General features: G+C 44.0%; 359 protein-coding genes, 7 tRNA genes, 3 rRNA genes, 6 pseudogenes and 2 riboswitches (1 of these 377 cut by a window edge). Of the genes and pseudogenes, 203 read left to right on the top strand and 172 right to left on the bottom strand.

What is annotated here, in order from left to right; translation table 11 throughout:
* Window positions 1-348: 348 nt before the first annotated feature.
* Both R3O62_RS22215 and R3O62_RS22210 read right to left on the bottom strand, forming a co-directional pair.
* Complete coding sequence (locus tag R3O62_RS22215; protein WP_005781423.1) at window positions 349-1,242, bottom strand: MlaD family protein; 894 nt, start codon at window positions 1,240-1,242, stop codon at window positions 349-351.
* A gap of 19 nt (window positions 1,243-1,261) precedes the next feature.
* On the bottom strand, window positions 1,262-2,515 hold the full coding sequence (locus R3O62_RS22210; RefSeq protein WP_165016209.1) for an N-acetylmuramoyl-L-alanine amidase family protein: 1,254 nt from the start codon (window positions 2,513-2,515) through the stop codon (window positions 1,262-1,264).
* 108 nt (window positions 2,516-2,623) lie between these two features.
* Between R3O62_RS22210 and R3O62_RS22205 the strand changes: the two genes are divergently transcribed.
* The 3 genes from R3O62_RS22205 to R3O62_RS22195 all read left to right on the top strand — a co-directional run bounded on the left by R3O62_RS22205 (window position 2,624) and on the right by R3O62_RS22195 (window position 5,199).
* Window positions 2,624-3,517, top strand: a complete 894-nt coding sequence (locus R3O62_RS22205) for a hypothetical protein (protein WP_005808451.1) — start codon at window positions 2,624-2,626, stop codon at window positions 3,515-3,517.
* A gap of 122 nt (window positions 3,518-3,639) precedes the next feature.
* The gene (locus tag R3O62_RS22200; RefSeq protein ID WP_234163989.1) at window positions 3,640-4,110 is read left to right on the top strand and encodes a GNAT family N-acetyltransferase; all 471 of its coding nucleotides are present in this window, start codon (window positions 3,640-3,642) and stop codon (window positions 4,108-4,110) included.
* A gap of 348 nt (window positions 4,111-4,458) precedes the next feature.
* Window positions 4,459-5,199, top strand: a complete 741-nt coding sequence (locus R3O62_RS22195) for a CPBP family intramembrane glutamic endopeptidase (protein ID WP_022012171.1) — start codon at window positions 4,459-4,461, stop codon at window positions 5,197-5,199.
* A 22-nt stretch (window positions 5,200-5,221) separates the two neighbouring features.
* Here the strand turns inward: R3O62_RS22195 and R3O62_RS22190 are convergent, their stop codons facing one another.
* Together R3O62_RS22190 and R3O62_RS22185 are read right to left on the bottom strand one after the other, a co-directional pair.
* Window positions 5,222-7,315 (bottom strand): retroviral-like aspartic protease family protein, encoded by a 2,094-nt coding sequence (locus tag R3O62_RS22190; protein ID WP_317472519.1) that lies wholly within the window; start codon window positions 7,313-7,315, stop codon window positions 5,222-5,224.
* Window positions 7,316-7,509: 194 nt separating this feature from the next.
* On the bottom strand, window positions 7,510-9,816 hold the full coding sequence (locus R3O62_RS22185) for a family 20 glycosylhydrolase (protein ID WP_186992874.1): 2,307 nt from the start codon (window positions 9,814-9,816) through the stop codon (window positions 7,510-7,512).
* A gap of 461 nt (window positions 9,817-10,277) precedes the next feature.
* Between R3O62_RS22185 and R3O62_RS22180 the strand changes: the two genes are divergently transcribed.
* Both R3O62_RS22180 and R3O62_RS22175 read left to right on the top strand, forming a co-directional pair.
* Complete coding sequence (locus R3O62_RS22180) at window positions 10,278-10,814, top strand: HD domain-containing protein (protein WP_005808444.1); 537 nt, start codon at window positions 10,278-10,280, stop codon at window positions 10,812-10,814.
* Window positions 10,815-10,903: 89 nt separating this feature from the next.
* The gene (locus tag R3O62_RS22175) at window positions 10,904-13,612 is read left to right on the top strand and encodes a putative LPS assembly protein LptD (protein WP_005781407.1); all 2,709 of its coding nucleotides are present in this window, start codon (window positions 10,904-10,906) and stop codon (window positions 13,610-13,612) included.
* Window positions 13,613-13,701: 89 nt separating this feature from the next.
* Here the strand turns inward: R3O62_RS22175 and ung are convergent, their stop codons facing one another.
* On the bottom strand, window positions 13,702-14,364 hold the full coding sequence (gene ung / locus R3O62_RS22170; RefSeq protein WP_234163962.1) for a uracil-DNA glycosylase: 663 nt from the start codon (window positions 14,362-14,364) through the stop codon (window positions 13,702-13,704).
* 6 nt (window positions 14,365-14,370) lie between these two features.
* On the bottom strand, window positions 14,371-15,408 hold the full coding sequence (gene asnA, locus R3O62_RS22165; RefSeq protein WP_005781403.1) for an aspartate--ammonia ligase: 1,038 nt from the start codon (window positions 15,406-15,408) through the stop codon (window positions 14,371-14,373).
* Window positions 15,409-15,626: 218 nt separating this feature from the next.
* Here asnA and R3O62_RS22160 point away from each other — a divergent pair.
* Window positions 15,627-15,698: transfer RNA gene (locus R3O62_RS22160), tRNA-Arg, on the top strand.
* A 55-nt stretch (window positions 15,699-15,753) separates the two neighbouring features.
* Here the strand turns inward: R3O62_RS22160 and R3O62_RS22155 are convergent.
* Window positions 15,754-16,482 (bottom strand): HAD family hydrolase, encoded by a 729-nt coding sequence (locus tag R3O62_RS22155; protein WP_269109916.1) that lies wholly within the window; start codon window positions 16,480-16,482, stop codon window positions 15,754-15,756.
* Window positions 16,483-16,579: 97 nt separating this feature from the next.
* Between R3O62_RS22155 and R3O62_RS22150 the strand changes: the two genes are divergently transcribed.
* Window positions 16,580-17,086: a DUF5035 family protein gene (locus R3O62_RS22150; RefSeq protein ID WP_165016195.1), complete on the top strand. Its 507-nt coding sequence runs from the start codon at window positions 16,580-16,582 to the stop codon at window positions 17,084-17,086.
* 78 nt (window positions 17,087-17,164) lie between these two features.
* Here R3O62_RS22150 and R3O62_RS22145 read toward each other — a convergent pair whose 3' ends face one another.
* From R3O62_RS22145 to lysS, 3 genes are all read right to left on the bottom strand, one after another.
* A complete protein-coding gene (locus tag R3O62_RS22145) occupies window positions 17,165-18,502 on the bottom strand; it encodes a glucose-6-phosphate isomerase (protein WP_005781398.1) in 1,338 nt (445 codons plus the stop codon).
* Window positions 18,503-18,527: 25 nt separating this feature from the next.
* The gene (locus tag R3O62_RS22140; RefSeq protein ID WP_005781396.1) at window positions 18,528-19,523 is read right to left on the bottom strand and encodes an NAD(P)H-dependent glycerol-3-phosphate dehydrogenase; all 996 of its coding nucleotides are present in this window, start codon (window positions 19,521-19,523) and stop codon (window positions 18,528-18,530) included.
* A 99-nt stretch (window positions 19,524-19,622) separates the two neighbouring features.
* Window positions 19,623-21,350 (bottom strand): lysine--tRNA ligase, encoded by a 1,728-nt coding sequence (gene lysS, locus R3O62_RS22135; protein WP_005781393.1) that lies wholly within the window; start codon window positions 21,348-21,350, stop codon window positions 19,623-19,625.
* Between the two features lie 107 nt (window positions 21,351-21,457).
* On the opposite strand from lysS, the gene R3O62_RS22130 reads away from it, so the two are divergent.
* Both R3O62_RS22130 and R3O62_RS22125 read left to right on the top strand, forming a co-directional pair.
* Complete coding sequence (locus R3O62_RS22130; protein WP_175413957.1) at window positions 21,458-22,846, top strand: MATE family efflux transporter; 1,389 nt, start codon at window positions 21,458-21,460, stop codon at window positions 22,844-22,846.
* Between the two features lie 79 nt (window positions 22,847-22,925).
* A complete protein-coding gene (locus tag R3O62_RS22125; protein ID WP_223126894.1) occupies window positions 22,926-25,136 on the top strand; it encodes a patatin-like phospholipase family protein in 2,211 nt (736 codons plus the stop codon).
* Window positions 25,137-25,141: 5 nt separating this feature from the next.
* Here the strand turns inward: R3O62_RS22125 and R3O62_RS22120 are convergent, their stop codons facing one another.
* The 4 genes from R3O62_RS22120 to R3O62_RS22105 all read right to left on the bottom strand — a co-directional run bounded on the left by R3O62_RS22120 (window position 25,142) and on the right by R3O62_RS22105 (window position 30,608).
* Window positions 25,142-25,537 (bottom strand): hypothetical protein, encoded by a 396-nt coding sequence (locus R3O62_RS22120; protein ID WP_269109915.1) that lies wholly within the window; start codon window positions 25,535-25,537, stop codon window positions 25,142-25,144.
* 159 nt (window positions 25,538-25,696) lie between these two features.
* Window positions 25,697-28,429, bottom strand: coding sequence for a response regulator (locus R3O62_RS22115; RefSeq protein ID WP_269109914.1), 2,733 nt, complete (start codon window positions 28,427-28,429; stop codon window positions 25,697-25,699).
* Between the two features lie 215 nt (window positions 28,430-28,644).
* Window positions 28,645-29,214 (bottom strand): Crp/Fnr family transcriptional regulator, encoded by a 570-nt coding sequence (locus tag R3O62_RS22110; RefSeq protein ID WP_317472518.1) that lies wholly within the window; start codon window positions 29,212-29,214, stop codon window positions 28,645-28,647.
* A 41-nt stretch (window positions 29,215-29,255) separates the two neighbouring features.
* Window positions 29,256-30,608 carry an MATE family efflux transporter gene (locus tag R3O62_RS22105; RefSeq protein WP_317472517.1) on the bottom strand — a complete coding sequence of 451 codons (1,353 nt, stop codon included), beginning with the start codon at window positions 30,606-30,608 and terminating at the stop codon, window positions 29,256-29,258.
* A gap of 163 nt (window positions 30,609-30,771) precedes the next feature.
* Here R3O62_RS22105 and R3O62_RS22100 point away from each other — a divergent pair, with 163 nt between their 5' ends.
* Entirely contained in the window at window positions 30,772-31,401 is a 630-nt protein-coding gene (locus R3O62_RS22100; protein ID WP_005781380.1) for an AAA family ATPase, read from the top strand.
* 87 nt (window positions 31,402-31,488) lie between these two features.
* Here the strand turns inward: R3O62_RS22100 and R3O62_RS22095 are convergent, their stop codons facing one another.
* Window positions 31,489-33,153 (bottom strand): putative transporter, encoded by a 1,665-nt coding sequence (locus R3O62_RS22095; RefSeq protein ID WP_005821705.1) that lies wholly within the window; start codon window positions 33,151-33,153, stop codon window positions 31,489-31,491.
* Window positions 33,154-34,077: 924 nt separating this feature from the next.
* On the opposite strand from R3O62_RS22095, the gene mutA reads away from it, so the two are divergent.
* The gene (mutA, locus tag R3O62_RS22090) at window positions 34,078-35,976 is read left to right on the top strand and encodes a methylmalonyl-CoA mutase small subunit (protein ID WP_005808421.1); all 1,899 of its coding nucleotides are present in this window, start codon (window positions 34,078-34,080) and stop codon (window positions 35,974-35,976) included.
* 1 nt (window position 35,977) lies between these two features.
* Window positions 35,978-38,125, top strand: coding sequence for a methylmalonyl-CoA mutase (gene scpA / locus R3O62_RS22085; protein WP_005781369.1), 2,148 nt, complete (start codon window positions 35,978-35,980; stop codon window positions 38,123-38,125).
* 130 nt (window positions 38,126-38,255) lie between these two features.
* Here scpA and R3O62_RS22080 read toward each other — a convergent pair whose 3' ends face one another.
* Window positions 38,256-39,647 carry an alpha-L-fucosidase gene (locus R3O62_RS22080; RefSeq protein WP_269109912.1) on the bottom strand — a complete coding sequence of 464 codons (1,392 nt, stop codon included), beginning with the start codon at window positions 39,645-39,647 and terminating at the stop codon, window positions 38,256-38,258.
* A gap of 124 nt (window positions 39,648-39,771) precedes the next feature.
* Here R3O62_RS22080 and R3O62_RS22075 point away from each other — a divergent pair, with 124 nt between their 5' ends.
* The 4 genes from R3O62_RS22075 (at window position 39,772) to R3O62_RS22060 (ending at window position 47,531) form a co-directional block, all read left to right on the top strand.
* Window positions 39,772-41,922 carry a DNA topoisomerase 3 gene (locus R3O62_RS22075; RefSeq protein ID WP_317472516.1) on the top strand — a complete coding sequence of 717 codons (2,151 nt, stop codon included), beginning with the start codon at window positions 39,772-39,774 and terminating at the stop codon, window positions 41,920-41,922.
* Between the two features lie 89 nt (window positions 41,923-42,011).
* Entirely contained in the window at window positions 42,012-42,734 is a 723-nt protein-coding gene (locus tag R3O62_RS22070) for a DUF4396 domain-containing protein (protein ID WP_005808413.1), read from the top strand.
* A gap of 245 nt (window positions 42,735-42,979) precedes the next feature.
* Window positions 42,980-46,411, top strand: coding sequence for a bifunctional proline dehydrogenase/L-glutamate gamma-semialdehyde dehydrogenase (locus R3O62_RS22065; RefSeq protein WP_317472515.1), 3,432 nt, complete (start codon window positions 42,980-42,982; stop codon window positions 46,409-46,411).
* Window positions 46,412-46,478: 67 nt separating this feature from the next.
* Window positions 46,479-47,531 carry a linear amide C-N hydrolase gene (locus R3O62_RS22060; protein WP_005781360.1) on the top strand — a complete coding sequence of 351 codons (1,053 nt, stop codon included), beginning with the start codon at window positions 46,479-46,481 and terminating at the stop codon, window positions 47,529-47,531.
* A gap of 107 nt (window positions 47,532-47,638) precedes the next feature.
* Here R3O62_RS22060 and R3O62_RS22055 read toward each other — a convergent pair whose 3' ends face one another.
* Both R3O62_RS22055 and aroC read right to left on the bottom strand, forming a co-directional pair.
* The gene (locus R3O62_RS22055) at window positions 47,639-49,003 is read right to left on the bottom strand and encodes a dipeptidase (RefSeq protein ID WP_032531999.1); all 1,365 of its coding nucleotides are present in this window, start codon (window positions 49,001-49,003) and stop codon (window positions 47,639-47,641) included.
* 12 nt (window positions 49,004-49,015) lie between these two features.
* Complete coding sequence (aroC, locus tag R3O62_RS22050) at window positions 49,016-50,092, bottom strand: chorismate synthase (protein ID WP_005808404.1); 1,077 nt, start codon at window positions 50,090-50,092, stop codon at window positions 49,016-49,018.
* 260 nt (window positions 50,093-50,352) lie between these two features.
* Here aroC and R3O62_RS22045 point away from each other — a divergent pair, with 260 nt between their 5' ends.
* The 17 genes from R3O62_RS22045 (at window position 50,353) to R3O62_RS21965 (ending at window position 81,101) form a co-directional block, all read left to right on the top strand.
* Window positions 50,353-50,931, top strand: coding sequence for an RNA polymerase sigma factor (locus tag R3O62_RS22045; protein ID WP_005781354.1), 579 nt, complete (start codon window positions 50,353-50,355; stop codon window positions 50,929-50,931).
* A 99-nt stretch (window positions 50,932-51,030) separates the two neighbouring features.
* The gene (locus R3O62_RS22040; RefSeq protein ID WP_005808401.1) at window positions 51,031-52,230 is read left to right on the top strand and encodes a FecR family protein; all 1,200 of its coding nucleotides are present in this window, start codon (window positions 51,031-51,033) and stop codon (window positions 52,228-52,230) included.
* 128 nt (window positions 52,231-52,358) lie between these two features.
* Window positions 52,359-55,811, top strand: coding sequence for a SusC/RagA family TonB-linked outer membrane protein (locus tag R3O62_RS22035; protein WP_032539732.1), 3,453 nt, complete (start codon window positions 52,359-52,361; stop codon window positions 55,809-55,811).
* Window positions 55,812-55,840: 29 nt separating this feature from the next.
* The gene (locus R3O62_RS22030) at window positions 55,841-57,727 is read left to right on the top strand and encodes a RagB/SusD family nutrient uptake outer membrane protein (protein WP_005821692.1); all 1,887 of its coding nucleotides are present in this window, start codon (window positions 55,841-55,843) and stop codon (window positions 57,725-57,727) included.
* Window positions 57,728-57,753: 26 nt separating this feature from the next.
* Window positions 57,754-59,076: a BT_3987 domain-containing protein gene (locus tag R3O62_RS22025; protein WP_044302074.1), complete on the top strand. Its 1,323-nt coding sequence runs from the start codon at window positions 57,754-57,756 to the stop codon at window positions 59,074-59,076.
* Between the two features lie 878 nt (window positions 59,077-59,954).
* Complete coding sequence (locus tag R3O62_RS22020; protein ID WP_022011712.1) at window positions 59,955-63,170, top strand: SusC/RagA family TonB-linked outer membrane protein; 3,216 nt, start codon at window positions 59,955-59,957, stop codon at window positions 63,168-63,170.
* A 22-nt stretch (window positions 63,171-63,192) separates the two neighbouring features.
* Window positions 63,193-65,034 (top strand): RagB/SusD family nutrient uptake outer membrane protein, encoded by a 1,842-nt coding sequence (locus tag R3O62_RS22015; protein ID WP_269109911.1) that lies wholly within the window; start codon window positions 63,193-63,195, stop codon window positions 65,032-65,034.
* A gap of 525 nt (window positions 65,035-65,559) precedes the next feature.
* The gene (locus R3O62_RS22010) at window positions 65,560-66,132 is read left to right on the top strand and encodes an RNA polymerase sigma-70 factor (protein ID WP_022011710.1); all 573 of its coding nucleotides are present in this window, start codon (window positions 65,560-65,562) and stop codon (window positions 66,130-66,132) included.
* 73 nt (window positions 66,133-66,205) lie between these two features.
* On the top strand, window positions 66,206-67,231 hold the full coding sequence (locus R3O62_RS22005; RefSeq protein WP_005821685.1) for a FecR family protein: 1,026 nt from the start codon (window positions 66,206-66,208) through the stop codon (window positions 67,229-67,231).
* A gap of 161 nt (window positions 67,232-67,392) precedes the next feature.
* Entirely contained in the window at window positions 67,393-70,839 is a 3,447-nt protein-coding gene (locus R3O62_RS22000; protein ID WP_317472513.1) for a TonB-dependent receptor, read from the top strand.
* A gap of 12 nt (window positions 70,840-70,851) precedes the next feature.
* Window positions 70,852-72,645 (top strand): RagB/SusD family nutrient uptake outer membrane protein, encoded by a 1,794-nt coding sequence (locus R3O62_RS21995; RefSeq protein WP_032531990.1) that lies wholly within the window; start codon window positions 70,852-70,854, stop codon window positions 72,643-72,645.
* A gap of 101 nt (window positions 72,646-72,746) precedes the next feature.
* Window positions 72,747-75,203: a PQQ-binding-like beta-propeller repeat protein gene (locus R3O62_RS21990; protein WP_032539737.1), complete on the top strand. Its 2,457-nt coding sequence runs from the start codon at window positions 72,747-72,749 to the stop codon at window positions 75,201-75,203.
* 13 nt (window positions 75,204-75,216) lie between these two features.
* On the top strand, window positions 75,217-76,140 hold the full coding sequence (locus R3O62_RS21985) for an alkaline phosphatase (RefSeq protein WP_032539738.1): 924 nt from the start codon (window positions 75,217-75,219) through the stop codon (window positions 76,138-76,140).
* A gap of 66 nt (window positions 76,141-76,206) precedes the next feature.
* Window positions 76,207-77,148, top strand: coding sequence for an endonuclease/exonuclease/phosphatase family protein (locus tag R3O62_RS21980; protein WP_005781322.1), 942 nt, complete (start codon window positions 76,207-76,209; stop codon window positions 77,146-77,148).
* An 81-nt stretch (window positions 77,149-77,229) separates the two neighbouring features.
* On the top strand, window positions 77,230-78,723 hold the full coding sequence (locus R3O62_RS21975; protein ID WP_032539771.1) for an arylsulfatase: 1,494 nt from the start codon (window positions 77,230-77,232) through the stop codon (window positions 78,721-78,723).
* Window positions 78,724-79,117: 394 nt separating this feature from the next.
* Window positions 79,118-80,683 carry a DUF4925 domain-containing protein gene (locus R3O62_RS21970; protein WP_032531983.1) on the top strand — a complete coding sequence of 522 codons (1,566 nt, stop codon included), beginning with the start codon at window positions 79,118-79,120 and terminating at the stop codon, window positions 80,681-80,683.
* 19 nt (window positions 80,684-80,702) lie between these two features.
* Window positions 80,703-81,101, top strand: a complete 399-nt coding sequence (locus R3O62_RS21965; protein ID WP_005808340.1) for a hypothetical protein — start codon at window positions 80,703-80,705, stop codon at window positions 81,099-81,101.
* Between the two features lie 79 nt (window positions 81,102-81,180).
* Here the strand turns inward: R3O62_RS21965 and R3O62_RS21960 are convergent.
* The 4 genes and pseudogenes from R3O62_RS21960 to R3O62_RS21945 all read right to left on the bottom strand — a co-directional run bounded on the left by R3O62_RS21960 (window position 81,181) and on the right by R3O62_RS21945 (window position 86,277).
* Window positions 81,181-82,854 (bottom strand): annotated as a pseudogene (locus tag R3O62_RS21960) (IS1182 family transposase).
* Between the two features lie 258 nt (window positions 82,855-83,112).
* A complete protein-coding gene (locus R3O62_RS21955; protein WP_032539739.1) occupies window positions 83,113-83,895 on the bottom strand; it encodes a porin family protein in 783 nt (260 codons plus the stop codon).
* Between the two features lie 10 nt (window positions 83,896-83,905).
* Entirely contained in the window at window positions 83,906-85,000 is a 1,095-nt protein-coding gene (locus R3O62_RS21950; protein ID WP_005808332.1) for a PCMD domain-containing protein, read from the bottom strand.
* Between the two features lie 149 nt (window positions 85,001-85,149).
* Window positions 85,150-86,277 (bottom strand): glycoside hydrolase family 43 protein, encoded by a 1,128-nt coding sequence (locus R3O62_RS21945; RefSeq protein WP_032531982.1) that lies wholly within the window; start codon window positions 86,275-86,277, stop codon window positions 85,150-85,152.
* A 175-nt stretch (window positions 86,278-86,452) separates the two neighbouring features.
* Between R3O62_RS21945 and R3O62_RS21940 the strand changes: the two genes are divergently transcribed.
* The gene (locus R3O62_RS21940) at window positions 86,453-87,739 is read left to right on the top strand and encodes a serine dehydratase subunit alpha family protein (protein WP_005808324.1); all 1,287 of its coding nucleotides are present in this window, start codon (window positions 86,453-86,455) and stop codon (window positions 87,737-87,739) included.
* Between the two features lie 108 nt (window positions 87,740-87,847).
* Window positions 87,848-88,366, top strand: coding sequence for a hypothetical protein (locus R3O62_RS21935; protein ID WP_005781307.1), 519 nt, complete (start codon window positions 87,848-87,850; stop codon window positions 88,364-88,366).
* Between the two features lie 93 nt (window positions 88,367-88,459).
* On the opposite strand, the gene R3O62_RS21930 is transcribed toward R3O62_RS21935, so the two are convergent.
* Window positions 88,460-89,062: an FKBP-type peptidyl-prolyl cis-trans isomerase gene (locus R3O62_RS21930; RefSeq protein WP_317472512.1), complete on the bottom strand. Its 603-nt coding sequence runs from the start codon at window positions 89,060-89,062 to the stop codon at window positions 88,460-88,462.
* Between the two features lie 327 nt (window positions 89,063-89,389).
* On the opposite strand from R3O62_RS21930, the gene R3O62_RS21925 reads away from it, so the two are divergent.
* From R3O62_RS21925 to R3O62_RS21870, 12 genes are all read left to right on the top strand, one after another.
* Entirely contained in the window at window positions 89,390-90,238 is an 849-nt protein-coding gene (locus R3O62_RS21925; RefSeq protein ID WP_005781301.1) for a helix-turn-helix domain-containing protein, read from the top strand.
* 31 nt (window positions 90,239-90,269) lie between these two features.
* On the top strand, window positions 90,270-91,577 hold the full coding sequence (locus R3O62_RS21920) for an OmpA family protein (RefSeq protein ID WP_269109908.1): 1,308 nt from the start codon (window positions 90,270-90,272) through the stop codon (window positions 91,575-91,577).
* 5 nt (window positions 91,578-91,582) lie between these two features.
* A complete protein-coding gene (locus tag R3O62_RS21915) occupies window positions 91,583-93,739 on the top strand; it encodes an FISUMP domain-containing protein (protein WP_269109907.1) in 2,157 nt (718 codons plus the stop codon).
* Between the two features lie 18 nt (window positions 93,740-93,757).
* On the top strand, window positions 93,758-95,908 hold the full coding sequence (locus tag R3O62_RS21910) for an FISUMP domain-containing protein (RefSeq protein WP_227560257.1): 2,151 nt from the start codon (window positions 93,758-93,760) through the stop codon (window positions 95,906-95,908).
* Window positions 95,909-95,924: 16 nt separating this feature from the next.
* Window positions 95,925-98,000: a PL29 family lyase N-terminal domain-containing protein gene (locus R3O62_RS21905; RefSeq protein WP_165016173.1), complete on the top strand. Its 2,076-nt coding sequence runs from the start codon at window positions 95,925-95,927 to the stop codon at window positions 97,998-98,000.
* 613 nt (window positions 98,001-98,613) lie between these two features.
* Window positions 98,614-100,416 carry a dihydroxy-acid dehydratase gene (gene ilvD / locus R3O62_RS21900; protein ID WP_227560258.1) on the top strand — a complete coding sequence of 601 codons (1,803 nt, stop codon included), beginning with the start codon at window positions 98,614-98,616 and terminating at the stop codon, window positions 100,414-100,416.
* Window positions 100,417-100,470: 54 nt separating this feature from the next.
* A complete protein-coding gene (gene ilvB / locus R3O62_RS21895) occupies window positions 100,471-102,168 on the top strand; it encodes a biosynthetic-type acetolactate synthase large subunit (RefSeq protein ID WP_227560259.1) in 1,698 nt (565 codons plus the stop codon).
* A gap of 13 nt (window positions 102,169-102,181) precedes the next feature.
* The gene (gene ilvN, locus R3O62_RS21890; protein WP_005781288.1) at window positions 102,182-102,742 is read left to right on the top strand and encodes an acetolactate synthase small subunit; all 561 of its coding nucleotides are present in this window, start codon (window positions 102,182-102,184) and stop codon (window positions 102,740-102,742) included.
* Window positions 102,743-103,486, top strand: coding sequence for an acyl-[acyl-carrier-protein] thioesterase (locus tag R3O62_RS21885; RefSeq protein ID WP_005781287.1), 744 nt, complete (start codon window positions 102,743-102,745; stop codon window positions 103,484-103,486).
* 16 nt (window positions 103,487-103,502) lie between these two features.
* Complete coding sequence (locus R3O62_RS21880; RefSeq protein ID WP_005808313.1) at window positions 103,503-104,087, top strand: porin family protein; 585 nt, start codon at window positions 103,503-103,505, stop codon at window positions 104,085-104,087.
* A gap of 86 nt (window positions 104,088-104,173) precedes the next feature.
* A complete protein-coding gene (gene ilvC, locus R3O62_RS21875; RefSeq protein ID WP_005808312.1) occupies window positions 104,174-105,217 on the top strand; it encodes a ketol-acid reductoisomerase in 1,044 nt (347 codons plus the stop codon).
* A 196-nt stretch (window positions 105,218-105,413) separates the two neighbouring features.
* Window positions 105,414-107,342, top strand: a complete 1,929-nt coding sequence (locus R3O62_RS21870; protein ID WP_317472511.1) for an LruC domain-containing protein — start codon at window positions 105,414-105,416, stop codon at window positions 107,340-107,342.
* 168 nt (window positions 107,343-107,510) lie between these two features.
* On the opposite strand, the gene R3O62_RS21865 is transcribed toward R3O62_RS21870, so the two are convergent.
* Window positions 107,511-109,415, bottom strand: a complete 1,905-nt coding sequence (locus R3O62_RS21865; RefSeq protein ID WP_223127671.1) for an AAA domain-containing protein — start codon at window positions 109,413-109,415, stop codon at window positions 107,511-107,513.
* 138 nt (window positions 109,416-109,553) lie between these two features.
* Here R3O62_RS21865 and R3O62_RS21860 point away from each other — a divergent pair, with 138 nt between their 5' ends.
* The 6 genes from R3O62_RS21860 to R3O62_RS21835 all read left to right on the top strand — a co-directional run bounded on the left by R3O62_RS21860 (window position 109,554) and on the right by R3O62_RS21835 (window position 117,451).
* Window positions 109,554-111,797, top strand: coding sequence for an aconitate hydratase (locus R3O62_RS21860; protein WP_234163915.1), 2,244 nt, complete (start codon window positions 109,554-109,556; stop codon window positions 111,795-111,797).
* A gap of 116 nt (window positions 111,798-111,913) precedes the next feature.
* The gene (gene icd, locus R3O62_RS21855; RefSeq protein WP_032542742.1) at window positions 111,914-113,104 is read left to right on the top strand and encodes an NADP-dependent isocitrate dehydrogenase; all 1,191 of its coding nucleotides are present in this window, start codon (window positions 111,914-111,916) and stop codon (window positions 113,102-113,104) included.
* A gap of 12 nt (window positions 113,105-113,116) precedes the next feature.
* Window positions 113,117-114,460, top strand: a complete 1,344-nt coding sequence (locus R3O62_RS21850) for a citrate/2-methylcitrate synthase (protein ID WP_005781276.1) — start codon at window positions 113,117-113,119, stop codon at window positions 114,458-114,460.
* Between the two features lie 116 nt (window positions 114,461-114,576).
* Window positions 114,577-115,338: a DUF1295 domain-containing protein gene (locus tag R3O62_RS21845; RefSeq protein WP_317472510.1), complete on the top strand. Its 762-nt coding sequence runs from the start codon at window positions 114,577-114,579 to the stop codon at window positions 115,336-115,338.
* Between the two features lie 14 nt (window positions 115,339-115,352).
* The gene (locus R3O62_RS21840) at window positions 115,353-116,585 is read left to right on the top strand and encodes an NADH:flavin oxidoreductase (protein ID WP_317472509.1); all 1,233 of its coding nucleotides are present in this window, start codon (window positions 115,353-115,355) and stop codon (window positions 116,583-116,585) included.
* Window positions 116,585-117,451, top strand: a complete 867-nt coding sequence (locus tag R3O62_RS21835; RefSeq protein WP_005821646.1) for an SDR family NAD(P)-dependent oxidoreductase — start codon at window positions 116,585-116,587, stop codon at window positions 117,449-117,451. Before R3O62_RS21840 ends, R3O62_RS21835 begins: the two co-directional genes overlap by 1 nt.
* Window positions 117,452-117,511: 60 nt before the next feature.
* Here R3O62_RS21835 and pfkA read toward each other — a convergent pair whose 3' ends face one another.
* The 3 genes from pfkA to cmk form a co-directional block, all read right to left on the bottom strand.
* Window positions 117,512-118,492 (bottom strand): 6-phosphofructokinase, encoded by a 981-nt coding sequence (pfkA, locus tag R3O62_RS21830; protein ID WP_005781272.1) that lies wholly within the window; start codon window positions 118,490-118,492, stop codon window positions 117,512-117,514.
* 73 nt (window positions 118,493-118,565) lie between these two features.
* Window positions 118,566-119,438, bottom strand: coding sequence for a 4-hydroxy-3-methylbut-2-enyl diphosphate reductase (locus R3O62_RS21825; protein WP_005808303.1), 873 nt, complete (start codon window positions 119,436-119,438; stop codon window positions 118,566-118,568).
* Window positions 119,439-119,550: 112 nt separating this feature from the next.
* Complete coding sequence (cmk, locus tag R3O62_RS21820; RefSeq protein ID WP_032536839.1) at window positions 119,551-120,240, bottom strand: (d)CMP kinase; 690 nt, start codon at window positions 120,238-120,240, stop codon at window positions 119,551-119,553.
* Between the two features lie 155 nt (window positions 120,241-120,395).
* Here cmk and R3O62_RS21815 point away from each other — a divergent pair, with 155 nt between their 5' ends.
* The 9 genes from R3O62_RS21815 to R3O62_RS21775 all read left to right on the top strand — a co-directional run bounded on the left by R3O62_RS21815 (window position 120,396) and on the right by R3O62_RS21775 (window position 126,351).
* Window positions 120,396-121,079, top strand: coding sequence for an energy transducer TonB (locus R3O62_RS21815; RefSeq protein WP_005781269.1), 684 nt, complete (start codon window positions 120,396-120,398; stop codon window positions 121,077-121,079).
* A gap of 78 nt (window positions 121,080-121,157) precedes the next feature.
* A complete protein-coding gene (locus R3O62_RS21810; RefSeq protein ID WP_005808299.1) occupies window positions 121,158-122,132 on the top strand; it encodes a polyprenyl synthetase family protein in 975 nt (324 codons plus the stop codon).
* A gap of 7 nt (window positions 122,133-122,139) precedes the next feature.
* Window positions 122,140-122,850, top strand: coding sequence for a hypothetical protein (locus tag R3O62_RS21805; RefSeq protein ID WP_005808297.1), 711 nt, complete (start codon window positions 122,140-122,142; stop codon window positions 122,848-122,850).
* Window positions 122,851-122,853: 3 nt separating this feature from the next.
* Window positions 122,854-123,630, top strand: coding sequence for a TatD family hydrolase (locus R3O62_RS21800; protein WP_317472508.1), 777 nt, complete (start codon window positions 122,854-122,856; stop codon window positions 123,628-123,630).
* A gap of 161 nt (window positions 123,631-123,791) precedes the next feature.
* Window positions 123,792-123,879, top strand: a tRNA-Ser gene (locus R3O62_RS21795).
* Window positions 123,880-123,958: 79 nt separating this feature from the next.
* Window positions 123,959-124,783 carry a MotA/TolQ/ExbB proton channel family protein gene (locus R3O62_RS21790; protein ID WP_005808294.1) on the top strand — a complete coding sequence of 275 codons (825 nt, stop codon included), beginning with the start codon at window positions 123,959-123,961 and terminating at the stop codon, window positions 124,781-124,783.
* 6 nt (window positions 124,784-124,789) lie between these two features.
* A complete protein-coding gene (locus tag R3O62_RS21785; protein WP_005781263.1) occupies window positions 124,790-125,260 on the top strand; it encodes a hypothetical protein in 471 nt (156 codons plus the stop codon).
* Window positions 125,261-125,296: 36 nt separating this feature from the next.
* Complete coding sequence (locus R3O62_RS21780; RefSeq protein ID WP_005781261.1) at window positions 125,297-125,887, top strand: ExbD/TolR family protein; 591 nt, start codon at window positions 125,297-125,299, stop codon at window positions 125,885-125,887.
* On the top strand, window positions 125,887-126,351 hold the full coding sequence (locus R3O62_RS21775; RefSeq protein WP_005781259.1) for an ExbD/TolR family protein: 465 nt from the start codon (window positions 125,887-125,889) through the stop codon (window positions 126,349-126,351). The genes R3O62_RS21780 and R3O62_RS21775 overlap by 1 nt, the downstream gene beginning before the upstream one ends.
* Window positions 126,352-126,637: 286 nt before the next feature.
* Here R3O62_RS21775 and R3O62_RS21770 read toward each other — a convergent pair whose 3' ends face one another.
* The gene (locus tag R3O62_RS21770; protein WP_005808289.1) at window positions 126,638-127,918 is read right to left on the bottom strand and encodes an IgA Peptidase M64; all 1,281 of its coding nucleotides are present in this window, start codon (window positions 127,916-127,918) and stop codon (window positions 126,638-126,640) included.
* A 150-nt stretch (window positions 127,919-128,068) separates the two neighbouring features.
* Here R3O62_RS21770 and R3O62_RS21765 point away from each other — a divergent pair, with 150 nt between their 5' ends.
* Complete coding sequence (locus R3O62_RS21765) at window positions 128,069-128,545, top strand: Lrp/AsnC family transcriptional regulator (protein ID WP_005781250.1); 477 nt, start codon at window positions 128,069-128,071, stop codon at window positions 128,543-128,545.
* Window positions 128,546-128,547: 2 nt separating this feature from the next.
* Here R3O62_RS21765 and R3O62_RS21760 read toward each other — a convergent pair whose 3' ends face one another.
* The 6 genes from R3O62_RS21760 to R3O62_RS21735 all read right to left on the bottom strand — a co-directional run bounded on the left by R3O62_RS21760 (window position 128,548) and on the right by R3O62_RS21735 (window position 133,154).
* Window positions 128,548-129,042, bottom strand: a complete 495-nt coding sequence (locus R3O62_RS21760; RefSeq protein WP_032531964.1) for a dihydrofolate reductase — start codon at window positions 129,040-129,042, stop codon at window positions 128,548-128,550.
* A 17-nt stretch (window positions 129,043-129,059) separates the two neighbouring features.
* On the bottom strand, window positions 129,060-129,854 hold the full coding sequence (locus R3O62_RS21755; RefSeq protein WP_005781248.1) for a thymidylate synthase: 795 nt from the start codon (window positions 129,852-129,854) through the stop codon (window positions 129,060-129,062).
* A gap of 66 nt (window positions 129,855-129,920) precedes the next feature.
* Window positions 129,921-131,195 (bottom strand): cardiolipin synthase, encoded by a 1,275-nt coding sequence (gene cls / locus R3O62_RS21750; RefSeq protein WP_032531962.1) that lies wholly within the window; start codon window positions 131,193-131,195, stop codon window positions 129,921-129,923.
* Between the two features lie 474 nt (window positions 131,196-131,669).
* Window positions 131,670-131,999 (bottom strand): DUF5056 domain-containing protein, encoded by a 330-nt coding sequence (locus tag R3O62_RS21745; RefSeq protein ID WP_032531961.1) that lies wholly within the window; start codon window positions 131,997-131,999, stop codon window positions 131,670-131,672.
* Window positions 131,983-132,531, bottom strand: coding sequence for an RNA polymerase sigma factor (locus R3O62_RS21740; RefSeq protein WP_005808274.1), 549 nt, complete (start codon window positions 132,529-132,531; stop codon window positions 131,983-131,985). The genes R3O62_RS21745 and R3O62_RS21740 overlap by 17 nt, the downstream gene beginning before the upstream one ends.
* On the bottom strand, window positions 132,528-133,154 hold the full coding sequence (locus R3O62_RS21735) for a DUF6249 domain-containing protein (protein ID WP_005808272.1): 627 nt from the start codon (window positions 133,152-133,154) through the stop codon (window positions 132,528-132,530). The genes R3O62_RS21740 and R3O62_RS21735 overlap by 4 nt, the downstream gene beginning before the upstream one ends.
* 119 nt (window positions 133,155-133,273) lie before the next feature.
* On the opposite strand from R3O62_RS21735, the gene R3O62_RS21730 reads away from it, so the two are divergent.
* Genes R3O62_RS21730 through R3O62_RS21720 form a run of 3 tightly spaced genes read left to right on the top strand, consistent with a single transcriptional unit; the run spans window position 133,274 to window position 136,043 of the window.
* Window positions 133,274-133,846 (top strand): ORF6N domain-containing protein, encoded by a 573-nt coding sequence (locus tag R3O62_RS21730; protein WP_022011680.1) that lies wholly within the window; start codon window positions 133,274-133,276, stop codon window positions 133,844-133,846.
* On the top strand, window positions 133,843-135,261 hold the full coding sequence (locus R3O62_RS21725) for a methyltransferase RsmF C-terminal domain-like protein (RefSeq protein WP_032531959.1): 1,419 nt from the start codon (window positions 133,843-133,845) through the stop codon (window positions 135,259-135,261). The genes R3O62_RS21730 and R3O62_RS21725 overlap by 4 nt, the downstream gene beginning before the upstream one ends.
* A 35-nt stretch (window positions 135,262-135,296) precedes the next feature.
* A complete protein-coding gene (locus tag R3O62_RS21720) occupies window positions 135,297-136,043 on the top strand; it encodes a hypothetical protein (protein WP_317472507.1) in 747 nt (248 codons plus the stop codon).
* A 145-nt stretch (window positions 136,044-136,188) separates the two neighbouring features.
* Here R3O62_RS21720 and R3O62_RS21715 read toward each other — a convergent pair whose 3' ends face one another.
* The 6 genes from R3O62_RS21715 to R3O62_RS21690 all read right to left on the bottom strand — a co-directional run bounded on the left by R3O62_RS21715 (window position 136,189) and on the right by R3O62_RS21690 (window position 144,620).
* Window positions 136,189-137,367, bottom strand: coding sequence for a TolC family protein (locus R3O62_RS21715; protein ID WP_005781236.1), 1,179 nt, complete (start codon window positions 137,365-137,367; stop codon window positions 136,189-136,191).
* 125 nt (window positions 137,368-137,492) lie between these two features.
* A complete protein-coding gene (locus R3O62_RS21710; RefSeq protein ID WP_227560286.1) occupies window positions 137,493-140,579 on the bottom strand; it encodes an efflux RND transporter permease subunit in 3,087 nt (1,028 codons plus the stop codon).
* A 76-nt stretch (window positions 140,580-140,655) separates the two neighbouring features.
* The gene (locus R3O62_RS21705) at window positions 140,656-141,894 is read right to left on the bottom strand and encodes an efflux RND transporter periplasmic adaptor subunit (protein ID WP_122330232.1); all 1,239 of its coding nucleotides are present in this window, start codon (window positions 141,892-141,894) and stop codon (window positions 140,656-140,658) included.
* Window positions 141,895-142,065: 171 nt separating this feature from the next.
* Window positions 142,066-142,470, bottom strand: a complete 405-nt coding sequence (locus R3O62_RS21700) for a DUF6769 family protein (protein WP_186992895.1) — start codon at window positions 142,468-142,470, stop codon at window positions 142,066-142,068.
* A gap of 124 nt (window positions 142,471-142,594) precedes the next feature.
* Entirely contained in the window at window positions 142,595-142,870 is a 276-nt protein-coding gene (locus R3O62_RS21695; protein ID WP_005781230.1) for a hypothetical protein, read from the bottom strand.
* 115 nt (window positions 142,871-142,985) lie between these two features.
* Window positions 142,986-144,620: an ABC-F family ATP-binding cassette domain-containing protein gene (locus tag R3O62_RS21690; RefSeq protein ID WP_005821617.1), complete on the bottom strand. Its 1,635-nt coding sequence runs from the start codon at window positions 144,618-144,620 to the stop codon at window positions 142,986-142,988.
* A 116-nt stretch (window positions 144,621-144,736) separates the two neighbouring features.
* Here R3O62_RS21690 and R3O62_RS21685 point away from each other — a divergent pair, with 116 nt between their 5' ends.
* Window positions 144,737-145,135 (top strand): response regulator, encoded by a 399-nt coding sequence (locus R3O62_RS21685; RefSeq protein ID WP_005781227.1) that lies wholly within the window; start codon window positions 144,737-144,739, stop codon window positions 145,133-145,135.
* A gap of 78 nt (window positions 145,136-145,213) precedes the next feature.
* Here R3O62_RS21685 and R3O62_RS21680 read toward each other — a convergent pair whose 3' ends face one another.
* Both R3O62_RS21680 and R3O62_RS21675 read right to left on the bottom strand, forming a co-directional pair.
* Window positions 145,214-147,463 (bottom strand): inorganic phosphate transporter, encoded by a 2,250-nt coding sequence (locus tag R3O62_RS21680; RefSeq protein ID WP_032532029.1) that lies wholly within the window; start codon window positions 147,461-147,463, stop codon window positions 145,214-145,216.
* 65 nt (window positions 147,464-147,528) lie between these two features.
* Window positions 147,529-149,604 carry an RNA degradosome polyphosphate kinase gene (locus R3O62_RS21675; RefSeq protein WP_122296282.1) on the bottom strand — a complete coding sequence of 692 codons (2,076 nt, stop codon included), beginning with the start codon at window positions 149,602-149,604 and terminating at the stop codon, window positions 147,529-147,531.
* Window positions 149,605-149,660: 56 nt separating this feature from the next.
* Between R3O62_RS21675 and R3O62_RS21670 the strand changes: the two genes are divergently transcribed.
* From R3O62_RS21670 to rfbB, 3 genes are all read left to right on the top strand, one after another.
* Window positions 149,661-150,152 (top strand): metallophosphoesterase family protein, encoded by a 492-nt coding sequence (locus R3O62_RS21670; RefSeq protein WP_005808255.1) that lies wholly within the window; start codon window positions 149,661-149,663, stop codon window positions 150,150-150,152.
* Between the two features lie 172 nt (window positions 150,153-150,324).
* Window positions 150,325-151,188, top strand: coding sequence for a glucose-1-phosphate thymidylyltransferase RfbA (rfbA, locus tag R3O62_RS21665; RefSeq protein WP_005781220.1), 864 nt, complete (start codon window positions 150,325-150,327; stop codon window positions 151,186-151,188).
* Window positions 151,189-151,207: 19 nt separating this feature from the next.
* Entirely contained in the window at window positions 151,208-152,347 is a 1,140-nt protein-coding gene (gene rfbB / locus R3O62_RS21660) for a dTDP-glucose 4,6-dehydratase (RefSeq protein WP_005821615.1), read from the top strand.
* On the opposite strand, the gene R3O62_RS21655 is transcribed toward rfbB, so the two are convergent.
* The gene (locus tag R3O62_RS21655; protein ID WP_005808253.1) at window positions 152,344-153,240 is read right to left on the bottom strand and encodes a 1,4-dihydroxy-2-naphthoate polyprenyltransferase; all 897 of its coding nucleotides are present in this window, start codon (window positions 153,238-153,240) and stop codon (window positions 152,344-152,346) included. The genes rfbB and R3O62_RS21655 overlap by 4 nt on opposite strands.
* 101 nt (window positions 153,241-153,341) lie before the next feature.
* On the opposite strand from R3O62_RS21655, the gene R3O62_RS21650 reads away from it, so the two are divergent.
* Window positions 153,342-154,397, top strand: coding sequence for a metallophosphoesterase (locus tag R3O62_RS21650; RefSeq protein ID WP_317472506.1), 1,056 nt, complete (start codon window positions 153,342-153,344; stop codon window positions 154,395-154,397).
* Here R3O62_RS21650 and nadD read toward each other — a convergent pair.
* The 5 genes from nadD to R3O62_RS21625 form a co-directional block, all read right to left on the bottom strand.
* On the bottom strand, window positions 154,369-154,959 hold the full coding sequence (nadD, locus tag R3O62_RS21645; protein ID WP_005808251.1) for a nicotinate (nicotinamide) nucleotide adenylyltransferase: 591 nt from the start codon (window positions 154,957-154,959) through the stop codon (window positions 154,369-154,371). The two genes, R3O62_RS21650 and nadD, sit on opposite strands and share 29 nt — an antisense overlap.
* Window positions 154,960-154,991: 32 nt before the next feature.
* The gene (gene gmk / locus R3O62_RS21640; protein ID WP_005781211.1) at window positions 154,992-155,606 is read right to left on the bottom strand and encodes a guanylate kinase; all 615 of its coding nucleotides are present in this window, start codon (window positions 155,604-155,606) and stop codon (window positions 154,992-154,994) included.
* A 12-nt stretch (window positions 155,607-155,618) separates the two neighbouring features.
* The gene (locus R3O62_RS21635; RefSeq protein WP_032539757.1) at window positions 155,619-156,497 is read right to left on the bottom strand and encodes a YicC/YloC family endoribonuclease; all 879 of its coding nucleotides are present in this window, start codon (window positions 156,495-156,497) and stop codon (window positions 155,619-155,621) included.
* Window positions 156,498-157,122: 625 nt separating this feature from the next.
* On the bottom strand, window positions 157,123-158,751 hold the full coding sequence (locus R3O62_RS21630; protein WP_317472505.1) for a histidine kinase: 1,629 nt from the start codon (window positions 158,749-158,751) through the stop codon (window positions 157,123-157,125).
* Window positions 158,748-160,055: a sensor histidine kinase gene (locus tag R3O62_RS21625; RefSeq protein ID WP_032539759.1), complete on the bottom strand. Its 1,308-nt coding sequence runs from the start codon at window positions 160,053-160,055 to the stop codon at window positions 158,748-158,750. The genes R3O62_RS21630 and R3O62_RS21625 overlap by 4 nt, the downstream gene beginning before the upstream one ends.
* A gap of 176 nt (window positions 160,056-160,231) precedes the next feature.
* Between R3O62_RS21625 and tsaB the strand changes: the two genes are divergently transcribed.
* The 7 genes from tsaB (at window position 160,232) to rseP (ending at window position 166,950) form a co-directional block, all read left to right on the top strand.
* Window positions 160,232-160,921, top strand: coding sequence for a tRNA (adenosine(37)-N6)-threonylcarbamoyltransferase complex dimerization subunit type 1 TsaB (gene tsaB / locus R3O62_RS21620; RefSeq protein WP_005808245.1), 690 nt, complete (start codon window positions 160,232-160,234; stop codon window positions 160,919-160,921).
* 49 nt (window positions 160,922-160,970) lie between these two features.
* Window positions 160,971-161,588 (top strand): DUF4290 domain-containing protein, encoded by a 618-nt coding sequence (locus R3O62_RS21615; protein WP_005781202.1) that lies wholly within the window; start codon window positions 160,971-160,973, stop codon window positions 161,586-161,588.
* 47 nt (window positions 161,589-161,635) lie between these two features.
* Window positions 161,636-162,940, top strand: a complete 1,305-nt coding sequence (gene murA, locus R3O62_RS21610; protein ID WP_005808243.1) for a UDP-N-acetylglucosamine 1-carboxyvinyltransferase — start codon at window positions 161,636-161,638, stop codon at window positions 162,938-162,940.
* Window positions 162,937-163,479: a ribosome maturation factor RimM gene (rimM, locus tag R3O62_RS21605; protein WP_005808241.1), complete on the top strand. Its 543-nt coding sequence runs from the start codon at window positions 162,937-162,939 to the stop codon at window positions 163,477-163,479. The genes murA and rimM overlap by 4 nt, the downstream gene beginning before the upstream one ends.
* A 66-nt stretch (window positions 163,480-163,545) precedes the next feature.
* Window positions 163,546-164,406: a M23 family metallopeptidase gene (locus R3O62_RS21600; protein WP_005821606.1), complete on the top strand. Its 861-nt coding sequence runs from the start codon at window positions 163,546-163,548 to the stop codon at window positions 164,404-164,406.
* Window positions 164,407-164,408: 2 nt separating this feature from the next.
* The gene (locus R3O62_RS21595) at window positions 164,409-165,575 is read left to right on the top strand and encodes a 1-deoxy-D-xylulose-5-phosphate reductoisomerase (protein WP_032535443.1); all 1,167 of its coding nucleotides are present in this window, start codon (window positions 164,409-164,411) and stop codon (window positions 165,573-165,575) included.
* Window positions 165,576-165,594: 19 nt separating this feature from the next.
* The gene (gene rseP, locus R3O62_RS21590; RefSeq protein WP_005808236.1) at window positions 165,595-166,950 is read left to right on the top strand and encodes an RIP metalloprotease RseP; all 1,356 of its coding nucleotides are present in this window, start codon (window positions 165,595-165,597) and stop codon (window positions 166,948-166,950) included.
* 102 nt (window positions 166,951-167,052) lie between these two features.
* Here the strand turns inward: rseP and R3O62_RS21585 are convergent, their stop codons facing one another.
* Window positions 167,053-167,931 carry a hypothetical protein gene (locus R3O62_RS21585; RefSeq protein ID WP_005808233.1) on the bottom strand — a complete coding sequence of 293 codons (879 nt, stop codon included), beginning with the start codon at window positions 167,929-167,931 and terminating at the stop codon, window positions 167,053-167,055.
* A 193-nt stretch (window positions 167,932-168,124) separates the two neighbouring features.
* On the opposite strand from R3O62_RS21585, the gene phnX reads away from it, so the two are divergent.
* Complete coding sequence (gene phnX / locus R3O62_RS21580; RefSeq protein ID WP_005808231.1) at window positions 168,125-168,916, top strand: phosphonoacetaldehyde hydrolase; 792 nt, start codon at window positions 168,125-168,127, stop codon at window positions 168,914-168,916.
* A gap of 6 nt (window positions 168,917-168,922) precedes the next feature.
* Window positions 168,923-170,011, top strand: coding sequence for a 2-aminoethylphosphonate--pyruvate transaminase (phnW, locus tag R3O62_RS21575; RefSeq protein ID WP_005808229.1), 1,089 nt, complete (start codon window positions 168,923-168,925; stop codon window positions 170,009-170,011).
* A 7-nt stretch (window positions 170,012-170,018) separates the two neighbouring features.
* Here the strand turns inward: phnW and R3O62_RS21570 are convergent, their stop codons facing one another.
* The 5 genes from R3O62_RS21570 to R3O62_RS21550 form a co-directional block, all read right to left on the bottom strand.
* Window positions 170,019-171,425, bottom strand: a complete 1,407-nt coding sequence (locus tag R3O62_RS21570; RefSeq protein ID WP_317472504.1) for an MFS transporter — start codon at window positions 171,423-171,425, stop codon at window positions 170,019-170,021.
* A gap of 235 nt (window positions 171,426-171,660) precedes the next feature.
* Entirely contained in the window at window positions 171,661-172,125 is a 465-nt protein-coding gene (gene nrdG, locus R3O62_RS21565) for an anaerobic ribonucleoside-triphosphate reductase activating protein (protein WP_005781186.1), read from the bottom strand.
* A gap of 7 nt (window positions 172,126-172,132) precedes the next feature.
* Entirely contained in the window at window positions 172,133-174,526 is a 2,394-nt protein-coding gene (locus R3O62_RS21560; protein ID WP_317472503.1) for an anaerobic ribonucleoside triphosphate reductase, read from the bottom strand.
* 32 nt (window positions 174,527-174,558) lie between these two features.
* A riboswitch (cobalamin riboswitch) is annotated at window positions 174,559-174,742 on the bottom strand.
* A gap of 123 nt (window positions 174,743-174,865) precedes the next feature.
* Complete coding sequence (gene trhA / locus R3O62_RS21555; RefSeq protein WP_032531947.1) at window positions 174,866-175,516, bottom strand: PAQR family membrane homeostasis protein TrhA; 651 nt, start codon at window positions 175,514-175,516, stop codon at window positions 174,866-174,868.
* 128 nt (window positions 175,517-175,644) lie between these two features.
* A complete protein-coding gene (locus tag R3O62_RS21550; RefSeq protein WP_005821599.1) occupies window positions 175,645-176,544 on the bottom strand; it encodes a diaminopimelate dehydrogenase in 900 nt (299 codons plus the stop codon).
* A gap of 158 nt (window positions 176,545-176,702) precedes the next feature.
* On the opposite strand from R3O62_RS21550, the gene ruvA reads away from it, so the two are divergent.
* Window positions 176,703-177,308, top strand: a complete 606-nt coding sequence (ruvA, locus tag R3O62_RS21545; protein WP_005781178.1) for a Holliday junction branch migration protein RuvA — start codon at window positions 176,703-176,705, stop codon at window positions 177,306-177,308.
* Between the two features lie 25 nt (window positions 177,309-177,333).
* Here ruvA and R3O62_RS21540 read toward each other — a convergent pair whose 3' ends face one another.
* Window positions 177,334-177,843 carry a GNAT family N-acetyltransferase gene (locus R3O62_RS21540; RefSeq protein ID WP_032542745.1) on the bottom strand — a complete coding sequence of 170 codons (510 nt, stop codon included), beginning with the start codon at window positions 177,841-177,843 and terminating at the stop codon, window positions 177,334-177,336.
* 72 nt (window positions 177,844-177,915) lie between these two features.
* Between R3O62_RS21540 and R3O62_RS21535 the strand changes: the two genes are divergently transcribed.
* The 3 genes from R3O62_RS21535 to rpiA are packed head-to-tail and all read left to right on the top strand — an operon-like array spanning window position 177,916 to window position 179,772.
* Entirely contained in the window at window positions 177,916-178,920 is a 1,005-nt protein-coding gene (locus R3O62_RS21535) for a DUF3843 family protein (RefSeq protein ID WP_122330775.1), read from the top strand.
* On the top strand, window positions 178,901-179,041 hold the full coding sequence (locus tag R3O62_RS21530; protein ID WP_317472502.1) for a hypothetical protein: 141 nt from the start codon (window positions 178,901-178,903) through the stop codon (window positions 179,039-179,041). Before R3O62_RS21535 ends, R3O62_RS21530 begins: the two co-directional genes overlap by 20 nt.
* A gap of 29 nt (window positions 179,042-179,070) precedes the next feature.
* Window positions 179,071-179,772: a ribose 5-phosphate isomerase A gene (gene rpiA / locus R3O62_RS21525; protein ID WP_250710072.1), complete on the top strand. Its 702-nt coding sequence runs from the start codon at window positions 179,071-179,073 to the stop codon at window positions 179,770-179,772.
* A gap of 169 nt (window positions 179,773-179,941) precedes the next feature.
* On the opposite strand, the gene R3O62_RS21520 is transcribed toward rpiA, so the two are convergent.
* On the bottom strand, window positions 179,942-180,037 hold the full coding sequence (locus tag R3O62_RS21520; protein ID WP_156127618.1) for a smalltalk protein: 96 nt from the start codon (window positions 180,035-180,037) through the stop codon (window positions 179,942-179,944).
* Window positions 180,038-180,068: 31 nt separating this feature from the next.
* Window positions 180,069-180,539 (bottom strand): HU family DNA-binding protein, encoded by a 471-nt coding sequence (locus tag R3O62_RS21515; RefSeq protein ID WP_005808205.1) that lies wholly within the window; start codon window positions 180,537-180,539, stop codon window positions 180,069-180,071.
* Between the two features lie 267 nt (window positions 180,540-180,806).
* Between R3O62_RS21515 and R3O62_RS21510 the strand changes: the two genes are divergently transcribed.
* Together R3O62_RS21510 and R3O62_RS21505 are read left to right on the top strand one after the other, a co-directional pair.
* Window positions 180,807-181,052, top strand: coding sequence for a DUF4248 domain-containing protein (locus tag R3O62_RS21510; protein WP_005790540.1), 246 nt, complete (start codon window positions 180,807-180,809; stop codon window positions 181,050-181,052).
* A 212-nt stretch (window positions 181,053-181,264) separates the two neighbouring features.
* Window positions 181,265-181,450, top strand: coding sequence for a hypothetical protein (locus tag R3O62_RS21505; RefSeq protein WP_234058332.1), 186 nt, complete (start codon window positions 181,265-181,267; stop codon window positions 181,448-181,450).
* Window positions 181,451-181,623: 173 nt separating this feature from the next.
* On the opposite strand, the gene R3O62_RS21500 is transcribed toward R3O62_RS21505, so the two are convergent.
* From R3O62_RS21500 to R3O62_RS21485, 4 genes are all read right to left on the bottom strand, one after another.
* Window positions 181,624-181,929: a helix-turn-helix domain-containing protein gene (locus tag R3O62_RS21500; RefSeq protein ID WP_005797912.1), complete on the bottom strand. Its 306-nt coding sequence runs from the start codon at window positions 181,927-181,929 to the stop codon at window positions 181,624-181,626.
* Complete coding sequence (locus R3O62_RS21495; protein WP_373177804.1) at window positions 181,907-182,197, bottom strand: type II toxin-antitoxin system RelE/ParE family toxin; 291 nt, start codon at window positions 182,195-182,197, stop codon at window positions 181,907-181,909. Before R3O62_RS21495 ends, R3O62_RS21500 begins: the two co-directional genes overlap by 23 nt.
* A 265-nt stretch (window positions 182,198-182,462) precedes the next feature.
* On the bottom strand, window positions 182,463-184,622 hold the full coding sequence (locus R3O62_RS21490; protein ID WP_317472501.1) for a VapE domain-containing protein: 2,160 nt from the start codon (window positions 184,620-184,622) through the stop codon (window positions 182,463-182,465).
* Between the two features lie 70 nt (window positions 184,623-184,692).
* The gene (locus R3O62_RS21485) at window positions 184,693-185,085 is read right to left on the bottom strand and encodes a hypothetical protein (RefSeq protein WP_234069204.1); all 393 of its coding nucleotides are present in this window, start codon (window positions 185,083-185,085) and stop codon (window positions 184,693-184,695) included.
* A 731-nt stretch (window positions 185,086-185,816) separates the two neighbouring features.
* On the opposite strand from R3O62_RS21485, the gene R3O62_RS21480 reads away from it, so the two are divergent.
* The 19 genes from R3O62_RS21480 (at window position 185,817) to R3O62_RS21390 (ending at window position 203,534) form a co-directional block, all read left to right on the top strand.
* Window positions 185,817-186,356, top strand: a complete 540-nt coding sequence (locus R3O62_RS21480; protein WP_005781154.1) for a UpxY family transcription antiterminator — start codon at window positions 185,817-185,819, stop codon at window positions 186,354-186,356.
* Between the two features lie 51 nt (window positions 186,357-186,407).
* On the top strand, window positions 186,408-186,893 hold the full coding sequence (locus tag R3O62_RS21475) for a UpxZ family transcription anti-terminator antagonist (RefSeq protein ID WP_032535434.1): 486 nt from the start codon (window positions 186,408-186,410) through the stop codon (window positions 186,891-186,893).
* Window positions 186,894-186,944: 51 nt separating this feature from the next.
* Window positions 186,945-188,042 carry an MraY family glycosyltransferase gene (locus R3O62_RS21470; protein WP_005808196.1) on the top strand — a complete coding sequence of 366 codons (1,098 nt, stop codon included), beginning with the start codon at window positions 186,945-186,947 and terminating at the stop codon, window positions 188,040-188,042.
* Between the two features lie 18 nt (window positions 188,043-188,060).
* On the top strand, window positions 188,061-189,404 hold the full coding sequence (gene rfbH, locus R3O62_RS21465; RefSeq protein WP_317472500.1) for a lipopolysaccharide biosynthesis protein RfbH: 1,344 nt from the start codon (window positions 188,061-188,063) through the stop codon (window positions 189,402-189,404).
* Between the two features lie 37 nt (window positions 189,405-189,441).
* Entirely contained in the window at window positions 189,442-190,218 is a 777-nt protein-coding gene (gene rfbF, locus R3O62_RS21460) for a glucose-1-phosphate cytidylyltransferase (protein ID WP_005781149.1), read from the top strand.
* A 5-nt stretch (window positions 190,219-190,223) separates the two neighbouring features.
* Window positions 190,224-191,303 (top strand): CDP-glucose 4,6-dehydratase, encoded by a 1,080-nt coding sequence (gene rfbG / locus R3O62_RS21455; RefSeq protein WP_317472498.1) that lies wholly within the window; start codon window positions 190,224-190,226, stop codon window positions 191,301-191,303.
* Between the two features lies 1 nt (window position 191,304).
* Complete coding sequence (locus tag R3O62_RS21450; protein WP_032535894.1) at window positions 191,305-192,204, top strand: NAD-dependent epimerase/dehydratase family protein; 900 nt, start codon at window positions 191,305-191,307, stop codon at window positions 192,202-192,204.
* A 2-nt stretch (window positions 192,205-192,206) separates the two neighbouring features.
* Window positions 192,207-193,235, top strand: coding sequence for a GDP-mannose 4,6-dehydratase (locus R3O62_RS21445; RefSeq protein WP_032535893.1), 1,029 nt, complete (start codon window positions 192,207-192,209; stop codon window positions 193,233-193,235).
* On the top strand, window positions 193,222-194,586 hold the full coding sequence (locus tag R3O62_RS21440; RefSeq protein WP_033572585.1) for an oligosaccharide flippase family protein: 1,365 nt from the start codon (window positions 193,222-193,224) through the stop codon (window positions 194,584-194,586). The genes R3O62_RS21445 and R3O62_RS21440 overlap by 14 nt, the downstream gene beginning before the upstream one ends.
* Window positions 194,573-195,508, top strand: coding sequence for a glycosyltransferase family 2 protein (locus R3O62_RS21435; RefSeq protein ID WP_005781142.1), 936 nt, complete (start codon window positions 194,573-194,575; stop codon window positions 195,506-195,508). The genes R3O62_RS21440 and R3O62_RS21435 overlap by 14 nt, the downstream gene beginning before the upstream one ends.
* Window positions 195,509-195,515: 7 nt before the next feature.
* Window positions 195,516-196,712 (top strand): glycosyltransferase, encoded by a 1,197-nt coding sequence (locus R3O62_RS21430; protein WP_032541816.1) that lies wholly within the window; start codon window positions 195,516-195,518, stop codon window positions 196,710-196,712.
* Window positions 196,713-196,716: 4 nt separating this feature from the next.
* Window positions 196,717-197,652 (top strand): glycosyltransferase, encoded by a 936-nt coding sequence (locus tag R3O62_RS21425; protein WP_033572586.1) that lies wholly within the window; start codon window positions 196,717-196,719, stop codon window positions 197,650-197,652.
* Window positions 197,653-197,658: 6 nt separating this feature from the next.
* Window positions 197,659-198,768 carry a hypothetical protein gene (locus R3O62_RS21420; RefSeq protein WP_217737576.1) on the top strand — a complete coding sequence of 370 codons (1,110 nt, stop codon included), beginning with the start codon at window positions 197,659-197,661 and terminating at the stop codon, window positions 198,766-198,768.
* Complete coding sequence (locus R3O62_RS21415) at window positions 198,765-199,460, top strand: glycosyltransferase family 32 protein (protein ID WP_032535451.1); 696 nt, start codon at window positions 198,765-198,767, stop codon at window positions 199,458-199,460. Before R3O62_RS21420 ends, R3O62_RS21415 begins: the two co-directional genes overlap by 4 nt.
* A complete protein-coding gene (locus R3O62_RS21410; RefSeq protein WP_032535470.1) occupies window positions 199,460-200,272 on the top strand; it encodes a glycosyltransferase in 813 nt (270 codons plus the stop codon). The genes R3O62_RS21415 and R3O62_RS21410 overlap by 1 nt, the downstream gene beginning before the upstream one ends.
* Window positions 200,273-200,296: 24 nt before the next feature.
* Window positions 200,297-201,184 carry a glucose-1-phosphate thymidylyltransferase RfbA gene (rfbA, locus tag R3O62_RS21405; protein WP_005808173.1) on the top strand — a complete coding sequence of 296 codons (888 nt, stop codon included), beginning with the start codon at window positions 200,297-200,299 and terminating at the stop codon, window positions 201,182-201,184.
* Window positions 201,181-201,723: a dTDP-4-dehydrorhamnose 3,5-epimerase gene (gene rfbC, locus R3O62_RS21400; protein WP_032535452.1), complete on the top strand. Its 543-nt coding sequence runs from the start codon at window positions 201,181-201,183 to the stop codon at window positions 201,721-201,723. The genes rfbA (R3O62_RS21405) and rfbC overlap by 4 nt, the downstream gene beginning before the upstream one ends.
* Entirely contained in the window at window positions 201,720-202,436 is a 717-nt protein-coding gene (locus tag R3O62_RS21395; protein ID WP_032535453.1) for a CpsB/CapC family capsule biosynthesis tyrosine phosphatase, read from the top strand. Before rfbC ends, R3O62_RS21395 begins: the two co-directional genes overlap by 4 nt.
* A gap of 657 nt (window positions 202,437-203,093) precedes the next feature.
* Window positions 203,094-203,534, top strand: a complete 441-nt coding sequence (locus R3O62_RS21390; protein ID WP_032535454.1) for a cold-shock protein — start codon at window positions 203,094-203,096, stop codon at window positions 203,532-203,534.
* Window positions 203,535-203,668: 134 nt separating this feature from the next.
* Here R3O62_RS21390 and R3O62_RS21385 read toward each other — a convergent pair whose 3' ends face one another.
* From R3O62_RS21385 to R3O62_RS21375, 3 genes are all read right to left on the bottom strand, one after another.
* The gene (locus R3O62_RS21385) at window positions 203,669-204,619 is read right to left on the bottom strand and encodes a DUF4435 domain-containing protein (protein WP_317472496.1); all 951 of its coding nucleotides are present in this window, start codon (window positions 204,617-204,619) and stop codon (window positions 203,669-203,671) included.
* Window positions 204,620-204,627: 8 nt separating this feature from the next.
* Window positions 204,628-205,455, bottom strand: coding sequence for an AAA family ATPase (locus R3O62_RS21380; RefSeq protein ID WP_022010979.1), 828 nt, complete (start codon window positions 205,453-205,455; stop codon window positions 204,628-204,630).
* 149 nt (window positions 205,456-205,604) lie between these two features.
* Window positions 205,605-206,447, bottom strand: coding sequence for a hypothetical protein (locus R3O62_RS21375; protein ID WP_005808162.1), 843 nt, complete (start codon window positions 206,445-206,447; stop codon window positions 205,605-205,607).
* Window positions 206,448-206,600: 153 nt separating this feature from the next.
* Here R3O62_RS21375 and R3O62_RS21370 point away from each other — a divergent pair, with 153 nt between their 5' ends.
* The 3 genes from R3O62_RS21370 to R3O62_RS21360 all read left to right on the top strand — a co-directional run bounded on the left by R3O62_RS21370 (window position 206,601) and on the right by R3O62_RS21360 (window position 213,182).
* Window positions 206,601-208,046, top strand: coding sequence for a CCA tRNA nucleotidyltransferase (locus R3O62_RS21370; protein WP_317472495.1), 1,446 nt, complete (start codon window positions 206,601-206,603; stop codon window positions 208,044-208,046).
* 264 nt (window positions 208,047-208,310) lie between these two features.
* Entirely contained in the window at window positions 208,311-210,413 is a 2,103-nt protein-coding gene (locus R3O62_RS21365) for a WD40 repeat domain-containing protein (protein WP_022010977.1), read from the top strand.
* A gap of 3 nt (window positions 210,414-210,416) precedes the next feature.
* Window positions 210,417-213,182 (top strand): caspase family protein, encoded by a 2,766-nt coding sequence (locus R3O62_RS21360; RefSeq protein WP_269096282.1) that lies wholly within the window; start codon window positions 210,417-210,419, stop codon window positions 213,180-213,182.
* Between the two features lie 83 nt (window positions 213,183-213,265).
* On the opposite strand, the gene R3O62_RS21355 is transcribed toward R3O62_RS21360, so the two are convergent.
* The 3 genes from R3O62_RS21355 to R3O62_RS21345 form a co-directional block, all read right to left on the bottom strand.
* A complete protein-coding gene (locus tag R3O62_RS21355) occupies window positions 213,266-214,429 on the bottom strand; it encodes a M24 family metallopeptidase (RefSeq protein WP_195341286.1) in 1,164 nt (387 codons plus the stop codon).
* Between the two features lie 143 nt (window positions 214,430-214,572).
* Window positions 214,573-215,910: an NADP-specific glutamate dehydrogenase gene (gene gdhA / locus R3O62_RS21350; RefSeq protein ID WP_005781098.1), complete on the bottom strand. Its 1,338-nt coding sequence runs from the start codon at window positions 215,908-215,910 to the stop codon at window positions 214,573-214,575.
* Between the two features lie 147 nt (window positions 215,911-216,057).
* Window positions 216,058-218,145, bottom strand: a complete 2,088-nt coding sequence (locus R3O62_RS21345) for a prolyl oligopeptidase family serine peptidase (protein ID WP_317472494.1) — start codon at window positions 218,143-218,145, stop codon at window positions 216,058-216,060.
* 246 nt (window positions 218,146-218,391) lie between these two features.
* Here R3O62_RS21345 and R3O62_RS21340 point away from each other — a divergent pair, with 246 nt between their 5' ends.
* From R3O62_RS21340 to R3O62_RS21300, 9 genes are all read left to right on the top strand, one after another.
* A complete protein-coding gene (locus R3O62_RS21340) occupies window positions 218,392-221,361 on the top strand; it encodes a PEP/pyruvate-binding domain-containing protein (protein ID WP_317472493.1) in 2,970 nt (989 codons plus the stop codon).
* A 223-nt stretch (window positions 221,362-221,584) separates the two neighbouring features.
* Window positions 221,585-222,394: a DUF4493 domain-containing protein gene (locus R3O62_RS21335; RefSeq protein ID WP_317472492.1), complete on the top strand. Its 810-nt coding sequence runs from the start codon at window positions 221,585-221,587 to the stop codon at window positions 222,392-222,394.
* A 19-nt stretch (window positions 222,395-222,413) separates the two neighbouring features.
* Window positions 222,414-223,742: a DUF4493 domain-containing protein gene (locus tag R3O62_RS21330; protein WP_005781090.1), complete on the top strand. Its 1,329-nt coding sequence runs from the start codon at window positions 222,414-222,416 to the stop codon at window positions 223,740-223,742.
* A 12-nt stretch (window positions 223,743-223,754) separates the two neighbouring features.
* Window positions 223,755-225,545: a DUF4493 domain-containing protein gene (locus R3O62_RS21325; protein WP_234164753.1), complete on the top strand. Its 1,791-nt coding sequence runs from the start codon at window positions 223,755-223,757 to the stop codon at window positions 225,543-225,545.
* 10 nt (window positions 225,546-225,555) lie between these two features.
* Entirely contained in the window at window positions 225,556-226,281 is a 726-nt protein-coding gene (locus tag R3O62_RS21320; RefSeq protein WP_005781085.1) for a hypothetical protein, read from the top strand.
* A gap of 20 nt (window positions 226,282-226,301) precedes the next feature.
* On the top strand, window positions 226,302-227,912 hold the full coding sequence (locus R3O62_RS21315) for a PCMD domain-containing protein (RefSeq protein WP_317472491.1): 1,611 nt from the start codon (window positions 226,302-226,304) through the stop codon (window positions 227,910-227,912).
* 11 nt (window positions 227,913-227,923) lie between these two features.
* Complete coding sequence (locus tag R3O62_RS21310) at window positions 227,924-230,098, top strand: DUF4493 domain-containing protein (RefSeq protein ID WP_317472490.1); 2,175 nt, start codon at window positions 227,924-227,926, stop codon at window positions 230,096-230,098.
* A gap of 2 nt (window positions 230,099-230,100) precedes the next feature.
* Window positions 230,101-230,778, top strand: a complete 678-nt coding sequence (locus R3O62_RS21305; RefSeq protein ID WP_217737579.1) for a DUF4493 domain-containing protein — start codon at window positions 230,101-230,103, stop codon at window positions 230,776-230,778.
* A 104-nt stretch (window positions 230,779-230,882) separates the two neighbouring features.
* The gene (locus tag R3O62_RS21300; RefSeq protein WP_165016622.1) at window positions 230,883-231,056 is read left to right on the top strand and encodes a hypothetical protein; all 174 of its coding nucleotides are present in this window, start codon (window positions 230,883-230,885) and stop codon (window positions 231,054-231,056) included.
* A 985-nt stretch (window positions 231,057-232,041) separates the two neighbouring features.
* On the opposite strand, the gene R3O62_RS21295 is transcribed toward R3O62_RS21300, so the two are convergent.
* Complete coding sequence (locus R3O62_RS21295) at window positions 232,042-232,497, bottom strand: helix-turn-helix domain-containing protein (protein ID WP_005781059.1); 456 nt, start codon at window positions 232,495-232,497, stop codon at window positions 232,042-232,044.
* Window positions 232,498-232,697: 200 nt separating this feature from the next.
* Here R3O62_RS21295 and R3O62_RS21290 point away from each other — a divergent pair, with 200 nt between their 5' ends.
* The gene (locus R3O62_RS21290) at window positions 232,698-233,018 is read left to right on the top strand and encodes a hypothetical protein (protein ID WP_165016624.1); all 321 of its coding nucleotides are present in this window, start codon (window positions 232,698-232,700) and stop codon (window positions 233,016-233,018) included.
* Window positions 233,019-233,186: 168 nt separating this feature from the next.
* Here R3O62_RS21290 and R3O62_RS21285 read toward each other — a convergent pair whose 3' ends face one another.
* The 10 genes from R3O62_RS21285 to R3O62_RS21240 form a co-directional block, all read right to left on the bottom strand.
* Window positions 233,187-234,218, bottom strand: a complete 1,032-nt coding sequence (locus R3O62_RS21285; protein WP_165016626.1) for a BT_3987 domain-containing protein — start codon at window positions 234,216-234,218, stop codon at window positions 233,187-233,189.
* A gap of 13 nt (window positions 234,219-234,231) precedes the next feature.
* A complete protein-coding gene (locus tag R3O62_RS21280; RefSeq protein ID WP_227560022.1) occupies window positions 234,232-235,413 on the bottom strand; it encodes a DUF1735 and LamG domain-containing protein in 1,182 nt (393 codons plus the stop codon).
* A 23-nt stretch (window positions 235,414-235,436) separates the two neighbouring features.
* Complete coding sequence (locus tag R3O62_RS21275) at window positions 235,437-236,477, bottom strand: endo-beta-N-acetylglucosaminidase family protein (protein ID WP_181996377.1); 1,041 nt, start codon at window positions 236,475-236,477, stop codon at window positions 235,437-235,439.
* Window positions 236,478-236,508: 31 nt separating this feature from the next.
* On the bottom strand, window positions 236,509-238,137 hold the full coding sequence (locus tag R3O62_RS21270) for a RagB/SusD family nutrient uptake outer membrane protein (RefSeq protein ID WP_032531648.1): 1,629 nt from the start codon (window positions 238,135-238,137) through the stop codon (window positions 236,509-236,511).
* A gap of 20 nt (window positions 238,138-238,157) precedes the next feature.
* Window positions 238,158-241,427, bottom strand: a complete 3,270-nt coding sequence (locus R3O62_RS21265; RefSeq protein WP_317472489.1) for a SusC/RagA family TonB-linked outer membrane protein — start codon at window positions 241,425-241,427, stop codon at window positions 238,158-238,160.
* 180 nt (window positions 241,428-241,607) lie between these two features.
* Window positions 241,608-242,597 (bottom strand): FecR family protein, encoded by a 990-nt coding sequence (locus R3O62_RS21260; RefSeq protein WP_032531646.1) that lies wholly within the window; start codon window positions 242,595-242,597, stop codon window positions 241,608-241,610.
* Window positions 242,598-242,643: 46 nt separating this feature from the next.
* Complete coding sequence (locus R3O62_RS21255) at window positions 242,644-243,180, bottom strand: RNA polymerase sigma-70 factor (protein WP_005781047.1); 537 nt, start codon at window positions 243,178-243,180, stop codon at window positions 242,644-242,646.
* 451 nt (window positions 243,181-243,631) lie between these two features.
* On the bottom strand, window positions 243,632-244,966 hold the full coding sequence (locus R3O62_RS21250) for an NADP-specific glutamate dehydrogenase (RefSeq protein WP_005781046.1): 1,335 nt from the start codon (window positions 244,964-244,966) through the stop codon (window positions 243,632-243,634).
* A gap of 165 nt (window positions 244,967-245,131) precedes the next feature.
* A complete protein-coding gene (locus R3O62_RS21245) occupies window positions 245,132-245,308 on the bottom strand; it encodes a hypothetical protein (protein ID WP_002562412.1) in 177 nt (58 codons plus the stop codon).
* Window positions 245,305-247,593 carry an NADP-dependent malic enzyme gene (locus tag R3O62_RS21240; RefSeq protein ID WP_032531644.1) on the bottom strand — a complete coding sequence of 763 codons (2,289 nt, stop codon included), beginning with the start codon at window positions 247,591-247,593 and terminating at the stop codon, window positions 245,305-245,307. The genes R3O62_RS21245 and R3O62_RS21240 overlap by 4 nt, the downstream gene beginning before the upstream one ends.
* Window positions 247,594-247,980: 387 nt before the next feature.
* On the opposite strand from R3O62_RS21240, the gene R3O62_RS21235 reads away from it, so the two are divergent.
* The 5 genes from R3O62_RS21235 to R3O62_RS21215 all read left to right on the top strand — a co-directional run bounded on the left by R3O62_RS21235 (window position 247,981) and on the right by R3O62_RS21215 (window position 251,643).
* Window positions 247,981-248,274 (top strand): hypothetical protein, encoded by a 294-nt coding sequence (locus tag R3O62_RS21235; protein ID WP_005781040.1) that lies wholly within the window; start codon window positions 247,981-247,983, stop codon window positions 248,272-248,274.
* Between the two features lie 15 nt (window positions 248,275-248,289).
* A complete protein-coding gene (locus R3O62_RS21230; RefSeq protein ID WP_005781039.1) occupies window positions 248,290-248,583 on the top strand; it encodes a cell division protein ZapA in 294 nt (97 codons plus the stop codon).
* A gap of 109 nt (window positions 248,584-248,692) precedes the next feature.
* A complete protein-coding gene (gene rny, locus R3O62_RS21225; protein WP_005808123.1) occupies window positions 248,693-250,228 on the top strand; it encodes a ribonuclease Y in 1,536 nt (511 codons plus the stop codon).
* A gap of 90 nt (window positions 250,229-250,318) precedes the next feature.
* Window positions 250,319-251,074, top strand: a complete 756-nt coding sequence (locus R3O62_RS21220; RefSeq protein WP_032531643.1) for a copper homeostasis protein CutC — start codon at window positions 250,319-250,321, stop codon at window positions 251,072-251,074.
* A gap of 86 nt (window positions 251,075-251,160) precedes the next feature.
* Window positions 251,161-251,643, top strand: coding sequence for a PepSY-like domain-containing protein (locus tag R3O62_RS21215; protein WP_005808119.1), 483 nt, complete (start codon window positions 251,161-251,163; stop codon window positions 251,641-251,643).
* 81 nt (window positions 251,644-251,724) lie between these two features.
* Here the strand turns inward: R3O62_RS21215 and R3O62_RS21210 are convergent, their stop codons facing one another.
* Window positions 251,725-252,894: an acyltransferase gene (locus R3O62_RS21210; RefSeq protein WP_032531641.1), complete on the bottom strand. Its 1,170-nt coding sequence runs from the start codon at window positions 252,892-252,894 to the stop codon at window positions 251,725-251,727.
* Between the two features lie 154 nt (window positions 252,895-253,048).
* Here R3O62_RS21210 and R3O62_RS21205 point away from each other — a divergent pair, with 154 nt between their 5' ends.
* The gene (locus R3O62_RS21205; RefSeq protein WP_317472488.1) at window positions 253,049-253,615 is read left to right on the top strand and encodes a nucleosidase; all 567 of its coding nucleotides are present in this window, start codon (window positions 253,049-253,051) and stop codon (window positions 253,613-253,615) included.
* Here R3O62_RS21205 and R3O62_RS21200 read toward each other — a convergent pair.
* Complete coding sequence (locus R3O62_RS21200; RefSeq protein ID WP_005781029.1) at window positions 253,582-253,944, bottom strand: YbaN family protein; 363 nt, start codon at window positions 253,942-253,944, stop codon at window positions 253,582-253,584. The two genes, R3O62_RS21205 and R3O62_RS21200, sit on opposite strands and share 34 nt — an antisense overlap.
* 116 nt (window positions 253,945-254,060) lie before the next feature.
* Here R3O62_RS21200 and R3O62_RS21195 point away from each other — a divergent pair, with 116 nt between their 5' ends.
* The 6 genes from R3O62_RS21195 to R3O62_RS21170 all read left to right on the top strand — a co-directional run bounded on the left by R3O62_RS21195 (window position 254,061) and on the right by R3O62_RS21170 (window position 258,687).
* Window positions 254,061-254,393: a 6-pyruvoyl trahydropterin synthase family protein gene (locus tag R3O62_RS21195; RefSeq protein ID WP_005781027.1), complete on the top strand. Its 333-nt coding sequence runs from the start codon at window positions 254,061-254,063 to the stop codon at window positions 254,391-254,393.
* Window positions 254,380-254,925 carry a 7-carboxy-7-deazaguanine synthase QueE gene (locus R3O62_RS21190; protein ID WP_005781025.1) on the top strand — a complete coding sequence of 182 codons (546 nt, stop codon included), beginning with the start codon at window positions 254,380-254,382 and terminating at the stop codon, window positions 254,923-254,925. Before R3O62_RS21195 ends, R3O62_RS21190 begins: the two co-directional genes overlap by 14 nt.
* Before the next feature lie 133 nt (window positions 254,926-255,058).
* On the top strand, window positions 255,059-255,799 hold the full coding sequence (locus tag R3O62_RS21185; RefSeq protein ID WP_005781023.1) for a (Fe-S)-binding protein: 741 nt from the start codon (window positions 255,059-255,061) through the stop codon (window positions 255,797-255,799).
* Window positions 255,796-257,181: a lactate utilization protein B gene (locus tag R3O62_RS21180; RefSeq protein WP_317472487.1), complete on the top strand. Its 1,386-nt coding sequence runs from the start codon at window positions 255,796-255,798 to the stop codon at window positions 257,179-257,181. Before R3O62_RS21185 ends, R3O62_RS21180 begins: the two co-directional genes overlap by 4 nt.
* Window positions 257,178-257,756: a LutC/YkgG family protein gene (locus R3O62_RS21175; RefSeq protein ID WP_005808111.1), complete on the top strand. Its 579-nt coding sequence runs from the start codon at window positions 257,178-257,180 to the stop codon at window positions 257,754-257,756. The genes R3O62_RS21180 and R3O62_RS21175 overlap by 4 nt, the downstream gene beginning before the upstream one ends.
* A 58-nt stretch (window positions 257,757-257,814) precedes the next feature.
* Entirely contained in the window at window positions 257,815-258,687 is an 873-nt protein-coding gene (locus R3O62_RS21170) for a pyridoxamine kinase (RefSeq protein WP_032535465.1), read from the top strand.
* An 81-nt stretch (window positions 258,688-258,768) separates the two neighbouring features.
* Here the strand turns inward: R3O62_RS21170 and R3O62_RS21165 are convergent, their stop codons facing one another.
* A complete protein-coding gene (locus R3O62_RS21165) occupies window positions 258,769-259,083 on the bottom strand; it encodes a hypothetical protein (RefSeq protein WP_032531638.1) in 315 nt (104 codons plus the stop codon).
* A 202-nt stretch (window positions 259,084-259,285) separates the two neighbouring features.
* Window positions 259,286-261,112: a vWA domain-containing protein gene (locus tag R3O62_RS21160; protein WP_317472486.1), complete on the bottom strand. Its 1,827-nt coding sequence runs from the start codon at window positions 261,110-261,112 to the stop codon at window positions 259,286-259,288.
* A gap of 110 nt (window positions 261,113-261,222) precedes the next feature.
* On the opposite strand from R3O62_RS21160, the gene R3O62_RS21155 reads away from it, so the two are divergent.
* Together R3O62_RS21155 and R3O62_RS21150 are read left to right on the top strand one after the other, a co-directional pair.
* Window positions 261,223-261,798 (top strand): sigma-70 family RNA polymerase sigma factor, encoded by a 576-nt coding sequence (locus R3O62_RS21155; RefSeq protein ID WP_317472544.1) that lies wholly within the window; start codon window positions 261,223-261,225, stop codon window positions 261,796-261,798.
* Window positions 261,795-262,961, top strand: a complete 1,167-nt coding sequence (locus R3O62_RS21150; protein ID WP_308919289.1) for an energy transducer TonB — start codon at window positions 261,795-261,797, stop codon at window positions 262,959-262,961. The genes R3O62_RS21155 and R3O62_RS21150 overlap by 4 nt, the downstream gene beginning before the upstream one ends.
* A gap of 49 nt (window positions 262,962-263,010) precedes the next feature.
* Here R3O62_RS21150 and R3O62_RS21145 read toward each other — a convergent pair.
* The 3 genes from R3O62_RS21145 to R3O62_RS21135 all read right to left on the bottom strand — a co-directional run bounded on the left by R3O62_RS21145 (window position 263,011) and on the right by R3O62_RS21135 (window position 264,095).
* Window positions 263,011-263,083, bottom strand: a tRNA-Trp gene (locus R3O62_RS21145).
* A 65-nt stretch (window positions 263,084-263,148) separates the two neighbouring features.
* Window positions 263,149-263,502 (bottom strand): arsenate reductase family protein, encoded by a 354-nt coding sequence (locus R3O62_RS21140; RefSeq protein WP_005781008.1) that lies wholly within the window; start codon window positions 263,500-263,502, stop codon window positions 263,149-263,151.
* 2 nt (window positions 263,503-263,504) lie between these two features.
* Window positions 263,505-264,095, bottom strand: coding sequence for a uracil-DNA glycosylase family protein (locus R3O62_RS21135; protein ID WP_005781007.1), 591 nt, complete (start codon window positions 264,093-264,095; stop codon window positions 263,505-263,507).
* 107 nt (window positions 264,096-264,202) lie between these two features.
* On the opposite strand from R3O62_RS21135, the gene R3O62_RS21130 reads away from it, so the two are divergent.
* Both R3O62_RS21130 and R3O62_RS21125 read left to right on the top strand, forming a co-directional pair.
* A complete protein-coding gene (locus R3O62_RS21130) occupies window positions 264,203-264,910 on the top strand; it encodes a DUF5020 family protein (protein WP_005781006.1) in 708 nt (235 codons plus the stop codon).
* Between the two features lie 7 nt (window positions 264,911-264,917).
* Window positions 264,918-266,243: a nucleobase:cation symporter-2 family protein gene (locus R3O62_RS21125; protein ID WP_005781005.1), complete on the top strand. Its 1,326-nt coding sequence runs from the start codon at window positions 264,918-264,920 to the stop codon at window positions 266,241-266,243.
* Between the two features lie 54 nt (window positions 266,244-266,297).
* Here R3O62_RS21125 and R3O62_RS21120 read toward each other — a convergent pair whose 3' ends face one another.
* The 4 genes from R3O62_RS21120 to R3O62_RS21105 form a co-directional block, all read right to left on the bottom strand.
* Entirely contained in the window at window positions 266,298-268,397 is a 2,100-nt protein-coding gene (locus R3O62_RS21120) for a KamA family radical SAM protein (protein WP_122330214.1), read from the bottom strand.
* 133 nt (window positions 268,398-268,530) lie between these two features.
* The gene (locus R3O62_RS21115) at window positions 268,531-269,169 is read right to left on the bottom strand and encodes a hypothetical protein (RefSeq protein ID WP_005781003.1); all 639 of its coding nucleotides are present in this window, start codon (window positions 269,167-269,169) and stop codon (window positions 268,531-268,533) included.
* 101 nt (window positions 269,170-269,270) lie between these two features.
* On the bottom strand, window positions 269,271-270,650 hold the full coding sequence (locus tag R3O62_RS21110; protein WP_032531633.1) for an alanine/glycine:cation symporter family protein: 1,380 nt from the start codon (window positions 270,648-270,650) through the stop codon (window positions 269,271-269,273).
* 292 nt (window positions 270,651-270,942) lie between these two features.
* A complete protein-coding gene (locus tag R3O62_RS21105; RefSeq protein WP_005781000.1) occupies window positions 270,943-271,584 on the bottom strand; it encodes a helix-turn-helix domain-containing protein in 642 nt (213 codons plus the stop codon).
* A 148-nt stretch (window positions 271,585-271,732) separates the two neighbouring features.
* Here R3O62_RS21105 and R3O62_RS21100 point away from each other — a divergent pair, with 148 nt between their 5' ends.
* Window positions 271,733-271,909 carry a histone H1 gene (locus tag R3O62_RS21100; protein WP_005780999.1) on the top strand — a complete coding sequence of 59 codons (177 nt, stop codon included), beginning with the start codon at window positions 271,733-271,735 and terminating at the stop codon, window positions 271,907-271,909.
* Window positions 271,910-272,048: 139 nt separating this feature from the next.
* Here R3O62_RS21100 and msrB read toward each other — a convergent pair whose 3' ends face one another.
* Window positions 272,049-273,137: a peptide-methionine (R)-S-oxide reductase MsrB gene (msrB, locus tag R3O62_RS21095; protein WP_005808092.1), complete on the bottom strand. Its 1,089-nt coding sequence runs from the start codon at window positions 273,135-273,137 to the stop codon at window positions 272,049-272,051.
* A 171-nt stretch (window positions 273,138-273,308) separates the two neighbouring features.
* On the opposite strand from msrB, the gene R3O62_RS21090 reads away from it, so the two are divergent.
* The 3 genes from R3O62_RS21090 to R3O62_RS21080 are packed head-to-tail and all read left to right on the top strand — an operon-like array spanning window position 273,309 to window position 276,251.
* The gene (locus R3O62_RS21090) at window positions 273,309-274,208 is read left to right on the top strand and encodes a WYL domain-containing protein (protein ID WP_317472485.1); all 900 of its coding nucleotides are present in this window, start codon (window positions 273,309-273,311) and stop codon (window positions 274,206-274,208) included.
* Window positions 274,205-275,470, top strand: coding sequence for a putative DNA modification/repair radical SAM protein (locus tag R3O62_RS21085; RefSeq protein WP_005780995.1), 1,266 nt, complete (start codon window positions 274,205-274,207; stop codon window positions 275,468-275,470). The genes R3O62_RS21090 and R3O62_RS21085 overlap by 4 nt, the downstream gene beginning before the upstream one ends.
* Before the next feature lie 7 nt (window positions 275,471-275,477).
* Window positions 275,478-276,251, top strand: a complete 774-nt coding sequence (locus R3O62_RS21080) for a TIGR03915 family putative DNA repair protein (protein WP_032531658.1) — start codon at window positions 275,478-275,480, stop codon at window positions 276,249-276,251.
* A gap of 2 nt (window positions 276,252-276,253) precedes the next feature.
* Here R3O62_RS21080 and R3O62_RS21075 read toward each other — a convergent pair whose 3' ends face one another.
* The gene (locus tag R3O62_RS21075) at window positions 276,254-276,922 is read right to left on the bottom strand and encodes an MgtC/SapB family protein (RefSeq protein WP_032531631.1); all 669 of its coding nucleotides are present in this window, start codon (window positions 276,920-276,922) and stop codon (window positions 276,254-276,256) included.
* Between the two features lie 149 nt (window positions 276,923-277,071).
* Between R3O62_RS21075 and R3O62_RS21070 the strand changes: the two genes are divergently transcribed.
* On the top strand, window positions 277,072-277,443 hold the full coding sequence (locus R3O62_RS21070) for a DUF2809 domain-containing protein (protein WP_005808086.1): 372 nt from the start codon (window positions 277,072-277,074) through the stop codon (window positions 277,441-277,443).
* A gap of 118 nt (window positions 277,444-277,561) precedes the next feature.
* Window positions 277,562-283,435, top strand: coding sequence for a DUF3320 domain-containing protein (locus R3O62_RS21065; protein WP_317472484.1), 5,874 nt, complete (start codon window positions 277,562-277,564; stop codon window positions 283,433-283,435).
* On the opposite strand, the gene R3O62_RS21060 is transcribed toward R3O62_RS21065, so the two are convergent.
* Window positions 283,425-284,324, bottom strand: coding sequence for an ion transporter (locus R3O62_RS21060; RefSeq protein ID WP_317472483.1), 900 nt, complete (start codon window positions 284,322-284,324; stop codon window positions 283,425-283,427). The two genes, R3O62_RS21065 and R3O62_RS21060, sit on opposite strands and share 11 nt — an antisense overlap.
* A gap of 37 nt (window positions 284,325-284,361) precedes the next feature.
* Window positions 284,362-285,339, bottom strand: coding sequence for a lytic transglycosylase domain-containing protein (locus tag R3O62_RS21055; RefSeq protein WP_005780989.1), 978 nt, complete (start codon window positions 285,337-285,339; stop codon window positions 284,362-284,364).
* Between the two features lie 137 nt (window positions 285,340-285,476).
* On the opposite strand from R3O62_RS21055, the gene R3O62_RS21050 reads away from it, so the two are divergent.
* The 5 genes from R3O62_RS21050 to R3O62_RS21030 all read left to right on the top strand — a co-directional run bounded on the left by R3O62_RS21050 (window position 285,477) and on the right by R3O62_RS21030 (window position 294,232).
* Window positions 285,477-285,860, top strand: a complete 384-nt coding sequence (locus R3O62_RS21050) for an HYC_CC_PP family protein (RefSeq protein WP_032531627.1) — start codon at window positions 285,477-285,479, stop codon at window positions 285,858-285,860.
* A 196-nt stretch (window positions 285,861-286,056) separates the two neighbouring features.
* Entirely contained in the window at window positions 286,057-289,791 is a 3,735-nt protein-coding gene (locus R3O62_RS21045) for an efflux RND transporter permease subunit (RefSeq protein ID WP_317472481.1), read from the top strand.
* A gap of 140 nt (window positions 289,792-289,931) precedes the next feature.
* Entirely contained in the window at window positions 289,932-291,443 is a 1,512-nt protein-coding gene (locus tag R3O62_RS21040; protein ID WP_394854544.1) for a TolC family protein, read from the top strand.
* A gap of 36 nt (window positions 291,444-291,479) precedes the next feature.
* Window positions 291,480-293,126 (top strand): efflux RND transporter periplasmic adaptor subunit, encoded by a 1,647-nt coding sequence (locus R3O62_RS21035; RefSeq protein WP_188520802.1) that lies wholly within the window; start codon window positions 291,480-291,482, stop codon window positions 293,124-293,126.
* Window positions 293,127-293,449: 323 nt separating this feature from the next.
* Window positions 293,450-294,232: a sensor histidine kinase gene (locus R3O62_RS21030; protein ID WP_186992998.1), complete on the top strand. Its 783-nt coding sequence runs from the start codon at window positions 293,450-293,452 to the stop codon at window positions 294,230-294,232.
* 340 nt (window positions 294,233-294,572) lie between these two features.
* Here the strand turns inward: R3O62_RS21030 and R3O62_RS21025 are convergent, their stop codons facing one another.
* The 3 genes from R3O62_RS21025 to R3O62_RS21015 all read right to left on the bottom strand — a co-directional run bounded on the left by R3O62_RS21025 (window position 294,573) and on the right by R3O62_RS21015 (window position 297,588).
* Window positions 294,573-295,403, bottom strand: a complete 831-nt coding sequence (locus tag R3O62_RS21025) for a fimbrillin family protein (protein ID WP_269109865.1) — start codon at window positions 295,401-295,403, stop codon at window positions 294,573-294,575.
* Window positions 295,404-295,631: 228 nt separating this feature from the next.
* Window positions 295,632-296,507 carry a fimbrillin family protein gene (locus R3O62_RS21020; RefSeq protein ID WP_269109864.1) on the bottom strand — a complete coding sequence of 292 codons (876 nt, stop codon included), beginning with the start codon at window positions 296,505-296,507 and terminating at the stop codon, window positions 295,632-295,634.
* Between the two features lie 196 nt (window positions 296,508-296,703).
* A complete protein-coding gene (locus R3O62_RS21015; protein WP_269109863.1) occupies window positions 296,704-297,588 on the bottom strand; it encodes a hypothetical protein in 885 nt (294 codons plus the stop codon).
* 128 nt (window positions 297,589-297,716) lie between these two features.
* Here R3O62_RS21015 and R3O62_RS21010 point away from each other — a divergent pair, with 128 nt between their 5' ends.
* Complete coding sequence (locus R3O62_RS21010; RefSeq protein ID WP_015083751.1) at window positions 297,717-298,403, top strand: HAD family hydrolase; 687 nt, start codon at window positions 297,717-297,719, stop codon at window positions 298,401-298,403.
* Window positions 298,404-298,412: 9 nt separating this feature from the next.
* On the opposite strand, the gene R3O62_RS21005 is transcribed toward R3O62_RS21010, so the two are convergent.
* From R3O62_RS21005 to R3O62_RS20980, 6 genes are all read right to left on the bottom strand, one after another.
* Window positions 298,413-298,739 carry a DMT family transporter gene (locus R3O62_RS21005; RefSeq protein ID WP_005780971.1) on the bottom strand — a complete coding sequence of 109 codons (327 nt, stop codon included), beginning with the start codon at window positions 298,737-298,739 and terminating at the stop codon, window positions 298,413-298,415.
* A gap of 226 nt (window positions 298,740-298,965) precedes the next feature.
* Window positions 298,966-299,715 (bottom strand): subclass B1 metallo-beta-lactamase CfiA/CcrA, encoded by a 750-nt coding sequence (locus R3O62_RS21000; protein WP_005808062.1) that lies wholly within the window; start codon window positions 299,713-299,715, stop codon window positions 298,966-298,968.
* Window positions 299,716-299,866: 151 nt separating this feature from the next.
* Entirely contained in the window at window positions 299,867-300,499 is a 633-nt protein-coding gene (locus tag R3O62_RS20995) for a CatB-related O-acetyltransferase (RefSeq protein ID WP_005808058.1), read from the bottom strand.
* The gene (locus R3O62_RS20990) at window positions 300,496-300,942 is read right to left on the bottom strand and encodes a GNAT family N-acetyltransferase (RefSeq protein ID WP_269109862.1); all 447 of its coding nucleotides are present in this window, start codon (window positions 300,940-300,942) and stop codon (window positions 300,496-300,498) included. Before R3O62_RS20990 ends, R3O62_RS20995 begins: the two co-directional genes overlap by 4 nt.
* A 246-nt stretch (window positions 300,943-301,188) precedes the next feature.
* Window positions 301,189-301,464 carry a hypothetical protein gene (locus tag R3O62_RS20985; protein WP_005780965.1) on the bottom strand — a complete coding sequence of 92 codons (276 nt, stop codon included), beginning with the start codon at window positions 301,462-301,464 and terminating at the stop codon, window positions 301,189-301,191.
* Window positions 301,465-301,719: 255 nt separating this feature from the next.
* On the bottom strand, window positions 301,720-301,977 hold the full coding sequence (locus R3O62_RS20980) for a hypothetical protein (RefSeq protein WP_022011586.1): 258 nt from the start codon (window positions 301,975-301,977) through the stop codon (window positions 301,720-301,722).
* Window positions 301,978-302,128: 151 nt separating this feature from the next.
* Between R3O62_RS20980 and R3O62_RS20975 the strand changes: the two genes are divergently transcribed.
* Window positions 302,129-303,124: a hypothetical protein gene (locus R3O62_RS20975; RefSeq protein WP_032539508.1), complete on the top strand. Its 996-nt coding sequence runs from the start codon at window positions 302,129-302,131 to the stop codon at window positions 303,122-303,124.
* Between the two features lie 29 nt (window positions 303,125-303,153).
* On the opposite strand, the gene R3O62_RS20970 is transcribed toward R3O62_RS20975, so the two are convergent.
* Complete coding sequence (locus R3O62_RS20970) at window positions 303,154-304,110, bottom strand: homocysteine S-methyltransferase family protein (protein ID WP_317472478.1); 957 nt, start codon at window positions 304,108-304,110, stop codon at window positions 303,154-303,156.
* Window positions 304,111-304,238: 128 nt separating this feature from the next.
* The gene (locus R3O62_RS20965) at window positions 304,239-305,267 is read right to left on the bottom strand and encodes an N-acetylmuramoyl-L-alanine amidase (RefSeq protein ID WP_317472477.1); all 1,029 of its coding nucleotides are present in this window, start codon (window positions 305,265-305,267) and stop codon (window positions 304,239-304,241) included.
* 170 nt (window positions 305,268-305,437) lie between these two features.
* On the opposite strand from R3O62_RS20965, the gene R3O62_RS20960 reads away from it, so the two are divergent.
* Window positions 305,438-306,718: an O-acetylhomoserine aminocarboxypropyltransferase/cysteine synthase family protein gene (locus R3O62_RS20960; RefSeq protein WP_005782776.1), complete on the top strand. Its 1,281-nt coding sequence runs from the start codon at window positions 305,438-305,440 to the stop codon at window positions 306,716-306,718.
* Between the two features lie 284 nt (window positions 306,719-307,002).
* Here R3O62_RS20960 and R3O62_RS20955 read toward each other — a convergent pair whose 3' ends face one another.
* From R3O62_RS20955 to R3O62_RS20945, 3 genes are all read right to left on the bottom strand, one after another.
* The gene (locus R3O62_RS20955; RefSeq protein WP_188520962.1) at window positions 307,003-308,376 is read right to left on the bottom strand and encodes a TolC family protein; all 1,374 of its coding nucleotides are present in this window, start codon (window positions 308,374-308,376) and stop codon (window positions 307,003-307,005) included.
* A gap of 310 nt (window positions 308,377-308,686) precedes the next feature.
* Entirely contained in the window at window positions 308,687-311,896 is a 3,210-nt protein-coding gene (locus tag R3O62_RS20950) for an efflux RND transporter permease subunit (RefSeq protein WP_188520963.1), read from the bottom strand.
* Between the two features lie 77 nt (window positions 311,897-311,973).
* Complete coding sequence (locus tag R3O62_RS20945) at window positions 311,974-313,071, bottom strand: efflux RND transporter periplasmic adaptor subunit (protein ID WP_317472543.1); 1,098 nt, start codon at window positions 313,069-313,071, stop codon at window positions 311,974-311,976.
* A gap of 160 nt (window positions 313,072-313,231) precedes the next feature.
* On the opposite strand from R3O62_RS20945, the gene R3O62_RS20940 reads away from it, so the two are divergent.
* The gene (locus R3O62_RS20940; protein WP_005782765.1) at window positions 313,232-314,083 is read left to right on the top strand and encodes a helix-turn-helix domain-containing protein; all 852 of its coding nucleotides are present in this window, start codon (window positions 313,232-313,234) and stop codon (window positions 314,081-314,083) included.
* 329 nt (window positions 314,084-314,412) lie between these two features.
* Here the strand turns inward: R3O62_RS20940 and R3O62_RS20935 are convergent, their stop codons facing one another.
* Entirely contained in the window at window positions 314,413-314,646 is a 234-nt protein-coding gene (locus tag R3O62_RS20935) for a hypothetical protein (protein ID WP_005808025.1), read from the bottom strand.
* A gap of 415 nt (window positions 314,647-315,061) precedes the next feature.
* On the opposite strand from R3O62_RS20935, the gene R3O62_RS20930 reads away from it, so the two are divergent.
* Window positions 315,062-316,555: an IMP dehydrogenase gene (locus tag R3O62_RS20930; protein WP_005782761.1), complete on the top strand. Its 1,494-nt coding sequence runs from the start codon at window positions 315,062-315,064 to the stop codon at window positions 316,553-316,555.
* 134 nt (window positions 316,556-316,689) lie between these two features.
* Here the strand turns inward: R3O62_RS20930 and R3O62_RS20925 are convergent, their stop codons facing one another.
* Complete coding sequence (locus R3O62_RS20925) at window positions 316,690-317,538, bottom strand: helix-turn-helix domain-containing protein (RefSeq protein ID WP_032531656.1); 849 nt, start codon at window positions 317,536-317,538, stop codon at window positions 316,690-316,692.
* A 239-nt stretch (window positions 317,539-317,777) separates the two neighbouring features.
* Between R3O62_RS20925 and R3O62_RS20920 the strand changes: the two genes are divergently transcribed.
* The gene (locus R3O62_RS20920; protein WP_005808018.1) at window positions 317,778-319,409 is read left to right on the top strand and encodes a sensor histidine kinase; all 1,632 of its coding nucleotides are present in this window, start codon (window positions 317,778-317,780) and stop codon (window positions 319,407-319,409) included.
* Between the two features lie 111 nt (window positions 319,410-319,520).
* On the opposite strand, the gene R3O62_RS20915 is transcribed toward R3O62_RS20920, so the two are convergent.
* The gene (locus R3O62_RS20915; protein WP_317472476.1) at window positions 319,521-321,134 is read right to left on the bottom strand and encodes a serine hydrolase; all 1,614 of its coding nucleotides are present in this window, start codon (window positions 321,132-321,134) and stop codon (window positions 319,521-319,523) included.
* 393 nt (window positions 321,135-321,527) lie between these two features.
* On the opposite strand from R3O62_RS20915, the gene R3O62_RS20910 reads away from it, so the two are divergent.
* Window positions 321,528-322,199, top strand: a complete 672-nt coding sequence (locus R3O62_RS20910) for an isochorismatase family protein (protein WP_188520966.1) — start codon at window positions 321,528-321,530, stop codon at window positions 322,197-322,199.
* 182 nt (window positions 322,200-322,381) lie between these two features.
* On the opposite strand, the gene R3O62_RS20905 is transcribed toward R3O62_RS20910, so the two are convergent.
* From R3O62_RS20905 to accC, 5 genes are all read right to left on the bottom strand, one after another.
* A complete protein-coding gene (locus R3O62_RS20905; RefSeq protein ID WP_005782752.1) occupies window positions 322,382-323,296 on the bottom strand; it encodes a YncE family protein in 915 nt (304 codons plus the stop codon).
* A 213-nt stretch (window positions 323,297-323,509) separates the two neighbouring features.
* Window positions 323,510-324,394, bottom strand: a complete 885-nt coding sequence (locus R3O62_RS20900) for an AraC family transcriptional regulator (RefSeq protein ID WP_005821482.1) — start codon at window positions 324,392-324,394, stop codon at window positions 323,510-323,512.
* A gap of 139 nt (window positions 324,395-324,533) precedes the next feature.
* The gene (locus tag R3O62_RS20895) at window positions 324,534-326,069 is read right to left on the bottom strand and encodes an acyl-CoA carboxylase subunit beta (protein ID WP_005782746.1); all 1,536 of its coding nucleotides are present in this window, start codon (window positions 326,067-326,069) and stop codon (window positions 324,534-324,536) included.
* Window positions 326,070-326,086: 17 nt separating this feature from the next.
* A complete protein-coding gene (locus tag R3O62_RS20890; RefSeq protein ID WP_005782744.1) occupies window positions 326,087-326,587 on the bottom strand; it encodes an acetyl-CoA carboxylase biotin carboxyl carrier protein subunit in 501 nt (166 codons plus the stop codon).
* A 6-nt stretch (window positions 326,588-326,593) separates the two neighbouring features.
* Complete coding sequence (gene accC, locus R3O62_RS20885) at window positions 326,594-328,108, bottom strand: acetyl-CoA carboxylase biotin carboxylase subunit (protein WP_005808006.1); 1,515 nt, start codon at window positions 328,106-328,108, stop codon at window positions 326,594-326,596.
* 138 nt (window positions 328,109-328,246) lie between these two features.
* Window positions 328,247-328,461: riboswitch (cobalamin riboswitch) on the bottom strand.
* A gap of 179 nt (window positions 328,462-328,640) precedes the next feature.
* Between accC and R3O62_RS20880 the strand changes: the two genes are divergently transcribed.
* Both R3O62_RS20880 and R3O62_RS20875 read left to right on the top strand, forming a co-directional pair.
* Window positions 328,641-330,899 (top strand): cation:proton antiporter, encoded by a 2,259-nt coding sequence (locus R3O62_RS20880; RefSeq protein ID WP_165016675.1) that lies wholly within the window; start codon window positions 328,641-328,643, stop codon window positions 330,897-330,899.
* Between the two features lie 751 nt (window positions 330,900-331,650).
* Complete coding sequence (locus tag R3O62_RS20875; RefSeq protein ID WP_005782739.1) at window positions 331,651-332,862, top strand: peroxiredoxin family protein; 1,212 nt, start codon at window positions 331,651-331,653, stop codon at window positions 332,860-332,862.
* Window positions 332,863-332,885: 23 nt separating this feature from the next.
* Here the strand turns inward: R3O62_RS20875 and pncB are convergent, their stop codons facing one another.
* From pncB to R3O62_RS20855, 4 genes are all read right to left on the bottom strand, one after another.
* On the bottom strand, window positions 332,886-334,052 hold the full coding sequence (pncB, locus tag R3O62_RS20870; protein WP_005821475.1) for a nicotinate phosphoribosyltransferase: 1,167 nt from the start codon (window positions 334,050-334,052) through the stop codon (window positions 332,886-332,888).
* 98 nt (window positions 334,053-334,150) lie between these two features.
* Window positions 334,151-335,128: an Acg family FMN-binding oxidoreductase gene (locus tag R3O62_RS20865; RefSeq protein WP_195341258.1), complete on the bottom strand. Its 978-nt coding sequence runs from the start codon at window positions 335,126-335,128 to the stop codon at window positions 334,151-334,153.
* 116 nt (window positions 335,129-335,244) lie between these two features.
* A complete protein-coding gene (locus tag R3O62_RS20860) occupies window positions 335,245-335,847 on the bottom strand; it encodes a TetR/AcrR family transcriptional regulator (RefSeq protein WP_005807998.1) in 603 nt (200 codons plus the stop codon).
* A 140-nt stretch (window positions 335,848-335,987) separates the two neighbouring features.
* On the bottom strand, window positions 335,988-336,767 hold the full coding sequence (locus R3O62_RS20855) for an SDR family NAD(P)-dependent oxidoreductase (RefSeq protein WP_005821471.1): 780 nt from the start codon (window positions 336,765-336,767) through the stop codon (window positions 335,988-335,990).
* A 1,218-nt stretch (window positions 336,768-337,985) separates the two neighbouring features.
* Between R3O62_RS20855 and R3O62_RS20850 the strand changes: the two genes are divergently transcribed.
* Entirely contained in the window at window positions 337,986-339,392 is a 1,407-nt protein-coding gene (locus tag R3O62_RS20850) for a restriction endonuclease (protein WP_250713833.1), read from the top strand.
* Window positions 339,393-339,404: 12 nt separating this feature from the next.
* Entirely contained in the window at window positions 339,405-340,874 is a 1,470-nt protein-coding gene (locus tag R3O62_RS20845; RefSeq protein WP_250713832.1) for a restriction endonuclease, read from the top strand.
* A gap of 93 nt (window positions 340,875-340,967) precedes the next feature.
* Here R3O62_RS20845 and ltrA read toward each other — a convergent pair.
* The 12 genes and pseudogenes from ltrA to R3O62_RS20785 all read right to left on the bottom strand — a co-directional run bounded on the left by ltrA (window position 340,968) and on the right by R3O62_RS20785 (window position 353,241).
* A pseudogene (ltrA, locus tag R3O62_RS20840) lies at window positions 340,968-342,370 on the bottom strand (group II intron reverse transcriptase/maturase).
* A gap of 605 nt (window positions 342,371-342,975) precedes the next feature.
* Window positions 342,976-344,136 (bottom strand): DNA (cytosine-5-)-methyltransferase, encoded by a 1,161-nt coding sequence (gene dcm / locus R3O62_RS20835; RefSeq protein ID WP_269109857.1) that lies wholly within the window; start codon window positions 344,134-344,136, stop codon window positions 342,976-342,978.
* A gap of 36 nt (window positions 344,137-344,172) precedes the next feature.
* Window positions 344,173-345,342 carry a DNA (cytosine-5-)-methyltransferase gene (gene dcm / locus R3O62_RS20830; RefSeq protein ID WP_250713830.1) on the bottom strand — a complete coding sequence of 390 codons (1,170 nt, stop codon included), beginning with the start codon at window positions 345,340-345,342 and terminating at the stop codon, window positions 344,173-344,175.
* Complete coding sequence (locus R3O62_RS20825) at window positions 345,329-347,173, bottom strand: Eco57I restriction-modification methylase domain-containing protein (RefSeq protein ID WP_250713829.1); 1,845 nt, start codon at window positions 347,171-347,173, stop codon at window positions 345,329-345,331. The genes dcm (R3O62_RS20830) and R3O62_RS20825 overlap by 14 nt, the downstream gene beginning before the upstream one ends.
* A gap of 15 nt (window positions 347,174-347,188) precedes the next feature.
* Entirely contained in the window at window positions 347,189-347,398 is a 210-nt protein-coding gene (locus tag R3O62_RS20820) for a helix-turn-helix domain-containing protein (protein WP_250713828.1), read from the bottom strand.
* A gap of 600 nt (window positions 347,399-347,998) precedes the next feature.
* A complete protein-coding gene (locus tag R3O62_RS20815) occupies window positions 347,999-348,328 on the bottom strand; it encodes a hypothetical protein (protein ID WP_250713827.1) in 330 nt (109 codons plus the stop codon).
* Between the two features lie 185 nt (window positions 348,329-348,513).
* Entirely contained in the window at window positions 348,514-348,918 is a 405-nt protein-coding gene (locus tag R3O62_RS20810; RefSeq protein WP_269109856.1) for a hypothetical protein, read from the bottom strand.
* 35 nt (window positions 348,919-348,953) lie between these two features.
* Window positions 348,954-349,895 carry a relaxase/mobilization nuclease domain-containing protein gene (locus R3O62_RS20805; RefSeq protein WP_269109855.1) on the bottom strand — a complete coding sequence of 314 codons (942 nt, stop codon included), beginning with the start codon at window positions 349,893-349,895 and terminating at the stop codon, window positions 348,954-348,956.
* The gene (locus R3O62_RS20800; protein WP_250713824.1) at window positions 349,885-350,193 is read right to left on the bottom strand and encodes a MobC family plasmid mobilization relaxosome protein; all 309 of its coding nucleotides are present in this window, start codon (window positions 350,191-350,193) and stop codon (window positions 349,885-349,887) included. The genes R3O62_RS20805 and R3O62_RS20800 overlap by 11 nt, the downstream gene beginning before the upstream one ends.
* Before the next feature lie 138 nt (window positions 350,194-350,331).
* A pseudogene (locus R3O62_RS20795) lies at window positions 350,332-351,412 on the bottom strand (DUF6371 domain-containing protein).
* Window positions 351,413-351,487: 75 nt separating this feature from the next.
* Window positions 351,488-352,864, bottom strand: a complete 1,377-nt coding sequence (locus R3O62_RS20790; RefSeq protein WP_250713822.1) for a DUF3987 domain-containing protein — start codon at window positions 352,862-352,864, stop codon at window positions 351,488-351,490.
* Window positions 352,865-352,875: 11 nt separating this feature from the next.
* The gene (locus R3O62_RS20785; RefSeq protein ID WP_250713821.1) at window positions 352,876-353,241 is read right to left on the bottom strand and encodes a helix-turn-helix domain-containing protein; all 366 of its coding nucleotides are present in this window, start codon (window positions 353,239-353,241) and stop codon (window positions 352,876-352,878) included.
* 172 nt (window positions 353,242-353,413) lie between these two features.
* Here R3O62_RS20785 and R3O62_RS20780 point away from each other — a divergent pair, with 172 nt between their 5' ends.
* Both R3O62_RS20780 and R3O62_RS20775 read left to right on the top strand, forming a co-directional pair.
* Complete coding sequence (locus tag R3O62_RS20780) at window positions 353,414-353,992, top strand: hypothetical protein (protein ID WP_269109854.1); 579 nt, start codon at window positions 353,414-353,416, stop codon at window positions 353,990-353,992.
* Window positions 353,982-354,788, top strand: a complete 807-nt coding sequence (locus tag R3O62_RS20775) for an SEC-C metal-binding domain-containing protein (protein WP_250713819.1) — start codon at window positions 353,982-353,984, stop codon at window positions 354,786-354,788. Before R3O62_RS20780 ends, R3O62_RS20775 begins: the two co-directional genes overlap by 11 nt.
* 283 nt (window positions 354,789-355,071) lie before the next feature.
* On the opposite strand, the gene R3O62_RS20770 is transcribed toward R3O62_RS20775, so the two are convergent.
* The 5 genes and pseudogenes from R3O62_RS20770 to mnmE form a co-directional block, all read right to left on the bottom strand.
* Window positions 355,072-355,962 (bottom strand): mobilization protein, encoded by an 891-nt coding sequence (locus R3O62_RS20770; protein ID WP_250713818.1) that lies wholly within the window; start codon window positions 355,960-355,962, stop codon window positions 355,072-355,074.
* A gap of 179 nt (window positions 355,963-356,141) precedes the next feature.
* Window positions 356,142-356,501 (bottom strand): lipofamily protein, encoded by a 360-nt coding sequence (locus R3O62_RS20765; protein WP_250713817.1) that lies wholly within the window; start codon window positions 356,499-356,501, stop codon window positions 356,142-356,144.
* A 9-nt stretch (window positions 356,502-356,510) separates the two neighbouring features.
* A pseudogene (locus tag R3O62_RS20760) lies at window positions 356,511-357,617 on the bottom strand (site-specific integrase).
* 84 nt (window positions 357,618-357,701) lie between these two features.
* The gene (locus tag R3O62_RS20755; protein WP_250713816.1) at window positions 357,702-358,607 is read right to left on the bottom strand and encodes a helix-turn-helix domain-containing protein; all 906 of its coding nucleotides are present in this window, start codon (window positions 358,605-358,607) and stop codon (window positions 357,702-357,704) included.
* Window positions 358,608-358,857: 250 nt separating this feature from the next.
* Complete coding sequence (gene mnmE / locus R3O62_RS20750) at window positions 358,858-360,255, bottom strand: tRNA uridine-5-carboxymethylaminomethyl(34) synthesis GTPase MnmE (RefSeq protein ID WP_044300725.1); 1,398 nt, start codon at window positions 360,253-360,255, stop codon at window positions 358,858-358,860.
* 121 nt (window positions 360,256-360,376) lie between these two features.
* Between mnmE and R3O62_RS20745 the strand changes: the two genes are divergently transcribed.
* Together R3O62_RS20745 and R3O62_RS20740 are read left to right on the top strand one after the other, a co-directional pair.
* Complete coding sequence (locus tag R3O62_RS20745) at window positions 360,377-362,296, top strand: ATP-binding protein (protein ID WP_269109849.1); 1,920 nt, start codon at window positions 360,377-360,379, stop codon at window positions 362,294-362,296.
* A gap of 78 nt (window positions 362,297-362,374) precedes the next feature.
* Window positions 362,375-363,025, top strand: coding sequence for an NAD(P)-dependent oxidoreductase (locus tag R3O62_RS20740; RefSeq protein ID WP_317472473.1), 651 nt, complete (start codon window positions 362,375-362,377; stop codon window positions 363,023-363,025).
* On the opposite strand, the gene R3O62_RS20735 is transcribed toward R3O62_RS20740, so the two are convergent.
* From R3O62_RS20735 to R3O62_RS20715, 5 genes are all read right to left on the bottom strand, one after another.
* Window positions 363,009-363,536, bottom strand: coding sequence for a 3'-5' exonuclease (locus R3O62_RS20735; RefSeq protein WP_165016681.1), 528 nt, complete (start codon window positions 363,534-363,536; stop codon window positions 363,009-363,011). The two genes, R3O62_RS20740 and R3O62_RS20735, sit on opposite strands and share 17 nt — an antisense overlap.
* On the bottom strand, window positions 363,536-364,414 hold the full coding sequence (locus R3O62_RS20730) for a nucleoside phosphorylase (RefSeq protein WP_005807914.1): 879 nt from the start codon (window positions 364,412-364,414) through the stop codon (window positions 363,536-363,538). Before R3O62_RS20730 ends, R3O62_RS20735 begins: the two co-directional genes overlap by 1 nt.
* Window positions 364,415-364,543: 129 nt before the next feature.
* Window positions 364,544-365,545: a flotillin-like protein FloA gene (gene floA / locus R3O62_RS20725; protein WP_005807912.1), complete on the bottom strand. Its 1,002-nt coding sequence runs from the start codon at window positions 365,543-365,545 to the stop codon at window positions 364,544-364,546.
* Between the two features lie 25 nt (window positions 365,546-365,570).
* Complete coding sequence (locus R3O62_RS20720; protein WP_005782627.1) at window positions 365,571-366,041, bottom strand: NfeD family protein; 471 nt, start codon at window positions 366,039-366,041, stop codon at window positions 365,571-365,573.
* 7 nt (window positions 366,042-366,048) lie between these two features.
* Window positions 366,049-367,476 carry a tetratricopeptide repeat protein gene (locus tag R3O62_RS20715; protein ID WP_005807908.1) on the bottom strand — a complete coding sequence of 476 codons (1,428 nt, stop codon included), beginning with the start codon at window positions 367,474-367,476 and terminating at the stop codon, window positions 366,049-366,051.
* Between the two features lie 139 nt (window positions 367,477-367,615).
* Between R3O62_RS20715 and R3O62_RS20710 the strand changes: the two genes are divergently transcribed.
* Complete coding sequence (locus tag R3O62_RS20710) at window positions 367,616-368,365, top strand: ATP-binding protein (protein ID WP_005782625.1); 750 nt, start codon at window positions 367,616-367,618, stop codon at window positions 368,363-368,365.
* A gap of 14 nt (window positions 368,366-368,379) precedes the next feature.
* Window positions 368,380-368,747, top strand: a pseudogene (locus tag R3O62_RS20705) (DMT family protein).
* Window positions 368,748-368,821: 74 nt separating this feature from the next.
* On the opposite strand, the gene R3O62_RS20700 reads toward R3O62_RS20705, so the two are convergent.
* From R3O62_RS20700 to R3O62_RS20675, 6 genes are all read right to left on the bottom strand, one after another.
* The gene (locus R3O62_RS20700; RefSeq protein WP_005807904.1) at window positions 368,822-369,838 is read right to left on the bottom strand and encodes an FAD:protein FMN transferase; all 1,017 of its coding nucleotides are present in this window, start codon (window positions 369,836-369,838) and stop codon (window positions 368,822-368,824) included.
* A 70-nt stretch (window positions 369,839-369,908) separates the two neighbouring features.
* Window positions 369,909-370,493 carry a manganese efflux pump MntP family protein gene (locus R3O62_RS20695; RefSeq protein ID WP_005782622.1) on the bottom strand — a complete coding sequence of 195 codons (585 nt, stop codon included), beginning with the start codon at window positions 370,491-370,493 and terminating at the stop codon, window positions 369,909-369,911.
* Window positions 370,494-370,497: 4 nt separating this feature from the next.
* Window positions 370,498-371,250 (bottom strand): DUF6048 family protein, encoded by a 753-nt coding sequence (locus R3O62_RS20690; RefSeq protein WP_005782620.1) that lies wholly within the window; start codon window positions 371,248-371,250, stop codon window positions 370,498-370,500.
* Window positions 371,207-371,734, bottom strand: a complete 528-nt coding sequence (locus tag R3O62_RS20685) for a DUF6452 family protein (protein WP_005807901.1) — start codon at window positions 371,732-371,734, stop codon at window positions 371,207-371,209. Before R3O62_RS20685 ends, R3O62_RS20690 begins: the two co-directional genes overlap by 44 nt.
* A 24-nt stretch (window positions 371,735-371,758) precedes the next feature.
* Window positions 371,759-372,712, bottom strand: a complete 954-nt coding sequence (locus R3O62_RS20680; protein ID WP_005782616.1) for a glycosyltransferase family 2 protein — start codon at window positions 372,710-372,712, stop codon at window positions 371,759-371,761.
* Between the two features lie 26 nt (window positions 372,713-372,738).
* Window positions 372,739-373,287, bottom strand: coding sequence for a DUF4199 domain-containing protein (locus R3O62_RS20675; RefSeq protein WP_032530334.1), 549 nt, complete (start codon window positions 373,285-373,287; stop codon window positions 372,739-372,741).
* A gap of 306 nt (window positions 373,288-373,593) precedes the next feature.
* Between R3O62_RS20675 and R3O62_RS20670 the strand changes: the two genes are divergently transcribed.
* Window positions 373,594-373,667: transfer RNA gene (locus R3O62_RS20670), tRNA-Thr, on the top strand.
* Between the two features lie 211 nt (window positions 373,668-373,878).
* Here R3O62_RS20670 and R3O62_RS20665 read toward each other — a convergent pair.
* The 4 genes and pseudogenes from R3O62_RS20665 to R3O62_RS20650 all read right to left on the bottom strand — a co-directional run.
* A pseudogene (locus tag R3O62_RS20665) lies at window positions 373,879-374,031 on the bottom strand (IS5/IS1182 family transposase); the annotation flags it as partial.
* 366 nt (window positions 374,032-374,397) lie between these two features.
* Window positions 374,398-375,282: an SDR family NAD(P)-dependent oxidoreductase gene (locus tag R3O62_RS20660; RefSeq protein WP_269109848.1), complete on the bottom strand. Its 885-nt coding sequence runs from the start codon at window positions 375,280-375,282 to the stop codon at window positions 374,398-374,400.
* 699 nt (window positions 375,283-375,981) lie between these two features.
* Window positions 375,982-376,839, bottom strand: coding sequence for an AraC family transcriptional regulator (locus R3O62_RS20655; RefSeq protein ID WP_269109847.1), 858 nt, complete (start codon window positions 376,837-376,839; stop codon window positions 375,982-375,984).
* 733 nt (window positions 376,840-377,572) lie between these two features.
* Window positions 377,573-377,899, bottom strand: coding sequence for a cupin domain-containing protein (locus R3O62_RS20650; protein ID WP_005807889.1), 327 nt, complete (start codon window positions 377,897-377,899; stop codon window positions 377,573-377,575).
* A 310-nt stretch (window positions 377,900-378,209) separates the two neighbouring features.
* Here R3O62_RS20650 and R3O62_RS20645 point away from each other — a divergent pair, with 310 nt between their 5' ends.
* Window positions 378,210-379,499: an MATE family efflux transporter gene (locus R3O62_RS20645; RefSeq protein ID WP_032530328.1), complete on the top strand. Its 1,290-nt coding sequence runs from the start codon at window positions 378,210-378,212 to the stop codon at window positions 379,497-379,499.
* Here the strand turns inward: R3O62_RS20645 and R3O62_RS20640 are convergent.
* Window positions 379,491-380,027 carry a GNAT family N-acetyltransferase gene (locus tag R3O62_RS20640; protein WP_122143135.1) on the bottom strand — a complete coding sequence of 179 codons (537 nt, stop codon included), beginning with the start codon at window positions 380,025-380,027 and terminating at the stop codon, window positions 379,491-379,493. The two genes, R3O62_RS20645 and R3O62_RS20640, sit on opposite strands and share 9 nt — an antisense overlap.
* 1,287 nt (window positions 380,028-381,314) lie before the next feature.
* Between R3O62_RS20640 and R3O62_RS20635 the strand changes: the two genes are divergently transcribed.
* Window positions 381,315-381,809: a helix-turn-helix domain-containing protein gene (locus R3O62_RS20635; protein WP_227559961.1), complete on the top strand. Its 495-nt coding sequence runs from the start codon at window positions 381,315-381,317 to the stop codon at window positions 381,807-381,809.
* 379 nt (window positions 381,810-382,188) lie between these two features.
* Window positions 382,189-383,409 carry a tyrosine-type recombinase/integrase gene (locus R3O62_RS20630; RefSeq protein WP_032539924.1) on the top strand — a complete coding sequence of 407 codons (1,221 nt, stop codon included), beginning with the start codon at window positions 382,189-382,191 and terminating at the stop codon, window positions 383,407-383,409.
* 189 nt (window positions 383,410-383,598) lie between these two features.
* Here R3O62_RS20630 and R3O62_RS20625 read toward each other — a convergent pair whose 3' ends face one another.
* Window positions 383,599-384,477 carry a helix-turn-helix domain-containing protein gene (locus tag R3O62_RS20625; RefSeq protein ID WP_005782589.1) on the bottom strand — a complete coding sequence of 293 codons (879 nt, stop codon included), beginning with the start codon at window positions 384,475-384,477 and terminating at the stop codon, window positions 383,599-383,601.
* Between the two features lie 271 nt (window positions 384,478-384,748).
* Between R3O62_RS20625 and R3O62_RS20620 the strand changes: the two genes are divergently transcribed.
* The 10 genes from R3O62_RS20620 to R3O62_RS20575 all read left to right on the top strand — a co-directional run bounded on the left by R3O62_RS20620 (window position 384,749) and on the right by R3O62_RS20575 (window position 397,208).
* Window positions 384,749-385,984, top strand: a complete 1,236-nt coding sequence (locus R3O62_RS20620) for a fimbrial protein (protein ID WP_250746835.1) — start codon at window positions 384,749-384,751, stop codon at window positions 385,982-385,984.
* 195 nt (window positions 385,985-386,179) lie between these two features.
* On the top strand, window positions 386,180-387,079 hold the full coding sequence (locus R3O62_RS20615) for a FimB/Mfa2 family fimbrial subunit (RefSeq protein ID WP_250746832.1): 900 nt from the start codon (window positions 386,180-386,182) through the stop codon (window positions 387,077-387,079).
* A 48-nt stretch (window positions 387,080-387,127) separates the two neighbouring features.
* The gene (locus R3O62_RS20610; protein ID WP_250746830.1) at window positions 387,128-388,939 is read left to right on the top strand and encodes a DUF1566 domain-containing protein; all 1,812 of its coding nucleotides are present in this window, start codon (window positions 387,128-387,130) and stop codon (window positions 388,937-388,939) included.
* Window positions 388,940-388,961: 22 nt separating this feature from the next.
* Window positions 388,962-390,689: a fimbrillin family protein gene (locus R3O62_RS20605; RefSeq protein ID WP_269109845.1), complete on the top strand. Its 1,728-nt coding sequence runs from the start codon at window positions 388,962-388,964 to the stop codon at window positions 390,687-390,689.
* Between the two features lie 22 nt (window positions 390,690-390,711).
* The gene (locus R3O62_RS20600; RefSeq protein WP_317472472.1) at window positions 390,712-392,517 is read left to right on the top strand and encodes a fimbrial protein; all 1,806 of its coding nucleotides are present in this window, start codon (window positions 390,712-390,714) and stop codon (window positions 392,515-392,517) included.
* A gap of 28 nt (window positions 392,518-392,545) precedes the next feature.
* The gene (locus R3O62_RS20595; protein WP_234212128.1) at window positions 392,546-393,199 is read left to right on the top strand and encodes a DUF1566 domain-containing protein; all 654 of its coding nucleotides are present in this window, start codon (window positions 392,546-392,548) and stop codon (window positions 393,197-393,199) included.
* Window positions 393,200-393,217: 18 nt separating this feature from the next.
* A complete protein-coding gene (locus R3O62_RS20590; RefSeq protein WP_234212130.1) occupies window positions 393,218-393,547 on the top strand; it encodes a hypothetical protein in 330 nt (109 codons plus the stop codon).
* A gap of 26 nt (window positions 393,548-393,573) precedes the next feature.
* Window positions 393,574-394,131 carry a DUF3575 domain-containing protein gene (locus tag R3O62_RS20585; protein ID WP_269109843.1) on the top strand — a complete coding sequence of 186 codons (558 nt, stop codon included), beginning with the start codon at window positions 393,574-393,576 and terminating at the stop codon, window positions 394,129-394,131.
* A 29-nt stretch (window positions 394,132-394,160) separates the two neighbouring features.
* Window positions 394,161-396,887, top strand: coding sequence for a tetratricopeptide repeat protein (locus R3O62_RS20580; protein WP_269109842.1), 2,727 nt, complete (start codon window positions 394,161-394,163; stop codon window positions 396,885-396,887).
* Between the two features lie 54 nt (window positions 396,888-396,941).
* Complete coding sequence (locus R3O62_RS20575; RefSeq protein WP_032539919.1) at window positions 396,942-397,208, top strand: HU family DNA-binding protein; 267 nt, start codon at window positions 396,942-396,944, stop codon at window positions 397,206-397,208.
* A gap of 695 nt (window positions 397,209-397,903) precedes the next feature.
* Here R3O62_RS20575 and R3O62_RS20570 read toward each other — a convergent pair.
* The 15 genes from R3O62_RS20570 to R3O62_RS20500 form a co-directional block, all read right to left on the bottom strand.
* Complete coding sequence (locus R3O62_RS20570; RefSeq protein WP_032541221.1) at window positions 397,904-398,491, bottom strand: hypothetical protein; 588 nt, start codon at window positions 398,489-398,491, stop codon at window positions 397,904-397,906.
* 52 nt (window positions 398,492-398,543) lie between these two features.
* The gene (locus R3O62_RS20565; RefSeq protein WP_175415592.1) at window positions 398,544-399,113 is read right to left on the bottom strand and encodes a tetratricopeptide repeat protein; all 570 of its coding nucleotides are present in this window, start codon (window positions 399,111-399,113) and stop codon (window positions 398,544-398,546) included.
* A 14-nt stretch (window positions 399,114-399,127) separates the two neighbouring features.
* Entirely contained in the window at window positions 399,128-400,126 is a 999-nt protein-coding gene (locus tag R3O62_RS20560; protein ID WP_032541220.1) for a toxin-antitoxin system YwqK family antitoxin, read from the bottom strand.
* A 277-nt stretch (window positions 400,127-400,403) separates the two neighbouring features.
* A complete protein-coding gene (locus R3O62_RS20555) occupies window positions 400,404-400,910 on the bottom strand; it encodes a hypothetical protein (RefSeq protein ID WP_032530317.1) in 507 nt (168 codons plus the stop codon).
* A gap of 11 nt (window positions 400,911-400,921) precedes the next feature.
* The gene (locus R3O62_RS20550; protein WP_032530316.1) at window positions 400,922-401,134 is read right to left on the bottom strand and encodes a hypothetical protein; all 213 of its coding nucleotides are present in this window, start codon (window positions 401,132-401,134) and stop codon (window positions 400,922-400,924) included.
* Window positions 401,135-401,181: 47 nt separating this feature from the next.
* Entirely contained in the window at window positions 401,182-401,697 is a 516-nt protein-coding gene (locus R3O62_RS20545) for a hypothetical protein (RefSeq protein WP_137569171.1), read from the bottom strand.
* A gap of 192 nt (window positions 401,698-401,889) precedes the next feature.
* Window positions 401,890-402,921, bottom strand: coding sequence for a hypothetical protein (locus R3O62_RS20540; RefSeq protein ID WP_032530314.1), 1,032 nt, complete (start codon window positions 402,919-402,921; stop codon window positions 401,890-401,892).
* A 282-nt stretch (window positions 402,922-403,203) separates the two neighbouring features.
* Window positions 403,204-404,724 carry a ClC family H(+)/Cl(-) exchange transporter gene (locus tag R3O62_RS20535; protein ID WP_032541219.1) on the bottom strand — a complete coding sequence of 507 codons (1,521 nt, stop codon included), beginning with the start codon at window positions 404,722-404,724 and terminating at the stop codon, window positions 403,204-403,206.
* A 609-nt stretch (window positions 404,725-405,333) separates the two neighbouring features.
* On the bottom strand, window positions 405,334-406,551 hold the full coding sequence (locus R3O62_RS20530; RefSeq protein WP_032530312.1) for a site-specific integrase: 1,218 nt from the start codon (window positions 406,549-406,551) through the stop codon (window positions 405,334-405,336).
* A 251-nt stretch (window positions 406,552-406,802) separates the two neighbouring features.
* A tRNA-Phe gene (locus tag R3O62_RS20525) sits at window positions 406,803-406,875 on the bottom strand.
* 118 nt (window positions 406,876-406,993) lie between these two features.
* A complete protein-coding gene (gene thiL, locus R3O62_RS20520) occupies window positions 406,994-408,028 on the bottom strand; it encodes a thiamine-phosphate kinase (protein WP_005789917.1) in 1,035 nt (344 codons plus the stop codon).
* A gap of 27 nt (window positions 408,029-408,055) precedes the next feature.
* The gene (locus R3O62_RS20515; protein ID WP_005789915.1) at window positions 408,056-408,865 is read right to left on the bottom strand and encodes a purine-nucleoside phosphorylase; all 810 of its coding nucleotides are present in this window, start codon (window positions 408,863-408,865) and stop codon (window positions 408,056-408,058) included.
* Window positions 408,804-409,934: a tetraacyldisaccharide 4'-kinase gene (lpxK, locus tag R3O62_RS20510; protein WP_032530607.1), complete on the bottom strand. Its 1,131-nt coding sequence runs from the start codon at window positions 409,932-409,934 to the stop codon at window positions 408,804-408,806. The genes R3O62_RS20515 and lpxK overlap by 62 nt, the downstream gene beginning before the upstream one ends.
* 8 nt (window positions 409,935-409,942) lie before the next feature.
* Window positions 409,943-411,721 (bottom strand): signal peptide peptidase SppA, encoded by a 1,779-nt coding sequence (gene sppA / locus R3O62_RS20505; protein WP_032530609.1) that lies wholly within the window; start codon window positions 411,719-411,721, stop codon window positions 409,943-409,945.
* Between the two features lie 241 nt (window positions 411,722-411,962).
* Window positions 411,963-412,475, bottom strand: a complete 513-nt coding sequence (locus R3O62_RS20500; protein ID WP_005782541.1) for a ferritin-like domain-containing protein — start codon at window positions 412,473-412,475, stop codon at window positions 411,963-411,965.
* 1,337 nt (window positions 412,476-413,812) lie between these two features.
* On the opposite strand from R3O62_RS20500, the gene R3O62_RS20495 reads away from it, so the two are divergent.
* The 18 genes from R3O62_RS20495 (at window position 413,813) to R3O62_RS20410 (ending at window position 436,363) form a co-directional block, all read left to right on the top strand.
* Window positions 413,813-415,341 (top strand): 16S ribosomal RNA (locus tag R3O62_RS20495).
* Window positions 415,342-415,497: 156 nt separating this feature from the next.
* Window positions 415,498-415,574, top strand: a tRNA-Ile gene (locus tag R3O62_RS20490).
* 26 nt (window positions 415,575-415,600) lie between these two features.
* Window positions 415,601-415,677 (top strand) — tRNA-Ala (locus R3O62_RS20485).
* A gap of 149 nt (window positions 415,678-415,826) precedes the next feature.
* Window positions 415,827-418,714: ribosomal RNA gene (locus R3O62_RS20480) — 23S ribosomal RNA — on the top strand.
* A gap of 89 nt (window positions 418,715-418,803) precedes the next feature.
* Window positions 418,804-418,914 (top strand): 5S ribosomal RNA (rrf, locus tag R3O62_RS20475).
* Together the 16S, 23S and 5S rRNA genes with 2 tRNA genes alongside form the textbook arrangement of a ribosomal RNA operon.
* Window positions 418,915-419,041: 127 nt before the next feature.
* Window positions 419,042-419,314 carry a hypothetical protein gene (locus R3O62_RS20470; protein WP_005780897.1) on the top strand — a complete coding sequence of 91 codons (273 nt, stop codon included), beginning with the start codon at window positions 419,042-419,044 and terminating at the stop codon, window positions 419,312-419,314.
* Window positions 419,315-419,715: 401 nt separating this feature from the next.
* On the top strand, window positions 419,716-421,212 hold the full coding sequence (locus R3O62_RS20465; protein WP_005780895.1) for a 2-isopropylmalate synthase: 1,497 nt from the start codon (window positions 419,716-419,718) through the stop codon (window positions 421,210-421,212).
* Window positions 421,213-421,259: 47 nt separating this feature from the next.
* Window positions 421,260-422,654 carry a 3-isopropylmalate dehydratase large subunit gene (gene leuC / locus R3O62_RS20460; protein ID WP_032540237.1) on the top strand — a complete coding sequence of 465 codons (1,395 nt, stop codon included), beginning with the start codon at window positions 421,260-421,262 and terminating at the stop codon, window positions 422,652-422,654.
* A gap of 102 nt (window positions 422,655-422,756) precedes the next feature.
* On the top strand, window positions 422,757-423,347 hold the full coding sequence (leuD, locus tag R3O62_RS20455) for a 3-isopropylmalate dehydratase small subunit (RefSeq protein WP_005780891.1): 591 nt from the start codon (window positions 422,757-422,759) through the stop codon (window positions 423,345-423,347).
* Window positions 423,326-424,855, top strand: coding sequence for an alpha-isopropylmalate synthase regulatory domain-containing protein (locus R3O62_RS20450; RefSeq protein ID WP_032530698.1), 1,530 nt, complete (start codon window positions 423,326-423,328; stop codon window positions 424,853-424,855). Before leuD ends, R3O62_RS20450 begins: the two co-directional genes overlap by 22 nt.
* A gap of 12 nt (window positions 424,856-424,867) precedes the next feature.
* A complete protein-coding gene (gene leuB / locus R3O62_RS20445; protein WP_005807868.1) occupies window positions 424,868-425,929 on the top strand; it encodes a 3-isopropylmalate dehydrogenase in 1,062 nt (353 codons plus the stop codon).
* A gap of 217 nt (window positions 425,930-426,146) precedes the next feature.
* Window positions 426,147-426,881 carry a glycosyltransferase gene (locus tag R3O62_RS20440; RefSeq protein ID WP_005807866.1) on the top strand — a complete coding sequence of 245 codons (735 nt, stop codon included), beginning with the start codon at window positions 426,147-426,149 and terminating at the stop codon, window positions 426,879-426,881.
* A 4-nt stretch (window positions 426,882-426,885) separates the two neighbouring features.
* Window positions 426,886-427,533: a lipid-A-disaccharide synthase N-terminal domain-containing protein gene (locus R3O62_RS20435; RefSeq protein WP_005807865.1), complete on the top strand. Its 648-nt coding sequence runs from the start codon at window positions 426,886-426,888 to the stop codon at window positions 427,531-427,533.
* A complete protein-coding gene (locus R3O62_RS20430; protein WP_032535605.1) occupies window positions 427,523-429,076 on the top strand; it encodes an ArnT family glycosyltransferase in 1,554 nt (517 codons plus the stop codon). Before R3O62_RS20435 ends, R3O62_RS20430 begins: the two co-directional genes overlap by 11 nt.
* A 13-nt stretch (window positions 429,077-429,089) precedes the next feature.
* Window positions 429,090-430,100 (top strand): NAD-dependent epimerase/dehydratase family protein, encoded by a 1,011-nt coding sequence (locus R3O62_RS20425; RefSeq protein WP_032540236.1) that lies wholly within the window; start codon window positions 429,090-429,092, stop codon window positions 430,098-430,100.
* 150 nt (window positions 430,101-430,250) lie between these two features.
* Window positions 430,251-430,535, top strand: a complete 285-nt coding sequence (locus R3O62_RS20420) for a hypothetical protein (RefSeq protein WP_032535606.1) — start codon at window positions 430,251-430,253, stop codon at window positions 430,533-430,535.
* Between the two features lie 1,016 nt (window positions 430,536-431,551).
* Window positions 431,552-434,731, top strand: a complete 3,180-nt coding sequence (locus R3O62_RS20415; protein ID WP_269110477.1) for a SusC/RagA family TonB-linked outer membrane protein — start codon at window positions 431,552-431,554, stop codon at window positions 434,729-434,731.
* A gap of 12 nt (window positions 434,732-434,743) precedes the next feature.
* A complete protein-coding gene (locus R3O62_RS20410; protein ID WP_022012046.1) occupies window positions 434,744-436,363 on the top strand; it encodes a RagB/SusD family nutrient uptake outer membrane protein in 1,620 nt (539 codons plus the stop codon).
* 157 nt (window positions 436,364-436,520) lie between these two features.
* Here R3O62_RS20410 and R3O62_RS20405 read toward each other — a convergent pair whose 3' ends face one another.
* Entirely contained in the window at window positions 436,521-437,186 is a 666-nt protein-coding gene (locus R3O62_RS20405; RefSeq protein ID WP_005821366.1) for a phosphatase PAP2 family protein, read from the bottom strand.
* Between the two features lie 23 nt (window positions 437,187-437,209).
* Window positions 437,210-439,048 (bottom strand): LTA synthase family protein, encoded by a 1,839-nt coding sequence (locus R3O62_RS20400; RefSeq protein ID WP_005780866.1) that lies wholly within the window; start codon window positions 439,046-439,048, stop codon window positions 437,210-437,212.
* 90 nt (window positions 439,049-439,138) lie between these two features.
* On the opposite strand from R3O62_RS20400, the gene cysK reads away from it, so the two are divergent.
* Window positions 439,139-440,089, top strand: coding sequence for a cysteine synthase A (cysK, locus tag R3O62_RS20395; protein WP_005807854.1), 951 nt, complete (start codon window positions 439,139-439,141; stop codon window positions 440,087-440,089).
* A gap of 132 nt (window positions 440,090-440,221) precedes the next feature.
* Entirely contained in the window at window positions 440,222-441,091 is an 870-nt protein-coding gene (locus R3O62_RS20390) for a tetratricopeptide repeat protein (RefSeq protein WP_050550260.1), read from the top strand.
* Between the two features lie 394 nt (window positions 441,092-441,485).
* Here R3O62_RS20390 and recQ read toward each other — a convergent pair whose 3' ends face one another.
* Window positions 441,486-443,291 carry a DNA helicase RecQ gene (gene recQ, locus R3O62_RS20385; RefSeq protein WP_234165065.1) on the bottom strand — a complete coding sequence of 602 codons (1,806 nt, stop codon included), beginning with the start codon at window positions 443,289-443,291 and terminating at the stop codon, window positions 441,486-441,488.
* Between the two features lie 233 nt (window positions 443,292-443,524).
* Between recQ and R3O62_RS20380 the strand changes: the two genes are divergently transcribed.
* The 3 genes from R3O62_RS20380 (at window position 443,525) to R3O62_RS20370 (ending at window position 446,801) form a co-directional block, all read left to right on the top strand.
* The gene (locus tag R3O62_RS20380) at window positions 443,525-443,989 is read left to right on the top strand and encodes a helix-turn-helix domain-containing protein (RefSeq protein WP_005780854.1); all 465 of its coding nucleotides are present in this window, start codon (window positions 443,525-443,527) and stop codon (window positions 443,987-443,989) included.
* Between the two features lie 94 nt (window positions 443,990-444,083).
* Entirely contained in the window at window positions 444,084-446,135 is a 2,052-nt protein-coding gene (locus R3O62_RS20375; protein WP_005780852.1) for a dipeptidyl-peptidase 3 family protein, read from the top strand.
* A gap of 3 nt (window positions 446,136-446,138) precedes the next feature.
* Window positions 446,139-446,801 carry a DNA alkylation repair protein gene (locus R3O62_RS20370; protein WP_005780849.1) on the top strand — a complete coding sequence of 221 codons (663 nt, stop codon included), beginning with the start codon at window positions 446,139-446,141 and terminating at the stop codon, window positions 446,799-446,801.
* Window positions 446,802-446,943: 142 nt separating this feature from the next.
* Here R3O62_RS20370 and R3O62_RS20365 read toward each other — a convergent pair whose 3' ends face one another.
* Complete coding sequence (locus tag R3O62_RS20365) at window positions 446,944-448,602, bottom strand: ArnT family glycosyltransferase (protein WP_005780847.1); 1,659 nt, start codon at window positions 448,600-448,602, stop codon at window positions 446,944-446,946.
* Between the two features lie 95 nt (window positions 448,603-448,697).
* On the opposite strand from R3O62_RS20365, the gene R3O62_RS20360 reads away from it, so the two are divergent.
* From R3O62_RS20360 to R3O62_RS20345, 4 genes are all read left to right on the top strand, one after another.
* Complete coding sequence (locus R3O62_RS20360; RefSeq protein ID WP_005780845.1) at window positions 448,698-449,186, top strand: Fur family transcriptional regulator; 489 nt, start codon at window positions 448,698-448,700, stop codon at window positions 449,184-449,186.
* On the top strand, window positions 449,183-450,454 hold the full coding sequence (locus R3O62_RS20355) for an adenylosuccinate synthase (RefSeq protein ID WP_032530707.1): 1,272 nt from the start codon (window positions 449,183-449,185) through the stop codon (window positions 450,452-450,454). Before R3O62_RS20360 ends, R3O62_RS20355 begins: the two co-directional genes overlap by 4 nt.
* Before the next feature lie 136 nt (window positions 450,455-450,590).
* The gene (locus R3O62_RS20350) at window positions 450,591-451,895 is read left to right on the top strand and encodes an alpha-L-fucosidase (protein WP_269110476.1); all 1,305 of its coding nucleotides are present in this window, start codon (window positions 450,591-450,593) and stop codon (window positions 451,893-451,895) included.
* A 117-nt stretch (window positions 451,896-452,012) separates the two neighbouring features.
* On the top strand, window positions 452,013-452,106 hold the 5' portion of the coding sequence (locus tag R3O62_RS20345; RefSeq protein WP_005780840.1) for a zinc metallopeptidase. 593 nt of this gene lie beyond the right edge of the window; only the first 94 of its 687 coding nucleotides appear in the window; its start codon is at window positions 452,013-452,015; its stop codon lies beyond the right edge, outside the window.

Below are 452,106 nucleotides of genomic sequence, written 5' to 3'. Positions count from 1 at the left end.
AGCGGCTGTAATACATTTATTAATTAAGCAAAACTTCTACGATTGCAAAATTGGGAATCTTATTTGAGAAAAACAAATCTCTTTTTTCTTGTATTTCTCACTGAAAGAATAATGTGTTTACTTTCAATGACTTATCATTTTCCTGTAAAATACCCCTTGCCGGAAGCTATTGCTTTTTTGTAACTACTTATTAATTAATTGTTTATCAGATAAATTTCCACATACTATTCTTGAACCTGATAGCCGGTACAGATATCCTTTCTGTCTATGGATAGACTTTTAAAGGATTTCATCCTGTCCTTGTTTTGTAGGCGCTTATTTAGATAAATTCTATTTAAGAGGTTTCACCTACTTATCTTTTTTGCCAAACAGGGAGAAGTGGACATATCGTTTGGGATGTTCCTTCAGGTCTTCAAGCAAACTTGCTGCATTGATGGTAGTTTGGTTCAGGTTATTGTATAATTGTGGATCGTTTAGCAGCAAACCAACGGTGTTGTCTTTGCTGTTAAGCTTTTCTGTAAGCATTTTTACGTTACTGAGGGTTGCGTCTATTTTTTTGAACGTAGTGGCATAATCAATTTCTTTCAGATTGCCACTGATTACGATAAAGTTGTCTCCGATGGTATTCAGCTTCCCTGTTAATTGTGGAATATCATTATTCATTAATACTTTCAGCTGGCGGCTGGTAACTTCCAGATTGGCCGTCGTCTTTTCAATAGAATGCAGAGTTGCCGGGATACTTTGATCCGCCATAATCGTGTTCAGTGAAGTGAGGATAGAATCTAATTTAGGCAGCATCTTTTCTACGGCGGGCATCATAGCTGCTACCTTTTCCATCATTCCGTTGTTCAGAGTTCCGGGAATTGTATCACCTACCATATAACGTTCGCGCGGATTATTAGCCAATAAGATATTCATTCTTACTCCTCCCATCAGTTCGGGCACCAATTCGGCAGAGCTTCCTTTCGGTATGCGAAGATCAGTGTCTACTTCTACTTCCACGATGACATTTTCCGGTTGGTTGTAATCATAGGCAATATCACGGACAATACCTACACGGACACCGTCGGCAAATACCGGGCTGGACTGTGCCAGACCGTTTACATTATGGAATTTTACATAAAAATAGCTGGCAGGCTTAAACATATTAATGCCCTTCAGATAGTTAATTCCGAAAACGAGTAAGCACAAGGCTGCAATACCTGCTATTCCTATTCTGACTTCTTTCGTAATGAGTTTCATGTTTTGTTATTTAGTCTTTTTATTTATTTCTTCTTTTCTTAAATTCGGCTATAGCCTCATTGATATTCATTTTCTCTCCGTTGCGGAATGCAATGATGAAAGCATCCTTAAATAATGGAGTCACCGTATTACGGCGCGTCCGCAGCACCTTGTTATAATCAGGAGATGCCCCGTAAGTGTATTTGTATATTCCGCCTTCTTTATAGTAATCTACGTCTTTCAATCCCTTCAGTCGTTTGTCATTTTTGGCCAATGGACGTGAGGAAGTAAGTATTTGTATCTTAAACGTAATTTCGGAGTCGTTTGTTGTGCTTTCTGCAACAATTGGACGTTGAGTTTTCGCTTCTGCCATTAACTCTTTGGGGCGTGAAGAGTTTTTAGGTCTTTCTGCTGCTTTTTCTTGTGCACTATCTGTCTGTGCAATCACAGGTGCTTCTGTAGCTTCTTCGTCATCATTTGGCAAAATGGTACGACTGGCACCGGTCAAACGGATTTCGTGTTCTCTTTTATAAGCCAGAAATGCCCGATAGATTCCTCTTGCCAAAGTAGTAGTTCCTTCATCCGTATTCAGATAGCGTTCCTCTTCAGGAGTGGAAATGAAACCAAGCTCAACGAGAATACTTGGCATGGCACTGGCCTTTAATACCAGAAACCCGGCTTGGTGTACACCACGGTCTATCCGTTTGCAATGATGGCGAAACTGTTTTTGAACCAGAGATGCCAGATGCACACTCTGCTCCATATATTTATCTTGCATGAATTCGAAGATGATATATGATTCTGCAGAATTAGGGTTGAAACCTGCGTAACGGGTTTTATAATCATCTTCATATAGGATTACAGAGTTCTCCCGTTTGGCGACTTCCAGGTTGGCATCCGATTTGGCCAGACCTAATGTCCAGGTAGAAGCACCTTTGGCTGTCCGGTTATTGGCTAAAGCATTGGTGTGGATTGAAATAAATAGATCGGCTTTGGCATTATTGGCAATTTCGGCACGGCGATCCAGTGGTATAAAAACATCTTTGCTGCGGGTATATACTACTTTTACGTCGTTGCAGTTTTGCTTAATCTGATTTCCCAATTTCAATGCTACCTTCAGATTGATGTTTTTTTCTTTAGATATCTTTCCGATGGCTCCGGGATCATGACCGCCGTGTCCGGCGTCAATAACGACAACAAAATCTTTTGCCCAGGTACTACCGACGTTTAGTGGAGAAACGAGTAGCCAAAGGCAAATCAGTATATATAATATGTGTGGTCTACGTAGTTCCATATAAAAATAATGTGCAAATGTAGCAGAATTTTGTTGAAAACTCACTATTTAGTGTTAAGTTTTGAGTTTTTTACCTTACTTTGCACTCGAAATTTAAATGATATAACGATGCTGAAGTTCTTGAAAAATTGGACGCTTCCGGTAGCGATGTTGTTAGGCGCCATTGGTTATCCTGTATTTATCAGCCTTTCTTTTTTGACTCCGATACTGATTTTCACTATGTTACTGCTTACTTTTTGTAAAGTATCTCCTTGTGATCTAAAGCCTAAACCCTTACATTTGTGGCTTTTGTTGATCCAGATATTCGGTTCATTGGCGGTTTATCTTCTTCTTTATCGTTTTAATAAAATTGTAGCGGAGGGAGCAATGGTTTGTGTCATTTGTCCTACAGCTACGGCAGCGGCGGTCATTACTTCTAAATTGGGTGGAAGTGCTGCCAGTCTGACTACTTATACGTTGATTGCAAATATTGGGGCAGCTGTTGCAGTTCCTATTTTCTTTCCGTTAATAGAGGCAAATCCGGATATTAGTTTTATAGATGCATTTCTGGTTATTTTGAGTAAAGTCTTTCCATTGTTGATTTGTCCTTTTCTGGTGGCCTGGTTTCTGCAGAAGTTCATTCCCAAAGTTCATCAGGTATTGTTAAGCTATCACGAATTAGCATTTTATTTGTGGGGTATTTCTCTTGCCATCGTAACGGCACAAACTATTTATTCGCTGATTAACGATCCGGCGGACGGACTGACGGAAATCATGATTGCAGTAGTTGCTTTGATAACTTGTTGCTTGCAATTCTTTTTAGGGAAAACCTTGGGTAGTGTCTATAATGACCGAATCAGTGGAGGACAAGCTTTGGGGCAGAAGAATACGATTCTTGCCATTTGGATGGCTCATACTTATCTGAATCCACTTTCGGCTGTGGGACCGGGGAGTTATGTTTTATGGCAAAACATTATTAATAGCTGGCAATTGTGGAAAAAGAGAAAGAATGATATGAAATAGAGAATGTAAGATACCGATTTGAAGCTGTTGGACTTTGTTTGTCCCTTTGTTTTTCCTTTTTCCTACTTATTACTGGATTACTATACTGGCGATGTTGTCAGAAAATAAATAAGGATGTAATTATGGATATTGTTTCATTGCGAAAGAATCCTCAATATTTAGAGGAAGCGATTGCTTATTTCCAAAGTAAATGGGCTGACGAAAACAGTAAAATGGTCTATGACAACTGTTTTAGAACCTGTGTGGTGTCAGAATCTCCCTTACCACAGTTCTATCTTCTGATGGATAACGAAGAAATAATAGGTTGTGCCGGACTTGCAACAAATGATTTTAATTCACGAATGGATTTGTATCCGTGGCTGGTTGCCTTATTCATAGAGGAACGATATAGAGGACATAATTATGGAAGATTATTAATCGAAACCGTAGAAAAAGATACCCGACAATTGGGATTTGGGGATTTATATTTGTGTACGAAACATATAGGCTATTACGAACATTTCTGTTTTGAATATATAGGAGATTGCTATCATCCGTGGGGGGAGCATGCACGAGTTTACCAAAAACATATCACTTTCTCAGCTGATCTTTAGAGATACTTCTGGCATTTACAGGTTTGCCACAAGTTTAGTATATTCCTTTGTCTATATAGCAAACTAAACCTTACTTCTATTGGAGCCAAAATATCTGTGGTAGTAAAAAGAAAAACAATCTTTTTCTTTTTACCAGCTTTGTTTTTATGATTGGCTACCTTTTGTTACCTTTGTGTATCAGGCTCATTATTCGGTGAATATTTTTGTTTTCTTACTATCTTATTACCCCGTTATTAATTATAAGAGTATATTTAGTTTGGTATATCTATAGCCGGTATAATGTACAGTGGAGATAAAGAATTTAAAGTGCCCTCTATCCGGTGGGACCGAACTATAAAATATTGGATTATGGATAAAATATTGCGAGCTTTCTGGAATCGTTATTTTCATTATGATTGGGCTTTTGGTCTGTTCCTGATTTTATTATTCGGTGTTCCCCGGTTTGTTATTGTCCTGCAATCTTACGTGACAAGAAGTTATGGTATAGTGATGTTTGTTTTTTTAGCCATGTGGTTTGTACCCTTTATTTTCCTTACCGGATACGGACGAAAATGTATTGGCATAAGGAAGCCTGATCACTGTGGACGTTTGTTTTTGTCTTTTATTGCGGGAGGGATGTCTTGTGCTGTTATATTTGCCCTTTTCTTTTTATTATATGATAAAACAATAGATAACGCGTTTGTATATATAGGAGGGAATAATCCCGGGGCATTCATTTCAGGACCTGATAAGCAGCTTTATTTTTGGATAGCTGTTATTCCAAGTATGATATTTAGCCCGATAGGGGAAGAGTTTCTATACCGTGGGGTGATACATGGCAGTTTTGTTCAAAGGTTTGGTGAGTCGAAGGCCTCTGTTTTAGATTCATTGGCCTTCGCTGTTACCCATGTTGCCCATTTTGGTATTGTTTATGTTTCTGGTATTTGGCAATTTCTTCCTTTCCCGGCTATTCTTTGGGTTTTATCCATGTTCGTAGTCAGCCAAATTTTTTTCAGATGTAAGCAGTTTTGTAATTCCATTTGGGGAGCCGTGTTTGCACATGCGGGTTTCAATTGCTTTATGATGTATTTTATTTTTTATCAGTTATAGAACACACTCTCACTTTCTGAATTTAGTTAAGTTCTGATAGTTTCATGTGCTCTACATCGAATACTACTTTTTTGTTTGCTCTGCTTAATTCCTGCAAAGAAATCTGTTGGGCATTGGGAGTGGGATTACCTATCGAATACCGTTTTGTATTGTCGTCCGGATCACGGAAACAGAATGTATAGTTTATCAACAGTAGCGGGTATTGTTTGGCATTGGGATAGGTCTGAGGGTGTTGTACCAATACGATCCTTTGATTTTCAATAGAAAACTGAGGAAGCAGGCGTATGAAAGTGTTCCCTAATACAATTTCTGTTTCCTCTGCGATGTCGAACTGTACATTGTTTATCAATAGGTCACCTAACCTCAATTCATCGGCTATTGCCATGCGCTTCTTGCCACCTTTACCAGTACTGTCTTCAAATTCAATGATTTTCATTTTAAGTTTCTGGGCATCGGCTTCCGATATGCTTGAAAAACTGTGGTCTGGAGCAAAGTAGAGTTTACTTTTTATTTCATTTATCTTTCCCCTTACTAAAAGTCCTTTTTCGTCAAGAGTAGTACTGATAGATACTTCCGGTTTTGTCCAAATGAGCCGCTGTGCCCCGAAAGGCTCTAAAGCTACGCATTTATTGTATCCGTTTATTATGTCAGGGACAGCTTGTGCACAGATTTTCATTAATTCGCCTGCCTCTTTATACATTCCCAGATAGGCTAATGAAGCGGCACGCAGGTTGAGTACAGAAAGTATACTTCCCCCAAGCTCCTGTTGGTATTTGCCTAACAAACTGTCTGTGTAGTGGATACAGCTTTCCGGATTATTTTTCATAAACCCGATAAATGCATTGGTAAGCCATCTGCCTATTTCGTCGGTAGTTTTCTCTATCCGTTCATATTGAGCATCCAAGCCCATAATGTCTCCGCTATTGATATATTCCGAATAATTTTTACGTAACTGATAATCTTTGCCGGAGAAGTTCATACGGTCGAAGTTGAGTGTACAGGTTTCGAATCCGTAGAAGAATGGGAACCCTAATAATCCGGATTGTCTGGTTATGGAATCCGCTGTATATGTATTGAAGAATTGTACCGGACAATCATTCACGTCCATCACTTTGACGGAAGCCGTGTCCGGTGTGTGTATGAAACTTCCTTCTCCGCCTGTGTCTAATAGATAACTCCGGTTGTTCGCGAATAGAAAAATACAACCGGTTTCTGCGAAACATATATTAGGATCGATGGGCTGCCTTTGCTCCTCTTTTCTGAAAGTTAATTTGCCAAATTCGAATTCTATTTTAGAGATTCTCCGGAGTTCTTTTATTCCTAAGATGGCGTCGTGACCGGAAAAGATAGGATCCTTTTCAACAAGAGAAACATGGACTACCGTGTTGTGGAAAGTGATATTACCCAATTGTAAAGTCTCTACGAAACCGGTGGTGGCTTGTGAAGTACCGAACATGCTGTTTACGGATATGGTATCTCCTATACATGTCACGTTACATTTGCGTGCCATCTCCTGAGTGAGAAAAGTATAGGGTGCTCCTGTATCGAAGATGGTGTTAGGCAATTCGGTTTCATTTATTGTCATTGAGAGTATTAACGGATATGTATAACTTGTAGGAAGTGTACAGGATGTTCCTGGAAAATCTATCCGGAAATTATTTTTTTCCAATAAACCTTGGATTATTTTTTCTGAACAAAGGAAGTTTCCTTTTCTTTCTATCGCTTGGTAGAGCTTTTTATCTTTGCGCAAGGTCTGCCACCAGGAATTGAGTTGTCTGTAGTTCCCTTTTTCCAGAAGTTTCTCTGTTTTGGCATAACAATAGGCCAACTTTTGTTCCGGAGTACACTCTTCCGGATATAGAGTGAGGAGAGAGTCTACGCATTGAAGCATTTCGTCGGGGCGATTAAAATAATAATTCAATGATACTTTTGCATGTAACCGGGTTGCTTCATCCATCACAGAAGAAGAATCGTTATACAGTTTCCACAGTTGTGGAGCGTCCTGATAATCGTCTAATGCTAATATTTTCGACCTTAAAGAAGTGGTTGTTTGTGAAAAGGCAGTCATTGAAAAATAAATTGTACAAGTAAGAATGTCGAGCTTTAGTCTTGCCATAGTAGTATATGTTATAATTCAATTAGTTCTTGTGAATTTATGTGTTTTTTATGCGGAGTCATCAGTGTCGGCATCAGAATCCGGCATCCTTTTTATATAAGCCATAGATTACACTAAATGTAGATAATCTGTCAGTTCTACCTTCAATGTAATCTATGGCATATTAATGAAGTTTTGTTCGTTGACCCGAATCTTTAGTGTGCGAACAAGTCGTTTGTCGGAATTTCATTTCCTTCGCTACCTGTTACAGTCATTTTCAGTTGTCCACCGTTTTGGTCAAAGTATCGTACTTCTATTGGGTGGTATCCTTTGGCCAATGCTTTCTGTCCAATCACTTCGCGCGGTCCGTGCGGTCCGTCGTTGTTGATGACTTCTTCACCGTCTATCAGTAAGGTACTGCCGTCATCAGACAGCAGGGCAAAAGTGTAAATGTCATCTTTCGGAGCATTGATAAATCCCTTGATTACCAAACCGATGTTTCCCTTTGCTTTTTCTGGGATCATTATTTTCTCAATGACATAAGTTCCGTTCAGTGGAGCTTTGGGGATGTCATCGCATTTGCTGCCTTTAAATTCATACCATTCAGCTTCCAGACCTTTGTTGGAAGGAGTGGTAGTTGTGGCTGGAGCATATTCGCTCTTAATGAAACGCGTACGTGCGATATCACCGGCTTTCCCGTTAGGACGGAACGTACGGAAGGTAAAATCGGTTGTTTCTTTCACTGGGATAGGACCTTCGTATCTGGATGATTGCAGCGTCGGAATGCTTCCGTCGGTAGTATAACGAATATCTGCACTCGGATCCAGGCAAGTCACACTAACACTTCCCTCACCAATGAAAGCGTTGTTGCGGTGGAAACCTTCCAGATCGGGGATACGATAATTGATACCCATGATGTTGAGGCGTTCGAACTGATTGGCCAACCGTTGTGCAAAGGTATTCCAGTCTTTCTGCGAAGCCTGGCTCCATCCCAATTCGGCAATGGCCAACAGACGTGGAATAGCCATGTATTGCATCCGTTCGCGTGAGGGAATCCATTCGCACCAAATGTTTCCCTGTACGCCTTTGATCAGTCCTTGTTGTTCAGGAGTCGCTCCCTCGATCGTCAGGTCGAGATCGTAAATGTTGCGTACAGAATTCTTATCTTGCTGATAATCCAGGTAGAACTGGCTGTTGGGGGAGAAGATGATTGGGTTGCCCTGTTGGGTAGTCTTTTGCGGAGCATCCTTGACCCAGCTTCTCCACCACATGACGGTAGCAGTCGGGCTTAATCCACCTTCGATGATTTCGTCCCAACCGATCATCTCTTTGCCTTTTGAGTTGAAAAACTTTTCCATGTTATGGATAAACCAGGCTTGCAGTTCTTCTTCTGTCTTCAATTGGTTGTCTCGCATACGTTTCTGGCAGTCGGGACATTTTTTCCAGTTTGTCTTTTCCACTTCATCGCCGCCGATGTGCACGTATTTATAAGGGAACAGGTCTATCAGTTCGCTATATATGTTTTTACAAAACTCTATTGCCGATTCTTTTCCGGGGCAAACAGGAGAGGAGAAAGTGCTTCCCCAACCTACTTTGTCTGTACAGGCTACTCCGGAATAATTGCTGACGGCTGCCAGCATGTGACCCGGCATATCGATTTCGGGAACAATATCGATGCCGCGTACTTTGGCATATTCTATTACTTCTTTTATATCCTCTTGTGTATAATATCCGCCATACAGCGTGTCACCTTCCACAATGCGAAGCTTGTTTACCGGAATCCGGTAATCGGGGTTATCTTCCGATTTAGCCAGTTCCATGCATGACCGGTCGTGTGAATTGAACGTACGCCAAGCTCCTTTTTCGGTGAGTAACGGATATTTTTTGATTTCAATGCGCCATCCCTGGTCATCTGTCAGGTGCCAGTGGAACTTATTCATTTTATAAAGTGCCATTACGTCAAGCAGTTCTTTTACTTCTTCTTTGGTATAGAAGTGGCGGGATACGTCGAGCATAATACCACGCCATTCGAAGCGCGGGGCATCTTCAATCTGTACGGCGGGTATGGCCCATGTCACGCTGTCCACCATCTGCTTCGATTCAATCTGAGGTGGAAATAACTGGCGGAGTGATTCGATACCGGCTATCACACCGTTATAAGAATTTCCCGTAATCTCTATTTGATCGGGTTTTGCGGTGAGCGTATATGCCCCCTCCTTGCCTTCTATGGCAGCGGTAGAAAGAGTGATGTTTCCTTTGCCTTCTTTCACCTGGATGTTATATCCGGTGGCTACTGACAGAATACCTTTCAGGTACTCTGCTGCTGGAAGCAGTTCTGGATTGGTGGTACCGATGATGGTGTTTGGGGTTAATACAAACGCACCATGGTTCTGTTGCACTTTGTTTGGCAACGGTACAATAGAAACATCTCTGGTAGCGGGAGTGGGGCTACAGCCCGTCAGCAGTAATGCGCCGGTGAAAGCACAGGTTGCTAACCATTGTTTGTAAGATGGTTTTGTCATAAGGATAATTATTGGATTGTTTTTCAAATTAGTTTTAGTTTGCTTACTTTTACTGTATGAAAAGCACAAATATACAATCAATTCTTTTGATAATCTTCATTCCTGATTGAAAAACTGTTGCTATCTTTGCTCTTACGTAAACTTTCGCAGTCGGCTGTATGTTTCTTCTTCAGAAGAAATCGGTTTATTAAGTTGCTTTTTGCCTGTTTGTCAGTGTTTGTCATGGGATGGCTAATGTTTTGACGTATTGCTTCTTTCGATTTATGTACGTGCCTTCTTGAGACCACGGCTGTGATTCAAAGAGATCGCAATTGTGAACTGATGGAACCACAGTTGCAGATTGAACTGAATAACAAACTAAAAACTGTTGATAAATGCGTGAAATTGATAAGATAAACAGTGTGAATTTGCTTACTGAATAAGGAATGAGCAAGCCGGAAATTATAAAAAGTGAATAGAATATGGGAGCGCTTGATTTAATTGATAAATATTATCCTCAGGATAATGAGTTAAGAAATATATTGTTGGTTCACAGTCGTTCGGTTGCCGATAAGGCATTATGGATAGCCGATAAGCACCCGGAGTTGAACCTTGATACTACTTTTCTGAACGAAGCTGCCATGTTGCATGATCTCGGAATTTTTCTGACACATGCTCCGGGCATTAAGTGTTTGGGTAAGGAGCCATATATTTGTCATGGATATCTGGGAGCCGAGCTGGTGCGCAAAGAAGGTTTTCCGCGACATGCTTTGGTTTGTGAGCGTCATACCGGTGCGGGACTTTCACTGGAAGAGATTATTAAACAGCAGCTTCCTATTCCGCATCGTGAAATGTTGCCGGTCAGTATAGAAGAACAAGTGATTTGCTTTGCTGATAAATTCTTTTCGAAAACACATCTTGATCGTGAAAAATCGGTGCAAGATGCCCGTAAAAGTATTGCCCGGTACGGTGACGAAGGACTTCGACGCTTTAACAATTGGTGTGAGCTGTTTCTTTAGTGCCTAAAAAAGAATTAAAAATCAAGATTCTCAAGTATATTTGGTGAAGATTGTGTACTTTTGCCCCTTCAAGCGTAAACTATTAGTTAATGACGCCATTGAAAGCAAATACAATACTATCATTTATACTATTATTGATCCTCTTGATGCTTCCGGATGAAGCGATGGCTCAACGTCGCCGTGTCAGAGAGGTGAAGGGGCCTATCACTTATTCGCCCCAGCAAACTGATTCATTAAAAGCAGACACGTTGAAGGCTGATACCTTGTCGTTGCAATCTGCCAGGAAGAAGAAACAACCTCTGGATGCCCCTGTGGTCTATTCGGCTAACGATTCCATTGTTTTTACCGAAGGTGGCTTTGCACATCTGTATGGCGATGGTAAAGTGAATTATGAAAAAATAGAATTGGGAGCACAGATCATCACCATGAATATGGATAGCAGTACGGTGTATGCTCGTGGTGTGACTGATTCGTTAGGGGTTGAACAAGGCAAACCTGTGTTTAAGGATGGCGATACGCCTTATGAAACCAAAGCAATCCGGTATAATTTCAAAAGTAAAAAAGGATTTATCAATAACGTTGTAACTCAGCAGGGTGAAGGATATGTTGTGGGTAATAATGCCAAGAAAGGAGCTAATGATGAACTGTTTATGGAAAACGGACGTTATACGACCTGTGATCATCACGATCATCCACACTTCTACATGCAGTTGACCAAGGCCAAAGTTCGTCCCAAGAAGAATGTGGTGACTGGGCCTGCCTATTTGGTGGTAGAAGATGTACCGTTGCCATTGGCTGTACCTTTCTTTTTCTTTCCTTTCTCCAGCAGTTACTCTTCAGGTTTTGTGATGCCAAGCTACATGGACGATTCCAGTCGTGGTTTCGGATTGACGGGAGGTGGTTATTATTTTGCCATCAGCGATATAATGGATCTTAAGTTGACCGGAGATATATTTACGAAGGGGTCATGGGCCGGTAATCTGGAGACTAATTACAATAAACGTTATAAATATTCCGGTTCGTTACAGGCTGGCTATCAGGTTACTAAATTGGGAGATAAGGGATTGGCTGACTATTCGGTTGCCAAAGACTTTAAGATTGTATGGAATCATCGGCAAGACCAGAAGGCCAGTCCGAACAGTACTTTCTCGGCAAGTGTGAATTTCGCGACCAGTAGTTATGAGCGTACCAATATCAATAACCTTTATAATTCTCAGCTGATGACTCAGAATACGAAAACTTCGAGTGTCAGTTACTCTCGCAGTTTTCCGGATCAGAAACTGACGCTTGCAGGTACTTTCAACATAGCCCAGACCATGCGTGATTCTTCAATAGCTGTCACTTTGCCTGACTTGAATATCACTCTTAGTACTATTTTCCCTTTTAAACGCAAACGTGCGGTAGGTGAAGAGCGTTGGTACGAAAAGATTTCCTTGCGTTACTCGGGGCGTCTGACCAACAGCTTGAAAACTAAAGATGACCGCTTGTTTAAAGCAGGTTTTAGAGAGTGGGAGAATGCGATGCAGCATAACATTCCAGTGCAGGCCACCTTTACTCTTTTCAAGTATTTGCAGGTAGTGCCTTCATTCAATTATACAGAGCGTTGGTATACCCGTAAGGTGATGAAGAGCTATGATGAAACTACTCAGAAATGGGATACACACCCCGGCGATACGATTCATGGGTTCTACCGGGTATTTAATTATTCGGCCAGTTTGTCGTTGAGCACAAAGATGTATGGTATGTATCAACCTCTGTTTATGAAGAAAAAGGAAATACAGATTCGTCACGTCTTTACACCGCAGATTTCGTTGAATGGTTCTCCAAGCTTCGGACAGTTTTGGGAATACTACCGTGATGCAGACGGTAATGACCAATATTACTCTCCTTATTCCAGCCAGCAGTTTGGTACGGCTCCGCGTGAAAAGTCTGGAACGGTTAGTTTCGATGTATCGAACAACCTGGAAATGAAATACCGTAACAAGAAGGATTCTCTTATGAAAATAAGTCTGATCGATGAGATAGGCTTTAATCTTTCTTATAATATGGCGGCAAAGAAACAGCCGTGGAGTAACCTGAATATGCGTTTGCGTATGAAGTTTAAAAAGTTTAATAACTATACGCTGAACATGAATGCGGTGTTTGCCACTTATGCTTATACATTCGATAAGTCGGGTAATGTAATAGTCGGTGATCGTACAGAATGGTCTTACGGACGTTTCGGACGATTCCAGGGATGGGGATCTTCTATCAACTATACTTTTAACAATGATACTTGGAAGAAGTTGTTCGGAAAAGATAAAGATAGCGATCAAAAAAAGAAAAAGGATAGTGCTGACGACGAGGGAGGAGATTCAACCGGTGACGAAGTGGTTACTGAAAAGAAAGTTGAGAAAGCACAGGCAGACAGTGACGGATATCAGGTTTTCAAGATGCCATGGTCACTGAATGTTAACTATTCGTTCCGTATTAGTGAGGACCGTAGTAAGCCGATCAACCGTAATACCATGCGTTATCCGTTTAAGTATACGCAAAATATCAATATGTCGGGTAATCTGAAGATTTCCAATAACTGGTCGTTTACATTCAATTCCGGATATGATTTCGAAGCGAAGGAGATCACTCAGACCTCTTGTACGATTACTCGTGATTTGCACTGTTTTAATATGTCCGCCAGTATTTCTCCTTTCGGACGTTATCGCTATTATAACTTTACGATCCGTGCAACGGCCAGTATCCTGCGTGATTTGAAGTGGGATAAGAGAAGCCAGACTCAAAGCAACATCCAGTGGTATTAATAAATATCTATGAACGATAAACGGTGAACAATTTGTAGCACGAAAGCGTAAATTGTTCACCGTTTATCGTTCATAGATGGCTGTCTTCACTACCAGTTTATCTCTGTTTTTCCGTGGATTTTCAAGTATTCATTCGTTTTGCTGAAATGCTTATTCCCAAAGAAGCCGTTGTAGGCAGAGAGGGGAGAAGGGTGTGCCGAACTAAGTACCAAATGCTTGTTACGATCAATAAAGGCACCTTTCTTCTGTGCATAACTTCCCCATAGGATGAATACCAGATTTTCTCTTTCTTCCGCCAGAACACGGATAGCAGCATCTGTAAATTCTTCCCATCCGTGGCGTTGGTGCGAACCGGCCTGATGGGCACGTACTGTCAAAGTAGCGTTGAGCAACAGGACACCTTGTTCAGCCCACCGTGTCAGATTACCAGTGGGAGGAGTTGCCGTACCAATATCTTCTTTTATTTCTTTGAATATATTCACCAAAGAAGGTGGAAAGGCTACTCCATCATTTACCGAGAAACAAAGACCATGTGCCTGTCCGGGACCGTGGTAAGGGTCTTGTCCGATAATGACTACTTTTACTTTGTCAAAGGGACATAAATTGAATGCGTTGAATATCAACTTTCCAGGAGGAAAGATCTGGTACTGGCTATATTCGCTTCTGACAAATTCGGTCAGTGTGCGGAAGTAGTCTTTCTCAAATTCTGGTTGTAAATGAGCTTTCCAGCTCTCTTCTATTTGTACGTTCATAGGCTATTAAATAAGGTGTATATTAAGGGCTGTACATTCACGACGCATTTCTTCAGGCCAGATACTTGCTTGAATCTCACCGATATGCGCTTTGCGCAAATAGAACATGCATAAGCGTGACTGACCGATACCTCCACCGATAGAGAGTGGAAGGGTATCATCCAATAATCTCTTATGGAAATAGAGTTCCAGTCTTTGTTCTTGATTTTCTTGTTTTACTTGGCGCAAAAGAGCTTCTTTATCCACACGGATACCCATGGAAGACAATTCAATGGAACGTTGTAGTACATCGTCCCATAATAACAGGTCACCGTTCAGGCCAGGTAAGTCGTTCAGCCCTTTGCTGGTATAGTCGTCATAGTCCGGAGCACGTCCGTCATGTTTTTTACCATCACTCAGTTTGCAACCGATACCAATGATAAATACGGCTCCATACTTTTTACAGATGGCATGTTCACGGCATTTAGGTTCCATATCCGGATATAACTGGCGTAATTCTTCAGAGTGGATGAAGTGTAACTTTTGTGGCAGGCAAGGTTTGATCTGCGGATACATTTCGTATACCATATATTCCGTACGGATCATGGCGGCATAGATACGGTTGACAATCTCCTTAAGGAAGTCTGCATTGCGGTCCTCGGCAGTAATTACCCGTTCCCAGTCCCACTGGTCTACATAAAGTGAATGCAGGTTACCCAGTTCTTCGTCCGAACGAATTGCGTTCATATCCGTATAGATACCATAACCCGGTTCAATGTGATAATCTGCCAAAGTAAGTCGTTTCCATTTAGCAAGTGAGTGGACTACTTCAGCTTGTGCATCACCCAAGTCTTTAATAGGAAATGAGACAGGACGTTCTATGCCATTCAAATCATCATTGATACCCATTCCTTTGAGCACAAAGAGTGGAGCTGTCACACGTCGCAGACGTAATTCCGATGAAAGATTCAACTGGAAGAACTCTTTAATTTGTTTGATGCCCAATTCTGTCTGTTTCAGGTCAAGCAAAGGTTTATAATTCTGAGGTTTTATTAGGTAACTCATAGGTTTATTGATTGTTATTTGTCGGCAAAGATATGAATAATATCTATATCTGTACGAATAATTGGCTAAAATGTTATCAAATTGATCGTTTTATGTAGCATAAGAGTTGCAAAATAATATTTGAGGATATGGCGTTCGGTAGATAGATACTACAAAAAATGGTGAATCATTAGGAAAATGCGAAGTTTTTTTATACTTTTGTCGTCGCATAAAACAATGCTCCTGTAGTTCAACGAATAGAATGTAGGTTTCCGGTACCTAAGATAAGGGTTTGATTCCCTTCGGGAGTACAAAGATATAGCTGATAATTATTTAATTATCAGCTATTGTTGTTTTAAGGGGCGGTTAATGTAAGAACCGGGCTAACGCTTCCCATGACTCACATAGAGCTTGCATGGAAGGAAAGAGTAAATCGGCTCCGGAGTTTAACAGTACCTGCCCATCCAATGGACCGGTATTAACAGCAATGGTGAATATTCCGGCTTTGTGTCCGGCCTCTACTCCCAAAGGGGCATTTTCAATAACAATGGCTTCATAAGGCTTTAATCCTCCCTTTTCCAGTGCCATCAGATAGGGTTCCGGATTCGGTTTTCCGTATTTGACGTCGAAAGCAGTTACCATCAGTTCTTGTCGGAACATTCCCGGAAAATTGTGTTCAAGTCTGTCTAATAATGAAGCTTGTCCGGATCCGGTGACTACAGTCGGAATGATACCTTCAGATTTAATTTTTTGTAGTAATTCCCAGGCACCCGGCATACGTTCGGCTTGGGGATGCTTGTTGAACTCAATGCTCTTTTCATGATAAATACTCTCTATCTCTTCCGGCGTGGCGTCGCGTCCCAGTTGACGCTGATATACGATGTTGATGGTTCCCGCTCCGGTGCGGCCTTCGTGCAAATAAGCTTCTTCTTTGCTCAAATGAAGTCCGTGAGCTTCCATCGTTTTGTGCCATGCTTCGGCGTGATAAGGCATGGAGTTGAAAAGTACGCCGTCCATATCGAAAAGTGCGGATTTCAACTGAATGGATTGATAATGATTTTGTTTGAGATATTGCGTAATTGCTTCCTGAAACATGATATATACCTATTGATTTGGAGTGCAAAGATACGATTATTTTGGTGAATCGAACAGAATATGTATTTTTGCAAAATCTATAAAGTGATATGATTGCATGAGAAAACTATTTTTTCCTTTACTGTCGTTATGCTTGCTGACTACTGCTTGCAAAGATTCTGTCCCCAGTCCTACAATCGAAATGGAAGGGCTTTATATCAATGACGGAGAGATGGATTATGCCCGGCAAATGGAGGCATTACCCCCTCTAAAAGTAGATGATGAACTTGAAATTTCGCTGAAACTGGATGGAAACGGAGAAGAACTAAATACGTTTCTGGTGAAGGAAGAGACTTTGGGCAGTGAGGTAAACGCTGTGGCGATTGATTTTAATGAATTGCCGGAAGAAGCTCTCAGTAATGATAAGGAGTTCACGGATAAGGATAATGGTAAATTAGGTTTTAAAGATGGAGTCTCTCAGACTAAAGTGGGGCTGCGGGCAAAGGTGCAGCAAGTCACCGAGGACGGAGTGAAACTTAAGTTTTACCTTTTTTCCAAGCCCGTCAATTGCGAGGGAGCTAAGTATGAACTGGAAATTAAAACTTCCGAGAATCAAACAGATTAATTGGATGGCCCGATATATAAAAAGAGCGATGCTGTTGGAAGCATCGCTCTTTTTATATATCGGTAATTTTATAGCTTTTTACAGTTTCGCCCGGATTGCTTTTGATTCTTCTTCATATCCCGGCTTGTTTAGCAAAGCAAACATATTCTTTTTGTATGCTTCCACACCCGGCTGATTGAATGGGTTTACGCCCAGCAGATAACCACTGATACCACATGCTTTTTCGAAGAAATAGAGTAGCTGTCCGATGCTGTATTCACTCAGTTCAGGAATGACAATACGCATGTTAGGAACACCACCGTCTACATGAGCCAATTGAGTTCCCAGTTCGGCCATCTTGTTCACTTCGTCTACACGTTTGCCTGCCAGGAAGTTTAAACCGTCCAGGTTAGCTTCGTCCGAAGGAACTTCCAGCTTATGATTCACTTTGTCTACAGAGATCACTGTTTCGAAGATTGTGCGTTCGCCTTCCTGAATCCACTGACCCATCGAGTGCAGGTCTGTAGAGAAGTCTACTGCTGCCGGGAAGATACCTTTGTTGTCTTTTCCTTCAGATTCTCCGTAAAGCTGCTTCCACCATTCACTCACGTAGTGTAGTTTCGGACAGAAGTTTACAAGAATTTCTATCTTCTTTCCACTTTTATACAGTTCATTGCGGGTAGCGGCATAGATTGCTGCGGGATTTTCCGCAAAAGGAACCTCGGCTCCACAAGTCTTTTCCATATCGGCGGCACCTGCTACCAGTTTTTCAATGTCGAATCCGGCTACTGCAATAGGCAGCAAACCTACCGGAGTCAGTACAGAAAAACGTCCTCCGACGTTGTCAGGGATAATGAATGATTTGTATCCTTCTTTATCTGCGGTGACGCGGGCTGCGCCTTTCTTTGCATCTGTAACGGCAACGATTACTTTTTTGGCCATCTCTTTGCCGCGTTGGTCTTCGCATTGCTTCTTCAGCAAGCGGAACGCCAAAGCTGTCTCTGTAGTCGTACCGGATTTGGAGATATTGATCACACCGAATTTCTTGTCTTTCAGGAATTCTGTCAGTTCATACAGATAATCTTCACCGATATTATGGCCGGCATAGATGATGACCGGAGCTGTTTTCTTTTCCTGCAACCAGGTGAAGCTGTTTGACAATGCCTCGATCACCGCACGGGCGCCCAGGTAACTTCCGCCGATACCGGCTACGATCACCACTTCACAGTTGTCTCTCAATACTTGTGCAGTAGCCTTCAGGTCAGCCAGATGCTCTTTGCTGATAGAAGAGGGCAAATGCAACCACCCCAGAAAGTCATTACCTTTACCTGTGCCGTTTTCCAGCGCTTCCTGTGCGGCTTTAACCTGAGCTTCATAGGCAGAAACCGATTCTTTGGAGATGAATCCAAAAGTCTTTTCAATGTTCAAACTAATCATATCTTTTTTATTTTTACGTTATTAACTATCTAAACGAGTCAGTCAACAGTTTAATTTCAATCATCGGAGATATGCGTTCGTATAAGATGTTGTATACAGCATCGAGTATCGGCATATTTACATGATGATGTTTATTGATTTCCTTAATACATTTTGTTCCGTAATATCCTTCCGCTATCATTTCCATTTCTATCTGGGCACTCTTTACGGAGTATCCTTTCCCGATCATGGTACCGAACGTGCGGTTACGGCTGAAGTTAGAATAGCCTGTTACCAATAAATCACCCAAATAAACAGATTCGTCCACGTTTCTGTTTATGGGATGCACCGTATTTAAGAAACGGTTCATCTCTTGAATGGCATTTGATATCAATACAGCCTGGAAATTATCTCCGTATTTCAGACCGCTGCAAATACCTGCTGCGATGGCATATACGTTTTTCAGTACGGAACTGTATTCAATCCCTATCACATCGTCGCTGACAGACGTTTTGATGAAGCTGCTGCCCAGTCTACGGGCAAAAACACGTGCCTTATCCTTGTCCGGGCAAGCGATGGTGAGATAGGAGAGACGTTCCAGTGCCACTTCCTCGGCATGACAGGGACCAGCCAATACAGCGATGTTTTCGGGAGGAACACCATATTCTTTATTAAAGTATTCCGAAACAATCAGATTGTCATCGGGAACAATACCTTTGATAGCGGTAATAATGAACTTGTCTCTGATCCGTGTTTTCAGCTTTTTCAGGTGAGCTTTCAGATATGGAGAAGGAGTGACGAAAATAAGCGTATCAGATTCTTTCACTACATCGTTGATGTTAGAGCTGAAATTGATGCGCTTCATGTCGAACTTTACGCCTGTCAGATAGGCTGGATTATGTCCGAGTCGTTTAAAATCGGCAATGCGGTCGTCGCGCCTCATGTACCAATTGATAGACTCTTCTTGAGCCAGACACATCTTTGCGATGGCTGTAGCCCAGCTTCCTCCGCCCATTATCGCTATCTTACCGGGTAATTTCATTTCTATAAATTAAGAATTAAAAATGAAGAATGAAGAATGGTGCATGAAAGATAGGGAGACAAATGTTCCGGTTCTTCATCACCATTCTTCATTCTTGATTTATTTAATTTTCTGTATCCACTCGGCTACATCGTTTACTGACGGATTAGTCAGTTCCAATTTGTATTTCTTATTGATGCCACAAATATCCTGATGTAATTTCTGTGGATTTACATCTTTCATATCGGCTACCAGGTTGTATCCGGCTTTTTGAATTGCAGGCACCCAGTCTTCGGCAATGCCTAACTCCATGAATTTGGCGGCACTATCTTTCGGTACGACTTTTTCCGGACGCATCTGCGGGAAGAACAATACTTCCTGGATAGTTGATTGTCCGGTCATCAACATAGTAAGGCGGTCCATGCCGATACCCATACCCGAAGTAGGAGGCATGCCGTATTCCAATGCACGGACAAAGTCTTTGTCGATAATCATTGCTTCGTCATCTCCTTTTTCACTTAGCTTCATCTGATCTTCAAAGCGTTCCAACTGGTCGATCGGATCGTTTAACTCAGAATATGCATTACACAATTCTTTACCGTTTACCATTAATTCGAAACGTTCTGTCAGTTCAGGGTTGGTACGGTGCTTTTTGGTCAGCGGAGACATTTCGATCGGATAGTCAGTGATGAAAGTCGGCTGGATATAAGTTCCTTCACAGAACTCACCGAATATTTCATCGATCAGTTTACCTTTACCCATCGTTTCGTCGATTTCCATATTCAGTTTCTGGCATACTTCGCGGATTTGTGCTTCGTTCATACCTGTCAAGTCGTAACCGGTATGTTCCTTAATGGCATCCAGCATGGTGACGCGTCTGTACGGAGCCTTGAAGTTGATGATATTGTCACCTACTTTTACTTCAGTAGTACCATTTACGTCCAGACAGATCTTTTCAATCATCTTTTCGGTAAATTCCATCATCCAGTTATAGTCTTTGTAGGCTACATATATCTCCATGCAAGTAAATTCTGGATTGTGCGTACGGTCCATACCCTCGTTACGGAAGTTTTTACCGATTTCATATACTCCCTCAAAGCCACCGACAATCAGACGTTTCAGATACAACTCGCTGGCAATACGCATATAGAGTGGGATGTCCAAAGCATTGTGATGGGTCATGAACGGGCGTGCGGCAGCTCCTCCGGCGATGGCCTGGAGAATAGGAGTTTCTACTTCCATGTAGCCTTTCGAATTGAAATATTCGCGCATAGAACTGTACACCTTGCTGCGTTTCATGAATATATCTTTGATACCTTCGTTTACGGCCAGGTCGACATAACGCTGACGGTAACGGAGTTCAGGATCTTCGAAAGAGTCGTAAGCCACGCCGTCTTTGTATTTTACGATAGGCAGTGGTTTGATCGATTTGGCAAGTACAGTCAGTTTCTGTGCATGAATACTGATTTCGCCCATCTGAGTGCGGAACACGAAACCTTCAATTCCGATAAAGTCGCCTAAGTCGAGCAGGCGTTTGAACACAGTATTGTACATCTCTTTGTCCTCTCCCGGACAGATGTCATCGCGAGTGATATACACCTGAATACGGCCTTTAGAATCCTGTAGTTCGATAAAAGAGGCTTTGCCCATCACGCGGCGGCTCATCATGCGGCCAGCTACAGATACCTGGCGAGGTGCTTCGTCGTCTTTGAATTCGGCTTTAATATCGGTTGAGAAAGCGTTGGTTACATACTCTGCTGCGGGATAGGGTTCGATGCCCATCGCGCGAAGTTCATTCAGACTGTTACGTCGGATGATTTCCTGTTCACTTAGTTCTAATATGTTCATTTCGTTAGATATTAACTCAATTTTGGAGGCAAAAATACGAAACTTTTCTTAGAAATACGGCATTGTAACTCTTATTCTTTATTCTTCACCTTTAATTCTAAATAGATTTGTATCTTTGCACCCTCAAAACAATAGGTATGACAGGACAAAAAACACCCACTGCGCTGGGTACTGAAAAGATTGGAAAACTTCTGATGCAGTATGCCATTCCGGCTATTATCGCCATGACTGCATCTTCTCTTTACAACATGGTGGACAGCATTTTTATAGGTCACGGAGTGGGTCCGATGGCTATTTCCGGACTTGCTCTGACTTTTCCCCTTATGAATCTTGCCGCTGCTTTCGGCTCCTTGGTTGGAGTGGGAGCCGCTACGCTGATTTCGGTTAAACTGGGGCAGAAAGATTATGATACGGCACAACGGGTATTGGGCAATGTGCTGGTACTGAATATCATCATCGGGCTTGCTTTCACCATATTAACCCTTATTTTTCTTGATCCTATTCTTTACTTCTTTGGAGGCAGTGACGAAACGGTGGGCTATGCCCGTGACTATATGAAAGTGATTCTTTATGGGAATGTCATCACCCATATTTATCTGGGGCTGAATGCGGTACTTCGTTCAGCCGGGCATCCGCAGAAGGCGATGGTTGCCACCATTGCTACAGTGGTTATCAATACCATTCTCGATCCTTTGTTTATTTATGGTTTTGGTTGGGGCATCCAGGGAGCGGCCATTGCTACGATTACGGCACAAGTGATTGCCCTTGCCTGGCAGTTCAGGCTCTTTAGCAATAAGGAGGAATTACTCCATTTCCATCGAGGAATTTTCCGGTTGAAGCGAAAAATAGTTTTCGATTCGCTGGCTATAGGTATGTCTCCTTTCCTGATGAACCTTGCATCGTGTTTCATTGTGATTCTGATAAATCAGGGTTTGAAACGGTATGGGGGTGATCTTGCCATCGGGGCATTTGGCATTGTCAACCGTCTGGTATTTCTATTCCTTATGATTGTGATGGGACTGAACCAGGGTATGCAGCCGATTGCCGGATACAATTATGGGGCAAAACTATATCCCCGTGTCACCCGTGTGTTGAAACTGACTATCTATGGTGCGACCATTGTCACCACTACCGGTTTTCTGATGGGGATGTTTATTCCCGACCTGGCTGTGTCCGTCTTCACATCGCACGAAGAGCTGATTCGCCAATCTGCCGAAGGTCTCCGCATTGTGGTACTCTTTTTCCCGATTGTCGGCTTTCAGATGGTCACTTCCAATTTCTTCCAGAGTATCGGGATGGCAAGTAAAGCTATTTTCCTTTCCATTACCCGTCAGGTACTCATCCTGATTCCTTGTCTGTTGATTCTACCGCGTTTTTGGGGGCAGACAGGTGTCTGGATCAGTATGCCGACTTCTGACCTGATAGCCAGCCTGATATCGGCTGCCATGTTGTGGTGGCAGTTCCGTCAGTTCCGTAAAGCGGCTGCCCGGACATAGGATTCTTCAGCTTGTGCTAAACAAATCATTGCCTGCATTTGTCTTTTATCTGTAACGATCTGAAAGCAATGTAGCAGCCATGAAAAAGTATGTAAGTTTCTTGTTGGTTTTATTTGTCAGTCTGTTTCTTTTTCTGCCCGCGCATGCGCAGCAGCGCAAATCAGTAGCTGTGGTGCTAAGTGGGGGAGGAGCGAAGGGGGTAGCCCATATCGGTGCCCTCAAAGTGATTGAGGAAGCAGGTATTCCTATCGACTATATCGTAGGTACCAGTATGGGGTCTATCATCGGCGGACTTTATTCCATCGGATATACCCCCTGTCAGCTTGATAGTATGGTCAATCACCAGAATTGGTCTTTTCTGTTGAGTGACCGTATCAGTTGGGAAGATCAAACGATGACTGAACGGAAGAATTCTGAAACTTATATTCTTTCTGTTCCTTTGAAAAAGGATTTGAAGGCGAATGTGTTCGGAGGGGTCATTAAAGGGCAGAACCTGGGTAATCTTTTCTCCGAACTGACTGTAGGCTATCACGATTCCATTAACTTCAATAAGCTGCCTATTCCGTTTGCTTGTGTCTCCGAGAACATTGTGAACGGTGAAGAAGTCGTGTTTCACAATGGTGTATTGGCTACCGCTATGCGTGCCAGTATGGCTATTCCCGGCGTATTCACGCCCGTCCGTATGGGCGACGAGATACTGGTTGACGGAGGAATGAAAAACAACTTCCCCACGAACATAGCCCGGGCTATGGGAGCCGATGTGATTATTGGTGTCGATGTACAGAATGATCTCCGGACTGCGGATGAACTGAATAATCTTGGTGAGATATTCAACCAGATCATCAATCTGACCGGCCAAACCCGATATGAAGAGAATATTAAATTGGCAACGGTATATATTAAAGTGGACGTAAAAGGCTATTCTGCCGCAAGTTTCAACATTCCCGCACTCGACACATTGATGCACCGTGGCGAAGAGGCAGCCCGCGCGCAGTGGACTGCTTTGCGCAGACTGAAGAAAGAGATCGGTCTTCCCGAAGATTACGTTGCTCCCCGACACGGTCCGTTTACTTCTTTATGGTCCGAGAAAGATATATTTGTGAAAGAGATCACCTTTGACGGTATCGAAGACAGTGACAAGAAATGGATTATGCACCGTTGTCACCTGAAGGAGAACAGCCGGATGCGTATGGAGCAACTTTATGAAGCACTTGCTACGTTGCGCGGAAGCCAGGCTTATTCCAATGTCAGTTACAAACTGACCGATACCGACCAGGGATATTTGCTACACTTTATTTTGGAAGAGAAGTACGAGCGTAATCTCAATCTGGGGATCCGTTTCGACTCGGAAGAGATCGCTTCATTGCTGTTGAATGTGAGCACCCGCCTCAATACACGTATTCCATCGTGGCTTTCACTGACCGGACGTCTTGGAAAACGCTACCTGGCCCGGGTGGACTATACATTGGCTCCGATGCAGATGCGAAATTTCAATCTCGCTTATCAGTTTGAGTATAACGATATTAATATTTACGATCACGGGAAACGTGCTTATAACACTACTTATAAATATCATTCCGGTGAGTTGGGGTTTTCGGATGTGTGGTATCGTAACCTTCGTTTTGGAGCCGGACTGCGTTTTGAGTTCTTCAAGTATAAGGACTTTCTATATAATGCGGGCGGGCAACAGTTGAAGGTGAAACCCCAACACTTCTTCAGCTATTATGCCCAACTGCATTATAATACATACAATAAGGGATATTTTCCCTCGAAAGGGATCGATCTCCAGGGGAATTATTCACTTTATACCGATAACCTGACACAGTATAAAGGTCATGCTCCCTTTTCTGCTTTGACCGCCTCGTGGGCCAGTGTCTTTTCGGTTACCGACCGTTTTGCTTTGATTCCTTCTTTGTATGGACGTATTCTTATAGGCAAAGATATCCCTTATCCCTATCTGAATGCCATCGGTGGAGATAATTTCGGTCATTACTTGCCTCAGCAACTTCCTTTTGCCGGGATCACCAATCTGGAGATAGTCGATAATTCTGTTATCATAGCCGGTTTGAAGGTACGTCAGCGTATCGGGGGTAAGAATTATGTCACTCTCACCGGGAATGTGGCGTTGCGGGAAGATAACTTTTTTGATATCCTAAGTGGTAAGCCGGTTTGGGGAGGCAGCCTGGGATATGGTTACGATAGCTTGTTCGGTCCGTTAGAGGCCTCTTTCGGCTATTCAAGCAGGGCACACGATGTAGGATTCTATGTGAATCTGGGATATGTCTTTTAGAGTTTTCATCCTTTGCCGCTGATACCGGAGTTATCTTCCTGTTCTTGATATTCTTCCTCCTCGGCCGTTCCTGCCCGCAGTAAATGCTTGGGGAAGTATTTGGATAGTGGGTAACGGTAAAACGTCATTTGGCTGACGCGGTGTGTAAACTTACGGTCGGCGATGAAATATACTTTCGACACCCGTACTTCGTGAGGCAGTACATCCTCCGGGTGTTCAAAGCCATTGCTTGTGATGGAAGCATGGAACGGCTCCAGTCCCCGGATGGATACCGACTCCCCGTTTTTTAGTATCTTTTCTATCACGTCCGGCAGGTCAGTAAGGATGCTTGGCACTTCTTCTTTGGACAGATCTAAAAAGAGGGTGTGTCGAAACTCCCCACAGAGGACACAGAGTAACATAGAGTGACTTTTAAGTTATTGATTATTAATATTCTTATTCTGTGATAATCTGTGTAATCTGTGGTAAAAAGAGTTTTGACACAGCCCCACCTGAAAACTCTTTCCAATGACACAAAGTTACTGAATTGAAAGCGAATCACAATTGTTGTGATCTTGTGCCTATTTCCACTCCTTTGATAATATTTCAATCAATTGGCTTTTCTTCAAGGGTTTTGTTAGAAACGCATTACATCCTGCATTGATGGCATCAACCTTATCTGCATCGAAAGCATTGGCAGTTAGTGCTACAATGGGGGTATCGACATTAAACTCCCTGATTCTCCGGGTTGCCTCTAATCCACCCATAATCGGCATTTTCATATCCATAAGAATTAGATCGAAGTGTTCATTGCGTACTTTTTCTACTGCATCTACACCACTTTTGACTCGGGTGAGCATATGGTCTTTGATAATATGTTGTACCAGTAGATAGTTACTGTCATTGTCTTCGGCTACTAAAATATTCAACTCTTTTTTGTTGATTTTATTGGGCGTTGACTGCTGCTCTGGTGTTTCTGGACTGACTGAGATTATGTCTTCTTCTTGTATTTCTACTTCGCAGGGAATCCATGCCCAGAAGGTGGATCCAACGCCGGGAGCAGAACTAAAACCGACTTTGCCGTCGGCTCCCTCTACAATGGCTCTGGAGATGGCTAATCCCAGTCCGGTGCCTTGCGCAAATTCATTGAGTTTCTGGAACCGTCCAAATACTCTGTCTTGTACTTCCAGTGGGATACCTACTCCGGAGTCTTCAACATAGAATCGGATTCCTCCCTTTTCGATGGAATATCCCATTTTTATATATCCGGAATGGGTGCATTTTACGGCATTGGTGAGATAATTCATCCACACCTGCTTGAGGCGGTTTCTGTCCAGAAATATCCAACAATCCGGTCCGGAATTGCCCAATCGAAGTTCAACCTCGGGATTGGTAATCTTCGGCTGCATCATAGTGTATAGCTCATTGCATACTTTGGACAGGTTGAATCTCTCCCTTTTGCGTTCAAGAATACCCGATTCTATTTTAGAGAGATCGAGAATATCATTGATCAGTCGCAATAATAACTCATTGTTCGATTGGATGATACCCATATACTCTTCTTTTTCTTCCGGGTCATCGCAACTTACCATTAGCTCGGAAAAACCGACAATGGCATTCAAAGGAGTACGTATTTCGTGGCTCATATTGGCAAGGAAGGCCGACTTGAGGCGATCGGAAAGTTCGGCTTTTTCTTTGAGCTCTTTTAGCTCCTGAGCCATCTTTTCCCATTTTGTATTATTAAATTCAATTCCGGTATAACGGACGACGCGCCCTTTCTTATCCCTCTCTACCTGAATGCCCGTTACTACTAAGATTTGCCATTCTTTGTCCCATTTGGTTTTGGAACGATATTTAAAGCTGAGATCTTTGTCGGTTCCCTGGATCATATGGTTAAGGTTCTCCCGGACACAATCAACATCATCCGGATGCGCAGCCTTTAAATAATCTTCAGGACTGATTGTCTTTTCCGGATTGTAATCATTGACCGGATCATTGAAAGCCTTAAACTGTTTGCTGCGCACATCAAAGTCCCAGTAGGACATTCCGACAGTTTTGAAAGTAAGCTCCATCTTGTAATTTCTCTCCTTCAGTTCTTCATTCAATTGATGGAGTTTGGAGATATTTTGTCTGAATCCGGTAAAACGTATGATATTGTCATTTTCATCGCGTTCGAAAGGAACACCCATGACATTGCAATATTGCCATGAATCGTCGTATTTGGTTTGCACGCGGCAAGTGAAGTTGATTGTAAAATCTTTGCCCGACAGCATGGATTGTATGGCGTCGTAAGCAGAAGAAAGATCTTCGGGATGTATTACATCCATGAATTCAGTAACGGACAACAGTCTGTCGCTTGCATAATCGTTCACCGGATCATTATAAGATTCAAACTTCTGGGTCTGTACATCAAAGTCCCAATGGACGATATTACTGACTTGCATGGCCAGTTCACGTTTTGTGATCAGGTCCTGCGTCTTTTTCACCATCTGTATTCTTTCCGTTACTTCTATCTGTGTGCCGATAATCAACAGTTTCCCTAAATGTTCGGATGATAATCGCATTCTGCTTTCGTAGTGGCGATAGCGTTTTTCTTGTTCGTTATAGAAACGTACTGTTATGTGTCCTTGTTGTACCTCTTTGTTTATCAGTTGTGAGAAGAGTTTGGTTAGTGAAGCATGATCCTGCGGATGAAGTTTGTTCAGTAACTCATCCATCGTTAAAGAGTTTTCTACGATAGGATCTCCGTAAAGAGAGCTGAATACCTGTTTGTTTACATCGTATACCCAGGAAGACATATTGGCGGCTTCCATGGCCATTTCCAGGTTCTTTTTACTTTCTTCTGTGCGAAAATCCGCTTCTTTTACGGCAGTTACATCGTTGGCAAGTAGTATATGTCCTATAATTGGTCCGGTTTTACTCCGTATAGGAACTACTTTTACTTCGTAGATCATACTTTTTTGGTTGTGGGATGAAAAGTATGCATCTTTATTTATGCGGTCAAAATCGTATTCAAACTCCAGGACAATATCTTCGCCGGCCTGTATTTTAGTTCTAAGCTTCTCGTCACAGTAAGGACTATTGAACAGGTTGACAACACCAATAACGGTTGTGCGGTCTTCAACACCGTACATGTGCAATGCATGATCGTTTATACTGCGTAAAATACCATTGGCGTCATATATTTCAATTCCGACAGGCAGGTTTGCATATATACTTTCTGTAAACAGGAGTTGATCTTGTATCAGGTCTGACATTTCTTTCTCGAAAGACGGATTGCCATCTTCGGCAGAAGTAACTGCATTTTGTTTCATTGGTCCCATATTTTGCCTGTGTTTGATGCGTTGGCAGATTAATCGTCTGAGGTTTTTATACTACGTACTTACAAAAATATAATAAAAAAGTCAATTGGAGAAATTTAGTGCAATAAAATAGTATGAAAGTATATCTGTCTTTCTGGTTGAAAAAGGAAAAGTTAGCGAGAAAAGTAAAAAAATAACTAATTACATTTTTTGGGGGGAGAGGCTGATCACATCTTTATTTCTCCCCGGATTCTGCTCAGTGACTGTGGCGTTATCCACAGATAGGAAGCTATGTGTTTCAAAGGTACGTTTTGTAGCAGTTCGGGATGTTCTTTGATAAGTGTCAGGTAACGCTCTTTGGCTTTTGGACTTCCGGCACTGATCAACCAATTTTCAGTGCTGAGTAATTGTTGCTCCATTAGGCGGCGTCCCAGATTGGCAAGACCGAGTGATGAGGCATAAAGACCGTTCAATGTTTGTCCGGATATACAATAGGCTATGCTGTCGCACATCACCTCGATTGTGATGTGCGATGCTGTATTTTCCACGTATCCCCATACCGAAAAAGCGGCTTCGCCTTCCCCGGCAAACCAGATGGTGATATCAACCCCGTCTTTCAGATAATGAGCGCGCCAGATGCCTTGCTTTATCAGATATAAATTTCCGTTTCTGGAACCTTCATGAACAATGACTTCTTTCTTTTTGAAACGCACCTCCTCCATATAATTGAGAAGAGTCTGCGTATCGGTTTCCGAAAGACGATAGCTATTCCTGAATTTTTCAATAAATGTTTCCATAAGGCTCTTTTACATCTGTTTGAACGATGCAAAGATACGCATCATCGGCGAGTGGCGAAAGAGTCTTTCAGGTAAATTCCAATAATCAGCAGCAAAGTCAGCAGTTCGGCAAGAGGGACGGCAAGCCAAATACCTTTTATTCCCAGTATCGGAGGCAGGAGCAGGAAGCCTGTCAACATAAACAATGTTCCCCGGAAAAGGGTGATGACAGTGGCTCGCCGGGCACGTTCGATACTTTGATAATAACCGATACCAACTATGTTGAGTGCAAAGAACAGATAACCGACTGCAAAATACGGAATTCCATCTACTGCAATGTCATACGCTTTGTAACTTTTGTCGATGAATAGTCCTACTATTTCGTGATTGAATACAAGAGTTGCGGTAAAGAATAAAATACCACATCCCAAAGCTGTTTTCAATGCCAGTCGGATGGTACGTGCCACTCTGCCCGGATTCTGTTGCCCGAAATTGTAACTGATGATGGGTTGTGCCGATTGGGCGATGGCGTTGTATACCATAAAGATAATAGGAAAGAAGTAACACACGATGCTGAATGCTGCTACACCACTTTCTCCCAAATGGCTGATAAATACGTAATTCCCCAAAAACATCATACTGGCTATAGATGCTTCGCTGATGAATGCCGAAGAGCCGAGCCTCACCATATAGCCGATATTGCGGAAGGTAAGCTGCATACTTTTCCGGCTGAGTTTGATACGATAAATGCCCACGTTGCGAGAAAAACGGAGTAGATAAATAAGAGTCATCAATCCGCCGACCATAGTTCCCAAACTGGTGGCAAAGGCAGCTCCCATCATCCCCCAACCTAATTGGAAGATGAAAATATAATCGAGTACGATATTGATAATGGCTGACACGGCATTGCACATCATAGCATAGTTGGGCGATCCGTCCAGACGGATATAAAACATGCCGGCACTCAAAAGCAGATAGAAAACGAGAAAAGGAACATACCAGTTCATGTATTCCACTACCAACGGCAGCAATCGTTCCGAACTGCCGAGTAATCGTCCTATCGGTTCTGCAAAGTAGCAGCAAAGTGCTGATAATATCAGGATCAGGAGGGATGAAAAGGCAAGTGCCTGTGTGATATTGATACTTGCCACTTTTCGTTTGCCTTGTGATAAATGGATGGACGCCACGACAGATGCACCCACTCCGAACATCAATCCGATGCCGGTGGTGATCATAAATAGCGGGGCCGTGATATTGACTGCCGCCAAAGCGTCGCTACCAATTCCTTTACCGACAAAGATACCGTCGGTAATTACAAAAATGGCGGAAAAAACCATTCCGAGTACTGTTGGAATCAACAACTTCCTGAACAGTCTCGGGATTTCCATGTTTCCGAAATCAATACTGTCTTTCATAAAATCTATGTTTTTTTTAGCGGATGCAAAGATACGTCTATGGAAAAGAAGAAAAGTTACCAATTGATAAGAAATGCGATGTGCCGGATATTGGTACATTATTTATTTCCTTCTTTCGGAAATAATGTGTATGTTTGCTATTGAACCAATATACAAATGTACTATGAACGGTAATTATGTCATCAATATCGGCCGTCAATTGGGCAGTGGCGGAAAAGAGATCGGGGAAAAACTGGCAGCCAGGTTAGGCATTGATTTTTATGATAAAGAGCTGATTAATCTGGCTTCAGAGGAGAGTGGACTTTGTCGGGAATTTTTTGAGAAAGCGGATGAAAAAGCTTCCCAAGGTATTATAGGTGGATTGTTTGGGATGCGTTTTCCTTTTATCAGTGATGGTGCTATGCCCTGTACCAATTGTCTGAGTAATGATGCTCTCTTTAAAATTCAGAGTGATGTCATCCGGCATCTTGCAGCAGAGAAATCTTGTGTATTCGTGGGGCGTTGTGCCGATTACATTTTGCGCGAACATCCCCGTTGCGCCAATATTTTCATTTCTGCTTCGCACGAAGACCGCGTGGCGCGTTTGTGCCGTATTCATGGCATTTCCGAAGAAGCTGCTGAGGAAAAAATGAATAAGGCAGATAAGAAACGCTCCGAATATTATAATTATTACAGTTATAAAACTTGGGGAGCGGCTGCAACCTATCATCTTTGCATTGACTCTTCGGTATTGGGAATCGATGAAACGGTAAGGTTTATAGAAGAGTTTATAGTTAAAAAACTAAATTTATAAATCAGAATCGGGCATGCTATAATATGTTAATGGCCAACTACGGTGTAAATGAAAACACAGTAATTGGCCATTGCTATTTTTGATTTGTTACATCATTAACAACAAAATCATTTGTCCCGCAAGGATACGGAGGAACATAGACAGCGGATATACTGTAGAATAGCCTACTGCCGGAGCATCGCTACCGGTTGCCTGGTTGGAATATGCCAATGCGGGAGGGTCTGTATTACTACCCGCAATCAATCCCATCAGCATGAAATAATTAATTTTATAGTATGATCGTGCTATAATTCCGATAATCAGCAAAGGGATAATCGTAATCAGGAAACCACAACCTACATAAAGCAGACCGTCTCCATGGATCACAGTATCCACAAAATTAGCTCCGGCTTCGATGCCCACACTGGCAAGGAAAAGAACAATGCCGATTTCACGTATCATCAGGTTGGCACTTTGAGTTGTGTAGGTCACCAGATGTAATTTGTGTCCGAAACGTCCTATCAGGATAGCCACCACCAATGGTCCGCCGGCAAGACCGAGTTTTACCGGAGTCGGCATGCCCGGGAATGCAATGGGAAGGCTGCCGCAAAGGATACCCAGGAAAATACCTACGAACAATGTGACAATGTTCGGTTCGTTAAGGCGCTTCAGTGAATTACCCAGTACACTCGCTACTCGCTCTACAGCATCTTCGGAGCCTACCACCATAACACGGTCACCTACCTGAAGTACCAGATTCGGGTTGGCAAAAAGATCGACACCCGAACGGTTCACACGCGTGATGTTGACATTGTACATGCTGCGGAAGTTCAACATACCAAGTTTCTTTCCATTAATTTCCGGTTTGGTTACCAGAATACGACGGGATACCATCGGCATATCTTGCTTTTCCCAGTCTACTTGCACTTCACGTCCGATAAAGGCTACAATAGCATCTGAGTCTTCTTCTGAACAGACCACAAATAATTGGTCGTTCTGTTCCAGAATAGTACTGTGATTCGGAATGCTGACGTGTCCGTCTTTACGGATGCGCGAGCAAACAAACGGACGTCCGAGGAAGCTGCTGATTGTGCCCAGAGTTTTTCCGTAGATGGCTTCATTATGCACTTCCAGGCTCATCAGGTGTGGTTTGTGGTGTGTACCGTCAGTTTCTTGATTCCAGTTTTCTTCTTCTTTGGCGAAATTGATACGGAAGATGTAGCGGACAGCAATGATGGAGCCTATAATACCCACTACTCCTAACGGATAAGCACAGGCATAGCCTAATGCGATCTGTGGCCCGGAGTAGCTCAATTGATTCAGTGCTTCTTGTGCGGCACCGAGCCCCGGGGTGTTTGTGACTGCGCCGTATAGGATACCCACCATCATAGGGAGCTCGATTCTGCCTCCCAGAATGAAATAAAGTGTCATTGCTACGGCGATGTTTAATACCACAATTCCTACGGCCAGCATGTTCAGGGTCATTCCGCCTTTCTTGAATGAAGAAAAGAAAGAAGGCCCCACTTGGAGACCGATACAGAATACGAACAATATCAATCCGAATTCACGGATGAAATGTAGGATATGGGTATCGCCTGTGAAGCCAAAATGTCCCATCAGGATGCCGGCAAACAAAACAAAAGTAACCCCTAACGAAACTCCGAAGATTTTGATTTTTCCCAAATAGACACCTGCTGCCACTACGAAGGCGTAGAGGAAAACAATGTGGGCTACGGAGTTGGGGTTCCATAATAAATCTTGTAACCAATCCATAATATAGTAGTTTATAATTTTTTGTAAACGGGTGCAAAATTAGCTATAACCTCGGAGGTAATCAAATATTTGCTTGCCTTTTATTTTAGGGAAGCACGGGGGCACGGTTCTTTCATTTTACAACCGTCTTCCTCCCTTGTCTTTCCTCCCCCCTCAAAAAAAGTCTTTCATTCGCACACGAGGCTGTGTCGAAACTTTTTTCACCACGGAGTAGCACAGAGCCTTTTTGCTAATAATCAACAACTTAAAATCGCCTCTGTGTCACTCTGTGTCCTCTGTGGTGAGTTTTGGCAGCCTCTCGTTATTTCTTTTTTAAGAAAGAATTCGGGCGGCTATTACCGGAGAAGTGTAGTAGATTAACCATTGTCATAAAACTCTTTAGTCCATCCTGCATACCCGGGCCGGTGAGCCCGCATACCCGGGCCGATGGGCCCGCACACCCGGGCTGATGAGCCCGCATGTCCGGGCTGAGATAAAGATCCGACCATTTGTACTAAAGATAGTAAGGAAAATGAAATGCTTTTAGAGAGATAAACGGATAAGGAATTGGATATATCCATTTGCTTTACAGTCAGTTATCGCTGAAATATCTCCTAAAACAATGGGTGGAAGATGGAAGATAGGGATGGAAGATAAATGGCATAAAAATCGCATCTTCCACCAAGTTATACATCTCACAATCAATAACATGTGTTCTGAAAGATGGAAGATGGAAGATCGAAATGCGTTTTTTGTATGAGAGCAAGGCAGGTTAAATGAAAGAGCCGTGGTACGGAGGCGGTGGGTAGTGCGAATTTTCCCTAAAAAAAGCGTAGGGTTTAGACTATTTCAGTATATTTGCAAGTCGCAATCTTACATTTTGATAAAGGATTCAGAGAAATAAATTGAGATAACAATCTTATTTTAATTTTAAATAAATAAACTATGGCAGACAGTAAAGAAAAACTCTTCTCAGATTTTTCTCCTGTTTCCACCGAGAAGTGGATGGAGAAGGTCACAGCCGACCTGAAAGGAGCTGATTTTGAGAAGAAACTCGTTTGGAAGACAAACGAAGGATTCAAGGTAAAACCTTTCTACCGGATGGAAGACCTGGAAGGACTGAAAACAACCGATGCGCTTCCCGGAGAATTTCCTTATTTAAGAGGTACAAAGAAGAACAGTAATGAGTGGTTGGTTCGCCAGGAGATTAAGGTGGAATGTCCGAAGGAAGCCAACGCCAAGGCTCTGGATATTCTGAATAAAGGTATCGATTCTCTTTCTTTCCATGTGAAGGCTAAAGAACTCAATGCGGAATACATTGAGACTTTGTTGAACGATATTTGTGCAGAATGTGTTGAGTTGAATTTTTCTACTTGTCAGGGGCACGTGGTAGAACTGGCTGATTTGCTGGTAGCTTATTTTCAAAAGAAAGACTATGATTTGACAAAGCTGCAAGGCTCTATCAATTACGATTTCTTCAATAAAATGCTGACAAAAGGCAAAGAGAAAGGGGATATGGTACAAACAGCCAAAGCGCTGATCGAAGCTACTGCCCAATTGCCTAAATACCGTGTACTGAATGTGAATGCCCTGACACTGAACAATGCAGGTGCTTATATTTCTCAGGAATTGGGATATGCATTGGCATGGGGTAATGAATATATGAGTCAGTTGACCGAAGCTGAACTTCCTGCTGCCATCGTAGCCAAAAAGATTAAGTTTAATTTCGGTATCAGTTCTAATTACTTCCTTGAAATTGCAAAGTTCCGTGCTGCCCGTATGTTATGGGCTAACATAGTGGCTTCTTACAACCCGGAATGTCTGCGTGATTGCGAAAATAAAGGACCTAACGGAGAATGCCGTTGCGCTGCTAAAATGAAGGTACATGCTGAAACATCTACTTTTAATCTGACTCTGTTTGATGCTCATGTAAACTTGCTTCGTACACAAACTGAGGCAATGTCGGCTGCTCTGGGTGGTGTAGATTCAATGACGGTGGTTCCTTTTGACAAGACCTATGAAACTCCGGATGAGTTTTCCGAACGTCTGGCCCGTAACCAGCAACTGCTGTTGAAAGAAGAATCACATTTTGATAAAGTGATTGACCCGGCTGCCGGTTCTTACTACATTGAAAATCTGACAGTCTCTATTGCTAAGCAGGCATGGGAAATCTTCCTTGCCATTGAAGAAGAAGGAGGCTTCTATGCAGCATTGAAAGCCGGTACTGTTCAGGCTGCTGTGAATGAAAGCAATAAAGCACGCCATAAAGCTGTGGCTCAGCGTCGCGAGATTCTGCTGGGTACTAACCAGTTCCCAAATTTCAATGAAAAAGCGGGTGATAAGAAGCCGGTAGAAGCCACATGCTGTTGTGGTGGACACGATACTTGTGAAAAAGATGTTACTACATTGAACTTCGATCGTGCGGCAAGTCAATTTGAGGCGTTGCGTCTTGAAACCGAAGCCAGTGGGAAACGTCCGAAAGCATTTATGCTGACGATCGGTAATCTGGCTATGCGGCAGGCACGCGCACAATACTCTTGTAATTTCCTGGCTTGTGCCGGATATGAGGTGGTTGATAATCTTGGTTTTGAAACGGTTGAAGCAGGCGTAGAAGCTGCGATGGCTGCAAAAGCCGATATTGTGGTGCTCTGTTCAAGCGATGAAGAGTATGCCCAATATGCTGTTCCGGCTTTCCAGGCTTTGAATGGCCGCGCCATGTTCATCGTTGCCGGAAATCCGGAATGCGCCGAAGAACTGAAAGCAGCCGGTATTGAGAACTTCATCCATGTACGTGTAAATGTACTGGAGACACTTAAAGAGTTCAACGCTAAATTATTGAAGTAAGATGAGAAAAGATTTTAAAAACTTAGATATCTACGCAGCATTCCAGCCCGCTAATGGTGCAGAATGGCAAAAGGCTAACGGAATCGAGGCCAACTGGAAGACTCCGGAACACATCTGCGTAAAGCCTGTTTACACAAAAGAAGACCTTGAAGGAATGGAACATCTGGACTATGCTGCCGGTCTTCCTCCTTATTTGCGTGGTCCGTATTCGGTGATGTATACCCTTCGTCCATGGACTATCCGCCAGTATGCAGGGTTCTCTACAGCTGAAGAGTCGAATGCTTTCTATCGTCGTAACTTAGCTTCCGGACAGAAAGGCCTGTCGGTTGCTTTTGACTTGGCTACACACCGCGGTTATGACCCTGACCATGAACGTGTGGTAGGTGACGTTGGTAAGGCCGGCGTGTCTATCTGTTCGCTTGAAAATATGAAAGTCTTGTTTGATGGCATTCCTTTGAACAAGATGTCTGTATCTATGACAATGAATGGTGCCGTACTTCCGATTATGGCATTTTATATCAATGCCGGATTAGAACAGGGAGCCAAACTTGAAGAGATGGCCGGAACGATCCAGAATGATATTCTGAAAGAATTTATGGTGCGTAATACCTATATTTATCCGCCTGCATTCTCTATGAAGATCATCTCTGATATTTTTGAATATACTTCACAGAAGATGCCGAAGTTCAACTCTATCTCCATTTCTGGTTATCACATGCAGGAAGCAGGTGCCACAGCTGATATTGAGTTGGCTTATACGTTGGCTGATGGTCTGGAGTATCTTCGTGCCGGTGTTGCTGCAGGTATCGATATCGATGCTTTTGCTCCGCGCCTCTCTTTCTTCTGGGCTATCGGAACAAACCATTTTATGGAAATTGCCAAAATGCGTGCTGCACGTATGTTATGGGCAAAGATCGTGAAACAGTTTAATCCGAAGAATCCGAAGTCGCTTGCATTGCGTACTCACTCGCAGACTTCCGGTTGGTCATTGACTGAGCAAGATCCGTTTAACAATGTAGGACGTACTTGTATCGAGGCTATGGCTGCTGCGCTGGGACATACTCAGTCGTTGCACACCAATGCGCTTGATGAAGCTATTGCTTTGCCGACAGACTTTTCTGCCCGTATTGCCCGTAATACTCAGATTTATATTCAGGAAGAAACTTATATTTGCAAGAACGTAGATCCGTGGGGTGGTTCTTACTATGTAGAGTCATTAACTAATGAACTGGCTCACAGTGCTTGGGAACATATTCAGGAAATTGAGAAGTTGGGCGGTATGGCGAAAGCTATCGAAACCGGTATTCCGAAGATGCGTATTGAAGAGGCTGCTGCCCGGGCACAAGCTCGTATCGACAGTGGTTCACAGACTATCGTCGGTGTAAATAAGTATCGTCTTGAGAAAGAAGACCCGATTGATATTCTTGAAGTTGACAATACCGCTGTTCGTAAAGAGCAGATCGAGAACCTGAAGCGTTTGAAAGAAGGCCGTAACCAAGCTGAGGTGGACAAAGCATTGGCTGCCATTACCGAATGTGTCAAAACCGGTAAGGGCAATTTACTTGAGTTAGCTGTAGAAGCTGCTCATGTTCGTGCAACATTGGGTGAAATCTCGTATGCTTGCGAACAAGTAGTAGGACGTTATAAAGCAATAATTAGAACTATATCAGGCGTGTATTCATCAGAAAGCAAAGGCGACGCTGACTTTAAGCGTGCTTGCGAACTCACTGAGAAGTTTGCAAAGAAAGAGGGACGTCAACCTCGTATTATGGTTGCAAAGATGGGCCAGGACGGTCACGATCGTGGTGCCAAGGTAGTAGCTACCGGTTATGCCGACTGTGGTTTCGATGTGGATATGGGACCGTTGTTCCAGACTCCTGCGGAAGCAGCTCGTGAAGCGGTAGAGAATGATGTTCACGTAGTCGGAGTTTCTTCGTTGGCTGCAGGGCACAAGACATTGGTTCCGCAGATTATTGAAGAATTGAAGAAGTTGGGACGTGAAGATATCGTAGTAATAGCCGGTGGTGTAATTCCTGCCCAGGATTATGACTTCTTGTATAAGGCCGGTGTAGCTGCGATCTTTGGTCCGGGTACTCCGGTGGCTAAGGCTGCTTGTCAGATTCTGGAAATACTGATGGATGAAGAATAAAAAAAACAGTCTTTGAGAAATGATAAACGAAGAGGCGGAGTATTGCAATACTCCGCCTCTTTATGATTTTAGTTCTATCCCGGTCAATATCATCTACGTATTATTTATGGAATAAATGGTTGCATGACTATTATTGGGGGGTGAAGGAGAATGCAAGCGCGTTCACCTCTGTTTTCAGATTCTGAGGTAAATAGACACGTACCCGATTGTTCTTTATTTCCCATCTTACTTTTTTACCGTTTTGAAGGCAGTAAACAGCACTTCCTTTAGCAGGAATATTATTTTCCCATTCTATGTAGTTAGGAAGAGTCCGGGCTTTCGGATCACTGTATAATGCATACATTGTTTTTTTGTTTTTGTTCATGGTAAACCAGATGCCTTCACTATGATAGTCAGGAGTCGTAACGGTATTGTAGATAGCCGGGCCGTTTTTCGTCATCCATTCTCCTATAGTGTCCAACCGGCTGACAATTTCTTCTTGTAATATTCCTTCAGGGGTAGGGCCGACACCGAGTAGCAAACTTCCGCCTTTAGCTACGATTTCCATTAACTTTGCTATCACTGTAGTGGGTGATTTGAATACCGCATGTGGAGTGTATCCCCAGTCTACTCCCAGTGTCATGCAAGTCTCCCATGGGTAGGGAAGTTGTTTGTCCGGGATTTGTTGTTCCGGGGTCTGATAATTTTCGTATTTACCATGGATGGTGCGGTCTACGAATAAAATACCCGGTTGTGCTTTTCGTGCCATTTGCGATATACGGTCCATGTCCAATACCGATTGGGTTCCGGGGTTATTTACCCATCCTCCGTCTAACCATAAAATGTCGATAGAACCGTAGTTGTGCATCAACTCGGTGATTTGGTTGTAAGTGAACTCTTTGAATTGATTCCAGCGCCAGGGGTTCTTTTCTATATTGTAATTTTGTGTACGGCGGGGAGTAGCGTAGCGGGGCCACCAATAATATTCCGAGTGCCAGTCCGGTTTAGAAAAATAGGCTCCTACCATTAAGTCGTTGTTGCGAAAAGCTTCAAACACATATTTGGCTACATCTGCCCGGGGATTTGTTTTGAAAGGACCCTTTGAAATTGAAAAATCGGAGTAAGCCGTGTTGAACATATTGAATCCATCGTGATGTTTGGTGGTGAAGATGGCATAACGCATACCTGCCGCTTTGGCAGCCTGTGCCCACTGTTCCGGGTTGAAACGGGTAGGATTGAATGAATCTTTCAATCCCCAGTACCATTTTTTATAATCTTCATAGGCAATGGTACTATCACGCGGTATCCAATCCGCTTCTTCCGAACAGATGGACCATGATTCTACAATTCCGGCAACGGAATATAATCCCCAGTGAATCAGCATTCCGAACTTCTGGTCCTGCCAGTGATGGAGTTTCCTGACCACCAGAGAATCTTCGGGAGGTGTATATTGGTCAGAGCGTTCATGGACATATTGTGCTTTCGCATTGAAAGCAAATACAAAGAGTAAGGTAAGTGCAAATAATAATTTGTAGCTTTTCATGTCTTTTTAAATTTTAAAGATTGTACAGAGCAAAGCTACAAAATAAATGGCGATGGATTACTACTTCCCCCTTTCTATTTTTTTGTATCTTTGTCTGCTCAATTCTCATTATAATAAAAAACAAATGATAGTTTGCATTGCCGAAAAGCCCTCTGTGGCACGTGATATTGCTGATATATTAGGAGCCCGCGAACGGAAAGAGGGGTATATTGAGGGGAACGGATACCAGGTAACCTGGACGTTTGGCCATCTTTGTACCCTGAAAGAACCCCATGAATATACTCCCGGATGGAAATCATGGAGTTTGGGCAGTCTGCCTATGATTCCTCCTCGTTTTGGCATCAAACTGATAGAGAACCCTACTTACGAAAAGCAATTCCGTATTATTGAAAGGTTGATGCAACAGGCCGATGAGATTATCAATTGTGGTGATGCCGGCCAAGAAGGAGAGCTGATTCAGCGGTGGGTGATGCAGAAAGCCGGAGCGCGGTGTCCGGTAAAACGTTTGTGGATTTCTTCGCTGACCGAAGAGGCTATTAAAGAGGGTTTTGCAAAGTTAAAAGATCAGGATGATTTTCAACCGCTTTACGAGGCAGGTATGTCCAGAGCCATTGGCGACTGGCTGCTTGGGATGAATGCTACGCGGCTTTATACCGTAAAATATGGACAGAACCGACAAGTGCTTTCTATCGGACGTGTTCAGACACCTACTCTTGCCCTTATTGTCAATCGGCAGCTTGATATTGAAAATTTTCAGCCAAAACAATATTGGGAACTGAAAACAATGTACCGTGATACGACTTTTTCTGCCCTTATTCGTAAGAGTGATGAAGAGTTGGCTGCTGAAGAAGAAAAAGCCGGTGGCAAGACTAAGAGAACAGAGAACCGGGGCATTGACCCGATAGCTAACCGTGACGAGGGGATGGCATTGGTGGAACGTATTAAAAACCTGCCTTTCGTGGTAACTTCTGTGGTTAAGAAAGATGGGAAAGAGTATGCTCCCCGTCTGTTCGACTTGACCTCTCTTCAGGTGGAGTGCAATAAGAAATTTGCCTATTCTGCTGACGAGACCCTGAAACTGATTCAGTCGCTTTATGAAAAGAAAGTGACTACTTATCCGCGTGTAGATACTACTTTCCTCAGTGATGATATTTATCCCAAATGTCCGAATATCTTAAAAGGGCTGAAAGATTACGAAGTATTGACTGCACCGTTGTCCGGAACTTCATTGCCTAAGTCAAAAAAAGTTTTTGATAGTTCGAAAGTAACCGATCACCATGCTATTATTCCCACAGGGGTTCATCCGCAAAATCTGACGGATATGGAATGTAAGGTTTTCGATCTGATAGCCCGTCGGTTTATAGCCGTTTTTTATCCTGATTGTAAAGTCTCTACCACGACTGTAATGGGGGAGGTAGATGGCATTGAATTCAAGGTGACTGGAAAGCAGATTCTGGAACCGGGATGGCGTGTGGTCTTTTCCAAAGATGTGAAAGATCCGAATGAAGAAAAAGAAGGTGAAGAGGAGAATGTACTTCCTGTTTTCGTGAAAGGAGAAAGTGGCCCGCATCTACCCGACTTGAATGAGAAATGGACTCAGCCACCTAAACCTTATACCGAAGCCACTCTGCTTCGTGCGATGGAAACTGCCGGTAAATTGGTTGACAACGATGAACTTCGAGATGCGTTAAAAGAAAATGGTATTGGTCGGCCGTCTACCCGTGCAGCTATTATCGAGACCCTTTTTAAGCGTAATTATATCCGTAAGGAGAAAAAGAACCTGATAGCTACCCCTACAGGAGTGGAATTGATCCAGTTGATTCATGAAGAGTTGTTGAAATCAGCTGAGTTGACGGGTATTTGGGAGAAAAAGTTACGTGAGATAGAGAAGAAGACTTATGATGCACGGCAGTTTCTTGAAGAGTTAAAGTTGATGGTAGCCGAAATAGTCAACAGTGTTCTGTCTGATAATACGAACCGCCGTATCACTATTCAGGAAGCGGCAACGGCGGAAGAAGAAAAGAAGAAGAAAGAACCGAAGAAACGAGAACGTAAACCCACTACTCCGAAAGAGAAAAAGATGAAAGTCATTTCTGCAACTGAGAATGCGTCTCCTGCCACCGGATCGGCTCAACCGGATGTGCTGACAGGGGCAGACTCTTTGGTGGGACAACTTTGTCCGCTTTGCGGAAAAGGAACGATTATTAAAGGTAAAACCGCTTATGGTTGTTCCGAATGGAGAAATGGATGCACTTATCGGAAAGCCTTCGAGTAGTCTTGTTGTTTTGTTAATACATAATTTTAACTGAACTATTTTGCAAAAGGCTCGTTATTAATACCACTTATCAATTAATAATGAGCCTTATGAATACAATGTTCTTCAATGCAGTATCTTGCTTTTTCGTATGTGCCGGTCTTATCATAGCCCTTATTCTGGCAATTAATGTAATATTTCACAAACAATCCATGAAGATAATGAATATAGTCTGGGTGCTTACCGGGCTGTGGGGACATTATTTTGCGTTGTTTGCCTATTATACTTTTGGTATCCGGAAAGATAGCATGGTAGAAGTGGCTCCCGTAGAAAGTATGAAGATGGATATGAAAATGCCGATGGAGATGGACATGCCTGATATGCGTCCCAAATGGCAGTCCATCACTTTGTCTGCTTTTCATTGCGGGGCGGGTTGCACGCTGGCAGATCTTATTGGAGAATGGTTTACTTACTGGGTACCTCTACGGATAGGGGGGAGCTTGATAGCAGGCAGCTGGGTACTTGATTTTGTTTTAGCATTGGTTATAGGCGTTTTCTTTCAATTTGCCGCAATCCGTGAAATGGAGAAAATCTCTTTTAGTAAAGCTGTTTCGCGTGCCTTTAAGGCCGATTTCTTTTCATTGTTAGCCTGGCAGGTGGGTATGTATGGTTGGATGGCTGTTGTTACTTTTGTACTTTTTACAGATGCACCTCTTGAGAAAACATCCTGGACATTTTGGTTTATGATGCAGATTGCCATGCTTTTTGGTTTTATCTTATCCTATCCGGTGAACGCATTGTTAATCAAAGCGGGTATCAAAAAAGGAATGTAATTTTCTGATTCAGGAAAAATAGCCCAAAGAGCATTGATTCTTAGAAAATATCTATATATTTGCAGATACACACCTCCTTAAATTATACTATTATGGACCGATATCTGCTTTTTGACCGGTTTTCACAGCAAGCGTTGCAGACTTTGCATCGCTATCGTGCCGTTATGTTCAGCCCTACCATGTTTCTGTAATTGTAAGTTGAGATTATTTTCTGATTCAATACATTACTTTAACATTGATTTCTTATGGACAGACCAACTATTGCTGAAGTAAACGAATGGGTACTGAAACTCTACAATACCTGTGAAGCAACCATTACAAGTGAAGAGCGTCGTGAGCAACATAAATATGCCGTAATGGTGCAGCGTCCTCAAGATAAAAAATTCCTGGTGAAAATGCTGGACGAATCTTCCCAGATACGTGACCGGAAGAAACTTGCCAAACGAATCAAAACACTGATAGATGAATATGGAGTTCCTGAATTTCTAAATAAAAGGGATACTTTTCTTTTTAAAATGTATCAGGCTTTCGGACATCATTTTGATTTTATCGCTATCCCTATTATCAAGAAGCGATTGCGTACGGATACCTCTAAAGTGATTATTGACGAATCGCGTCCGAACCTGACAGAACATTTAGCGACCCGTTTTAAAGAGAAGATCGGACAAAACGTCAATTTGTTGGGGGAAGTGGTTTTGGGTAATGGAGAGGCTGATCATCGGTATCATCATTATCTGGAAGCTTTGGAATCTCCGGATATAAATTATATATCGGTTAAAATCTCCGGCATCTATGCTCAGACACATGCATTGAATTATCGGGAGAGTTTTCCTGAATTGGTCAGACGCATGTCTGCTCTTTATCAAAAGGCGATCGATAATCCATATGTAGACGAAGACGTGCTGAAACGTGCTAAGTTTATCAACCTTGATATGGAGGAGTATAAAGATGCACATTTCACTATGCGCCTGTTTAAAGAGGTGCTGAGCAAACCCGAGTTTAAAAATTATTCGGCAGGTATTGTCGTTCAGGCATACTTGCCCGACGCTTATGATTTGCAGACTGAGTTGCTTGAGTTTGCCAAAGCACGGGTAGAATCCGGGGGGGCACCTATCAAAATGCGTCTGGTGAAAGGCTGTAATCTGGAAATGGAAACCGTTATTTCTTCACTTCGTGGATGGCCTAATCCGGTACGCCCGTCAAAGACGGAAGTAGATGCCAATTATTTGCATTTGTTGGAGCGTGGCTTACAACCCGAAAATGCTGAAGTGCTTCATTTGGGAGTTGCTTCGCATAATCTGTTCTCTATAGCATATGCCTATTTGTTGAGCCGGAAATTGGGTACATCAGACTATATGACGTTTGAGATGCTTGAAGGAATGGCCAATCATTTGTGGCGTGCACAGTCTATGTTAGGTAACCGGGTGATTCTCTATACTCCGGTTGTGAAAGACGAACATTTCCTCAATGCAGTGTCTTATCTGGTGCGGCGTATGGATGAAAATACGGCTCCTGATAATTTTCTGACCCATTCGTTCAATTTGAAGCCGAATACCGATACCTGGAACTTTCTGGCTCAACAGTTTGAAGATGCTTATGCGATGAAAGATCATCTGACTCATACTTCGCCACGAGTACAGGATCGGAATAAACCTTATACGCCGGCTATGCCTTCAGACCGAATGGAAAATGAGCCGGATACAGATTTCGACCTGAAGCAAAACCAGGAGTGGGTGGAGAAGATATTTGCCAAATGGAAAAAGTCGAAAGAGGATGTGCCCGAAATTATTCCATTGCAAATTGGAACTGAAAATATAATTACGGAGAAACGTTATAAATATCTGGATCGTTGCCAGGAAGAGGATGTTTGTATATGTGAGATGTCACAGGCCAATGCGGAGCAGGTGGAACGGATACTTTCTATAGCCGAAGCCGATCCTGCCGGATGGAGAAAAACCAAATTGGAAGACCGGCATAAGATGATGTATGCTGCTGCCAATAATCTGGCGGAGATGAGGGGAGATTTGATAGGCTGTATGTGTGCAGTAACCGGAAAAACAGTTGTTGAAGGGGATGTAGAAGTATCTGAAGGAATCGACTATGCACGTTTTTATACTACAACGATGAGAACTTTTTCGGAATTGGGTGATGTTAGTTTAACAGCAAAGGGGACTGTACTGGTTATTTCTCCATGGAATTTTCCTTGTGCCATTCCCATAGGTGGCATTGTTGCCGGCCTGGCCGGGGGAAATACTGTTATACTGAAACCTGCTACGGTGGCAGCTCCGGTGGCTTGGTTGTTTGCCAAAGCTTTTTGGGATGCGGGAGTACCCAAAGAAGCATTGCAAGTGATCATAACTGATCGGGAGGCTTTGAAGCTGCTTACCACTTCTCCGATAGTGAAACATATTATTTTGACCGGTGGTACAGATACAGCCCGTAGTATAGCAAAATCAGCTCCGGTTACTCCACTTTCGGCAGAGACCGGAGGAAAGAATGCCATTATACTTACCGCTTCCGGTGATCGTGACCATGCTATTATGAATATTGTTTCTTCTGCTTTTGGCAATGCAGGACAGAAATGTTCTGCCTGTTCGTTGCTGTTAGTGGAACGTTCGGTCTATGAAGATAAGAGTTTCCGTGAGAAACTGATTGATGCGGCTACCAGTCTGAAAGTAGGGAGTGTCTGGGATCCGGGCAATGTAGTGGGGCCTATGATAACAAATAAAAATGAAAAATTACTGCAAGCATTAGTGCTGGAACCTGGGGAGACTTGGTTAGTGCCGCCAAGATTCATTGATAAGAAGCAATATATACTGGCTCCTACTGTAAAGTGGGGAGTGAAGCCGGGTAGTTACTCTTTTCGCACCGAGTTGTTCGGTCCGTTGTTGAGTGTGGCTTGTATTGAAGATTTACAGGAAGGAATTGATTTGGTGAATGGATTGGATTATGGCTTGACATCCGGCCTCCAGAGTCTGGATGAAACCGAACAAAAGATCTGGAAAAATTCGTTAATGGCCGGAAATCTGTATATCAATCGGGGTATAACAGGGGCTATTGTCAACCGGCAGCCATTTGGCGGGATGAAACTTTCGGCTTTCGGTGGAGGAGTGAAAGCAGGTGGCCCGAACTATTGCAGTTGCTTTGTGAAAATAGCCGATAAACCTGATAGTAAAACCGACTATCGTCAAAGCTATACTAAAGCCTTTCAGGAGGAATTTTCAAAGCCGAGGGATATAAATAATCTTTATGGTGAACAGAATTTGTTCCGTTATTTGCCACTGAAGAGTATGGTATTGAGGCTTTTCCCGGATGACAGGAATGAAACAGCAGAGATGATAGTATATGCTGCCCGGTTGTGTGGAACTCCACTTACCATTAGTTATGACCCATCGGACGATCGTACCGAAGCTTTGGCAGACACAGGTTGTCGGTTGAGGAAGGAGACAATGGATTCATTTATCAGTAGTATCTCCGAATACGAACGTATCCGTACCTGCTCACCGGAAATACCCGTGAAAATATACGAAGCAGCTGTACAGACTGACAAGTATATTGCTACAGCACCTCCGGTGAAAGACGGAAGGGTAGAGTTGATACATTATATTAAAGAGCAAAGCATTGCTTTTGAATACCATAGGTACGGAAGTATTTCGGAAGTACCTGCCTGTGAATAAAACTAATACTCCATGGTTTTGTTATCTAAATGCAGATAACAAAACCATTTTAATTAATAAAAAGAGTATGAGAAAGAAAATTATGATGGCAGCTTTGGTTACTATAGCTGTCAATTTGATCTGGGGTGGACAGCCTGCGAAAGCATGTACACGTGCAGTTTACATTGGACCGGATAATATGGTGATTACCGGACGTACGATGGATTGGAAAGAGGATATTCAGTCTAATTTATATCTTTTTCCCCGTGGTATCAAACGTGCAGGGTACGATAAAGGAAATACGGTAGAATGGACTTCGAAGTATGGTAGCATTGTGGCTACCGGGTATGATATCGGTACTTGCGACGGCATGAATGAAAAAGGATTGGTTGCCAGTCTCCTGTTTCTGCCGGAGTCTGTCTATACCCGTCCCAATGACACCCGCCCTGTAATGGGGATTAGTATTTGGACACAGTATGTGCTTGATAACTTTGCAACAGTACGTGAAGCTGTTGAAGAGCTAAGTAAACAAACCTTCCGCATTGATGCTCCGAACATGCCTAATGGCTCTGCATCTACATTGCATATGGCTATCACTGATGAAACGGGTAATTCCGCTATTCTGGAGTATATCAATGGAGACCTGATCATCCATGAAGGTAAAGAATATCAAGTAATGACAAACTCTCCCCGTTACGATCTTCAATTGGCTGTGAATGATTATTGGAAAGAGGTAGGCGGTTTGAATATGTTGCCAGGAACCAACCGTTCAAGTGACCGTTTTGTGCGTGCTTCTTTCTATATTCATGCTATTCCGCAGACATCGGATGCGAATATTGCTGTACCGAGTGTATTGAGCGTGATGCGGAATGTATCTGTTCCTTTCGGAATCACAACTCCGGACAAGCCGTATATTTCTTCCACACGTTGGCGTTCGGTTTCTGATCAGAAAAATCGGGTATACTACTTTGAGTCGACTTTGACTCCCAATCTGTTCTGGGTAGATTTGAATAAGGTTGATTTTAGTCCGAGTGCAAATATCAGGAAATTATCTTTGACACACGGGGAAATTTATACAGGAGACGCAGTGAAAGATTTCAAAGACAGTAAATCGTTCACATTTATGTTTGAGTTGCCATGATAAGTCTTACCACAAATAACACGGATTAAAACAGCATTCAATTTTAGGTCGCAACGGAACCTGATTGATATCTGTTTTAATCCGTGTTATTATTTGTGATAAGAAGCTTACTTTTTACTGTATGTCAGATGAAATTCTACAACTGCCTCGATCCCTTTTCTGAATATATCCAGAGAGAAGTTTTCATTAGGCGAATGGATAGCATCCGATTCCAGTCCGAATCCCATAAGTACGGTTTTTATTCCTAACACCTGTTCGAAGGTTGATATAATAGGGATACTCCCTCCGCGACGTACGGCCAATGGTTTTTTACCGAAGGCTATTTCAAATCCTTTTTCTGCTGCCTGATAGGCCGGTAGTGATATAGGGCATACATATCCTTGTCCTCCATGCATCGGTGTCACTTTTACATCCACTGTAGCCGGAGCGATTCGGCGGAAGTAGTCTGCAAAAAGCTCTGAGATTACATGATGGTCTTGGTGCGGAACCAGCCGACACGATACCTTGGCATAGGCTTTTGACGGGAGTACGGTTTTAGAGCCTTCACCGGTATAGCCACCCCAAATGCCACAAATATCGAATGAGGGGCGGCAACTGTTTCTTTCCAGGGTACTGTATCCCTTTTCACCAAAAAGCTCTTTTACACCGATGGCTGCCTTGTATTTTTCCTCATTAAAAGGAATATGGGCGATCATTTCCCGTTCTGCTTGTGGAACTTCTTCCACGGCATCATAAAATCCTGGGATCGTGATGCGTCCGTCAGCGTCAATTACTTTACTCAACATGCCGCAAAGCACATTAATCGGATTAGCTACAGCCCCACCGAAGTGCCCTGAATGCAAGTCGCGATTTGGACCTGTTATTTCGATTTCCCAATAGGCCAAACCACGCAGCCCGGTAGTTAATGAAGGAAGATCGGCACCCAACATACTGGTATCTGATACCAGTATGATATCGGCCTTTAGTAGTTCCTTATGCTCTTCACAGAAGGCTTCCAAGCTTGGTGAACCGATTTCTTCTTCTCCTTCGAAAATAAATTTCACATTGTTTTTCAGCAGATTGTATTTTACGAGATACTCAAAAGCTTTTACTTGAATAAATGCTTGTCCTTTGTCGTCATCGGCACCTCGCGCCCAAATATGTCCGTCACGTATTTCCGGTTCAAAAGGTTGGCTTTTCCACAAATCGAGAGGTTCGGCAGGCATCACGTCATAATGCGCATATATCAATACCGTTTTAGCGTTAGGGTCTACTATCTTTTGTCCGAATACGATAGGATTTCCTTTTGAAGGCATAACGATGGCTTCATCTGCTCCGGCTTCGAGTAATAATTGTGTCCAGCGTTGTGCACATGCCAGCATATCGTCATGATGTTCCGGTAATGCGCTGATACTGGGAATACGGATGAGGCTGAATAAATCCTCCATCATCATCGGTTCGTTCTCTGCAATATATTTCTGAATTTCGTTCACGTTGAATAATTATTAAAGTTGTGTCATTCTATCCAATAAATAATAGTCGAGTATGGTCATTGCTGCCATGGCTTCTACAATAGGTACTGCACGTGGCAATACACATGGGTCGTGGCGTCCCCTGGCTTTCAATGTGGTATCGATGCCGTCGATATTAACAGTTTCCTGTTCCATCAGTACCGTGGCTACCGGTTTGAATGCTACCCGGAAGAAGATATCTTGCCCGTTACTGATCCCCCCTTGGATTCCTCCGGAGTGGTTGGTTCGTGTTTCTATCCGCCCATTATTGTTGTAGAACACATCGTTTTGCTCTGATCCTTTTTGTTTGAGTCCTTTGAAACCGTCTCCATACTCAAAAGCCTTTGCAGCATTGATACTCAGCATGGCATTTCCCAATGCGGCATGTAGCTTACCGTATACAGGCTGTCCAAGTCCGATAGGACATCCTTTGATGACACAAGTCAATACGCCTCCAATGGTATCTCCTTCACCCTTGATTTTATAAATCAAATCCTGCATTTCTTTTGCTTTTTCGGGGTCCGGACAACGCACCGGATTGCTTTCAATCAAGTCAAGGTCGTAATCCGTATAATTACCCTCCAATTTAATTGGACCTACCTGTGAAGTATAAGCTGTGATGTGAATTCCCAATTGACGCAATGCGAGTTTTGCCAAAGCACCACCCACTACCCTTGAAATGGTTTCACGTGCAGAAGAACGTCCTCCACCACGGTGATCACGGATTCCATACTTTACAGTGTATGTATAATCGGCATGTGACGGACGATATACTTTTTCCAGGTTATTATAGTCGTTTGAATGTTGGTTCTCGTTCCATACGATAAACCCGATGGGGCATCCTGTAGATTTTCCTTCGAAAATGCCCGAAAGAAATTCTACCTTATCAGCTTCTTTGCGTGCAGTGGTAATGACCGACTGCCCCGGGCGACGGCGGTTCAGTTCTTGCTGAACGAACTCCTCGTCGATAGTGATACCTGCTGGAAATCCATCAATCACTCCTCCGATTCCTTTACCATGAGATTCGCCAAAGCTGGTTAGTCTGAAAATATTGCCAAATGAATTGAACATATTGAATAAGGCTTTAAAGTTTAGTATATGCAAATATAACAATAAATTTCAGGAAAGAGTTGTTCTCTTCGGTTTTCCTTCATAAGGGGAGATTGAATTTCGCTGTAATAGATGCCGGCTTTTGTTTGTCCTCTAATTAGTACAAGAAAGAAGATTAGCAATTATAAAGGAATTTTATAGTTAAAAAGAGAGGTCTCTTGACTACCTTTAATGAATTTTTGCTTATTTTGCGCAACTGATATTGTCAGAAGTCATGCGATATGTATAATAATGATCCCGTTGAGAGTAGTAATGCGAAGTGGCAGTCATTTCTGGAAGGAGATGACAATGCTTATGCATGGCTGTATTCTCAATATGTTCAGCAACTCTATCAATATGGGTGTCGCTTTACTACAGATACAGAGATGGTGAAAGACTGTGTCCAGGATGTTTTTGTGAATATCTACAGACAGAAAGGTAAATACTCTTCTCCTCCTGCCAATATTAAAATCTACTTAATGTCTTCGTTAAGGAATTCTATCTTTAATGTCTTTAATAAAGGGAGTTTACATGACACTTATATCTCTAATATAAATTATGAGTTCGATTTGTCGGTAGAAGAAAAAATTATTGAGACCGAAGATGAAACATCTCAGAAACATACTGTTGCCCATTTGTTGAATACGCTTTCTCCCCGACAGCGTGAAATCATCTATTATCGTTTTTTTGAAGGGCTGGATTACAGTTCTATTTGTGAGCTGATGGGGCTTAATTATCAGTCAGCCTATAATTTACTTCAGCGATCTCTCACCCGATTGCGTGAAATGTATGGTATATTGCCATTTTTCTTTCTATTCTAATTCCTTGTTTTTCAGCTGGTAATAGAAATTCAATAAAAAAATCCGCTTTTCACTGAGTAGATTTCAGAGTTCTGTCTGTCTTTTTATAAAAAGAAGAAAATGGAGCGAAATCACTATATACACTATACCGCAGCTGATTTGTTGGACGACGGACCTTTTCTGGACTCAATGCAGCATCCTACGGAACAAAGTGAAGATTTTTGGGCAAGATTGGAGAAAGAAGACAGCGATTTTGCCAAAGAGTTACATATGGCTCGAAGTTTTTTAAAGATTGTAGCCGTAAGTCCTCAAAAGCAGATGACAGACGATGAAGTGGGAATACTTTGGGAACGAATCAGCTATCAGGTAGCGGTTGAGAAAAAAGCGAGAAGAGGAAAAAAACGATTAATTTTCCTGCGTGTAGCGAGTATTGCTGCCTGTATATCAATGTTGGTCTTGAGCAGTTATTTTGTTTTTTCCCTTATTGCTTTTTATGAAGAAAGTTCATTTTACAGTTTGGCCAGTATCTCCCAACCGGATCATAGCGATGACATACAGTTAGTCTTGTCGAAAGGGCAGAAGGTGGTTATGGATGGGAAAGAAAGTAAATTACACTATAAGAAGGGTGGTAAAATAGCCATCAATTCCGGAACGGCTCAGGCAGATGAAGAAGGGGGCGCAGGTTATAATCAGTTAATAGTTCCTTCCGGAAAACGTTCTTTTATAACATTTTCCGACGGGACACGAATAGCCGTGAATGCTAATACCCGTGTGGTATATCCGACAGAGTTTGCGGCACATAGGCGGGAGATTTATGTGAATGGAGAAGTCTACCTTCAGGTATCTCCTGATAAAACCCGGCCTTTCATCGTAAAGACCAATCGGATGGAAGTAGAGGTGCTGGGCACGAAATTTAATGTGAGTGCTTATGATTCTGCAGAGGAACAATCGGTGGTTTTGGTATCCGGTAAAGTGAAAGTGGATACACATAAGCATCCCGAGAAAGTTCTTAACCCCAATGATATGTTAACTTATGATGACCAAGGGAACGAGTTGCGGATAAATACAGTGGATGTGTCTGAATATATCAGTTGGGTAGAAGGCTATTATTGCTTTGAACGTGAAAAGATTGAAGTAATCATCGAAAAGTTATCTCAATATTATGGAAAACACATCACAGCTGATTCGGGGCTGATCGGGTTAACCTGTAGTGGTAAGCTTGATTTACGGGAAGATTTATGGGATGTTTTGGAAATGTTAAGTAAAACCATACCTGCGAAAGTAGAGATCAGAGAGAATCATTTTTTATTAACCAAGTAATTTCTAATAGTATGAAACAAGGACCTTAAATTTTTTAAGAAAGGGTTGGATAATACCCTCATATCATCCAACCCCTGATTAGATTAAACTACGTAAAAACAAATTTGTTAATCAAATCGTACAAATGTATGAATAATCATGGAATATTTAGTCCCAATAGGACTAAAGTAGGAACTTTATTATCAATAAAAAGTATTTTTTTATTTTTGTTATTCACTTTTGCATTCGAAATAGCTTATGCTTCAAGTGTTTACTCGCAAACCAAAGTCTTTACTATGCAATCTGCCGGAAAAACCGTACTACAGGTTTTTAAGGAGATAGAGAAGAATAGTGAGTTTATCATCTTTTACAGGGATGGTGTTATTGACTTGAACCGGAAAGTCAGTGTAAATGTGGTTAATCAGTCGGTTGAAAAAATATTAGAGCAATTATTGGCACATACCGATAATGGATTTACCATTAAAGACCGTCAGATCATTATTTATAAAAAAGAAACTTCCGAATCCGCCTCTGCCCCTCAGCAGAAGGCTAAAATCAAAGTTACCGGAGTCGTTACCGACGCAAAAGGAGAGTCAGTCATCGGTGCAAACGTAGTGGTAAAAGGAAATCCTGCTATCGGTGCCATAACCAATATGGAAGGACGTTATGAAGTCATGCTTCCGTCGGATGATGTGATTTTGCTGGTCTCATACCTGGGATATAATACCGAAGAAATCAAGGTGAAAGGACGTCATAACATCAATGTCGTATTGCACGAAGACTCAAAAGCGCTTGATGAGGTAGTGATAGTCGGTTACGGTAAACAGAAAAAAGAGAGTGTGGTGGTATCCATGAGTTCGATAAAACCCAAAGACATTGTCGTTCCTTCCCGAAGCCTGAATAACAGCCTTGCCGGTCAGGTGGCAGGTCTGATTGCGGTCCAGCGTTCCGGAGAGCCCGGTTATGATAATGCCGAATTCTGGATTCGCGGAGTCAGTACTTTTGCCGGAGGAACTTCTCCGCTTGTACTTGTCGACGGAGTTCCCAGAAATATGAGTGATATTGAACCGGATGAAATAGAAACATTTTCTGTACTGAAAGATGCGGCCGCTACTGCCATTTATGGTGCGGAAGGAGCTAACGGTGTAGTACTGGTGACTACTAAGCGCGGACGGGTTGAGAAGGCTAAAATATCTTTTAAGACAGAACATACGATTTCGTCACCTACTCGTCTTCCGGAATTTGTTGGTTCTGCCGATTATCTGAGCCTGTATAACGAAGCATTGCGCAATGATGGAGAGGGACCTCAATTTTCTGATGAACTGATAGCTCATTACCGTAACAACGATGATCCGGATCTGTACCCTAATACCAATTGGATTGACGAACTTCTTCGTAAGAATACCTTCAGCCACCGTTATACACTCAATGTACGCGGTGGTACGGAAAAGGCCAAGTATTTCGTATCAGGTGCCTATTTTAATGAAAGCGGATTGTTCAAGAACAGACCGAATGGGATTTATGATACCAATATCGGTATTGACCGGTTTAATCTGCGTTCTAATATTGATATGGCTGTATCTTCTACTACTACAGTAGGAGTAGATCTTGCCATGCAATATCTCATTAATAATTATCCGGGAACAGGTACTTCCACCATTTTCCGTTCCATGTTGATCACTCCTCCCTATGCTTTCCCGGCTGTGTACAGTGACGGAACAGTAGCTACTTATGCTCAGGAAAGAGATGCCAATATGCGTAACCCTTATAACTTATTGATGAACTCCGGTTATGCAAAAGAATACAGAACCGGTATCCAGTCAAAAGTAAATGTCAATCAAAAACTCGATTTCATTACCAAAGGTTTGTCTGCCAACCTGAATATAAGTTATGACTATGACAGCGAGATGATTATCCGTCGTGAATATAATCCGACACGATATCATGCTACTGGTCGTGATGAATTGGGACAACTGATTTTCTCTACGGTTGTATCGGGTAACCCGGATATTCAGGATCCCAAAAACAGTGCGACATCTGCCACCAAGAAAATTTATATCGATGCGTCTGTCAACTACAAACGTACGTTTGGAAAACATGACGTGGGGGCCATGTTGCTGTATATGCAGAAAGAGACACAACAGCACAATGTTCCTCTTCCTTTCCGTAAGCAGGGGTTTGTGGGCCGTGCCACTTATGGCTATGACGGACGCTATTTTGTCGAAGGCAACTTTGGTTATACCGGTTCCGAAGCATTTGCCGAAGGTAATCGTTTCGGCTTTTTCCCGGCAGTCGGTGCCGCTTACTATCTTTCTAACGAATCATTCTATCCGGAAGCGGTAAAAAAGATAGTTAATAAACTAAAGCTGAGAGCATCTGTCGGACGTACGGGTAATGATAAAACGGGACAGGAACGCTTTTTGTATCGTCCTACTTTCACGACCAATGCCGGTGGATTTACACAGGGTATCGGAGATACTGGCGGAACCAACGGAATAGGTAACGGTATTGTTGAAGGACGTTTTGCAGCCCCCTATCTGGCTTGGGAAATTGAAGATAAGCAGAATTATGGTTTTGATCTTGGATTGTTCGATAACCGTATTGATATTATTTTCGATTATTTCCGTTCCGAACGTAGAGATATCTTGCTACAACGCCGTACTGTTCCCCAGTTGGGCGGACTTCGTCAAGACCCATGGCAGAACTTTGGTAAGGTACGTAATCAGGGTGTGGATATGTCAATGAACCTCAATCAGCAGATAGGTAAACTGAAACTCAGCGCCCGCGGGACATTTACCTTTACGCGCAACAAAATTCTTGAATACGATGAACTACCGCAGAAGTACGATTATCAAGCAGTTACCGGTACCCGGGTTAGCGAAAATACTCTTTATATTGCCGACCGGCTTTATACCGAGGACGATTTTATAGTCAGTACCAATGCCAACGGATTGAAAACCTATAAACTTCGTTCGGAACTTCCGCGTCCTACTTTGGGAGGATTGGTTGGTCCGGGTGATATCAAATACGTCGATGTAAATGGTGATGGTGTGATTGACTCTTACGACCAGGTAAGAGGAGTAGGGAACCCGAGTACCCCTGAAATTATTTATGGATTTGGCCTTAATGCCGAGTACAAGGGTTTCTATGCAAGTATCTTTTTTCAAGGGGCAGGCAATACATCTGTTCTTCTGGGAGGGGCTACTTCAGAAGGATGGTACCCGTTCTCCTGGGGTGTCGACCAGTCCAATTACCGTACGTTTGCTTTAGACCGTTGGACCGAGAGCAATCCCAGCCAGGATGTCATTATTCCGCGTTTGCATAAAAACAATGCCAATAATGCCAACAACCGGGTGGCAAGCACCTGGTGGCTGCGTGATGGTTCATTCTTACGACTGAAAAACATAGAGTTCGGTTATCAGCTTCCTAAGAAATTTATGGATAAGATTGGTTTTGAGGCTGCCCGTATTTATATTATGGGATATAATCTTGCTGTGTGGGACAAGATTAAGTATTTCGATCCGGAAGCCGGTAATGCCAACGCAGGTTTGAATTATCCTCTGCCACGTACTTTCACACTCGGTTTAGACTTTACATTCTAAAAAGAAAAAACAGATTAATAAATAGAAAGATGAAAAAGCAAAATTCTATATATACTTTGCTGATAGCGCTATTGTGCTTTGTTAGTTCTTGCGACTATCTGGGAGTTTCCGAACAACTTGCGGGAGGTTTGCAGAATACCGAACAGGTATTTGATAACGTATCGTATACAAAAAGATGGTATGCCAATGTTTTTGCCGGTATCCCCGACTATTCGGGAATAAACAGCGTGAATGTGGGAGCTTTCAAGAATCCTTGGACGGGTATGTGTGATGAACTGGTCGTAGGATATGGAAACTCTTCCAAATACAATAATTCGGATAGAAATGCTTCCAACATGGGATTTCATCGTTATGGCGACTGCTACAAATACATCCGTCAGGCCAATATCTTTTTGCAGAAGGCCCATCCGATCGTGACTACAGGTACTCAGGGTGACCAGTTGCTGGAAGACGAGCTGACGCAGATGAAAGCCAACGTACGTTTTATGCGGGCATTTTATCATTATTTGTTGTTTGAACAGTACGGTCCGATCATTTTGGTGAAGGACAAGATATACGATGCAACTGAAGATCAGGACGTACCCCGGAACACGGTGGACGAAGTGGTAGCGTACATTGATTCCGAACTGACAGCAGTTGCTTCAGAATTGACTCAGGAGCCCATTTTTGAAGATAAGGATTATCGTGCCTGGCCGACCAAAGGAGTTGCTCTGGCCGTTCGTGCCAAGTTGTGGCTGTATGCTGCAAGTCCTCTTTTAAACGGAGGATACAGAGAAGCTTTGGCGGTGACGAATCCGGATGGTACCCGCCTGTTTCCCGATTATGATGCCGGTAAGTGGGAGAAAGCTCTTGCTGCTTGCAAAGACTTTATCGATTATGCCGAGGCCGGAAGATATGAATTGTATAAAGAATATAAAGACGACAACGGTGCTGTCATTGATCCGGACAAGTCTGTATATAATCTGTTTCAGAAATATACACACGAAATTATCTGGGCCACGGCAAATAATGATTGGGGAGGAATGAATGGCGATGCTTTTGATCGTCGTATCGCTCCGCGCTGTGAAAAAAATGGTTTGGGTTCCACCGGAGTTACGCAGGAATTGGTAGATGCTTTTTATATGAAAGACGGGCTTCCCATTTCGGCTACGGCTTATTTGCCGCAATCCACACTTTATCAGGAAGAGGGATACGGGACTTACAAAGATCAGAATGATAACTTCTCCAAGAAGTATACCAACGTGTCTGTCAGCAACCGTTACCTCAATCGTGAACCTCGTTTTTATAACACCGTTTTCTTCAATGGACGTCAATGGCCTGTGAGCTGTAATCAAGTGTTGTTTTACAATGGTGGAAACTCCGGTGTGCAAGAAGGACAGGCCACGCTGACCGGTTATATGCTTTTCAAACGTTTCAACCGTTCAGTCAGTTTGACCAATCCGGGGGTAGCCTCTCAGTTCCGTCCTTCTATTATATTCCGTTTGGCAGATTTTTATTTGATGTATGCCGAGGCAGCCAATGAAGTCAATCCTAACGATGTGAGAGTTTTGAAATACCTCAATCTCGTGCGTGAGCGTGCAGGATTGCCCGGTGTAGAGACCTTGAATCCTGCTATTCGTGGTAATCAGGAGTTGCAGCGGGCTGCTATTCAGCGCGAACGTCAGGTGGAACTGGCTACAGAAGGGCAACGTTATTTTGATGTAAGAAGATGGATGATTGCCGATAAAAACGGAGAAGGTCGTCAGAACGGTTATGTACATGGAATGAATGTGCGTGGCGAACCGAATGATATTGACGATTTCAATCGTGTAGTGGAAGCAAGTCAGATTGTATTTAACCGGAAAATGTATTTATATCCGATGCCTGACTCAGAAATGCGGAAGACTAAGAATCTGGTACAGAATCCGGGATGGTGATTTTGAACGAATAAAAAGACTAACTTATGAATAGATTTAATTATATAGCACTGTCAGCTTGCGTTGCACTGTCGGTAAGCAGTTGCGATGACAGTTTTGATGTAAGTTCCAAAGCCGATGGAGTTTTGGCTGTATCTCAGGAAGGATTCAACACATTGCAATCCTATAATGTAGGTGAAAAGTATACGGCAGATTTATGGATACAACAGGGAGGATTGAAATCAACCGCCAGTGTGGTGAGTTTCTCGGTGGACAAAGCTCTGCTCGATTCGATGAATGCTGCTGATGGAACTTCGTACGAACTTCTGCCCGCCGATTGTTATCAACTGACAAAAGGGACAGTCGATATTCCGGCAGACGAAAGACTGCTGAAAGGTGAACTTACTTACGATCCGGCTAAGATACAACAGCTTTCCGGATACGATCACTTGAAATATGTGTTGCCTTTGCGTGCCACATCCAACGGGATGCCTTTGGTTCCGGGACGTTCTGCTTTGTTGTTGGGATTTAAGGTCTCAGAACCGATTGTAACCATTATGAATGCCGGAGTCGAAGAAATCAATCTGGCAGACGTAAAAGAGTTGCCTGTACAGATCGGCGTTCCGTTTACCAATAAATGGGAAATAACCTGCCGTCTGGAAAACCGCCAGTCGGTGATAGATGCCTATAACACAGCCAACGGCACTTATTTCAGTATGCTTCCGTCCGATGCTTATGTAGCACCCGAGACCCCGGTTCTTCAGAACGGAGTAAATCAGGTAACAGCAACTTATAAACTGAAGGATGACATTTTGCCGGGAAATTATATGTTGCCCGTACAGATAGCAGAGGTAACTTCTGACGCCACTATACGGGCAGATAAGGATACTTATGCTGCTTATAGCATCATAAAAGAAGGAGATAAACTTTCTAAAACGGACTGGAAAATCGTGTCGTTCACTACCGAGGAACCTTCGGGTGAAGGTAGCAATAACGGACATGCCAAACACCTGATCGACGGAAACGCCGAGACCTTCTGGCATTCTCGCTGGCAAGGAGGTTCCGATCCTCTCCCCTACGAGATAATCATTGATATGAATCACCGCGTTAAGATAGCTCAAGTGGAACTCTTGCCACGTGGGCGGGGAAGTAATAATCCGATTAAAGTAGTACGTTTTGAAGCCAGTGAGGATGGAAACAACTGGGAGTCGATTGGTCAGTTTGGCTTCACCAATCAGGATGCCGCATTGAAATATTATGTAAAATCATCAACGGCACGCTATATCAAACTTGTCATTCCTGATGGGGTAGGCAACGGTACGGTGGCTGCTATCCGTGAGTTGGACGTAAGAGGTACGGTAATCAACTGATATAAATAAGTAATCATGCGAATCAATAGTTGGGAGAATTCATCCAATTATTGATTCGCATTCAAGAGAATAATAGCCTGATAAAGATAAAAAGAATGGGTAAAGATCTTGATGTGATGATATTAATATGCTGTCGGGTTGTTTTTATGCTACCAAAGATGTACCGTTGACGTTCTTTGATTAAGTAATTATTTTACAATACTTTTCTATAAAAATGTTATTGATATGCGGTTCTGTTTGGAAATAAATAAATTCAAAAGTACTTGAGAAAAGTTCCTGTAGAACTTGGAAAGTTTTATGCGCAATACATACAGATGCTACCTTTTAGATTATCAAGTTAACAGTTTTAAAAATACGTAATAAATGGTCCATTTTCGTGGCAAATATAGCAATAACTTTAATAAAACGCTTATTTAAGCATGTCTTTTTTTAAAATATCGTAATTGCAACTCTGAAAATTCTTCTTTATAAGATGGTTTTCTATACTATTTAATATCAATGATTTGATCTTTTCTCTCTCCATTATGTGTTTTTTCTTGTGATATATATCGAAGTATACAGAGGTGGAAAATAGGTATATCTCTTTCTCGTTTTAGACTACATTTTACAAATACTCCTTTTCGTTTACATCATTTACCTTTAAGTTCAGTTGTCTTTCTTCTTTCTTAAGTTCTACAGGAACTCTGATAAAATCAGGCGTTTTGCGTAAATCAATATCAGCATGGTTCAGTATAGATGACGTGTTAACCATATTTATTACGCCTATGAAAACATAAGAAAGACCGGATTTCAAACAGAACTATGCATCGATAGATGGATAGTATCACTTTTTCCTGAAAATTAATTTAAAACCTACACAACAAAAAAGATTTAAGCTTATGAAAAAACCTTTTATGCTAATATCAGTTTTGCCGATGACTGCTCATATTAGTAATGATGCTGATACTGCCGGTGATCGTACCGGGAGGATGCCAGAAGAATATGCGTTTAAGAATAAAGTATTGAGATTGATCTGCTTTATCCTGTTTTTATTGTCTTTCGGGCTGAATTCAGTCTTCGCCCAGGTTCATAATGCCACCGGACTTGTGGTGGATGAGAACGGTCAGCCTTTGATCGGAGTACAGATTAAACTGGAAGGGACTACTACAGGAGTTATTACTGACGTAAATGGTAACTTCTCGATAAGTGCCAAGAAAGGAGATATACTTCTTTTCTCGTATGTGGGCTACGAATCACAACGGATCACCTACAAAGGTGAAAAGATTCTGGCCATAAAGATGCTTCCCAATACCGAATTGCTGGATGAAGTAGTGGTTATTGGTTACGGTAAACAGAAAAAAAACAGTGTCGTAAGTTCTATTAATGCTATCGGACCTAAGGAACTGGCTGTATCGTCCAATAGAAATCTGACTAATACCCTGGCCGGACAAGTGCCGGGTTTGATTGCCGTTCAGCGTTCGGGTGAACCGGGATATGATAATTCCGAGTTCTGGATCAGAGGTGTAAGTTCCTTCAAAGGAGGTACAAATCCGTTAGTTTTGGTCGACGGTGTGCCCCGTAATATGCAGGATATAGAACCTGATGAAATCGAATCGTTTACTCTGCTGAAAGATGCCGCGGCAACTGCTGTGTATGGTGCCGAGGGTGCTAACGGAGTGATCTTGATCACATCTAAACGTGGTAATTCGCAGAAGCCCAAAATATCCCTTCGTGCCGAATCTACCTTGCTCACTCCGACTCGCCTGCCTGAATTTATGAATTCGGTAGAGACGCTGGAACTGTATAATGAAGCTTTGAACAATGAAGGAACAGCCAGTATACGTACAGCGGAAGAAATTGCCAAATACGGTCCGGGAGCCGATCGCGACCTTTATCCCGACACCGACTGGTTGAAGGAGATGCTGAGAGAGCATACCTATAATATGCGCTATACCCTCAATGTAAGAGGCGGATCCGAGCGTGCACGTTACTTTGTTTCCGGAGCCTTTTATCAGGAGAACGGTATTTTTAAAGAGGGCAAGAAAAACGAGTATGACAATAACATCGGGCTGAAACGTTATAATTTGCGTAGTAATATCGATTTCGACGCGACGAAAACAACATTGGTGAAAGTAGATATTAGCGGACAATACCTGCAAACGAATTATCCGGGTACAGGCACAAATACAATTTTCAATTCGATGTGTCGCACTCCCTCTTACCTGATGCCTGCTGAATACTCGGACGGAACGATTGCCGGACATCCGCGTCCTTCGGGTAACCGCGTGAATCCATATAACTTATTAGTAAATTCCGGATATGCCAAAGAGTGGAGAACGTCTATCCAGTCGAAACTGGAAGTAAACCAGAAGTTGGACTTTATCACCAAGGGGCTGAATTGGAAAGGTCTGATCAGTTTTGATGCTGATATGAAATATACGGCAAAACGAACCAAGACACCTACTCAGTATCTGGCAACCGGACGTGATGAAAACGGGGCACTGCAATTTAAGAAAGTTGTGGAGGGCAGCGACGTATTGACCGAGAAACTGGAAAACTCTTCGAATAAAAAAATCTATTTCGAAACTTCGTTTAACTACAATCGGACTTTTGCGCAGAAGCATGATGTGACCGCTATGGTTCTTTATATGCAAAAAGAGACCCAATATCACGACAATGCTTTGCCTTACAGAAAGCAGGGTCTTGTGGGACGTGCCACTTACGGTTATGACGGACGTTATTTCGTAGAGGGCAACTTCGGTTATACAGGTTCCGAGACCTTTGCAAAAGGATTTCGTTTCGGCTTTTTTCCGGCAATGGGATTGGCATGGTATGTCAGCAACGAACCTTATTATCCGGAGGCGTTGAAGAAGGTAGTCAACAAGTTGAAATTCAGGTTTTCTATCGGACGTACGGGAAATGATGACACCGGTGGTGACCGTTTCTTGTACCGTGGTACGATGAAACAGGATAATGGAGGGTATAATCTCGGCTTCAGTGATACGGGAGGCATGGGCGGTATCGGTAATGGAATTACCGAGGCCCGGTTTGAGGCTCCCTATCTTTCATGGGAAATTGAGGAAAAGACGAATTACGGTATTGATCTCGGCTTATTCGACAACCGCATCGATTTGCAGGTAGACTATTTCAACAATAAGCGTAAGAGCATTTTATTGCAACGCAACACGGTGTCCAACGTAACCGGTTTCCAACAGATGCCTTGGCAGAACTTTGGTATTGTGAAGAATCATGGAGTAGATGCCAGCCTCACCCTTAACCAAAAAATAGGGCAAGTCAACCTGAGTGCACGCGGAAACTTCACGTTTGCCCGTAATGAAATTATCGAATACGATCAGGTGCCGCAGGTGTATCCCTGGCTGGAAAAGAAAGGTACCCGTCTCAACTCGAACAAGCTCTATATCGCCGACGGTTTGTATACCTATGATGACTTTATCATCAACGGTGAAGGGCTCAACCGCACTTATGAATTAAAACCCGGAGTTGTTTCCGGTCTTTCGAGCGGCGTTCGTCCGGGTGATATCAAATACAAAGACCTGAACGGTGACGGCAAAATTGACAGCAATGACCAAATGGAAGATGTAGGAAATCCCACTGTTCCCGAAATTGTCTATGGTTTCGGATTTAATGCCGAATGGAAAGGTTTTTATGCCGGTATCTTTTTTCAGGGAGCCGGTAATACGTCAACTGTATTGGGAACCGGAGCTGATGCGACCTTCTTTCCTTTCCAGTGGGGAATCGAAGAATCTGCGGTGCGTTCGGTGGTAGCCGATCGTTGGACAGAACAGAATCCAAGTCAGAATGTGATGTTTCCCCGTATGCATAGTAATAACTTCCAGAACAATACGGCAGCCAGTACGTGGTGGCTGCGTGACGCCGGTTTCCTGAGGCTGAAAAATATCGAATTAGGTTATAATTTCGATAAGAAGTTATTGAAGAAGTTGAATATAGAAGCATTGCGCTTTTATATACAGGGAAACAATCTGTATGTATGGGATCGTATCAAGATGTGGGATCCCGAGCAGGGAAACAACAATGGAGGTTTCCCTTATCCGCTGAACCGTACGTTTACTTTTGGTCTTGACTTTACATTCTAACTAAATTAATAATAGTATATATATGAAAGTATTTAAAAAATTACCGACCTTTATACTGGCACTTGGATTGAGTGCGGCTCTCCTTTCCGGCTGTAAAGATTATCTAAATGTATCAGATGATCTGGCTGCCGAAATGACTATGGAAGAAGTATTTAATAACACAAGTTACGCACGCAGGTTTCATCGCTACATCTATACCGGTATCCCCGATATGTCGAACATCATCATAACGGATGCCTATGCCAGCCTGACCGGTTTGGATAATCCCTGGCCGGCTGTTTCAGACGAATTGAAGTCAGCACAGAACAATGTGAAAACGATTCCAACGATAGGCTATCATGCCGGATCGGCCGATTTGTCACGTTGGAGCCTTTACAAGCAAATCCGGCAGGCAAACGAATTCATCGTATACGCCCATGTCATTCCGCAGAACGGAGATGTAGCCGACTTCATTGATGAAAAAGAACTGGCTCTTCTGAAGAACGAAGCACGTTTTTTACGTGCTTATTATCATTATCTGTTGTTCGAGTTATATGGTCCTATTCCTATTATGACCGAAATAGCCGATCCTTCGGCCGCTGACTTGGATTATTACAGAAATTCGGTAGATGAAGTAGTTGCCTTTATTGATAAAGAACTTAATGAATGCTACGACTTGCTACCGGAGAAAGAACTGAATCCGGACGGTACTATTAACAATGAACGTGCGGCGGCACCGACCAAAGGGGCAGCGTTGGCCATTTTGGCCAAATTGCATGTGTATGCGGCAAGTCCGTTGTTCAATGGTGGTTATCCCGAAGCTGTTGCTTTGAAGGATAGTCAGGACAAACAACTCTTTCTGGCAAAGGATGACACGAAATGGAAAACTGCTCTGGACGCTCTGCAACGCTTTATTGATTATTCAAAAGGGCGCTACTCTTTATACCAGGTGATGAAGGACGGTGAGATTGATCCGGCAGAATCGCTTTATCAGTTGTTTCAGGTAAGCGTTAACAATTCGGAGGCGGTTTGGCAAAGCAGTAAGAACTCCTGGGGCGGAGTAAACGGTGAAGGCCGTGAACGCAGATGTACTCCGCGTGCTATTTTCAGTGGATTCGGTTGTGTCGGAGTTCTTCAGGAAGCTATTGATGACTTCTTGATGAGTGATGGTAAAAGCATTGAAGAATCGGGTTTGTATAAAGAAGAGGGCATCGGTGAAGACGGTATACCCAATATGTATAAGAACCGTGAACCGCGTTTTTACCAAGATATTACCTATTCTGGCAAAGTATGGCAAAAGACTGATAAGAAAATTTATTTTTATAAAGGAACGCCGGATGACAATTCGAAGGGAGATATGAGTTATTCGGGATATTTACTTTATAAAGGTATGAACCGTGATTTGCTGAATCAGGGCAACAATCCGAAATCCAAATATCGTGCAAGTATGTTGTTCCGTCTGGCCGATTTTTATTTGTTGTATGCAGAGGCCCTGAATCATGTGAATCCGGGTGATGCGCGTATCATCCAGTATGTGGACAGCATTCGTTATAGAGCCGGTATTCCCTTACTGAAAGACATTAAACCGGAAATTATCGGCAACCGGGAGTTGCAGGAGAAAGCCATACGTCACGAGCGCCGCATTGAATTGTTTGCCGAAGGACAGCGTTATTTTGATGTACGTCGTTGGATGTGTGCCGAAGAAGAAGGGTATAAACAAGGCGGCCCTGTTCATGGTATGGATATGAATGCCACCGATCTTGAGGGATTTATGAAACGCACTGCTTTTGAGACCCGTATTTTTGAGAAGCGTATGTATTTGTACCCCATTCCGTTGGCAGAGATACAAAAGTCGAAGAAATTGGTACAAAACCCCGGCTGGTAAGGAAACACACGTACAATAGGTATCCGATATAAATAGAACCGGGTTGTAGACAGATAGACTTCACATCTGTTTACAGCCCGGTTTCTCGTAATGCGTAATCCCGGTATATCAATTATTAGGTAATTGCATCGTTGCCTGACGAACTTAAGAAGAGAACTTCCATAAGTACCCGTATAAAGTGGTTCCGGTGCCCGAAAGAAATGTTTTTATTCATATCATTTACTTCATCTTGCGCCGAAAGATGTGCATCTTGGCCGTCAAGATATAGATCTTAGCGCCCAAGATGTACATCTTAGCTGCTAAGATGAAGAAGATTTGCTGTTAAGGATAAGTTTATTCCCGTTACTTTACTATTTTATATAGAAGTAAATCACATGAAGTAATTTGTTTTGGGCATTAAAGGAATTATCGGCTTGCAGGTTCATTCGCGGGTTAAAATTGGTACTGAAACGGATTCTTAAAATTTTGAGATTATTATTATTATTTGTTACTTTGCCAGTGTCTTTTTATTAACTAATACTTTAAATGAAGAAAAACGCAATGTATTCGAACCTTGAGTCGGTAGAGCAACTGTTTCGGCAATATTATAAAGTGTTGCGGGTGTATGCGTTTCGCTTTGTGAATGATTGGGATGTTGCAGAAGACATCGTTCAGGATGTTTTTGTTGCTTTATGGAATAAGCGTACAGATATTGAATTCGATGGAGCAGTAAAGGCCTATCTTTTTAAGGCCGTCTATAATAAATCTCTCAACTTTCTCACCAGCAAGAAATATACTGAAGAAGAGTCCATGGAATGTTTTTCAGATCAGATCGATGCGTTGCAGATTCAGGAAGATAATCAGGAGAACTCATTATTCATGAAGGAACTTCGGGGTGAAATCGAAGCTTTTGTCGAAACACTGCCTGTACAGGTAAAGAAGGTATTTATACTAAGCAGAAGCTACGGCCTGAAGGTAAAGGAGATTGCCGTTCAGCTCGATCTGTCACCCAAGACTGTAGAAAAGTATTTGACCCGTGCTCTGTTGGAGTTGCGTACTCATCTTAAAAATAAAGGTTTAATGAGCCTTTTATTCCTACTCTGTCTCTGCTCAAAATAATATTTTAAAAAAAAGTATGTTTTGGAGGAGGGGTTTTTAAATTTCACTTGTATTACTTATAGAGGAGCTAAAAATGAAGAATGAAATAGGAGACATAAACGAAGTGATTATACGTTTTCTGGATGGTACAGCTACCTGTGAAGAGAAAGTTTTTCTTTTGAACTGGCTGAAACAATCGGAAAAGAACCGGAACGAGTTTTCCGAAGTTCGTGATTTATGGCTTTTAGGCAATACGCTGGCTACTGATGATGTTGAAACGGAAGTGGCGCTCGACCGGTTTAGGTCACGGATACAAATACCGGAATCCGGTTCCCGTAAAAGCAGATTTGTTTTTCCGGAACATTTCAGTCTGTTCCTGCGGGTGGCAGCCGTCTTTCTGATACTGTTTGCTGTCGGTTCTGCTTCTTATTATTGGGGTAGCAGTTCGGTTCCGGGGCAGAAGGAAGTCATGAACCGTTTGCTGACTGCCAATGGAAGTAAAGGCCGTTTTGTATTACCGGATAGTACGGTTGTATGGCTCAATTCAAATAGTTTGTTGGAGTATCCGGAAACGTTCAGTGCATCAGCCCGTGAAGTCAGTTTGTCCGGTGAAGCTTATTTTGAAGTGCGGAGAAATGAGAAACTTCCATTCCGGGTGCAAGCCGGAGAAATGAAAGTGGAAGTGTTGGGCACCCGCTTTATTGTCGACAATTATCAGCGGAAATCCGGAGTCGAGGCAGTATTGGTAGAAGGTAGTGTGAAGATTGCCGGTTGCAAGATGAACCATTCGGTGGTACTGACTCCGGGGCAGTTGATAAATTATGATAAGAAGAGTGAGCGGACCAAGGTACAGATGGTCAATACGGATGATTATATCAGTTGGATTCAAAATGAACTGACTTTTGATAATGATAAGTTGGCTGATATTATTATTAATTTAAATAAGTGGTATGGGGTGGATATTGAATGTCCGTCAGAGTTTGCTGAAAAAGTATTTATGTCGTTCTCTGTCAGGAATGGAGAGAATCTGGATGAAATTCTGAAAGCGATGACTTTGGTTGCTCCAATAAGATATTACTGGGAGAATGGTATCTTACATATTCTTCCCAGAAAGCGATAGGCAACACAAGTATTAACCTTAAAAATTGAATGAAAATATGTAGAGACACACAACCAGACAAAAAAATAGGTAAATGTTGCAGCACTTACCTATCTCAGATTTCTTTTAATCACGTCTCTTGCAGGAGACGCAATTATTTACTTTAAATCTTTTACAAAGATATGAATAAATTTAAATGGAGGAGCTTTTTGAGCTTTTTCTTAACAGAAAGAAACATTCGTTTAGCAAGACTTATGTCTTTTATTATGTTCCTGTTTGTTTTTCAGGGAGTTTATGCTCAGCAGACACGTATTAATCTCCATGTGAAACAAGTTCCCCTGAAGCAGGTTCTTAAATCGATTGAATCGAAGAGTGAGTACACTTTCTTCTACAATGATGCGGAAATTGACATGAACCGTAAAGTAACGGTTCAGGCCGATAATGAACGTATTGATGTAATTTTATCCCAAATTCTGCCGGACTGCAAATGCGTAGTGGAGAATAGAAAGATTATTCTGATTCCCGGTGCGGAGAAACAAAATGTCCGGAATGACCACGTTGCAAAAATGAAAGAGATAACCGGTACCGTTACAGACGCAAGAGGCGAAACCTTGATCGGGGTAAATGTAACGATATTGGGAACAACTACCGGTGTCATAACCAATATCGACGGCAAATACTCATTGAAAGTTCCGGTAGGCAAGTCGCTTCAGTATTCGTATGTCGGCTATATCACCCAGACGGTGAAGGTAGGCGATAAAACAGTGATGGACATTGTAATGCAGGAAAACAGTAAAGCATTGGACGAAGTTGTGGTAGTGGGATATGCTGTCCAGAAGAAAGTCAACCTTTCGGGTTCGGTAGCGACCGTATCTACTAAAACAATCGAAGACCGTCCGGTACTGAACATGGGGCAGGCTTTGCAAGGTGCCGTTGCCAACCTTAATGTATCTGTCGGTGATGGTGAGGCAGATGACTCCCCTTCCTATAATATTCGTGGTACTACTTCTCTGAATGGAGGTTCTCCGTTGGTAGTCATTGACGGGGTTGTTTCCACCAGTGATCAGTTGAATCGCATGAATCCTGTTGATATAGCCAATATTTCTGTACTGAAAGATGCCGCATCCTCTGCTATATATGGGTCGCGTGCTGCGTTCGGTGTTATTTTGGTTACAACTAAAAATGGCAGCAATGAAAAACTTACTGTTAACTATAACAACAATTTTGTATTGCGTACCAACACTCGTATGCCGGAAATTATAACAGACCCTTATCTGGTGGCAACTACGAGAAATACAATGGCATATCCGTGGTATAACCTTTATAACGAGGAACAACTGGCCTATGCGAAAAAATGTTCCGAAGATCCTTCCACTTCTCCCTACTTCCTGAATCCGGATGGTTCTTATACTTATTTTGGACGTACAAACTGGGTGGACGAGGCTTACAATGATGTAGGTTTCTCTACGATCCATAATATTGATATTTCCGGTAAAACAGACCGTATCTCTTATTACTTTTCGGGAGGATACAATTGTCAGAACGGTATGTTAAGATATGGAAACGACATTTATAACCGGTATAACCTGCGTACCAAGTTACAGTTTAAACTGACGGATTGGTGGAGTCTGAGCAGTAATGTGAGCCTGACCACTTCCGATTATGACTATGCGAATGCCATGACCAACACCTATAAACAGATGTACCGTAAAAATCCGATGGATATGGTTAAGAATCCTGATGGAACCTGGACAGATGCCAGTGTAGGTACATTGGGGGCATTGGCCGAAGGCGGACGTGCTACAGACTGGAAAACAAATACAAATATCAATCTGTCTACTAAGATGGATATAGTCAAAGATGTCTTTTGGGTACAAGGAACTTTTGCTTTTGCAAATACCAAGACCAGAAGTAACTGGTATAACCTGCCTGTCACTTATCGCAATGGACCCGAATTGCCTGTCCTGACGTTTAATCCTATTTCTACCGTATCGGATGCTTCGAGCAGTAATTCCGATACAAAGCACATCTTGTTTGATGTTTATGGTACTTTCCAGAAAACATTTGCGAAGAAACACGCCATTACTGCAGTTGCAGGTTTCAATCAGGAAGAGTATAAATATGATTATGTGAAAGCGAATCGTAAAGAGCTGATTTCAAGTTCACTTCCCACCATTAACCTGGCCACGGGAGATATGAATATGTCTCAAAGCATAACGACTTGGGCTTTAAGAGGTGCATTCGCGCGTTTGGGCTATATCTACGACGATAAATATATCTTCGAATTTAACGGACGTTATGACGGTACTTCGCGTTTCCCGAAGAATGACCGTTTTGTATTTAATCCTTCCGTATCATTGGGCTGGGTCATCTCGCGTGAAAAGTTCTTTGAGCCTTTGAGTGATGTGGTTAGTTTCTTGAAGTTGAGAGGTTCTTATGGTAGTCTGGGAAATCAGGATGTGGATGCGTATGCATATCTTGCCACGATGGGATCGGGAAAAATCAGTCAGATCCTGGAGAAACAACAGCCGGTATATGTGGGAGCTCCCGGATTGGTAGCCGGTAACCTGACCTGGGAAAAGGTAACTACCACCAATATTGCTTTAGACGCTAATTTTTTCAATAACCGTTTAAGCATAACGGGTGAAGTATATGTGCGCCGAACAAAAGATATGTTGACGGCAGGAGTGACACTGCCAAGTGTTCTGGGAACGGATGTCCCCAAGCAAAATGCAGCCGACTTGAAGACGGAGGGCTGGGAATTGACCGTAGGTTGGAAAGATCAGTTCAAATTGGCCGGAAAACCATTTTATTATGATGTGAACTTTAATCTGGCAGATAGCCGTGCCTATATTACGAAGTACGAAAATCCGAAAGGATTGTTGGGTGATTACTATGTAGGAAAAGAGATTGGTGAGATATGGGGTGTAGAGACTTTAGGCTTTTTCACTTCCGAGGAAGATATAAAGAATCATGCAGACCAGTCATGGTGTACTTCCTATCCGGGTACCCGTCCGCTGGCTCCCGGTGATCTGAAATTTAAAGATGAAAATAAAGACGGTAAAATAACCGATGGAGCATGGACACTGGAAGACCATGGTGATTATAAAGTCATTGGTAACAGCCGTGCACGCTATACATTTGGTCTATCGGCCAATGCACAGTGGAATGGATTCGATCTTAGCCTGTTTGCCCAGGGGGTAGGTAAGAAAGATTATTATCCGGGCACAGGCGACCTTTATTTCTGGGGTATTTATGCACAGCCCTGGACTAATATTACCGTGGGTAATATGTACGACCATTGGACAGAGGAAAATCCGGACGCGTATTTCCCGCGTATGAAAGCTTATGTGGCGGAAAATACAGACAGGGAGTGTGGAGTTGTTCAGACCAGATACCTGCAAAATGCAGCTTATGTCCGTTTGAAAAACCTCACCGTAGGTTATACTCTTCCTAAAGTACTGTTGAATAAGATAGGAATTGAACGTTTGCGTATTTTCTTTTCCGGTGATAATCTGTGTGAGTTTTCAGGCTTATACAAACATTATAAGGTAGATCCGGAAAGTTTAGGTAATATTGTTTATCCTCTTCAGCGTTCTTATTCATTTGGTTTAAATCTCACATTCTAATTAAGATAAGTTATGTGTTCAAAAATAAAACATATATTACTGACTGCGTGCTGTCTGACAGGCGCAGCTCTGATGACAAGTTGTAATGACGGATTCATGGATCGTTTTCCTGAGACCAGTATCACGGAGAAGGTCTTTTTCTCTTCTCCCGCCGATTTGGAGACCTATACCAATGGCATGTACGGCTATATTGGTGCAAGTTACTCGGATACGCCTTCTGACAATATGCTGTATCCGGAAGATACTGATATTTATAAGATGATGCGTGGTGAATATAGACCCGATAACATAGGTAAATGGAGTTGGAAGAACATTCGTACGGTCAATTTTATGTTGGCAAGGACAGACCGTGTGGAGGGCGACCGTGGTGAGATTAATCACTACATCGGGCTGGCGCGCATGTTTCGTGCATTAATCTATTATTCAAAGGTGAAAGACTATTCGGATGTGCCATGGTATAGCCATGACCTGCAAACGACGGACACCGAGTTACTATATAAGTCACAGGATCCTCGTTCCCTGGTCGTAGATTCCATAATGGCCGATCTTGATTTTGCCGTGACCCACATGAAAACAAACAATAGTACGACCCGTATTTACCGGAATGCTGCTTTGGCTATACAGGCGCGGATTGCTTTGCATGAAGGGACATTCCGTAAATATCATCCCGAGTTGAAACTGAATGATGGCGATCGGTTCCTGAAAATAGCGGTAGAGGCCTGCCGGAAGATTATGGACACAAAACATTACAGCCTGTCGACTTCCAAAGAGAGTGGACTGCCTGCCTATCAGTCACTTTTCTGTAGTGCGGATCTTACGCAAAACCCGGAAATGATTCTGGTGGCTGATTACGATAAGGCATTAGGACGCCTGCACAATGCTCAGGCTCAGTTTGACTATAATACGGGACTTTCCCGTAGTCTGATGGAAGATTATTTAGTCGTTGAGGACGGACAAACCAAATATTTTCATGAAGTGGAAGGTTACCGGACCAAGACGGTACTGGAGATCTTTGAGAATCGGGACCCTCGTCTGGAGCAGACTTTTATGAAACCGGGTGTCCTGAACGTGGGTACTACCGAGCCTCACCGGGCTAAACTGAATCTGGGTGGATATCCACAGATCAAATTCCGTCCGTTGACATTCGATCAGATGGATTGGGGAAAATCTTATACTGATTTACCTATTATCCGTTACGCTGAAATTTTGCTGATATATGCTGAGGCAAAGGCCGAATTGGGTACGCTTACACAAGATGACATCAATAATACAATCAATCTGATCAGGCAGCGTGCCGGTATGCCGGATGCTTCGTTGGACGACTGGCTGGCTAATATTGATCCGGTACAGGAAGAACGTTATTCCAATGTACAGTCTTCACAAAAAGGTGCTGTGCTGGAAGTACGCCGTGAACGCAGAATCGAATTGGCATGCGAAGGGTTCAGATATGGTGATTTAATGCGTTGGGGATGTGGAAAGTTGTTTGAGGCTGCTCCGGAAGGGGCGTATATTCCGGGAATGGGCTATTATGATGTAACAGGTGATGGTACACCGGACATTGCAGTAGTGGAAAAGAAAGCGGATGTAGATAAGATACCTGAGGAGGACAAGCAAAAGTATAAATTGACGGTTTATGCTTTGGAAGGTAATACGATTGGGCTCACCGAAGGGACAAAAGGCTATATCTACCTGATAGCGCAACATGGTAAGTATACTTTTGTATCTCCGAAATATTATTATTATCCGGTTGCTACCAAAGATATTACTGTTAACGAAAACCTCTATCAGAATCCATTCTGGGAATAGGTTTATCATATCGAAAACAGAAAGGCTGCTCCGGCAGTAGCGGGAGAAGCCTGCTGTTTTCGTTAAGAGATAAAACTGATTAATATAGTAAAACAATAAATATGTTGAAGTTATTTGCAGGTATAGCGGCTTTATTCCTGGGAGTTGGCAGTTCTGCTTTCGCACAGATAGAAGGCGGGGTTTATATCGACACAAACAGAAACGGCATTCGTGATGCCGGAGAGAAAGGGATAAAGGGGGTCTGTGTGCAAGATGGGCTCCATGTGGTGCAAACGGCGGAAGATGGTAGCTTTATACTTCCGGGACATAAAGACACCCGGTTTATCACTTTGACCGTGCCCGATGGATTTCAGGCATCTGCTTCCCATTATTTACCTTTCGACGGGACCGGGAAAAAGTATGAACTGGGAATTTGCAAGAGTCCGGTAAGGACAGGAAATGGATATTCGTTTGTACAAATCACAGATACAGAGACATCTCTGTATGGTGACTGGATAGACAATCTGAAAGAGTATGTGAAAACAAATCCGACTGCTTTTATCATCCATACAGGTGATATTTGTTATGAAGCCCATCAGGATTTTCACGGACGTTATCTTCGTTCTGAGGATTTGGGGGTTCCGACTTATTATTGTGTGGGTAATCATGATTTGCGTGCCGGAAGGTATGGTGAAGAGTTATGGCAGAGTCATTTCGGTCCTTCATGGTATTCGTTCGACGTTGGTAATGTGCATTATGTGGTTACTCCGATGCTGGGTGGTGATCATGCACCCTCGTACAGGCGTGCTGATATCATCCGTTGGCTGAAGAATGACCTTGCACAAATAAATAGAGATAAAAGGGTAGTTTTATTTAATCACGACTTATGGTTTTGGGGAGACGATTTGCTCTTCAAGGATAAAAACGGCGAACAGATAGACTTTGCAGATTATAATCTGGACGCCATGATTTACGGACACTGGCACAATCATTATTATAAGCAGTTGAAGTCGGGACTTCAGACCTACTGCTCATCTACTCCGGATAAAGGAGGAATCGATCACGGAACGTCCTGTTTCAGGATTTATCATGCTGATACCAAAGGTAAACTCAGTTCGGAAACCCGTTATACTTATATCGATGGAATCTTGACTTCTGCTTATCCGGCAGAAGGTGAAATTGTTTCTGTCTCTGATGGTAAAATGACAGTTCGGATTAATGCTTATCGTACGGTGTCGTACGCAAAAAAAGTAACGGCTTCTGTTGAACGGAACGGGAAAATCATGTCGTCTGTCACATTGTTACCCGAAACAGACTGGGAATGGAGCGGAACAGTCCGTGTGTCCGATGGCAAGCAGCGCTTGTTGGTGACTGCCGAGTTTGAGGATGGAACCCGTTTGACGAAAAGGGTGGATTACACCGTAACCGGGCAGCCGGCAGCTTCGGCTGTGGCATCCGCCATTTGGGCGGGACTTCGTGGAAATGCCGCCCACAATCAACTGGTGAATGACACAGTGTCTTTGCCTCTGCAAACCAACTGGGTCCGAAATGCAGGCAGCAATATTTATATGTGTTCGCCCATAGTGGCACAGAATAAAGTGTTTATAGGAACCATTGACGATGATAGGGCAGAGAAATGCTTTATAAAAGCCTATGATGCTGCAACAGGAGGTCTTTGCTGGACTTTCAGTGCTTCTAATTCGATAAAGAATACCATTGCTTATGAAGACGGGCGCGTGTTTGCTTCGGATGCTTCGGGGATGCTTTACGCCATAGATGCAGAAAAAGGAACGGTTTGTTGGCAAACACAGTTGCCGGTTTCTCTATTGCCACTTCTTGATGAAGGCTTGGCGGTTGTCGATGGTGTGGTGTATGCCGGACATGCGAAAGGAACTTGTGCCGTACGGACTGCCGATGGAAGGATCCTGTGGCAGAACAAAGCCTGGGATGGAGGTGAGGGAACCACTTCTACTTTGACTGTAGGTGCAGGAGTATTAGTGGCGTCTGCACATTGGAACGGACTCTTCGGACATGACATCAATGACGGTACTTTATTGTGGAAGAAGCGTGACAGTAAAATTCGTTTCCGTGACGGATCGGCAACTTTTTACGATGGTAATTTCTATCTGGCCTCATGTGAGAATTTATATGTGATCAACCCACGTTCCGGAGATATTCTGAAAATGGCGGAAACTTCTTATGAGTTTAATTCGGCCTGCGCTCCGCTTGTGACGGATAAATATCTGGTTGTTTCCACTTCCAATAAGGGAGTGGTTGCATTTGACCGTCTTACTTTTAAAGAGGTCTGGAACTATCGTACCGGAACAAGCCTTTTCTATACTGTCCCTTATTCTCATAGCCATGAATGCACAGTCGAAGTTTCGCCTGTACTTGTGGGAGCAACCGTTTTCTTTGGGGCCAGTGACGGGTATTTGCATGCCGTTGACTTGGACACAGGCGCCTATCGTGGGAAACGTGCTTTGGGAGCTCCGGTATTCTCGAGTGTGGCAGTAAGCGGTAACTGTCTGTTCGTTACCGATTTTGGAGGTAATATTTATAATTTTAGGTTACATGATTAATTGTATATACAAAATGAAAAAGATTTCGATATTATTCATATTTTCTGTGATTCTTAGTTTATTTGCCGGTGAAGTAAATGCAGCCGGTCCCCGTTTGAAGAAACATCCGAAGCATGTAGTATTAATTGCTTTTGACGGTTTAAGTGCCGTTGCTATCCGCAATCATCCCATGCCCAATTTCAACCGGTTGATGGAAGAAGGGGCTTATACACTGAACAACCGTTCGATTCTGCCATCATCGAGTGCTCCAAACTGGGCCTCTATGTTTTCCGGAGCCGGACCGGAACTTCATGGATATACGACCTGGGGAAGCAAGACACCCGAGATTCCTCCTTTTATAACCAATCAATACGGTCGTTTTCCGGGACTTTACGGATTGATACGCGATACATATCCTAAAGCAGAAGTAGGCTATATTTATGAATGGGATGGAATGAGATATCTGGTTGATTCGCTCGCTATCAACTACTTCGTACATGCTCCGCAAACAAAGGAACATCCTAAGGGAGCGACACAATTCGCCGTGAATTATCTGAAAGAGAAAAAGCCTATGTATTGTGCCGTTATATTTGAATATCCTGATCACACCGGACACAGCTACAAGTGGGAATCCAAAGAGTATTATGAAAAGCTCGATGAATTGGACGGTTATTTAGGTGAAATAGTAGCAGCCATTGAAGAAGCCGGTATGATGGATGATACTGTAATTATACTGACTGCGGATCATGGCGGAATCGGTACTAATCATGGCGGAAAAACTCTCAATGAAATGGAGACCCCGCTTGTATTTTATGGAAAGGGTGTGAAAAAGAACTATAAGATAACTGAGAGTACAATGGTGATTGATGTGGCTGCAACGGAAGCTTGGCTGCTGGGGGTTGAGCCTCACGAAGCCTGGTTGGGCAATCCGGTAACGACAGCATTCTTTACTAAATAATTAAAATGTACTTATCCAATGGGGGAAATAGCCCCCCATTGGATGATACCTGTATAAAAGATTGATATGAAAAGATTTATATATATGCTAATTGCGTCTTTGGCAATTAGCTTTGTCTCTTGCACACCTGTGGAACGTGCTAAGGAGAAGGAATTAAAAGTTTTGTCATGGAATGTATGGCATGCAGGGCATGCTAAAAACTATCCCGAAAAGGGCTGTGAAGGAACTATAGGGATTCTGAAAAAAAGTCAGGCGGATGTTATTTTGATGATTGAGACTTATGGTGCGGCTCCAATGGTGGCAGACTCTTTGGGATATGATTACGTATTGTTATCAGACAATCTGTGTATTTATAGTCGCTATCCGATAAAGAAAACGTATCTTTTTCCTGATTCCATTTCTACATTCAATTTCGGAGGAGTCGAAATAGATATGGATGGTACGCCGGTCCGTTTATTCGATACCTGGCTGCATTATTTACCCGATATGCGATTAGTGCCTACAGAGCAATCAGAAGCCGATATTTTGGCTTGGGACGATGCCGGAACACGAGATGATGAAATACGCCGCATACTTTCTGTTTTGCAACCGATGATTCGTCAGACTGACAGTATTCCCATGATTATGGGGGGAGATTTCAATGTACATTCCCATCTTGACTGGACAGATACCACGAAAGATATGTATAGCCATGGTGGTGCCGTTGTGGAATGGACTGTTTCTAAAGAGATGCAAAACGCAGGTTTCAAGGATAGCTTTCGTGAAATTCATCCCCAACCCGAAAAGAATATAGGAGCTACCTGGATCTACGATAATGAAGATAAGCCTGTCCGGTCCGACCGTATTGATTTTATCTATTATCAAGGTAAGACTATTCGTGCGGTAACGTCTGAATCTTATAACCAGGAGCTGACTAAACCTCTGGAGTTTATGGGAGAAAAATTCTTTTATCCTTCCGATCACGGTTTTGTATTGACTACTTTTAAAGTGTCATCGTTGGAAAAGTAGTGCCGGATTATCATATATTGAATTTTTATGAATATTAGATTTGTATGTTCTGCATTGTTGGTACAAACAGCAGGACTCCAGATGGTGTATGCGGGGGATAAGGTTACCGATTCTGTCCGTCCCAATATTATTTTTGTGCTTGCGGATGATTTGGGTTATGGAGATCTGGGATGTTTCGGACAGAAGCGGATCGAAACTCCCCATATAGACCGTTTGGCTGCCGAAGGAATGGTATTCAGTAATTATTATACCGGATCTCCGGTTTCGGCTGCTGCCCGTTGTGTTCTTTTGACAGGAAAACACAGTGGTCATTGTGGCATCAGGGGGAATGATGAAGCTCCGGAACGTGGTAGAGTATGGGATTTTCTTGCGGCTGAGCGCGATTCAACCTTAGAAGGTCAACGCGGATTGCCATCCGGTACGAAAACATTTGTGTCAATTTTGAAGGAAGGAGGATATCGTACAGGGATAGTAGGAAAGTGGGGATTGGGTGCTCCGGGTACTGAAAGCCTGCCTTTGAATCATGGTTTTGACTTCTTCTATGGTTATAATTGTCAGCGTCAGGCACACACTTACTTTCCATTGCATTTGTATCGGAATGAACAGAGGGAGTATCTGGCAAATGATACGGTGATACCGCATACCAAACTTGACCCCGGAGCCGATCCTTTGAGCCTGAGCAGCTATGATAAGTTAATCTCACATGTTTATTCGCCCGATAAAATTCAGGAAGAAGCATTGCGTTTTATGGAGGAGAACAAAAAACAACCCTTTTTTCTTTACTACGCTACTCCTTTGCCACATGTTCCAATTCAGGCTCCTCAACGTTTGATTGATCATTATGTCAGAAAATTTGGTGACGAGTCCCCTTATTTAGGACAGGCCGATTACTTTCCGGCACGTTATCCACATGCCGGATATGCGGCAATGGTGACTTACATCGATGAGAAGGTAGGTGAGATTATAGATTTTTTAAAGAAGAAGGGATTGTATGAAAATACGGTCATTATCATTTCAAGTGATAATGGCCCGACCTTTAATGGTGGAGTCGATTCGCCTTGGTTCCGGAGTGGAGGTCCTTTCCGTTCGGAATATGGATGGGGAAAGTGCTTTTTGCGTGAAGGAGGAATCCGTGTACCGTTGATTGTAGCATGGAAAGGACATATCCGGGCAGGAGCACACACTACATTACCATGTACATCTTATGATTTTTACTCAACGATATGTGAACTGGCAGGTGTGAATCCGGCCACAGAGACCGATGGAATCAGTTTTTATCCGACTTTAATGGAGAGTGGAGATCAAATGAAGCATTCTTATCTCTATTGGGAGTTTATGGACATAGAAGGACAGCAGGCTGTACGTATGGGCAAATGGAAAGGATTGCGTAATGGACTGAAAAGAGGAAATATGAAGATCGAGCTATACGATCTGGAAACAGATTCTTGTGAACAGAGGGATGTTGCTCTTAAGCATCCTGAAATCGTCAAAAAGATTGGTGAGATTATGAAAAAAGAGCATACTGTTCCCGTATATCCTGCATTTCGGGTGAAAGTATTGGACGAATTATATTGATTCTTAAAAAATAGGATAGTCGGTAGTGGCAACTTAGAATGTATATATACGATTATATTATTATGTATAAAGACTGAAAGGGAGTAAGAGATCTTTTTTGATAGAAAGGGACTCTTACCCCTGTCTTTTTATAACCAGTGTAATATAAGTAATTAGCATAAGAAAACTATTCTGCCATTATATTATTAAAGATGATGATTGAGAGATGTTATATCTGATGGATTAGAATCATAGATTGAATTTTTTATGATACGATTTCGGCCAATAAGCAACTTAATCTTAAATTTAGAACATAAAATACGTAAGATAGACCTTGTTTGGATGGAAATAAAGCAGTTACTTTGCTCCGTTTTAGAATAAAGATTAAAAATTACTAACTAAACGTGATTAATTTATGAAGAAAAATTTATTGTATCTCTTCGCACTGATTTGTTCAGTGAGCTTGTTCACTGCTTGTAGTGACGATGATGATAACAGTTGGCAAGAACTTCCTAAAGGTGAAATTAAGGCAGAAAATGTAGATTTCCAGTTGAATGGAGCAAGTACCACGGGAACTGTAAACTTTGAAGCTACAAGTCTTCAGTCTGCAACAGTAGGTTTTAAAAATGTGATTGATGGTTATAGTGATGTAACTGTTGATGTTGCAATGGAAAAACAAGCTGACGGCTCTTTCAAATTCAATGGGACGAAAGATATTATGACTAAACCTGTAACAAGAGAAACGGCTAAACCGACTCCATTGTTAAAGGTTACAGTTGATGGTACAATTACACCTGAAGGTAAGGTTACCTTGAATGTTAGTGCAACAGGTGCCGGTCTTTATATCGGAACATATAAGGATGAAACTTTAGTGCTTTCTTATGGAGAAACTTTATTAACAGGTAAAGAGGTTGTGTTTGATGCGACTGATGGTGATAATGTTACCATTCTTTTGAAGAGTGTAATTCCTGGAGAGGAAGAAACTAATTTGACTGGTGTGAAAGTAAATGGTGATGGCTTTAGTGGAACTGCTAAAACAAGTAATGCTTCAGTTGAATATACAGGCTCTCGCAAAGATAAGGTGCTGACTTTAGCTTTGAAGGTTACGATGAATGATCCAAAAGGTTGGGCTAAAACTTATGGATTAGCTGAGTATACAACAGGAGAGTTGACTTATAATGATTATACTAATCCGAATGCTGTAATAGCAGGTGCTGGTTATGTAAATTATGTATGTGTAACTGAAAGTTCTGATTATGGAACTTCTTATGGTGCGATGTTTAGAGGAATTTTCGGTGTATTATTGCCTCAGGTGTTACAATCAGTAACTCTTGGTGCTGACGGAAATGTAACAGCTTCTTATAATTCGGGAGCTATTCAATTCCAGCCAATGTGGGCTTTAATGCCTCCAACTGCTGATGTTGCAAAAAAACTGATTCCAACAGAGGGATGGTTGCAATCTCCTAAAAACTTGGCATACTGGTTTGAAAAAGATGGTAAGTTATATGTAAAACTTAATATTCCTGTAATTGTGGCTCAGGCTATGGGAAGTGGAGCTGCTGGACTTGATGGAATTATTGATCAAATATTGAAAGGTGACCCCGCTACAATTAAAACATTGTTAGCAAAACTTTTAAAAGTTGAATCTATTGCTATTAGTGATGAATCAATTGCGATGTTATTGGACTGGGTTAACAATGGATTCCCTTTAAATGTGAAAGTAGCTAATGGGCATAGCTATATCTATTTAGATAAGGCTTCTTTTGACCCATTAATGGCTGTACATGAAACTGGGGAAGTTGATAGTTGGGGAGATCCTGTGAAAACATCTGATATTTTAATTTTATGGGAATTGTTGAGTAATAGTGGTATTCTTCCTCCGGAAGCAGGAATGGCGTCTATGTTAATTGGAGCTATAAGTGGTAATTGGGCATCAACAGATGCCTTTGAATTGGGACTGGATTTGCAGGAAACTAAATAAATATAAATAATAGAAAAAAATGAGACGAATATTCACAATATTAATGTTGCTATGTACAATTAGTGTTTTTGCGGCGAGTGTGACGAATACATATAGCGGAAAATTAACTGTATCGGTTGATGGAGCTACTCCTACAATTGTAGATCCTCAAAGTGTGAAGGTTATAGAAAATGGAACGGTTGTTAAAATGACTATTGCTAATTTTAGTTATGCAGGTTTGACAGCTGATGTTAATATAACGGCATCTAAAGACTTGAATACAGGTGAACTAACTTTAAATACAATTTCTTATGCGGGATTACCACTTAGTGGTAAGTTTAATTCGGGTTCGAAACTTATAAATAATGATTGTAAGATTGTATTGTCTATTTCAGCGGTATTTCAGAAGATAGAGGTTACTTTTGTTGGAACTAAATAAAAGAATCTAATTTTCCTCTTATAATAAATGAGGTTGTGTCAAAACGTTGGCACAACCTTTTTTATAGTTTACAGTTCTGCTATATTTTCTTTTGCCTATACTGCTTTTTCTCATCCATTTGGCCACAAGTTTGTATATTCCAATTATACCGGGTTATAAATAGTCCCATAAACATATATTTGACAACTGTAATGAGCCCTTTCCCTGCTTTTAGCAGTTTAGCACACATTTGTTTGATATTAAAGGCTATAGCAAAGAAAGCAAAGTCCATTGTAACCTTGTCTTCTCCAACATGCCGGAAGCGTCGGTATGCCATGTTGGATTTCATTTGTCCAAATACAGCCTCCGGTTCTATACACCTCCTGCCTCTATGCTTGATACCTTCTTCTGAGAGCAACCTTTCCCGTGCCTGCCGTTTGTATTGATTTAACCGGTGGTTGACTTCTATAATACGGTTCCCCCGGGCTTTAAAACAACTGCCACGCAAAGGGCAACCTTGGCATCTTTTGGCTTTATACCGGGCACTTTCGGTGATGTATCCGCCCGCTGTTTTATCACATTTGGTTCCTATACGGTTCATGTGCTGTCCCATAGGGCAAACGTAATAATCCTCTTCCGCATTGTAATGGAGACTTTCCGCCTGGAATGGATTGGGAGTATAATGGGGACGCTGTTCTTTATGAAAGTAGTTGTACTTGAGAAAGGCTTCTATCCCATTCTCCTGCATGAACCGGTAATTTTCTTCCGAGCCCGTAACCGGAGTCTGCCACATCGATACTGGGTAAGCGGTTATAGCGGTGCCGGAAGGAGTGGAAAAAAGGTATGAGGGTCAGTGTATCGGTAGGGTTGGGAAACAGCCGGAAGTCTATGATGAATTGGTTCTGGGTACCTGTTTGCAGATTATATCCGGGCTTGGTCTGCCCGTTCCTCATGGCGTCTTCTTTCATGCGCATGAATGTGGCATCAGGATCGGTTTTAGAATAGGAATTACGTTCCCCGAGGGTATCAAGGTGATTATCGTATTCTATCAGCTTATCACGGTACCCCTCGAGTTCCCTGATCTGTTTCTTCTTTTCGCGCAGGGCTTTCTTTTGTTCCTTATCCTTTGTTATCGGGTGGTGTTCCAGGGCTTCTTTAAGTTCATCCACTATGTCTGAGAGCATGGAGGGAGTGAATTGAACGGGCGTGTCTTTTACGGAGTTCTCCTATGCAATGGCCTCATCCACCTGCTCCAGAAGGATGCGAATCTTATCCATCAGCTTTGAACGGTTCCTTTTGACAGTCTTGTGTCAGACAAAAGTATATTTGTTGGCTTTGGACTCAATCTTGGTGCCATCAATATACTCCACGTCAAGACTGATGAAACCTTTATCGGCAAGGACAAGAACCAACTGAGTGAATACGGTATTTATCTCCTCTTTTACACGATTACGGAAACGGTTGATGGTAATAAAATCCGGATGCTCGTTGCCGGAAAGCCAGATATAATGAATGTCACGCAAAAGAAGATTCTCTATTTTATGGCACGAATAGATATTGTTCATATAGGCGTAGATAATCACTTTAAGCATCATTTTAGGATGATAAGGACAACGACCGCCTTATAAAGCTTCTTGAAATTATCAAGATTGAGATTATCTACAACAGCATTGACAATGCGCACCGGGGCGTTCGCAGCTATGTTTTCATCGATTCTTTGTGGAGAAAGAACGGTTTGGTTGGGAATGTAAGGACGAAAATGTAACTTTGCCATAACGAAAACTTTATGCCTAAAGTTACAAAAACTTTTTATTATGTAGTATTAATGCTTAGGATTTTTTTGTTAATTGTTTGGGTTGTTGGAATTCAGTGGAATCTATTGTTATGCTTCTTTTTTAAAGTGATATTATCTGTATGTTGTTAGTTTGTCTTCAAAGAAGTGTATTAGAATATTATTGTATAAAAAACTCGTATAAAGTCCAAGGTATTAGGATTTATACGAGCTTACTAAAATGAAATATGTCTTTTTTAATTAAAATGCATATCCAAATCCTATATTTAGATATATGGGATACATATTGAATGTAATTGTTTTGAAGTCTTTTTTAAAGATATCATTTAATCCCCAGACTAAATCTGCGTATACATTTAGATGTTTGAATGCTTTCCATTCGGCACCAGCTTGAAATCCCCATTGAAAATTGCTTAGGTCCTTAGAGAAGTCATAAGGAGCTATTTTATCTCCTTCGAATTCTGCTTTTTCTCCAGTGGGGGTGTCTTTGCGTAGATATCCATCATGCACATGTCCATTGAAGTCACCACTGGTCATAAATGAAACATAAGGACCGGCATTAATTCTAACACGTTGGCTAAGTTTATAAGCGGCTGTTACTGGAATTGAGAAATAAGAACCTCTATATTTAGTTTTTACTTTTCCTGTCCAGTAGCCTGCTAAAAGTTCGCCGCCATCCCCTATAATTTCCATACTGTAATTCTTTACACGTGCTTTGGCTTCCATACCTTTAGTTTCAAGACGTAATCCTAAAGTCATTCCCCATTTAGAGTCTTTACCAAACCATTTGGTTGTATTGCCTTCTATAGCTAAGCATATAGTAGGGCTATACCCTGTGAGTGCACGTATTTCTGCAGGTAATGGGAGTGGTGAAGCACCTCCAACGTTGAAACCTGCTTTTATTTCATATTCAAGCCCATGTAGTGCAGACCAAATAATACCATGATTCCGTTCTTCTTGGGCTTTTAAAGTGTTGATTGTGCCGATAAAAGCGAGCAGGCCTATAAGTATATACTTTTTCATTTTTTCATTTTTACTTGTTAGTGAAATTTAATAGAACCTCATCAATGTAAAGTGTACTTCCTGGAGCACCTTCGAAATGATCTCCGCGTATACTTGAAGAAAATACAATAGCTAAATTATATTTTCCAGCTTTGAGTTTCTCCATATCTACTGATTTACCAGTACGATATTCAAATGGTAAGTCAAACTTAATCCATTCATCAGTTTCTTTTGCATCTTTAATCCGAGCTACTGATACGATATAAGTATTATCTTCTGCCAATACGTTAGTTCCGTCAAGTGTAGACAATTTTTCATCTGTTTCATAAAATACGGCATAAATATCACAGATATCTTTTTTGTTATCTACAGGTTTACCATCTATTTGGAATGACTTTCCTGCCTTATATTTATAATATCCGGTAATTGAAGTTGGAATATTTGAAAAAGGGGTTCCGAATTTGGTTGAACGGAGAATATCGGTAGGCTTTACTTCAAAACTACCTAAGAATAGATTACCCGCTGCAATTGGCATTCCAAGCAACGAGCCCCAATAACCTGTTTCGCAAGTTGTTAGTTTTAAGCATTTCCCTTCGACGCCATTGTTTGCTTGACTTGTTGGATATTCTTCTGCTTTTGCTTTTACACCGGTAAAAGCAAAGCCGGCATTGCCACTTGCCCAAGTCATGGTTTCTTTCCCTTGTGCATCTGTTTCGTAGAAAATATGGTATTTTCCCTCTGAGTCGAACTTAATATTCTCAAAGTGATACATTGTGTTAGTAATACCTGAGAAAGTTACTCCTACTTCATATTTTTTCTTCCATTTTCCATCTTCAGAAGTTACTTCATAATATTGAGGTGTGGTAAAATCAAGTATAGTTCCACTATTAGGGACAATAGAAGCTCCCGGAGTCAAAGTAAACTTAGGTGCTAATGCGGTTATATCTGTTCCTGTTTTTACAATTAATGTAACTTTCTTGTTTTCGATGATGGGATCACGATTGAGAACATCACCCGGTACAGTGCATGCAATGATGTCTGCTTCTGCATTAGGTGCTTCGTCTTGTATGCAAGAAACCATTATAAAGCCCAGAAAGAAACAGGCTATCAGATTCTTTAATTTCATTCGATTCTGTTTTTGATTAATAATCCTTTTAGTTTAGTTGATTTTTTGTAAACTTGGCTGCAAAGTTAAGTTTCTTTTTTGAAAAGATACATTTGAACCCCTACAATACAACATTTTATAACGGTCATAATGTTCAGAATGGTGCGTTTTTAGTCTAAAGTCCATGAATCTTTCCATTTGATAACAGGTTTTTCGCCTTCAAAATAAATTGGAAGCCAAATATAACGTCCGTCTATTGCATTTTGGGGTGTCCAACGGTCGCCCATGTATATAAATTGGTCTTTCTTACCCCGCACCGGAAGAATATAAGTACTTTGCGAATGGAAAGTCAGGTCCGCATCCTGACCTACGCAGGGATTCCCTAATTCTTTCCATTCTCCCCAAATGGAGGAAGCTATTGCAGACCGTGCTGCATTAGGACTCCACCCGGTGCATCCGGACATGATAAGGTAATAGTTACCATCCTTCTTAAACATGGCGGGAGCCTCCATAAATCGGTTGATAAAAATTCGGGTGTACTTTCCTGTATAGCCGGTATAAGATGAATCAAGTTCGGCAATATGTAAGGTGCTGTTTTCTTCGGAAGAATAGATGTGATAGGCTTTGCCGTCATCATCGACAAACAGATTCATATCACGTGCCATCTGTCCCCGTTCCATATCGCGTCCCAATATATTGAGGCTGTCGGGATGTGCAGGAAGACTACCACCTGTGCATTGACGTTCTTCTTCGATAGAAGGTCTGCGGGCGGTTTTATGGACCGGCAGTACGTTGACAGGCCATGAACCTGCATTGGGGCGGACGGCTTTTAAGAAGGTGTAAGGACCTGTCACCCGGTCACTTACGGCGATTCCGCTTAAAGCTCCCGAATATCCGGCTCCTTTGGGCTCGAGATGGAACCACATGACATATTTTTTAGTGTGAGGATTGTATATGACTTTGGGACGCTCAAGGATACATCCTTTAGAAATGATATGTTCGGAGTCATTTTCGATCACTGACAGTGCTATTCCACAATCATTCCAATGATATAGGTTATCGGAAGAGTAGCAATGCACTCCTACATTGGCAACGTTGCCGGTTTCACCTTCTGTTTTGTGTTCGCCAAACCAATAGTAGGTTCCGTTATCGTACAAAATACCTCCACCATGTGCGTTGATATGGACCTGATGATTGTCCGGCCATATTTTTCCGGGAGTGAAGGATTGCCCTTTGGCTGTTTGCGAGAAAAGAAAACATAACAGAAAGAGGGCTTTTAGTGTAAATCCTTTATTCATTGCTCTTTTTTATTAAGTATTTGTAATTGAGAGACAAAGATACATGATAATTCTTAAATAACCAGTAAACCGATTGTAAAACTCTTAACTTGTCCGGGTGGGATATTCTTTAGTTAAATGAATGGTTTATAAGAGGATATTTCCTACTTTTGTGCAAAATATAAACCTTGAATAGATGACTGAGTCAGAAAGAAAACAGATAATTGCTTTAGTGCAGCGGGAAGTGATTCCGGCTATCGGATGTACAGAGCCGATTGCAGTTGCGCTGTGTGTAGCAAAGGCTACAGAAACCTTAGGAGCTAAACCGGAAAAAATAAAAGTATTATTGAGTGCTAACATCCTGAAGAATGCGATGGGAGTGGGAATTCCCGGTACGGGGATGATTGGGTTGCCTATTGCAGTGGCTCTGGGGGCGTTGATCGGAAAGTCGGATTATCAACTTGAAGTGTTGAAAGACAGCTCTCCGGAAGCTGTGGAAGAAGGGAAGAAGTTGATTGATGAAAAGCGTATCTGTATTTCGCTGAAGGAAAACATTACGGAGAAACTTTACATAGAGGTGATGTGTGAAGCCGGTGGAGAGCAGGCAACAGCTATTATTTCCGGGGGACATACTACATTTGTTTATGTAGCCAAAGGAGATGAAATACTATTAAATAAACAGCAAGTTTCCGGTGAGGAAGAGGAAGAAGAGGAACTGGAACTCACTCTGCGGAAAGTGTATGACTTTGCACTGACTGCTCCGTTGGATGAAATCCGTTTTATTCTTGAAACGGCAAGGCTTAACAAGAAAGCTGCCGAACAGTCTTTTCAGGGAGATTATGGTCACGCATTGGGCAAGATGCTTCGCGGAACCTATGAACATAAGATTATGGGCGACAGTGTGTTTTCACATATTCTTTCGTATACATCGGCTGCTTGTGATGCACGCATGGCAGGAGCGATGATTCCTGTTATGAGTAACTCGGGTAGTGGTAATCAAGGTATTTCCGCTACATTGCCTGTAGTGGTTTATGCCGAAGAAAACGGAAAACCGGAAGAGGAACTGATCCGTGCTTTGATGATGAGTCATTTGACTGTGATATATATTAAGCAAAGTCTGGGACGTCTTTCTGCACTTTGCGGTTGTGTGGTAGCTGCTACCGGTTCCAGTTGTGGAATCACTTGGTTGATGGGAGGCAGTTATGAGCAAGTGGCTTTTGCTGTTCAAAACATGATAGCCAACCTGACCGGAATGATATGTGACGGTGCGAAACCGAGCTGTGCCTTGAAGGTGACGACAGGAGTGTCAACAGCTGTGTTGTCCGCTGTAATGGCTATGGAGAATCGCTGCGTAACTTCGGTAGAAGGAATTATTGATGAAGATGTTGATCAAAGTATCCGCAATTTGACGCGGATTGGATCTCAGGGGATGAATGAAACAGATAAGGTGGTGCTTGATATTATGACCCATAAAGGGTGCTAATGTTAAACAATGTGTTAAAAATCAGAAGATAAGCAGTAAAAGGCTAATTCTTTCATTTTCTTGATATAAAGAACTTTGACGGAATGACGAACTATTAATGCTGAATATATGAAAAATTACTTTGTATGGTTGCTTCTGTTGCTTCCGCTTCTGGCAACCGGTTGTTATGGAGAAGAAGAGAAAGAGGACGGCCCGGGGGATTATATCTGGGATTTCATAAACTATAATATTTATTTTTCGGTGAAGGATGCTGCCGGGGCTAACCTGTTGGACCCGCAGGTTTCATCAAATTTATTGGCTAATGAAATTACGGTGGAATACGAAGGTAAGACCTTTCCGCTGGAAAACTCTGTGGATACGCGGTTTAATATGCCCCGGTCTTTAGGATTAAGAAAAGAGCTACTGGGTAAAGAGAAAAAGCGTGTTCTTTCTTTTGGTGAGTTTTCTCCGGAACATCAATATAAGGGAGAGACTTTTACGATCCATTGGGGAGACGGGACAAAAGACGTGGTGAAATTTGACTTATACATCACCTGGAAGAAACAGGATCCTACGATACACAAGAAACTTTATTTGAATGGTAAGGAGTACAGTGAGGACTCTTTTTTGATAGAGATCGTGAAATAGGTGTGCTATACACATTTTGATATAATAAAACGGTGAACATACCATGCATGTGCAGTATGTTCACCGTTTTTTATTTTATAGATAATCGCTCAATTAATGGCAATGCCCGCAACCGCAGCTGTCTCCACAGCTATCTCCGCAGTCGTCACCGCAACCGTCACCACAACCGTCACCACAACTTCCGCAGCTGCAACCACCTTCACCGGTCATCATTTTAACCATTTCCTGGATTTCTTCGTTTGTAGCCGGACGGCTTTCAACAACTTCACCCGCGAAAGTCAAATCTTCACCTGCCAACGGATGGTTCATATCCATTACCACAGTGTCGGCTTTTACCTCAACTACGCTACCGTTCAGGCGCTGGCCTTCTGAATTCATCAGAGGGATGATATTTCCCGGATAGATATGTTCGTTATCGAATTTTCCGTCAATCTCAAAGATGTTTTTCGGAAGATCAATCACATGTTCTTCATCATATTCACCGTAAGCTTCGGCAAAAGGAATGGTAAATTCAAACTTATCTCCTTTATTGAGGTTTGCTATCTGTGATTCAAAAGCTTCAAGCGTAGTACCCAAACCGGAAATGAACTGAAAGGGATGTTCGGCTGTTGCTTCTTCTACTAAATCTTTTTTGCCATCTTCTGTTGTATACAGTTTGTAAGCTACAGTGATGTACTTGTTTTCTGCTGTTTCCATCTGTTCTTTATAATGTTATTAATAAAATTCGGATTTTCCGTGGGGACAAAGATACGAATTAATCATCAGAGATTTGTGGACTGGTATGGAGTTTATTCTTTCGTAGTAGAAATTAATACCTGTTGGCTGATAGGCGGTGATTTTATGAAAATAAGGAATGCCATGTCTCAATTTTACTTAAATGAAAAAAAGTATTTTATTTCGTTATTATATATAACAAAATAAATAAAATGTATAAACGGATTGAGTTGTCAAAGGGTTTTCTTTGTATTATTTATTAATAAGATGTTAGTGTGTCTTTTGTTTTTTTACAACATACATAAACCTATGAAAACCTTACTGGACAATTTATCTTCTGATTTACTGCAAAATCAGGTCTTTCAAACAGGATTTAGATTTTTAACCATTGTGAAAGGAAGCCATTTGCCGAAAATGGATAGCAATGTTTTAATTTTTATCATGAGTGGCACTATGAAAGTTTTTTCTGGTGAGAAAGAATTAGCTATTATTGACGAGCGGCATATCTTCTTTTGGGATAAAGAAAATGATCATGTTTGTGAGATGCTTTCAGATACACAAGTCATTCTGTTTGCATTCGGCGATTTAATTGTACATGATTTGCTGACATTTAGGCCTTATGCTTCCTTTCAGGACAAGTCTGCTCTGAAAGGTACAGGACTCAGATTCGCGGAGCCATTGAACTCTTTTCTACAGCTTCTGGTGCTGTATCTGGAGATGAAATTAGATGATGTCTCCTTGTATATAACGAAACGGCAGGAACTGTTTTATATTCTGAATTCTGTTTATAATGAGCAGGAACTTGCAATTTTATTCAGCTCTTTGACGGAACAGTCATCCAAATTCAAAGAACAGATACTGGAAAACTATCTCAGTGCAAAAAATGTAGGCGAGTTGGCCAGTCTGTTAGGATACGGGGTCACCAATTTCCGGGTTAAATTTAAAGAGCAATTCGGAGTATCGGTTTATCGTTGGCTCCTCAATCGGAAATCACAACGGATTATTTATCGCATTACCGTATATGGTGATGAGTTTAGCCAGATTATCGATGACTTCGGGTTTTCGTCTCCTTCACACTTTAATAAATTTTGTAGGTCACAATATGGACTTACACCTTGCGAACTTCGCAAGAAACTGAAAACAAACAATAATTCTTAAATTGGAGCTTATGTTAAAAATTCGTTGTTGTATGGAAACAGAATGTAAAAGAGTCATTCTTTTCCTTTTCTTATCTCTGCTGTTTTGTAACGGCTTTGCCCAGACAAAAACATCGGTTGGGGCCGATGAACCTCTCAAATCGTATTCTCATTGGTACTTCGGAGCAGAGTATGCTACTCCCTTTTTATTTGGTGATTTTACTTCATTTTCGGCAGATAAAACTTATATCGGGTCTCAGCTTGGGGGATTTGCAGGCTATCAGATCAATTCGTGGATAGGTATAGAGGCATCCGCACGGACCGGATATACCAGAATGGGCGCAAAATCTTATGCGTCCGATTACCTCCTGAGTGCTGACGGAATGACTTATTATACCAAGCAGGACTTTACTACCTGGAAGTATAAGGATGTGTTTTCGAAAGTACACTTCACCAATCTTGGCTTACAGATGAATCTGAATGTAAATAACTTCTTTGGGCTCAACCGGGGCAACCGGCGTTGGACGGTATTGCTGAGTCCTGCTGTCTATGCACAACGTTTCTCTACGGAGTTAGTAAATAAGGCGGATAAGAGCTCGTTGTCAGGCAAAAAGACTGATGACTGGAACTTTGGGGTAGGGGGAGATCTCTCTTTGCGTTACAAGATTTCACGCGCTTTTGACGTACAGTTGCGTACGGGAATTATATGGGTCAATAATAATAAGATGGATGGTGTGTCGACCCTTATCAAGTCAAAAGACCATTTTATGACGAGTGCCGGGCTTTCCTTGATATGGAAAGTGGGTAAGAAGAAACAAGATAATGTCCTTTATGCCTCAAAGCATGTGACAGATATTGCGGTAAGATATATAGAGGAGCGCGCGGTGGACTTACCCACACCTGTTTGCTGTACGGAGGATTCGATAGAGAAGAACCGGATGAAACAGGAAATAGCTTCCTTAAATATGCAGTTGCAGCAAGCGCAAACGGATGCGAAAGAGAGAGTGGAATCCAATCCGGTGCTGGGATTCAATGAGTTGCCTCCTGTCTACTTTAAGAGGGGATCGGCTTATCTGAATGTAGCTTTATACAAAAATGAATTATCCCGCATTGTGGAAACCCTAAAAAAGTATCCTGATCTGAAAGTCATTCTTTTGGGTTATGCCGATCATACGGGTAATCCGGATATTAATCAAAAAATCTCTTTACAGCGTGCGGAGGTGTTGGCAGCTTACCTTGAAAAGAAGGGAATTGACAGCAAACGTATCAACGTGAAAGGAGAGTGTATAGATACGCTTACTTCCGATCCTAACAGCTACAGTGTACTTGCCAGGCGAGTTATTGTTGAAATTCAAAAATGAAAACTATGATTAGAAAGAGAATATATCTGTTGTTGTTATTGATTCCGTTGCTGTATGGCTGTAAGGAATCCGATTTCAACGATTTACTTGACAGACAAGGTGATCAGAAGAAAGAACTGCAGGAGCTGACAGAGTTATGCAGAAAATTGAATGAAGATATTTATAATCTTCAGGTGATTGTCAATATTGACAAGATAGGAGACAACATCACTCACATTGAGGAGTTGGCGGATGGTACGGGATATACCATCTCCTTTTCCAGAAGTGCCCCGATCACTATTCGTAACGGAAAGAAGGGAAATACGGGTCCCGATGGAGATGCCGGCAAAGACGGTATTGACGGTACGGACGGCAAGGATGGTGTAGATGGTGCGGACGGCAAAGATGGCGTAGATGGTGCCGATGGTACGGATGGTAAAGATGGAGAGAACGGCACCGATGGTAAAGATGGTGTGGATGGAACGAATGGCTCCGATGGCAAGGATGGCGTGGATGGAACAGACGGTAAAGATGGAGCTAATGGTACGGACGGAAGCAAAGGAGAACAAGGTGATCCCGGACAGAATCCGGTGGTCGGCATTATGCAGGACCCCACTGACTCGGAATATTACTGGACTGTAAAAGTCGGTTCCGGTGAACCATATTATCTGGCGGACAATGACGGAAACCGGATAAAGGCAGTCTCTGCGGTCCATGATGGACGGACTCCTCAGTTAGGAGTGAAACAGTGGACGGTGGCTGATGGCGGTGACGATAACTATTACTGGACACAGAAGATAGGGTCTGATCCTGAAACATGGATTGAGGCGGGTGGAAAGAAAATAATTGCCAACGCAAAAGATGCCGTGTCTGTGTTTGAGAAGGTGGAATATAATGATCCGGATTATATAGAGTTTACTTTAAGTGGGGGAGCAACCCAATTTAAAATACCGGTGGGAAAACCTTCTATTGAGGTGCCGGAGGGACGCAAACTGCTCTTCTTCAGTCGTGGCGAGTCCCGGGTGATTGCTTTCAGTTGTAAGGGTATCTCTAAGGAACGGCTATCGGTAGATGTTCCGGAGGGATGGAAGGCAACGGTTGATTTTGATGCAGGTACACTGGCCCTTGAAGCTCCTTTGGCAGGAGCAGCGGGCGTAGCATTATCCGGAGATGTAGTACTGAGGAGTACGAATACCACAGAAGAAGCAGCACGGAGCTCTTTCGCCGTGAGTATGCTTTATAGGATAATGCTTCCGGATTTCAAAGGCTCTTATGTCTACAACATCCGTCTTTGGGGTAAAAAGGTGGGAGAGCTTTGCCGGGAATATCAGCGGGAGTTAAAGCAGTCTGCAACGATTGTCTATCCTTATCTGACAGGAGGAATTTATGGGGCGGGGCTTATCACGAATACAGGAGGCACGGTGCAGCACGACGGTACGGGCTATCATGCTCCTGCTGCCGACCGGCCGGCAGTCATGTATATCTATACTGAAGACGGGGCGGAATTCTATACCGACAGTTCGTTGAAAGGACGGGAACCGGATTTCGGAGATGGCCTGCAAGCGGAAAAACTGACTGATGTGGATGGTAACACCTATCGCATCGTGAAAATAGGTAAACAGTATTGGACCATGGAAAATTTACGGACGCTTAGTTATCCTGATGGAAGTCCTGTCGAAACTAACTTATCGGGGCATGCTTGGAAAGAAAGTGGATTTGAAGATACAGGTTCAGGTGCTTGTGCCGTGTATGATTATCAGGACGCCTCCGCTACAGGAGCTTTTGCCAATAAAATATCTTATGGCGTTTTGTACAATTGGGTGGCAGCAAAGAAAGTAGTACCCGATGGATGGAAACTTCCTACGGAATCTGATATCGTATCTATATTGCGGGCTTTTCTGGGCACCAATGCCGGTACGTTATTGAAGGAAGCCGGGACAGAACATTGGAATGTTGCCGGCGGAACTGATCTCACTGGTTTTGGCGGTTTCGGAGGGGGATATAGGGCTGCTGACGGTCTTTCGTTTAACGATCTTCAGCAAGCCGGTATCTGGTGGAGTAGCGCCAGCCTGGAGAGTGTCGGTGCTGTATTCAGGTTATCTGCAACTTCTTCCGAGTTTGGGTTTAATAGTGGAGATAATAATTCGGTGGGTTATAGCGTACGGATTTTGAGAGAAGACTAATCTTTAAAACAGGAAATCATGAAGAGATATAAAAAATATATATTTATCATTTTGTCGGTTTTGTTGGCAGGAGGATGTGTTCAGGAGGACATTAACGAAGCCTTGCGCCGGGAAGCCGAATTGAATGTCCGGATGGGAAAGCTCCGGGAATGGATATCCGATACCAATAATGAAGTACGGCTGCTTGCCACGATAGTGAATACGATACCGACTCATGATTACATTGAAAGTGTGACAGAGTTGCCCGATGGAAACGGTACACTGATCGTTTTTCATAAAGGGGGAGACATGCTTGTAAAGAATGGCCTGGTAGGGAATAAAGGAGAAAACGGTAATGACGGAACCGATGGCAGTAATGGCAATGATGGTCAGAACGGCGCAGATGGTACGGATGGCAAGGATGGTGTTGACGGTGAAGATGGGGCAGATGGTCAGAATGGCTCGAACGGAACTGACGGAACCGACGGCAGTAATGGCAATGATGGTCAGGACGGCGCAGATGGTACGGATGGCAAAGACGGAGTTGACGGTACTGACGGTAAAGATGGTGTGAAAGGTCCGGCCGGAGATACTCCGTTGATGGGTGCTAAACAGGATACGGATGGTAATTATTACTGGACTGTACAGATAGGTGCCGGAGTGGTAGAGTGGCTGACGGACGGAGAGGGTAATAAAGTGATTATGACTCCGGTAAATGGTATTACTCCATCTGTCGGTATAGCTAAAGATACGGACGGAGAATATTACTGGCAGGTTACTGTCGGAACTGTTACGAAGTGGATGACAGGAGCAAGCGGAGAGAAAATTGTAGCCACCGTGACAGATGGCAGCCAGTCCATCTTTACGTCTGTGAATCCGGGAGATCCGGAGTATGTCATTTTTACAATGACTGACGGAAGTGTCTATAAGGTGGCTAAATCCGCAGATAATAAACTGATATTCAATGAAACGGGACCTCTTTTCTTCCGTCGTGGAGTAGCACTGGACATTCCGTTTGATTGTAGTGGTTTCCGGCAGATAGTAAAGGTGGCAGGAACATGGGATGCTACGATTAATTATCAGCCGAAAGCTTTGCAAGGGGTGCTGACTGTGAAAGCGCCTGCTGCCGGTTCGGCTCTGCCGGCTTCGGAAAGAATAACGATAGAAGGCACAGATGCCTTGGGAAATACTGTCCGGGCAGACATCTTGGTAACGTTGTATTATCGTATTGAGCTTCCGAAGTTCAATAGTTCCCTGGTTTATGATATTTTGATGGAGGGGTTTAAAGTAGGAGAAATATGCCGGGAGTATGTGCCGGCTTATTCCACGACGGACCGGGCTACTGTAGTCTATTCTTATAATGCTGCTTCGCGTGTTTTTGGTTCGGGGATTATTCTGGAGAACGGAGCGTCGATACAGCATGACGGAACAGGGTATACTCCCGTTACGGGCAATCCGTCGTCTACTGCCATACTGACGGAAGACGGCAGTCAGTATGTAATGCCGGCAGATGGAACAGATGGGCTGGTGAACGGGACTGTTTGCGGGCTGAAAGCTTCCTTGGCTGTCGATGTGCAGGGATATGCTTACCGGGTTGTGAAAATAGGCAGTCTCTACTGGATGGGAGAAAATCTGAAGACAACCCAATTTAATGATGGTACTCCTATTCCTACCGGTTTTGCCACTTCAGAAGCTTGGATGATTCAGTGCGGGTCAGACCTTCCTGCATGTCAGGTTGACCGGGCGGCTAATGCCGATGCTCCGGGTGCTATGCAATATCGCAACCAGTACGGTGTGCTTTACAATCTGTTTGCGATGAAAGGGAATATAGCTCCTCAAGGATGGCATGTTCCTTCTAAAGCAGAACTGCAAGCATTGGTAGACTTTGTGGGGGCAGATGCACGTAAACTGAAATCGACAGCTATTGGGAAAGGGATCGGAAGTTGGATGGAGAGTGCCGGAATAGAGGGAGACAATCTGACCGGTTTTACTGCTTTACCTGCTAATACGGTCGAGGGTAGTAATGGCAGTACCGGAGCTTCGGAAACAACAGGGCAATGGTGGTCGACGGAAGCGGATTACCGCATCCGGATGAGTTTTAGGTCCAATTCTGTAGAGCAACTGACTCCCGGTGTTGCCGGGTTGGGCGAAGGTAACAGTATCCGTTGTGTCCGGGATGCAAATTATTAATTTAACTCTAATAAATATGAATCATATAATCAAACTATTGTTTCTCTGTTTGTTCCTCGTTGCTTCCTGTAGTCAGGAAGAGATAAACGAAGTGCTGAAGAATCACGCGGAAATGGAGGAACAGGCAAACTCTATCGAAGAGTTATGTAAAAATATGAATAGGGATATTGTTGCCTTAAAGCTGATCATAGACTCGTCTGAATCCGGTGATTACATTACCGGATTCAACGAACTTGCCGATGGAAGCGGCTATACGATCAGTTTCTTTAAGAGTGGCACCATTGTCATCAAGAATGGTGAGAAAGGAGATGACGGTAAGAAAGGGGAAGACGGTAAAGATGGTCAGAATGGTCAGGACGGCACCGATGGCAAAGATGGTCAGGATGGTACCGATGGCAAAGACGGAGTTGATGGTACCGACGGCAAGGATGGTCAGGATGGTACCGATGGTAAAGACGGAGTTGACGGTACCGACGGCAAAGACGGTCAGGATGGTACCGATGGTAAAGACGGAGTTGACGGTACGGATGGTAAAGACGGTGCGGAAGGAGATAAGGGAAAAAATGGTATAGCTCCCGTCATCACCATGAAAATGGATACGGACGGGCATCTGTATTGGGCTAACAAGGCTCCGGATGGAACTTCTTCTTTTCTTTTGGATAACAACGGGCAAAAGGTCAGAGCTTCGGGAACCGATGGCATTGTTCCGGTCATTGGGGTCAATGCGGCAGGATACTGGACGCTTGACTACGGGAGTGGTCCTGTTGAATTGGAAGATGCTGCGGGTAATCCGATGAAGGCGAAAGGTGCATCCGGCGATCCTATGTTCCGGAAGGTGGTCAGTGAAGACGGTTATATTGTATTTTATCTGAGTGATGGAAAAACTCTTAAAGTGCCGGAATGGCAAGGATCACAGGTCGGACTGGAGACTTCGGAAGTGGCGTATTTCCATCGGAGCGAATCCCGGACCTTTGCATTTACTTGCAGTGGCGTGAATAAAGATATTGCTCCGGTATGTACGGCTCCGCGCGGTTGGACAGTTACGGCAAGGTATACATCGGCCACCGATGGCGAAATAACAGTGATTGCCCCTGGTAAAGGTTCGGCTGATGGAGCATTGTCCGGTACTGCTGTCCTCGAACTGACTGCTAAGGATGGTAAGAAATTGCCGGCAACGCTTGAAACTACCTTATTACTTGAATTTAAAGTGCCCGATTCTTCCCGTTCGTTTGTTTATGAACTTTATGTTGAGGGAGTGAAAGTAGGAGAACTATGTCATGAGTTTATTCCCGATTATTCATTTGGATCGGGTAAAAGTGCCTCGGTCTTTTATCCTTATAATGTTTATAACAAGGCGTTTGGTGAAGGAGTGGTTCTGGACAACGGAGGAAAGGTGGATTATCTGACTACCGTTTATACGCCGGGTACTAATACGGAGCCATTCACCTCTTTGTTTACCGAAGACGGAGTGAATTTTATTACCGGTGATTATATCGGTTACTCGGGCAATCAGGCAAGCGGACTCCGTCCTTATCAGGCTACCGACAATGAAGGTAACTCGTATCGGGTGATGAAAATCGGTACACAGTATTGGATGGCGGATAATTTGCGGACGATAACAAACAGTGCAGGAGTCATTTCCTCAGAATGGAGAAAGGATGGTATCCCGCGATATGCTGTATATGGTTTCCCCGCTGGCATTACGGAAGATAGCCGGACCATTCGCAATCAATATGGACTGTTGTATAATGCAGGTGTGTTTTCCAGTGGCACGTCCTTGGTCCCTAAAGGCTGGAAAATACCGAATCATTTGAGAGACTGGGATACATTGCGGGATTTCTTAGGTGGGGATCCTAAAGTAGCCGAGGCATTGAAGATTGCCGGATTTGTCGGGAAACCCGGTGGACGGCGCAATGCTGATGAGCCTTTTGCTTTTCAGGAAAAAGATGAAGTTGGGTATTGGTGGTTTGACAGTGTTGATGGGAATGATTGCTGGGCACTCTCCGTCAATCCTTCGAATGTAGCCGTACCACAATGTACGAATACATATAGTCGTGGCTTCGGATTTAGTATACGTTTTATTCGTCAGTAATATGCCATTGTTTACTTTGAAACTTTAAACTCTTGTTGCGAAAACATCCGGGTGTTGTTGTGTGAAACATCCGGATGTTTTGTATTATAACATGGGGATGTTTTACGATACAACATCCCCATGTTTTATTGGTTTGACTTTAATCTAATCTTTCCGCTCTTTTCTTTTTCCTTGATTTCTATTGATGTTTCTTTGTTTTCTTCCTTGAAGAGTTGTCGCATAATTGGTATGTTTGTGCTGTTTATATTCAATTTGTATATATTCTGAAAGCGGATTTTTATAAGGAATAGTTCGGAATATAGTATTCTGAATGATAAATGCGTATTTAATGATGGGCTTTGCTTACAATTATTTTGTTTTGAGTGATTTTTTTCTTCAATTTGTTTGGAGTTTATAAAAAAGCACTTACCTTTGCAGCACATAAAGAAAGAAAAACAGAAGTTATGAATAATCATACATCAATTAACCTGGCAGTCCTGCATATTATTCGCGTCGTGGTGATTCCATCAAGAGCGTGAGAAAGGTTATGTATGTATTCGTACAGATAGAAGATATGATTTAGAGCCTTTCTCACTACGGTGGGAAAGGCTCTTTACTTAAAAGGAATATTGAAATGAAAAAGCAGTTACGCAGTTCGTTCAGCACACAAGGCCGTCGCATGGCGGGTGCCCGGGCACTTTGGGCAGCCAACGGTATGAAAAAAGAGCAATTAGGCAAACCTATCATTGCCATCGTCAATTCGTTCACTCAGTTTGTTCCGGGACATGTACATCTACATGAAATAGGCCAGTTGGTGAAAAAAGAAATTGAGAAGCTGGGATGCTTTGCTGCAGAGTTCAATACGATTGCCATTGATGATGGCATTGCTATGGGGCACGACGGAATGCTCTATTCCCTTCCCTCCCGGGATATCATTGCCGATAGCGTAGAATATATGGTGAATGCCCATAAAGCGGATGCCATGGTGTGTATCAGCAATTGTGACAAAATCACTCCGGGAATGTTGATGGCGGCTATGAGGCTGAATATTCCTACTGTATTTGTATCCGGAGGCCCGATGGAAGCCGGTGAATTGGACGGGCAGCATTTGGACCTGATTGACGCGATGATTAAGTCGGCCGACGAAAGTGTGAGCGATGAAGAAGTTTCCAAAATTGAGAATCGGGCCTGTCCCACTTGCGGGTGCTGTTCGGGGATGTTTACTGCCAACTCGATGAACTGCCTCAACGAAGCGATCGGTCTGGCACTCCCCGGAAACGGAACGATTGTGGCGACTCATGCCAACCGTACCCAATTGTTCAAAGATGCTGCGAAACTGATTGTAGAAAATACCTATAAATATTATCGGGACGGTGATGAGAGTGTGCTTCCCCGGAGCATTGCCACCCGTGAGGCATTCCTGAATGCCATGACACTGGATATTGCGATGGGGGGATCTACCAATACGGTACTCCACCTGCTGGCGATAGCTCATGAAGCAGGAGCGGACTTTAAAATGGATGATATCGATATGTTGTCGCGCAAAAGCCCGTGCCTGTGCAAGGTAGCGCCGAACACTCAGAAGTATCACATTCAGGATGTGAATCGTGCCGGAGGTATCATGGGGATTATGGGACAACTTGCCAAAGCCGGATTGATAGATACATCCGTGGTCCGTATCGATGGGATGACATTGGGTGAAGCAATTGATAAATATGATATAACAAGCCCGAACGTATGTGAAGAGGCTATTAAGAAGTATAAGAGTGCGGCTGCCGGGAAGTTCAATCTGGTGCTCGGCTCTCAGGACGTCTATTACAAAGAACTGGATACGGATCGTGCCGAAGGGTGCATTCGCGATATGGAACATGCATATAGCAAAGACGGAGGACTGGCCGTACTGAAAGGAAATATAGCTCAGGATGGTTGTGTGGTGAAAACAGCCGGTGTGGACGAAAGTATCTGGAAGTTTACCGGTCCGGCAAAGGTATTCGATTCACAGGAAGCCGCCTGCAATGGGATACTTGGAGGAAAAGTTGTCAGCGGAGATGTAGTCGTCATCACGCACGAGGGTCCGAAAGGAGGTCCCGGTATGCAGGAGATGCTTTATCCCACCTCTTATATTAAATCGCGCCATTTGGGCAAGGAGTGTGCGCTGATTACCGACGGCCGTTTCAGTGGCGGTACATCGGGACTCAGCATTGGTCATATCTCTCCCGAAGCGGCCGCCGGAGGTAATATCGGGAAGATCAAGGATGGTGATATCATCGAAATCAATATCCCCGAACGGACTATCAACGTGCGACTGACCGATGAAGAACTGGCTGCACGTCCGATGACTCCGGTCACTCGTGAACGCTATGTGCCTAAGAGCCTTAAAGCGTATGCCAGCATGGTAAGCTCTGCCGATAAAGGGGCGGTGAGACTGATTGATTAACTATGGGGTTGTTTCAATCGAAATCATAAATCGTTAAATTGTAAATTTTAGTACATGAGTAAAGATATAATTTCAGGCGGTGAAGCATTAATGCGTTCTTTGGAATATCATGGTGTAAAGACGATCTTTGGTTATCCCGGAGGTTCCATCATGCCGGTATTCGATGCCTTATATGACCATAGGGAGACTTTGAATCACATTTTGGTTCGCCATGAACAGGGAGCGGCACATGCTGCTCAGGGGTTTGCCCGTGCTTCGGGTGAAGTAGGGGTTTGTCTGGTGACAAGTGGCCCCGGAGCTACTAATACCATTACCGGTATTGCGGATGCGATGATTGACAGTACACCGATTGTGGTGATTGCCGGACAGGTGGGAACGGCTTTTCTCGGTACGGATGCTTTTCAGGAAGTCGACCTGGTAGGTATTACACAACCGATCACGAAGTGGAGTTATCAGATTCGCCGTGCCGAAGATGTTCCGTGGGCAGTGGCCCGTGCTTTTTATATTGCCAAAAGCGGACGCCCGGGACCGGTAGTGCTTGACTTCGCGAAAAATGCTCAGGTGGAGAAGGCGGAATATTTTCCTACAAAGCTTGATTTTATACGCAGCTATGTGCCTGTACCCGAGACTGATCCGGAGGCTGTGAAAGTAGCTGCCGAATTAATTAACGGTGCGGAACGGCCGTTGGTATTGGTAGGTCAGGGTGTAGAGTTGGGCAATGCTCAGCAGGAACTGCGTGCTTTTATCGAAAAAGCAGGCATGCCCGCCGGATGTACGCTGCTGGGACTGTCGGCCTTACCGACTGAACACCCTCTGAATAAAGGTATGTTGGGAATGCATGGTAATCTCGGACCGAACATGAACACCAATAAATGTGATGTCTTGATCGCTGTCGGTATGCGTTTTGACGACCGTGTGACCGGCAATTTAGCCACCTATGCTAAACAGGCTAAAGTGATTCATTTTGATATTGATCCGGCTGAGGTGAATAAGAATGTACATGCGGATGTAGCAGTATTGGGTGACTGTAAAGAAACACTTGCCGCGGTAACGGCATTGCTTCAACCCAATGAGCATAAAGAGTGGCTGGATAGTTTCCTGCCTTATGAACAGGTGGAAGAAGAAAAGGTGATCCGTCCGGAATTGCACCCGATGGGCGATACGCTTTCAATGGGAGAAGTGGTGCGTGCAGTAAGCGATGCAACGAATCATGAAGCAGTATTGGTAACTGATGTAGGGCAGAACCAGATGATGTCTGCCCGATACTTTAAATACTCAAAGGATCGTAGCATTATTACCTCCGGAGGGCTCGGCACTATGGGATTCGGACTTCCTGCCGCTATCGGTGCTACTTTTGGCCGACCGGACCGTACGGTTTGTGTATTTATGGGTGACGGTGGTTTGCAAATGAACATTCAGGAGCTGGGAACCATTATGGAACAGAAGGCACCGGTTAAAATCATCGTATTGAATAATAATTTTCTGGGAAATGTACGCCAATGGCAGGCAATGTTTTTTAACCGTAAATATTCGTTTACACCCATGTTGAATCCTGATTATATCAAGATTGCTTCTGCTTACGATATACCGGCCAAAAGGGTTTTCACCCGTGAAGAACTGGCTGATGCGATAGAGGAAATGATTGCGACAGAGGGTCCGTTCCTGTTGGAAGCCTGTGTGATTGAAGAGGGGAATGTATTGCCGATGACTCCTCCGGGAGGTTCGGTTAATCAGATGTTGTTGGAATGCTAATAATTTAGAGGTTATGGATAAAACATTATATACGTTAATTGTTCATTCAGAGAACTTTGCCGGATTGTTGAATCAGGTTACGGCGGTATTTACCCGTAGGCAGATTAATATAGAAAGTCTGAATGTTTCGGCTTCTTCCATCAAGGGGGTACATAAGTACACCATTACAGCCTGGACTGACAAGGATACGATTGAGAAGGTTGTCAAGCAGATTGAGAAGAAAATAGACGTGCTTCAGGCGCATTATTTCACTGAAGATGAAATTTATTTCCATGAAATAGCACTTTACAAAGTGTCTATGCCGGAATTTCAGTCACAACCGGAGGCGTCGAAAGTGATCCGTCGTTATAACGCACGGATTGTAGAAGTTAATCCGGTATTTGCCATTGTCGAGAAAAATGGAATCAGTGAGGAAATTACTTCCCTCTACGAAGAATTGAGCGCATTGAACTGTGTGTTGCAGTTTGTACGTTCGGGGCGGGTGGCCATCACTACCAGTTGTTTTGAACGCGTGAACGAATTTCTGGCAGATCGTGAAACCAAATATAACTTAAGCAAAGGAGAGGAAAAATAGATGAGTGATGCGAATAAGATAGGAAGTTATAAGTTTATTGCGGAACCTTTTCATGTCGACTTCAAGGGGCGTTTGACAATGGGGGTGCTCGGTAATCATCTGTTAAATTGTGCCGGTTTTCATGCCAGTGAACGTGGGTTCGGGATTGCTACATTGAATGAAGACAATTATACCTGGGTACTGTCCCGTCTGGCCATCGATCTGGAAGAGATGCCTTATCAATATGAAGAGTTTACCGTACAGACGTGGGTGGAGAATGTATACCGTCTTTTTACAGACCGTAATTTTGCTATTCTGAACAAAGATGGCAAGAAGATCGGGTATGCCCGTTCGGTATGGGCGATGATTAATCTGAATACCCGTAAACCTGCCGATTTGCTGACATTGCATGGCGGCAGTATCGTGGATTATGTATGTGACGAACCTTGCCCCATTGAGAAACCTTCGCGCATCAAAGTGACAACAGACAAGCCTTCTGCTAAGTTGACCGCTAAGTATAGTGATATTGATATCAATGGCCATGTGAACAGTATTCGTTATATAGAGCATATCTTGGATTTATTCCCCATTCAATTATATATGAGGAAACAAATTCAGAGGTTTGAAATGGCCTATGTGGCAGAGAGTTATTACGGTGACGAACTTTCTTTCTTTGAAGAAGAGGTGAACGAAGATGAGTATCACGTAGAGATAAAGAAAAACGATTGTGAAGTGGTTTGCCGCGCAAAAGTGAAGTTTGTATAGTTTAAAATATAATAGGATGAAAAAAATAGTTTTTCTTTTACTGCTTTTTGTTTCTTGCCGGGTGGGTGCCCAGCAGTTTCATTTGATTCCTAAAGTTGGTTTGAACTTGGCCAACACTACCGGAGAAGTGGATTCTAAAGTACGTCCCGGACTTAATGTGGGATTGGGTGGCGATGTGATGCTGACTGAACGGTTCGGAATAGAAGCAGGAGTGTACTACTCAATGCAGGGAAGTAAATATAACGGTAATGGGGTTTCTTATACAGACAAGTTGGATTATATAAACATCCCGGTATATGCGAAAGAATTCATATATAAAGGATTGTATCTATTCGGAGGTCCGCAGTTTAGTTTTAATGTGAACTCAGAGAATAAAGCATCTTCGGATCATGCGACCACAGTTATAGGTATGAACGTGATTCGTACGTTTGATTGTGGTGTGGGACTTGGTGCCGGATATCAGTTTGAGCGTGGCTTGCTGGTTTCTCTTAACTATAATATCGGATTGATTAATGTAAACAAAGCGTGGGCAAGTAATTCTAATCCGAAAGCAAACAATAGTGTGGTGCAGCTTAATGTAGGCTGGCGGTTTGCACTATAATAAATAAAGAATATAAGTTTAATTATTAATAATCGGTTTTGCTTCCTAAATAAGATGAAGCAGGACTTTTAAAACAAAAAAGAAAAATGGCACAATTGAATTTTGGCGGTGTTACGGAGAATGTAGTAACCCGTGAAGAATTTCCTTTGGAAAAAGCTCGTGAAGTATTGAAAAATGAAACAATCGCTGTTATCGGTTACGGTGTGCAGGGACCGGGTCAGTCACTGAATTTGCGTGATAACGGTTTCAATGTGATCGTTGGTCAGCGTCCGGGAAAAACATATGAAAAAGCAGTGGCAGACGGCTGGGTTCCGGGTGAAACACTGTTCGGCATCGAAGAGGCTTGCGAGAAAGGTACTATTGTGATGTGTCTGTTGTCAGATGCTGCCGTAATGTCTGTATGGCCTACTATCAAACCTTACCTGACTGCCGGAAAAGCGCTCTACTTCTCTCATGGTTTTGCAATCACCTGGAGTGACCGTACCGGTGTCGTTCCACCGAAAGATATCGATGTGATCATGGTTGCTCCCAAGGGATCGGGCACTTCACTTCGTACGATGTTCCTTGAGGGCCGTGGACTGAACTCTTCATACGCTATCTATCAGGATGCTACCGGAAGAGCTATGGAGAGAACCATTGCATTAGGTATTGGAGTTGGTTCAGGATATTTGTTTGAGACTACTTTCGTTCGTGAAGCTACTTCTGACCTTACAGGCGAACGCGGTTCACTGATGGGAGCTATACAAGGACTGCTGCTGGCTCAGTATGAGGTTTTGCGTGAAAACGGTCATACTCCATCTGAAGCATTTAATGAAACAGTAGAAGAGCTGACTCAGTCATTGATGCCTTTGTTTGCTAAGAATGGTATGGATTGGATGTATGCCAACTGTTCTACGACAGCTCAGCGTGGTGCTCTTGATTGGATGGGCCCGTTCCACGACGCAATCAAGCCCGTTGTTCAGAAATTATATAATAGTGTCAAGACAGGTAATGAAGCACAAATTTCTATTGATTCCAATTCAAAACCGGATTATCGCGAGAAACTGGAAGCAGAACTGAAGGCATTGCGTGAAAGCGAAATGTGGCAGACAGCCGTAACAGTTCGTAAACTTCGTCCGGAAAATAATTAATCAGAATATACAAGTTTTGATAAGAGGGAGAATGATTGTTCTTCCTCTTTTTATTTTATTGGTATTTAGTGTTTTATTGGTTTTGTGTGAAGTGTGTATGTTGTATAATATAAAAAATAAGTCTGTTTATTGGATAAATGTATCAAGTTTTATATATATCTTTGTAGTCTAATTCACAAACAAACTATTTGTCAATATGAAAAATCGTGTTTATGCAACGAAAAAGATGCTGAGAGTATTATTAAGTACTCTTTTATTGGGATGCGTGGTTGTAGGATGTATTGATGAGAAAGATCATTATAAACCAGATGAAAAACCGTCCGGGGTAGCTAATTCCTTTGATTTTGCAACTACACAAGATGTTCAATTGGATCTGAAGTATGATATTCCTGCAGAGAATTATCAGGTATTATTTGAACTGTATTTTGAGAATCCGTTGACAACTGATGCTGACGGACAGATTGTGAAACGCACTGATATCGACCCCAAGGTTGTGAGAATGACTGATGGAACCGGAGTATATCGTGCCAAAGAAACAATCCCGGCTTATGGCGAGGAAGTATATATTTATACCTCTTATATCGGAGTACCTATGTTGTATAAAACTAAAATAGAAGGGAATACAATAACGGCTGATATAAACTGGGATACGGCTGCCGAAGCATCTGTGCAGACGCGTGTAGGTGGTGAGTATCAAACGGTGCCTGAAGGATTTTATACTTTGGGCAGTTGGGATATAAAAGGACGGCCTAACTATTTGGATAATGAAGGTGTTATTGAATTGACGCCCGCATTTTACAGAACAATTAATAAAACTATACCGGAGGATGGAAACTGCCCTCAGAAATATCGCCAGTCGGTTGATTTTATGATTAATGACGAACATGGTGCCGAAGTGAAGGTGCGTTTTATCGGAGGGACAAGTGCGGCATATAGTGCGTTTGGCTATTATTGCTATTCGGAAGGGGCAAATGTCGCTCAGATTCGGAAAGCTAAAAAGTACGTTGTATTCCCCAATACTAAAACGGGAGTCGGTATTAAAGGCGGGGAGTGTGTAAAACTACATTATATTGATGCTGACGGAGAAGATAAGGGAACTGTATTCCCAAAAGGGACTAAAATAGGCTGGTTTATTAGTAATGATGCTTTTACGAGAAAAGGGACGACTACTAATGGTAATGTAGGTAAAGGACGGGGAATGTTCTATTCAACTACTGCATTAAATAACGATCAACGTAAGCATACAGCTGCATTTAAAATAAATGAATTTATTGTATTATCGTTTGAAGATTGGACAAGTCAAGATTATAATGATGTTATGTTTAATGTCTGGTCAAATCCGATAGAGGCTATTATCCCTCCCGATATGCCCTCGGTTGATCCGGAAGATCCGGACGATCAGTCAATAGCCTATAAAATGACGTATAAAGGAATTTTGGCTTTTGAAGATAATTGGCCTTCTAAAGGTGATTATGACCTGAATGATGTGATTGTGAAATATAATTCGGTTTTGAGTTTTAACACCAAAAATCAGGTACTTTCTACTGAAGATACTTTTACTGCTATGTGGTCGGGAGCGTTATTTAAGAATGGCTTTGCTTACCAAATGAATACAGAAAGGGCAAATGTAGAAGAGTGTGACTTCATCGAGGGGAAATCGGCTTGGGGAAGTCAGGGGTTGGATAATGAATTAAGCCAGGCTACTGTTGCTGTATTTGCCAATGCTATTGAAGAGACCGGTAGCAATACAAAGACCTCTGCATTCAAGATACGGAATAAATTTAAGCAACCTGTAGATCATGAAACTTTTGGAGTGGCTCCCTACAATTCATTCATCTTCTTGCACCAGAATACAGGAAAGGATCGTACGGAAGTACATTTGGTAAACCATAAACCAACTGATAAGGTAAATACAGCTCTCTTTGGAAGCCAGCAGGATTTATCGGATACAGACAAAGGGATCTATTACGTGTCAGACCAGAATTATCCGTTTGCTATTCATTTGGCAGATGTTGAAACATTCAATACGGAAGAGAAGAAATCTATTGATCAATCATATCCGCGTTTTGCTTCATGGGCAAAATCAGGTGGAAAGACAGATAAGGATTGGTATTTGAAGAAATAAGCAGACTGCTGCTTTATTGTAAACGAGGTTGTCAAAACTCATCACAGAGGACACAGAGTAGCATAGGGGTGGTTTAAGTTGCTGATTATTAGTAAAAAGACTCTGAGGTACTCTGTGTTATTCCGTGGTGAGTTTTGACATAACTTCGTTTTTTTGTTATCGGTATTTTTATGAATTTTGCCTGAGCCCATTGATATACTCAATAAACTTTCTGTAGAAAGAGTGTTTGCTCATGGTTGTGGCATCACCCAATATTACCAGTTTCATTCTGGCACGGGTGATGGCTACGTTCATTCGCCTTAAGTCATTGAGAAATCCGATCTGTCCGTTTTCATTGGCTCGCACCAAACTGATAAAGATTACATCACGTTCTTGTCCCTGAAAACCATCTACTGTATTGACAGTGATTCGGTTACGGTAGGGGCGAAAGAATGGATTTCCTTTTATTTTATTCCGTAAATATTGTACCTGGGCTTTATAAGGTGAAATAAGTCCAAAGTCTATACACTCTTCTGCCACTCGGTTTTCTCCGATTTTGCGGATATAATTTTCCAGTTCTTGCAACAGCAGATTGGCTTCCGGTTTATTGATACGTCCGAAGCTTTCTCCAACGAACTCTTCATGAAAGTCCATTTCCGAAGTATCGATCCAATTTATGGGAGTGTCCAGCTCGAGTATTCCCCGGTGAGAAATTTCCGGTGCGGCTTCCAGCTCACCTTGATAGAACCAGGCGGAAGGAAACTGCATGATGGAGCGATGCATGCGATATTGTATTTTCAGCAGAGAAACGGCTTCTTGCTTGTTCATTACGACTTTTTCCATTAATGTGCGGTCTAAACCGCTTCGCGCAGCCTCCATACATTTAATGGTCGGAGGGAGTTGGCAATGATCTCCTGCGAGGATTACACGGTCTGCTTTTCGGATAGCTATCCAGCAGGCAGCTTCCAGGGCCTGTGCGGCTTCATCGATAAAGAGGGTGCTGAAATGCCGTCCGGTGAGAATCCGGTGATTACTGCTGACCAGTGTAGATGCAATGACACGGGCACTGGAAAAGAGGTCTTCGTTGATTAGTATTTCAAGTTCAGTGGCACGCTCTTTCAGGCGGAGTATTCGGTTACGTGTGGATTCGCGTTCAGAATATCCTCCTTTACGCAGATGATTCCCCATGTCACGAATGGATTTACGGATACCCCATAACTCGGTATATGCCGGATGACTTTCGAAACGGCGTTCGTAGGTAAACGAAAGCATTTTGTCGTTTACCCGGCTGGGATTGCCGATGCGTAGTACAGGCACTCCGCGGTCTACCAACTTTTCTGCAATCCAGTCGACGGCTGTATTACTTTGCGCACATACCAGCACTTGGTTTTCACGATGCAGTGTTTCGTAGACAGCTTCTACGAGGGTAGTGGTTTTACCTGTTCCCGGAGGTCCGTGTACGATAGCCACGTCTTTGGCACGTAGCACTTTGTTAACGGCTTCCTCTTGTGTGATGTTCAGCCAGGGGAAGCGTACCGGATATATCTCTCTCCATTGCGAAGGTTGTTTACTAAGTAAGATATCACGTAGTTGGGCGAGGCGATTACCTTTCGCACGAATCACGTCTTCCAAGGCTTCGAACATACTGCGGTAGGAAGTCTCATCGAAATACAACTGTACCCCCAGTCTGTCTGCTCCTTGTATTTCAAGAAGTGCACCTGCTCCGGGTACCACGACTACCATACGCTCTTCATCTGCATAGCTTACGGTGTAGATGGAATTGAAATAATGTATGCTGCCATCATAGCCCTGTTCGAAAAAGCAGACAGGACGTCCGAATTCAAATGCATGTTCTATCTCTTTATCTTCTTGACGTTCTATTTCTATCACAAGTTGGTTCAGCGAATTATAAAAACTTCTGCCTGTACTGACGGGATACCAGCAAAGCCCTCGCTTCACTTTCCTCGCAATGCCCATCGTTTCTGTCTGCTTGCGAAATTCTTCTTTTTCATATTCATATTCCATACGTAGCAAAAGCTGTTGGCGTTGAAGATCGCTAAGCGGGGAAGAAGAGTTTGTATTATAATCGTTCATGTTAATGGGGTGCGGGTTAAATTTCCGGCAAAGATAACAAATCTGTTTCCGGATTGGAATAAACATTTCAATTTGTTAAACCTTTCTTTCGTATAATTGGTTATAATAAATAGAAGAACAGATAAAACCAGAATTGTTATGGTATATGATTTGAATATGTTAAAGAGCTTCTATACATCCTATAAAGGGAAAATGGAGCATGTTCGTGCAGCACTGAAGCGTCCTTTGACGTTGGCTGAAAAGATTTTGTATGCACATTTGTATAATGTGGCGGATTTAAAGAATTATGAACGGGGAGAGGACTATGTCAATTTTCGTCCGGACCGTGTTGCAATGCAGGATGCAACGGCTCAAATGGCCTTGTTGCAATTTATGAATGCTGGGAAAGATACAGTGGCAGTACCTTCCACGGTACACTGCGATCATTTGATACAAGCTTACCGGGGTGCTGAACGTGACATTGAAACAGCTACACAAACCAACCGGGAGGTGTATGATTTCTTGCGTGATGTTTCCTCTCGTTATGGCATTGGTTTCTGGAAGCCGGGAGCGGGCATCATTCATCAGGTGGTACTTGAGAATTATGCTTTTCCGGGTGGGATGATGGTCGGTACCGACTCGCATACCCCGAATGCCGGAGGGCTCGGAATGGTGGCGATCGGTGTAGGTGGTGCCGATGCTGTGGATGTGATGACAGGTATGGAGTGGGAACTTAAGATGCCGAAATTGATCGGGGTACGTCTGACAGGAGAGTTGAATGGATGGACAGCTCCCAAAGATGTCATACTGAAATTGGCCGGTATCCTGACCGTGAAAGGAGGGACAAACGCTATTATCGAATATTTTGGATCGGGTACGGCTTCGTTATCGGCCACGGGAAAGGCTACAATCTGTAATATGGGTGCTGAAGTAGGAGCTACTACCTCTCTTTTCCCTTATGATGAACGTATGGCTGTTTATCTGAAAGCAACCGGACGCGAGGAAGTGGCTGTGATGGCCGACAGTGTAGCTGCCGATTTGCGTGCAGACGACGAAGTAATGGCACGTCCGGAAGATTTTTATGACCGGGTTATCGAAATAAATCTTTCAGAGTTGGAACCTTATATTAATGGTCCGTTTACTCCGGACGCCGCCACTCCTATTTCAGAATTTGCTGAAAAGGTAGTAATGAATGGTTATCCCCGGAAAATGGAAGTAGGTTTGATAGGTTCCTGTACCAACTCTTCTTATCAGGACATCAGCCGTGCGGCTTCCGTAGCCCGGCAGGTGAATGAGAAGAACCTGGGAGTGGCATCACCACTGATTGTAAATCCGGGTTCCGAACAGATCCGTGCGACAGCCGAGCGTGACGGTATGATGGATGTATTTGAAAAGATGGGTGCTACTATCATGGCTAATGCCTGCGGTCCTTGTATCGGCCAGTGGAAACGCCATACAGACGATCCGACCCGTAAAAACTCTATTGTGACTTCATTTAACCGCAATTTTGCCAAACGTGCTGACGGTAACCCGAATACTTTTGCTTTTGTGGCTTCACCCGAGATTGTTCTGGCACTGACTATTGCCGGCGATCTTTGTTTCAACCCGTTGAAAGACCGTTTGGTTAACCATGACGGTGAAAAGGTGAAACTTAGTGAACCTACGGGGGATGAACTGCCATCTGCCGGATTTGTTGCCGGCAATCAGGGATATCAGGCTCCTACGGGTGAGAAAGCTGAGATTAAGGTTGCTCCGGATTCTCAGCGTTTACAGTTACTGACTCCTTTCCCTGCATGGGACGGCAATGATTTTCTCAATATGCCGCTGCTTATCAAAGCACAGGGAAAATGCACCACAGATCATATCTCGATGGCAGGTCCCTGGCTTCGGTTTCGTGGCCATTTGGAAAACATTTCCGATAATATGTTGATGGGAGCGGTGAATGCATTCAATGGCGAAACGAATAAGGTCTGGAACCGTTTGACCAATACATATGAAACAGTTTCGAGTACCGCAAAACAGTATAAAGCGGATGATATCTCTTCCATTGTAGTAGCCGAAGAAAATTATGGAGAGGGGTCAAGTCGTGAGCATGCTGCCATGGAACCGCGTTTTCTGAATGTGAAGGTGATTCTGGCCAAAAGCTTTGCCCGCATTCATGAAACCAATCTGAAAAAACAGGGTATGTTGGCTGTTACCTTTGTAGATAAAGCCGATTATGACCGGATTCGTGAGCACGATTTAATCTCGGTAGTTGGATTAAAAGAGTTTTCGCCCGGACATAACCTGGAGGTGATTTTGCATCACGAAGATGGCACTGAAGAACGGTTTGCGGTACAGCATACTTACAATGAACAGCAGATTGGCTGGTTCCGAGCTGGATCGGCTTTGAACGCCAAATAGCTTGTAGATAGCTTTCCGGGACTTGTTTTAGGTTTTAAATCAATAAATCTTTGGTTTTAAACCAATTGAACCTGACTTTGGAACACGATTGGAGGAGTATATAAAAAAATAAATCAATGAGTAAAATTACCAAACAGAAAGATGGGGGATTGTTGGTGCCGGATGTACCGACAATACCTTTTATAACAGGTGATGGAGTAGGGACGGAAATCACTCCTGCCATGCAGGCAATAGTAAATGCGGCGGTAGACGTATCGTATGGTGGCAGCCGTCATATCGAATGGAAAGAAGTATTGGCCGGTGAACGTGCTTTTCGGGCAACGGGTTCATGGTTACCTGATGAAACGATGGAGGCTTTTAAGGAATATCTGATCGGCATCAAAGGACCGTTGACAACTCCGGTCGGTGGGGGAATCCGTTCGTTGAATGTGGCTCTCCGCCAGACGCTCGACTTATACGTTTGCTTGCGTCCGGTGCGCTGGTTTCGTGGAGTGGTGTCTCCCGTCAAAGAGCCTGAGAAGGTGAATATGCACATCTTTCGTGAAAACACGGAAGATATCTATGCCGGGATCGAGTGGGAAGCAGGTACTCCGGAGGCAAGAAAATTCTATAAGTTTTTGCACGATGAGATGGGAGTCAGTAAAGTACGTTTTCCCGAAACCTCTTCTTTCGGGGTGAAGCCGGTTTCGCGTGAAGGTACAGAGCGTCTGGTACGTGCCGCGTGCCGCTATGCATTGCAGCATGAACTGCCTTCGGTCACTTTGGTGCACAAAGGCAATATCATGAAATTCACCGAAGGAGGTTTTAAAAAATGGGGATACGAGTTGGCTGAACGTGAGTTTTCCGATGCGATTGCTTCAGGCAAGCTGGTGATTAAAGATTGTATCGCTGATGCCTTTTTGCAGAACACTCTCTTGATTCCTGAAGACTATTCGGTTATCGCCACTTTGAATCTGAACGGAGATTATATTTCCGATCAGTTGGCAGCCATGGTAGGAGGTATCGGTATCGCGCCGGGAGCCAATATCAACTATGACTCCGGACATGCCATTTTTGAGGCTACCCATGGGACGGCTCCCAACATTGCCGGAAAGGGAGTAGTCAATCCTTGTTCATTGATACTTTCAGCCGTCATGATGCTTGAATATCTGGGCTGGCAGGAGCCTGCCGACCTGATTGTAGAGGCGCTTGAAGCCAGTTTTGCCGAAGGGAAAGCCACCAATGACCTGGCGCGCTTCATGCACAAAGGGCAGCCACTTTCTACCTCCGAATTTACAGAAGAAATCATTAACCGAATTAAAAATTAATACCTTCAGGACATGAAAAAAGAATATTTGATTTATAAACTTTCCGAGGCAATGAAAGATTGTACCCGGATTGACACCGATTTATTTCCGAAGTTTGACGTAAAACGGGGGCTTCGTAACGAAGACGGTACAGGTGTGTTAGTCGGATTGACTAAGATTGGTAATGTCGTAGGTTATGAGCGAATTCCCGGAGGGGGATTGAAGCCTATTCCCGGAAAGCTGTTCTATCGGGGATATGATCTGGAAGACTTGGCACATGCCATTCTGAAAGAAAAACGTTTTGGATTTGAAGAAGTTGCTTATTTATTGTTATCCGGCAGTTTGCCCGATAAAGAAGAACTGGCTTCGTTTAGGGAACTAATCAATGATAATATGCCTTTGGAACAAAAAACCAAGATGAATATCATTGAACTTGAGGGGAACAATATTATGAACATTTTGGCTCGCAGTGTACTTGAAATGTATCGTTTTGATTCCAATCCGGATGACACTTCACGTGATAACCTGATGCGTCAGAGCATTGATCTGATCTCAAAGTTCCCCACAATCATCGCTTATGCCTTCAATATGTTGCGTCATGCCACTTTCGGCCGTTCGTTACACATCCGTCATCCGCAGGAGAATTTGTCGATTGCCGAGAATTTCCTTTATATGCTGAAACGGGATTATACCGAACTGGACGCGCGTACGCTCGACCTTTTGCTGGTGCTCCAGGCGGAACACGGAGGAGGTAACAACTCTACTTTTACGGTTCGTGTAACTTCATCTACCGGTACAGATACATATTCGGCTATTGCCGCAGGTATCGGTTCGTTGAAAGGTCCGCTCCATGGAGGTGCCAATATTCAGGTGGCCGACATGTTCCATCATTTGCAGGAAAATATTCAGGACTGGACCAATGTGGATGAGATTGACACTTACTTTACCCGTATGCTGAACAAAGAGGTTTATAATAAGACCGGATTGATCTATGGTATCGGGCATGCCGTGTATACCATTTCCGATCCTCGTGCCGTATTGCTGAAGGAACTTGCACGTGACCTGGCACATGAGAAAGGGCGTGAACGCGAATTTGCTTTCCTTGAACTTCTGGAAGAGCGTGCCATTGCCACATTCGGTAAGATTAAGAATAATGGAAAAACGGTGTCCAGCAACGTTGATTTTTATTCCGGTTTTGTATATGAAATGATTGGCTTGCCACAAGAAATCTACACTCCTTTGTTCGCTATGGCACGTATTGTCGGTTGGTGTGCCCATCGTAATGAAGAATTGAATTTTGAAGGCAAACGTATCATTCGTCCGGCTTACAAGAATGTGTTGGAAGAAGAAAAATATGTGCCGTTGAAAAAAAGATAAAAGAAAAGTCTGAGGGTGTGGCAGATCACTTTGCAGCACCCTTACTTTATTTCCGTAAACTATTTGTCTCTTTAAAGTTTTTCTTTTAACTTTGTCCATTGTATAAAATCTTGGATATGAGTATAGAAGGCTTTAATCTGCTTCTTTTGATAATGAGTCTGGTGGCTCTGGTCGTTTTCATAGCCCTTTATTTTATCAGGGCGGGATACGGTATGTTCCGCAGCCGTTCCTGGGGTATCTTGGTAAACAATAAGTTGGCCTGGATACTTATGGAGGCCCCTGTCTTTTTGGTCATGAGTTGGTTGTGGTGGCATTCCGACCGTCGTTTCTTTCCTGTAGAACTTACTTTCTTTCTCTTCTTTCAGTTGCATTACTTCCAGCGGGCCTTTGTTTTTCCCTTCTTGATGAAAGGAAAAAGTAAGATGCCGATACTCATTCTTTTGATGGGAGTCCTCTTTAATATCCTCAACGGACTGATGCAGGGTGAATGGATATTTTATCTTGCGCCTTCAGGATACTACACAGCCGACTGGTTGCTGTCACCTTGTTTTTGGATAGGAACACTTTTATTCTTCAGCGGGATGCTAATCAACTGGCATTCCGACTCAGTCATCCGGAATCTGCGTACTTCCGGAGATACCCGCCATTATCTTCCTCAAAGGGGAATGTATCGTTACGTGACTTCTGCCAACTATTTGGGTGAGATTGTTGAATGGATTGGTTGGGCTGTCTTGACCTGGTCTTTGCCGGGATGTGTCTTTGCTTGGTGGACTATTGCCAACCTTGTTCCACGGGCAGATGCTATTTGGCATCGTTATAAGGAAGAGTTCGGGTCACAGGTCGAGTATAAGAAACGAATTTTTCCCTTCTTATATTAAAAAATAAAATACTTATGAATACACACCTTGCTTCTAAGCTTTTCACACCGATTACCATCGGACCGCTTACATTGCGCAACCGTACTATTCGTTCGGCAGCTTTTGAAGGTATGTGTCCGGGAAACGCCCCTTCTCCGATGTTGCTTGATTATCATCGTTCCGTTGCTGCCGGAGGTGTAGGGATGACTACGGTTGCCTATGCTTCGGTGACCCGTAGCGGATTATCATTTCCAAGGCAATTGTGGCTTCGTCCCGAGATCATTCCCGGCTTACGTGAGCTAACCGATGCCATTCATGCGGAGGGTGCCGCTGCCAGTATACAGATAGGGCATTGTGGCAACATGTCTCATAAAAGTATTTGTGGAGTTACGCCTATTTCTGCTTCATCAGGCTTCAATATTTATTCGCCTACATGGGTACGGGGGATGGGGCGGGAGGAATTGCCGGAAATGGCAAAAGCCTACGGACGTGCAGTCTGTCTTGCTCGTGAAGCCGGCTTTGATGCTGTTGAAGTTCACGCAGGACATGGGTATCTGATCAGCCAGTTTCTTTCACCTTACACCAACCGCCGGAAAGATGAATATGGAGGATCATTGGAGAACCGGATGCGGTTTATGATGATGGTAATGGAAGAGGTGATGAAGGCGGCCGGCAGTGATATAGCCGTGTTCGTGAAGATGAATATGCGTGACGGCTTTCGTGGTGGTATGGAAATAGAGGAGACCCTTGAAGTGGCCAGACGGCTTGAGTCATTGGGGGTGCATGCATTGGTTTTGAGTGGAGGTTTTGTCAGTAAAGCTCCTATGTATGTTATGCGTGGGGCGATGCCTATCAGGACGTTGACGCACTATATGGATTGCTGGTGGTTGAAGTATGGTGTTAAGTTGGCGGGACGGGTGATGATACCGACTGTTCCTTTTAAAGAAGCCTATTTCTTGGAAGATGCTTTAAAGTTCCGCTCTGAGATTAAAATTCCTTTAATTTATGTTGGCGGGCTGGTGTCCCGTGAGAAAATAGATGAAGTGCTGAATGAAGGGTTCGAGGCTGTACAGATGGCACGTGCTTTGCTTAATGAACCCGGGTTTGTCAACCGGATGCGGCGTGAAGAAAAGGCCCGCTGTAATTGTGGGCACAGTAATTATTGCATAGGAAGGATGTATACCATTGAGATGGCTTGTCATCAGCATTTGGCAGAAGAACTTCCTCTTTGTTTGCAAAAAGAGATCGAACACTTGGAAAATAAATGATGGAACGTAAGCTTGCTATTATTACCGGCGCCGATGGTGGGATGGGGATGGAGATCACCCGTGCCGTGGCTCGTGAAGGTTATGCAGTAATCATGGCCTGTTGTTCGCTGTCGAAGGCGGAGCCCAAATGCAGGGAGTTGGCGAAGGAAACAGGAAATAAGAATATGGAAGTATGGGAGATAGATCTTGCATCACTGGCTTCAGTGAAAACTTTTGCAAACCGGGTATTACAGCGGAACACTTCCATAGCTTTGCTGATGAATAATGCCGGGACGATGGAAACCGGATTGCATATTACAGAAGATGGGCTGGAGCGTACGGTCAGTGTAAACTATGTAGGTCCCTGTCTGTTGACGCGGCTTTTGCTTCCGTTGATGGGACAGGGAACACGTATTGTCAATATGGTGTCTTGTACCTATGCAATTGGTAAGCTGGATTTTCCCGATTTTTTTCTTCGTGGTAAAAGGGGAAATTTCTGGCGAATCCCTGTTTATAGTAATACAAAACTCGCTTTGTTGCTTTTTACTTTTGAACTGGCAGAGCGTCTTCGGGTACGTGGAATAACGGTCAATGCTGCTGATCCAGGAATTGTGTCTACCGATATCATCAGGATGCATCAATGGTTCGATCCATTGACCGACATTTTCTTCCGTCCTTTTATACGGACACCTCTTCAGGGGGCCTCTACTGCAATCGGACTATTACTTGATGTGGAAGCAGGGAAACAGACTGCGACATTTAATTTGAATAATCATTTGCATCCTCTTTCCGAAAAATATACTCACCATGTTCAAAGGGTGCAATTATGGGAGGAAACAGAAAGAATCTTGTCAGAGAAGGGGTTTACCGTAAATGATAAACGGTGAACCATAAACATTTTGTATGTTTACCGTCCACCGTTTGTCTTTTTCTGTTGTATACTGTTATCAAATAGACAGTTCTCTCAACACATTGACGAGATCTCTTTTGACAGGTTTATCGTTTTTAATGGCTTTGCTGAACGGAACATAAACAATTTCGTCGTGCTCTATGCCGATCATGACATTACGTTGGTCTTCCATGATAGCATCGATAGCTGCCGCACCCAGACGACTGGCCAAAATACGGTCATGTGCCGTCGGGCTGCCACCACGTTGCAAGTGCCCCAGAATGGTGACGCGAACATCATATTGAGGATATTCGTTTTTCACACGTTCGGCATAATGCATGGCACCTCCGGTAAGTTCACTTTCGGCTACCAGTACGATACTGCTGTTTTTTGATTTGCGGAAACCGCTCTTTATAAATTCCTCCAGTTGGTCGACTTCCGTACTGAATTCCGGAATGATGGCGGCTTCTGCTCCCGAGGCAATCGCACCGTTCAATGCCAGAAAACCGGCGTCGCGTCCCATTACTTCTACAAAGAACAAACGCTCGTGCGAAGTAGCTGTGTCACGGATCTTGTCGACTGCATCCAGAATGGTATTCAGCGCCGTGTCATATCCGATAGTGGTATCTGTGCCAAAAAGGTCATTGTCAATAGTACCCGGAAGTCCGATACAGGGAACGTCATATTCTTGTGCAAAGATGCGTGCTCCGGTCAGCGAACCGTCACCACCAATTACAACAAGGGCATCAATCCCTTCTTTTACCATGTTATCGTATGCCATTTTGCGTCCTTCGGGAGTTGTAAACTCTTTGCAACGTGCTGTTTTCAGGATCGTTCCCCCCAGTTGAATGATGTTACTTACATTCTGGCTTTTAAATTCTTTGATCTCTCCTGTTACCAAGCCTCTGTATCCTCTATATATACCTTTTACTTGCAGTCCGTTGTAGATTGCTGCACGTGTCACTGCACGAATAGCAGCGTTCATTCCCGGTGCATCACCACCGGAAGTTAAAATACCAACACACTTAACTGTTCCCATAACAATCTTGTTTTTTAATTGACGTTGCAAAGATAACAAAAAGGAGTGCCCTGTATGATTAAATAACGTTAATTCATTGTCTTTTAATCTGTGCCTTTATGGCTTCGGAGATTTCTTCCATTAGCCATTTGGGAGTGGATGTAGCCCCGCACACGCCGATAGAATTGACTCCGGGGAGCAAAGAATCATCGATTTCCTCAGCACTGTCTATCAAATGTGAGTTTGGGTTGACTTTTTTGCACTCTTCGAATAACATTTTGCCATTTGAACTTTTTTTACCACTGACAAAAAAGATCAGATCGTGTGAAGCAGCAAATTTTCGCAGGTTGGGCATGCGGTTGGCTACCTGGCGGCAAATGGTATCATAATATTCAAAAGTCGCGTCAGGCGAAATGTGTTCTTTGATGTATTCCACAATTTCCCAAAACTCATCGAGTGATTTGGTAGTCTGTGAGTATAAGCGTATGCTTTTGCTGAAGTCTAGCTGACGGGCTTCATCGAGTTTTTCTATCACAATCGCTTTGCCGGTTGTTTGTCCGACCAATCCCAGGACCTCTGCGTGTCCGTTCTTACCGTAGATCACGATTTGTTTCTCATCAGAGTCCTCCTGCATGTATTCTTGTTTGATCCGTTTTTGCAAACGGAGCACTACCGGACAAGTGGCATCAATGATCTCGATGTTATTCTCTTTGGCGATGATATAGGTCTCAGGCGGTTCGCCATGGGCGCGTAAAAGTACTTTGGCGTTATGAAGTTGCTTGAATTCCTCATGGTTGATGGTAATCAGTCCCATTTCCTTCAGACGCTCCACTTCGCGGCTGTTGTGTACAATATCTCCCAGGCAATAGAGCGTCACCCCTTTTGTGAGTTCCTCCTCGGCTTTGTGGATGGCTGTGACCACTCCGAAACAAAAACCGGAACCTTCATCTATTTCTACTTTTACCATATAATTACAAAATCTGTGATTAAAAAAGGGTGTAGCCATACTGACCGGATGGCTACACCCTTTCCTCAGGATGGCTACACCCTATGGGGCGTATGGCTACACCCTTCCGTTTTTACTTTTTTATTGCTTTTTGATATTCGGCTGTCAACCACTCCCTCTGCTCGGCAATGGTGAGATGACTGTTGTCTAATAGTAAAGCATCGTCGGCTTTCTTTAGCGGGCTCACTTCACGCGTCTGGTCTATATGGTCACGTTGTTTCACGTTCTCCAATATTTCTTCGAAACTGGCCTCCTGTCCTTTGGCTTTCAGTTCGTCATAACGGCGCTGGGCACGAATCTCCGGTGAGGCGGTTACGAATATCTTTAATTCTGCATCCGGAAATACAGTTGTACCGATATCACGGCCATCCATAACAATGCCCTTGGCTTTGCCCATTTCTTGTTGCTGGGCCACCATGGCTTCGCGGACAAAACCGAGCGCACTGATCGGACTTACTTTAGAAGAAACTTCCATGGTGCGGATTTTGTTCTCTACGTTCACTCCATTTAAGTAAGTATTCGGGCGACCGGTTTCCGGATCAATCCGGAAAGAGATGTGGATATCGTCGATACGCTGTTTCAGTTTTTCAGTATCAATCGTATCTCCGTTGAAGATGCCGTTCTCTATACTGTATAGTGTAACGGCACGATACATAGCTCCACTGTCGATATAAATGTATCCGATTTCTTTAGCCAAATCTTTAGCCATGGTACTTTTCCCGCAAGAAGAAAAGCCATCAATTGCAATTGTTATCTTTTTCATGATGTTATGCAGCAGGTTTATTCCCTTTTTTAACGTCTTATCTAAATTTTTTCGCCAAATATACTGCATTTTTAAAATATCTGCGTTATATTTGTGGCACAAAAGCAATAACAGCTTAAAAACCAGAAGAACACCAATTTTTATATAATAATTTTATGGAAGTAAAAAAATCGCCCAAAGCAGACCTCGAAGGTAAGAAGACCCAGTGGCTGCTGATCGGTTACGTTGTGGTGCTCGCCTTTATATTCGTTGCGTTCGAATGGACGGAACGTGATATAAAGATCGATACAAGCCAGGCGGTAGCCCAAATTGAGTTTGAAGAGGAAATGATTCCTATTACACAACAGGAAGAAAAACCGGCCCCACCTCCCGTTGAGGTTCCGAAACAGGCTGAAATCCTGAAGATTGTTGATGACCAGGCTGATGTGGAAGAAACAGCTATTGCTTCAACAGAGGATACCGGACAGAAAGTGGAAGTAAAATACGTGCCGGTTGAGGTGAAAGAGGAAGAACCGTCGGAACAGGAAATTTTTGAGGTAGTAGAAGAAGCTGCTGAGTTTCCGGGTGGTATGCCTGCTTGTTTGCAGTTCCTGTATAAGAATATCAAATATCCGACCATTGCTCAGGAAAACGGAACCCAGGGACAGGTTGTTCTTCAGTTCGTTGTTGAACGTGATGGTAGTATTACTGACATTAGGGTTGTAAAGAGCGTTGACCCATATCTTGATAAAGAAGCTCTTCGTGTGGTTAAAACCATGCCTAAATGGAAGCCGGGTAAGCAGAGAGGTAAACCAGTTCGTTGTAGATTTACATTACCTGTACGATTCAGACTGCAATAATCATTGTATAGTATAAGAAGAGAGGCTGCCGTCCAAGCAGCCTCTTTTCATTCAATCCTCTTTTTATAACTTATTACTATGTATACAGCATTTCAGCTTCTTGATAAAATAAATTCTCACATTTCAGATATCCGGTTTACACGCACACCGGTTGGTTTGTATGACCCTGTTAAATACGTACTTTCCATGGGGGGAAAACGCATTCGCCCTGTTCTGATGTTAATGGCATACAATCTCTATAAGGAGGATGTTACTTCTGTTTATGATCCTGCTACGGCAATTGAAGTTTATCATAATTATACTCTTTTGCATGACGACTTGATGGATCGGGCCGATATGCGCCGTGGAAAAACAACGGTTCATAAAGTCTGGAATGACAATACTGCAATTTTGTCGGGAGATGCCATGATGGTGCTGGCTTATCAGTATATGGCAAGCTGTTCTTCAGAGTATCTGAAAGAGGTTATGGACTTGTTTAGCCTGACAGCACTTGAGATTTGCGAAGGTCAGCAGATGGATATGGGGTTTGAGTCCCGCGATGATGTGAAAGAAGAGGAATATCTGGAAATGATCCGTTTGAAAACTGCCGTTCTATTGGCGGCCAGTTTGAAAATCGGAGCTATTTTGGGAGGAGCTTCCCGTGAAGATGCTGAAAATCTATATGATTTCGGCATGCAGATTGGGGTTGCTTTCCAATTGCAGGATGATTTGCTGGATGTATATGGCGATTCAGCCGTGTTTGGTAAAAATATCGGTGGTGATATTTTATGCAATAAGAAAACATATATGTTGATTAAAGCATTGGAACGGGCCGATCGGAATCAGTTGGATGAACTGAACCGTTGGTTGAATGCGACTTCATTCTGTGCCGAAGAAAAAATCGGTGCTGTAACCGAGTTGTACAATCAGATAGGTATCAAAGCTGTCTGTGAAAACAAGATGCGTGAGTACTATACTCGTGCGATGACCAGTCTGGGGGCCGTATCTGTCATAGAAGATAGGAAAAGTGAGCTGAAAAAGCTGATGAAGCATTTAATGTACCGCGAGATGTAATATAACGATGCCTTATAGACGTTTGCCAAATACTGATCAAGCCAGGATACGGGCGCTGAAAGCAGCGGTCGTAAAGGGGGACGTATGTAATGTCTATGATTTGGCCGTTTCGTTAAAGACATTGGGGGAAGCACGTATGTTTCTGGCTAAATTTGAGGCTGCGCATTCTTATTATGTACACTGTTATGGCGAACAGAGCAGAAACAGTAAGAAGCATCAGGCCAATGTAAAAGCGGCCCGTCTTTATATTTCTCACTTTATACAAGTTTTGAACCTGGCAGTGATTCGAGCCGAAATTAAAGAATCCCATAAAGATATGTACAGCTTGCCTATGGATAATTTCGGCGTGCCCGACTTGAACAGTGAGGCTTCTATAGCCGAGTGGGGACAGAAAATCATAGAAGGAGAGCGGCAACGTACTTCCCGGGGAGGCATACCTATCTATAACCCGACGATTGCCAAAGTGAAAGTACATTATGATATATTCATGGAAGGTTATGAGAAGCAGAAAAACCTTCAACTCCTCACAAATCGTAGCTTAGAACAACTTTCGTCTATGCGTGCGCAGGCTGACCGGTTGATTCTCGATATCTGGAATCAGGTGGAGGCCAAATACCAGGAGGTACTGCCTAATGAAAAGCGGTTGGAGAAATGTCGTGATTACGGTCTGATTTATTATTACCGGACCGGTGAAAAACAAACTAAAGAGATTCTTTAAAATATGCTTGTCGATTCACATTCCCATCTTTTTCTGGAAGAATTTGCCGAAGATTTGCCTTTGGTAATGGAGCGTGCCCGTGCTGCCGGTGTTACGCATATTTTTATGCCCAATATAGACAGTACGACAATCGAACCTATGTTGTCGGTTTGTGATACCTATCGTGACTTTTGTTTCCCGATGATCGGGTTGCATCCTACTTCCGTGAACGATTCGTATGAAAAAGAACTTGAAATAGTGGCTAATTACCTGGCAACTTCGGAACGATTTGTGGCCGTAGGAGAGATCGGGATCGATCTTTACTGGGACAAAACCTGGTTGAAAGAACAGTTGATTGTTTTTGAGAAACAGGTTCAGTGGGCCCTTCAGTACCAGTTGCCGATTGTCATTCATTGCCGTGAAGCTTTTGATTATATATATAAGGTATTGCAGCCTTATAAAAGCAGTGGCTTGACCGGCATTTTTCATAGTTTCACCGGGACGTCCGAAGAAGCTGCCCGGATGATGGAGTTCTCCGGGTTTAAGATTGGCATAAATGGTGTGGTCACTTTCAAAAAGTCAACTCTGCCGGAAGCGTTTAAACATATTCCGTTGGAACGCATTGTGCTGGAAACGGATTCTCCTTACCTCACACCGGTCCCTAACCGTGGGAAGAGGAATGAGAGTGCGAATGTGAAAGATACATTAATAAAAGTTGCCGAAATATACAAGGAAGATCCCGAAAAAGTTGCGGAATTGACTGCTATCAGCGCATTGAAAGTGTTTGGAATACTCAAATAAGCTCTGTTAGATTTTAAATTTTATTAATTTAGTGGATTTATTAAAGATAAAAGAAGGATAATGCTGCAGAAGAAGAAAAAAAAGAATACATTTGTAGCTGAAAACGCTTGTGGTTCGCATTTTTTTTGTAATTTGCACCCGATTTGAGGAAAGCACCAATTGGAGAGATGCTCGAGTGGTTGAAGAGGCACGCCTGGAAAGCGTGTATACGCCAAAAGTGTATCGCGGGTTCGAATCCCGCTCTCTCCGCAGGAAATATTAAACAAAAGACGATAAGTAAATACAATAATAATAATTTAATTAATTAATCTTAAAAATTAGACACACAATGAAAAAGTTATTTGCAATTGTTGCTGTGATGGGAGTCTTAACATTTGGCTCAACTCAACTCGTTCAGGCTCAGGATGCTGCTGCTACCGAACAAGCTGCTCCTGCAGCAGACAAACCGGTTGCTGACGCTGTAGCTGAGGCTGCTGAAGCTTCTGCTCCTCTTGCTGGTGCTGAAGAAGAAGGTGGTATCCACAAAGAAATTAAAGTAAAATTCATCGAAGGTACTGCATCTTTCATGAGTTTGGTTGCTATCGCATTGGTTATTGGTTTGGCTTTCTGTATTGAACGTATCATTTACTTGAGCTTGGCTGAAATCAACACAAAGAAATTTATGTCTTCTATCGAAGCTGCTTTGGAAAAAGGTGATGTTGAAGCTGCTAAAGATATCGCTCGTAACACGAGAGGTCCTGTTGCTTCTATCTATTATCAAGGTTTGATGAGAATCGACCAAGGCATCGACGTGGTTGAGAAATCTGTAGTATCTTATGGTGGCGTTCAGGCTGGTTACCTTGAAAAAGGATGCTCTTGGATCACACTGTTCATCGCGATGGCTCCGTCATTGGGATTCTTGGGTACTGTAGTAGGTATGGTTATGGCATTCGATAAAATCCAACAGCAGGGTGATATCTCTCCGACAGTTGTTGCTGGTGGTATGAAGGTTGCCTTGATTACTACTATCTTCGGTTTGGTTGTAGCTTTGATCCTTCAGGTATTCTATAACTACATCCTTGCTAAAATTGAAGCTCTTACAAGCGAAATGGAAGACTCTTCTATCTCTTTGCTTGACATGGTAATCAAATATAACTTGAAATACAAAAAATAATCTGAGATGAGTAAGTTAACATATAAAGTATCGTATTACGTACTATACGCGATGTTTGCTCTTATCGTGATCGTATTGGGTCTTTTCTATTTTGGTGGACAAATGGAAACTCCGCTTGTATACGACATGGATAATCCTGCAAACACAGATGCCTTGCTGTACCTGATGTACGGTCTGTTTGGCATTGCTGTAGTTGCAACTGTTGTTGCTGCTATCTTCCAGTTCGGTTCTGCTTTGAAAGACAATCCTAAGGGTGCTATCAGATCATTGCTCGGACTTATTCTTCTTGTTCTTGTATTGGTTGTAGCATGGTCTATGGGTAGTGGTGAAACACTGACAATTCAGGGATATGAAGGAACTGACAATGTTCCTTTCTGGTTGAAACTGACTGATATGTTCCTTTACAGTATTTATTTCTTGTTGTTGGTAACAGTTGTTGCTATCATCGGAAGTAGTATTAAAAAGAAATTATCATAACTAATTGGGGAAACTCAATAAAATACAGTAACTACAATGGCAAAAGGAAATAGAAAAGTTCCTGAAATTAATTCAAGTTCAACAGCGGATATTGCATTCTTATTGCTTATCTTCTTCTTGATTACGACATCTATGGATACTGACCGTGGTTTGGCAAGACAATTGCCTCCACCTCCCGATAAGGATCAGGTTGACAATGACATCGTTGTTAAGGATCGTAACGTTCTGCAGATTTTTCTGAACTTTCAGAATCAGTTGATGTGCGGTGGCGAAGTTGTTGATGTGAAGCAATTGAGGGAAAAAGCCAAAGAATTCATTGCCAATCCATATAACGATGAAAAATTACCGGAAAAACATGCGAAAGATGTGCCTTTCTTTGGTAATACCATGGTTACGGAGAATCATGTAATTTCTTTGCAGAGTGACCGCGGATCTTCTTATCAGGCTTATTTTGATGTTCAAAATGAGCTGGTTGCTGCTTACAACGAGTTAAGAGATGAATTGGCTCAGGAAAAGTGGCAGAAGAATTATGCTGAGTTGAATGAAGACCAGCAGAAAGCTATTCGTGAAATTTTTCCTCAGAAGATCTCTGAGGCTGAACCTAAAGGAGTTAAAAAGAATAATTAATGGGAAAATTTAATAAAACAGGTAAGCGCGGGATGCCTACGCTGAATACTTCTTCTCTACCTGACTTGATCTTTACATTGTTGTTCTTCTTTATGATTGTAACAACAATGCGTGAAGTTTCTTTGAAGGTTGAGTTTAAGATTCCGCAAGGTACTGAGTTGGAAAAGCTTGAAAAGAAATCTTTGGTTACGTTTATCTATGTAGGTAAACCGACAGCAGAGTTTCGTAAAAAACTGGGGTCTGAAAGCCGTATCCAGTTGAATGACGCATATGCTGAAGTTGACGAAATTCAGGCTTACGTAACTAACGAGCGCTCAAGTATGAAAGAGGAAGACCAACCCTTTATGACTGTGTCTTTGAAAATTGACCAGGATACAAAAATGGGTATCGTTACCGATATTAAACAGGCTCTTCGTCAAGCTTATGCACTGAAAATTAACTATTCTGCGAGAGCTCGCGAATAAGTTATTCTATACATAGAAAAGGCCGTCTGATTTGTTTCAGACGGCCTTTTTTTATGAGATACCCGGACTTTATCGCTTTCAGCTCTTATAGGACTAATATCCCTCGGGAATTATATGGGTTGCCTGTATGTATTTAGTGGCGATATCGTAACTCCTGTATGGGCGATTACACAGACTCACATGCAGATATAAAGATTGAAATAGTCGATAATCTTGATAAGACCTGTGAAGTCTGTGTAATTCGTACAGTGGTTAATGTATTCCTTTTCGTTGGTTTGAGATGATCTTATTTACCTGTATAGAATTCTATGATTCGTTTGATGGATCTCTGGCAAACCGGACAGAATGTGGGATATTCATTTGTGCGCATGCGGCAATCGAATGCCGGACGATAGATACCTTTAGCTGAGTAACCTCCTCCTTCGTATACACCTGTGGGGTATTTGGCTTTATCTGCTACCGGAGTCGGAACCGGGGTGTCTTTAGTGAGCATATCTTCCCATTTGGAAGCGAAGTTGACACGTGTGGTTATGTTTTGTTCCCATGGTTCGATACTGAGTGGATAGAGGCCGTTCATCACATCTTCGTCATAGAAGTATTCATCGGCCAGACCACCGAAACTATGTCCGAACTCGTGTACCACTACCGGGCGGAAATTGGGGTGATGTGCGGTGGTTAATGTGAAAGCATTGTAGATGCCGCCTCCGCCATATTGCTCTGTATTGGCGAGGATTATGATATGTTCATAGGGAATGCCTGCCAATGCGTCGTTAATTGCTTTTACACGACTGGTAGTCAGATAGCGGTCAGAGTAGAAAGTATCGAAGTGCGAACCGAAGGCAGTATGTTTCCATGCTCCCTGTTTCGGAGCACTGACTCCGCTGTCTGCGGAAGGACTGGCTACGGCTATGATATTGAAACGGTTCTTCATAGACTGGAACGGTTCGTGCGAAAATAGTGCTTCGCATGCCACGGCTGCATCTTTATAGAAAGTTTCCATTTCGGCTGTGGTATATCCTTCGGCCAGGATTGCCACATCGATACATTGTTCTTCGTTTCCGCTTTTCAGCAAATATTTGTGTGGGGTGATGTGTGTGAGTCCTTTTTTATGTATCAGGATATCATCGGGCTTAACGATATGTTTCAGGCTTGCGCTTACTTCGTGTTTGTTGTTGCGCAGCGTGATTTCTACTTCCGCCGGTTTTACAGGGTAGGGCAGGAGATAAGTATTCTCAAATCCTTTGGTTACTTCTTTAGCTTCGTCTGTCTCCAGCCATTCCTGGAATAGTGAGGAAAACGAAGTGGTATAGATAACTTTTCCACTTTCCACATCACGCATGACAATTTGCCCGTTTCCTTCCAGTGGTAATTCTGCAAGATGATGCCGTCTGCCTGCCCATGTGGGCAGTTCCGAAAGTTCGTCGAGACAAATTGATTGCTTTTCCGCATTTCCGGTGAAAAGATAATCGACGCGCAGTGTTTTGTTCGTAAAGTAGTCCGAAAAGTTTTGTGCGTATGCACATCCTGTCACGAAAAGACAGGTGAATAAGGTCAATATTAGCTTCATATCGTGTGAATTTATTGTTTTTACAAAGGTACGAACTATTGCCGATTTATTCTATTTTTACAAATAAAAGTAATAAACTATAGTATTTATTGCCGGGGAAATAACTAACTTTGCATTAGAGATTGATATATTAAAACAAATTGATTTAAAATGGGACATCATCAATTAGATACTTTAGACGAGCAGATTCTGAAGTTGATTGCCGACAATGCCCGCATTCCGTTTCTGGAAGTGGCAAGAGCGTGCAACGTTTCGGGTGCGGCTATTCATCAACGCATACAGAAGTTGACTAATCTGGGTATATTGAAAGGTTCGGAGTATGTTATCGACCCGGAGAAGATTGGGTATGAGACATGTGCTTATATTGGAATTTATCTGAAAGATCCTGAGTCGTTCGATTCCGTGACCAAAGCTTTGGAAGCGATTCCGGAAGTAGTGGAATGTCATTTCACCACCGGGAAATACGATATGTTTATCAAGATATACGCAAGGAACAACCATCACCTTCTGAGTGTGATTCATGATAAACTTCAACCGTTGGGATTGGCTCGTACGGAGACGCTTATTTCATTCCATGAAGCTATCAAGCGGCAAATGCCGATCATGGTAGAAACGGACGAGGATTAAGTTTATCCCCGAACGTAATCTACGAAAGCATATGAGCAGAGATGTTTCTCATCCGCAGGATGGACTTCTCTGCTTTTTTCGTGCCATATAGTCGTATCCACAGCCGGGAAAAAGGCATCTGCTTCCGGGGCTGTGTCATCAACTTCGGTCAGGCATAGTTCGTCGGCCAAAGGCATGGCTTGGCGGTAGACACTTGCTCCTCCGATGATGTATACTTTCTCTTCTTCCTGACAACTCTTCAAAGCGGCCTCCAGCGAAGTGAACACCTCTGCTCCGGGACATTCGGTTGCCGGATTGGAAGAGAGTACCACATTCCGTCGATTGGGTAACGCTCCTTTAGGAAGCGATTCGAAAGTTTTTCGTCCCATTATGATTGTGTTTCCTGTGGTCAGTGCCTTGAAACGTTTCAGGTCGTTGGGCAGCCAGAATAAAAGCTTGTTTTGAAATCCTATGGCCATTCGATGGTCTACAGCGGCAATAATGCTAATTCTACTCATAGTCCGGTGGAGTTATGTTATACCGCAACTTTCCCTGCAATGTGCGGGTGCGGATCGTAGTTTACTAATTCAAAATCCTCAAACCGGAAGTCGAAGATACTTTTCACATCCGGATTTATTTTCATCTGCGGCAGTGTACGGGGCTCCCGGCTAAGTTGCAGTTTCACCTGTTCCAAATGATTCAGGTAGATATGTGCATCACCCAGCGTGTGGATGAACTCTCCCGCTTTCAAACCGGTGACTTGCGCCATCATCTGTAGCAGCAGTGCATAGGAGGCTATGTTGAACGGTACACCCAGGAAGATATCGGCGCTGCGCTGGTAGAGTTGCAGGCTCAATCGTCCGTTCGCTACGTAAAACTGAAAGAACGCGTGGCAGGGAGGGAGGTTCATGTGATCCAGATCACCGACGTTCCAGGCACTGACGATGATGCGGCGTGAATCCGGATTGTGCTTGATGGCATCCACCGCTTCACTGATCTGGTCGATGAATCCGCCGTCATAGTTGGGCCACGAACGCCACTGATAACCATAAATATGTCCCAGGTCGCCCTTCTCGTCCGCCCATTCGTTCCAGATGCGTACACCGTGGTCCTGCAGATATTTCACATTTGTGTCTCCTTTCAGGAACCACAACAGTTCGTAAATGATCGATTTCAGATGAAGTTTCTTGGTAGTGAGGCAAGGGAAGCCTTCGTCCAGGTCGAAACGCATCTGGTGTCCGAAGACACTGATGGTTCCCGTTCCGGTGCGGTCACCTTTTTCTGTTCCTTCTGCCAACACCCGGTTGAGCAGATCTAAATATTGTTTCATATGGATGGTTATACTTTTTGAGTTACTAAAAATTCCTGCCAAAGTTACAAAAACAGCCCGAATAACTTACAGGAACGGTGTGAATAAGTTCGCAAACCAACATTTAAACTTTTTCCAGGCCGATTTTTGTCTCCACATTTCTGGAGTCAGGCGGGTGCAATGCAGGGTGTCGGCTTCAAAAACGTCATTCAACTGCTGAGTGATGTTCTTGTCGAAAATGAAGGCATTCGTTTCATAATCGTATCGCAGGCTCCGGCTGTTCAGGTTAGCTGTACCTACGGTGCAGAACAGATCGTCCACCATCATGATCTTTGAGTGGTGGAATCCACCGTTGTACAGATAGATATTTGCCCCCTTTTTCATCAGTTTCTGCACGGCATAGAGCGAGGCATCCGGTGTGAAAGGGATATCCGATTTGGAAGAAATCATGATCTCTACTTTCGTTCCCCGGTTCAGTGCCCTTTTGAGGGCCTTGCGGATGGATGAAGTCGGAACGAAGTATGGATTCACGATGCGTACATCGTGTTGCGCGGCATAGATAGACATGGCATACGTGTGGCTCAGCATTCGGGAGTTCCGTTTGGGAGTACGGTCTACGATTGCGATGATTGTGTTGCAACTGTCTGCACGTTCCGGATGATTCGGGAAATATTCTTCGCCCACGATGTTTTGTTTGGTAGTCTTGTTCCAGATGTCGAGGAAGATTTCTTGCAGAATATTCACCGCGTCACCTTCGATCCGGATGTGCATATCGCGCCAGGTACCTATCTTGGGTAGCCCGTTGATGTAGTAATCCGCAATATTCATTCCGCCCGTATATCCTATTTTTCCGTCGATGACCGCAATCTTCCGATGGTCACGATGGGCTGCATGATTGATATACGGGAACTTGAACGGATCGAATTTTACGATTTCGATTCCTTTCTCCCGGATTGCTTTCAGATGCTTCTTTTTGAGCGGCTTGTTGTTCGACCAGTTACCGAATGCATCGAACAATGCCCGTACCTTGACACCCTCTTTTACTTTTTCGCCGAGCAGGTCGAACAGTGCATTGGCTATGGAGTCGTTACGGAAATTGAAATATTCCAGATGAATGTGATGCTTCGCTCCGCGGATGGCTTCGAACAAGTCTTCAAATTTCTCCCGCCCGCTTTTGATAAGTTTCACCTTATTATTGTCAGTGATAGGGATGTTAGAGTACTCGAGGAACTGCATGACAAGGGAGTCGCTTCGAATAAATTGTGTAGTGTCCTCCCGCTGCATCAGCAGGCTGTCAATATTCTGTGTTCGGGCAGTGCCTATAGAGAGAATGGTCGCTATTATTAAAACGTATAATTTCAAAACCTCAGTCTTTATTTAGTTTACAAGGAAACAAAGATACAACATCTCTGTTCTTGGCTTCTTTTTGTCAAGAGCAGATTTAGTATATATTAACAGTGGGTCGCTTTTTCGGGGAAGAATAGGAGTAATGCTTGATAACATCAGGAGATAATTGATTTACTCCTGATGTTATCGGGTGGAAGAGCCGGGCTTCGGGGGCGAAAGCTTACTGCTTTTGGCAGGAATACACCGTCTTCCGGACCGAAAGACACCGTCTGTTTCCTCCGGACGCACCGTCTTCCGGAAGATCTGCCGGTGATACCACAAAAAAAGGGAAGAGTTGCAACTCTTCCCTTTTACCTCATATTAAATTGAATATATTGTATGTATCTTGTTTACAAAGATAACGCATCCTGATCCTGAAAGCAAGTTTTTTACCTGTTTTTTAGGGCTGTTGCGCACAAATCCCTGTACGGCTTCCGGATTATCTCCGCATCAAGCCATAGACCATGCCTTGCGTGCTCCGAAGAAAGCGAGTACCAGAATGGCGATATAGAGAGATTTCGGATCGAATCCCGCCGTAAGCCCGTGTTGTACCATGGATACAAAAACTTCGCGCAGCGTACTGATAGTGGCTTGCAGACCTCCGAAGGCGAAGAACAGGATGACGCACAATACTGTGCAGACCGTTCCCCATACCTGGATCAACCGGTGGTTTCGTCCCGGTAGATTACGCATGACGCGGCGGCTGAACCCATTATCTTTTACTTCTTGTTTTTGCTCGCTGAAGAATTGCTTCAGGAGTTTATCATCTGTTTCCGTCATAACCGTTTTGTTTTAAGTAAATTGCCAATTTGTCTTTAGCCCTCGACAGGTGCGATTTGACCGTTCCTACCGGGCATCCCGTTATTCCCGCAATCTTTTCTATACTGACATCTTCCATATAGAACAAAGTGATACAGGTGCGTTCTATTTCTTTCAGCGTTCTGAGTGATTGGTAAACATCCATCTGTTCGCCCACGTTCACTTGTTCGGTGCTGTTGACAGCATCCACTTCACGGGCATCCAGATCCGTTGTTTCCTTTCGGCTGCGAATATAATCATAAAATACGTTATAAGCAATTCTGTAAAGCCATGTTGAGAAACTTGAAAGGTTTTTAAAGTTTGCAATGTTTGTGTAGGCTTTTATAAACGTATCTTGTGCCAGATCGTCGCTCAGTTCGCTGTCGCCGCAGGTCAGGTTCAGGAAGAAGCGCCGGACGGGCGACTGATACTTCTGTACCAATTGGTCGAAGGCCCTGGTGTTTCTGAACACCACGACCTGTGCGACTAACGATATATCATTGAGCTGGCTCATTTCTGTTCATTCTGGGTTTCGTCTCTGTGTGTAGGAGTTGTGAAAGGGTCTTCCGGGCGTCCGTGCTGCTGGTTGCGTGAGATGATCCACTGCCCGATTCCGGTGAACAACACCAGCAATCCGATACATCCTATGCTGAATTCGTCTGTGATGGTCCAAAGGAAGATGAACAGTCCGATTCCGGTACAGATGTTCTTGATGCCTTTCGTCCGGTAGTCCTGTGGCAGGCTATCTTTGAAGATTCCTTCCGGCAGGGGTTGTCCGGTTGCCAGTGCCTGTTCCATCAGTTTGTACTTTGCTTTCCGGTTTTTGTATCGGAAGTAGAAAGCAACGAATACGATAAAGAAAGGGAATCCGAATATCAGTATGACGACTATTAAACCTGTCAGTATACCTCCGTTAATAGCTCCTTTGCCCATATTGAACGGAAATTCGTTTCCGAAATCGAAGCTGCTGCTCTGGTAGTCGGTGTCTACGGTACTGCTGTCCACAATGTCCGTGTATTCAGCAACGAAGGTAGAGTCTGAAGAGTCATTGTTGTTTTGGGTGATGGTTTGGTTCTGTGCCATTGCCAGCGAACAGAAGGTCATAGCTACCATCAAAGCGATAAAGATACGTTTCATATTACTGTTGTTTTTTTAATTGTTTTTGTTTATTTGTCTGTTAGACGTAGTTCATAGTGCAGAAAGTTGCAAAGAGACGAAATATTTTTGATATTTGCAGCTATTAATACACAAAAGTGATGGAGCTACAAATCATACAGAGCAAGATTTACGAGATACGGGGGCAGAAAGTGATGCTGGATTTTGATCTGGCAGGGTTGTATCAGGTAGAAACCCGTGTTCTGAATCAGGCAGTAAAGAGGAATAGTAAAAGGTTTCCTGTCGATTTTATGTTCCAATTGAATGCGGAAGAATGGGAAATCTTGAAGTCACAAATTGTGATATCAAGTTGGGGAGGTACCCGCAAGCTTCCTTTTGCTTTTACCGAACAGGGGCTGGCCATGCTTTCCGGGGTGTTGAACAGTGATATTGCCATCGAAGTGAATATCTCCATTATGCGCGCTTTTGTGGCTGTCCGCCAATTGGTTTCGGCTCTTCCGGTGAATGATATCACCAGGTTGCAAAATGAAATCAAAGAATTAAAAGAATATGTAGAAGGGGCATTTGCCGATTACAATGACATCAATGAAGATACGAGGATGCAATTAGAATTGATTAATCAGGCAATTGCCGAGTTGCAGGTCAATGACAAACGACCGGACGGGAAATCCCGTAATCCGATCGGTTTTATATCTTATAATAAAGGAGAATGAAATTACCTATATCATTTATCGAATCGACCCGTGCGCTGATGGGGGATGAAGAGTATCAGAAATTATCCGTTGCATTGGAGCAAGAGCCGCCTGTTAGTGTCCGGCTGAACAGCAAGTTTACTGATTCGCTGTCCTGTTCTTCCATTTCAGGGCGCATTCCCTGGGCGGCAGGAGGATATTATCTCAATCAGCGGCTGACGTTCACCTTCGATCCCCTTTTTCATGCCGGATGCTATTACGTGCAGGAGGCCTCGTCGATGTTTGTGGAACAGGTGTTGCGCCGGTATGTCACGGCTCCGGTGAAAATGCTCGATCTCTGCGCCGCTCCCGGGGGGAAGTCTACTCATGCCCGCAGCCTGTTGCCGGACGGGAGCCTGTTAGTGGCCAACGAGGTCATCCGTAACCGCTCGCAGATATTAGCAGAGAATCTGACGAAATGGGGACATCCCGATGTTGTGGTTACCAATAATGACCCTTCTGATTTTTCGCGGATCGGTTCCTTCTTCGATGTCATATTGGCTGATGTGCCCTGTTCGGGTGAAGGGATGTTTCGTAAAGATCCCGGTGCCATAGAAGAGTGGAGCCCTGAAAACGTGGAAATCTGCTGGCAACGCCAACGCAGGATTATCACCGACATCTGGCCTTGTCTGAAACCGGGAGGAATCCTGATTTACAGTACCTGTACCTATAATACTCGGGAAGACGAAGAGAACATTGCCTGGATCAGGCAGGAATTCGGAGCAGAACCGCTGCCACTTACCGTTCCCGAAGAGTGGAACATTACCGGTGGTTTGCTCGTCGGGGCCGATGCGCCTGTCTACCGCTTCCTGCCTCATAAAACACAGGGAGAAGGTTTTTTCCTCGCCGTGCTTCGCAAGCCGGAAGAAGCAGAAGAAACGGATGGAGGCTTCCATTTTCCGAAGAAAAAGAAGCCGAAAGGTGAAACGGCTGCTTCATCGGTATCCAAAGAGAATCTGGCCGTTGCCAGAGGCTGGTTGCCAACTTCCGACAAGTATGATTTGTTGGTGAACGGTGCTGTGATTACTGCTTTTCCTGCACTTTTTCTGGATGATTTAGCTATGCTTCGTTCGTCTCTCCGCATTGTCCAGGCAGGCACGGAAGTAGCCGAAGTCAAAGGGAAAGATCTGATTCCGGCACATGGGCTTGCCATGAGCCGTCTGCTGGAAACATCGCTTTTCCCGACCGAAGAGCTGACTTACGAACAAGCCATTGCCTATCTGCGGAAAGAAGCCATCACCCTCTCCCCTTCTGTTCCCAGAGGATACGTGCTGGTCACTTATAAAAAGACACCTTTAGGATTTGTGAAGAACATCGGCAATCGCGCCAATAATCTTTATCCGCAAGAGTGGCGTATCCGAAGCGGATATTTGCCCGAGGACATACGGACATTATGATAGTTCACTCAATATTCACACAAACAAGCTTATTAATGAAAACAAACTTTTATCATCTTTTGGTCTGGCTGGTTGCTTTTAGTATAGGTGTTCCGGCTATGGCTCAGACTGGTACGGAAAGGGTAAAACCTTTCAGTCATTTATCTGTTTCGCTGAATGCGGGAACACTGGGAGGAGGATTGCAGGTGGCTGCTCCGTTGAACGATTATCTGGGACTTCGTGCCGGATTCTCTTTGTTGAAGTTCAATTATAATTATGATTATGACGGAACCTATGAAGGTCCGTTGCCGGCAAATGCCCGTGTCGGTAATGTGGATACGGATAGATATTATACGGTTCCTTTGAAGGCCAAAGCAAATATGGCAAACGGAATGGTGTTGCTTGATTATTTCCCGTTCAGAAGATCAGTCTTCCATGTGACTGCCGGACTGCTTTTCGGAACATCGTCCATCCTGAAAGTGTCGGGTGAGACAGACGAACGGATTGAGGTGGGAGATATTATCATCGAGCCGGGAGCGGACGGACGTGTGGAAGCTGCTCTGAAAACCAATGCCGTGAAGCCTTACGTCGGACTCGGATTCGGGCGTTCGGTGGCTCACTCACGCGTAGGTTTCAAGTTCGAATTGGGAGCTATGTTCCATGGCAATCCGAAGATTGAAGCAACTACCGGAAAAATCGTGGAAGATGCGGTTGACCAGGAACTGAGCCGTTTCAATAAATTCCTGAAAAACTTTAAGGCTTATCCCGTACTGAACTTCCAGTTATCTTATCGGATATTCTGACGGACTTTCAGTTGGGGTGTCAAAAGTCTTTTTTACCACGGACTACACAGATTCTCATAGATAATTCATTTTGATAATCAACAGCTTGCAATTCAATCTATGTTAATCTGCGTAATCTGTGGTGAAAAGGGGGGCAACCCAACTCTTATAGTTTATTCTTATATATCTTTGCCATGGCCTTCTGATACTGGTTCTCCAGTTGCAGATAGTTCTGTTTGCTCTGATATACTACCGATACTTCTACAAAATATTCTATCATACTGATTTGTCCGCCTGTCAGTGCTTGTTTCAGCAAAGATAAATCCTGTTGCGCCTGAAAGGTTTTCTCGTATTCTTCCATTGAAGTACGTAGTGTGTGGGCTTCGCGGTAAAGTTGTGTCAGTTCCGATTCCACCTGTACCGAAGTATTGGCCCGTTGCAAGTCGATGTTCAGTGACTGTGCTTTGGCTATCTTCACTTTGTTGCGGTTCTCAAACAGGGGGAATGAGAAACCTACGACAACTCCGTTGAAAGGCTCGCCCGATTCGGTATTCCGACGGTATCCCAGTTCCAGCTTCGGAAGCCATTGCGATTTGTTGACTGTGATTTGTTTGCGGGCGGCGGCACTTTCACTGTTGAGAGCCTGCAGTGTGTAGTCCGATGCCAGAACTTCCGTTTTCAGTTCTTCGTAATTGGTAGGAAAGATAACAGCCGGATAGTCGGAGTCTTCAAACACGACTGGTATGTTTCCGTTCAGTGCCGTCAGCTCCTGTATTTTATTTCGAAGGGCCGTTTCGTTTAACGATGCTTCTGTTTTCACGTTCAGCAGTTCCAGATTGATCTTATTGGTTTCGATCACGTTGGCATCTCCTGTTTGCAAACGTTTGGCATACATGGCAGATAGCTCCTCGGCGTTTCGCAAACGTTCTGCCAGTATCTGTTGTTGCTTGCGCAACATGATGATATCCAGACAAACATCTTTAGCCTGTAACAGGATACTTTGGCGGAATACATTTTTTTGCCCGTCAAAAGCACCGGACTTCAGTCGGTTCAGTTGATTGCGGGTGGCATACAGGCTCGGAAAGTCGAAACTTTGGGAGACTACAAGCTCACCGATCGTATTATTCTTATCTTTGTTGTTCCACAAATGGGCATACGAAAGGGTAGGGTCAGGCAGATTATTGTCCGTCCGGGCTTCCAGCTTTTGTGAGGCAATCAATTGTGCGTTGGCTTGCAACTCTTTATTATTGGTTTCGATGTTGCGCAGTACCCCGTCTATACCGGTTTGTGCCTGCAATCCGGATAGCGCAAAGAGGGTGGCGGCAAGTATGGTTATTCGTTTCATATGATTATTGGGGTTTATGGCTTCACATCTCTGAGGGTATATCGAAATTCGTATTCACCACAGAGTATCACAGAGTTCCACATCTGTGGTGCATGATGACACACTCTCAGGAGTGAGGCCTTTTATTATTTTCTTTTTCCGTTCATCATCAGATAAACAATCGGGATAATAAATCCGTTCAGGAAAGTCGACGTCAACAGACCGCCCAGGATTACCTTTGCCATCGGACTTTGAATTTCGTTACCGGGCAGACTTCCGCTTAATGCCAGCGGTATCAGTGCCAGAGCGGACGAGAGGGCTGTCATTACAATCGGGTTCAGACGGTCGAGTGATCCACGGATAACGCTGTCGTATACTCCCAATCCTTCTACCTGTTGCAGGTGGTTGTAATGGCTGATAAGCAACATACCGTTACGTGTGGCGATACCAAACAGCGAAATGAAACCGATGATGGCCGGGATGCTGATTTCTCCCGTTGTGATCAGCAAGGCAAACACACCTCCGATCAGTGCCAGAGGCAGGTTTATCAGGATGACCGCCGACTCCTTCACGCTGCGGAACTCATGATACAGCAGCAAGAAGATCACTACAATGGACATGAATGAGGTCAGTGCCAGAGTGCGGCTGGCTGCCTGCTCGCTTTCAAATTGTCCGCCGTATTCGATGTGATAACCTTCGGGGAGCTTGATTTGTTCGTCCACCTGCTTTTGAATATCATTTACCACACTTCGCAAGTCACGATCGGCTACGTTGGCAGAGATGACGATTTTGCGTTTTACGTTTTCGCGGTTGATGGTATTCGGCCCCATAGCCGAAACTACGTCGGCAATGTAACTCAACGGCACTTTCTTTCCGTCCTGTGTGTCTACCATCAGGTTGCGTATCTTTTCGGCTTCGTCACGGAAATTGTTTTCCACTTTCACAATCAGGTCGAAGCTCTTACCCTGTTCGTATACTTGCGAAATCACTTCACCGGCCAATGCCACATTAATATATTCAGAGAATTCCGGCAGAGTAATGCCATATTTAGCCAGCATTTCCCGTTTGGGGGTGATCTTCAATTGCGGACGTTCGATCTGCTGTTCTACGTTCAGGTCGGCGATGCCCGGAATGTTGCCGATAGCCCCTTTTATCTGGTTGCCCAGAGAGAACATCTTGTTCAGGTCGTCACCGAACAGTTTGATGGCGATATTGGCTTTGGTACCACTGAGCATAGCGTCGATACGATGGCTGATGGGCTGTCCTATTTCGATATTTGCTCCGGTGATGGTACCTAATTTCTCTCGTACATCCGCCATCAGTTCGGTACGCGAGCGGTCTTTCAGTTCGAATGGCGCTTCTATTTCCGATACGTTCACACCTAAGGCATGTTCGTCCAGTTCGGCACGTCCGGTCTTGCGGGCCACTGTCTGTATCTCGGGGATGGATAGCAGAAGTTCCTCGGCACGGTGTCCCATCTTATCGCTCTCTTCGAGTGAGATACCCGGCAACGAACTGATGTTGATAGTGAACGACCCCTCGTTGAACGGCGGAAGGAACGAGCGTCCCAAAGTGAAGAAGAATCCCAGAGCGATGATGAATAGCCCGATGGTGCTTCCTAAAGTTACGCGTTTGTGGGATAATACCCAAGTCAGTGCTTTTTCATACCCTCCTTTCATCCAGCGCGCTACGAGGGCCTCTTTCGGGAGTTTGTCCCCTTTGTCTTTACCCAGCAGATAAGAGCAAAGTACCGGGGTCAGTGTCAATGCCACTATCGTCGAGGCAAATAATGCTACGATGAAGGCAATGCCCAGCGGAACCAGCATGCGTCCTTCCATACCGGAAAGGAAGAAGAGAGGCACAAAGCTGACGACAATAATCAGCGTAGAGTTCAGGATAGGCATACGAACCTCTTTGGAAGCGTTGAATACCACCTGGATAACCGAAAGGCGTTCACTCTCGGGCAGGAGGCGGTTCTCACGCAACCGTTTGTATACGTTTTCTACATCGACAATGGCGTCGTCCACCAGCGAACCGATGGCGATGGCCATACCTCCCAGACTCATGGTATTGATGGTCAGTCCCATGAAGTGTAAGGTAAGGATGGAGACAAGCAGTGAGAGAGGCAGTGTCACCAGTGAAATGACCGTAGTCCGAACATTGGCAAGGAACAGGAACAAGACGATGACTACAAAGATGCCGCCCTCAAAGAGTGACTTCTTTACATTGCTGATGGAGCTCTCGATGAAACGGCTCTGGCGGAAAATGTCGGTAGATACTTTTACATCCGGTGGCAGATTCTTTTGCAGGTCTTTCAATGAAGCTTCCAGTTTATCGGTCAGTTCCAACGTACTGGTGGAAGGTTGTTTGGTGACGGTCATCAGTACTGCGGGTTTTCCTCTTTCCGAGGCGGTACCCAGTTTGGGAGCTTTCGGCCCAATCCGGACATCGGCTATGTCTTCCAGCAGTACGGGTACGCTATTGATGCTTTTTACCACTGCTTTGCCCAACTGATCTACTTTAGCGGTAGAAAGTACGCCGCGTACAATGTACTCGTTGCCATACTCGTAAAGTACTCCTCCGTTTGCATTCAGGTTCATTCCCCGGGTGACGGTCATCACCTCGTTCATCGATACACCGTAATGACGCATACGTTCCGGATCGAGTTGAATCTGATATTCTTTCAATTCACCTCCCAATACGGCTACCTGTGCTACACCTCCGGTAGAGAGCAGGCGCGGACGGATGGTCCAGTCGGCAATGGTGCGCAGGTCGAGCATGGAAGTCGAGTCGGCTGTTAATCCGATAATCAGGACTTCACCCAGAATGGACGACTGTGGTCCCAGTGTCGGTTTACCTACATTCGAAGGAAGTTCTTCGCCTACGATGGCCAGCTTTTCGCTTACAATCTGGCGGGCGAGGTATATGTCGGTTCCCCAGTCGAATTCTACCCATACGACAGAGAATCCGTTGGTCGAAGACGAACGTACACGGCGCACACCGGTGGCACCGTTTACGGCTGTTTCTACGGGAAAAGTCACGAGTTGTTCCACCTCTTCGGCTGCCATACCGTTGGCTTCGGTCATAATGACCACCGTCGGGGCATTGAGATCGGGGAACACGTCTACTTCGGTATGCATGGCGGTATAAGTTCCGCCAATCAGCAACAGTACCGAGGCTACAAGCACCAGGATACGGTTCTGAAGTGAGAAATGTATGATTTTATTTAACACAATATTCTTTGTTTATAGTTTGTAACCTATGATTGCCGGACTTACTTCGATTATAAATCTTCCAATCGTAAATCTTTTAATGTTCGTGACTGTGTGCAGGTATTGCGTTGCTTGCTGAAGCCAGTTTTACCTGATAAGCACCTTGGGTCACTACCCGGTCACCGGCTTTAACACCCGAAAGTATCTGTACGCTCTTGCCGTTATCGGCTCCGAGGGTGACTTCCTGTTTCTTATATCCTTCTTCATCCAGTTGCAGATAGACGAAGAATAGGCCCTGTTCTTCGGTTAGTGCGGTGCGTGGAAGCGATATCACGTTTTCCATGGGTGACGACAGCAGGTATACTTCAACGAACGAACCCGGAATGATGTCACCCTTATTGTCGAATTCGAAAGTGACCGGCACGTAAAATGAATTGTCGCCGGCCGATTTGCCGAATGACAAAAGGCGGCCGTTCAATCCTTTCAGTTCGTATACTTTATCATCATACGGTGTCTTGAAATTGGCCGAACCGATGGTGCGCAGAGACGGATAGTATTTCTCCGAAACTTCGGCTCGCAGGAAGAGACGGCGGTTCTGTGTAACGCTGACCAATGGCTGGCCGATGGTCACGTAATCTCCTTCTTTCACCAGGATATTCTTTACGAATCCGGCAATAGGGGAAACCACAGCTTGTCCGCCTGCCGAATGATTCTTGGCAAGTGCTTCATAACTGATACGGGCATTTTCATAATTTTGTTCTGCTTGTGCAAACTCTTTGTCGGATACGATTTTGTTTTTTACAAGTGCTTGCATACGCTCGTACTCCTTCTTGGATATTTCGTAGGCGATGCGGGCACGTTGTACCGGGTCGCCATCGGCAATGTTGCTGGATGAAATGGTCACCAATGCAGTGCCTTTGCCTACACTCATGCCCTCGGTCACTTTACCGCGAAAACTAACGACACCGGCCACAGTAGCTACCGCTACGGATTCGTCTCCCTGTGCAGCCAGCACTTGCCCGCTCGTTTTTATCACTTGTTCAAAAGCTTCCGGTGCGATGACGCTTGTTTTCACTCCGGCTGCTTCAGCTTTTACTTTCGGCAGGATGATCTCGTCACTGTGTCCGGCTGCCGGTTCGGTACCTTGGCTGTGTTCTTCACCCTCGTGATCATGCCCTTCATGATCTTCGCCTTCGTGATTGTGGTTTTCACCTTCATGGTCGTGGTCATGTGCTTCTGTTCCATGGTCGTGGCCTTCGTGATTGCCACCCGGTTTACTGTTGCAGGAACCCAGGATAAACAATCCGAGGATTCCCATAAAGATAAGTTTCTTCATGATGATATAAATTCTTTACTTTTGATGATTCTGGGAAGTAGATCTGTGTAGTTTTTAAACCAAAGGGCATTTGGTTTAAAAACAAGGCATCGTTGGTTTTAAAGGAATATCCCATTGATTTTAAACCAACGGTCAGTAGATTCCTAACCTTACGAAATAGGGCTTATAAGCCTATACAACAGGGTATGGAGGGGCACGAAGGCCGAAGGCACAGTTGATAACCGTGCTGTGAAGAGATTCCCGGTAGGCGTAATAATTCTTAATACGCCGCTCTTGGGGCTTGAATAAATTCTCTATGATAAGGTCCGTAAATAAGATGGCAGTAAACAGATAGTGAGGGCTGTTGTCTGCCTGTACGGATGGGGTTGGCGAATTGAGACGTGTCATACATCCGTCATTGCAGCACGAATCGTTGTCCGGATGATGATGGTGTCTGGGACACTGGGGTTCCGGTGTCACGTCGTTTTTCATGCAAATCACGCCGTTGGCATGGTGGTGATGGGGAATGACAGGTACCACCAGCATAATAATGCTGATGAAGAGCAGAAAAGAGAGTATGTACCGTTTATTCCTCATTCTTATTTTTATATTGAGCCACAAAGATAGTCTATCATCGGGTAAAAAACAAACAGTGTTACTTAAAAAACAAAAAGACAAGCAGATAACTACTTGTCTTTTCAGAAGAGAACGTCAGAAACGTTTATTTTTTCTTTCCTCCTTTGTCTTTGGTGCATTGGGCGTCTTTACATCCGGTTTTAGTTTTGCAATTGGCTTTTTCTTTGCATCCGTCAGATGTTTTCTTATCAGCTTCTTTTTTGCAACATGCTTTTTCTTCCTTTTTACAGCATGCTTTACCGTCTTTCTTGTCACATTGCTCTTTTTTGACTTCTTTCTTTTTCACGTCCTGAGCTTGGGCAGTAGTACCGGCCATACACATTGCTGCAACAAAAGCAGCACAGAAAACTAATTTCTTCATACAGTTTCTTTTTTAGTTGATTAAAATGGGGGTTGTACCTCTCTGTTTTAATTAAACGGGTAAAAGTTACCATATGTTAGTTATCAAATATTAAATAAGATAAGGTGCGGCAATTTTATTTCTCCAGCTCCCGCAGCGAATCCATTTTTTTCTTTTCAAGGAATTCATAAATGCCACACAGGTGTTCTGTTACTTTTTTGTTGCCAAATTCATATACCTTGGTCACCAGCCCGTCCAGGAAGTCGCGGTCGTGTGATACTACAATCAGTGTACCATCGAAATCTTTCAGCGCCTGTTTCAGGATGTCTTTGGTTTTCAGGTCGAGGTGGTTGGTCGGCTCGTCAAGAATCAGCAGGTTTACAGGCTCGAGCAACAGCTTGATCATGGCCAGGCGTGTACGCTCACCTCCCGATAGCACCTTTACTTTTTTCATCGACTCTTCCGGTCCGCCAAACATGAATGCTCCCAGCAGGTCACGTATTTTATTACGTATCTCTCCTTTGGCCACGTCATCGATAGTCTGGAATACAGTCAGGTTCTCGTCCAGTAACGATGCCTGATTCTGCGCAAAGTATCCTATCTGCACATTGTGCCCCAACGTCAGGGTACCGTCATGTTCTATTTCGTTCATGATACATTTTACCAACGTTGATTTACCTTCGCCGTTTTTGCCGACAAATGCTACCTTATCTCCGCGTTCGACTGTAAGTGTGGCATTTCGGAAAACAACATGGTCACCATAGGTTTTACCTACTCCCTCCATAATGACAGGATAGTTTCCCGAACGTGGGGAAGGTGGAAACTTCAGGCGCAATGCTGATGTGTCTTCTTCGTCCACTTCCAGTATTTCCAGTTTCTCAAGCATTTTTACACGGCTTTGTACCTGAAGTGTTTTTGAGTAGGTACCTTTGAAGCGTTCGATGAAGTCTTTTGTCTCAGCGATAAACTTCTGTTGTTCTTCATAGGCTTTCTGTTGCTGTTCGCGGCGTTCTTTACGCAATTCCAGGTACTTGGAATAGTTTACTTTGTAGTCGTAAATACGTCCCATGGTCACCTCGATGGTGCGGGTAGTAATGTTATCGACGAATTTTCGGTCGTGACTGATGACAATTACCGCCTTTCCGTTATTGATCAGGAAATCCTCCAGCCATTGGATGGATTCGATATCCAAATGGTTGGTAGGCTCGTCCAGTAAAAGTACATCCGGCTTTTGCAATAAAAGTTTTGCCAGTTCGATGCGCATCCGCCATCCGCCACTGAAGTCACTTGTTTGCCGGTGGAAGTCTTCACGCATGAATCCTAAACCGAGCAGTGCTTTCTCTACATCCTCTTCGTAGTTGGTGGCATCGATGGCGTAGAACTTTTCGCTGAGGGCCGACACATTTTCTATTAGCTCCATATAGCTGTCGCTTTCATAATCTGTGCGTGTTTCCAACTCTTTGTTCATACGTTCTATTTCGGCTTCCATCTCGTGAAGGTGGGCAAAAGCTTGCGCTGTCTCTTCGAAAACCGTCCGTCCGTCTTCTGTCATCAGGTGCTGGGGCAGATAAGCAATGACGCACTCTTTAGGGGCAGATATTCTGCCACGGGTAGGCTGGCGTACTCCTGCCAGAATTTTGAGCAAGGTACTTTTGCCGGCACCGTTTTTTCCCATGAGCGCGATGCGGTCTTTTTCGTTAATGACAAATGAAATATCGCTAAATAAAGTGGTTCCGCCGAATTCCACGGCCAATCCGTCTACTGAAATCATATCGCTTCTTTAAATTTTAGCCGCAAAGATAATCAAAACTATGATTTTTTTTTATACCTTGCGGGCTGAATCGAATAAGATTGAATGTAGAATTAAAAGTAAACCTATTATATAAAATGGAAAATGAAGAAATAAAAAGTCTTCGTCCTCTTATTCTTGTGGCCGAAGATGATGATAGTAACTTCAAATTGATTAAAGCTATTATCGGTAAAAAATGCGACATTCTATGGGCAAAGAACGGTGAAGAAATGCTGAATTTATACCGTGATCACGGAAAAGAAGCGTGGGCTATTTTAATGGATATTAAGATGCCGATTATGAATGGACTGGAAGCAACCCGGATCATTCGTCAACAAGGAGCTACCCTGCCTATCATCATGCAGACTGCTTATGCCTTCAGTTCGGACCGGGATAATGCCATCGAGGCCGGTGCAACCGAGGTGCTGGTAAAGCCCATTACGGTAAGTGCTCTCCGGAATTGCCTGAATAGTTATTTCCCCGAGATTAAATGGTAAGATTATATCCTCTTAAAATAAATAGGGCTGACTTCAATAATGAAATCAGCCCTATTTATTTTAAGAGGATATTTGTTTTCAGATTTCTGTTTCCATTTGGAATTTACGGCTTACCTTCATTAGATTGATCGTGTAAGTCACTACGTTTTGTGCTTCTTGAATCATGGTCAGATAAACCATGCTCACTTTAATACTGCCTGTTTGGCTCTGGATACGCTGTAACTCCTGGCGCTTCAGATGTGAGAGTTGTGAGTTCAGTTCGTTTGCACGGCGCAAATCTTCCTCAAAGTTATTGTAATTGTTGGTTTCTAACTTCTGGCGGCATTGCTGGATCAGATAGGTGATGTCCTCGGCTACATCTCCGAATTCACCTTTCTGGATGGCATCCAGCGGATTGAAGTTATTGTCGATATGTTCAAGGCAGGGCTCGCACAGACGGCTGATACTGTATACCAATTCACTGGCAAAGTCATTTCCCTGATAGTAATAAAGTCCTTTTTCAAGTACGGTGTTATTATCCAGTTTGCACATTGCTACAGTCCCGGTGCGTTTCATCTGTTTGATCAGTTGTTTTTCGAATTTGGTAGATCCCATTGCTCTGCGTAGTCCGCGGAGGTTTTCGTGTAAGAACGATGTGACGGTCAGTTCGAAGTTTTGTTCTGCATATTCCAATACTTTGCCCAGTTCTTCACGTGTATGTTTGCGCATCAACGACAAGGCTTCGTGGCTACTTGTAGCTTGCATCAGTTGTTTCAGGGTTTCATTGCCTTTTTCCTTTTCTTTTTTCTTCTTGTATATCAACTGGCTGCGGATCAATGTGAATGCTGCCAGTCCGATCAGTGCGATGATGGCAATGCTGCCTCCGAAATGGATGATCATAGCAACGAAGAAACAGATGGTGAAAGCGGCTCCGGCTGTGATGAACCATCCGCCAATGACACTTAGTACACCTGTGATGCGGTAAACGGCTGAATCACGTCCCCAGGCACGGTCGGCAAGTGAAGTACCCATGGCCACCATGAAAGTAACATAAGTGGTAGAGAGGGGGAGTTTCAGTGAAGTACCCACGGCGATCAGAAGGCCGGCAAGTACCAGATTGACAGAGGCACGAACCAGGTCGAATGCCGCTCCGTCGGCTATGATGGCTTCGTCTTTGCGGAAGCGGGTATCCATCCAGCGTTTGGCGCTTTCGGGAGTAATACGTGAAATGCCATTGGCAAGCGTGAGGCTGAAGCGTACCAAGGTACGTGCTATCGGTGTGCTTCCGAAGTTCTCTTCTCCTTCATCCTGGCGGGAGAGGTCTACTGAAGTCTTGATTACTGCATGTGCTTTTTTGGAGGTGCACAAGGCATATACCATGATGGCTCCGGCACCTATCAGGAAGTACCACGGTGTTTTGGCTGAACCCATCAGTGAGGTCATCAGGAAACCATCAGGACCTACAGCGGTTCCGTTAGCTGTGTAATCCATAAAAGAAGAGTAACCCGCCAAAGGTATACCGATGAAGTTGACAAGGTCGTTACCCGCAAATGCCAATGCCAATGCAAAAGTTCCCAGCAGGACAACTACTTTGAATACATTTACTTTCAACCAGTGTAATATCTGCATCAGGATGGTAGAGATGACGAAAAAACAGCTTACCAGCATCATTGTATTTTCTTGTACCCACTGCTTGTTTTCAGAAGTCATGAACGAGCTGTCCTTCAATCCTTTTATTACCATGAAATAGATGATGGCAGTGGAAGCGATGCCACCGAACAGGGCAATGCTGTATTTCATCTTGTTTTTATAATTGAATGTAAACACCATACGTGCCAACCACTGTACAAGCATACCGAAGAAGAAGGCAATGGCAACTGAGACAAAGATTGCCATGATGACGGACAGGGCTTTGTCGGTGTTGATAAGATCTCCCAGTCCCAGCGTGTCGCTGTTGTGCACTTTAATCAGTGCCAGGGCAAAAGTACCTCCGAGAAGTTCGAATACCATCGAAACGGTGGTGGAGGTAGGCATTCCCATTGAGTTGAAAACGTCGAGCAGGACGACGTCCGTCAGCATTACGGCAAGCAGGATGCACATGATTTCGGCAAAGTAGAAATGCTCCGGTTGGTAGATGCCGTGTCTTGCAATGTCCATCATGCCGTTTGATAAGGAGGCCCCGATGAAGATGCCGGCACCGGCTATAAACAATATTGTTTTGAAAGATGCCGCCTTCGCTCCGACAGCCGAATTCAGGAAATTTACCGCATCGTTACTTACGCCGACCATCAAATCGAATACGGCAAGCACGAATAGGAAGATAATGATACATAGATAAATTGTCTCCATAAATGTGTATGTTATTTCTGGCTGCAAAGGACGGATTTTCGTATTGCAGAGAAATGTCATACATGTTACAGAAATGTTTCATTCTTCTCTTTAAGGTAATTATAAAAGGTATACTGTGCCCTGACCGGTGCAGCACTTGCTTTGAATTTGAATATGTTATTCAGCTTTTCGTCAACGAAGCAGGCCTTTTGATTGTCTGATAGCTGGATATGCAGCATGTCGACGATTTCTTCCCGTAATTCACTGTCGAGGACAGGCACCACGGCTTCTATTCGCCGGTACAAGTTTCGGCGCATCCAGTCGGGTGAACCCAGATATACTTTGGGATGTCCGGCGTTACCGAAATACCAGATGCGGGCATGCTCCAGGAAACTGTCTACAATACGGGTGACACGTATGTTACGGCTGTATTCCTGTCCGGGGATCAGGCAACAAATGCCCCGCACAATTAGGTCTATTTTTACACCCCTTTGTGACGCTTCATAGAGTCGGTCAATCATGATAGGGTCCTGCAAGGCATTCATCTTCAGAATAATCCTGCCGCCTCTTCCTTTCTCGGCCAGTTCGATCTCCTTATCGATCAATCGGTTTAGTTCGGGAATCAGATTGAAACGGGCCACGAGCAGCCGGGTGAACTTGGGATTTTCTTTACCGCGCAAGGTACGGAAGAGGTTGGTAAGGTCATGTACGATGACCGGATTGCTGGTGAATAATCCGCAGTCCGCATATAGCGTTGCTGTCTTTTCGTTGAAATTGCCGGTACTGATGTAAGCATAGCTGTGAATCTTTTCTCCGTTGAAACTACGGCGACGTATAAGGGCCACTTTGGCGTGAACTTTCAGTCCCGGTATACTATATATGATATTGATGCCGGCGGCTTTCATCATTTCGGCAGTGGCAAGATTATTTTCTTCATCAAAGCGGGCTTTGAGTTCTACAAATACCGTTACTTTCTTGCCATTCTGTGCCGCGGCAATCAAGGTATTGATGACAGCCGAATTTTCCGCTACCCGATATTGCGTCACCATGATCTCCCGGGTCTCGGGATCGTGCACGGCTTCGTAAAGGAAATGAATGAAATGGTCGAAAGAGTGGTAAGGGTAGTATAATAACAGATCTTTCTTTTCTACGTAACTGAAAATAGACTCCTTATCATTCAGCCGGTTCAGTTTCATCGGTACAGGTTTCTCCATCCGGGGAATAGAATGGCTGGGATTGGGCAGATGGCGCAGGTCTTCCAGATTCAGATGTTTGTCTCCCGGTACCAACTCTTCACGTTGGATTCGGAAGGCATCTACCAGAAAGTCCAGAAAATCGTCAGGCATGGCACGGTCATATACAAAACGGCATACGGCACCTATCTTGCGTTTTTTAATCTTTTTCTTTACTTGCTCCACCAAATCGACGCTGCTGATGGTATCGTCTATCATGATGTCGGCATCTCTCGATATCTTGATGCAATAACTACAGTCCACTTCGTAGCCCGGGAAGATGACACCAATATTGGCTTTGATAATATCTTCGATAAACATCAGGTAATAATATTTCCCATGTTTGGGCAGTTCGATGAAACGGGGCACTTTACTATATGGCAGTTTCATTACAAAGTATTGCAAATGGTTGGCATCTTCTTTCTTTGTGTCTTTCAGAAACAGGCGGACAGCCAGGTAGAGCCGGTTGTCGCGTAGAAAAGAGATCACTTTGTCTTTGGATACCGGTACCGGTTGCAAGTAGGGAAATATCTCTTCGCGGAAAAAGTCTTTTACGAACTGCTGGTGAAAAGGCTCAACGTTACGGCTTTGGTAAAAGATGACATGGTTTTTGCGTAATGCAGGTATAATCTTCTTTTCATAAATGTGGATACGGTCTTCCAGTTGCCGGTTCACTTCCCTGTTGATTTCTTCCAGCAAAACCTTGGCTGATTGCTGAGATTCTTCTGATCCTTCTGTTACGCCGGAGGCAACAGCTTTGTGGTCGGCTACTCTGATTTTATAAAATTCTTCCAGGTTGGAAGAATAAATAGAGATAAAATTGATACGTTCGTAGAGTGGCAATCGATCGTTATCAGCTTCCAGAAGTACCCGGTAGTTGAATGACAGCCAACTGATATCTCTCTTAAAGTATTGGTATTTGTTTCCCATTTGCATATAAGGTTTGCCCAAATATAGTTACCTTTGCAGAGATAAACAAAGAAAGTATGACAAAAGTTGGCTTATTGTCCGACACACACGGCTGGTGGGACGAAAAATACTTGCAATATTTTGAAACTTGCGATGAAATCTGGCATGCCGGAGATATTGGTTCAGTGGAGGTAGCGCAGAAATTGGCGGCTTTCCGCCCTTTCCGTGCTGTGTATGGTAATATTGACGGGCAGGAAATTCGCCGGATGTTTCCTCAGGTGAATCGTTTTACGGTGGACGGTGCCGAAGTGCTGATGAAGCACATCGGGGGATATCCTGGAAATTATGACCCGTCTGTCAAGGGAAGTTTATTGGTGCATCCACCTAAGTTGTTTATCAGCGGACACTCGCATATATTAAAGGTAAAATATGATAAGACACTGGACATGCTTCATATCAATCCCGGTGCTGCGGGAATGTCCGGATTTCATAAAGTACGTACAATGGTCCGTTTTGCCATAGATAATGGTGTGTTCAAGGATTTGGAAGTGATTGAACTGGCCGGTTAATAAATTTGTATTTTTATTTTGTCACGTCAGATTTCTTTCCGTTCTTTGTCACAGGTTTGAGAGATGTAAGCCATAAGCAATGTGCTACAAATTACAAGTAACTGTGCGAGATACTTATGTATTGTTTATTACAGTATGTAATCTGTAGCCCGTAACTCATAATGTTCAAAATATGAAAGGAATTATTCTTGCCGGTGGCAGTGCCACCCGACTCTATCCGCTGTCAAAAGCCATATCGAAGCAAATGATGCCGGTGTATGACAAGCCGATGATATACTATCCGCTTTCTACATTGATGTTGGCCGGAATACGGGAAGTGCTGGTTATCTCTACTCCCCGTGACCTGCCGTTGTTCCGTGAACTTCTGGGTACCGGTGAGGAGTTTGGAATGTCCTTTTCATATCGGGTGCAAGAACAGCCGAATGGACTTGCTCAGGCTTTTGTGTTGGGAGCTGACTTTCTGGATGGCGAACCGGGTTGCCTGATATTGGGAGATAATTTGTTTTATGGGCAGGGTTTCTCAGCCATGCTTCGCCGGGCGGCTACTCTTGAGAAGGGAGCTTGTATCTTTGGATATTATGTGAAAGATCCTCGTGCTTACGGAGTAGTGGAGTTCGATGAAAGTGGAAAGGTGATTTCGTTAGAGGAAAAGCCGGCTGTACCTAAAAGTAACTATGCGGTACCCGGACTTTATTTTTATGATGCCACGGTGACGGAAAAGGCACTTGCTCTGGAACCTTCTGTTCGGGGGGAATATGAAATAACTGATTTGAATAAATTATATCTCGGTGAGGGAACGCTGAAAGTGGAACTTTTCGGGCGCGGTTTTGCCTGGTTGGATACGGGAAACTGCAACAGCCTGCTTGAGGCATCCAACTTTGTAGCCACTATTCAGAACCGCCAGGGGTTTTATGTGAGCTGTATTGAAGAAATAGCTTGGCGTAACGGATGGATTTCTTCATCCCAACTGAAAGCTCTGGGCGAGAAGTTGGGAAAAACCGAATACGGTAAATATCTGATAGACTTAGCAAATTAATAAATCAATCATAAAGAATATGAAAACTTATCTTGTAACCGGTGCTGCCGGATTTATCGGTGCCAATTATCTGAAGTATATTCTGGCTAAACACAGCGATATCAAAGTGGTAGTGCTCGATGCACTGACTTATGCCGGAAATCTCGGAACAATTGCAAACGACATTGATAACGAACGTTGCTTTTTTGTAAAAGGTGATATTTGTGATCGTGAACTGGCTGACCGTCTTTTTGGTGAGTATAAATTTGACTATGTAGTTAACTTTGCTGCCGAAAGTCATGTAGACCGTAGCATTGAGAATCCTCAACTGTTCCTGATGACCAATATTTTGGGAACACAAAACCTGTTGGATGCGGCACGTCGTGCATGGGTGACCGGTAAGGATGAATACGGGTATCCTACCTGGCGTAAAGGAGTACGCTATCATCAGGTATCTACCGACGAAGTTTACGGTTCGCTGGGGGCTGAGGGGTATTTCCATGAAACAACTCCACTCTGTCCGCATAGCCCTTACAGTGCATCGAAGACCAGTGCCGATATGGTGGTTATGGCTTATCATGATACGTATAAGATGCCGGTGACCATCACCCGCTGTTCAAATAATTACGGTCCTTATCATTTCCCGGAGAAATTGATTCCGCTTATTATCAAGAATATTCTTGAGGGCAAGAAACTTCCGGTGTACGGTGATGGCAGCAATGTGCGCGACTGGCTGTACGTAGAAGATCATTGCAAGGCTATCGATTTGGTAGTTCGTGAAGGACTGGAAGGTGAAGTGTACAATGTGGGTGGACATAACGAAAAAACAAATCTTGAGATAGTGAAGTTGACCATTGCGACGATTCACCGCCTGATGTCGGAACATCCCGAATATCGTGAAGTATTGAAGAAGAAAGAAAAGAATGCCGATGGTGAAATCTCGGTTGACTGGATCAATGAAGACTTGATTACGTTTGTAAAGGACCGTCTGGGTCATGACCAGCGCTATGCTATCGATCCGACGAAAATCACCAATGCCTTGGGATGGTATCCCGAAACGAAATTCGAGGTGGGCATTGTGAAAACAATTGAATGGTATCTGAATAATCAGGAATGGGTAGAAGAAGTTACCAGCGGTGATTATCAGAAATATTACGAACGGATGTATAGCAAACGTTAACCGTTTATAATCAGTCCTATTGATAATAGGATCCCCATAAACAGCATATTTCGCGAAGTTTCGCCCAATATGCTGTTTAGCTTTTTACCGCTGTGTATCTGTACCATCTTTCTCCAGGTCCGGATATGAAAAAACAGGTAAAACTGAGGCAGGAGAGTCGCATATAAATGTCCGCTGAATAAAAACCAGAAACAGAGCCAGGCGGCTATGATGCCGAGCAACAGATAGAAATATCTTCCGAAAGGTTCACCGAAACGAACTACAACCGTCTTTTTCCCGCTTTTCCGGTCGGCATCCCGGTCCCGGTAATTATTAACTACCAGTAATGTATCTACAATCAGTCCGCACACCAATGAAGCAACCGTAACGTCCGGTGTCCAGTTGAGGGCCTGTACATAATAAGTACCTCCTACCGGGACAAAACCAAAAAACACGATGACTAATACGTCTCCCCATCCTTTGTAGGATAACGGGTAAGGACCTGTGGTATACAGGAAAGCAAATAATACACATAGCGCACCTACAAGGATCAATTCCCAGCCGCCATATAATAGGAGGCTACAACCAATCAGGCAGGCGAGGGCTACTGTTATGAATATGCCCTTCTTCATGGCGTTCGCCGAAATCCAGCCTTGTGCACAAGCACGTTCCGGACCGAGGCGGTCTTCCCGGTCGGTACCTTTCAGAAAGTCAAATAAGTCGTTGATAAAATTGGCGGCAATCTGCATTAAGCCGGCAAACAAACAACAGATTAATGCCGGTATCCAACTGAATTTTCCGTCGGCATAAGCCAATGCACAACCAATCATTACCGGGGTAATGGCACCTGCCAATGTTTTGGGACGGGCAGCAAGTATCCATGCCTGTAACGAGTTCCGTCTTACTTCTTCCATTCTCTTTTTCTATATAATTCGTTTCAAGAGAACAAAGATAGGGCAAAAAAATGTATATTTTTGCTTTTTTGCCTATCTTTGCGCTCCTGATATTAGAGAATATGAAGAAAACAATATACTTATTGGCGGCACTTTTATTGCTGCTTTCGTCCTGTAAATCAAAGAAAAACCTGGTTTCTCCGATTGCCCGTCCGGTATTGAATACCGATTCCATTCGTCCGGACAGCTCCGATGTAGTGGCCCGGTTGTTCGCTCCTGATACTTCCGGACTCAAAAAACTTTCTGCCAGACGGAAAGCAGCGGAAAAGGGGCAGGTTGCCTCTTCCGGGATAACGCGTTCGATTCCGCCTGTTGTAGCCCGGGGAACAAATATCACCAGTTCTGCTGTCAGTGTATCTTCTGTTTATCCGGGGATCGACCGGGTGAAAAGATACGAGTTCACCCATCGTGATGTTCCCGAAGCCTTTGATGGTTTCCGTATCGCCTTTATTTCGGACTTGCATTATAAAAGCCTTTTCAAGGAGAAAGGGCTGGAGAGTCTGGTACGTTTGCTTAACGCACAGCATGCCGATGTATTGTTGATGGGAGGTGATTATCAGGAAGGGTGTCAGTTTGTACCCGAACTTTTTGCGGCATTGGCTAAAGTGAAAACACCGTTGGGTACTTATGGTGTGATGGGAAATAACGACTATGAACGTTGTCATGATGAGATTATCCGTGAAATGAAGCGTTATGGCATGCGCCCTCTTGAACATCAGCTTGACACGTTGAGGCGCAATGGTGAGCAGATTATTCTGGCCGGTGTACGTAACCCGTTTGATCTTGCCAATAACGGTGTTTCTCCTACTCTGTCCCTCTCTCCGGCCGATTTTGTGATTCTGTTGGTACACACTCCTGATTATGCCGAAGATGTGTCTGTCGCTAATTCTGATCTGGTGCTGGCCGGACACACGCATGGAGGGCAGGTACGTATTTTGGGCTATGCTCCCATCATTCCTTCGCATTATGGCAGTCGGTTCCTGACAGGATTGAAATATAATTCAGCTAAAATTCCGATGATTGTAACCAATGGGATCGGTACTTCAAACAAGAATATCCGTATTGGAGCACCGGCCGAAATTGTGATGATTACATTACATCGTTTGCGGAATGAATAGCTTTGATTTTCGTGTACACAGCCGGGTGAAGGAAATAGCGCACATCTTTTCCGGCAGCCAGAGCTTGACGGATAAAGGTGGAACTGATTTCGAATATCGGAGAATGCGCTAAGTGTACGTTCGGGGGTAGTTGTGAGGCATCTACCGGAAAACCGGGACGAGGATAAACGAGTATTTTATTTTCTGAGACAATACGTTCCGATTCGAACCATTGGTCAAATACTTTCCAGTTGTCAGAGCCTATAATCAGTTGGAATTCCCTTTCGGGATATACTTCTTTCAGACGGTTGAGTGTGTGGACAGTATAGGAGGGACGAGGTAAATGAAATTCAAAATCGGATGCACGGAATCGTGGATATCCTTCAATAGCGAGCTGTACCAGTTGCAGGCGCAGCTCGTCAGACCATAAATCTGCTTGCTTTTTGAAGGGGTTGTGCGGAGTGACCATAAACCAAACTTCATCCAGCCCTTCAAACTCGCACAGATAGTTGGCAAGTGCCAAGTGTCCGATGTGTATCGGGTTGAAAGAGCCGCTGAAGATTCCGGTTTTAGTTTTTTCCATATGCTATAATCACAAATAAGAGAACACAGATCTTATTCCGCATCGATACCCAGAAACTCTTTAATCACTTTTAATGCCTGTGCCTTGGCTGTTGCCAGGTCATCATTGATGATTACTTTGTCAAATTTCGGAGCGAAACTTAGTTCATATTCGGCTTTGGCTATTCTACTCTCAATGACCTCGGGAGCATCTGTGCCACGCCCGATCAGGCGGCGACGTAACTCCTCGATACAAGGGGGCTGGATAAAAAGTGAAAGTGCACGGTCACCATAGAATTTTTTTATGTTACAACCGCCCACCACATCTACATCGAACACTACGTTCTGGCCGGCAGCAAGCTGTTTCTCTACCTGTTCTTTTAAAGTTCCGTAAAATCGATCGGTATAAACTTCCTCGTATTCCAGAAATTCATTGTTTGCAATGCGCTGGCGGAATTCGTCGGGAGTGAGGAAAAAATATTCTACTCCATGCTTTTCATTTCCTCGTGGCGGACGGCTGGTAGCTGAAATGGAGAATGCAAGATTCAGCTGCTGGCCCAACAAATAATTTATAATTGTCGACTTGCCCGATCCGGAAGGAGCAGAAAAGATGATGATTTTGGCTTCACCCTTTTGAGGTGGGGTAGTTATTCTTTCTGTTAAATTCATAATCTGTCGTTGTTACATCACATTCAGCACTTGTTCTTTGATCTGTTCCAGCTCATCTTTCATCTGTACCACAATCTTTTGCATTTCAGCATGATTCGATTTGCTGCCGAGCGTATTGATTTCACGTCCCATTTCCTGAGCGATGAATCCCAGCTTTTTACCTTGTCCGTTACCGTTTTCAAGGGTACTGATGAAATATTTCAGGTGGTTGCTCAAGCGTTGTTTCTCTTCATTGATGTCGAGTTTCTCGATGTAGTAAATCAGTTCCTGTTCAAGACGGTTTTTATCATAATCTACGCTCAGTGTTTTTTCCAGCGCATCTGTGATTCGTTCTTTAACTTTATCCACCCGTTCTTTTTCATAAGGTGTTACCGATTCAAGTAAACGATGAATGTTTTCAATCTTTTCACGGAACTTCTTTTCAAGGGCGGCACCCTCCTGCTTACGGAAATCTACTAAATGTGAAACAGCTTCTTTGACGGTTGCATATACTATTCCCCATTCTTCCTCGCTTAACTCCTGTGTTTCGGTACGTGTCATCACGTCCGGCATGCGGAGCAGAGTCTGAAACCAGTCAGTGGGTACTGCAATGTGGAGGTTTTCGGAGATAGCTTTGATTTGGTTATAATATCCTTCTACCAATACCTGGTTGATGGGAGTGGCGGCTTCTGCGCACTCTTTCTTTTCCACCCAGAGGCTGAAGTCAACTTTTCCACGTTCCAGCACACGTGCAATTTCATTGCGGAGTTCCATCTCTTTTTCACGGTATGCCGGTGCGATTCGTGCCGACAAATCCATCGCTTTACTATTGAGCGATTTTATCTCTACATTAATCTTCTTATCGGGAAGTTCGGCAGTTGCTTTGCCATATCCCGTCATGGATTGTATCATATTACCAAAAGTTTTGTGCAAAAATACGGGATAATTTTAAGATAACCGCTGTAAATGGATAAAAAAGACATTTTGTTTAATCGGGCGGCACGGCTCTTTCATTTAACAACCGTCTTCCTCCCATACAAAAAACGCGTTTCGATCTTCCATCTTCCACCTTTTAGAGTGCATATCGTTGATTGTGAGATGTGTATATTGGTGAAAGATGCGGTTTTTATGCCATTTATCTTCCACCCCCATCTTCCATCTTCCACCCGCTGTTTTAGGGGATATTTCAGCAGTAACGGTTTGGAAAACAAATGGATATGTCCAATTTCTTATCCGTTAATCTCTCTAAAAGCATTTCATTTCCCTTACTCTCTTTAGTGCAAATGGTCGGATCTTTATCTCAGCCCGGGCATGTGGGCTCATCGGCCCGGGTATGCGGGCTCATCAGCCCGGGTATGTGGGCTTATCAGCCCAGGTATGGGGGCTGGGATAAAGAGTTGTATGACAATGGTTAATCTACTACACTTCTCCGGTAATAGCCGGCCGGATTCTTTCTTAAAAAAGAAACAACGAAGCACTGCTTCCGCATCGTTGTGTGCGAATGGAGGGTTTTGTGGGGGGGCAAGGAAGGCGGTTGTTAAATGAAAGAGTCGTGGTCCGGCGGAGCATCTTTTGCTTCTGCCGAACTTTCGTGGTAAGCCTTTTCGAGTATTTCATCCAATAGCGAAGTCAATTGCTGGCAGCTCTCTTTTATCTGTTCCGAACATTCTGCCTTTTGGGTGGGCGAAAGTGAAGTGCCTACTATCAGTTGAGTCTGTTTGTTGATGTGATTGAGAGGAATGTGCACATCGTTATACATCGACCGGATGAAGTTCGATTGCATTCGTTCGCTTTCCTGAGCCTTTTGGGTCTGGCGCAGCAACTCTTTTTGTAGTTTGCGGGTACGTTTCAGGTTGATTGAAAGATAAACAGTAAAGCCGATGACAACGAAAGTCAGTAGGATGGTACTGTAAAAAGCAATGTTCCTGATTCGGGTAATAATGTCCGCTTTTTCCAGTTCCAGTTGTGCGACTTCATTTTTTACCTGTATTTCTCCAAGTTCGCCGAGTTGTTCTTTACGGGTCAGTGAATCGGCCAGAAACATAGCCCGGTCGTAAACCTGACAGGATTCTTCGGCACGTCCCATTTCCCGGAGTAATTTGGCTTTGGTCTTATAGTGCGTCACCGAGGCCGTATTGATAGCCTTACCGGTTTCTACCATCTGGATCAGTGAATCACAAAAGGCGAGTGCTTGTGGATATTCGCCCAGACTACTGAAATAACTTTGACTTAAATCGTAGAAAAAAAGTTTATTGCGTAACAGGGCATCTCCTTTTCCGTGACGGACATAGTTACAATAACGCAGATAATATTCATGTGCTTTCTGTCGCCCTATCAATTGATGGTTTAGCATCAGTTGCTGGTAGCACAGCACATATAAACTGTTTTTGTAGAAGTAAGGGCGGCGGCGGATTACATCTTCCCGACTGAAATATTCATCCAGTCTTTGCAAGTACTGGTTAGATACTTCCATCAGGCGTTTGCTGTCTTTCAGACTGCGGTAACTCACGCTTAGCATGATATATAGATTGCCTGTAAAGTTTTTGCGGGCAGTAGGTGGAAAACCCTCTGCCAAATTCCATCCTTCTTCCCAATAGGGGAGGGCATTTTTATAATCTATATTTTCGGTCATAGCCATTAACAGATAATGGATCACTCCGGTGAGGAATAGACGTTCGGCCTTTTCATAAGGCGTTTCCGACTCTTTCCGGTCGTTCAGTTCCTGCTGTATCCGGTTGCAGACTTTTATCCTTTCTTCCCGGGGAGCAAGTTGCAGGAGCCGGGCTTTATAAGTCATTTTGTAATAGGTGGCAAGTCCCTCTTCATCTGAGTTTTCCAGCAGCTTTTCTGCTTCGTTCAGCAGAAGGGTTAGTGAATCTTTCTTTTCCGGATCCTGCATATAGTGAATGGTGAGTGTGCTGAGAGATGCGCCGATGGCCATTTTATCGTCCGCTTTCTTCCCTTCGGAATAAAGTTTCCGGGCGATTTCCAATTCATCGGGTGAGGAATCGGACAGGTCTAATATATTGATTAGTAATTCGGCACGTTGAGTAGGCTCTTTCGTTTTTTGCAGTATGTTTTGTAAACTGTCCTTGATCGAAGGGGCGGCTTGGGATATTGTTACAATGAATAGCAATATAGTCCAGATGTAGTATTTCTTTTTCATTTCTTAGCGTTCTCCATCGGTAGGGTAAATATAAAGCGGGATCCTTTCGTATACGTCTTGTCAATGTAGATATCTCCTTGCATGTGCCTGATGATCAGTTTACAAAGGTAAAGTCCCAATCCGCTTCCTTGCCTGAAAGTATCCAGTTTGGTGAAGCGCCGGAAAACATATTCGTGCTTGCCCGTCGGTACTCCACATCCCGTATCTGTAACACTGACCATCAGCATCTTCCGTCTGCTGTCTTTCCGGCAACTGAGATTGATGAACCCCTGAGTCGTAAACTTATTGGCGTTGTTCAGCAAAGCCCGGAGCAATAAGCTGAGATATTGCGGGTGGGCATAGACTTTATAATCGTTCTCCGGTAAATTGAGTTGATAATCTATTTCCGGTTTTCCTTCCGTTTCTTCCAGATATTGCATTTCGAGACGGCAATAGTGGTTTATTTCTATAGGTTTCAGTGTGAGACTTGCTGTCAGGCTATCCAGATTGGCCACTTCTACCAGGCTATGGAGCAGTGAGGTGAGCAGACGGGTGTTTTCCTGAATAATAAGCTGGTAATCCTTTTGTTCTTCGGGAGTAGAGAAATCATCGCTTAATATTTCGGAGAAGCCGTTGATAGAATTGAGTGGTGTACGTATTTCGTGACAGATGGATTTGATAAAAGATGCTTTCACCTCTTCGCTCTCCTGTGCTTTGATGCTCTGTTGCAATACCTCTTTTTGAAGTCTTTGAGTCTTGGCCAGTGTCTGGTAGTAATATAAGCTGATGCAGATAGCTATGAACAAGATGCATAGAGCAAAGATGAAAGCTACCTGACGCTTTTCTGACTGCAAATTTATTTTTTCAAGTAATAATGTATTTACATCATGTTTCTGGCGGAGGGAGTCGACCTGTGCACCATACTCTTTCTTAATTAGTGAGTCGGAAACGATCATTGATCGGTCGTAGGCTGCGCAAGCCTCTTTATATCGGTGAAGACAACGCAACAGATGCCCTCTGTTCTGGTAAATTTCGACGATGTTGATGTTTTCCGGAGCTTTTCCTGCTTCTATGCTGCGGATTAGTGAGTCATGCCGTGCGAGTGCTTTTTCTTTTTGTGCTTGAGTGAGTGACAGGTAACAACTGTCGGGAAGGAACTTCCCCTTTGCAGATGTACCGTAGTCACTGTACTTTTCTGCCGGGCTGTCATTTGACAAAACGGCAAAATGCTTCGTTTCGCTTGATTCTGTAGCTTGTACGGTCGTCGGGATACCTGCCAACTCTACAAATAATAACAGCATTATATAGTAGCATGCCTGTTTCATCTCTAATTTTAAAACTTGTTATATTTATCTTTTGCTTGTATAAAATAGTCTGCTAAAGTACGCAAAAACTTAATTTAATGCAATGATTTTGAATGGAAATGCGCTTTATTTATATCTCGGTGCGGTAATCTGAAAATAATCATGTAAATTTGCGTCAATTTAATAATCTGATTATTATGTCGTGTATCCTACATATTGAAACCTCTACCGCTGTTTGTTCGGTAGCTGTGAGTGAAGATGGGCAGAATATTTTTGTGAAAGAGGACCTTAAGGGGCCTTCACATGCCGTTTCGTTGGGAGTATTTGTAGATGAAGCATTGTCTTTCATCGATAGTCATGCTATTCCGTTGGATGCGGTTGCTGTCAGTTGCGGTCCCGGATCGTATACCGGATTACGTATCGGTGTTTCAATGGCAAAGGGCATTTGTTACGGGCGCAATGTCCCGTTAATCGGTATTCCTACACTGGAGGTACTGAGTGTACCGGTATTGCTTTATCACGAATTGCCCGAAGACGCACTGATTTGTCCGATGATCGATGCCCGGAGAATGGAGGTATATGCGGCTATATACGACCGTGCGCTGAATGTGAGGCGTGAGATTTCAGCCGACATTGTAGACGAAAATTCTTATCTTGAGTTTTTAGAGAAGCACCCGGTTTATTTCTTTGGGAACGGAGCAGCAAAGTGCCGTGAAAAGATTACGCATCCCAACGCGCATTTTATTGACGACATCCATCCATTGGCAAAGATGATGTTTCCACTTGCCGAAAAAGCGATTGCTATTAATGATTATAAAGATGTGGCTTATTTTGAGCCCTTCTATCTGAAAGAGTTTGTGGCTTCCCAACCCAAGAAGTTACTTTGATACTTTTCAACCCTTTGGATTTTCTATTTTCAAATTAAAATTTAACTACATGCAGTATAATACTCAACAGAAAAGAATGCCGCTGCCCGAATATGGGCGCAGTATCCAGAATATGGTCGATTTTGCATTGACTATACAAGACCGTTCCGAACGCCAGCGTTGTGCCAATACCGTTATCAATATCATGGGTAACATGTTTCCTCATTTGAGAGATGTACCCGATTTCAAACATAAGCTGTGGGATCATCTGGCCATTATGTCAGACTTTAAGCTGGATATAGACTATCCTTACGAGATTATCCGCAAGGACAATCTGGTGACGAAACCCGATTCGATTCCTTATCCGAGCACTAAGATCCGTTATCGCCACTATGGCCGTACACTGGAAGTGTTGATTAAAAAGGCATGTGAGTTTCCGGAAGGGGACGAAAAGAAGAATCTGGTAGCCCTTATCTGCAATCACATGAAGAAAGATTATATGGCTTGGAACAAAGATACGGTGGACGACCGGAAGATCGCTGAAGATCTGGCTGAATTCTCAGGAGGTAAATTGCAGATGGATGACGAGATTTTGCGTTTGATGTCTGAACGTATTGCCCAGAATTATCGTCCGCGTACGAATAACAACAATAACCAGAGAAATAATAATCAGAGAAGAAAATTCTAAGCAAGGAGATTATTATCATTAATCATTAACCACTAATCACCTAAAACATGGCTTCATTTGTAATCGAAGGAGGACACAGGCTCAGTGGGGACATTCATCCGCAAGGTGCCAAAAACGAAGTGTTGCAGATTATCTGCGCTACGTTGCTTACCGCCGAAGAAGTGACAGTAAATAACATCCCGGATATTCTGGACGTCAATAACCTGATTCAATTGATGCGGGATATGGGAGTAACGGTGGCGAAGACAGGTGTCGATTCATATAGCTTTAAAGCTGAAAATGTAGATCTCGCTTATCTGGAGAGCGATGAATTCCTGAAGAAATGTTCCAGCCTGCGGGGATCGGTGATGTTGATCGGACCGATGGTTGCCCGTTTTGGCAAAGCAATGATATCCAAACCGGGCGGAGATAAAATCGGTCGTCGGCGATTGGATACGCACTTTGTGGGGATCCAGAACCTGGGAGCTGACTTTGCTTATAATGAAGAACGTGGTGTATACGAGATTTCGGCACAAGAGCTGAAAGGCACTTATATGCTGCTCGATGAAGCCTCTGTTACCGGAACAGCCAATATAGTGATGGCTGCCGTGCTTGCCAAAGGGATGACTACGATTTATAATGCCGCTTGTGAACCTTATTTGCAGCAGCTTTGTAAAATGTTGAACCGGATGGGAGCAAAAATCAGCGGCATAGCTTCGAACCTGCTGACGATTGAAGGGGTGGACGAACTCCATGGAACGGATCATACCGTATTGCCGGATATGATTGAAGTAGGCAGTTTCATCGGTATGGCTGCAATGACCCGTAGCGAAATAACCATTAAGAATGTCTCTTACGAGAATTTAGGCATTATTCCTGAAAGTTTCCGTCGGTTGGGCATTAAGCTCGAACAGAGAGGAGATGATATTTATGTACCGGCTCAGGACTGTTATCAAATCGAATCTTTTATCGACGGATCTATTATGACCATTGCCGATGCTCCCTGGCCGGGGCTGACTCCGGACTTGTTGAGTGTCATGCTGGTAGTGGCTACCCAGGCGAAAGGGAGTGTGCTGATTCATCAGAAGATGTTCGAAAGCCGCCTCTTCTTTGTGGATAAGTTAATTGACATGGGGGCCCAGATCATTCTTTGCGATCCGCACCGTGCAGTCGTTATCGGTCATAATCATGGATTTACTTTGCGGGGTGGCAATATGACATCTCCCGATATACGTGCCGGTATCGCCTTGCTTATCGCTGCGATGAGTGCCGAAGGCATTAGCCGGATCCATAATATTGAGCAGATCGACCGGGGATATCAAAACATTGAAGGGCGTCTGAATGCCATCGGAGCCAGAATCACACGCATATGATAAGAAGAGAAGACGTATATAAGATCGGATTATTCAATAAACCGCATGGTATCCACGGAGAATTGTCGTTTACCTTTACGGATGATATTTTTGACCGGGTGGACTGCGATTACCTGATTTGCCGGCTGGATGATATCTTTGTTCCCTTTTTTATAGAAGAGTACCGCTTTCGGTCCGACTCTACCGCTTTGGTAAAACTTGAAGGGGTGGATACGGCCGAACGTGCCCGGATGTTTACCAATGTGGAAGTCTATTTCCCGGTGGAGCATGTAGAAGAGGCCGAACCGGGAGAGCTGTCATGGAGCTTTTTTGTGGGTTTTCGGGTGGAAGATGTTCACCACGGTGCTTTAGGTGAGGTGACAGACGTAGATACATCTACCGTTAACACTTTGTTTGTGGTGGACCGGGATGGAGATGAACTGCTGATTCCAGCACAGGAAGAATTTATAGCCGGTATTGACCAGAAACACAAAATCATTACAGTCGATTTGCCCGAGGGCCTGCTGTCTTTGGACGAGTGCGATGATGAAGAAAGTTAAATAGCATAAAGAAACAGGCGGCAAGTAAAGCGAAATGCTTACATTTGTACGCTATATCCTATAATAATGCCGAAAAAGAAACGCAGTAAAGCTTTTTGGAACAATATTAAGTTCAAGTACAAACTCACTATCATCAACGAGAATACGCTCGAAGAGGTGGTGGGACTTCATGTATCCAAGTTGAACGGGCTTTCCGTGTTACTTTCGGTTCTGACCCTGCTTTTCCTGTTTGCTGCTGCCATTATCACTTTCACCCCTTTACGCAACTATTTGCCGGGATATATGAACAGTGATATTCGTGCGCAGGTTGTAGAGAATGCCTTGCGGGTGGATTCTTTGCAACAGCTGGTGGACCGTCAGAATATGTATATCATGAATATACAAGATATTTTCAGCGGAACAGTGCGGGTGGATACCGTACAGTCAATGGATTCACTGACCACTATGCGTGAAGATTCGTTGATAGCCCGTTCCGAACGCGAAGAAGCTTTCCGTCGCCAATATGAAGAGACCGAAAAATATAATCTGACCTCTATTACTTCTCAGCCCGATGTGAACGGATTGATATTCTATCGTCCGACCCGTGGTATGATATCCGATCATTTTAATGCTGAGAAGAAACATTTTGGAACCGATATTGCCGCTAATCCCAATGAAAGTGTTCTGGCTACCCTTGACGGTACAGTCATATTGAGTACTTATACGGCCGAAACCGGTTATCTGATCGAGGTACAGCATAACCAGGATTTTGTATCAGTCTATAAACATTGCGGTTCGTTGCTGAAGCGTGAGGGAGATACTGTGAAAGGCGGTGAAGCAATTGCTCTGGTCGGGAATAGCGGAACGCTCACTACCGGTCCGCATCTCCATTTTGAACTTTGGCACAGAGGACGGCCGGTTAATCCTGAAAAATACATTGTATTCTAATAATGAACGAGATAAAGAAAAAACAAATAGCTATCTTAGGTTCTACGGGCTCTATCGGTACACAGGCCTTACAGGTTATCGAGGAGCATCCCGAACTGTATGAAGTTTATGCACTGACTGCCTATAATAAGGTAGATCTCCTGATAGCTCAGGCACGTAAGTTCCTGCCTGAGGCTGTGGTTATAGCTAACGAAGAGAAATATGTACAACTGAAAGAGGCCCTCAGCGATCTGCCTGTTAAAGTTTACGCCGGTACTGCCGCTTTATGCCAGATTGTAGAGTCCGGTCCTATTGACGTCGTACTGACAGCTATGGTAGGCTATGCAGGGCTGAAGCCGACCATGAATGCCATTCGTGCCGGAAAAGCGATTGCGCTTGCCAACAAGGAGACGCTGGTTGTTGCCGGAGAGCTGATTAATCAGTTGGCACAGCAATACCGTACACCGATTCTTCCTGTCGATTCTGAACATTCAGCCGTGTTTCAGTGTTTGGCCGGAGAGGTGGGCAATCCGATCGAGAAAGTAATTCTGACTGCTTCCGGTGGTCCTTTCCGTACATGTACCATGGATCAGCTGAAAACCGTGACGAAGGTGCAGGCATTGAAGCATCCGAATTGGGAAATGGGAGCCAAGATCACCATTGATTCTGCTTCGATGATGAACAAAGGCTTTGAAGTGATTGAAGCTAAATGGCTGTTTGGAGTACATCCCAGTCAGATAGAGGTGGTAGTACATCCGCAGTCTGTTATCCATTCGATGGTACAATTCGAGGATGGAGCCGTAAAGGCCCAGTTGGGTATGCCGGATATGCGTCTGCCTATCCAGTACGCTTTCTCTTATCCGGATCGTGTCAACTCGTCTTTTGACCGGCTTGACTTTTCGAAATGTACGAACCTTACTTTTGAGCAACCCGATACCAAGCGGTTCCGTAATCTGGCCTTGGCTTACGAATCGATGTATAGGGGAGGGAATATGCCCTGCATTGTCAATGCGGCTAATGAAGTGGTAGTGGCTGCTTTCCTTCGTGATGAAATCAGCTTTCTCGGCATGAGTGATGTGATAGAACAGACCATGGGGCAGGTATCTTTCGTACAGACTCCTACCTATGATGACTATGTGGCAACTGATGCGGAAGCACGCCGGATTGCCCGTGAATTAATTTGTAAATAAATAAATTGTAAATAATCTGATGGAAACATTTTTAATCCGTGCCCTGCAATTGATTATGAGCTTATCTTTGCTCGTCATCATTCATGAAGGGGGGCACTTTCTCTTTGCCCGCCTGTTTAAAGTACGGGTAGAAAAATTTTGCTTATTCTTTGACCCTTGGTTCACACTATTCAAATTTAAACCTAAAAAAAGTGAGACAGAATATGCTGTCGGTTGGCTGCCTTTGGGAGGTTATGTCAAGATTGCCGGTATGATTGACGAGTCAATGGATACGGAGCAGATGAAACAACCCGAACAACCATGGGAGTTCCGCTCCAAACCTGCATGGCAGCGCCTGTTGATTATGGTAGGCGGCGTGTTGTTCAACTTCCTCCTGGCCTTGTTCATTTATTCCATGATCTTGTTTAAATGGGGTGATCAATACATTCCCGTACAGGAAGCTCCGTTGGGTATGGATTTTAATGAAACGGCCAAAGCGGTGGGATTCCAGGACGGAGACATTTTGTTGTCTGCCGATGGAGTGGACTTTGTACGTTATGATCCCGACATGCTCAGTCAGATAGCCGATGCTCGTGAGGTGACCGTGTTGCGTGAGGGTAAAAAGGCCTCTGTATACATCCCGGAAGATATGATGCAGCGTTTGTTGGCAGACAGTGTTCGTTTTGCCGAATTCCGCTATCCTTATGTAGTAGACAGTGTGATGGTCAATTCACCTGCGGCAATGGCCGGTATCCAACAGGGAGACAGTATCATTGCCCTCGATGGAAAGTCGATTTCTTATTCGGACTTCCTGATGGCTATGGCTGACCGAAGAAAGAATGCAGCAGCATTACAGAAAGATAGCATCGATCCGCACCAGATCACGTTGACTTATGTACGCGACGGAAAGACGGATATGTTGACTGTGGTCACTGACTCTGCTTTCAAGATGGGAGTAGTGATCAATAAGTATACAGATCAGCTTCTTCCTGTTATAAAGAAGGAGTATGGCTTTTTCGAATCATTCCCTGCCGGTGCGGCGTTGGGGGTGAAGACGTTGAAAGGTTATGTGGGTAATATGAAATATCTCTTCTCCAAGGAGGGTGCCAAACAGTTGGGTGGTTTCGGAACCATCGGCAGTATTTTCCCTGCAACCTGGAACTGGCACCAGTTCTGGTACATGACCGCTTTCCTGTCTATCATCCTTGCGTTTATGAACATCTTGCCTATCCCTGCACTGGATGGTGGACACGTACTGTTCTTGTTCTATGAAATCATTGCCCGCCGCAAGCCGAGTGATAAATTTATGGAATATGCACAGATGACGGGTATGATCCTGTTGTTCGGTCTCTTGATTTGGGCAAATTTCAATGATATACTGAGGTTCTTCTTTTAGACAGAAGTAACATCTTATAAATAAACTACGAGCTGCAAGTGATTGCGTGATTATTCCGCGGATACTTGCAGCTCGTGGTTTATTATCGTTAATGGTAGTTTTTTATATTTTCAGCATCTTCTTTTCTCTCTCCAGATCCGATTCATCCAACTTGGGTGACGGTACTGTACAGGTTTTTATGTAGTCGCCTTCCTGGCATGTATAGTTATAATAGATCTCTTCTTCCGGTGTCAGTTCCGCTTTGGGAATCAGTCTGCCTTCCATTTTCAGAAATGCGTCTATATCCGTGCTGTCCGATTGCTTCACCAGGACGATTCTCCGCGCTATCGGGTTGTGGTTGTAGTCCAGGCATAGATACAATCCCTTTAGCATGTTGGGATATTCATAATGTGGCAGTTGCAGATAAATGGTGACCATGGCAAACTGTGGCAGTTCCCGTTCGTTGAACATCAGATAGGAGTTTTGATGATTGCTGATGATGCCGCTTCCCCAATGTACCGATTTATAAGCATTGATCATGCCTACCTTGACGTAATCATTATTCTCTGATGCGCAGATCAGATAGGGTTCTGCCTTGAGACTGTCAGTCGATGAAGAGAGACTGTAACTCAGATATGTACCGCTATAATTATACACTTCTTCTACAGACCCCTGCATTTCTTTTTCCAGGAGTTTCAGGAACGTATTTCCCATGTTGTTTGTTTCCTGATCGGGTTCCAGGTCGAACAAGCGCTCCTTCATTCCGCTCAGATTGCCAAGCAGGCGTTTTTTCGACACATTGTTCACCAAAGCCAGTGCTTCGTCCAGTGCCTCTTCCTGTGTTTTGGTTTTTTGCAGATTCAGGTAAGCAGGAAGTACACTCGAATAGAGTGCGGACAACACACTGGGGGCCATATTGATCCAGTCGGCTATTTCCTTCATTTTCACTCCGTTGTTACGGAGGTATTCTATTCTTTTGTATATCTCTTCAAGTTCGTTCATGGTATATCGACACGTTGTTTGCATTGCAAATATATGACTTTTGGATTATATAATCATGATATGAATGTTACATTAATATTTCAGCAGAACCCTGCAGAATATAAATGAAATGAATCCTGCAAATTCATTTTTGCTCTGTCCGCTATGCCCTACATTTGCACCGGATTCAAAAACAAGGAAAAATAGATATAAAATGAAAAAGATTGAATGTATCATTATGGACTGGGCCGGAACTGCGGTCGACTACGGATGTTTCGCTCCGGTGGCCGCCTTCATCAAGGCCTTTGCCGAAAAAGGGCTGACGATTGACGTCGTGCAAACCCGCAAACCGATGGGGTTGCCCAAGATTCAGCACATTCGTGAACTGCTGACTATGCCCGAAGTGAACGAGCAATTCACTGCCCGCTATCAGCGTGACTGGACGGAGGAAGACGTGGTGGAACTGAATCGGCTGTTTGAGAAATATCTTTTTGCTTCTCTGAAAGAGTACACAGATCCTATTCCGGGTGTAATCCCTACCTTGGAAAAACTCCGTGCCGAAGGACTGAAGATAGGCTCTACTACCGGCTATACGCGTGAAATGATGGACGTGGTGCAACCTGCGGCTGAGGCTAAAGGTTATCGTGTAGACTATTGTGCTACTCCGAATCTGCTGCCTGCCGGACGTCCGGCTCCGTATATGGTTTTCGAGAATCTCACAAAACTGGGCGTGCCGTGTCTCGATACCGTGGTTAAAGTAGGTGATACCATTGCTGACATCAAAGAAGGTGTCAACGCTAAAGTATGGAGTGTGGGAATCGTGTTGGGCAGTAATGAAATGGCACTTACTGAGAAGGAGGCCGGCAGTCTGTCCGAAACTGAACTCGAGGCCCGCGTCTCCGAAGTCAAAGAACGTATGCTGGCTGCGGGAGCCTCTTACGTCATTCGTAGCATCGAAGAACTTCCCGCACTGATTCAAACTATTAATTCAAAACTCAATTCTTAAAACGATATGAAACCTTATTTGTTATTAACTCCCGGACCTCTTACCACATCAGAAACCGTAAAAGAAACCATGATGACCGACTGGTGTACATGGGACGAGGATTATAACCTGCACATTGTGGAGGAAATGCGTAAACAACTGGTAGGTATTGCCACTCGCAATACGGAGGAGTACACTTCCGTACTTTTGCAAGGTAGCGGCACTTATTGTGTGGAAGCAGTTATCGGTGCTGCCATCGGAAAGAACGATAAACTTCTGATTTGCAGTAATGGTGCTTATGGTGACCGTATGGGAAATATTGCCGAATATTATCATATCGACTATGATCTCCTTGCTTTTGAAGAAACGGAACAGGTATCGGTAGACTATGTGGACGATTACCTGAGCAATAACTCAGACATTACTCACGTGGCTTTCGTTCACTGCGAAACGACTACCGGTATCCTGAATCCGTTGAAAGAGTTGGCGCATGTCGTGAAAATGCATGGTAAGAAGCTTATTGTGGATGCTATGAGCAGCTTCGGAGGTATCCCGATGGATGTCAGTGAACTGGGAATCGATTTCCTGATCAGCAGTGCCAATAAGTGCATCCAGGGTGTGCCGGGTTTTGGATTCATCATTGCCCGTCGTTCCGAGTTGATGCGTTGCAAAGGAGTTGCCCGCTCACTTTCACTCGATATTTATGACCAGTGGGAGACAATGGAGAAAGGACATGGCAAATGGCGCTTCACTTCGCCCACCCACGTGGTGCGTGCATTCAAGCAAGCTCTTACCGAACTGATTGAAGAGGGAGGAGTAGAGGCGCGCTACCGGCGTTATTGCGAGAATCACCGGGTATTGGTGGAGGGTATGCGTTCGCTGGGATTCAAGACTTTGCTCGATGATGCCATCCAGTCGCCTATCATCACTTCCTTCCTTTACCCGAAAGCAGGATTCGATTTTAAAGATTTCTATACTGCTCTGAAAGCTAAGGGATTTGTTATCTATCCCGGAAAAATCTCAAAAGCGGATACTTTCCGTATCGGTAACATCGGAGATGTACATCCGGAGGACTTTGCCCGCTTGGTAGAAGTTGTGAGAGAGACTGAATACTAATGAATGATTATTGAGTTTTTGTCTTTAACGTAGAAGGTTGTGAAAGCCGCATACTACTCACTACTGCTGCGACAAAAGCAAATCCGCTGCCTGCTATCAGACAGACCGCTGTACTTTTTTCGTGTACTACGAAACTGAAGAGTAAAGCAACCAGCGTTGTACCGAATGTCTGTCCTAAAAGCCGTGCCATACCCAACATTCCGCTGGCTCCCCCCGAACGTTGTGTAGGGGCGGAAGAGATGATTGTACTGTTGTTGGGCGTCTGGAAAATACCGAAACCTGCACCGCAAAGCATCAATCGCAGAATGATACTGATGACCGATGAATCTGCTGTTAATGTAGATAAAGAATAGAGCCCGATGCAGAATAATGCCATACCGATACTGCCCAGTATACCGGGGTGGATGCGCTCCACAAGGTATCCGGCTGCCGGTGCTGTCACCAATGTGGCGATGGGCCACGGAGTCAGCAGCAATCCCGTCATTACTTCGTTGTATCCCAGTGAGTTTTGCAGGAAAAAAGGAAGAGAAACCATAGCCAGCATCTGTGCTGTGAACGAACAGATGGAAGTCAGGATCGATAACCTGAAGATAGGTATTCCCAGCAGGTCGAGCGGTAAAAGAGGGGATGGCTGGTTCAGTTGCCTGTGGACATAATACGTGCCGACAATGGCCAATACAGCCAGTTGGATGGCTATATAATCGTTTTTCTCGTGATGGGCAAATCCGTCCAGTGTATAGATAAGCAGTCCGAAGGTGATAGCGTTGGCTATGGCACTGAGCTTATCGAATTTCCGGTTGGAACGTTCTTCTTTTCTCGGCAGGTACTTGCATCCCAATATCAGGGCTGCAAGTCCCAGAGGGACATTGATGGCAAACAACCAATGCCACGAGGCGATGGAAAGAATGCCGCTTGCCACCGAAGGTCCGGCTGCAGCCGATATGGCCACTACCATGGCATTGATCCCCATCCCTCTTCCTATCTGATTTCGGGGATAGATGGTACGTAACTGGGCAGTGTTGACACTCGTGATGGCTGAGGCGCTGAAGCCCTGGAAAATGCGGGCAAGGGTCAGAGTCCAGAACGAATGGGAGAGGGCGCATATCAGGGAAGTGACTATGAACATGGCAATGCCTGAAAGAAAGATCTTCCGGTATCCGTATATTTCGCCTAACGACGAAAACGAAAGCAGCGATATCACAATGGCGAGCTGATACCCGTTGATGATCCAGGTTGTGACCGCAGGTGAAGTTCCGAAGTCGTGCGAGAGGGTCGGGAGTACTACATTGATGATATTGATGTCGAGCACCGACATACATAAGGCGAAAGAGATGCCGACAACTGCCCAGATGCGGCGATGGAGGGGGAGACCGTCAGTTTCGTCAATTTCCGAAGTTTGTGTAAGCTGAGCCATAAAGAACCTTTTAAAAGAACTGCCACAAAGGTAAACAAAGTCAAGCTTCTTCGGTTTGAGAGGACAATGATATATAAGTTTTTTTAATTCATGAATTTCAGCGAGGCATGTAGCGGAAGTCTTTTTCGATACGGATGACACAGATTTACACTGGATCTTATTGTTGATAATCAGCAAAATGAATCAGCAATCCATGTAAATCTGTGTCATCTGTAGTTCTGCTTCCGATACGCCTTCATGTGTATGTCAGCCTGATAATCCTCTGATTGCTGCTACCTCTGAATTCCAGATGTGGAGAGTAAAGTTCTTGTCTGAAGCGTCCGTCCACCAATACATCTATATAAGGTAGTACGGCAGCCAGTGCCGGATCTGCCTGAATCTCTTCGTACGTATATCCTGTATAGCACCAGATATTCTGTCCTGTCTCTTCTTTTATCCTCCGGATAAGCGGAAGAAACGCTTCCGGGTTGTAAAGGGGATCTCCACCGGAGAAAGTCACGCCATCCAGTAACGGATTCGAATTGATTTCACGGATGATGCAGTCCAGACGCTTTTCTGTCAATTCATCTCCGGCCTGCGGATTCCAACTTTCCGGATTATGACAACCCGGACAGCCGTGCCGGCAACCTGCCAGATAGATGGAATACCGGATACCTTCTCCGTCGACAATCGTTTCCGGATATGTATAAAGTATATTCATGACTTTATTACAGATGCTTCACGCGATCTCTCTCTTCTGCCCGTTTGGCAGAGTTCCACGAACTCAGGTCGCCCGTCAGATAACCTGTGATGCGGCGCATGCGCAGGATATTCTCACTTTGGCATACGGGACATTTATCGTAAATCACTCCCTTGTATCCGCAGTTGTGGCAGGTGTCTACCGGGTGGTTGATAGAACCGTAGCCGATACCTTCGTCAAACATTACTTTTACGATCTTGGCAATGGCGCGTACGTTTTTCTGGGCTTCTCCGTCCAGTTCCACATATGTGATGTGCCCTCCGCGGGTGATGGCATGGAATGGAGCTTCCCGTTTGATCTTTTCTACAATGCTGATCGGTTCTTTTACATCCACATGGAAAGAATTGACATAATAATCGTTGTCTGTCACTCCTTTGATTTTTCCGTATTTACGGCGGTCCATACGGGTGAAACGTCCTGAAAGTCCTTCGGCGGGTGTAGCCAGCACCGAATAGTTCAGATTGTATTTGGCTTTGTATTCATCAGCCACCTTGTTGATTTCCAGCACGGCTTCATAAAGGGTGTCCCATGCCTTCTGGCTGTGTCCGTGTCCCTCTCCATAGAGAGCCACCATGGCATTGTGTCCACCCAGGAAGCCGATACCCAGCGTACCACTGCGCAGCACGTCGCCTACTTGTTCGTTCGGGTTCAGGGCAGCTCCTCCTTTCCATACATCATTTCCCATCATGAAGGGGAATTGGCGTGCCAGGGCTGTACGCTGATATTGATAGCGCTCGTAGAGTTGTTCGGCTATCAAGGTAGCCGTTTCATGTATCGATTCGATGAAAATTTCTTTAGCCTTTTTCTCGACGGCATCTTTATTGTGTCCGTCCTCCGTCATATTTTCTGCTTTGATACGGGCTTCGATGGCAAGGCGCGGCATATTGAGTGTAGTGAACGAAAGGTTTCCGCGTCCCAAAGACGATTTCTCGCCGGCTACGTTCTCAAACACACGTGTGCGGCATCCCATGGTGGCCAGTTCGTAACGGTAACGTTGCGGGTCGTTGGCGTCCCATTTTTCGTTTTGGTTGAACGGGGCATCCAGGAACATGAAGTTAGGGAAGAGTGCTTTTGCCGTAGTGTGGCAAGCTTTCAGGAACAGGTCGAAGTTGGGTGCTTCAAATTTTAATTTACCTTCCATGGCAGCATCGAAATTAGCCATAGCCTTTTCATAATCGGCTTCTGTGTACGATACTCCGTTTTTTATCTTGAATATCTGGATTGGGAATACCGGCACTTCTCCCCTTGTGCCCAGTCCCTCTACGGTTGCTTTCAGTAATTCTTCAATCACCATGCGTCCTTCGGCCGAAGTGTCTGTTCCATAATTGATCGAACTGAACACTACCTGGTTTCCACCGCGTGAGTGCATTGTGTTCAGGTTATGGATAAAGCCTTCCATGGCCTGGTGCGTATCTTTCTGAGTCTGCACAAATGCTTTCTCTATAATTTGGTTCAGATGTTCTTTGTCGATATTGATCTGTAGGGCAGTCAGGGCCATGCGCAATGTTTCGCGTTCCAGTTCCGCTGCTTTGATGGACGACAGATGTTCGGCAATCACTGTACGGATAGCCTTTTCTTCTATTTCTTCACCCTTGTTCATCTGTACATAGAAGCTGATGAATGATGCCAGGTGTTTACGGAATGATTTGCTTACCCCTTTTGCCATAAAGAAGTCGAATGCCGGTATGGCCTGACCTCCGTGCTGTTCGTTCTGGTTAGTCTGGAAAATAATGGTAGCCAGGGTAGCATAACTTTGAATGCTTTGCGGGGTACGTATACTGCCGTTCTTGGTGCGGAATCCACGTTCGAAGAGGTCATCCATGTCATACTGGATACAAGTCGTGGTTTTGGTCGGGTAGTAATCCAGGTCATGGATGTGGATGTCTCCCAATTGGTGCGCCTCGGCAAAACGTTTCGGCAACAGATATTTATATGTATAGTCTTTGGTTACTTCCGAGGCAAATGTCATCATCTGTCCGGCGGGGGTATGACTGCTCATATTGGCATTGCTCAGGTTGACATCGTTTTTATCGATAGCTACGATACCGTCCATCACATGCTTCATCTGAGTCTTTTTGTCTCGTTCGGTGTTTCGCCATTCCCGATAGATGATGTACTTTTTGGCTACTTCCGGACGAACCTTCATCAGCTCTTTTTCTACCAGGTCCTGAATTTCTTCTACCGTAATGGTAGGAGATGCAAATTGTCCGATTACGTTCATCGTGATGTCAGCAATCAATTGCTGTTCATCATTGATTCCTGTGGCACTAAACGCTTTTGATACAGCGTTCTTGATTTTACTGATGGAGAAGTCCTCCCTTTTACCATCTCGTTTGATGATACAAATTTCCGCGTAGTTCATAACTTTAACTCCCGAAAGCTTTAGATTTTTTTTAATATGTTTACTTTTTCAGCAGGTCTTCTGACTTATCTCTCCCTCGCAACGCCTTCCCACGCTGGGCGCAGTGGCATAGTGTGCGGATTCTCAGAGAATTACAGCAGCGGGTACTGTCGCCGATTTGCACAGCGTTCCCTCGTGACTAAACCTCTTTTTAGTGCTGAAATCTGCTACAAAGGTAACAGTTAAAGCAATAAGTTGTTCTTGTTTTAAGAAGAATTTTTGGAGAACTTTTCTTTCTTCCTGATACAGAAAGTTTTCCAAAACGGGAAACTTTCGGGCATGAAATTTAAATGAAGTTTGCTAAAGAATCAGCCAGATAGCTATGATATGCCCTATGCTTCCGCCCAGACAAAACAGGTGGAAAACAGCATGTGTGTAAGGTTTTCGCAACGAATAAAATACGGCTCCCATGATGTAGGAAGCCCCTCCTCCGATAAGCCACCAAAAGGCGGGAGAAGCTCCGATGGCGGAGAGGCAGTCCATCAAAGGTTTCAGGGCTACCAGGATGGCAGAACCCATTCCGACGAAGCAGACTGTTTCAAGATTACTGTGTTCTTTCAGCTTTTTAAAAGCCAGTATGAAGCCTACGATGGCCGACAGCCATACGAAAGCGAATATTCCCCAGCCCCAGCCACCGGCATGGCGCAATACCAATAAGGTAAACGGGGTATAAGTGCCTGCTATGTGCAGGTAGATGGCGCCGTGGTCGAATTTGCGGAGAAGTTCTTTACGGCTGCCGGGTCTTGAACCGTGATACCAGGTAGAACTGATATAGGATGCCAGCATTCCCGCCAGGTAGACCAGCACACAACCTGCCGCCCAATGGGGATGTGGGTTGGTAAGTGCTTTTTCCAACAGAAAATATCCTGCGGTGATACCTAACAGAATACCTGCACCATGACTCAGGGTGTTGGATAATTCTTCGCCGTGTGAATATCGCTTGTTCTCCATTCGTGTGTATATAGGTGATGTGGTAGCAATTTAATAAGATGACCGCAGATTTGAGAGTTTCGACACACCCTCTTAAAATCTGCGGTCATCCTTTCCTTTTTAGAAGTATCTTGTATCAGGCAGCAGATTTATACCAGATGTCCGATCCATTCTTCGCGGTCGCCCGGCAACAGGTCGATTACCGGTACTTCCACCATGGTGTAGCATCCCGGTTGCTGCTTCATCGAAGCGCGTGCCACGCATACCAGTACCTGTGCGGTCAGTGCGGGATTGTTGATGCGCATGTTGAATTCGAACAACTGATTCTGGGTTTTTCCCGATACACCTTTGCGGGTCAGGTTTACACCGTGTCCCATGTCCAAGAGTGCATCCACGCTCGGCACTTGCTTTACGTGGGTTTCGTCGTTCACGAAATAAGCGTCCGATTTGATTGCGGCTGCCACGTCTTCAAATTTATATCCGTCTTTCAGTTCGATGTATACCATGCGGCGGTGGATTCCCGTTCCTGTGGGGATGGTCATTGACAAAGCCGCTTTCACTCCGTCGATTGCTTTCACGGCTACCGTGTGGCCCATGCTCATACCCGGACCGAAGTTGGTGTAAGTGATGCCTTTCGGAGCAATAGCCTCGAGCATGGTGCGTACGATGGAGTCGCTTCCCGGATCCCATCCGGCCGAGATGATCGATACCGCCCCGTGTTCTTTGGCACAAGCACCCAGTTCACGGCGGAGATCTACGATTCCGGTGTGGATATCGAAACTGTCCACTGTATTGATTCCCATTGCGAGGATTTCTTTTGCGTATTTCTCAACGCTGCGGGTCGGAGTACAAAGAATAGCCACGTCTACTCCCTGAAGTTCCTTTATATCTTTAACTACTGCGTAATCATTCAGTTCAGCCGGTTTGTTCTCGGCACCTGCACGACGAACCACACCTGCTATCTCAAAATCGGGAGCCGCTTGGAGGGCTTCCAGCACATAACGACCAATATTGCCATAACCTACGATGGCTGCTCTTACTTTTTTCATCTTTTTATTGGTTTTGTTTAACACATTTCTTTATTTCGGTTGCAAAATTAGTCATTTTCTTTGTTTTTGAGTCTCTTAGGGGTGTTAAAGTTAGTTTTTGTTATTCAAGGTTCGTGAAGCACAATATTTATTATCTTTGCGTTCTGATTATAACCATTATGATAGAATACATCAAAGGCGAGATTGCCGAACTGAGTCCGGCAACCGCAGTTATCGATTGTAACGGATTAGGATATGCCGTTAATATATCACTCAACACTTATTCTGCCATTCAGGGTAAGAGCAGTTGTAAACTCTATATCTACGAAGCCATCCGCGAAGATGCTTACGTTTTATATGGCTTTGTCGACAAGCAGGAACGGGAACTTTTCCTGCTGCTGATTTCCGTTTCGGGCATTGGAGGAAACACGGCCCGCATGATTCTTTCCGCTCTTTCACCGGCCGAACTGGTGAATGTGATCAGTACCGAAAATGCCAATATGCTGAAGACGGTGAAGGGTATCGGACTGAAAACAGCGCAAAGGGTCATTGTCGATTTGAAAGATAAAATTAAAACCGGTGCCATGGCTGCAACTGCCGTGGGAGGTGCTGCCGGTGCTTTGTTGCCGGCAATGAATGCTGAAGTGCAGGAAGAAGCCGTTGCCGCCTTGACGATGCTGGGCTTTGCCGCAGCGCCTTCTCAGAAAGTGGTGCTTGCCATTCTGAAGGAAGAGCCCGATGCTCCGGTGGAGAAAGTCATTAAGCTGGCTTTAAAGAGACTCTGAGAACAGTTCGGCAGTATAAGGAGGCTTATAAGATTTTCTGATACATCCTCAAATCCAGTTTTTTGCCGAACTTTTCCGCTACCTGCCGGATGTTTGCGCAACACTCGAAGCCACATCTCTCAAACAGGCGTATGCTGGCTTCGTTTTCTCCCGAAACCAGTGCCATTATATTGCTGAAGCCTTCTTGCCGGATGATATCTTCCAGTCGGAGTATGGTTTGTTTTCCATACCCCTGACCTGTGAACTCCGGCTTCAGGTAGAGGGTCAGTTCTACCGAAATGCGGAAGGCTTCTCGGGGCTTGAAACGTGCGAAGTAGCAGAATCCGCAGGGAGTTCCTTCGGGAGTTTCAATGATGAACGACCGGTAGACGGGATCGCCTACGGGGATGTAGTTTTTCAGTTCGTCGATGGAGGCGCAGTGTACAAAGTACACCACTGTCGTGTGGAGGGTGTAATAATCGTAGATGTCTTTTACAAAAGGCAAGTCGTTTTCCGTGAGCGTTCTGAGCGTAATATCCATTGCCGTAAAGTTCATTAATTGCCGCAAATGTAGCTAATCTTATCAGAAAAGAAGTACATTTGTTTCCGTAAATCAACACTCCAATTCATGAAATTGCAAAAAATATATCGTCAACAGTGGATGGAAGCCCATCCACGCATGCAATCGGCAGATACCGATCAGTGGTACGTGGATTTTGCCAACAGGCTGTTGCCCGTATTTGAGAAGTCGGAGCTTACCGGACAGATGATTCATAAGAACCGGGCTGTTCTCTATTTCACTTGGTATCTGGAAGATTGTGTGAATAATTCCGGTAGTTGGAATACATTCATCCGGTTGCATAAACAGTTGTATGGACGTTTCCTGCCTTTTTATACACTGACAGAGTCGTATGCCGATGATGAAATAAATCCCGAGGATGTATCTTTTCTGCTGTGGACGCTTCTTTCTCCTGTCACGGATAGTTCTCCGTCTCCTTGGAATCCGTTTGACAGTTCTCTGCTTCAGCTCGCATCCGATGTATATGCGGTGCTCGATGCCCATTTTGAACAGGCTCCCCTTACCGGTGATGAATCCACGGAGTGGTTTCCGGATGTCCGTGCCTTGTTACCCCCTCCGGGTCCTGTTTTGGATGTCTTGCCGGAAATGAATCTCCCCCGTGATGTAGCGAACTTCCTGAGTGCTTCCGGAGGAAAACAGATTGTGTATTTAAAAGACTATGCCGATTTGCGTCGCTTCTGTGTCGATGCCTTGAAGTGGGCCGATGAAGACGATTCGTTAATGCCCGAGTTGGCCGATGAAGAAGATTTTGTGTTTTTTGCCAATCCGAAAGGTGTCTTGCTGGCTCCCAATATCGGTGCTTGTTTCCGCGACGAACGAAATTCGGAATATAATCCGGAGGTTGCCGAACAAGAAGGGGCCGAATTGTTTTATATTCCGGGGCTTTGTCCCATCGACTTGTTGCACTATGCCATGCAGCACGGCTTATTGCCGGAGGTCGCTTTTCCTTTCGGGGATGGCAGGAGGCTGTTGCACGAGAACTGGGATTTCATAGCCCGCAGGTATTTAGGTAAATATTATAATGAAGATTTTTATGAAGAAGAGCGGAAATAGCAGTGACCGTCCGGGTAGCGGACGTCCCAAAGCTTCGGGAGGCAAGAAACCTACCGGTAAGCGGATCGGAAAGTCGAAAACCTCAAAAGCCAATAACCAGCTGAACCGTAGGGTGAAATAAGTTGTTATCTGTTATAAACAGGTTTTATTATGAAATGGGAAAGTAGTTTGATGGAACATCTCCAATGGTCGGACACGATAACCAACCGGGAGAGTAAAGAGAGGTTGGCCCGTATGATTGCCATGCGCGTACAAGAAGGCGAGGTCATTGGGGCTGGCTCCGGATCGACCGTATATCTGGCATTGCTCGCTATTGCCGAAAGGATACGTACGGAGAATCTGCACGTCACCGTAATCCCTGCTTCGATGGAGATATCGATGGAATGTGTCCGCTTGGGCATTCCGCAGACTACTTTATGGATGTGCCGTCCCGACTGGACCTTCGATGGAGCAGATGAAGTAGATCCCGATCATAACCTGATCAAAGGTAGAGGCGGAGCACTGTTCAAGGAGAAGCTGCTGATAAGTAGCAGCAACCGTACTTTCATATTGGTAGACGAAAGCAAACAGGTTTCTTTTCTGGGAAGCCGTTTTCCTGTCCCCGTCGAAGTCTTTCCGATGGCTTTGCCCTACGTAGAGAGGGAAATCCGGGCAATGGGTGCTTCACGTACCCAACTGAGGCCGGCTAAAGGTAAAGATGGCCCTGTGATCACCGAAAGTGGAAACTTGATTCTCGATGCCTGGTTCAGCAATATTCATTCGTCTCTTGAAAAAGAAATCAAGTCGGTGACGGGTGTTATAGAAAACGGACTGTTTATGGGATATGATGTCGAGGTGATGGTAGCAAAATAAGATCGGAAACGGTTGATAGTACGAAAACTGAAGAGGATGTATCAAAACCCACCACAGAGTGACACAGAGGTGATTTTAAGTTGTTGATTATTAATGAAAAGACTCTGTGATGCTCTGTGCTACTCCGTGGTGAAAAGAGTTATGACACATCCCTTTTAGCTTTCGTTGCCTACAAGTTCATCGCATTTCCTCCAAGGACTCCCAGTATGGCAGATGCCACTGCGATCATTACTTTTAAAATTGTGTTCCAGTTTGATTTCTTCATTTTTCTACACCTCCTTTCATGTGATTCTGATTTATGCCGTTGGGTCATCCACAATGTCTCCGTCACCGTCTTTTCCCGTTTCCTTTCCTTCCAGTGCCGCTTTGATGTCGATAAACTCGATTCTGTCACCGGCCCGGGTCGATGTCAGGTTCGGACGTACGCTCGACGACGGACGAAAGTTTATTTTCACCGCCATTATGTTTTTGGCCGTACAGTCTTTTTCCGTATCCACCCCTTTGGTGCGTGCCGAAAGGCTGAATACTCCGAAATCCCGGATATTGACCGACTGCCCGTTGTAGAGTGAGGTACGCATCGCCTCTACAAAATTGGTGAGTACACTTTTGATATCTCCTAATGATAACGAACTTTTCTCCTTCATTTCGTACGCAATGCTTTCCAGGCTTGCGCTTTGACCTAAAGTGACCAGTTGCGGATAAAATTTCTCTATAGCATCCGCTTTTCGCGGATCCTTTCTCGCGATTTTTTTGTATGGAACTGCCATTGTCCGATAATTTTTTATGGTTAATAATTAAGAATGCATCCGGAAGGTCGGACGAGCTCTTTTCCTTTTTTCCGGTATGTCAAAGATACCGCTTTGTAACCCCTGTTTTGTGCTTGTTGACGTGGGTTGAGGCGGTATGGATAAAAGATGGAAAATCAATGAATGTTTTGTGAAAAAGTATGACTTCTGCTATGATATGTCGTTTGTTTTTGTTATCTTTATGCTATTGTAAAGTTCCGATTATTTATTAATTTAAAATTGAAAAACATGAAAGATTTAGAAGATGACGAGAGAGAGTTTCCTATCCGTGTATATACAAAAGTCGAGCTGGCTCTGCTTTATGCACCCCATTTGTCTGAAAATGCCGCCCTCAATAATCTTAGCCGTTGGATGCGGCACAACAAACTCCTGATGGCTGCGCTCGAGGAGGTGGGATACTATAAATACCGCCATTCATTTACACCCAAGGAAGTTCGTCTGATCTTTCGATATATGGGAGAACCGGGAGCATAAAATTAGAGAGAAGAGGCTGTGTCAAAACTCACCACAGAGGACACAGAGTAACACAGAGGCGATTTTAAGTTATTGATTATTAATAAAAGACTCTGTGATACTTCGTGTTACTCCGTGGTGAAAAGAGTTATGACACATCTCCTTTACTTCTTGTACCGCACAGAAAAAAGATTGTCACCCTGAAAGAAGATACTTTCAGGGCTCTTTCGGTTATGGCAGCAAAGCAGGGTACGAACCTGAAACGGTTGATAGAGTCCATGCTCGACAAGGCAGCGGATGAATACGATGGGAACGAATCCTACCGCTACCTGTCTGAAAATTACCCTGATGGAAAGGTAATGCTGGGAAAGGAAGAACATAAAGAGTTTATAGACTGGTTGGGAGTGGTTGAGAAATGAGAGTTGAATTTTCAAAGGAGTTTGAAAAGGCAGCCCGTAAACTATCCGGCAAAATGCTTGAATCTGTACGTATAGCAGTACAGGTGCTGATTTCGAATAGGATAAACTACCGGCCATAATTGATAGTTTAAATGAAGAGAGGCGCGACTCGTGAAGAACCGTGCCCCTCGTGGTTAAAGTGGGCGCAACTCTACCGACAAACCCATAGCGGCCGCAATGCGGTAAAGCGTAGAAACGGTAGGAGTAATCAATCCCCTTTCTATTTTTGAGATGTAAGATTTGTCCGCACCAATTCTGTTGGCAAGCTCTTCCTGTGTCAAACGTGCATTTTTGCGGGCATCCAGCAATATCTGCCCGTTATATTCTTCCCATGCCTTTTCAATAGACGCTTCGCGTTCAGGAGTTCCCTCCTTGCCAAGTTCTTCGTCCAGCCACGCATCTACATCGTAGATGTCTTTACTTATTTCCTTTAGCTTCATAATATTCTTTTTTTAAGTTTATAGCTTTCTTTATTTCGTTATCAGGGGTTTTCTGCGTCTTCTTCCTAAAACAATTGAACAATACCACTACGTTCTCACCGTCGTAGATAAAAAAGATGCGTAATTCATTGTTCCCACAGGCCACACGAAATTCATATACTCCATCACGAATGAATTTAATGTAATGGCTCGGTATCTTGTCTTCTGCCTTAAAAAGAGATAGAGCGCGTTGTATCTTCTTCCGTTCAAGCTCAGAGAGTTTATCCATAAACTCTGCAAAGTAATTCTTGTACGTTATTATTTTCTTTATGACGCAAAGATAATAAAGGTTGTATTAAGATGCAACTTTATTAGGACTTTTTTGGTAAGTTACAATACTCTTCACCATACGCATTTAAATAACATAAGGAAGTATCCCATTCCGCTTGTCAATAAAACGCCAATATATGTCCTGCCCCGTAACAATATATGTAATCGAAATAACATATATTGTTACGGGGCATTTCTCTTCTATCTCCTTCTTTCCGATACTTTTAAAACGGTAACTCTTCCATCTCCTTTCCCTTCTCCCTTTTCCTGAAGTTTTCGCTCACCTCCTGCTGGCTGAGTTCCACTACGGCATACTCCGTAATGCCATGGACGTTTACACGCTTGCCGAAGGCATCCCTTTCCAGAATCTGTACCAACACCTGTTGCGTTTGCGCGTTGGCTTGTGTCCGTCCGTATACAGATAGAGTAGCCAGTATTGCGGCGGCGGGTTTCCATTTCACCTCAAAGTCCTTTTCTCCTGCCGGACGGAAGTAAACATACAGGTTCTCTTCCAGTGGGTCTTTCATGCGGTGGCGTTCGTTTCGGGTGTTGATGTCGTCTATCTCGTTTCCTTCAAACCAATAGCGGAAACCGTCTTCTATCAGTTGCACCGCCTGTGCGTATACTCCTTTGTGGTCTACCGGAGTGCGGTAGTCGATGGTTTTTACGGGAATGACCAGGAAGCGCCGGTTTCCTCCGTAATCTCTGAGGAACTGCATGTTGTTGGTGCTGCCGATGAACGATGCCCTCCGGGGATAAAGCTGCGCCTGAGTGTCGTATACCTTCCGGATGGTGATGTTCTCCTGTCCGATGATCCGTTTGAGTTCGGCGATGTCTCCTGTCTTCACACCCTCAAACTCCTCCATGTTGATCAGCAGCCGGGTGGATAGCAGCAAGAGGTCGTCCTTGTTTGCCGGGTCTATCATTCCGTTGCGGTAATATTCTCCGAGTTCCGGGGGCAGCAGGTGCCGTATCCAGGTACTTTTTCCTTTTCCCTGCGCCCCGTGCAGCACCAGGGCTTGCTGGTTGGCTTTACCCGGTTGGAGCGCCGAGGCCACCATGGCTACGATCCAGCGCCGGAATCCTTCCCTCCAGAATTCCTGATCCTCCGCCTGTATGGTGTCCGCCAGTTTCCCGATGTGGTCGGTTGTCCTGTCCCACCGCACGTTTCCTCCGAAGTAGTCGGTAAAGGGATTGAACTCCGGTGTATAGTCCGAGTCGATGACCGACTTCAGGCTGTTGAGCGGATAGACGATGCCCTGTCTGCTGATGTTCAGGAAGATGGAGTTGAGATCCTTGTTCCGCATGGCGTAGAATGATTTTCCCTCCTTCGTTTTGGACAAGTCGCACATCTCCAGTCGGTCGAGTACCGTATTTCTCCTGAAAGCATAATTCTTGTTCAGATAGTCTATCACCTGTTCCACGGGCGGTATCTTTTTTTTCTCCTCTGCCCGTTCCGTTCTGTCCGTATATGTGTAGGCGTTCGCGATGGGGGTGTCTGTATCCATCTGTCCGTCCTCCCCTAATTTCACTGCTGCCAGACGCTTGACTTCCGCCTCTTCAAGTCCCTTTCGGAAACATTTGTTTCCCAGGGTGAAGAGGAACGAATTGCGGTTTCCCTCTGTGTATTTCATCAGCCTGCGGGTAGAGCTGAGGCATTTGTTGAATTCCATGCACGTGTAGGCGCTGACTTCCCCTGTTGGGTCCGTTGCGGGCTCTTCCTTCTGCCTTCCCTTCCGTGCAGGTTCGGGGGCTTCGATGGTGAATGTCCGTTGCGGGATGTGTGCCACCCGCCGGGGAGAGTAAAACGCCCTCGGGTCATACGAAGCGAAGACACCTCTCGACAAGTCCTTTCCGCTGGTGTCCACTTCCGTCTCCAGAAGTTTCTCGTAGTGTTTACGGGCCAGTTCGTACATTCCCGCGTGATACTGCTCCAACCGGCTGTAAGTGATTGCCGGTGTCCGGAAGAACGCGTTTCGCCACCCTTCCGCTTCGAGGCTTACCGGATAGGCGAGCACCTTGAATCCGTGTTGCTTGGCGGTGAGGAAACAGGCGAGTGTCGCTTCGTCTGTTTCTATCAGGGCCCGTATCCGGTCCAGCTCCTTTTCGGGCAGATGGTCCAGGTCGATGGTGATGATGTCATTGTATGCGGCGATACTATGCGCCAGCCTGCATTCGTGGTAGTTTGCCGTGACGGTGAAGTAGTCCAGCTGTCGTTTTACGTTCTCCGCTTCCTTGGTTTTCCCTTCACTAATAAGCCTTCCTATTTTCTCAATCAGGGCGGCATAGCGACTGCTGCGTACCTTTTCGATTAATTCATTCAGGGAGCATCTCCCTTTTACTTTGCTGAAGCCCCTGTAAGTAGTAATACTAATGTTTTCCATTTTTCTGTTTTCTTTAAGCTCGACGTAAGTGTCTGCGGCTGTAAAATTAGGGATGATTTTATAAACCTTGTTAGACGTTTTCTTTGAAGAATGTCTTTATTTCGTCTAAGATGTTTGTTCCCAGATCTTTATCCGTTCCCTTTTTCTCCTCTTTCAGAAATTTTAGTGTGTTAAATATTTCTGTTTCAATGGATTGTACTGACATCTCCTTTGTGGGGTTTTGTTTCTGTCCGAAGTATAGCATACGGTACATGATATGTGCCAATTCACGGATTCCTTTGCGCTTTTTCGTTCCTTTTTGCAGGTAATTCAACCATAAGAAAAAGAGGATAACCAGCTCTCTGTGAGTAGTTATGTCGAGTTTTTCCGGTTTCTTTTCCAGTGTTTCTAAAATTCTCTTACTCTCGTCAGTTTTTCCGTTTGTAATTACTACATAAGGAATGTCTTCTATGTTGAGAATCATTCCTTCATTCGGTTTTTTTTGCTCATTTTGTCTAATGTGATTTATTGTTACGAAGGCAAAATTAACTGTTCTTAGTATATAATCCGTTATATACGCGTATATTGTTTACTTTTAATTGATGTTTCACCCTGTCATGAAAACAGGTTAAGTATACCTGACCTGTTTCCATGACAGGGTAAAATCAGTTTAAAAAGAGAGTATTATGCGTGTACGCGTGTGCGCGATTATATAAAGGGCGTCGGTGAATAGGGGGATTTTAGTGTAAATAGAAAAGAGTATGTTTCAAAAAACGTTCGTTCAATGGAACAAAGGTAAACAGCATTTTTATTATAGCAAAATATTTTTATAAATAAATTTATTTGTTCCTTTTTGAATGCTCTTATTTATTTGTAAATCAATTAATTATTAGAATTTTTAAATTAGCTTTTCTCTTTTTGAATTTTTCTTTTTGGAGATTTTAAAATTCTGTCAAAAATGGTGTTTAAACAAACGAACGTTTTTTGAAACATCAATGACTTCTAATTCATTCGTTCATAGAGCTTTATCTCTGAAATCCTTCCGTTTCCTGGAAATGGTCAATTTCAGGGTACTTACATAACATTTCATCGTTCTCCTGCTGTGATAGGGGAGAGTCTTGAGATCACATGAATGCAAGTAATACTGATATTCGCATTACATCATCTGACCGGGAGGTACTTTCGTACTCCGGTGTCCCCAAAGAATACCCTTTAGTGAAGGAATCCGACAACATCCATTGGTATGCTGTGCGAGTCACCTACAGCCGCGAACTTTCTTTGAAAACGTACCTTGACAGCGAATCCATCGAGAATTTCATCCCGATGCGCTACGAGTATATCGTGAAGAACGAACGCCGAGTACGTAAACTGGTTCCCGCTGTTCATAATCTGGTATTCGTCCGTTCGTGCCGTGAACGTATCGACCGTATCAAAGAAGAGATGGGTGTATCCCTTCCGATCCGTTATATCATGGATCGGGAAAGTCGCCAGCCGATTGTTGTTCCGGACTCCCAGATGCGCAGCTTCATGGCGGTTGCCGGCAGTTACGAGCAGCAACTGGTTTACCTGGAGCCTTCCGCTGTAGCCTTCCGTAAAGGACAGCGTGTGCGTGTGACGGGTGGGCTTTTTGCCGGTGTCGAAGGTGAGTTCATCCGTGTGAAAAACGACCGTCGCGTGATGGTTTCCATTCAGGGAGTGATGGCCGTTGCCACCACCTACATCCATCCTTCTCTAATCGAGCCGCTCGATCTTTAAACAGTAAAATAGCAGACAGTAAATCGTAAATAGTAAATAGTAAATATTCCCATGAACTCTTTAGATTCTCAAATTACCGCTTTGTACACCTTGGCGCACGAACTTCTGTATCTGGGTTCCGATGGCAGCCCCATCTACAGCGACCACTTCAGCCGGTTGAACGGTGATGTACTCAGCCGTGCCAACACTTTATATCCCCATCATGGCTCCACCGACGAGGAAGAAGCCCGTTTGTGCCTTTCGCTTCTGATGGGTTATAACGCGACGATCTACAATAACGGTGACAAGGAAGTCCGCATCCAGCAGATCCTGAACCGTTGTTGGGAAGTGCTCGACCGCCTGCCCGCTTCTTTGCTGAAGGTGCAGCTTCTGACTTATTGCTATGGCGAAGTATTTGACGACGACCTCTCCCGTGAGGCACACAGCATCATCGACAGTTGGGGAGGACGTGCCCTTTCCGGCGATGAATGTGAGATTGCCGAACAACTCCGCAGCCTTGAAGAGAATCCTTATCCCAACTGGGAAGTAGAGGAGTAAACTCTTTTCTTTTTCTACACAACACTGTATATAACCTAAATCCCCTTTGTCTTGAATATCCTTTTCATCATATTGGCTTTTGTCATCTCTGCTTCGATTGCCCGGCTTATCATTCCCCGCATCCTGCTTATCTCTTTGCGGAAGAAGCTTTTCGATATGCCGAGTGAGCGCAAGGTTCATAAACGTGCCATTCCCCGTTTGGGCGGTGTCTCTTTCTTTCCCACCATCCTGTTATCCTCTTGCGGTGTGTTCGCACTTCGCATCCTGATGGGTTATGATGTTCCTGCCCTCCGTGCGGTGTACTTGCTGCCCGAGTGCATGTTTCTGGTCTGTGGGATGACTTTGCTTTATCTGACGGGTATCGCCGATGACCTTGTCGGAGTGCGCTATCGTCAGAAATTTGTGATCCAGATCATCTGTGCCTCGTTTTTTCCCCTGGCCGGCCTTTGGATCAATAACTTCTACGGGCTTTTCGGTCTGTATGCCCTTCCTGCCTGGATAGGTATGCCTTTTACGGTTCTTCTGGTTGTCTTTGTCACCAATGCCATCAATCTGATTGATGGTATCGACGGTCTTGCTTCCGGTCTGAGCAGCGTTGCCCTGCTTGTCTTCGGCTTCCTGTTCATGCAGAAAGAACTTTGGACGTACAGCATGCTCGCCTTTGCCACGTTCGGTGTGCTGGTCCCTTTCTTTTACTATAACGTGTTCGGCAGTGCGGAACGTGCCCGTAAGATTTTTATGGGTGATACGGGCAGCCTGACTTTGGGCTATGTGCTCTCTTTCCTTGCCATCAAATACAGCCAGTACAATCCGGATGTCACCCCGTATACCGAAGGTGCTTTCGTGATTGCTTTCAGTACGCTGATTGTCCCGGCATTCGACGTGATCCGTGTGGTGATGGTTCGTGTTCGCAGTGGCAAGAGCCCTTTCGAACCGGACAAGAACCATATTCATCATAAGTTCCTGGCAATGGGTTTCACACCAAGAAAGGCGATGATAACGATCTTGCTGATTTCTTGTGCATTTAGTGCGGTGAATATTCTGTTGGTTCCGGTGGTTGACAACACGGTGATGCTTTTGGCGGATATTGCTGTGTGGGTGGGACTGAATTTATGGTTTGACAGGGTAAGAGATAAAAAACAGAAATAAGAAAAATAATTATACGATATGTCTCAAAAAGATCTATTGAAGCAACAAATTCTGGATTTAACCCGGGAATACTACAAAGAGGTTCACGGACAATCCCAATTCTTTGAACCCGGTAAGAGTTTTGTCAACTACGGTGGCCGTTATTTTGATGACCGCGAACTGGTGAACCTGGTTGACTCGTCCCTTGACTTCTGGCTGACCGCCGGTCCGTGGGCCCGGAAGTTTGAAATCCGTTTTGCCACATGGCTGGGTGTGAAGTATTGCTCCCTGACCAATTCGGGCTCTTCGGCCAACCTTCTCGCCTTTATGGCCCTGACCTCGCCGCAGTTGGGTGAGCGCAGGATCAGGCGGGGCGATGAAGTGATCACGGTAGCCTGCGGCTTTCCCACAACCGTGACCCCCTGCATCCAGTATGGTGCGGTCCCTGTTTTTGTGGATGTCACCATCCCCGAGTACAATATCGACGTGACTCAACTGGAAGCCGCATTATCTCCCAAAACTAAAGCGGTAATGATTGCTCACTCTTTGGGTAACCCGTTTGATTTGCAGGCTGTCAAAGATTTCTGTGATAAACATAACCTCTGGTTGGTAGAGGATAATTGCGATGCCCTTGGCTCTACTTATACAATCGGTGGTGTGGAAAAGAAAACAGGTACGATCGGCCATATCGGTACGAGCAGTTTCTATCCTCCGCACCACATGACGATGGGTGAGGGCGGTGCTGTCTATACCGATGATCCTCTGCTGCACAAACTGGTGAACTCTTTCCGTGACTGGGGCCGTGACTGCTGGTGTATCGGGGGCGTTGACAACACGTGCAAATATCGTTTCAGCAAACAGTTCGGCGACCTTCCGGTAGGTTACGACCATAAATATGTCTATTCCCATTTCGGGTATAACCTGAAAGTGACCGATATGCAGGCCGCCATCGGCTGTGCCCAGCTTGAGAAGCTGGACTCCATTGTCGAAGCCCGGCGGTCGAATTTCGCCTACCTGAAAGAAGGCCTTGCGGGTACATCTGGCCTTATCCTTCCCGAAGCGCAGAAGAACTCCGACCCGAGCTGGTTCGGTTTCCTCATCTCGGTGAAGGAAGATGCTGGCTTCACCCGTAACGACCTTTCCCAACACCTGGAGAGCAGGAAGATCCAGACACGCAACCTGTTTGCGGGCAATCTTCTGAAGCATCCCGCCTTTGATGAAATGCGCTCCACGGGTGAGGGCTACCGCGTAATCGGCAATCTGGAAGGTACTGATTACGTTATGAATCATACCCTCTGGATCGGTGTCTATCCGGGCATGACCCGTGTCATGCTCGACCACATGATCGGTACGATCCGTGACTTTGTCTCTTCCCGCAAGTAATTTCCGGTTATTAACCTTCAGTAATCTGTCAAGCATAATGAAAGCCGTCATTTTAGCCGGTGGCTTCGGCACCCGCCTGAGCGAAGCCACTAACCTGATCCCCAAACCTATGGTGGAGATCGGTGGTAAACCCATCCTCTGGCATATCATGAAAACCTACAGCCATTACGGCATCAATGATTTCGTGATCTGCTGCGGTTATAAACAATATATCATCAAGGAGTATTTCGCCAACTATTTCCGCCATAACAGTGATATGACCGTGGACCTTTCCAACAATACGACCACCATTCTGGATAACCATTCCGAGAACTGGAAAGTCACGATGGTCGATACCGGGCTGAACACCCAAACGGGCGGGCGTATCCGGCGTGTACAGAAATATCTCGGGAACGAACGTTTCCTGCTGACCTATGGTGACGGTGTCACCGACCTGAACATCGGTGATACCCTGAAGGCTCACGAGTCTTCGGGCTGCCTCCTTTCCCTTACGGCCTACAAACCCGGTGGTAAGTTCGGCGCCCTGCAGCTCGATCTCGATACGGACAAGGTCCTCTCTTTCCAGGAGAAGCCCGACGGTGACCGTAATTGGATCAATGCGGGCTATTTTGTGTGTGAACCCGAAGTGTTTGATTATATCCCTGAGGGTGACTCCACCATCTTTGAGCGTCAGCCCCTCGAGTCTATAGCCAAGGCGGGCCGGATGCACGCTTTCCGCCATACGGGTTTCTGGAAACCGATGGATACTCTGAGAGACAATACAGAATTGAATGAAATGTGGGATCAGGGAGTTGCTCCCTGGAAAGTGTGGTAAGCCGTATGGGAATTGATATATTTGATAATTTTTATCGGGGCAAACGTGTCCTTGTCACCGGTCATACCGGTTTTAAAGGTAGCTGGTTCTCCATCTGGTTGCATGAATTGGGGGCCGAGGTGATTGGTGTGGCCCAAGACCCTTTTACGGCTCGAGACAATTTCGTACTTTCCGGTATCGGCGAGAAAATTAAGGCCGACCTTCGTGCCGATATCCGCGATGGTGAGCGTATAAAGGCTATCTTTCAGGAATATCAACCTGAGATTGTTTTTCATCTTGCTGCCCAACCTCTGGTTCGCTTGAGTTATGACATCCCTGTTGAAACCTACGAAACCAATGTAATGGGAACAATCCATGTTCTTGAGGCAGTCCGTTCTACGGATAGCGTGAAGGTAGGTGTGATGATTACCACAGATAAATGTTACGAGAATAAGGAGCAAATCTGGGGTTACCGTGAAAACGAGGCTATGGGCGGTTACGATCCTTATTCCAGCAGTAAGGGGGCGGCTGAGATCGCGATTGCTTCGTGGCGTCGCTCTTTCTTTCACCCCGAGCAATACGATAAACACGGAAAATCCATCGCCAGTGTAAGAGCTGGTAACGTTATCGGTGGTGGAGACTGGGCTTTAGACCGTATCATTCCGGACTGCATCAAGGCTTTGGAATCTGGAGCGGCTATCGATATCCGAAGTCCGAAAGCTATCCGTCCCTGGCAGCATGTACTTGAACCGCTGAGTGGCTATATGCTGCTTGCGCAGAAGATGTGGAGTGATCCTACGAGATATTGTGAGGGCTGGAACTTCGGTCCGAGAGCCGAGTCAATCTCTACTGTATGGGATGTGGCTACGAAAGTAGTGAATAATTACGGTTCCGGTGAACTTCGTGACCTTTCTGATCCGCATGCGTTGCATGAAGCGAAGTTGTTAATGCTGGATATTTCGAAGGCAAAATTCCGTTTAGGTTGGGAACCGAAGATGAATATTGAGCAGACGGTTGAGTTGACGGTGGACTGGTATAAAAGATACCGGGAAGAAGAGGTATATGATGTTTGTGTTGACCAGATAGTTAATTTTATACAGAAATAAGATGGAAACAGTATTCCTGATTGGAGGGAGCGGCTTTATCGGCAAGAACCTGGCACAATACCTGTCTCAAAAATATCATGTGCATGTATTTGATAAGTATATTGATCAGCCCTTCTTTACATCTTGTCCCTCCATTGAAACAACGGAACTGGATTTGGTAAGTCAACGTATCCCACAGGATGTACCATCACCTGATTATATCATAAATCTTGCTTCGATAGTGACGGCGGAGCGGAATATGTCCTTGTTTGATGAACTAATTTCGTCCAACTTAAAGATCCTTCTCAATCTGTATGAACGTTTCAAAGAAGAATCCTTGTTGAAACTTTTTGTTCAGTTCGGCAGTTCTGAAGAGTATGGTTCTGAACAATCTCCCTTTCGGGAGGAAGACCGTGAGTGTCCTAACTCTCCGTATGCCTTGGTCAAGCAATTGACAACCAATACATCCATGATGTTGTATCGGAATTATGGCTTTCCGATAATGGTTGTCCGACCCGGTAATTTGTTTGGTCCGCTTCAGAATAAGGATAAATTCATCCCCTATGTTGTCGGGCAACTGAGATCCGGGCTTCCTTTGAATGTTTCCCCCTGTGAACAGAAAAGAGATTTTATTTATGTGGATGACTTCTCTTGTGCAATAGAATCCCTTTTACAGAACCATTTCAAATGTCTTGGGGAGATTGTGAATGTGAGTAGCGGAGAAAGTATTTCTTTGAAACAGATTATCGAGCATTGTAAAGCATATCTTCACTCGTCATCGGATGTGAATTACGGTGCTTTACCCTATCGGGAGAATGAAGCTATGGATCTTAAATGCTCCATAGCTAAACTATCATCAATAACGGGATGCAATATCCATTTTGATAACGAAAAAAGACTAACTGATTATTTAAAACAATAACTATGAAGTATTTGATAACCGGCGGATGCGGTTTTATAGGGAGCAATCTTGCAGCGGAGGTGCTAAAGAGAGGTGAAAAACTCTTTGTCTTGGACAATTTATTTCGTTATGGCAGCAGCTCAAATCTTGAGTGGTTACGTACGAAAGGTGACTTTACATATTATCCTTATGATACCCGTAATACCAACGATGTCGAAACGGTAATAAAGGAGGTGCAGCCGGATTATATTTTTCATTTGGCGGGCCAGGTTGCGATGACCACCTCCATCTCCAATCCTCGGTTGGACTACGAAACAAATGCTTTGGGAACATTCAATTTACTGGATGCTGTCCGTAAGTATTCTCCGGATTCTGTAATCCTGTATTCTTCGACGAATAAGGTTTACGGTGATTTTGAGTATTTGCATTTCAGGGAAGAGTCTACCCGTTATGTTTGCGAAGAATACCCTAATGGCTTTCCTGAATCGATTTCTTTGGATTTTCACTCTCCTTACGGTTGTTCGAAGGGTTGTGCCGATCAATACCTGCTGGACTTCCATCGTATCTATGGTTTAAAGACGATTGTTTTCCGTCATTCTTCCATGTACGGCAGTAATCAGCACGCTACCTACGATCAGGGGTGGATTGGCTGGTTCTGTCAGAAAGCTCTGGAGATCAAGAACCATACTTTGCAAGAACCTTTTACAATCTCGGGTACCGGTAAACAGGTCCGTGATGTTCTTCATGGTGAGGATGTTGTGAATTTGTATTTTACAGCAAAGGACATTGACAAAGCTTATGGCGAGGTGTTTAATATTGGAGGTGGTATAGAAAATAGTCTTTCTTTGTTGGAACTGTTTGATTTGCTTGAGAATAAACTTGATATTGAGATGATCTATACTCAATTACCTTGGCGAGAGAGTGATCAGAAGGTTTTCGTGGCGGATATTGAAAAAGCTACAAGGATTTTGGGATGGCTGCCGAAGGTATCGAAAGAAGCAGGGATAGAGTTGATGATTAATTGGTTAAGAAGTTCATATGGACTTGGTTAATAGATTGTTGTTTAGGAAAATAGGGGTTGATCAAGCTATTCTATTTACTGGATTAGCTCGCATTGTACAGGCAATAGGGGGACTAGTGGTCGTTGTTTTAGTTACAAAAAAATTAACCAATATAGAACAAGGATATTATTTTACATTTGCTAGTATTTTGGCTATTCAAATTTTCTTTGAGTTAGGTTTTAATAATATTTTGAGCCAATATGTGGCTCATGAGGCTATTAATATACGATTAGAGGAGAATGAATTTGTTGGATGTAGCACATCAAAGTCTAGGATTTCGTCTTTATTGCATTTTTCTGTTAAGGTATATTCTACTTTATCTATTTGTTTGTTTTTTGTGTTATCTTTAGTTGGATATATATTTTTTATATTCTGTTCGAAAGATAATATTGTAGAATGGAGAATGCCTTGGCTGATGCTATGTTTGATGACTGCTATATATTTTTTTATATCTCCTTTTATAGCTTTTCTTCAAGGATTAGGAAAAGTTAAAGAGATTGCATTAATGCAGTTTATACAGCAATGTGTATCTGTTATCGGCTTGATTGGTACCCTTCTTTTGGGTGGAAAATTGTATGCAGGAGGAATTGCCTTATTTTTAGGAGTTTTGGTCTGTACTTGCTTTGTTTATAAGAGGTTTAGTAAAATATTATATGCTATTTATCGTAATTCGGTTACTTGTGTTATATCTTATAAGAAAGAAATTTTTCCTTTTCAGTGGAAGATTGCTTTAAGTTGGATTAGTAGTTATTTTATTTTTCAATTATTTAATCCAGTCTTATTTGCTACTGAGGGTGCTGTAGTTGCAGGGCAAATGGGAATGACTTTAAGTGTACTTAATGCAATTATGTCTCTTTCTGATAGTTGGATAACTACAAAAATTCCTTTATTTTCAGGCTTGATAGCTGCCAAAGAATATCTAAAATTAGATCGTATTTTTAAACTGACTATGTTTCAATCATTTTTTATAAATATATTTGTGTTATTTCTTTTCATATTTGGTTTATATATAATTGACATATATAAAATTTCTATATCAGGTCATTTGTTAATTGATCGTTTTTTGCCGTACGGATTAACTGTGATGTTGATGTTTACAATTGTGTTGAGACAATTATATGGAGGATGGGCTATTTATCTTAGATGCCATAAAAGGGAACCTCTATTAATACAATCAGTAATAATTGCAATCATGTGTTCTGTATCAACATTATTTCTTGGAGCCATTAGTGGAATTAATGGAATTGTAATAGGATATACATTCTTAACATTATGTTCCGCAGTATGGATATATATAATATTTTTACAAAAAAGAAAAAAGTGGCATTATGCAAGTATTTGAAGATAAACTTTTAACCATTGCTATTCCTACTTATAATAGACCTGAAAAATTGAAGGATCAAGTATCGTTACTTCTAAAGCAAGTAACTGATCAGGTTGAAATTCTTATTTTAGATAATTGTAGTTCATATAATATTTATCAGCTATTTTCGAAAGAAGAAAGACAGAGGATTCATATCGTGACTCATAAAGTAAATGTTGGGATGCCTACTAATTACATTCGTTGTTTAGAGTATGCAACTACTGATTGGGTATGGACTCTGTCTGATGATGATCCTGTACTGCCAGATGCGATTAATAGTGTTTTATCGGTTATAAAGAATAACTCAGATGCGATTTCTATTTGTATGAATTCCACCTTTGATGTTAGTTCTTATAGTTTTATTGAATTTGTTACTTTATTGAAATCTCATAAAATTTTCTCTTTACATTTTTGGATGTCTATTTGTATTTATAATTTGTCTAAATTGAGGCCTTATATATCATCAGGATGTAATGATTCTACGACAATGATTGGTCCACTCCTCGTCGTTCTTGAGTATTTGAGAATCAATGGTAAGGGACGTTGCGTGTTAACTTCACAGGAAATTATATTATCATCTAATTCTATAACATCATGGAAGAAAGCAGACTTTTTAATTCGTTTAAGTTTGGTATATGATATATTTAGAAATGATCGTAAAGTACTTCAAAAAACATTGTTTTATGGTATGACAAATTTAAGTTTATATGTCCTTATCCAGGGGATTAGGGAGAAAACAGTAAGTAATAAGGATGGAAAATATATATTGAAGGAGTTGTTATTCAAAAGTGGATATATGTATTTTATTAATAATTTCTTTATTCTTTATTTAAAGGCTGTATGCTATTTGTATTTACCTATTTCTATTATGGATAGAATTATTACTTTAAAAAAGAAATAACTATCTAATGAGAAAACTTAATATTTTATTTGTTTTTCACGTACCTTTTATTGCACAAAATGGCGGTGTTGAGAGAGTAACAGATATATTGTCACGCCATTTGATTAATCGTGGATATTCTGTTTTTTATTTAAGTAGTGAACAAAGATGTAGTAACTTTGATTTTCCTGTAAAGCAGTTTTATTTTCCAACATCTAGCTATTATTCTCAAAAGAATATAGACTATTATAATTCTTTTTTACTGGAAAATAAAATTGATATTGTGATTAATCAAAATGGTTCAGAGAAAGCGGCTTTTTTATATTTAAATATAAAAAATAGAAGTAATGTGAAAATTATATCAGTAATTCATACTAATCCTCTTGTGGGATTTCGACATCATCAATATGCATTGATACCTTTATGGGTGAGTTTTTCTTTACGAGATGTCTGTGAATATTTGATGAAATTATTATTATTCCCTCTCAGATATATATATAGAACGCTAGTTCAATTACATAAATTGAAATCTCAATATTCATATGTAACACAAAATAGTGATGTAGTTCTTTTGTTATCAAATAATTATATTAAGGATATGTCATATATATGTCCTAGTTCTGTTTTTAAACTGAGAAGTATACCCAATCCATTACCATATTCAGGAAATACATTATATTGTAAAAAGAAACAAATACTATATGTTGGGAGATTTGGAGTTACAGAAAAGCGTCCAGACAGATTATTGAAAATCTGGAAGAGAATATATAAACAATATTTGGATTGGGAATTGATATTTGTAGGATATGGTGGTCTTGAACGTTATATGCGTAATTATGTTAAGCGTCATAAATTAGAACGAGTCCTTTTTGCTGGTCAATGTGATCCTAGGATCTATTATGAGTCTTCTGCTATATTATGTTTAACATCTTCATATGAGGGATTTCCAATGGTTTTATTAGAGGCTATGCAGCATAAAGTTATTCCAATGGCATTTGATAGCTTTGCTTCAGTCCGAGATATAATAATTCCTAGAGAGACTGGTTTGTTAGTAACTCCATTCAATTTGAATGAATATGCAAATCAATTGGCTGAATTAATGTCTAATCCTTCCCAAAGATTAAAGTTAGCTGAGCAAGCATATTCTTTTGTACAGAAATTTTCGGCTTCCAATGTTGTTTCTAAATGGGAGGATTTATTTGTTGAGATTATGGATAAAGGTTAAGAAAATGATGGAAACTATTGATATATTATTGGCTAGTTATAATGGTTCAAGATTTATAGAAAATCAAATATTGTCAATTATTGGTCAAACATATAAAAATTGGATTTTATATATTCATGATGATGGTTCCAGTGATAATACATTAGATATCATTAAGAAATACGAAAAATTGGATTCTCGTATTAAATTAATTGATGATGGAGTCTCTTTGAAAAGTCCAGGGGCTAATTTTATGCATATGCTTGGAGTGTCACAAGCTAAATTTATCTGTTTTTGTGATCAAGACGATTTATGGCTTGAATATAAGCTTGAAGTGTTACTATCTGAAATTATTTCTAAAGACAATTCTATTCCGCAAGTTGTCTATGGCAATGGTTACACATGGTTTCCGGAAAGTTATTATATGGGGTGTAATTCTGCATCTGTTTATCCTCATTCTTTACAAGATTTGTTTTTCTTTAATGGTGGGTATCAGGGTGCATCTGCCATTTTTAATATAAAAATGAAAGAATGCATCGATAAGAAATATACTTATATAGCAATGCATGATCAAATTTTAAATTTGGCAGGGGTCCTTTTCGGTAATATACATTACATTAATAAATCTTTATTTTTATATCGCCAACATAGTTCTAATTTTACTCCCCATATTGTCCAAAATGGAATAGAAAGATTTGATAGAATTATTCATAATTTGAAAGTGCCAGTACTAGAGGAAACTTATTACCTTGGAATTAAATCTTTTTATGATATTCATAAGTCCAAGATGAAGAGCCGTGATATAGAACTATTTGATTGCTTTCTTGAATATCCTAATAAAAGAGCGTTTTGGAGATTTATTTCAATATTAAAGTATGGATATAAGGTTAATAATTCTAGGATATATTTATTGATTAAACTTTTGATAAGGCCTTTTCTTATTAAGTCTGGAAAATATTGATATAAGATGCTATATCTAACTTTGATAATTACACTGTTACTTATTAGATCTTCTATAAAAAAGTATGATAGAGTATTTAATCCCTTTACTCTTTCTTTACAAATACCCTTGCTGTTTTTATTGATTCCACAAATAATAGCTATTAATATAGGGCTTGGTGAAGATTATTTATTATCAGATATTGTTATATTACTCAACATTCTTTTTATATATATAGGTTCAAGGATAAATTGCCGTTTTTGGGCTGTGAAAGAGATTGAAAACGTTAATCTAATTTCTATAATTTCTATATGTATTGTTTGTGTGTTATTTTTTATAATGTTTCCTTTGCTAATATCTTATGGATTATCTTTAAAGGGGGTTAGAGATTTCTATGAAGCTGTTGTTTTTTCTCCTTATGCATCTCTATATGAAATATCAAAAACATTACTGATTATTATTGTTATACTTCAGTTTTTAAAAACACAAAAACTTACTGTTGGTATATTTATAGTGGTCTTCTTTTTGATTTTTTCAGGTAGTAAAATGGCTATACTTTCTACATTAATTGTTTTTGTAACGATGTATGAAGAATATAAAAAAGTTAATTATACTTATATGTCATTCTTTTTATTATTTTCTTTTATTTTAATGCTACTGTATCATTATTCTCAAAGCTCTCAAACAGAAATAGGAATGGCTGCTTTATCTTATTTTGATCTATATAAACAACAGTCTATTGTTATTGATATGTTACAGAGAAATCAAATGGATTATTATAATGGGCAAATATATATAAGTTCTTGGTATAAATTAATTCCTCGATTGTTTTGGCCAGATAAGCCTGTTGACTATGGGTTTGCGTTGTTGAATTATAAAATATATCCAGAATATTCTGCAGAAGGATATATGCCTTCTTTTGGATTAGGTTATGCTTATGCAGATTTAGGCTTTTGTGCAGTTGCATTAGACGGATTTCTTACTGGATTTTCCCGGAATTTTTTTTATAGTATATTTAAGAGATCCAATAAAAATAATACAAGCTTTATATTGTATATCTTGACGTTAAATATTGTGACCTTTATTTTGTTGATAGCATATTCTTTTTGTGATAAAATAAAATTAAAAATAAAGTGATTCCTAAAATTATTCATTATTGTTGGTTGAGTGGTGATCCATTTCCTGATTTAATAAATAAGTGTATTAATTCTTGGCATAACATTTTGTCCGATTATGAATTTATGTTATGGGATACAAGGCAGATTGATGTTAATTCTAATTTGTGGTTAAAGCAAGCTTATGAAAATAAGAAGTATGCTTTTGCCGCAGATTATATCCGCTTTTTTGCTTTGTATCATTATGGAGGAATATATTTAGATGCTGATGTTGAGGTGCTTAAAGATTTTAAATCGCTTTTGATTGAAAAGCAATTTTTGGGAGAAGAAGCTAGTGGAGACATTGAAGCTGCTGTTATTGGAGCTGAAAAAGGTGCAGATTGGGTGAAATCTTGTTTAGATTACTATGCAAATCGTCCTTTTGTGAAAGAAGATGGTTCGTTTGATACTAAGCCTGTGCCTTTATTACTAAATAGAATTATTCAAGAAAAGGCATTTGATATTAAACCATATTATTATTTTTCACCTAAAGATTATAATATTGGCAAGATAGATATAAGTGATAGTACCTTTTGTATTCATCATTTTGATGGAAAGTGGATAAAACGGGGGCTGAAGTATTCTCTTAAAAGAAATATGCACAAAATTTTATACTATGCTTTTGGGCGAAAGGGACATAACTGTTTGGTACGTGCTATAAGAAAATTGAAATGATGAAGTTCTCTGTATTACTTTCTGTATATTATAAAGAAAATCCTGATTTTTTGAAGCAGAGTTTGGATAGTATTTTGAACCAAAGTAGATTACCTGATGAGTTAGTTTTAGTAAAGGACGGTCAATTATCTATTGATTTAGATAGAATGATTGATTCTTATGTGAGAAAATATACTGGTTTGTTTAAAATTTTAGCTTTGTCTGAGAATCAGGGTTTAGGTAAGGCTTTAGATGTCGGATTGAAGTATTGTACTTTTGATGTTGTTGCTCGCATGGATACTGATGACATTGCAACTCCAAACAGATTTGAAAGCCAAATTACTGTATTTGAAAAGTATCCGGAATTGGATGTAGTTGGTGCTTGGATTAGCGAATTTGAAAATGTTTCTTCAAATGTTGTTTCTATAAGAAAACTTCCGGAATATCATAATGAAATATATCTTTATGCAAAGAAACGATGTCCTATTAATCATCCAGTTGTGATGTTTAAAAAGGATGCAGTATTTGCTGCGGGCGGATATAGGCATTTTCCATTATTTGAAGATTATTATCTTTGGGTTAGGATGTTGATGAATGGCGCGAAGTTTTATAATATTCAAGAGAGTCTTCTAGCATTTAGGTTTTCAAGTGAGATGTTTAAGCGACGTGGAGGTTTAAAATATGCAATTAGCGAATTGAATTTACAAAGAGAGTTTGCAAGAATGGGGTTTATTAATTGTTACGAATTATTTCGAAATGTAACAATAAGGTTTGTATCTCGTTTGATTCCAAATAAGGTTCGGGAATTTGTCTATTTGAAATTACTTAGATAATATTGTGGAAATGATAGTAACTTTATGAAAGGCATTGTTTTAGCCGGTGGTTCCGGTACTCGTCTGTACCCCATCACCAAAGGAGTTAGTAAACAGCTTCTTCCTATTTTTGATAAACCGATGATTTATTATCCGGTTTCGGTGTTGATGCTTGCCGGTATCCGTGAAATCTTGATTATATCTACTCCGGATGATCTTCCTGCTTTCCGACGTTTACTGGGAGATGGTTCTGATTACGGAATACGTTTAGAGTATGCGGAACAACCTTCTCCGGATGGTTTGGCTCAAGCATTCATTATCGGTGAGGAATTCATTGGGAGTGATTCGGTTTGTTTGGTGCTTGGAGATAATATCTTCTATGGGCAGAGTTTTACCCGTATGCTGAATGAAGCTGTACGCATGGCAGAAGTGGAACAGAAGGCAACGGTGTTCGGTTATTGGGTAAGTGATCCGGAACGTTATGGAGTGGCTGAATTTGACAAAGAAGGAAATGTCTTGAGTCTGGAAGAGAAGCCTGAAGAACCGAAGTCTAATTATGCAGTGGTAGGGCTTTATTTCTATCCGAATAAGGTGGTGGAAGTAGCAAAAAAAATAGAGCCCTCTGCACGCGGAGAATTGGAGATAACGACAGTGAATCAGGAATTTCTCAAAGATCAGGAACTGAAAGTTCAGTTGTTAGGTCGTGGTTTTGCCTGGTTGGATACCGGTACGCATGATTCTTTAAGTGAAGCATCTACTTTTATTGAAGTGATAGAAAAGCGTCAGGGATTGAAAGTAGCTTGTTTGGAAGGAATTGCTTTGAGACAAGGTTGGATCAGTGCCGATAAGATGCGTGAATTGGCAAAGCCCATGCTGAAGAACCAGTACGGACAGTATTTGTTGAAAGTGATACAGGAACTTGGTTTGAAATGAATGTAATAAAGACTGCTATCGATGGGGTTGTTATCCTTGAGCCCCGTATTTTTAAAGATGACCGGGGATATTTCTTTGAATCTTTTAATCAGAGGGAGTTTGAGGAAAAAGTATGCAAGACTACGTTTGTCCAGGATAATGAAAGTAAATCGAGTTATGGTGTACTTCGTGGTTTACATTTTCAACAGGCCCCTTTTGCTCAGAGTAAATTGGTGCGTGTAGTGAAAGGAGCGGTATTGGATGTAGCTGTTGATATCCGTAAAGGATCTCCTACATTTGGACAACATGTGGCAGTAGAGTTGACGGAGGATAATCATCGTCAATTTTTCATTCCCCGTGGGTTGGCACATGGATTCAGTGTATTGAGTGAGGCAGTTGTTTTTCAGTATAAGTGTGATAATTTTTATGCTCCGCATAGTGAGGGTGCCATTGCCTGGGATGATCCGGATTTGGGTATTGACTGGTGTATTCCGGCAGATCGTGTGATTCTCTCGGAGAAGGACAGCAGACATCCTCGGTTGAAAGATTTAAATTTATGATTCTCTCTTCTTTGGTACATACCGATTTTCAGCCTTATTTACTACTTAATACGGATGTATGGGCTTTGCCTGAGGATAAGGCGTTGGAATTGTTGGTTTATCTTGAACAGCAAGGTGTCAGGCAGATCTACTGTGTACCTCCGGTAAAGGTGGAAAATGAAGGTAATGCTTCTTCTTTTCTGAAAGATGCCTTTCAATATTTACAGCAGCAATACTCCGGTAATATCTCTCTGCGTTTGTCGGCAAGATATCGTTTGGATGAAGGATTTCCGGTTTTGTTGGAGAAGGGAGATTTGTTGACGATAGGAGGGGGGAAGGAGTTACTGGTAGATGTGTCTCCTTTAAAGCAGCCGGAAGGACTCAGTGAGATGATTCATGCCATCTGCCGGTCGGGTTATATCCCTGTTCTGATGCAACCGGAACGTTCACTTTATTGGGGAACGGAAGACTATCTGCACTTGCGGGAATCGGGATGCAGGCTGATGCTGAATCTATATTCCTTGTTCGGTTACAATGGTGACGGAGCGTTGAATTACAGCCGTATGTTGTTGAAAAAGGGTTGGTATACATATCTCTGTTCGGGCAGGGAGGATACAAAGGTGATGCGATATAGTGAATCGTTTTCGATGGAGGATGATGACGATTTGGCGATGAAATTGCAGGAGATAGAAAGAAACAGCAGGCTGTTGTGGTCTGTTACGGAAAACGGGTAACGGCGGTTATTCGTGTTTTAGGCGGCAGCCGGGATTACCGTAACAGGTGATTCCGGCTGTTTTTATATAATATCTTTGAGCCTCTTGAGGAATCAATATCTACTGATATGCTCAGTATAAATTAAAGGAATTGAAATTGTGCAAATAAGTAATTATCACGGGAAATATCCGTTACTTTGCTGAGAAGTTCTGTACTCACCCTGCCATAATAGTAGGAAGGTTGTAACATCTAAAGGTGATACCTTATTGGCAGGATCAGGAACTGATAGAGAAGGTCGATCTGGATAGTGCCGTTAAGTGATTGCGCTATCTGGCAATTCCGGTTCCATCACGATTGGGACCGGAGAATTAGGAATAACCGAATAATATGTGTATATTTGCCGTTACTAACATTGGGTTTATACTGAAATCTTCTTTGTGCGTGATTGTTTTCCGCTTCATTCTGCGGCTTATGGCATTCCCCAATCGACATCATTATTTGCTGCTTTGTTCAGGATAAAAGCCGCGCCTATGTGCTGCTGGCATTCGGCGTAGCGTATGATCTGGATATAATGATGAAATCGTTTGTTTATTGGTATGTGTGTGACATAAAACTGCCTATCCGGCAATCAACATGTAAAAGAACAGGCAGTATTGATTCAGACATAAAATTATTGAATGGTAAAAAAAATAACAACAAGTAAACGTGACCGGGAGAAGCTAAAGGAGCAGAAACGTAAGGAGAAGCAACAACGTAAAGAGGAACGCCAAAGCAGCGGTCCAAGTTCTTTTGAGGATATGATTGCTTATGTAGACCAGTTCGGTGTTTTGCATTCAGTGCCGCAGGAACGGATTGAGGAAGAAGTAGATGCATCTCATATCGAGGTTTCTGTACCCAAACAAGAGGATGTGGAAGTGACTCCTCACATGGGGCGTATCGAGTATTTTAATGCTGCGAAAGGCTATGGTTTTGTGAAAGATACGGATAATGGCGAAAAGTATTTCTTCCATATCTCTTCTGCCCCAGCAACAATTGCTGAAGGTGATAGAGTGACATTTGAAATAGAGCGCGGTATGCGTGGAATGAACGCTGTACGAATATCAATAGTGACTGAATAGCAAAGTGGCTTCCGAAATAAGTAATTATCACGGATAATAATAATGGATATGGCCCCAATAATTGATAACTCAATTATTGGGGCCATATTGGTAAGTGATTGTTACTTTTCGTTTTTATTTCAGCTTCTGTATATTTAAGGCCATATTGATCGAATATCTTGAACACATCTTTTTATCTCAGGATAGGTGAAATAAAGATCGGCATTTAGGAGCTTCTTTTTAAATGTATCTTTTCTTTGATAAATAGTTGCTATTTTGTCATATTCGCCCGCTTCTGACAGACGTTTTTTTTCGTTTCTTTTCAATATATTGCATATTTCTTCTCCTAATTTTGTAATCAAATCGTATAGATTATGTCCACGAATATATAAGTAGGTATTTTCTTCTGTAAGTCCCAGGCGTTTGTATTTGGCTTTCTCTACTGCTTCATCATAATTGGGATAAATACTTTTTAAATAGGATATTTGGGGAGTAACTCTTTTATGAAGAGTGGTAATAATATAGTCTCCATTGTCATCTATTCTATTGTTGCTGTAGGGGAATGATAGTAATTTGAAAAAGTCAGTATTGGGTAATTTCCTTTCCTTTTGTCTGTGATCATATAAGAAAAGAAGAAATAACGGATAAATCTCTTTTGAGTATGCCAACAAAAACTTATTAAAGTCAAAAATGCTATTTGTAAATCCGCAGGTCAATATAGGTAACGCAGCTAAACGATCTGTGAAACAAAGATGATTTTCGAAAGAATAAGTATAAGTCTGTAGTATGTAATGCTTGGCGTCTATATTGGGTTCTTGCATTAAATAGTGTAAATCACTGTCTATGGCAATCGCCATCTTACTGTCGAGGAAATCTTTGAAAATAAGACAAGTGGAACTTCCCGTAGCTTTATTTCCAGATTGGGAGCGGCTGTAGGGAATAAAATAAAAATTGTATTGAGGACATGCCTCTTTAAATATTTTATTCCAAAATATAATATCGTTTTTATCTTCCAGATGGATGACAGCTTTACATCCATTCAACAACAGTGAGGCTTTGTAGTTTTGTGCTACAGTTGCATAATAAGCTTTTTTGCTTGGTGTCATTTCTCTTTTTATATCGGTTTGACGATATCCTCCATAAATACTAATTTATCTCCCCATCCATCGGCAAAGATACTCGGTGAATGAGTTGAAAGAATGATCTGGCAATTTTTATTTAGAATTTGTATAGCTTCAATTAATTGTCTTTGCCATTCGATGTGAAGGGATAGTTCCGGTTCGTCCATTAACAGAATGAACGGTTTGTCTTCCTTTAAAAATACCTTGAGCAATATGAGTAACAATTGTTTTTCTCCTGAGGATAGCTGTTCCGGTTCTATCTCCTCTTCTTGGTTTAAAAACGTGAAAACCATTTTGTTTTTTGAATTGATACTGATCTGTTTTTGGGTACTTGCAAAAAAACTATTGATTATTTTAAATAACATCGAGATTCGTTCTTGTATCTCTTCTGACTGTTCAGGGTAGTTAAGGATTTTTGAACGATAGTCGATGAAATTGAAAACGTTTTTATTTAGCGGATAAATAGTCATATCCAATTCTTGCATAAGAGAAGATTGAGTACTTTTCTTAGCTGTCGGTATGTCGAATGTATTGATGTATTCGATGTCTAAAAGCCAGTCTTTTTGAAATTCTATGCTAAAATCTTTTTTGTCTGCATGATATAATATGCTACCTCCTGCATCAAACCGAATAAAGATATCTGTTTTAAGCTTATTGAGCTCTTTGATATCACTTGTAAGTAGCAAGTAGATAAATCGGAGAAAGGTAGATTTGCCACTTCCATTGGGACCGACGAGGATATTGACTTTGGGATCTACGTGATTCCATTCGATGTCCTGTTTTCCCCACATCTTTTTAATTTGTATCTGCGAAATCTTCATTGCTTCTGTTTTATAATTACTTACTGTTTATCAGCTTGATTTTAATAAAGGCTGTCATTGCAAAGATAACCAATCTCTTTTAATATTTGTTCAGTAGAAACTTTTTTTCATAAGTCGCCCCACTGAGCGACTTATGAAAAAAGGAAAATTTATTTTTCCGCAGCCTCTTCTTGGGCTTTCTGTTCCATTTTTCTTTTCACAAATTCGATTTTCAGGTTGGCTTCTTCTTTCTCTTGCTGAATCTGACGTATGGATGAAAGTAATTTGGCCAACTCGTAAGTACCGACGAGTGCTTCACGGTCGGAAGGAGTCATGGTAATGGAGAATTTCCGTTCGCCGAGATACTCGACACGGATATTTTTCTTATCGCGGTTCATGTAGAGGAAACTGAGGACGTTGCCGTCTTCTCCCATTTTGTAGTCGGCTTTTTCGATTTTTTCTCCCAGATCGGTAGTCTCGTAGCTGTCGTTGGAGGCTGGGGTTTCGGCAAAACTTCCGTCTGGTGCTATCACTTTGACTGCTACGTGGTGGATATTGCTTGGGCCGCAATAGATGGATGTCAGTGTCATTACTCCCTGTTCGTTCACCTGGAAGCGGAGGAAAGAACGATGCAGGTTTTTCTCTACGGTTTGGGTAGGCCAAAAGTAGTTACCGATTTTTTGATATTCTTCGTTTTTCTCAAAAGTATATTTATTCTTGATAGCTTCGAACTCTTGCTGTTTGACTTGTAGCATGCTATCCAGATATATAAGGCTTTCTTGCTGTTCTTTCAGTTCTACCTGTTGCATCAGTTTGATACCTTCTTTACGGGTATCGAATGCCTTTGGATACAGAATTTTAATACTGTCGATCTGCAACTTGGCTTCGTTGTAGTCGTTGCGTTCAAAAGCTGCGCGGGCAGCTGCAAGCTTTTCACCCGCTTTCTTCTCGATGTTGTCACCACAAGCAGTCAGCAGTGACAATGTACATGCCAGGACAATCAGTTTTTTCATTTTGTTGTTCTTTACTTAGAAAGGGCAAAAATACAAATTTAGACTGAAGAGTGGAAAGTGAAGAGCGAAAAGTTGTACCTTTGCGGCCTAATTAACTGTAAGGTGTTAGTAACAGACTACCACCTTCAATCACTGTAAAAAAGAAAAATGAAGATGATAGAGTTGACTCAGGAGGAATTGAAGCAGCATTTCAGTGAACCCATTTTCGGACAGATCTCGGAGACGGCCGATATGTTGGGATTGGAATGTTATGTGGTGGGCGGATATGTCCGCGACATTTTTCTGCAGCGTCCCTCTAAAGATATAGATGTTGTTGTGGTGGGGAGTGGCATTGCTATGGCCGAGGCGTTGGGTAAACGTCTGGGACGGGGTGCGCATGTTTCTGTTTTTAAGAATTTCGGCACGGCACAAGTGAAATATCACGGAACGGAGGTGGAATTCGTAGGAGCACGGAAGGAATCGTATCAGCGGGATTCACGCAAGCCGATTGTGGAGGATGGAACGTTGGAAGACGATCAGAACCGCCGGGATTTTACGATCAATGCTCTGGCTGTCTGCTTGAATAAGGAGCGGTTTGGGGAACTGGTCGATCCGTTTGGAGGCATGAATGATTTGAAGGAAAAGGTCATTCGTACTCCTCTCGATCCAGACATAACGTTCAGTGACGACCCCTTGCGCATGATGCGCTGTATCCGTTTTGCTACCCAACTGAATTTTTACATCGATGATGATACATTTGAGTCTCTTTGCCGTAACCGGGAACGGATTGAGATTATTTCACGTGAGCGCATTGCGGACGAGCTGAATAAAATAATGCTTTCACCTATCCCTTCCAAAGGTTTTATCGATTTGGACAGAAGTGGGTTGTTGGCGTTGATTTTTCCGGAATTAGTGGCTTTACAAGGGGTGGAGACCCGGAACGGGCGTGCCCATAAGGATAATTTTTATCATACGCTGGAAGTGCTCGACAATATCAGCAAGGTGACAGATAATCTTTGGTTACGTTGGGCTGCCTTGTTGCATGATATCGCCAAACCGGTGACTAAACGCTGGGAACCGAAGGCGGGATGGACTTTTCATAATCATAATTTCATAGGCGAAAAGATGATTCCGAATATCTTCAGGAGGATGAAGTTGCCGATGAACGAGAAAATGAAGTATGTGCAAAAGATGGTGAGCCTGCATATGCGCCCCATCGTGATAGCGGATGATGTGGTGACGGATTCGGCCGTGCGTCGTCTGCTTTTTGAAGCCGGAGATGACATAGACGACCTGATGACACTTTGTGAGGCGGATATTACTTCAAAGAATACGGAACGTAAACAGCGCTTTCTAAATAATTTCCAGCTGGTTCGCCGGAAGTTGAAAGATTTGGAAGAGAAAGACCGTGTCCGTAACTTTCAGCCGCCTGTGAGTGGGGAAGAGATTATGGAGGTGTTTAATCTGGGACCCTGCAAGGAAGTGGGGGCGTTAAAAAGTGCTATAAAAGATGCTATTTTGGACGGAGTGATTCCCAATGAATACGAGGCTGCTTATTTATTAATGCTTCAAAAAGCTAAGAAAATGGGATTGAATCCCGTACGAAACGTGGATGAATAAATGCAATAAGTTTTTGTCTTTTTCGATTTCCGACTAATCACGTAAGGAAAGGGAATGTATGCTATAGAGCAGGTTTGTAACGGAAAACCGTTACAAACCTGCTCTTTTTCTACAGTCTTTCTGTCTATTCTTTTTTCATTTCTATGTATTAACAACTAAACTTTACGGGAAATGAAAAAAAAGGAGTTTCTGTTTGTGATAGATTGCAGAATTAATGCTTATTTTGCAAAACACTATTAAACATAAACTAAATCATTTTAAGGTATGAATAGGATGAAATGTGGATTTTACACTTACAGAGGGATTGCTTTTTGTTTTGTCACCGCGATGTTCTGCGGACAAGCAATGGCACAAGTTGTAGAAAAAAGGGGGTTTGATTCTCAGAAAAAGATTAATGCGTTTGATAACACGACTTTTTGTACTGCTTATTTGTCTGACGGATCGTTGTATACCATGCGCGATATCGCGATTAATGATTTACGCAAAATTGAGCGTATCGTATTTAATCCGACGGGAAGTTCTATCGCCGTGTTGAGAGCGAAGAATCCGGTAAGCATTTACTCTTTTCGTGACAGGAATAAGAAGCTTTTCGAATTGAAAGAGAAACGTAAAAAATTGAAAGCCAAACCGCTGCCGGTATCCATGTGTTATGCTACCGATGCCCGTAGTTTCGTTGTAGGTAACTCGTTAGGGGAAATCGTTATTTATGATACGAAAGAATATATGCCATTGGCTTATATCCAGGGAGATGCTCCGGCTACTGCACTGGCTATGAGTTCGAACAATTATTTTATTGCAGCAGGGACAGGACAGACGATTAATATTTGGAACTTCCAGACAAAGGAGTTGAGAAAAGCGATTCCTATGTCGGCAGTTGTCAAAGAACTGACTTTCTCTCCGGATGCTTCGTTGCTGGCAGTAACCACGGAGGATAATCACCTGACCATTATCGATACGAAAAACTGGGATAAGGTGGACATCTTCGATAAGTTGGGGGGAACGCTTAGTTCTCCGTCATTCCATCCCGAAGGAAAATACATCAGTGTGGTAAAAGATGGGAAGAATATCGAGATCATCAACTTGAAGAATGGTGTCATAGAGCAGGAGATTGTAGATCCTATAGGCGGTGTTACCGGTGGACGCTTCTTTAAGAACAATCAGAATAGCGAGGTATTCATGCTAACCAATCGTACGAAGCAAATGGTCTTCTGGGATGCGAACGGGCTGAACCCATTCTATGGAAAGATTATGGGTAAGGAAGTAGACGCCAAGATGAATGAATGGGTGAAGATGATGCAGGGAGAATCGATGGAGGATTATGCTATCCGTGTGAACGATGAAACCCGTGTTAAACAGCAGCAGTTGTTTGCTCAGGAAGTTGCTACGGCATTGGCGGGTGACCGTATCTCAATGGATAATCCTTTTGTGGATGGATATGATGCTGCTAATAATATGTTGAATATCGGTTTTAAGGGGTTGCCGTCTATCGGATTGGAAGTTCCGGCTAACGAGGCAGGGGACTTTGAGGAAGGTAAAATGAAATTCTCGAATGCCGTATATGTGCTGAATGATAAAGATGAATTTGAGCTGGCCTATGTGGAGGTTACCAACGAAACGACCAACAAGGTTTATATCTATGACAATATCGGACGGACAAAGTTGACTGCTTTGGAAGCGGATGAAAACTTTGTCCCTCTGGAAATCATGCAGCAGGCTACCCGTGAGGAAGCACAATTGGCCGAAATAAAGGAACAGGTGATCGAAGAGAAAAAGCAGGATAAACTGATTACCGATAACACACAGATCAATGTGAAGACAGAGGTTATTCCGGGTGTGGATGCTAACGGCAAAAAAATTCTCAATTATAAAGTGGGTTATCAGTATGAGGTGATCAATAAAGAGTTTTCTGCTAAGGAAGACTTCCCGTCCGGTGGTTATAACATTGAACGCTCAAATGCCGCCATGTCTTTGATGAAGATTATCAAGAATGCTTTTGAAGGCGATTTCTCCAAATATTTATCAGAGGGTAAGCAGGTGAAAGTGATTATTACCGGTTCGGCCGATGCGGCTCCGATTCGTGGACGCCTGGCTTATGACGGACGGTACGGAGAGTTCGTGGACGAGCCATATTACAAAGATGGCAATCTCGACAATATCACGGTGACCAAGGCTGCCGGAATCACACAGAACGAACAGTTGGCACTGATGCGTGCTGCCGGTGTGAAGAGTTATATCGAAAAGAATGTGACAACATTAGGTAATACGAAGAACGACTACGAATATCATGTGGAAGTAGCTAAAGAACGTGGTGGAGAATTCCGCAAGATCAATGTAGAGTTTGTAATTATGGATGCATTTCAACAATAAACGATGAAAAGATTTTTTTTACTGACAATCATTCTCACTGTTGTTATGGCCGGTAAAGTGGGGGCGCAGGATGCGTCCTCCGCTTCTAAGCGTGCCAACCAACAGTATGTGCTTTTTGAAAGCGAGCGCGATAAAGGAACGAATGTAACGGCTATGTATGACTATCTGCTGGACAGTTACGCGAATTTCATGAAGGTTGTGGAGGCACCGAATAACGGTCAGTATATAGGGGGAGCAAAGAATAGGCTAAAGGCATTGTATCCTTATCTGCTGAACGGGGCGGTATATTATTCGGAACAGAAACAGCCGGCTAAAGCATTGGATTTTGCCGCTGCATATATCGATATGCCGCAGATGCAGTTGTTCCGCAGTGAATTGTTGCCGAAAGATAACCGTTATGCTTCGGTGGTTTACTATGCAGCGGTATCGGCCTTTAATCTGGAGAAGAACGAACAGGCGCTGAGGTATTTTCAGGAGTATCTTAATACCGGTACGGAAGCTCAGCAGAAGGACTGTTATGTTTATATGAACATGATTTATCAGAAGCAGAAGAAATATGCGGATCAGGAACGCGTGTTGGAACAGGCTATTGCCAAATATCCGGTGTCACTCGATTTCTTGTATAATCTGGTGAATGTACATATCGCCACCAATAATATGGAAAAGTTGATTGGTGCGATTGACCGCATTCTGGCTGTGGATCCGAATAATGATAAGGTATTGCCTATCAAGGCGCGCATTCTGGAACGGCAGGGAAAGAATGTGGAGGCACTGGATATCTACAAACGCTTGTATGCACTTCATCCCGAGAGTTTTGAATTGATGACCGGTGTGGCACGTGCCAACTTCAATTGTGCTACGGAGATCGTAAACAATGGGGCTACCATTGCCAATGATACTGAATATGCATTGGTACGTCAGCGCGCATCGGGCTATCTGATGGACGCTAAAGATCTTTTCCTGAAGATATTGCAGAAAGATCCTTCTTCCAAATTGTATATGCAGGGACTGGCAGGCGTATATCAGTATATGGATATGAAACCGGAATATGAAGTGCTTTCTAAGATAGTTCAGGACGGAGCTTCTTATACCGCTTTTCCGTCCCGGCTGGCTGCTTACAAAGAGACGTTGAAGAAGACTGAAAATATAGCCCAGGAGCAGGAGTCTGTTCCGGTACCTGTGGAACCGGCCATGTTGGTAATCAAGATGGATCAGTTTACGGATGCCAATAATAATAAGGTAATTGATGCCGGAGAGAGTTTCGCTTTGCAGTTTACCATTGAGAACCAAGGTAAAGGAGATGCGTATAATATACGTATCCGTTTGGCTGAGCAGCAGGGATATGATCAGTATTTCGACGGTCCGCGTGAGTTGGACGGAGGCAATATTCCGGCCGGGAAGTCCAAACAGTATACATTCCGTTATCTTGCAAAGAAAGAGTTGCCCACGAGCCTGGCTAAGATCAACATTTATGCATTCGAAGCGAATGGATTTGATGCCGATCCTTCGGAGCTGATTGTGAATACTCAGGAATATGCAATGCCTCGTTTGCGCATTGCCGACCATCAGTTCTTTGCGTCTGAGGGTACATCTATTACTTTGGGTAAAAACGGAAAGCTGACGGTTGCCTTGCAAAACTTTGGAACACAGACTGCGCGTAAGGTGAAGGTGAATTTCACATTGCCGAAGAACATATTTACTACCGATTCTCCGGAAATGACAATTGATAGTATTGCTCCGGGGGATGTGGCTGTGCTCGATTATGGCTTCCTGGTGAACAAGCGTTTTGATGAAGATTCCGTGGCCGTAATGTTGGCGGTAACGGAGTCTACCCGTTCAACTTTCCTGAACGAGGCTTATAAAGTGAAAGTGGGAGATTACCTGTCTTCTGCCGCTTCTATCAATCTGAGTGGAAATGTGGCTGCACGGAAGGTGAATGTGAAAGACTTTTCGCTGAGTTTCAAGAGTGAGTTGATGGAGGATGTCCCTGTGGGAGCTGTGAACCGCCACCGTTATGCTTTGATTATCGGTAATGAGGATTATAGTATGACCGGTGCCAATGCTGAAATTAATGTGCCTTATGCCGTAAACGATGCTGTGCTGTTCCGTGAATATTGCGTACGTACCTTTGGGGTACCCGACGGGCAGATCAAGGTGGTGCCGAATGCTACTGCCGGTATGATGCACGAACAACTTGACTGGTTGGTGAACATGGCAAGCACCGATCCGCAAGCCGAACTGATATTCTATTATTCCGGTCATGGAAATAATGACGAGGCTACTAAGGAGCCTTATTTACTTCCGGTGGATATTACAGGTAAGAATATCCGTCTGGGTATTTCATTGTCCGGACTGTATAAAAAATTGGCTACTTATCCGGTGAAGGGGGCTTATGTATTCCTCGATGCTTGCTTTAGCGGTGGTTATAAGAGTGCTGCTCCGCTATTGGCACAGAAGGGCGTGCGTGTTGTTCCGAAAGTGGGATTGCCGCAAGGAAACACATTGAGTTTTTCGTCCAGCAGTGGCGATCAGACTTCAAGTGTTTACCATGAAAAGAAGCAGGGATATTATACGTATTTCCTGATAAAGACGATCCGTGACGCTAAAGGTAACCTTTCCATGAAAGAGCTGTTCGAAAGAACCAGTATTGCAGTGAAACGTGCTACTGCCTTGATCGATAAAATTCAGGAGCCGCAATGTATGGTTTCTCCTACATGGGTGGGATGGGAAAACATTAAGTTGGAGACTCCGGTAACAGAAATTCCTTAGTAAAGTTAATAGTGATATGAAAAAGACGGCTGTGGTGTGGAAAGCACAACAGTCGTCTTTTGGGTATCTATTGGGATTTGTTTTTATTGCAACTCAATAATCTCTTCGTTACAGATAGTAAGTTTCTCTACACCCTCTTGTGTTACTGTCCACGAGTTTTCGATACCTACGGGACCTACACCCGGAATTACAATCTTAGGTTCGAGAGCGAAGACCATTCCCGGTTCCAGTTCTTGTTTTATACGGGGGGCAAGCACCGGAGCTTCATTAATTTCCAGACCGATACCATGACCTATGAATTTTGCTTGCTGGCCGATACCCATGAACTTGTCGGCAAAACCGGCTTTGGTCACTATATCGATGGCTGTATTATATAAATCCTCGCATACAACTCCGGGCTGGGCCATAGATGATACGGCGTCCTGTATGTCGAGACAGACCTGATGGGCTGTATACGCTTCATCACTCAACTTACCAATGGAGAATACACGGCTCATATCGCCCATATATCCGTTAAAGTTTCCTCCGAGGTCTACCATGACACTTTGACCTTCTTTTAGCAGGCTTCTGTTGAGTCCTCCCGGGAGAGCCGGATCCAGTCCTTCACCTCCTAAGGCGAAATCGTATGGAGAAGGGAAAGCGGCGTTGTCTCCGGTCAGTACACTGCCCATAAAGATTTCCATGCTCTGACCGAACACACGAAAGATTCCCAGGTTACCTTGCAGACGCATCAACCTTTCTATTTCGATTGAAAATTCCAGATCGGTCATTCCCGGACGGTAAACAGAAGGAATCTGTTCGTAAGCTTTGGCGTGAGCTACACCCGAACGGCGGAATAATTCCACTTCTACAGGAGTCTTGATGCTACGCGCTTCGCGGATTAACGGAGTTCCGTTTACAATTTCCGACTCTGGGAAAACAGCGGCAAGGCGATTGTACTCTGTATATGACAGTTCGTCGCCTTCCAGCATCAGTTTCTGAGGGGCAGGCAATCCGCTTTCTTTAATCAGATCAAGAATCTGTTCCGGTTTTCGGATAGGGAAGACGTGTTCGCCGGTAATATTGTTGGGGCGTTTGATGAATAACAAGGCCGGTGAGTGGAGAGGTAAGTAGAGGTATCCGCTGACAACACGGCCATACGTATAGAGCAAGTTTACATTACAAGTGATGAGAGCGGCATCAATGTTTTGTTGAGCCATCAGCACGCGAATCTTATCGCGGCGCATTTTTAATTCGGGTTGTAACATTTCGTAACAATTATTTGGTTTCGAAATGCAAAGTTAGGCTATTTTAGTTGAAAATGAAACCTTTTCAGAAAAAAGTAGCGTTACCCACATCCTGTCTCAGGAAATGAGTAACGCAGTTCACAAATACAACTAAACAAAGCTTTTTAGATGATTCCTTGTCCCATCATGGCATGAGCCACTTTCATGAAGCCTGCAATGTTGGCACCTTTCACATAATTGATATATCCGTCAGGTTCTGTACCATACTTCACACACTGTGCATGGATACCATGCATGATGGTATGGAGTTTCTCGTCTACTTCTGCTGCACTCCAGCTCAAGTGCATGGCATTTTGTGACATCTCCAGCCCGGACGTTGCTACACCACCTGCATTGACTGCTTTACCCGGTGCATACATCGTTTTGTGTTCGATGAAAAGATCGATGGCTTCGGGTGTACAACCCATGTTGGAGATCTCTCCGACACAAAGAACATTGTTATTAATAAGATTTTTGGCATCTTCGCCGTTTAATTCGTTTTGAGTGGCACAAGGAAGGGCTATATCGGCTTTCACTTCCCAAGGACGTTTACCGGCTACGAAAGTAGATCCCGGGAATTCGTCAGCATACGGAGCTACGATATCGTTGCCCGAAGCACGGAGTTCAAGCATATAATCGATCTTTTCCCCACTGATGCCGTTCGGATCATAGATGTAACCATCCGGGCCGGAGATTGTAACAACCTTTGCTCCCAACTCGGTAGCTTTGGTAGCAGCTCCCCAAGCAACATTTCCGAATCCGGAGATAGCTACAGTCTTGCCTTTTATATCGATACCTTTAGTCTGCAACATTTGGTTGACGAAGTACAAACCTCCGAATCCGGTAGCTTCCGGACGGATCAGTGAACCGCCAAACTCAAGTCCTTTTCCGGTGAAGGTTCCTGTAAATTCACGGGTTAGTTTCTTATACATACCGAACATGTAGCCTACTTCACGTCCTCCTACACCGATGTCACCGGCCGGTACATCCATATCCGGGCCCAGATGGCGCCACAACTCAAGCATAAATGCCTGGCAGAAACGCATGATTTCAGCATCACTCTTGCCACGTGGAGAGAAGTCGGAGCCGCCCTTACCACCACCCATCGGCAGAGTAGTCAAGGCATTCTTAAAGGTCTGTTCAAATCCGAGGAATTTCAGGATAGACAGGTTGACAGAAGCGTGGAAACGGATACCGCCTTTATACGGGCCGATAGCGTTGTTGAACTGAACACGATATCCCAGGTTGGTTTGTACTTCACCTTTATCATCTACCCATGTCACGCGGAACGTAAAGATACGGTCCGGCTCTACCAGTCTTTCGATGATTTTGGCTTTTTCAAACTCAGGGTGCTGATTGTATATATCTTCGATAGAGAGAAGCACTTCTTTTACAGCTTGAAGATATTCTGATTCGCCGGGATGTTTAGCCTCTAAAGAGGACATGATTTTTTCGATGTTCATAATAGTATGTTTTAATAGGTTGATTCTGATAAAATGTCACTTTATCGTATCGCAAATATAGGAAAACTTTTCTAATGTTATTTGATTGTATGGAATATTTTGATTAAATAATGATAAAATGATAGAAAGAGCATTGGGGAATAGATGTCAGTTTTTCATTTTCATTCCCAGATTATACATGATAAATGCATAAACGTCTGCTTGCTCTTTTAATAACTTTGTTGTGGCTTTGTTGAAGCCGTGTCTGGCCTTGTGATCGATACGTATGAGAGTAGGATTGGTCCCATCATTTTCTGCTTGTAAAGTTGCGGCAAACTTGAACGAGTGTGCAGGGACAACACGATCGTCGTGATCGGCTGTGGTGATTAATGTTGCAGGATATCTTGTGCCCGACTTCAGATTGTGCAGCGGAGAATAGCTCAATAAGTAATCAAACATTTCTTTACTGTCGCTACTTGTGCCATAGTCTGTGCTCCATGATGCGCCTATGGTGAATTTATGATAACGGAGCATATCCATCACACCCACCTGAGATACGGCTACGCGGAATAGCTCAGGCCGTTGTGTCATGCAGGCACCCACGAGTAATCCTCCGTTCGATGCACCGGTAATGGCTATTTTGTTCGGATTAGTGTATTTTTCTTTAATGAGATATTCGGCGGCACTGATAAAGTCGTCGAAAACATTCTGTTTTTGCATTTTGACTCCCGCCTTGTGCCATGAATCACCATATTCGTTACCGCCTCGTAAATTGACCTGTATATAGATACCTCCGTTCTCGAGGAACGGGATACGTTCGATGGCGAAGGAAGGAGTGAGGGTGAGGCCAAAGCCACCATAACCATAAAGAAGTACAGGATTGTTTCCATCTTTCTTTAATCCTTTCTTATAAGTCAGAAACATTGGGATTTGCACACTGTCTTTACTGGTGAAGAATATTTGTTCCGTCACAAAGTCATTTGCATTAAACTTTATTTTCGGAGCATAATATAGTGTATACTCATTTTTATCAATGTCATATTGGTAAATTGTGTTCGGGGTGGTGAAAGAAGTGAAGAGGAAAAAACATTTTTTATCCTCTTTTTCTCCGCAAAAGAAGACGGTACCCAGTGAAGGAAGCTTGATCTCTTGTAGTTGTTTCCCATTTAAATTGTAGACATAGGCCCGGTCTGAAGCATCTTTATTATAGGTGAGAAACAATTTTCCACCAATTATTTCTGCTTTGGATAATACGGCATCGGATTCTGGAATCAGTTCTTTCCAGTTTTTCAACGTGGGACTGTTGATATCAGCCACCATGATACGTCTTTTCGGAGCTTTGTAGTTGGTAAAAATATAAATTTTATTATCAATGATGCCTATTGGGCTATATCGATAGCCCGTATTGGCCAGTTGTACCAGAGGTGCGTCTGTTTGGGTGAGATCTTTCATTAAAAGGCCGTTGTTTATGAAAAGAAAACGTCCGTCATCACTTGTGTGTCCGGAATGATTGCACTCCGGATAATATGGGTTTTGATAGATCGGTTTGTCTTTTGCTTGTGGTGTCTTTAGTTTATGATAATAAATCATGGAGTTTCCGTTTACGCTTGACAACTCTTTATCTTTTGGTGGAGCGTCATAAGCGCTATAATAAAAGCCTTTTTCATCCCAAGCCACTTCCTGAAACTTTACCCATTGAATGTGATCGTCCAGAAATTTCCCGGTTGTGGTGTCCATGATATATAGATCTTGCCAATCGGAACCGTTGCGTGAGATGCCACAGGCGGCATATTTACCGTTCTTGGAGAATGATATTCTACTGAGTGATACAGTACCGTCGTCAGACCATCGGTTAGGGTTTAAAAAAATGCGTGGATTATTGCTCAAAGAGTCTTGTATATACATCACGTTTTGATTTTGTAACCCATTGTTTTTAGTGAAATAGTACTTATTTCCTTTCTTGACCGGTAATCCAATTCTTTCATAGTCAGACAGGGTGGTTATTCGTTTTAATAATTTCCTATGGAAAGGGATGGCTTCCAGGTACTTGGCAGTGACTTTGTTTTGTGCTTCTATCCATGCGGCGGTTGCGTCCGAAGTGTCATTCTCTAACCAACGATATGGATCGGGAATTTTTGTGTCGAAATATATGTCTATGCTGTCTACCTTTTTTGTTGCAGGGTAAACCGGTTTTCGGGGGCGTATGCATGAGGTGGCTGCTATACCTATTATAATTAATAAGGATATTGCTTTCATGTTTTTCAATTGGTTACGGTTAGTAAATTCACAAATATACAGAGTGTTTATTACAAAACAAATAGTTCGGTCATTTTCTGTTTTCGGATTTCTCGACTTTGATGTTTCGGTTTGTTTTCAAATCGGAAATGGGAAGATAATCTGTGCCTATATTGGAAGTTGGCAATAAAGTGAATTGCTTTTTCTTGCTTTTCCCAATAAAAACAGCGACTTTTGTCTGTTGAATTTTAAAACTACGGGAAACCCATGCTCAGCAAATTTAAATTAAACCAGCTCTATTTTAAAGATACTCAGTTTGCCAATCTGATGACAAGGCGAATCTTTAATGTTTTATTGATAGCCAATCCTTACGATGCTTTTATGCTGGAGGATGACGGACGTATCGATGAAAAGATTTTCAATGAATACACCTCGCTTTCGCTCCGTTATCCCCCTCGTTTTTCGCAAGTTTCTACCGAGGAAGAGGCGTTGAGACAGCTTGGGAGTGTATCGTTTGATTTGGTGATTTGCATGCCGGGTACGGGAGACAACGATAGTTTTGATATCGGACGTCATATCAAGGAGAAGTACGAACAGATACCGATCGTTATCCTGACACCGTTCAGTCACGGCATTACCAAACGGATAGCGAACGAGGACCTGGGTGCATTCGACTACGTGTTTTGTTGGTTGGGAAATACTGATTTGCTGGTGTCCATCATCAAGCTGATCGAAGACAAGATGAACCTGGAGCATGACGTGAAAGAGGTGGGCGTGCAGTTGATTCTGCTGGTAGAAGACAGTATCCGTTTCTATTCATCCGTGCTTCCCAATCTTTATAAATTTGTGTTGAAGCAGAGTCAGGAGTTCTCTACCGAGGCTTTGAATGCCCATCAACGTACACTCCGTATGCGCGGGCGTCCCAAAATAGTATTGGCCCGTACTTATGAGGAGGCAATGGATATATACGATAAGTATACCAATAATATACTGGGAGTCATCACCGATGTCCGCTTTCCCCGTGTGGAGAAAGGAGAGAAGGACGGCATGGCAGGAATCAAGCTTTGTGCGGAAGTCAGGAAGAAAGATCCGTTCGTACCCTTGATCATCCAGTCGTCCGAGACAGAGAACGCTGCCTATGCGGCTAAGTATGGAGCTACGTTCATTGATAAGAATTCCAAGAAAATGGATGTCGATCTTCGCCGGATTGTTTCCGATAATTTTGGTTTTGGCGACTTCGTGTTCCGTAATCCTGAGACGGGTGTCGAGATAGCCCGGGTTCGGAACCTGAAAGAGTTGCAGAATATTCTTTTTGCCGTTCCTGCCGAATCGTTCCTTTATCACATCAGTCGCAATCATGTTTCACGTTGGCTGTATTCACGTGCTATGTTTCCGGTTGCGGAATTCCTTCGTCCCATCACCTGGCATAGTCTGCAAGATGTGGATGCGCATCGTAAAATCATCTTTGAGGCTATTGTTAAATACCGAAAAATGAAAAATCAGGGAGTGGTAGCTGTATTCAAACGCGACCGCTTCGACCGTTATTCAAACTTTGCCCGTATCGGAGACGGTTCGTTGGGAGGAAAGGGGCGTGGACTGGCGTTTATTGACAATATGGTGAAGCGTCATCCGGAATTTGAAGAATTTGAGAATGCCCGTGTGGCTATCCCGAAAACAGTGGTGCTTTGTACCGATGTATTCGACGAGTTTATGGATAGCAATAATCTGTATCAGATTGCCCTTTCCGATGCTGATGACGATACGATTCTGAAATACTTCCTGAAAGCGAAGTTGCCCGACCGTCTGGTTGAAGACTTCTTTACTTTCTTCGATGTGGTGAAGTCTCCTATCGCCATTCGTTCTTCTTCCTTGCTTGAGGACTCCCACTATCAGCCTTTTGCAGGAATCTATAATACCTATATGATTCCTTATCTGGATGATAAATATGAGATGCTCCGTATGCTGTCCGATGCCATTAAAGGCGTATATGCGTCTGTTTATTTCCGCGACAGTAAGGCATATATGCAGGCCACTTCGAATGTGATCGATCAGGAAAAGATGGCTGTTATTCTGCAACAAGTGGTCGGCAATCAGTACGGAGACCGTTATTATCCTTCGATGTCCGGTGTAGCCCGATCTCTCAATTACTATCCCATTGGCGACGAGAAAGCTGAAGAAGGTACGGTAAACCTGGCTCTCGGTTTGGGCAAGTATATCGTGGACGGAGGTATGACTTTACGTTTCTCGCCTGCCCATCCTTCAAAGGTGTTGCAAACCAGTGAACTGGATATTGCCTTGAAAGAGACGCAGACCCGTTTTTACGCTCTCGATCTGAAAAATGCCGGTGATAACTTTTCGATTGATGATGGATTCAATCTTCTGAAGTTGCATGTGAAAGAAGCCGAAAAAGACGGTTCGTTACGGTATATAGCTTCTACCTATGATCCGTATGACCAGGTGATTCGTGACGGTTTATATCCCGGTGGGCGTAAAGTGATTACGTTTGCCAACATCTTGCAGCACGATGTATTTCCGTTGGCACGCATCCTGCGCTGGGTACTTCGTTATGGGCAGCAGGAGATGCGCCGTCCGGTAGAGATCGAATTTGCAGTGACACTCAATCATGACCGTGATAAGACCGGTACGTTCTATCTGCTTCAGGTACGTCCCATTGTAGACAGTAAAGATATGCTGGATGAAGATCTTACTACTATTCCGGACGAAGATGTGCTGCTCCGTTCCAATAACTCCTTGGGGCATGGCATTATGAACGAAATACATGATATCGTATATGTCAAGACTGATCATTACAGTGCATCGAACAATCAGAATATAGCTTGGGAAATAGAGAAACTTAACCAGCAGTTCCTGAATGAAGGCAAGAACTATGTACTTGTCGGACCCGGACGATGGGGAAGCAGTGACACTTGGTTAGGTATCCCGGTGAAGTGGCCGCATATTTCTGCCGCGCGTGTCATTGTGGAGGCCGGACTTACTAACTATCGGGTAGATCCCAGCCAGGGAACACATTTCTTCCAGAACCTGACTTCTTTTGGTGTGGGATATTTCACGATTAACGCGTTTATGAATGATGGAGTATACAATCAAGAATTCCTGAATGCGCAACCCGCCGTATTTGAGACTGAATATCTTCGTCACATACACTTTGAGAGGCCGATTGTTGTGAAAATGGATGGTAAAAAGAAACTTGGAGTGGTTCTTATGCCGGAGAAATAATAAAATAATATTGTATAAAAAAAGTCCTGTTTTTCATAAGAAAGGCGGGACTTTCTTGTTTTAGCCCATTTCTGTGGTCTGTTTTTATGATTAAACAACTATTTGTGGTCCTTTTTTCAGATTTTGTAAGGAATCGAAGGTTGTGTATTTATTATAATAAAAGAAAACTATAATTTTGCCTGCGGTTTTTACAACTTATGAATAATATTTAGTAGTTATCATTATGAAAAGACTCTCTTTTATGGTTAGTATGGCGATGCTAATTTCATGTATTGCCTCGTGTGATTCCGGCAGTGATGCTGTTTCATACGGTGTTGGTTCTTTAAGTCTTGGGCTTTCAGCCAATCCTTCTTTTGCAGAGAAAACCCGTTCCGTCAGCGAAGCGGAATACAAAAAAGTCGATAACTATCAAGTTACGGTCAACGAGGGCGACGGTACCTCTTTATACGATGGCCTGTACAAGGATATGCCTTTGTCTATCGATCTGACTGCCGGCAAAAAATATATGGTGAAAGCCTTCTACGGTGATAATGTAGATGCAGGTTTCGATAAACTGTATGTGGAAGGCAGCCAGGAGTTCACTGTCAGTGAAGGCGAACAAAAGAATGTTATTTTGTACTGTAAGCCGGCTAATGTTAAAGTATCAGTCGTTTATACGGAAGATTTTCTGAAATATTATTCGGATTGTACTGTCTCCCTTTCTACTTCACACCTGACTGCTCCTTTTGAAGTAAATATGAAAAAAGACTCCGGTAAGGATGCTTATCTGAAAGCAAATGCCGATGGTGAGAATGTATCTATCACTGTAGGAGGTTTCAAAGATAAAGAAGGCAATGCGGTGGTGATGGAAGCTTTGGTTGCCGAGAAAAAAGTAGCTCCCAAAACGCATCTTACTATTACAGTAGATCCGGAGGTGATTACTATTTCTACGGGTACTGCATCGTTGGACGTAACCGTGGATACCGGTACGGAAGATAAGGATGTGAATATTGAGATTCCGGAAGAGTATTGGCCGGGTAATGCAAGTAAGTAAATATAAAAGATTGGTATATATGAATGCGATAAGAAACATATATGCAGTGCTGGCATTGATAGCACTTTGTTTGAGTTCCTGCGAGATGAAAAATGAGCTGGAAGGCAAATATAATTTGAAGAATGACGAAGGACTTCTGACATTGGATCTGGTGAACAAGACGCAGGCTACGCCTTCTACAAAAGCTGAAAGTACGTCACTTACTGATGAACTGGATGTGAATACCTATAAAGTAGAGATTGTTGATAATGCCACTGAGGCTGTGGTTCGTTCGTTTGCCAGCTATGCGAAGCTGAAAGAGGCCTTGCCGTTGGTCGTTCCGGTAGGGAACTATAAGATTGTGGCTAAAAGCGGTGTTTTGCAAGATGCTTCGCGTACTCCTTATTTTGAAGGAAGTTCTTCTATTGAAGTGAAGCAGGGAATGGAATCTAAGGCGGAAGTTCTCTGTAAATCGGCAACGGTAAAGGTCAGTTTGAATGTATCGGACGAGTTTCTCAGTATGTTTGCCGACGATTATGTGTTCACCGTTTCAAATGGGATTGGCGGAGTTATTTATGTGAAGAAGGAAGATTTAGGTTCAATTTATCTCAGCATTCCCAATGGAGCCACTTCGATTAAAATTGTGGCAAAAGTAACTGAGAAGGAAACAGGTAGAGACATTGAAACTATTTATACTGTGACCAAACCCGATGAAGAAGGCTTGGAGGGAGGTGATTCTTTTAATGTTACAGTGAAACCTGTAGAAGAGGGTGAGGACCCGGAAGATCCGGATGTGACCCCTTCTGATCCGAAATTGGGGATACAGTTGGATATTGACTTGACAATGGACGAGACCGGCATAACAGTGAAAGTACCAACTGAACTGATTGAAGAATCGAAACCGGAGGAGCCGGATCAGCCGACAGAACCGGATCAGCCGGCAGAAGACGGACCGGAGATTATCGGAGCAGATGAAGTGGTGGAAGTGGATACGAACAATCCGCCGACAGTTCAGGTAACGATGAAAGCTCCGGCCGGAATCCGGAACTTGCTTGTGACTATCACTTCAGACTCTAATGAGTTTATAGGTTTGATTTCTCAAATGGGGTTGGGAGAAACATTCGATTTGGCTAATCCCGGTGATTTGGAAGATAAACTTGGAGGTAGTTTGGAAGACGGATCCGGTATCGGTTTGATTGATCCGAATGATCCGATTAAAGATAAAAAAGAGTTCATCTTTGATGTATCCGGCTTTATGCCTATGTTGTCACCGTTTGGCCTTCAGCAACATTATTTTACTATTAAACTGATTGATAATAATGGTAAGGAGTTAGCCAAGAAATTGACAGTAAAAGTGGTGAAAAACTAATTTGAATTTCCAATGAAAAGATATATATATTTGTTCGTCTCTGTCTTTACTCTTGTGATGGCATCATGCCAACAAGAGGAGACTTCTAACGGCAAGACTGGCTATCTCCAGTTTTCCGTGGAGAAGAATACAAGTACGATTTTAGTTCCGGCAACAAGAGCAGAAGAGTTGCCGATTGCCTTGCAGGTAGTTGACAGAGCAGGGACTGTTGTGAAAGAGACTGATGACTGGCATAACTGGACATCTACTCCTCTTGAATTGCCATTAGGCTCCTATACCATTAATGCTTTCTCAAAAGGGGTTGATGTGGCGACGGCCGGATTTGACGAACCTTATTATTGGGGACAGACCGAAGTAACGGTTGTTCCGAAAGTAAATCAGAATGTGAATATAGAGTGTCGTTTGGCTAATGTGAAAGTGACAGTCAATTACAGTGCTGATGTGAAGAAGTATTTTTCGAAACTGAGCTGTTCTGTGGGTAATTCTTCCGGTAAACTGGTTTTTGGTAAGGATGAAACACGTTCCGGATATTTTGCGGTGGATAATCTGAATATTTCGTTGGCATTGACAAATACGGATGGGCGTTCTTTTGTTTTTGAATCCGAACCGATTACAGATGTAAAAGAACGTCAGCACTACCGTATTAACTATACTATGAAGGCCAATGGTGCTATTGGTGGTGTATCTGTTACTTTAGATCCTTCTACCAAAGAGTATAATGTGAATATTTCCATTCCTAAAGAAAGTAATCCGAGTGTAAATGTCTGGTCTGATTTTGCAGACGTAACTCTTCCTCTTCCTGACGGTGTTGTTACCAAAGAGTGTAAATATCGCATTTCCGGAACGGAAGATTGGAATACGGTGTCCAATGTTGAACAGGCCGATGGAAAGCTTATTGCAACCATAACCGGTCTGATTCCCGGTACGGAGTATGATTTCTGTTTTGCAATAAATGGAGTAAACGGAAAAATAACGACTGCGACCACCGAACTCCAGAAACAACTGGAAAATGGAAGTTTTGATGAATGGAATCAGAATGGAAAAACTTGGTTCCCGGGAACTGCGGCTGAGGCTTCTGCAAAGAATTCGTATTGGGATACCGGTAATGTGGGAGCAGCTACCATGAGTAAAAATCCAAGTATCGGAGAAAGCAACGATGTACATACCGTAGGTGGTAAATCGGCCAAATTGTCTTCGCAATTTGTGGGAATGTTTGGTATCGGAAAATTTGCTGCCGGTAACATCTATATCGGGCGTTATATGGAAACGTATACAAGCCCGATGGGAGCACGTATACGTTTCGGCCGTGAGTTTACGTCACGTCCTACGCAGCTGAAGGGATGGTACAAATACACTCGTGGAACCAGTATAGATCGTGGAGATCATAATGTGGAGGAATTGAAAAACTCGGGTGGTGATAAATGTGCCATCTATATTGCTTTGACTGACAATGAAGGTTTGGTTGATGATAATGGAGTGAAGACAGCTTATGAAGTCAACAATAACAAAGAAGGCAGTCCCACGCGTTATACGGTCGATCTTTCCGAAGCCAATAAAGATGTCATAGCCTACGGTTCCATTACCGATGAAGAGTCCAAAGGTTCTTTCGATGAAAGCGGAAATGTAGTATGGAAGCAGTTTACGATTGATTTGCAATATCGTGATTTGACCCGTAAACCCAAATATATTATCGTTGTTGCTTCTGCAAGTAAATATGGAGACTTCTTTACCGGCAGCGAAAGCAGTGTCATGTTGATTGATGATTTTGAATTGGTGTACGGTACACCTGTTACCGCCAACTAATCCATAGCGAATGAAAAAAATAATTATATTTCTACTTCTTCTTTGTCCGGTACTGGTCCAGGCAAAGAAGAAGTTTGACCGTGGAATCGTGAAGAGTGTGTTTGTCCCGAAAGGGCAATGGTTTATGGGTTCTACAGTTTCGTATTCGGAGCAGAGTGCTGATCAATACCAGTTTTTGGTATTGGCAAATATCGATGCCAAAGGTTATACATTCCGTTTGAGTCCCTTCGGAGGATACTTTTTTGCTGATAATATGGCAGCGGGAGGCAGGTTCACTTACTCCCGTACCTACTTCAATATAGGAAACGTAGACATTAATCTGGGCGATGATCTTTCGTTCCACATCAAAGACGATATGTATCTGGAGCATAACTATTCCGCATCCGGATTTCTGCGTACCTATATGGGTCTGGGCAGCAGCAAAGTGTTCGGCTTCTTCAATGAAGTGCGTCTGACTTATGCTTACGGGCAAGGGAAACATTCCAATGGTACGGGTAACGACTTGACGGGATACTATCAGCGTTCTCACACGTTTGAGATCGGTGCGGCTCCCGGATTGGCGGCATTCGTATCCGATTTTGCTTCGGTAGAAGTTTCGGTAGGAGTGATGGGATTCAGTTATAAATGGGTCGATCAGATACACAATCAGGTAAACAAGGCGTCCCGTCATAGTGCAAGTGGTAATTTCAAGATAGACTTATTCTCGATTAATCTCGGAATGACGATGTATTTCTAATTTAAGCAGTGTTTTGAGAAATGAAGAGTTTACAAATTTATCTATTCCTGTTTCTGTCGGTCTTTGCTCTGGGTGCTTGCATACAGAATGACATTCCTTACCCTTACATCAAAGGCGAAATTACAGCTTTCGAAGTAGAAGGGCAGACCGGTGATGCCGAGATAAACAAGAACAGCCGCACCATCGCAGTCGAAGTCGGTGATGAAGTCGATATAGAAGAATTGCGTATTACCAGGTTCGTTGTGAACGAAGAAGCCACTTACAGCGTAGACGAACAATACTGCGTCAGCCCCAATAAATTTCCTTCGGCCGGCTTTTCTGCTTTAGCCGACTTGCCGGTAGGAGCAGATACACGGGTCGATTTCAGTAAGACCGTTCCTGTTCTGCTGCGTACCTATCAGGATTATCAGTGGATGATAACCGTCCGTCAGACCATCGAGCGGGTAGTCGAAGTCGAGAACCAGGCCTTGCCTGCCATCATCGATGATAAGAATCACACGGTATTGGTGTATGTTTCGCAGAAGCAGGATTTGTCTGCTGTCAAGATAACAAAGATGATTCTGGGAGGCAGTAAGGCTACCATCACCCCCGATCCGTCCACCGTAACCAATTTCCGCAGGCCGCAAGAGTTTGTTGTCAGCCGTTTCGATAAAGAAGAGCTATGGACGGTCGATGTGGTGCGTACCACATCGACAGGTACTACGGGCAGTGCCGATGTATGGGCCACACGTGCCACTCTGAATGGGGGCATGAAGCAGGGAACCACTCCCCGTGTGGAATACAGGAAGAAGTCGGAAGATACCTGGAGCGTTGTACCCGAGGCAGATGTGAAACTGGAAAGTGGTACAACTTTCAGTACGACACTGACCGGGTTGCAAGATGGCACCGACTACGTTTGGCGGGTAGTAGTCGAAGAAATTCCCAGTACGGAAGCCGCGTTCACAACCGAAAAGATACAAGAAATACCTAACTTAAACTTCGATACCTGGTCGCAGAATCCCACAGGAACCTTTAAGAAGAGTTGGTATCCGAACTCTGACGGAGCAAATTCCTATTGGGCGACCGGAAACGACGGAGTGACCTCTTCGTTGGCAGGCAGCCGTGATTCGAGCACCCGCCCTGAAGAGAAAGAGGCGGTAAGCGGGAAAGCCGCTTATATGGTTACTTTGGGCAGTGTGCCATTGGTAGGGGTTGCTGCCGGCAACTTGTTCATCGGTGATTATAAAACCAATGCTCAAAGCCCCAAAGACAGTCCCAAGTTTGGACGTTCGTTTACGGGAGCCCGTCCCACCGGATTGAAAGGATGGTATAAATATACTTCTAAGCCGGTTGATTATGTAGGCAATCCGGATAACTTGAAAAACGATGAATGCCATATCTATCTCCGTTTGTGGGACGATAAAGATAACGAGATCGGTTACGGAGAGTTTGTCGGAAAGGAGACAGTGACCAAGTACACTCAGTTCCGGTTCGATGTGACTTACTCCAATAAAACGGCGAAGCCCGCCAAGATAACGATTGTTGCCACTTCGAGCCATTACGGAGGCGACTTTACCGGAATGAAAGTGACCGGTTCGGTAGGTGTAGGTAGTGAACTGTGGGTAGATGAATTTGAATTATTGTATGAATAAGAAAGAGAGCTATGCATAAATCTGTTTTATCTTTAGTGTGTTGTTTGTTCTTTTTCCTGTCGTGTCAGGAAGAAATAGAAACGATGCCTAACGGCAGCCTGAATATAGTATTGACGGACGGAGCAGCGGTTACCCGGACTTTGCCGGATGCACTGTCGGATGAATTGCGGCAGCAGTTTACGATTGAGTTGCTGCGTGACAGAGATGGGACAATCGTGCCCGAATACAAAGGTGCATTGAAAGATTTCGGAGATCAAAGGGTATTCAAGGTAGGCAGTTATCAACTAAAGGCTTATCTTGGAGAGAATCCGGCATTAGAGTTGGATGCACCCTATTATTATGGAGAAGTTCAAGACATCACTATCGAGAAAGGTAAGGCAACAACGGTAAGCGTTGGCTGTAAGGTAGCCAATGCGCTGGCTACTTTTGAGATTGTGAATCAAGAGGTCTTTGATAAACGCCTGAAAGATTATTATGTAGAAGTTACCGTAGGCAGTGAGTCGGTTACTTGGAAACCGGGAGATGTCACACATCCCTACTTCAAAGCCGGAGGCCGGGTGACGATGGCGTTGATCGGCACTTCCGTAGAAACAGGGCAGGAGGGAAGTTATGCTTTGAATCCGATCGAGACAGTGAAAGCGGGTGTTAAGTATAATTATAAGCTCTCCATGAAAGCTTCCAATGTTGGTTTTGAGGTCACCACGGAAGCCCGGCAGGAACCTGTCACTATCAATGAAACCGTACCCGACAGCTGGTTGCCGAAAGCTAAGGTCTTCAGTGAGGATTTCGATGAAAATCATGTGCTGACTTATACGGAAACAGCGGACGCTTTGTCGAGAGCCGGCGTTTCGTATACTGCTTTGCGTCCGGTTCAGGATGTGGAGTTTGCCCTCAACTTTGCGGATAAGCATTTGGAACATCTGAATAAGACATATCTGCTGTCGGAGCTTTCCGAAGAAGATCGGCGGGCTTTGGCTGCTGTGAATATTGTGTTGCCCGACCTGGCAGCAGGAAGTACTGAGGGAGTTATCGACTTTGCGGGAGTGACTCCCGGCATGTTGACTCACGATGGAGGACAGGATACGGATAATATAATAGCCGTTCGCGTAAAAGCAAATGACCGTTGGAGTGATGCCGGGATGTATACCATCCGGACTGTGAAACCCGTCTTTAAGGTGGATGTTCGTAAAGGAAACATTTGGTCGAAAGAGTTTACCATTGATGAGTGTGAAGTGATAGCGGGAAACGAGTCGAAAATTAAAAGTGATTTAAAATATCAGTATAGTGTGGATGGCATTAACTGGATTGATTGTGAGTTAACGACTAAGTTTGATAATTATCAAAAAGATAAAGAATTTCAAGTAAGAGCGCTTTATCGTGGAGATATTTCTACGGATATAGTTTATTTTTCATTGGAAAATTCTATGCAATTGCCTAATTCAGGTTTGGAAGAGTGGAATCATACCTCATTGATTAAGGATAAAAGTATAATTTATTATCCTTATGGTGCAGGAGAAACAGCTTTTTGGAATACAAATAATGAATTTACAACTCGATATAGAAATAATACAATGGGTAAGCCATATAATTGTTTCCCTGCTGTATCTTATACAAAAGATGCCCATGGAGGAGTATATGCGGCTGAATTGAGGAATTCGGCTGCAGGTAGAGGGAATACTTGGTTTATAGGACATACAGAACTTGACATGAATAAAGTACCTGGGGAGTTGTTCATAGGAGATGTAACGATAGAAACAGGAGGAACTGATGCGTCACCTAAAGGAGATCATTATACTATAATTAAAGGAAAAGAATTTTCTTCTCGTCCTACAGCATTTAGTTTTTGGTATAAATATGCTCCGCTTAATTCAGATACGTGGAAAGTATATGTTGCACTATACGATGAAAATAGAGATCTGATAATAGAAAATACTTGTACTTCTTCCATAGAGCAAAATGACTTTGTACAGTATACTGTACCTTTGAATTATGATGAAAAGACTTATTATAATCCCTGTAAGTATATATGTGTCATTTTTAGTTCCACGGTTTCTTTAGGCTCAAATCTGCCCTATCAAACTAAAACTGTGAGTTTATGGGTGGGTGATACTCAAAAGGGTTTTAAAGACACTTTTGCTGGGAGTACACTGATTATTGATGACATTTCTTTACATTACGACAAATAAATATGAAAACCTATATATACCTCTTTCTCCTTTTGCTTGCTACAGCCTCCTGTAGCGAGCAAACTGCTCCCGATAACTCTGTCGGTTATCTCCGCGTAGAAAACATCACCCTCACTTGTGATACCGAAACGCTTCCCATCACTCGTGCCGTCGATGCCGGACTTAAACTTGAAATCTGGCAAGGTTCTGAGTGTGTCCGTAGTTACGATCCGGGAGCTGCGGAACTTTCCAAAAGGATCGTTCTTCCGGTTGGTGAATATACCCTGAAGGCCTTTACTCCCGATCAGACCGAGGCGCCGGACAATGAATCGGGCACACCCACTTACAGCGTCGACTACCCTTTCGCCATTGTATCAGAGGATGTAACTCTGATTTCGGTGAAAGCGCCCCAAATTAATATCGGGATTGGCGTTGAGTATTCGGATGAATTTATGGCAAACTTTACAGACTTCTCCATTACCGTAAGTAGTCCTACAGGACGTCAGGCAAGCCTGACAGGTAATGTGACAGACCTTTTATATTTTAATGTCCCGACCGGTGGAACCCATTTAAGTTATACACTTACCGCCACCAATGCCGATGGAGAAACAATGACTTCCGAAGCGCGTTCCATCCTTCAGGAATCGGGAGCGGAACTTACTTCCGGAAATTATAAAGTCCGGATCGGCCTGGTTCAGTAAGGAAGGTCGATGAAAAGCAGTCCGGCTACTCCTAAACTTCCTTAAACCTCCAAACTTTCTTCTTCCGGATTTGTCATATTGCCAATCTTTAAAACGTAGAAAGTATGAATAGAGACAGGCAATTGAAGAAGGACATGGAGAACCGGGAAGTTCAGATCCATGAAGAATATGAGAAGAACAGGCATCTGATGTCTGAGGACAAAGTAAAGGAAAAAGCTGCTGCATCCGGCAGTGCTGGCGATATCCATTCCGGCAAAGGAACGGGAAAGAAAAAATAGTGTAAAACAGGAATCGTTGCGAGATCCCTTTTTCACTACAGAGTACACAGAGGGCATGGAGGTTTTATTTATAAATAAGCCTTTGTGCCCTTTGTATGCTTTGTGGCAGGTAAAACGTTTTGTTCTCTATTATCCTATTCAACTATCAAAAAGGTGTGAAATACCTCTTTCCTCTGACTCTCCCAATTTTTTTCCCGGATGAACCGGAGGGAAAAGAAGCATATCAAGGAACTTCCGGAGGCGAAGAACCGGTCTTTTGAGTCGGTAGAGCCTTGCTTTTCTGGAAAACAAGTAAGCATTTACCCCAAAACAAGTAAGCATTTGCTTCGAAAGACGGTTACATTTTCCCAATTTGCTTACTTCTTTTTTAAATATCTCCTAATGTTTTGGCAGATTACATATATTGTTATGCAAATCGGGCGATAAGAGGATGTATTTTCTTCCCGTTGCTTGCCGGGAAGTATCCTGTACGAAGTGTGTAAAGGAATGGTATTTTACTCTAATAAGGAGATTCCGGCGGATAATTCTCCTTTATTGTTTCTATTTGATAAGGAAGTAGTTGAACGACCTGTTAAAACGATAATCGGGGAATCGTCTGTGAGCCGTTTTTCCGAACTTCATCAGAGACGTGTCCGAAAGAACGGGATATAGAGCCATTGGATTATCATTTTGACATTTTGCTTTCCCCCTTCGGATACTTCTTTGTCAATATACTCAACGTATCATATAATATGCAAATATGATGTTTTTTTATTTAATGATAGATTAGCGGAAACAGATATATGTATGCAATGTCATGTGGAATGCATCCGGATCGAAGAATTGTCCGGAGAAACGGGTGAGGGATGCCCGCCCCGATGGAACTTGCACATAATAATTAGGGTGTAGCCATCCGGGACGGATAGCTACACCCTAACCCCGGTATGGCTACACCCTAAGCGTCGGATGGCTACACCCATTTATATGGAGAGATATGTTTGCGGAATTACTTTCCGCTGTTATTTTGCTGTTCCAGACTTTGAATCCGTTTTTCAAGCGCGGCATATTTTTCATCTTTCTCTTTGAGAAGACGCTCGTAGAGTTCGGTAATTTTATCAATCGGATTAAAAGTGTTAGTTATACTATCGTTGTTATATCCTGTAGATCCCATTGAGCTGTCTTTATTGTCATGCACATTATTTGTGATATTCTCAAATACCACAGAAGGTGCATCCTCTTCCAGCGTTTTCAGATATTCCACCGGCACATTCAGCGCCCTTGCGAATCTATTTAGCATTTCATCCTCAATCACCCGCATCTTCTCGTATTTGGATACATTCGGTTGTGTCATGTTTACGAGTGCTGCCAATGCGTCCTGCTTGATGTTTTTCTCGATCCGGGTGCGCCTTATGTTATGTCCGTGATGGACATTTACATTCTGTATTTCTTCTTCTGTTTCCATGTTCTTTTTGCTTTTTGAACAATGATTTCCGTTAAAATGTTCCGTTCGAAGCAAATATACGAAAAAATGGAATAAGATGAATAAAATGAATATTACTTTGCTCAAAAATAGAATATAAGGAATGTGTATATGCTTGCAGAATCAACTGTTTTGCGCTTATTTTACGGCTATTGAAATAACAACAATCCTATTTACACACTATGATCGGACTACTGACAACTAAAGAAATTGATTTCCTCACCAAACTGGCTGAACTTTTGAAAGAATACTGCGCCGTAATTTCCCACGGTCATTGTGGTGAAGTGCATATTCTTGCTTATCACGGTGACAACGAAGATGCGGAAAAATATCCCATTATATTTGAGGATAGCTTTGATGAAAATGAGATTTATGATCTGTTGCGCAAAAACAGAAAACGGATCGGGGAGATTATCGAACGTGAAGTAGCTGAGGCTGTTCCCGAAGGAGAACTATCTCAGCCGGACGATCAGGCCGGATCAATGGCAGACCATTTTCACTAAAGATAGTAAGGGATATGAAATGCATTTAGAGGCATAATATGGAGAAGGGTACAGCTTCACCTGTTTGTATATTAATGTGCTGTCACATGGTTTTAAGGAAGGGGCGGGACTTATGAATTAACAGTCCCGCCCCTTCACGGTGTGAATAAAAAGTAATGAAATCTTGCTTTACCGGAAAGCTGTGACTTCATTTACATCAACGGAAAATCTGCCATTGAAGGCCATCATATTCTCGAAACGTACTTTAGTACATTCCACCGGTTTTTTAAAGCTTATATAAGCAGTTCCATCCATGACCTTACGGTCGAATACTCCATGGTTCACCCAATTTCCGTCCGGTGTTTCAACCATCACTCTACAGGACTTAAGCATATACGAGCCACTTGTCGATTTGTTGGTGTCCAGCCTGAACCCTTTGAGTAACTGTTTTTCCGGCAGAATAATCGTCAGATAATTGTGGGCGTTGGAAGTATACCAGTTGTTGGCTGTAAAGTTACCATCGTTTAGCGAACCTAATTTCTCCGGTCGTATATCCGATTTAAACCCGATTTCTTTGTTGAAGCCTTTTCCTTCGATCTTTTTATTGCTTGAATCGATATTGTCCAGGCGTATAGAAAGATTTAGTTTCACAAAGTATGCCGAGCGGGTCCGGGCGATTGCCAAATGTTCATGCGATCCTTCCATCGTCAGCTTTATTGCCATCACATAACCCGATAGGTTGTTTAACTTCTCAACATCCTTGAGGGTCAGTTTGACTGTCGTTTCCAGTTCACCCGCTTTCAGCACACTACCCTCAAAGGTGCAGCTTTCGTTCGGAAAGAGGGGGATACCTTCCACCATTTCAGGAAAATCGGCCATCAATTTGTCTTCTTTGATAAGATTGACCTGGATGTCTTCTTTGTAGGGCTTTGTCACTTTTACTTTGAACGAAAGTTCGTTCTTTCCTACCAGGGTGGTACTTACCAGGTCGTTGGTTGCTTCCAGCTGTATATAAGGCTTGCCATAGTATCCCAGGTACACCAGATCAGTGAACGGGTCGATGCCGAGTTGCTCACGGATATCTTCTTCGATATACTTATTGTCCATTTGCCAACTTGTATCCTGATCTACTATCTGTATTTCATCTTTACTGCACGATGCCGACAAGACGAGCAATAGAACCCATAAAATGCTTGGGGTGGATTTTATTCTTCTTTTCATTCTGAACTCTTTTTTATTCTTGATTTACAATTACTAATTCATCTGCCGGAAATTTAACGTTTTCCACATATTCAATACGGGCTTTCGTGGTCACATTCTCCATATCGGCGGGAGCTTTCAGGTCTTTGATCCCCGCCTCTTTGCTTAGTGGCAGATACGAAATGAGATGTGGTGTTTCCGGATCCATCGGGAGGTATAAGTAATCGTTGATTTCCGATTCTGTTAACGCTTTATCCCATAAGCGTATTTCGCGCAGATAGTCGTTCCGGTAACCGGAGTTTCCGACTATGATCATGCTGTTTTCACCAAAGGTGATGGCACTGTTCTCGAAAACCTTCTGGACTTTTCCGTTGACATAGACTGTCGTTTTCTTATCCTTGTGCACATAGGTGATATGCAACCATTTACCCGCTTGCAGGGGTATTTGAGTCCATGTGTCGTCCCCGTCGCGTCCGTTTTTCACTTGTATACCGGCGGTAGATGAAATACGGGTATAGAATTCTCCTCCTGTTCCGTTGCTTAGATAGGCTGTGGTCAGGTTGCTGCGGGTCAGGCTTGAATAGATGGCACTCATTTGAATGGTCCATTCAGCCTTTGTGTGCATTCCGGCAGGTTTTATCCGGATACCTTCTCCACCGCTGACTTTGGCTACTGACGAAAGGATGGAGCGATTCAGGAGCAAGACCGCACTGCGTTGTGAGGGAATCAGCGAATATTTGGAAGCCCCCGTGATACTAAGAGGAATTGCATATTTCTTATTGGCGGGGAAATCCTTGGAATCCAGTTGTCCCACTTTCACCATTATTTTTGCTGAAAAGTCACCGGCAGGTACCCGTATGCCTTCGGAGCCGGATAGGTCGTTTCCCTCTGCATCTGCCAGTTTAAAAGCGGAGGGAGGCAGGGGCTCATACGAGGCTCCGTTGGCTTTGTTGTATTTGTCCAAAGCCTCTTTATCATAACTCACTTGTATGGTCACCGGACTTTGGCTGATATTGGCCAGCCGGGGAGTCAGATAAGTTGTTCCGCCATCGGGCTCTAAAGTAAAGTTGGCGATGCCTTTATTGTCCGGTGTTTCCATATATACTGCGTTTTCCGAGCCTGAACCTTCGCCATCGGCATAGTTACAGGCAGAAAAGAACGGGCAAAGTATGCCGATCGCAATAAACATATATTTGTAAGATACGTTACATTTCATGTTTCAAACTGTTTTTAGGTTAATTATTTTACGGGAGGATTCATGATCGATATTGCTTTTCTGATATTAACATAAGCTTCGTCTTCAAATGCGTCTTCGTTAATATGAAAAACTCCGATTCCTCCCACATTGCCTTGTTTGGAAGCCACATAACCGGCGTATGTGCCCGGAAATCTGCTTCGTGCACCGGGCTTGTTCTGAAAGCTTTCCGTAAATACGAGCTGTTCGGGTTTGATATTCAACCGGTTTTGGATGTCGTTGGTCCATCTCTCGAAACTGGAAGCCGATCCGCTGTAAGATTGAACGACAAAACGGTCGAAATACTGTGCCGCACGCGGGTCCAGCCAATGGATAGAGCCGTTCAGGTGAAACAGTTTGTCCGGTCCCAGCAGCTCGCGCATGGTCTTCATAAACAAGATTTCTTTCTCTTTATTATAATCGCGTGAGCAAGAAGTCAAATTACCGCAATGGTTGCCCGGCTTGAACGGCGATGCGTACGAGGGTTCATAGTCATAGTCGAATCCGTCGTAACCATATTTATTGATTGTATCTACGATGGCTTGCGCATACTCTTTGATGGCTTGTGTGTCGTCGGCGGGCCATTGGTCGCGCCCCCATTTTATCTGGTCACCTATGTCTTCTATAATCCAGCCGATAATGACTTTGGTTCCTTTGGCCTGCACACTCCGCAGCTCTTTGATTTTTTCTTCGCTCAAAGAGTGCCAGTTTCCCCATATCGAAACAACATCCATACTGTCCGGTAAAAGAGATAGCCGGGGATATTTTCCCGCTCCGTCCGGTTGCCAGGCATTGAACCACCCGAACATAATGGGGTGTTTGGTGCTTTTGTAAGCTCTCAGGTTTTCCAGATATTTTTCGTAGGCAACTTCATTCTCTTTATGTCTTTTATCTTCTTCAGCCCATTTTACGGAGTCCCGTTTGGAATAAAGATCGCCCACGGCTTCGTTTTCCACATCAAGTTTCTCCGGTGAGGTCCAGTCATCGCATGCGGCAAAGCTTACTAAGAGTGCCGTTCCGATAAATGCAAAAATGGTATTTCTCATATTCATGTTTCTTTAATTTTCAGGTTCATTACTATTTGCTTTTTTTGTCCCACCACACTTTAGCGGCGGCATTGTCTGCTCCTCCTAAATGCTGGTTGATGGCATTGTGCAGGTTTTCGCTGTTTTGTTCATACTCGGTGCGGGGATAGGGCATTCTTCTTACACCTCCCACATCGTATCCGTTTCCGATCAATACCGCGGAGTTCGTTTTGTTTTCGGCAACGACTATTTGGCGGGGATATCCGGTACGTCTCCACTCTGTCCATGCTTCCTGTCCGTTGGGGAAGATGGCGAGATATTTTTGAGTGATGATACGTTCCAGCTTCTCTTCTTCCGTAGCTCCGTTTTCCCAGCGGATAGTGATGCTGCTTGGAGCGTTTGCACTTAACTCACCATTGGCGGTGTCGGTATAATTGGCCGGTTTACGGGTGTGATCCTTCAGATAGTTCTCGGCCGATGAACTGCTCAGTCCATTTTCGCTGAACGACATACGGATGCCTGCGTTGTAGAAGTCACCGGCACTGCCGCCCATGTCGAATCCAGCCAATGCTCCTTCGGCTTTCAGAAAGCATACCTCAGACGCTTTCATCCAATAGAGGGGATCGTCTTCATGCACGTTGGGGCGTGTGAACCCGTTGTAAGCGTCTCCGGACTTGGCGATTCCGCACCGTACGGCCTTGAAGCCATTGTTGTTGACAAAGTATACGGAAGCACGGGCGTCATTATATCCTGCCAGATAAGAATAGATGGTGGCTCCCATGCGGGTGTCATTGTATTCTTCATTAATCACTTTCAGCGGATTTTTCATTTGCAGGCCGGCGCCTTTACCCATCTGGGCTGCCAGTTCTTTGCTGTCGATCATGCCTGCGGGATGTTTCACGGCTTTCTCCGCATATTCTTTGGCAAGTCCTGCATCGGCAAAGCGGACACGGATGGCCAGGCGAAGCATAAGCGAATTGGCAAAGCGCATCCATTTATTGACATCGCCGTTATAAACAATGTCGAAGGCAGGCAATACTTCTTTGCTCTTATTCGAGTAATCGTCCAAGGTTTGGACAGCCTCTTCCAGCTCTTTCAGAAAAGAGCGGTATACGCTTTCCTGGGAGTCGTATGCCACTTTAAAAGAACCTTTGCCCACTTGTGAGTAGGGAATCGGGCCAAACATATCCGTAGTGCGGTGCAGAGCCGCGATCTTAATGATCTGGGCTAAGGCATAAATCTCGTCATTTCTTGTTCCTTCATCCTGCGAGATGCGTTTTATCTGCATCCATGGCGAATAAACATCCGTCACCATAAAAGAATACACATAGTTCACCCAGTTTTCGTACATGAAGTAGTTGGTGAAGTTCTTGCTGCCGTTAAATTTGTTGTCGCGGGGAGACATGTATCCCGCCCAGGCATCACCGGCCAGATTTACTCCGATCTGATAGCGGTTTACCGGTTCTGTGCTTTCTGAAGCGGTGCCGACGGGGATTACACTTTTCTCAAGATTAGGCAGGTAGGCCCCGTAAATAACTCCGTCCATCTTTTCGTCTTCTTTCGTCGGGAGCAACGGGTTCCGGTTGATATCTTCGGATATACACGAGGTGCATAGTGTTGAACCTAAAAGGGCTATGGCCGATAGCGTTCTACACATATTCTTTATTTTATTTAATTTCATAGTGTTGCATTTTTTAAAGGTTATAATTCAATCTTTACGCTAAATCCCACACTACGCAAACTGGGTGGCATAAAGACATCTCCCCGGTTATAGGTACCTGTCGAAGAGGTCATTTCCGGATCGAATGGAGCTTTATTATAGATCATCCACAAATTGCGTCCGATGGCGGAAACCGTCAGCCGGTTGATCACATTACCGAACCATTTGCCCGGCAGTGTATAGCTCAGGCTGGCTTCTTGAAGGCGGATGTTGGTCGCTTTATACGCGTAATATGCCATCAGTTGTTCGCCACCGATAGTTGTATAATATTTTTCCGCATCATATTGTGTTCCGTTCACCCATACACCACCGTTCTGACGCGCTTTATAAGTGTCTTTCGATACACCGTAGTCGTCGAGGAATGCTTGGGTGGAAGAGGTGACAATACCTCCGAAGCGTCCGTTGAACAACAGGTCCAGAGTAAGGTTGTTCCAGGTTACATTATGTCTCCAGCCTATTGAAAAATCGGGGTTGACCGATCCTATCTTGATACGTTGTGAGCGGTCTACTTTATACCCTCCTTCTTCTTCGATCAGTTTACCGTCTTTGCCTCTGGCAAGGATACCTTTTACGTATACATCCCCGATTGCGTCCTTCTCCCGCAGGTAAACTCCTCCTTTATCCTGCAGGGTCAGTTCGGTGATGCTGAACAGCGAGCCGTCCGCCGGGTTCCTGTAGTCATGCACCATCTTCATGATTTTATTTCGGTTGGCTGTGTAAGTCAGATTGGTGGCATATCCCACTTTTCCGAACCGGTCGTTATACCCCAATGACAGTTCGATACCTTTGTTGCGCACTTTACCCGCCTGTACATAGAAGCCCGAGTATCCCGAAGCAGGAGACATGCTGGAAAGGAAGGTCTGGTTGTAGGTATCTGTCAGGTACACCGTGGCATCGATATTGATTTTGTTGTTGAAAAGTCTCAGGTTAGTTCCCAACTCATACGATTTGGTTTGTTCTGCTTTGAAATTCGGGAAAGGATAGACAGATATCGGATTGATGACTCCGCCTTTCATGGGATCGGTGACAGTTCCGGGAGTCAATCCGGTATAATTGATCGGTCCTCCTACTTCAGCGAATGAAGCTCTCATCTTCCAGAATGAAATAAATTTAGGCAGACTTACCATCTCAGAGATTACGCCCGACACTCCGACAGAAGGATAGAAATAGGTGGGCTGGTCAGAGTTGACTAACTGGGAAGCCCATTCCTGTCGTCCGGTAAGTGTGAGGTAGAGCATGCTCTTATATCCCAGCTCGGTGCTTACAAAAACCGAATTGTTACGTGTATGGGTGTGCGATTGCGAACCGGGTCCGGAAGCCGGATCGAAGTTATAGGCAGAGAACAGGTTGGGGACGGTAAACAGTTTTCCTCCGATGCCCATGCCGGTGGTCAGGTGATCTTCATAACTGAATCCGGCATTTGCCGTCAGGTTGAAGTTACCGAAATTCTTGTTCACATTCAGCATAATATCTGCATAGGTCTGCTGATATTCTTCCATGCTCCGGTTGTAGGCTCCTTTGTCCGATTGGGCATGCAGCTTGATTGTCGAAGCGTGTAATTTGCGCTCGGAAGTAGTGTTGGTGTTATCCACACGTATACGTCCTGCTATGTTCAGCCAACTGAGAATATCGTATTTTACGTTGGCATAAAACATGTAACGTTTCTTTTTGGAAACAAACATTTCGCGGTTCACAATCCAGTACGGGTTTTCCAGATTCAGGCCCTGATCGCCATAAGACCATTCCTGTATGGGGAATTTTCGGTTGGTGTCATAGCGCTCGTACACCTTGACTGCTTCGAAATCTTCACCCCGCGGAAAGAGATACAGAGGTACCAGCGGATTAAAGTAACGTCCTGCCGACAGCATGTTCTGGTCACCTTGCAGAACATAACTGGCTCCCAGGTCAAGATGGAGTTTGTCATTCAGCATACTCGCGGTGTTGCGTAATGTGAAGTTGTAACGATAGTATTCGTTGTTGGGGATGATGCCGGTGGAATTCGTGGTTGCCACCGATACGAACGTTTGATTATTTTTGTTTCCTACTGAAAAATTGGCAGCATTCATGATATTGGCGCCTGTCTTAAAGAAGTCTTTCGGGCGGAACGTTGAGGGCTGTTGCAGCATCTCACCCCAACTCTTGTAGGATCCTTTTGCATTACCGTATTGATTCTGAAATTCCGGCATTACGTAAGGAGTCATAAACTCCGTATTGTTGGAGATTGAGATTTTCAGTTTGCCTTCCTGACCTTTTTTAGTGTTGATCAGGATAACACCGTTGGCTGCCGATGAACCATATAAGGCCGCAGCGGCGGGACCTGTCAGTATCGATAAACTCTCGATGTCTTCCGGGTTGAAATCGGAAATGCCTTCACCTCCTCCCGGAGTACTGTAATCATTATTGATTTCACCTTTTGAGGGGTTGCCGATGGGCATACCGTCCACTACATAGAGCACATTATTGTTTCCTACAATGGACTTGGCCCCGCGCATGACTACGCGGGTTGCTCCGCCGATGCCCGAGGAGCTCCGGTTGATGGACACACCCGCTACTTTTCCGGTTAATCCGTTTACGAAGTTGGCATCTTTCACACTGTTGATAGCATCCGACTTTACCTGCTGAACACTGTAACTCAGCGCTTTTTCTGCACGTTTAATACCCAGTGCGGTGACGACAACCTCGTCCAGCGCTTTGGCGTCTTCGTCCAATACGACAGTCAGTGAAGAAGCATCACCCACTGTAATATATTTGGTGGTATAGCCCACATAGGAGAATTCAATTACATTTCCTTTGGCAGCCAGGATGGAAAACCGACCGTCAAGACCGGTGACGGTTCCGGTAGGGCTGTCTTTGAAAGAGACATTGACCCCGATCAAAGGATCTCCTTTGTCATCTTTCACTATACCCGACAGCTTTTTGTGTTCAACTTCCACTTTTGATTGCGGAATAATCATGATATATTTGTCTTTGATTTTGTAGGAAAGACCTGTTCCGGACAGGATAGAAGTCAGCGTCTTATCCAGAGATTCAGCATTAATATTCAGGTTAACGCGTTTGGTTTTCTCAAGTTTGGATTCGTTGAAAGCAATCAGATAATCAGATTGTTTCTCAACTTCCCGCAATGCTTCCTGCAACGTGATATTCTTTTTTTTGATCGTTATTTTTACGTTGTTTTGAGCAAAGGCAGCTGTTTGTAGAATAAAACAGCTAAAAATTATAAAAAAAATAGACTTTAATCGATAAAAATTCATAGATTTGAACGAATTTTAGTGTTAAATCATAATATTTATTTCCCAAAAAGTAAAGCATAAGCTTTAACGCTAAGAATTCAGATTTCATATCCGGAATTAGGTGGCCGCCTCTTTCCGGATACTTTTTTACATGCTAAATAGTTGTTTTTAAGGTTAAACAAATAAATATACTAAATCATTTTATTTTTTTGCATCCCGTTTAATGTAACATATATTCCCCTTCAGTTCATGGTTGAATCCTCCCACGACTTCCTGCATGATATTCAGGATATCTTCTAAAGTGGATTTCTCACGGAAACGGAAGTTGAATTTATCATCATTAAATAAATTGGCGTTATACTGGAAGGTGACCGCGTAGCGTCTTTCCAGTTCGTTCAGAATTGCCGGTATAGTAACTCCTCTGAATACGTACATCCCTTTTTGCCAGGCTGTAACGTCTTCAATATTTGCTTCGGCGAGCTTGCTTTTTCCCGTGCTCTTATGGTAAGTGACCTGTTGTCCGGGAGTGACAATATAACTCTCTTTTCCATTGTCGCATTCCACTTTTATTTTTCCATGAATCAGGGTTGCAATCATTTCGTTCTCTTCCGGATAAGCGGTGACATTGAACTCGGTTCCCAAGGCTGTCACTGCCATGGTGCCCGATCTGACTATAAAAGGCTGGCCGGTGTTTTTCTTTACTTTGAAGTTGGCCTCACCGATTAAGTAAACCGTGCGGGTTTCACCTTTGAACTTTTCAGGATAAAGGAGGATGCTGCCTGAGTTAGTTTCCACTATACTGCCGTCCGGAAGCCGGAGGGTGCTCAGGCGCCCGTCCGGTGTTATGTTCTCAATTAGGGGAGTCTCGGTGAAGTGCTGTTTGGTCATTTGAAAAGTAACCGAAACAGACACGATCAACAACGCTATGGCAGCCGCGTAATATGCAAAACGGATGCGTGGCTGATGTCTGCCTCCGGAGTTGGCTCCGACTTTGGCATATACTGATGCGAGAGAGTCCCAGGTGGTCTGGTCGGCCTTTCCTTCCGTTTCGTTCCATAAGTCGTGCAGGGCAGTTTCCTTTTCCTCGGTATGTTCCTGGTCGAGCAACCATTGATGGATCTCTCCGGTGACTTTTTTGTCGGGATCGGAAGCTGCAAACAAACGGATGATTCTCTGAATATAATTCTTCATTTTTATAGCCTTTATATAGATAAGACAATTAGTTGTGGCTGATTACTCAACCGATGTAGAAAAAAAATAGGGTGAGGAGCACTTTTTTTAAGTCGATTAATGCCAAATAGATGTGACGCTCTACCGTACGAACTGAAATATTCAGTTCATCGGCAATTTCCTGATTGCTTTTTTCTTGTGTGCGGCTCATCCGGAAGATCTTTCTTCTCTGTTCGGGCATATTGGCAATCGTGAGTTTCATCAGAAGTTCGCTTTCCCTGGCATAAAGTTGATCGTGAATGTCGGCTTCGGATATAGACAGATCCTCTTTTGTATATTGCTCCTGATAGGTCTGTTCGATTGATTTATGTTTTAGAAAGTTATAAATATGATTGCGGACCATAGTGTAAATGTAGCTGTTCCAAGTTTCCTGGTTTTCCCAAATCTCAGGATGGGTCCATAATTTTGCGAATATATCTTGGGCAATATCTTCTGCATCTTCTTCTGATTTCAACAATTTCCATGCAAACGCTTTGACTTTTGGGTAAGTCATAATGAAAAACTGCTCAAATTTCTTCTTCTTAGGCTCGTTATTTAAAATCATTTAGTAGAATATAAGGCTGATTGTGATTTTTTCAAAAATAAGGCTTTGGTTTTTAAAATTCCAAAAGTAAATGGTTTAAAACAAACAAGCAAATTTTTAATGAACTAAAAAAAGAGATTACTTTTTCGTTTTATGAAAGATTGGGACGATTGTTTTTATTTTTTTGATGTCAATAAGTTCTTTTATAGCAAACTGTCCGGACTGTCTGTTTAAATAGTCTGTTAATATTATTTTTTTTGTTGCTGAACGATTAATGGAATGCGGAGGTGATGTTGAATAAGGAGATATTTTATTTTGCTGTTCCGGAGCTTGAGTACATTTTTTAGTATCCCATCTTTGTGCTCTTTCTCTTCAAGCACTTGCATTGACAGTTTGAAATGAAAATCCCCGTACTCCTGTTACAGAGATACGGGGACTTCTACTATGACATTATGATTGAATTCTTTGCTGATTATAAGATTCCCTGTGCCATCATTGCTTTGGCAACCTTCATAAATCCGGCCACGTTAGCACCTTTCACATAGTTTACGTATCCGTCCGGTTCTGTACCGTATTGTACGCAAGCTTCATGGATATTCTTCATGATGCTCTTCAGCTTTTCGTCTACCTCTTCAGAGCTCCAGCTCAGTTTGATAGAGTTCTGGGTCATTTCCAATCCTGAAACGGATACACCACCCGCATTGGCTGCTTTACCCGGGGCATACAGGATCTTGGCATCCTGGAACACTTTGATAGCTTCCGGAGTAGAAGGCATGTTGGCACCTTCGGATACTGCCATGACACCGTTGGCAACCAGTTTGCGTGCGTCGTCACCGTTAAGTTCGTTCTGAGTGGCCGAAGGCAATGCGATATCGCCTTTCTCACCCCAAGGACGGGCTCCTTCAACGTATTTACATCCGTAAGTTTCGGCATATTCGCGGATGCGTCCGCGGTAGAGGTTCTTCAGCTCCATGATGTAGTCCAGTTTAGCGCGGTCGATACCGTCCGGATCGTAGATGTAACCATCGGAATCGGACATGGTAACCACTTTACCGCCCAGTTCCAACACTTTTTCGGCGGTATACTGAGCCACGTTACCCGAACCAGAGATCAGACAGACTTTACCTTTCAGGTCAGTTCCTTTTGTCTTCAGCATTTCCATCAGGAAGTAGATGTTACCATAACCTGTAGCTTCCGGACGGATCAGTGAACCGCCGAACTCGCGACCTTTACCGGTGAATGTTCCGGTGAACTCGTGAGAGAGCTTTTTGTACATACCGAACATGAAACCTACTTCGCGGCCACCCACACCGATGTCACCGGCAGGTACGTCGGTTTCAGGACCGATATGGCGCCACAGTTCAAGCATGAAGGCCTGAGTGAAACGCATTACTTCGGCATTTGACTTTCCGCGCGGAGAGAAGTCCGAGCCACCTTTACCGCCACCCATCGGCAGGGTAGTCAGTGAGTTTTTAAAGGTTTGTTCGAAAGCAAGGAATTTAAGAATACCAAGGTTTACAGAAGCATGGAAGCGGATACCTCCTTTGTACGGGCCGATGGCGTTGTTGTGCTGAACACGGTACCCCATGTTGGTCTGCACGTTGCCTTTATCGTCTACCCAAGTCACACGGAACTGGTATACTCTGTCTGGAATGCAAAGACGTTCAATCAGATTGGCTTTGTCGAATTCAGGATGTTGGTTGTATTCTTCTTCAATCGTAGAAAGAACTTCTTCTACTGCCTGATGATACTCCGGTTCGTTGGGGAACCTTCTCTTCAAATCTTCTAATACCTTAGCTGCATTCATAATTCTTTTTTCTTTTAATATGATTGTTTTTAAATTCTATCGTCTCTCTGTTGATGACGTTGCAAAAGTAAACATAAAAATCGAACTAACAAGCATTTTATAAAGAAAAACGGCATAAAACATCAAAATTGATATTTTATGCCGCAAAAAAGGAATAAAAAGATATTATTTATTCTTTTTAAGTGATTTGTAGACGGGAATAAAGACTAATGCTGCCGAAATGATAAGCATAAGTATGGTAGGGCCGTCAATACGTTCGGCGTATACCAATACTATGTAACAAAGCGCCACCCAAAGCAGAATGATACAAACTATTTGTGATTTGGATAAAGGACGTTTCATTTATTAGCTTTTTTCTTTTCTACAATAGCGTCGATAACAGCCACGGCGGTGATGTTCACGATGTCGCGTACCGAGCTTTCGATATCTGTAAAATGGATCGGTTTGTTCAGCCCCATTTGGATCGGGCCGATAAATTCGGTATCCGGGTCCATGGCTTGCAACAACTGATATCCTGCATTGGCAGAGCTGAGATTGGGGAATACCAATGTATTCACATCCTTTCCGTTGAGGCGGGTGAAGGGGTACTTGGAGTCACGGAGTTCGCGGTTCATGGCAAAATTCACCTGCATTTCACCGTCAATAGCCAGTTCGGGATATTCTTTCTGCATATAAGCTACTGCTTCGTGTACCTTCAGCGGGCTTCCTGCCTGGTCAGAACCGAAGTTAGAATAGCTCAGCATGGAGATCACCGGGGTATGATTGAAGAATCTGACAGTTTGGTCGGCCAGCTTGGCTATATCTATCAGAGTGGAAGTATCCGGATGGCGGTTGATCAAAGTGTCAGCCAGGAAGTAAGTTCCCTTTTTGGAATTCAGGATGTGCATGGTTCCGAAATGCTTGTATTCCGGACGGATGCCGATAACTTCTTTCGCTACTTTGATGGTATTGCTGTATTTGGTGTATAATCCGGTGATGAAAGCATCCGCGTCTCCGGTTTCAACCATCATCATACCGAAGTAGTTGCGCTCGAACATCTTGTCGTTGGCTTCTTCGTATGTAGCGCCTTCGCGGGCACGTTTCTGAGAGAGGATGTGGGCATAACGTTCGCGTCGTTCTGCCTCACGGTCGTGGCGAAGGTTGATGATTTCGATTCCGTCCAGGCTCAGGTCGAGTTCCTTGGCCAGTTTCTCGATGCGTTCTTCGTTACCTAATATAATAGGGTGGCAGATTCCTTCCGATTTAGCTTCGACAGCGGCTTTCAGCATGTTGGGGTGTCCGCCTTCGGCAAATACCACACGTTGCGGGTTGCGGCGGGCGGTATCGTAGAGTTGGCGGGTCAACTGGGATTCCTGTCCCATCAATTCGCGGAGATGCGTTTTATATTCATCCCAGTTCTCGATATTCTTGCGGGCCACACCACTCTCCATAGCGGCACGGGCCACGGCGATAGATACTTCCGTAATCAGACGCGGATCTACCGGTTTCGGGATAAAGTATTCCGGACCGAAAGTGAAGTTGTTCACATGGTAAGCTTCGTTCACCACATCGGGCACGGGTTGTTTGGCCAGATTGGCAATGGCGTGTACGGCGGCAATCTTCATCTCTTCGTTGATTGCTTTTGCCTGAGTGTCGAGCGCTCCGCGGAAGATATACGGGAAACCGATTACATTATTAATCTGGTTCGGATAGTCCGAACGTCCGGTTGCCATCAACACGTCGGGGCGGGCAGCCATGGCGTCTTCGTAAGAGATTTCCGGGGTCGGGTTTGCCAAGGCAAAGACGATAGGCATCGGAGCCATGCTGCGCACCATATCCTGAGATAATACATTCCCTTTTGACAGGCCGAGGAATACGTCTGCTCCCTTGATTGCTTCGGCCAGTGTATGAATGTCGGTACGGTCGGTTGCGAAATAACGTTTCTGTTCGTTCAAGTCCGTGCGTGCCTTGCTGATAACGCCTTTGCTGTCGAGCATGACGATATTTTCGAGGCGGGCGCCCAATGATACGTAGAGCTTCGTGCACGATACGGCGGAAGCACCTGCACCATTGACAACGATTTTCACATCTTCTATCTTCTTACCGGCCACTTGCAAGGCGTTTACCAGTCCGGCACTCGAGATGATGGCCGTTCCGTGTTGGTCGTCATGCATCACAGGGATGTCAAGCTCTTCTTTCAGGCGGCGTTCTATCTCAAAACATTCGGGTGCTTTGATATCTTCCAGGTTGATACCTCCGAAAGTAGGAGCGATGGCTTTTACGGCTTCGATAAATTTATCAGGATCTTTTTCGTTGACTTCGATGTCGAACACATCGATACCTGCATAGATTTTGAAAAGTAAACCTTTACCTTCCATTACCGGTTTACCGCTTAAGGCGCCGATGTCGCCCAATCCCAAAACTGCTGTACCGTTTGAGATTACGGCTACCAGATTACCTTTGGCTGTATATTTATAAGCATCCTGTGGGTTCTTTTCTATTTCGAGGCATGGTTCTGCCACACCGGGAGAGTAAGCGAGAGATAAGTCGGTTTGTGTACTGTAGGGTTTGGTAGGTACTACCTCAATTTTACCGGGTTTGCCCTGTGAGTGATAGAGCAAAGCGGCTTCTTTGGTTATTTTAGCCATGATTATGCGTTTTTATAAAGGTTATCATTTGCCCGCAAATGTAGGAATAAAACTTCGGAATCGTAGTCTATTTGATATAATTTCTATTAAATTAATAACAAAAAGGCACAAAAAGATGAAAATGTATCCAGCTTTTTCTCTTCTTTCTGCATATTTATTACAAACGAGATGATAATTCTGAATAATTGTACTTATACCCATATTCTTTTCTATAATGAACGTTTGTGTGTAGAAAATAAATATCCTTATAATAGAAGACATATAGCTAAAAAAAATAAATAAAAGTTGCCCCGGACAACTATTTTCACTATAAATGACTATTTTCCGCCGAAAAGTTTTTGTAATATCAGAGTTAATCGTATTTTTGTGTACAATTTTGGTGTAGTGATGACAGAAGAAGAAAAGAAGCTATTAAGTACCTTTGAAGCAAGGCTGCGGCATTTAATCTATCTGCATGATGAATTAAAGCGCGAAAATGCTGAGTTAAAGCAACTTCTCGAAGATGAGAAGGCCGAACTCGAAAAGGTGAAAGCTGAATACAAAGCGTTAGAATCAAACTACACAGACCTAAAAACAGCTACGGCAATCAGCCTTAACGGCAGCGACGTAAAAGAGACGAAGCTGCGATTGTCTAAATTAGTGCGTGAAGTCGATAAATGCATCGCTTTGTTGAATGAATAACATAAAAAAGGATGTATGAACGATAAAATAAAAATAAACCTGCAAATAGCAGATTCTTATTATCCCCTCACCATCAATCGTGACGAGGAAGAGACCGTAAGAGAAGCGGCAAAGCAGGTAAATATCAGGCTCAATGCGTATCGGGAGCACTACAGGAACATAGCTCCGGAAAAGATTATAGCTATGGTGGCATATCAGTTTTCACTGGAAAAGCTGCATCTGCTGCAACGTAATGATACCCAACCGTATACGGCCAAGATAGAAGAACTTACAGAAATGCTGGAAGAGTATTTCAGGAACGAGGAATAACTGTTTCCATTTTTATAAAAGAAAATCCACGCACTGCTAAAGATGCCCGGAAGAAGAAGCTTTCGAGTATTTGGCAGTGCGTTTTTATTTATATTTAAATTAAATTACAATGTTAGTAACAATAGTAGCATCCATTGCATGCTTCATCGTAGGAGGAATCTTATCGTACGTATTGTTTAAATACGGACTGAAGGCCAAATATGATAATGTCCTGAAAGAAGCAGAGACAGAAGCAGAAGTGATTAAGAAGAACAAACTGCTGGAAGTAAAAGAGAAGTTTCTCAATAAGAAAGCAGATTTGGAGAAGGAGGTAGCCCTGCGTAACCAAAAGATCCAACAGGCCGAAAATAAGCTGAAACAACGTGAAATGGTGCTGAGCCAGCGTCAGGAAGAGATTCAGCGTAAAAGAGCCGAAGCCGATGCTGTCAGAGAGAATCTGGAAGCACAGTTGGGAATCGTGGATAAAAAGAAAGAGGAACTGGACAAACTCCAGCATCAGGAAATTGAAAAACTGGAAGCACTTTCCGGTTTGTCGGCCGAAGAGGCAAAAGAACGCTTGGTAGAGTCGTTGAAAGAAGAGGCAAAGACTCAGGCGCAGTCTTATATCAATGATATCATGGACGATGCCAAACTGACTGCAAGTAAAGAGGCTAAACGCATCGTGATACAGTCGATACAACGTGTGGCTACGGAAACTGCCATCGAGAATTCTGTAACTGTATTCCATATTGAGTCGGATGAAATCAAGGGACGTATCATCGGACGTGAAGGCCGTAATATCCGTGCTCTTGAAGCTGCTACCGGAGTTGAAATCGTAGTAGACGATACTCCTGAAGCAATTGTTCTTTCCGCATTCGACCCCGTTCGTCGTGAAATAGCCCGTCTGGCATTGCACCAGTTGGTTACTGACGGACGTATTCACCCGGCACGCATCGAAGAGGTGGTTGCCAAAGTGCGTAAACAAGTGGAAGAAGAAATTATTGAAACAGGTAAACGTACTACTATCGACTTAGGTATCCACGGATTGCATCCGGAACTGATTCGAATCATCGGTAAGATGAAATATCGTTCATCTTATGGACAGAACCTGTTGCAGCATGCACGTGAGACTGCCAACCTTTGTGCTGTGATGGCCTCTGAACTGGGCTTGAATCCGAAGAAAGCAAAACGTGCCGGATTGTTGCATGATATTGGTAAGGTGCCCGATGAAGAACCGGAATTGCCACACGCTTTGCTGGGTATGAAACTTGCTGAGAAATTCAAGGAAAAACCGGATATTTGTAACGCTATCGGTGCCCACCACGATGAAGTAGAGATGACCAGCCTGCTTGCGCCTATCGTACAGGTGTGTGATGCCATCTCCGGAGCACGTCCGGGTGCACGCCGCGAAATTGTTGAGGCTTACATCAAGCGTCTGAACGATCTGGAACAGTTGGCTATGTCTTATCCGGGTGTAACCAAGACTTATGCTATCCAGGCAGGACGTGAGCTTCGTGTTATTGTCGGGGCAGACAAAATAGACGACAAGCAGACGGAAAATCTGTCGGGTGAAATTGCGAAGAAGATTCAGGACGAGATGACTTACCCGGGACAGGTGAAGATAACCGTTATCCGCGAAACACGTGCGGTGAGCTTTGCAAAATAAAGACTGAAAAAGAAAATGTTTATGATAAGGGCGAAGCAATTCGCCCTTTTTTAATTCCTCGTTAAACAGTTATTTTAATATTCATGAAATATGAAGAACTACCTATTTGAAGTTTGTACCAACTCCGTAGAGAGTTGCATTGCTGCACAGGAAGGTGGAGCAAACCGCGTGGAACTTTGTGCAGGCATCCCGGAGGGTGGAACGACTCCCTCGTATGGCGAAATCGCGATGGCACGTGAGGTGCTGACAACTACACGGTTGCATGTCATTATCCGTCCGCGTGGAGGAGATTTTCTTTATTCTCCCATCGAAATAAAGACTATGTTGAAGGATATTGAAATGGCTCGTCGACTTGGAGCTGATGGGGTGGTGTTTGGATGCCTGACAGCAAACGGAGAGATAGATGTGCCGGTGATGGAACAGTTGATGGAAGCTTCTGAAGGTTTGTCCGTCACTTTCCACCGGGCATTCGATGTGTGCCGTGATGCATCTAAGGCTTTGGAGCAGATAATTAACCTGGGATGTGACCGTATTCTGACTTCGGGGCAACAGGCAACGGCTGAACTTGGCATACCTTTGTTGAAGGAACTCCGTGAAAGGGCGAAGGGCAGAATCACTCTCCTTGCAGGTTGTGGGGTGAACGAAAAGAATATCTGCCGGATTGCAAAAGAGACCGGTATTCAGGAATTCCATTTCTCCGCACGGGAGAGTATCAAAAGCGGAATGGCATACAAGAACGAGGCTGTATCTATGGGAGGAACTGTTCATATCAGCGAGTATGAGCGGAATGTGACAACTGTGAAGCGTGTGAAGGATACGATTGGAAACCTCACTTCTGTCCTCTGACAGTGTAGTGGTGGCAGCCTGAAACAAAGCAACCTTGTAAGTTGTTAGTTAGCGAAAAGTATTCATCCGATTAAAATGCTTTAGCTATGATAAAATTGAGATTCAGCTTGTTAATGACTCTGTTGATGGTTGTCATGTCTGTTTGGGCAGATAATGCTCCTGCCAAGGCGCAGGCGGCTTTGAAAAAAATGTATCCCAAAGCTGATGGTATCGCCTGGTCACAGGACAGCGGTTACTATTGTGCCGATTTCATGATGAATGGTTATGAAAAGAATGTCTGGTTCAATGCGCAGGGACAATGGCAGATGACCCAGACGGAGTGGGGAGATACCGATGAACTTTCTGCTACGGTATATAATGCGTTTGCTTCCGGTCCTTATTCCGGCTGGCAGGTGGAAGATGTTACTTATGTCGAGTTTCCCAAATGGCAACCGATTATTGTCATCAAGGTAGGGCAACAAAATGTAGACATTCAATATCAGCTGTTTTATAGTCCGAACGGGGCATTGCTGCGTACCCGTAATGTGAGTTATATGGATGATATATTGGGACCGGGTACATTCTTGTAACTGTAGTCTCCTATCAATGACTTACGTGTAAGGTGGGAAGAGTTCTTAAGCTCTTTCCACCTTACACGTCAATTGTTGGTCTTATCCCATAAGCCAGACAGCTTTTTGGGGCATAAGCTTATAAATGAACGCAGTGAATGCCCAGCTGCAGAGGAATATACAGATAGCCATCAGTGGAACCTGTAGAGGGATAGGTAACGACGAGGGTCCTATTAGAAGGAAAAAAGGACCTACGACGAAGTAGTGAACCATATAGATGCCGAAACCGCATTTGGTCATGTTGGCCAGTGCTTTTATGACAGTCTGGTTGGTGATGACTACTTTTTGTAGCAGTAAGAAGGTGGCTAAGGTCATTAATAATACGTTGGGGCTACAGAAGGTAAAGAAGAGTTCCATTTCCGTTTCTGTTGCGTCAGGATTGGCTGCTGTGGTGCTGAAACCTGTATAAGTGACATAATATCCGACGGCAAACATGAGTATGCAAAGAGTGAATGTTTTCATCAGACTCCAGTTGTTACCCTTCTTGACGTAATGTCCCAGTAATAAATATCCATTGAATCCGGCAAAATAGTAGAAGAGTCCGAATTCATTCCATGTATCAGTACCGAATACATAACCGCTTCTGTCGAACAAACAATTGGCAACATACTCCTTTAGATAAGGAATGAAGAGTGAAATAATCCATATCAGGAGAAATGTTCGTTTGGTCTTTTGATCAGCGTTGTCTATCCATGCCGAGAAGAATGGCATATAGAGATACAGGCCGATGAGCAGGTAGATGTACCACATGTGGTTCTCTTTATGGCTGAAATTGAACGGAATCATGGCTACATCCTTCAGAGAATCTATCAGGCTTTGTGATTCTTGTCCTTGCGTATAACAGAAGAAGTCCCCGATAATTTCTTTCGGCAACCCGAGTACTCCCGTAAACCAGGGAAACAGACTATATAACACTGACCAGATGAGGAAGGGAAACAAAACACGATATATGCGTTTTTTGTAGAACTGACCTAATGGCTGTTTTTTCACAGGGAGCAGAAGTAGCCCGGTCATCATAACAAACAAGGGAACCGACGGGCGGAGGAGTGAACCGTAAATTGCTGCCCAGTGCGTGTATTCGGGGATTGCCCGCATCGTGGGTGAAATGTAAAAAGGATCGATGCAATGAACGCCTATGACCATTATCATTGCAACGCAACGGATGACGTCGAGCCAGACAATACGATTGTCGGAGATAGAGTTTTGAATCATGATATTTTGTGTTTTAAGTTTCAGGCAAAGATAGGAAGAAAACAGGGCGGATATGTGCAGAATCTGACCATTTAAAGATAATATCTGGTCAAATTGTCTTTAATTGACTACTTTTGCATTCGATATAGAATGTATAAAATTAAAGATAGTATTTATGTTGAAGATATTAGTGACTTATGCCGTACAAGGCGAATTTACAGAAATCAAGTGGCCCGATGTGGAGGTATATTATGTACGGACAGGCATTGGAAAAGTGAAAGCGGCTTTTCATTTGGCGGAAGCCATTCAGCAGGTGAAGCCGGATATTGTGATCAATCAGGGAACAGCCGGAACGATTAACCATCAGGTTGGGGATGTCTTTGTCTGTCGTCATTTTGTCGACCGGGATATGCATAAAATGTCCGGATTAGGAATGGAGTGCCACATTGATTCGTCAGAGTTGCTTGCTGCCAGAGGCTTTTGCCGGCACTGGACCGAATCGGCAACTTGCAATACCGGTGATAGCTTCCTGACCGAACTGACGGATATTGAAGGGGATGTGGTAGATATGGAAGCCTATGCACAGGCCTTTGTGTGCAGGGCTAAGGAGATTCCTTTTATTTCGGTGAAATATGTTTCGGATGTGATCGGGCAGAATTCTGTGAAGCATTGGCAAGACCGGCTGGAAGATGCTTGTGCGGGATTGTCTCACTTCTTCAATGTTTTGAAAGAAAGTATATGATAAGTCACTCCTACGGCTATCAGGAAGAGGAGTACTTTGACCCAAACCAACGGAATCAGGAAAAAAATGCAATAGAGCATCGTGCCCCACATTAGCAGGAGTGAGATGATTTTAGCGCGTAAGGGGATTGCCTTATTTTCACGGAAGTTACGTATATAGGTACCGAAATATTTGTGATTCAGCAGCCATTGGTATAGGCGCGGAGATCCTTTGAAGTAGAGGGCGGCAGTGAGCAGCAAGAAAGGAGTAGTGGGTAACAATGGCAGGAAAATACCGAGAATGCCAAGTCCCAGCGAAAGAGTACCTAATATAATACAGATCGTTTTCATTCCGCAAAAATAGGAAAAATAACTTTTCTCGCTGAATGAAAACTATCTTTTGTATTATCTTTGTAGCCGCACCGAGGTGACATTAGGTGTAGTAACCATTAATAATACATATAACGATGTTTACAGTAATTAAACGAATGGAAATATCGGCTGCACATAAGCTGATTCTTCCGTACCGGAGTAAATGCGCCACTCTTCACGGTCACAACTGGATTATCACTGTCTATTGCCGTTCAGAACGGCTCAACTCGGATGGAATGGTAGTGGATTTTACCCAGATAAAACAGACCGTCAAGGAAAAACTGGATCACCAGAATCTGAATGAAGTACTTCCTTTTAATCCCACGGCGGAAAATATTGCCCGTTGGGTATGCAAGCAGATTCCACAGTGTTATAAGGTAGAGGTACAGGAGTCGGAAGCAAATACGGTGATTTATGAGAAAGATTAACGAGATTTTTTATAGTTTACAGGGAGAGGGGTATCATACAGGTACCCCTGCTGTTTTCATACGTTTCTCAGGGTGTAATCTGAAGTGTGACTTTTGTGATACCCGGCATGAAACCGGTGAAATGATGACAGACGAAGAAATTGTAAATGAAGTAAAGAAGTATCCGGCTGTCATGGTGATTCTTACCGGGGGGGAGCCTTCACTTTGGATTGACGATGCCTTTATCGATTTGTTGCACGGGGCGGGCAAGTATGTGTGTATCGAAACCAATGGAACGAAACCTTTGCCTGCTGCTATCGACTGGGTGACTTGTTCGCCTAAGCAGGGTGTCAAATTAGCTTTAAACCGGATGGATGAAGTTAAAGTTGTTTACGAAGGACAAAATATTGACGTTTATGAACAGCTTCCTGCCGAACATTTCTTCCTTCAGCCTTGTTCTTGTAATAACACCGCGGAAACGGTGGATTGCGTGATGCGACATCCCAGATGGAGACTTAGCCTGCAAACGCACAAACTGATAAATATTTTGTGAGCTACGGAAGCTGATACGAGGGCTGCATGTCATAAGCTGTGCATTATGAGTGGCTTTGCTGTCCCCGTACGTATTTCATAGTTGATAACTCGTGGCTTATGACTCGTGACTTGTAACTAATTAATGATATATTATGAAAGTAGGTTTGTTTATCCCCTGTTATATCAATGCCATCTATCCGCAGGTAGGGGTGGCATCATATAAATTACTGAAGAGCTTAGGGGTGGATGTCGATTATCCTCTTGATCAGACTTGTTGCGGACAGCCCATGGCAAACGCCGGTTTTCAAGATGAATCTTTAAAGATGGCTATCCGTTTCAATGATTTATTTCAGAAGTATGATTACATTGTAGGCCCGTCTGCCAGTTGTGTGGCTTTTGTGAAAGAAAACCATCCCGGTATTTTGGCTAAAGAGGGTCATCAATGCCAGAGTGCAGATAAGATTTACGACCTCTGTGCCTTTATTCACGATGTGATAAAACCTACGAAAATCCCTGCTCGTTTTCCCCATAAAGTCAGTATTCATAACAGCTGTCACGGTGTACGTGAACTTTTTCTATCTGCTCCGAGCGAATTGAACATACCTTATTTCAATAAATTGCGCGATTTGCTCCAGATGGTCGAGGGGATTGAAGTGTTTGAACCCAGCCACGTGGACGAATGTTGTGGTTTCGGCGGTATGTTTGCAGTCGAAGAGCAGGCTGTATCCGTCTGCATGGGACGTGATAAAATACGACATCACATGGAGACTGGTGCCGAATACATAACCGGAGCCGATAGCTCCTGTCTGATGCATATGCAGGGTATCATTGAGCGTGAACACCTGCCTATCCGAATTATTCATGTTGTAGAAATATTAGCATCACAATTATGAGTACCAAGCATGCAAAAGCTGCCGAGAAGTTTCTGGACAATCCGGTGATGGCAGCATGGCACAATGAGACTCTTTGGATGGTCCGTGCCAAAAGAGACAAGATGAGCAAGGAAGTACCCGAGTGGGAAGAATTGCGTGACAAGGCATGTGCGTTGAAACTTTATTCCAACAGCCACCTTGAGGAACTCTTGCTGGAATTTGAGAAAAACGCCACTGCCAACGGGGCCATCGTTCATTGGGCAAAGGATGCGGAAGAGTATCGTGCCATTGTTTATGAAATATTGAGCAGTCATGGAGTGAAACATTTTGTGAAAAGCAAATCGATGTTGGCGGAAGAGTGTGAACTAAACCCGTTCCTGATAGAGAAAGGAATAGACGTTGTGGAGTCCGATCTCGGAGAGCGCATTCTTCAGTTGATGAATCTGGCGCCAAGTCATATTGTGCTTCCGGCTATTCACATCAAGCGTGAACAGGTGGGAGAGCTGTTTGAAAAGGAAATGGGAACGGAGAAAGGTAATTTTGATCCTACTTATCTGACCCATGCCGCTCGAAAAAGCTTGCGGAACATCTTCCTGAATGCGGAAGCTGCCATGACGGGAGCCAACTTTGCCGTAGCATCCACTGGAGATATAGTGGTTTGCACGAACGAAGGAAATGCTGATATGGGGACATCGTGCCCGACACTGAATATTGCTGCTTTCGGTATGGAGAAGATCGTGCCGGATATGGAGGCTTTGGGAGTGTTTACCCGTTTGTTGGCGCGTTCGGCAACAGGGCAACCTATCACTACCTATACCTCTCAATATCGCAATCCCCGTGAAGGAGGCGAATATCATATTATCATTGTAGATAACGGACGAAGCGCTTTGCTTGCCCATCCCGATCATATCAAGACTTTGAATTGCATCCGATGCGGTGCTTGTATGAATACTTGTCCGGTGTATCGCCGGAGCGGGGGATATTCCTACACCTACTTTATTCCCGGTCCTATCGGTATCAATCTGGGTATGGCACATGATCCGGAAAAGTATTATGATAACCTGTCAGCCTGTTCGCTGTGTATGTCTTGTTCGGATGTTTGTCCGGCAAAGGTAGACCTGGCTGAACAGATTTATAAATGGCGGCAGGATCTGGATAAGATTGGAAAAGCTAATACGGGTAAAAAAATAATGTCCGGTGGCATGAAAGTATTGATGGACCATCCGGCTCTATTCAATGCGGCTCTTTGGGCTGCTCCGGCAGTTAACCATTTGCCGCGTTTTATCAAATACAATGATTTGGATGCCTGGGGTAAGGGTCGCGAACTGCCAGAGTTTGCCAGCGAATCGTTCAACGAGATGTGGAAGAAAAATAAAGTGCAAGGAAAGGAGGAAAACAAATGAGTAGTAAAGAAGAGATATTGGCGAGTATCCGTAAAAATACGAAGAACCGTTATGAATACCCTGATTGGCAAATCAAAACCACTACTTATCCGGATGTGGTTGCCAAATTCTGCGAGATGAGTTTTGCCGTCGGAGGTGAAGCTATTGTATTGGGGGAGGGAGAAGATATCAATGCTGTCATCCGTCGTACTTACCCTGATGCTGCCAGTATTGCTTCCGATCTGGAGGAAATCACCTGCGCTACATTCAATCCTGATTTGCTGACTCGCGCACAAGATCTGAATGGAACCGATATAGCTGTTGTTAAAGGCGAAATTGGGGTGGCCGAGAATGCAGCTGTCTGGATTCCCCAAACGGTGAAGTACAAAGCGCTCTATTTTATAGCCGAAAAACTGGTGATTGTTTTGGACAAGAACCGTATTGTGAGCAATATGCATCAGGCTTACGAGCTGATAAAAGATGAAAAATATAAATTTGGTACATTTATCTCCGGCCCTTCAAAAACTGCTGATATAGAGCAAGCGTTGGTGATGGGAGCGCACGGTGCGAGAGATGTATTGGTAATATTGAAGTGATGAGGGAATGTTTATCTGTGGTGAAACAGATTTCTGCAATATCCTCTTATACAAATATATGTTTGCAAATAAAGTAAAGAAAGTGGCTGCCATTCACGACCTTTCCGGTATGGGAAGGGTTTCTCTGACAGTCGTAATTCCTATTCTGTCGTCTATGGGGTTTCAGGTATGTCCGTTGCCTACGGCCATCCTTTCTAATCACACGCAATATCCGCATTTCACTTTTCTTGATCTGACGGATGAAATGCCTCGTATTATTGCCGAGTGGAAACGTTTGGAGGTGGAGTTCGATGCTATCTATACCGGTTATTTAGGATCACCCAGGCAGATTCAGATTGTATCTGACTTTATCCGTGATTTTCGCCGGAAAGATAGCTTGACGGTGATAGATCCTGTCTTGGGAGACAATGGTAAACTCTATTCAAATTTTGATGAATCTATGGTGGCAGAGATGCAGCAGTTGATCACACATGCCGATGTGATAACTCCCAATCTGACGGAACTTTTCTATCTGCTCGGCCGTCCGTATAAAGAGACCAATACCGATCAGGAATTAAAGGATTATCTGCATTGCCTGTCAGAAAAAGGGCCTGAGGTGGTGATCATAACTAGTGTGCCTGTGTTGGATGAACCTCATAAAACTTCGGTTTATGCTTATAACCGGACAGGAAATCGCTATTGGAAAATCACTTGCCCTTATCTGCCTGCCCATTATCCGGGTACGGGAGATACATTTACGAGTGTCATTACCGGAGCTTTGCTGCAGGGAGACAGCCTTCCCATTGCTTTGGATCGTGCTACCCAGTTTATCCTGCAGGGAATTCGTGCCACTTTCGGTTATGAGTATGATAACCGTGAAGGTATTCTGTTAGAAAAGGTACTCCATAATCTTGATATGCCAATTCAGAGTAGCAGTTACGAGCTGATTTAAATGTTTCCGGAGTACATCTATTCATAAAAAAGCACTGCTCCAAAAATGAAACAGTGCTTTTTGCCCTTTAAAGATGCATCTTTATTTTACTTCTTCACCTTTTTCGTTCATTACTACAGTTGTCTCTGTACCGTCTTTCTGTGTAACGACTACTTTGTAGAGTTTGCCGTCTTCTTTAGCTGTTACTGATGCTTCTTTGATAGTCGATTCAGGATAAGCTTTTCCGAGGGCTTCGGTTACTGCTGCAGGGAGATCTTTTACTTCAATCTTTGTATACTCGTCTTGTGGAGCCTGTGCAGTCGTTACTACTGCGTTAGCGTTTTCTACGTTCTGTGCGAATGCTACTGAGCTACCTAATCCCATAACCAATGCTATTGCTACTAATACCTTTTTCATAATTGTAAGTTTTGAGTTAATAAATGGGGTTTGTTTTTCTGTAAGCCGTTTGCTTACGATAATAGTAGTGCAAGCGGTGTGCCAGAATAAATATATATATGTTATCTTGTTGATTATTAGATTGTTATATTCAAAGATCTAAATCTCAATCTGTGGAAATTGGGGTTTTGGGGTGTGGATAACGTGGAAAACTTCCACAGTATCAGATACCTTTGGCAGTTTCTGCGAGCCGTATAAATTCTCTTTTATATCCCTTTTCGTCGTTTTCCAAGCCGGTCTTTGCCAAAGAAATCACTTTGTCATAATTGGCATTTCCCTTGAATTCAGAATCTCTCAGCAGTTGTCCGAACATGGCTACTGCGGCTGCGAAACGAAAATCGGCGGAAACCCGGTTGTTTTTAGAGTCAGTCAACGCCTGTTCTATCTTTTTGCTGGCATTGCCGTCCGGTGTTTTGTAGCGTAGTTTAACGGTTAGTAATTCATTAGAGTCGTTGACAGAGGTGGCAGTCTTTTGTTTCTTCTGATATTTCAAATCGTCCACTTTTCCGGTAAAATCACTTTTTACCCCTACAGGAATCACTTCATAGAAAGCTGTGACTGTATGTCCGGCTCCCATTTCTCCTGCATCTTTTGTGTCGTTGTTGAAGTCTTCATCTGTCAGCAAACGACTTTCATAGCCAATCAACCGATAGGCTTGTACCTGTGTCGGGTTAAACTCCACTTGTAATTTTACGTCTTTGGCGACCGTATGTAAAGTTGCTCCAAACTCGTTCACCAATACCCGGTTGGCTTCTTGCAGATTGTCGATATAGGCATGATTGCCGTTTCCCTTTTCGGCAAGAGTCTGCATCTTGCTGTCTTTATAGTTTCCCATCCCATATCCTAATACGGTGAGGAATACACCGCTCTTACGTTTTTGCTCAATCAGTTTCTCCAGTTCCTGATCCGATGATACGCCCACATTGAAATCACCATCGGTACAGAGGATGATGCGGTTATTGCCACCGGTTATAAAATTTTTCCGGGCAATTTTATAAGCCAGTTTAATTCCTTCTCCTCCCGCTGTAGAGCCTCCTGCTTCCAGTTCGTCAATGGCTTCGCGTATTTTTTGTTTATCGCTTCCCGGTGTGGATGCCAGCTTCTCTCCGGCAGCGCCCGAATATACCACGATTGCTACTTTATCTTTATCTCTCAGATTGTTAACTAATAACTTTAATGATGATTTTACCAGATCCAGACGTTCGGGACCATACATCGAACCGGATACATCGATCAGGAAGATTAGGTTCGAAGCAGGTAAGTTTTCGGTAGGAATTTCTTTTGCTTTCAATCCGATGCGGACTAACCGATGCTGTTCGTTCCAAGGACAAGTACCTATTTCTGATGTGATTCTTACCGGATCGTTCCCTGTTGGTTGTGCATAATTGTAAGAGAAGTAGTTTATTAATTCTTCTGTACGGATGGCATCAGCCGGAGGTAGCTCTCCTTTATTAAGGAATCGGCGCATATTGCTATATGAAGCTACATCCACATCGATCGAGAAAGTAGATAGCGGATTATCCCACACTTTCTTAAATCCATTTTCCTGTATTGCTTTATATTCTTCGGCAGACATCCCTACGTTGTATAACAGGCTGTGATTCATTGCGATGGGGGTAGCACCGCAAATCATTTTTTGTGTTTCTACTCCATAACCTATCACTACGCATTCTTCCAACTGTTGTGTATCCGTTTCCAAGGCGACATCTAAACGGGCAGAAGTCACTTTTATTTTTTGAGTGCGATATCCTATGAAAGAGAATACTAAGGTTGCTCCTTTGTTTGCACGAATGGAATAGGTACCGTCTGTGCCGGTAATGGTTCCGTTCTGTGTACCGTTTATTACAACGGAGCAACCGGCCACCGCTTCTCCGCTTTCAGCGTCTGTAACTATACCTTTTACTATGAAAGGCTGTGCACTGACTGCTCCCCATGAAATTACTGTCATTAGCAGTATAAGCATCAAAGCTCTGAATTGATTCGTTTTCATACTTTTATTGTTTTAAGTGGATAAATTTGATTCCTTGTTTTACTCAATAGATGCAATTCTCTTATAGATTCCATAAATAGATTCCTCTTTTTTTTAACTTTGCAAAAAAAATCCTGTTTTTCAGAAGAAACATATCGGAACAGACGGACGAGGAACTATTGCAGCATTATATGAAGTCCGGTGAAACAGAGTATTTCGGTGAACTTTATAACCGTTATATTCCGTTGTTGTATGGCGTGTGTCTGAAGTATCTCAAAGATGAAGCCCGGGCTCAGGATGCGGTGATGGAACTTTTTGAAGATTTGCTTCCTAAAATCACCCATTATGAAATAAAAACTTTCCGGACCTGGATATACCGGGTAGTAAAGAATCATTGCTTGCAAATATTACGGAAAGACTCTAAAGAGATTTCATTGGATTATACTGTTCATATTGTGGAATCCGATGAATTTTTGCATCTTTTATGTGAAGAGGAAAGTAATGCGGATCAATTGGAAGCTTTGCATCATTGTCTAAAGAAACTTTCTGAACCCCAACGTATCAGCATCCGGCATTTCTTTATAGAAGAAATGTCTTATGCCGATATAGTTGCGCAAACCGGTTTTACGCTGAATAACGTAAAGAGCTATATCCAGAACGGAAAACGTAATTTGAAGATTTGTATTAAAAATCGGCTTAAGGAATGAAACTATTAGACTACATACGGGGAGCCCGCAAAGGAAAAGAGGCGCATCGGCTGGAGAAAGAGGCTATGCGTGATCCTTTTCTGGCCGACGCGCTCGAAGGTTACAGCCGTGTAGGGAATGGAGCCGACGAGCAGATTGAGGAGTTGCGCCGTCGGATTAGAGCCCGTGCTGTGCGAAAGCGTAACCATGCTGTGGTCTGGAGTATCGCCGCCAGCCTGCTGATTGGAGTTTGTATCGGCTCTTATTTCCTTTTTCAGGAGAAACCTTTGTCGGATGAAGCACGGATGGCAATGGAACAAGCGGTTCATCCGAAACCCTTGTCGGTATATGAGGAAGAGAAGAAAGATGAGTTGGCTGAGGCGGTAATAAAGGATTCGGCAGGCCCGTCGAAGAAATTGATTTCAGAGAATAAGAAGAAAAAAATGCTTGCACCTTCATCTGAGGTTCCTCAAGTAATGACTCAGGAGTTGATGGAAGAAGCGCTGGAAGCCACCATTGACGACGAACCTTCGGCTATGGACAAAAAAATGGTTATGAGAGCTTCGGTGGCTAATGATAGTAGTTTTAACGCTAAAGTGGCTGTTGTTGGTAAGGTGCGTGGTAAAGTGACCGATCCCAGTGGTGAACCTCTTGTTGGTGCCACAGTCAGGGTGAAAGGGACTAATCAGGGGACTATCTCAGATGAAAATGGTGATTTTACTTTAAAGACAGATGGGAATCGGGAACTTTCAGTCGATTATATCGGTTATGAATCTGTTGTCCTTCCTGCTGATACGACTAAAGATTTATTGATAGCTATGAACGTAGATGATGCTACACTTGACGAGGTTGTAGTGGTAGGATACGGTTCGCAGCCGAAGAGTAGCGTTACAGGTGCTATAACGAGCTTAAAGATGTCAGGTACACCGCAACCGTCTATAGGGCGAAAAGCTTTTCGGAGGTATCTGAAAGAGAATCTGGTGCATCCTTCCGACAAAGAGTGTGCACGTGCCAAGGGAAAAGTGATTCTTACTTTCCGGGTAGATAAGGATGGACGTCCGGAATCCATTAGTGTTAAAAAGGGACTTTGTGCTTCGGCCGATAAAGAGGCCATTCGTCTGATTGAAGAGGGACCTGACTGGACTATTGGTGATGAATCGGTAGAGGTGAGTATCCGTTTCTGATAAACGAAAATCCCGCTTAGGTCATATGACTTAAGCGGGATTTTTTTTGCACGGGAGGAGAGGCTCGAACTCCCGACACCCGGTTTTGGAGACCGGTGCTCTACCAACTGAGCTACTCCCGTGTTTGCGGCTGCAAAGGTAGAATAAACTTCTGAATTGGCAAGCTTTTATGCAAAGAAGTTGCTAATTATTTTAATTTTTCCCATTCTTCGGGTTTGAAGCCTACCAATACGAAATGGTCTGTTACTACTAATGGCCGTTTCACCAGTTTGCCGTTAGTGGCCAAAAGGGCGATCTGTTCTTCTTCGGTCATTGTCGGGAGCTTGCTGCTGAGCTTCAGCTCTTTATATACTACTCCGCTGGTGTTGAAAAACTTCTTAACGGGTAGTCCGCTCAATGGAATCCAGGCTTTCAACTCCTCTGTCGTGGGATTATCTTCCACTATAAGGCGGTTGGTATACTCAATTTTGTTTTCCGTCAGCCACTTTTTGGCTTTTTGGCAAGTACTGCATGCAGGATATTGCAAAAAAAGAGGTTTCATATTTATTCTATATTAAGCATTTGTAAATCTTGATACATGACACGGTAAGCTGCCGCTTTTTTATCCAGTGCCAATGGGTATGCCCGTGAAGAAGAAGGCATCCGGTATAGTCGCATCGGACGTCCTTCAAAAACAAATTCAGAGAAATCTCCCACTTTGGGTTCTCTCACTTCGAATTGTGTCCGGAGAGTGTCTGTTGCCTTTTGTCCTGTTGTGACGATGGCTTTGCATTCCGGAATTAACCTGAGGAGCCGGCTTATGTCAGTGGGCTGCACCACTTCCAGAAACTTATCGGAAGCATTGTCCTGTAATCGTCGGATGGATGATGCGGTATCGAACAGTGCTATTCCTTTGTCGTTAAGGAAGTCTGTTATCCGTTCACGACAAAAGGCCTTCCTGTTTTCGTTCAGAAAATAATCCTTGTTGTTGAAGAATAAAAGTCCAACGATTCTCCACATATCATTGTTCAGGTTCGGGTAATAAAAATCCATTGACCATCGCTTTTTCTGGGGCGGAAAACTTCCCAGCATCAGCAATCGGGCATTGGCCGGGAGAAAAGGTTCTAACGGGTGGTTTTCTATTTCTATGTCCATTATTCGCTATTTGATTGGGAACAAAAATAGTGATAATATCTATTTTATAGAAACGTACTCCCACGATTTTTAATTACTTTTGCGCCTTAATTCAAAAAACATTCAACATGAGAAGAACCGCTATTGCTATTTTCTGTCTGTTTATCTTGTCTGTCGGCGTCGGGTTAAAGGCACAGAACATCCAGTTGCATTATGATTTTGGACGTTCTTTGTATGATAAAGATTTAAAAGGTCGTCCTGTACTAACCTCTACTGTGGAGAAGTTTCATCCCGACAAGTGGGGAAGCACTTATTTCTTTGTCGATATGGATTATACCTCGGACGGAGTGGCTGCCGCTTATTGGGAAATAGCACGTGAATTGAAATTCTGGAAGAATCCATTTTCGGTACATGTGGAATATAACGGTGGACTTGCCAAAGGTTTTTCTTATAATAACGCCTATTTGGGTGGTGCAACATATACTTATAATAATGCTTCTTTTTCACGTGGATTTTCATTGTCGGTCCTGTATAAGTATATTCAGAAACATCGTTCTCCCCATAACTTCCAGTTGACCGGGACCTGGTACATGAATTTCAGCAGGAACCTGCTTACTTTCTCCGGATTTGCTGATTGGTGGCGCGAAGAGACGGCTTATGGCAAAACGATTTTTCTTACCGAACCTCAGTTTTGGGTGAATCTGAACCGTATAAAAGGTATCAGTGACAAGTTTAATCTGAGTGTAGGTTCAGAAGTCGAGCTGAGTAATAATTTCGGTGGACGCGATGGTTTTTATGTCATCCCTACACTGGCGCTAAAATGGACAATAAACTAAAAAACTGATGAAAACTGATTTGATATACGGTATTGAGGACCGTCCGCCGTTTAAAGATGCTTTATTTGCGGCATTGCAACATCTGCTTGCTATTTTTGTAGCTATTATTACTCCTCCGTTGATTATTGCCAGTGCTCTGAAACTGGATGTAGAGAAAACCGGATTTTTGGTATCGATGTCTCTTTTTGCTTCGGGAGTGTCTACTTTTATCCAGTGCCGACGTTTTGGCCCTATCGGGGCGAGACTGCTTTGTATACAAGGCACGAGCTTTTCGTTTATTGGTCCCATCATTGCTACGGGGCTTGTAGGCGGACTTCCTCTTATTTTTGGTGTCTGTATGGCGGCAGCTCCCATTGAAATGGTTATTAGTCGTACCTTCAAGTATATGCGCAATATCATCACTCCGCTGGTTTCGGGTATTGTGGTATTGCTTATCGGGTTGAGTCTGATAAAGGTAGGTATTGTTTCTTGTGGAGGTGGTTATGCTGCGATGGATAATGGAACATTTGCTTCTTGGGAGAACCTTTCGATTGCAGGTGTGGTTTTGCTCAGCGTTTTGTTTTTCAATCGTTGCAAAAATAAATATTTGCGTATGAGTTCTATTGTGCTGGGACTTTGTTTAGGATATGGGCTCGCTTTTGCTTTAGGAAAAGTGGATATGAGTGCTTTGAATGTAGAGATGTTGATGAGTTTTAATATTCCTCAGCCATTTAAATACGGACTTGATTTTAATGTGTCTTCTTTTATCGCTATCGGGCTGGTGTATATGATTACAGCTATTGAGGCGACCGGAGATGTGACGGCGAATTCAATGATCTCAGGTTTGAAGATTGAAGGTGACGACTACCTGAAACGGGTTTCGGGTGGTGTGATGGCCGATGGCTTTAATTCTTTCCTGGCAGGTATTTTCAACTCTTTCCCGAACTCTATTTTTGCGCAGAATAATGGAATTATTCAGCTGACAGGAGTAGCCAGTCGGTATGTGGGTTACTATATAGCGGCAATGCTGATTCTTTTAGGATTATTCCCGATTGTAGGAGCTGTTTTTTCGTTGATGCCGGACCCGGTGTTGGGCGGAGCTACTTTGTTGATGTTCGGAACTGTGGCAGCAGCCGGAATCCGCATCGTTTCGTCACAAAACATCGGACGTAAGGAGACATTGGTGCTGGCTGTCAGTCTTTCATTAGGGCTGGGAGTGGAATTGATGCCTGATGTATTGAGTCAGGCTCCCGAAGCTATCCGCAGTATCTTTTCGTCAGGTATCACTACCGGTGGCTTGACTGCGATTATAGCAAATATCGTAATTCGGGTGAAAGAGGAAGAAGAACGATGAATGATGAACAGTGAACGATAAACAGTTCATCGTTTATCGTTCACTGTTTATCGTTTATAATACTTCCAGATTACTCATCCGGTCTGTTGTGTGGAATTCAAATTCCGGATATTCATATAGTTTGAAGCGGGGCTCTGTTTCTCCTTCCGTATAGCTCCAGATGCTGGCATAGTCTTCCGGATCTTCCCCCATTTTGCTTAATTGCCTTAAATAAGCTGCGAGCGATTTATTTTCCACGATATATATTTTCCCCAACTTGTCAATAATAGAACTGTGGCGTCGGGTACTGTCATGGTCAAAGCGAAGGATGCGTTTACCTTCTTCGGTGATTCCCACCAGGTTGAATGTCATGCTCTTGCCGATAGCAGGCAGATTGAGTACGCTTCGGTCTGTAGCCATGAACGGTAGATGGTGTTTCTTCATGAAACGGCGTATACGGGCGGCTGTGTCTTCACCTGTTTCGAGAAGAGAATATAGTTCGTCAGCTTGTTCCGGAGTTAGTTTACCAAATATTTTTTCCTCATGCTGTTCCTGCATCGATCGGCTGTTAGGTGTGAATACAGCATAATTTTCATTGAATCCTTTGACAGAGAAGGTATAGTAACAGACCACTCCCAGCGAGTTGAGCACTTGGCGTAGTCTTGTGGTATGTCCTCGTCGGGATGCTGCCACAGTATATACGAGCTGATTAGTGATAAGCCATCCGGCGGAAAGGATTTTCCGGATGGCTTCCCGGGTTTGTGGTGTCACCTCCAACGGGCTCTGGAAGTGGGTTTGAATTATAAATTGTTTCATTCCGATGGCAGAGGCTTTTTCTTTGAATTCTCTCAGAATCTCTATCAGTTCGTCATTGATGCGCATAGGCAGGTAAGCCAGTAATCTCGATCCTAAACGGACACGCTGTAATTCAGCGTATTTTTCTCCTTCCGGACGTTCTTGGTTTGCTTTTCGTTTTCGTGCGGCCATGCGATATACGGCTTCAAGAATGTTTCGCAAAGTCTTGTTCTGGCTCATCAGAGCATCTCCTCCGGTAATCAATATATCTCGTAACTGGGTGTCTTCTTCAAAATAAGTCATCAACCTGCGTAGTTTCTTATCCCAACTTTCTTTAGGGCGGAGCGCGTCGAATTCAAAATTCAGTCGTTCGCTTTGGAAGTCGTACATACGTTGACATGAAGCGCACAGTCCTCCGCAGGCACGTCCCATTGTATCGGGAATCAGGATAGCTACCTCCGGATAGCGACGGTGAATGTTATGCCCGTCCGGCAATAGCCATCCCGCAGCGTTCGGTTTTCCGGCTTCTACAATATCTTCGCGCTCCCAGGCACGGATATTGCCGTAGGTTTCCACCAAACGGGGTGAATAGAGGATGTAGCTTCGGATAGCTTCGTCATTGTATCCTTCGCCGTTGGTGTTGAGCAAAGAAAGATAATAGGGCGTGGCGAAGAAAGGCATCCCTTTTTTACGGGCTCTGGACAATAAATACATTGTTTCGCTGGAAAGAGAATTTCCGAGGAAGCGGTTGAGTTCGGCAGGAGTTTTGATAGCCATCGAAAGGTGGAAGCGGAAATCATCCCACCACCGGCAGACCTGATGGTATTTCTCCTCATAACTCAATCCTTCTTCAAAGTGGAACCGGGAGGATGGCTTTGATTTCCGGTTCTCTATTTTCTGTATCAGCAGATGCAGCATTCGTTCTTTGTTTTCGGTGCGTAGCTCTATCACGTCTTCGTCCAGTCCGGTGGCCCAGCGTTCGGTTCTGTTTTTGATTCGTTGCGGAGAGGGTAGGGGCATTTCCGGGTCCTCCAGTCTTTTGAAGAGGTTATACAGATCCAGGAACAAGTCAGTAGGCATTTCTGCATTTTCCAGATTCCCGGTCAAGAAGCGTCGGAGAAGGGATAAGGTCTGTATTTGCATATCCTGTTCGTTAGACAATTCATGAACTGTCTTTCCGTCGTAGTTGATAAGGAGTCGAATTTGCTCACCCGCTTTGTTCCCTCCGGATATGTGAGAAGCAAGGAACTCTTGCAGGTGGCTTTTAAAGTCTGTGTCATCAAGACTTTGCCGGGCCATTGCTGTGAGTTCGGGTAACTCCTGACAGTATAGTTGACGGATTTGGGAAAGTGTGAGTGAAAGCATTTTCTTTTGTTTCATACGCGATTGTTTTTAAGTTGTTAAAATTGAAATATTTGCATAAATATAATAAAAAAAGCGGAGGTTTTCTACCTCCGCTTTGCTATTCGTGCTATTCTTTACGATTCTTTTTTGTTTAATAACATTCAGCTTTTCATTTTGTTTTTGCTTCTTCGTCCTTGTGTTTAGGCTCCTTTTTAGCCAACAAGACAATGTTATAAACGTACTCTGACATCCATTGTTCCGAGAATCCGAGACGTTCTTTGTATTGACGTACAGCCGCTGCCGTTTTGTGTACGTCATCTGCTTTCCATACCGTTTTGGTACATACATCATGTACTGTTTTTTCTGTCATGGAGCGCAGGGCCTTTTTAAATAGGGCCGGCATACGGAATTTCCATTGCATCAGGTTGCCCATCAGCATCATCAGGTCGCTTGAGAATCCCTGATACATGAAAAGGTATGCTTGTACATCGTTTTGCGTACGGCAGTTTTTTTTGATAGATGTGTCTATCTCTTTAAAGAATGATTCACTGATGCCGTAATCCTGCATCAGCATCTTGCGGGATGCCGATTTCTCGGCTAATCCTAACTTACCTCCTTGCGTGGCTACTTTGAACAAACGTTTGAAGTTGGCTACATCCGGCAGGAAGCGGATATTTGTGATACCCAAATTTACTGCAATTACAGATTGAAAATATACACGTGTCAGTGATACGAAGTCTTCGACATTGCCCACTACTTTTGCGTCAGCGTCGGCTTGTTTCTTGAATAAGTTAGCGAATATGCTCATAAGTCATTTGGTCAATTTATAGATTGAGGCTGCAAATTTACTAAATAACTTGTTAAATTGCTACAGATTATATGGATAACATCTATTCTTTTTGAGGTACTTTACCAACATTCGATGTCCTGCTCTATGTCTTTCATTTTGTTTTTGGTGAATACCGGACTTTGGATGCCCGCTTTCTTTTGTTCACGATAGTCCTGCAATAAGCGGAAAGCATATTTTCCGAGGAAGGAAATTGCTATCAGGTTGCAGACAGCCATTAATCCCATGGTAATATCTGCCAGTCCCCATACGAAGTCGAGTGTGGACATGGCACCTACCCATACCATGGCGCCTACCAATATCCGGTAGAGGTATACCACCCATCTCCTGTGGGTAAGATAGCGGATGTTTGCTTCACCGTAATAATAATTTCCAATGATACTGCTGAACGCAAAAAAGAAGAGAGCGATTGCCACAAAAATACCTCCGAGGCTCCCTATTTCATTGTTCAGTGCATGCTGGGTAAGTTGCACTCCATTGGTCGAACCGTCGAGCGGAGCACCACTGAAAAGAATGATAAATGCCGTACACGAACAGATGATAAGTGTATCTGTAAAAACTCCTAAAGTCTGGATCAGGCCCTGCTTGACGGGATGTGACACGTATGCTGTGGCGGCTGCATTGGGTGCGGAACCCATACCGGCTTCATTGCTGAACAGGCCCCGTTTGATGCCTTGCATCAGAGCAGCTCCCATACCGCCTCCCAAAGCTTGTTGCCAACCAAAAGCATGACTGATGATGGTTTCGATAACACCTGGCAGATGCGTGATGTTCAGGAGTACAATGGCCAGTGCCAGCCCTACATATCCCAGTGCCATAATGGGGACAATGATGCTGCTTACTTTGGCGATGCGCTGGATGCCTCCGAAGATGATCAATAAAGTGAGTCCGGTCAGGATGATTCCCATCGGTATGTGGTTGATGCCGAATGCATGCTCTACGGCCGCACAAATGGTATTACTCTGTACCGAATTGAAAGCGAAACCGAAAGTAATGGTAATTAGTATGGCAAAAAGAATTCCCATCCATGGCTTCTTCAATCCCTTCTTCATGTAATAAGCAGGACCTCCTATAAATGATTCCTTTCCTTTTTCTTTATATAACTGTGCAAGGGTAGATTCGACAAAAGCACTTGATGCTCCTAACAAGGCAATGACCCACATCCAGAATATCGCACCCGGTCCGCCTACGGCAATAGCTGTAGCTACGCCTGCAAGATTTCCTGTCCCGACACGACTTGCCAGTGATATGGCGAAAGCCTGGAATGAAGAAATATGTTTTTCTCCGTTCTCCTCTTTTCCGCCGGAATCTTTCAGAAGACGTACCATTTCGCCAATCATCCGGAATTGTACGAAACGGGTTTTAAGCGTGAACCAAACGGCGCACCCCAACAGCATTGCAATAAGGATGTAGGTCCATAATATATCGTTAATCAGATCCATGTCTTTGTTAATTAAATCATCGGTGCATTGTGCTATGGTTCATCCGGCCGATACGTAGTTGAACCATCGTTTTAATAATGTTGATAATCAGTAGATTATATTTACCTGCTTTTTTCTCGGTATGTAAATCCATTTACTTCGGCGTGTAAAAGCATTTACCTCGGCATGTAAATCCATTTACCTCGGTATGTAAAAGCATTTACCTCGGCATGTAAATGGAACTGGCATTCAAGGCAGCAGATGCTCTCCCTTAGGGTGCGCGTCAAAACACCGTATTCTCCGGCCCCCCCTTCTATTTCAGTCGGAAGTAGAATTTGTGGTTTTCGAATATTGGTTCCACAATGTCGAACCGGATCAACTTAGCCAATAAATGCTCTGCGGCCCGTCGGGAAATACCTGCTTGCCGGCAATAGCGATTCAGTGAGAGTGAGGTGTTTTTTTCCAGTAAGTCGAGTAATAACTGTTCTCGCTCGGTATATTGGATCAGTTCACCTGCCGGATTTCCACTTTGCTGCCAAATGCGCAGATGTACCGGAGTAGCCAGGATATTCTCGTCTTTAATGCGGATATATGCCAGTGGTTTACCGGTTTCATCCTTGGCATAAACAGGCTTGTTCTCACTTTCCTCTATTTGTACGACTAATACAGAACGTCCCTCGACGTGAAATGTTTGCATGGAATAATGCACTTTCGGCTGACAGTAAAGTTGGGCAGCTGCTTCTATCATGTATTTTTCTTCGTCCGAACGTACACCGGCAATTTTCCCATTGTCTTTTACTCCGATCAACAACCGTCCTCCATCGGTGTTGGCAAAGGCCGACAGCGTTTTGGCAATCTTGCGGGCATCGGATATTTCAAATTTAAAGTCTTGTTGCTGATGCTCCCCTTCGGCTATCAATGCGTGTATGTAATCAGTATCTGTAAGCGGTTTCATGCTTGCAAAAGTAGATAAAAAAGACTAAACCTCATTTTTTTGCCGATTTTTAGCCGATAATTTCAAAAAAAATATCGTTTTTATGCGTTTATTTCGGGAAAGGATGTATTTTTGCCCATCATTATTAACGAAGAAATAAATAAGGATTATGAAAGAATTAGTAGAAAAGATTGCTACTTTGGTAGCTGAGTTCAACAAAGATGCAAATGCTCAGATCGAAAATGGTAACAAAGCTGCAGGAACTCGTGCCCGTAAAGCTTCATTGGAAATCGAAAAAGCAATGAAAGAATTCCGTAAAGTATCTTTAGAAGAATCAAAGAAGTAATCTTACGAATAGAAGAAAATGAAAAGCCGGTCTCAGTTTTGTGACCGGCTTTTTTATTTTACAGAAACTAAGCTTGTATCTATTGGCAGAAATAGTAAATTAGCAGGTATCCTCTTTTTTGCAGATACTGTTTCCTCTTTTATTTCTGAGGTAAAAGTTTCAAGTATTCTCCATATCCTTCTTCCTGCATTTTCTCTTTGGGGATGAAGCGTAAGGATGCACTGTTGATACAATAGCGCAATCCTCCTTTGTCTTTGGGACCATCGGTGAAAACATGTCCCAGATGTGCGTCTCCCGTTTTACTCCGTACCTCCGTCCGCACCATTCCGTGTGAGGTATCCGTCTTTTCTTTCACTGACTCTTTTTCGATCGGTTTGGTGAAGCTGGGCCAACCACATCCGGAATCGAACTTATCTGTTGAAATAAAAAGGGGCTCTCCGGTGGTGATATCTACGTAGATGCCATCTCGTTTTTCATTCCAGTATTCGTTATGGAAGGCTGGTTCGGTTGCATTCTTTTGTGTGACGGCATATTGTTCGGCTGTCAGCTTGTTGCGAAGTGTGGCATCATCCGGCTTTTTATAACTTGCCTGTGGTGTTTCGGCACCCTGTGCATTGGCCTTCTTTGCCAATTCAAAGAGTGCCGGATTTATGTGGCAGTATCCTCCGGGATTCTTATCCAGATAATCCTGATGGTATTCCTCTGCTTTATAGAAATTGGACAAAGGCTTCACTTCCACTATAATAGGTTTAGAGTATTCTTTGGCCAATTCACCGATGGCGCTCCGGATTGCAGGCAGATCTGCTTCGTCCGTATAATAGATACCGGTGCGGTATTGTGTTCCACGGTCATTTCCCTGCCGGTTCAGGCTTGTGGGATCAATCGTTTTAAAAAACAGGTCAATCAGAAGTTTCAATGACACCTCTTGTGGGTTATAGTCCACTTTAACGGTTTCCGCAAAATTGGTTTTCCCTGTACATACCTGTTGGTAGGTTGGGTTGGCAATGTTTCCATTGGCATATCCGGTCTGGGTTGACTTTACTCCTCTGATTTGTTTCAGGAAATGTTCAGTTCCCCAAAAGCAGCCGCCCGCAAAATATATCTCACTCTGATTTTTCATACTTTTTTTCTCCTGTTTTTGTTGATAAATCCATTGTACGCCTTGTGCATAGCCGGTATAAATGATACCTGCCAACAGCACGACAAATATAGTGAACTTCTTTTTCATAATCCTTGGTCTCTTTTATAAATAACAAATGAACATCAATTTCTGATTATTAAGAACTGTTGTATCCTTCCATAAAGTGGTTAAAAAGAGATTATCTTTTGTTCTTTCAAGGGATTGTGCTTACTTTTGGCATAAACATTCTCTTGCTTTGCAGCAGAAAAAGAGTTCAGTATGGCAAAACAACAATTCAATAAACTAATTTGGCTGGTGGATACGATCTTTCGGAACGGACCTGTGACATTCGCCGAAATCAACCGTCGCTGGCGGGCGGGAGACGGTAGCCGTGTGGATATTCCTTTGCGGACTTTCCACAACCATCGACAAGCTATCGAGGAGATGTTCGACATCAACATTGAATGCGATAAGCGGGATAATACCTATTATATAGCAGATGCCGAGGGTATGTTGGGCGATAAGTTGAAGATGTGGTTACTGAATAGTTTTTCATTAAACAATGTACTGCAAGAAAATGTAGATATGAAGAACCGGATTGTGTTTGAAGAAGTTCCTTCAGGAATACAATTTATGGATACCATTATCAATGCTATGCGTAGCGGGAATGTGCTTGTTATGGAATATCAGGCATATAATTGGGAGCAATCCAAGAGTGTATTGCTTGAACCTTATTTCCTGAAACTTTTTCGGCACCGTTGGTACCTGATAGGAGTGAATCGGGAATATAAGGCTTTCCGTTCTTATTCTCTCGACCGGGTCAGGGAGATCAGCCTTTCAGAAGATACTTTCAGTTTTCCGCGTAAATTCACTCCCCAAGATCATTTTCGCAATAGTTTTGGTATTATTCGAGATGAGAGTCTGGTTCCTCAGCGCACAGTACTTAGAGCCACAATTTCGCAGGCACCATATCTGAGAAACCTTCCTTTACATTCCAGTCAGAAGGAAATTGCTGTTACCGGGAATTACGTTGATTTTGAGTTGTATATATCACATACGTATGATTTTGTACAGGAGTTGTTGTCTAAGGGAGCGGCATTGGAGGTGTTGGAGCCCCGGTCATTAAGGGATACGATAAAAGATGAGATAAGAAATATGCAAACCCTTTATCACTTATGAATGCGAATGTACTTGAAAAACTGAAGATACTGGCAGAGTCGGCCAAGTATGATGTTTCTTGTGCTTCCAGTGGTACGGTGCGCTCCAACAAACCCGGCATGTTGGGCAATACTGTGGGAGGCTGGGGCATCTGCCATAGTTTTGCGGAAGACGGTCGCTGCATTTCGCTATTAAAGGTGATGCTCACCAACTATTGTATATATGATTGTGCTTATTGCATCAATCGGAGAAGTAACGACTTGCCCAGAGCTACGCTTTCCGTATCCGAACTGGTAGATCTGACGATTGAGTTTTATCGCCGGAATTATATTGAAGGACTGTTTTTAAGCTCTGGTGTGGTGCGTAACCCTGACTATACCATGGAGCGTCTGGTACGTGTGGCAAAAGATTTGCGTGAAGTGCACCGTTTTAATGGATATATCCACTTGAAAAGCATTCCCGGAGCCAGCCGTGAACTGGTGAATGAAGCCGGGCGTTATGCCGACCGCCTGAGTGTGAATGTGGAGATACCTAAAGAAGAGAATCTGAAACTGCTGGCTCCGGAAAAAGATCATAAGAGCGTGTTTGCACCGATGCTTTATATCCAGCAAGGGGTACTGGAGAGTAGTGAAGAACGGAAAAAGTTTCGCTATGCTCCTCGTTTTGCTCCGGCAGGGCAGAGTACACAAATGATTGTCGGTGCCACAGCCGAAACTGATAAGGATATCCTTTTTCTCTCTTCGGCTCTTTACCAACGCCCTACGATGAAACGGGTTTATTACTCCGGTTATGTATCAGTGAATACATACGATACCCGTTTGCCGGCACTTAAGCAACCTCCTCTGGTACGCGAAAACCGCCTTTATCAGGCGGATTGGCTGATGCGTTTTTATCAGTTTAAGGTTGATGAAATTGTGGATGACGCTTATCCCGATCTTGATTTGGAGATAGATCCCAAGTTGTCTTGGGCGTTGCGTCATCCGGAACAGTTTCCTGTCGATATCAATAGAGCGGATTATGAAATGATACTCCGTGTTCCGGGAATAGGAGTGAAATCAGCTAAATTGATTGTTGCTTCTCGCCGCTACTCAAAGTTGGGATATTATCAACTTAAAAAGATAGGTGTGGTCATGAAAAAAGCACAATACTTTATTACTTGCAGTGAATTGCCTGTACGGACAGTGAATGAGATGACACCACAGACCGTACGCAGCCTGTTGCTGCCTAAGCCTGTTAGGAAAAAGACGGATGAAAATCAGTTGTCGTTTGTTTTTTCCGATTGAGATTGTTATGACTCTTTTTATTTACGATAAAACGCTTGATGGCTTGTTGACAGCAGTATTTGATGCTTATTACCGCAAGACTTTCCCCGATGTTTTACTTACGGATGGGGAGGCGTTGCCACTTTTTTATGATGAAGTTTTTACGGTTATTACCGATGACGAAAAGGCAGGACGTGTCTGGCGGGGATTGCAAAAAAAAGTATCGGCGTCTGCACTTTCGGCCATTACCTGGTGTTGGCTGTCGGAATTGCCCGAGGTGGGTTTACTCCTGTTCCGGTACATCCGTAAAGCCATTGATTCCCCTGTATCCATTGAAACGAATTTTGGTGATCCGGATGTACTTGCCCTTTCCAGGATATGGAAACGAGTGGATTGGGAGCGGCTGCGTATGTTGCAGTTCGTTCGCTTTCAGAAAGCAGCGGATGGCACTTTCTTTGCTGCTTTTGAACCTCAGCACAACGCATTACCATTGACGGTTGCTCACTTTAAAGATCGGTTTGCCGATCAGCGGTGGCTGATTTATGATATGAAACGGCGTTATGGGTTTTATTATGACCTGCATACAGTGGAAGAGGTGACGTTTGATCAGGATACCCCAGCCGCCCACCTGGTTACCGGTATGCTCGACGAAAGTCTGATGGATAAAGACGAAAAACTGTTTCAGCAGCTTTGGAAGACTTATTTTAAATCTATCACGATCAGAGAGAGGCTGAATCCCCGGAAACACAAGCAAGATATGCCGGTACGTTATTGGAAGTATATCACTGAGAAACAGAAATGACCTTATTCAATCCGTTCTACTGTCACCTCGGGAAACTCCTGTATCAATGATAATAAATGCCCTTCGTCATTGTTCCGTTTGGACTTAATGACCATAGTCACCTGATAAGTTTCTATTCCTCCGTGTTCTTGCTTATCCATCTGATACGACACTATCAGATAATCCTTGGAGTTAAAACGGTCCGCTATTCCTTTCAATACTTGTTTATTGTCGGTGGAGAATGTAATCATTGAACTTTTCATCCCTATACTTTTGAACAAGTAGCTTAATACTTCAAGACCCACGAGAGTCAGTACCATGGCGGCAATGCCTATAACGTACATGCCCGCACCTACTGCCAGACCGATTCCCGCTGTCGCCCAGATACCGGCCGCTGTGGTCAGTCCCCGCACTATCTGCTTTTGGAAGATAATTGTTCCGGCACCGATGAAGCCAATGCCACTTACTACCTGCGCCGCTACACGACTTGGGTCGAGCGTAACACTATCCTCTTTTATTATCTCTTGAAAGCCATATTGGGAAACGATCATTATCAGTGCACTTCCCAGTGAAACCAGGAAGTGTGTGCGATAGCCGGCTTCCTTGGCACGGTATTCTCTATCCAGACCGATGACGGCACCCAAGATGCCGGCAACCAATAATCTTAATACAAAATCGAAGTTCAACATTATACGAAAATCTCCTTTCTGTCTTTATTCCAATAATTTATTCGTAACCTAAAGATACGATTGTTTTTAGAAATAACGTATATTCGCAGCTAAAAGATTATTTCTTTCGGAAAGACTATATATTCAGTACTGCATAAAACTTAAAACACACAATGAATAAAAGACTTTTTTATTTGATTGGCTTTGCTATAATATTGGCAGTTGAAATCATAATCGGTATGTATGTTCACGATCGTTTTGTACGTCCTTATATGGGTGATGCATTGGTTGTTGTGTTGATTTATTGCTTTATACGGATTTTTATTCCGAAAGGTTTATCTCAATTACCTTTCTATGTATTTGCTTTTGCCTGTTTTATTGAGGTTCTTCAGTACTTCCAGTTAGTCGATGTGTTGGGAATAACGAACCCTGTGACCCGTATTATACTTGGGTCTACTTTCGATTTGAAAGATATAGTCAGTTATGCCGGCGGATATGTATTTATTCTGTTGGTGGAACGTTTTTGGGGTAAGAAAGGAAAATAAGAACGGTTTTTCTGCTTGTTTTGTAAATTCTTTGAAATAAGTAGGCTTCGTTTATAAATTATTATGTAATTTTGCTGCATGTTATTGTTTGAGTGTGAACTAATTAATCTTGTTTGTCATGAGTCAAGAGAATCCTTCTTCCAAATTGGATGTGGAGTTTATTTATTTGCCTGTCGTCAATTATTCCATGCAGCAAAACCGGATACCTGTTGTACGGTTGTTTTCTATCAAAAATAATACGGAACATCCACTTGCGGATTTAAAGGTATCTTTGATTTTTGAGCCTGAGTTTGCAGCAGCTTCACCTGTGATGATAGAAAGGTTATCTCCAGGTGAAATGATCAAAATAACCACATTGAACCTACTTTTGGATCCTTCTTTTTTCATTCGGCAAACCGAACGTTTTTCCGGTGCTATCGGACTGATTGTTTCTTGTGATGAAGAAGTAGTCTTCCAAAGTAAATATCCCATTGATATATTGGCCTTCGATCAGTGGGGAGGTATTCAGGTGTTGCCCGAACTTTTGTCGGCGTTTGTGGTTCCCAATCATCCCATACTTACAGGAATTATTTCTCGTACAGCATCCATTCTGAAAGAGTGGTCAGGTAGCTCCTCGTTGGATGCTTATCAGAGTTGTAATCCTAATAGGGTAAAGATACAATTAGCTGCTTTGTACGAGGCTGTTAAGGAGCAGCACATTGCTTATTGTACACCTCCTGCCAGTTTTGGAGATGCCGGGCAGAGAATCAGACTTTCGGATAATGTGCTTTCCGGCAAATTGGGAACTTGCCTGGATATGTCCTTATTGTATGCTTCGTGTGCCGAAGCTATGGGATTGCATCCATTACTGGTGGTTATTCAGGGACATGCTTTGGTGGGATGCTGGCTGATTGACGGAACATTTCCTGATGCGGTGAATGATGATCCTTCGCTGTTGACAAAACGAACTGCAGACGGGATCAACGAAATTATTTTACTGGAAGCTACCTGCATGAACGATGGAAAAAATGTGACTTTCGATGCAGCAGTCGGATTGGCTAATGGTAAAATGTTAGCGGTGAACGATTTTATTTGTTTTATTGATGTGGCACGTAGCCGTTTTGCCCATATCCTGCCTTTGCCTCAGAGGATAATGCATGGGAAAGCATGGATCGTAAATCCGGAGATGATTCAGACACCGGAAGACGAGTCGCACGTCAGTTACAGCAATGCCCCGGAAGAGATTAAGCAATATGATTGGGGAAATCAGGACTGTTACGTGGAAGTCACCAAACAACTTTTATGGGAGAGAAAGTTATTGGACTTGAGTCTCCGTAATAATTTTCTGAACCTTCGCATTACCCGAAATGCTCTTCAGGTGATTTCGGCGGATGTGGATAAGATGGAGGATGCTTTTTCTGACGGAACGGAATTTCAGATCTTGGGCAAACCCTCTGACTGGGATAATCCATTGTATGATTTCGGACTTTATGGAGCTTTGACGGAATCTGATCCGATGCTCGGTTTGATTAAGCAGGAATTGACACAGAAAAGATTGAGAACCTATTTGAACGAACAGGATCTGAAAAAGTCGCTTACTTATTTATACCGTTCTTCCAGAATAGCTCTGGAGGAGAATGGGGCAAACACCTTATATCTTGCTCTGGGCTTGTTGAGATGGTATGAAACCGAACATAGTGAGCGTCCCCGCTATGCACCTATCTTGCTGCTTCCTGTTGAGATGATTCGCAAGTCTGTGTCCAAAGGGTACATCATCCGTGCCCGTGAAGAAGAGAGTATGCTCAATATCACTCTGTTGGAGATGCTGAGACAAAACTTCGGCATTACTATTTCCGGACTCGAATCGTTGCCGAAAGATGAGAATGGTGCCGATGTGAAACGTGTCTTTTCTATTTTCAGGAAGGCAGTGATGAATGAGAAACGCTGGGATGTGGAAGAACAGGCTATTTTGGGTACTTTTTCGTTCAGTAAGTTCATTATGTGGAATGACATTCATTCAAATGCTGAAGAGTTAAGTAAAAATAAGATAGTCGGGAGCCTGATGAGTGGTAAAATGGAGTGGGAGGTTGCAGATGTCGATGCCAGTGCCATAGAGCTGGACCACACTTTGACGCCTGCTGATATTGCTCTGCCTGTCAGTGCGGATTCATCGCAGCTTGAAGCGGTTTATGAAGCTGTGAGTGAAAAGAGTTTCATTTTACACGGTCCCCCCGGAACCGGTAAGTCGCAAACCATTACGAACATTATAGCCAATGCATTGTATCAAGGCAAACGGGTGTTGTTTGTGGCCGAAAAGATGGCTGCACTTTCTGTGGTACAAAAAAGGCTTACAAATATTGGCCTGGCTCCTTTTTGTCTGGAATTACATTCCAATAAAGCACGTAAAACAGATGTGCTCAGACAGTTAAAAGAGTCAACAGAGATTTTCCGGTATAAAGAACCGGAAGAGTTTAAGGAAGAGTCGGAGAAACTGTTTAAAATGCGTCAGCAGATCAATGGATATGTAGAGGCGCTGCACCGGGTATATCCTTGCGGTATTTCCGTTTATGAAGCGGTCACACGTTACAGTTCTATTGACGAAAAAGAAGAAATAATGATACCCGCTTTTCTGCTTACCACATTGACCAAAGAACAGTTGAACGAGTGGAACCATGCTGTGGAAGAATTGGTGGGAGTTGGAAAAGTAAGCGGACATTCTTATCATCATCCCCTCACCGGAATTAATATAAAGGAGTACTCTTCGCAACTGAAAGAGGAAACGGATAAGCTTTTGAAAGAGTATATAACTCTTTTACAGGTGATGGAGAAAAAGGTGGGAAAGTGCTTTTCAATATATGGAATAGGTAATAAATATACGGAGAAGTTGTTGGAGAGTCTGGTTCGGTTTATTCGTATCTTAATGCAACTTCCGGGGATGACTGCCAATTTGGTATTGATGACCGAGCCAAATGAGAATGTTGAGAAGATACGCCGTATCATTGAACATGGGCGAAAAAGGGATGCTGTCTACAGTTTGCTGAAACAATCGTTTGAAGATGCTTTTTTTACTTTTCCAGCACAGCAAAAGTTGGCGGAGTGGAAAGAGATTACACAAAGTTGGTTCCTTCCCCGTTGGCTGAAGCAACGTAAGTTCTGTAAAGAGATGTCTCTCTTTTCGTTGCAAGGGCGTATAGGCAAAGAACAGGTACTTCCGGTATTGCAGCAATTGCTTTCTTATCAGCAAGAAAAGCAGGAAGTGGACAGCAAAAGCAGTTGGCTGCAGAATTTGTTTGGTGCTAAGGCCCATTCAGGCGAAGAGCAGTGGGCTGATATAGAAGCGATGAGTGAGGGACTGCTTCAGTTGAACAGATTGTTGATGGGATTAGCCGAAGATGCGTCATCAGTACGCTTGGTTAAGGAGAAGTTGGCAGAACAGCTTTCAGAAGGCTATTCTTCATTCCGGCAAATGAACAAGGAACAACTTGAGGGAGTGGTACAGGACTGGGAACGTGAAAAGCAATTGGAGGAATCGATGCTGCAACTGCTGGGTATTTCCAAAGAGGTGCTTCATGTCAGTGAAGACAATTGGCTGGCGGGAGCGTTACATCAGTGTGAAATTTGGGCAAAGAACACGGATAAATTGAAGGACTGGTATCGTTGGCTGAATGTGTCCCGTCGGTTCGAAGCTTGTGGCTTGGAGTCTGTATTTACAGCGTATACGGAGTGTAACCTGCCTACCGAACGGATGATGAATATTTACTTGAAAGGATTTTATCGTAGTTTTACGGAATATGCCATTGGTACGGAACAGGTACTGCAGTTCTTTAGTGGAGAGTTGTTCAATGACAGCATTCTCCGTTTTCGTGAACTGAATGAACAGTATCAGGAATTGATAAAGAAAGAACTTTATGCAAAATTGGCTTCTAACATTCCATCGTTTGTGTATGCGGCTGCCCAAAGTTCGGAAGTGGGAATTTTGCAGAAGTGTATCCGTAGTAATGGGCGTGGGGTACCTATCCGTAAACTGTTTGATTCTATCCCTAATTTATTGCCACGCATGTGCCCATGTATGCTGATGAGTCCTATGTCTGTAGCGCAATATATCGATGTGAACCATGATAAGTTCGATTTGGTTGTATTTGATGAAGCTTCCCAAATGCCTACATGCGAAGCTGTTGGTGCCATTGCCCGTGGAAACCATGTGGTCGTTGTAGGTGACCCGAAGCAGATGCCGCCAACCAGTTTCTTCACCAGCAACTCTGTAGATGAAGAGCATATCGAGATGGAAGATCTGGAAAGTATCCTGGATGATTGTCTGGCTTTGTCTATGCCTTCCAAATATTTGTTATGGCATTATCGCAGTAAACATGAGAGCCTGATTGCTTTTAGTAATTCACAGTATTATGATAATAAATTGTTGACTTTTCCGTCTCCTGACGATCTGGCTGCAAAAGTTACGCTGGTATCTGTTGAGGGATATTATGATAAAGGAAAAAGCCGGCAGAATCAAGCTGAGGCACAGGCTGTAGTCGACGAGATTGTTCGTAGGCTTTCCGATCCGAAGCTGAGTCGTCAAAGTATTGGAGTGGTAACATTCAGTTCTGTACAGCAGACTCTGATTGAAGATATGTTGTCGGATGTTGTTATGCAAAATGCCGATTTGGAGAATCTTGCTTTTAACCGTGAAGAACCTGTTTTCATTAAGAATCTGGAGAATGTACAGGGAGATGAACGGGATGTCATTTTGTTTTCAGTAGGTTATGGTCCGGATATCAACGGACGGGTCAGCCTTAATTTTGGTCCGCTGAACCGTGATGGTGGTGAACGTCGTTTGAATGTAGCGGTATCTCGTGCCCGGTATGAGATGAAAGTCTTTTCTACATTAAAGGCTGATCAGATTGACCTGAAAAAAACATCTTCCGTAGGAGTGGCAGGTTTGAAATACTTCCTCGAATATGCCGGTAAAGGCACCGGTGTTTTGAATCACTCTAATGCAATGGCGTCCGAGAGTATTGATATCGGTACACTGGTGGCCTCAAAGCTTCGTGAGAGGGGGTATCAGGTAAAAACTAAAATCGGATGTTCCGGATTCCGGGTAGATGTAGGTGTTGTCGATCCGGATAATTCTTCCCGTTATTTGCTCGGAATTTTGTGTGACGGTGAAAATTATCGGGCTGCGAAAACTGCCCGGGATCGGGAAATTGTGCAAAGCAGTGTCTTGAAGATGCTGGGATGGAATATCTGTAAGGTATGGACAATGGACTGGTGGGAAAATTCTCAAAAAGTGATTGACCGTATAGAGGGAGAATTGGAGAAAGCACGTTGCAGTAAATCGGAGATTCCGGCATCGGTTTCTCTTCCTGTTCCTGTATTGAATCAAGGACAGAAAGCCGGATTGCTATGTAGTGCACAACCTTGTTTGGTAAACGTTCCGGAACAGGTGATTCGGGAGGGAGTAAAGTCTGTGGAATCGGAGATCTATGAAACAGCTTCTTTGGTTTCAGTGAATCTTTCTTCCTGGGACTTTATGATGCCTCGACGAGAACCCCGTATCAGAAAACAGTTGGATGAAATTATGCATACAGAAGCGCCTATCAGTCGTTCATTGTTGAGTAACAGAATTTTCAGTGCTTATGGAATTCTTCGTAAAACAGCCCGTTTGATTGCCTGGATGGATGATATATTGAGTAGAACCCCTTATTACAAGCAAGAAGTTGACGGACTGACTTTTTATTGGAATACGAAAGAGGAAGCAGAGGCATATACTAAATTTCGTATTGATTCCAAACGTGAGGTGGCAGATTTACCTCCACGTGAGGTGGCCAATGCAGCTCTGAGTATATTGGAACAACAAATAGCTTTACCTTTGACTGACTTAATGAAAATAACTGCCCAGTTATTAGGTTATGCCCGTTTCGGACTGAATGTGGAGACTGCTATGCGTAGGGGGGTCCAGATGTTGTTGGACAGGGAAGAGGCTAAAATTGAAGGTGACAAGATACTTATGAAGTAGTCCTGCGCGGTCCGTTAGTCTGGGATTCTTGTTGGGGTGTTTCTTCGTTTTTTAGTTTATGTCCGCAATATTTACAATATGTTGCATTCTCTTCATGCCCCGTTTTGTGACAGTTGGGACATTGCAAATCTTTAAGTTTTTTGTACTCTTTCATCATAGATACAGAGACGATACCTGTGGGTACGGCAATAATAGTGTAGCCGATCAGCATAACGCAGGCGGATAGGAATTTGCCGAGGGCGGTAGCGGGGGTGATGTCTCCATAACCGACGGTGGTCATGGTGACGATGGCCCAGTAAATACTGTTCGGGATGTTATTGAATTGTGTATTGGGCTGAGTTCCCTCGATCATGTACATCAGCGTACCGATGGCGACGACGAGGATGACGACAAAGAGAAAAAAAACGGCTATCTTTTTACTACTTTCTTTGAGTGAGGTGAGCAATCGTTCGCCTTCAAGCCAGAAGTTAAAGAGCTTGAAGATACGGAATACCCGTATGATGCGGAAAGCACGGATGATAAGCAAGTAACGCGCACCGGGCAGAAAGAAGGCAAGATAGAGCGGTAACGTAGCGAGCAGGTCGATGATACCGAAAAAACTGAAGATGTATTTCCGTGGTTGAGGCGAACAGTAAATACGGGTGACGTATTCAAAAGTGAAGAAAGCCGTAAAAAGGTATTCGAGTACGATGAACGGAGCCGAAAGCCAGGAAGGAAGACCTTGCAGGCTTTCGATAATGGCGAGCAGAATACTCAATAGGATACATATGATAAGGGCTACATCGAATGCCTTCCCTGCGGGTGTGTCGGATTCGAAAATAATGACGTACAACTTACGCTTCAGAGCCTGGTTGTGCAGAAAACAATAGAGCCAAGAATCACTTTTCAATGTGTTAATATGTTAATGTAACTGCCAGAGTCAATTATTAATCAATTACCCATTTCCGTTCGTATGGAACGGTCTTTTTCGGGTCATAATTCATACCTTCTTGTGTGGGTATATGGATAACGTATTTCTTTCCGGTTTTGTTTTTCAGTGAAGAGCCGCGTAACCAGGGATTAGCGTCACGTAATTGGGCATAGGTGATGCCTTGTTTCTGTGCAAAGTCGCTCAGGTCACTGATTTCGGTATTTACCGTCACTTCTTTGTAAGGAATGACGGGATAGAGATGCTCCCGTTTCAGCAAGAAGCCGAAGCGTTGCGGGTTGCCGAATACCTCTTTCACGGCCAGCAGGCGGAACATATAGCGGGAAGTCTCTTCTACCAGCCAGAGGTCCATGGCATGATCAGCCAGCTGCTTGTCCAGTTGCGAAGAAATGCGTCCCTGTCCGGCATTATAGGCAGCGGAAACGGCCATCCAGTCACCATATTTGGCATAAGCCTGCTTAAAATAGCGACAGGCGGCTGCAGTGGCTTTCTCGATGTGGTAGCGTTCGTCTACGTTATCGTTGACTTCGAGACCGAATTCGCGGGCGGTGGCGGGCATAAATTGCCACAGGCCGGCGGCACCTGCCGGGGAGCGTGCGATAGGGTTGAGACTGCTTTCTATCACCATCAGATATTTGAAGTCGTCGGGGATACCGTTGGCTTTCAATAGTGGTTCGATGATGGGGAAGTAGCGGTTGGCGCGTTTCAACATCAGCATGGTGGTGGAGTGCATATAAGTGAACGACATCATTTCACGGTCCATGCGTTCACGTCGGTCGTAACGACGGAGGTCGATGGTGTCGCCATCGAAGATTGCTTGTTCGGGGACGGTAGGCGGAGTGACACAGTATGGTACTTCCGATTGTACAGAATGTTGCTCGCTGAGGCAAGTGCTCCCCACGAGGACAGGAATACTGATACCGGCGCCCAAGGCGAGGGCAGTAGTGAAGATATAGTTGATAGATATATGTTTCATGACAGTTTTTTTATTAGTTGGTGGGGTAAAGATAACCAAAAGGATTAAACCAAAAAGGATATTCATACGTTAATTATATGTAACGGGGCTCGGAAGTGTCGATCCCGATACTTATTTTCGCAACCTCAAAAACGCACATGAAGAAGTTCATATTAATCATCCTTACGTTATTATATGCTGTGGTGTCATCAGGCATTACAGTCAACGTTCATTACTGCATGGGCCGTATGGCAGATGTGGAATGGGGGAGTGCATCTGCTTGCACCATGTGTGGACAGAAGAAGACTTCGGATTGTTGTAAGGATGAGGCACATTACATCAAGCTGGCGGTAGATCAGGACGTGAACCATGTGGTGGTGACGAACCTGGTACCTGTGGTGACAGAACTGTTACCGGTGCTCTATGCAGGATTTCTGTCGTTGGAGGTGGAAGATACCTGCCAGAGTTTTATTGCTTTTGATTCTCCACCCAAGCAAACGGGAGTTCCTCTGTTTGTTTATCATTGTACTTATTTGATTTAGTATTCACTTTACTTCCTTTCCGGAGAGAAGAAAAGAAGTTATTCCCCTCTGATTTTCAATGTGGGACAGGAATTGGTATACCCTTTTGATGCATTTCATTAGGGAATATCCTATTCTCTGGGACATTCTGTCAGGGATTCCCATATCCTTTTGGGCATTCCAAGTGTTTACTATTATACAATAAATATCTTTCTATATGATCAACAAAATAATCCGTTATTTCCTCGAAAACAGGGTAATAACCATGCTCCTGCTGGCGCTGGTCGTGGTCTGGGGAGTCTCTACCGCACCCTTCAACTGGCATGGGGGCATCGTGCCGAGAAACCCGATCCCGGTGGATGCCATCCCCGACATCGGTGATAACCAGCAGATTGTGGCCACGGAATGGATGGGACGTTCGCCCAAGGACATCCAAGACCAGATTACATACCCGCTCACCACCTCGCTGCTGGGCATACCGGGGGTGAAAACCATCCGTAGCTCGTCCATGTTCGGGATGTCGTTTATCTACATCATCTTTGAGGATGATATCGAGTTCTACTGGAGCCGTTCGCGCATCCTGGAGAAACTGAATTCGTTGCCGCCGGGCACGCTGCCCGAGGACGTGCAGCCTACGCTGGGCCCGGACGCTACGGCGCTGGGGCAAATCTACTGGTACACGCTGGAGGGGCGCGACCCGAAAACGGGACGACCCACCGGAGGCTGGAACGCCGAGGAACTGCGGACGATACAGGACTTTTATGTGAAGTACTCCCTGTCCGCCGCCGAGGGCGTGTCCGAAGTAGCATCCGCGGGCGGGTTTGTCAAGGAGTACCAGATAGAGCTGAACCCAGACGCGATGTACTCGTTCAACGTGTCGGTGATGGACGTGATGAACGCCGTGAAGAAGAGCAACCTCGACATCGGCGCCGAAACGATGGAGGTGAACAAGGTGGAATACCTGATCCGTGGGCTGGGTTACGTGAAGAATGTGGCGGACATCGAGAACACCGTCGTCACCGTCCGGGAGGGGGTGCCGGTGCGCATTTCCGATATCGCTTTCGTGAACATCGGGCCGGGCACGAGGCGCGGCGGACTGGACAAGGAAGGTGTGGAGGCCGTGGGCGGCGTGGTGATTGCCCGCTACGGGTCGAACCCACTGGAAGTGATCGACAACGTGAAGGAGAAGATTCATGAGATGGATGCCGGTCTGCCGCAAAAGACGCTGGCGGACGGGACGGTATCGAAGGTGACCGTCGTCCCCTTCTACGACCGGACGGGACTGATCAAGGAGACGATCGGCACGCTGGAGTCGAGCCTTTCGCACGAGATACTGATCTGTATCATCGTGATTATCGTGCTGGTGCTCAACCTGCGGGCGTCGGTGGTGATTGCGAGCATGCTGCCCATCGCGGTGCTGGCTACATTTATATTGATGCGGTACACGGGGATTGAGGCGAACATCGTGGCTCTGTCCGGTATCGCCATCGCCATCGGGGTGATGGTGGACGTGGGGGTGGTGTTCGTCGAGAGCATCATCCGGTATATGGAGATGCCGGAGAACCGGGGGATTACGAAGGGGAAGGCGCTGGCTGGACTGATATACAAGGCGGTGAGCGAGGTGTCGGGGGCAATCGCTACGGCGATGATTACGACGATTGTCAGTTTCCTGCCCGTGTTTGCCATGCAGGCGCAGGAGGGGAAGATGTTTTCGCCGTTGGCTTACACCAAGACGTACGCGCTGGCTTCGGCTTTCGTGCTGGGGCTGATCCTGTTGCCGACACTGGCTTATTTCCTCTTCTCGGTGCGGATCGACTCGAAGATGATCCGGCGGGGGATGAATTACGTGCTGATCGGGATGGGCGTCGCGCTGTGCTCTATCTACGGCAGCATCCCCGCGCTGGGGCTGACGGCGGTAGGGGTGAACAATCTGCTGGCGGGGCGCTGGAAGAATCCGAAGATAGCCAACTACGTCAACATCGCCATCGCCCTGCTCGTGGCGCTCTTCTACCTCTCCGAAGAGTGGTTGCCTATGGGACCGGGGCGGGGGCTGACGGTGAACGTGCTCTTCGTGGCCGGTTGCGTGGCTATCATCCTGGCGATGCTCTGGGCGCTGGTCATCTTCTACGAACGCATCCTGCGCTGGTGCCTGGCCAACCGTTGGAAGTTTATGATGATCCCCGTGGCGACAGTTGTCTGCGGGTTCTTCATCTGGCGGGGCGTCGGGCAGGAGTTCATGCCGAGCCTGAACGAAGGCTCTTTCCTGCTGATGCCTACCAGCATGCCGCATGCGGGCATCGAGCAGAACCTGGACTATGTGGAGAAACTCGACAAGCGCCTGGCCGCCATCCCGGAGGTGGAGACGGCCATCGGCAAGTGGGGGCGGGTGAACTCCGCCCTCGACCCGGCGCCGGTGCAGATGTTCGAGAATACGATCAACTACCGTCCCGAATATATCCTCAACGAGGACGGGCGGCGGGCACGTTTCCGGGTGGACGGGGACGGGGCGTTCGTGTTGAAGGACGGGGGCACGTATAATCCTGCCGACGGTTTCCGCCTCTTGCCTGCCGACAGCCTGGTGGCCGACCCCCGGGGCGACTATTTCCGCCAGTGGCGGCCGGAGATCAAGAACGCCAACGACATCTGGCAACAGATTGTCAACGTCACCCACCTGCCGGGGCTGACTTCAGCGCCGAAGCTACAACCCATCGAGGCGCGGCTCGTGATGCTCTCCACAGGCATGCGGGCGCCGATGGGGGTGAAGGTGTATGGCCCCACGCTGGAGGACATCGAGCAGGGGGGTAAGCTGATCGAACAGGCATTGAAGTCGTCTCCGTCCGTCATCCCCTCGTCCGTGTTCTACGACCGGGCGGTGGGCGCTCCTTACCTCGAGATTAAGCTCAACCGGGAGTCAATGGCACGCTACGGTGTAGCGGTAGGTGACCTGCAAGAGGTGCTCGGAGCTGCCGTGGGAGGGATGGCGCTCACCCGCACGGTGGAAGGCCGCGAGCGTTTCCCCATCCGGCTGCGCTATGCCCGTGAGCTGCGCGACAGTCCGGAGGCGCTCTCGATGCTGCTCGTTCCCACCGCCACCGGGGCGCAAGTGCCGCTCAAGGAGTTGGCGGACATCGAATATTCGCGCGGCGCGCAGATGATCCAGAGCGAAAACACGTTCCTGGTGGGCTACGTCATCTTCGACAAGCTCTCCGGTCGTGCCGAGGTGGACGTGGTGCACGAGGCGGGGGCGATGCTCGACGCCAAGGTGAAGAGCGGCGAACTGGTGCTGCCCAAGGGCGTCTCGTATAAGTTTGCCGGGAACTACGAGCAGCAGCAGCGTGCTACGGACAGGCTGATGATTGTCGTCCCGCTGGCGCTGCTCATCGTGTTGCTGGTGCTCTACTTCCAGTTCCGCACGGTGACGGCTTCGCTGATCCATTTCTCCGGCGTGTTTGTCGCCTTCGCGGGCGGGTTCATCTTGCTGTGGCTCTACGGGCAACCGTGGTTCATGAATTTCAGCATCGCCGGTGAGAACATGCGGGATCTCTTCCAGATGCACCCCATCAACCTCAGCGTGGCGGTCTGGGTGGGCTTCATCGCCCTCTTCGGCGTGGCTACGGACGACGGGGTGCTGATGGGGACGTACATCCATCACGTCTTTCTGGAGCGTGACCCGAGGACCCGACACGATATCCGTGAGGCGGTGGTCGAGGCCGGATTGAAGCGTGTCCGCCCTGCGGCGATGACGACGGCGACGACGCTGATCGCGCTGCTTCCCGTGCTGACATCCACCGGAAAAGGGGCGGATATCATGGTTCCGATGGCTATCCCGACGTTTGGGGGGATGCTGATACAGTCGATGACGATGTTTGTGGTTCCGGTGCTGCAATGCTGGTGGCGTGAGGCGGTGGAGCGTAGACGGGAGAAGAAACGGAAAGGAGCATACGGTGAGTAGTATCCCCCCATAATATATAGGGGCTGAGTACCCCTCGCATATGGGGTCCGTATACTCCCCACATATGGGGGCTATATACCCCCCGGGTAAGTCTCACCTTTTTGCATAATAGTATTTCATAAGTAAACGATCATATAATAATGAACAGAAAATATAAATATCCATTGGTCATAGCAATTAATATTTTGCTTTGTCCCGCTGTTATTCCCGTTTCTGCGCGGCAATCCGCTTCACCTACCGAAGGACAGCAACCGGTCGATAGCTTGCCGGTTTATCTGGAACAGGCTGCCCGCAATAATCCGCAAGTAAATGCGGACTTCATGCTCTATAAAGCTTCATTGGAGAAGATTCCTCAGGCAGGTGCCTTTTCCGATCCCGAATTAGAGATCGGCTTTTTTATCAAACCCATGGAAACCTTGATGGGTAAACAGGTGGCCGACTTCACCTTGATGCAAATGTTCCCTTGGTTCGGTACCCGTAAAGCAGCCCGTGGTGAGGCTTCCGAGATGGCACGTATGGCCTATGAACAGTTTCGTGATACTCGCAACAACCTTTGGTATGAGGTCAAAGCCCAGTGGTATCAGCTCTGTAACCTCAATGAGCAATATCGCACGATGAAGACTAATATTCATCTTCTCCGTCAGCTTGAACAATTGGCGCTGAATCGTTTTTCTGCTTCGTCGGCACAGGCAACCTCTTTGTCTGTCTCATCTTCTTCTTCTTCTGCTGCTGCTAAATCGATTTCCTCGATGCCACTTGCGTCAGCTTCCGGTAACGACATGGCCGGTATGGGAGGAATGGGAAATGCGGCGTCTGCCATCGCTTCTGGAACTTCAATCGGTACTTCTTCAGGTGGCATGTCTGGTATGGGTGGAGGATCGATGGGGAGTACTGCTACCGGTAGCATGTCCGATGTTCTTCGTATCCAGATGGAACGTGCAGAACTGGAAGATAACCTTGCCACTCTTCAGTCCGCCCGTCTGACTGCTGAGGCTCGCTTTAATGCCCTGCTCAACCAGCCGTCTGATGCTCCTGTCCATGTACCTGACTCTTTGACACAGCGTTTCTACCGCATAGATGAGCATATTCTGATCGACAGCATTCTTACACATAACCCTATGATTACTATGCTCGAGGCAGAAGGTGAAGCTTTTCGTGCCAAAGCAAAAATGGAGCGTCGTATGAGTTATCCTATGATCGGTATCGGACTGCAATACTCTTTGGTCAACAAGGTGGCCGATCCCATGGGGATGCCCGACATGAATGGTAAGGATATGGTAATGCCGATGTTAAAAATCAGTCTTCCTTTGTTCCGACGTAAATACAATGCACAACAACGGGAGAGCCATAATTACCGCGTGGCAAGTGAATTGAAGCGTGACAATATACAAAACCAGTTGCAGGCCGAATATATAAATGTCCGTCAGCAACTTGATGATGCTGCCCGTAAAGTGTTGCTCTACGAACAGCAGTACTCTTTGTCACTTTCCACGTGGCAGCTGATGGTACGTGAATTTTCCGCCGGGCGTCAGTCGCTGACTGACGTCATCCAGGTGGAACGCCAGATGCTTGATTATAAACTGAAAAAAAGTGAAGCTATAGCGGCTTATAATACTATGGTAGCGGCTATGGAAAAGCTAATAGCCCGCTGATAATATAGATATAGAACCACTAAAAAAGATAACCATATGAAAAAGATATCAGATATTCTTCGTAAAAAGCAAGTACTTTATCCATTGATAGCCTTTGCCGGCTTTATCTTGGGGTGGCTTTTGTTCAGTCCTTCCTCTTCATCGGGAACTACCGAAGGGATACTGTCTGAACCTCCTATTCACGACACTCACGGATCATCCCATGACCTTGTACAGGACGAATCCGGTGTCTGGACCTGTTCCATGCATCCTCAGATTCGTCAGGATAAACCGGGTAAATGTCCTATCTGCGGTATGGATCTGATCCCTCTCAAGAAGAATGTAGCCTCCGGAAGTGATGACGCTATCGATCCCAATGCCATTCGGATGTCCGAAGAGGCTATGGCACTTGCTGATGTCCAGACCACCCGTGTCAGCCGGAGTAATCCTGTGAAACAGGTTCGTTTGTACGGTAAGATTATTCCTGACGAACGTAGTCTTCAGTCACAGACTGCTTATGTTGGCGGGCGTATCGAGCGACTTAATATTGAGTTTACCGGTGAGACTGTACGTGCAGGACAAACCCTTGCAACTCTCTATTCGCCTGAGTTATTTACTGCCCAGCAGGAATTACTTGAGGCCATCCACATGCAGCAACCTGCCCTTGTGCAGGCTGCGCGTGAGAAACTTCGTCTTTGGAATCTGACAGATGCCCAGATCGATGCCATCCGCGATTCCGGTCAGGCATCTCCTATGGTAGAAATCAAATCTAATACGAGTGGTATCGTCATAGCCAAGCGTATCAATCAGGGGGACTATGTTTCACAAGGCAGTGTACTTTTTGACATAGCTAATCTCTCCCGTGTATGGGCTGTTTTCGATGCTTTTGAGGCAGACCTTCCGTTCCTTACCAAGGGGGACCTCGTGGAATTCACTCTTTCTGCTTTTCCCGGTAAGAAGTTTTCCGGTCGCATCTCCTTCATAGATCCTATCATCAATGCTACCACCCGTACTGCCCGTGTTCGCGTGGATGTAGCTAATTCCGCTCAGGAGATGAAACCTGAAATGTATGCCACTGCCCGGGTTTCTGCCCCTTTGAAAGGTTATAAAGATCAGATTATTGTTCCCCAAACTGCCATTCTCTGGACTGGTAAGCGTGCTGTGGTCTATGTACGTCAGCCTGGTACGGATATTCCCACCTTCCTGATGCGTGAGATAACTCTTGGTCCTTCCCTTGGTGGAGCCTATGTGGTTCTCGATGGACTTTCTGATGGTGAAGAGATTGTTACTAACGGAGTTTTCTCTATTGATGCCAGTGCGCAGCTTGAGGGCAAACGCTCCATGATGAATGAGAACGGTTCGGGTACTGCTCCGATGGTCGGACATGGAGGACATAATATGTCTGGTACGCATGACAGTCATGCCGGCTCTCAGAACAATGAGCATACTATGTTCACTGTTCATGGTTCCTGCGGTATGTGCAAGGAGCGTATTGAAACAGCTGCTAAACGTGTTCCCGGTGTCCGGACGGCAGACTGGGATCAGGAAAAACAAATGATTCACTTACAGTTTGATCCATCTAAAACCTCTGCAGATGCCGTAGCCAAAGCTATTGCTAAAGTTGGTCATGATACCGATAAATACAAAGCCGATAAGGCTGTTTATGATACCTTGCCCGGTTGCTGTAAGTACCGGGATAAGTGATACTCTCTTAAAGTAAAGAACGGATGGGGCTGTGTCGAAAGTCTTTTCACCACGGATTGCACGGATTTTCACAGATTATCAATATGGATAATTAATGACTTGAAATTCACTCTGTGTCATTCTGTGGTGAGTTTCGACACACACCCATTCTTTTTATAGGATGCTTTTAACTTAATATATGCCGAACTTTTTCTTTTCCCAATTGTTGTAATCCAGCAAACATCTTCCAGATGTAGTACTATGCAATTGATCGGATAATAGACCTATATAATAGATTTAATTATAAAACAACTCAAAACCATCTTATTCATAATCATTACGGAATGACGAAAAAACATCGGAAAGAGAGCCTTGATGCCCTTTTTAGGGAGAAGGTATTACTGGAAATGCTGAAAGTGGCAGGGGTCGGTATGTGGACGTACAGTACCGAAACGGGGAAATTGCGTTACATTGGATTTGCCGATACGATACACCGGCACGACGAATTACAGTATGTGGATCCATTGGATTATCTGAAACTGATGAATGGGGAAGATGCACAAATAGTCACTCAATTTATGGCTGCCCTCCATGCCGGACGTCCTCCTCAGGAGGGTATTCGCTATAAAGTGCATGGTAATGGAGAGGACTTCTATCTCGAAAATCATGTCGTGACCTGCCAACCGCTCGGCAACGGGTTTTATTACCTCAAAGGATATGTCAAGAATATTACCGCACAGGTGATGGAGATGAATCGACTGCATATCGGGAAAGAACGTACCGAACAGGCGGATCGGTTGCGTTCCGCTTTTTTTTCCCATGTCAGCCGGGAACTTCGGGGACCTCTTCAGGCGATGGAAGAGCTTGCGTCGCGGATGGTGAATGCCGGAAGCCGGGAAGAACGGGAAGAGTGCTTCCGACAGATACAGGAGAGTAAACGGGCGGCTATGAAGATGGCCGATGCGTTGCATATGGTATCACAACTTCCCGCCAGTACGTATGAACCTTATCATTCACCTATGCGGCTCTGCCTGATGTATCGCGACTTGCTGGCGGAAAACGGTTGTATCCACAACTCCGAAGACGGGGAGCAGGAGGCTAACTTTCTGTCGTTGCTCTTCTCGTAATGAAAAGGACACAAAAAGCTTTGGAGAATGAAGGACTGACTTCTTTTCAGGGTTGTTCTGAACTTTTTTTACCACAGAGTAACATAGAGTCTCACAAAGAAACTTTTCTTTCTTACATATCCGGATAAGTAGTAAATTAGAATTCTGTGCCTTCTGTTGTGAAATCGTATTGCTTGACTCCCCACAGGGTACATAGAGGCTTTCTTTCTCTTGCTTGACTATACTGATAAAAACTCTGTGAGATTCCGTGTTACTCTATGGTGAATTGGATTCTAATCGTTGGGATATAAAAAGTCTTGGAGAATGAAACGCAAACTTCCTTTCAGGGTTGCTCTGCTTCTTACAGACTAATCGTATAAATCACTCCCGGCTGGAAAGTGCCGGAAGTGGGCTTCACCAGGTACGTTCGTTTTAGCAGCGAAAGCAATAGGACGACTTCCACCTTATAACTTGCCACGCCGGCGGGAACCATCACGGCATCGGTCACTGACCCCAATAGAGGAATAGTCAGTGCAATGTCTGTTACGGAGCTGTCATAAGTGACAGCTCCGTTGCCGATGTTAAGCGTTCCTTTATTGGATACGCCTACCAGTTTGATGCTGGACAGCGAACCCAGGAGGGAAGTGTTCAGCCGGAGTTGGGTCAGCACATGGTTGAACGTGAGGCTGACGGGCGAAGTGCTGGTGCTTCCCGTGGGAGTGCTGACGGCATACATCACATCCTCCGCACCTGTCAGTGTGAAATGGTAGGTGGGGGCGATGCCGTTGTCCGGTGCGGTGATGTAATTGTTGCCGGTGGTTGCCGTTGTCGTTGTGCGGGGATAGTAACCGTAGAAGATGACCCGCTTTCCTCCCAACGGATAATAAAGCTTGGGGTTGAAGGAGATCTGGTTGCCGCTGATGCCACTGGGTGTCAGGTTTAAGGCGAAAGGCGTGGGTGTCCAGGGATATTGCCCGGCAGTACTTCCTTCCCTGACTGCGTAAATGCCGACACTCGACAGATTGGAAGCGTCGATCGTGGTGACAGGTGCCCGTGTGGGCAGTTTTTCTTCCGCGATTGCCATCCGTATGGGCACGGGTTCTTCAGGTGGCAGACAGTCGTCTGCTACTCCGTAGCTGCACCCTTGCGAGAGCAGCATCCAACCCATCAGAGTGAGGAGAGCCCGTTTCATCGTCCTTTCTTTTTTGGCGTGGCACAGATTGCGTAGACAGGTATATTCTACAGTCTCCTGTGTAAATTCTTATGTCCTGCAAGGCTTCGGCTGTACGGTTCAGGTATGCTTTACATTCACGTGCGTAAACGCTTATATCCTGCAAGGCTTCGGCTGTACCGTTCAGGCATGCTCCACAGTCTCCTGCGTAAACCTTATACTGTGCAATCTGTGTATTATGAAAGTATATTATTGTAACGAGGATGATCCTTGTCCTCCTACCTGCCAGGCTGTTACGCTGATGGCGGCTGTGATTTCTTTAGGCGTGAAGGTCAGCGTAATCAGGTGCGACTTTCCGGCCTCGGTGGTTATGGAGATGGCAGTTTCGGGATAGGTCACTCCGTCGCTTGTGGTAACGGCAACTGACAGGGCTTCACCGCTTTTCACCATCGGATAATTGCTTACCGTTGCCCCGGCCGTTGTGATGGGGAAGGTTCCCGAAAGCGTAAGATCTTTGGTGGTGTACGTCATGGCGGCCGTATTCAGGTCCAACGTGGCAGGTGCCTTCTGTTGTTTGATTACGAGGCTGGTCACGTTGACGCCCGATGCGGGATATCCCGTGCCGGATACGAACTTGAACTGCAATTGCGTCAGCAGGTGGTTGAAGATGAACGACAAGGGGGTGGCAGTCGCTTTTGTTCCGGAAGCCTGGGCGGTGATCATCACATCCTCTGTTCCGTCGGCTGCGAGTGTCACGCTCTTTCCTGCGAGTGTCCCTGCCGGATAGTAACCTTTGATATAGATGGTCGAACTATTCACCGGGTAATAACGTGCCGGACTGAAAGAGAGCGCAGACGTCGGTGTGGGGGAGGCTACGAATGTCACGGTAGAGTTCCATGCGTTCGTCGTATAGTCTCCATCGGTAGTGGATGCCACGAACGAGGCTGTAATGTTATCATTCGTCGACACCGGTGCACGGGTTGCCACGCCCAGGATGCCGGCATTTAATTTGATCTCCGTGGCATTTTCTTCAGGCTGGGGATTTACGGTGGTGCAGTCATCCTCCGAGGAGCAGCCCGACAGGGCCATCGCGCAAGCTATTACAGCAAACATTAACTTTTTCATACTTCTGTTGTTTTAGGTTATCACACATTAGAATTTACTATTTAGAAATTAAACATCTAAGATAATGCGGTAATAACAAAAGAGGTAGGGGTTGGTTCTCGAAATTGGCACAAGATAATTGAAGACAGGCCGGAAAGGTATATATCCGGTTCATCGCTCTTAGCGTCCGGAGCGATGCGGGTATGAATCCCATTGTTTATCGTTGGGTCAGATACACCGATCCATCCAGATTCTTGTACTTTGCGTCTTTGTAGATCTCTTCCAGCCATGCGGCATATTTTTGGATTACCGCATTCGATTCTTCAGACAGGTTCGCTCCTAAAATGCCGCTCCCCAATACGCCCGGGTTGCTTTCTGCGATGTCTTCCTTTATCATCTTCAGGGTCAGTTCTACTCCTGTCGCGTTTCTGATACCCGCTTCCGGTAAGCTTTGGGCGATTAATTCCTCCAGATGCCGTTTATCCTTCAACGTCATGTAGCCGTACCAAAGGAAACACCGCATCCCTGCCTTGGCTGCTTCTATGAACACATCCAGATAAGTACGGCTATTTCTGCCGGGCTTGTCTATCTCGTAAAGATCGATGTGGAGGAACGACGATGCGGGGAGGGAAGAAAGCAGTTCAAGAGTCCCCTCGATGGAATCACGATTGAACAAGTTTATGCATTCTTTCAATCCCTTTGTGGCGGCATACTGGCTTACGTTCTCCAAGGGAGCCGATTCGATATCGAAGAAAATATAGCGTGCCGTATCTCCTAAGATATTCATTGCCAGTCCGGGTGAGCCGATGTAGCGGTTTGCCTGCATTGCTTCGCTCTCTTGCTGATAATAGGCCGATCGGCGGAGCGCCCCTTTGGGGTGATGGTATTCAGCACGCTCGGGCATACATTCTTTTTCTGCGGCTCCGACTTTCTTCAGAAAGTGGTAGATGCCGTACTCCTGTTCGGGCGTTCTTTCCAAGGTGTATTGCGCGCAGGCAGCATTGGTTTCTATGTAGACCTGCGGCTTTTCGATGCGTAGCAGTTCACACAAAAGGAGATGTTTCAGCACATCCGCCTGCTTTCCGAAGTGTGTATAAGTCATGTCTTTCTCGTTAAGAGGTTATTCATAAGTTCGGTTGCAATATTCGTTAAATGTGGGGAGAAATGCAAGCCTTTGACCGTTTATTCGTTTTATAAGCGTATTTTTGCAGGGATTAAAAAAAGAGAGACATGCAGGAGATAAAAGTGATCGCATTCGATGCGGACGATACGTTATGGGACAACCAGGTGTTTTACGACGAGGTGGAAAGTGAGTTCTGCCGGTTGCTGAGTGAATATGGAACGGCGGAAGAGGTCTCCTCCCGCCTGTTCGACATAGAGATGGAGAATATGGATATCTATAAATATGGCGCTAAGCCGTTTACCCTTTCGATGGTGGAGGCAGCCGTGACGATCAGCCGCAACCGAGTGCCGGCCGAAGTGATCGGACGCATTGTGGAGATGGGGAAAGAGCTGTTGGAGATGCCCATCCGGCTGCTCGGCGGGGTGACGGAAGCGCTCGAAACCTTGAAAGACGATTATAAACTGGTCGTGGCAACCAAAGGCGATCTGCTCGATCAGGAACGGAAGCTACAGCGTTCGGGCATTGCCCATTACTTTGACCATACGGAGATTATGACCGACAAAGCGCCGGAGGATTATCAGCGGTTGATCTCTTCACTGGACGTCGCTCCGCAATCCTTCCTGATGGTGGGCAATTCGTTGAAATCGGATGTGCTCCCGGTTCTGTCATTGGGTGGGCAGGCCATTCACGTACCGGCTGAGGCGATGTGGAAACACGAGGAGATTCATCCGTCGGGGAAGGAGTATCTGATGATCCGTTCGTTGGCGGAATTGCCGGAGGTGCTGAGGGGATGAACTTCCCCCTCAATGCGAAACCATCTTCAGCCCGATTATTGAACTGATCAGCATCACTATAAAGAAGAGCCTCCAAAAACTGGCGGGTTCCCTGAACACAAGGATACCTACGAGCACCGTACCCACAGCGCCTATCCCTGTCCACACGGCATAAGCTGTGCCGATGGGCAGATTCTGGGTGGCTTTCACCAGTAGTAGCATACTTATAAAAGTTGCGATCAGGAATCCGGTGAACCACAGGTACATTTCCGTTCCGGTTGTTTCTTTCACTTTCCCCATGCAGAAAGTGAACAGCACCTCAAAGCATCCGGCAATCGTTAGGATAATCCAATTCATATCGTTTGTTTTTTGATGGCAAAGATCGCTAATAATCGGGAAGAAACGCTTAACAATTGATAAAAAAAGACTTAACCGTGCTACGCCGTAGATGAAACAAGGATCTGTTGTGTTGTTCAATTGATATTTTTATGTCTCGTTTGTGGCCAGCGTTACATTCTGTGGACGAGATAAAAGTTCTCGCCTCTTCGTTCATAGAATACCGGGTAGATGCCTACAATTCGGGCTATGGCTTTGAGGTGCTTTCTATATATTGGTTCACGATCTGCTTGGTATGCTCTATCAGTTCGGTTCCGCCATAGTCGCCATGTCCGGGCACGACGTAGCGGGCCGAGGGGAACTTGGCTTTTACCTTATCGAGAGTTTTCGGCCATGCCGTCACGTCTGCGTCCGAGATGTTGCCGATGCTTGTCGCCTGGTTGTCTTTAAGCATACATCCGCCAAAAAGGATATTCTCTGTCGGCAGCCAAACCACGATATTGTCGGTCGCATGCCCGCCTCCTAAATAATAGCATTGGAGAGGCATGCCGTCCAAGCTGACGGTCAGTGAATCGGTGAATCCATGTTCCGGTACGGGCAACCCTTTTTCCTTGGCGAGGTCTATCGTCATCTGGTTCGCGTATGATTGGACACCTTTCCTTTGCAGGTAACCCAGTCCGCCAATACAATCGCCGTGCCAGTGGTTCGGGATAAACGTGGTGACTTTGGCATGCAAAGAGTCTGTCACCCAGTTGACCAGCATTTCCGTTTGTGCGTCATTGATCGGTGTGTCCAGCAACGCTGCCTGGTGGTTGTTGATAACAATCATCCCGTTGGAAGGTACCATACCCCATCCTTCGATTTCGGCGAGGGATACATAAGTGTACACTTTGTCCGAGAGTTGGGTGATACTGATGTCATCGGATATTTTTACGCTTTTCTGTGCCATAACTGCGACAGGGAAAAGCATGGAGATAAGGATAAATACTGTTTTCATTTTATTCTTTTATATGCTGTATTCAAACTAACATTTATATCTTATGGTTGTTTTTCCGATGGTGGGAAAGTTTGGTAATGATACTTCTTTTTATAAGTTCGTGTGCCGTCTGGATACTGTTTCTTTTTCTTTCTTTTATGATCTCTAAGCATTATCCGGCCACAGCCGCAAGCCCCTCTATATCTCCTTTCATAATGGCAGGCAGGGCTTGGCGGATCTTCTCAACTTCCCAGTCCCACCATCGTAAGCTTTGCAACCGGAGGATGGTCTCCCGGTCGAAACGCGGACGTATTTCTTTTGCCGGAGTGCCGCCTACAATTGTATAAGGAGGCACGTCTTTGGTTACGACTGCCCGGGAAGCGATGATGGCTCCGTCGCCGATGTGTACGCCTGCCATGATGACGGCTTCATAACCGATCCAGACATCGTTGCCGATGACGATGTCCCCCTTGTTGTCCCAGGCGGAAGCGACATCTTTCTTGTCCAAATCCCACTCCTCGAAAAAGAGGGGGAAGGTGTAGCCCGACAATGATTTCAGACTGTGGTTAGCACTGTTGAAAAGGAACTTAGCTCCACAGGCGATGGAACAAAACTTGCCGATTATCAGGCGGTCTCCGTTGATCGGGTAGTGATACAGCACATTGTTCTTTTCGAACAGGGTAGGGTCGTTGACAAAATCGTTATATATGGTATAGTCCCCAACCGTGATGTTAGGATTCCGGATGACCGTATTCAGATAGATCGTTTGGGAGTCATTGGTACGTGGATAAGTTTTTGCGTTCATGATTTTAGTTCTGATTTATATTCCATAGGTGTAAACCGGATGCCGTTCTCGGTTTTCTCTCCGGTGACGGCGGTGAAGCCCAGACTGCGATAAATCCCGACGGCGTAGGGAGAAGAGTTGACGGTAATCGTCTCTGCGTGCCCGCTTCGTATCGCAGTCTCGAACAGCCGCTTGCCGATGCCTCGCTGCTGATACGTTTTGCGCACAAAAAAGAGGGAAATGTGACTGCCGGAACTGCGGAGAGCGATCATTCCTGCAAGTATGTTGCCATCGAAAGCACCGTATACTTCCAATTCTCCCACCATTTCTGTGTTGTCGATAAAACTTCGGAAATGATCTGTCCCTTCCTGCGGATAGTCCGGTCCTTCAAATTCGATAAATACTTCCCAGGCAAGGTCCATCGCCATCCTTTTTTCTGATTGAGCTAACTTTCTGATTTCCATTTCTTTTGTGCTTTGTAAAGTCAAGGTGCAACAAAAGTACAAATAAATCCGTGATTCGAAAGAACTTCTTTACTTTTGTGCCGTACAACAAGAATACATCCATAAAACAAACCCTGCTCCCCGCACAAAGGATATGAAAGAAGAAATAAGAAAGTTACTTGCCGGAAAAATACTTATGGTAAAACCAAGCGGGGATATGATACGGTGGATTGTAACCGATGCCGGACCATTTATCCCATGCGACTGTTAAAAGATCCACCAGAGCAGGAGTGCCAGTACTGCCAACACAGCCAGAAAGATCAGTGTGGAGCGGAGATAGTATTGCGTTTCCGCCTTTTCTTTTTCCCGGGTGGCTTTTTCTATCTTTTCCAGCTCCTCAACAGTAATATTCGGATTCTGAAGCGTTCCTTTCCGGTACATTTTACCTTGGAGGTCCTTCATCCGTTCCCGGCGCAAAGTAAGCAGATCCCTGTTTTCCTTATTGCGCCTGATCATATCAAAAACAAATCCCGAGAAGCTCATATACAGCAGTTTTTATTAGTGAATTAGCATTACGAATACAAAAATAGAAAATAATTCGGGATTCTCTTTGCTTATTCGTAACCTATTGCTTTTTAGCCCTTTTAAAATTTTACTGTCTTTTTAAATCTTGCTGTCTTTTTAAGGATTGGCTGTCTTTTAGCCCTATTACCTTTTTAATTTAAGCTCTCTTGCTTTTTAAATCTCCTGCTTCTACTGCTTATCATTCTTTAATACCCAAATCTCTGTTGTCTCCTGTCATTTCTCCGCCCATTCCAGAATGGTCGGACTCTTTACATTCACCCCGAACAGGTGTGCTTTGGCGAGAATATTCCGTGCCAATTGCGCTTTATATTCTTCGGGTGCATACCTGAAATAAGCTTCTGCCGCACGTACATGCGCAGCGTCATGGATAGGAAACTCCCTCAACTCAGGAATACCGAACTCAGAAGTATCTAACTCTTTACGTTCATTGCTCGTCAGTTTATCGGACGGCTTTCGGATGAAATTGGACATAATAATAAGGATTTGATGTTAAACTTAGAGATAGTAACAAAAAAGAGAGGATTATGATTACATAGAGGTCGGGATTTACGGTTAATTTACTATGTCTGCAACCGTTAACTCTGAAAATCACTATCTTTGCGGTTCTTTATTAGACTTCATTATGGACAAAGCGAAAAAGATCAGATACGTTTTCTCTGCCTTCATGGTTATTCTGATGGTAGGCCTGGCGGAATGGGCAGGGGAGAAAGAAATTATTTTTCCGGAGATGGCAGCACTCACTATAGGGATGTGGGTGATTGATAAGAGAGTTTGGAAAGTCAGGCGTTGGCAAATAATATGGATGATGACGGCAGGAGCCGTTGCAGGAGTTTGTATCGTGCGTTATTCTCCTTTGCCGTTGCTCTGCAATTTATGTATGGCTTTTACCTTTGCTGCCTGTTGCCTGATGTTCAGCCGGACCACATTGATCCCATTGATTTCGGCTTGCATGCTGCCTGTGTTGCTGCATACTGAGACATGGATCTATCCGACAGCCGTATTTTTCCTTACCGTGATTCTTGTCAGCGGGCAGAGACTTATGGAAAAAGCTGGTTTGCGTAAAGAAACCAATTATGCCGTACCGGAGCGTGAGTGGAAAAAAGAGAGTTGTCGTTGGGGAGCTTTGCTGTTTTTTGTTTCTCTGGTCGCTGCCTTTTCGCTTTTCTGCGGATATGCTTATTTCATTATTCCTCCGTTGATTGTCACCTTTACCGAGATTGTCAATTCCAAAGCGGGCTTCAGAAACCGTCCCATGCAGGTGTTTCTGTTTTTGGTGACCGGAGCCAGTCTGGGTACTGCCTTTCAGATCGTCGGACACTCTTATTTGCATTTGCCCGAAACAATTGTCGCCTTGTCTGTCATCTGTTGTTTGTTTGCCATCTTCGAATGGACCGGAAAGTATTTTGCCCCTGCCGGTGCGTTGGCACTGATACCGTTGATTATCCCACAGGAGGGAATACGTTGGTTACCTTTGCAGGCTGCCATAGGTGCCGCTTTGTTTATTACTATTGGCATGCTTGTCTTTCAGCAGTGTTATAAATGGAGCAAGGCTCAGTTAGTGTTTTGCTTTACACCTACCCTGTTGCGGAGGTATCTGAACCGCAGAAGGAAGGGGTGATGGGGGTATTGCAGGCCCGGTACGGACAATTATCGCCCCATCTTGTCACGGCGGCAAGCCAGCATTTCGGCAAAACGACGCATATGTTGCTGGTTAGTGCCGCAGCAGCCCCCGCAGATTTTTAACGGGAAATCCCACAAAAGTGTCATCAGCCTGTCTGCCAGTTCTTCCGGCGGAGAGGAAATCAGATGCTCACACCCGTTCAGTTCTTCCGGACTGAGGTTGGCCGCATTGGCCTGGATACCTTGGAAGCGCTGACGCACCAGAGGAGTGTCATTCCGGGGATGGAGCAATGCCTGATGCAGGATATCGGGGTGTATACAGTTGGCCATATAACATAGAGGCCGGGTGGAAGTCTCCTTTTCGATAGCATCAATGGCGTCATGGATAAAGGTTCCGTCTATCAGGCGTCCGTCACGGCATACCATAAAACTGATAATATAAGGTAACCCGGTTGCCGCCATGGCATTGGCCATTCCGATGGCTTCTGTCAGCTGAGGCATGATGCCGGCAAACAGATAGTCTACTCCTGCCTCCGCCATCGTGCGGATTGCCGGAAAATGAAATTCCATCGCTTCTTCAACGGACAGGCAATAACGGCCGTCGTACGCGTCGCCGCGGCATCCGGCTAACCCACCGATGTAAACCGGAATGGAAGTTCCGGTGCGGAACCTGGAAAGGAAAGATACGTTATCTGCCAATACATTCTTATGCCGGTAGTCCGATTCTGCGATTTGTTCCATATTGGCTCTGCGGGTAGGAGTCATCAGCATCAGCGGCAGGCGGAAGTCTGCGGCAATTTGCAGATACTGGCGATAGATTTCCGCCAGTGTCTCACGGTAAGAGTCATTGTAAATCAGGGCGGCATGGACGATATGTTTGTCCAATGGGATCTGGAATTCGTGACGCAAACGTTCTACAATAGCGCCTTCGGTGAGAATGAAAGGAGAAGTCCGGAATGATTCTACAAAAGATAGCTGATCCATAAGAATGACTTTAGAAGTTTTACTTTACATCCGGAGACAAATATAGGATTAATCAGCTCATTCCGGTTATCTGTTCCTGCTGTGTTCACATCCTTTTGTAATCTTTCAGAAAAACAAGAGACTCGGCTTTATTTATAGTCCTTTATAAACCCTTCCATCAACCATTTGGCAAGTGCCTGCCGATTGGAAGGGATCACCAGACGACGCTGGTCGAGAGTATTCTGGATGTTACCCAGTTCAACGAATACAGAGGCGGGTGTGGTGTGTGCCAGAACATACAGGTTGCGTCCGCTTACGGTGCCCGAGAAGCCACGGTTGGGCTGGTGCTTGCCGTATTTGGATTCGAAAGTTGCTTTCATATTCCTGGCGAGACGTTTGCTTTCGGCCTTGCGGTTGGAGTGATAGAAAAAGACGTCGGTTTGGGTGCCTTTGCTGCGGCTGTCTACATGGATGAAGATGGCCCGGCAGTACTTGAATTTCTTGCGATCCTTCCGGTAGAGGGTGTTGATTTTATCGCAACGCTGCTGAAGGCGTTGTACCTGGTTCAGAGGGATGGGAGAGCCCATGCAGGTTTCCCGTTTGCTGTTGGACAGGTAGGCCTCGTCGCGGATACCGTCTTTGGCATCCTGAATGATGATGCGTACCTCGGCACCTTCCTGCATCAGGTTGCGTGCCAGGCGCAGGGCGATGTCATAGGCATATTCGTCTTCGTGAAGTTCGTGTTTACCAACACGGCCTATGGCACCGGGGTCGGGGCCGCCGTGTCCGCTGACCACATAGAAACAGGCACCGGCAAGGCGGTCGGAGGTTACCTTGACGTTAGCCAGCCATTTCCCGAACAGCGGTTCGTTGACTTCCGTACGTTTGGGCCGGCGTGCAGACCCCGTTTCGGATGCTTTCTCAGGAGTGGTGTCCGATGCCTTTTTGACGGGAGGAATCAGATAAGTGACACCCATCTTCAGAGTTCTGCTTTTGCCTAATCGGGTTTTGTTGAGTTCGATAAAGTCATCATAATATTTCTTTGGAGCACGGTTGTGGCGCAGGAGGAAGGAAGAGATTCCCTCACCGGATTTAGGAGTGGCTTTCTGCTGTGCCCATAAAGTAGGGGCAGTAAATAAGGAACAGAAGAACAGGAGAAGACAGAGTTTCCTTTTCATATTGCTACGTATAAAAGATGCAGGCTTGGCTGCTGTACCTAATTGTTTGACTTCTATGGTGAATTTTTGCTTTTTCGCCCGCAAAGATAGCCTTTTAAACCAATAATTTTCTCTACTTTTGCGTCGATATAACTTTTTTAAGGCAATATAATCGTAAACTCAATAACATTATGGCAAAACAATTCAAGCCCGAAACCCTGTGTGTACAAGCAGGATGGACTCCGAAAAAGGGCGAGCCGCGCGTGCTGCCCATCTATCAAAGTACTACTTTTAAATACGAAACCAGTGAGCAGATGGCCCGTCTGTTCGATCTTGAAGAGAGCGGTTACTTCTATACCCGCCTGCAAAATCCGACGAACGATGCCGTAGCTGCCAAGATTGCCGCCCTTGAAGGAGGTGTGGGAGCCATGCTGACTTCCAGCGGCCAGGCTGCCAATTTCTATGCCATATTCAATATCTGCCAGGCAGGCGATCACTTCGTCTGTTCGTCGGCCATCTATGGCGGAACGTTCAACCTCTTTGGGGTGACAATGAAAAAACTGGGCATCGACGTCACATTCGTCAGCCCCGATGCCGATGAAGAAGAGATTTCGGCTGCTTTCCGCCCGAACACGAAAGCGCTGTTTGGTGAGACAATCTCCAATCCGTCGCTCGAAGTGCTCGACATTGAGAAGTTTGCCCGCATTGCCCACAGCCACGGAGTGCCCCTGATCGTTGATAATACCTTCCCGACACCGATCAACTGCCGTCCGTTCGAATGGGGAGCGGATATCGTGGTGCACTCTACCACCAAGTATATGGACGGGCACGCCACCAGCGTAGGCGGCTGTATCGTGGACAGCGGAAACTTTGATTGGGAAGCCCATGCCGATAAGTTCCCGGGACTTTGCACACCGGATGAATCGTATCACGGACTGACTTATACAAAGGCTTTCGGCAAGGGTGCCTACATGACCAAGGCAACCGCTCAACTGATGCGTGACCTGGGCAGTATACAGAGTCCGCAGAATGCCTTCTTGCTGAATTTGGGTCTGGAGACGCTGCACCTGCGTATGCCCCAGCACTGCGGCAATGCACAGAAGGTGGCCGAATACCTTGCACAGAACGATAAAGTGGCTTGGGTGAACTATTGCGGTCTTCCGGGTAATAAATACTACGAACTGGCGCAGAAGTACATGCCGAATGGCTCTTGCGGCGTGATCTCTTTCGGGTTGAAAGGCGGACGCGAGTTGTCCATCAAGTTCATGGACTCGTTGAAACTGGCCGCCATCGTCACCCATGTGGCCGATGCGCGTACCTGCGTGCTCCATCCCGCCAGCCATACGCACCGGCAGCTGACAGACGAGCAGTTGATCGAAGCCGGTGTCCGTCCGGACCTGATCCGTCTGTCCGTAGGAATCGAAAATGCGGATGACATTATAGCGGATATCGAACAGGCACTGAACGCATAACCCCCTTCCCTCGTCTTTTTTTACATCCTGTTTTATCTCTGTCCGATGAAGCAGGATGTTTTGTTTCTTCTTCTCTTTCCTTTTTACTGCTTCCTCACTTTCTTTATCGGGTCTTTACAAACATTCTTATCTCGGGACAACGGTACTGAGATGAAAATGTTTGCAAAGGGAGTATAAAGAAAAGAGGGTTACCATAAAATGGCACAGAGTAGCACAGAGTGGATGTCAAGTCGTTGGTTATCGGCTTGACTCCCTCTGTGCTACTCTGTGGTGAGTTCCTCTTTTTAACTCCTCTCTCTTCCTCCCCCCAATGCCTGATACAAGGTGATGACCCCCTGGATTTCAGTAAACCGGTTGGCCACTTGCGAGAGTTGCGCATTGAGCAACGTCTGCTGTGCGGTGAGCACTTCCAGATAAGTCGTGTTGCCATGCTTCATCAGCAGTTGTGTGCTGCGGGCGGCGTTTTCGAGGGAAGCCACCTGCTTCTCGAAGTAGTTTGCCTTGTCCCGTGCCGTCTGATATTGCACCAGGGCATTGTTGACCTCGCTTCCGGCGTTGAGCAACGTCTGTTCGAAGCTGAGGCGTGCCTCCTCCTGTTGCGCTTTGGCTATGCGGAGCTGGGCGATGTTCGCTCCTCGGTTGAACAAAGGCTGCGTCAGCGAGGCCACGGCGGTGGCAAGGAACTTGCCCGGGTTGACGATCATCGCACCTGCCGAGTTTGTCCAGCCGGCGCTGCCGCTCAGCGTGATCGAGGGGTAGAAGGCGGAACGGGCGGCGTTGGTAGTGTAGAATGCCTGTGCCAACGACTGTTCGGCACTGCGCACGTCGGGGCGGTTGGCAAGCATCTGCAAGGGCACGCCCACCGAAAGGTTCTCCGGCAGGCGCTGCTCGGCGAGGCGTCCGCGGGGAAGGGTGCGGGGGACGTCGGCAAGGAGGAGCGAAAGGGCGTTCTCCACCTGGTTGAGCTGTTCGCGCAGGTCGAGCAGGGTGGTACATATATTGTAGTATGTGGCCTCAGTCTGCGAGAGGGCGGCTTCGGTCACCATTCCGGCAGCTTTCATGGCGCGGGTGGTGGCGACGCTCTCTTTCCAGGCGGCTTCGGTGGCGGTGGAGATCTCGATCTGGGCGTCGAGCATCAGCAACGTATAGTAGTTGTTGGCGACGGCGGCAATCAGTTGCGTCTGTACCGCCTGTTCATAATCACGGCTCTGCGCCACGACAGCTTGTGCACGCCGCTTGGCGTTCGTCAGCCGGCCGAAGATGTCGATCTCCCAACTGGCGCTGACGGGCAGTGAGTAGGTTTGCGAGGCTTTCCCGCCGTCGAAGCTGCTGGCCGTTCCCTGCGGAGAGAGGGAGAAGGCGGGCAGATAGGAGAGTCGGGCGGAGAGCAAGGTGGCTTCGGCCTCTTTCACACGGAGGTGGGCCGTACGCAGGTCGGTGTTGCGCACGAGGGCGGTGTCGATCAGCGTGCGGAGGCAAGGATCGGTGAAGACCTCCTGCCAGGGGAGGCTGCCGAGGTTGGAGGCGGAGTCGGAAGGATTCGCGCCTTCTTGGCCGTAAAGGCCGTCGGGAACCTCGGTAGCGGGTTTGTATTTGGAGTAAATGCCGCAACTGCTGAGTGCCAGCGTGGCGGCAAGGGATATGATTAACTTTTTCATGATTGCTTGTTTTATGGGAGCCTTCCTCCCCCGGGTTCCTCCGGTGGAAGAGGAGGGGAGGGGGCTGCTAATGATAAATAGGGTTGAACGGGGGAAGAACTCTTTTCACCACAGAGTAACACAGAGTATCACAGAGTGATATGGAGTGGTACGGAGTCATACAGAGCGATACGAAGTAAAGTATCGCGGAGTAGTACAGAGTATCACCGGGTAGAGTATCACCGGGTGAATCTTGCTCTTTTGATCATTCATACCAATAACCTGTCTTCCTCTGTGTCACTCTGTGTTCCTCTGTGGTGAAAAGAACCCTTTATTCCTTCAAAGCCCCTCCTTTCGCTTCCTTCTTTTCCCGGTCGCTCACTGCGATCTCTTCCTCGATCTGCCAGTCGTGCGTCGGTTCGGCCTGTATCGGACGAATGCGTTCCTGCAACCACTGGAAAGCGATGAAGAGCGACGGCACGATGAACAGCAGTGCCAGCGTACCGATGACCATACCGCCCACGGCGCCCGTTCCCAACGAACGGTTACCGTTTGCCCCTACGCCACTCGCCACCATCAGCGGGAACAACCCGAAGATCATCGTCAGTGCCGTCATCAATATCGGGCGCAAACGGGCTTTTGCGGCGCTCAGCGCGGAGGCTATCAGCCCCATGCCCGCTTTGCGGCGTTCGGCGGCATACTCGGTGAGCAGGATGGCCGTCTTGGCCAGCAGACCGATCAGCATAATCAGTCCCGTTTGCAGGTAGATGTTGTTCTCCAGACCGAACAGGCGGGCGAAGAGGAACGAACCCATCAGTCCGCATGGCACGCTCAGGAGTACCGCGAAGGGGATCAGGAAGCTCTCGTAGAGCGCGCTCAGAATCAGGTAGATCATCAGGAAGCAGATGCCGAAGATGATCGCCGTCGTGCCGCTCTGCTCCGTCTCCTCACGGGTGATGCCTCCGTAGTCGTAGCCGTAGCCCTTGGGCAGGGCGGTGGAGGCTGTCTCCTGTACGGCACGGATGGCGTCACCCGTACTGTAACCGTCCGCCGGCATGGCGTTCACGGCGATGGAGTTGTACATGTTGAAGCGGCTCAGCGACTCGGCTCCGTACGTGCGGGTCAGCGTCACGAACTGGCTCAGAGGCGCCATCTCGCCGTTCGACATCCGCACGAAGGTGTTGCCCAGCGAAGCTTCGTCGAGGCGGTATTGCGGGTCGGATTGGATCATCACCTTATATACTTTCGAGAAGCGGTTGAAGTTGGACACGTACTGCCCGCCGTAGTAGCCCGAGAGGGTGCTCAACACCTGGTCGGGGGTGATGCCCGAGCGCTTGCATTTCGACGGATCTATCTCAACCAGCCATTGCGGGTAGCGGACGTCGAACGTGGAGTAGGCCATGGCGATCTCCGGACGCTGGTTCAGCGCGCCCAGATACTGCTGCGTGGTCTGGAAGAAGGTGTTCACGTCGCCTCCCGTCTTGTCCTGCATGTGCAGTTCGAGGGCGTTACCCATACCGTAGCCGGGGATCATTCCCGGTGAGATGGCAAATACGGTGGCGTCCTTGATGTCGCCCGTCCGTCCGTATACCTGGCCGATGACCGACTGCACGTTGTCTTCCTTTCCGGGGCGTTCGTCCCACGGTTTCAGTTTCAGGATCAACATACCGAACGAGCTTCCCTGGCCCGCCAGCAGTCCGTAGCCCGCCACTTTCTGCACGTGTTCCACTTGCGGGATCTGTTCCATGCGCTGCTCGATGCGCTTCATCACCTCGTCCGTCGTGCGCAGCGAACTGCCGGCGGCGGTGCTGACGTTGACAAACACCACGCCCTGGTCTTCGTCGGGCACGAGGCTGGTCTTCGTCGTATTCATCAGCACCACCAGCAGGGCGATACTTGCCACGAGGAGTCCGCCCGTCAGCCAACGGTGCTTGATGAAGAAGAGCACGATGCCCTTGTAACGGTCTATCACCACGTCGAACGCCGCGTTGAACGCTTTGCGGAAGCGGGCGGCGAAGTTCTGCTTCTGCGTGCCGTCCTCGTTGATGTACGGTTTCAGCAGCAGCGCGCAGAGGGCGGGGCTCAGTGTCAGGGCGTTCACGGCGGAGATGCCTACCGCTACGGCCATCGTCAGTCCGAACTGCGTGTAGAACGTCCCCGATGTGCCGGACATGAACGATACGGGGATGAACACCGCCATGAATACCAGCGACGAGGTGATGACGGCGTTCGAAATGCCTTTCATGGCGTCGATGCTCGCCATGTAGGACGATTTGTAGCCCACGTCGAACCGTGCCTGCACGGCCTCGACCACCACGATGGCGTCGTCCACCACCGTACCGATGACCAGTACCAGCGCGAACAGCGTGATCAGGTTGATACTGAATCCCGCCATCGCCATGAAGGCGAACGTACCGACGAGCGACACGATGATGCCCACCAGCGGGATCAGTGTCGAGCGGATGTCCTGCAAGAAGATGTATACGACGAGGATCACGAGCAGGATGGCTTCGAGCAGCGTCTTCACCACCTCGTGGATGGAGGCGTAGAGGAAGTCGTTGCTGGACATCAGTTGCGTCAGTTCCACTCCGCGGGGGAGGTCTTTGCGCGCCTCTTCAAGGAAGTCGTTGATGCGGTTGTTCACCTCCGTAGCGTTGGAGCCTGCAGTCTGGAAGAGCATGCACGAGATACCGTTGTGTCCGTCCGTCGTTCCGCTGTAGGCGTAGCTTTCCTGTCCTAACTCGATGGTGGCGATGTCCTTCAGTTTCAGCACCTGCCCGTCGTCGGTGGAGCGGATCACGATCTCGCCGAACTCCTCCGGGGTGATGCGGCGGCCTTTGTACTTCATGGTGTATTGGTACGTCTCGTCGGAGTTCTCGCCGAACGATCCGGTGGCAGACTCGATGTTCTGTTCCGCCAGCACCGCCGAAACGTCCGAGGGGATCAGGCGGTATTGCGCCATCACGTCCGGTTTCATCCAGATGCGCAGGCTGTAGTCGCCTCCCATGATCATCATGTCGCCCACGCCCGAGATGCGGAGAATCTCCGGCTTGAGGTTGATACTGATGTAGTTGGCCAGGAAAGCCTCGTCGTAAGAGTCGTCCGGGCTGTGGAGCGAGAACATTTGCAGGATACTCGTCTGCCGCTTCGAGGTGGTGACACCCACCTGGTTCACCTCCGAGGGGAGCTGTCCCGTGGCTTTGGAGACCCGGTTCTGCACGTTCACCGCCGCCATGTCCGGGTCGGTTCCCTGTTTAAAGTAGACAGTGATGGAGACCGTTCCGGCGTTGGTGGCGCTGGAGGTCATATACGTCATGTCCTCCACTCCGTTGATGGCCTCTTCGAGCGGGGCGATGACACTCTTTTGCAACGTCTCCGCGCTGGCTCCGAAGTAGCTGGTGGAGACCATGATGGTTGGCGGGGCGATATCCGGGTATTGTTCGACGGGCAACGTAAACAGTCCGATGATCCCGACCACGACGATGGTGATGGAGATAACGGCCGATAGGACGGGCCGTTCGATGAATGTTCGTAAGTTCATAATTATAGGGTTATATGTTTCCTTTGTGCCACTCTGTGGTGAGCCTTGTTCTTTGTTTTATTGCATACGATGAGCGTTCACCGTTCCTCGTTCACCGCTTTGATCTCCGTTCCTTCCCGGAGCAGTCCGACGCCTTCGGCCACGATCACGTCACCGGTCTGTAGCCCGCTCTCCACGATGTACTCCTGTCCGCCGTTGACGCGCGTCACCTGTACCGGAGCCGATTGCGCCTTGCCGTCCACTACCTTATATACAAATACCTTGTCCTGTACTTCGAATGTGGCCGCTTGCGGAATCACCAGCGCTCCCGTCTTCTCCGTCGGCACGATCACGTTTCCGGCGCCGCCGCTATGCAGCAGCCCTTCCCGGTTGGGAAACACCGCCCGCAGGCTCACCGTTCCCGTCGTGCGGTCTATCACCCCGCTGATCGTCTCGATCCGTCCCGCCTGCGGATAGTCCGAACGGTCGTTCAGTTGCAGGCCGATTTCCGGCATCTGTTTCAAGGCTTCCTCCTTCGATCCGTAACGGCGGATCAGTCCTAAGAGCTGGTTCTCCGTCATTGAGAAGTAGACGTACATGTCCGAGTTGTCCGAAACGGTAGTCAGCGGTTCCGGCAGGCTGGCGCTCACCAGTGCTCCCACCCGGTAGGGCAGCGTGCCCACTACTCCGTCCGCCGGACTCTTCACCAGCGTATACGATAAGTTGTTGCGTGCGTTCACCTCCTGTGCCTTCATCTGCGCCAGTTGCGCCTGCGCTGCCAGGAGGGAGTTCTTTGCCGTGCTCAGGTCGAAGGCGGACACTACGTTCTGCCTGTACAATTCCTGCTTGCTGTCATACGTCAGTTGTGCTGTGGCCAGCGACGCCTTTGCCGCCTCCACGTTTGCCAGGGCAGTCTGCAAGGCAGCTTCGTAAGGCACTTGGTCGATGACGAACAGCGACTGTCCCCGTTTCACCCGTTCCCCCTCGCTGACACACACCTGCGTCAGCGTGCCGCCTACCTGCGGATAGATCTCGATGTCTTGTCGTCCGCGTATCGTTGCCGAATACGTACTCGATAGCGTCCGGTCGGCAGGCGCGAGGGTCATCACTTTGTATCCCGACTCCACGTTTGCCTGCGGTGCTTGCTTGCATCCCCCGACGGCCAGACAGCAGGCCAGTATCACGGCCTGTTTCACTTTCAATCATAGTTCCTATTTAATTTTGTCGCGGCAAAGGTAGAGCGTTTTCCCCTTCGGCAGCTTTTCATACCCGCCCCACTATTGTTCATAATCGGAACAACTTTTCGCCTAATTCACTAAAAAGACCTACCTTTGCAGGCGAAATAAAGAACACGATATGGAAAAAAGTAATCCGCTCACTCTCACTCTCGACCAGCCCTTCGTGGCAGGAACCGACGACTTCGCCCCTTTCTACAACCGGTTGCACAAGCTCAACTGTGCCATCATTCTCTACTGCCGCAGCGGTCATGCCACGCTTGCCATCGACCTGAAGAAATACGAGATCACCCCCAATACCCAGGTTGTCCTCCTGCCCGGCTCCGTCATCACCCTTGAAGAGAAGAGCGAAGACCTGCAGATCTCCTTTTTCGCCTCCCACATCGAGATGTTCCGTGAAGCCTGCATCCGCTTCGAACCCTCCTTCTTCCGCTTCCTCAAGGAGAAGCCCTGCTATACGCTCCCTCCCGAATTTACCGCCCCCATCAATGGTCTTCTGCACGCCACCGGCGCCATCTTCGCCGACACCGACCACCGCTTCCGCAACCAGATAGCCCGCAACCACCTGCAAAGCTTCCTGCTCGATGTATACGACAAAGTGCACCGCCTTTTCACCCATAAAGAGATCGAAGGCGGCAACCGTCCGAACGAGCTTTTTCATAAGTTCGTCACCTTGGTGCACGAGCATTGTTGTTCGCAGCGCGACGTTGTGTTCTACGCTGACCGTCTCTGCATTTCTACCAAATACCTGACGAGCATCTGCCGCTCCCTTATGGGCGGCTCAGCCAAAAAAGTGATTGATGATTTCACGGCCTTGGAGATCAAAGTCCTCCTCCAGTCCACCGATCTCAGTATCCAGGAGATAGCCGACCGCCTGAGCTTCCCCGACCAATCTTATCTTGGCCGGTATTTCAAACGTCACGAAGGGGTTTCGCCGATGGAGTACAGGGCGAGGTTGGCGGGTATAAAATAGGAGTTCTCTGGGAAATGCGTAGTTGCGACATCCGTCCCGGTAATCTTGATAATCAGCAGATTGTATTTACCTATATTTTTCTTTCAATGTAAAACCGTTTACCCCGGCACGTAAAGCCATTTACCCCGGCACGTAAAACCGTTTACCCCGGCACGTAAAACCATTTACCCCGGTACGTAAAACCGGTTATCCCGGCACGTAAATGAAGTCGGCATTTAAGGTAACAGATGTCCCCCTGTAGGATGCGTATCCAAACGACGCATTCTCCGGATGGAACCGAAGTATCCGGCTCTTGTGTGTGATTGAATAAAAACAGGAAAGGCGGTTGCTTATGTATACCAGATCTCGTTATACACAGGCCTTGTCCGGCTTTCTGCCGGAGTCGCCTTCCATGCCTGTGAAGAGGCATCTCCACATCCTTTTTCAATTGGCGACTGTTCCAACAGAGTCGATTCCAGAACAACTTTTCTGCCCGGTGTGCTGTTGATAATGACTTCGGAATGACTGAAACTGAAATTCCGTGTAGTTTTCATTCCGGAGAATGCTTTCATTTCTTGTGACATAAGCGGTAGTTATTTATAGTATGGTAATGAATAACACCGGAGGTACGAAAGTGTTTGCTAAATGGCGTTGTTTTCTGTTAATTTAAAAGCAGGGATGCCGGTTTCGGATTAAATCTATAAGGAAAGCATGACGTAGTCCGGTTTGTATTACCTTTGCCGGTGAACTAAAGAAATCAGGCTATGTCTGTATTGTCAGAACCTTTGGGCATATCCGATGCCGCCTTGCAGCAATATGCCGGCCAACTCCGGAAAGGGGGACATACGTTTGAGACTTATCAATAATATCCGTGCCTGAATGGACGGACGGCAGAAGAATTAGGATACTGTGAAGGGATAATTGAAAAAAATACCCCTGTCCCTGTCACATAATTAAAAAGAAAGATGTAATTTTGCATGCCAAAAAACAACTTATCTTATGGCAGTTTACGTAGAAGAAGTATCAAGAACTTTCGGTGAATATTTACTTATTCCCGGTCTTACCACCAAACAGTGTGTACCTTCCAATGTATCTTTACGCACCCCGCTGGTGAAACATGCGGCAGGCACACAAGCAGCAATCGAATTGAACATTCCTTTCGTTTCGGCAATCATGCAGTCGGTTTCCGGTCCCGAACTGGCTATCGAGCTGGCACGCAACGGAGGACTCTCGTTTATCTTCGGCTCGCAACCCATCGCCAGTCAGGCGGAAATGGTGCGGAAAGTGAAGAAATTTAAAGCCGGTTTCGTGACCAGTGACTCGAACCTGACACCGGAACATACGTTGGATGATGTACTTCGCCTGCTTCGTCAGACCGGACACTCTACCATCGGAATCACGGATGACGGCACACCGAACGGACATCTTCTGGGATTGGTAACCAGCCGCGACTATCGCCTTTCCAGAGATCCGCTGGACAAAAAGATCAAAGACTTCATGACCCCTTTCGACAAGCTGATTGTAGGCGAAGTGGGACTGACACTGAGCGAAGCGAACCAGATTATCTGGGACCACAAACTCAACACTCTTCCCATCATCGACAAGGACGGCCGTCTGGCTTATTTCGTTTTCCGCAAAGATTACGACAGCCACAAGGAAAACCCTAACGAGGTGTCAAGCCCCGATAAGAAATTGCTGGTGGGTGCCGGTATCAATACCCGTGACTATCAGGAACGTGTACCTGCTCTGGTAGAAGCAGGAGTGGATGTGCTTTGCATCGATTCTTCGGACGGCTATTCGGAATGGCAATGCGAGACCCTGCAATGGATCAAGCAGCAGTATGGGGATAAAGTACTGGTAGGTGCCGGTAACGTGGTAGATAAAGAAGGCTTCCTCTATCTGGCGGAAGCCGGTGCGGACTTCGTGAAAGTGGGCATTGGCGGTGGATCTATCTGCATCACCCGTGAACAGAAAGGTATCGGACGCGGACAGGCGACTGCCTTGCAGGACGTGGCTCGTGCCCGTGACGAATATCAGGCACGCACAGGCATCTATGTGCCTATTTGCAGCGACGGCGGACTGGTGCACGACTATCATATGGTGCTTGCCCTTGCCATGGGGGCCGATTTCCTGATGATGGGCCGTTACTTTGCCCGTTTCGACGAATCGCCTACAAAGAAGCTCTGCATCAAGAACAATTATGTGAAAGAGTACTGGGGAGAAGGTTCGAACCGTGCCCAGAACTGGCAGCGCTATGATATGGGCGGAACGGAATCTTTGAAGTTCGAAGAGGGAGTCGATAGTTACGTGCCTTATGCCGGTAAGATGAAAGATAATCTGGCTGCCACACTGAGCAAGATCAAAGCTACGATGTGCAGTTGCGGTGCCGTTACCATTCCCGATTTGCAGCAAAACGCCAAGATTACATTGGTTTCGTCTACCAGTATCGTAGAAGGCGGGGCACACGACGTGATTCTGAAGGAAAAAGGATAATAAACTTTTCATTATCCGCACACAGGCCATCCAATAAGTGCGACTAATATAGGACAGGCGGACGGATACGGGGTTTGAGATGACTGTATAGTTGTTGAAACTCGTTTCGGTCCGCCTGTTTCGTAGGTCTGACCTTATTTCTCTGCGTTCCGGAACTTCTGTGGGGTCATCCCCACTTGCTTCTTGAAAAACTTATTGAAGAACGCCGCGTTGTTGAATCCCAGGTTCAAGGCAATGTCTTTCACCGGAGTGGGTGTGGTTCGCAGCAGGGTTCGGGCAGCCAGGATCAGGATACTGTTGATGATTTCCATTGCTGTCTGTCCGCCCGATTCTTTCTTTATGATGTGGCAGAGGGTAGTTGATTTCATTCCCATTTCGGCCGCATAAAACTGTACCTGATGTTGGCGGGCATGATTCTCCTGTACCAGTCGGACAAACTGGCGAAAGACGGCGGAATGTTTGTTGGCGGGCGCTACCTGCGACAACGCTTTTCGCTGACTGAGCTCTGTGAACCCCTGTAGGAGTGCTTCAAGCATAGACTTCAGTGTGGCATGACTGAAAAGGAACGGAGCGTCTTTATGGATGTGTGTCAAAAGCGCGAAAGTCTGGACGTAGATGCCGAAAATTTTCGGGGACAATGGGAGCAAGGGGTGTTCGTTGATGATGTAGAACGTATGGATGATCGATCTGTCCAAGTGGGTTTCGTGGATGAACGCAAGTGAAAAGAGTACCGCATGCAGCTGCACATCGTCCGATGTCTTCAGCACTTGTACGAAACTTTCTGAGGGGATAGCGATCATCGTACCGGGACCGATATTGTATTGCACCAGGTTGATCATTGCCTTGACACGCCCCCGTATGCAGAGGGCAAATATGACGGCTTTTGTCTTTTTGAGTTCGGCACAATATGCCCACAGTGTTTCGCTGCTGATGCGGTCGGCAGTGGTGAAATTGGCCGATATATTTAATTCTGGAGTAAGCATGTTCTTTTGTTTGCTATAACGCTGAGATCCCTTTTTGGTTGCAAAAGTCATTATATTACGGTCTAATATAGTTAATGACTTGTTAATTCTGTACGGGGCTTTTCCTGTCATAGTTAAAAGTGGTCAATCCGTACACGATGGAATATTTTGTGAGAATAATAGAATATTATTTCCAACCCGATCCGTTGCCGATAACTGATATTAGTACGATCTTTGTGCCTTGACACAACTGAATTTATATGAACCGATCTTCATTCAACACCTTTGTTTTTCCTGTCTTTTTTTCTTCTTTGGCCATTGGGGACAATAGTCTGATTACGGTTATTGTTTTGCTGCTTATTGTCGTGTTTGCCTTGTGTGTGGCGGTGAAGTGCCTCTACGGGCAGAGGCGGGCGCTCAAAAAGGCGCTGGTGGGAGATGCCGTATGCAGGCAACTGTTTGATGTGTGGCCGCTGAGCATTCTTGTCCTCGGCGCTGACGGGAAGATAGAACGGATGAACAAGTTGTTGCTGGAAGAACTGCAACTGGATTTGAGGCAGGTTGCCGGGCGGCAGGCAGTTGACATCATCGAACTGATCCAGGACAAGGAGAACCTTTTGCCCCGGTTTCTGGAAGAGATACAGAGCGGAAAGCGCAACATTTTGTTTTCTACCAATTGCTTCATTCGCGAACCCCGTTCCAATATCAGCTTCCTGATTCAAGGCGGCATTGTGGGGATTTATGAAAGCGGGCGCTTGATCAAGATGATCGTCTACCTGCGCAATGTGCTTGAAGAACGGACGCAACGGCATGTGCTGAATATCGCCCTGAGCAAAACACATATCTTTTCCTGGTCGTTCGACATGGAGCGGAACCTGATGGTGATTGATCCGCGTTATTTCGACTACCTGAAGATTCCGACTCAAGATTATACGCTGACCATGGAACAGTTTTCCGACTTGGTGCATCCCGATGACCGGAAGGTACTTTTCGACGCCCTTGCCGGGCAGTTGACGGGAAACTTGTACGAGGCACCCGTACCTTATCGTCTGCGCCGGGGAGACGGGGGCTGGGAGTGGTTCGAGGGGCAGTCTACTTATGTGGGGCAACTGTCAGATCTGCCGTTCCGTATTGTAGGTATCTGCATGAGTACGCAGCGGCATAAAGATATAGAGGACAGGCTGAACGATGCCCTCCGGAAGGCACAGCGGAGCGACCGGTTGAAGAGTGCTTTCCTGGCCAATATGAGTCACGAGATCCGTACTCCGCTGAATGCCATCGTGGGTTTTTCCACACTGCTGGTGAGCGAGCAGTCCGATTTAAGGCCGGAGGACATCGAGGAGTATGCTGCGTTGATAGAGAAGAACGGGCAGTTGCTGATGTTCCTGATTTCGGATATTCTGGATCTTTCGAAGATTGAATCGAACACCATGGAGTTTAACGTTTCGGTTTTCTCACTGAACAAGATGTTTGCCGACATAGCCCGCATGCAGCGTCTGAACGTGAAGCCTGGTGTAGAACTGATTGCGGATCTGCCCGCAGAGGATGTGTCGATTACTGCGGACCCGGTAAGGCTGGAGCAGGTGGTGAACAATCTGATCAATAACGCGATAAAGTTTACGAGCCGGGGCAGCATCCGGATAGGCTATCGCCGGAGGGGGGAGAAGGACGTAGAGCTGTTTGTCGAAGACACCGGGAAGGGAATGTCGGAGGAGGTGATCGCGCATGTTTTTGAGCGCTTTTATAAAGGAGATTCTTTTGTTCAAGGAACAGGGTTGGGACTTGCCATCTGCAAGACGATTGTGGAACATTTCGGCGGAGAGATTCGTGCGGAGTCCGAAGCGGGTGAGGGGGCGAGGTTTGAAGTCTGCCTGCCGGTAGGAGGAAAATAGAAACGGGGAGGACCCGAATGAAATGGGGAAAGTCACGTTGCGCGTTGTCCCATAACCGCTTGTGATTTCCCCGTTTCTGTGTTTATTTTAAGAATGCCCTCGGGCATGGAGTCAATACACGCTTGCCCCCTTAATCACGATCTTTTCCAGCAATTCCTGCATCTTTCCGATCACCGGTTCCGCTTCCAGCCCGTATTCGGCCGCCATCACCTGCATCTGTGGGAAAGTGGCCCATACACTGCCGTTCTTATCCTCCCAAACGGAGATCTTCAGCGGCAATTCGATCGAGATGCTCGGATTGTCCTGCATCAGCTTTGTGCCCACTTTCGGCGAACCGAAGACAATCACCTGGTTCGGGCGAAGCGTCAAGCCTACCTCTTCTGCGTTCTTTCCGTGGTCGAATTTGGCGAAGACAGGGATTCCCATTGCCCGGAGCGTCTGCTTGATGCGTCCCATGGTTTCGTCTACGCTGAACTGGCTCTCGTAGGTGTAAAGTAGGTTATCGTTGGCTCCCGTGCCCATCTTGGCGCTGTCGAAAGCGGCGGCAATGCGGCGTCCCAGGTTCGTCAGGTCCACTCCCTCCTTGTTGGCGAGCAGGGTGACGCATACCAGTTCCGAAGCGTCGGTGAAACGGCTCAGGAAAGCCGAATGTCCCGATACGTCGCCTTTGATGTCCATCAGCCCGTTGTGGTTATAGAACTGCCAGCCTGCCATGGCGGGGACCACCTTGCCGTTGGCCAGCCGGGTGGGCTTGTACACGATGTCACGGTTTTCCGGTTTCTCGATCAAGGCGCTTCCCGCCAGTCCGATGTCCCAATGGGAAACGTTCTCCGCCGATGCCCAGATGTCGGAGAAACCTTTCAGTGCCGTAGGGCTGACAGCAGGCGCTGCGACGAGCCGGCCGTCTTTTTCAACGTATCCGGTCGTTGTTTCCGAGGGGTTGATATAGTCCCGGTCCTTCTTGAATGTCTGGTGCACGTTGCCCTTAGTGGTCACGTCCTCCTGTTTTACTTTCGCCAGGTCTTCTCCGAAGAAAGTCTGCCGCAGTCCCAGGTAGTCAATCTGATACTTCTTCACGAAATCGTGGTAAGGCATTTTGCCCGCCTTCTCGATGATGGAAGTCAGCAGCAGGAAGTTCGTGGCGCTCTGCTTCACATCCGTTCCCGGTTCGAAGGCCAGTGGCAGTGCGGCTACGGTCTCGATCAACTGTTCCGGACGATAATCGGCAGAGACGTCGAAACCCTTCTGCGCGCGGTAGTCGGCGATGCCCGAGCTGTGCTGCATCAACTGGAGGATGCTGACCGGTTTCCAGCTTTCCGGCACATCCTTCAGGTACTTGCCGACGGGGTCGTTCAGGTCGAGTTTGCCCCGTTCGTAGAGTTGCATCACCGCCACGGCAGCATATCCTTGCGAGATAGGGCCGATGGGCCAAAGCGTCTTGGCGGCGGCGAGGTTTCCTTTCGTGAAATCAGTCACTCCGTAGCCCACCACCCGGGGGATGTAAGGCGCCTGTACGATGGCAAGCGTCATGCCCGGTATTCCCTGTTCTTCCATAAAATCGTAAATCATTTGGTCGATGGCCTTGCCTTGGTAGGCAACGTGCACATTTCCCCTGCCGGCTTGCGGCAATTGGTTCTCATACTTCTTCATAATGGTTCCTCCGTTCTGTGCCGAGATCGTTGCCGAAGTCAGCAGTGTGACTAAAATTAATAAATTCTTTTTCATAACGTTCGTGGGATTGTTTTAGTTGTTTAAATCTGATGTTGCAAAGATCGGTGCTTATCGCTGCTCGGGAAAGAGCGATATCACACATTGAATAGGCAATTGTTCCCGAAGGCGGGGAAGAGTGGCGTTTCCACTCTCTAAAACCTGTTTGTTATAAGACTTTTATATATAAATAGGTGTCTCCGTTCCCTCTTCTGATCCATTTCCTTTCCTCATAGGACAAGATAGCATGATTTTCTTCTTATTCGGGAAGAATTGCTAACTTATCCGGCCATATGGCCCTTTCCTGTCCTGTGTGGAATGCCGATCTTTGCAAAGTCGGAAAACAAGCGGTACACCGACGCCGCACCCTGAGCTAAAAGGAGTATAAACATCTAAAAACAAAAAAAGATTATGGAAGGTATCAACACCCCGTTCGTCATTGACGAACACACAGCGATTGTAATGACAGACCCTCAGAACGATTTCCTGAGCGAGAACGGTCTGGGCTGGGGCGCTTTCGGAGAGAATATACAGAAGAATGGCACGGTGGAAAACCTCCGCCGCATCTTCGAGGTGGCAGCCGCAAAAGGCATGCTGGTATTCATCTCCCCGCACTATTACTATAAGCATGATCACCAATGGCTTTTCGAAGGTCCCATCGAGAAACTGATGCACGACACGGGCATGTTCGAACGCCGGGGACAGTTGACCGGCGAGGGTTTCGAAGGTTCGGGTGCCGACTGGCTGGAACTCTACAAACCCTATATCGACGGGGGCACGAATATCATCGTCACGGCACCCCACAAACTGTACGGGCCGGAAAACAATGACCTGATTCTTCAACTCCGCAAGCGTGGGGTGAACAAGGTAGTGGTGTGCGGCATGTCCGGCAACCTCTGCGCGGAGTCCCATCTGCGCGAGTTGCAGGAACGCGGATTCGAGGCAGCCGTCGTCTTTGACGCTACGGCCTCTGCCAAGCTCCCCGGACTGGACGCCGATACGGCAGCGTTCATCAACTTCACCCTGCTGGCAGAGAAGGTCTACACCACCGACGAGTTTGTGGCAGAGATGCGGGAGCGGTGAGCACGGGGTTATATAGGCCGTTAATCGGGGGGCTCTCTGAGCGGAGTTCCTGAAAGGATAATCATCCCGAAAACGGCCTTCCAATAGACGGAAGATTCCCTTATCTCAACTTTCTCAATGGATGGGAAAAGCTGGGATAAGGGAATTCTTAGTATAAGTAATGACGGATTATGAACCGAATCTTACATTGGATAAACGATGACCCTGCTGTTGGGCAGGTCCGGAATATACATCGTTCCGGAGGCTACCGTGATATCTGCCGGGCCGGACAGCGGTTTCTCCGGGTTAATGTCGAGTGGCGTGATCTTTCGGGTATTCATGTCGACGGCACAAACTTGTGCGGGTGTCCAGTTGGTGATGTACATCGTTTTCTTGTCGGCAGAGAGGGCGATACCGTCATATTGTCCCGGGGTGGTGATGAACTTCTCCGGAACGGGTTTGCTCAGGTCGGTAATCTGATAGATGACATTGTTGTCCGTTGTCTTCCCGTCAGCGGGATAAGAGGCGACGTACATGGTTCCGTTTTCGATAATCAGCCCGTTAGGTCCGGCGATGCTCACCCATTCGGCAGGAATCCCTACTGCGCCCGGGTCACTGATGTCGATGCTGAAGATTTTTCCTGTATTGGTGACAGAAGCATAAAGTGTATTCCCTTCCGCCACGAGGTCGTTTACGAAAAGGTTGCCTTCGGGCAGCAGGACGACTTGCGGTGCTTTCTCCGGTGCTTGTAGGTTGTAGACTACGATTTTGTTGACATCGCAGATGAACAGGTGCTCGTCACGAACAAACATTCCTTTCGGTCCGGAGAGGTTGCCGTCGGCAGGAATCAGGATTTCCGTCCGGTTATCTTTATGGTAGGCGATGTATCCCCTGCCTTCCGTGTTGAGTGGATTGAGCTGCTCCGTTCCGAAGTTGGCGATCAGGATACCTCCCTGATAGGGGTACGTGCTTTCGCAGAAACGAATGCTGTCACTGATGATCGTTGTTTCCGGTTGCTGTGCCTTTTCCGTCGGCTGGTTTTGTTTTTTGCTTTGGCAACACAGAGCGGTAGCCGAGAAGGTGATCAATAGGATGGGAGTAAAGAATTTAGTTTTCATAAGCTGATCTTGTATTTCATAAGATGAATTTCATGCAGCAAAGATACAGGCAAATAGAGAACGGGTTGTTGCCCGTTTGGTTCAGTCTCCGGTCTGTTTGGTTCAGGGTACGTTTACGAATGCTTCGTTCCGGCAGCTTCCCACACCTTATATATAGGTCTTCGATCATCTCCATTTCTCACTTCTCGTCCATCGTTCATCGCTTTTCGCCCATCATTCATCATTCCTCCCCCTATATTCAGTAGGTGTCATCTGATATTGCTCTTTAAAGAGCCGGGCAAAGTGTGCCGCACTTACAAATCCGCTCGCGTCCGTTACTTCTTCGATCGTTTTGTCCGACGTGTCGAGCAGATAAGCAGCGCGTTCCAGTTTTTTTCTGCGTATCCATCCGCGGGGAGCTTCACCATATTCCTGGGCAAACTCCCGCTTAAAGCTCGACAGGCTTCTGCCGGAAAGCATAGCCAGTTCGTTGACGGTGGCCGGGGAATACAAATGCCGGTCGAGCACGGCTGACAGTGCCGGGCTTTCGCTTCGTGCCGCATCCAGGAGGAAGGAAGCTATCAGTTGCCGGTAAGGACTGTCCAGAAGCAGGTATACCAGTTCGGTAAATTTCAGCCGGATCAGTTCGCACATAAACGGACTCTTACTCTTGCTGTATTCCTCCAACGAAGAAAACAGTTTCTCTATTTCCCGGTTGTGGGGAATGATCTTTATGGCTTCTCTTTTTGTCGGCATCCTTTCCGATATACGTTCCGGCAAACATCCGCTCAGTTGTTCGGCCAGTCCTTGCGCAACCCGTTTGCTGAAAAACAACATCAGGCTGCGGAACCCATGTTCGCCGGTAATGTATTCCGACATCACGTACTCTCCCCTTGGTATCAGAAACAGTTCTCCGGGGCGGATGTCAAACTGATTGCTCCCTACCTTGATCTGCTTCACCCCGGAGAGGATGTATACCAGGGCATGGTGCGTCAGGAAAGCGTCGAAGTTTTCCTGTGTGGTAGAGTTGACGTATTGGAGCAGGCGTATGTTCTTGTTTTCACCCGGCTGTGCCGGACGGAGAATGTCATCGGGGACGAAAAGGCGCTTAGTGGGCATAAGATGAAAGGTTTTGGAGTTAGCTGACGCAAATATAGGATAAAACTTCCTGAAAAATGCGGGGAGACGTGCGAAATCTTGTTCCGGTCGCCTTGCCCCCGCGCATATACCCTCTCTCTGCTTGGTCCGCCTGCTGTGCCTACAGCGGCATGTTTCCGTGTTTCTTCGGCGGATTCGTCTGCATTTTGTTTTCCGTCATCTCCAATGCCTGTATCAAGCGTTTACGGGTTTGCTTCGGCAGGATGATCTCGTCGATGAATCCCAGTTCGGCAGCCTGGTATGGAGTGGCAAACTTCTCTTTGTAGGCATCCAGTTCTTTGGCTTTGCTCTCTGCGTCTGCCTTGCGGAACAGGATGTTTACGGCTCCCTCGGCACCCATCACGGCAATTTCCGCACTCGGGTAGGCAAAGTTCACGTCCGCCCCCGTCTGCTTGGAGTTCATCACGATGTAAGCGCCACCATAGGCCTTGCGGGTGATCACAGTCAGCTTGGGCACTGTGGCCTCGGCAAAGGCATACACTATTTTGGCACCGTGGCGGATGATGCCGTTGTTCTCCTGCGTATATCCCGGCAGGAAGCCCGGAACGTCTTCGAACGTAATCAGAGGAATGTTGAAACAGTCGCAGAAGCGGATGAAACGGCTTGCCTTGTCGCTGGCATCGATGTCGAGCACACCCGCCAGGTATGCCGGCTGGTTGGCCACGATACCTACCGAGCGTCCGGCTAAGCGGGCAAAACCGATGATGATGTTTTTGGCAAAGTTCTGCATCACTTCAAAGAAGTAGCCCTCGTCAACAACCCGTTCGATGATCTCTTTCATATCATACGGTATGTTCGGGTCGGCGGGGATAATGCTGCCGAGTGATGCATCTTCGCGGTTGATGTCATCGGTGCAGTTCTGCTTGCGCGTTTCGTCCATATTGTTTTGCGGGAGGAAGGAGAGCAGCTCGCGGATCGACATCAGCAATTCTTCCTCGGTGTTTGCTATGAAATGCGTTACACCACTCTTGCTGCTGTGCGTCATGGCACCGCCCAGTTCTTCTTTGCTGACTTCTTCGTGGATCACCGTCTTTACCACATCCGGTCCGGTGACGAACATATGGCTTTTCTCCTTCACCATAAAGATGAAATCCGTCAGTGCCGGAGAGTAGCAGGCACCTCCGGCGCATGGACCGAGGATAGCCGAAATCTGCGGGATCACGCCGCTTGCCATCGTGTTCTGGTAAAAGATGTCGGCATAGCCCGACAGGCTTTCGATTCCTTCCTGGATACGTGCACCGCCCGAGTCGTTCAGTGCGATGATCGGCGCGCCATTCTTCAAAGCCAGTTGTTGTACCTTGACTATCTTCTTGGCATTCGATGCCGAGAGTGAACCACCGTAAACGGTGAAGTCGTAAGCGTAGACAAACACTTGACGGCCGTCGATCTTTCCGTAACCCGACACCACACCGTCGCCCGGAACCTTGTTACGGTCCATGCCATAGTTGGTGCAGCGGTGCACCATCAGCTTGTCAAGTTCCACAAATGTTCCCTTGTCCAGTAACATATCGATGCGTTCGCGGGCAGTCATCTTTCCGCTCGCATGTTGTATTTCAATCTTGGCAGCGCCTCCGCCTTGGGAAGCGATACGGTCACGCTCTTCGAACGTGGCATAGGCTTTATTTACTTCTTCCATTGTCTTTCTATTATTCGTTATTCTAACGTTATCAGCGTCTGGTCTCCGGCGATATTATCACCTTCCTGTACCAGAATCTCTTTAATCCGGCAGTCCGAAGTCACCTTGTAGTTACTCTGCATCTTCATCGCTTCGATGACGATGACAGTTTCTCCGGCTTTCATCTCCTGTCCCACACTGACGGGGATTTTCACTACCTTGCCCGGCATGGGCGAAATGATGCGGTCGTTCTGTGTTTCTTCACCTTTCTTGCGCATCCGCAGATATTTTGCCTGACTGTCCACAATCTCGACATTGAAACTGCTGTAGTGTGTATTCACTTTGTAACTCTTTCCGTTCTCTTTGCGAATCAGTTGGGCGTTGGAGCTGCGTCCGTCCATCAGGATGTTGCAATTCCCGTTCTCTGCCATGACAACGTCCGCTTCGAACGTTTTTCCGTCGATGGTGAGTACCACTTTGTTATCTTCTTTGCTGACCAGTTCTATCTCGGCCACGCGATTCCCTATATGTATTTCCATACTCTTCTATATTCTTAATACCCCTTTGTGCAGTCCGAATTCTTTCCATTTGCTGATCGGGCGGTTGTCCGCAGCCAGTCCGCTGTTATTCTCCTCCAGGTTCATCAGGTAATCCATGTAAGCGGCGATCAGTGCGATGTTCTCTGCACGTTCGCTGGTACGGGTGATGCAGTGTTGGAGCACTTCCCCGTTTTTGCTGATGAATCCCGTATCGTAATGCCCTTCCACAAAGTCGGGAGTATCCATGATGGCGCGCAGATAACTGATGTTGTTCTTTACTCCTGTCAGCTTATATTCGTGGAGTACACGGCGCATTCGTTCGATGGCGTATTCGCGTGTGGTTGCCCATACAATCAGCTTGCCGATCATCGGGTCATAATAAATCGGAATCTCGTAACCTTCGTATACATAGCTGTCGATGCGCACCCCGATGCCGTTTGGCTCCGTAATCTGCTTGATGACACCCGGGCTGGGCATGAAGTTCATTTCTGTATCTTCTGCGCAGATGCGGCATTCGATGGCATGTCCGCGTTGCTGGATATCTTCCTGTTTCAGTTGCAACACCTGTCCTTCGGCCACTTTAATCTGCTCTTTCACTAAATCTACGCCGACTACCTCTTCGGTAATCGGATGTTCCACTTGCAGGCGCGTGTTCATTTCCAGGAAGTAATAGTTGCGGTGCTTGTCCACCAGAAATTCGATGGTTCCCGCTCCGACATAGTTCACGGCTTTGGCGGCGGCCACTGCTTTTTCTCCCATATCCCGGCGTAGTTCAGGAGTGACGAACACCGAAGGGCTCTCTTCCACAATCTTCTGGTTGCGGCGTTGCACCGAACATTCACGTTCGCACAGATGAATCACGTTGCCATGCTTGTCGCCCAGAATCTGGAACTCAATGTGATGCGGTTCTTCTACAAATTTCTCCAGGTAAACCGTGTCGTCGCCGAATGACGAAAGTGATTCGCTCTTGGCGGTTGTGTAGGCCTCTTCCACTTCATCTGCACGATGAATCAGCCGCATACCCTTTCCACCACCTCCCATCGAGGCTTTCAGCATTACCGGATAGCCGATTTGATTGCAGAGTTCTACCGCTTCTTCAAGGCTCTTCAGGTTTTCTTGAGTACCCGGAACCACCGGTACACCGGCTTCTATCATCTTGATACGTGCCGAAATCTTATCTCCCATCGCCTCCATGGTTTCCGGGTCCGGACCGATGAAGATGATCCCCTCTTCACGACAACGACGGGCAAAGGTTGCATTTTCGGACAAGAACCCGTATCCCGGGTGGATGGCGTCTGCGCGGCACGACTTTGCCACTTCGATAATCTTTTCTATATTCAGATAACTCTCTTTCGATGCTGCCGGGCCGATGCAGTAAGCTTCGTCGGCATAGAGCACATGCTTCGCTGTTCGGTCCGCTTCCGAGAAAACGGCAATGCTCGTTATTTCCATCTCCCGGCAGGAGCGCATCACCCTCACGGCTATTTCGCCGCGGTTGGCGACTAAGATTCTTTTAATCATATTCATTTCTCAATTAAATGGAATACACATATTCATGCTTTCCACCCTGCGGACATGAGTCCACCCGATGAAAACACAGTATTTCTACGATTTGGGGCTTAACAACGATGCTTTCTTTCCTAACCCACGAGGTAAAAAAGCTCTTATTCATTGAATGGCAGGTCTTCTGACTGACTCTACATCTTATCGGACCTTCCCGACGTTTCTTTTTCCGTCAGTGGTTTGTAATTGGTTTATTGATAAGATGTTATATAGAGCTTCACAGCAGCGGGACTGTCCGGGATTTACACCCGATTCCCTTTTAATCTTCGTCCGTTGACCACGGATTCCGAACCAATTCGGGGATAAATATAGAGAAATATTGGATAGAGTGGATACTTTTTGCACGAAAAGTTCAATTTTGTGCAATGACCAACGGCGCTTTGTTTCAAAATAAATGTCATATAGACGAAACACAAATAGACTGTCGATTGTTCTTTTTTACAAATAAAAGAGCATAAACGGAATGAATTACTAACGAAATATACATGCCATGTCACACTTACCTACCTTAATTGCCGACCTTGCCCTAATACTGATGTCCGCAAGTATCATTACCCTTTTGTTCAAATGGTTGAAACAACCCTTGGTACTGGGATATATCGTCGCCGGATTATTGGCGGGACCTTACGTGCAGATTTTCCCGACTGTAGGTGATATTGAGAACATCAATATCTGGGCTGAGATAGGAGTTGTTTTTTTACTTTTCGCCCTTGGGTTGGAGTTTAGTTTTAAGAAATTAATAAATGTTGGGTCAGCTGCCTTTATCACGGCAACCACCGAAGTTATCAGCATGTTGCTGATCGGTTATATGGTAGGACATCTGTTAGGTTGGAGCACAATGAATTCTATTTTTCTGGGGGGTATGTTGTCCATGTCGTCAACAACGATTATTATCAAAGCGTTTGATGATCTCGGCTTACGTAACCAACGCTTCACGGGTGTTGTATTCGGGACATTGGTAGTTGAAGATCTGATCGCTATCCTGATGATGGTCATCCTTTCTACAATGGCAGTGAGTAAGGAGTTTGTAGGTGAAGAGCTGTTGATGAGTGTGTTGAAGGTTGTTTTCTTTCTGATCCTATGGTTCCTGATTGGGATATTTATCCTTCCGTTCTTTTTGAAAAAAGCAAAACGGCTGATGAATAACGAAACCTTACTGATCGTTTCGCTGGGACTTTGTCTGGGAATGGTTGTGTTGGCTACCCGTACAGGATTCTCGGCTGCACTGGGTGCTTTCATTATGGGATCTATCCTTGCCGAGACGGTTGAGGCCGAACACATAGAACATATCATCCAGCCGGTGAAAGATCTTTTCGGAGCTATTTTCTTTGTCTCTGTCGGTATGTTGGTCAATCCGGCTGTCTTGGTGCAGTATGCCTGGCCGGTGGTCATCATTACTTTGGTAACTCTTGTGGGTAAATCCATATTTTCTTCATTGGGAGTTTTATTATCCGGTGAACCGTTGAAGGTTTCCGTCAAGTCAGGATTCAGCCTTGCTCAGATAGGAGAGTTCGCTTTCATTATCGCAGGGCTGGGGGCTTCACTCAAAGTACTGGATAGTTTTATCCCTCCGATTATTGTTGCGGTATCGGTGATTACTACATTCACAACTCCTTATTTCATCCGGTTGGCAAATCCGTTTGCCGAATGGCTTTATAAAATACTTCCGCCTAAAACCAGGAAAAGTCTGGATCGCTATGCTTCCGGTAAGAAGACGGTCAATCATGACAGCGATTGGAAGCGGTTGTTGAAGACGATTGTCGGAAGAGTGATTATCTATAGTGTCCTTCTCACGGCGATTTGGTTATTGTCTGTGCAAACCGTTTATCCCACGATAAACGAGATGTTCGATGCTCCCGGGCGATGGGTAAACATAGGGATGTGTCTGGTCACACTTCTGTTGATGACACCTTTCCTGTGGGCACTTGTTTCAGATAAGTATAATTCCCCGGATGTGTTTTTTAAGTTGTGGAATGATGATAATTACAATCACGGACGGTTGGTCGCGCTGATTTTGTTCCGTGTGTCGGTTGCCGTCTTTTTCATTGCAGGGGTCGTTATCAGTTACTTCAGCCTCAATTATGGGATAGGCATTGTGATAGCCGTTGCCGTATTGGCATTGATTCTTATTTTCAGGGAGAATCTCACGCAATATTCGCATCTGGAAACACACTTCCTGACCAATCTGAACGGAAGGGAAGAAGCTGCCCGCAAACGTTATCCTCTGAAAAGTCGTTTTAACAGTGAGTTTAATGACAAAGATGTTGAGCTGACTTCCGTTTGGGTGTCTCCTTATTCGTCTTATATCGGTCAGTCATTGGATGAACTCCCTTTCAGGCGGGAGTTTGGTGTCAATATAGTAAGTATTGTCAGAGGGGAGCGGAGAATATACATTCCACAAAGTTCCGAACGAATTTATCCGCAGGATAAGTTAGTAGTGGTCGGAACAGGCGGACAGCTGCAAGAGTTCCGGACGGAACTTGAGAACAGACAGGATTTGCCGGATGAAAAGAACATAAAACAAGATGTGACGCTTCATTCATTTACGGTAGATGAAGATTTTCCGTTTCTGAACAAAAGCATTGCCCAGTCCCGGTTAGGAAAAAGATATGATAGTCTCGTCGTAGCCCTTGAACGAGAGGGTGAATTGGTTCCGGTGAATCAGGCTATAGTTTTCCAATTGGGAGATTTGGTTTGGGTGGTAGGAGACAGGGAGAAGATCAGGCAGTTTTTGGTGCGGAAGAAGTAAGAGTGGTAAAGAGCAGAGGAAAGGAAAACGGCTGAGGCGAAAATTTGCATTTTGACAGATACACAATGAAGTATCATTCTGTATTTTCAATACGGTCTGTATTCGTTTCTTTCCGGCCTCGTTTGCGACTGCTTCCGAAAAGGCTCTTATTTTCCCATCAGACAGAATCAAAATGATGTGATTTTACCTTTTTATCAAGCATATGGTTGGTGATCCTTGTTTTTAGACATCTTCTGTCGTTGTAGGTCGGATTGAACCTTTAAAATGATAGTTGACACATATCCCTTCTGAAGCCTCCGATAATTTCAGGAAACTTGTATTTTACGCCTTCTTTTGCGTTATTAACTTCTTTCGGACAAAAGATTAGCTTCTTCCGAACAAAAGACTAACTTCTTTTCGGGAAAACACTTACTTCTTTTTGGAAAAGAGTAAGGTCTTTTGTTATATGAAATAGCATATTTACTCAATATGATGCAACTTTCTGTATGTAAATGTCATATCTATGCGTTGTATTCTTCTGCTGCACCGGTTTTTAATATAAAGTGTGTTGTTCAAAAAGGGAAAATAGTTTCTTTTTGATGTTAAAATAGAGATATATGCATCTGTTTGTTTTTAGGCTTTTAAAACTCTGACTTTCTATGAAAAGTTAGTAGATACTATAATATTATTATTAAGTATAAAAGTTAAGATGCCGGTTGTTGATTTCTACTTTCATTGGCTATATTTGTGTATGTCTAAAATATAAAGTACTATGAAGTCCATTTTATTATCTGTTATTTCATTCTTATTAGTCATGAATGTCTGTGGTAAGAATGATGTGGATATGAGAACTTATTTGAAAAAAGTTCTAAGTAATCTTGATAAGGTAGAATCAGCTTCTTACCATGAACAATCTCAGTCCTGGCAACCCGGTGATACGACTGCTATAACTAATTCTTTTCGGTTTATTAAAGAATACACTAATCCTTCTGATTCGACTATCGGTGCAAGTTATGTGGCTCTTAACGCCAAAGATACGACGCGATTTGAATTTGGTTATGATGGAAAAGTGAAAATGATAAGTTTTCATGAGCATAAAGGGATTATGATCGATGATTTCACGACCAGAAAACTTCCTTTCAGGTTGGTGGGTCCTCCGTTTTTCTGTTACAGCCGGAATATCATCGGATATGCTTTGAGTACGGGGGATAGCATCACAACCGAATGGAAGGATTTAGGAGAAGCGTATTACTTCAAGTTGGTGATACATGAAGACAGACAGGTTGAATTTTTTGGAAAAGCGTACTACATACCGAAGCCTCCTTTTGACTTGGGGGACCCGACCTCGATTTACGAACTGTGGATTAATAAATCGGATGATTTGCCTTATAAAGTCCGCAGGGAAATGTCGCATCAGATTTCTGCCAATATATGTTCGGATGTAGTGTTGAATCAATTGTCAATGGCCGATTTTAACTTATATGATTATTTGCCCCAAGACTATGAAATCCGCAAGTATGGTGAGAAAGGAAAGACTACCCAACTTTCGGCAAGAGAACTTATAGGGAAGAAAGCTCCCGACTGGATGTTGAAAGATATGTACGAGAATCCGGTGTCGTTATCTAATCTTAAGAGTAAAGTGCTTTTAGTGAATCTGACCGGTATCGGATGCGGTGCTTGTCATGCATCCATTCCCTTTCTGAACGGGCTGAAAGAGAAGTTCAATGCCGATGAATTTGAAGTGGTTTCTATAGAAACCTGGGGACGCAAACCTCATTCGCTGCGGACTTATGCGGATAAGAACCAGATAAACTATAGATTCTTATGTGGTGATGAAGGCATTGTCAAGTCATACCGGACATATGGCGCGGCACCTTTCTTCTTTATATTAGATCAGGACCGGGTGGTTAGAAAAGTCATTCAGGGATATGGAATGGAGAAAACCGATAAAGAGATAACGGACGCTATCAAAGCACTGTTATGATAAAATGCATTTGCGGTTGGAGTTTATTCCAGCCGCAAATCGTATAAACAGGCACGTACCTCTTCCGGGCTGCCGATATGTTTCCCTATGTCATCTGATAGCTTCACGCATTCGCGCCATTCCTGATTCAGGTTCATCTTGCACTGCGATAGCTTCATGACGATGTTTGATGGCTTGAATCCGGTATCATTAGTCAGATTTGTGCCGATACCGAATGAACAGCGGATTTTTCCCCGGCAATACTCCTGAATGTCCAGTGCTTTGTCAAAGTCCAGTGCATTGCTGAATACGATTGTCTTGGTAGTCGAGTCAATGCCTAACTCTTTGTAACGGGCAGTCAATCGGTCGATAAACCTGAATTCATCGCCTGAGTCACATCTTACACCATCAAACAATTTGGCTTGTTTACGACTCAGGTTGCTTAAAAAGATGGCAGATGTATAGGTGTCGGACAAGGCGATGCCGAGGTCCCCGTCGTATACATTTACCCAATTTTCAAGAGCCATGTAATTGGCGTGTTTATAACCGAATTGTGCTCCATGAAACATGAACCATTCATGCGGATGTGTACCCATGGGTTTCATGCCGTATTTCATGGCGAAATGGCAGTTGGAGGTGCCGATGCAATAGCGGGCTGTTTGTCTCAGGTGTCCGATGACTTGATCCTGCACGTCGAATGAGAAGCGTCTTCGTGTTCCGAATTCAGAGAAAAACAGTTGATGCTTGTTGGATAGTTCTGCCTTTTCGGATAGTTTACACAAGATATCTCCCATACTGGCGATATTGCCGGATGATTGATTCTTTATCTCGGAAACGATGGCAAGTAAAGGTACTTCATAAAGCGTTGCCTTATAAAGGTAATCACTGATCTCTATGTGGAGGTGTCGATCTTCGTCCAAACGGACTTCTATTTTTTCCGGTTGGAAACGGAAAGAAGAGAGCCATTCCCAATAGACTCTGGGGAGGAAACGGCAGTTCTTCACCATGTACTCCAGTTCTTCTCCAGTCAGTGCTACATGCGATAAGCGACTGATTTCAGTTTTCAGTCTTTCTACAAACTCGTCGCTGTATTCAGTTTCATCCCTGTCTTTGAAACTGAAAGTGCCCATCGCATACGGGAATAGTTTAATGTAAGCATACGAGGTAGTGAATTTGTAAAGGTCTGTATCGAGTATGGTACGAATAATCATTGGATTCTTTTAATTGGTAAAACGATATTTCAGATTTAAAATGTAGGGCGAAGATACTAACAATTGTCCAAAGGTTTAGGTTTTATAAAAGGAAGTTTTTAGGGCATCAGCACTTCATGAAGATTTTTTCTTGGCGAGTAGGGCATTGGACTGCTATATCCCATACGGAGTAAAACACACGGTATTTCAGTTTTTTTATTGTTTAGCAGTTCTCTTTGCATTTGTTCAGAGAGGATTTCCACTTCGCATGGTTGATTGATAAAAGCGGTGGACACACCGATTTCCGTTGTTTTCAGCAGAAAGCACTCTAAAGATCTTCCCAGATTAATCCAATCTTTCGGAGTATCTTTCTCGGCACAGAACAGCATGATGTGTGAAGACGATCGGAGCTTTTTTTCATCACTTTTATTTTGTATTTTGGGAGTCAGACAAGCATTCATGATGTGGCGAGATAACCATTGTGGTAAGTTAGGTGCACCAAAAACAGCATAACTTAAGCCATCTTTGGTCGATTCTGCATGCTTCTTATTGAACCTCATCCAGTTTTTCAACTCATTCTTGAAGTGGAAGTCGGTCATCTGGATTGTATTCCCCCTCAGAACATAGTAACGAACTCTGTCGAACTCAGGCGTTCCGATTTTCCAGCAATGGAGCTGTACTGTTGCTGCTTTCGGTATTGAAAGCAACTTGTGTATCATTTCTTCCGGAATCAGTTGTCCTGTATATATACTTCTGTTGGTTTGCCGCTTGCCAATTTGTACAATGATAGAAGAAGGGGTAATTACGCCTGCATTGGGCTGGAGTTTTACTGTGATATTCCCATTATCTGCAATGTTTACTTGGGTTGAATATCCTTTAGTTTGTGCAGCCAGGCACAAATTTTCAGTTGCACATCCCAGGGAGATGAACATTTCACGCCGGTTTCCATCCACAATTGATAGTGTTTTAGTTTTATCCGGATGAATCTCAATACCTGCTTCTACGATACGAAATAACCAAGGTTGGGTGTTATGTCCCGAAGGAGCTTTAGTGGCTTGTTCTATCATGAATAGATAGTCATCTGTTATTGTTTCCATAATTAATAGGCCGATCTGAGATCATTATTGCTGTATTCTATTATATCTTTATTGCATCCGTTGAGTAATATTGCCAGTATGCAAATTCCAATCGTTATCATCTTTTTCATTTTTTGTTATTGCTTTTCTAACCATAGGTCCACTAATATGTTGATTCCGTCTTCCAGTTCTTTCCAACCGCTCTCTTCCTGAAGTTTGAGACCATTGAAGGTAGAACAGTTTTCTTCCAGCAACGTGAGATAACTGATGGCTGCTGTAATGATAGTGGCAAGGGCTGCTATTTCTTTTTGCGGGTGTTTTGACAGTTTGCTTACAGCATCTATCAGCCAAATGCCCTTGGCTTCTCTTTTCTCGCGGAGGTCTTTTATAAAATTGTTGTCTGACGTGAGTTCCCATCTGTATAGTCGTTTCAAAGTGTAGCTTTTTCGCATTATTATGATTTGTTTCCGGAACATTTCTTTGATGAATTCACCAAGGTGGTTTTTATCCGGTAGTGCTCCGTCAAAGTTAATCCAATAATCATGTTGGCCGATATATGCTGCTATCAGACCTTCTAAAGAGTTGAAATAACGGTAGATCAACATTTTTGATACTCCGGCTTTTGCTGCTACTGCATTGATGCCTAATCCTTCGAAACCTTTCTCTTCGATTAATTCGTCTACTGCTTTGATGAGGATTAGCTCTGTTACCTGTCTGTTTTTGATAAACTCTTTTTCCATGGCTTTATATTATTGTTACTGATCGGTCACAAAAATATGTTTCTTATCGGTAACATCGAGAGGAAAAGAGAAATATTTTTCCCAAACAGCATTTTTCTACTGTTTGGGATATAATATGTTTGGGGTAAAAGGAGAATCTTTTATGCCAGGTTTACCGTTGGATTGTGTATGGTCAGCCCGCCGTCTACTACTATTGTTTGCCCGGTAATGTATCGCGCGTCTTCGGAAGCCAGAAAAGCAATTGTTGCGGCGATGTCTTGCGGTTCTCCTAAATATGGTGTCGCACATTGTCCGAGAAATACGTTCCGTATATCTTCATTCAGGTTGTTTAATGCTGCAGGTGTGAGAATCAGTCCCGGGGCTACAGCATTGCATCGTATGTTTTTCTTTCCTGTTTGTGTCGCAATGTATTTGGTCAGATTGATGACTCCTGCTTTGCTTGCTCCATAAAGAGTGCCGTTCGCATCAGCTGTAATTCCACTGACTGAGGCTACGTTCACAATATTGCCACCGCCATGTGCGTTCATTATGGGGATAACCAGTTGGGAGAGGTACATGGTACAAGATAAATTAAGATGGAAAGCTTCGTCGAAGTAATCCATGTCCAGTGTCTCAATGTCGGTATCCCGTTTAGGATTTGTACCTCCTACGTTGTTTACCAATACATCTACCTGCCCGTATTCTTTTATGGCAAAGGCGATCAACTCTTTGCAACTCTGCAATTCTGTTGCAGAAAAATAGATCGGGCGTACATCTGCTCCTAAAGCATTGAGTTCGGTAGCAAGTTGTTCTGCTCTTTCTTTTGAGTGGTCGGCTATAACAACTTTCCCACCTTCGGATACAATGCGGCGTGTGGTTGCTTCGCCAATTCCACCGGCAGCGCCCGTGATAACGGCTGTTTTATTTTCAAATCTGTTCATATAGGATTATTTTTGAGGATTATTATCCTCAAAAACAGTTCATTGGGGAATTTGTTATCCGAATAAACCCTCTTTAGCACCATTTGCCTGACTTTAGCATCTATGTATCTTCTATTTCGCTAAATCTTTATAAGTCTGTTAAATGTTAACAAAAGAAAGGCTAAATGTTAACATCATGGCTCTTCTATTAAACCATGTTATAAGATATCCTGTTTTGCTTTGCAAATTTGCAAAATTACCAGAAGTCCGTATCTTTGCAATGTGTTTTTCATAGTATTAGATTTAAGGTTAACAAAAGATTGGCTGTCTGGGATAGATAGCCTTTTTTTATTGCCATATATGAAGCGGTTAGCATTAAAATACTTATTATTAATCTATTGGTGAATAGGGAATTAACCGGGTGAAAGGCAGGGATAAACAAAATAGTGGATAACCTCTATTCTAATGTAAGCTGTTATGTAGGCAAAAATTAGCCTACATAAGTTCTGGTACAATCTCAAACTATCGTTACTAATAAGGATTAATTGCTTTTATCGGCTTCTATTTGCCGATGCAGCATATTTACATCACTGATTATCAGTGGCTATTCATTTTAATCGGTACAACTTTCGTTTTTACAAGTACACAGAATGTAGGGACAAATGCAAATCGTTGTATTTCATTGTTTTGCATATACGTGTTGTACCGCTTTCTTTCAGCCATTTTGTGAATGTCCGCTATCAGATACAATGTATTGAACGATAGTGGATTTCCGCATGGATGCTACAGAACGCTTGCTGAATACAAAGGTAGTGGTTTTCTTGGGATTTCTGTGGTTTGCATCGAATTTTTGCACGAAAATATGTGATTGGCTCAAAAAAATGTAGCTATATACAGATTATTCGTTGGAAAAAGTGTATTAGTTTGGGGTTATTCGCTGAAAAAAGTGTAACTTTGCAGTTTATAATTAAGCAAATGTCGAACTAAAATATAACAAAGTGATATAAAAGAAATATGAGTTTTGGACATCCTTGACTCGACTGAGATACCAGAACTAGCACTTCAATAACTCATCAGTTCAGCCAAGACAACGGGTGTCTGCGCTCCATACAAGGGCGTGGACAGAATGATTGTTGTCTGATGAAGGCTGTGCTAGGCCTTGGTATCAATCGCTGCCACGCCCTCTTTTCTTAGAAAAGGAGGGCTTTTTTCGTCCTCGTAATTTAATAAATTTGAGTTATGGGTAAGATGAAATATCATAAGAACTTTGACAAATATGTTGAAGCAATTGTCAGCAACAAGAACTATGAAGGACTTGATGTTGCACGTAACGATAAGAACAACCGAGTAAAATGGGTTGCTGCGGGTTCTTCCGTAGTGGGTGAAAAGCGCCTTGAGTGGTGGAAAGAGAAATGCAAGGAGTATGGTATTCCTCTTGACAAAGGATGCTATGGCAAGGTTGTTCGCATGATACATCCGACTGGCAAGCATGTATGCCAATGTTGTGGCAAGGAACTCAGCATCAACTATGAATACCCTCAGCTCCCAACGCTTAAGAAAATCAATGAGATTATTGATGAAGTAATAAAGCAAACCACATACACCATAGGTGAGATTATTGACAAGTTTGCTTCATCACAAGAACTCGTAGATAAGTTCGCTACTATATTCAAACTGCCAAAAGGTTTGTCTAAAGACGAATTAAGAACACAAGTGTACGAAAATCATGTTAATGCTGATTCGTCATATTTCTCTCCTGGAGTAATGTCTAATTGCCCAGACCGTTTTGATGGTCTTCATTCTTACGGACTTTGTTGCAGAAAGATTAAAGACAAGGGACGTCATGATTCTAACATGAAGACCTATGCTCAGGACAGAAGAGCATACGAGGAATGGGCAGATGGAAACTGGAATCTCGCTAATCATTTGATGGGTGAATTTAATAAGCAACCTGCCATTGTTTGCCCTAAATGCAATAGCAAAGGAAAGCGAAAGATGACAGCCGACCACATAGGTCCTATTTCTTTAGGCTTCTGTCATAGTAAACACTTTGCACCATTATGTCGTAGCTGCAATAGTTCTAAGAATAATCGCCTTTCAAAATCCGATGTAGATCAGTTAGTACAATTGGAGGATGCTGGCAATACCGTTATCAGCTGGCATTCAAAACACGTCTGGGATTATGTCAAAGGCAAAGTTACGGACGACAATACAGCCAAGATTGCAAGTGACATAATGAACGTATGCCACAAGAATGTACTATATCTGTTCTATCTTATCTACTCTGCAACAGGAGAAGACTTCTTGAAGGCTAAATATCTTCATCCTGATTATGCTTACTTTGATCATAAGTTCAAGAACCTTGATCTTACTGATTTAAGTAAACTTGAAATCAAATCAACAAAGAAGGTTTCTAAAAATAAGGAGAAAAACGAGTATCGCTACATTCGTATTGCTTTTGAAAGTCTGAACGACTTAGGCAACAAGAAGAATCGTAAGGTTAAGTACTATGTTGCTGCTGATAGCGACGAATTAAATGCAATCGTAAATCTTATCCAAGCAAACAACTTTGACGAAGCTGACAAGGCTGTAAATGAATACATCGTTAAGGTTGCTGATGAAATAATCAAAGTTCATAGCTTTTAATCAGAATCTATCATGGCAGAAATGGAATATCACCCAAACTACGACAAATACGTAGAAATGATTGTTGCTCATCCAAACTACAAAGGCTTGTATTACGAGCGTGGTAAGGATGGCAGAGTTAATTGGGTTGTAACTGGCAAATCACTTAAAGGTCAGAAACGACAGGCTTGGTGGGATGTAACCTGCAAAAGACTTGGTGTAACAATTCAGAAAGGCTGTTATGCTAAGGTTGCTCGTATGATTCATCCAACAGGTAAGCATGTATGCCAATGTTGCGGAGAAGAGCGAAGCATCTTTTATGAATACCCAACACTCAGAACACTCAAAAAACTGAACGATGCGTTCGGCTTGAATCTATCACAAACAGACTATACTATCCGTGAGTTTGTGGCTGAGTTCTGTAAGACAAATGCTCAGTTAGCTACAATAGCACGCATGTTTAAGCTTCCCATTCCAAGGGATGCAGAAGAACTCATCAATACAATAAAGGTTGAGCTGATAGATAACGAAAGCAGCTTCTTCTCTCCTGGTGTAATGTGTAATCCACCAGATCGTTACAATGGATTCCACTCTTATGCACTTTGCTGTAGAAAGATTAAAGATACAGGTCGTCACGATGAGAACATGAAGACCTATACTCAGGATCGTCGTGCTTACGAGGATTGGTCAGATGGCGATTATAATCTTGCAAACCGGCTTATGGGTGAGTTTCACAAGTGCCCACCAATGCCATGTCCTATGTGTGGAACGGTAGATGTGATGAGTGCTGACCATATAGGCCCAGTATCTCTTGGCTTCTGTCATAGCAAACACTTTGCGCCTATGTGTAGAAGTTGCAATAGTGCAAAAAACAATCGCTTCACAAAAGCGGATGTGGACGAATTGATCCGACTTGAGAACAAGGGTGAGCAAGTAATAAGCTGGCACTCAAAGTATATTTGGGATTTGCTAAAAAATTGCATACAGAATGATATTGATGCGAAAAAGGCAAGTTCGATTATGGCGAAAACTCACCAGAATATTTTGTACATTCTCTCGTTGATTTACAAGGCAACTGGACGTGACTTCCTCATGCGCTATCTCCATCCAGAGTATTCGATGATGGATTATCGATTTGAAAATTTCGATTTGAAATATCTTGATCGTATGACAATACTTGCATCGCCTCTGGATAGTAAAAACAAGCGCAACAACCAAGAGCGTTATGTGCGCATTGCCTTTGAAAGTCTTGAAGAATTTGGTCAGAAAACTAACCGAAAGAACAACTTCATTGTAGACGAGCATAATCCAGACTTACGTTCTATCGTCTTATTGATTAACTCACAACAACACAACAGAGCGGACTCAAAGCTAAAGGAGCTGATTTACGATGTATCAAAGAAGATAGCAGAAGCCGAATGGGGCATCAAGTATTACCAGATGGATGAAGACTACTTCTCTTCAACCATGGTTGCAGAATCCGGCTTTGATGACAATGAGTAAAAAATCGAGTAGGAAGAAAACGAAAGTTTTCTTCCTACTTTCGTTTTCCGACCTCTCACACCACCGCACGTGCCGTTCGGTATACGGCGGTTCCTATTTTGGGTACCATTCGAGATAACTATCCGTAAGCGTGACGTACCCTGCCTTTCTCAAATTCTCATTTGATATGGCTCGTGTCAAGATTGGGCTGGCGGCTATACGCCAATAACCAAGACGTGTGTTACCCCATTGATAGGCTTGCCATTCGGCTATTCCACATCGTTTGAGGTTGGTTATCCTCGTCTTGGGTTTTTTCCAACATTTCCATATACACATCCGTATCCGTCGCCTTAACCATTCATCGGTTTCAAGGCAAAGCCGTTTTATCTGGGCAAGATGATAGTACCCTATCCAACCTCGTATGTACTCTTTCAGCTTCTGTTTCCTGCGTTCATGCCCCCAACCGTTACTGCGACTCGTCAGCTCTTTGAGCTTGGCTTTCATCTTGGTTTTGGGGTGTACTGTAAGCAGGCATTTGCCTTTGTTTACATAAAAGGAGTAGCCGAGGACTTTATCCCCCCCCGTACATAAGACACTACAGTTTTCTCCCGATTTACTTTCAGAAAGAGCCTCTCCTCTATAAATCGTGTGATACTTGCCTTTACACGCCACGCAGCGCGTTTGGATTTACAGAATATCATGGCATCATCGGCATAACGTACAAAGGGATGACCTCTGCGTTCGAGCTCTTTGTCCAATTCGTTGAGCATTACATTGCCCAACAACGGACTGAGAGGGTCGCCTTGCGGTGTGCCATCCTCGCTCGCTTCAAACAATCCCCGGTTGATTACACCACTGCTTAGATATTTGTGTATCAGACTGACTACCCTGCCGTCTGTTATCGTGCGGCTGAGGATATCTATGAGCCTGCTGTGGTTTACGGTATCGAAAAAGCGTTCAAGGTCGAGGTCGACCACATATTTGTAGCCCTCGTCAACTATCTCTTGCGCTTTCCGAAGTGCATCATGGCAGCTCCTCTTGGGACGGAAACCGTAGCTCGTCTTGGAGAACTGTCGCTCATAAATTGGGGTCAGTACCTGATTGATGGATTGCTGGACTAATCGGTCTACCACCGTGGGGATGCCCAATAGTCGCTTCTTGCCGTTGTCCTTGGGTATCTCTACCCTAGGCACAGGATTGGGACGGTATGTCCCTTGTTGCAATGAACTTGTCAACTCATCCTTGTTGGCCAAGAACCACGGCAGCAACTGCTCACACGACATCTTGTCAATACTGCCACTGCCCTTGTTCCCTACCACGGCCTTGTAGGCGCGGTTGAGATTGTCGGGGCTGAGAATGAGTTCCAATAAATGTGCCTTGTCGAATGGTACTTCCGCGAAGTTGTCTTCACATATCCACATGAAAGTCTGCACTCCCTCATACCGTTTGGTTGCCGACCTGTTTCTTTGAGGGCAGTCATTAGCTTGGGCTGATGTTTTCTGCATTCTTCCTTCCATACAGTACGTTTCAATTACTTTCGCTTAATTGTTAGGTTCTGCCCTTCGTGGGAGGTTGTCCGAAAACTCTTCGAGTACTATCATTTTGTCATTCTGAATGGAGTAAAGAATCTGAATATATCCGCTTTGAACTTACAAATTCTTCGTTATACATAGAATGACAGACAAAAAGAAAGCAAAAAATAGTTTTCGGACAGCCTGGGGGGTATTGACTCCCCCCACTACTATGGCATTTGCCGACTTCTCACGGCAAGCTTTACTCCACAACTTTCGTAAAAAAAGCTATTTGTCGTGTCCGTGAACCCTCCCCGGATAAGGGCATTATCTTTCCACCTTATACTTGCTTCATTTACACCGACCGTTCCGAATAGCTATTGGGCTTTGGTTTGTGTAGCAACCTTACCCACGGTCATATGCCTTGTATGAAGTTTCTGTTCATCAGGCTAGATGTTTGCCGTCGGCTTCCTTCAGATTTCACCTCGCGATGAACACCCTTGCCTTGGGCTATACGCTTGCCGCTATTTGGCCACGTTAGGGACTTGCATCCGTTAGATAATGCTTGTGCCGAGCGTACTACAATAATAGTGGAGGGGTATCCTCCACTATTATCCTTTATGAGCATACATTTCGTAGAATTGCGAAAAATCTATCTGTCTTTGCATGAGTAAATCGTATGGTGTAGGGTTGGATATGTTCCATTCCATTTCAAGCACTCCACCTCCATTCTCAATCTCTGGCATGCTTCCGATTGCATCTCGAACGGTTACTGGTTCTGGTAAAGATGTATCCTTATCATCAAACAGAGGTGTAGGCTGATCAAAGTTTATAGTAGGGTCTAAAGAACCTATGATAAACACACGTTTACGTTTTTGAGGCACTCCAAACCACATGGCATTTAATTTCAAAGGAGTACCAACGTGATAACCCTCATCCCTAAATGCATGGATGATGTCTTTTATGGCTTCGCCTTGCCTCATGGTTAAAATGCCTAACACATTCTCCATGATAAAGAATTTGGGCTTTAGAACTCGAACGACGGCAACGCATTCTCTAAATAGTTGATTGCGTTGGTCGTTAGGGTCGCGCCATCCTGCATAAGAGAAACCTTGACATGGAGGGCCACCAAGAATTACATCAACTTGCCTACCTTCGCATGCGTCATAGATACGTTGCTTGGTTTCGTCTGATGTAATATCACCTAAGATGAATTTATCCTCGCTCGCGTATTTTGAATGGTTAAGAATATTCGTCTTGATGATGTTCTTGTCAATTTCGTTTGCTGCCAACAGGTTAAAACCGTTTTGGATGAAACCTTCTGACAATCCACCACACCCAGCAAACAGATCAACAAAGTTATAACTGTCTAAGTGCGGTTTTATCAAAGTTGACACAAAGCGACTCAACAAAGGAGGCACAGCATTACCTATTTGCTTGAATTGTGATGCCTTTGAACCCACAAAAACAAAATCGTCAGGGAATGACTGAAGCCTCGCAGCTTCACGAGTTGACATTACTTTGTCTTGGCTTGGGTGTAGATTGCATCCGTTACCCACATGGTTGAAATATGTTGCTATGGTGTAGCTTGGAGCATCCCATCGCATTCTTCCATAGTAGGTAGTTCTTCCTCCTGTTGCACGAATGCCATCAAGCCTTCTGTCAGAGATGGACAAAGGTATATCCTTCCAGTTACCTCCCTGTGGTATGTGCCTTGCAAGTTCTTGTGCGTATGCACCAATCTTATGTGCAACGTGATTGTATAAAATCATAGAATAAAATGGAAGAGGCATGAGCCTCTCCCATGATTACATTTTGTTTAGCTTAATCTGATAAAACTCGTCGAATGAAATTTCTTTAGCCATCAGTCTGTCATAAGCAGATGGATTGTCAATCGTGATTTCCATTTCTTCTTCACCTCCACCATCTGGAATTGCAGGGAAAGAACCAATAGCTTCTCTCACCGAAACATACTGAGGCAAAGGAAATAAGCCCTCTTTCTTATCCGAGAACAAAGGTGCTGGCTGACCAATAGTAATGTTTTCTCTGCAGCCAATAAGAATTACACGCTTTCTCTTCTGAGGTACACCAAAATCTGCGGCAGTTAGCTTTAGAGGATTATTGACATAATAACCAGTATTAGCAAAAGCATGGATAATCTCCTTGATAGCTTCGCCTTTTCTCATGGTTAATATGCCTGACACATTTTCCATGACAAAAAACTTTGGCTTGAGGGTTGTTACTATGTCAACAAAATCTCTGAAGAGCTGGTTTCGCTTGTCTTCAGGATCGCGCCATCCTGCGTATGAGAAGCCTTGACATGGAGGACCACCAAGAATTACATCAACTTGCCTACCTTCGCATGCGTCATAGATACGTTGCTTGGTTTCGTCTTTCGTGATGTCACCAAGTATAAACTTATCCTCACTTGCATACTTCGAGTGGTTGTATTTGTTGGTTTCAAATACGCTTGCATCAAACTCGTTTGCAGCAAGAAGATTAAAACCATTCTGAATGAAGCCCTCAGACAATCCTCCGCATCCAGCAAATAAGTCTACTATGTTGTAGCTATCAAGATGAGGTTTGATTAAGGTGGAAATCATTCTTGCAAGCAATGGAGGTACAGCATTACCTATCTGCTTGTATATGCCAGATTTGGTTTTCCCAATAAACACAAAATCATCTGGGAATGACTGAAAGCGTGCAGCTTCACGAGTAGACATAACTCGCATCTGTTCTGGGTGCAAGTTGCATCCGTTAGGTACCCGGTTGAAGAATGTGTTTATTGTATAACTCGGTTTGTCCCATGTGAGTCGACCGTAGTATGTTGTTCTTCCTCCACCATTACGAATGTTGGCGAGTCGATTGTCCGTTATTTCCTCAGGTATATTTTTCCAGTTACCACCTGCAGGGATATGTTGCGCCATGTCCATTTCGTGTTGGCACATCTTGTATGCAACGTGATTATATAGTTTCATAATGCTGCTGTATTATAAAGTTAATTTCCTCTCCCTTCAATCCATAGAGAGAGCATATTTTTTGGTTACGCTCCTTTTCGTCTAATTCAATAACGTCTGAAGTTACCAAATCCAAATCGATCAAAGGCAGCTCATCCAACTCGTAATTGTTGATGTGATTGTTGGTACTTGTGACCTTGAATCGCCAATTGAGCAGAGCACTATTCATTAACACATTCAGTTTTGCCAAGTTGTCTTCGCTTGAAGAAATGTAATTACATGAATTGCCTAAGATGTCTTGTGACTCGGAATAGACAAAGCGCAATCTGATATTCTGCGTCTGATTGGAAATCTGCTGACAGATAAGCCTCTTTCTGCCGAAGTCGTTCTTTTTGAAGTCTTCGGATTTCTTTTCTAAGAATGAAGGCATCACATATTCATGGTTGGTATCTCGCAATCCGTCAATTGAAATCATATTTCCTCTGACAAGACGATATTCAGTTGGCTCAGATGTTACATAGCTTTCATAGAGTGTCAAATCCAATTCACCTCTTTTATTGCGAACAGATTTGTTTTCCTTTAGTTTGGAACACCCTTTGAGCTTCTTTAATATCTTCCACTCAACTTCTTCTACAGAAGGTATTTCCCAATTCTCATCGAATATAAGTTTCACATCGTTTATAGATATGTTGTACTTCCTACAATGATTCTCTATGTTGATATTTGTCGTAGGAGTTCCCTTCTGCAAATGGAATATACAAGTGGCTTGGGTAACATTATCAAACAATGGATCATCCTCCGAGAAATACTTTATGTAATACACATTGTGCGCCCTCAAGAAGTACTTTCTCAGTTTGCTGGCTGAAATGTCGGCAAAAAGAGTTGATGGACAAATAATACCCATCTGACCATCCTCCTTTAACATCGACATCATCGCCTCAAGTGAAAGTTGATACAAGTTCAGCATTCCTTCGATCGCATACTGGTAGTATTGTGATGTCCTGAAATACTTGGCAAGGCTATTGATGCTCTCAACAGTTTTTTCGTCCATCTTGCGCTTGTTTGGTTTCAGGACAAGGTATGGAGGATTAGAAACGATAGCATCGAACTTACCCACATGCAATCCTTTCATATCTTCAGGCTTAATCGACAGCTCACTAAAGAATAAATCATTAATAAGAGCATTTCGGCAAATAATATGCTCCGAAACAGTCTTCATTGTGTCGAAGGATATTTCGTGCAAATAGCTCAAGGCTGATATTCTTGAAATGTTTACTGCTATAGGGTCTATATCAATAGCATAAATTTGGTACAAAACAGATTGCTCTGCTTCTATACCTTTTTCTTTGAAGTAACGAACGACCTGTTTGTAGAATCTACCAGTACCTGTAGCGAAATCGAGGATGTTAGCGTCTTTTAAGTCACACGCCAAATTATCCATTGTGCGCTTAACAATAGAATATGCGATTTCATCCTGGGTGTAAACAGCTCCGCTTTCAATAAGATTTTCCTTACTTTTCTTTCTGACTATAGTGTTATTCCTAACACCAAAGATGCTATTTAAGTAGGCGATATGAAGTTGCTCACACAATGCAGGAATTGCGGAAACTTCAAGGTCGACATCTTCAAATAGTGAACAATCAGATAACGCACCTTCAAAGTAGGTAATGAAGGTATCCATGCCAAACTCTTGAATGCGAAGATTGACATACTTATACACCAGGGCGTTTACCACCTCGGCGTGTATCTGCTTGTATGACTCCTTTAGAATGCGTTCGTTTAATTCGGAACTTGTTGAGATCCCTTCTTTCAACAAACGTTCTTCTATATCTAAGATTTCTTTTAATGTCATTTCTTCTAGAACATTTTAGATGATACGTTCCTCTTCATCAGCAATCAAGTCCTTCAAGTCAACAGACAAGATTTTTGATATTTCGAGGAGTGTTTCAAGGTTTGGCTGAGAGCGGTTACACACATACGAATTTACCGTATTGAAACTTTTGTCGAGCTTCTTTGCTAGCCATGTTTGGGAGATACCTTTTTCTTCCAGAACCTCCTTTATGCGATTTAATTTCATATTATTATAAAATATTATTGTGCAAATATGCGCAAAATATCTTTGTAAATTGCACTTTCAATTAAAAAAATGACATTTCGGGTGAATTTTCTTATTATCAAAGTTGATTTCAATAACTCTACGACTATATTTGAAGGCTACGCTTGGTTAAAAATGTGACAAATATCATCCACCTATAGATATACTATTGGCAGACGATTTGAAAAAAAACTTTTAGCTGTTCTTCACAAGTCCATCGATGACCTGACGGCGGTAATTTATACTCTGTCTATAGAGAGGGTTTGCAAAAGTTCGTCAATACGGAATGTATTTTTGTAATTATTCTGCTTAATACAAGATCAATCCTATCTCTCTTACGTATGATTAACATTGGAAGAGGAACTGGAGATTCTGGATTAGCGACTAATTCAACATTCCATCTGTCGTAGTTAAAATAAGTTCTTATTGAGAGAATAATATCTTTGTCTCTTGATAAAAACTTTTTAATTACTTGCTTACGGAAAGTTGCTTCGCGTTTATCAGACAGCCCCTCCATTAGTAAATTAAAAAATCTTTTTAGCTCTGTATAGTAAACGTATCCATTAGGTGCGAGATTGACTTTTAAGCCAATGTGTTGGGTGCATTCGGTATCTTTATACAGTTTGTAAACAAACCAAATATTGGCGACGGCACATTTTTGTATGCAAGTTTATCACCACCTCGATCTTCACCAATTGAGTACTTGGGAATAACCTCTTTCTGAATATAACTGAGGTTATATTCGCGCTCCAGTTCTTCTTCAAGGAACGATTGTAATTCTTCTATGGATATTATTCTCGTGGGAGAATTGAAATGTTTGAACTCTGCTTCTGCTTTTCTTTGCATTCCTTCATCCCTTGTCACAAGCACATCACACCTCATCGCATAAAATGAATGAAGTGCATCAGTCATAATGTTTAGGATGTTGCGTTTTTTATCTCTACTATAACCGCAAAAAGCGAGTGCAGTGTATTCTGCTAGGAAGTAGTTGAAATTGTTCTTTCCATTTGATCCATAATGGAGGAATCTGCTCATTAGGGCATATCGAAAAGAGAAAAGGAGAGGGGAAATCCCCCTCCTTAACTCTAAACCAAGTTTCAGACATTCAAATCTTTCATCGCCAATCCATAGTTATCTTGCCCGAATAGGTCTTTATGGATAAGTTTCAGACCGAGTGTCTGATAATATTTGTAGTCATCGCCTTCGGTACAGAGGTATTTGTACCCATAGCAAGGCATGTACTCCTTGAAGAATCGAGCCAAGTCTTTCAGGCTTTCGGATTGGTTCTTCTTGAAGTTACTGCGGACAATGATGATGCTCCAGTCGGGGAAGTTACCCCTTCCACAACTATACTCCCAGAAGCGGATGTAGCAGTCCAAATCCCGCTCACGGATGTCCACACAAAAGCCATTGGCATTTTGCATCACGCTACAACTGTTTCTGTAGCCGAACTTCTCACACAAGTAGAGATTGAAATCAAGAATCAAATCGTTTTGTAACATAATTGATTGAATTTAAAAAGTTAATAAATGGTGAATTATAAATGAAAGCCTCGCTTGCGCTTAGCCTTTTTCTTTTTCATCAGACGGTTGAACTCAGCTTCTTCTGAGGCAGTGGCATCATAAGATGAACTGTCATTCAGCAGACCAAGACTGATACTTGAACCATTGTCGGAATGGGAAACGCTTTGTTGCACTTCTTCATCTTTATGCGTGACCCCTTGTTTATGGTATTCAAATGAGGATGCACAAGCATTCTGTTCCAATCGGTTGTTCATATTCAAATAGCTGAACTCCCGGCTGACTTTTGAGCCGGAGAAAGAAAAACCGTTGTACTTAAACTTGACACCCAGTATTTCTCTTGTAGTCCGGCTGACCTTGAATTTCATATCAATGTCACGGTCGGCAAGGGCATCTTTCAGTTCTTCCCAATTTTGAGCTGTGGGCAGTTCCTCTTTCAATGCTTTGTATATCTCGTGCTTTGCACGGTTGTAGGGGCGCAAGCGTTCCTCTTTGATACGGTCTTTACCATTGGCAAAGTGCAAACGGTATTTTGCCGTCAACATCTTACACGCCTTTTCATTTCTGCGGAAGTCGTTTTTGTCGCTAATCGTTTTACCTTCATTGTCCACCCGATTGAAAACGATGTGGCAATGCGGATGCTCACGGTCTATATGCCGGGCGATGATGTATTGCGTGTTTTCGATGCCCATCAGTTTCATATAGTCGTGGGCGATTTGTAACATCAACGCATCATCAGACTTCAAGCGTTCGCCATCTTCAGGAGAGAAGTTGAGTGAGGTGTGTTCGACAATATTATTTACCTTGTTATTGAGCAATGCTTGTAATTCAAATTGCTCCGCCATCTGTTCGGGCGTACCATCCACTCCGACAGCTTCCAGCAATTTTGATTTCTCCTCATTGAGAACATAGCGGACACAGCCACTGAATGATGTTCCTTTGGTCTGTTTACCTATCATCTTTCAGTTGCTTTATGAGTTGGTTAATATGCTCTGCCATCTCCTCGCATCTTTCGGCAACGGCAAAGAAACCGTAGGTGTTTGCCTGCTTCGCCAACTGGTTTAGGTTGGTGCTTTCACCTATCAACTGACGGATGATGTGGATATGTTCTTTTGTTATTCGCTCACGCACTGTTCCATTCTCGATGAGCGAACGGATGACTGCGCTTTGGGTCTGCTTGCTCCGTCTGCAGAGCGCACCGAGCCATGCGAATTGGTCGTAAGATAGACGGAGAGTTATCGTATATTTCTTTTCCATTTTGAATTGCTTTTAGTGAATAATTTGTGACCATCGGGAGCCGCCTCCTCAGACTTTTTGAGGAGCAAGTGGTCGGGAAATGTAATACACCGACATTAACTTGCTACAGTAAAAAAGTTTCGATTCCTCTCCTTTTGTTCAAAGTTTGAATCCTCGTTTCTTAGGTGGTGAAACCTTCGGTTGAGGGATGCCCCATTGTACACTGATGAGCTTCAAATCGAATGTCTCTATCAGTGTTTTCAAGTTCGGATTCCTCTTAATCATCTGCTGGAGTATGGCTTCATCGGGGCGTACCTTCAACAGATAATCGGCTATGTCGTATCCCTCTTTTCGTTCGTTTTCGGTTGCTATGGCTTCCAGATAATCGAACAGTTGTACATCAATTCCATAGCTTTTCATCAACCCGATTTTGCTCTGCCAATAGTCGGTCGCTCCCAAATCGGGGAATAACACAACGCTTCTTCCTGCAAGAACGGACAGGCTGTTGGCATTGAAACAACCGTTCTTTCCACCAGATGCAATCCATGGGAATTGGGGTAGGTAGTAGGATGCAATGATTGCCGTTTTCTCGCTTTCGACCAATGCAACAGGACGGTTTTTGTCTTCTGGAAGCAGATGCTCACCAAAGAAACATTGCTTCAGATTGTAGTCCTCTTTATGCAGTACGGAGTGTACCCACGTGACATGATTGTACGGCTCTTTTATCCGCTTACCTGTTGTCGGATTGTAAAGCATTATCTTACCAGTGCGTACTCTGTTCTGATAATCCATTTGCCAAAATACGGTTGCACCGTCCCAATATTTGGAAGTTCCTACTTTGTATTTTTTCATCAGTTTCAATGTCTCCGTTTCTCCAAATTGAGCCGATAAAAATTGAAACAGTTTGTTGTCGGGATAGCGTTGTAACGACTGGTTGACTATATCCAAATCAATGTAAGAAGTGGCTTTCGACTCGGCTTCTCTAATGGGCATATAGTTCCGAAAGTTATCTTCGGACAACTTTCCCCTTTCAGACGGATTCCGTTCAAAGTAATCACGGGGCGTGAAATGATAACCACATTTCTGTTCGCGGTCGCAACCGTCCCACGTAATCAGGGAACTGGATTCGCTTTTCCGTATCAATGTACTTGGAAAAACATCTTTTGCGGTGGCAGTTCGGGCAAGTGTGCCGGGTGCTGACACCTTTATAGGGTTCTAATATGAATCTATGTGTACTCATCGTTTTCTTTTTTAGTGTGTCACTTTTGTCATTATTGTCGTTTTTGCTTGGAAAGTGTCAAAACCGACAATAATGTCATGGGTTAATCTTTGAATATTCTCCATGCTTCTCTTTGCGGAACAATGTCCCGATATTGTCATTGAGAAAGCGTTGAAATGTCCGCTCCTTCATCCCGTTTTTCTCGGCTACTTGTATAGCTTGGGCAGTTGTAAAGGACGGAGGCAGCAGATTGACTATCGCTTGTTGCTGACAGTTGAGGGCATTCTCATTCAGAATATTTTGTACGCTTAATGCAGATTCTTTGAAATACTCCGTCAGTTTAATGGCTCTCTCCACCGTTAGCAGGTCGATACAAGCCTTGTCGCACTCTCCACAAGTCCATCGTGCCAGTTGGATAATCAGACATAAACGAATGATGTATATCTCCAACTTGCAATAGATACTTACGATGGTGTCGTTCGTTTCCCGGTCGCACAACTCTGAGAAATGGTGCTGCCACTCGTAAAGCCGTTTCTTCGCACCCTCCGAGAATAAGAGAATTTGCGGTTCAATCTCTCCATGTTCATTGATGTTACACTCCGATTGTATCAGCTTGTCAATGATGGCATTCCACTCTTGCTCAATATCTTCCGGCAGCTCTTTGTCATTCCATCGTGCCTTCTGTTGCAAGTTGGGCATCACAAACAGGATGCGGTCAATAAACCCGTTGCTGGAGCGTTCACCTTTAGCCAACTCGTTCAAGATTTTCTTTTGGATAGTACCAATGACCGATATATACGGACGCTTGATGAAGATGGAACTCTTGGCATTCTTGCGGTCGGATATGGTGGTTTTTGCACTGAACACCGAGAGCCAAAACTGTTCTTCCGAACCGTTGTTATAGCGGTTGAAGTTCTTGAACCAAGCGGATAATTCATCTACCCATAAGCATAGCCCACGTTTGTTTTGCGCATGAATGAGGCTCAACCCTTCGGGCGTTACATCAGAAACCAAGAAGCGTTTGCGGATAGGTTCTTGCGGGAATTGCTCTTCACCGCTTTCCGCACGTTCCTTGCGGCTCATACTTATCAGCTCATCGTACTTGGCAAGAGCCTTTTCAAATTCCTGATTCTGTCGGTAGTCATGATCAAGAAACGGCTTCATCGCAAAGCTGAGCGGATGGCTTTTGTTCGCTCCCGGTCTTCCAATCAATGCCATATACAGGATGGGGCTTTCCATCCAGCCTTGCTTGATTTGGGCAAGGTGTGTGTTTCCTATGCCGACTGCTATTGCCGTGAGGATGGCTGCGGCAATGTAGTCGGTAGGGTAGTTATGGCATTCGTGTACCTCACGGATAATGCGTTGAATTTTTGCCGGGAATATGCTGACGGGGAATGCCGTACCAGACAATCTTGTGCTTAAATCAATCGCTTCATCAATGATGGATGCCGGATTAATAGAATATGTATCCATAGACCAACCCATTAAAATTGCACAGATGATTTGGGTTTATGGCGTACACCGCTCTGCATACTGACGAGCACCTCCTCGTAGGTCTGCTCGGAAGTCTTTCTCCGTCCGTTCTCAATCCAAGCAAGAAGTTCGTCCTCATAGAAATAGAGTTTCTTTCCTTTCTTGTAAGCCGGAAGTAGCCCTTTGCGTACCAATGTATATATGGTAGGTTTGGCTTTTCGGATGATGCGGCAAGTATCCTCAATTTCCACCAATATATGTTTGTCAGATGGCTGTGGCTGTAGTTCCGCTACCATCTTTTTCAACTCGATGACCTGTTCGGTCAGATAACCTACCGCTTCGGGCAGCTTATCAAATGTTACTGTTTCTTTTTGCATACGCCAATCGTTTTTAATTGTTCGACGGCAAAGGAAACAGGTGTTTTAATGGTGGAATCATTCACCAGAATATAACTGATGAATAACTTTTGATGGTAATATGTAATGATTACGAGTAATTTAAGTACCTTTGCATAAAATTTGAGTATGGAAAATACAGATAGTTGGAATTATGTCAAAACTAAGTGAATTGGTTGGTACTGTTGAAGAGTCACGTCTTGTCATTCAAGAATATTTTAAGACATTGGATGATTGGTGTACTGAGCTGGAACTGTCGGATACCATAAAGCAATCTGTAATGTCTTCACAGTTGGTTCTTATACCAGAGGGGTTTCGTGACTGCCCAAAGGCGTTTACTAACTATACGAGTGACTTCTATAATTACTGCAAGCATATCAATAGTGTGAGTATCGAAATCTGCTGCAATGATGAGGAGTTTACGCAATTGAAGTTGTGCTCAGTAAAAGTTCGGTTGGGGAAAATAATTTCTACATCAAGCATATCTGGTGTTATCATTTGGAATCTAGTCAGCGGTTATATCAAGGATGTTATTGATGAAGCTGTCAAGACGGAACCAGTTGCAGAACAGGTGGCAGATGCACCATCGTTTCAGTCAGAACTAGAGTGTTCTTTCTCTGTTATTATTCGCGACTCAACAGGTAAATGTATTGAAGTGAAATATGACGGACCAGTGTCGGGTATGGAAGAAGCTGGAGAACAAATCAAGATGATAGCTGGTGATGGAAAGTAAATACAACGATATTTTGGAACATCTTTGTGATGATTCTTTCAATTACAAGGAAGCACTGAATGTCTTACAACAAGATCTGCATGATGCAAGGAGCAATCATCAAGAGCAGCAAGCCAATAACTTATGGGTGATAAAGATTGTTATTGAGATATATCAGGAAATAGTTGCAGTGTATGAGTTGCTGCAACAACACGAATACTACAAAGCGTGGTGTGGAGCGGAAAAGGTGGAGATTATGTGCAATAACCTCCGACGCAATTTCCCAGGCGTTTTTCCTATCGTAAAAGACCTGTATGAATGTGTCATCCGACTGCAGTGTTTGTATCCGTATAAGATATTTTGTAGCTATGTGATACAAATCAAGCGGGAGCGTTGCTCTATCTGCAATCAAATTCGTAGCATAAGGCATGACTGTGGACACAGAAGAGGATATGTGTATAATGGTCAGTTCTGCTGTAATATAATCGAGGAGTGTGAACTCAAAAGTATAGATCTTGTGGACAATCCAGTACATAAGTATGCTGTGCTATTTACTATGGGCAAAGGTGGAAATAGTGAGGATAACTATGATTACTCGTTGGTAGAGGGATTGATGCAATATTGGACGAAGCCATTTCAATATTGGATATACGATATTAAGCATATACATAAGCCTTTGACCGATTTTCCAGAACTGACGGATGATGACTATTGTCCTTGTGGGTCGGGGAAAAAGTACGGTGAGTGCTGTAAGTCTGATCCTGAGGGTGTAAAGCACAAAGTGTACCAGTTCAGGGTAGAACGATGTTTGTTATAAGTGTTTTTAATAGTATTTTGATATAGTACGGTTAAAAGTCAAATAAATACAGTTCACTTGAACCGGAGAGATTTTTGACATCGTTGATATTCTTTTTGTCGAACAAGTCCCGGATATGAATCTTGTCATTAAGCGAGATTCAGCGGATTTAAATCGCCAAAACCGACTTTTAATTTTATCGTACCCAATTTTTAGAAGATACTGATTTAATGATTTATGATTCAATTTCAAAAGAAATAAAAGGCTCCCGTAAAATTAGAAAGATTGGAATTTTAGATTGATTTTAGTTAGCAATTTTCTTGTCTAATTTAATCCTGCATTCAGATTCTGTGTGTGACATTTTACGCTCAATGGTGGATATTTCCGAATCACGGAGGGTATGAGCGAATACCCTCTTTATAAATGTTGCTGTCTGTAAGCGTGGCTTGCCAAATGCTTTACCAATATTCCATCCAAAGTGCATGATGTCAATGGTCTTTAGCTGAGAATCAACCTTTATTGGCTCAATTTTGGACAGAGAATTTGAGAGGTAATATTCTGTCACATATCCACATAAGCGATTTAGTGCCGTTTCATCAAGATAGGAAACCAAAGTTTGTTTTGTGTATGCGATAACCTTATTGAGTTTTTCTTGTGAGGTACGTTCTTTCTCAGTCATAGCGTTTGCACGAAGAATCTCATATTCTGATGGCTGATTGGATTCTTCGATAGATGTATTGTTGTTGGTAGAAGGCGTGGTTTCCTCCTTTGGAAGTTCTGCCACATCTTCGTTGAGTTCGGACCATGATGGAGTAGAAACTTCTTCTGTTATGTCAGATGTAGTTTCGATTTCAATTTCGGGTTCAGGCTCAGAAATGATAGGTTCTGAATTTATAGCACTTTCGGCAAGTTCCGAGTTTACTGCTGGAATTTCTACGACTACAGCCTTATTGCGGTAGCACTCAAATTTCATAAAGTACTTTTCTATTGTAGGTGAAAGGAGTCGTCTGAACACCATTTGCAGATTGAGATAAATAGCTCCTATAACAATAGAGCATACTACGAAAATAAGATTGCTGCTGAACTCATCCCAACCATAGTGAAGTACGGTCTGGCGGGCTAAAATACCAATGATGGCGATTGTTCCGAAAACAATCAGATTCAAAGTTATATGTTCTATCTTTTTCTGCTCCATAGTGATATGTATTAATCGTTTGTGCGCAAATATATAGGTTTCTATGGATAGTTGATGCGTTTTGGTGGGAAGTGGCAGCTTGTTGCGTCGATACCCCGGACAACCTATGCCACTTTTTATAAATTGAAGCCCGAATTTGGTGCGATTTCAAATTCGGGCTTTAAACTATCTACTTTGGATTAACAATAGAACTTATCTCCTAAATGGACAAAGAATGATACGTTATCCTTTCGTGAGGATTGAACTTTGCTTGTTACCCATTTCCTGAATGCAGCGGAATGCTCGGTGTCTATTTGATAGGATAGGGCTATAACCATATCGAGATTATATACATCGGCACTGTTCCCATTATCCAATTTGATGTACTTGCAAACTTCATGGCTCTTTAAAATATTAGCTTTCAGAATTCTCTTGATTGCTACGTGAATAGTTCCAGCCGTTGTATAAAACAAGTCTGCAAGTTCCCAAGAGGTCATCCATATTTCGCCATCAGAAATATGGATTCCTTGTCCGTTGTTGGTTATGATTCCTCGTTTCATGTTTGTATTTTATTGGAGTGATATTTTATTGGCTGTTTCTCGCTTCTTGGCATTTACGAGGTCAGCATATATTTGAGTTGTGGACACGTTCTTATGCGTCAGCATCTTTGATACCGTGTAAATATCTGTGCCTAAGGAAATTTGGATGACCGCATACGAGTGCCTGAATCCGTGAAAGGTTATCGGTTTCGTTATCCCTACCTTTTTGAGCCAGTTTTTCAGCGGATAGTTAATCATACTTCGCTTCAAATCCTTGAAAACCTTGCCTGTTCCGGGTGTACCGCATAGTTCGTAGGCTTCGTAACTGATGGGGAGGGTCGCTTCCGTCTGGGTTTTCTGTGTTCTGATACGCAAGCAATAACCTTGGTCGGGAGCGATAGTGAAATCTTTCCATTGCAGATTGAGAATGTCACTGATGCGTAAGCCTGTCAGACAAGCGAATAGAGAAGCGGATTTCAGAACCGGAATGTCACAAGGAGTGGCAGCAAGTTGCTTCACTTCATCCAATGTCAGTTACTCCTTCTTTACGTCTTGCGGCTCTATCTTATCAAGGTAGTCGTTGATGTTCTCCCGAAACCATTTGTCCCGATAGGCAATCTTCAACAATCCTCTGAAAGTAGAGTAGTAGCCGGATGCCGAATTGAGGGATATGGGGCGGTTGCTGTGTTTGAGCTGCTTAGCGTTTAACAGGTACTCACGGAACTTCTTGCATAAGTCCACATTCACATCACCAAAGGTACATTGTCCCTTGACGAAATTGTAGAAATGCTGATAGACGAATTGCCATTTCTGGTCTTTGTTTCGGCACATCTTTTTGAAGTAGGCAAGGAAATCTGTTTTCTGTTTGGTCTTATCCAAGAAGCCAAACTCTTCGTTGATGAGCGATTGCACTCTGATACAGCGGATAGCCTCTGCCTTGTTCAACATATCGTTGTTAAACTCCCGTTCCATTTCGTTTTTGGGATGAGCATAGATGTAGATACCGATGTATTCCCTGCGGCTCATCTGCATCGTTTCAGGGTTACGGACTGCCGGATAATAATCCAGATACAAGGAGATGCGATTATTCCGAATCGCTCTCTGACGAACTGTTACTTTTGTACATGTGTGTGACATACTGTTTAATATTTAGAGTTTTACATTTGTTTGGTGCAAAGAAATAAGGTGATTCAATGGTGGGTATATTCACCGAAAAATAACTTATTCAATCTTTGGGGCTGCAAGTAGTTTATCCAATTCTGGTCTTGAAATGAGCGTGTATTTGCCTTTCTTCACCTTCGGGATATTATGGTACTTTGCATAATGATAGAGTTGGTCACGGGTAAGGTTGAACTTCTCCATTGCTTCTGCTACCGTATAGTATTGCGGTTCTTCGGGTTCCGCAATGCCTTTCGCTATATCCACATGCTTCTTGGAATAGTACACCATGATGCCCTCTTTCTTCTTGGGAATGGCATTCTTGGAAACGAAACAGTAGATGGAGGACAAGGTCATACCAAATTTTTCCTGCATTTCCTGTGTGCTGTACCATTCGATAATATCAGGATTCGGGGCTTTCTTGGCAAAGTAAGCGTCTATATGTTTCTTGCTCCAGTAGGTCTTACCCCGATTGAAAGTTCGAGGAATGTTGTTCTTCTTGGCTACCGCAAATATCCATGACTCGTTTACATGGTATTTCTCTTTGACTTCAGCGGTGGTGTAGAAGTCGGTGATAGGGGCTTTTTCTTTTGTCGGTGTATGGAACTCTGTTGGATTATTGAATAACACATCAATATCCTCTTTCTTCAAAAGGTATTTGAAGCCCAAGCGAATGCCCTTTAATTCACCGCGTTTAATGTAGCCGTAAACGGTTGGCCGGGTTACTCCGAGATAGATAGCCGTTTCGGTAATTGTAAGAAAAGGCTTGTCTTTGATTCTTTCAATAGGCTTTTCTTCAATCTTTTTCTCTACGACTTGATTGTTTGCTTTGATTGCTTCATCACGCTTTCTCTTTTTATAGAGTGCGTTGGCGCATTGCTTGGAACAACACGCCGTAGTTGTTTTCTGGGCGATAAACTCTTTACCGCACCAAGCGCAAATTCGCTTAATTTTCAGGTTGCTGCTCATTTTAATTCATCTTTATTTCTCCGTTATTTCTGTAAATTCCCGTAAAATCGTGTAAAATGGCGTAAAGTTTCTCTACTACCTTTCCACTCGATTTTCAGGCTTTAACAAGCGAGCAACAAATGCGGTACAAAAATGAGCTGAAAAAGCCCTATAAACGATAACCATTGCTTATAAGGCTAAAAAGAAAGGCGCTCAAAATGAACGCCTTGATAATCGTTGATGATATATGCTAATCGTTGGTAATCACCACCTACTTGCCGATGCAAAAATGTGCAAATATATTCTGTAGCACCATATCATTGGTCACTTCCCCTGCTATATCGGATAAATGGAAAATACATTCACGTATGTCTTGTGAAAGAAAATCCCCGGAAATATTTGCATCCAATCCTTCTTGTACCCGGTGAATTGCATCCAACGCACGTGTCAGTGCTTCGTAATGACGGACATTCGTTACAATAACATCATTCTGTGTGACTGTTGGTAAATGGGCAGCTGCTACAAGTTTTTGTTGGAGTTCATCCGTGTGCTGACGTTGTTTCGCAGAAATAAAAATAGATTCTATTTCCGAACCGACATGCTCGGAAAGTTGTGAGGTAAGTTCATTTTTCTGAGTTTCATTTATCAGTTCTACCTTATTAAAGACTAAAATCAACTGTTTGTGTTCACAACGAGGAAGAATCTTATCGGAGAGTAGTTTTAGCTGTGAGATTGCGTCTGCTGAATCAATTATCCATAGTACAATCTCTGCCTGATCGAGCTTTTGAAAAGTTCGTTCGATACCCAGACTTTCAATCATATCGTTAGTTTCCCGAATGCCGGCTGTATCGATAAAGCGAAAAGTGATACCACCTATATTTACAGTATCCTCAATGACATCGCGTGTTGTGCCGTGAATGTCACTGACAATTGCCTTATCTTCGTTCAACAGAACATTAAGTAAGGTAGATTTTCCTGCATTGGTTTCTCCGATAATAGCTACCGGAACACCATTCTTTATAGCATTTCCTACACTGAACGAGTCTACCAGGCGTGCAATCACCTTCTCAATTCCGTCAGCTAACTGGCGCAAGGCAGATCGGTCGGCAAATTCCACATCTTCTTCACTGAAATCTAATTCCAGCTCAATCATTGATGTGAAGTTCAATAGTTTCTCGCGCAATATTGCCAATTCCTTGCTAAATCCGCCACGCATTTGACTCAGAGCAAGACGATGGGTGGCGGCAGAAGATGAGGCTATTAGGTCGGCTACAGCTTCGGCCTGACTTAAATCCATCTTACCATTGAGGAAAGCTCGTTGAGTGTATTCTCCCGGCTGTGCGGTACGGCATCCGTTTTTTATCAGCAATTGCATTACTTGCTGTAGAATATAGGATGAGCCGTGACAAGTGATTTCAGTACTGTCTTCCCCCGTATAGGAATGTGGGGCCCGGAAAAGGCTGACGAGGACCTCGTCTATCAGTTCTTCTCCGTTATAAATTCGGCCGAAAGTTAGCGTATAAGGCTTTTGTTCACTCAGCAGCTTTCCGGGTTTAGCCGGAGTAAAAATACGACTGGTGATGGTTATTGCTTCAGGACCGGAAACACGAATGCTTCCGATGGCTCCTCCTTGAGCGGTTGCTATGGCGCAAATTGTGTCTTGATTCATTATCTATTTCATTTTGAGTGGCAAAGATAGAGCTTTCTCTGTAAAAAACAGAGTAAACAGATAGAAGTTATGCTTTATTATTTTATCTTTGCTCGCATACAGCAAGACAAATTTTATGGCTATGGGACACGCAAAAGATTCATTTTCGGGGATGGAGAATATTGAAAAATTAAAAGAGGATTACCAGAAGATCACTTCTGTTTTGGCCGGACATCAGATTGCATTCTGGGAATACGATATTCCTACGGGCGAATGTAATTTTACAGATGAATATCTTAGTATCTTGGGTTTAAAGGAAGCAGGAATTGTTTTCAGAGAAATTAATGACTTTTATCGGTTTGCTCATCCGGATGATGTTACTTCTTATCAAACAGCTTTTAACCGCATGCTTGAGTCGGATACAAAGACTTCTCAAATAGTAGTGCGTTGCTTGGGAGAGCATGGAGAAACAATTTGGCTTGAAGATAATTTCATTGCGTATAAGAAGAATAAGGAGAATGGTTCTGATAAAATTATAGCATATACTGCCAATATTACTTCACGCTGTGAAAAAGAAGTGCAGATCAGACAGCTTGAAGAGCGAAACCGGAAAATTATTGAGGCACTCCCTGAGTTTATATTTATTTTTGATGATAATTTCTTTATCACGGATGTATTGATGGCACCCGGTACGGAACTTTTACATCCGGTAGAAGTCTTGAAAGGAGCAGATGGGAGATCTATTTATTCAGCGGAGGTCAGCGAATTGTTTATCAGTAGTATACGTGAATGTTTGAAAAGTGGAAAACTGAAAGAAATAGAATATCCTTTAGATGTAGAAACCGGCAGGCATTATTTTCAGGCGCGTATTGCTCCGTTTGAGGGGAATAAGGTATTAGCTCTGATTCATGATATAGGTGACCGGATACGGCGCTCGCAAGAATTGCTTGATGCTAAACGGCGGGCAGAAGAGGCAGACCGGATGAAATCGCTGTTTCTTGCTAATATGAGCCATGAAATACGTACTCCTTTGAATGCGATTGTCGGTTTCTCGGAGATAATAGCTCTGACTGAGGATGAAAAGGAGAAAGAGGAGTATTTAGGGATTATCCAGCAGAATAGTAATCTATTGCTGCAACTGATCAATGATATTCTTGATTTGTCACGCATAGAGTCTGGTAAATCGGAAATGCACTGTCAGTTGACAGAAATAAGCGGGCTGGTAGATGAAGTGTATAAGGTACACCGTCTTAAAATGAAGAAAGGGGTCGAACTAAATGTGATTCGTCCATCAGATGAAATCTGGATTTCGACGGACAGAAATCGTGTAACACAGGTATTGTTTAATTTCTTATCGAATGCAATTAAAAATACGATTGAGGGGAGCATCACCTTTGGACTTGTAAAAGAGGAAGAATGGGTGAAATTATATGTGGCAGATACCGGTTGTGGTATTTCTAAAGATAAGCTCCCTTTGATATTTACCCGTTTTGAGAAGTTGAATGATTTTGTACAAGGTACAGGATTGGGTTTACCTATCTGTAAAAGTATTGTGGAACGGTTAGGAGGTCGGATCGAAGTGGAATCCGAGCTTGAGAAGGGGAGTACTTTCACTCTTTATCTGCCCAATAAGCAAGAGCAAAAAGTTACGGTTGCGGAAAGAGGAAATGCAACCGTCACTGTGGGACTGAGCAACCGGCAGAAGAAGATACTGATAGCGGAAGATGTGGAGTCCGGTTATCTGCAGATTAATGCCTTTTTGAAGAAAGAATATACAATTCTTTGGGTACCAAATGGAGAGGAAGCAGTAAAAAGTTTCATGCGTGAGAAGCCCGATCTGATTCTGATGGATATCCGAATGCCAGTGATGAATGGTATTCAGGCGACAGCTAAAATTCGTGCAATTTCGCAAGAGGTACCGATTATTGCGGTTACAGCATATGCATTCTGTCCGGAAGGGGAGCAGGCTATTGAAGCAGGGTGTAACGAAGTGATTGCGAAACCTTATCCTCTGGAAAAGCTGAGAGAAACTATCAAAGCTTATTTGCGGGAGGGAAGATAAGCCTGTTTTTCGATGCAACAATTTATGATATAGTGTGTTATGTAGAAAACAAATAATACTGTATAGATAAATTGGATTATGAAGAAAGTTGTGATAATCGGAGCCAGCGGCTTCGTGGGTTCGGCTATTCTAAATGAAGCTTTGAACCGTGGATTTCATGTGACGGCGGTAGTTCGTCATCCTGAAAAAATTAAGATTGAGAATGAGAATCTGGAAGTGAAGAAAGCCGATGTCTCTTCATTAGATGAAGTTTGTGAAGTTTGTCAAGGTGCCGATGCCGTGATTAGTGCTTTTAATCCGGGTTGGAATAACCCTAATATATATAAGGAAACCATTGAGGTCTATCTAACGATTATTGATGGTGTGAAAAAGGCCGGAGTCAACCGTTTTTTAATGGTGGGAGGGGCCGGTTCATTGTTTATTGCTCCGGGTATTCGTTTCGTTGATTCGGGAGAAGTTCCCGAAAAAATATTGCCTGGCGTGAGGGCTTTAAGTGATTTCTACCTTGATTTTTTGAAAAAGGAAAAAGAGATTGATTGGGTCTTCTTCTCACCGGCAGCAGATATGGCTCCGGGAGTACGTACCGGAAGATACCGTCTGGGTAAGGATGATATGATTGTAGATATTGTGGGTAACAGTCATATTTCCGTAGAAGATTATGCCGCTGCCATGGTTGATGAACTTGAAAAGCCGGAGCATCATCAGGAACGTTTCACCATAGGGTATTAAACGGACGGTATCTCTCAAGATAATTAAGATAAAGTATTGCACATCCCCGGGCGTCGGAAAGGGCTTCGTGGTGCTTAAGTTCAATTCCCTCCCGTTCGCAGCAAGCACTCAGATTGACTGGTTTATATCCCAAAGAACGGTAGATTCGGCAGGTACATTCCCAATGTTCCGGAAGTAATAGTTCGTCATAGTCCAGTCTGTACATCTGCATGGTGCGTTTTAGTACATTACGGTCGAATTGCTCATTATGTGCAACTATTACTTTTCCTTGCAACCGCTTTTTTATTTCAGGATAAATGGCATGAAACCCCGGAAGTGATTCCGTCATTTCCGGGGTTATTCCATGTACGAGGATATTTGCACGCCAGTATTCATTCTCCGGTGGTTGAATCAGGCTGTAATATTCATCCGTAATTTCTCCGTCGGTAACGGTGACAATACCTACGGCACAGGCACTTTCCATGTATCCTGTGGCTGTTTCGAAATCAATGGCGGCAAATGATAGATTCATCAGATTCGGTCAAGAACAGTTTTTATTAATGTATCGATGGTATTTTTATAGCCCGTATTCGCTTCTTTGATCAAACGGTTGGCTATAACCATACAGACTGTCATGGCTTTGTGTCCCATCAGCTTGCCGAGGCCGGCAAGAGCGGAACTCTCCATTTCAAAGTTAGTTATTTTATAACCCTTGTATTCAAACTTTTCGATTTTGTCATTTTGGTTGGGATCAGCCAAAGGAACACGAAGTTCACGTCCTTGCGGTCCGAAAAAGCCTCCCGCTGCAATGGTAACTCCACGTACCATATCATCTTGAGCAATACGGTCAATCAATTCAGCATTGGCATCAATCACATAAGGGGCAGGAGCGCATATATTGCCAGACCAACCCATGTGGTTCAGAAATGCCCGCTCAAAAGGAAGATCGCAAACGGCATTGCGTCCGGCATAAAAATTCAACAGACCATCAAAACCGATTGATTTTTCGGAACAGACAAAAGTCCCAACCGGCGTATTGGGTTGTAGCCCTCCGCAAGTACCGATACGGACTAATTCCAATGACCGAAGGTGCTCTTTCTCTTCCCGTGTCTGAAAGTCGATATTTGCCAGAGCATCCAGTTCATTAATCACAATGTCGATGTTGTCGCAACCGATACCTGTAGATACGACCGTTATTCGCTTGCCTTTGTAAGTTCCGGTTATTGTCTTGAATTCGCGGCTTTCCACTTCGCATTCTTTGTTTTCGAAGTGAGAAGCTACGAGAGCCACCCGTCCGGGATCACCTACCAATATAACTTTGTCTGCCAACCATTCCGGCTTTACATGCAAATGAAATACCGAACCATCTTCATTAATGATTAATTCGGAGGAAGGAAAATACTTTTTCATGTTATTGAAAGGTTTTAGTTTTATAAATAAGTTCACCACAAATTACATAGATTAACCACTCTTTTTAAGAGATTATTCTTCTCCAGTCAGTTGTGGTATGCTGTGTAGTTTGTGGTGAATGATTTCTCTTTAATCACCCAGTGGTTTGCTGGTAGATCCGCCAATCGGCTTAGCTATATTTTCACGCATTGAGGTGTCAGCCTGGATGTTTTTCATCTTATAATAATCCATAATACCAAGATTTCCATTGCGGAAAGCTTCAGCCATGGCTTTGGGGACTTCTGCTTCTGCTTGAATCACATTAGCTCGGGCTTCTTCTGCTTTGGCTTTCATTTCCTGTTCGGTAGCCACAGCCATTGCGCGACGCTCTTCTGCTTTAGCTTGCGCAATATTCTTATCGGCATTTGCCTGGTCTATCTGTAGAGCAGCACCAATATTCTTACCTATATCGATATCGGCGATATCAATAGAGAGGATCTCAAAGGCAGTACCTGCATCGAGTCCTTTGCGTAGTACCAGTTTTGAGATAGAATCAGGATTCTCAAGTACTGACTTATGGTTTTCAGAGGAACCGATTGACGAAACGATACCTTCGCCTACACGTGCCAGGATTGTATCTTCACCGGCACCACCCACCAATTGACGGATATTGGCGCGTACCGTCACACGTGCTTTGGCTATCAACTGGATACCGTCTTTGGCAACAGCTGTTACGGGAGGTGTATCAATAACTTTCGGATTAACTGACATCTGTACGGCTTCGAAGACATCACGACCTGCGAGGTCTATAGCAGTAGCCATCTGGAATGGAAGTTCAATATTGGCTTTTGATGCCGATACCAGCGCATGAACTACCCGTTCCACATGACCGCCTGCCAGATAGTGTGCTTCAAGTTCGTCACGGGTTATGTTACTCAATCCCGCTTTATGTGCTTCGATCATACCGGGTACGATGATGTAGGGCGGAACATTACGGATACGCATCAGGAAAAGTTGTACCAGTGAAATATTAACTCCCGATACTTTGGCTGACAACCACAGGAAGAAAGGTACATAATGAAAGAAGAGAACCAGGAAGATAATACCTCCTGCTATCAAGAAGATAGTCAGATACATGGGTTCGACATTCATAATTGTGCTTGATTTTAAATGAATATTAGGATTTTAGTTTTTCGACAAAGATTATTCCATCAGTGATCCGATTGACTATAATCGGAGTTTTTTCATTCAGTAAACCGTCCATTGATTTTACTTCTATGATATTCCCATTGATTTCAGCATTGCCAATCTGAGCCAGGCGGGTAACTGTGATACCCGTATCGCCCACTTTTACTTTTTCGGCAGCACTTCGGTCTATTTTGGATGTTATATCTTTCTTCAATGCGAGCTTATCCAGAGTTTTCGATCGCATAAACCAGACAAGCGAACCGATGCAGGCAACTCCTGAAATGATAAGTGTTGTGAATCCCGCCCCTGTCCCCAGATTGACAAAAGCGTAATAGTTGGCATAGATGATGCAAACCAAAGCCGAAATACCGGCAAGGCTGATACCCGGAATCACAAACAGTTCAACTAAAAAGAGTATTACTGCTGCAACAATCAATGCAATGATGATCAGTACATCCATAATTGGGTTATTTTAAATTTTGTTTTTCTGCGTTCCGGACTTCGATAGCCTGTTTATCCAGTTCTTTCGACATTTGGAATATCCTTTTCTCAAGATCACGGATAGCCGGAGCCATTTTCGTTTGTTCGTCTTTGTTAGACCGTGCAAATCCCTCACGTTGGTTAGTTAGTTTGTTAGTTTGCTGACGGTAGTCTTTCTCCATCTGTTCGTATTTCAAATACAGTTGTTTGGCTTTAGGAGATTTGAAATCCGTCAAATGATGATAGGTAGAATGGTCGTCAATAACAAACTCAAAATCGAAGTTTTGTTGTATGTCAGGTTTGTGGTTAATAGCTGCTTCAAGGCGTTGGCGGGCATTATCCACTATTTTCTGATCTTTCCAGGTACTCTCCAAAGAATGGAGTTGAGCTAACCCGATTATTTCTTCCGGATTCATTGCTTCGTAATTATAAGTCCGTTTGGATTCATTGGGTACGAAAACGTATATACAAACCTTGTCCTCGGGTTGGTGACGGTCGGAAGCGAACCATCCCAGATTATTGTATTCATCGATGACATACATATAATCGTTGTAAGGAGAGTTGAAAGGCATTCCTACATTTTCCGGAACCAGATAGGTATCAGTATTAGTGTTATATCGGGTCACAAAAATATCGTATCCTCCCATAGAACCATCACCGTCGGAAGCATAATAGATAGTCACTCCATCCGACAATACGTATGGGTAATTGGCGTTTCCCGAGGCATTAATACTTCCCGGAAGTGGTTTCCCTTGACTCCATTCATCCAACATTTTGGTCTTGGACAGGATATTCAGGTTTTCTTCTCCTTGTTCGCTGTAATAAATGCGATTTCCGATTTCTGTTTCATAAACCGTTCCCGGATGATGACCTTTGGTTTTGAAATAATTATTGTAAGTGAAAAGTTTACCTGCCTCTTCACTTATTTTATAAGCTTTCAAGAAGTCGACCTTGTCTACTACAAAGCTATCGATAACACACACGTCTTCTACTCCTTTCAGCATGCGAAGATTTCCTTTTGCCTTTTCCAGCAGTTGTTCCGCTTCTTCTGTGGGTTTCTTCCGTTTTGATAGGTCAGCTATGTATGTTTCATAGCAGTCTACCGCATCCTGAAACCGGTATAGATCATTGTAAGTTTGCGCAAGGTACAGCTGCCCGCTCGGAATTCGCTTTTTTACTGCAGTTTCCAGATACTTCAACGCTTCGGCTGCATCACCGGTTTTAAGACAACATACGCCATACCATAGATTATAATTACCGTTTGCCGGTTGCGATTTAACATATTTCTGGAAAACGGGTTTGGCTTCAGCATATTGTCCTTTACCGTACATGGCCCTTGCTTGTTCCAAGGTTTGTGCCGATACGCTTGTCAGGAGAAAGCATAATAGAAAGAATAGAATATTTTTTTTCTTCATAAATGGTCTCGGGTTATTATTCGGAAGTTCAAAAATACAAATTAATTGGAAATAAACCTTTTTTCTCTTCTTCTATTATGTTAATTCTTCTTTAAATCATTCTTTTCTCTTACTTTTGCAGCCGATTTTTAAAAGAGTTATGGCACAGATTACGGAAGAAGAGAAAACCATTCGGCGTATCGAAAAACGGTTTAATAAAGGGATAGTTCAATATGGACTGATAGAAGAGGGAGATAAAGTGCTTGTCGGTCTTTCGGGAGGGAAAGATTCTTTGGCATTGGTGGAATTATTAGGTAAGCGTTCACGTATTTTCAAACCTCGTTTTTCGGTGGTGGCAGTACATGTGGTTATGAAGAATATTCCCTATCAGAGTGATTTGGATTATCTTCGTGCACATGCTGAAAGTTATGGAGTCCCGTTGGTTGTTTATGAAACCTCATTTGATCCTTCTACTGATACCCGCAAATCTCCTTGCTTTCTTTGTTCGTGGAATCGGAGAAAAGCCTTGTTTACAGTTGCCAAAGAACAGGGGTGCAATAAGATTGCTCTCGGACATCACATGGACGATATTCTGGAAACACTATTGATGAATATTACATATCAAGGAGCATTCAGCACAATGCCTCCACGGTTAGTAATGAATAAGTTTGATATGACTATTATTCGTCCGATGTGTCTGGTGCACGAAGCAGATCTGCTGGAACTCGCGCAGATACGTGGATACAGGAAGCAAGTAAAAAACTGTCCATATGAATCGCAGTCGAGCCGTAGTGATATGAAAGGAATACTCCGCCAATTGGAAAAGATGAATCCGGAAGCCCGATATAGCCTTTGGGGAAGCATGACGAATGTACAGGAAGAGTTACTGCCTAAAGAAGTAGAATTTTAATTTCAAATATAAGTATGAAAGGTGTTTATGCAATTTCGTTATTGATTGTTTCCAATATTTTTATGACTTTTGCCTGGTATGGGCATCTGAAACTGCAGGAACAAAAATGATCAGTAATTGGCCTCTGTATGGCGTGGTTTTGTTTTCATGGGTCATTGCGCTGGCAGAATATTCTTGTCAGGTTCCGGCCAATAGATTGGGGTTTAGTGGGAACGGGGGACCATTTTCATTAATGCAACTCAAAATAATACAAGAAGTGATCACTTTGATCATATTTACTGTCTTTTCTACTTTACTGTTTAAAGGAGAGTCATTACATTGGAATCATGTGGCTGCTTTTGTCTGTTTGATAGCGGCTGTATATTTCGTGTTTATGAAGTAGGCAGTTTGCGTCGGTATCTCCCGAAAGAATATCTCCGGAGAAAGGATATACATATTTCTCCGGGGGGATTCTTTTTATTTATCAAGATATTGTTCCATGTTTTTTGTGAAATAGCTTTTTAACTCCCCTTTCTCATCACTGTAGATAAAATAAGCACCTATGTTTGGGTGTGATTTTGTAAATGCCTCCGCTTCATCCAATCCCATTACCATAAAGGCTGTAGCCAATGCGTCGGCAGTCATGCAATCCTCTGCAACTACGGTTGCCGAAAGAATGTTGTGTTGTACCGGATATCCGGTACGGGGATCGATGGTATGGGCATACTTTTTGCCATCTTTATAATAAAAGTTACGATAGTTTCCGGAAGTAGCAATGCCGACATCTGTCAACTTGAGCGTTGTTTGTATCTCTTGATTGAGGGATAACGAATCGTCTACCGGTTTGTTAATGCCGATTCTCCATGCTTCATCTTTGGGATTCAGTCCCTTTACGACCAGTTCTCCACCTATATCGATCATGTAGTTCTTAATACCTTTGCTATCCAGATACCGTGCTACCACATCTACTGAATAACCTTTGGCCACTGCACTGCAACTTAACATCACTCGGGGATCTTCTTTTATTACTTTGCCGTCTTCCAGTTTCACTTTTTGGTAACCTGTGATTTGGAGCAGGCTGTCTATCATGGTTGAGTCAGGGAAGGCACCCTTCTTGAAACCGAATCCCCATGCGTTGGCCAACGGAGCTACTGTAATATCGAAAGCTCCTTGGGTTTCGGCTGAGATTTCCATGGATCTGTTGAAACAGGTTTGGAAGAAACTATCCGTTACAATTTCTTCGTTACGGTTGACACGGGTAATAACAGACGTGTCATTGAAAGGGGAGAGGGAACCGTCGAACCTCTTTAATTCAGCGTCAATTTCTGTTTTCAGATTACCGTCATATTGATAAGTAATATTATATACAGTACCGAATACAAGGCCGTTGATACTGTTGTAAGGTACCTGTTTATTGCGTTGAGCTAATATCCAGATCGTTCCCAGCAGAAGGATAGCCAGCCAAATAAAGCTTTTTCTTGTTTTCTTTTCCATAATGAATAAAAGTATGCAAGCGACAAACCTGTTTATGATTTTCCAGAGTCTTGTGGCTTGTGGTTGATAGCTAATTATTAAAGAATAAGTGTTCTATTAATATTTTGGTTCCGATAAGGATCAGTATAATCCCTCCCCATAATTCAGCACGGAGCTTTCGGGCAATACCACATCCAAAGCGGATGCCGAAGATGAGCCCTATAAGAGACATCAGAAAGGAAACAAATCCGATAATGCCCACCGGGTAAAGGATGGACGAGCAACTCTTAATACCGAGAAAAGCGAAAGACACTCCTATAGCCAATGCGTCAATGCTGGTTGCTATAGCCATTGTTATCACAACTTTCAAGCTTGCCGGATTAAATCTTTGGCAACAATCTTCTTCTTTAAAGGATTCTTTAATCATCCGTCCTCCCAGGAAAGCCAAGATCGCAAAGGCGATCCAATGATCAACCGATTCGATAAGATGACTGAATGTACTTGCTCCCAGCCACCCTAATAGAGGCATTATAGCTTGAAAAAGTCCAAAAAAGAATGCCATGACGAGCATGGGCCGCCATTGGATACGTTTTAAAATAATACCGCTTGCAATAGAGACAGCGAGACAGTCCATCGCTAAACCAATTGCAAGCAGCCAAATTTCTAATCCTGTCATGTCGTTAAAATGGTAGTTTATAAATCAGGGTATATGTGATACCTATGTTTGAAGAGTCATATTCACCGAACCCCGGTACATACCATGGATTTCCATGTTCGTTGACTGAAGCCGAGGTCTTGAACTTAAAGCGTAAGGTCCATCCCATATAGAATCTTTTATAGATTTGAACGTTTACTCCGGCTACTAACTCAAGCCATTGCATATTGGATTTTAGTCCATTGTAATGATAAGGTACACTTCCTCCCCAGATACCGTCTATTAATCCCGGATTGGCCATACTTCCACCATAAATAGGGTCGGAAAAGGGGGTACTTGAGATGTCGTATTTGAAACTGCTGAATCCATAACGCAGTCCCACATACAAATATTCTTTAACGACATTATAATCTACTCCGATACGGAAGTAAGGGGCTGCACTTTTGTAATGGATACCATTATCGCTCCAAGTATCTGTCTGTCCGAAACCTATTTCTGCTGTGGGGATAAATTTCCTTTTTAAGTTCACCCGTACATTTACTTCGGAACTTAGAAAATCCCCTCCAAGTAGTTTACTGCCTAACCCAAATAAGTCTACACCTACATACGTACCATTATAAAATGGAATCGTATCCACTTTTATCTCCTCTTTAGCTTTCTCTTTAGTGGAGGGACGTGCATTCGGTCTTTGTTGTTGTGCATGGAGCGGAAGACTGAATGCAAGACACAGCAGACTAACGATTGTAGCGGTAGAATATTTTAAGATTTTCTGTTCCATTAATGTTAGCTGCATTTGATTTGATATATATGGAGTCTATGCTATGATATTTCTTTTTATTGGTATCTGTATAATCGATCGGATGAATACTGATAATGTTTTGTTTCATACTGTATCCACAATCCATAGATTGGAAGTAGGGAGTATTGGTTTGTCGGATAACCATTGTATCTCTTAACAGGGGGGTATAATGAAACACAAGAATGGTAGAGTCACTTGTGTAGCGTAGAGGAAGGGCGATATCATGAACCTTTTTTTGATTATTGATGATAATTGAGTCAGTTCCGAACGCTGTTACGGTCAGAGAGTCAAGAGTGTCGTTCAGTACGGCTTTTGTTTCCGGATTGATGGTATACATATTGGCATAAACCATCGGACGTCCGGTCATGGAGCAGTCGCTCTCTTCCGAGCAAGCAGAAAAGATAGCACCGGTCAGTGGGTAAGCTATCATCAGGAAGAGTATCAGTTTTATTAATTTTTTCATCGTACAGGTTTCATTTATCATTCATTATATTATCTTTTCTATCAGGTAATTGTTACGTTCCGGAGCGTTTCGTGAGATCAGTTCACCAAGGAAACCAGCCAGGAATAGCTGTGTTCCGATAATCATGGCAGTCAGTGACAGATAAAAATAAGGGGAGTCTGTTACCAGGCGGTAAGGCATGCCGTGATTCATATTGTATAACTTACTGGCTCCTACAATAACCACTGAGATGAATCCCAGTATGAACATCAGTGAACCTAACAATCCGAAAAAGTGCATCGGCTTAATGCCGAATTTGGAAAGGAACCAGAGAGAGATTAAGTCAAGATACCCGTTGAAGAAACGGTTCCACCCGCCAAATTTGGTCTTTCCGAATTTACGTGCTTGGTGATGTACCACCTTTTCGCCGATCTTCTGAAATCCGGCATTTTTTGCCAGATAAGGGATATAGCGGTGCATTTCTCCATATACCTCGATGTTCTTCACTACGGCTTTACGATAAGCTTTCAGTCCACAATTAAAGTCGTGGAGGTTATGTATTCCCGAAACTTTGCGTGCAGTCGCATTAAATAATTTGGTAGGCAAAGTTTTCGATAGCGGATCGTATCTTTTTTGTTTGTATCCTGAGACAAGGTCATACCCTTCTTCGGTAATCATGCGATATAGTTCCGGTATTTCGTCGGGACTATCTTGCAAATCAGCATCCATAGTGATTACTACATCGCCTTCGGCTCGTTCGAATCCGCAATATAGAGCAGGTGATTTTCCGTAATTTCGTCGGAATTTGATACCTTTTACTGTGCTCGACTGTTTTTGGAGTGATTCGATAATCTCCCATGAACGGTCGGTACTACCATCATTTACAAAGATAACTTCGTACGAAAAGCCATTGGCTTTCATCACTTTCTCAATCCAGGCATAAAGTTCCGGGATGGATTCTTCTTCATTGAACAACGGTACTACAACAGATATATCCATTTTTTATATGAATTAGATATTATAAATTATAGAGGTTGTACCTCCGGTGATTTAGGCTTTCGCATTACAAATAAGGCAGTGGGGACGGCTAATATGCTGCCATAGAACACATTCTGCGACATCAGTTGCATGGTAATGTCTATCGGTGTCAATGTACTGATCATTTCCATCACTTCTTTGAGTTGTCCGATATAACCTTCTACGCCTGGTACATCTTTATTAGTCAATTCGTCGAACATTCCCATATAGGTGTTTACAATAAAACCATGGTCGATGAACCGGAAATAAATATAATGAGCTACTGCCGTAAGGAGTGCCGCAAACATATACATAAAGACAATAAATACCCATGCTTGCAGAAAACGGATGGAACCGCCACATACTTTGTCGCGATAGGTACGTGCGTAATAATATCCCATAAACGGAACTCCTAAAGTCAGTCCGAAAAACAGGAATAAAAGAAATGGAATAGATAATCCCAGTGGGAATAGAATGAACTTAAGTATCCAGTATACTCCCATATAGGTGCCAAAATGCATGGCATATTTTTGTAAGTTACTTCTGCTCTCTGTCATTTTATTAATAAATAGCGCACAAAGGTACAAATAATATTGGTTGGTATGGAATTTATGCCTGTTAAAGTTAATAAAGCTATCCGGACAGAAAAAAACATTTTTTTTTCGATTTTAAATCTCTGAAAAGTAGGTGCTTACTGATGAACCTTACAAAAAAATGCAAGCCCCCTATTGCAGGTTTAATAAAAATACCTACCTTTGCACCCGGGTAAGTCCTATACGGCCAGCTCCCTTCGAATCCTCCAGGGCTTGATCGCAGCAAAGGTAGTTGGTTGTAGCGGCGCGATATAGTAAGCTTACCCACTTGCCTCTTTAGCTCAGTTGGCCAGAGCACGTGATTTGTAATCTCGGGGTCGTTGGTTCGAATCCGACAAGAGGCTCAAAAAAAGAAAAGCATCTCGGTACTGAAAAACCATCTGTTTTTTCAGATCAGCCTTCTTGAAGAGCAAAAGTGAGAGTCGCCAAGTTAGAAATACTAACTTGGCGACTTTTCTATTTTTTTTAAAGCAAGCTCTTGAAACGCTTGATAGCCTCGTCCGTATGGACAAGCAAACACTTATCTTGATTAATTATGTAAAAAAGCAGCTTCCCTTAAATTAATTTGAAGATCCTCTTGATATTTGCTGCAAAGATGACCATAGCGCCTTGCGGTTGCATACAAGAGATCCCGTACGACAATGTCCTGTCGTATCCGAATACCTGCTTTAGTTCCGTGTTTTTCGCTTCTGTTTTATACCTTATACGGGACTTGGCTTTAAGGTCTTCCATATCTTGAAAGATCAACTGCGAGCCCCCGTATGAGTAGCATCAACTATGATGGCTTTCGATTTCATAATGCCTTTCTCGATTGCTATGGACACAGTCTTGCCGATTAGTTAGAAGGATCAGCAGATCTTTGGACAAATCAAGAACCTGATCCTTAGGAGGGTGCTTTTTCAGTGCCCTGAAGATTTTCGGGGGCAGCTTTTTATTTGGAGTATCATTTAAATTAGGGACAAGGACCGATCTTTGTTTTGAAAATAAAGTGTATCATGAAGCAGGAAAGTGGAGACGGTTTTAGTACATTATACCATATTCCATTTACTTCTGTATGTTTGGTTTGGAACTATATTATTCCGTGTAAATCATCTTTTTAGTCATCCCTCCGTCAATCGTGATATTTTCACCGTTGATAAAGTCATTTCCTTCTTCACAAAGGAATCTACACATGCGGGCTATATCTTCCGGTTTACCGACTCTTCTTGAAGGGTGTTGTGCATGATCCTCCGGACGGAGACAATCGTAGTCATGGGTTTGTATCCAGCCCGGCGCAATAGAATTGACTGTGATATGAAATTGAGCAAGTGACAAGGCTAACGCATGTGTTAGTGAATAGATTCCCCCTTTAGAGGCTGCATACCCCTCGCTGCCGGATTCACTCATTAAATATCTGGTAGAGCAGATGTTGATGATTCTTCCGTACGGATTGGGTGTTGTTTGCGATTGACGGTGGAGAGCCATGAAGTGTGAAGTAATGAATACCGGGCGTAGATTAATGGATAGAATTCTGTCGAAATCTTCTACGCTTGTTTCAGTGACAGGAGAGAAGTCACTGATGGCTGCGTTATTGATTAAGACATCAATGTCATCCCATTCCTCAATGATGCGTTGCATGCAGTGTTCAAGCATATCCTTGTCACTTATGTCAACTTGATGGAAAATGGCTCCTGTTTCTTCTGCAGTACGCTTTCCTGCTATTTCGTCTTTGTCACAAAATGCCACCCGGTACCCACTTTTACAGAATATTTCTACAGTAGCTTTACCAATTCCATTGGCTCCTCCCGTTACAAATACTCTTTTATGATTATGGGGCTCTGTTGTCGTTTGAGCCGCTTGTTCCCTTTTAGCAGAGTGAGTGATATTCGTTTTCTTTTTGCCATATTTGCGTGCTTTTTCCCAAGCCGCTTTTCTGGCTTCGTATTGCTCGTATTGTCTTTCGATATAATTGTCTGCCATAATATTTAGGTATTCAAATTGGGTATATGGTAATGATTCTTAGGTTGTTTATTTGCACCGATGCTGCATATTGGACTAATTGATTACCAATAGTTTGAAACTTAAATGGTAGAAAAGTCCGTTTTGCCCTTCTTTTTCTTCGCTGAACGAATGCAAAGATAGTGCGTTTTTCTGTTATAGGAAAGCAAGTGAAAAATACTTTTGAGAAACATTGTGTGAAATCATGTTTCCGGACATTGATTTACAGGTGTTGTTGTGGATGAATTGCAAAGTATAACTGGTAGTGTTTATGGTGTGGGTTCAACCCATCTCATGAATCTTACGCAGTGCAGGAAAAGACAATCTGATATATATATGTATGATATTATCCTATATGCTGCAAATTCGCATCAGCGAGAGAGACTTGTTTAAAAATGAGTTTTATCGTTTAGCTGATTGATATCATCCTAAAACGAAAAATATATCAGAGAAAGCTTGCCAACGATATAATAAACTTGTTACCCAAGGCAGTATGCCATCGAAGCATTTATAAGATTCTTACATTATTGCTTTAAGGGGGATTGGGATAATCATGAGGTTGATAGTTAGGTTTTTAGGTTTATAGTGTCTTGCTTGTTCTGACTTTTCTTATGGCATTTCCAGATTGTGAACAGGTTGGCAAAGTAGTATCACGTTTTGCCAACCTGTATTCTTTGGAATTTATTCGACCGGAATGTAGATTTCGGTTAATAATTCTTCGGGAAGAGTACATGAAGGATCATTAAGGTATCTTTCGGCACTGGGTTCATCTCTTAGGGTACACTCCATTTCGGGTAAATATTTGCCGTAAATTGTATCATATACAGCTTGTAACTGATCGTATGGCCCCTGGTAGAGGAAGATTGCATAACGTCCCGCAGGCAATTGTTTGAATCCGACATTTCCTTTTGGAGTTGCGCTTGTTGGTAACAACATACATACATCCGTCCGAAGTTTTCCGGCGGGAGTCACTTTAGGATCATCATGGTAGATGCAGAGAGGTGAAGGATCTCCCATCGGAAGCTTTTCTTCTTTCACAAACTGAATCAGACGTATCCAGGTGCCTGCATAGTCATTGAGTTTATAGTCACCGAAGAGACGGATGTAAATTGCATTTCGTTGGGGAAGTTCCCTGATTTCCTTTTTCAATTCCAGATCCGGTTTGATAATGGCTGGTTTCATAATTACAAAGTTTTTATTATTACGATATTCTGTTGGTGAAATACCATACATCTGTTTGAATATTTTAGAGAAAGAGGATGGAGAAGCATATCCGATCCGGTAGGCAATATCAGCTATCGGAGCGGATGAATAGCGTAATAGGCGGGCTGCGGCCTCGGTGCGTGTCCGGACGATAAAAGTACCGACGGGCTCGCCTAAAAAAGCTTTCATGATGCGGTGAAAATAAAAAGGAGAGAAATGGGAAATCCTGGCCAGTGATCTCAGGTCAATTTCTTCACCTAAGTGGAGATTGATATAATCTACCACTGCGTTCACACACTTCTGATACTCTTCTTGCGTTGTCTTTTTTCCTTCCATGATTCAATTGGTATTTCAATGCTGCAAAGATAGGGTGAAAAGAGAGAAAGGACTTGTCCGATGTTGCGGAATACAAATAAAAATGCAATTGGTCTTATTCGGGAACAGGGCTTGCCGGATTCATTTAGGGAGCGCGGCTGCCGGTTACTTTCTATTCGGGTATTCATAGGCTTGGAGCAGAATTGGTTTTAAGAGATATAAAAAGAATCGGGAATAAATCCGATAGGATACGTCAACGGGATGTTTTAAGTTTAAAAGTTTGATATAAAAGATTGGATATGTATACTCGGATTTACATCCTAAAAAAACAGGACAAATGGCCTTGGATTCACTTGCCCGGAAGTTAACCCCCAACCCCCGGACGTACCTTACTAAAGTTTCTTTTGTTTCTTGGATAAATTGTTGTCTCCCCGTCGAACTCTTCATCTTAGCGGCTAAGATGTGCATCTTGGCAGGCAAGATATACATCTTGGCGGCTAAGATATGTATCTTGCCAGCCAAGATACAGTTTAATTGCTTCTTTTAACAAGTTTTCTTCCAATACTTCAGAATTCGGGGCAGAATGATATCCTATTTAATAATTTACGATTCAGCCTCTTCCTGCCTTTTTTGAAGCTTTCGGACCTTTCTGAAAAATAAACAAATAAGCCCGTCTTACAAAAAATGATTTGATATGGGAATATCCGAAGTATTCATAAGATGGATTAGTACACAGCTGCCTTGCCTCCAGATGTTACTCTTTGATCATTGTCAGCAACATCTTAAACCTTTCAATAGCTGTCAGTGCATGCGGCGCGTTGGCCGGAAACACGATACTTTCTCCGGCTTTCACCGTAAACTCCTGACCGTTTACTATCATATTCGCACTTCCTTCCAATATTTGTACCAAAGCATCGAACGGGGCACGATGCTCACTAAGTCCTTCTCCTTTGTCGAACGAGAATAGAGTGATATTCCCGGCAGGACTCTTGATCAACTGTTTACTGATAATTCCTCCTTCGGAATATTCCACTAATGAAGGCAGGTGGAGTACGGCTCCCTTTTTAAAAGACTGTTCCATATTCAATATTGTTTTTTGAGTAGATACGAAGATAGAACGTTTGAAGAAAAAGATTGTTTATCTGTTTCTTTTTTCTACCTTTGCCGCATATTCATTATTAAGTCATTGATCTTCCGAATGAAACTCTGCATATAGCTACGCTCAACGAATAGCTCCCGATTTATAAAGCTATTCAGCTATCGGACAGATGCTCCGGCGTCTTTCCCCGAGTTTTTTATATCCGTTTATTTACCCGTTACGTGCATATAGGTACAACCGGACTCGTATGTCTGTTTGATACCTGAATGTGCCGTTTTCATTCAATTGAGCAATGAATTATACTTATCGACAAATAGGACTTATCAATTATCCTGTGATGCTGAGCATCCTGATGGAACAGTTAATCAATATAACCGATGCTATTTTTTTAGGACATGTCGGTGAAGTGGAATTGGGAGCTTCCGCTCTTGCCAGCATCTATTATCTCGCTGTTTACATGTTGGGATTCGGTTTCAGTCTGGGTCTGCAAGTGATGATCGCCCGCCGTAACGGTGAGAGGCGTTATGCCGGAACAGGCAGAACCTTCTTTCAAGGATTGTTTTTCTTAAGTGCTCTGGCTGTCCTTCTGAGCTTCTCTTCTTATTTCTTTTCACCATTTATCCTGAAGTATTTCATTCACTCGCCTGAGATCTATCGTGCCGTGACCGATTACCTGGATTGGAGATGTTTCGGCCTGCTGTTCTCTTTCCCGTTTCTGGCCTTCCGTTCTTTTTATGTTGGCATCACCCGGACCAATGCTTTGTCGTGGGCGGCGATGACGGCTGTTTCAGTCAACATCCTCTGCAACTATCTGTTTATTTTTGTTTGGGGTAAGGGAATAGCAGGTGCGGCCTTAGCCTCTTCTCTGTCTGAGGCTGCTTCCCTCCTGATCGTTGCCGTTTATGCTTGGGTGAAAGTGGACGGGAGAGAGTTCGGACTTAAACCACTATATGACAAACGGTTGTTGGTCGAACTGCTGCGTCTCTCCCTATGGAGCATGTTACACGCTTTTATCAGCGTTGCTCCGTGGTTTCTGTTTTTTGTAGCAATTGAACGGTTGGGGGAGGCGCAACTTGCTGTTTCCAATATTATAAGGAGCGTTTCTACCGTCTTCTTTGTTATTGTCAATTCGTTTGCCGCTACTACAGGGGCACTGGTCAGTAACCTGATCGGAGCGGGGGAGAGGCGATTGTTGTTTCCGCTCTGCCGGAAAATTGTGAAGTTAGGTTATGCAATTGGTTTTCCTCTGATAGTATTGGCTGCGTGTTTTCATCGGCAGATTGCCGGGCTTTATACGGATAGTACCCGACTGATAGAAATGTCAGCCGTCCCTTTTATAGTGATGCTGTTTAATTATGTGTTTGCCTTGCCGGGATATGTGTATATCAATGCGGTGACGGGTACGGGAAAAACCCGTACCGCCTTTCTGTTTCAGTTGACAACGATTGCTGTCTATCTGGCCTATTTATATCTGCTGAGCCGATATGCCGGGGTCCCTTTGGCTGTCTATCTGATGGCGGAATATCTTTTCGTGATTTTGTTGGCTATCCAGTCCGTCCTTTATTTGCGGGCGTCATCGTAACATTTCCTTTTTCAGGTAGAAGCATAAATGATCGTATACATGGCCGTCATAAGTCGTTTCCGCTTCGTGGAGGATACCTTCGTATACAAATCCGTGCCGTTCCAGCAAATGTCGGGAGCGGGTATTATGCGGATAGCAGTTTGCCGAGATCAAATGCAGCCCCAGTACGTTAAATCCATAATCCAATACGGCATGTGTTGCTTCCGAAGCTATTCCTTTTCCCCAATGGCACTCCTTCAGCCAGTATCCTAACATGCGTGTCTGGGGATTCTCCCGTTTGGGATCGGGAATAATGCCGATAGAACCCACCAGAGAATTATTCTCTTTCAGAATCATAGCAAAGACTCCTTCATTCCCCATAAATACCGTATGCAGGATTTTTTTGGAGTCTTCGATACTTTTGTGAGGTTCCCAACCGGCGTTATTTCCCAAATTCGGGTTCTGGCAGCATTCAAAGAGTTCCTGTAAGTCCGTTTCCCGGAAAGGGCGGAGAAGGAGGCGTTCGGTTTCTAAAGTGATGGTGTCCATAAGATTATAATTCATATTTGGGGTACAGTGAAATTGGATTCTTCTGCAAAGATGGTATTTTTATTTCTAACCTTGCACGGTCTATCTCTTTTTTATTATCCGATTTACCATATCTTTGGCGGAAAATCCGGAAAAACAATGGATCCAATTTCGGAAGTGTAAGCCCTCGTTTATAGTTGACAAAAAAACAAGTATCCCGGCTTTCCCCCGAAGAGTCCATCCATGAGGTGAAGAAGCGAATTTTAGAATAAACCATCTGAAAATCAATATCTTTAAAAAGTAAGATTTCTATCCTCAAAAGCTTTGTTTTAACACAGAGTTAAAGCTTGTTCTTTGGATGTGAATAACAAGTTCTTTAAATGCAAAAGACTTATTATTTGCACATAAGAACCTGACAACCTGCAAAAGGCGTTAACAATGTTAATTGAAGAAAGGTATAAGGATGAAGATATCGGTTCAGACGGCACAAATTCACTTCCGAAACTTGAGTTATCTTATTCAGCCGGTGTCTATTTTTTTTAAGCAAGCAAAAAGGACAATTATCAACTTGAAAATAAAGAAATAAAGAATTTACCACCAAATTTGAAGAAGAACCTCTAAACTAAACAATACATGATTTAGATAATGTAGAGAGAATTTATGATTCTAATAATGAATGTATCATGTGTGTGTCAAAGGAAACTGCTTCTGAAAAAAACGTCATTATAAGCTCTTTATATTAAATATTATTATCTATATTTGCGTTCATAAATCAGATGGACCCTTTCATAATGGAGCTATGTGTAGTACTTGAAAAACAAACAAAACAGTAGCTCTGATAATTGGCTGCTTGTCTTTAAAAGCATATCGAGTGCACCTTATTGAAAAAAGATGTATGCTGACTGTAAATGTACTTGCGATATACCCATATATATATAATAAATGCAAAACTTAAGCCCCAACCAACTAATATGCCCTTATTATTCTCCGGATTATAAGGTTATACCTCAGTACATCGAAATGAAAGCCGGGGAATCTCTGGAACTATGCAGTAAAACAAGTAATTATTTTGTTTTCTTATTTACGGGAGGTATTATCATTGATTTTAATCACTATATCAACCGTCCTATATCTGAAAATGAAATGTTCTTCTTACCCAAGAATAATAAATTTAAATGGAAAGCAATTACTAAAACAACCCTGATGCTTACAGGGTACAATGCATCGGTTTTTCCATGTTCGAATGTGAAAAATAAAATACTTTTCAAGAGGAAAAGTACAGTGAAATTCCTATGCCGGGGTATTCCTATGAAAGAGGAAATGAAAAGTCTGGTTTATCAAATTAAAAACTATGTAGATATTGGAATAAACTGTCACCATCTATACCTTCTAAAATACAAAGAAATGCAACTGTTGTTCAAGCATTTTTATACTCAGGAAGAAATAGCACAGATATTTTATATGTCATTGGGTAACAGTCCGCTTTTTGTCGAAATAATTTTAGGTAATTACTCAAAAGTGAAAACCTCAAAAGAATTAGCTCACTTGTTGGGATACAGTATGAGACAATTTGAGAAGCTTTTTAAAGAAAACTTTGATGAAACCCCTTATAAATGGATGCAAGAACGTAAAGTCAAGCAAATCCTTCAGAAACTAAAGGATCCCGATATTCCATTAAAGCAAATCATGTACGAATTTAAGTTTAACACCTCCTCACACTTTAATTTCTATTGCAAGAAGCATTTAGGGGGGACTCCGATGCAGGTAAGAAACGGACATAAAGACAATCTTATATCTAAATAGATTACCCGTTGTTGATTCGCAGTATTTCTGCGCTGATTGGTAGTTTATATGTGGATCTATAGGGTTATATTTGCAACAATTTAAGAAGTGATCTTAAACGATTGGGAAGATTGTTGCAAATTAGCAACTCTGCAATGATGGTTTTGCTCGATCCATGAGCAAAAACCGGTGTGATAGGATCCAATTTCAGGCCATTACCTTTTGAACAGCGCCTGTCCTAACAGAGTTTCCGAAAGCGCTTGTTCAGAACATTTGTGACATATTTTTTTTCTCGGTGTTAAAGCATAAAAAAAGGACGATGCTTGTACTGTGCGTATTTGTCGAAATCACCTTTCTTTGTTGCCGAAAAATTAATTATGTTATACTCAAATTAAAATTTATGGCAACAGTAAAATTAAAGCTAAACAAATCGAGAGCATTGAAAGACGGAAGTTACCCTGTGGTATTTCAACTTCTTCACCAGAGAAAAAAAGAGATTGTATATACTAAATACCGTATGAAGGAAAATGAATTTATACCAGTTTTAGAAAAGGTCAGTTCCAACAATTATGCCGATTGCAAGATCAGCCGGGAACTACATAAGATGACCAGATCGTTCTATCTGCAGATAAAGCGGCTTGAAGCGACTGGAGATGAATATACCGTGAAGGAGATAGCTTCCGCTGTTGCTCACAAATCTGCGGGGAAATACATCTTATTAGATTTTATTGACTCACAGATAGCCTGGAAAAAGTCAATGAAAAAAGATGGTATTGCGGCAGCCTATCGTAGCACACGTTCCTCCCTGGCAAAATTTGTCGGCTCAAAGCAGGTGAAAATGTCCCAGATCAACCAACGATTCGTAACCTGTTACAAAGACTTTTTGTCTTGCAATGGAGTCAGTGAGAATACAGAGGCATATTATATGCGTAACTTCCGGACCCTATATAACCTGGCTGTAAAAGACGGCTTCGTGCCTAAATGCACTTATCCGTTCAAAGACATTTGCACCAAACCGTGCAAAACCGTAAAACGGGCCTTGGATAAAGAGCAGATGTTACGGTTAACGCAATCCGATCTTGGAGCCAATCCGGAACTGATGCAATCCCGGGCTCTCTTTTTATTTGGCTTCTATGCCCAAGGAATGGCTTTTGTAGATATTATTTTTTTAAGATGGAAAAATATTTGTGGAAATTCAATAAGCTATAGGAGGCATAAATCAAAACAGACTATTCAGATAACAATTACTCCCCAGATTCAAGCCATCCTGGATGAATACGGGATTAATAAAGAGAATGTGGATGGCTATATATTCCCTATAATCCAACCTGTGATTAACCCTCAAACGGATAAAAACGAATATGAACAATACCGCGTAGCTTTGGGGCGGACAAACAGACACCTGAAAACCATATCCGAAAAATTGGGGATTGCTCCGTCACTGACAACATACACCGCCCGTCATACTTGGGCAACATTGGCGAGGGAATATGGCGCACCCGTTGCTACAATCAGCACCGGTTTAGGACACACGAAAGAAGAAATGACCTTGGTATATCTTAAAGAGCTCGATCGGAGTAATCTTAAGAGAATCAATGGTTTGATCAACAGCCTATTATAATGCAGAGTCATCTTATTTTAAAAAGGTGTCTTTTATAACACTCTATTCTATAATAGAGATGCAGGCTACAAAATCATGGATTCTGTATGTTTTATGATGCAAAGATAGACCATCCACTATTTGTATTTATTGCCAAAAAGAATGTTTTTTTTCACATTTTGTACTTATAGGCGTAATTCAGGCAAAAAACTACTGATCCATAGTCTGATACTTTATAATCAATTCTCGTGGTGTACAATCAAAATGCCGTTTGCAGTAATGCGTAAAATGAGCCTGAGAATCAAAATTGAACTCTTCCATTAACTCTCCAATCGTAGTTTCCGATTCCATTACCTTATTTAAAATACGCTGATTACGTTGTTTCAGCAACCATTGTTTGGCAGTTGTTCCGAATACCTGCTTAAATTTACAGTGAAAATTACATTTTCCCATGTTTGAAAGGGAAATAAGTTCATTCACATTATTTACTTTGGCACAGTTCCCGATGATAAAATCTTTGAATGATAACTCTGTTGCTAAAATCGGGTAAAATAAAAGTGTCAATTCTTCTTTGGTATAAAAACAGCGAAGTAAAAAAAATAGCTCTTGTTGTAACAAGCCATGAAAATGTCCGCAATCCATTTTCTGCTTCAGACAATGCGTTACAAGCTCCAGAAAAGGAGGAAGCGGATAACGTATTTCGACCGGTTCAAAATTATAATTGAGCTTATCACAGAGTCCTGTCAACGACTGTAGCGTAAACTTATCACAAAGATTTAAAGGAATGCCAAACGACAACGAGAGCAAGCGGCTTCCCGCCCTTACCTCCATTTTTATCGTGGCCATTTTAGGTAACAAAATGATTGATCCTGCCTGGAATTTTCGGTCTTTGAACTGATTATAGTTGATGACACATTCTCCTTCAAGCATGAATACGATATGATTCCATATAGTCTCCTTTTCCAGTATGACTTCATCTTTTTTAAACTCAATATATTTGAATCCATTTTCCAATTTCTCACGGTAATTTCTACATGACAAATGTTCTTGTATATAGAGCAATTTGTTCAGTGATGTTTTCTTATTCATAGACTTTTCTTTTTATTGTTTTTTTTCGTTTTGTTTCAGCAATGTTTCAACATCATGTCGATAATAAATTCATATAATATTGAAACACTGCTAATTCTATTTTTTATTAAAGTATATCTCTATAATTACTTAATATTCCTTCATAATAGGGAATCTGTAACAAACTGTTAATCATAGTCTTAGAATTGTTTTTATCGGAAATAAGTCTCTATTATAGAATAGAACTTTAAAACCAAACGAAAAAAATATTTTATTAATTAAACATCAACGAATGAAAGTAAAAAGTTTATTATTGTCCATGTGCGCGATAGCGGCATTGGCAAGTTGTTCAAAGAACGACGATCGAATCCCGGGTGGTGGGAGCGATGCAGAGGAAGCGAGGGTGACTATTCAGCTTGCAAATGAGCAGGTACCGACTACAAAAGCAATTGTGGGTACGCAGGATGCTGGCATTAATACGTTATCAGCTCTTTTTTATAATGATGCAGGTGTGCTCATAGGCGCACCTCAGTCGGTGACGGGAGATAAACAGACGCTTGTAACTACTTCAGAGGCTTGTAAAGTTATTTTGGTAGCTAATGTGCCGACTAGTGTAGATCTGAAGAAGGCAAGTACCTTATCTGCTTTAGAGGCTCTGACATTTTCCTCTGTTGAAGGTGCCGACCCGTATACTATTAATCAGAAAGCAACTAACTTGACAATGGTTGGGGCTACTGATTTTACGTTGGAAAAGGACCCGAATGGCATATACACTACTAAGGTAACAGTAAAGATGCATTTTATTGCTGCAAAAATTACATCTGTAACCCTAACGGTAGATGGTGCGGCTGCTTCCGCGGAGAATTATGCAACTGGAGGAGAACATGACCTTACTGGCGATTTGTCTCAGCCCGGCAATAAATGGTATTACTTCATTGAAGCTTATTTGCAACTTGCGAATACTGTATCTCGATTATATCCGGGTGATGTTGCGAACTGGACTAAATTTGATAGTAAAATGCAAGCTGCTGACTTCAGGTATATAGGTGGTAAGAAATGGGATAGTGGTCAGGCCGATCCTGATAATCCATGGGATGCAGCTATAACCCCTGCTCCGTTGCAAACAAATGATTATAATGGAACAATTACTTTCAGTTCAGGTACTTTCTCTGATGTATTTACGAATAGGTATTTATTAGAAAACAACGCTATATCAAATAAAACTGTATTGGTTCTCCATGGAAAGTGTAAAGTGAAAAATGCACCAGGTTTAAGCCCTGCTTATAAAGTCATTGATAGATATTGGAACATAACTTTTGGCGCAAATACGTCGGATCAACCGTATCTTAAAGCAGGAAACTCTTATACAATTAAGCTAACTCTAAAAAAGAGTTTTGACCCTGATAATGGAACTGCCGGCGGTGGTGGCGGCGACCCGACTGTTGAAGTAAAAGATGCTAACGTTGAGGTAACAGTAACACCAGCTACGTGGAATCCTGCCCCGGAGATTAATAAGGTATGGGATTAATCTCCTATCACACGGATTAAAAATATTCTTCACTTCCCTTTATCGGAATGGATAGAGGAATACCATCCGCTTCTTCACCCTGTATTCTCCCTTGTTAGGGAAGAGGCGGATGGTTTTTAAATTGAGGATTTACAGTTTGTAACTCCGGACAACAAGGGTAACGATGAAAGAAATAAATAAGAAAGAATATCCATTATGACAGGTGACTACAACTTCCGGCCTATCCCGGGGATACTATACTATCTGTTCACACTGCTGCTGTTGTCGGGGTGCATAGCCGAGAATACCGATGATTGTTTCAAGGGCATCCCCCTGAAGGTTAGTTTGCCTGCCGACGTGCCACAGGAAACAATACAAGATATGAGCCTCTATATATTCGATGACAAAGACTTGCTGCTCGACATACTCCCCGTGAACGGTATGGAACCTGTTATCCTTAATTATCCGGGCATCCCCACCTTTCATTGCGTAGCCATGGGCAACACGCAGGACGGTACGATGCTCGTCAGCCCCCTGAAAAAGGGCGATCCATGCTCCGACGGTTTCATATCACTGAAACCCTCCGTATCTACAAGGGCGGAACAGGGCATATTTACCTCTCCCTCCGACTTGTTCTACGGAGAGCTTGAAATAGAAAACAATACAACGTCCAATGGTGGCGGAGAACATACCATAGAAGTCTCCCGCATGACGGCGTCCATGAATATAACCCTGCGAGGCTTGCAAGATCTCACCGGCACGAACGACGGTAATTACTCGCTCGTTGTCCGCGAAACAAGCAGCCGCATGGATTTTAACGGAAATTACGGAGGCGCTCCCGCCTCTTATTCCCCGGCATTGAATCCGGCGGCAAACAAAGATTTTGAGGTTCCCATGTTCCGGCTTTTTCCTACGGCAGAAGGCAATGGACTGACAATAGACATCTACCACAACCGGTCTTTGCTTAAAAGCATAACGGCGGATGGCAGCGGCAAACCGATTGTCCCCATAGTAGGCAAAACCGTTAATCTTTTATTGAATTTCGAAGGTTCGGTGGGTGTGGAGATTGAAATTACAGGTTGGGGGGAAAACGTTGTCTGGAAAGAATACAATTGATTCTTTTATCTCTGGAGAGATATAAAGAAAAAGATTAAGAATATAAATATGAAGATAAAAACTGACTATATAGCAAGACCGGACAGATTGGTTATACTCTTATGGATAATCATGCTGACGGGAGCTTGCCGGAACGATGACAGCTACAGCGTGCAGCAGGACGATCCCGTTCTTGTCAGGCTGTCCGTATCCACTTCCGATGCGGGTACGCCTTCGGCAGGCAATGAGACCGGGGAGATTCAGTCTGTTTACATTCTTCAGTTCAATGCCGACGGTGATACTTACGGAACCCTGCGTTACGTGGCGGAAGGAACAAAGACTGGCGATGGAACCTATAGTGCCACCCTGTTGCAGAGTGTAAGCTCCTCTGATAACTATAAACTTGTTATCCTCGCCAATATTTCCGGCTCCGGCTTTCTTTACGGTCTGTATGGCAAGAGCTACGAAGAGGTGCAACAAGCCTGCGCGAGTGAAGCAACGGCCGATCCTCTCGATTTCAGTACTACTCCGTTTCCCATGTTCGGGGTGATTGAGGGAGGTAAATCCGTACAGGTGAGTCAAGGTTCCGTTTATTCCGGCAATACAAAGTTGGTTCGTGCCGTGGCACGTGTGGATATCGGTGTCGGCACGTCTAAAAAAGATGTGAGTGGTATTATTACCTCATGGATTAAAAACCAAAATACACCTTTCACCCTCACCCAAATACAGGTATGGAAAGCAGGTCAGAGATACGCATACATGCCGCTAGCGGCTAATTACCATTGGAAGACTGACGGTGTATCAGATACAGATATAGTGATAGACAAGCCTTCGGATGTCACCGGAGGAGGAACTACCACCAAGACTTACACTGGTAACGCATACATAACAAACAGTATTTACTGTTTAGGGAAAATCTATCTGCCCGAAGCCGATTTGCTATGGGGGAATGTGTATGACAACAACCATACCAACCGTTTGGCAATTATCGTAGGAGGTAGATATAACGGCTCGCCGACGGAAACGTTCTACCGCATAGACTTTACTTACGATGAGGGAAACCATGACAAAATGAATATCCTGCGCAACCACATATACCAGTTTACCATCAAGAGTGTAAAAGCCGCAGGCTATGCCACCGCCGAACTTGCGTACAAAAGTAAGCCGAAGAATTTAATCTTTGATGCCACTCTTGAACCATGGGTTGCGGGTCAAACGGCCTCCATACCTTCCGTCTTGGGATATTACCTGACATATCAGGGATTTAATGGAGAGAATGTGGACTGGACTTACGTTATGGGTTCCTCACTACAAATTCCCAAGAAAAAAAATTATTGGGGTACTAATAGAAATCTTCCATTCGATTACAATAATTTTTATAAGGAAGGACAAAACATTTACATTACGGATATTGATGGAGGACAAAACGGAAAGTTATATGCTACAGTGGGAGATGCTTTTAAGTTAGAAGGTGCTTTTCCCGAGCTAATGGTTTCCGGTAACGATATTGTGGATGAATTGGGTAATGAGGTCCATCCATGGAGAACAGTGAACGGAATGACGACGACATTAACGGCCCTTGACTTATGCCGCAATCTGGAAGAAAACGGATTCGAGGACTGGAGACTTCCGCGACTCTCGGAGCTGGCGCTTATCTATGCGAATCATACAAAATTAGACGAATTACGAGGGTTCACACCGCTATCCGGGACTTATTGGTGCGGGAGTGAGTATCTGGTAGAAAATGCTACTAACCAGCAAAAACTGAATTCCGAATGGGCATGGGCTGTCGATTTTTCCGGAAGCACCGGATATGCGTCGTGGCATCAGAAAACAGAGAAATTGAAAATCCGTTGTGTAAGGCAAACAAATAACAAGTAATTGAAACGATATACAGATGAATATGGATACAAATAAGAAATATATTCTGCCTCGGACAATCATCCTGGCAGCCTGCTCTTTACTGTTGGCAGGAGGCTGCGACAACAATGTCTACGACGGGATGGAAAGGGATACACCGGCAAAGGAAGTCCCTTTGAACTTCAATGCGTCCATAGAAAAGACGGAAGTTGTCCAATCAAGGAGTATTACATCCACAACCGATTTTACCGGAGATTCCTATTCCTTTGGTATGTCCATCACTAAAAATGAGAACGGGAATGAGATTTTCATAGGATCATCAGATATGACTGCCAAAATGGAACGCTCCGGTTCTTCCGTACCGTGGAATTGGTCTTTCATTAATAACTCCGACAACTCAGAAGTCACTCCTACGGGGCCGGAAGGTAAGGCGCTAAAAGTGATTGCCTACTATCCGCGTATTTCATCCAACACCCAAAGTGCCTATACGAATGGAATCCCTTTCGACTTCTCCTCAAAGACCGACCTTAAACAGACGGATCTACTCTACAATACCAGTACCGTCTATCCGTTCGATCCATCCAACGAACCGGTGGTAACTATTCCTTTACGTTTCCGGCATGCCTATACGTGGATCGTTCTTAATATCAGGAAATACATGAACAATAATAAAGTGTTCAATTTAAGTAGTGTTACTTTGGATAACCTTGGGGGCGGTTGGATTAAAAACCAGGGAGCTATTGACCCGGCAACAGGGTTGGCAAAGGATGGAGCTACCGCCGGTCCGATAGGAGTAACATTAACCCCGGCAGTGGAATTGTCCACTACGGACGTTACCTACGAGTTTCTGGTTCCCTCGTTCATGGATGCCAAAGTCGGTGACGGCGATATAGTCCTCGTATTGAAGGTCAATGGTATTAATGAAACATTTACGCTGGATAAGAGCTACCTTAACAAGAGTGAGGATGGTAAGTTATTTGGTTTCAGACAGGGATATAAGAACACATACAACCTGGTCTACAATAACTCTGCTTTGAGCATGAATGTTCAGAACTGGACATCTGAGGTAATTAACGGTGATTTTGGAGGTGAGATAGCGGATCCCCCTACCTCTGACTATATGTGGGTAGGATTAGAGAAGAAGTTCCAAGTAACAAATTGGCCTCAAGGTACCTGGCCGAATGGGCAGTGGTCTGACTATCCCCCAATACCTGAATATTATAATCCTGGTAAACATCCGTACAAAAGCTACTTTACCACTGTAGCCTATGGTGGTAACGGAGACTATGTACCTGTTAATCCACCGGATCCCGCAAGTCTGCCCACAGATGGTATGACAGTAAGTGACGATATAAACTTATATGCGGCAGGGAAAGAAAAGGTTTGTAAGGAAATTCATGTAACCAAGAATGATGTCTCCACATTATCTGTTCCGTGGGAAGATGCAAATGGTAAGTTGGTTGCTAAAGAACTTTGCAGACAATATACCGGGGGCGGTTTTCATGACTGGAGACTTCCGAGAGCCTCCGAGCTACGGGCGTTATTTCTAATAGTAGCAGCTAATGGGAACACATATAACGGTTTGAATTTTTCAAGTATAGAAAATGATAAAAAAATGTACTGGACAGGAACTGAAGTCAACGAAAACGAAGCATGGAGTGCTATGTGTTCTGGTTATTTTAACCCTTTTATTGTAGATAAGGGTCTGGTGTTATCTCCCCAAGACAAGAAAAAAACGGCTTTCGTGCGCTGTGTCCGTGATGTTAAGTAATGAATATGATAACAATATACAAATGAACGATATTATCATGATAAAAAAAATAATGGCTTCGATATGTATCGTCTGCTTAGGCTTGGGAGGATGTACGGAGGACCGTTTGCTGCCCGACTCCGGTACGTCTTCAACCGTGGAGCCGGTTGCCGTGAAACTCACCCTGGGCATAGACGATTATAATACTTCGTCTGACGCGGAAACACGTGCGGAAGAAATGCCGCCCGTCCTCAGGATGTCCTCGCCGGATATGGACGTAGAACTTGTGGCGACACCTGTTGCCACAAGGGCAGGTGGTACGTCTACTACAGATATTACTGAAGACAACGCCGTCTATTCGTACATGGGTTTCCAGTTTAACGGAACAACACCGGATGGAACATTGGTAGAAAAGAAATATTTTGCATCTCCGGATGGTTTCATCAAGACAGATGAGGTGGTGATTGCCCCTACACCGGAGGGACAAAAAAACAGGATTGTGGTTTTAGCCAACGTCAATATGAGTACGTTTGAGAATATAAAGCCGAGTGTATCTACCTATGCTGATTTACATAACCTCTGCATGACATTGACGGCCGATGATGGCATTTTTCCTAAAAACAAGCTCACACTGACAGACGCAGACGGAAATCCATTACAGGAAAACGGAAATAATATGGAAAGGACAGGGATTGTTATGTGCGGTCAGGCTGATGCCGAAATCGTTGAGGGCAAACAGCTATACATCTCTTTGAAGCGTACCGTGGCAAGAGTGACATTCAATATAACAACAACCTATCCGCATTTTATAGAGGTACCACATACGTGGAATGTGACCTTGATGAATATTCCCACGCAGAACTACTATAATGTACTTGGAAGAAAAGCTATTTTCCCTTCAGAGGATTTGAAAGAACAAACCGACCTTTTTTGGCATAAATCACTTGCTACAACAACTGCCGCAAATCCTGTGATTCAAACGGGTCCTTTGTATATTCCGATCAATCTCCAGCAGACGGTATTGACCTCTACAGTGAATACCCGTCGCGATAACGCGCCGACAGGCGGCACTTACCTTCAGATTATCGGGTTGGAGAATAAGGAGGTCGCTGGTGGCGAGAATTTGAATATTGTAACAGATTTTTCTATCTATCAGTTGTTTCTGGGAAAGAACTTCACTTCCGATTATAGTGTGTACGCCAATTACGACCTGACCTATAACATTGTCCTGAAAGGAAACAGTAGGGATGATACCAATGTCATCCGGTTGATACCGGGCTATTTCTCGGGAGATCTTACGGCATACGGTGCCGCCGGCGATACTTTGAAGGATGTAACTGACCTGAAAGCCGTTAAATGGAAATACCCGAATCAGATAGAGAGCTATTTTTCGGATGGATACTATCCGGGTAGCCTACCGGAAAGGAAAACGCTGAAATGGTATGAAGGTTCATTATTCTCAAATTGCGGAGCCACTTCATTGACGAATGGATGTGCGAATACCTTAGCGTTGCAAGGAGCCCCAAGTACTTGGGCAAATTATGAGGCTGCTTACACCTGTTATCGGGGAACGAACGGGTATAATGTGGGAGATCAACCTGGAGCCGATAAGGGGTGGTGGTATCTCCCTTCTGTCAGCGAATTGATCGGGACCTGGATTTCTTCTTCGAGTACGCAAAAACAGATGGCGGGCAGCTATTGGTCGTCTACCGCCGATCCGGGTGCCGATAAAGCCTTTGTGGTTACGAATGAAGGGAAAGTGTTCTCCGATGCCGTTGGCAACACACATGCTGTCAGAGCTTCGCAGGATCCTGATAAAGCCAATCATGCGGGTGAAGGCACTAAATAAACGAAATGCAACCTAATAAGAAATAAAGATGATGAGTTTCAAAATCTATCCCATTTTATGGATCGTTTTATTCTGCTTCGGCTTTCCTTCGGGAGTTTTCGGGCAGTATATTCAGAAAGAGACTATCGGTGGAACAACGTATGCCGTTATTTATGCGGATGGATTGGCAGGAGCCGCCCAATGGGGAGCGGGAGTCGGGATGACGAAGAACGGCGCTACTATCCGGCATCAGGTTTCCAGAGGAAACGGTGGCAACCTGAGTGTCAATGACAGAATCCCGTTCCGCTTTATCGTGGCACCCACGGATGTGGGGAACAATGATGAGACTTGGATGACTGTGCAGGGAGTGAGCGATGACGGAAATAATAATAATCCGGATTTCACCATTCCTGCAAATACAGGCTGCCGTTTGTATGGTACTTCCGGCCCGGGTGCAGGGCGGAAATGGCGTGTTCCCACTCAACGCGAGTTACAACTGATGTGGATGTTTCGTGGACCCATCGGCTTGATATATAAGGAGAAACCGATGGAAGAACCCAACAAGAAGAAAAGATACTGGGCTTCCACCGAAAAGGGTACGGACCAAGCCTGGTTTTTTGACTTTGAGAAGGGTATGCCTTACTGTGATACCCAGGCTAAAAGTACGGAGAACGGCATGGTGAGGTGTGTGAGTGATTATTAATCGATAATAAAGATAAATATGGAAATTCCGGAATTGGCAATTGATAAGGAGTCCCAAAACCTGTATTACATTTACTTGTTCTATGTAGAAGATAAGTGGTGTGCTTTCGGATACTCCGCTTATTATTTGAGTATTATGTATCCGGTATTGGAAGCTGGCAATGAAACCACCGGGGGGCATGAAGCGTGCATCCCCTGTGTACACGTTCCCGACAGCTTTCTGGTCAGACTCTCTGAATTTTACAGCACATTGGTTTCAGACTGCTATATACAGGTTGAAGCACCACCCACAGCCTATTGCTACCGATCCGGTTACAGTGAATGGTATGAAAAATTAACAGTAAATTAACATAAACTTTCTATATTGAAACATCCATGAAACAATTCGTACGATATTGCTTGGTATTCTCCTTCCTACTGTTTGCGGGCGCTCTGACGACTCGGCTGCATGCCCAGTTTTACTCAGTACAAACCAATACGCTGAAACTGGCTACCACCACATTCAACGTTGAAGGCAGTATGCTTCTGGATAAACATTGGACTCTGAATATGAGTGTTTCTTATAATCCGTGGAACTTCAGTGACACCAAAAAGATAAAACATTTCCTGATAGAACCCGGGGCACGCTACTGGTTCTGGCAACCCTATGCCGGAAACTTCATCAGCATGTATGCCATGGGCGCACGCTTCAACGTGGCATGGGACAAGGTGCTCGATTACCGCTACCAGGGGTGGGGCTATGGCGCAGGAATGACCTATGGGCGCTCCTGGCTACTGAGCAAGCGCTGGAATATGGAAGTGGAAGCGGGTCTGGGGCTGCTTGTCACTCCCTATACAAAATATCGTTGCGAACATTGCGGTGATAAGGTGAAATCGGGCACTTATTTCCTGCCGATACCTAAAGTGGCGTTTAATCTTGTTTATTTGTTCTAAGACCGGCCTTTCAGTTGGCGCAAGGAAGCATGAAGAATACTAAAATTTTCTATATTCTGTTTCTGATAATAGTTATCACTGCATGTTCCCCCTTTGGCAGGCTCTACAAGGAGCAGTCGAGGGTGACATTGGCTTTGCCTGCCAACCGCCGGACCGAGCCGGTGGAGGTGGCGAAACGTGATTCCGTCAATCAGCCTCCGGTCCTGAACTTTATCTTTGTCAGCGCCAAAGGCGACAGTGTCCCTGTGGGCATGTCTGTAGAATGGGACAGCGTCCATCAAGAGAACCTGACCACGATGGCTATGGATGAAGTGGTGGTGTCGGCCAGTTCCACGCGCAACACGGCTGAGCGGAACGGAATGATTAACGTGGAGTTTGTGGTGACGGTGCCCAAAGCACTGCAACAGGATAACTGGATGGTCAACGTCCGTCCGGTGCTTATGAGGGGCGACATGCCCGACTCGCTGAAAGAACTCCGCTTTACGGGACAACGCTTCCGGGAGTTGCAGGAGCAGGACTACCGGCGATACGACCGTTATGTAGAGAAAATCATTCCGGATTCTGTCAACTTTTATCAGACTTACGTAAATTACCGTTCTTTTGAACGCTATCTGAAACGTCTGAAATGGTATAAACGAAGGCTGGAAAAGCTATGGGCAATACAGGATGCTAAAAAACACCGTCCGGACCCGCTGTTACTGCGTTTTGAGATGTTCAACCGGCAGGTAAACCGACGGGACAGCCTGTTGAAAGAGTATATGCTGAAGAACTCCCGGCTGATGATAGAGCGCCAACAATGGCAGTATGACCGTGCGCTTGCGCGGGTGAACGACACTTTGCAGCCCCAGTGGCCCGGTTTGCGGGAGCGCTTCCGTTACTTCAACCACAAATGGGAACTTCGTACCAACTATCAGGCAGGAGAACTGGTTACCCGTAAGAAATATTTTTATGACAGGGTATCGTTTGAACCCTTGCGGCAGGCGGAACACAGCCTCTATTATGTCCGGGGTGTGGACACCGTGCCTCCCTTGTGGCTGATGACTGAAAGGCCGGATACGGTACAGACAAGGCAGAAGTCATTGGCAAACTTTTCGGAGGAAAGCATATTCGCATACTATGGTTTGGGTGATGAACAAACAGGGTTTACCCGTAGCAAGTTGCCATTGTACGCCTATCACCGCAACCTGTCCGATTCGTTACAGCTGCACCTGCCCGGTCGTAAAGCGTTCAGGGAACTCGAACTCAGCCGGTTTGACTCGGTGACAACGGTAAAGCATTATATCGACCGTTACGAGCATCTGCGGTCAGTCTATCCGCAATACCACCTGATACGGGAGTTGTATAACATACATCCGCCCGCCGTGCGGCATGCCGCCCTGCAGGAAAAATACGGAAACTGGATAGCGCATATCAACTCGCTCGATTCGACCAATTTGGTGCAAAAGTTCTATAACACGCAGAAAATAGCCCGTAACGAAGCGCGTAAAGCGATGAAAGACGAGAAATACCATGATATCGTGCGTTTCCCGTTCAATCCGGATGCGGAACTCGATACGGTGATTTATGCTGCCGATCAGGTGAAATTTCTCTATTCGCAGAAGGTGCCCGCAGATGAAAACTCAGCACGTATGAAGGTGTATGTGGTAGGTAATGTGTTAAGCGGCAACGGAAGCAAATATCCGCTTCCGAAGTCGGATACACTGACTTATCTGGTGAGTTCTATGACTAAATTCATTGACAAGACTCCGCGTTATGTGCGAAAAATCATTGCCCGGGATGCGGAAGCCAATACAAGCGTGAATTTTTACTTTCCGCAAAACGACTTCAACCTGAACGAAACCATTGCCGTGAACCGCAAAGGAGTAAAGAAAGTGAAAGATCTTACTCTGGCACTGATGACCGATCCTGTGTACAGGATAGACAGTCTGACACTCTTCGCTTCTTCATCGCCCGAAGGCAGTTGGCGCGTCAACGGAGAAATAGCCCAGAAGCGTGCAAAATCCATCCGTGACGTTCTGGTAAGGGAGTTTACCGCGCTGTACGATTCATTGTCTGTCGGTGTCAACGTTGAGATGGACGAGGCGGGTAACCTGATTCACCGTGAAGTGAAAGACGAGATTCCGGATTTACCGAACCTGATAAAGATACGCACCATCCCCGAGGATTGGAACAAGTTACGCAGCCTGATTGTGAGTGATGCAGACTTCAAAGGCCATAAAGACGCTATATTGAGGATTATTGACCGTGAACAGGAACCCGACCGGCGCGAATGGCTGATAAAAAGCCAATATAAATCGGAATACGCTTATATGTTAGAGAAACTCTATCCAATAATACGTGCGGTAGATTTCCGATTCAGTCTCTCGCGCAGGGGAATGAAGCAGGATACAATCTATACCAACGAACCGGATACGACCTATGCCCGGGCTGTGGAATATCTGGAGGAACGTAAATACGAACAGGCATTGGAAATGCTGCGCCCGTATGATGATGTGAATACGGCCATTGCTTACATGTCTTTAGGATATGACAAGGCTGCTTTGCGAATATTTGAGAAATCGCCCCAGACGGCCGATAACAAGTACATGCAGGCCATCCTTCAGGCACGTTTGGGGAATGAAGAAAAAGCGGTACGGCTCTTGCTCACTGCGGCAGAGATGGACGGGCAAATGAAATTCCGTGCGAACCTCGATCCGGAGCTCTCGGAACTGGTGAAGAAGTACGGGCTCTTTAAGGAAGAAGATGACTGGAACTAAAAGAAGCAAAGCAGATGAATCTGTTTTCTATGAATATTATTAAAAACTAAAAAGATGAACAAGAAAGAATTGATTCAAGAGGTTGCTATTCGTAGCGGCATGTCACAGGCAGATGTGGAGAAGACCTTAAACCATATCATGGACACCGTCAGGGACAGTTTGCATAAGGAAGACCCCGTCACACTTGTGGGATTCGGAACTTTCCGGGTGCAGAAACATGCGGAACGTCAGGGGTATAATCCTTCAACCGGTCAGAAAATGCAGATTCCTGCAAAGAAGATTGTTAAATTCAAACCGGGTAAAGCTTTGGAAATTAAGTGAAAAAAGAAAGAACTTGCTATATAATAAAAAAAAGAAGATGATGATGGGCCTTGCAACAAGGTTGCTTTATGAATATTAGAGAAATCCACCTGGATAGCCGAAAGCAAATACATGCAAGCTATTCTTCAGGCATGTCTGGGGAATGAAGAACAAGCGGTGCGGCTATTGCCCGGTGCGGTGGATATGGACGTCCAAATGAAATTCCTGGCGAACCTTGATCCCGAAACTCTCTGAACCGGTGAAGAAATACGGACTTTTTAAAGAAGATGATCAAAACTAAAACAGAAAATAATAGAATACAGTGTTTATAACTCGATGATTGCTGTGAAGCAATCATTTTAAGAATCCATAACCTTTGCCATCTCTGCTTATGAAGGTGGTCTGATGGATTCAACTGCCTGTGAAGGTAGAATATTGTTTGTTTATGTTAGTGCATCTTCTTGTCGGTGGACAGGGAGATGCACTTATTTTTCTCTTTCAATGTACCGGAGGGGCACATCCCCGCCATTATGTACTGAAAGTGTAATTTTCTTAGTACTTTCCGTCGTGCTATTAATACTTGCAACTCCGTTATGTTTCATAAATATCAAAATTGATTCTCCATAAGGGCTGTTGATACGAAAATCTTGGTTTGCTAATTTGCGTATCCGCGTAATTATATTACTTGAAGCATTCATTATAAATGGACGATAAAGTTAATCTTCCAAAGAAACAAACATCGGGGGTAATTCATTTTCATATTTCCCTACTTCAATGGCAATACCGGCATCTTTGCATAAGGTTTCTCCAAAATGCCTGTATTGCTCTTCGGAAGGATTACCCGGTAAATAGAAGGTGATTTCATACTCTGTATTTACCCAGATATACCGGATATCCGGATAAGTATCTTTTATAGTGCCGTTTACTACAAAGGCTATTTTTCTGTTTTTGTATTCTTGAGTAGCTTTTGTCCATGCCGATATTCCGGTATCATCAAACTTTACGGCCATAAAAAACAGATATTCTTCGTCTTCCCCTACTTTTACTTCTTTAATATGTGTAGCGTCTACGATAGGAATTGAATCGATTGTATTATGCCTGTAATCGGAACTTATTCTTTTGTAATCGTTTCCCAAATTATCCTCTATAAGATACCAGCCTGTGACCGGTATGGAATCGGATGTGTTTTTGTGAGGTGTCGAATCTGTATTTATAACTATATTTTCTTTGGGCGATTGTGCATTTATATAGTTGGTAAATCCAAAATTTAATAATGTTATACCTATAAGTATTTTTATTTTCATAACTTGTTTTTATTTGTAGAAGCTTTTATTATTAAAGGCAAGGAATGATACATCACACTCTTTGTGTACAAAAAGTTAATATGACCCCGGTATATCCGATGGCTTTCTCTACGTTTCGTTCTACAAATTTGCCTTCATCATAGATGGCATCCAGGTTGAGCATGGCCTGACTGCTTCCTTGCGCGGTGGCTTTGGAATACCAATCGATGGCTTGTTTCAGATTTTCCATCTGGCCCAAGAATCCATGTTCGTAGCTCAACCCGATGTTGAACTGCGCATCCGGTTGCCCGAATTGTGCGGCTCTGGAAAACCACGGGAACGTGGCCGAATCATCACCATGACCGTAGTAATAACAACCTGTATAGTATTTGGCAAGGGCGATTTCCTTCTTGGAACACTGTGCCATGGTATCTAACCGGGCACTTTGCTCATTCAGTCTTTTGGTGAGGCAACCGGGCATTCCCTCCGCGTAGCCATGCAACAGGTTGTTCATCGTCCAATGACTTCCTCCTTGCGCGATTGCAGGTATTCTTCCGCCACCTGTGGCTGTGCCAAAGCGGGCAAGGCAAACAGCGGCAGAAAAAAGCCGGAGTTTCCTCAAATTCATATTTATATTCTTCATGTTTATATTCATATTTACTGTGTCTTTTCCTGTGTTTGCTCCAAGCCTTTGGAATCTATCAGCTTTCCGTCAATGGAGTATTCCTTTTGCCAGAGCAGTTCCCCCTGGTCGAACATAGAGATTTTCCATCGTTTGTCGGTTCCTGGATAGTATATAATCGACTCTCCATGGGGTTTCCCATCTTTGTATTCTTCTCTGGCGGACAGCCTTCCAAGTATGTACTGGGTCCATAGCCGGTCTTTGCCATCCTCCATCTCCCTGACGGAATATGTGTCGCCGTCAAACGATTCGAACTTCACCGCACTGCCCTTTCCGGCGTAGGTTGTGCGGCAGCGCAACGTCTTTGATGCGTCAGGGTTTATACGGTAATAGCAGGTACTGTCTGCCTGCAGACCGTTTTTGTAGTGTTCTTCATTGACAAATGTTTCACCGTCGTCGGTATATATCCACATGCGGCACACCCCGTCACGCTCCCCGTCCGTATAGTGCCATTCCGACAGAGGATTTCCTTCTTCGTCCCAACCGAAGGAGATTCCGTTGATTTTTCCATTGTTCATTTCCACGCAGCTTTTCAGGTTTCCGTTCGGGTGCCATTCTCGGGCGGTTCCTTCGAGTATACCGTGGACATATGGGTGTTCGGACTTTATTTGTTCGTTGTCCTTGTAGAAAAGCCGTTGCATACCGTGCTGGTGCCCAGCCTTGTCGTACACGTATTCGAGGAGCAGTATTCCGTCCTCTGCCGTTTCCATCCCGTCCGGAGTGTTCGTATAGGCACGCAGGGTATCAATGGGAAAACCTTTCGTGAATTTTCCGGTCATGTGGTAAGTCTTAAAGAGGATCCGGTAGTTTCCATCCAGCGTTTTGGACTTACTGTTCTTCTTGTTTTTTTCCCAATAGATATTTACGGCGCCGCTTTTTTCGATGACAAGCGATTCAAATCCAATGGTTTTCTGCGGCATGACATCGACGACACAAAAAAGCCCGCAAAGGACGAGTAATAGTAATTTTTTCATCGTTATATCTTTTTTAGTATGGTTATATCTTTATTGTAGCCTTGGTAGTGCAAATGGCCAGCGTGGTCATCAAGATGCTTAACATCTAAAGTCGATGTCCTTCCGGGAAGTTTATGTTCACGAGAATCGCTCCATCCAAAATTCCTCTTATTATTTGATAAGTCAATCATTTTCTTAATCTTGATATTGTAGAAGACAAGCTTATCAGTTAGCTCATGAACAATTTCTCGGATTTCGCTTTCCGGAAAATTATTGTACTCAGAGTTATCAACTATATCTATTTCTTCTTCAACAAACTGCCATCAAAGATAATTTCACCTCCATCAACCCACCTGTCATCTTCATCCCACTCTCCTCCACAATGTGTTTGCATACTGCCAACAACAATACTTTGTTCAAGGTCTATTATATCACACAGATAATTTTCATGCAATATTTTTTCATCCCCGTCTTCTACATAACCTTTTATAATATTATCCAGCACAACAAATCTTTTACTCGGAGAGATACGCAGATCCAATTCACCTCCATTTTCATACGAGAATTCTGCTATTTTAACGGTATCTCTCTCTTTAAGACGTATGATATATGGATTATACCATAACTTAAAATCTTTATCATATTTTTTATACAAAATAGCAAAACGTTCAGACACATTAACAACAGTGTCTTTTGACTGTATTACTGATTTCTGAGGTTGTGTATCTGAAGAAATTTTACTGCCTCCAAAGCAATGAATAGCCAAACATAATGCAATTGATGCAAACAGCATATTTACTTTCATACTATTTATTTTCAGGAATTATTATCATTCATTAAAGAAGCATCATCTATTATATAATTATGTTCATCTTCATATAATAAATTTAAATTCTCCGGTTGATTTATTAATCTAAGTTCTATTGCTTTATCTTTTTCTTTTGTACAGCCACTTTTGTCCGAATCAGGCTCATGCCATAATCTCCAAGCAAATGTACCCCTTGCTTTATCATATACTTTAATACTCATTTTGATTGTTTTTTTGCATCTAAAATTATAACTCACAGTTAAGCTATCTAATCAGCCGCATAAGTTATTCTGGTGATAATACTTTTATCCTTCTGCATAATTTCAAAACAGGTAACCCCTCCTTGGTAGTCTATTTCTATTAAGAGGTCATTTGTTGTTTTGTACTTATAGCAAACCTTGATATATTTATCCACTTCAGAAATGTATTCTATGTCTTTTTGTGGTAGTGTATCTTTCAGATTCTCATTGATTCGCTTAATGACATCATACACTTGTGTCATATTAGCGTCTGGAAAAATGCACTTCTGAATGGTCGTGTATCCATCATCCTCCGAATATTTCTCGCATTTTAAACCTTTCCAATCTGTTTCATTCACAAATAATTTAGGTTCATCACTATTCGCTTCACTCACATGATTATTTGTGTCGGAGTTTAAAACGCTAATATTAGCTTTACCAGCTTTACTCTCTGTTTGTGAATCTGTCTCCGTTTGTTTATTTTGAAATGACCAGCACCCGCTAAGCATTATTAGTCCCATGTACGCTAAAAATAGTTTTTTCATCGTTTTACTATCTATATTAGTATATCTTCAGTTGATTAATTCTATCTGTTCATAAACTATTTGGGATTATGTTTACGTCTCATCAACTTTGAATATTTTTTTAACAAACTCTCTGTGTCTACCATAAGCATCCTCTGAAATTGATGTAAACACGATCATATTTAAAAATATCCATCATCTATAGGCCTGTTGTCACATGTATATTTCCAGTTTATCACTGTTTTCGGGTATATATAGTATAATAGGTATGATTATATTGTTAGGTATGCTCCATCCGTCTTCATTGATTATGTCGGACTTTATCTGCAATACACTATTCTTTTCCGATTTATTTCGTAGCATGACCAGTTTACCATTCCCGCAAATCACCATTTCAAAATCTGTAATGGGCGCAACTTTCCTATTGACTGATGTTTTATCAAACATTTCCGTATAACAAAATTTATCTATTATTTCTTGCCGGCTGTTATAACGCATGTCCATGTAAGGAATGATATGACTGAGGTACTGTGTCTGATAGGCCAATTCGTTACAGTCCACTAAATATTGCCGTATCTTATTATATTGCTTTAGTACCTTTTCTTCTAAGTCGGGTATTTGTGTCAGGTCACGGGCCTTGGTGAGTTTATCACTGTAATCAAAAGGCAGCGATGCCTCAAAAGTTGCCGAAGCGGTATAATATTTCAGCTTTTGTGTACCTATATTATCGGGTAATTTCAGTTCTTCAATCAAGTTGGTTTCAGCTTCCGGTTTATCTATGTCGGGACAATGGTATATTTTGAGGCTTACAGAACTGTCATCTGAGATATGGTCTTGTTGGCCGGTGGGATATATCTCTACGCTAAATGTTTGTTTTCCGCTGCGTGGCAGACAGCTATTGACAGGATATAATGTACCGTCATAATCATCATAATTGCAGTCGTAATCGGAAAAATCCTCGTATACCGGTATGTCGTTTATGCGGACTATTATATGGCATTCCGATTTTTTTATTTTCAGGTAATACATTGGCTTTGTTTTATATTCATGCAGAGTGTTCGATATGTATTGCTCGACTAATTCCATAACCTTCTGTTCTTCCGCGCTTCTGGCCGTTGTGTTAGACTTCCGGCTGTAATCCGGAAATGTCTGTATGATGATATCATCATTTGTGGAATTTTCCTGTGCATTGGCATTTATCCCCCAGGATAGCAATACTAAAATTAATAAGGTTCTGATATTCATAACTGTTTCTTTGAAGCGTGTTGTTTGTGTCCAAAGATAGGAATTAAAATTGAGACTGAGGGAAGAATAGAGAAAGAAGGTTGTGGATAAGGGTTTTAAACGTAATTGAATGACCGGGGCGAAGTCAGGTGAAACCATTAAAAAGCCAACTTAAACCGGAGTTGCGTTACTAATTCGTTACCTGTTATCTTGCTTTCTACTCTTTACTTATTGGCAATTAGTCAATTGAACTTTTTCCGCAGTTTTCACCAATAAACGGAACAACTCAAAATGCTGGTACTATTATTCATTCGCCATGTTCCTGAATGTGCGGTATAGTTTTTCCAGTTCACATGATGGAAGGCTGATATCTACCCGGTCTTTCGGTTGAGTGACAGTATTATGTAAAGGCAAGTGAGTTCCTTCTCGTACGACATTCTCTATTTTACAATCTTTGGGCAAAATAATGTCTTCTATTTTTTTCCCTTGCATGTATGAGTCAGCATTTACTTCGAATGAGAGGGTGTGCCGGGAATTTGAATCTTCTTTTTCTTTGGGCAGTAAACGTAAATAAAGCTGGTCATATATTGGTCTTACTCCTGCGATATCGCTGATAAAGTAAGTGATTCCTACAACAATTGTCATTGGAATAAGCAATTCAAACTTATGGGTCATTTCCAAAAGCAGGATAATGCCTGTAACCGGAGAACGTACGACAGCTGTGAATGCTGCAGCCATACCAATAGCCATAAAGAAACCGCAATGTTCTGCTGAAAGAAAACCTTGCCGGATAAGTATAAGTGCGAATACCTTTCCTGTCAGTCCTCCGATGACGAGCAATGGCAGGAAGATGCCTCCCGGAAAGCCCGTTGAATAGCTGAGTGCTGTGAACAATAGCTTAAGCAGGATGATGCCACAAAGAAACAGTATACCTGTATATGCCGTAGTGTCTGCTTGTTTGAGAAGAAAATCTTCACCACCTGCAATCAAATCTGAAAAGAAATAACCTATGATATAAGTTACAATAACCACTGACAGCACTTTTAAATATACCGACATTTGTATTTGGCTGTATTTCTGCTGGAAATAAAGTAGACAGTTGTTAAAGAGCTTTCCAACCAAGGATAATAGCAAGGAAAATAAAATGAATGCCAAGGTAATTCCGACAATGCTAAGTTCGGAAGGATAGGAGGTGTTGATCGGTGCATACAGGTTTCCGGGGAATGCCCAACCGGCCATTGTCCCGGCTATAGTCGATGCCAGAAGTGAGGTAATGATTATTTTCACAGAATCGAATTTCTCCAGTTCTTCCACGATAAATATCGATGAAGCCAAAGGAGCGATAAAGGCTGACGAGAGCCCTGCGCTTGCCCCACCCGTATAAAGATAACGTTGTTCCGAGACGGATGCATGAGTCCATTTTCCTATTATGCGGGCCACGAATGCGCCCATTTGAACGGAAGGACCCTCGCGTCCGAGCGATAATCCCATCCCTATACTTGCCAGACCTCCTGTGAATTTTAAAACAAGCGCTTTAAACGGGCGATTTATTTGGAATCTCCCATAAATGGCTCCTTCTACTTGTGGAATACCGCTACCGGAAATGGAACGGCATTTTTTAACACCATAATGTATGATTAATCCCATAACCCACATTAAAAATATAGCCAAAAGATGCATCCACCAGTTTACCTCGGAATTAAACAGAAGGTGTCGCAGGTCAGATGCCTTACCTAACAAATAATGATAAGGTATAGTTACGATTCCGGTTAAGATACCCACCGGAATACATAGCAGGTATAGTTTTACGTACTTTAGTTCCATTTTGCGTCCTATAATCTAACAAAGTTCACTCTATCGTGCGGTTAGCTTTATTTGCGGGTAGTTTTTAATTAGTAAATCTGATAGTTCAGTTAAGGAATGTCCATTCTTCGAGCAAAGATAGGAATTATAAATGAAAATATGGGCGGGACGGATCAAAAAACTGTAAACAAGCGGTTTCGGAGAAGTTCTGAAAATATGTTGATAATATGGAGTATGTAAATGCATTGATTTTGTTTCAACGGTCTTCATTAATTTGGAGATTATATGGAATGATTGAAAATGAAAAAATACATTAAAATGCTAAATTCAAATGAGGATTTTAATAATTGGATTGTGACTAACGGAAAAGATGATAACTTTGTTATTTATTATTTTAAAAGAAAAAACGAATTAGAAGTTTAGTATAAATAAGAATAATTTATTGCACAGTTCTATTACTGTTGAATTGAAAAGGGCTGCCAGAATAGTGCCACGGTGGTAGCCCAACGTGAATAGTCTCAAGTGAAACGCTCTGTTTTTAACCGTTGACCATTATCGGAATATTTTGATAAACAGTCGAAGAGTTCCAAAAACTCGAGAAAGTAGGTGGAGCTCGTCTTTTAATTTCATTTATTGAGATATTATCCCTGAAAGTTTATCCATATCATTAGCCAAGGATTCATTGAGTACATGGGCGTAATGCTCCGTCATACGGGTCGTTGTATGCCCCAGCATTTTAGATACGTTTTCGAGTTTGATGTTATTGGCCAGGGTGACGGTTGTGGCAAATGTGTATCTGGCTATGTGCATTGTCAGATGCTTTTTGATGCCACAAAAATCAGCTATTTCCTTGATGTAGGAATTCATTTTTTGGTTGGCAAACACAGGAAGTACCTTTCCTGACTGTTTGCATAAAGCGTGATCCTTGTATTTCTCAATTAACGCCAATGGCAGTTCCAATAGTGGAACAAAGAATTCGACATCCGTTTTCTGGCGTTGTTTGTGAATCCATTTCCGTCCTTTCGCATCTTCAATGATATGTTCACTTTTTAGGTTGTATACATCGATAAAGGCTAATCCGGTGAAACAACAAAACAGAAATACATCCCGGACTATTTCCAAACGCGGAATTTCGAATTCTTTGTCTTTAAGCATGTTCAGCTCATTGATAGTGAGAAAATCCCGGATAACCTTCTTCTCTTTGAATTTCACGCTGGCAAAGGGGTTTGTTATTATCCATCCATTTGCTAAAGCCAGGTTTGTTATTTTCTTCATGCATTTCATGTAACGTATCACTGTGTTTTGAGCACAATTCTTTTCTATTTTCAGAAATGCCTCAAATTTGCGGACTAATTCACCTGTAACGTTTTTAATGGGGATGTCTTCAACCTTTGTTTCCTCGGATAACATTTCTTTAAAATAACGCAGGCAGAGCCTGTAACGGCGAAGGGTTATTTCGTTATACTCTTTTCCGATCAGGAGTGACATCTGTTCATTATGCTCTTCGAATACTTCAAAAAACATTTTGCATGTATTATGCTTGCCTTGGAGATATTCTTTGATAAGCACAGGCTCAGCATAGCCATTCTGATCAAATAGTTCTTTTTGAATTTCGTAAGCCCTGGTACGTAGCCATTCCAGATATCGATTGATTTCCTGGTGGGTCGGAGTTTTGCCGGTGGCCCGTTCTTTCTTTTGATTCCAATTGGCGGGTTCTATTTTGCGTTGAGTATTTAGCTCTATAAACCGGCCGTTGGCTGTAATACGCATTTGGATAGGCGCTTCACCTCTTTTCGTTAATCTTGTTTTTCTGATAAGAAAAATAATACTGAATGTGTTCTGTTTCATATCTACTCATTTTTTAGTGTAAAACATTAAAATCGTGTGCACTTAAAGAATAGGGTAAATTGATGAAAACGAGTGATTTATAATCAAATTCGTGTGCAATTTTTAGGGATTCCAATAATACACACGAATTTAGCATTTTGAAATGTGTTGAAATGTACTATTTAGTTGGGAGCAAGAAATAAAAAATCCCTGTATTTGTTTGAAATACAGGGATTTGCTTTGCAAAACAACCGATTGCTAATCTTTTAAAGTGGTGCCACCAGGAATCGAACCGGGGACACAAGGATTTTCAGTCCTTTGCTCTACCAACTGAGCTATGGCACCTTTCTTGTTTGCGGTTGCAAAGGTAGTGAAAATTTTTAATTCTGCAAACCTTAGGGTAATAAAAAACACTGATAAAAAGCTATTCTGCTTATTATCAGAGTTTTTCTTTCTGATTTTTTTATTTATTTTCCTGTAGGGGATTCCATCCCTGAGCTTTTAACTCGAATTCCTGACCATCGCGTGTGATCAGTGCGCAGCCTAATTCGGGCTTTGTAATATGTCCGATCAGGCGGACACCTTCCATTTCCGATACTTTTTCGTGATCGGCAATGGGAACAGTGAAAAGAAGTTCATAATCTTCACCACCGTTCATGGCACAGGTGGTGAGGTTCATATTGAACTCTTCTGCCATAACTGCTGTTTGATAATCGATAGGGATATGCTCTTCGTAGACACGGCAACCTGCTTTACTTTGAGTACATATATGCAATAGCTCCGAAGAAAGTCCGTCAGAGATATCCATCATAGAAGTCGGAACGATATTTGCGGCGGACAGTTTCTCAATAATGTCTTTGCGGGCTTCCGGTTTGAGCTGTCGTTCCAACAAATACTCTTTTCCGGAGAAATCCGGCTGAGCATCCTGTTCGCCTTTAAAGACTGCTTTTTCGCGTTCTAACAGTTGCAGCCCCATATAGGCGGCACCTAAGTCGCCACTGACACAGATCAAGTCGGTATCTTTGGCGCCATTACGGTAAACTACTTTATCTTTGTCGGCTTCACCAATACAAGTGATACTGATGGCAAACCCTGTCAAAGAAGAGGTGGTGTCACCACCTACAATATCGACTTTATATTGTTGGCATGCCAGACGGAGTCCGGAGTAAAATTCATCCATATCTTCCACACTGAAGCGTTTGGAGAGAGCAAGTGAAACTGTAATCTGTTTGGGCGTTCCATTCATCGCATAGATGTCGGAGAAGTTAACCACAGCAGATTTGTATCCCAAATGCTTTAACGGCGTGTAGGTTAGGTCGAAATGTACACCTTCCATCAAGAGGTCGGTAGTCACCAACACTTGCTTGTCGGCAGGATAGGAGAGGACGGCTGCATCGTCGCCTACTCCATATTTGCTTGATTCATTTTCTAATTTAATTCCTTCGGTGAGATGCTTGATCAGTCCGAATTCACCTAAGGTTGCTATCTCTGTTCTCATATATCTTATTTTATGATAAGGAAGTATCTATGCACGGTTTATCAGTTCGCGCATGATGGTGGTCATCTTCGGCTGGGCAGCATCGGCTGCTTTCTGAACTTCTTCGTGTGATACTTCTACAATCTTTCCTTCTACCCCAAGATCTGTTACGACGGAAATGCCGAAAACTTTGATGCCGCAGTGGTTGGCTACAATCACTTCGGGGACAGTAGACATTCCTACCGCATCAGCTCCTAAGATATGGAACAGTTTGTATTCTGCAGGTGTTTCGAATGTGGGTCCCTGTGTACCGATGTATATTCCGTGCTGTACTTTAATGCCTTTTTCTGCTGCAATGGCATCTGCCTTGCGGATCAGTTCCTTATCGTATGCCTCGCTCATATCCGGGAAACGGGGACCGTACGGGATGTTTTTACCACGTAACGGATGTTCGGGGAAATAGTTGATATGATCAGTGATAATCATCAGATCACCGATTTCGAATTCAGGATTGGTGCCGCCACTGGCATTGGACACAAACAATGTTTTGATACCCAGTTCACGCATCACGCGTACCGGGAAAGTCACTTCTTTCATAGAATAACCTTCGTAGTAATGGAAGCGTCCCTGCATTGCCATAATCTCTTTATTACCCAATTTACCAAAAATAAGCTTACCGCTGTGCCCTTCTACGGTAGACACAGGAAAGTTGGGGATATCTTCGTACTTTATTTCATACTTTTCGGTAATTTCGTTTGCCAGACTGCCAAGTCCGGTTCCCAGAATGATTGCTGTTTCAGGACTTGTGTGCATCTTTCCTTTCAGGAAGGCTGCCGTTTCTTGTATTTTCTCTAACATAGCCAATAATGTGTTGGTTAAAATTATCTTGTTGATTTTGTAATATTTCTACTTCAATGGGTAGGGCATAAATAAATGGTTTCAGCCCATCATCCAGTTCCTGATGGTATATCAGGCGTGTCGCGTCTTTTTCGGTTGTGACAATCAGGCGTTGCCCTTTTCTTAATTTACCGAATCTCTCTTTTATTTGCGCCAAGTCTCGCTGGCTGAAGTTATGATGATCACTAAAAGCGAGTAAGTCGATGTTCCGTGTATGTATTTCCAATTCACGGATGATCGTATCGGGAGATGCAATACCGGTAATTAGCAGTATCTGTTCCTCTGTCTGTAAGGAGGATAATTTTCTCTCTTGTACAGTGGCACAATCGGGAAAGACTGCCCGCAGGTTTCCGTATCGGAAAGACGAGAAATATAACTGCTGGTAGGGGAACAGATTCAACCTTTTCGTAATAATATTGTAGTCAATAGGTTTGATATCCGGCGGACATTTGGTTACGATGACTATCTGTGCCCGATTTTTGGCTTGTGCAGGCTCCCGTAAGCGTCCCGCAGGCATCAAGGTGTCATCGCAGAACAGACGGTGATAATCTGTCAGAAGAATATTTAGTCCTGCTTTCACGTATCGATGTTGAAACGCATCGTCCAACAAGATAACTTCGACCGGAGGCTCTTTAAGTGTGAGTAACCTTTCGATGCCATGGCAGCGGTCTTCGTCAACTGCTACCCGGATATCGGAGAATTTCGATTGTATTTGATAAGGCTCGTCGCCAATACTGCGGGCGTCACTTTCTGCTGTTGATAGTACGAATCCTTTGGTATGGCGCTTGTACCCCCGGCTTAATACAGCCACTTGGAATTCATCATGAAGCAATTTTATCAGATACTCTGTGTGCGGCGTTTTACCCGTACCGCCCACTGCGATGTTCCCGATACAAATAATAGGAACATTAAAACTCTTTGACTGAAGTTTTCCCCAGTCAAAGAGTTTATTTCGTAATGCTACTCCTGCCCCATATAACCATGAAGCAGGATATAGCCATTTATGTATCTTGATAGAGTTTTCTTTCATGCAGTTTGCTATTTCACATTCAGTTCAAACGGAACGCGTGCTTGAATCATGGCGCGTTCTTTTATATTTTTCAGCAGGCTGAAATCTTTATAATAGTCTCCCAATTGACTTTTCAGCACTTGGGATTCTACATAATTACCGGGTTGGACATCAAGCAACGTAGACAGAATATCCTTTTTGGCAGGATAGGATATAATGGTGTATCCTTTTAAATCGGCTTTTTGTGCAGCTATTTCCAGTGCCTTACCTATTCCACCCAATTCGTCTACCAATCCGATTTTTTTAGCCATCTCTCCGGTCCATACACGTCCTTCAGCTATTTTCTCAATTTTATCTTTAGACATATGGCGTCCTTCGGCACAACGACTTACAAATAAATCATATCCTTGGCCGATCATCATCTGTAGCAAAGCTCTTTCATCGCTGTTTACCGGGCGCATCAGATTGCCGAAGTCTGAGAATTGATTGGTTTTTACTACGTCATATGTCAATCCGATTTTTTCGGTTAATCCTTTAACGTTCGGAATCATGCCGAAGATTCCAATAGAACCCGTCAGAGTGGTTGGCTCGGCTATGATACTGTCGGCAGCACAAGAGATATAATATCCACCGGATGCGGCATAGTCGCCCATTGAGACGATGACCGGTTTCTTAGCCTTCAGCTCTTTTACGGCATGCCAGATCTGTTCGGACGCAAAAGCACTTCCTCCCGGAGAGTTTACGCGTAATACAACAGCTTTTACATCGTCATCTTCTTTCAGTTTACGCAGGTCGCGAATCATTTTGCTACCTATAATACCTTCATAAGACGCTGCTGATCCGGCATAATCGGTTATCTCACCGGAAGCATAATAAACAGCCAGAATATTCCCGCTCTTGTCTTTAGGAACATTCTTTTTAATGTTAACCATCTCTTCGAGCCCTAAGATGGGCAGGCGATCATCTTCATCGATTTTCACAAGTGTTTTCAAATAGTCGCGTACGTCATTTTGATAAATCAGCGTGTCGGCCAGTCCGCATTTTACGCTTTCGTCTGACGGATAGAACATCAGCATACGGTCAGCATACATATTTAATGAATCTTTTCCTATTTTGCGTGAAGCGGAAACACCATCCAATATTTGATTCCAGATAGAACCGATGAAAGCTGTAACCTGCTCCCGGTTGGCCGGAGACATCTCGGTGGAGGTGAAAGGTTCCACTGCCGACTTGTAAGTACCTACTTTGAATACCTGCATCTCAATTCCCAGTTTCTGTAATAGATCTTTATAGAAAATAGGTGCTGAAGCGAGTCCGCGCCATTCGATCATGCCTTTGGGATTGAGCATCACTTTGTCGGCAACACTCGAAAGATAATAAAGTCCTTGCGTATAATTGTCGCTATATGCTACGACAAATTTGCCACTCTCCTTAAACTCATCCAATGCTTTACGTATCGCCTGTAGCGAAGCGTACGAAGCATCCAGCCATGAGGCTTGTATATAAATGCCCTTGATGTTATCATTTTCTTTAGCTTTCTTGATTGAAGCCAGTATATCGTCCAGTCCGTATGTATCGGCTGTTTCACCGGTAAATTTACCCAGTAAACCTTCTAAACTCTCCTGAGTGCGCTCAACCAGTGTACCTTTCAAGTCGAGCATCATTACGGAATTCTTCTTTACCACAGTTTCTGTATCCGATGACGAAATGATGCCGACAAGCGTCGCAATTCCGATGATAAACAAAACAATGCCCGATAGTACGATACCGGTCAATGTAGCAAGCGTAAATTTAAAGAAATCTTTCATTGTACATATTGTTTTTATGCCAGCTTTTTTAAAGCTAACAAAGATAAATAATTGAGTTGAAATTCATCCCATAAGTCGCATAGTTTTTTGTTTTGTCACGGTCGGAGTGCATAAAATATGATTATTTAGGTATGTCTGCGGAGTAGAGGAAAGGTGATTATTACAGTGAGGAGTAACAATAAAAAGAGGAAACTACCCCGGACGGAGTATTCCCTCTTTCCATTCTTGAAGAAACCATTATTTATTTCTTAAGAAACGATTCTTTCATTCTGGCAATATCAGTCAGATAATCCTGTAAGTCCTGTTCATGCTCTTCTTCTTCAGCCAGGATATGTTTGGCGATGTCACATGTGGTGTAATCTTTACCGTTTGTAAAGTTGGCAATCTCCTGATAACGGAGAATGGCGCAACGCTCTGAAGAAACGTTTTGGTTCAGTAGGCTGACAGAGTCGAATGCTGTTGGAGAATCGTATTTGCAGCGGGCCAGTTCAAACCATTTTTTCGGATCGAGTACCGGAACACCTTCCAATTCGATGATTCGGTCTGCTATCAATTGTGCGTGGTGACGTTCTTCTTCAGCATGTTCTTCGAACTCACCTTGTACGTCTGCGCGCATAGCACCTTCCACTACCAATGCACCTACCCAATATTGATAGTATGCCAACCATTCTTCAGATAATGCAGCATTCAGCTGATCAATCAAACTTTTTACATCGAGCTTTCCTTGCAGGATTTTTACACTTTCTTTAGCCATAATTCTTTTGGTTTAGGTTATAAAAATTAAGTTGGTTAAGTAACATGGGGCAGGGGATTTTGTTTCCTGAAAGGGTGATTTTAACAGGAAGACATTTGCTTTAGGGATATTTGAAGACGTGCTTTCTTTTTATGTCCGATTCTTAATCTATGATCCAATCTTTGATACTTTCTTTCTTTAACTTGTGCCTGTCCTGCTATTCTCTTGTCTTTTGTAATTGCACTCCTCCCGCTTCCGCTCCAAACCTTACTTTTGAAAATCCGCTGCACCCATACTTGTTCTAATCGCAACTATCCCTTTCGGCCCACTACTTATCTCTTTTTCTAAAAAAGAACCCCTTGTCTCTCTATTGTATTCATTCTCAATCCTTTTCTCTCTTTCGTTTCTTCTCCTCCCGTCACTTGATTTAACAGGGGGTTAAATCAAGCCTTTTGTCTTCAAATAACAAGTCTTTTCGAAGCAAAAGCTTTGTTATTTCCGCCCCTAAAATAAATGTCTCCCCAACTGCATTAACAATGTTAACGTTTGGATTCCGTTCAATTCCCATTCAATTCCCGTCAAAATCCCGCCGTATTTTCTGTTTAACTCCCGTTTAAATTCCGTCAAGCTCCCGTTAAATTCCCTATTTTTCTCCGCAATTCCACCCCAAAACACTCGTTCTCCTCCCTTTCGTAGCACATATCCTTTCCTTTATCTCCTGAAAATTCCCTCCTTATATATTATAATAATGTGTTCCCTTCACCTTCCCTTTCCCCCTCTTTTAAAAGTATGCTCTAAAACCTGCCTCTCCCTCAGTCCTTTACATCTAAATTTATATTTTTATTTAAAAAACTTCCTTATATATTTGCCTTGTATTGGTAAATCGCGTACTTTTGCACCCGCTTTCCAAGAGACGGAGAGCCGATTGAAATTGACATGTTGCAGGCGCGTATTGATTGCCTTAACGGATAACTAAAATAATCTCCTTTTTCTTTGGAGTTTAATATTAAAATTCGTTATCTTTGCAGTCCGATTCGCGATAAAAGGCGTTTTATTCCGGTGCCTTTCCCCTTTCGCTAAGAGAGCCAGAGAACAGACCGGGAAAACATTTTAAAAAAAAACTTCCAAAACATTTGGTGTTTTAAAATAAACCTTTTACCTTTGCACCCGCTTTTAAAACGAAGCGCAATCGAAAAGAAGAGTTCTTTGAAAAATTGATAAACAATACAAGTAGTACAAGTAAATTTAGAACCGTCAATACTTATTATATAGGTATATGAAAAATGACCGTCAATAAATTTTCGACATCCTGAACAGAGCTAATATTGTCCCTTATTGGGATATATAACAATACTTTTACAATGAAGAGTTTGATCCTGGCTCAGGATGAACGCTAGCTACAGGCTTAACACATGCAAGTCGAGGGGCATCAGGAAGAAAGCTTGCTTTCTTTGCTGGCGACCGGCGCACGGGTGAGTAACACGTATCCAACCTGCCCTTTACTCGGGGATAGCCTTTCGAAAGAAAGATTAATACCCGATGGGATAATGATTCCGCATGGTTTCATTATTAAAGGATTCCGGTAAAGGATGGGGATGCGTTCCATTAGGTTGTTGGTGAGGTAACGGCTCACCAAGCCTTCGATGGATAGGGGTTCTGAGAGGAAGGTCCCCCACATTGGAACTGAGACACGGTCCAAACTCCTACGGGAGGCAGCAGTGAGGAATATTGGTCAATGGGCGTGAGCCTGAACCAGCCAAGTAGCGTGAAGGATGACTGCCCTATGGGTTGTAAACTTCTTTTATATTAGAATAAAGTGCAGTATGTATACTGTTTTGTATGTATAATATGAATAAGGATCGGCTAACTCCGTGCCAGCAGCCGCGGTAATACGGAGGATCCGAGCGTTATCCGGATTTATTGGGTTTAAAGGGAGCGTAGGTGGACTGGTAAGTCAGTTGTGAAAGTTTGCGGCTCAACCGTAAAATTGCAGTTGATACTGTCAGTCTTGAGTACAGTAGAGGTGGGCGGAATTCGTGGTGTAGCGGTGAAATGCTTAGATATCACGAAGAACTCCGATTGCGAAGGCAGCTCACTGGACTGCAACTGACACTGATGCTCGAAAGTGTGGGTATCAAACAGGATTAGATACCCTGGTAGTCCACACAGTAAACGATGAATACTCGCTGTTTGCGATATACAGTAAGCGGCCAAGCGAAAGCATTAAGTATTCCACCTGGGGAGTACGCCGGCAACGGTGAAACTCAAAGGAATTGACGGGGGCCCGCACAAGCGGAGGAACATGTGGTTTAATTCGATGATACGCGAGGAACCTTACCCGGGCTTAAATTGCAGTGGAATGATGTGGAAACATGTCAGTGAGCAATCACCGCTGTGAAGGTGCTGCATGGTTGTCGTCAGCTCGTGCCGTGAGGTGTCGGCTTAAGTGCCATAACGAGCGCAACCCTTATCTTTAGTTACTAACAGGTCATGCTGAGGACTCTGGAGAGACTGCCGTCGTAAGATGTGAGGAAGGTGGGGATGACGTCAAATCAGCACGGCCCTTACGTCCGGGGCTACACACGTGTTACAATGGGGGGTACAGAAGGCAGCTACCTGGTGACAGGATGCTAATCCCAAAAGCCTCTCTCAGTTCGGATCGAAGTCTGCAACCCGACTTCGTGAAGCTGGATTCGCTAGTAATCGCGCATCAGCCACGGCGCGGTGAATACGTTCCCGGGCCTTGTACACACCGCCCGTCAAGCCATGGGAGCCGGGGGTACCTGAAGTACGTAACCGCAAGGAGCGTCCTAGGGTAAAACTGGTGACTGGGGCTAAGTCGTAACAAGGTAGCCGTACCGGAAGGTGCGGCTGGAACACCTCCTTTCTGGAGCGATGTTGAAAACGACGTTCATTGGTTCTAAAATTGTACTACTGGTACTTGTTTATTTATAGAATATAGATCGACCATCTATAGCAATATAGATAGAGATAAACAAGAGAAAAACAGAAGCCGAGTCTAAAAACAGGACACGGTTGAACTAGTCCTATAGCTCAGTTGGTTAGAGCGCTACACTGATAATGTAGAGGTCGGCAGTTCAACTCTGCCTGGGACTACCAAGACGAGATTGATATCTTGTATGATTGGGGGATTAGCTCAGCTGGCTAGAGCATCTGCCTTGCACGCAGAGGGTCAACGGTTCGAATCCGTTATTCTCCACCATTGATACGCTGGCAACGCAAGTTGCTGAATGTTATCATACGATCTTTGACATGATGTACAAAAAAAGTAAATTTAGTAAGAGCTAAAAGTATATATCGAACCATTTGGTTCAGATCCTTTTTAAGAAAAGGAGATGAACCTGGCGATAAAAGAAAGTAAATAAGGGCGCATGGCGGATGCCTTGGCTCTCGGAGGCGATGAAGGACGTGATAAGCTGCGATAAGCTTCGGGTAGGTGCAAATAACCTTTGATCCGAAGATTTCCGAATGGGACAACCCGGCATTCTGAAGGAATGTCATCCAACCAAGTTGGAGGCTAACGCAGGGAACTGAAACATCTTAGTACCTGCAGGAAAAGAAAATAAATAATGATTCCCCTAGTAGTGGCGAGCGAACGGGGAATAGCCCAAACCACCCGTGTTACGGCATGTGTGGGGTTGTAGGACCACGCTCTCGCAAGAAAGTTATTGAGAAGAAGCGACTGGAAAGTCGCGCCATAGACGGTGATAGCCCGGTATTCTAAGGTAACTGAAGCGTAGTGGTATCCTGAGTAGCGCGGAGCACGAGGAATTCTGCGTGAACCAGCCGGGACCATCCGGTAAGGCTAAATACTCCCGAGAGACCGATAGCGAACCAGTACTGTGAAGGAAAGGTGAAAAGCACTTCGAATAGAAGAGTGAAATAGTCCCTGAAACCATGCGCCTACAAGCGGTCGGAGCAGCTTATGCTGTGACGGCGTGCCTTTTGCATAATGAACCTACGAGTTACTTTTTCCGGCAAGGTTAAGCATCTTGAGATGTGGATCCGAAGCGAAAGCGAGTCTGAACAGGGCGGATAGTCGGAAGGAGTAGACGCGAAACCAAGTGATCTACCCTTGGGCAGGTTGAAGGTTAGGTAACACTAACTGGAGGACCGAACCGATAAGCGTTGAAAAGCTTCCGGATGACCTGAGGGTGGGGGTGAAAGGCTAATCAAACTTGGAGATAGCTCGTACTCCCCGAAATGCATTTAGGTGCAGCCTTGAGAATTACTAATGTGAGGTAGAGCGACTGATAAGATGCGAGGGCTTCACCGCCTATCAAGTCTTGATAAACTCCGAATGCGCATTAGTTCGATCTCAGGAGTGAGGGCATGGGTGCTAAGGTCCATGTCCTAAAGGAGAAGAATCCAGACCATCAGCTAAGGTCCCCAAATAAACACTAAGTTGAACTAACGAAGTCAGATTGCTAAGACAGCTAGGATGTTGGCTTGGAAGCAGCCATTCATTTAAAGAGTGCGTAACAGCTCACTAGTCGAGGAGTTTGGCGTGGATAATAATCGGGCATTAAGTGTTTTACCGAAGCTATGGGATACGTAAGTATCGGTAGGGGAGCATTCCACTCTGCGTTGAAGGCGAAGTGTGAGCTTTACTGGAGCGTGTGGAAAAGCAAATGTAGGTATAAGTAACGATAAAGGGGGTGAGAAACCCCCTCGCCGCAAGACTAAGGTTTCCTGATCAACGCTAATCGGATCAGGGTTAGTCGGGTCCTAAGGCTCAGCCGAACGGTGATGCCGATGGCAGAACAGGTTAATATTCCTGTACTAGCATTAAGAGTGACGTGGAGACGGAGGAGTGACAACGCCGCGGACTGACGGAATAGTCCGTTAAAGGGTGTAGATGTTGATTATCCCAGGCAAATCCGGGATAAGAGTCGAACCTGATAGTATACCAATTTCCTCGGAAAACGGTAATAGTGCGTGTAAACATACTCCCAAGAAAATCCGCTAAACTTAATCTTAATGGTACCCGTACCGCAAACGGACACACGTAGTCGGGTTGAATATACTCAGGCGCTTGAGTGAATCACGGTTAAGGAACTAGGCAAATTGACCCTGTAACTTCGGGATAAAGGGTCCCTACCCGGTGACGGGAGGGCGCAGAGAATAGGTCCAGGCAACTGTTTAACAAAAACACAGGGCTGTGCAAAATTGAAAGATCACGTATACAGCCTGACACCTGCCCGGTGCTGGAAGGTTAAGAGGAGATGTCATCGCAAGAGAAGCATTGAATTGAAGCCCCAGTAAACGGCGGCCGTAACTATAACGGTCCTAAGGTAGCGAAATTCCTTGTCGGGTAAGTTCCGACCTGCACGAATGGTGTAATGATCTGGACACTGTCTCAACCGTGAGCTCAGTGAAATTGTAGTATCGGTGAAGATGCCGATTACCCGCGATGGGACGAAAAGACCCCGTGAACCTTTACTATAGCTTAACATTGAATTTGGGTAATTGATGTGTAGGATAGGCCGGAGACTTTGAAGCAGGTACGCCAGTATTTGTGGAGTCGCTGTTGAAATACGGCCCTTTGATTATTTGAGTTCTAACTCGCTGTTGCGAGGACACTGTTTGGTGGGTAGTTTGACTGGGGTGGTCGCCTCCAAAAGTGTAACGGAGGCTTCTAAAGGTGCCCTCACGCCGATTGGTAACCGGCGGCAGAGTGTAATGGCATAAGGGCGCTTGACTGGGAGACTTACAAGTCGATCAGGTAGGAAACTAGAGCATAGTGATCCGGTGTTTCCGTATGGAAGGGACATCGCTCAAAGGATAAAAGGTACTCCGGGGATAACAGGCTGATCCCTCCCAAGAGCTCATATCGACGGAGGGGTTTGGCACCTCGATGTCGGCTCGTCACATCCTGGGGCTGGAGAAGGTCCCAAGGGTTGGGCTGTTCGCCCATTAAAGTGGCACGCGAGCTGGGTTCAGAACGTCGTGAGACAGTTCGGTCTCTATCTATCGTGGGCGCATGAAATTTGCGTGGCTCTGACACTAGTACGAGAGGACCGTGTTGGACTGACCTCTGGTTTACCGGTTGTGCCGCCAGGTGCATTGCCGGGTATCTAAGTCGGGATTGGATAAGTGCTGAAAGCATCTAAGTACGAAGCCAGCCACAAGATTAGATTTCTTTTAGGGTCGTTGTAGACTACAACGTTGATAGGACGCAGGTGTACAGGTGGTAACATCACAGCCGAGCGTTACTAATTGCCCGATGACTTTCTTTTATTGTCTTTTATGGTTTATATATCCGTTTAGCTTTACTATCGGTTTGATAGACGGCTAAGTTTACTTTTGTACATTATGTCTGCCTTATTCAGGTGACTATAGCATCAGGGTTCCACCTCTTCCCATTCCGAACAGAGAAGTTAAGCCTGATCACGCCGATGGTACTGCGTAACAGTGGGAGAGTAGGTAGTCGCCGTTTTTTTTAGAGAGTTCATCCCCTCGGGTCAGAAGACACGAGGGGATGACTTGTTTTTGGGAGATTCATTTATTTTATCTATATTTGCAAATGAGTATTTATATAAACGTTTAAAGCAAATATTTAAAGTATGAAGACAAAATTCTTTTTAGCTGCTGCAATGGTGGCATTCTCTTTTGCGATGATTTCTTGTGGTGGTAATAAAACAGCTAATTCGGAAGCTGCTACAGACTCTACTTCAGTTGCTGTAGAAGCAGTGGAATCTGCTGCAACTTGTTGCAAAGGTGACTCTGCTGTTTGTGACTCTACCAAGGCTTGTTGCAAAGATAAAGCTGCATGCGATCAGAAAACAGAATGCCCTCAGAATGCAAATTGTGAAAAGAAAGCTTGTGATAAGAAGTAATCAACAGGCATTAAAGCTATAATTGAGTGGGAATAAGGTATCTAACAGTACTTTATTCCCATTTTTTGTAGGCAGATATATGAACTTTGATTGTGATATATTTGTTATTATACAGCAGTTCTTCTTATGAAATGATATTTTTATGAATAAAAAAGTAACGTTTTATTTGGAGGCTAAGAAATAATCTATACCTTTGCATCGTCAAACAATAAAAGAGACAATAAACATGAATCAATCATTTATACATATTCTACTGTGTGGTATTATTATTCTGCTGGCAAAGGTCGGGGGAAGTGAGTATCGCGCGTAAATGTGTATAATGAAAATATACGAAAGCCTTTCTCACTTCCTTGTGTGAAAGGCTTTTTTGATGGTGTATAATCAGATTAAAAAAATAGAATATGAGCGACAGATTATTTATTTTCGACACCACCCTTCGCGATGGTGAACAAGTACCGGGATGCCAGTTGAATACAGTGGAAAAAATTCAGGTGGCAAAGGCATTGGAAGTTTTAGGTGTAGATGTAATTGAGGCAGGCTTTCCTATTTCCAGCCCGGGCGATTTTAACTCGGTGATTGAAATATCAAAGGCTGTGACCTGGCCGACGATTTGTGCATTGACGCGTGCGGTACAAAAAGATATCGATGTGGCAGTGGATGCCCTGAAGTTTGCTAAACATAAGCGTATTCATACAGGAATCGGTACTTCAGATTCACATATTAAATATAAATTCAATTCTAATCGGGAAGAGATTATCGAACGTGCTGTGGCGGCAGTGAAATATGCCCGTCGTTTTGTGGATGATGTAGAGTTTTATGCAGAGGATGCAGGACGTACGGATAATGAATATTTGGCTCGTGTGATTGAAGCGGTTATTAAGGCTGGTGCTACGGTAGTGAATATTCCGGATACAACAGGTTACTGCCTGCCTTCCGAGTATGGCGCAAAGATCAAATATCTGGTAGATCATGTAGCAGGTATTGAGAATGCAATCATTTCTACCCACTGTCATAATGATTTGGGAATGGCTACTGCCAACACGATGGCAGGTATTCTGAATGGTGCCCGCCAGGTAGAGGTTACCATCAACGGTATCGGTGAACGTGCGGGAAATACGGCCCTTGAAGAGATAGCAATGATTATTAAGAGCCATCACGAGATTGATATTGAGACGAATATCAATACTCAGAAGATTTATCCTACCAGCCGTATGGTATCGAGCCTGATGAATATGCCGGTACAGGCTAATAAGGCCATTGTTGGACGCAATGCATTTGCGCATTCTTCGGGTATCCACCAGGATGGCGTACTTAAGAATGTGCAGACTTATGAAATAATTGATCCGCACGATGTGGGTATCGACGATAACTCTATCGTATTGACAGCCCGTAGCGGACGTGCTGCCTTGAAAAATCGCCTTTCCATTCTGGGTGTGACACTGGATCAGGAAAAACTGGATAAAGTATATGAAGAATTCCTGAAACTTGCCGACCGCAAGAAAGATATTCATGATGATGATATTCTGGTATTGGCGGGTGCAGACAGAAGTGGTAACCATCGCATCAAATTGGAATATCTTCAGGTGACCAGTGGAGTAGGAGTCCGTTCCGTTGCCAGCCTCGGATTGAATATTGCCGGAGAGAAATTTGAAGCGGCTGCCAGTGGTAATGGTCCGGTGGATGCTGCCATCAAGGCTCTGAAGCGTATTATTGACCGTCATATGACTTTGAAGGAATTCACGATTCAAGCCATTAGCAAAGGAAGTGATGATGTGGGTAAGGTGCACATGCAGGTTGAGTATGATAACCAGATGTATTACGGATTTGGTGCAAATACAGATATCATAGCTGCATCGGTAGAAGCCTATATCGACTGTATCAACAAGTTTACTAAGTGATGTGACTCTAAACGTAATTTGTAAATCGTAAAATAATAAATAAAAAGATGAATACATTATTTGATAAAATATGGGATGCACACGTAGTGACTACGGTGGAAGATGGCCCTACACAACTCTATATCGACAGATTATATTGTCACGAAGTGACCAGTCCTCAAGCTTTTGCCAGTTTACGGGCACGCGGGATTAAAGTACTCCGTCCGGAGAAGGTATATTGCATGCCGGACCATAATACACCGACTCACGATCAGGATAAGCCTATTGAAGATCCTGTCTCAAAAACTCAGGTGGATACATTGACTAAGAATGCAGCCGATTTTGGGCTGACGCATTATGGGATGATGGATAAAAGAAATGGTATTATTCATGTGGTAGGTCCCGAACGGGGACTCACTTTACCCGGAATGACGATTGTCTGTGGCGATTCACATACTTCTACTCACGGTGCGATGGGAGCGGTTGCTTTTGGTATCGGTACAAGTGAGGTTGAAATGGTACTTGCTTCACAATGTATTTTGCAGTCACGTCCCAAGACTATGCGTATCACGGTAGATGGCGAATTGGGTAAGGGAGTTACAGCCAAGGACATTGCTCTTTATATGATGTCGAAAATGACGACCAGCGGTGCAACCGGTTATTTTGTAGAATACGCCGGTGAGGCAATCCGCAGTTTGACAATGGAAGGCCGGTTGACACTCTGTAATCTTTCTATTGAGATGGGAGCCCGTGGCGGTATGGTTGCTCCCGATGAAGTGACTTTTGAATACATCAAAGGGCGTGAAAATGCTCCTCAGGGCGAAGAGTGGGATAAAGCAATGGCGTATTGGAAAACTTTGAAGAGTGAAGAAGATGCGGTTTTTGATAAAGAAATCCATTTTGATGCAGCCGATATCGAGCCGATGATCACTTATGGAACTAATCCGGGTATGGGTATGGGCATCACGCAGCATATTCCTACAACCGAGGGTATGAATGAAACAACGAAAACTTCATTCTTGAAATCTCTGGACTATATGGGATTTCAGCCGGGTGAATCATTGTTGGGTAAAAAGATTGATTATGTATTTCTGGGTGCTTGTACTAATGGGCGTATCGAAGACTTCCGCGCATTCGCTTCCATAGTGGAAGGTCGTCAGAAAGCTGAACATGTGATTGCATGGTTAGTGCCGGGTTCTTGGATGGTTGATGCCCAGATCCGTGAAGAAGGATTGGATAAGATTCTGGAAGATGCCGGTTTTGCCATTCGTCAGCCGGGATGTTCGGCTTGTCTGGCCATGAACGATGATAAGATTCCTGCCGGTAAATATTCAGTTTCCACCAGTAACCGTAATTTTGAAGGACGTCAGGGGCCGGGAGCCCGTACGCTATTGGCCAGCCCGCTTGTGGCGGCTGCAGCTGCCGTAACGGGAGTGATTACCGATCCGAGAGAACTGATGTAATAGAGCTATAGGACGATCGGGGATTTACTGCTCAAGGAGTTTGTGAACGGAGATTGTCCGCCTGCACTGTAAATCGCAATTATTTAAATCGAAAATAAAAAGATGAAAGCAAAATTCAATATACTTACAAGTACTTGTGTACCTCTTCCATTAGAAAATGTGGATACAGACCAGATTATTCCCGCGCGTTTTTTGAAAGCTACAACCAAGGAGGGGTTTGGAGAGAACTTGTTCAGGGACTGGCGTTACGATAAACAAGGGAATAAAATAGAATCATTCGTGTTGAATGATCCTACATATGGAGGACAAATTTTGGTAGCCGGAAAAAATTTTGGTTCGGGATCCAGCCGAGAGCACGCTGCCTGGGCCATTGCTGATTATGGTTTCCGTGTAGTGGTGAGTAGTTTCTTTGCAGATATTCATAAAAACAATGAATTGAATAATTTCGTTCTTCCGGTTGTGGTAACCGAGGAATTCCTTGCAGAGTTGTTCGATTCCATCTTTAAGAATCCGAAGATGGAAGTGGAAGTTAACCTGCCGGAACAAACCATCACTAACAAAGCTACCGGAAAGAGTGAACATTTTGAAATCAATGCCTACAAGAAGCACTGTCTGATGAATGGACTTGACGACATCGACTTTTTGTTGACTAATAAAGATAAAATAGAACAATGGGAAAAGGCGTCAAAATAGAAATCATGGACACGACTCTCCGCGACGGTGAACAGACCAGCGGAGTATCGTTTGTGCCCCATGAAAAACTAATGATTGCCCGACTTCTGCTGGAGGAGTTGAAAGTAGATCGTGTGGAGGTAGCTTCGGCACGTGTGTCCGATGGAGAGTTTGATGCGGTGAAAATGATATGTGACTGGGCTGCCCGAAGGAATCTACTGCAAAAAGTAGAGGTATTGGGGTTCGTCGACGGACATACTTCATTGAATTGGATTCATGCTACCGGATGTCGTGTCATCAATCTGCTGTGCAAAGGTTCGCTGAAACATTGTACCTGCCAGTTGAAGAAAACGCCCGAAGAACATATCGAAGACATTCTTGCCGTAGTGGATTATGCCAATGAACTCGATATTGAGGTTAATGTATATCTGGAGGATTGGAGTAATGGTATGAAGGACTCTCCCGAATATGTGTTCCAGATTGTGGATGCATTGAAGGAGACCACTATCAAACGGTTTATGCTTCCCGACACATTGGGTATCCTGAACCCGCTTCAGGTGATTGAGTTTATGCGGAAGATGAAAAAGCGTTATCCTGACACACATTTCGACTTTCACGCACACAATGATTATGATCTGGCTGTAAGTAATGTGCTTGCTGCCGTGCTGAGTGGGGTAAAAGGGCTCCATACCACTATCAACGGTTTGGGTGAACGTGCCGGAAATGCTCCTTTGGCGAGTGTACAGGCCATCTTGAAAGACCATTTCAATGCCATAACCAATATCGATGAGAGCCGGCTGAATGATGTGAGTCGTGTGGTCGAATCGTATTCGGGCATTGTGATACCCGCCAACAAACCGATTGTAGGTGAGAATGTATTTACTCAGGTCGCCGGCGTACATGCCGATGGAGACAATAAAAGTAATCTTTATTGTAATGATCTGCTTCCCGAGCGTTTCGGGCGTATACGCGAGTATGCTTTGGGGAAAACTTCCGGTAAGGCCAATATTCGCAAGAATCTTGAAAGTCTGGGACTGGAACTGGATGAAGAGTCCATGAAGAAGGTTACGGAGCGAATCATTGAGTTGGGTGATAAGAAAGAGTTGGTTACTCAGGAAGACTTGCCCTATATTATTTCTGATGTGTTGAAGCACGATGGCATGAGCAATAAAGTAAAATTGAAAAGCTACTTTGTCACTTTAGCACACGGATTGAAGCCGATGGCAACACTGAGTATCGAAATCGACGGTCAGGTTTACGAAGAAAGTTCTTCCGGTGATGGACAGTACGATGCCTTTGTACGCGCTTTGCGTAAAGTATATAAGGTGACTTTGGGGCGTAAGTTCCCGATGCTGATTAATTATGCCGTAAGTATCCCTCCCGGAGGCCGTACCGATGCCTTCGTACAGACAGTCATCACCTGGAGTTTTGGTGAAAAGGTGTTCCGTACCCGTGGATTGGATGCCGACCAGACAGAGGCTGCCATCAAAGCTACTATTAAAATGCTGAATATAATAGAAGAATATTAATTATTGAACAATATGGATTTTAAAATTGCTGTATTAGCCGGTGACGGCATCGGACCGGAAATCTCTGTACAAGGTGTAGAGGTGATGAGTGCCGTCTGTGAGAAGTTTGGACATAAAGTAAACTATGAATATGCCATTTGTGGTGCGGATGCTATTGATAAAGTAGGTGATCCTTTCCCCGAAGAAACCTATCAGGTGTGTAAGAATGCCGATGCAGTTCTCTTTTCGGCTGTAGGTGATCCTAAGTTTGACAATGACCCGACTGCCAAGGTACGTCCGGAACAAGGGCTGCTGGCTATGCGTAAGAAACTCGGTTTGTTTGCCAATATCCGTCCGGTGCAAACCTTTAAATGTTTGGTTCATAAGTCGCCTCTTCGTGCAGAGTTAGTAGAGGGAGCCGACTTCCTGTGTATCCGTGAGCTGACGGGTGGTATGTATTTCGGTGAGAAATATCAGGATAATGATAAAGCATATGATACGAATATGTATACACGTCCCGAAATTGAACGTATCCTGAAAGTCGGTTTTGAATACGCAATGAAGCGTCGCAAACACCTTACTGTAGTCGATAAAGCCAATGTGCTTGCTTCCAGTCGTTTGTGGAGACAAATTGCACAAGAGATGGCCCCGCAGTATCCGGAGGTGACTACTGATTATATGTTTGTGGATAATGCTGCAATGAAGATGATCCAGGAGCCTAAGTTCTTTGACGTAATGGTGACGGAGAATACCTTTGGCGACATTCTGACCGACGAAGGTTCTGTAATTAGCGGTTCTATGGGATTACTCCCGTCTGCTTCTACGGGCGAGAGTACTCCGGTGTTCGAGCCGATTCACGGTTCATGGCCGCAGGCAAAAGGTTTGAATATTGCTAACCCACTGGCACAAATCCTTTCGGTAGCAATGTTGTTCGAATACTTCGATTGCAAAGCCGAAGGCGCTTTGATCCGTAAGGCTGTCGATGCTTCTTTGGATGCAAATGTACGTACCCCCGAAATTCAGGTAGAAGGTGGTGATAAGTTTGGCACGAAAGAAGTAGGAGCATGGATTGTTGATTACATCCGGAAAGCCTGATTTCGTTTTTATATTTATAAAACAACAGACAATGCCGGAGAGGAGTGATATTCTTTCCGGCATTCTTTTTCTGTTTTAAGTCTGTATGAATGTTATAATCCGGTTTCATTTTTTCTTTTTGTGCTATAAAAACATAAATTAGATTTGGTTTGTTGTTTCAATACCCCTGTTTTATTTCTTATTTTTTGTATTTTTGCAGGATATTTACAATGAGGCAATGAATAAAACGATCAATTATCAACTGACTATCGTTGTTCCGGTATACAACGAAGAAGACAATATCTACTCTTTGGAACAGAAATTGGGAGAATTTTTGCCCAACTCTATTTGTACGGCTTGTGTATTGTTTGTGAACGATGGTTCACGTGATAACAGTAAGCAACGTATCATGGAGGTATGCGCGCGCAATAAGGATTTCTTTTATATGGATCTGGCGAAAAATTCCGGATTGAGTGCCGCCATGAAAGCGGGTATCGACTACGCTGAGTCGGTATATGTGGGATACATGGATGCCGATCTTCAGACTACTCCCGAGGATTTCAATCTGTTATTGAAGGATATTGCCGACTATCAGTTGGTGATGGGTATCCGTGCCAATCGTAAAGACTCCTTTTTTAAAAACCTCCAGTCCAAGATTGCCAATGGTTTCCGGCGGATGATGACCCATGATGGTGTTCAGGATACAGGTTGCCCTCTTAAAGTGTTGCATACGGCCTATGCCAAACGTATTCCGTTCTTTACGGGTATGCACCGTTTTCTTCCTGCGTTGATTTTATTGCAGGATGCTAAGATCAAACAGATTCCTGTCCGTCATTTCCCGCGTGTAGCAGGTACATCCAAGTATCATTTGTGGAACAGACTGGTTTCTCCTTTCCTCGATTGCTTTGCGTACCGTTGGATGAAGAAGAGATATATTAACTATCGTGTCGGCGACAATAACTTAATGGAGTAGTCTTGTGGGAGGTAACGGCTTTATTTATGTAATCGGTTTTTTGGCGCAGGCTTTTTTCTCTGCGCGCATCATATTCCAGTGGGTACTATCGGAAAAAGCAAAGAAGGTAGTATCTCCTTCCATATTTTGGATTCTGAGCATTGCCGGTTCTTATCTGTTGTGTATCTATGGGTGGTTGCGTGATGATTTTTCTATTATCTTCGGACAGTTTATTTCTTATTATATCTATTTGTGGAATCTGAACGAGAAGGGTATTTGGAATAAATTGCACGGGGTACTGAAAACTCTGCTGGTAATTACCCCCATTATTGCAGCAGCTTTTATGCTGCATGATGCACAACACTTTATCGATAGTTTTTTCCGAAATGAAAAGGTGCCTCTCTGGCTGTTGGTCTTCGGTTCAATGGGGCAAGTCATTTTCACTCTTCGTTTTGTATATCAATGGGCTTATTCATTCCATCATAAAGAGTCTTTACTGCCTGCCGGTTTCTGGATTATCAGTCTGGTCGGTTCATCGGTTATTGTGGCATACGGTGTATTCCGTCTCGATCCGGTTCTGATTTTGGGTCAGTCGGTCGGTTTCGTAGCCTATTTTCGCAATCTGATGATTGGGCGTAAAAGCTCCAAGCAATCAGTTGCCTATGAAAAGTAAATTTCTTCCGTTTTTATTATTGCTGGCAGTATTGCCGGTGCTGATTTTCCGGGATTATACTCCCTCCAATGAGTTACGCTATCTGAGCATTGTCGATGAGGCACTGCGCAATGGTGATATTTTTACGTTCACCAATCACGGTGTGCAATATGCCGATAAGCCTCCTTTGTATTTCTGGATTCTGATGCTGGGCAAATGGTTGCTGGGCAGTCATGCCATGTGGTTTGCGTCACTTTTCTCTTTCATTCCTGCTCTGGTGATTATGCTGGTAATGGATCGATGGGTAGAACGTGAAACATCTGCGGCCAATCGTCTTTCGGCACAGCTAATGTTGATGAGTTGCGGCTTGTTTTTAGGGTTGGCAGTTGTTTTGCGTATGGATATGCTGATGTGTATGTTCATCGTTCTTGCCCTCCGTACTTTCTACCGGATGTTGAAAGGGCAGGGCAGCAAGAACCGGAATGCCTTTCTGTTTCCCTTCTATATTTTTATGGCTGTTTTCTCCAAAGGTCCGGTCGGTATACTGGTACCCTTGCTGTCTACTTTTGTCTTTCTGCTTATCACCGGGCGTGTGAAAACCTTCGGACGCTATTGGGGATGGAAGACATTTGCCGTGCTACTGTTAGGATGTTTCATCTGGTTTGGTGGTGTCTGTTGGGAAGAGGGAGGTTTGAACTATCTGCATGATCTGCTATTCCGCCAGACTGTAGGACGGGCTGTCAATGCTTTCGACCATAGTGCACCCTTCTATTATTATTTTATTTCCGTTTGGTATTCGTTGGCTCCTTGGGCGTTATTGCTGATAGGGGTGATTGTGGCCGGGGCATGCCGTCGGTTGATCCGTTCAGATCTGGAGCGTTTCTTTATGGTAATCATCCTCAGTACTTTGCTGATGTTGTCTTGTTTCAGTGGTAAACTTGCCGTCTATTTGGCACCGACTTTCCCATTTTTTGTCTATCTGGCCGTACTTTTGCTATCACATTTCCGATGGAATCAATGGCTGGCGTTGACGTTGGTTCTTCCTGCCGTTGTTTTTGTGGCAGGCCTGCCCGCTCTTATCGTGTTGGGACGAATGCCGGGCACCGAATTTCTGGGACAGAAGCTTTTTTACGTGGCCGGTGGAGTGTTGACAGTTAGTGGTTGTGCGGCTCTGTATTTCCTCTATCGGAAGAAATCGTTGAACAAGACTATCAATACGCTTGCCTTCGGATTGTTTTGTGCTATCTTTGTGGGCGGTTGGGATGTACCTGCCATTAACAGTGAATTGGGTTATTCCGAATTATGCCGGAAAGCAGTGGAACTTTCCAAAGAAAAAGGGACTTCCGGTTATTGTGTCCTGAATGTACGTCGTCCTGAAAATATGGATGTCTACCTGCACGAAGGTGTGAAAGAAGTGACTGAAGAAGAAGTTTTGGATAATAAATATCAGAATACCATCCTGATGATTTCGAACAAGAAAATACGTTCGAACAAGGAACTGCAGAAATTTGTTGACGGTAAGGAACATTATGTTATAGGCCGTTTTTCCGTAATGGTACTCTAAATAAGATTGAATCATGAAAGTATTAGTGACAGGAGCTGCGGGTTTTATCGGCTCTTATACAGTAAAAGCATTGATAGCACAGGGTTGCGAAGTTGTAGGGTTGGATATAATCAATTCTTATTATGATGTGCAGTTGAAGTACGACCGCCTTGCTGATACTGGTATAGCAAAAGACTCGATAGAAGGTGGTATATTGTTACCAAGTTCTAAATACCCTTCTTATCGCTTTATTAAGATCGATTTGACTGATCGTGACGGATTGAACCACTTGTTTGAATCCGAATATTTTGATGTTGTGGTTAACCTGGCAGCCCAGGCGGGTGTGCGCTATTCGATAGAAAATCCTTATGCGTACATCGAATCGAATGTTGTAGGTTTCCTGAATTTGCTGGAGTGTTGCCGTCATTACCCGGTGAACCATCTGGTATATGCCAGCTCAAGCAGCATTTATGGCCTGAATGACAAGGTGCCTTACGCTGAGACGGATAAGGCCGATACACCGGTAAGTTTATACGCAGCGACGAAAAAGTCGAATGAACTGATGGCCCATGCTTATAGCAAACTGTACGGTATACCGACTACCGGTGTGCGTTTCTTTACAGTGTACGGTCCGTGGGGACGTCCAGATATGGCTCCATGCCTGTTTATGAAAGCAATCCTGAACGGAGATCCCATTAAAGTATTCAATAATGGGCAGATGCGTCGTGACTTCACCTATATAGACGATATCATCGCAGGGCTGATGAAGATCATCGCCCATCCTTCTGCCGATCCTATTCCTTTCTATATTTATAATATCGGTAATTCCGCTCCTGTGGAACTGATGGATTTCATTTCTGTGATTGAGAAAACAGCGGGTAAGACGGCAGTTAAGCAGATGATGGGGATGCAGCCGGGAGACGTGGTATGTACTTATGCCGATACAAGCCGGTTGGAAAATGATTTTGGCTATAAGCCTTCTACTTCCATAGAAGAAGGAATCCGAAAATTCTATGACTGGTATATAAAGTATTTCAATAAGTAACGTACAAAATCTTACCTTTGATAACCTGAAAATATTTCCTGACGGTCCTCAGTGGATAATCGCACGCAGACAGAAAACAAAAAGAAAATGAAGCGGTGGCAGTATATCCTCGGGACAAATAAATGAAAAGGAAATGATAAATGCCGGATTATGGAAACACTTGGAAAGATTATTTTTTATCTATCAAACTTAGCCTTATATCATCTTCTGATGTGGTGGGGAGTCAATACATTGTGTGTTGGGGTGGTAGCTGCCGGTTTTGAATATTGGATACTTTTTGCTGTGCTTATTTTCTTAGGGATAAGTACTTTTAGCTATTTACTGGCGTACTATTTTTGGAATAGTAGCTATTGGGGGATGTTCCTCAAAAATGCAGGTATGTTCCTTTTGGCTTTATTTGTTACTTATTTAAGAATGATGTTTTACGACCTGTAATTGTCGGGATGCCTTTCTGCATCTGCCTGAATTTCATGTTTTGGGGATACCTTTGCCTTTGAAAGAGTTCTTTTGATAGTAATGCCGTGCAAATACTTGAAAATAGGACAATTGCTAAAACATTACTTCTTTTTCTACAATACCACGATAAAACAATTAATGTTCAAATAGCCGGCATAAATTAATCACTATTTTAAATAAGATTTCATTTCGCCCAAAGTCCTAAGGCATAGAAAGAAAATCTGCTTGAAAGGGCAATCAAACTTCATCTTTGCAGCCAAGATGTGTGTCTTCGCCGCCAAGATATACATCTTGCCTGCGGAGATGTATATCTTCGCCGCTAAGATGAAGAAAGTTAGGCATAGAACTTGGATTACACCCGGATGAGCCGGTAAGAGAAATATGAGGAGGATTGGAGTACGTATTGGATTGCTAAGTTCTTTCAGGACTATATCCGCAGTGTAGAAAACGCAATTCGGAGCTTTTAAGGCTAACAAATAATTCACATCTCTTAAGTCTTTGGCAGATGTTATGCAGCAAAGATAAGAATAAGAATTAATAAAATGCAAAAATAGAATCTTTTTTTTAATAAATACCAGAGAACTTAAACTAACCAATCTTTTGTAGTAAATCGAAACGGCATCCTTAATTTCTATCTTATAGATATAAGTTGCATATATTCAGTGTATTATATTTTAGTTTGGTAGAATATGGGTACAAATAAGTATAAATGATACGGTTGTTCCTTCAAAAAAGCATCTGCATTTCTTGCTTTTACTCTGATAAACTGTACAAAATTCCTGTCTTTCCAAGTCCTGAAAGGACTACTCCCCAATGAATTGTTTTTCGGAATAGGATATCAGCATAGTTCAGCAAAGTTTTAATGTCGACAGAAAACTAATAATCAAAACTAAAAGGCCTATGAAGACTTAGAAGAACGACCAAACTGATTCCGGATTTATACATCTTCCGGATGGAACATTCCTTTTTTTATGTTTAACCGAAAAATTTAATGTATGACAAAAAGAACTAACCTGTTTCCGAGTTTGATCAAAGCTCGTGAAATGAATTGCCTCAAAATAGCAGGTACCAGTTTGCTGCTATTATGTATGTCACCCCAGTTTGCTGTGGCCGATAGCCTAAAGCAAGATGCAGTTACCGTCACACAACAGCACAATGTAAAAGCCAGCGGCATTGTTACCGATGAAGCCGGCGAACCTCTCGTTGGTGTATCCGTATTGGTAAAAGGGACTACTTTGGGAAGTATTACCGACCTGAAAGGAAGATTCTCTCTGGATGTTCCGGAAGGAAGCACTTTTGAGATTTCTTATATTGGTTATAAAACACAGATTGTCAAAGCGGAGAGAACTCCGATGAATATTGTTCTGAAGGAGGATACTCAGAAGCTGGATGAAGTTGTCGTAGTGGGCTTTGGTACCCAAAAGAAGGTTAACTTGACGGGGGCGGTATCGGCTGTGACCGGTGACGATATTTCGAAACGACCGGTTGCCAATGCCGCTATCCTGTTGCAAGGACAAATTCCGGGATTGCGTGTCAATCAGGGGCTTGGACAGCCCGGTGGCGAAGGGACTTCTTTCCGTATCCGTGGTCAGGGGACTTTCTCTTCTGCCGGATCAGATCCTTTGATCTTGATCAATGGCGTACCGGGTAGTATGACCAACCTCGACCCCAGTGTGATCGAGAGTGTTTCCGTTTTGAAAGATGCTGCTTCGGCAGCCATTTACGGAGCAAGAGCCGCCAACGGTGTTATTCTCGTTACTACCAAGCAGGGTGCCGTGGGAGATAAGGTGAGCATTAGTTATCATGGGAATATTGGTTTGCATACACCGACCAAACTCTACGACCGGATTACCAATTCGGCAGAATATATGGAGTTGGCAAATCTGGCCTGGAAGAACTCCGGAACCGGAAAGCAGTACACCCAAGATCAGATCAACCTCTATCGGAATAATGTCGGTGACCCCCAATATCCCAATTTCGATTGGCAGGACTATATGTTCCGTACGGCCGTAGTGCAGACACATAATCTCTCGATGGCCGGAAGTACAGAGAAAACTACTTATAACGTGGCTTTGAATTTTGTAGATCAGCCGGGTACTATGCGTGGATTCAAATATAGAAAGTATAACGCCACAATCGACCTTACCGCACGCATTACCAATTTCATCAAAGTCGGAACCTATGCCAACCTGATGTATGGGGAAACGGAACAACCCCGTCAAGGCCAGAACGATGCATTCCTCTCTACTCTTTCGCAAGCACCGACCTATATGCCTTGGTTGCCGGACGACGGAACAGGGATTCGTCGTTGGACAAGTTCGGCTTATTCGTTCGAAAGCCATAATAAGAATATGCCTGCCATTATCGGAGAGAATGCGATGAAACGTGACAACAATTTCGATATTAATGCCCAGTTGTGGTTAGAGATCAACTTGGCTAAGGGATTGACATGGTACACCAAGGGTGCTGCCCGTCTTCAGTCGAACAAAAGTAAAGACTGGAGAGGGAGTACGACTTATACTTACGATTACCACACCGGAGAGAAGTCGTCCGAGCTTGATAAAGGAGGATTGGGGCTGAGCGTGGGCGATAGCCGCCGTTTCTATACCAATCTTTATAGTTACTTGAAATATGACCTGTCACTGGTGGAGAATGCACACAATTTCTCTTTGATGGTAGGTTATAATCAGGAATCGGAAAAATATGAAACGCTCAACGCTTACCGTAAGGACTTTGCCTTTGACCTGCCGGTGCTCAATGCCGGTGGTACGGCCGATTGGAGCAACAGCGGAGGTGAAGAAGAATGGGCTATCCAGTCTTTATTCGGACGTTTCAACTATAATTTCAAGGAACGCTATCTGTTTGAAGCCAATATGCGCTATGACGGAACTTCGCGTATTTCCGATGAAAACCGTTGGGGTGTGTTCCCGTCATTCTCAGTCGCCTGGCGTGCTACGGAAGAAGAGTTCGTAAAAAAAATGAACCTCAACTGGCTGAATAACTTCAAACTGAGAGGTTCATGGGGACAGTTGGGCAACCAGAATATCGGGCTTTATCCTTATCAGGCCATGATCTCCGGGGTAAATGACTATCCGTTTACCAAAACTTCGGACGGAGTGGTTATCGGTTATCAGCAGACGGCTTATGCCAATCGTAACATCAAGTGGGAGACGACTACCATTACCGATATCGGTTTTGACTTACAGGTGTTTGATGGTTTGAGTGTGACCTTCGACTGGTATAAAAAGACCACCGATGACATTTTGCGCTCTTCACAGGTGTCCAGTTTGCTCGGACTTTCAGCTCCGACTGTAAACAATGGCTCGGTAGAGAATAAAGGTATAGAGGTTGCCCTGAATTATGCCAATATGGTAAAGGGAGGCACACTCAAGGGACTCCGTTATAATGCCGGTGTTTATTTTGACCGTTCGCGCAACAAACTGACTGAGTTTGGCGCAGAGGAGATCGGAAGTTACAGTATCAAACGTGAGGGATTGCCTTACGATGAATACTACATGCTGGAGTGCATCGGTGTATTTGCCGACAAGGCTGAGATTGACGCTTCGCCGAAGCAGTTTAATGACAACACCCAGCCGGGTGACCTGAAGTATAAGGATATCAGCGGCCCTGATGGGAAACCGGACGGAGTGATCGATAATTACGACCGCCGTACTTTCTCCGGACGCTTCCCCGGCTTTGAATATGGCATCAATGCCAGTGCCACCTGGAAAGGCTTCGACCTGTCGTTGATCGGTCAGGGAGTAGCTGATAAGAAATATTACACCACTGACTGGGGAGTGCAGCCTTTCATGCAAGGCGCTTCTCCCAACAAAGACTATATCAAGCACATGTGGACGGAAGAAAACCCGTATGGAGCCAAACATCCCAAACTTTATTGGCAGGATATGGGCGGAGGCAAGAATACACGTCCCAACAGCTATTATCTGAAAGACGCTTCTTTCTTCCGGTTGAAGAATGTGACACTTGGCTATACGTTACCGCGGGTATGGACCGAAAAGGCAAGCATCTCCAAAGTACGTATTTACTTCTCCGGTGACAACCTGTTGACCCTGACCCCTTACAAAGGACTCGACCCCGAACGTAACGGTGACGGAAGAGATGCCATCTATCCACAAAACAGAATCTACTCGTTTGGTTTAAATGTTGAATTTTAATTAGGACATGCAATGAAAAAGAATATTCATATATTGTTAGCTGCCACATTACTTTTCGGTGCCACCTCGTGTGAAGACTTTCTTCAGAAAGATCCTCCGTCAAGTCCTTCGCAAAGCGTATTCTGGCAGAAGAAGAGTGACTTTGAATCAGCTTTGGCCGGAACCTATTCGGTCATGTACTCCGGTGTATTCTCTCAGATTATGCCTTGTCTGGACGGATTGACCGATAATGCAATCGTGCAACACAGTGAAGGTACCTACGGTTGGGCCAAGACCATCGCCCAGGGAGACCTTACTCCCAATCAGGGCGGGTTCGTGACCGACATTTATGGTAATTGCTATAAAGGCATTGCCCGTGTACATATCCTGATGGAACAACTCGAACAGTATACCGGATCGGATATCAGTGCAGACGATAAGAAGTTTATGCTCGCACAGTGTAAAGCGTTGCGCGGTTACTTTTATTCATGGTTGTATCAGTGTTACAAAGAAGTGCCTGTTGTGACCCAGTCACTCGACTTGAACACAATGTACCAGCCTAAGGCCACCCGTGCCGAAGTGTTGAACCGTGTGATGACCGACTATGACGAGGCTATCAGCGAATTGCCCGATAAACTGTATTCCGACTCACAGACGTCCGGACGATTTACCGTTTCGGCTGTCAAGGCTCTGAAGGCGAGAATTCTGTTGTTCGATGCCTACGATAGCAATGGGAAGGCCATCCCTTCGAAGATGGAAGAGGTGCTGACTTTGTTACAGAGTATCAAAGGATATAGCCTGGCAGCACGTGTACGTGACAATTTTATCTCTGAGAAACAATTGGCATCACCGGAAATCATGTTCTCCGTCCGCTTCCTGCGTCCGAACCTGACTCACTCCATGGACTTGTATTATGGTGCCTGGGCTGTTCTCGATCCGACCCGCAATATGGTGGATGCATTTGAATGTACGGATGGAAAACCGTGGGGAGAGTCGCCTCTGACCGTACGTCCTGACGAAAGCATATTGTATGGTAACAATGATGCGCTGAAGAAAGCAGAACGTGCCAAGATGTTCATGAACAGGGACCGCCGTCTGTATGAGTCGGTCAATCACTCCATGATGGCTAACTTTGCCGGTGACGGATGGAAAGACGAGGAGGTACAGGTGAACGAATCGAACAATAAAGGACCTACCGGTTTCAGTGCCCTCAAATACATTCAGCCTACGGATGTGACACCCGGATACAGTACTGTTTCGGATGCAGATGTAATCGTGTTGCGCTATGCTCATGTATTGCTGATGATAGCCGAGGCGGAGAATGAAGCCCATGGACCCACTACGACAGCTCTGGATGCTATAAATAAAGTAAGGACACGCTCCGGTCAGCCGGCTATCGGGGCAGGTATTTCACAGGATGACCTTCGCGAACGTATCCGGAACGAATGGCGTATTGAGACTTGTTTTGAAGGTTTACGTTACTTCCAGTTGAAACGATGGAAGCTGATGGATAAACTGGTGAACGGAGCGGAAGATCCCGCCTATCCGGGATATATCAAGGTGTATAAACCTGCATTTGAATTCTTCCCCATTCCGCAGTCCGAAATAGACAAGGCAGGCGGTGTCCTGAAGCAAGATCCGGCCTATGAGTAAGGGTACGAAGAAGACATGACCGGTAGCCGGATTCACGGTTGGTAATAAAGATGATAAGCCGACGGAACGCATGCTTCATAAGGAAGAAGCGCGTTGCCGTCGGCTTTTTGTATTTTAAAAGAGGAGGTCTTTTCCAGAACTCCGAAAGTAAGAATGATTATGCCATGATGAAAGCGTAAATCAGAATTCCCAACGTGGTCAGCAAACCGGCATAGATCGTGATTTCCGTATGTTTCACTTTGCCGAAGGAAGTGCCTTTGGCTATTTTCTTCAACAGATAGCACATCAGTGCAGCTCCGCAGCATCCTATGACAGCTCCTACAATCAGGTCGCCCGGATAGTGTACTCCCAGATAGATGCGTGTATAGCAGTTCAGTGTGGCCCATAGGAGAATGAAAAGGCTCAGCCACCGTTTGCGGAACAGGAAAACCAGGAAAAAGGCAAGTCCGAAAGAGTTGGAGGCATGACAGGATGGAAACCCGTAGCGTCCGCCCCGGTAGTTGTTTACTACGTGAACGAGGTCGGAGATCGGATTCTCCGGGTTTGCCGGGCGCAAGCGCTCTACGACGGGACGTATCAGGCCGGCACAAACCTGATCGGCAAAAGTAATGGTCAGCGCGATGGCAGCCAGACAGCACAAAGTTATTTTCCAGTTGAAATTCTTTAGCAGTACATACAAGATGCTGGCATACATCGGCACCCAGATCCATTTCCCGGTGAAGGTACTCATGAAATAGTCGGCAAAGGTGTTATGAAAACCGTTGAGGTATAGCAGCAGGTTCTGGTCTACGTTGGCCAGTGACTGGATAAGGTCGTTAGTCATATCGTTGTTGGGTTATGGGGTGATTATCTTTTAGCGAGGTCGTCGTACAGCTTTTGCAAATATGCTTTAGCTTTGGGTAAATTCTCTCCTTTATGTTCTCCTTCGTCCGAAACGACAGAGTTCGATTCACAGTTGAATACGACTTCATTTTCCGGTGTCATCATTCCGAAAGCGTTCGGGAAAGTGAAGAATCCGAAGTGAGGAGAGGCCGGGTTAAGCATGTTTTTACTGAAAGCGAACTCTTCGTGCGGAAGTCCCAGTTGCCCCAGCAGTGTGGCGGCAATGTCGATCTGTGAACCGTAAGTATCGATATGTTTCGGTTCTTTCACCGCTCCTCCTATGAAAATCAACGGAATCCGGTAACGGTCTACGGTCAGGTTGTCTATATCCTGCGGATAGGCTCCCAGATGATCGGGTACAAGAATGATGACCGTATTCTTCCATAAAGGAGTCTCTTTGAACCGACGTACAAAGTCGCCGGCACAACTGTCCGCATAAGCAAAAGCATTCAGTCTCGGATTGTCCAGCCGTTGAAACGGAACTTCGAAAGGTTCGTGACTGCTCGAAGTCTGTACTATTTTCATAAAAGGTTCTTTGGGAGGATTCTGTTCCAGGTCGTTCAGCAGTCGGTTGAATACCACGTGGTCGTGTGCTCCCCATTTGCTGAGACGTTCGGAAAGAGGAAAATCCTTATCGGAAACAATGTTGTCGATTCCTGCCTGAATCAGGTAAGAACGCATATTGGTGAAGTCGGCATCTCCTCCGTAATAATATTGCAAGTCGTATCCTGCCTTTTTCAGGCTGCCGGGGATCGAAGGCAAGTGTTGCGTCTTCTTCGGGTACTTCATGATGCTGGTGGTCGGTTGTGCCGGATAACCACTGATGATGGCTGCCAGGCCGCGGTCGGTACGGAAGCTGTTGGCGAAGAAGTGGGTAAACAAAACCCCTTCACGTCCGAACTGATCCATGTTGATAGCTACGTTGGGTTCTCCTCCGAGGGTTTCCATCAGTTTGGACGAGAAGCTTTCGAGTATGATTAATACTACGTTCGGGCGTTCGGTAGTGAAAAGCTGAGGAACACTGTCGGACGGAGTAACCGGTTTATCCTTGAGTTCCGCGAAGAGTTTGTCGGCCTCCTCAGCCGTCATGAACCGGTATTGTTTGTCGAAATTATCCTGTCGCGACAACGACTCCATCAGGCTGAAACAAGGATTGATGGCCGCATGGTTCAGTCGCTGGTTGCTGCTGAAGTAAGCTTTGCTCAGATTCATGGTCGACACCGTGAAGCCTCCCCGTATCGGGATGAACAGGAGTCCGGTGACGAGCAGCAGAACTCCGGATACGCTTAATCGGTGGAAAGGTATTTTCAGAGGTTGCTTCTGATAAATCAGCACCCGATAGAATATCCAGTAAAGCAGGGCTGCATAAACGGCGATTGCGGCCAGTCCGGCTATTACGACCCAAATGCTGACACTGGCCAATGCGTCTTTGGGAGAAGAAAAGAGGTAAAAAAGCGGGGTGGCATCCAGACGGAATCCCCAGTATTCATATAACCCTAAGTCACCGATAAAGATACAGGATAGCAGGATGGCTATGATCATGAAGTATACCCGGCGTATCTGGCGGATAATGGAAGGTTGTATCCAGACCGAAGCGATCAGCAATAGTCCGGGAATAGCGGTCAGATAACCGGCAAGCGAAAGGTCCAACGGAAGCCCGTGCCCTATCACGGAGAAATAATCAGTCCATGACACCTTATTATATAAGGTATGGTAGTAACCCATGAAAATTGGTTTCTGGAGGACGAATATGAGGACAAAAAGAAAATAAGTCGTGACGAATTGGATAAGTCTTCTCTTCATAAACTCTATACTTAAAAAGATTGAACGGTCACAAAGGTACGATTCTTTTCTTTATCTTTGCGCATTAACTGTGGTAAAACAGAGAGCTATATGGCAAAAATCGCAAAGAAACTTACCGAACTGATAGGCCATACTCCGTTGATGGAGTTGTCCGGTTATAGTCGTAAATACGGCCTGCAAGAGAATATTATCGCTAAACTGGAGTCATTTAACCCTGCCGGAAGCGTAAAGGACCGGGTGGCACTTTCGATGATCGAGGATGCCGAGAAGAGAGGAGTTCTGAAGCCCGGTGCCACGATCATCGAGCCGACCAGCGGAAATACCGGTGTGGGACTTGCCATGGTGGCTACCATTAAAGGGTATCAGTTGATATTGACCATGCCCGAAACGATGAGTCTGGAACGTCGCAATCTGTTGAAAGCATTGGGAGCACAAATTGTATTAACTGACGGGTTGGCAGGAATGGCCGGTTCCATAGCCAAAGCTGAGGAACTGAAAGACTCGATCCCCGGTTCGGTCATTCTGCAACAGTTTGAGAATCCTTCGAATGCGGAGGTGCACACACGCTTCACCGGCGAAGAGATCTGGCAGGACACTGACGGCCAGGTGGCTGTGTTTGTAGCGGGAGTAGGAACGGGCGGAACCGTTTGCGGGGTGGCCCGTGCACTGAAAAAGCATAATCCGGATGTATATATAGTAGCTGTGGAACCGGCGTCGTCTCCCGTACTTGAAGGCGGGAAGGCCGCTCCCCACCGTATACAAGGGATTGGGGCGAATTTTGTTCCCGGTATTTACGATGCTTCGGTTGTAGACGAAATCATGCCTGTGCCTGACGATGAGGCGATCCGTGGTGGGCGTGAATTGGCTTCTACGGAAGGACTGTTGGCGGGGATCTCTTCCGGAGCCGTTGTTTATGCAGCCCGCAAGCTGGCCGAACGTCCGGAGTTTAAAGGAAAGAGGATCGTGGCTTTATTGCCCGACACCGGCGAGCGTTATCTCTCTACCGAGTTATTTGCGTTTGACGCTTATCCTCTGGATTAAAAAGCACACTCGTGCTTGTCTGACATTTTAATATATATGAACCGGAGATCGGCTTCTGACCGATCTGTGGAGAAAGAAACTGTATGTTCAGCGTATACTCCCCATTACCGGTTCGTTTTTAATAGATTATTTATGAATCGAAAAACTATCATTGTTCCCTTTCCTTTGGGAGAGGGGATAGGGAGGAAGTATCTTTTTCTCCTTCTTTTCTCCATCTTTTCCATATCCCTTTCCGCCCAGACCTATCAGGAACTTTCTGAGAAGGCCGTCGAGTGTGTTGGAAAAGACAGTCTGGCGCAAGCCGAAGATCTTTTGAAGCAGGCATTGAGACTGGAACCGAAGAACCCCCATAATGCTCTGTTGTTTTCTAATCTCGGCTTGGTGCAGCGCAAGCTGGGACGTTATAATGATGCTGTCGAGTCGTATACTTATGCACTCAACATTGCGCCGCTCGCCGTGCCCATTTTGCTGAACCGTGCCGCCATCTATCTGGAGCAGGGTATGCAGGACAAGGCTTATGTGGATTATTGCCAGGTGATGGATGTGGACAAGAAGAATACGGAAGCCTTGCTGATGCGGGCGTATATTTATATGTTGCGGCGGGATTATAAAGGGGCTCGTCTGGACTACCAGCGTTTGCTGGAAATTGATCCGAAGAATTATAACGGACGCCTCGGCTTGGCAACTTTGGAACAGAAAGAGGGCAAATTTCGTGAATCGCTCGATCTCCTGAACCAATTGTTGGTGGAATTTCCCGAAGATGCCGTTTTGTATGTGGCCCGTGCCGATGTAGAGCGGGATATGAAACATGAAGATCTGGCACTGGTGGATTTGGACGAAGCCATCCGCCTGGCGCCTAACTCCGTCGATGCCTATTTGCTGAGGGGGGATATCTATCTGGACCAGAAAAAGAAGTCGCAGGCGAAGGCAGATTTCGAGAAAGCTATTTCGCTGGGAGTGCCCCCTGCCGATGTTCACGAACAGATGCAACAATGCAAATAATTTCGGAAAATAATAGTCCGGAAGCTTGACTTTTGCTGTTGATTATCGTATCTTTGTAAGCGTAATCATAAACTATATTCAGATTAAAATACGGTAGAAGGGAGAAGTTGAAAGCTTTTCCCTTTTTTTATGCCTTTTCTGTTCATCGGCACGGGAAGCCGGGGTATATGGGGGGAAGCCCGGCTTTCGGATGATGAAAGCCCGGCTTTTCGACCCAAACAGACGGTTGCTCCGACTCGGACAGACACCGTCTTCCGACCCGGATGAAGCTTTGTTCCGGTGCATTACAATATGTGTTATGAAAATATCTCCTATTGTTATCGGCCGGTGGTCTGCCCGGTTAATAAAACGTAAAACTGCTCTTGACAAAATCCGGTTGCGGTTTCTCTTCCGGTCATACAAACTGGCGGATCAGCGCGACAAATTCTTTTCCGTATTTTTTCTTTTTGTATTCGCCAATCCCATTGATGTTGCCGAATGCTTCGACGGTTGTGGGACGCGACAGGCAGAGCAGGTGCAGCACTTTGTCCGATAACACGATGTATGCCGGGAGTGCTTCCTGGTCGGCCAGTTGCTTGCGCAACGCGCGCAAGGCCTCGAAGAGGTCTTCTTCCTTGCTTCTGCTTTCTCCGTCCCATGCCTGTGCATGGACGTTTACGGTCTTTCTTCTCTTTTTGGTGGTAGCAGGCTCTTCTCTCCGGATGACAACCAGCATTGCCCTCTCACGGCCAAAAAGGACGTCACTTCCGCTCTTTGTTATTTTCAGGTGATTGTTTTCGTTGTAGGCTATCTCAAAGTATCCCATTTGCAGCATTTGCAGCAAATAGTCCTGCCAGTCGCGCGCCGGGATTTCTCTTCCGGCTCCAAACGTTTTCAGCTCCGTATAAGCTTTTTCGGTGATTTCAGCAGTCGGGTTCCCTCTCAGGATATCTATCAGGAGAGTTATGCCTGTCTGTTGGTTGGTACGGGCTATGGCGCTTAAGGCTTTTTGAACGATGACAGTTCCGTCGAAGCGCTCGGGCGGATTACGGCATACATCGCAGTTGCCGCAATCTTCAGTAGCCGTTTCGCCGAAATAGCTCAATAAGATACGTCGCCGGCAGATGTCGGCTTCGGCATATTGTTGCATCCGGTTTAATTTTTCCAGATTGATATTCTGCTGGTTGCTTTCTGTTGCAAACTTTGTCAGCAAAATCAGGTCGCCCAATGAATAGAATAAAATCGTATCGCTGGGCATACCGTCACGCCCCGCACGGCCGATTTCCTGGTAAAAACTTTCGATGCTTTTCGGCAGGTTATAATGTATCACCCACCTGACATTCGACTTGTCAATGCCCATCCCAAAAGCGATGGTGGCACATACCACTTCGATCCGGTCGTTGATGAAGTCGTCTTGTGCTTCGTCCCGTTGGCGGGCAGACAGTCCGGCATGGTAAACGCCACAACGGATGCCATGCTTTTGCAACATCTGTGCCACTGTTTCAGTTTTACTGCGGCTCATGCAGTAAATGATTCCGCTTTCACCCCGGTGGCGGGCAATGAAGTCTACGATGGCTTTGCTCTTCTCCTTGGGTTGGTAGCCTCTTTTTACAGACAGGCTCAGGTTAGGGCGGTCGAATGATGAAATAAATATCTCCGGCTGCTTCAGTTGTAGTTGGCGGACAATGTCTTCCCTTGTGATTTTATCTGCCGTGGCAGTCAGGGCAATCATGGGGATGTTGGGGAATTGAGTACGTAAGAATCCCATCCGGGCATATTCCGGGCGGAAATCGTGTCCCCATTGCGAAATACAGTGGGCTTCGTCTACCGCAAACAGTGAGATGGTCATATCCCTCAGCAGATAGTCGGCTTCGGAGAGCAGTTTCTCCGGTGATATGTAGAGCAGCTTGAGCTTGCCTGAGATACAGGCCCTGCGTAAGTTGGCATTTTCGGATTCGTCGTTGCTGCTGTTCAGTGCACCTGCCGGTATTCCGTTGGCACAGAGAGATTCTACCTGATCCTTCATCAGTGAAATAAGAGGTGAAATAACAATTGCAGTGCCTTCCATCAGCAAGGCCGGAAGCTGGTAACAGATTGATTTGCCTCCCCCCGTGGGCATCAGAACCAGCGCGTCTCTCTTACTCATCAGGTTTCGGATGATCTCTTCCTGCAGGGGACGGAAGCTGTCATAACCGAAATAAGTTTTGAGGGTTTGTATCATTTGATATTTTTCATTCATCTTTCGGGCAAAGGTACGCTTTATTTCCGGGTTATTAAAAGTTAAATATTCTTATTAACGCCCCTTTTTACCCACTTTTCGACGATTTTGATTGTTTTTATATCAAAAATATATACGAAAAAGTTGTGTATATCAAAATAATGTATGAAATTTGTGACATCTAAAGTTACAAATTAATAGTGATATTTAAAAACAAACCCTAACCAGTTAATTCAATGAGTGATTTAGAAAACAAAACCCAGGAAGAAACTCCTAAAAAACGCCCTTACAATTTAAGGGAGAAGAAAGAAAAGAAAGCTGCTTACCGGTCTTTAATCAGACCAGAGTTGGCAGATGAGTTGTATGACAAGATTCTGAACATCATTGTTGTACAGAAGAAGTACAGAGACCCTGACTATTCGGCTAAAGATTTGGCGAAGGAACTGAAAACCAATACCCGTTATCTTTCGGCTGTAGTTAATTCTCGCTTTGGTATGAACTATTCTTGCCTGCTGAACGAGTACAGAGTAAAAGATGCTTTGCACTTGTTGACGGATAAAAGATATGCCGACAAGAATGTAGAGGAAATCAGTGCGATGGTTGGTTTCGCTAACCGTCAGTCTTTTTACGCTGCATTTTATAAAAACGTAGGTGAAACACCCAACGGATATCGTAAAAAACACGCAGAAAAAAAGAAATAATTGCATTTCTTGAAACGGAATAAAAAGGAATTATCTCAGGGTACGGCTTTGAGGTATTTCCTTTTTATGTTTTATAACCTCAACGTCTAAAGGTATGAAGAAACATTTTATTTCAATGGCTGCGGCCGCAATCTTACTGACTGCTTGCGGCAGAGCCGAAAAAACAAACCCTGCTGCGGCAGATAATTTTAAATATACAGTGGAACAATTTGCAGATTTACAGATATTACGCTATCGCGTACCCGGATTTGAGAATTTAACTCTCAAACAGAAAGAGTTGGTTTATTATCTGACTCAGGCTGCGTTGGAAGGAAGAGATATTCTGTTTGATCAGAACGGAAAGTACAATCTTACCATCCGTCGGGCGCTTGAGACGATCTATACGGATTATGCCGGTGACAGAAACAGCCCGGACTTCGTGAATCTGACCACCTATCTGAAACGCGTATGGTTCTCAAACGGTATTCACCACCATTATGGTTCGGAGAAATTTGTTCCGGGCTTTACGCCGGAGTTTCTGAAACAAGCATTGCTCAGTGTAGATGCTTCCGGGCTGCCGTTGGCTCAAGGACAGACGGTAGAACAACTGTTTGAGGAGCTGTCACCCGTTATTTTTGATCCGAAGGTGATGCCTAAGCGAGTGAATCAGGCGGACGGCGAAGACTTGGTGCTGACTTCGGCCAGCAATTACTATGACGGGGTCACCCAGCAGGAAGCTGAGGATTTCTATAATGCGATGAAGGACCCCAAAGATGAAACCCCTGTCTCTTACGGACTGAACAGCCGTCTGGTTAAAGAGAACGGAAAGATCGTCGAGAAGGTATGGAAAGTAGGAGGGCTTTATACACAGGCCATCGAAAAGATTGTGTATTGGCTGAAGAAAGCTGAAGGGGTGGCAGAAGACGAAGCTCAGAAGGCTGCCATCGGCAAGCTGATTGAATACTACGAGACCGGTGACCTGAAGACGTTTGACGAATATGCCATCCTTTGGGTGAAAGATCTGAATTCACGCATTGACTTTACAAACGGATTTACTGAAACATACGGTGATCCGCTCGGGATGAAGGCCAGCTGGGAGTCCATCGTGAACTTTAAAGACCTGGAGGCTACGCGCCGTACTGAACTGATAAGCGGCAATGCCCAATGGTTCGAAGATCATTCCCCAGTGGACAAGCAATTTAAGAAAGAAAAGGTGAAAGGGGTGACTGCCAAAGTGATTACTGCTGCCATTCTTGGCGGAGACTTATATCCGGCGACGGCTATCGGAATCAACTTGCCTAACTCTAACTGGATTCGCAGCCATCATGGCTCCAAGTCGGTCACTATCGGGAATATCACCGACGCTTATAACAAAGCGGCTCATGGAAACGGATTCAACGAAGAGTTTGTGTACAGTGATACAGAAAAGCAACTGATCGATAAATATGGTGATCTGACAGGAGAATTGCATACCGACTTGCACGAATGCCTGGGTCACGGTTCCGGAAAATTACTTCCGGGAGTTGATCCGGATGCCTTGAAAGCCTATGGATCTACAATAGAGGAGGCACGTGCCGATCTGTTCGGACTTTACTACGTAGCCGATCCTAAATTGCTGGAATTGGGCTTGGTGCCGGCTGAAGAGGCTTACAAGGCCGAATACTATACCTATCTGATGAATGGCCTGATGACCCAGTTGGTGCGTATCGAGCCGGGCAACAGTGTTGAAGAGGCTCACATGCGCAACCGCCAGCTCATTGCCCGTTGGGTGTTTGAGAAGGGTAAGGCTGATAAGGTGGTGGAGATGGTGCAGAAAGACGGTAAGACTTACGTCGTGGTGAACGACTATCAGAAACTTCGCCATCTCTTTGGCGAATTGCTGGCCGAGATACAGCGCATCAAGTCGACCGGAGACTTTGCAGCAGCCCGTTCGCTGGTAGAAACCTATGCCGTAAAAGTAGACCCCGAACTTCACTCCGAAGTATTGGCCCGCTATAAGAAACTGAACCTGGCGCCTTATAAAGGATTCGTGAATCCAAGATACGATGCGGTAACCGACGAGAAAGGAAATATAATTGATGTAAAAGTAACCTATGATGAAGGCTATGCCGAGCAGATGCTGCGTTATAGCAGGGACTATTCGCCACTGCCTTCTGTAAACGATTAACCCATGGATGTAAAAGAACAATTGAAAGATATTAAAACACAGCTCCGTCTCTCTATGAACGGAGTTGTGTCACAAAGCATGCGTGAGAAGGGGCTGGACTATAAACTGAACTTTGGTGTTGAGTTGCCCCGTATCAAGAGCATCGCCGCTGCTTATGAGAAGAACCATGACTTGGCACAAGCCTTGTGGAAAGAGAATATCCGCGAGTGTAAGATTCTGGCAGGTTTATTGCAGCCGATAGATACCTTCTTTCCCGAGATAGCTGATATCTGGGTAGAGGATATCCGCAATATTGAGATAGCAGAACTTACGTGTATGAATCTGTTTCAAAACCTGCCTTATGCCCCGGCGAAAACTTTCCAGTGGATTGCGGATGAGGCGGAATATACACAAGTTTGTGGCTTCCTTACCATAGCCCGTCTGTTGATGAAAAAGGGAGATATGGCCGAACGCCCTGCGGGTGAATTGCTCGATCAGGCGATTTGTGCCGTACAATCGGGAAGTTATCATGTCCGTAATGCGGCAATGCTTGCTATCCGTAAGTATATGCAGCATAGTGAAGAACATGCTTTCCAGGTATGTCGCCTGGTAGAAGGCATGGCCAACTCTGATAAAGAAGCGGAACAGATGCTGTATACGATGGTGAGAGAGGAAATTAGCGATTAACGATAAGGTTGTGTCGAAACTTCACCACAGATTACGCAGGTTTTCACGGATTATCAACATCGATAATCAATGACTTAAAACTCACTCAGTGTCACTCTGTGCCCTCTGCGGTGAAGTCTCGACACCTTTTCATCGTCCGTCTTTATCGTTCGTCGACTATTGTCACATTGCTGATAAATACGCTATCATATCTTTTGTGCCCTTTTGCCCAGCGATTGTTGTCATAACAATCGATAAAGCGAAGACTTAAATTCTTTCGGATGGAATCCGGAATCAGTTGTTCCGCCGGTTTCTGTGAGATCAGAACAAACGGCAGGGCTTTTGTAATCTCTTCTTTATTGGTTAAATCCATGTCTCCGATCTTCTTATGTGCTTCGTATACCAACTCGATGCGTAGCACTTCGTCTTTGCTGTGATAGAATGGCAGAGCTTTTAGCTCCGGGTTTTCTTGGGTAGCGCTGATGCTTTTGGGATCTGAGTTACTCACAAAACTTCCGATATAAGGCATTACAAACAACTCGGCAACAGCAAATAGCGCTACGACTCCCATCAGGAAAGAGAAAGGCCGGAGCTTGAGCGCAGAGCTGAATAGCCAAACTGCTACTGCCAGGAATAATACAGCCAACCATATGAACATCCCTGTACCTATCCGTCCTTCCCGGTACATGAAGAGGTAGAGAGCAACGGGAAGGGCCAATGTAGCCACTACAATCAAATAAGCATTTATCCGGTAAATCACTCTGTCTTTCAGGTGCGGCATTTTCTGTTTAGCCTGTTGAATCCAATATACAAATAGGTATCCCATAGTCAGTGCGGCCGGTAATAAGATAGGAAGCAGATAGCGTGTCTTCTTTTCCGGGAGCAACGACAGGAAGAAAAGGATCAGTAACATCCAGCTCAGGCAGAACATGTACTCTTTGGATGCTTCGACCCGCTTTTTCCAGAAGGGCACTATCAGTGCTGTCAGTGTCAGCAGCGACCATACTCCTGTTTCCAGGAAAAACTGCCAGTAATAATACCAGGAACGTACGTTGTGGTTACTCCAGGAAGAAGACTCTTTGTGGAATACATAGGATGCCATCTCCTGGTGGCAGATGTATGTGTAGGCATACCACCACGTGCTGAGCACGATGCAAATAAAGATCATGGTGAAGAGTGCGGCCCATTTTCCTTTCATTCTTGTTTCCCTGCGATAGAATAAGAGGTAGGCACAAATGAACGGGAGAAGCAGGGCATAGAAAGATACGGGCCCTTTGCCAAGGAAAGATAATCCCATAAAAACGCCTGCGGCAATGAAAAGAGGCCACTTGCAGGCAGTTTGCCGCAAAGCAAGATAAAGATAATAAATAGCTCCCATCATGAATGCGTGGCAATAAATGTCCCAGGTAGCTGTACGTCCCATCAGAATGATATTATAAGAGGTGCACAAGATCAGGGAAGATACCAGGGCATAGGTTCGGTTACCGGTCAGTTTCGTAGCAAACTTATAGAAAAAGAGTACTAACATGACGGCCGCAAGTCCGGCCATGGCTCGTTGCAAGGGAAGATTATCCGGCGAAATCACTTCTACCACGGCAGCAATCCATGTGGGAAGTGGAGGCTTCTCCAGTCGCAGCTCTCCGTTCATGGTAGGCACCAGCCAGTTATGGTCGTATACCATTTCGCGTGCAGTGACAATGTTTCTTGATTCCATGATGTCTGCAAAGATTGCGCCATTGTTTATAAAGAAAGAACAGCAGAACACAAGAAGTAATAGAGGCAAGTGCCAGCGATAATTTTGCGTGAAGGGGACTCTTGTCATAAAACATTTTTTTAGTGATTGGGTGCAAATTTACAGATATATTTTTGCTTTCCGCAAAAAACAATTAACTTTGTTGGCGCTAAAATAGCGCCGATATGGAAACTCAAAATGTGAAAGATACGGTACGGCAGATATTCACCGAATATCTAAATGCGAATGGACATCGCAAGACTCCTGAACGTTATGCGATACTGGATACCATATACTCCATTGACGGGCATTTCGATATCGATATGCTTTATTCGCAGATGATGAACCAGGAAAATTTCCGGGTGAGTAGGGCTACACTGTATAATACCATCATCTTACTTATCAATGCACGTCTGGTGATAAAACACCAGTTCGGCACTTCCTCCCAATACGAAAAATCATATAATCGCGAAACACACCATCACCAGATATGTACGCAGTGCGGTAGGGTCACAGAGTTTCAGAATGAAGCTTTACAGAACGCGATTGAAAATACCAAACTAAGTAAGTTTCAACTTTCGCATTATTCCTTATATATATACGGTATATGTAGCAAATGTGACAGGGCCAACAAGAGAAAAAGAGTAAATAATAACAATAAAAAAGAAAAATGAAAGTAGATGTTCTATTAGGATTGCAATGGGGCGACGAAGGTAAAGGAAAAGTAGTCGACGTCTTAACTCCGAGATATGATGTAGTTGCACGTTTCCAGGGTGGACCGAATGCCGGTCATACACTTGAGTTCGAAGGACAGAAGTACGTGCTTCGCTCTATCCCTTCGGGTATTTTCCAGGGAGATAAAGTAAATATCATCGGTAACGGTGTAGTGCTCGATCCGGCTTTGTTCAAAGCGGAAGCAGAAGCGCTGGAAGCATCGGGACACAACTTGAAGGAGAGACTGCACATTTCGAAGAAAGCGCACCTCATTTTGCCTACGCACCGTATACTGGATGCTGCCTATGAAGCTGCCAAAGGTGATGCTAAGGTAGGAACTACCGGAAAAGGTATCGGTCCGACTTATACGGATAAAGTAAGCCGTAACGGTGTCCGTGTGGGGGATATCCTGCATAACTTCGAACAAAAATATGCTGCAGCAAAGGTTCGCCACGAACAAATCCTGAAAGGTCTGAATTATGAATACGACCTGACTGAACTTGAAAAAGCCTGGTTTGAAGGTATCGAATACCTGAAACAGTTCCAGTTGGTAGACAGCGAACATGAAATAAACGGTTTGCTCGATGCCGGAAAATCCGTGCTTTGTGAAGGTGCTCAGGGAACTATGCTGGATATTGACTTTGGTTCGTATCCGTTCGTGACTTCTTCGAATACCGTATGTGCAGGTGCATGCACCGGTTTGGGCGTTGCTCCGAATAAGATCGGCGATGTATATGGTATTTTTAAAGCTTATTGTACACGTGTAGGTTCGGGTCCGTTCCCCACAGAGTTGTTCGATAAAACTGGCGATCAGATCTGTACGCTTGGTCACGAATTTGGCTCGGTGACGGGACGTAAACGTCGTTGCGGATGGGTGGATCTTGTTGCACTGAAATATTCAATCATGATCAATGGTGTCACCAAACTGATTATGATGAAGAGTGATGTACTCGATACTTTCGAGACGATCAAAGCTTGCGTGGCCTATAAGATGAATGGTGAAGAGATCGATTACTTCCCTTATGACATTACCGACGAAGTGGAACCAATCTACGTGGAACTTCCGGGATGGCAGACAGACATGACAAAGATGCAGAGCGAAGATGAATTTCCTGAAGAGTTCAATGCTTATCTCTCCTTCCTTGAAGAACAGTTGGGCGTACAAATCAAAATTGTTTCTGTAGGTCCCGACCGCGAGCAGACTATTGAAAGATATACTGAAGAATAAGAAGCCTCATCTGTATCCTTCTTTTTAAAAAGGAGGAAGAAGTAGACTTTTATAGAAGAATTAATTCAAAACGAGGCCTTTCTTCTTCCCTCTCTAAAGTAGAGAGGGGCGAGGTGAGGCCTTTATTATAATACTTATGAAGAAGCATTTTATTACTTTTCTCTTGTTATTGGGAATGACTGCTTCCCTGACAGCGCAACAAAATTACCAACCGACAGAGGCTAACCTGAAAGCCCGGAGTGAATTTCAGGACAATAAGTTCGGAATCTTCCTTCACTGGGGACTCTATGCCATGCTTGCTACCGGCGAGTGGACGATGACGAACCATAATCTGAATTATAAAGAGTATGCCAAACTGGCCGGAGGATTCTATCCCTCTAAATTTGATGCAGATAAATGGGTGGCGGCTATCAAAGCCTCCGGTGCCAAGTATATCTGTTTCACTACCCGTCACCATGAAGGTTTCTCGATGTTCGATACCAAGTATTCCGATTATAATATTGTAAAAGCCACTCCTTTTAAACGTGATGTGGTAAAGGAACTGGCTGATGCATGTGCCAAACATGGCATCAAACTGCATTTCTACTATTCACATATAGACTGGTATCGTGAAGACGCTCCTCAGGGAAGAACCGGACGCGGAACCGGACGTCCCGATCCGAAAGGGGACTGGAAGAGCTATTATCAGTTTATGAATAATCAGTTGACAGAGTTGTTGACCAATTATGGTCCGATCGGAGCCATTTGGTTCGATGGTTGGTGGGATCAGGATATCAATCCCGATTTCGACTGGGAACTTCCGGAACAATACGCATTGATCCATCGTTTGCAGCCGTCTTGTCTGGTTGGTAATAATCATCATCAGGTACCTTTTGCAGGGGAGGATATTCAGATATTCGAACGTGACCTTCCGGGAGAGAATACCGCAGGACTTTCCGGACAGAGTGTCAGCCATCTGCCTCTTGAAACATGTGAGACGATGAATGGCATGTGGGGATATAAGATTACAGACCAGAACTATAAATCAGCTAAAACTTTGATTCATTATCTGGTGAAGGCTGCCGGTAAGGACGCCAATCTGTTGATGAATATAGGCCCGCAGCCCGATGGAGAACTTCCGGAAGTGGCTGTTCAGCGTTTGAAAGAGGTGGGAGACTGGATGTCAAAGTATGGTGAAACCATTTATGGAACGAGAGGTGGTCTGGTAGCTCCTCACGATTGGGGAGTAACGACTCAGAAAGGCAATAAACTCTATGTGCATATTCTTAATTTGCAGGACAAGGCTTTATTCTTGCCTATCGTTGATAAGAAAGTGAAAAAGGCAGTGGTCTTTGCTGACAAAACGCCGGTACGCTTCACAAAGAATAAAGAAGGAATTGTACTGGAACTCGCTAAAGTTCCGACGGATGTAGATTACGTGGTGGAACTTACAATTGACTAATTTTTAGCTAATTCTTCATAAAAGCGATGTGTGGGAAATCTCCTCTCCGTCGCTTTTGTTTATTTTTGGCAAGCTATTTGTATATTAGCTATCATAACAATTTAATTAAGAAAGAATATGGTAATAGGAATTCAATGGATTATTTTTATTGGCATCGCTCTCGTTAGCTGGCTGGTGCAGATGAACCTGCAAAACAAGTTCAAGAAATACT

This window comes from Bacteroides hominis, assembly GCF_033042785.2.
In the GTDB taxonomy this organism is placed as follows: domain Bacteria; phylum Bacteroidota; class Bacteroidia; order Bacteroidales; family Bacteroidaceae; genus Bacteroides; species Bacteroides hominis.
This window is presented reverse-complemented; position numbering and strand designations above follow the sequence as displayed.

Coding starts and splice junctions, on each gene's coding strand:
- R3O62_RS22215 (WP_005781423.1), bottom strand. CDS start 1,242: ATGAAACTCATTACGAAAGAAGTCAGAATAGGAATAGCAGGTATTGCA.
- R3O62_RS22210 (WP_165016209.1), bottom strand. CDS start 2,515: ATGGAACTACGTAGACCACACATATTATATATACTGATTTGCCTTTGG.
- R3O62_RS22205 (WP_005808451.1), top strand. CDS start 2,624: ATGCTGAAGTTCTTGAAAAATTGGACGCTTCCGGTAGCGATGTTGTTA.
- R3O62_RS22200 (WP_234163989.1), top strand. CDS start 3,640: ATGGATATTGTTTCATTGCGAAAGAATCCTCAATATTTAGAGGAAGCG.
- R3O62_RS22195 (WP_022012171.1), top strand. CDS start 4,459: ATGGATAAAATATTGCGAGCTTTCTGGAATCGTTATTTTCATTATGAT.
- R3O62_RS22190 (WP_317472519.1), bottom strand. CDS start 7,315: ATGGCAAGACTAAAGCTCGACATTCTTACTTGTACAATTTATTTTTCA.
- R3O62_RS22185 (WP_186992874.1), bottom strand. CDS start 9,816: ATGACAAAACCATCTTACAAACAATGGTTAGCAACCTGTGCTTTCACC.
- R3O62_RS22180 (WP_005808444.1), top strand. CDS start 10,278: ATGGGAGCGCTTGATTTAATTGATAAATATTATCCTCAGGATAATGAG.
- R3O62_RS22175 (WP_005781407.1), top strand. CDS start 10,904: ATGACGCCATTGAAAGCAAATACAATACTATCATTTATACTATTATTG.
- ung (WP_234163962.1), bottom strand. CDS start 14,364: ATGAACGTACAAATAGAAGAGAGCTGGAAAGCTCATTTACAACCAGAA.
- asnA (WP_005781403.1), bottom strand. CDS start 15,408: ATGAGTTACCTAATAAAACCTCAGAATTATAAACCTTTGCTTGACCTG.
- R3O62_RS22155 (WP_269109916.1), bottom strand. CDS start 16,482: ATGTTTCAGGAAGCAATTACGCAATATCTCAAACAAAATCATTATCAA.
- R3O62_RS22150 (WP_165016195.1), top strand. CDS start 16,580: ATGAGAAAACTATTTTTTCCTTTACTGTCGTTATGCTTGCTGACTACT.
- R3O62_RS22145 (WP_005781398.1), bottom strand. CDS start 18,502: ATGATTAGTTTGAACATTGAAAAGACTTTTGGATTCATCTCCAAAGAA.
- R3O62_RS22140 (WP_005781396.1), bottom strand. CDS start 19,523: ATGAAATTACCCGGTAAGATAGCGATAATGGGCGGAGGAAGCTGGGCT.
- lysS (WP_005781393.1), bottom strand. CDS start 21,350: ATGAACATATTAGAACTAAGTGAACAGGAAATCATCCGACGTAACAGT.
- R3O62_RS22125 (WP_223126894.1), top strand. CDS start 22,926: ATGAAAAAGTATGTAAGTTTCTTGTTGGTTTTATTTGTCAGTCTGTTT.
- R3O62_RS22120 (WP_269109915.1), bottom strand. CDS start 25,537: ATGTTACTCTGTGTCCTCTGTGGGGAGTTTCGACACACCCTCTTTTTA.
- R3O62_RS22115 (WP_269109914.1), bottom strand. CDS start 28,429: ATGAAACAAAATGCAGTTACTTCTGCCGAAGATGGCAATCCGTCTTTC.
- R3O62_RS22110 (WP_317472518.1), bottom strand. CDS start 29,214: ATGGAAACATTTATTGAAAAATTCAGGAATAGCTATCGTCTTTCGGAA.
- R3O62_RS22105 (WP_317472517.1), bottom strand. CDS start 30,608: ATGAAAGACAGTATTGATTTCGGAAACATGGAAATCCCGAGACTGTTC.
- R3O62_RS22100 (WP_005781380.1), top strand. CDS start 30,772: ATGAACGGTAATTATGTCATCAATATCGGCCGTCAATTGGGCAGTGGC.
- R3O62_RS22095 (WP_005821705.1), bottom strand. CDS start 33,153: ATGGATTGGTTACAAGATTTATTATGGAACCCCAACTCCGTAGCCCAC.
- mutA (WP_005808421.1), top strand. CDS start 34,078: ATGGCAGACAGTAAAGAAAAACTCTTCTCAGATTTTTCTCCTGTTTCC.
- scpA (WP_005781369.1), top strand. CDS start 35,978: ATGAGAAAAGATTTTAAAAACTTAGATATCTACGCAGCATTCCAGCCC.
- R3O62_RS22080 (WP_269109912.1), bottom strand. CDS start 39,647: ATGAAAAGCTACAAATTATTATTTGCACTTACCTTACTCTTTGTATTT.
- R3O62_RS22075 (WP_317472516.1), top strand. CDS start 39,772: ATGATAGTTTGCATTGCCGAAAAGCCCTCTGTGGCACGTGATATTGCT.
- R3O62_RS22070 (WP_005808413.1), top strand. CDS start 42,012: ATGAATACAATGTTCTTCAATGCAGTATCTTGCTTTTTCGTATGTGCC.
- R3O62_RS22065 (WP_317472515.1), top strand. CDS start 42,980: ATGGACAGACCAACTATTGCTGAAGTAAACGAATGGGTACTGAAACTC.
- R3O62_RS22060 (WP_005781360.1), top strand. CDS start 46,479: ATGAGAAAGAAAATTATGATGGCAGCTTTGGTTACTATAGCTGTCAAT.
- aroC (WP_005808404.1), bottom strand. CDS start 50,092: ATGTTCAATTCATTTGGCAATATTTTCAGACTAACCAGCTTTGGCGAA.
- R3O62_RS22045 (WP_005781354.1), top strand. CDS start 50,353: ATGTATAATAATGATCCCGTTGAGAGTAGTAATGCGAAGTGGCAGTCA.
- R3O62_RS22040 (WP_005808401.1), top strand. CDS start 51,031: ATGGAGCGAAATCACTATATACACTATACCGCAGCTGATTTGTTGGAC.
- R3O62_RS22035 (WP_032539732.1), top strand. CDS start 52,359: ATGAATAATCATGGAATATTTAGTCCCAATAGGACTAAAGTAGGAACT.
- R3O62_RS22030 (WP_005821692.1), top strand. CDS start 55,841: ATGAAAAAGCAAAATTCTATATATACTTTGCTGATAGCGCTATTGTGC.
- R3O62_RS22025 (WP_044302074.1), top strand. CDS start 57,754: ATGAATAGATTTAATTATATAGCACTGTCAGCTTGCGTTGCACTGTCG.
- R3O62_RS22020 (WP_022011712.1), top strand. CDS start 59,955: ATGAAAAAACCTTTTATGCTAATATCAGTTTTGCCGATGACTGCTCAT.
- R3O62_RS22015 (WP_269109911.1), top strand. CDS start 63,193: ATGAAAGTATTTAAAAAATTACCGACCTTTATACTGGCACTTGGATTG.
- R3O62_RS22010 (WP_022011710.1), top strand. CDS start 65,560: ATGAAGAAAAACGCAATGTATTCGAACCTTGAGTCGGTAGAGCAACTG.
- R3O62_RS22005 (WP_005821685.1), top strand. CDS start 66,206: ATGAAGAATGAAATAGGAGACATAAACGAAGTGATTATACGTTTTCTG.
- R3O62_RS22000 (WP_317472513.1), top strand. CDS start 67,393: ATGAATAAATTTAAATGGAGGAGCTTTTTGAGCTTTTTCTTAACAGAA.
- R3O62_RS21995 (WP_032531990.1), top strand. CDS start 70,852: ATGTGTTCAAAAATAAAACATATATTACTGACTGCGTGCTGTCTGACA.
- R3O62_RS21990 (WP_032539737.1), top strand. CDS start 72,747: ATGTTGAAGTTATTTGCAGGTATAGCGGCTTTATTCCTGGGAGTTGGC.
- R3O62_RS21985 (WP_032539738.1), top strand. CDS start 75,217: ATGAAAAAGATTTCGATATTATTCATATTTTCTGTGATTCTTAGTTTA.
- R3O62_RS21980 (WP_005781322.1), top strand. CDS start 76,207: ATGAAAAGATTTATATATATGCTAATTGCGTCTTTGGCAATTAGCTTT.
- R3O62_RS21975 (WP_032539771.1), top strand. CDS start 77,230: ATGGTGTATGCGGGGGATAAGGTTACCGATTCTGTCCGTCCCAATATT.
- R3O62_RS21970 (WP_032531983.1), top strand. CDS start 79,118: ATGAAGAAAAATTTATTGTATCTCTTCGCACTGATTTGTTCAGTGAGC.
- R3O62_RS21965 (WP_005808340.1), top strand. CDS start 80,703: ATGAGACGAATATTCACAATATTAATGTTGCTATGTACAATTAGTGTT.
- R3O62_RS21955 (WP_032539739.1), bottom strand. CDS start 83,895: ATGAAAAAGTATATACTTATAGGCCTGCTCGCTTTTATCGGCACAATC.
- R3O62_RS21950 (WP_005808332.1), bottom strand. CDS start 85,000: ATGAAATTAAAGAATCTGATAGCCTGTTTCTTTCTGGGCTTTATAATG.
- R3O62_RS21945 (WP_032531982.1), bottom strand. CDS start 86,277: ATGAATAAAGGATTTACACTAAAAGCCCTCTTTCTGTTATGTTTTCTT.
- R3O62_RS21940 (WP_005808324.1), top strand. CDS start 86,453: ATGACTGAGTCAGAAAGAAAACAGATAATTGCTTTAGTGCAGCGGGAA.
- R3O62_RS21935 (WP_005781307.1), top strand. CDS start 87,848: ATGAAAAATTACTTTGTATGGTTGCTTCTGTTGCTTCCGCTTCTGGCA.
- R3O62_RS21930 (WP_317472512.1), bottom strand. CDS start 89,062: ATGGAAACAGCAGAAAACAAGTACATCACTGTAGCTTACAAACTGTAT.
- R3O62_RS21925 (WP_005781301.1), top strand. CDS start 89,390: ATGAAAACCTTACTGGACAATTTATCTTCTGATTTACTGCAAAATCAG.
- R3O62_RS21920 (WP_269109908.1), top strand. CDS start 90,270: ATGGAAACAGAATGTAAAAGAGTCATTCTTTTCCTTTTCTTATCTCTG.
- R3O62_RS21915 (WP_269109907.1), top strand. CDS start 91,583: ATGATTAGAAAGAGAATATATCTGTTGTTGTTATTGATTCCGTTGCTG.
- R3O62_RS21910 (WP_227560257.1), top strand. CDS start 93,758: ATGAAGAGATATAAAAAATATATATTTATCATTTTGTCGGTTTTGTTG.
- R3O62_RS21905 (WP_165016173.1), top strand. CDS start 95,925: ATGAATCATATAATCAAACTATTGTTTCTCTGTTTGTTCCTCGTTGCT.
- ilvD (WP_227560258.1), top strand. CDS start 98,614: ATGAAAAAGCAGTTACGCAGTTCGTTCAGCACACAAGGCCGTCGCATG.
- ilvB (WP_227560259.1), top strand. CDS start 100,471: ATGAGTAAAGATATAATTTCAGGCGGTGAAGCATTAATGCGTTCTTTG.
- ilvN (WP_005781288.1), top strand. CDS start 102,182: ATGGATAAAACATTATATACGTTAATTGTTCATTCAGAGAACTTTGCC.
- R3O62_RS21885 (WP_005781287.1), top strand. CDS start 102,743: ATGAGTGATGCGAATAAGATAGGAAGTTATAAGTTTATTGCGGAACCT.
- R3O62_RS21880 (WP_005808313.1), top strand. CDS start 103,503: ATGAAAAAAATAGTTTTTCTTTTACTGCTTTTTGTTTCTTGCCGGGTG.
- ilvC (WP_005808312.1), top strand. CDS start 104,174: ATGGCACAATTGAATTTTGGCGGTGTTACGGAGAATGTAGTAACCCGT.
- R3O62_RS21870 (WP_317472511.1), top strand. CDS start 105,414: ATGAAAAATCGTGTTTATGCAACGAAAAAGATGCTGAGAGTATTATTA.
- R3O62_RS21865 (WP_223127671.1), bottom strand. CDS start 109,415: ATGAACGATTATAATACAAACTCTTCTTCCCCGCTTAGCGATCTTCAA.
- R3O62_RS21860 (WP_234163915.1), top strand. CDS start 109,554: ATGGTATATGATTTGAATATGTTAAAGAGCTTCTATACATCCTATAAA.
- icd (WP_032542742.1), top strand. CDS start 111,914: ATGAGTAAAATTACCAAACAGAAAGATGGGGGATTGTTGGTGCCGGAT.
- R3O62_RS21850 (WP_005781276.1), top strand. CDS start 113,117: ATGAAAAAAGAATATTTGATTTATAAACTTTCCGAGGCAATGAAAGAT.
- R3O62_RS21845 (WP_317472510.1), top strand. CDS start 114,577: ATGAGTATAGAAGGCTTTAATCTGCTTCTTTTGATAATGAGTCTGGTG.
- R3O62_RS21840 (WP_317472509.1), top strand. CDS start 115,353: ATGAATACACACCTTGCTTCTAAGCTTTTCACACCGATTACCATCGGA.
- R3O62_RS21835 (WP_005821646.1), top strand. CDS start 116,585: ATGGAACGTAAGCTTGCTATTATTACCGGCGCCGATGGTGGGATGGGG.
- pfkA (WP_005781272.1), bottom strand. CDS start 118,492: ATGGGAACAGTTAAGTGTGTTGGTATTTTAACTTCCGGTGGTGATGCA.
- R3O62_RS21825 (WP_005808303.1), bottom strand. CDS start 119,438: ATGGTAAAAGTAGAAATAGATGAAGGTTCCGGTTTTTGTTTCGGAGTG.
- cmk (WP_032536839.1), bottom strand. CDS start 120,240: ATGAAAAAGATAACAATTGCAATTGATGGCTTTTCTTCTTGCGGGAAA.
- R3O62_RS21815 (WP_005781269.1), top strand. CDS start 120,396: ATGGAAGTAAAAAAATCGCCCAAAGCAGACCTCGAAGGTAAGAAGACC.
- R3O62_RS21810 (WP_005808299.1), top strand. CDS start 121,158: ATGTATACAGCATTTCAGCTTCTTGATAAAATAAATTCTCACATTTCA.
- R3O62_RS21805 (WP_005808297.1), top strand. CDS start 122,140: ATGCCTTATAGACGTTTGCCAAATACTGATCAAGCCAGGATACGGGCG.
- R3O62_RS21800 (WP_317472508.1), top strand. CDS start 122,854: ATGCTTGTCGATTCACATTCCCATCTTTTTCTGGAAGAATTTGCCGAA.
- R3O62_RS21790 (WP_005808294.1), top strand. CDS start 123,959: ATGAAAAAGTTATTTGCAATTGTTGCTGTGATGGGAGTCTTAACATTT.
- R3O62_RS21785 (WP_005781263.1), top strand. CDS start 124,790: ATGAGTAAGTTAACATATAAAGTATCGTATTACGTACTATACGCGATG.
- R3O62_RS21780 (WP_005781261.1), top strand. CDS start 125,297: ATGGCAAAAGGAAATAGAAAAGTTCCTGAAATTAATTCAAGTTCAACA.
- R3O62_RS21775 (WP_005781259.1), top strand. CDS start 125,887: ATGGGAAAATTTAATAAAACAGGTAAGCGCGGGATGCCTACGCTGAAT.
- R3O62_RS21770 (WP_005808289.1), bottom strand. CDS start 127,918: ATGAAGCTAATATTGACCTTATTCACCTGTCTTTTCGTGACAGGATGT.
- R3O62_RS21765 (WP_005781250.1), top strand. CDS start 128,069: ATGGGACATCATCAATTAGATACTTTAGACGAGCAGATTCTGAAGTTG.
- R3O62_RS21760 (WP_032531964.1), bottom strand. CDS start 129,042: ATGAGTAGAATTAGCATTATTGCCGCTGTAGACCATCGAATGGCCATA.
- R3O62_RS21755 (WP_005781248.1), bottom strand. CDS start 129,854: ATGAAACAATATTTAGATCTGCTCAACCGGGTGTTGGCAGAAGGAACA.
- R3O62_RS21745 (WP_032531961.1), bottom strand. CDS start 131,999: ATGACGGAAACAGATGATAAACTCCTGAAGCAATTCTTCAGCGAGCAA.
- R3O62_RS21740 (WP_005808274.1), bottom strand. CDS start 132,531: ATGAGCCAGCTCAATGATATATCGTTAGTCGCACAGGTCGTGGTGTTC.
- R3O62_RS21735 (WP_005808272.1), bottom strand. CDS start 133,154: ATGAAACGTATCTTTATCGCTTTGATGGTAGCTATGACCTTCTGTTCG.
- R3O62_RS21730 (WP_022011680.1), top strand. CDS start 133,274: ATGGAGCTACAAATCATACAGAGCAAGATTTACGAGATACGGGGGCAG.
- R3O62_RS21725 (WP_032531959.1), top strand. CDS start 133,843: ATGAAATTACCTATATCATTTATCGAATCGACCCGTGCGCTGATGGGG.
- R3O62_RS21720 (WP_317472507.1), top strand. CDS start 135,297: ATGAAAACAAACTTTTATCATCTTTTGGTCTGGCTGGTTGCTTTTAGT.
- R3O62_RS21715 (WP_005781236.1), bottom strand. CDS start 137,367: ATGAAACGAATAACCATACTTGCCGCCACCCTCTTTGCGCTATCCGGA.
- R3O62_RS21705 (WP_122330232.1), bottom strand. CDS start 141,894: ATGAAGAAACTTATCTTTATGGGAATCCTCGGATTGTTTATCCTGGGT.
- R3O62_RS21700 (WP_186992895.1), bottom strand. CDS start 142,470: ATGAGGAATAAACGGTACATACTCTCTTTTCTGCTCTTCATCAGCATT.
- R3O62_RS21695 (WP_005781230.1), bottom strand. CDS start 142,870: ATGAAGAAATTAGTTTTCTGTGCTGCTTTTGTTGCAGCAATGTGTATG.
- R3O62_RS21690 (WP_005821617.1), bottom strand. CDS start 144,620: ATGATTTCAGTAGACGGATTGGCCGTGGAATTCGGCGGAACCACTTTA.
- R3O62_RS21685 (WP_005781227.1), top strand. CDS start 144,737: ATGGAAAATGAAGAAATAAAAAGTCTTCGTCCTCTTATTCTTGTGGCC.
- R3O62_RS21680 (WP_032532029.1), bottom strand. CDS start 147,463: ATGGAGACAATTTATCTATGTATCATTATCTTCCTATTCGTGCTTGCC.
- R3O62_RS21675 (WP_122296282.1), bottom strand. CDS start 149,604: ATGGGAAACAAATACCAATACTTTAAGAGAGATATCAGTTGGCTGTCA.
- R3O62_RS21670 (WP_005808255.1), top strand. CDS start 149,661: ATGACAAAAGTTGGCTTATTGTCCGACACACACGGCTGGTGGGACGAA.
- rfbA (WP_005781220.1), top strand. CDS start 150,325: ATGAAAGGAATTATTCTTGCCGGTGGCAGTGCCACCCGACTCTATCCG.
- rfbB (WP_005821615.1), top strand. CDS start 151,208: ATGAAAACTTATCTTGTAACCGGTGCTGCCGGATTTATCGGTGCCAAT.
- R3O62_RS21655 (WP_005808253.1), bottom strand. CDS start 153,240: ATGGAAGAAGTAAGACGGAACTCGTTACAGGCATGGATACTTGCTGCC.
- R3O62_RS21650 (WP_317472506.1), top strand. CDS start 153,342: ATGAAGAAAACAATATACTTATTGGCGGCACTTTTATTGCTGCTTTCG.
- nadD (WP_005808251.1), bottom strand. CDS start 154,959: ATGGAAAAAACTAAAACCGGAATCTTCAGCGGCTCTTTCAACCCGATA.
- gmk (WP_005781211.1), bottom strand. CDS start 155,606: ATGAATTTAACAGAAAGAATAACTACCCCACCTCAAAAGGGTGAAGCC.
- R3O62_RS21635 (WP_032539757.1), bottom strand. CDS start 156,497: ATGATACAATCCATGACGGGATATGGCAAAGCAACTGCCGAACTTCCC.
- R3O62_RS21630 (WP_317472505.1), bottom strand. CDS start 158,751: ATGAAAAAGAAATACTACATCTGGACTATATTGCTATTCATTGTAACA.
- R3O62_RS21625 (WP_032539759.1), bottom strand. CDS start 160,055: ATGAAACAGGCATGCTACTATATAATGCTGTTATTATTTGTAGAGTTG.
- tsaB (WP_005808245.1), top strand. CDS start 160,232: ATGTCGTGTATCCTACATATTGAAACCTCTACCGCTGTTTGTTCGGTA.
- R3O62_RS21615 (WP_005781202.1), top strand. CDS start 160,971: ATGCAGTATAATACTCAACAGAAAAGAATGCCGCTGCCCGAATATGGG.
- murA (WP_005808243.1), top strand. CDS start 161,636: ATGGCTTCATTTGTAATCGAAGGAGGACACAGGCTCAGTGGGGACATT.
- rimM (WP_005808241.1), top strand. CDS start 162,937: ATGATAAGAAGAGAAGACGTATATAAGATCGGATTATTCAATAAACCG.
- R3O62_RS21600 (WP_005821606.1), top strand. CDS start 163,546: ATGCCGAAAAAGAAACGCAGTAAAGCTTTTTGGAACAATATTAAGTTC.
- R3O62_RS21595 (WP_032535443.1), top strand. CDS start 164,409: ATGAACGAGATAAAGAAAAAACAAATAGCTATCTTAGGTTCTACGGGC.
- rseP (WP_005808236.1), top strand. CDS start 165,595: ATGGAAACATTTTTAATCCGTGCCCTGCAATTGATTATGAGCTTATCT.
- R3O62_RS21585 (WP_005808233.1), bottom strand. CDS start 167,931: ATGAACGAACTTGAAGAGATATACAAAAGAATAGAATACCTCCGTAAC.
- phnX (WP_005808231.1), top strand. CDS start 168,125: ATGAAAAAGATTGAATGTATCATTATGGACTGGGCCGGAACTGCGGTC.
- phnW (WP_005808229.1), top strand. CDS start 168,923: ATGAAACCTTATTTGTTATTAACTCCCGGACCTCTTACCACATCAGAA.
- R3O62_RS21570 (WP_317472504.1), bottom strand. CDS start 171,425: ATGGCTCAGCTTACACAAACTTCGGAAATTGACGAAACTGACGGTCTC.
- nrdG (WP_005781186.1), bottom strand. CDS start 172,125: ATGAATATACTTTATACATATCCGGAAACGATTGTCGACGGAGAAGGT.
- R3O62_RS21560 (WP_317472503.1), bottom strand. CDS start 174,526: ATGAACTACGCGGAAATTTGTATCATCAAACGAGATGGTAAAAGGGAG.
- trhA (WP_032531947.1), bottom strand. CDS start 175,516: ATGGAGAACAAGCGATATTCACACGGCGAAGAATTATCCAACACCCTG.
- R3O62_RS21550 (WP_005821599.1), bottom strand. CDS start 176,544: ATGAAAAAAGTAAGAGCAGCCATCGTAGGTTATGGCAATATTGGTCGT.
- ruvA (WP_005781178.1), top strand. CDS start 176,703: ATGATAGAATACATCAAAGGCGAGATTGCCGAACTGAGTCCGGCAACC.
- R3O62_RS21540 (WP_032542745.1), bottom strand. CDS start 177,843: ATGAACTTTACGGCAATGGATATTACGCTCAGAACGCTCACGGAAAAC.
- R3O62_RS21535 (WP_122330775.1), top strand. CDS start 177,916: ATGAAATTGCAAAAAATATATCGTCAACAGTGGATGGAAGCCCATCCA.
- R3O62_RS21530 (WP_317472502.1), top strand. CDS start 178,901: ATGAAGAAGAGCGGAAATAGCAGTGACCGTCCGGGTAGCGGACGTCCC.
- rpiA (WP_250710072.1), top strand. CDS start 179,071: ATGAAATGGGAAAGTAGTTTGATGGAACATCTCCAATGGTCGGACACG.
- R3O62_RS21520 (WP_156127618.1), bottom strand. CDS start 180,037: ATGAAGAAATCAAACTGGAACACAATTTTAAAAGTAATGATCGCAGTG.
- R3O62_RS21515 (WP_005808205.1), bottom strand. CDS start 180,539: ATGGCAGTTCCATACAAAAAAATCGCGAGAAAGGATCCGCGAAAAGCG.
- R3O62_RS21510 (WP_005790540.1), top strand. CDS start 180,807: ATGAAAGATTTAGAAGATGACGAGAGAGAGTTTCCTATCCGTGTATAT.
- R3O62_RS21505 (WP_234058332.1), top strand. CDS start 181,265: ATGGCAGCAAAGCAGGGTACGAACCTGAAACGGTTGATAGAGTCCATG.
- R3O62_RS21500 (WP_005797912.1), bottom strand. CDS start 181,929: ATGAAGCTAAAGGAAATAAGTAAAGACATCTACGATGTAGATGCGTGG.
- R3O62_RS21495 (WP_373177804.1), bottom strand. CDS start 182,197: ATGGATAAACTCTCTGAGCTTGAACGGAAGAAGATACAACGCGCTCTA.
- R3O62_RS21490 (WP_317472501.1), bottom strand. CDS start 184,622: ATGGAAAACATTAGTATTACTACTTACAGGGGCTTCAGCAAAGTAAAA.
- R3O62_RS21485 (WP_234069204.1), bottom strand. CDS start 185,085: ATGATTCTCAACATAGAAGACATTCCTTATGTAGTAATTACAAACGGA.
- R3O62_RS21475 (WP_032535434.1), top strand. CDS start 186,408: ATGAACTCTTTAGATTCTCAAATTACCGCTTTGTACACCTTGGCGCAC.
- rfbH (WP_317472500.1), top strand. CDS start 188,061: ATGTCTCAAAAAGATCTATTGAAGCAACAAATTCTGGATTTAACCCGG.
- rfbF (WP_005781149.1), top strand. CDS start 189,442: ATGAAAGCCGTCATTTTAGCCGGTGGCTTCGGCACCCGCCTGAGCGAA.
- rfbG (WP_317472498.1), top strand. CDS start 190,224: ATGGGAATTGATATATTTGATAATTTTTATCGGGGCAAACGTGTCCTT.
- R3O62_RS21450 (WP_032535894.1), top strand. CDS start 191,305: ATGGAAACAGTATTCCTGATTGGAGGGAGCGGCTTTATCGGCAAGAAC.
- R3O62_RS21445 (WP_032535893.1), top strand. CDS start 192,207: ATGAAGTATTTGATAACCGGCGGATGCGGTTTTATAGGGAGCAATCTT.
- R3O62_RS21440 (WP_033572585.1), top strand. CDS start 193,222: ATGGACTTGGTTAATAGATTGTTGTTTAGGAAAATAGGGGTTGATCAA.
- R3O62_RS21435 (WP_005781142.1), top strand. CDS start 194,573: ATGCAAGTATTTGAAGATAAACTTTTAACCATTGCTATTCCTACTTAT.
- R3O62_RS21430 (WP_032541816.1), top strand. CDS start 195,516: ATGAGAAAACTTAATATTTTATTTGTTTTTCACGTACCTTTTATTGCA.
- R3O62_RS21425 (WP_033572586.1), top strand. CDS start 196,717: ATGATGGAAACTATTGATATATTATTGGCTAGTTATAATGGTTCAAGA.
- R3O62_RS21420 (WP_217737576.1), top strand. CDS start 197,659: ATGCTATATCTAACTTTGATAATTACACTGTTACTTATTAGATCTTCT.
- R3O62_RS21410 (WP_032535470.1), top strand. CDS start 199,460: ATGAAGTTCTCTGTATTACTTTCTGTATATTATAAAGAAAATCCTGAT.
- rfbA (WP_005808173.1), top strand. CDS start 200,297: ATGAAAGGCATTGTTTTAGCCGGTGGTTCCGGTACTCGTCTGTACCCC.
- rfbC (WP_032535452.1), top strand. CDS start 201,181: ATGAATGTAATAAAGACTGCTATCGATGGGGTTGTTATCCTTGAGCCC.
- R3O62_RS21395 (WP_032535453.1), top strand. CDS start 201,720: ATGATTCTCTCTTCTTTGGTACATACCGATTTTCAGCCTTATTTACTA.
- R3O62_RS21390 (WP_032535454.1), top strand. CDS start 203,094: ATGGTAAAAAAAATAACAACAAGTAAACGTGACCGGGAGAAGCTAAAG.
- R3O62_RS21385 (WP_317472496.1), bottom strand. CDS start 204,619: ATGACACCAAGCAAAAAAGCTTATTATGCAACTGTAGCACAAAACTAC.
- R3O62_RS21380 (WP_022010979.1), bottom strand. CDS start 205,455: ATGAAGATTTCGCAGATACAAATTAAAAAGATGTGGGGAAAACAGGAC.
- R3O62_RS21375 (WP_005808162.1), bottom strand. CDS start 206,447: ATGAAAAAACTGATTGTCCTGGCATGTACATTGTCACTGCTGACTGCT.
- R3O62_RS21370 (WP_317472495.1), top strand. CDS start 206,601: ATGATAGAGTTGACTCAGGAGGAATTGAAGCAGCATTTCAGTGAACCC.
- R3O62_RS21365 (WP_022010977.1), top strand. CDS start 208,311: ATGAATAGGATGAAATGTGGATTTTACACTTACAGAGGGATTGCTTTT.
- R3O62_RS21360 (WP_269096282.1), top strand. CDS start 210,417: ATGAAAAGATTTTTTTTACTGACAATCATTCTCACTGTTGTTATGGCC.
- R3O62_RS21355 (WP_195341286.1), bottom strand. CDS start 214,429: ATGTTACAACCCGAATTAAAAATGCGCCGCGATAAGATTCGCGTGCTG.
- gdhA (WP_005781098.1), bottom strand. CDS start 215,910: ATGAACATCGAAAAAATCATGTCCTCTTTAGAGGCTAAACATCCCGGC.
- R3O62_RS21345 (WP_317472494.1), bottom strand. CDS start 218,145: ATGAAAGCAATATCCTTATTAATTATAATAGGTATAGCAGCCACCTCA.
- R3O62_RS21340 (WP_317472493.1), top strand. CDS start 218,392: ATGCTCAGCAAATTTAAATTAAACCAGCTCTATTTTAAAGATACTCAG.
- R3O62_RS21335 (WP_317472492.1), top strand. CDS start 221,585: ATGAAAAGACTCTCTTTTATGGTTAGTATGGCGATGCTAATTTCATGT.
- R3O62_RS21330 (WP_005781090.1), top strand. CDS start 222,414: ATGAATGCGATAAGAAACATATATGCAGTGCTGGCATTGATAGCACTT.
- R3O62_RS21325 (WP_234164753.1), top strand. CDS start 223,755: ATGAAAAGATATATATATTTGTTCGTCTCTGTCTTTACTCTTGTGATG.
- R3O62_RS21320 (WP_005781085.1), top strand. CDS start 225,556: ATGAAAAAAATAATTATATTTCTACTTCTTCTTTGTCCGGTACTGGTC.
- R3O62_RS21315 (WP_317472491.1), top strand. CDS start 226,302: ATGAAGAGTTTACAAATTTATCTATTCCTGTTTCTGTCGGTCTTTGCT.
- R3O62_RS21310 (WP_317472490.1), top strand. CDS start 227,924: ATGCATAAATCTGTTTTATCTTTAGTGTGTTGTTTGTTCTTTTTCCTG.
- R3O62_RS21305 (WP_217737579.1), top strand. CDS start 230,101: ATGAAAACCTATATATACCTCTTTCTCCTTTTGCTTGCTACAGCCTCC.
- R3O62_RS21300 (WP_165016622.1), top strand. CDS start 230,883: ATGAATAGAGACAGGCAATTGAAGAAGGACATGGAGAACCGGGAAGTT.
- R3O62_RS21295 (WP_005781059.1), bottom strand. CDS start 232,497: ATGGAAACAGAAGAAGAAATACAGAATGTAAATGTCCATCACGGACAT.
- R3O62_RS21290 (WP_165016624.1), top strand. CDS start 232,698: ATGATCGGACTACTGACAACTAAAGAAATTGATTTCCTCACCAAACTG.
- R3O62_RS21285 (WP_165016626.1), bottom strand. CDS start 234,218: ATGAAAAGAAGAATAAAATCCACCCCAAGCATTTTATGGGTTCTATTG.
- R3O62_RS21280 (WP_227560022.1), bottom strand. CDS start 235,413: ATGAAATGTAACGTATCTTACAAATATATGTTTATTGCGATCGGCATA.
- R3O62_RS21275 (WP_181996377.1), bottom strand. CDS start 236,477: ATGAGAAATACCATTTTTGCATTTATCGGAACGGCACTCTTAGTAAGC.
- R3O62_RS21270 (WP_032531648.1), bottom strand. CDS start 238,137: ATGAAATTAAATAAAATAAAGAATATGTGTAGAACGCTATCGGCCATA.
- R3O62_RS21265 (WP_317472489.1), bottom strand. CDS start 241,427: ATGAATTTTTATCGATTAAAGTCTATTTTTTTTATAATTTTTAGCTGT.
- R3O62_RS21260 (WP_032531646.1), bottom strand. CDS start 242,597: ATGAAGAATTATATTCAGAGAATCATCCGTTTGTTTGCAGCTTCCGAT.
- R3O62_RS21255 (WP_005781047.1), bottom strand. CDS start 243,180: ATGATTTTAAATAACGAGCCTAAGAAGAAGAAATTTGAGCAGTTTTTC.
- R3O62_RS21250 (WP_005781046.1), bottom strand. CDS start 244,966: ATGAATGCAGCTAAGGTATTAGAAGATTTGAAGAGAAGGTTCCCCAAC.
- R3O62_RS21245 (WP_002562412.1), bottom strand. CDS start 245,308: ATGAAACGTCCTTTATCCAAATCACAAATAGTTTGTATCATTCTGCTT.
- R3O62_RS21240 (WP_032531644.1), bottom strand. CDS start 247,593: ATGGCTAAAATAACCAAAGAAGCCGCTTTGCTCTATCACTCACAGGGC.
- R3O62_RS21235 (WP_005781040.1), top strand. CDS start 247,981: ATGACAGAAGAAGAAAAGAAGCTATTAAGTACCTTTGAAGCAAGGCTG.
- R3O62_RS21230 (WP_005781039.1), top strand. CDS start 248,290: ATGAACGATAAAATAAAAATAAACCTGCAAATAGCAGATTCTTATTAT.
- rny (WP_005808123.1), top strand. CDS start 248,693: ATGTTAGTAACAATAGTAGCATCCATTGCATGCTTCATCGTAGGAGGA.
- R3O62_RS21220 (WP_032531643.1), top strand. CDS start 250,319: ATGAAGAACTACCTATTTGAAGTTTGTACCAACTCCGTAGAGAGTTGC.
- R3O62_RS21215 (WP_005808119.1), top strand. CDS start 251,161: ATGATAAAATTGAGATTCAGCTTGTTAATGACTCTGTTGATGGTTGTC.
- R3O62_RS21210 (WP_032531641.1), bottom strand. CDS start 252,894: ATGATTCAAAACTCTATCTCCGACAATCGTATTGTCTGGCTCGACGTC.
- R3O62_RS21205 (WP_317472488.1), top strand. CDS start 253,049: ATGTTGAAGATATTAGTGACTTATGCCGTACAAGGCGAATTTACAGAA.
- R3O62_RS21200 (WP_005781029.1), bottom strand. CDS start 253,944: ATGAAAACGATCTGTATTATATTAGGTACTCTTTCGCTGGGACTTGGC.
- R3O62_RS21195 (WP_005781027.1), top strand. CDS start 254,061: ATGTTTACAGTAATTAAACGAATGGAAATATCGGCTGCACATAAGCTG.
- R3O62_RS21190 (WP_005781025.1), top strand. CDS start 254,380: ATGAGAAAGATTAACGAGATTTTTTATAGTTTACAGGGAGAGGGGTAT.
- R3O62_RS21185 (WP_005781023.1), top strand. CDS start 255,059: ATGAAAGTAGGTTTGTTTATCCCCTGTTATATCAATGCCATCTATCCG.
- R3O62_RS21180 (WP_317472487.1), top strand. CDS start 255,796: ATGAGTACCAAGCATGCAAAAGCTGCCGAGAAGTTTCTGGACAATCCG.
- R3O62_RS21175 (WP_005808111.1), top strand. CDS start 257,178: ATGAGTAGTAAAGAAGAGATATTGGCGAGTATCCGTAAAAATACGAAG.
- R3O62_RS21170 (WP_032535465.1), top strand. CDS start 257,815: ATGTTTGCAAATAAAGTAAAGAAAGTGGCTGCCATTCACGACCTTTCC.
- R3O62_RS21165 (WP_032531638.1), bottom strand. CDS start 259,083: ATGAAAAAGGTATTAGTAGCAATAGCATTGGTTATGGGATTAGGTAGC.
- R3O62_RS21160 (WP_317472486.1), bottom strand. CDS start 261,112: ATGAAAACGAATCAATTCAGAGCTTTGATGCTTATACTGCTAATGACA.
- R3O62_RS21150 (WP_308919289.1), top strand. CDS start 261,795: ATGAAACTATTAGACTACATACGGGGAGCCCGCAAAGGAAAAGAGGCG.
- R3O62_RS21140 (WP_005781008.1), bottom strand. CDS start 263,502: ATGAAACCTCTTTTTTTGCAATATCCTGCATGCAGTACTTGCCAAAAA.
- R3O62_RS21135 (WP_005781007.1), bottom strand. CDS start 264,095: ATGGACATAGAAATAGAAAACCACCCGTTAGAACCTTTTCTCCCGGCC.
- R3O62_RS21130 (WP_005781006.1), top strand. CDS start 264,203: ATGAGAAGAACCGCTATTGCTATTTTCTGTCTGTTTATCTTGTCTGTC.
- R3O62_RS21125 (WP_005781005.1), top strand. CDS start 264,918: ATGAAAACTGATTTGATATACGGTATTGAGGACCGTCCGCCGTTTAAA.
- R3O62_RS21120 (WP_122330214.1), bottom strand. CDS start 268,397: ATGAAACAAAAGAAAATGCTTTCACTCACACTTTCCCAAATCCGTCAA.
- R3O62_RS21115 (WP_005781003.1), bottom strand. CDS start 269,169: ATGAGCATATTCGCTAACTTATTCAAGAAACAAGCCGACGCTGACGCA.
- R3O62_RS21110 (WP_032531633.1), bottom strand. CDS start 270,650: ATGGATCTGATTAACGATATATTATGGACCTACATCCTTATTGCAATG.
- R3O62_RS21105 (WP_005781000.1), bottom strand. CDS start 271,584: ATGAAACCGCTTACAGATACTGATTACATACACGCATTGATAGCCGAA.
- R3O62_RS21100 (WP_005780999.1), top strand. CDS start 271,733: ATGAAAGAATTAGTAGAAAAGATTGCTACTTTGGTAGCTGAGTTCAAC.
- msrB (WP_005808092.1), bottom strand. CDS start 273,137: ATGAAAAAGAAGTTCACTATATTTGTCGTGCTGTTGGCAGGTATCATT.
- R3O62_RS21090 (WP_317472485.1), top strand. CDS start 273,309: ATGGCAAAACAACAATTCAATAAACTAATTTGGCTGGTGGATACGATC.
- R3O62_RS21085 (WP_005780995.1), top strand. CDS start 274,205: ATGAATGCGAATGTACTTGAAAAACTGAAGATACTGGCAGAGTCGGCC.
- R3O62_RS21080 (WP_032531658.1), top strand. CDS start 275,478: ATGACTCTTTTTATTTACGATAAAACGCTTGATGGCTTGTTGACAGCA.
- R3O62_RS21070 (WP_005808086.1), top strand. CDS start 277,072: ATGAATAAAAGACTTTTTTATTTGATTGGCTTTGCTATAATATTGGCA.
- R3O62_RS21065 (WP_317472484.1), top strand. CDS start 277,562: ATGAGTCAAGAGAATCCTTCTTCCAAATTGGATGTGGAGTTTATTTAT.
- R3O62_RS21055 (WP_005780989.1), bottom strand. CDS start 285,339: ATGAAACATATATCTATCAACTATATCTTCACTACTGCCCTCGCCTTG.
- R3O62_RS21050 (WP_032531627.1), top strand. CDS start 285,477: ATGAAGAAGTTCATATTAATCATCCTTACGTTATTATATGCTGTGGTG.
- R3O62_RS21045 (WP_317472481.1), top strand. CDS start 286,057: ATGATCAACAAAATAATCCGTTATTTCCTCGAAAACAGGGTAATAACC.
- R3O62_RS21040 (WP_394854544.1), top strand. CDS start 289,932: ATGAACAGAAAATATAAATATCCATTGGTCATAGCAATTAATATTTTG.
- R3O62_RS21035 (WP_188520802.1), top strand. CDS start 291,480: ATGAAAAAGATATCAGATATTCTTCGTAAAAAGCAAGTACTTTATCCA.
- R3O62_RS21030 (WP_186992998.1), top strand. CDS start 293,450: ATGACGAAAAAACATCGGAAAGAGAGCCTTGATGCCCTTTTTAGGGAG.
- R3O62_RS21025 (WP_269109865.1), bottom strand. CDS start 295,403: ATGAAACGGGCTCTCCTCACTCTGATGGGTTGGATGCTGCTCTCGCAA.
- R3O62_RS21020 (WP_269109864.1), bottom strand. CDS start 296,507: ATGAAAAAGTTAATGTTTGCTGTAATAGCTTGCGCGATGGCCCTGTCG.
- R3O62_RS21015 (WP_269109863.1), bottom strand. CDS start 297,588: ATGACTTATACACACTTCGGAAAGCAGGCGGATGTGCTGAAACATCTC.
- R3O62_RS21010 (WP_015083751.1), top strand. CDS start 297,717: ATGCAGGAGATAAAAGTGATCGCATTCGATGCGGACGATACGTTATGG.
- R3O62_RS21005 (WP_005780971.1), bottom strand. CDS start 298,739: ATGAATTGGATTATCCTAACGATTGCCGGATGCTTTGAGGTGCTGTTC.
- R3O62_RS21000 (WP_005808062.1), bottom strand. CDS start 299,715: ATGAAAACAGTATTTATCCTTATCTCCATGCTTTTCCCTGTCGCAGTT.
- R3O62_RS20995 (WP_005808058.1), bottom strand. CDS start 300,499: ATGAACGCAAAAACTTATCCACGTACCAATGACTCCCAAACGATCTAT.
- R3O62_RS20990 (WP_269109862.1), bottom strand. CDS start 300,942: ATGGAAATCAGAAAGTTAGCTCAATCAGAAAAAAGGATGGCGATGGAC.
- R3O62_RS20985 (WP_005780965.1), bottom strand. CDS start 301,464: ATGAGCTTCTCGGGATTTGTTTTTGATATGATCAGGCGCAATAAGGAA.
- R3O62_RS20980 (WP_022011586.1), bottom strand. CDS start 301,977: ATGTCCAATTTCATCCGAAAGCCGTCCGATAAACTGACGAGCAATGAA.
- R3O62_RS20975 (WP_032539508.1), top strand. CDS start 302,129: ATGGACAAAGCGAAAAAGATCAGATACGTTTTCTCTGCCTTCATGGTT.
- R3O62_RS20970 (WP_317472478.1), bottom strand. CDS start 304,110: ATGGATCAGCTATCTTTTGTAGAATCATTCCGGACTTCTCCTTTCATT.
- R3O62_RS20965 (WP_317472477.1), bottom strand. CDS start 305,267: ATGAAAAGGAAACTCTGTCTTCTCCTGTTCTTCTGTTCCTTATTTACT.
- R3O62_RS20960 (WP_005782776.1), top strand. CDS start 305,438: ATGGCAAAACAATTCAAGCCCGAAACCCTGTGTGTACAAGCAGGATGG.
- R3O62_RS20955 (WP_188520962.1), bottom strand. CDS start 308,376: ATGAAAAAGTTAATCATATCCCTTGCCGCCACGCTGGCACTCAGCAGT.
- R3O62_RS20950 (WP_188520963.1), bottom strand. CDS start 311,896: ATGAACTTACGAACATTCATCGAACGGCCCGTCCTATCGGCCGTTATC.
- R3O62_RS20940 (WP_005782765.1), top strand. CDS start 313,232: ATGGAAAAAAGTAATCCGCTCACTCTCACTCTCGACCAGCCCTTCGTG.
- R3O62_RS20935 (WP_005808025.1), bottom strand. CDS start 314,646: ATGTCACAAGAAATGAAAGCATTCTCCGGAATGAAAACTACACGGAAT.
- R3O62_RS20930 (WP_005782761.1), top strand. CDS start 315,062: ATGGCAGTTTACGTAGAAGAAGTATCAAGAACTTTCGGTGAATATTTA.
- R3O62_RS20925 (WP_032531656.1), bottom strand. CDS start 317,538: ATGCTTACTCCAGAATTAAATATATCGGCCAATTTCACCACTGCCGAC.
- R3O62_RS20920 (WP_005808018.1), top strand. CDS start 317,778: ATGAACCGATCTTCATTCAACACCTTTGTTTTTCCTGTCTTTTTTTCT.
- R3O62_RS20915 (WP_317472476.1), bottom strand. CDS start 321,134: ATGAAAAAGAATTTATTAATTTTAGTCACACTGCTGACTTCGGCAACG.
- R3O62_RS20910 (WP_188520966.1), top strand. CDS start 321,528: ATGGAAGGTATCAACACCCCGTTCGTCATTGACGAACACACAGCGATT.
- R3O62_RS20905 (WP_005782752.1), bottom strand. CDS start 323,296: ATGAAAACTAAATTCTTTACTCCCATCCTATTGATCACCTTCTCGGCT.
- R3O62_RS20900 (WP_005821482.1), bottom strand. CDS start 324,394: ATGCCCACTAAGCGCCTTTTCGTCCCCGATGACATTCTCCGTCCGGCA.
- R3O62_RS20895 (WP_005782746.1), bottom strand. CDS start 326,069: ATGGAAGAAGTAAATAAAGCCTATGCCACGTTCGAAGAGCGTGACCGT.
- R3O62_RS20890 (WP_005782744.1), bottom strand. CDS start 326,587: ATGGAAATACATATAGGGAATCGCGTGGCCGAGATAGAACTGGTCAGC.
- accC (WP_005808006.1), bottom strand. CDS start 328,108: ATGATTAAAAGAATCTTAGTCGCCAACCGCGGCGAAATAGCCGTGAGG.
- R3O62_RS20880 (WP_165016675.1), top strand. CDS start 328,641: ATGTCACACTTACCTACCTTAATTGCCGACCTTGCCCTAATACTGATG.
- R3O62_RS20875 (WP_005782739.1), top strand. CDS start 331,651: ATGAAGTCCATTTTATTATCTGTTATTTCATTCTTATTAGTCATGAAT.
- pncB (WP_005821475.1), bottom strand. CDS start 334,052: ATGATTATTCGTACCATACTCGATACAGACCTTTACAAATTCACTACC.
- R3O62_RS20865 (WP_195341258.1), bottom strand. CDS start 335,128: ATGGAAACAATAACAGATGACTATCTATTCATGATAGAACAAGCCACT.
- R3O62_RS20860 (WP_005807998.1), bottom strand. CDS start 335,847: ATGGAAAAAGAGTTTATCAAAAACAGACAGGTAACAGAGCTAATCCTC.
- R3O62_RS20855 (WP_005821471.1), bottom strand. CDS start 336,767: ATGAACAGATTTGAAAATAAAACAGCCGTTATCACGGGCGCTGCCGGT.
- R3O62_RS20850 (WP_250713833.1), top strand. CDS start 337,986: ATGGGTAAGATGAAATATCATAAGAACTTTGACAAATATGTTGAAGCA.
- R3O62_RS20845 (WP_250713832.1), top strand. CDS start 339,405: ATGGCAGAAATGGAATATCACCCAAACTACGACAAATACGTAGAAATG.
- dcm (WP_269109857.1), bottom strand. CDS start 344,136: ATGATTTTATACAATCACGTTGCACATAAGATTGGTGCATACGCACAA.
- dcm (WP_250713830.1), bottom strand. CDS start 345,342: ATGAAACTATATAATCACGTTGCATACAAGATGTGCCAACACGAAATG.
- R3O62_RS20825 (WP_250713829.1), bottom strand. CDS start 347,173: ATGACATTAAAAGAAATCTTAGATATAGAAGAACGTTTGTTGAAAGAA.
- R3O62_RS20820 (WP_250713828.1), bottom strand. CDS start 347,398: ATGAAATTAAATCGCATAAAGGAGGTTCTGGAAGAAAAAGGTATCTCC.
- R3O62_RS20815 (WP_250713827.1), bottom strand. CDS start 348,328: ATGACTGATGCACTTCATTCATTTTATGCGATGAGGTGTGATGTGCTT.
- R3O62_RS20810 (WP_269109856.1), bottom strand. CDS start 348,918: ATGTTACAAAACGATTTGATTCTTGATTTCAATCTCTACTTGTGTGAG.
- R3O62_RS20805 (WP_269109855.1), bottom strand. CDS start 349,895: ATGATAGGTAAACAGACCAAAGGAACATCATTCAGTGGCTGTGTCCGC.
- R3O62_RS20800 (WP_250713824.1), bottom strand. CDS start 350,193: ATGGAAAAGAAATATACGATAACTCTCCGTCTATCTTACGACCAATTC.
- R3O62_RS20790 (WP_250713822.1), bottom strand. CDS start 352,864: ATGGATACATATTCTATTAATCCGGCATCCATCATTGATGAAGCGATT.
- R3O62_RS20785 (WP_250713821.1), bottom strand. CDS start 353,241: ATGCAAAAAGAAACAGTAACATTTGATAAGCTGCCCGAAGCGGTAGGT.
- R3O62_RS20780 (WP_269109854.1), top strand. CDS start 353,414: ATGTCAAAACTAAGTGAATTGGTTGGTACTGTTGAAGAGTCACGTCTT.
- R3O62_RS20775 (WP_250713819.1), top strand. CDS start 353,982: ATGGAAAGTAAATACAACGATATTTTGGAACATCTTTGTGATGATTCT.
- R3O62_RS20770 (WP_250713818.1), bottom strand. CDS start 355,962: ATGGAGCAGAAAAAGATAGAACATATAACTTTGAATCTGATTGTTTTC.
- R3O62_RS20765 (WP_250713817.1), bottom strand. CDS start 356,501: ATGAAACGAGGAATCATAACCAACAACGGACAAGGAATCCATATTTCT.
- R3O62_RS20755 (WP_250713816.1), bottom strand. CDS start 358,607: ATGAGCAGCAACCTGAAAATTAAGCGAATTTGCGCTTGGTGCGGTAAA.
- mnmE (WP_044300725.1), bottom strand. CDS start 360,255: ATGAATCAAGACACAATTTGCGCCATAGCAACCGCTCAAGGAGGAGCC.
- R3O62_RS20745 (WP_269109849.1), top strand. CDS start 360,377: ATGGGACACGCAAAAGATTCATTTTCGGGGATGGAGAATATTGAAAAA.
- R3O62_RS20740 (WP_317472473.1), top strand. CDS start 362,375: ATGAAGAAAGTTGTGATAATCGGAGCCAGCGGCTTCGTGGGTTCGGCT.
- R3O62_RS20735 (WP_165016681.1), bottom strand. CDS start 363,536: ATGAATCTATCATTTGCCGCCATTGATTTCGAAACAGCCACAGGATAC.
- R3O62_RS20730 (WP_005807914.1), bottom strand. CDS start 364,414: ATGAAAAAGTATTTTCCTTCCTCCGAATTAATCATTAATGAAGATGGT.
- floA (WP_005807912.1), bottom strand. CDS start 365,545: ATGAATGTCGAACCCATGTATCTGACTATCTTCTTGATAGCAGGAGGT.
- R3O62_RS20720 (WP_005782627.1), bottom strand. CDS start 366,041: ATGGATGTACTGATCATCATTGCATTGATTGTTGCAGCAGTAATACTC.
- R3O62_RS20715 (WP_005807908.1), bottom strand. CDS start 367,476: ATGAAGAAAAAAAATATTCTATTCTTTCTATTATGCTTTCTCCTGACA.
- R3O62_RS20710 (WP_005782625.1), top strand. CDS start 367,616: ATGGCACAGATTACGGAAGAAGAGAAAACCATTCGGCGTATCGAAAAA.
- R3O62_RS20700 (WP_005807904.1), bottom strand. CDS start 369,838: ATGGAAAAGAAAACAAGAAAAAGCTTTATTTGGCTGGCTATCCTTCTG.
- R3O62_RS20695 (WP_005782622.1), bottom strand. CDS start 370,493: ATGACAGGATTAGAAATTTGGCTGCTTGCAATTGGTTTAGCGATGGAC.
- R3O62_RS20690 (WP_005782620.1), bottom strand. CDS start 371,250: ATGGAACAGAAAATCTTAAAATATTCTACCGCTACAATCGTTAGTCTG.
- R3O62_RS20685 (WP_005807901.1), bottom strand. CDS start 371,734: ATGAAAAAATTAATAAAACTGATACTCTTCCTGATGATAGCTTACCCA.
- R3O62_RS20680 (WP_005782616.1), bottom strand. CDS start 372,712: ATGGATATATCTGTTGTAGTACCGTTGTTCAATGAAGAAGAATCCATC.
- R3O62_RS20675 (WP_032530334.1), bottom strand. CDS start 373,287: ATGACAGAGAGCAGAAGTAACTTACAAAAATATGCCATGCATTTTGGC.
- R3O62_RS20660 (WP_269109848.1), bottom strand. CDS start 375,282: ATGGCAGACAATTATATCGAAAGACAATACGAGCAATACGAAGCCAGA.
- R3O62_RS20655 (WP_269109847.1), bottom strand. CDS start 376,839: ATGGAAGGAAAAAAGACAACGCAAGAAGAGTATCAGAAGTGTGTGAAC.
- R3O62_RS20650 (WP_005807889.1), bottom strand. CDS start 377,899: ATGGAACAGTCTTTTAAAAAGGGAGCCGTACTCCACCTGCCTTCATTA.
- R3O62_RS20645 (WP_032530328.1), top strand. CDS start 378,210: ATGAATTATACTTATCGACAAATAGGACTTATCAATTATCCTGTGATG.
- R3O62_RS20640 (WP_122143135.1), bottom strand. CDS start 380,027: ATGGACACCATCACTTTAGAAACCGAACGCCTCCTTCTCCGCCCTTTC.
- R3O62_RS20635 (WP_227559961.1), top strand. CDS start 381,315: ATGAAAGAGGAAATGAAAAGTCTGGTTTATCAAATTAAAAACTATGTA.
- R3O62_RS20630 (WP_032539924.1), top strand. CDS start 382,189: ATGGCAACAGTAAAATTAAAGCTAAACAAATCGAGAGCATTGAAAGAC.
- R3O62_RS20625 (WP_005782589.1), bottom strand. CDS start 384,477: ATGAATAAGAAAACATCACTGAACAAATTGCTCTATATACAAGAACAT.
- R3O62_RS20620 (WP_250746835.1), top strand. CDS start 384,749: ATGAAAGTAAAAAGTTTATTATTGTCCATGTGCGCGATAGCGGCATTG.
- R3O62_RS20615 (WP_250746832.1), top strand. CDS start 386,180: ATGACAGGTGACTACAACTTCCGGCCTATCCCGGGGATACTATACTAT.
- R3O62_RS20610 (WP_250746830.1), top strand. CDS start 387,128: ATGAAGATAAAAACTGACTATATAGCAAGACCGGACAGATTGGTTATA.
- R3O62_RS20605 (WP_269109845.1), top strand. CDS start 388,962: ATGGATACAAATAAGAAATATATTCTGCCTCGGACAATCATCCTGGCA.
- R3O62_RS20600 (WP_317472472.1), top strand. CDS start 390,712: ATGAACGATATTATCATGATAAAAAAAATAATGGCTTCGATATGTATC.
- R3O62_RS20595 (WP_234212128.1), top strand. CDS start 392,546: ATGATGAGTTTCAAAATCTATCCCATTTTATGGATCGTTTTATTCTGC.
- R3O62_RS20590 (WP_234212130.1), top strand. CDS start 393,218: ATGGAAATTCCGGAATTGGCAATTGATAAGGAGTCCCAAAACCTGTAT.
- R3O62_RS20585 (WP_269109843.1), top strand. CDS start 393,574: ATGAAACAATTCGTACGATATTGCTTGGTATTCTCCTTCCTACTGTTT.
- R3O62_RS20580 (WP_269109842.1), top strand. CDS start 394,161: ATGAAGAATACTAAAATTTTCTATATTCTGTTTCTGATAATAGTTATC.
- R3O62_RS20575 (WP_032539919.1), top strand. CDS start 396,942: ATGAACAAGAAAGAATTGATTCAAGAGGTTGCTATTCGTAGCGGCATG.
- R3O62_RS20570 (WP_032541221.1), bottom strand. CDS start 398,491: ATGAAAATAAAAATACTTATAGGTATAACATTATTAAATTTTGGATTT.
- R3O62_RS20565 (WP_175415592.1), bottom strand. CDS start 399,113: ATGAAGAATATAAATATGAATTTGAGGAAACTCCGGCTTTTTTCTGCC.
- R3O62_RS20560 (WP_032541220.1), bottom strand. CDS start 400,126: ATGAAAAAATTACTATTACTCGTCCTTTGCGGGCTTTTTTGTGTCGTC.
- R3O62_RS20555 (WP_032530317.1), bottom strand. CDS start 400,910: ATGAAAGTAAATATGCTGTTTGCATCAATTGCATTATGTTTGGCTATT.
- R3O62_RS20550 (WP_032530316.1), bottom strand. CDS start 401,134: ATGAGTATTAAAGTATATGATAAAGCAAGGGGTACATTTGCTTGGAGA.
- R3O62_RS20545 (WP_137569171.1), bottom strand. CDS start 401,697: ATGAAAAAACTATTTTTAGCGTACATGGGACTAATAATGCTTAGCGGG.
- R3O62_RS20540 (WP_032530314.1), bottom strand. CDS start 402,921: ATGAATATCAGAACCTTATTAATTTTAGTATTGCTATCCTGGGGGATA.
- R3O62_RS20535 (WP_032541219.1), bottom strand. CDS start 404,724: ATGGAACTAAAGTACGTAAAACTATACCTGCTATGTATTCCGGTGGGT.
- R3O62_RS20530 (WP_032530312.1), bottom strand. CDS start 406,551: ATGAAACAGAACACATTCAGTATTATTTTTCTTATCAGAAAAACAAGA.
- thiL (WP_005789917.1), bottom strand. CDS start 408,028: ATGAGAACAGAGATAGCAACCTTAGGTGAATTCGGACTGATCAAGCAT.
- R3O62_RS20515 (WP_005789915.1), bottom strand. CDS start 408,865: ATGTTAGAGAAAATACAAGAAACGGCAGCCTTCCTGAAAGGAAAGATG.
- lpxK (WP_032530607.1), bottom strand. CDS start 409,934: ATGAAAGAAAACTCTATCAAGATACATAAATGGCTATATCCTGCTTCA.
- sppA (WP_032530609.1), bottom strand. CDS start 411,721: ATGAAAGATTTCTTTAAATTTACGCTTGCTACATTGACCGGTATCGTA.
- R3O62_RS20500 (WP_005782541.1), bottom strand. CDS start 412,475: ATGGCTAAAGAAAGTGTAAAAATCCTGCAAGGAAAGCTCGATGTAAAA.
- R3O62_RS20470 (WP_005780897.1), top strand. CDS start 419,042: ATGAAGACAAAATTCTTTTTAGCTGCTGCAATGGTGGCATTCTCTTTT.
- R3O62_RS20465 (WP_005780895.1), top strand. CDS start 419,716: ATGAGCGACAGATTATTTATTTTCGACACCACCCTTCGCGATGGTGAA.
- leuC (WP_032540237.1), top strand. CDS start 421,260: ATGAATACATTATTTGATAAAATATGGGATGCACACGTAGTGACTACG.
- leuD (WP_005780891.1), top strand. CDS start 422,757: ATGAAAGCAAAATTCAATATACTTACAAGTACTTGTGTACCTCTTCCA.
- R3O62_RS20450 (WP_032530698.1), top strand. CDS start 423,326: ATGGGAAAAGGCGTCAAAATAGAAATCATGGACACGACTCTCCGCGAC.
- leuB (WP_005807868.1), top strand. CDS start 424,868: ATGGATTTTAAAATTGCTGTATTAGCCGGTGACGGCATCGGACCGGAA.
- R3O62_RS20440 (WP_005807866.1), top strand. CDS start 426,147: ATGAATAAAACGATCAATTATCAACTGACTATCGTTGTTCCGGTATAC.
- R3O62_RS20430 (WP_032535605.1), top strand. CDS start 427,523: ATGAAAAGTAAATTTCTTCCGTTTTTATTATTGCTGGCAGTATTGCCG.
- R3O62_RS20425 (WP_032540236.1), top strand. CDS start 429,090: ATGAAAGTATTAGTGACAGGAGCTGCGGGTTTTATCGGCTCTTATACA.
- R3O62_RS20420 (WP_032535606.1), top strand. CDS start 430,251: ATGGAAACACTTGGAAAGATTATTTTTTATCTATCAAACTTAGCCTTA.
- R3O62_RS20415 (WP_269110477.1), top strand. CDS start 431,552: ATGACAAAAAGAACTAACCTGTTTCCGAGTTTGATCAAAGCTCGTGAA.
- R3O62_RS20410 (WP_022012046.1), top strand. CDS start 434,744: ATGAAAAAGAATATTCATATATTGTTAGCTGCCACATTACTTTTCGGT.
- R3O62_RS20405 (WP_005821366.1), bottom strand. CDS start 437,186: ATGACTAACGACCTTATCCAGTCACTGGCCAACGTAGACCAGAACCTG.
- R3O62_RS20400 (WP_005780866.1), bottom strand. CDS start 439,048: ATGAAGAGAAGACTTATCCAATTCGTCACGACTTATTTTCTTTTTGTC.
- cysK (WP_005807854.1), top strand. CDS start 439,139: ATGGCAAAAATCGCAAAGAAACTTACCGAACTGATAGGCCATACTCCG.
- R3O62_RS20390 (WP_050550260.1), top strand. CDS start 440,222: ATGAATCGAAAAACTATCATTGTTCCCTTTCCTTTGGGAGAGGGGATA.
- recQ (WP_234165065.1), bottom strand. CDS start 443,291: ATGATACAAACCCTCAAAACTTATTTCGGTTATGACAGCTTCCGTCCC.
- R3O62_RS20380 (WP_005780854.1), top strand. CDS start 443,525: ATGAGTGATTTAGAAAACAAAACCCAGGAAGAAACTCCTAAAAAACGC.
- R3O62_RS20375 (WP_005780852.1), top strand. CDS start 444,084: ATGAAGAAACATTTTATTTCAATGGCTGCGGCCGCAATCTTACTGACT.
- R3O62_RS20370 (WP_005780849.1), top strand. CDS start 446,139: ATGGATGTAAAAGAACAATTGAAAGATATTAAAACACAGCTCCGTCTC.
- R3O62_RS20365 (WP_005780847.1), bottom strand. CDS start 448,602: ATGACAAGAGTCCCCTTCACGCAAAATTATCGCTGGCACTTGCCTCTA.
- R3O62_RS20360 (WP_005780845.1), top strand. CDS start 448,698: ATGGAAACTCAAAATGTGAAAGATACGGTACGGCAGATATTCACCGAA.
- R3O62_RS20355 (WP_032530707.1), top strand. CDS start 449,183: ATGAAAGTAGATGTTCTATTAGGATTGCAATGGGGCGACGAAGGTAAA.
- R3O62_RS20350 (WP_269110476.1), top strand. CDS start 450,591: ATGAAGAAGCATTTTATTACTTTTCTCTTGTTATTGGGAATGACTGCT.